417 protein-coding genes, 3 tRNA genes, 1 other RNA gene, 14 pseudogenes and 1 riboswitch (2 of these 436 running past the window's edge) are annotated in these 456,456 nt (G+C 58.9%); of the genes and pseudogenes, 257 read left to right on the top strand and 178 right to left on the bottom strand.

Features of this window, described 5'->3' with window-relative positions:
- The 6 genes from ACOYW2_RS22615 to ACOYW2_RS22590 all read left to right on the top strand — a co-directional run.
- On the top strand, window positions 1–727 hold the 3' portion of the coding sequence (locus tag ACOYW2_RS22615; protein ID WP_482768077.1) for an O-acetylhomoserine aminocarboxypropyltransferase/cysteine synthase family protein. It extends 533 nt beyond the left edge of the window; only the last 727 of its 1,260 coding nucleotides appear in the window; its start codon lies off the left edge, out of view; the stop codon is at window positions 725–727.
- Between the two features lie 564 nt (window positions 728–1,291).
- A complete protein-coding gene (metX, locus tag ACOYW2_RS22610; RefSeq protein WP_482768076.1) occupies window positions 1,292–2,401 on the top strand; it encodes a homoserine O-acetyltransferase MetX in 1,110 nt (369 codons plus the stop codon).
- Complete coding sequence (gene metW / locus ACOYW2_RS22605; RefSeq protein ID WP_482768075.1) at window positions 2,394–3,011, top strand: methionine biosynthesis protein MetW; 618 nt, start codon at window positions 2,394–2,396, stop codon at window positions 3,009–3,011. Before metX ends, metW begins: the two co-directional genes overlap by 8 nt.
- Before the next feature lie 32 nt (window positions 3,012–3,043).
- Window positions 3,044–3,502: an MOSC domain-containing protein gene (locus ACOYW2_RS22600; RefSeq protein ID WP_482768074.1), complete on the top strand. Its 459-nt coding sequence runs from the start codon at window positions 3,044–3,046 to the stop codon at window positions 3,500–3,502.
- Between the two features lie 18 nt (window positions 3,503–3,520).
- Window positions 3,521–4,615 carry a sensor histidine kinase gene (locus ACOYW2_RS22595; RefSeq protein ID WP_482768073.1) on the top strand — a complete coding sequence of 365 codons (1,095 nt, stop codon included), beginning with the start codon at window positions 3,521–3,523 and terminating at the stop codon, window positions 4,613–4,615.
- An 88-nt stretch (window positions 4,616–4,703) separates the two neighbouring features.
- Window positions 4,704–6,068 carry a sigma-54-dependent transcriptional regulator gene (locus ACOYW2_RS22590; RefSeq protein WP_482768072.1) on the top strand — a complete coding sequence of 455 codons (1,365 nt, stop codon included), beginning with the start codon at window positions 4,704–4,706 and terminating at the stop codon, window positions 6,066–6,068.
- A gap of 9 nt (window positions 6,069–6,077) precedes the next feature.
- Here the strand turns inward: ACOYW2_RS22590 and ACOYW2_RS22585 are convergent, their stop codons facing one another.
- The 4 genes from ACOYW2_RS22585 to ACOYW2_RS22570 all read right to left on the bottom strand — a co-directional run bounded on the left by ACOYW2_RS22585 (window position 6,078) and on the right by ACOYW2_RS22570 (window position 14,801).
- Complete coding sequence (locus ACOYW2_RS22585; RefSeq protein ID WP_482768071.1) at window positions 6,078–6,980, bottom strand: diguanylate cyclase; 903 nt, start codon at window positions 6,978–6,980, stop codon at window positions 6,078–6,080.
- The gene (locus ACOYW2_RS22580) at window positions 6,955–10,614 is read right to left on the bottom strand and encodes a PAS domain S-box protein (RefSeq protein WP_482768070.1); all 3,660 of its coding nucleotides are present in this window, start codon (window positions 10,612–10,614) and stop codon (window positions 6,955–6,957) included. Before ACOYW2_RS22580 ends, ACOYW2_RS22585 begins: the two co-directional genes overlap by 26 nt.
- A 477-nt stretch (window positions 10,615–11,091) precedes the next feature.
- On the bottom strand, window positions 11,092–13,278 hold the full coding sequence (locus ACOYW2_RS22575; protein ID WP_482771072.1) for a glycyl radical protein: 2,187 nt from the start codon (window positions 13,276–13,278) through the stop codon (window positions 11,092–11,094).
- Between the two features lie 623 nt (window positions 13,279–13,901).
- Complete coding sequence (locus ACOYW2_RS22570) at window positions 13,902–14,801, bottom strand: glycyl-radical enzyme activating protein (protein WP_482771071.1); 900 nt, start codon at window positions 14,799–14,801, stop codon at window positions 13,902–13,904.
- Window positions 14,802–14,889: 88 nt separating this feature from the next.
- On the opposite strand from ACOYW2_RS22570, the gene ACOYW2_RS22565 reads away from it, so the two are divergent.
- A complete protein-coding gene (locus ACOYW2_RS22565; protein ID WP_482418186.1) occupies window positions 14,890–15,792 on the top strand; it encodes an alpha/beta fold hydrolase in 903 nt (300 codons plus the stop codon).
- Here ACOYW2_RS22565 and ACOYW2_RS22560 read toward each other — a convergent pair.
- The 5 genes and pseudogenes from ACOYW2_RS22560 to ACOYW2_RS22540 form a co-directional block, all read right to left on the bottom strand.
- Window positions 15,761–15,880 (bottom strand): AMMECR1 domain-containing protein, encoded by a 120-nt coding sequence (locus ACOYW2_RS22560; protein ID WP_482771070.1) that lies wholly within the window; start codon window positions 15,878–15,880, stop codon window positions 15,761–15,763. The genes ACOYW2_RS22565 and ACOYW2_RS22560 overlap by 32 nt on opposite strands.
- A gap of 49 nt (window positions 15,881–15,929) precedes the next feature.
- Window positions 15,930–16,349: pseudogene (amrA, locus tag ACOYW2_RS22555) on the bottom strand (AmmeMemoRadiSam system protein A); the annotation flags it as partial.
- Between the two features lie 792 nt (window positions 16,350–17,141).
- Window positions 17,142–18,407, bottom strand: a complete 1,266-nt coding sequence (locus ACOYW2_RS22550) for a U32 family peptidase (RefSeq protein ID WP_482768069.1) — start codon at window positions 18,405–18,407, stop codon at window positions 17,142–17,144.
- Window positions 18,408–18,526: 119 nt separating this feature from the next.
- A pseudogene (locus ACOYW2_RS22545) lies at window positions 18,527–18,589 on the bottom strand (hypothetical protein); the annotation flags it as partial.
- 284 nt (window positions 18,590–18,873) lie between these two features.
- Window positions 18,874–19,266 carry a hypothetical protein gene (locus ACOYW2_RS22540; RefSeq protein WP_482768068.1) on the bottom strand — a complete coding sequence of 131 codons (393 nt, stop codon included), beginning with the start codon at window positions 19,264–19,266 and terminating at the stop codon, window positions 18,874–18,876.
- Window positions 19,267–19,684: 418 nt separating this feature from the next.
- Between ACOYW2_RS22540 and ACOYW2_RS22535 the strand changes: the two genes are divergently transcribed.
- From ACOYW2_RS22535 to ACOYW2_RS22525, 3 genes are all read left to right on the top strand, one after another.
- Entirely contained in the window at window positions 19,685–20,884 is a 1,200-nt protein-coding gene (locus ACOYW2_RS22535; RefSeq protein ID WP_482768067.1) for a multidrug effflux MFS transporter, read from the top strand.
- Window positions 20,885–21,150: 266 nt separating this feature from the next.
- Entirely contained in the window at window positions 21,151–21,324 is a 174-nt protein-coding gene (locus ACOYW2_RS22530; RefSeq protein ID WP_482418182.1) for a hypothetical protein, read from the top strand.
- A 433-nt stretch (window positions 21,325–21,757) separates the two neighbouring features.
- On the top strand, window positions 21,758–22,429 hold the full coding sequence (locus ACOYW2_RS22525; protein ID WP_482768066.1) for an NAD(P)/FAD-dependent oxidoreductase: 672 nt from the start codon (window positions 21,758–21,760) through the stop codon (window positions 22,427–22,429).
- A gap of 439 nt (window positions 22,430–22,868) precedes the next feature.
- On the opposite strand, the gene ACOYW2_RS22520 is transcribed toward ACOYW2_RS22525, so the two are convergent.
- Window positions 22,869–23,240, bottom strand: coding sequence for a hypothetical protein (locus ACOYW2_RS22520; RefSeq protein ID WP_482423812.1), 372 nt, complete (start codon window positions 23,238–23,240; stop codon window positions 22,869–22,871).
- A 179-nt stretch (window positions 23,241–23,419) separates the two neighbouring features.
- Window positions 23,420–24,649, bottom strand: a pseudogene (locus tag ACOYW2_RS22515) (AMP-dependent synthetase/ligase); the annotation flags it as partial.
- Between the two features lie 279 nt (window positions 24,650–24,928).
- Here ACOYW2_RS22515 and ACOYW2_RS22510 point away from each other — a divergent pair.
- Window positions 24,929–25,879, top strand: a complete 951-nt coding sequence (locus ACOYW2_RS22510) for a transposase (protein ID WP_482768065.1) — start codon at window positions 24,929–24,931, stop codon at window positions 25,877–25,879.
- A 257-nt stretch (window positions 25,880–26,136) separates the two neighbouring features.
- On the opposite strand, the gene ACOYW2_RS22505 is transcribed toward ACOYW2_RS22510, so the two are convergent.
- Complete coding sequence (locus ACOYW2_RS22505) at window positions 26,137–27,357, bottom strand: sigma-54 interaction domain-containing protein (RefSeq protein ID WP_482768064.1); 1,221 nt, start codon at window positions 27,355–27,357, stop codon at window positions 26,137–26,139.
- 541 nt (window positions 27,358–27,898) lie between these two features.
- Here ACOYW2_RS22505 and ACOYW2_RS22500 point away from each other — a divergent pair.
- From ACOYW2_RS22500 to ACOYW2_RS22490, 3 genes are all read left to right on the top strand, one after another.
- On the top strand, window positions 27,899–28,447 hold the full coding sequence (locus tag ACOYW2_RS22500) for a flavodoxin family protein (RefSeq protein WP_482768063.1): 549 nt from the start codon (window positions 27,899–27,901) through the stop codon (window positions 28,445–28,447).
- Window positions 28,448–28,507: 60 nt separating this feature from the next.
- Window positions 28,508–29,335 (top strand): class I SAM-dependent methyltransferase, encoded by an 828-nt coding sequence (locus ACOYW2_RS22495; protein ID WP_482768062.1) that lies wholly within the window; start codon window positions 28,508–28,510, stop codon window positions 29,333–29,335.
- Window positions 29,336–29,520: 185 nt separating this feature from the next.
- Window positions 29,521–30,075, top strand: coding sequence for a gamma carbonic anhydrase family protein (locus tag ACOYW2_RS22490; RefSeq protein ID WP_482420110.1), 555 nt, complete (start codon window positions 29,521–29,523; stop codon window positions 30,073–30,075).
- A 70-nt stretch (window positions 30,076–30,145) separates the two neighbouring features.
- Here the strand turns inward: ACOYW2_RS22490 and ACOYW2_RS22485 are convergent, their stop codons facing one another.
- Window positions 30,146–31,042 carry a hypothetical protein gene (locus tag ACOYW2_RS22485; RefSeq protein ID WP_482768061.1) on the bottom strand — a complete coding sequence of 299 codons (897 nt, stop codon included), beginning with the start codon at window positions 31,040–31,042 and terminating at the stop codon, window positions 30,146–30,148.
- Window positions 31,043–31,774: 732 nt separating this feature from the next.
- Complete coding sequence (locus tag ACOYW2_RS22480) at window positions 31,775–32,896, bottom strand: DUF362 domain-containing protein (protein WP_482768060.1); 1,122 nt, start codon at window positions 32,894–32,896, stop codon at window positions 31,775–31,777.
- A 390-nt stretch (window positions 32,897–33,286) separates the two neighbouring features.
- Between ACOYW2_RS22480 and ACOYW2_RS22475 the strand changes: the two genes are divergently transcribed.
- Window positions 33,287–34,015, top strand: coding sequence for a sulfite exporter TauE/SafE family protein (locus tag ACOYW2_RS22475; protein ID WP_482418171.1), 729 nt, complete (start codon window positions 33,287–33,289; stop codon window positions 34,013–34,015).
- Window positions 34,016–34,256: 241 nt separating this feature from the next.
- Here the strand turns inward: ACOYW2_RS22475 and ACOYW2_RS22470 are convergent, their stop codons facing one another.
- From ACOYW2_RS22470 to ACOYW2_RS22455, 4 genes are all read right to left on the bottom strand, one after another.
- Complete coding sequence (locus ACOYW2_RS22470; RefSeq protein WP_482768059.1) at window positions 34,257–34,874, bottom strand: hypothetical protein; 618 nt, start codon at window positions 34,872–34,874, stop codon at window positions 34,257–34,259.
- Window positions 34,823–35,971: a TIGR03545 family protein gene (locus tag ACOYW2_RS22465; protein ID WP_482768058.1), complete on the bottom strand. Its 1,149-nt coding sequence runs from the start codon at window positions 35,969–35,971 to the stop codon at window positions 34,823–34,825. The genes ACOYW2_RS22470 and ACOYW2_RS22465 overlap by 52 nt, the downstream gene beginning before the upstream one ends.
- A gap of 17 nt (window positions 35,972–35,988) precedes the next feature.
- Window positions 35,989–36,486, bottom strand: coding sequence for a TIGR03546 family protein (locus ACOYW2_RS22460; protein ID WP_482768057.1), 498 nt, complete (start codon window positions 36,484–36,486; stop codon window positions 35,989–35,991).
- A gap of 214 nt (window positions 36,487–36,700) precedes the next feature.
- On the bottom strand, window positions 36,701–37,360 hold the full coding sequence (locus ACOYW2_RS22455; protein ID WP_482768056.1) for a CsgG/HfaB family protein: 660 nt from the start codon (window positions 37,358–37,360) through the stop codon (window positions 36,701–36,703).
- Window positions 37,361–38,002: 642 nt separating this feature from the next.
- Here ACOYW2_RS22455 and ACOYW2_RS22450 point away from each other — a divergent pair.
- From ACOYW2_RS22450 to ACOYW2_RS22415, 8 genes are all read left to right on the top strand, one after another.
- Window positions 38,003–38,995 (top strand): adenosine deaminase, encoded by a 993-nt coding sequence (locus ACOYW2_RS22450; protein WP_482768055.1) that lies wholly within the window; start codon window positions 38,003–38,005, stop codon window positions 38,993–38,995.
- Between the two features lie 333 nt (window positions 38,996–39,328).
- The gene (locus tag ACOYW2_RS22445; protein ID WP_482768054.1) at window positions 39,329–40,330 is read left to right on the top strand and encodes a Fe(3+) ABC transporter substrate-binding protein; all 1,002 of its coding nucleotides are present in this window, start codon (window positions 39,329–39,331) and stop codon (window positions 40,328–40,330) included.
- A 479-nt stretch (window positions 40,331–40,809) separates the two neighbouring features.
- Window positions 40,810–42,459 carry an ABC transporter permease gene (locus ACOYW2_RS22440; protein ID WP_482768053.1) on the top strand — a complete coding sequence of 550 codons (1,650 nt, stop codon included), beginning with the start codon at window positions 40,810–40,812 and terminating at the stop codon, window positions 42,457–42,459.
- A complete protein-coding gene (locus ACOYW2_RS22435) occupies window positions 42,456–43,319 on the top strand; it encodes an ABC transporter ATP-binding protein (protein WP_482768052.1) in 864 nt (287 codons plus the stop codon). The genes ACOYW2_RS22440 and ACOYW2_RS22435 overlap by 4 nt, the downstream gene beginning before the upstream one ends.
- Entirely contained in the window at window positions 43,234–43,494 is a 261-nt protein-coding gene (locus ACOYW2_RS22430; RefSeq protein ID WP_482768051.1) for a TOBE domain-containing protein, read from the top strand. Before ACOYW2_RS22435 ends, ACOYW2_RS22430 begins: the two co-directional genes overlap by 86 nt.
- A gap of 328 nt (window positions 43,495–43,822) precedes the next feature.
- Window positions 43,823–45,397, top strand: a complete 1,575-nt coding sequence (locus tag ACOYW2_RS22425; protein WP_482768050.1) for a Re/Si-specific NAD(P)(+) transhydrogenase subunit alpha — start codon at window positions 43,823–43,825, stop codon at window positions 45,395–45,397.
- Window positions 45,390–46,778, top strand: coding sequence for a Re/Si-specific NAD(P)(+) transhydrogenase subunit beta (gene pntB, locus ACOYW2_RS22420; protein ID WP_482768049.1), 1,389 nt, complete (start codon window positions 45,390–45,392; stop codon window positions 46,776–46,778). Before ACOYW2_RS22425 ends, pntB begins: the two co-directional genes overlap by 8 nt.
- Before the next feature lie 617 nt (window positions 46,779–47,395).
- Window positions 47,396–48,253, top strand: coding sequence for a YitT family protein (locus tag ACOYW2_RS22415; protein WP_482418161.1), 858 nt, complete (start codon window positions 47,396–47,398; stop codon window positions 48,251–48,253).
- A 320-nt stretch (window positions 48,254–48,573) separates the two neighbouring features.
- Here the strand turns inward: ACOYW2_RS22415 and ACOYW2_RS22410 are convergent, their stop codons facing one another.
- From ACOYW2_RS22410 to ACOYW2_RS22395, 4 genes are all read right to left on the bottom strand, one after another.
- On the bottom strand, window positions 48,574–49,584 hold the full coding sequence (locus ACOYW2_RS22410; protein WP_482771069.1) for a methyl-accepting chemotaxis protein: 1,011 nt from the start codon (window positions 49,582–49,584) through the stop codon (window positions 48,574–48,576).
- Window positions 49,529–50,407 (bottom strand): MCP four helix bundle domain-containing protein, encoded by an 879-nt coding sequence (locus tag ACOYW2_RS22405; RefSeq protein ID WP_482768048.1) that lies wholly within the window; start codon window positions 50,405–50,407, stop codon window positions 49,529–49,531. The genes ACOYW2_RS22410 and ACOYW2_RS22405 overlap by 56 nt, the downstream gene beginning before the upstream one ends.
- Window positions 50,408–50,491: 84 nt before the next feature.
- The gene (locus ACOYW2_RS22400) at window positions 50,492–51,097 is read right to left on the bottom strand and encodes a hypothetical protein (RefSeq protein WP_482420093.1); all 606 of its coding nucleotides are present in this window, start codon (window positions 51,095–51,097) and stop codon (window positions 50,492–50,494) included.
- 406 nt (window positions 51,098–51,503) lie between these two features.
- Entirely contained in the window at window positions 51,504–51,956 is a 453-nt protein-coding gene (locus ACOYW2_RS22395) for an MBL fold metallo-hydrolase (protein WP_482771068.1), read from the bottom strand.
- Here ACOYW2_RS22395 and ACOYW2_RS22390 point away from each other — a divergent pair.
- From ACOYW2_RS22390 to ACOYW2_RS22380, 3 genes are all read left to right on the top strand, one after another.
- Window positions 51,880–52,176: a hypothetical protein gene (locus ACOYW2_RS22390; protein WP_482423883.1), complete on the top strand. Its 297-nt coding sequence runs from the start codon at window positions 51,880–51,882 to the stop codon at window positions 52,174–52,176. The genes ACOYW2_RS22395 and ACOYW2_RS22390 overlap by 77 nt on opposite strands.
- A 366-nt stretch (window positions 52,177–52,542) precedes the next feature.
- The gene (locus ACOYW2_RS22385; RefSeq protein ID WP_482768047.1) at window positions 52,543–53,553 is read left to right on the top strand and encodes a YhdH/YhfP family quinone oxidoreductase; all 1,011 of its coding nucleotides are present in this window, start codon (window positions 52,543–52,545) and stop codon (window positions 53,551–53,553) included.
- Window positions 53,554–54,032: 479 nt separating this feature from the next.
- On the top strand, window positions 54,033–54,686 hold the full coding sequence (locus tag ACOYW2_RS22380; protein ID WP_482768046.1) for a mechanosensitive ion channel family protein: 654 nt from the start codon (window positions 54,033–54,035) through the stop codon (window positions 54,684–54,686).
- A 9-nt stretch (window positions 54,687–54,695) separates the two neighbouring features.
- On the opposite strand, the gene ACOYW2_RS22375 is transcribed toward ACOYW2_RS22380, so the two are convergent.
- From ACOYW2_RS22375 to tpx, 4 genes are all read right to left on the bottom strand, one after another.
- Complete coding sequence (locus ACOYW2_RS22375; RefSeq protein ID WP_482768045.1) at window positions 54,696–55,610, bottom strand: HD-GYP domain-containing protein; 915 nt, start codon at window positions 55,608–55,610, stop codon at window positions 54,696–54,698.
- A 161-nt stretch (window positions 55,611–55,771) separates the two neighbouring features.
- A complete protein-coding gene (locus tag ACOYW2_RS22370) occupies window positions 55,772–56,305 on the bottom strand; it encodes an exodeoxyribonuclease III (RefSeq protein WP_482768044.1) in 534 nt (177 codons plus the stop codon).
- On the bottom strand, window positions 56,268–56,552 hold the full coding sequence (locus tag ACOYW2_RS22365) for a hypothetical protein (protein WP_482768043.1): 285 nt from the start codon (window positions 56,550–56,552) through the stop codon (window positions 56,268–56,270). Before ACOYW2_RS22365 ends, ACOYW2_RS22370 begins: the two co-directional genes overlap by 38 nt.
- 63 nt (window positions 56,553–56,615) lie before the next feature.
- A complete protein-coding gene (tpx, locus tag ACOYW2_RS22360; protein ID WP_482768042.1) occupies window positions 56,616–57,116 on the bottom strand; it encodes a thiol peroxidase in 501 nt (166 codons plus the stop codon).
- Between the two features lie 552 nt (window positions 57,117–57,668).
- On the opposite strand from tpx, the gene gcvT reads away from it, so the two are divergent.
- The 3 genes from gcvT to ACOYW2_RS22345 all read left to right on the top strand — a co-directional run bounded on the left by gcvT (window position 57,669) and on the right by ACOYW2_RS22345 (window position 65,633).
- Complete coding sequence (gene gcvT / locus ACOYW2_RS22355) at window positions 57,669–60,317, top strand: glycine cleavage system aminomethyltransferase GcvT (RefSeq protein WP_482768041.1); 2,649 nt, start codon at window positions 57,669–57,671, stop codon at window positions 60,315–60,317.
- A 731-nt stretch (window positions 60,318–61,048) separates the two neighbouring features.
- Window positions 61,049–61,783: a FadR/GntR family transcriptional regulator gene (locus tag ACOYW2_RS22350; protein WP_482768040.1), complete on the top strand. Its 735-nt coding sequence runs from the start codon at window positions 61,049–61,051 to the stop codon at window positions 61,781–61,783.
- 232 nt (window positions 61,784–62,015) lie between these two features.
- A complete protein-coding gene (locus ACOYW2_RS22345) occupies window positions 62,016–65,633 on the top strand; it encodes a bifunctional proline dehydrogenase/L-glutamate gamma-semialdehyde dehydrogenase (protein WP_482768039.1) in 3,618 nt (1,205 codons plus the stop codon).
- Window positions 65,634–66,108: 475 nt separating this feature from the next.
- Here ACOYW2_RS22345 and ACOYW2_RS22340 read toward each other — a convergent pair whose 3' ends face one another.
- Entirely contained in the window at window positions 66,109–66,513 is a 405-nt protein-coding gene (locus tag ACOYW2_RS22340; RefSeq protein WP_482423810.1) for an MBL fold metallo-hydrolase RNA specificity domain-containing protein, read from the bottom strand.
- A 109-nt stretch (window positions 66,514–66,622) separates the two neighbouring features.
- A pseudogene (locus ACOYW2_RS22335) lies at window positions 66,623–67,636 on the bottom strand (MBL fold metallo-hydrolase); the annotation flags it as partial.
- A gap of 416 nt (window positions 67,637–68,052) precedes the next feature.
- Between ACOYW2_RS22335 and ACOYW2_RS22330 the strand changes: the two are divergent.
- The 8 genes from ACOYW2_RS22330 (at window position 68,053) to ACOYW2_RS22295 (ending at window position 78,855) form a co-directional block, all read left to right on the top strand.
- Window positions 68,053–69,105: an FUSC family protein gene (locus ACOYW2_RS22330; RefSeq protein ID WP_482768038.1), complete on the top strand. Its 1,053-nt coding sequence runs from the start codon at window positions 68,053–68,055 to the stop codon at window positions 69,103–69,105.
- Between the two features lie 231 nt (window positions 69,106–69,336).
- Entirely contained in the window at window positions 69,337–70,053 is a 717-nt protein-coding gene (locus ACOYW2_RS22325) for a phosphorylase family protein (protein ID WP_482768037.1), read from the top strand.
- Between the two features lie 456 nt (window positions 70,054–70,509).
- Window positions 70,510–71,118, top strand: coding sequence for a poly(R)-hydroxyalkanoic acid synthase subunit PhaE (locus ACOYW2_RS22320; protein WP_482768036.1), 609 nt, complete (start codon window positions 70,510–70,512; stop codon window positions 71,116–71,118).
- A gap of 87 nt (window positions 71,119–71,205) precedes the next feature.
- Window positions 71,206–72,345 (top strand): class III poly(R)-hydroxyalkanoic acid synthase subunit PhaC, encoded by a 1,140-nt coding sequence (gene phaC / locus ACOYW2_RS22315; protein WP_482768035.1) that lies wholly within the window; start codon window positions 71,206–71,208, stop codon window positions 72,343–72,345.
- A gap of 44 nt (window positions 72,346–72,389) precedes the next feature.
- A complete protein-coding gene (locus tag ACOYW2_RS22310; protein WP_482768034.1) occupies window positions 72,390–74,108 on the top strand; it encodes a PHA/PHB synthase family protein in 1,719 nt (572 codons plus the stop codon).
- Between the two features lie 204 nt (window positions 74,109–74,312).
- On the top strand, window positions 74,313–74,717 hold the full coding sequence (locus tag ACOYW2_RS22305; protein ID WP_482768033.1) for a MaoC family dehydratase: 405 nt from the start codon (window positions 74,313–74,315) through the stop codon (window positions 74,715–74,717).
- A 754-nt stretch (window positions 74,718–75,471) separates the two neighbouring features.
- Window positions 75,472–76,548, top strand: coding sequence for an alkene reductase (locus ACOYW2_RS22300; RefSeq protein WP_482768032.1), 1,077 nt, complete (start codon window positions 75,472–75,474; stop codon window positions 76,546–76,548).
- Between the two features lie 240 nt (window positions 76,549–76,788).
- A complete protein-coding gene (locus ACOYW2_RS22295) occupies window positions 76,789–78,855 on the top strand; it encodes a methyl-accepting chemotaxis protein (RefSeq protein ID WP_482768031.1) in 2,067 nt (688 codons plus the stop codon).
- Window positions 78,856–79,008: 153 nt separating this feature from the next.
- Here ACOYW2_RS22295 and ACOYW2_RS22290 read toward each other — a convergent pair whose 3' ends face one another.
- From ACOYW2_RS22290 to ACOYW2_RS22270, 5 genes are all read right to left on the bottom strand, one after another.
- A complete protein-coding gene (locus ACOYW2_RS22290) occupies window positions 79,009–79,752 on the bottom strand; it encodes an amidohydrolase family protein (RefSeq protein ID WP_482768030.1) in 744 nt (247 codons plus the stop codon).
- Between the two features lie 51 nt (window positions 79,753–79,803).
- Window positions 79,804–80,520, bottom strand: a complete 717-nt coding sequence (locus tag ACOYW2_RS22285) for an amidohydrolase family protein (protein ID WP_482768029.1) — start codon at window positions 80,518–80,520, stop codon at window positions 79,804–79,806.
- Window positions 80,521–80,593: 73 nt separating this feature from the next.
- Window positions 80,594–81,910, bottom strand: a complete 1,317-nt coding sequence (locus tag ACOYW2_RS22280; RefSeq protein WP_482768028.1) for an MFS transporter — start codon at window positions 81,908–81,910, stop codon at window positions 80,594–80,596.
- Window positions 81,911–81,955: 45 nt separating this feature from the next.
- Window positions 81,956–82,171, bottom strand: coding sequence for a hypothetical protein (locus ACOYW2_RS22275; protein WP_482768027.1), 216 nt, complete (start codon window positions 82,169–82,171; stop codon window positions 81,956–81,958).
- On the bottom strand, window positions 82,122–83,336 hold the full coding sequence (locus ACOYW2_RS22270; RefSeq protein WP_482768026.1) for an alginate export family protein: 1,215 nt from the start codon (window positions 83,334–83,336) through the stop codon (window positions 82,122–82,124). The genes ACOYW2_RS22275 and ACOYW2_RS22270 overlap by 50 nt, the downstream gene beginning before the upstream one ends.
- A 391-nt stretch (window positions 83,337–83,727) precedes the next feature.
- Between ACOYW2_RS22270 and ACOYW2_RS22265 the strand changes: the two genes are divergently transcribed.
- Window positions 83,728–85,014 carry a hypothetical protein gene (locus ACOYW2_RS22265; RefSeq protein WP_482768025.1) on the top strand — a complete coding sequence of 429 codons (1,287 nt, stop codon included), beginning with the start codon at window positions 83,728–83,730 and terminating at the stop codon, window positions 85,012–85,014.
- Complete coding sequence (locus ACOYW2_RS22260; RefSeq protein ID WP_482768024.1) at window positions 84,963–86,456, top strand: sigma-54 interaction domain-containing protein; 1,494 nt, start codon at window positions 84,963–84,965, stop codon at window positions 86,454–86,456. Before ACOYW2_RS22265 ends, ACOYW2_RS22260 begins: the two co-directional genes overlap by 52 nt.
- A 16-nt stretch (window positions 86,457–86,472) precedes the next feature.
- Here ACOYW2_RS22260 and cls read toward each other — a convergent pair whose 3' ends face one another.
- From cls to ACOYW2_RS22245, 3 genes are all read right to left on the bottom strand, one after another.
- A complete protein-coding gene (gene cls, locus ACOYW2_RS22255; protein WP_482418137.1) occupies window positions 86,473–87,990 on the bottom strand; it encodes a cardiolipin synthase in 1,518 nt (505 codons plus the stop codon).
- Window positions 87,991–88,210: 220 nt separating this feature from the next.
- Window positions 88,211–88,972, bottom strand: a complete 762-nt coding sequence (locus ACOYW2_RS22250) for a hypothetical protein (protein WP_482418136.1) — start codon at window positions 88,970–88,972, stop codon at window positions 88,211–88,213.
- Window positions 88,973–89,104: 132 nt separating this feature from the next.
- Entirely contained in the window at window positions 89,105–89,572 is a 468-nt protein-coding gene (locus tag ACOYW2_RS22245; RefSeq protein WP_482768023.1) for a DUF2491 family protein, read from the bottom strand.
- A gap of 29 nt (window positions 89,573–89,601) precedes the next feature.
- Between ACOYW2_RS22245 and ACOYW2_RS22240 the strand changes: the two genes are divergently transcribed.
- Window positions 89,602–89,817, top strand: a complete 216-nt coding sequence (locus ACOYW2_RS22240) for a hypothetical protein (RefSeq protein ID WP_482768022.1) — start codon at window positions 89,602–89,604, stop codon at window positions 89,815–89,817.
- 8 nt (window positions 89,818–89,825) lie between these two features.
- Here the strand turns inward: ACOYW2_RS22240 and ACOYW2_RS22235 are convergent, their stop codons facing one another.
- The 4 genes from ACOYW2_RS22235 to ACOYW2_RS22220 all read right to left on the bottom strand — a co-directional run bounded on the left by ACOYW2_RS22235 (window position 89,826) and on the right by ACOYW2_RS22220 (window position 95,075).
- Window positions 89,826–91,280: a TAXI family TRAP transporter solute-binding subunit gene (locus ACOYW2_RS22235; RefSeq protein ID WP_482768021.1), complete on the bottom strand. Its 1,455-nt coding sequence runs from the start codon at window positions 91,278–91,280 to the stop codon at window positions 89,826–89,828.
- A 599-nt stretch (window positions 91,281–91,879) separates the two neighbouring features.
- Window positions 91,880–94,084 carry an efflux RND transporter permease subunit gene (locus tag ACOYW2_RS22230; RefSeq protein WP_482768020.1) on the bottom strand — a complete coding sequence of 735 codons (2,205 nt, stop codon included), beginning with the start codon at window positions 94,082–94,084 and terminating at the stop codon, window positions 91,880–91,882.
- A 5-nt stretch (window positions 94,085–94,089) separates the two neighbouring features.
- Window positions 94,090–94,392 carry a hypothetical protein gene (locus ACOYW2_RS22225; RefSeq protein ID WP_482768019.1) on the bottom strand — a complete coding sequence of 101 codons (303 nt, stop codon included), beginning with the start codon at window positions 94,390–94,392 and terminating at the stop codon, window positions 94,090–94,092.
- A 95-nt stretch (window positions 94,393–94,487) separates the two neighbouring features.
- The gene (locus ACOYW2_RS22220; protein WP_482418132.1) at window positions 94,488–95,075 is read right to left on the bottom strand and encodes an MlaC/ttg2D family ABC transporter substrate-binding protein; all 588 of its coding nucleotides are present in this window, start codon (window positions 95,073–95,075) and stop codon (window positions 94,488–94,490) included.
- Window positions 95,076–95,600: 525 nt separating this feature from the next.
- On the opposite strand from ACOYW2_RS22220, the gene ACOYW2_RS22215 reads away from it, so the two are divergent.
- The 5 genes from ACOYW2_RS22215 (at window position 95,601) to ACOYW2_RS22195 (ending at window position 99,693) form a co-directional block, all read left to right on the top strand.
- A complete protein-coding gene (locus ACOYW2_RS22215; protein ID WP_482768018.1) occupies window positions 95,601–96,575 on the top strand; it encodes an NAD(P)H-dependent flavin oxidoreductase in 975 nt (324 codons plus the stop codon).
- Between the two features lie 362 nt (window positions 96,576–96,937).
- Window positions 96,938–98,518: a cation:proton antiporter gene (locus ACOYW2_RS22210; RefSeq protein ID WP_482768017.1), complete on the top strand. Its 1,581-nt coding sequence runs from the start codon at window positions 96,938–96,940 to the stop codon at window positions 98,516–98,518.
- Entirely contained in the window at window positions 98,479–98,730 is a 252-nt protein-coding gene (locus tag ACOYW2_RS22205; RefSeq protein WP_482768016.1) for a hypothetical protein, read from the top strand. The genes ACOYW2_RS22210 and ACOYW2_RS22205 overlap by 40 nt, the downstream gene beginning before the upstream one ends.
- A 109-nt stretch (window positions 98,731–98,839) precedes the next feature.
- Complete coding sequence (locus tag ACOYW2_RS22200; protein ID WP_482420061.1) at window positions 98,840–99,178, top strand: DegV family protein; 339 nt, start codon at window positions 98,840–98,842, stop codon at window positions 99,176–99,178.
- Window positions 99,175–99,693: a DegV family protein gene (locus ACOYW2_RS22195; protein WP_482420060.1), complete on the top strand. Its 519-nt coding sequence runs from the start codon at window positions 99,175–99,177 to the stop codon at window positions 99,691–99,693. Before ACOYW2_RS22200 ends, ACOYW2_RS22195 begins: the two co-directional genes overlap by 4 nt.
- 58 nt (window positions 99,694–99,751) lie before the next feature.
- On the opposite strand, the gene ACOYW2_RS22190 is transcribed toward ACOYW2_RS22195, so the two are convergent.
- Both ACOYW2_RS22190 and ACOYW2_RS22185 read right to left on the bottom strand, forming a co-directional pair.
- Window positions 99,752–100,741: a TAXI family TRAP transporter solute-binding subunit gene (locus ACOYW2_RS22190; protein ID WP_482418128.1), complete on the bottom strand. Its 990-nt coding sequence runs from the start codon at window positions 100,739–100,741 to the stop codon at window positions 99,752–99,754.
- A 56-nt stretch (window positions 100,742–100,797) separates the two neighbouring features.
- Complete coding sequence (locus ACOYW2_RS22185; RefSeq protein ID WP_482768015.1) at window positions 100,798–102,018, bottom strand: LL-diaminopimelate aminotransferase; 1,221 nt, start codon at window positions 102,016–102,018, stop codon at window positions 100,798–100,800.
- A 605-nt stretch (window positions 102,019–102,623) separates the two neighbouring features.
- On the opposite strand from ACOYW2_RS22185, the gene ACOYW2_RS22180 reads away from it, so the two are divergent.
- The gene (locus tag ACOYW2_RS22180; RefSeq protein WP_482768014.1) at window positions 102,624–103,340 is read left to right on the top strand and encodes a 4'-phosphopantetheinyl transferase family protein; all 717 of its coding nucleotides are present in this window, start codon (window positions 102,624–102,626) and stop codon (window positions 103,338–103,340) included.
- 214 nt (window positions 103,341–103,554) lie between these two features.
- On the opposite strand, the gene ispH is transcribed toward ACOYW2_RS22180, so the two are convergent.
- The 3 genes from ispH to ACOYW2_RS22165 all read right to left on the bottom strand — a co-directional run bounded on the left by ispH (window position 103,555) and on the right by ACOYW2_RS22165 (window position 107,195).
- Window positions 103,555–105,288, bottom strand: a complete 1,734-nt coding sequence (gene ispH / locus ACOYW2_RS22175) for a 4-hydroxy-3-methylbut-2-enyl diphosphate reductase (RefSeq protein ID WP_482418125.1) — start codon at window positions 105,286–105,288, stop codon at window positions 103,555–103,557.
- A gap of 1 nt (window position 105,289) precedes the next feature.
- On the bottom strand, window positions 105,290–106,186 hold the full coding sequence (locus ACOYW2_RS22170) for a ParB/RepB/Spo0J family partition protein (protein WP_482418124.1): 897 nt from the start codon (window positions 106,184–106,186) through the stop codon (window positions 105,290–105,292).
- A 250-nt stretch (window positions 106,187–106,436) separates the two neighbouring features.
- Window positions 106,437–107,195 carry a ParA family protein gene (locus tag ACOYW2_RS22165; RefSeq protein ID WP_482418123.1) on the bottom strand — a complete coding sequence of 253 codons (759 nt, stop codon included), beginning with the start codon at window positions 107,193–107,195 and terminating at the stop codon, window positions 106,437–106,439.
- 383 nt (window positions 107,196–107,578) lie between these two features.
- Here ACOYW2_RS22165 and ACOYW2_RS22160 point away from each other — a divergent pair, with 383 nt between their 5' ends.
- On the top strand, window positions 107,579–109,009 hold the full coding sequence (locus ACOYW2_RS22160) for a M48 family metalloprotease (protein ID WP_482768013.1): 1,431 nt from the start codon (window positions 107,579–107,581) through the stop codon (window positions 109,007–109,009).
- A 255-nt stretch (window positions 109,010–109,264) separates the two neighbouring features.
- Here ACOYW2_RS22160 and ACOYW2_RS22155 read toward each other — a convergent pair whose 3' ends face one another.
- From ACOYW2_RS22155 to ACOYW2_RS22145, 3 genes are all read right to left on the bottom strand, one after another.
- The gene (locus tag ACOYW2_RS22155) at window positions 109,265–110,353 is read right to left on the bottom strand and encodes a translation factor GTPase family protein (protein WP_482768012.1); all 1,089 of its coding nucleotides are present in this window, start codon (window positions 110,351–110,353) and stop codon (window positions 109,265–109,267) included.
- Window positions 110,350–111,258: a GTP-binding protein gene (locus ACOYW2_RS22150; protein ID WP_482768011.1), complete on the bottom strand. Its 909-nt coding sequence runs from the start codon at window positions 111,256–111,258 to the stop codon at window positions 110,350–110,352. The genes ACOYW2_RS22155 and ACOYW2_RS22150 overlap by 4 nt, the downstream gene beginning before the upstream one ends.
- A gap of 295 nt (window positions 111,259–111,553) precedes the next feature.
- Entirely contained in the window at window positions 111,554–112,129 is a 576-nt protein-coding gene (locus ACOYW2_RS22145; protein ID WP_180142590.1) for a GerMN domain-containing protein, read from the bottom strand.
- Between the two features lie 483 nt (window positions 112,130–112,612).
- Here ACOYW2_RS22145 and ACOYW2_RS22140 point away from each other — a divergent pair.
- The 5 genes and pseudogenes from ACOYW2_RS22140 to ACOYW2_RS22120 form a co-directional block, all read left to right on the top strand.
- Window positions 112,613–113,473 (top strand): annotated as a pseudogene (locus ACOYW2_RS22140) (pyridoxal-dependent decarboxylase); the annotation flags it as partial.
- Between the two features lie 73 nt (window positions 113,474–113,546).
- Entirely contained in the window at window positions 113,547–114,260 is a 714-nt protein-coding gene (locus ACOYW2_RS22135) for a pyridoxal phosphate-dependent decarboxylase family protein (protein WP_482420051.1), read from the top strand.
- Between the two features lie 75 nt (window positions 114,261–114,335).
- Window positions 114,336–114,905 carry a pyruvate kinase alpha/beta domain-containing protein gene (locus ACOYW2_RS22130; protein ID WP_482418119.1) on the top strand — a complete coding sequence of 190 codons (570 nt, stop codon included), beginning with the start codon at window positions 114,336–114,338 and terminating at the stop codon, window positions 114,903–114,905.
- A gap of 438 nt (window positions 114,906–115,343) precedes the next feature.
- Window positions 115,344–115,805: a hypothetical protein gene (locus ACOYW2_RS22125; protein ID WP_482768010.1), complete on the top strand. Its 462-nt coding sequence runs from the start codon at window positions 115,344–115,346 to the stop codon at window positions 115,803–115,805.
- Complete coding sequence (locus ACOYW2_RS22120; protein ID WP_482768009.1) at window positions 115,718–116,341, top strand: hypothetical protein; 624 nt, start codon at window positions 115,718–115,720, stop codon at window positions 116,339–116,341. Before ACOYW2_RS22125 ends, ACOYW2_RS22120 begins: the two co-directional genes overlap by 88 nt.
- Before the next feature lie 324 nt (window positions 116,342–116,665).
- Here ACOYW2_RS22120 and ACOYW2_RS22115 read toward each other — a convergent pair whose 3' ends face one another.
- The 5 genes from ACOYW2_RS22115 to iorA form a co-directional block, all read right to left on the bottom strand.
- Window positions 116,666–119,086, bottom strand: coding sequence for a fatty acid cis/trans isomerase (locus ACOYW2_RS22115; protein ID WP_482768008.1), 2,421 nt, complete (start codon window positions 119,084–119,086; stop codon window positions 116,666–116,668).
- Between the two features lie 287 nt (window positions 119,087–119,373).
- On the bottom strand, window positions 119,374–120,867 hold the full coding sequence (locus ACOYW2_RS22110; protein ID WP_482768007.1) for a TolB family protein: 1,494 nt from the start codon (window positions 120,865–120,867) through the stop codon (window positions 119,374–119,376).
- 1 nt (window position 120,868) lies between these two features.
- On the bottom strand, window positions 120,869–121,873 hold the full coding sequence (locus tag ACOYW2_RS22105; RefSeq protein ID WP_482768006.1) for a potassium channel family protein: 1,005 nt from the start codon (window positions 121,871–121,873) through the stop codon (window positions 120,869–120,871).
- A gap of 265 nt (window positions 121,874–122,138) precedes the next feature.
- Complete coding sequence (locus tag ACOYW2_RS22100) at window positions 122,139–122,732, bottom strand: indolepyruvate oxidoreductase subunit beta (RefSeq protein WP_482418115.1); 594 nt, start codon at window positions 122,730–122,732, stop codon at window positions 122,139–122,141.
- 97 nt (window positions 122,733–122,829) lie between these two features.
- Window positions 122,830–124,683 carry an indolepyruvate ferredoxin oxidoreductase subunit alpha gene (iorA, locus tag ACOYW2_RS22095; protein WP_482768005.1) on the bottom strand — a complete coding sequence of 618 codons (1,854 nt, stop codon included), beginning with the start codon at window positions 124,681–124,683 and terminating at the stop codon, window positions 122,830–122,832.
- A 509-nt stretch (window positions 124,684–125,192) separates the two neighbouring features.
- On the opposite strand from iorA, the gene ACOYW2_RS22090 reads away from it, so the two are divergent.
- The 8 genes and pseudogenes from ACOYW2_RS22090 to ACOYW2_RS22055 all read left to right on the top strand — a co-directional run bounded on the left by ACOYW2_RS22090 (window position 125,193) and on the right by ACOYW2_RS22055 (window position 134,349).
- Window positions 125,193–125,843, top strand: a complete 651-nt coding sequence (locus ACOYW2_RS22090; protein WP_180142608.1) for an XTP/dITP diphosphatase — start codon at window positions 125,193–125,195, stop codon at window positions 125,841–125,843.
- A 268-nt stretch (window positions 125,844–126,111) separates the two neighbouring features.
- Window positions 126,112–128,061, top strand: coding sequence for a phosphoenolpyruvate carboxykinase (GTP) (locus tag ACOYW2_RS22085; protein WP_482418113.1), 1,950 nt, complete (start codon window positions 126,112–126,114; stop codon window positions 128,059–128,061).
- Between the two features lie 334 nt (window positions 128,062–128,395).
- Window positions 128,396–128,818 carry a sodium:solute symporter family transporter gene (locus tag ACOYW2_RS22080; RefSeq protein WP_482768004.1) on the top strand — a complete coding sequence of 141 codons (423 nt, stop codon included), beginning with the start codon at window positions 128,396–128,398 and terminating at the stop codon, window positions 128,816–128,818.
- Between the two features lie 7 nt (window positions 128,819–128,825).
- Complete coding sequence (locus ACOYW2_RS22075; RefSeq protein ID WP_482768003.1) at window positions 128,826–130,112, top strand: sodium:solute symporter family transporter; 1,287 nt, start codon at window positions 128,826–128,828, stop codon at window positions 130,110–130,112.
- A gap of 279 nt (window positions 130,113–130,391) precedes the next feature.
- Window positions 130,392–132,020 (top strand): annotated as a pseudogene (locus ACOYW2_RS22070) (DUF6178 family protein); the annotation flags it as partial.
- Between the two features lie 389 nt (window positions 132,021–132,409).
- Window positions 132,410–132,973: a GAF domain-containing protein gene (locus ACOYW2_RS22065; protein ID WP_482420038.1), complete on the top strand. Its 564-nt coding sequence runs from the start codon at window positions 132,410–132,412 to the stop codon at window positions 132,971–132,973.
- A gap of 16 nt (window positions 132,974–132,989) precedes the next feature.
- The gene (locus tag ACOYW2_RS22060; protein WP_482418110.1) at window positions 132,990–133,880 is read left to right on the top strand and encodes a protein kinase; all 891 of its coding nucleotides are present in this window, start codon (window positions 132,990–132,992) and stop codon (window positions 133,878–133,880) included.
- A gap of 25 nt (window positions 133,881–133,905) precedes the next feature.
- Window positions 133,906–134,349 (top strand): universal stress protein, encoded by a 444-nt coding sequence (locus ACOYW2_RS22055; RefSeq protein ID WP_180142618.1) that lies wholly within the window; start codon window positions 133,906–133,908, stop codon window positions 134,347–134,349.
- A 131-nt stretch (window positions 134,350–134,480) separates the two neighbouring features.
- Here the strand turns inward: ACOYW2_RS22055 and ACOYW2_RS22050 are convergent, their stop codons facing one another.
- On the bottom strand, window positions 134,481–135,233 hold the full coding sequence (locus tag ACOYW2_RS22050) for an SIR2 family NAD-dependent protein deacylase (RefSeq protein ID WP_482418109.1): 753 nt from the start codon (window positions 135,231–135,233) through the stop codon (window positions 134,481–134,483).
- A gap of 18 nt (window positions 135,234–135,251) precedes the next feature.
- A complete protein-coding gene (locus ACOYW2_RS22045; RefSeq protein ID WP_482768002.1) occupies window positions 135,252–136,091 on the bottom strand; it encodes an MBL fold metallo-hydrolase in 840 nt (279 codons plus the stop codon).
- Between the two features lie 545 nt (window positions 136,092–136,636).
- On the opposite strand from ACOYW2_RS22045, the gene ACOYW2_RS22040 reads away from it, so the two are divergent.
- From ACOYW2_RS22040 to ACOYW2_RS22025, 4 genes are all read left to right on the top strand, one after another.
- A complete protein-coding gene (locus ACOYW2_RS22040; RefSeq protein ID WP_482768001.1) occupies window positions 136,637–138,439 on the top strand; it encodes an acyl-CoA dehydrogenase in 1,803 nt (600 codons plus the stop codon).
- A gap of 327 nt (window positions 138,440–138,766) precedes the next feature.
- On the top strand, window positions 138,767–139,669 hold the full coding sequence (locus tag ACOYW2_RS22035) for a hypothetical protein (RefSeq protein WP_482768000.1): 903 nt from the start codon (window positions 138,767–138,769) through the stop codon (window positions 139,667–139,669).
- Window positions 139,666–139,980 (top strand): hypothetical protein, encoded by a 315-nt coding sequence (locus ACOYW2_RS22030; protein WP_482767999.1) that lies wholly within the window; start codon window positions 139,666–139,668, stop codon window positions 139,978–139,980. Before ACOYW2_RS22035 ends, ACOYW2_RS22030 begins: the two co-directional genes overlap by 4 nt.
- Before the next feature lie 20 nt (window positions 139,981–140,000).
- Complete coding sequence (locus ACOYW2_RS22025) at window positions 140,001–140,996, top strand: tRNA 4-thiouridine(8) synthase ThiI (RefSeq protein WP_482767998.1); 996 nt, start codon at window positions 140,001–140,003, stop codon at window positions 140,994–140,996.
- A 134-nt stretch (window positions 140,997–141,130) separates the two neighbouring features.
- Here ACOYW2_RS22025 and rlmN read toward each other — a convergent pair whose 3' ends face one another.
- Window positions 141,131–142,201 (bottom strand): dual-specificity RNA methyltransferase RlmN, encoded by a 1,071-nt coding sequence (gene rlmN, locus ACOYW2_RS22020; protein WP_482767997.1) that lies wholly within the window; start codon window positions 142,199–142,201, stop codon window positions 141,131–141,133.
- Between the two features lie 120 nt (window positions 142,202–142,321).
- On the opposite strand from rlmN, the gene ffh reads away from it, so the two are divergent.
- The 35 genes from ffh to ACOYW2_RS21845 all read left to right on the top strand — a co-directional run bounded on the left by ffh (window position 142,322) and on the right by ACOYW2_RS21845 (window position 170,947).
- On the top strand, window positions 142,322–143,650 hold the full coding sequence (gene ffh / locus ACOYW2_RS22015; protein WP_180142632.1) for a signal recognition particle protein: 1,329 nt from the start codon (window positions 142,322–142,324) through the stop codon (window positions 143,648–143,650).
- Between the two features lie 20 nt (window positions 143,651–143,670).
- Window positions 143,671–143,925, top strand: coding sequence for a 30S ribosomal protein S16 (gene rpsP / locus ACOYW2_RS22010; protein WP_482418103.1), 255 nt, complete (start codon window positions 143,671–143,673; stop codon window positions 143,923–143,925).
- A 45-nt stretch (window positions 143,926–143,970) separates the two neighbouring features.
- The gene (locus ACOYW2_RS22005) at window positions 143,971–144,201 is read left to right on the top strand and encodes a KH domain-containing protein (protein ID WP_092211420.1); all 231 of its coding nucleotides are present in this window, start codon (window positions 143,971–143,973) and stop codon (window positions 144,199–144,201) included.
- Window positions 144,191–144,715 (top strand): ribosome maturation factor RimM, encoded by a 525-nt coding sequence (gene rimM, locus ACOYW2_RS22000; protein ID WP_482418102.1) that lies wholly within the window; start codon window positions 144,191–144,193, stop codon window positions 144,713–144,715. Before ACOYW2_RS22005 ends, rimM begins: the two co-directional genes overlap by 11 nt.
- Window positions 144,712–145,458 carry a tRNA (guanosine(37)-N1)-methyltransferase TrmD gene (trmD, locus tag ACOYW2_RS21995; protein WP_482418101.1) on the top strand — a complete coding sequence of 249 codons (747 nt, stop codon included), beginning with the start codon at window positions 144,712–144,714 and terminating at the stop codon, window positions 145,456–145,458. Before rimM ends, trmD begins: the two co-directional genes overlap by 4 nt.
- On the top strand, window positions 145,448–146,032 hold the full coding sequence (locus ACOYW2_RS21990) for an RNA methyltransferase (protein WP_482767996.1): 585 nt from the start codon (window positions 145,448–145,450) through the stop codon (window positions 146,030–146,032). The genes trmD and ACOYW2_RS21990 overlap by 11 nt, the downstream gene beginning before the upstream one ends.
- A 121-nt stretch (window positions 146,033–146,153) precedes the next feature.
- Complete coding sequence (rplS, locus tag ACOYW2_RS21985) at window positions 146,154–146,501, top strand: 50S ribosomal protein L19 (protein ID WP_092211417.1); 348 nt, start codon at window positions 146,154–146,156, stop codon at window positions 146,499–146,501.
- Between the two features lie 78 nt (window positions 146,502–146,579).
- The gene (locus ACOYW2_RS21980) at window positions 146,580–147,173 is read left to right on the top strand and encodes a ribonuclease HII (RefSeq protein ID WP_482420029.1); all 594 of its coding nucleotides are present in this window, start codon (window positions 146,580–146,582) and stop codon (window positions 147,171–147,173) included.
- Window positions 147,174–147,208: 35 nt separating this feature from the next.
- On the top strand, window positions 147,209–147,577 hold the full coding sequence (locus ACOYW2_RS21975) for a YraN family protein (RefSeq protein ID WP_482418098.1): 369 nt from the start codon (window positions 147,209–147,211) through the stop codon (window positions 147,575–147,577).
- Window positions 147,552–148,424 carry a 16S rRNA (cytidine(1402)-2'-O)-methyltransferase gene (gene rsmI / locus ACOYW2_RS21970; RefSeq protein WP_482767995.1) on the top strand — a complete coding sequence of 291 codons (873 nt, stop codon included), beginning with the start codon at window positions 147,552–147,554 and terminating at the stop codon, window positions 148,422–148,424. The genes ACOYW2_RS21975 and rsmI overlap by 26 nt, the downstream gene beginning before the upstream one ends.
- Window positions 148,425–149,340: 916 nt before the next feature.
- Window positions 149,341–149,619, top strand: a complete 279-nt coding sequence (locus tag ACOYW2_RS21965; protein WP_482767994.1) for a 4Fe-4S dicluster domain-containing protein — start codon at window positions 149,341–149,343, stop codon at window positions 149,617–149,619.
- Window positions 149,600–149,878, top strand: coding sequence for a hypothetical protein (locus ACOYW2_RS21960; protein ID WP_482767993.1), 279 nt, complete (start codon window positions 149,600–149,602; stop codon window positions 149,876–149,878). The genes ACOYW2_RS21965 and ACOYW2_RS21960 overlap by 20 nt, the downstream gene beginning before the upstream one ends.
- On the top strand, window positions 149,871–150,752 hold the full coding sequence (locus tag ACOYW2_RS21955) for a heterodisulfide reductase-related iron-sulfur binding cluster (RefSeq protein WP_482418095.1): 882 nt from the start codon (window positions 149,871–149,873) through the stop codon (window positions 150,750–150,752). Before ACOYW2_RS21960 ends, ACOYW2_RS21955 begins: the two co-directional genes overlap by 8 nt.
- A gap of 139 nt (window positions 150,753–150,891) precedes the next feature.
- Window positions 150,892–151,212, top strand: a complete 321-nt coding sequence (locus tag ACOYW2_RS21950) for a DUF1844 domain-containing protein (protein ID WP_482767992.1) — start codon at window positions 150,892–150,894, stop codon at window positions 151,210–151,212.
- Window positions 151,213–152,082 carry a 4-(cytidine 5'-diphospho)-2-C-methyl-D-erythritol kinase gene (gene ispE / locus ACOYW2_RS21945; protein WP_482767991.1) on the top strand — a complete coding sequence of 290 codons (870 nt, stop codon included), beginning with the start codon at window positions 151,213–151,215 and terminating at the stop codon, window positions 152,080–152,082.
- Between the two features lie 11 nt (window positions 152,083–152,093).
- Window positions 152,094–152,168: transfer RNA gene (locus ACOYW2_RS21940), tRNA-Gln, on the top strand.
- Window positions 152,169–152,211: 43 nt separating this feature from the next.
- Window positions 152,212–153,153 (top strand): ribose-phosphate diphosphokinase, encoded by a 942-nt coding sequence (locus ACOYW2_RS21935; RefSeq protein ID WP_180142652.1) that lies wholly within the window; start codon window positions 152,212–152,214, stop codon window positions 153,151–153,153.
- 45 nt (window positions 153,154–153,198) lie between these two features.
- On the top strand, window positions 153,199–153,804 hold the full coding sequence (locus ACOYW2_RS21930) for a 50S ribosomal protein L25 (RefSeq protein ID WP_482418092.1): 606 nt from the start codon (window positions 153,199–153,201) through the stop codon (window positions 153,802–153,804).
- 167 nt (window positions 153,805–153,971) lie between these two features.
- Entirely contained in the window at window positions 153,972–154,553 is a 582-nt protein-coding gene (gene pth, locus ACOYW2_RS21925) for an aminoacyl-tRNA hydrolase (RefSeq protein WP_482420023.1), read from the top strand.
- Window positions 154,554–155,010: 457 nt separating this feature from the next.
- A complete protein-coding gene (locus tag ACOYW2_RS21920; protein WP_482420022.1) occupies window positions 155,011–155,931 on the top strand; it encodes a manganese-dependent inorganic pyrophosphatase in 921 nt (306 codons plus the stop codon).
- A gap of 591 nt (window positions 155,932–156,522) precedes the next feature.
- On the top strand, window positions 156,523–157,062 hold the full coding sequence (locus ACOYW2_RS21915; RefSeq protein WP_482418089.1) for a CarD family transcriptional regulator: 540 nt from the start codon (window positions 156,523–156,525) through the stop codon (window positions 157,060–157,062).
- A gap of 51 nt (window positions 157,063–157,113) precedes the next feature.
- Complete coding sequence (locus tag ACOYW2_RS21910) at window positions 157,114–158,049, top strand: RluA family pseudouridine synthase (protein WP_482767990.1); 936 nt, start codon at window positions 157,114–157,116, stop codon at window positions 158,047–158,049.
- A 324-nt stretch (window positions 158,050–158,373) separates the two neighbouring features.
- Window positions 158,374–158,763, top strand: coding sequence for an NADH-quinone oxidoreductase subunit A (locus ACOYW2_RS21905; protein WP_482418087.1), 390 nt, complete (start codon window positions 158,374–158,376; stop codon window positions 158,761–158,763).
- Window positions 158,760–159,338 (top strand): NADH-quinone oxidoreductase subunit B, encoded by a 579-nt coding sequence (locus ACOYW2_RS21900; protein WP_482418086.1) that lies wholly within the window; start codon window positions 158,760–158,762, stop codon window positions 159,336–159,338. Before ACOYW2_RS21905 ends, ACOYW2_RS21900 begins: the two co-directional genes overlap by 4 nt.
- Window positions 159,339–159,401: 63 nt before the next feature.
- Complete coding sequence (locus tag ACOYW2_RS21895; protein ID WP_482767989.1) at window positions 159,402–159,845, top strand: NADH-quinone oxidoreductase subunit C; 444 nt, start codon at window positions 159,402–159,404, stop codon at window positions 159,843–159,845.
- 68 nt (window positions 159,846–159,913) lie between these two features.
- Window positions 159,914–161,032, top strand: a complete 1,119-nt coding sequence (locus tag ACOYW2_RS21890) for an NADH-quinone oxidoreductase subunit D (RefSeq protein WP_482418084.1) — start codon at window positions 159,914–159,916, stop codon at window positions 161,030–161,032.
- A gap of 2 nt (window positions 161,033–161,034) precedes the next feature.
- Window positions 161,035–162,015, top strand: coding sequence for an NADH-quinone oxidoreductase subunit NuoH (gene nuoH, locus ACOYW2_RS21885; RefSeq protein ID WP_482767988.1), 981 nt, complete (start codon window positions 161,035–161,037; stop codon window positions 162,013–162,015).
- On the top strand, window positions 162,012–162,452 hold the full coding sequence (locus tag ACOYW2_RS21880; RefSeq protein WP_482418082.1) for a NuoI/complex I 23 kDa subunit family protein: 441 nt from the start codon (window positions 162,012–162,014) through the stop codon (window positions 162,450–162,452). The genes nuoH and ACOYW2_RS21880 overlap by 4 nt, the downstream gene beginning before the upstream one ends.
- Window positions 162,449–162,970, top strand: coding sequence for an NADH-quinone oxidoreductase subunit J family protein (locus ACOYW2_RS21875; RefSeq protein WP_482767987.1), 522 nt, complete (start codon window positions 162,449–162,451; stop codon window positions 162,968–162,970). Before ACOYW2_RS21880 ends, ACOYW2_RS21875 begins: the two co-directional genes overlap by 4 nt.
- Window positions 162,967–163,284 (top strand): NADH-quinone oxidoreductase subunit NuoK, encoded by a 318-nt coding sequence (gene nuoK, locus ACOYW2_RS21870; RefSeq protein ID WP_482418080.1) that lies wholly within the window; start codon window positions 162,967–162,969, stop codon window positions 163,282–163,284. The genes ACOYW2_RS21875 and nuoK overlap by 4 nt, the downstream gene beginning before the upstream one ends.
- A 493-nt stretch (window positions 163,285–163,777) precedes the next feature.
- Window positions 163,778–165,307, top strand: a complete 1,530-nt coding sequence (locus ACOYW2_RS21865; RefSeq protein ID WP_482767986.1) for a monovalent cation/H+ antiporter subunit D family protein — start codon at window positions 163,778–163,780, stop codon at window positions 165,305–165,307.
- Entirely contained in the window at window positions 165,307–165,555 is a 249-nt protein-coding gene (locus tag ACOYW2_RS21860) for a hypothetical protein (protein WP_482418078.1), read from the top strand. The genes ACOYW2_RS21865 and ACOYW2_RS21860 overlap by 1 nt, the downstream gene beginning before the upstream one ends.
- Entirely contained in the window at window positions 165,542–167,329 is a 1,788-nt protein-coding gene (locus tag ACOYW2_RS21855) for a Na(+)/H(+) antiporter subunit D (protein ID WP_482767985.1), read from the top strand. Before ACOYW2_RS21860 ends, ACOYW2_RS21855 begins: the two co-directional genes overlap by 14 nt.
- A 410-nt stretch (window positions 167,330–167,739) precedes the next feature.
- Window positions 167,740–169,314: a complex I subunit 4 family protein gene (locus ACOYW2_RS21850; protein WP_482767984.1), complete on the top strand. Its 1,575-nt coding sequence runs from the start codon at window positions 167,740–167,742 to the stop codon at window positions 169,312–169,314.
- Window positions 169,315–169,504: 190 nt separating this feature from the next.
- Window positions 169,505–170,947, top strand: a complete 1,443-nt coding sequence (locus ACOYW2_RS21845; RefSeq protein WP_482767983.1) for an NADH-quinone oxidoreductase subunit N — start codon at window positions 169,505–169,507, stop codon at window positions 170,945–170,947.
- 19 nt (window positions 170,948–170,966) lie between these two features.
- Here ACOYW2_RS21845 and ACOYW2_RS21840 read toward each other — a convergent pair whose 3' ends face one another.
- The gene (locus ACOYW2_RS21840; protein ID WP_482767982.1) at window positions 170,967–171,977 is read right to left on the bottom strand and encodes a serine/threonine protein kinase; all 1,011 of its coding nucleotides are present in this window, start codon (window positions 171,975–171,977) and stop codon (window positions 170,967–170,969) included.
- Window positions 171,978–172,729: 752 nt separating this feature from the next.
- Here ACOYW2_RS21840 and ACOYW2_RS21835 point away from each other — a divergent pair.
- From ACOYW2_RS21835 to ACOYW2_RS21790, 10 genes are all read left to right on the top strand, one after another.
- On the top strand, window positions 172,730–173,608 hold the full coding sequence (locus ACOYW2_RS21835; RefSeq protein ID WP_482420010.1) for a transglutaminase-like domain-containing protein: 879 nt from the start codon (window positions 172,730–172,732) through the stop codon (window positions 173,606–173,608).
- Window positions 173,601–174,653, top strand: a complete 1,053-nt coding sequence (locus ACOYW2_RS21830; RefSeq protein WP_482767981.1) for a hypothetical protein — start codon at window positions 173,601–173,603, stop codon at window positions 174,651–174,653. The genes ACOYW2_RS21835 and ACOYW2_RS21830 overlap by 8 nt, the downstream gene beginning before the upstream one ends.
- Entirely contained in the window at window positions 174,650–175,636 is a 987-nt protein-coding gene (locus ACOYW2_RS21825; protein WP_482420007.1) for a GAF domain-containing sensor histidine kinase, read from the top strand. Before ACOYW2_RS21830 ends, ACOYW2_RS21825 begins: the two co-directional genes overlap by 4 nt.
- A 414-nt stretch (window positions 175,637–176,050) precedes the next feature.
- A complete protein-coding gene (locus ACOYW2_RS21820; protein ID WP_482767980.1) occupies window positions 176,051–177,418 on the top strand; it encodes a TIGR01777 family oxidoreductase in 1,368 nt (455 codons plus the stop codon).
- Between the two features lie 10 nt (window positions 177,419–177,428).
- On the top strand, window positions 177,429–178,544 hold the full coding sequence (locus tag ACOYW2_RS21815) for a hypothetical protein (RefSeq protein WP_482767979.1): 1,116 nt from the start codon (window positions 177,429–177,431) through the stop codon (window positions 178,542–178,544).
- Between the two features lie 456 nt (window positions 178,545–179,000).
- Window positions 179,001–179,612, top strand: coding sequence for an RNA polymerase sigma factor (locus ACOYW2_RS21810; RefSeq protein ID WP_482767978.1), 612 nt, complete (start codon window positions 179,001–179,003; stop codon window positions 179,610–179,612).
- Window positions 179,613–179,654: 42 nt separating this feature from the next.
- Complete coding sequence (locus tag ACOYW2_RS21805) at window positions 179,655–179,981, top strand: hypothetical protein (protein WP_482767977.1); 327 nt, start codon at window positions 179,655–179,657, stop codon at window positions 179,979–179,981.
- Between the two features lie 11 nt (window positions 179,982–179,992).
- Window positions 179,993–180,673, top strand: a complete 681-nt coding sequence (locus ACOYW2_RS21800) for a hypothetical protein (RefSeq protein ID WP_482767976.1) — start codon at window positions 179,993–179,995, stop codon at window positions 180,671–180,673.
- Between the two features lie 145 nt (window positions 180,674–180,818).
- Window positions 180,819–181,619, top strand: coding sequence for an alpha/beta fold hydrolase (locus ACOYW2_RS21795; RefSeq protein WP_482767975.1), 801 nt, complete (start codon window positions 180,819–180,821; stop codon window positions 181,617–181,619).
- A gap of 443 nt (window positions 181,620–182,062) precedes the next feature.
- On the top strand, window positions 182,063–183,232 hold the full coding sequence (locus ACOYW2_RS21790) for an OmpA family protein (protein ID WP_482418064.1): 1,170 nt from the start codon (window positions 182,063–182,065) through the stop codon (window positions 183,230–183,232).
- Between the two features lie 82 nt (window positions 183,233–183,314).
- On the opposite strand, the gene ACOYW2_RS21785 is transcribed toward ACOYW2_RS21790, so the two are convergent.
- The 3 genes from ACOYW2_RS21785 to ACOYW2_RS21775 all read right to left on the bottom strand — a co-directional run bounded on the left by ACOYW2_RS21785 (window position 183,315) and on the right by ACOYW2_RS21775 (window position 187,459).
- Entirely contained in the window at window positions 183,315–185,582 is a 2,268-nt protein-coding gene (locus ACOYW2_RS21785) for an acetate--CoA ligase family protein (protein WP_482767974.1), read from the bottom strand.
- Window positions 185,583–185,739: 157 nt separating this feature from the next.
- Window positions 185,740–186,783: a hypothetical protein gene (locus tag ACOYW2_RS21780; RefSeq protein ID WP_482767973.1), complete on the bottom strand. Its 1,044-nt coding sequence runs from the start codon at window positions 186,781–186,783 to the stop codon at window positions 185,740–185,742.
- Between the two features lie 16 nt (window positions 186,784–186,799).
- Window positions 186,800–187,459 (bottom strand): flagellar assembly protein A, encoded by a 660-nt coding sequence (locus tag ACOYW2_RS21775; RefSeq protein ID WP_482767972.1) that lies wholly within the window; start codon window positions 187,457–187,459, stop codon window positions 186,800–186,802.
- Window positions 187,460–187,905: 446 nt separating this feature from the next.
- On the opposite strand from ACOYW2_RS21775, the gene ACOYW2_RS21770 reads away from it, so the two are divergent.
- From ACOYW2_RS21770 to ACOYW2_RS21735, 8 genes are all read left to right on the top strand, one after another.
- On the top strand, window positions 187,906–188,127 hold the full coding sequence (locus ACOYW2_RS21770; protein WP_482767971.1) for a hypothetical protein: 222 nt from the start codon (window positions 187,906–187,908) through the stop codon (window positions 188,125–188,127).
- A 185-nt stretch (window positions 188,128–188,312) separates the two neighbouring features.
- Window positions 188,313–189,644 carry a [FeFe] hydrogenase, group A gene (locus ACOYW2_RS21765; RefSeq protein WP_482767970.1) on the top strand — a complete coding sequence of 444 codons (1,332 nt, stop codon included), beginning with the start codon at window positions 188,313–188,315 and terminating at the stop codon, window positions 189,642–189,644.
- 13 nt (window positions 189,645–189,657) lie between these two features.
- The gene (locus ACOYW2_RS21760; protein ID WP_482418060.1) at window positions 189,658–190,008 is read left to right on the top strand and encodes an iron hydrogenase small subunit; all 351 of its coding nucleotides are present in this window, start codon (window positions 189,658–189,660) and stop codon (window positions 190,006–190,008) included.
- A 406-nt stretch (window positions 190,009–190,414) separates the two neighbouring features.
- Entirely contained in the window at window positions 190,415–191,827 is a 1,413-nt protein-coding gene (hydG, locus tag ACOYW2_RS21755) for a [FeFe] hydrogenase H-cluster radical SAM maturase HydG (protein ID WP_482767969.1), read from the top strand.
- Between the two features lie 581 nt (window positions 191,828–192,408).
- The gene (locus ACOYW2_RS21750) at window positions 192,409–193,863 is read left to right on the top strand and encodes an aspartate ammonia-lyase (RefSeq protein WP_482767968.1); all 1,455 of its coding nucleotides are present in this window, start codon (window positions 192,409–192,411) and stop codon (window positions 193,861–193,863) included.
- The gene (gene hydE, locus ACOYW2_RS21745) at window positions 193,860–194,783 is read left to right on the top strand and encodes a [FeFe] hydrogenase H-cluster radical SAM maturase HydE (RefSeq protein WP_482767967.1); all 924 of its coding nucleotides are present in this window, start codon (window positions 193,860–193,862) and stop codon (window positions 194,781–194,783) included. Before ACOYW2_RS21750 ends, hydE begins: the two co-directional genes overlap by 4 nt.
- Window positions 194,784–195,457: 674 nt before the next feature.
- Window positions 195,458–196,255 carry a GTPase gene (locus ACOYW2_RS21740; protein ID WP_482767966.1) on the top strand — a complete coding sequence of 266 codons (798 nt, stop codon included), beginning with the start codon at window positions 195,458–195,460 and terminating at the stop codon, window positions 196,253–196,255.
- Complete coding sequence (locus tag ACOYW2_RS21735) at window positions 196,231–196,671, top strand: hypothetical protein (RefSeq protein ID WP_482767965.1); 441 nt, start codon at window positions 196,231–196,233, stop codon at window positions 196,669–196,671. The genes ACOYW2_RS21740 and ACOYW2_RS21735 overlap by 25 nt, the downstream gene beginning before the upstream one ends.
- Window positions 196,672–197,076: 405 nt before the next feature.
- Here ACOYW2_RS21735 and ACOYW2_RS21730 read toward each other — a convergent pair whose 3' ends face one another.
- The 4 genes from ACOYW2_RS21730 to ACOYW2_RS21715 all read right to left on the bottom strand — a co-directional run bounded on the left by ACOYW2_RS21730 (window position 197,077) and on the right by ACOYW2_RS21715 (window position 199,883).
- Entirely contained in the window at window positions 197,077–197,574 is a 498-nt protein-coding gene (locus ACOYW2_RS21730) for a hypothetical protein (RefSeq protein WP_482767964.1), read from the bottom strand.
- Between the two features lie 263 nt (window positions 197,575–197,837).
- Entirely contained in the window at window positions 197,838–197,999 is a 162-nt protein-coding gene (locus ACOYW2_RS21725) for a hypothetical protein (RefSeq protein ID WP_482419988.1), read from the bottom strand.
- 208 nt (window positions 198,000–198,207) lie between these two features.
- The gene (locus tag ACOYW2_RS21720; RefSeq protein ID WP_482767963.1) at window positions 198,208–199,200 is read right to left on the bottom strand and encodes a DUF3795 domain-containing protein; all 993 of its coding nucleotides are present in this window, start codon (window positions 199,198–199,200) and stop codon (window positions 198,208–198,210) included.
- The gene (locus ACOYW2_RS21715; protein WP_482767962.1) at window positions 199,197–199,883 is read right to left on the bottom strand and encodes a class I SAM-dependent methyltransferase; all 687 of its coding nucleotides are present in this window, start codon (window positions 199,881–199,883) and stop codon (window positions 199,197–199,199) included. The genes ACOYW2_RS21720 and ACOYW2_RS21715 overlap by 4 nt, the downstream gene beginning before the upstream one ends.
- A gap of 324 nt (window positions 199,884–200,207) precedes the next feature.
- On the opposite strand from ACOYW2_RS21715, the gene ACOYW2_RS21710 reads away from it, so the two are divergent.
- Entirely contained in the window at window positions 200,208–200,657 is a 450-nt protein-coding gene (locus tag ACOYW2_RS21710) for a PaaI family thioesterase (protein ID WP_482418051.1), read from the top strand.
- On the opposite strand, the gene ACOYW2_RS21705 is transcribed toward ACOYW2_RS21710, so the two are convergent.
- Complete coding sequence (locus ACOYW2_RS21705) at window positions 200,629–201,339, bottom strand: DUF3786 domain-containing protein (protein ID WP_482767961.1); 711 nt, start codon at window positions 201,337–201,339, stop codon at window positions 200,629–200,631. The two genes, ACOYW2_RS21710 and ACOYW2_RS21705, sit on opposite strands and share 29 nt — an antisense overlap.
- 324 nt (window positions 201,340–201,663) lie before the next feature.
- Between ACOYW2_RS21705 and ACOYW2_RS21700 the strand changes: the two genes are divergently transcribed.
- The 3 genes from ACOYW2_RS21700 (at window position 201,664) to ACOYW2_RS21690 (ending at window position 205,367) form a co-directional block, all read left to right on the top strand.
- Entirely contained in the window at window positions 201,664–202,380 is a 717-nt protein-coding gene (locus ACOYW2_RS21700) for a Rossmann-like domain-containing protein (RefSeq protein ID WP_482767960.1), read from the top strand.
- 239 nt (window positions 202,381–202,619) lie between these two features.
- A complete protein-coding gene (locus ACOYW2_RS21695) occupies window positions 202,620–205,040 on the top strand; it encodes an exo-rhamnogalacturonan lyase family protein (protein WP_482767959.1) in 2,421 nt (806 codons plus the stop codon).
- Window positions 205,041–205,112: 72 nt separating this feature from the next.
- Complete coding sequence (locus ACOYW2_RS21690; protein ID WP_482767958.1) at window positions 205,113–205,367, top strand: hypothetical protein; 255 nt, start codon at window positions 205,113–205,115, stop codon at window positions 205,365–205,367.
- A 91-nt stretch (window positions 205,368–205,458) separates the two neighbouring features.
- On the opposite strand, the gene ACOYW2_RS21685 is transcribed toward ACOYW2_RS21690, so the two are convergent.
- The gene (locus tag ACOYW2_RS21685; protein ID WP_482767957.1) at window positions 205,459–206,220 is read right to left on the bottom strand and encodes an aspartate/glutamate racemase family protein; all 762 of its coding nucleotides are present in this window, start codon (window positions 206,218–206,220) and stop codon (window positions 205,459–205,461) included.
- 552 nt (window positions 206,221–206,772) lie between these two features.
- Here ACOYW2_RS21685 and ACOYW2_RS21680 point away from each other — a divergent pair.
- Genes ACOYW2_RS21680 through ACOYW2_RS21670 form a run of 3 tightly spaced genes read left to right on the top strand, consistent with a single transcriptional unit; the run spans window position 206,773 to window position 209,713 of the window.
- On the top strand, window positions 206,773–207,252 hold the full coding sequence (locus ACOYW2_RS21680) for a hypothetical protein (RefSeq protein ID WP_482767956.1): 480 nt from the start codon (window positions 206,773–206,775) through the stop codon (window positions 207,250–207,252).
- 20 nt (window positions 207,253–207,272) lie between these two features.
- A complete protein-coding gene (locus ACOYW2_RS21675; protein WP_482767955.1) occupies window positions 207,273–207,680 on the top strand; it encodes a hypothetical protein in 408 nt (135 codons plus the stop codon).
- The gene (locus tag ACOYW2_RS21670; protein ID WP_482767954.1) at window positions 207,677–209,713 is read left to right on the top strand and encodes an autotransporter family protein; all 2,037 of its coding nucleotides are present in this window, start codon (window positions 207,677–207,679) and stop codon (window positions 209,711–209,713) included. The genes ACOYW2_RS21675 and ACOYW2_RS21670 overlap by 4 nt, the downstream gene beginning before the upstream one ends.
- Here ACOYW2_RS21670 and ACOYW2_RS21665 read toward each other — a convergent pair.
- The 4 genes from ACOYW2_RS21665 to ACOYW2_RS21650 are packed head-to-tail and all read right to left on the bottom strand — an operon-like array spanning window position 209,691 to window position 214,466.
- Entirely contained in the window at window positions 209,691–212,144 is a 2,454-nt protein-coding gene (locus ACOYW2_RS21665; RefSeq protein ID WP_482767953.1) for a molybdopterin dinucleotide binding domain-containing protein, read from the bottom strand. The two genes, ACOYW2_RS21670 and ACOYW2_RS21665, sit on opposite strands and share 23 nt — an antisense overlap.
- Window positions 212,141–212,770, bottom strand: coding sequence for a hypothetical protein (locus tag ACOYW2_RS21660; RefSeq protein WP_482767952.1), 630 nt, complete (start codon window positions 212,768–212,770; stop codon window positions 212,141–212,143). Before ACOYW2_RS21660 ends, ACOYW2_RS21665 begins: the two co-directional genes overlap by 4 nt.
- Window positions 212,767–213,426, bottom strand: a complete 660-nt coding sequence (locus tag ACOYW2_RS21655; protein WP_482767951.1) for a 4Fe-4S dicluster domain-containing protein — start codon at window positions 213,424–213,426, stop codon at window positions 212,767–212,769. The genes ACOYW2_RS21660 and ACOYW2_RS21655 overlap by 4 nt, the downstream gene beginning before the upstream one ends.
- A 14-nt stretch (window positions 213,427–213,440) precedes the next feature.
- Window positions 213,441–214,466 carry a transglutaminase-like domain-containing protein gene (locus ACOYW2_RS21650; RefSeq protein ID WP_482767950.1) on the bottom strand — a complete coding sequence of 342 codons (1,026 nt, stop codon included), beginning with the start codon at window positions 214,464–214,466 and terminating at the stop codon, window positions 213,441–213,443.
- Between the two features lie 912 nt (window positions 214,467–215,378).
- Here ACOYW2_RS21650 and ACOYW2_RS21645 point away from each other — a divergent pair.
- The 3 genes from ACOYW2_RS21645 to ACOYW2_RS21635 all read left to right on the top strand — a co-directional run bounded on the left by ACOYW2_RS21645 (window position 215,379) and on the right by ACOYW2_RS21635 (window position 217,696).
- A complete protein-coding gene (locus ACOYW2_RS21645) occupies window positions 215,379–216,116 on the top strand; it encodes a sulfite exporter TauE/SafE family protein (RefSeq protein ID WP_482767949.1) in 738 nt (245 codons plus the stop codon).
- A 238-nt stretch (window positions 216,117–216,354) separates the two neighbouring features.
- Entirely contained in the window at window positions 216,355–216,951 is a 597-nt protein-coding gene (locus tag ACOYW2_RS21640) for an HD domain-containing protein (RefSeq protein ID WP_482767948.1), read from the top strand.
- 454 nt (window positions 216,952–217,405) lie between these two features.
- Window positions 217,406–217,696 carry a hypothetical protein gene (locus ACOYW2_RS21635; RefSeq protein ID WP_482767947.1) on the top strand — a complete coding sequence of 97 codons (291 nt, stop codon included), beginning with the start codon at window positions 217,406–217,408 and terminating at the stop codon, window positions 217,694–217,696.
- Window positions 217,697–217,794: 98 nt separating this feature from the next.
- Here the strand turns inward: ACOYW2_RS21635 and ACOYW2_RS21630 are convergent, their stop codons facing one another.
- The 4 genes from ACOYW2_RS21630 to ACOYW2_RS21615 all read right to left on the bottom strand — a co-directional run bounded on the left by ACOYW2_RS21630 (window position 217,795) and on the right by ACOYW2_RS21615 (window position 223,106).
- The gene (locus ACOYW2_RS21630; protein ID WP_482767946.1) at window positions 217,795–218,304 is read right to left on the bottom strand and encodes a C-GCAxxG-C-C family (seleno)protein; all 510 of its coding nucleotides are present in this window, start codon (window positions 218,302–218,304) and stop codon (window positions 217,795–217,797) included.
- Between the two features lie 195 nt (window positions 218,305–218,499).
- Window positions 218,500–218,814 carry a hypothetical protein gene (locus tag ACOYW2_RS21625; RefSeq protein WP_482767945.1) on the bottom strand — a complete coding sequence of 105 codons (315 nt, stop codon included), beginning with the start codon at window positions 218,812–218,814 and terminating at the stop codon, window positions 218,500–218,502.
- Between the two features lie 448 nt (window positions 218,815–219,262).
- Window positions 219,263–221,917 (bottom strand): aconitate hydratase AcnA, encoded by a 2,655-nt coding sequence (gene acnA, locus ACOYW2_RS21620; RefSeq protein ID WP_482767944.1) that lies wholly within the window; start codon window positions 221,915–221,917, stop codon window positions 219,263–219,265.
- Window positions 221,918–221,933: 16 nt separating this feature from the next.
- The gene (locus tag ACOYW2_RS21615; RefSeq protein ID WP_482418036.1) at window positions 221,934–223,106 is read right to left on the bottom strand and encodes a citrate/2-methylcitrate synthase; all 1,173 of its coding nucleotides are present in this window, start codon (window positions 223,104–223,106) and stop codon (window positions 221,934–221,936) included.
- Window positions 223,107–223,704: 598 nt separating this feature from the next.
- Here ACOYW2_RS21615 and ACOYW2_RS21610 point away from each other — a divergent pair.
- From ACOYW2_RS21610 to ACOYW2_RS21580, 7 genes and pseudogenes are all read left to right on the top strand, one after another.
- Complete coding sequence (locus ACOYW2_RS21610; protein ID WP_482767943.1) at window positions 223,705–225,345, top strand: FAD-dependent oxidoreductase; 1,641 nt, start codon at window positions 223,705–223,707, stop codon at window positions 225,343–225,345.
- A 54-nt stretch (window positions 225,346–225,399) separates the two neighbouring features.
- Window positions 225,400–225,498, top strand: a pseudogene (locus ACOYW2_RS21605) (4Fe-4S binding protein); the annotation flags it as partial.
- Window positions 225,498–225,677 (top strand): FAD-dependent oxidoreductase, encoded by a 180-nt coding sequence (locus ACOYW2_RS21600; protein WP_482767942.1) that lies wholly within the window; start codon window positions 225,498–225,500, stop codon window positions 225,675–225,677. The pseudogene ACOYW2_RS21605 and the gene ACOYW2_RS21600, both read left to right, overlap by 1 nt.
- The gene (locus ACOYW2_RS21595; protein WP_482767941.1) at window positions 225,674–226,519 is read left to right on the top strand and encodes an NAD(P)/FAD-dependent oxidoreductase; all 846 of its coding nucleotides are present in this window, start codon (window positions 225,674–225,676) and stop codon (window positions 226,517–226,519) included. The genes ACOYW2_RS21600 and ACOYW2_RS21595 overlap by 4 nt, the downstream gene beginning before the upstream one ends.
- A gap of 275 nt (window positions 226,520–226,794) precedes the next feature.
- Window positions 226,795–227,336, top strand: a pseudogene (locus ACOYW2_RS21590) (2-oxoacid:acceptor oxidoreductase family protein).
- 156 nt (window positions 227,337–227,492) lie between these two features.
- Window positions 227,493–228,587, top strand: coding sequence for a hypothetical protein (locus ACOYW2_RS21585; RefSeq protein WP_482767940.1), 1,095 nt, complete (start codon window positions 227,493–227,495; stop codon window positions 228,585–228,587).
- Window positions 228,588–228,766: 179 nt separating this feature from the next.
- Window positions 228,767–229,600 (top strand): thiamine pyrophosphate-dependent enzyme, encoded by an 834-nt coding sequence (locus tag ACOYW2_RS21580; protein ID WP_482418032.1) that lies wholly within the window; start codon window positions 228,767–228,769, stop codon window positions 229,598–229,600.
- Window positions 229,601–229,713: 113 nt separating this feature from the next.
- Here the strand turns inward: ACOYW2_RS21580 and ACOYW2_RS21575 are convergent, their stop codons facing one another.
- Entirely contained in the window at window positions 229,714–230,007 is a 294-nt protein-coding gene (locus ACOYW2_RS21575; RefSeq protein ID WP_180142785.1) for a GYD domain-containing protein, read from the bottom strand.
- 295 nt (window positions 230,008–230,302) lie between these two features.
- Between ACOYW2_RS21575 and dapF the strand changes: the two are divergent.
- Window positions 230,303–231,144, top strand: a pseudogene (gene dapF, locus ACOYW2_RS21570) (diaminopimelate epimerase).
- Window positions 231,145–231,240: 96 nt separating this feature from the next.
- Window positions 231,241–231,651 (top strand): hypothetical protein, encoded by a 411-nt coding sequence (locus ACOYW2_RS21565; RefSeq protein WP_482767939.1) that lies wholly within the window; start codon window positions 231,241–231,243, stop codon window positions 231,649–231,651.
- Between the two features lie 269 nt (window positions 231,652–231,920).
- Here ACOYW2_RS21565 and ACOYW2_RS21560 read toward each other — a convergent pair whose 3' ends face one another.
- The gene (locus ACOYW2_RS21560) at window positions 231,921–232,685 is read right to left on the bottom strand and encodes a TSUP family transporter (RefSeq protein WP_482767938.1); all 765 of its coding nucleotides are present in this window, start codon (window positions 232,683–232,685) and stop codon (window positions 231,921–231,923) included.
- A gap of 373 nt (window positions 232,686–233,058) precedes the next feature.
- Here ACOYW2_RS21560 and ACOYW2_RS21555 point away from each other — a divergent pair, with 373 nt between their 5' ends.
- On the top strand, window positions 233,059–233,505 hold the full coding sequence (locus ACOYW2_RS21555) for a heavy-metal-associated domain-containing protein (RefSeq protein WP_482767937.1): 447 nt from the start codon (window positions 233,059–233,061) through the stop codon (window positions 233,503–233,505).
- Between the two features lie 177 nt (window positions 233,506–233,682).
- On the opposite strand, the gene tsaA is transcribed toward ACOYW2_RS21555, so the two are convergent.
- The gene (gene tsaA / locus ACOYW2_RS21550) at window positions 233,683–234,156 is read right to left on the bottom strand and encodes a tRNA (N6-threonylcarbamoyladenosine(37)-N6)-methyltransferase TrmO (protein ID WP_482418027.1); all 474 of its coding nucleotides are present in this window, start codon (window positions 234,154–234,156) and stop codon (window positions 233,683–233,685) included.
- Window positions 234,157–234,377: 221 nt separating this feature from the next.
- Between tsaA and ACOYW2_RS21545 the strand changes: the two genes are divergently transcribed.
- Window positions 234,378–234,914, top strand: coding sequence for a YkgJ family cysteine cluster protein (locus tag ACOYW2_RS21545; RefSeq protein ID WP_482767936.1), 537 nt, complete (start codon window positions 234,378–234,380; stop codon window positions 234,912–234,914).
- Between the two features lie 140 nt (window positions 234,915–235,054).
- Here the strand turns inward: ACOYW2_RS21545 and ACOYW2_RS21540 are convergent, their stop codons facing one another.
- Together ACOYW2_RS21540 and ACOYW2_RS21535 are read right to left on the bottom strand one after the other, a co-directional pair.
- A complete protein-coding gene (locus tag ACOYW2_RS21540) occupies window positions 235,055–235,330 on the bottom strand; it encodes a DUF4405 domain-containing protein (RefSeq protein ID WP_482418025.1) in 276 nt (91 codons plus the stop codon).
- Between the two features lie 196 nt (window positions 235,331–235,526).
- Window positions 235,527–238,088, bottom strand: a complete 2,562-nt coding sequence (locus tag ACOYW2_RS21535; RefSeq protein ID WP_482767935.1) for a response regulator — start codon at window positions 238,086–238,088, stop codon at window positions 235,527–235,529.
- Between the two features lie 634 nt (window positions 238,089–238,722).
- On the opposite strand from ACOYW2_RS21535, the gene ACOYW2_RS21530 reads away from it, so the two are divergent.
- The 5 genes from ACOYW2_RS21530 to ACOYW2_RS21510 all read left to right on the top strand — a co-directional run bounded on the left by ACOYW2_RS21530 (window position 238,723) and on the right by ACOYW2_RS21510 (window position 242,414).
- Complete coding sequence (locus ACOYW2_RS21530; RefSeq protein WP_482767934.1) at window positions 238,723–239,493, top strand: DUF4198 domain-containing protein; 771 nt, start codon at window positions 238,723–238,725, stop codon at window positions 239,491–239,493.
- 51 nt (window positions 239,494–239,544) lie between these two features.
- The gene (gene cbiM / locus ACOYW2_RS21525) at window positions 239,545–240,177 is read left to right on the top strand and encodes a cobalt transporter CbiM (protein ID WP_482767933.1); all 633 of its coding nucleotides are present in this window, start codon (window positions 239,545–239,547) and stop codon (window positions 240,175–240,177) included.
- Window positions 240,174–240,725, top strand: a complete 552-nt coding sequence (locus tag ACOYW2_RS21520) for a hypothetical protein (RefSeq protein ID WP_482767932.1) — start codon at window positions 240,174–240,176, stop codon at window positions 240,723–240,725. The genes cbiM and ACOYW2_RS21520 overlap by 4 nt, the downstream gene beginning before the upstream one ends.
- On the top strand, window positions 240,722–241,492 hold the full coding sequence (locus ACOYW2_RS21515) for an energy-coupling factor transporter transmembrane component T family protein (RefSeq protein WP_482767931.1): 771 nt from the start codon (window positions 240,722–240,724) through the stop codon (window positions 241,490–241,492). The genes ACOYW2_RS21520 and ACOYW2_RS21515 overlap by 4 nt, the downstream gene beginning before the upstream one ends.
- Window positions 241,493–241,688: 196 nt before the next feature.
- The gene (locus tag ACOYW2_RS21510; protein ID WP_482767930.1) at window positions 241,689–242,414 is read left to right on the top strand and encodes an energy-coupling factor ABC transporter ATP-binding protein; all 726 of its coding nucleotides are present in this window, start codon (window positions 241,689–241,691) and stop codon (window positions 242,412–242,414) included.
- Here ACOYW2_RS21510 and ACOYW2_RS21505 read toward each other — a convergent pair.
- Window positions 242,338–243,063 (bottom strand): TIGR04282 family arsenosugar biosynthesis glycosyltransferase, encoded by a 726-nt coding sequence (locus ACOYW2_RS21505; RefSeq protein WP_482767929.1) that lies wholly within the window; start codon window positions 243,061–243,063, stop codon window positions 242,338–242,340. The genes ACOYW2_RS21510 and ACOYW2_RS21505 overlap by 77 nt on opposite strands.
- Window positions 243,064–243,650: 587 nt before the next feature.
- Here ACOYW2_RS21505 and ACOYW2_RS21500 point away from each other — a divergent pair.
- The 10 genes from ACOYW2_RS21500 (at window position 243,651) to nqrF (ending at window position 251,843) form a co-directional block, all read left to right on the top strand.
- Window positions 243,651–244,031, top strand: a complete 381-nt coding sequence (locus ACOYW2_RS21500; RefSeq protein WP_482767928.1) for a DHH family phosphoesterase — start codon at window positions 243,651–243,653, stop codon at window positions 244,029–244,031.
- Window positions 243,952–244,368 (top strand): hypothetical protein, encoded by a 417-nt coding sequence (locus ACOYW2_RS21495; protein WP_482767927.1) that lies wholly within the window; start codon window positions 243,952–243,954, stop codon window positions 244,366–244,368. The genes ACOYW2_RS21500 and ACOYW2_RS21495 overlap by 80 nt, the downstream gene beginning before the upstream one ends.
- Window positions 244,365–244,631 (top strand): hypothetical protein, encoded by a 267-nt coding sequence (locus tag ACOYW2_RS21490; RefSeq protein ID WP_482419947.1) that lies wholly within the window; start codon window positions 244,365–244,367, stop codon window positions 244,629–244,631. Before ACOYW2_RS21495 ends, ACOYW2_RS21490 begins: the two co-directional genes overlap by 4 nt.
- Window positions 244,632–244,633: 2 nt before the next feature.
- Window positions 244,634–245,716 carry an FAD:protein FMN transferase gene (locus ACOYW2_RS21485; protein WP_482767926.1) on the top strand — a complete coding sequence of 361 codons (1,083 nt, stop codon included), beginning with the start codon at window positions 244,634–244,636 and terminating at the stop codon, window positions 245,714–245,716.
- A 432-nt stretch (window positions 245,717–246,148) separates the two neighbouring features.
- On the top strand, window positions 246,149–247,495 hold the full coding sequence (locus tag ACOYW2_RS21480; RefSeq protein ID WP_482767925.1) for a 4Fe-4S dicluster domain-containing protein: 1,347 nt from the start codon (window positions 246,149–246,151) through the stop codon (window positions 247,493–247,495).
- Complete coding sequence (locus ACOYW2_RS21475) at window positions 247,496–248,659, top strand: NADH:ubiquinone reductase (Na(+)-transporting) subunit B (RefSeq protein ID WP_482767924.1); 1,164 nt, start codon at window positions 247,496–247,498, stop codon at window positions 248,657–248,659.
- On the top strand, window positions 248,652–249,368 hold the full coding sequence (locus ACOYW2_RS21470) for an FMN-binding protein (RefSeq protein WP_482767923.1): 717 nt from the start codon (window positions 248,652–248,654) through the stop codon (window positions 249,366–249,368). Before ACOYW2_RS21475 ends, ACOYW2_RS21470 begins: the two co-directional genes overlap by 8 nt.
- Window positions 249,369–249,370: 2 nt before the next feature.
- A complete protein-coding gene (locus ACOYW2_RS21465; RefSeq protein WP_482418012.1) occupies window positions 249,371–249,994 on the top strand; it encodes an NADH:ubiquinone reductase (Na(+)-transporting) subunit D in 624 nt (207 codons plus the stop codon).
- A complete protein-coding gene (gene nqrE / locus ACOYW2_RS21460) occupies window positions 249,995–250,606 on the top strand; it encodes an NADH:ubiquinone reductase (Na(+)-transporting) subunit E (protein ID WP_482418011.1) in 612 nt (203 codons plus the stop codon).
- 16 nt (window positions 250,607–250,622) lie between these two features.
- Complete coding sequence (nqrF, locus tag ACOYW2_RS21455; protein ID WP_482767922.1) at window positions 250,623–251,843, top strand: NADH:ubiquinone reductase (Na(+)-transporting) subunit F; 1,221 nt, start codon at window positions 250,623–250,625, stop codon at window positions 251,841–251,843.
- 479 nt (window positions 251,844–252,322) lie between these two features.
- Here nqrF and fdhF read toward each other — a convergent pair whose 3' ends face one another.
- From fdhF to ACOYW2_RS21430, 5 genes are all read right to left on the bottom strand, one after another.
- Window positions 252,323–255,151, bottom strand: a complete 2,829-nt coding sequence (gene fdhF / locus ACOYW2_RS21450; RefSeq protein WP_482767921.1) for a formate dehydrogenase subunit alpha — start codon at window positions 255,149–255,151, stop codon at window positions 252,323–252,325.
- 246 nt (window positions 255,152–255,397) lie between these two features.
- The gene (locus ACOYW2_RS21445) at window positions 255,398–256,195 is read right to left on the bottom strand and encodes a thioesterase family protein (RefSeq protein WP_482767920.1); all 798 of its coding nucleotides are present in this window, start codon (window positions 256,193–256,195) and stop codon (window positions 255,398–255,400) included.
- A 69-nt stretch (window positions 256,196–256,264) separates the two neighbouring features.
- Window positions 256,265–256,849, bottom strand: coding sequence for a YceI family protein (locus ACOYW2_RS21440; protein WP_482419939.1), 585 nt, complete (start codon window positions 256,847–256,849; stop codon window positions 256,265–256,267).
- Window positions 256,850–256,887: 38 nt separating this feature from the next.
- Entirely contained in the window at window positions 256,888–258,228 is a 1,341-nt protein-coding gene (locus tag ACOYW2_RS21435) for a ferredoxin reductase family protein (protein WP_482767919.1), read from the bottom strand.
- Complete coding sequence (locus tag ACOYW2_RS21430) at window positions 258,225–258,665, bottom strand: hypothetical protein (RefSeq protein WP_482767918.1); 441 nt, start codon at window positions 258,663–258,665, stop codon at window positions 258,225–258,227. Before ACOYW2_RS21430 ends, ACOYW2_RS21435 begins: the two co-directional genes overlap by 4 nt.
- Before the next feature lie 567 nt (window positions 258,666–259,232).
- Between ACOYW2_RS21430 and ACOYW2_RS21425 the strand changes: the two genes are divergently transcribed.
- From ACOYW2_RS21425 to ACOYW2_RS21405, 5 genes are all read left to right on the top strand, one after another.
- Entirely contained in the window at window positions 259,233–259,790 is a 558-nt protein-coding gene (locus ACOYW2_RS21425) for a hypothetical protein (protein WP_482767917.1), read from the top strand.
- 142 nt (window positions 259,791–259,932) lie between these two features.
- Window positions 259,933–260,376 (top strand): YqaA family protein, encoded by a 444-nt coding sequence (locus ACOYW2_RS21420; RefSeq protein ID WP_482419935.1) that lies wholly within the window; start codon window positions 259,933–259,935, stop codon window positions 260,374–260,376.
- Between the two features lie 458 nt (window positions 260,377–260,834).
- The gene (locus ACOYW2_RS21415) at window positions 260,835–261,149 is read left to right on the top strand and encodes a hypothetical protein (RefSeq protein WP_180142858.1); all 315 of its coding nucleotides are present in this window, start codon (window positions 260,835–260,837) and stop codon (window positions 261,147–261,149) included.
- Window positions 261,150–261,480: 331 nt separating this feature from the next.
- Window positions 261,481–262,143 (top strand): TetR/AcrR family transcriptional regulator, encoded by a 663-nt coding sequence (locus ACOYW2_RS21410; protein ID WP_482767916.1) that lies wholly within the window; start codon window positions 261,481–261,483, stop codon window positions 262,141–262,143.
- Window positions 262,144–262,540: 397 nt separating this feature from the next.
- Complete coding sequence (locus ACOYW2_RS21405) at window positions 262,541–262,849, top strand: hypothetical protein (RefSeq protein WP_180142862.1); 309 nt, start codon at window positions 262,541–262,543, stop codon at window positions 262,847–262,849.
- A gap of 33 nt (window positions 262,850–262,882) precedes the next feature.
- Here ACOYW2_RS21405 and ACOYW2_RS21400 read toward each other — a convergent pair whose 3' ends face one another.
- A complete protein-coding gene (locus ACOYW2_RS21400) occupies window positions 262,883–263,362 on the bottom strand; it encodes a PACE efflux transporter (protein WP_482767915.1) in 480 nt (159 codons plus the stop codon).
- Between the two features lie 218 nt (window positions 263,363–263,580).
- Here ACOYW2_RS21400 and ACOYW2_RS21395 point away from each other — a divergent pair, with 218 nt between their 5' ends.
- From ACOYW2_RS21395 to ACOYW2_RS21385, 3 genes are all read left to right on the top strand, one after another.
- Window positions 263,581–264,480, top strand: coding sequence for a LysR family transcriptional regulator (locus tag ACOYW2_RS21395; protein WP_482767914.1), 900 nt, complete (start codon window positions 263,581–263,583; stop codon window positions 264,478–264,480).
- A 125-nt stretch (window positions 264,481–264,605) separates the two neighbouring features.
- The gene (locus ACOYW2_RS21390; protein WP_482767913.1) at window positions 264,606–265,928 is read left to right on the top strand and encodes an acyl-CoA dehydrogenase family protein; all 1,323 of its coding nucleotides are present in this window, start codon (window positions 264,606–264,608) and stop codon (window positions 265,926–265,928) included.
- Between the two features lie 61 nt (window positions 265,929–265,989).
- Window positions 265,990–266,586, top strand: a complete 597-nt coding sequence (locus tag ACOYW2_RS21385; protein WP_482767912.1) for an N-acetylmuramoyl-L-alanine amidase — start codon at window positions 265,990–265,992, stop codon at window positions 266,584–266,586.
- A 14-nt stretch (window positions 266,587–266,600) separates the two neighbouring features.
- Here ACOYW2_RS21385 and ACOYW2_RS21380 read toward each other — a convergent pair whose 3' ends face one another.
- Entirely contained in the window at window positions 266,601–267,599 is a 999-nt protein-coding gene (locus ACOYW2_RS21380; protein ID WP_482767911.1) for a sulfite exporter TauE/SafE family protein, read from the bottom strand.
- A gap of 301 nt (window positions 267,600–267,900) precedes the next feature.
- Between ACOYW2_RS21380 and ACOYW2_RS21375 the strand changes: the two genes are divergently transcribed.
- The 4 genes from ACOYW2_RS21375 to ACOYW2_RS21360 all read left to right on the top strand — a co-directional run bounded on the left by ACOYW2_RS21375 (window position 267,901) and on the right by ACOYW2_RS21360 (window position 271,618).
- On the top strand, window positions 267,901–269,505 hold the full coding sequence (locus ACOYW2_RS21375) for an RNA-binding domain-containing protein (protein WP_482767910.1): 1,605 nt from the start codon (window positions 267,901–267,903) through the stop codon (window positions 269,503–269,505).
- A 50-nt stretch (window positions 269,506–269,555) separates the two neighbouring features.
- Entirely contained in the window at window positions 269,556–269,969 is a 414-nt protein-coding gene (locus ACOYW2_RS21370) for a GNAT family N-acetyltransferase (RefSeq protein WP_482767909.1), read from the top strand.
- A 106-nt stretch (window positions 269,970–270,075) separates the two neighbouring features.
- Window positions 270,076–270,432: an ArsR/SmtB family transcription factor gene (locus ACOYW2_RS21365; protein ID WP_482417994.1), complete on the top strand. Its 357-nt coding sequence runs from the start codon at window positions 270,076–270,078 to the stop codon at window positions 270,430–270,432.
- A 91-nt stretch (window positions 270,433–270,523) separates the two neighbouring features.
- Window positions 270,524–271,618, top strand: coding sequence for an SO_0444 family Cu/Zn efflux transporter (locus tag ACOYW2_RS21360; protein ID WP_482767908.1), 1,095 nt, complete (start codon window positions 270,524–270,526; stop codon window positions 271,616–271,618).
- A gap of 11 nt (window positions 271,619–271,629) precedes the next feature.
- Here the strand turns inward: ACOYW2_RS21360 and ACOYW2_RS21355 are convergent, their stop codons facing one another.
- Complete coding sequence (locus ACOYW2_RS21355) at window positions 271,630–272,100, bottom strand: superoxide dismutase [Ni] (RefSeq protein ID WP_482767907.1); 471 nt, start codon at window positions 272,098–272,100, stop codon at window positions 271,630–271,632.
- A gap of 711 nt (window positions 272,101–272,811) precedes the next feature.
- Between ACOYW2_RS21355 and gcvA the strand changes: the two genes are divergently transcribed.
- Entirely contained in the window at window positions 272,812–273,708 is an 897-nt protein-coding gene (gcvA, locus tag ACOYW2_RS21350) for a transcriptional regulator GcvA (RefSeq protein WP_180142880.1), read from the top strand.
- A gap of 431 nt (window positions 273,709–274,139) precedes the next feature.
- On the opposite strand, the gene ACOYW2_RS21345 is transcribed toward gcvA, so the two are convergent.
- The 6 genes from ACOYW2_RS21345 to ACOYW2_RS21320 form a co-directional block, all read right to left on the bottom strand.
- Window positions 274,140–275,072: a hypothetical protein gene (locus tag ACOYW2_RS21345; RefSeq protein ID WP_482767906.1), complete on the bottom strand. Its 933-nt coding sequence runs from the start codon at window positions 275,070–275,072 to the stop codon at window positions 274,140–274,142.
- Complete coding sequence (locus ACOYW2_RS21340; protein ID WP_482767905.1) at window positions 275,033–275,368, bottom strand: hypothetical protein; 336 nt, start codon at window positions 275,366–275,368, stop codon at window positions 275,033–275,035. The genes ACOYW2_RS21345 and ACOYW2_RS21340 overlap by 40 nt, the downstream gene beginning before the upstream one ends.
- Window positions 275,365–276,213 carry an outer membrane lipoprotein-sorting protein gene (locus ACOYW2_RS21335; protein ID WP_482767904.1) on the bottom strand — a complete coding sequence of 283 codons (849 nt, stop codon included), beginning with the start codon at window positions 276,211–276,213 and terminating at the stop codon, window positions 275,365–275,367. Before ACOYW2_RS21335 ends, ACOYW2_RS21340 begins: the two co-directional genes overlap by 4 nt.
- A 284-nt stretch (window positions 276,214–276,497) precedes the next feature.
- Window positions 276,498–279,227: an efflux RND transporter permease subunit gene (locus tag ACOYW2_RS21330; RefSeq protein ID WP_482767903.1), complete on the bottom strand. Its 2,730-nt coding sequence runs from the start codon at window positions 279,225–279,227 to the stop codon at window positions 276,498–276,500.
- Between the two features lie 323 nt (window positions 279,228–279,550).
- The gene (locus tag ACOYW2_RS21325) at window positions 279,551–280,045 is read right to left on the bottom strand and encodes a MarR family winged helix-turn-helix transcriptional regulator (RefSeq protein ID WP_482767902.1); all 495 of its coding nucleotides are present in this window, start codon (window positions 280,043–280,045) and stop codon (window positions 279,551–279,553) included.
- Window positions 280,046–280,232: 187 nt separating this feature from the next.
- Window positions 280,233–280,700 (bottom strand): hypothetical protein, encoded by a 468-nt coding sequence (locus ACOYW2_RS21320; RefSeq protein ID WP_482417986.1) that lies wholly within the window; start codon window positions 280,698–280,700, stop codon window positions 280,233–280,235.
- Between the two features lie 261 nt (window positions 280,701–280,961).
- Here ACOYW2_RS21320 and ACOYW2_RS21315 point away from each other — a divergent pair, with 261 nt between their 5' ends.
- Complete coding sequence (locus tag ACOYW2_RS21315) at window positions 280,962–282,155, top strand: GGDEF domain-containing protein (protein ID WP_482767901.1); 1,194 nt, start codon at window positions 280,962–280,964, stop codon at window positions 282,153–282,155.
- Window positions 282,156–282,338: 183 nt separating this feature from the next.
- Complete coding sequence (locus ACOYW2_RS21310) at window positions 282,339–283,160, top strand: radical SAM protein (RefSeq protein WP_482767900.1); 822 nt, start codon at window positions 282,339–282,341, stop codon at window positions 283,158–283,160.
- 299 nt (window positions 283,161–283,459) lie between these two features.
- Here the strand turns inward: ACOYW2_RS21310 and ACOYW2_RS21305 are convergent, their stop codons facing one another.
- The 6 genes from ACOYW2_RS21305 to ACOYW2_RS21280 form a co-directional block, all read right to left on the bottom strand.
- Window positions 283,460–284,167 (bottom strand): ABC transporter ATP-binding protein, encoded by a 708-nt coding sequence (locus ACOYW2_RS21305; RefSeq protein WP_482767899.1) that lies wholly within the window; start codon window positions 284,165–284,167, stop codon window positions 283,460–283,462.
- On the bottom strand, window positions 284,164–284,967 hold the full coding sequence (locus ACOYW2_RS21300; protein ID WP_482767898.1) for an ABC transporter permease: 804 nt from the start codon (window positions 284,965–284,967) through the stop codon (window positions 284,164–284,166). The genes ACOYW2_RS21305 and ACOYW2_RS21300 overlap by 4 nt, the downstream gene beginning before the upstream one ends.
- Window positions 284,968–284,976: 9 nt before the next feature.
- On the bottom strand, window positions 284,977–285,948 hold the full coding sequence (gene wtpA / locus ACOYW2_RS21295; RefSeq protein ID WP_482767897.1) for a tungstate ABC transporter substrate-binding protein WtpA: 972 nt from the start codon (window positions 285,946–285,948) through the stop codon (window positions 284,977–284,979).
- Between the two features lie 235 nt (window positions 285,949–286,183).
- Window positions 286,184–286,732: a hypothetical protein gene (locus ACOYW2_RS21290; RefSeq protein ID WP_482767896.1), complete on the bottom strand. Its 549-nt coding sequence runs from the start codon at window positions 286,730–286,732 to the stop codon at window positions 286,184–286,186.
- A gap of 739 nt (window positions 286,733–287,471) precedes the next feature.
- Window positions 287,472–288,353, bottom strand: a complete 882-nt coding sequence (locus tag ACOYW2_RS21285; protein WP_482419918.1) for an HD-GYP domain-containing protein — start codon at window positions 288,351–288,353, stop codon at window positions 287,472–287,474.
- On the bottom strand, window positions 288,341–288,541 hold the full coding sequence (locus ACOYW2_RS21280) for a response regulator (protein WP_482767895.1): 201 nt from the start codon (window positions 288,539–288,541) through the stop codon (window positions 288,341–288,343). Before ACOYW2_RS21280 ends, ACOYW2_RS21285 begins: the two co-directional genes overlap by 13 nt.
- A gap of 656 nt (window positions 288,542–289,197) precedes the next feature.
- Between ACOYW2_RS21280 and ACOYW2_RS21275 the strand changes: the two genes are divergently transcribed.
- Genes ACOYW2_RS21275 through ACOYW2_RS21250 form a run of 6 tightly spaced genes read left to right on the top strand, consistent with a single transcriptional unit; the run spans window position 289,198 to window position 294,515 of the window.
- Window positions 289,198–289,773 (top strand): TetR/AcrR family transcriptional regulator, encoded by a 576-nt coding sequence (locus ACOYW2_RS21275; RefSeq protein WP_482419916.1) that lies wholly within the window; start codon window positions 289,198–289,200, stop codon window positions 289,771–289,773.
- Window positions 289,774–289,793: 20 nt separating this feature from the next.
- Window positions 289,794–290,381 (top strand): hypothetical protein, encoded by a 588-nt coding sequence (locus ACOYW2_RS21270; RefSeq protein ID WP_482767894.1) that lies wholly within the window; start codon window positions 289,794–289,796, stop codon window positions 290,379–290,381.
- Window positions 290,281–291,201 carry a TolC family protein gene (locus ACOYW2_RS21265; RefSeq protein WP_482767893.1) on the top strand — a complete coding sequence of 307 codons (921 nt, stop codon included), beginning with the start codon at window positions 290,281–290,283 and terminating at the stop codon, window positions 291,199–291,201. The genes ACOYW2_RS21270 and ACOYW2_RS21265 overlap by 101 nt, the downstream gene beginning before the upstream one ends.
- Window positions 291,201–292,187 carry an HlyD family secretion protein gene (locus ACOYW2_RS21260; RefSeq protein ID WP_482767892.1) on the top strand — a complete coding sequence of 329 codons (987 nt, stop codon included), beginning with the start codon at window positions 291,201–291,203 and terminating at the stop codon, window positions 292,185–292,187. The genes ACOYW2_RS21265 and ACOYW2_RS21260 overlap by 1 nt, the downstream gene beginning before the upstream one ends.
- Window positions 292,188–292,197: 10 nt before the next feature.
- Window positions 292,198–293,370: an ABC transporter permease gene (locus ACOYW2_RS21255; RefSeq protein WP_482767891.1), complete on the top strand. Its 1,173-nt coding sequence runs from the start codon at window positions 292,198–292,200 to the stop codon at window positions 293,368–293,370.
- On the top strand, window positions 293,367–294,515 hold the full coding sequence (locus tag ACOYW2_RS21250) for an ABC transporter permease (RefSeq protein ID WP_482767890.1): 1,149 nt from the start codon (window positions 293,367–293,369) through the stop codon (window positions 294,513–294,515). The genes ACOYW2_RS21255 and ACOYW2_RS21250 overlap by 4 nt, the downstream gene beginning before the upstream one ends.
- Window positions 294,516–294,586: 71 nt before the next feature.
- Here ACOYW2_RS21250 and ACOYW2_RS21245 read toward each other — a convergent pair.
- From ACOYW2_RS21245 to proC, 5 genes are all read right to left on the bottom strand, one after another.
- Window positions 294,587–294,662: transfer RNA gene (locus ACOYW2_RS21245), tRNA-Ala, on the bottom strand.
- 229 nt (window positions 294,663–294,891) lie between these two features.
- Entirely contained in the window at window positions 294,892–295,890 is a 999-nt protein-coding gene (locus ACOYW2_RS21240) for an HDOD domain-containing protein (RefSeq protein WP_482767889.1), read from the bottom strand.
- Window positions 295,891–296,027: 137 nt separating this feature from the next.
- On the bottom strand, window positions 296,028–296,786 hold the full coding sequence (locus tag ACOYW2_RS21235; RefSeq protein WP_482767888.1) for an alpha/beta fold hydrolase: 759 nt from the start codon (window positions 296,784–296,786) through the stop codon (window positions 296,028–296,030).
- 108 nt (window positions 296,787–296,894) lie between these two features.
- Window positions 296,895–298,313, bottom strand: coding sequence for a sodium:solute symporter family protein (locus ACOYW2_RS21230; protein ID WP_482767887.1), 1,419 nt, complete (start codon window positions 298,311–298,313; stop codon window positions 296,895–296,897).
- 308 nt (window positions 298,314–298,621) lie between these two features.
- Window positions 298,622–299,476: a pyrroline-5-carboxylate reductase gene (gene proC, locus ACOYW2_RS21225; protein ID WP_482767886.1), complete on the bottom strand. Its 855-nt coding sequence runs from the start codon at window positions 299,474–299,476 to the stop codon at window positions 298,622–298,624.
- Between the two features lie 231 nt (window positions 299,477–299,707).
- Between proC and ACOYW2_RS21220 the strand changes: the two genes are divergently transcribed.
- The 5 genes from ACOYW2_RS21220 to ACOYW2_RS21200 all read left to right on the top strand — a co-directional run bounded on the left by ACOYW2_RS21220 (window position 299,708) and on the right by ACOYW2_RS21200 (window position 303,362).
- Entirely contained in the window at window positions 299,708–300,004 is a 297-nt protein-coding gene (locus tag ACOYW2_RS21220) for a YggT family protein (RefSeq protein ID WP_482417968.1), read from the top strand.
- Window positions 300,005–300,117: 113 nt separating this feature from the next.
- Window positions 300,118–301,200: a type IV pilus twitching motility protein PilT gene (locus ACOYW2_RS21215; RefSeq protein WP_482417967.1), complete on the top strand. Its 1,083-nt coding sequence runs from the start codon at window positions 300,118–300,120 to the stop codon at window positions 301,198–301,200.
- Window positions 301,201–301,329: 129 nt separating this feature from the next.
- Window positions 301,330–302,499, top strand: a complete 1,170-nt coding sequence (locus tag ACOYW2_RS21210) for a type IV pilus twitching motility protein PilT (protein WP_482417966.1) — start codon at window positions 301,330–301,332, stop codon at window positions 302,497–302,499.
- Window positions 302,500–302,520: 21 nt separating this feature from the next.
- On the top strand, window positions 302,521–303,189 hold the full coding sequence (locus tag ACOYW2_RS21205) for a zinc-ribbon domain-containing protein (RefSeq protein ID WP_482767885.1): 669 nt from the start codon (window positions 302,521–302,523) through the stop codon (window positions 303,187–303,189).
- Between the two features lie 5 nt (window positions 303,190–303,194).
- Window positions 303,195–303,362 (top strand): hypothetical protein, encoded by a 168-nt coding sequence (locus tag ACOYW2_RS21200; protein WP_482767884.1) that lies wholly within the window; start codon window positions 303,195–303,197, stop codon window positions 303,360–303,362.
- A 92-nt stretch (window positions 303,363–303,454) separates the two neighbouring features.
- On the opposite strand, the gene ACOYW2_RS21195 is transcribed toward ACOYW2_RS21200, so the two are convergent.
- The 8 genes from ACOYW2_RS21195 to tilS (ACOYW2_RS21160) all read right to left on the bottom strand — a co-directional run bounded on the left by ACOYW2_RS21195 (window position 303,455) and on the right by tilS (ACOYW2_RS21160) (window position 310,663).
- Entirely contained in the window at window positions 303,455–304,042 is a 588-nt protein-coding gene (locus ACOYW2_RS21195) for an LURP-one-related family protein (protein ID WP_180142933.1), read from the bottom strand.
- A gap of 226 nt (window positions 304,043–304,268) precedes the next feature.
- On the bottom strand, window positions 304,269–304,952 hold the full coding sequence (locus tag ACOYW2_RS21190) for a type III pantothenate kinase (RefSeq protein ID WP_482767883.1): 684 nt from the start codon (window positions 304,950–304,952) through the stop codon (window positions 304,269–304,271).
- Between the two features lie 278 nt (window positions 304,953–305,230).
- Window positions 305,231–305,392, bottom strand: coding sequence for a hypothetical protein (locus ACOYW2_RS21185; protein WP_482767882.1), 162 nt, complete (start codon window positions 305,390–305,392; stop codon window positions 305,231–305,233).
- Window positions 305,385–306,179: a CdaR family protein gene (locus tag ACOYW2_RS21180; protein WP_482767881.1), complete on the bottom strand. Its 795-nt coding sequence runs from the start codon at window positions 306,177–306,179 to the stop codon at window positions 305,385–305,387. The genes ACOYW2_RS21185 and ACOYW2_RS21180 overlap by 8 nt, the downstream gene beginning before the upstream one ends.
- 62 nt (window positions 306,180–306,241) lie before the next feature.
- Complete coding sequence (gene folP, locus ACOYW2_RS21175) at window positions 306,242–307,102, bottom strand: dihydropteroate synthase (protein WP_482767880.1); 861 nt, start codon at window positions 307,100–307,102, stop codon at window positions 306,242–306,244.
- An 89-nt stretch (window positions 307,103–307,191) separates the two neighbouring features.
- Window positions 307,192–309,087: an ATP-dependent zinc metalloprotease FtsH gene (ftsH, locus tag ACOYW2_RS21170; RefSeq protein WP_482419902.1), complete on the bottom strand. Its 1,896-nt coding sequence runs from the start codon at window positions 309,085–309,087 to the stop codon at window positions 307,192–307,194.
- 119 nt (window positions 309,088–309,206) lie between these two features.
- A complete protein-coding gene (gene tilS, locus ACOYW2_RS21165; protein ID WP_482767879.1) occupies window positions 309,207–310,034 on the bottom strand; it encodes a tRNA lysidine(34) synthetase TilS in 828 nt (275 codons plus the stop codon).
- On the bottom strand, window positions 309,941–310,663 hold the full coding sequence (gene tilS / locus ACOYW2_RS21160; protein WP_482767878.1) for a tRNA lysidine(34) synthetase TilS: 723 nt from the start codon (window positions 310,661–310,663) through the stop codon (window positions 309,941–309,943). The genes tilS (ACOYW2_RS21165) and tilS (ACOYW2_RS21160) overlap by 94 nt, the downstream gene beginning before the upstream one ends.
- A gap of 290 nt (window positions 310,664–310,953) precedes the next feature.
- Between tilS (ACOYW2_RS21160) and ffs the strand changes: the two genes are divergently transcribed.
- The 3 genes from ffs (at window position 310,954) to dnaK (ending at window position 314,105) form a co-directional block, all read left to right on the top strand.
- Window positions 310,954–311,036: signal recognition particle sRNA small type (ffs, locus tag ACOYW2_RS21155), an RNA gene on the top strand.
- 397 nt (window positions 311,037–311,433) lie between these two features.
- Window positions 311,434–312,111: a nucleotide exchange factor GrpE gene (grpE, locus tag ACOYW2_RS21150; RefSeq protein ID WP_482767877.1), complete on the top strand. Its 678-nt coding sequence runs from the start codon at window positions 311,434–311,436 to the stop codon at window positions 312,109–312,111.
- An 89-nt stretch (window positions 312,112–312,200) separates the two neighbouring features.
- A complete protein-coding gene (gene dnaK, locus ACOYW2_RS21145; protein ID WP_482417957.1) occupies window positions 312,201–314,105 on the top strand; it encodes a molecular chaperone DnaK in 1,905 nt (634 codons plus the stop codon).
- Window positions 314,106–314,226: 121 nt separating this feature from the next.
- Here dnaK and ACOYW2_RS21140 read toward each other — a convergent pair whose 3' ends face one another.
- The 4 genes from ACOYW2_RS21140 to ACOYW2_RS21125 all read right to left on the bottom strand — a co-directional run bounded on the left by ACOYW2_RS21140 (window position 314,227) and on the right by ACOYW2_RS21125 (window position 317,791).
- The gene (locus tag ACOYW2_RS21140) at window positions 314,227–314,928 is read right to left on the bottom strand and encodes a creatininase family protein (protein WP_482767876.1); all 702 of its coding nucleotides are present in this window, start codon (window positions 314,926–314,928) and stop codon (window positions 314,227–314,229) included.
- A complete protein-coding gene (locus ACOYW2_RS21135; RefSeq protein ID WP_482767875.1) occupies window positions 314,925–315,878 on the bottom strand; it encodes a GntR family transcriptional regulator in 954 nt (317 codons plus the stop codon). Before ACOYW2_RS21135 ends, ACOYW2_RS21140 begins: the two co-directional genes overlap by 4 nt.
- Before the next feature lie 101 nt (window positions 315,879–315,979).
- On the bottom strand, window positions 315,980–317,521 hold the full coding sequence (locus ACOYW2_RS21130) for a sodium:solute symporter family transporter (RefSeq protein WP_482417954.1): 1,542 nt from the start codon (window positions 317,519–317,521) through the stop codon (window positions 315,980–315,982).
- An 18-nt stretch (window positions 317,522–317,539) separates the two neighbouring features.
- Window positions 317,540–317,791 (bottom strand): hypothetical protein, encoded by a 252-nt coding sequence (locus ACOYW2_RS21125; protein WP_482417953.1) that lies wholly within the window; start codon window positions 317,789–317,791, stop codon window positions 317,540–317,542.
- A 680-nt stretch (window positions 317,792–318,471) separates the two neighbouring features.
- Between ACOYW2_RS21125 and ACOYW2_RS21120 the strand changes: the two genes are divergently transcribed.
- Window positions 318,472–319,728, top strand: coding sequence for a DegT/DnrJ/EryC1/StrS family aminotransferase (locus tag ACOYW2_RS21120; protein WP_482767874.1), 1,257 nt, complete (start codon window positions 318,472–318,474; stop codon window positions 319,726–319,728).
- 138 nt (window positions 319,729–319,866) lie between these two features.
- On the opposite strand, the gene ACOYW2_RS21115 is transcribed toward ACOYW2_RS21120, so the two are convergent.
- Complete coding sequence (locus tag ACOYW2_RS21115; RefSeq protein WP_482767873.1) at window positions 319,867–320,346, bottom strand: hypothetical protein; 480 nt, start codon at window positions 320,344–320,346, stop codon at window positions 319,867–319,869.
- 42 nt (window positions 320,347–320,388) lie between these two features.
- Complete coding sequence (locus tag ACOYW2_RS21110) at window positions 320,389–320,967, bottom strand: DUF922 domain-containing Zn-dependent protease (RefSeq protein ID WP_482767872.1); 579 nt, start codon at window positions 320,965–320,967, stop codon at window positions 320,389–320,391.
- Window positions 320,968–321,255: 288 nt separating this feature from the next.
- Here ACOYW2_RS21110 and ACOYW2_RS21105 point away from each other — a divergent pair.
- The 3 genes and pseudogenes from ACOYW2_RS21105 to ACOYW2_RS21095 form a co-directional block, all read left to right on the top strand.
- A pseudogene (locus ACOYW2_RS21105) lies at window positions 321,256–321,753 on the top strand (nitroreductase family protein); the annotation flags it as partial.
- The gene (locus ACOYW2_RS21100) at window positions 321,750–321,965 is read left to right on the top strand and encodes a type IV pilin protein (RefSeq protein ID WP_482419893.1); all 216 of its coding nucleotides are present in this window, start codon (window positions 321,750–321,752) and stop codon (window positions 321,963–321,965) included. The pseudogene ACOYW2_RS21105 and the gene ACOYW2_RS21100, both read left to right, overlap by 4 nt.
- A 147-nt stretch (window positions 321,966–322,112) precedes the next feature.
- Window positions 322,113–322,580 carry a DUF642 domain-containing protein gene (locus tag ACOYW2_RS21095; protein ID WP_482767871.1) on the top strand — a complete coding sequence of 156 codons (468 nt, stop codon included), beginning with the start codon at window positions 322,113–322,115 and terminating at the stop codon, window positions 322,578–322,580.
- On the opposite strand, the gene ACOYW2_RS21090 is transcribed toward ACOYW2_RS21095, so the two are convergent.
- From ACOYW2_RS21090 to ACOYW2_RS21075, 4 genes are all read right to left on the bottom strand, one after another.
- A complete protein-coding gene (locus tag ACOYW2_RS21090; RefSeq protein ID WP_482767870.1) occupies window positions 322,555–324,840 on the bottom strand; it encodes a GspE/PulE family protein in 2,286 nt (761 codons plus the stop codon). The two genes, ACOYW2_RS21095 and ACOYW2_RS21090, sit on opposite strands and share 26 nt — an antisense overlap.
- A gap of 229 nt (window positions 324,841–325,069) precedes the next feature.
- Complete coding sequence (locus ACOYW2_RS21085) at window positions 325,070–325,501, bottom strand: hypothetical protein (RefSeq protein ID WP_482417947.1); 432 nt, start codon at window positions 325,499–325,501, stop codon at window positions 325,070–325,072.
- A 68-nt stretch (window positions 325,502–325,569) separates the two neighbouring features.
- On the bottom strand, window positions 325,570–325,794 hold the full coding sequence (locus ACOYW2_RS21080; protein ID WP_482767869.1) for a hypothetical protein: 225 nt from the start codon (window positions 325,792–325,794) through the stop codon (window positions 325,570–325,572).
- Window positions 325,791–328,883 carry an AfsR/SARP family transcriptional regulator gene (locus tag ACOYW2_RS21075; RefSeq protein ID WP_482767868.1) on the bottom strand — a complete coding sequence of 1,031 codons (3,093 nt, stop codon included), beginning with the start codon at window positions 328,881–328,883 and terminating at the stop codon, window positions 325,791–325,793. The genes ACOYW2_RS21080 and ACOYW2_RS21075 overlap by 4 nt, the downstream gene beginning before the upstream one ends.
- Before the next feature lie 332 nt (window positions 328,884–329,215).
- On the opposite strand from ACOYW2_RS21075, the gene ACOYW2_RS21070 reads away from it, so the two are divergent.
- From ACOYW2_RS21070 to ACOYW2_RS21060, 3 genes are all read left to right on the top strand, one after another.
- Window positions 329,216–329,629 carry an EamA family transporter gene (locus ACOYW2_RS21070; protein ID WP_180142972.1) on the top strand — a complete coding sequence of 138 codons (414 nt, stop codon included), beginning with the start codon at window positions 329,216–329,218 and terminating at the stop codon, window positions 329,627–329,629.
- 297 nt (window positions 329,630–329,926) lie between these two features.
- On the top strand, window positions 329,927–330,727 hold the full coding sequence (locus ACOYW2_RS21065) for a DUF169 domain-containing protein (protein WP_482767867.1): 801 nt from the start codon (window positions 329,927–329,929) through the stop codon (window positions 330,725–330,727).
- A 100-nt stretch (window positions 330,728–330,827) separates the two neighbouring features.
- Entirely contained in the window at window positions 330,828–331,418 is a 591-nt protein-coding gene (locus tag ACOYW2_RS21060) for a phage antirepressor N-terminal domain-containing protein (protein ID WP_482767866.1), read from the top strand.
- Window positions 331,419–331,642: 224 nt separating this feature from the next.
- Here ACOYW2_RS21060 and ACOYW2_RS21055 read toward each other — a convergent pair whose 3' ends face one another.
- The 13 genes and pseudogenes from ACOYW2_RS21055 to ACOYW2_RS20995 form a co-directional block, all read right to left on the bottom strand.
- Window positions 331,643–332,710, bottom strand: coding sequence for a radical SAM protein (locus tag ACOYW2_RS21055; protein ID WP_482767865.1), 1,068 nt, complete (start codon window positions 332,708–332,710; stop codon window positions 331,643–331,645).
- 78 nt (window positions 332,711–332,788) lie between these two features.
- Window positions 332,789–333,037: a hypothetical protein gene (locus ACOYW2_RS21050; protein ID WP_482417940.1), complete on the bottom strand. Its 249-nt coding sequence runs from the start codon at window positions 333,035–333,037 to the stop codon at window positions 332,789–332,791.
- Between the two features lie 290 nt (window positions 333,038–333,327).
- Window positions 333,328–334,611, bottom strand: a complete 1,284-nt coding sequence (locus ACOYW2_RS21045) for an FAD-dependent oxidoreductase (RefSeq protein WP_482767864.1) — start codon at window positions 334,609–334,611, stop codon at window positions 333,328–333,330.
- Between the two features lie 39 nt (window positions 334,612–334,650).
- Window positions 334,651–335,964, bottom strand: a complete 1,314-nt coding sequence (locus ACOYW2_RS21040; RefSeq protein WP_482767863.1) for an FAD-dependent oxidoreductase — start codon at window positions 335,962–335,964, stop codon at window positions 334,651–334,653.
- A 79-nt stretch (window positions 335,965–336,043) separates the two neighbouring features.
- Window positions 336,044–336,409, bottom strand: coding sequence for a hypothetical protein (locus tag ACOYW2_RS21035; protein ID WP_482767862.1), 366 nt, complete (start codon window positions 336,407–336,409; stop codon window positions 336,044–336,046).
- Window positions 336,410–336,428: 19 nt separating this feature from the next.
- Window positions 336,429–337,247, bottom strand: a complete 819-nt coding sequence (locus tag ACOYW2_RS21030; RefSeq protein ID WP_482767861.1) for an MFS transporter — start codon at window positions 337,245–337,247, stop codon at window positions 336,429–336,431.
- 46 nt (window positions 337,248–337,293) lie between these two features.
- Window positions 337,294–337,569, bottom strand: a pseudogene (locus ACOYW2_RS21025) (MFS transporter); the annotation flags it as partial.
- A gap of 76 nt (window positions 337,570–337,645) precedes the next feature.
- Window positions 337,646–338,839 (bottom strand): aminotransferase class III-fold pyridoxal phosphate-dependent enzyme, encoded by a 1,194-nt coding sequence (locus tag ACOYW2_RS21020; protein ID WP_482767860.1) that lies wholly within the window; start codon window positions 338,837–338,839, stop codon window positions 337,646–337,648.
- A gap of 398 nt (window positions 338,840–339,237) precedes the next feature.
- A complete protein-coding gene (locus ACOYW2_RS21015) occupies window positions 339,238–340,380 on the bottom strand; it encodes a (Fe-S)-binding protein (protein WP_482767859.1) in 1,143 nt (380 codons plus the stop codon).
- Between the two features lie 172 nt (window positions 340,381–340,552).
- Entirely contained in the window at window positions 340,553–340,978 is a 426-nt protein-coding gene (locus ACOYW2_RS21010; RefSeq protein ID WP_482767858.1) for a hypothetical protein, read from the bottom strand.
- Window positions 340,979–341,100: 122 nt separating this feature from the next.
- A complete protein-coding gene (locus ACOYW2_RS21005; protein WP_482417933.1) occupies window positions 341,101–341,937 on the bottom strand; it encodes a DUF3786 domain-containing protein in 837 nt (278 codons plus the stop codon).
- Window positions 341,938–341,949: 12 nt separating this feature from the next.
- On the bottom strand, window positions 341,950–342,147 hold the full coding sequence (locus ACOYW2_RS21000; protein WP_180142996.1) for a ferredoxin: 198 nt from the start codon (window positions 342,145–342,147) through the stop codon (window positions 341,950–341,952).
- A gap of 156 nt (window positions 342,148–342,303) precedes the next feature.
- Window positions 342,304–342,849: an NADH peroxidase gene (locus tag ACOYW2_RS20995; protein ID WP_180142998.1), complete on the bottom strand. Its 546-nt coding sequence runs from the start codon at window positions 342,847–342,849 to the stop codon at window positions 342,304–342,306.
- A gap of 624 nt (window positions 342,850–343,473) precedes the next feature.
- On the opposite strand from ACOYW2_RS20995, the gene ACOYW2_RS20990 reads away from it, so the two are divergent.
- Window positions 343,474–344,385, top strand: coding sequence for a hypothetical protein (locus ACOYW2_RS20990; RefSeq protein WP_482767857.1), 912 nt, complete (start codon window positions 343,474–343,476; stop codon window positions 344,383–344,385).
- A gap of 307 nt (window positions 344,386–344,692) precedes the next feature.
- Here ACOYW2_RS20990 and msrB read toward each other — a convergent pair whose 3' ends face one another.
- From msrB to lpdA, 3 genes are all read right to left on the bottom strand, one after another.
- Window positions 344,693–345,622 carry a peptide-methionine (R)-S-oxide reductase MsrB gene (msrB, locus tag ACOYW2_RS20985; RefSeq protein ID WP_482767856.1) on the bottom strand — a complete coding sequence of 310 codons (930 nt, stop codon included), beginning with the start codon at window positions 345,620–345,622 and terminating at the stop codon, window positions 344,693–344,695.
- A gap of 198 nt (window positions 345,623–345,820) precedes the next feature.
- On the bottom strand, window positions 345,821–346,663 hold the full coding sequence (locus tag ACOYW2_RS20980; protein WP_482767855.1) for a DUF547 domain-containing protein: 843 nt from the start codon (window positions 346,661–346,663) through the stop codon (window positions 345,821–345,823).
- Entirely contained in the window at window positions 346,660–348,798 is a 2,139-nt protein-coding gene (gene lpdA, locus ACOYW2_RS20975; RefSeq protein ID WP_482767854.1) for a dihydrolipoyl dehydrogenase, read from the bottom strand. The genes ACOYW2_RS20980 and lpdA overlap by 4 nt, the downstream gene beginning before the upstream one ends.
- 380 nt (window positions 348,799–349,178) lie before the next feature.
- On the opposite strand from lpdA, the gene ACOYW2_RS20970 reads away from it, so the two are divergent.
- The 8 genes from ACOYW2_RS20970 (at window position 349,179) to ACOYW2_RS20935 (ending at window position 357,306) form a co-directional block, all read left to right on the top strand.
- Complete coding sequence (locus ACOYW2_RS20970) at window positions 349,179–349,493, top strand: hypothetical protein (protein ID WP_482417928.1); 315 nt, start codon at window positions 349,179–349,181, stop codon at window positions 349,491–349,493.
- A gap of 190 nt (window positions 349,494–349,683) precedes the next feature.
- Window positions 349,684–351,411, top strand: a complete 1,728-nt coding sequence (locus tag ACOYW2_RS20965) for a YcaO-like family protein (protein ID WP_482767853.1) — start codon at window positions 349,684–349,686, stop codon at window positions 351,409–351,411.
- Between the two features lie 839 nt (window positions 351,412–352,250).
- Window positions 352,251–352,610 (top strand): DVU0772 family protein, encoded by a 360-nt coding sequence (locus tag ACOYW2_RS20960; protein ID WP_180147170.1) that lies wholly within the window; start codon window positions 352,251–352,253, stop codon window positions 352,608–352,610.
- Between the two features lie 197 nt (window positions 352,611–352,807).
- Complete coding sequence (locus ACOYW2_RS20955) at window positions 352,808–354,136, top strand: NAD(P)/FAD-dependent oxidoreductase (RefSeq protein WP_482767852.1); 1,329 nt, start codon at window positions 352,808–352,810, stop codon at window positions 354,134–354,136.
- A gap of 33 nt (window positions 354,137–354,169) precedes the next feature.
- Entirely contained in the window at window positions 354,170–354,982 is an 813-nt protein-coding gene (locus ACOYW2_RS20950) for a rhodanese-like domain-containing protein (RefSeq protein ID WP_482767851.1), read from the top strand.
- A gap of 263 nt (window positions 354,983–355,245) precedes the next feature.
- Complete coding sequence (locus tag ACOYW2_RS20945; RefSeq protein ID WP_482419869.1) at window positions 355,246–355,623, top strand: desulfoferrodoxin; 378 nt, start codon at window positions 355,246–355,248, stop codon at window positions 355,621–355,623.
- A gap of 2 nt (window positions 355,624–355,625) precedes the next feature.
- Complete coding sequence (locus tag ACOYW2_RS20940; RefSeq protein ID WP_482417923.1) at window positions 355,626–356,141, top strand: ferritin; 516 nt, start codon at window positions 355,626–355,628, stop codon at window positions 356,139–356,141.
- 217 nt (window positions 356,142–356,358) lie between these two features.
- Window positions 356,359–357,306 (top strand): phosphotransferase enzyme family protein, encoded by a 948-nt coding sequence (locus tag ACOYW2_RS20935; RefSeq protein ID WP_482767850.1) that lies wholly within the window; start codon window positions 356,359–356,361, stop codon window positions 357,304–357,306.
- A gap of 454 nt (window positions 357,307–357,760) precedes the next feature.
- On the opposite strand, the gene ACOYW2_RS20930 is transcribed toward ACOYW2_RS20935, so the two are convergent.
- On the bottom strand, window positions 357,761–359,929 hold the full coding sequence (locus ACOYW2_RS20930; protein ID WP_482767849.1) for a thioredoxin domain-containing protein: 2,169 nt from the start codon (window positions 359,927–359,929) through the stop codon (window positions 357,761–357,763).
- Window positions 359,930–360,846: 917 nt separating this feature from the next.
- On the opposite strand from ACOYW2_RS20930, the gene ACOYW2_RS20925 reads away from it, so the two are divergent.
- From ACOYW2_RS20925 to ACOYW2_RS20915, 3 genes are all read left to right on the top strand, one after another.
- Entirely contained in the window at window positions 360,847–361,026 is a 180-nt protein-coding gene (locus ACOYW2_RS20925) for a rubredoxin (RefSeq protein WP_482417920.1), read from the top strand.
- Between the two features lie 185 nt (window positions 361,027–361,211).
- Window positions 361,212–361,841, top strand: coding sequence for a nitroreductase family protein (locus ACOYW2_RS20920; protein WP_482417919.1), 630 nt, complete (start codon window positions 361,212–361,214; stop codon window positions 361,839–361,841).
- Window positions 361,842–362,249: 408 nt separating this feature from the next.
- Window positions 362,250–363,041 (top strand): TIGR02757 family protein, encoded by a 792-nt coding sequence (locus ACOYW2_RS20915; RefSeq protein WP_482767848.1) that lies wholly within the window; start codon window positions 362,250–362,252, stop codon window positions 363,039–363,041.
- 413 nt (window positions 363,042–363,454) lie between these two features.
- Here ACOYW2_RS20915 and ACOYW2_RS20910 read toward each other — a convergent pair whose 3' ends face one another.
- The 6 genes from ACOYW2_RS20910 to ACOYW2_RS20885 form a co-directional block, all read right to left on the bottom strand.
- Window positions 363,455–364,540, bottom strand: coding sequence for an ABC transporter ATP-binding protein (locus ACOYW2_RS20910; protein WP_482767847.1), 1,086 nt, complete (start codon window positions 364,538–364,540; stop codon window positions 363,455–363,457).
- Between the two features lie 4 nt (window positions 364,541–364,544).
- Window positions 364,545–364,829 carry a hypothetical protein gene (locus tag ACOYW2_RS20905; RefSeq protein ID WP_482767846.1) on the bottom strand — a complete coding sequence of 95 codons (285 nt, stop codon included), beginning with the start codon at window positions 364,827–364,829 and terminating at the stop codon, window positions 364,545–364,547.
- Between the two features lie 25 nt (window positions 364,830–364,854).
- Window positions 364,855–365,484, bottom strand: a complete 630-nt coding sequence (locus ACOYW2_RS20900) for an ABC transporter permease family protein (RefSeq protein ID WP_482767845.1) — start codon at window positions 365,482–365,484, stop codon at window positions 364,855–364,857.
- Window positions 365,477–366,346, bottom strand: coding sequence for a carbohydrate ABC transporter permease (locus ACOYW2_RS20895; protein ID WP_482767844.1), 870 nt, complete (start codon window positions 366,344–366,346; stop codon window positions 365,477–365,479). The genes ACOYW2_RS20900 and ACOYW2_RS20895 overlap by 8 nt, the downstream gene beginning before the upstream one ends.
- The gene (locus ACOYW2_RS20890) at window positions 366,339–367,571 is read right to left on the bottom strand and encodes an ABC transporter substrate-binding protein (protein ID WP_482767843.1); all 1,233 of its coding nucleotides are present in this window, start codon (window positions 367,569–367,571) and stop codon (window positions 366,339–366,341) included. The genes ACOYW2_RS20895 and ACOYW2_RS20890 overlap by 8 nt, the downstream gene beginning before the upstream one ends.
- Before the next feature lie 595 nt (window positions 367,572–368,166).
- Complete coding sequence (locus tag ACOYW2_RS20885; protein ID WP_482767842.1) at window positions 368,167–370,266, bottom strand: TonB-dependent receptor; 2,100 nt, start codon at window positions 370,264–370,266, stop codon at window positions 368,167–368,169.
- Window positions 370,267–370,533: 267 nt separating this feature from the next.
- Window positions 370,534–370,737: riboswitch (cobalamin riboswitch) on the bottom strand.
- Between the two features lie 287 nt (window positions 370,738–371,024).
- Between ACOYW2_RS20885 and ACOYW2_RS20880 the strand changes: the two genes are divergently transcribed.
- From ACOYW2_RS20880 to ACOYW2_RS20800, 17 genes and pseudogenes are all read left to right on the top strand, one after another.
- Entirely contained in the window at window positions 371,025–371,312 is a 288-nt protein-coding gene (locus tag ACOYW2_RS20880; protein ID WP_482767841.1) for a hypothetical protein, read from the top strand.
- A 240-nt stretch (window positions 371,313–371,552) separates the two neighbouring features.
- The gene (locus tag ACOYW2_RS20875; protein ID WP_482767840.1) at window positions 371,553–372,422 is read left to right on the top strand and encodes an MBL fold metallo-hydrolase; all 870 of its coding nucleotides are present in this window, start codon (window positions 371,553–371,555) and stop codon (window positions 372,420–372,422) included.
- A 42-nt stretch (window positions 372,423–372,464) separates the two neighbouring features.
- Window positions 372,465–373,115: a class I SAM-dependent methyltransferase gene (locus ACOYW2_RS20870; protein WP_482767839.1), complete on the top strand. Its 651-nt coding sequence runs from the start codon at window positions 372,465–372,467 to the stop codon at window positions 373,113–373,115.
- A 323-nt stretch (window positions 373,116–373,438) separates the two neighbouring features.
- Window positions 373,439–374,077: an eCIS core domain-containing protein gene (locus ACOYW2_RS20865; protein ID WP_482767838.1), complete on the top strand. Its 639-nt coding sequence runs from the start codon at window positions 373,439–373,441 to the stop codon at window positions 374,075–374,077.
- Window positions 374,020–374,877 carry a hypothetical protein gene (locus ACOYW2_RS20860; protein WP_482767837.1) on the top strand — a complete coding sequence of 286 codons (858 nt, stop codon included), beginning with the start codon at window positions 374,020–374,022 and terminating at the stop codon, window positions 374,875–374,877. The genes ACOYW2_RS20865 and ACOYW2_RS20860 overlap by 58 nt, the downstream gene beginning before the upstream one ends.
- Window positions 374,878–374,943: 66 nt before the next feature.
- Window positions 374,944–375,234 carry a ssr3402 family protein gene (locus ACOYW2_RS20855; protein WP_482767836.1) on the top strand — a complete coding sequence of 97 codons (291 nt, stop codon included), beginning with the start codon at window positions 374,944–374,946 and terminating at the stop codon, window positions 375,232–375,234.
- Window positions 375,235–375,310: 76 nt separating this feature from the next.
- On the top strand, window positions 375,311–375,925 hold the full coding sequence (locus ACOYW2_RS20850; RefSeq protein ID WP_482767835.1) for a hypothetical protein: 615 nt from the start codon (window positions 375,311–375,313) through the stop codon (window positions 375,923–375,925).
- Window positions 375,926–376,016: 91 nt separating this feature from the next.
- Window positions 376,017–376,850: a hypothetical protein gene (locus tag ACOYW2_RS20845; protein WP_482767834.1), complete on the top strand. Its 834-nt coding sequence runs from the start codon at window positions 376,017–376,019 to the stop codon at window positions 376,848–376,850.
- A complete protein-coding gene (locus ACOYW2_RS20840; protein ID WP_482767833.1) occupies window positions 376,823–377,305 on the top strand; it encodes a hypothetical protein in 483 nt (160 codons plus the stop codon). The genes ACOYW2_RS20845 and ACOYW2_RS20840 overlap by 28 nt, the downstream gene beginning before the upstream one ends.
- Window positions 377,306–377,381: 76 nt before the next feature.
- Window positions 377,382–378,224, top strand: a complete 843-nt coding sequence (locus ACOYW2_RS20835; protein ID WP_482419848.1) for an ion transporter — start codon at window positions 377,382–377,384, stop codon at window positions 378,222–378,224.
- A 140-nt stretch (window positions 378,225–378,364) separates the two neighbouring features.
- Window positions 378,365–380,212: a sigma 54-interacting transcriptional regulator gene (locus tag ACOYW2_RS20830; RefSeq protein ID WP_482767832.1), complete on the top strand. Its 1,848-nt coding sequence runs from the start codon at window positions 378,365–378,367 to the stop codon at window positions 380,210–380,212.
- 370 nt (window positions 380,213–380,582) lie between these two features.
- Window positions 380,583–381,812, top strand: a complete 1,230-nt coding sequence (locus tag ACOYW2_RS20825) for an NAD/NADP octopine/nopaline dehydrogenase family protein (RefSeq protein WP_482419846.1) — start codon at window positions 380,583–380,585, stop codon at window positions 381,810–381,812.
- A 64-nt stretch (window positions 381,813–381,876) separates the two neighbouring features.
- Window positions 381,877–383,343 (top strand): annotated as a pseudogene (locus tag ACOYW2_RS20820) (trimethylamine methyltransferase family protein).
- A 139-nt stretch (window positions 383,344–383,482) separates the two neighbouring features.
- Window positions 383,483–384,211, top strand: coding sequence for a 3-methyl-2-oxobutanoate hydroxymethyltransferase (gene panB / locus ACOYW2_RS20815; protein WP_482767831.1), 729 nt, complete (start codon window positions 383,483–383,485; stop codon window positions 384,209–384,211).
- Between the two features lie 113 nt (window positions 384,212–384,324).
- Entirely contained in the window at window positions 384,325–385,734 is a 1,410-nt protein-coding gene (locus ACOYW2_RS20810) for a trimethylamine methyltransferase family protein (RefSeq protein WP_482767830.1), read from the top strand.
- A gap of 35 nt (window positions 385,735–385,769) precedes the next feature.
- Window positions 385,770–387,362 (top strand): BCCT family transporter, encoded by a 1,593-nt coding sequence (locus ACOYW2_RS20805; RefSeq protein ID WP_482767829.1) that lies wholly within the window; start codon window positions 385,770–385,772, stop codon window positions 387,360–387,362.
- A 136-nt stretch (window positions 387,363–387,498) separates the two neighbouring features.
- The gene (locus ACOYW2_RS20800; RefSeq protein ID WP_482419843.1) at window positions 387,499–388,134 is read left to right on the top strand and encodes a corrinoid protein; all 636 of its coding nucleotides are present in this window, start codon (window positions 387,499–387,501) and stop codon (window positions 388,132–388,134) included.
- 217 nt (window positions 388,135–388,351) lie between these two features.
- On the opposite strand, the gene ACOYW2_RS20795 is transcribed toward ACOYW2_RS20800, so the two are convergent.
- Entirely contained in the window at window positions 388,352–388,915 is a 564-nt protein-coding gene (locus ACOYW2_RS20795) for a (2Fe-2S)-binding protein (protein WP_482767828.1), read from the bottom strand.
- Window positions 388,916–389,327: 412 nt separating this feature from the next.
- On the opposite strand from ACOYW2_RS20795, the gene ACOYW2_RS20790 reads away from it, so the two are divergent.
- From ACOYW2_RS20790 to ACOYW2_RS20780, 3 genes are all read left to right on the top strand, one after another.
- Complete coding sequence (locus ACOYW2_RS20790; protein ID WP_482767827.1) at window positions 389,328–389,885, top strand: Crp/Fnr family transcriptional regulator; 558 nt, start codon at window positions 389,328–389,330, stop codon at window positions 389,883–389,885.
- Entirely contained in the window at window positions 389,783–389,998 is a 216-nt protein-coding gene (locus tag ACOYW2_RS20785; protein WP_482771067.1) for a helix-turn-helix domain-containing protein, read from the top strand. Before ACOYW2_RS20790 ends, ACOYW2_RS20785 begins: the two co-directional genes overlap by 103 nt.
- A gap of 162 nt (window positions 389,999–390,160) precedes the next feature.
- Window positions 390,161–390,478: a cupin domain-containing protein gene (locus ACOYW2_RS20780; protein WP_482767826.1), complete on the top strand. Its 318-nt coding sequence runs from the start codon at window positions 390,161–390,163 to the stop codon at window positions 390,476–390,478.
- Between the two features lie 40 nt (window positions 390,479–390,518).
- Here the strand turns inward: ACOYW2_RS20780 and ACOYW2_RS20775 are convergent, their stop codons facing one another.
- On the bottom strand, window positions 390,519–390,812 hold the full coding sequence (locus ACOYW2_RS20775; RefSeq protein ID WP_482767824.1) for a hypothetical protein: 294 nt from the start codon (window positions 390,810–390,812) through the stop codon (window positions 390,519–390,521).
- A 1,712-nt stretch (window positions 390,813–392,524) separates the two neighbouring features.
- On the opposite strand from ACOYW2_RS20775, the gene ACOYW2_RS20770 reads away from it, so the two are divergent.
- The 11 genes from ACOYW2_RS20770 (at window position 392,525) to ACOYW2_RS20720 (ending at window position 399,714) form a co-directional block, all read left to right on the top strand.
- Window positions 392,525–393,073 (top strand): hypothetical protein, encoded by a 549-nt coding sequence (locus ACOYW2_RS20770; protein ID WP_482767823.1) that lies wholly within the window; start codon window positions 392,525–392,527, stop codon window positions 393,071–393,073.
- A gap of 117 nt (window positions 393,074–393,190) precedes the next feature.
- Window positions 393,191–393,715, top strand: a complete 525-nt coding sequence (locus ACOYW2_RS20765; protein WP_482767822.1) for a hypothetical protein — start codon at window positions 393,191–393,193, stop codon at window positions 393,713–393,715.
- A 102-nt stretch (window positions 393,716–393,817) separates the two neighbouring features.
- Entirely contained in the window at window positions 393,818–394,588 is a 771-nt protein-coding gene (locus tag ACOYW2_RS20760; RefSeq protein WP_482767821.1) for a hypothetical protein, read from the top strand.
- A gap of 130 nt (window positions 394,589–394,718) precedes the next feature.
- Window positions 394,719–395,294 (top strand): hypothetical protein, encoded by a 576-nt coding sequence (locus ACOYW2_RS20755; RefSeq protein WP_482767820.1) that lies wholly within the window; start codon window positions 394,719–394,721, stop codon window positions 395,292–395,294.
- A gap of 26 nt (window positions 395,295–395,320) precedes the next feature.
- Window positions 395,321–395,581 carry a hypothetical protein gene (locus ACOYW2_RS20750; protein ID WP_482767819.1) on the top strand — a complete coding sequence of 87 codons (261 nt, stop codon included), beginning with the start codon at window positions 395,321–395,323 and terminating at the stop codon, window positions 395,579–395,581.
- Between the two features lie 11 nt (window positions 395,582–395,592).
- The gene (locus ACOYW2_RS20745; RefSeq protein ID WP_482767818.1) at window positions 395,593–395,973 is read left to right on the top strand and encodes a hypothetical protein; all 381 of its coding nucleotides are present in this window, start codon (window positions 395,593–395,595) and stop codon (window positions 395,971–395,973) included.
- Window positions 395,974–396,105: 132 nt separating this feature from the next.
- On the top strand, window positions 396,106–396,552 hold the full coding sequence (locus tag ACOYW2_RS20740) for a DUF4279 domain-containing protein (protein ID WP_482767817.1): 447 nt from the start codon (window positions 396,106–396,108) through the stop codon (window positions 396,550–396,552).
- Window positions 396,553–396,698: 146 nt separating this feature from the next.
- Window positions 396,699–397,109, top strand: a complete 411-nt coding sequence (locus ACOYW2_RS20735; RefSeq protein WP_482419831.1) for a DUF4279 domain-containing protein — start codon at window positions 396,699–396,701, stop codon at window positions 397,107–397,109.
- Between the two features lie 361 nt (window positions 397,110–397,470).
- Entirely contained in the window at window positions 397,471–397,947 is a 477-nt protein-coding gene (locus ACOYW2_RS20730) for a hypothetical protein (protein ID WP_482767816.1), read from the top strand.
- A gap of 462 nt (window positions 397,948–398,409) precedes the next feature.
- Complete coding sequence (locus tag ACOYW2_RS20725) at window positions 398,410–398,700, top strand: hypothetical protein (RefSeq protein ID WP_180139094.1); 291 nt, start codon at window positions 398,410–398,412, stop codon at window positions 398,698–398,700.
- Window positions 398,701–399,363: 663 nt separating this feature from the next.
- Window positions 399,364–399,714, top strand: coding sequence for a zinc ribbon domain-containing protein YjdM (locus ACOYW2_RS20720; protein ID WP_482767815.1), 351 nt, complete (start codon window positions 399,364–399,366; stop codon window positions 399,712–399,714).
- A gap of 341 nt (window positions 399,715–400,055) precedes the next feature.
- Here the strand turns inward: ACOYW2_RS20720 and ACOYW2_RS20715 are convergent, their stop codons facing one another.
- Window positions 400,056–401,177 (bottom strand): radical SAM/SPASM domain-containing protein, encoded by a 1,122-nt coding sequence (locus ACOYW2_RS20715; RefSeq protein ID WP_482767814.1) that lies wholly within the window; start codon window positions 401,175–401,177, stop codon window positions 400,056–400,058.
- A gap of 173 nt (window positions 401,178–401,350) precedes the next feature.
- Between ACOYW2_RS20715 and ACOYW2_RS20710 the strand changes: the two genes are divergently transcribed.
- From ACOYW2_RS20710 to ACOYW2_RS20700, 3 genes are read left to right on the top strand one after another with little or no spacing between them, the layout of a single operon-like run.
- On the top strand, window positions 401,351–402,154 hold the full coding sequence (locus tag ACOYW2_RS20710; RefSeq protein ID WP_482771066.1) for a damage-control phosphatase ARMT1 family protein: 804 nt from the start codon (window positions 401,351–401,353) through the stop codon (window positions 402,152–402,154).
- A 20-nt stretch (window positions 402,155–402,174) separates the two neighbouring features.
- Window positions 402,175–402,525: a DUF6630 family protein gene (locus ACOYW2_RS20705; RefSeq protein ID WP_482767813.1), complete on the top strand. Its 351-nt coding sequence runs from the start codon at window positions 402,175–402,177 to the stop codon at window positions 402,523–402,525.
- Complete coding sequence (locus ACOYW2_RS20700; protein WP_482419828.1) at window positions 402,515–402,898, top strand: hypothetical protein; 384 nt, start codon at window positions 402,515–402,517, stop codon at window positions 402,896–402,898. The genes ACOYW2_RS20705 and ACOYW2_RS20700 overlap by 11 nt, the downstream gene beginning before the upstream one ends.
- Window positions 402,899–403,046: 148 nt before the next feature.
- On the opposite strand, the gene ACOYW2_RS20695 is transcribed toward ACOYW2_RS20700, so the two are convergent.
- The gene (locus ACOYW2_RS20695; RefSeq protein WP_482419827.1) at window positions 403,047–404,105 is read right to left on the bottom strand and encodes a CNNM domain-containing protein; all 1,059 of its coding nucleotides are present in this window, start codon (window positions 404,103–404,105) and stop codon (window positions 403,047–403,049) included.
- 224 nt (window positions 404,106–404,329) lie between these two features.
- Between ACOYW2_RS20695 and ACOYW2_RS20690 the strand changes: the two genes are divergently transcribed.
- The 5 genes from ACOYW2_RS20690 to ACOYW2_RS20670 all read left to right on the top strand — a co-directional run bounded on the left by ACOYW2_RS20690 (window position 404,330) and on the right by ACOYW2_RS20670 (window position 407,370).
- The gene (locus tag ACOYW2_RS20690) at window positions 404,330–404,821 is read left to right on the top strand and encodes a GNAT family N-acetyltransferase (protein WP_482767812.1); all 492 of its coding nucleotides are present in this window, start codon (window positions 404,330–404,332) and stop codon (window positions 404,819–404,821) included.
- A gap of 135 nt (window positions 404,822–404,956) precedes the next feature.
- A complete protein-coding gene (locus tag ACOYW2_RS20685; protein WP_482767811.1) occupies window positions 404,957–405,283 on the top strand; it encodes a DUF3795 domain-containing protein in 327 nt (108 codons plus the stop codon).
- Between the two features lie 91 nt (window positions 405,284–405,374).
- Entirely contained in the window at window positions 405,375–405,668 is a 294-nt protein-coding gene (locus tag ACOYW2_RS20680; protein ID WP_482419824.1) for a YciI family protein, read from the top strand.
- 120 nt (window positions 405,669–405,788) lie between these two features.
- Complete coding sequence (locus tag ACOYW2_RS20675) at window positions 405,789–406,421, top strand: LysE family translocator (protein WP_482767810.1); 633 nt, start codon at window positions 405,789–405,791, stop codon at window positions 406,419–406,421.
- Between the two features lie 709 nt (window positions 406,422–407,130).
- A complete protein-coding gene (locus ACOYW2_RS20670) occupies window positions 407,131–407,370 on the top strand; it encodes a hypothetical protein (protein ID WP_482767809.1) in 240 nt (79 codons plus the stop codon).
- Between the two features lie 523 nt (window positions 407,371–407,893).
- On the opposite strand, the gene ACOYW2_RS20665 is transcribed toward ACOYW2_RS20670, so the two are convergent.
- The 19 genes from ACOYW2_RS20665 to ACOYW2_RS20575 form a co-directional block, all read right to left on the bottom strand.
- The gene (locus tag ACOYW2_RS20665; protein ID WP_482767808.1) at window positions 407,894–408,124 is read right to left on the bottom strand and encodes a hypothetical protein; all 231 of its coding nucleotides are present in this window, start codon (window positions 408,122–408,124) and stop codon (window positions 407,894–407,896) included.
- Window positions 408,125–408,484: 360 nt separating this feature from the next.
- Window positions 408,485–409,234, bottom strand: coding sequence for an SDR family oxidoreductase (locus tag ACOYW2_RS20660; protein ID WP_482767807.1), 750 nt, complete (start codon window positions 409,232–409,234; stop codon window positions 408,485–408,487).
- A gap of 5 nt (window positions 409,235–409,239) precedes the next feature.
- Window positions 409,240–409,449, bottom strand: coding sequence for an SDR family NAD(P)-dependent oxidoreductase (locus ACOYW2_RS20655; RefSeq protein ID WP_482767806.1), 210 nt, complete (start codon window positions 409,447–409,449; stop codon window positions 409,240–409,242).
- A gap of 53 nt (window positions 409,450–409,502) precedes the next feature.
- A complete protein-coding gene (locus ACOYW2_RS20650) occupies window positions 409,503–410,027 on the bottom strand; it encodes a hypothetical protein (protein WP_482767805.1) in 525 nt (174 codons plus the stop codon).
- 67 nt (window positions 410,028–410,094) lie between these two features.
- Window positions 410,095–410,637: a hypothetical protein gene (locus tag ACOYW2_RS20645; RefSeq protein WP_482767804.1), complete on the bottom strand. Its 543-nt coding sequence runs from the start codon at window positions 410,635–410,637 to the stop codon at window positions 410,095–410,097.
- A gap of 376 nt (window positions 410,638–411,013) precedes the next feature.
- The gene (locus tag ACOYW2_RS20640) at window positions 411,014–411,313 is read right to left on the bottom strand and encodes a DMT family transporter (protein WP_482767803.1); all 300 of its coding nucleotides are present in this window, start codon (window positions 411,311–411,313) and stop codon (window positions 411,014–411,016) included.
- Complete coding sequence (locus ACOYW2_RS20635) at window positions 411,244–412,017, bottom strand: DMT family transporter (protein WP_482767802.1); 774 nt, start codon at window positions 412,015–412,017, stop codon at window positions 411,244–411,246. The genes ACOYW2_RS20640 and ACOYW2_RS20635 overlap by 70 nt, the downstream gene beginning before the upstream one ends.
- 239 nt (window positions 412,018–412,256) lie before the next feature.
- Window positions 412,257–413,621 carry a hypothetical protein gene (locus tag ACOYW2_RS20630; RefSeq protein ID WP_482767801.1) on the bottom strand — a complete coding sequence of 455 codons (1,365 nt, stop codon included), beginning with the start codon at window positions 413,619–413,621 and terminating at the stop codon, window positions 412,257–412,259.
- A gap of 204 nt (window positions 413,622–413,825) precedes the next feature.
- Window positions 413,826–414,512, bottom strand: a complete 687-nt coding sequence (locus ACOYW2_RS20625; protein WP_482417867.1) for a thioesterase II family protein — start codon at window positions 414,510–414,512, stop codon at window positions 413,826–413,828.
- A 29-nt stretch (window positions 414,513–414,541) separates the two neighbouring features.
- On the bottom strand, window positions 414,542–416,320 hold the full coding sequence (asnB, locus tag ACOYW2_RS20620; protein WP_482767800.1) for an asparagine synthase (glutamine-hydrolyzing): 1,779 nt from the start codon (window positions 416,318–416,320) through the stop codon (window positions 414,542–414,544).
- Complete coding sequence (locus tag ACOYW2_RS20615; protein ID WP_482767799.1) at window positions 416,308–418,065, bottom strand: non-ribosomal peptide synthetase; 1,758 nt, start codon at window positions 418,063–418,065, stop codon at window positions 416,308–416,310. The genes asnB and ACOYW2_RS20615 overlap by 13 nt, the downstream gene beginning before the upstream one ends.
- A 57-nt stretch (window positions 418,066–418,122) precedes the next feature.
- A complete protein-coding gene (locus tag ACOYW2_RS20610; RefSeq protein ID WP_482767798.1) occupies window positions 418,123–418,956 on the bottom strand; it encodes a fumarylacetoacetate hydrolase family protein in 834 nt (277 codons plus the stop codon).
- A 42-nt stretch (window positions 418,957–418,998) separates the two neighbouring features.
- Complete coding sequence (locus ACOYW2_RS20605) at window positions 418,999–420,033, bottom strand: beta/alpha barrel domain-containing protein (protein ID WP_482767797.1); 1,035 nt, start codon at window positions 420,031–420,033, stop codon at window positions 418,999–419,001.
- Between the two features lie 905 nt (window positions 420,034–420,938).
- Window positions 420,939–422,024 carry a radical SAM protein gene (locus ACOYW2_RS20600; protein WP_482767796.1) on the bottom strand — a complete coding sequence of 362 codons (1,086 nt, stop codon included), beginning with the start codon at window positions 422,022–422,024 and terminating at the stop codon, window positions 420,939–420,941.
- A 366-nt stretch (window positions 422,025–422,390) separates the two neighbouring features.
- Window positions 422,391–424,241 carry a GNAT family N-acetyltransferase gene (locus tag ACOYW2_RS20595; RefSeq protein ID WP_482767795.1) on the bottom strand — a complete coding sequence of 617 codons (1,851 nt, stop codon included), beginning with the start codon at window positions 424,239–424,241 and terminating at the stop codon, window positions 422,391–422,393.
- A gap of 521 nt (window positions 424,242–424,762) precedes the next feature.
- The gene (locus tag ACOYW2_RS20590; protein WP_482767794.1) at window positions 424,763–425,578 is read right to left on the bottom strand and encodes a substrate-binding periplasmic protein; all 816 of its coding nucleotides are present in this window, start codon (window positions 425,576–425,578) and stop codon (window positions 424,763–424,765) included.
- Between the two features lie 168 nt (window positions 425,579–425,746).
- On the bottom strand, window positions 425,747–426,643 hold the full coding sequence (locus ACOYW2_RS20585) for an NAD(P)-dependent oxidoreductase (RefSeq protein WP_482767793.1): 897 nt from the start codon (window positions 426,641–426,643) through the stop codon (window positions 425,747–425,749).
- Window positions 426,644–426,681: 38 nt separating this feature from the next.
- Window positions 426,682–427,062: a VOC family protein gene (locus ACOYW2_RS20580; RefSeq protein WP_482419806.1), complete on the bottom strand. Its 381-nt coding sequence runs from the start codon at window positions 427,060–427,062 to the stop codon at window positions 426,682–426,684.
- A 186-nt stretch (window positions 427,063–427,248) separates the two neighbouring features.
- Window positions 427,249–427,324: transfer RNA gene (locus tag ACOYW2_RS20575), tRNA-Ala, on the bottom strand.
- 431 nt (window positions 427,325–427,755) lie between these two features.
- Here ACOYW2_RS20575 and ACOYW2_RS20570 point away from each other — a divergent pair.
- The 13 genes and pseudogenes from ACOYW2_RS20570 (at window position 427,756) to ACOYW2_RS20510 (ending at window position 444,412) form a co-directional block, all read left to right on the top strand.
- Window positions 427,756–429,642 (top strand): peptidylprolyl isomerase, encoded by a 1,887-nt coding sequence (locus ACOYW2_RS20570; RefSeq protein WP_482767792.1) that lies wholly within the window; start codon window positions 427,756–427,758, stop codon window positions 429,640–429,642.
- 291 nt (window positions 429,643–429,933) lie between these two features.
- Window positions 429,934–430,158, top strand: a complete 225-nt coding sequence (locus ACOYW2_RS20565; RefSeq protein ID WP_482417855.1) for a hypothetical protein — start codon at window positions 429,934–429,936, stop codon at window positions 430,156–430,158.
- Between the two features lie 84 nt (window positions 430,159–430,242).
- Window positions 430,243–433,071: a M16 family metallopeptidase gene (locus ACOYW2_RS20560; RefSeq protein WP_482767791.1), complete on the top strand. Its 2,829-nt coding sequence runs from the start codon at window positions 430,243–430,245 to the stop codon at window positions 433,069–433,071.
- Window positions 433,072–433,411: 340 nt separating this feature from the next.
- The gene (locus tag ACOYW2_RS20555) at window positions 433,412–433,543 is read left to right on the top strand and encodes a hypothetical protein (protein WP_482419801.1); all 132 of its coding nucleotides are present in this window, start codon (window positions 433,412–433,414) and stop codon (window positions 433,541–433,543) included.
- Window positions 433,540–435,069: a Na/Pi cotransporter family protein gene (locus tag ACOYW2_RS20550; RefSeq protein ID WP_482767790.1), complete on the top strand. Its 1,530-nt coding sequence runs from the start codon at window positions 433,540–433,542 to the stop codon at window positions 435,067–435,069. The genes ACOYW2_RS20555 and ACOYW2_RS20550 overlap by 4 nt, the downstream gene beginning before the upstream one ends.
- Before the next feature lie 262 nt (window positions 435,070–435,331).
- Window positions 435,332–436,726 (top strand): cytochrome c biogenesis protein ResB, encoded by a 1,395-nt coding sequence (resB, locus tag ACOYW2_RS20545; protein WP_482767789.1) that lies wholly within the window; start codon window positions 435,332–435,334, stop codon window positions 436,724–436,726.
- On the top strand, window positions 436,723–437,565 hold the full coding sequence (gene ccsB / locus ACOYW2_RS20540) for a c-type cytochrome biogenesis protein CcsB (protein ID WP_482417851.1): 843 nt from the start codon (window positions 436,723–436,725) through the stop codon (window positions 437,563–437,565). The genes resB and ccsB overlap by 4 nt, the downstream gene beginning before the upstream one ends.
- A gap of 857 nt (window positions 437,566–438,422) precedes the next feature.
- The gene (qrcA, locus tag ACOYW2_RS20535; RefSeq protein WP_482767788.1) at window positions 438,423–438,998 is read left to right on the top strand and encodes a menaquinone reductase multiheme cytochrome c subunit QrcA; all 576 of its coding nucleotides are present in this window, start codon (window positions 438,423–438,425) and stop codon (window positions 438,996–438,998) included.
- A gap of 56 nt (window positions 438,999–439,054) precedes the next feature.
- Window positions 439,055–441,157 carry a menaquinone reductase molybdopterin-binding-like subunit QrcB gene (gene qrcB / locus ACOYW2_RS20530; protein WP_482767787.1) on the top strand — a complete coding sequence of 701 codons (2,103 nt, stop codon included), beginning with the start codon at window positions 439,055–439,057 and terminating at the stop codon, window positions 441,155–441,157.
- Between the two features lie 60 nt (window positions 441,158–441,217).
- Window positions 441,218–442,039 carry a menaquinone reductase iron-sulfur cluster-binding subunit QrcC gene (qrcC, locus tag ACOYW2_RS20525; protein ID WP_180139194.1) on the top strand — a complete coding sequence of 274 codons (822 nt, stop codon included), beginning with the start codon at window positions 441,218–441,220 and terminating at the stop codon, window positions 442,037–442,039.
- A 110-nt stretch (window positions 442,040–442,149) separates the two neighbouring features.
- Window positions 442,150–443,377: pseudogene (gene qrcD, locus ACOYW2_RS20520) on the top strand (menaquinone reductase integral membrane subunit QrcD).
- Between the two features lie 60 nt (window positions 443,378–443,437).
- Entirely contained in the window at window positions 443,438–443,593 is a 156-nt protein-coding gene (locus ACOYW2_RS20515; RefSeq protein WP_180139201.1) for a hypothetical protein, read from the top strand.
- A gap of 240 nt (window positions 443,594–443,833) precedes the next feature.
- On the top strand, window positions 443,834–444,412 hold the full coding sequence (locus tag ACOYW2_RS20510) for a hypothetical protein (RefSeq protein ID WP_482767786.1): 579 nt from the start codon (window positions 443,834–443,836) through the stop codon (window positions 444,410–444,412).
- Window positions 444,413–444,610: 198 nt separating this feature from the next.
- Here the strand turns inward: ACOYW2_RS20510 and ACOYW2_RS20505 are convergent, their stop codons facing one another.
- The 3 genes and pseudogenes from ACOYW2_RS20505 to ACOYW2_RS20495 form a co-directional block, all read right to left on the bottom strand.
- Window positions 444,611–445,336 (bottom strand): RNase H family protein, encoded by a 726-nt coding sequence (locus ACOYW2_RS20505; RefSeq protein WP_482767785.1) that lies wholly within the window; start codon window positions 445,334–445,336, stop codon window positions 444,611–444,613.
- Between the two features lie 13 nt (window positions 445,337–445,349).
- Window positions 445,350–446,528: an exo-beta-N-acetylmuramidase NamZ family protein gene (locus ACOYW2_RS20500; RefSeq protein WP_482767784.1), complete on the bottom strand. Its 1,179-nt coding sequence runs from the start codon at window positions 446,526–446,528 to the stop codon at window positions 445,350–445,352.
- A gap of 194 nt (window positions 446,529–446,722) precedes the next feature.
- Window positions 446,723–447,592, bottom strand: a pseudogene (locus ACOYW2_RS20495) (Hsp33 family molecular chaperone HslO).
- 507 nt (window positions 447,593–448,099) lie between these two features.
- Between ACOYW2_RS20495 and ACOYW2_RS20490 the strand changes: the two are divergent.
- Window positions 448,100–448,669, top strand: a complete 570-nt coding sequence (locus ACOYW2_RS20490) for a hypothetical protein (RefSeq protein WP_482767783.1) — start codon at window positions 448,100–448,102, stop codon at window positions 448,667–448,669.
- Between the two features lie 121 nt (window positions 448,670–448,790).
- Here ACOYW2_RS20490 and ACOYW2_RS20485 read toward each other — a convergent pair whose 3' ends face one another.
- From ACOYW2_RS20485 to ACOYW2_RS20470, 4 genes are all read right to left on the bottom strand, one after another.
- On the bottom strand, window positions 448,791–449,063 hold the full coding sequence (locus ACOYW2_RS20485) for an anti-sigma factor family protein (protein WP_482767782.1): 273 nt from the start codon (window positions 449,061–449,063) through the stop codon (window positions 448,791–448,793).
- On the bottom strand, window positions 449,038–449,799 hold the full coding sequence (locus ACOYW2_RS20480) for an RNA polymerase sigma factor (protein WP_482767781.1): 762 nt from the start codon (window positions 449,797–449,799) through the stop codon (window positions 449,038–449,040). The genes ACOYW2_RS20485 and ACOYW2_RS20480 overlap by 26 nt, the downstream gene beginning before the upstream one ends.
- Window positions 449,800–450,631: 832 nt before the next feature.
- Window positions 450,632–451,075 carry a hypothetical protein gene (locus ACOYW2_RS20475; protein ID WP_482767780.1) on the bottom strand — a complete coding sequence of 148 codons (444 nt, stop codon included), beginning with the start codon at window positions 451,073–451,075 and terminating at the stop codon, window positions 450,632–450,634.
- Window positions 451,072–452,049: a 4Fe-4S dicluster domain-containing protein gene (locus ACOYW2_RS20470; protein WP_482767778.1), complete on the bottom strand. Its 978-nt coding sequence runs from the start codon at window positions 452,047–452,049 to the stop codon at window positions 451,072–451,074. The genes ACOYW2_RS20475 and ACOYW2_RS20470 overlap by 4 nt, the downstream gene beginning before the upstream one ends.
- A gap of 426 nt (window positions 452,050–452,475) precedes the next feature.
- Here ACOYW2_RS20470 and ACOYW2_RS20465 point away from each other — a divergent pair, with 426 nt between their 5' ends.
- A complete protein-coding gene (locus tag ACOYW2_RS20465) occupies window positions 452,476–452,664 on the top strand; it encodes a hypothetical protein (RefSeq protein WP_482417840.1) in 189 nt (62 codons plus the stop codon).
- A 172-nt stretch (window positions 452,665–452,836) separates the two neighbouring features.
- Here the strand turns inward: ACOYW2_RS20465 and nifS are convergent, their stop codons facing one another.
- Together nifS and nifU are read right to left on the bottom strand one after the other, a co-directional pair.
- A complete protein-coding gene (gene nifS, locus ACOYW2_RS20460) occupies window positions 452,837–454,015 on the bottom strand; it encodes a cysteine desulfurase NifS (RefSeq protein ID WP_482417839.1) in 1,179 nt (392 codons plus the stop codon).
- Window positions 454,015–454,842, bottom strand: a complete 828-nt coding sequence (gene nifU, locus ACOYW2_RS20455) for a Fe-S cluster assembly protein NifU (protein ID WP_482417838.1) — start codon at window positions 454,840–454,842, stop codon at window positions 454,015–454,017. Before nifU ends, nifS begins: the two co-directional genes overlap by 1 nt.
- Before the next feature lie 488 nt (window positions 454,843–455,330).
- On the opposite strand from nifU, the gene ACOYW2_RS20450 reads away from it, so the two are divergent.
- Both ACOYW2_RS20450 and ACOYW2_RS20445 read left to right on the top strand, forming a co-directional pair.
- Window positions 455,331–456,149: a purine-nucleoside phosphorylase gene (locus ACOYW2_RS20450; RefSeq protein ID WP_482417837.1), complete on the top strand. Its 819-nt coding sequence runs from the start codon at window positions 455,331–455,333 to the stop codon at window positions 456,147–456,149.
- A 145-nt stretch (window positions 456,150–456,294) separates the two neighbouring features.
- Window positions 456,295–456,456: the 5' portion of an amidohydrolase gene (locus ACOYW2_RS20445; RefSeq protein ID WP_482767777.1), read on the top strand. Its footprint extends 1,143 nt past the window's final position; the window shows 162 of its 1,305 coding nt (coding positions 1–162); the start codon lies at window positions 456,295–456,297; its stop codon lies off the right edge, out of view.

The following is a 456,456-nucleotide window of genomic DNA, read 5'->3' as shown; positions in this document are numbered from 1 at the left end:
TCTCCCCCTGGTGGTGGACAACACCCTGGGCACCCCCTTCCTTGTCCGGCCCCTGGAGCTGGGCGCCGACGCCGTGGTGCACTCCACCACCAAGTACATCAGCGGCCACGGCAACGCCACGGGCGGGGTGGTGGTGGACGGGGGCGCCTTTGACTGGGCCACCGAGAAATTCGCCGACTTTGCTCCCTTTGTGGAAAAAAAAGGGAACCTGGCGCTCCTGGACCGCATCTGGCGGGAACACCACATCAACCACGGCACCACCCAGGCCCCCATGAACAGCTACCTCACCATGGTGGGGCTGGATACCCTGGCCCTGCGCATGGAGAGGCACCTGGAAAACGCCCTGGCCGTGGCCCGATTTTTAGAGGCCCACCCCAAGGTCGCCTGGGTCAACTTCCCCGGCCTTGCCGGCCACCCCAACCGGGATGTGGCCCAGAAACAGTTCGGCGGCAAAGGCTTCGGCGCCATGCTCACCTTCGGCCTTGAAAGCGAAGCCGCCTGCCGCAAAACCATCGACGGCCTCTCCATGATCTACCACCTGGCCAACATCGGAGACTGCAAAAGTCTGATGATCCATCCCTGGTCCACCCAGTACGTCTCCTTCGAGCCCCACGAGAAAACAGCCCTGGGGATCCGCCCCGACATGCTGCGCCTCTCCGTGGGCATCGAGGCCGTGGAAGACATTATCGAAGACCTGGACCAGGCCATTGAGATGGGCAGAGGATAAGGTTCAAAACAGCGGTTTCTTCTGGTGAAAAATACGAGAAAAAAGCGCCTCCGGCGGCCAGGTGGGGGCACCTGGAAACCCTGTGGCGAATGCATGGAGACCATGGTGATGCAGGCGTTTTCGGGGCATTCGCGTGAAGGATAACGTTTGGCAACTGCCTTTGCAGGAGAGGAGAGTGTCACTGTTTTTTCTACTCGTTGCGTCATGATTTGATCTGCCAACACGTTTTCTCGCTCCCAGGCTCTGCCTTGTTGGTGTGGAATATGCCGGTGCAATCACCTGAATTCACAGGACGAAGCGATATCAGCCGTGGAGGCAGAGCCTCCGTGTATTATTCCCAGGCGGAGCCTGGGGACGAAAGGTAAAGTTTCATAGTGGTATAGATGAAGGCATTTGAAGTTCTTTTAGCGTTGCTCACGGGCGAAGCCCGGTCCGAAGGCCCTTGCGCTTTGGCCCGAGGAACGAGGGACGAAGCGCAAGGGCAATCAGCTTTCGAGGTGGCTCACCTCGCCGCCGGAGGCAAGCTTTTGGTTTTTTGATTTACGTGGGGGAAGGATAAAAACGATGGTACACGCGGTGAAGCAGGTGCATACCCTGGAGGGGCCGGTGACCCTTGAGAGCGGGGAGGCCCTTTCGGAGGTGACGGTTGCCTTTGAGACCTGGGGAACCCTGGATGCGGACAAGGGCAACGCCATTTTGATCTGCCATGCCCTCACCGGGGATTCCCACGCGGCATCTGCGCCGGGGGAGGAGCTGCCCGGGTGGTGGGAGACCATGGTGGGGCCGGGGCGGGCCATTGATACGGATCGCTATTTCGTCATCTGCTCCAACGTGTTGGGGGGCTGCATGGGCACCACCGGGCCTTCTTCCGTTAACCCGGAGACGGGGCGGCCCTTTGGCACCGATTTCCCGGTGGTGACCATCGGGGACATGGTGAGGGTTCAGGCGGAGCTGGTGGATCATCTGGGCATCGGGCGTCTTCATGCGGTCATCGGGGGGTCTGTGGGGGGCATGCAGGTGCTCTCCTGGTGCCGTCAGTTTCCGGAGCGGGTGGGCTCGGGTGTGGCCCTTGCCACCACCATGCGTCACTCGGCCTTGTCCATTGCCTTCAACGAGGTGGCCCGCCAGTCCATTGTTTCGGATCCCAATTGGAACAAGGGGCACTACTACGGCGGGGAGAGACCGGCCCTGGGGCTGTCCGTGGCCCGCATGATCGGCCATATCACCTATCTGTCCGACGACGCCATGCACCGAAAGTTCGGGCGGCGGCTCCAGGATCGCGATGAGTTTTCCTTTGATTTTGATGCCGAGTTCCAGGTGGAGAGTTATCTTCACTACCAGGGCGCCAAGTTTGTGGACCGCTTTGACGCCAACTCCCTGCTCTACATCACCAAGGCCGCCGACTATTTCGACGTGGAGGAAGGCCTTCGCGACGGCGGGGCCCTGGATCGCATGGCCGAACTGAGGCACCCCTTTCTGGTGGTGTCCTACACCTCGGACTGGCTTTACCCCACCTACCAGAACCGGGCCATCGTGAGCCTTTTCAAACGCCACGGGGTGGACGTGAGCTTTTGTGAGATTGAGGCGAGCTGCGGCCACGATGCCTTTCTCCTGCCCAGCGATCGCCTCACCACCATCCTCACCGGATTTTTGGGAAAGGGGGCCCATGCCTGAGAGTTTGAACAACCTGCGTTTTGATCTGTCCATCATCGCCTCCTGGGTCCGTCCCGGGTCCCGCGTCCTGGGGCTGGGCTGCGGGGACGGAGAGCTGCTCCATGCCCTGAAGCGCCACAAAAAGGTGTCGGAGACCGGCATCGAGATCGACGAAGCCCAGGTGGCCCGGTGCATCGAGCGGGGTCTCACCGTGGTCCAGGGGGACATGAACGAGGAGATCAGGGACTACCCCGATGATTTTTTTGATTACGTGATCTGCAGCCAGACCCTCCAGCAGGCCTACGACCCGTCGGGGCTGATCCGGGAGATGCTGCGCATCGGCAAGCACGCCGTGGTCTCCTTTCCCAACTTCTGCCACTGGCGCATCCGGCTCCAGATGCTTGCCTCGGGGCACGTCCCCCGAACCCGGGAGCTGCCCTATGAGTGGCACGACACCCCCAACATCCGGGTGCTCTCTTTGAACGATTTTCGCCGGTTCGCAGACGAGGTGGGCTTTTCCATTCGAAGGGAGGCGGCCATCAACTCCCGGGACATCCGGGTCACCGGAACCCGGGTGAGGGTGTGGCCCAACCTGCGGGCCACCTACGGGATTTACCTCATCGGGCGCTGAGCCCTTATTTGACATGTGAAGGACGGTACACCATGGCACACGCACCGCACCAGACCGGCAAGGTGGTTTCCCTTGCCGTGAGCACGAAAAAAGGCATTCCCAAGACCTGCGTCTCCGAGGTGACCGTGGTGGAAGACCACGGCATCGAAGGGGACGCCCACGCCGGTCCCTGGCATCGTCAGGTGAGCCTTCTGGCCCAGGAAGGGATCGAGACCATGGTGGCCAAGGGCCTCACCGTTGGGTTCGGCGATTTTGCCGAAAACGTGGCCACTGCGGGCATCGACTGGCTGAAGGTGCCGGTGGGCACCCGGGTGGCCCTGGGCGATGCCGTGGTCCTTGAGATCACCCAGATCGGCAAGACCTGCCACAAGCCCTGCGCCATTTTTCACCGGGCCGGAGACTGCATTATGCCCCGGGAGGGGATTTTCGGAAAAGTGATAGAAGGCGGCCTCCTTCGGGTGGGGGATGCCGTGTTGGTGGGTACTGCCTGACTCAGGACATGAGGTCCCATGAAACGACTGCTTCCCATATTGCTTGTGCTGGTCTCCGTGGGGATCGGGGTGCTTCATTTTGTCACCCCGGGCCACGACATGTTCCTCCACGATACCTGGCGGCGCCTCAGCTACTTTCCCATTGCCGTGGGGGCCTTGTATTACGGCCTCCGGGGCGGGATCATCATGGCCCTGCTCAATTCTCTCGCCTTTATCCCCCATCTTCTCCTGTACATGGGCCGCAACCCCGTGACCTATCGCAGCGAACTCACCGAGGTGGGCCTCTATTTTGCCGCTGGCATCCTTGTGGGTGTTGTTTCTGGAAAGGAGAAGCAGGTGTCCGCACAGTACCGGGCCGTCTCCGAACAGCTCGAAACGTCCCTTAAGCGGGTCAAGGACGATGCCCGGACCCTTTTGAGCCTGGAAGATCAGTTACGGGTGAGCCAGAAACGGGCGGTGGCAGGGGAGCTCTCCTCTTCCCTGGCCCATGAAATCAAAAACCCTCTGGGGGCCATTCGGGGGGCTGCGGAGATCATTCTGGACGAGGCGCCGGAAGAGGGTCTCTCCCGGAAGTTTGCGGGGATCCTCATTAAAGAGACGGAGCGTCTGGACAAGACCCTTGCCGGGATGCTCGCCATGGCAACCTCCAGGGAGAGCGGAACCCAGGAGGTGGAGCGTACCCTTTCGGAGGTGGTGGATCATGTCAACGACACCATGTCCATCCGATTGAAGGATCGGCAGGTGCGCCTTACCATGTCCTGCGGGGACAACGCCAGGGGGGTGAGGGTGGAAGGGGAGAAGGTGTCCCAGGTTCTGGTGAACCTGGTGCTGAACGCGGTGGCGGTGGTGGGCAAGGGGGGACGCATCGATGTGACGGCCACGGTTTCGGAAGGGGTGTGTTCCGTGACCGTCAGCGACGACGGCCCCGGCATTGATCCGAATTTTTTCCCGAGGCTTTTTGAGCCCTTTGTCTCCGGGAGTAAGGAGGGCACAGGGCTGGGGCTTCCCATCTCCCGCCGCATTGCCCAGAGCCTGGGGGGCAGCCTGGAGGCCAGAAACCGCGATGAAGGTGGTGCGGAGTTTTGTTTTTCCTTTCCCTGCCTGACAGAGTGAGGGCCATTCGGAATGGGATGCGTGGCAGGGGAGTTCGAACCAAAACCAACGGGTACGTTTGATTGCCTTTGATGTCAGGAGAATTCACATGGCCGGTCATCTGCTTTTGATTGACGACGACGAAAGCCTTCTGGAAGTGACGTCGCACAATTTGTCCACCGGAGGGTTTTCCGTGCTTGAGGCGCGCAGCGGAGAGGAAGGCCTGGCACTGTTCGCGAAAAAATGGGTGGATCTTGTGGTGACGGACGTGAAGCTATCGGGCATGGACGGCCTTTCCGTCCTTGCCGCCGTCAAGGAGATCAACCCCGATATCCCGGTCATCGTCATCACCGCCCACGGCACCATTGAGATGGCGGTGGAGGCCATGAAGCAGGGGGCCTTTACTTTTATCACCAAGCCCTTCAGCCGGGACGCCTTGCGGCTCTCCTGCCGAAAGGCCCTGGAGATGGGGTCCCTCCAGCGAAAGAACCGAGAGCTCACCGATGAGATCGAGGCCATCCGGGGCAAGGAAGCGCCTGTGGTGGCATCTCCGGTGATGGAGCAGCTCGTGGCCACGGCACGCCGTGTGGCCAACAGCGATGCCCCTGTCCTGATCACCGGCGAATCGGGGACCGGCAAAGAGGTCATCGCCCGGTTGATTCACCGGGAGAGCCCGAGACGCAGCGGCCCCCTGATTACGGTCAACTGCGCCGCCATTCCTGAAAACCTGGTGGAGAGCGAGCTGTTCGGCCACGTGAAGGGGGCCTTTACCGGGGCGGTCTCCGATCAGCCTGGAAAGTTTCGGGCGGCAAACGGGGGTACCCTGTTTCTTGATGAGATCGGCGACCTGCCCCTGGCCATTCAGGCAAAGCTCCTGCGTGCCATTCAGGAGAAGGAGGTGGAGCCCGTGGGGAGCCAGAAGGTGATCTCGTGCGATATCCGCCTGATCTCGGCAACCCACCGGGACCTTGCCAAGGCCATTGTGGAAGGTGCGTTCCGGGAGGATCTCTTCTACCGCATCGGCGTGGTGCCCCTGCACATCCCCCCCTTGCGGGAGCGCCCCGAAGAGATCGTGCCCATGGCGAACCACTTCCTTGCCGCCTTCGGTTCCCATTCCGGCCATTCTCTTGCCTTTACAAAGGGCGCTTCAGGCGCTCTGGTGGCTCACCCCTGGCCCGGCAACATCCGAGAGCTGAAGAATGTGGTGGAGCGTTGCGCCATTTTGGCCTCCGGCAATGCCATCGACACCACTGACCTTGCCCTGGCCGGTTCTTCCGGCACCGCTCCGGGCGGTGCGTTTCGCCTGCCGGAAGGCGGGCTGAGCCTGCCGGACCTGGAAGAGGACCTCATCCGCCAGGCCCTTTCCCGCTCCGGGGGCAACCGTTCCCAGGCTGCCCGGCTTTTGGGCATCCCCCGCCATGTTCTTATCTACCGCCTTGAAAAGTACGGGATTAACGGCTCTGCCGATGCCTGATGCCCCGCATCAGGTCGTGGACTCTCCGCTCACCACCCGGTTTCGTCCCTCTTCTTTTGCCCGGTACAGGGCCTCATCGGCTCGTTTGATGAGGTCGTCTGTTTTTTCCCGCAAGGCCAGCCTGCAGGTGGCGGTGCCAAAGCTTGAGGTGATGGCGATGAGCTCCCCGGTCTCGGGGTGGATGATCTCTTTTTCCTCCACCGCTTTTCGCAGCCGTTCTGCAACAGATCGGGCCTGGTCATCCATGGTGCCCGGCATGCACACCACAAATTCCTCACCCCCGTAACGCCCCAGAAAGTCATACGGCCGGAGGATTTCCTTCAGGGTCTGGCAAAAGCACTGGAGTACCAGGTCCCCTACCTGGTGCCCGTAGGTGTCGTTGACCCGTTTGAAGTAGTCGATGTCGGAGATGAGAAAAGAGAGGGCGGTCTGCTCGCGATGGGCCCGTTCGATCTCCTGCTCAAGGCGTTCCATAAAGGCCCGCCGGTTCATCATGCCGGTTAAGGCATCGGTGTTGGCCAGCTGGAGGATGCGGTGTTCCAGGTTGATGATGCGCTCTCCGATGCGGATGCGGTACTTGAGCTCTTCCTGGTTGAAGGGCTTGGTGAGGAAATCATCGGCGCCTGCTTCCAGGCCGTGGATGATGTCTTTTTTCTCACCCTTGGTGGTGAGCAGGATGATGTAGATGTACCGTGCAATGTCCAGGTCACGAATGGCCCTGCAGAGTGTGGGCCCGTCCATGAGGGGCATCATCCAGTCCGAGATGAGCAGGCTCGGGGGGCTGGGGCGGGTGATCATCTCAAAGGCTTCCCGGCCGTTGACGGCCACGTCGATGTCGTAGCCCCACTTCATCAGGTTGGTTTGAAGGACGCGCCTGGAGATCAGGTCATCTTCGGCGATCATGATTTTCATGGGCCATTCCCTTGAGGGTGAGGGTGAGTTCATGGGCCAGGTCATGGAGTGAGGTTTCCAGGGCTGCGGCCTCTTCTTCTGCCAGGTCAAAGTGTCCGTTGGTTCCGTGGGTTTCCAGGCGCTGGGCTGTGTCGTGGGCCTCGGTGGCGGCAAAATTGACCACAGCCCCCTTGATGCTGTGGGCCAACCGGGCGATGGCCGGCCCGTCTTTGGTCAACAAGACCTGACGGAGGGTGGCCAGGTTGCCGGGAAGCTCCTTTAAAAAAATATCGGTGATTTCCCGGAACAGTTCGGGGTCGTCCAGGACATTTTCCATGGCCGAGGCCATGTCAAAGGTTGTGGGTACAAAGGGTTTTCTAAGGCTTTCGGCTCCGCCGAGGACCCGCTCCACGGTCTCAAAAAGCGTGGCGGGGTTGATGGGCTTGGCAACATAGGCATTCATGCCCGCCTCCAGGCACTTTTCCTGATCGCCCTTCATGGCATGGGCCGTCATGGCGATGATGGGAATCGCGGCGCCCTTTTCAGACAGGCCGCGGATGATTCGCGTGGCCTCAAAACCATCCATCTCCGGCATTTGGACATCCATGAGGATGAGGTCGAAGTTTTCGCGCTTGTAAGCTGCTACGGCCTCCTTCCCGTTGACCGCCAGGGTGACCTGATGCCCCTTGGATTTGAGGAGATTGACGGCGAGGACCTGGTTGACCCGGTTGTCTTCGGCCAGCAGGATCTTGAGCCGTTCCTGCAGGTCGCACACGGTGTGGCGGGTGACGACCGTGGTATTTTCTCCCTCCTGAAGGCCCATGGTGATGAGGATGGTGTTGAGGAGCTCCGATTGCCTGACGGGTTTGGACAGGTAGCCTGAGATTCCCGTCTCTCTGCAGCGCCGGGCGTCCTCTTTTTCTCCCATGGACGAGATCATGATCATCTTCATCCCCTCGCCGAAGGGGGCCTCCTTGATCTTTTGGGCAAGCTCGAATCCGTTGATTTCCGGCATCTGCATGTCCAGGAGGGCCAACCGAAAGGGTTTCCCGTTTTCAAGGGCCTTGGCGGCAAGGCCCAGGGCCTCCCGGCCGTCGGCTGCGCTTGAAGGAGAGAGTCCCCAGGTGGTGAGCATCTCCTGGAGAAGAAAGCGGTTGGTGGCGTTGTCGTCCACAATGAGAGTGGGCAGTCCGGCCAGGTCCTGCCTGTTGAGGCGCAGGGAGGGCGGCTCTTCCGAACGGTTCAATTCAAAGACGGCCGTGAAATGGAAGATGCTTCCCGGGCCCCCTTCGGGGGAGCCCCGGTAGAGGTCAGGCACGGGCTCGTCCCCTGCAAAGGGGTTGGGGCTTTCGGCCCGGATGGCCCCTCCCATGAGTTTGACCAGTTGCCGGGAGATGGAGAGCCCCAGGCCCGTGCCCCCGTATTTTCGGGTGGCGGAGCCGTCGGCCTGCTTAAAGCTGTGGAAGATGGTGTCCAGGGTGTCCACGGGGATGCCGATGCCGGTGTCGGAGACGGCAAAGCGCAGGGTGGCGGAGGTGTCGGTCTGGCTCTCTTTTTCTACGCGGATCACCACCTCCCCTTTTTCCGTGAACTTGATGGCGTTGCCTGCCAGGTTGACGATGATCTGGCGAAGCCTGCCCGGGTCTCCCATGAGGGCGGTGGGCACATCCGGGCGGATGTGGCAGACAAGCTCCAGGCCCTTTTCGTGGGCCTTCAGGGCCAGGGTATTTACGGCGTTTTCCAGGGTGATCCGCAGGTTGAACTCGATGGTTTCAAGCTCCATCTTTCCGGCTTCGATCTTGGAGACATCCAGGATGTCGTTGAGCAGGCCGAGGAGGGCGTTGGCCGACATCTGTGCCATCTCCAGGTACTCGCGCTGTTCTCCGGTGAGGGGGGTGCCCAGGACCAGGTCCGTCATGCCGATGATGCCGTTCATGGGGGTGCGGATCTCGTGGCTCATGTTGGCTAAAAATTCGCTTTTGGCGGCGCTGGCCATTTCGGCCCGCTGGGTGAGGGTGTGGGCGTGTTCGATGGCCTTTTCAAGTTCCCTGTTGATCTGTTTAAGCTCTTTTTTTGCCTGTTTTTCCCGGGTGATGTCCTGGAAGTTGGCCACGATGCCGCTGGCTTCTCCGGAGGCACTGCGAAGCAGGGCCGCACCCAGCCGGACATCAATGGTGCGGCCTGTCTTGGTGGTGCGCCTTGTCTCCAGACCTTTGATGTGGGCCCCCCCCAGCACCTTTCGGATGGCGTGGCGGATTTCCGGGAGCAGGGGATCGGGGATGAACGTGCAGGCAGGGTCCCCGAGCTCTTCGGCGGTCCACCCGAACACCTGGGTAAAGGCGGGGTTGACGTAGGTGGCCCGCCCCAGGGTGTTGAAGACAGCCACGGGATCCACGATGGTCTCCATGACCGTCCGGATCCTCTCCTCGCTTTCCCGGATCTTTTTCTCGGCTTTTTTGATGGCGCTGATGTCCATGAAAGCTTCAAGGATGACATCGCTGCCGTCGAGTTCCACCTGCAGGGCTGTTTTAAAGACCGGAATCCGTCGTCCATCCTTGTGGATGATCACTTTTTCGGACTGATCGACCTGGTTTCCGAGGTTTTTGAGGTGGCAGTGGCCCTCATCCGCGGGACAGATGGTGCGGTGACAAGTGCGGCCGACGATGTCGGCCTCGGAGTCGTGGCCTGTCATCTTAAGGGCCGCGTTGTTGATGCGGCGCACGATATGGTCCTTGCTTACGATCATCACGCCGATGGGCAGGGTGTTGATGATGGTCTCGGTGCTCTCCAGGGATTTTTTGAGCTGTTCTTCCACCATCAAGTTGCGGGTGATGTCCTTGTCCACCCCCCGGTAGCCAAGCCATTCACCGTTGTCTCCCATGATGGGGACCCCGTTGGTGAGCATGCAGACCCGGGTGCCGTCCTTTTTCAGGCACCAGTTTTTCAGGTCCACGATGGGGTGCTTCAGGGCGAAGATTTTCGACATCTTTTTTGCCACGCTATCGGCTTCGTCCCGGGGCATGAAGTCCATGGGGGTCTTGCCGAGCATCTCCTCCGGGGTGTAGCCCAGGACCTTGCCGATGTTGCCTGCCGTAAAGGTGTAAACCCCCCGGGTGTCCACCTCCCAGATCCAGTCCGCCATGCTCAGGGAGATGTCCCGAAAGCGGGCTTCGTTGAGGGCCAGGACCCGTTCGGTCTCCTTCTGGTCCGTGACGTCCCTTCCGATGCCCCGAAACCCCACGATTTCCCCTGAGGGGTCCCTTACCAGGGAGACCGAGGTCTCCACCCGGCGTTTGGAGCCGTCCTTGCGGATCATCTCCCAGGAAGCTCCCATGACCGATTCGTTGGATTTGTAGACCCCGGTGAAGATCTCGAAGACGATTTTCGCGTTTTCCTTGTCGAGAAAATCCTGGTTGTTTCGGCCCTGGAGCTCCTCTCTGCTGTACCCCAGGAGCTTGCAGAAAGCCTGGTTGAAGAAGATAAAGTTTCCCTTGAGGTCCACTTCGAGGTAGCTGTCCGCGATGTTTTCGAAGATGGTCCGGTATTTTTTTTCGTTTTCCTTCAGCTCTTCGGTGATCTGGATGTAGGTGTCCCGTTGCTGCGCAAGGAGCCTGATCTGGTGTTCCAGCTCCAATGGGTTGGGTTTCAGGGACATGGGGCCACCTATGGCTTGGATGAGGTTTGGTGTGGCGCCGGACAAGGGCGGTGACCTGACATCCGTGATGGGCACGGTGCCATGGAAGACGGGGGCGCCTGGTTCTCGGGGGTAAAACCCTGTGGGCGAAGAGACGGGGAAGGGGGCAAGGGGTAGTGGGGGGGACGAGGATTCCCAATACCTGCCTGTATTTGTAATATTTTAGCTGGATCAGGGGGGCGGGTCAAGGGGGGACGCCTGGGGTCGCAGGGCCAACGCATTTAAAAATCGAGTTGCCTCCGGCGGGTCGCTTTTTGAAAAAAGCTCCGCAAAAATTTTCCGGTAATCAAGGCGCTTATCTGACCCAGTCCGTAAAACTCGCAGTAGAAGGCCTTTGCGCTTTGGCCCGAGGAGCGAGGGACGAAGCGCAAAGGCAACCAGCTTTCGAAGTGGCTCGCCTCGCCGCCGGAGGCCTGATTTTTCCACCCACTTTGACATTTATCCCCAGGCGTCGTGAGGGGTGCGGGCGATGATCTCCCGCTGGTGGTCGTCGTCGAGGTCCACGAAGTAGTCGCTGTAGCCTGCCACCCGCACCAGGAGGTCGCGGTGATCTTCCGGGTGTTTTCGCGCCTCCTCAAGGGTGTGCGTGTCCACGATGTTGAACTGCACGTGGTGGCCCCCCAGCCCGAAGTAGGTGCGGACCAGGCGGGTGAGGTTTTCGAGGTCGGTGTCGCTCTCCAGGAGCCGTGGCATGAAGCGCATGTTGAGCAGGGTCCCCCCGGACTTGACCTGGTCCATTTTGGCAAGGGACTTCATGACGGCCGTGGGGCCGTTTTTGTCCGCGCCGTGGGAGGGTGAGGTGCCGTCGGAGGCGGGCTGGTGTGCCTGCCGTCCGTTGGGGGTGGCCCCGAGCATCTTGCCGAAGTAGACGTGGCAGGTGGTGGAGAGCATGTTGAGGTGGTAGCGCCCCCCTTTGGTGTTGGGCCGCCCGTCGATGGCGTTGAAGAGGGAGGCGTAGACCCGCTTCATGAGGTCGTCGGCCCGGTCGTCGTCGTTTCCGAAGAAGGGGGTTTTGTTTTTGAGGGTGAGGCGCAGGGCCTCGCTCCCTTGGAAGTCGGCCTTGAGGGCCTCCACCAGGCCGGACAGGCTGCGGGTGCCCTCATACACGTGGACCTTCAGGGCCGAGAAGCTGTCGGTGACTGTTCCGATGCCGCAGCACTGGATGTAGGTGGTGTTGTAGCGGGGGCCGCCGTTGTAATAGTCTTTGCCGTTTTTTACGCAGTCGCGGATCACCGAAGAGAGAAAAGGGGCCGGTGCGTACCGGGCCACCATGCGCTCGATGGTGTTGTTGACGGCTACCTTGATGTCCACCACGGCCTTGAGCTGGGCCTCGAAGGCGCGGTAGAGGGCCTCGAAGGTGGTCAATGAGCCGGCCTTGCCGGTGGCCGGGCCCACCTGCACCCCGGTGAGGGGATCCATCCCGTTGTCCAGGGTCACCTCAAGGATCTTCGGGACGTTCAGGTACCCGGTGAGGATGTAGGCCTCCTTGCCGAAGGCACCGGTCTCGATGCAGCCGCTGGTGCCGCCTTCCCGGGCGTCTTCAACGGATTTTCCGGCCCGCACCTGTTCCATGATCACGGCATCGGCGTTGAACAGGGAGGGGTAGCCGAGTCCCTTTTTGATGACCCGTGCAGCAGCCTTGAGCAGGCGATGGGGGGTGCGATGGCTCACCTGGACGTTGCACTGGGGCTGGAGCAGGGCCAGTTCGGCGGCCACCTCCAGAAGCAGGTGCGAGACCTCGCTGGAGCCGTCTTGCCCCTCTTTTGTCAGGCCGCCGATGTTGATGTTGGTAAAATCGTTGTAGGTACCGCTCTCCAGGGCCGTCACCCCCACCTTGGGCGGGGCGGGCTGGTTGTTGAACTTGATCCAGAAGCAGCAGAGGAGCTCTTTGGCTTCCTCCCGGGTGAGGGAGCCCTGGCGCAGTTCTTTCTCGTAAAAGGGCGCCAGGTGCTGGTCCAGGTGGCCGGGGCTCATGGCGTCCCAGCCGTTGAGTTCGGTGATGGTGCCCAGGTGGACGAACCAGTACATCTGCAGGGCCTCGTGGAAGGTCTCCGGGGCATGGGCCGGGACCTTGCGGCAGATGCGGGCGATCTCCCGGAGCTCTGCCCGGCGATCTGCCTCTTCGGTGTCTGCGGCAAGGGTCTCTGCCAGCTCGGCGTGGCGCTCGGCAAAGCGGATGGAGGCCGTGCAGGCAATGGCCATGGCCCTGAGCTCTTCGGCCTTGTCTGCAGCCTCCGGGTCGGTGAGGTAGTTTAAGGTCTCTAAGGACTCCTGGATGTCGTGGCAGATCGCAAGGAGCCCTTTTTCGTAAATGAGGCCGTCCAGGGCGGTGTGGCCCGGGGCTCGCTGCTCCATGAACTCGGTGAAGAGGCCTGCTTCGTAAGCCCTGGTCCAGGCCTCGGGCACGTGGGCAAAGAGGCGGTCCCGCAGGCTGCGGCCGGTCCAGTAGGGGATCACCTCCCGTTCATAGGCGGCGATGTCCTCGGGGGCCACCCGGTATCGCGCCATGGGCCGGTCATTTAAGATGCGCAGGTCCTCGGCCGTGTGGCAGGTGAGCTCAGGAAACGTTGAGACCGCCTTGGGCGCCGGTCCCCGCTCCCCCACGATGAGCTCCCCGTCGCCCAGGTACAGGGTCTGATGCTCGCAGAGATGGGCAAAGTTTTGTCCCGCATCACCGCCGCCCGGGGGCGCCTGTGTCTGCCCGCCTCCTGCTTGTAGAACTCCGTGACAAGAAGGGCCCGCTCAATGGAGATGGACGGGGTGGCGGCAACACTTTCAGCTTTGAGTCTCCGGACGCGCGGTGTCATACAATGGTCTCCATGATGGGGGGATTTCCTTCCCGCAATCGTTTGGTTGGTACAATGAAACCAAAAAGTCTCCGGCGGGTCGCTTTTTGAAAAAAGCTCCGCAAAAACTTTTCGGTAATGAAGAAATAAGAGGGGCTATGCCCTGTAGGGACGCATCCTCAAAAAACAAAATCTGTTTGTCTAACGTTTCAAAAGTTTGGCCCCCGGCAGGGTCGCCGGAGGCAAAAATCTAAATGCGTTAACCCTGTCAACTTAATGGGCCTCTCCTGCGAAAACGGTTGCCACATATCACACATCACGCGAATGCCCCGAGACCGATGGCATTATGGCTGCCTTCATGCATTCGCCATAGGGTTTCCAGGTGCCCCCACCTGGCCGCCGGAGGCCTGGCTTTTCCACTCCCGTTAACCATAGAAGGTATATTGGCATGTGCCACCTCCCTTACCCCCCGACGTTCACCGTGAGCCCCATGCTTTCGAGGCGTGCGGCGGCTTCCACAGGTGGCCGGGCAGGGGCGATGTCTCTCCCTTCCAGGGGATAGGGGAGGGTGAGAAGGGTGTATTTGCTTGTCTGGTAGCTGTGGTAGGGCAGCAGGTGGACGGGGGGCGGATTGTCCAAACCGCTTAAAAACCGGCCCGCCCTGTTCAGGTTCTCCTCGCCGTCGGTGATGCCCGGCACCAGGGGAATCCTCACGGCAAGGGGTGTTCCGGTGCCTGCCAGGTACCTGAGGTTGGCGAGGATGCGCTGGTTGGGCACCCCGGTGAGGCGGCGGTGTGTTTCGGGATCCATGTGCTTGAGGTCGCAGAGGACCAGGTCGGCCCTGGCCGCCACATCGGCCACCACGGACCGCGGGGCGTGGCCCGAGGTGTCCACGGCTGTGTGAAGGCTCTCTTTGGCGCAGGCGGACAGGAGGGCCAGGAGAAAGTCGGGCTGGGCCAGGGGCTCGCCCCCGGAAAAGGTGACCCCGCCTCCGGACTCTTCGTAGAAGGGGCGGTCTTTGAGGAGGCGCTCCATGACCTCGTCCACGGTTGCCGTGCGGCCCACAAGTTCCCTGGCTTCGGCCGGGCAGGCCGCCACGCAGGCTCCGCAGACCCGGCAGGCGGGGGCCAGGGAGGTCTCCGGGGTGGGCGTCTGGTCCGGGCAGGCTGTGCGGCACTCCCCGCAGCCGATGCAGCGATCGGGCCGGATCAGAAGATGGATCGAGGGCAGCAGGCCTTCCGGGTTGTGGCACCAGGCGCATCGCAAGGGGCAGCCCTTGAAGGCTGCTGAGTGCCCGGTCCGTCGTGGACGGCAAAGGGTTTGATATCGAAGAGGGTTCCGGTGATTCCCATGGCCTGGTATTCCTTTTCTGAAAAGAAAAGGGTATGTTAATACAACGATTTGAAAATGGGAACCGTCAATGTCTCTTCACCGACAATCAGGAGGGCCTATGCCTGGGGTACGCCGTTTTGAGGTGGATGATGTGCTTTATCCGTTCGAGTCCCACTGGTATGAGTGGAACGGGGCGTGCATGCACTATGTGGACGAGGGAGAGGGGGTGCCTGTGGTGATGCTCCACGGCAATCCCACCTGGTCCTTTCTCTACCGAAAGGTGATCCGCAAGCTTCGGGGGCGGTGTCGGTGCATTGCCCCGGATTATCCGGGCTTCGGGTTCTCAGACCATCCCAAAGGGTACGGCTACACCCCCAGGGAGCACGCCGGGTGGGTCAAGGCGCTTCTTGGACACCTCAAGCTGGATCGTTATGTGCTGGTGATGCAGGACTGGGGCGGGCCCATCGGCCTCTCCATCGGTGTGGAGGCCCCGGAGAAGGTTGCGGGGATGCTCTTGTTGAATACCTGGTGCTGGCCGGCCCCTATGAACGCCAGGGCGTTTTCCTGGGTGATGGGGGGGCCCTTCAGGGAGTGGATGCACCAGAAGCACAATGTGTTTGCCCGCAAGGTGGTTCCCTGGGGCATTGCCGGGCCGTCCAAGCACGACCCCGACGTGATCGCAGCCTACCTCTCTCCTTTTTCCACCTACGAGTACCGAAGGGGCACCGCCGAGTTTCCCCACCAGATTCGAAAGTCCGGTGACTGGCTGGCTTCCATCGAGAAGCGGCTGAAGCTCCTGAGGGGGGTGCCCAAGGAGATGGTCTGGGCCATGAAGGACCCCGCCTTCGGCAGCAACAAGTATATTTACCGATGGCGGACCTATTTCCCGGATATCTTCACCGTACGGGTGGACAACGCCTCCCACTATCTTCAGGAGGACTGCCCCGAGACCATTGTCGACTCCCTGGAGCGGGTGCTTGAGGACGCCGCTACTCGTGAAAGTGCTGAACCTGGTACGTAAAGACGTCAAGGCCGGGCTCCCGCCAGGCTGTCCTGGAGAGGCCGGCCTTGAGGCAAAGCTGGGAAAGAAACGCCTCGGGGCTGGGAATCTGGTCCCATACCTGGGGAAGAAAAAGTACTTTTCCACGCGCCGCCTTTTTTTATGAGGACCCCGTCAAGGCCGGTGCGAAGGCACGTGAGCAGGGTTTCCGGGGTCGTGAATTCCAGGGGCTCCGGCTCGGTGAGGAGGCTCAGCTCGATGTGGAGCTCATCAAATTCCCCGGCCTCCACCGGGTTGAAGCGCTGATCGCGAAAGGCTGCGGCATAGGTGTTTTCCCGGACCGACTCCCGGAGGGTGGTGACGGGCAAAAGGGTGCCGATGCATCCCCGGAGAAGCCCCTGGCGGGTCAGGGTCACGAAGGTGGCCTGCCTGCGCTCAAGGGACGGGTGGTCGATGCTTGGTTCTTCGTCCGCTGTGTCCCAGGGAATCCGAAGGGCTTCGGCCAGGGTCTTGCGGGCCAGCTTGAGCAGGGCCGTGCCCTGGTGTCGGTCGAGGTGCGGGCTGCCGTGGTCGGTCATGGGGCCTCCTCATATGCAGGGGGAACAGGCAATGGGTTACGGGGTGCGCCTTGATGCTTCAGGCGGTGCCTTCAGCAACGAGTCGTGCAAAGTGCGCATAGCTTCGGTCAAAGGTCTTGTGCCTCCGGGGGAAAAGAACAGGTGGTGAAGCTGGTTTTTGCCCCGGTGGCGTGGCCGCTGACGCACTGGCAGCAGGCGCCTTTTTTGTCGCAGTCGTAGGACAGGGGCAGTTGGCGCGGTTTTTTTCCAGGGTGCAGTCCATGGGTGTCTCCAGTTCAGCATCATGGGTGATGACTAAAAATAAGGTAACGATTCAGCTTATGCCTCCGGCGGCCCTGCCGGGGGCCAAACTTTTGAAACGTTTGACAAACAGGTTTTAAACCATCATTTCAAGGCTCCGCCCAAACAATCCAGGCACATTCGCAAGTATCAGGAACGTTTTTTGCTGAGCTTTTTTTCAAAAAAGCGACCCGCCGGAGGCAAACGACAGCAGAACAGATACCGAGTTGGTTTATATGCCTCCGGCAGCTCTGCCGGAGGCATTTTTTCCTAAAGCAGCCGGATGTTCCAGTTCCACTCTCCGGGGCGTTTTTTGAGCTTTACGCCTTTGGGAATGGGCTCGTGCATGGTACCAGCCAGACTTGAGTTCTGCGGACTTGTCCGTGATGTCCACCCGCCAGTTGGGGTAGAGCCAGTGGTTCTCCCCGTGTTTGGCCACCCAGGACTCTTCGCCTTTGGGGCTGGCAAAGGCGTCGTGGGGGTTGAGGTCCGGTGTCAGGGTCCGGGCGAGGGTCAGGGGGAGAACCCGGCCACCACCACGCCCGAGGGAAGGGGAGAGGCCTTGGCCAGGTCCCTGAAATCTTCCCGTGAGAGCTCCGGAGAGGCCATGACCCCTGTGAACCCACGCTGTTTCAGGGATTCTGCTGCCAGGGCGTTGGCGATGTTGCAAAAGGGGCCCGCCCAGAGGTGGAGCCCTTTTCGTTTGGCCTCGGGAAAGAGGGCCATCTGCCAGGGGGCGCCCAGGACAAAGTGTTTGGCGCCGAAGTTGATGAGGCGCCGGACCAGGGCCGCGTACTCCTTCTCCTCATCGGGCCAGATGACGGGGGAGAGCCACCACCAGCGGTTGCCCACGCCCCCTTTGCGGGTTTTGGGCACGGCTTTTTCCGAGACCCAGGTGGCCTTTTCCGTGTTTTTGGGGCCGTGTCTGTCCTCCCGGAAGAGGTAGAGGGTGGTGGCGCGGGGCGCTTTTTTCGGCCTGTGGCGCATCACCTTGGGAGTCGCGCCGTGGTGGCGGTCACCGGTCGGGAGAGCGGTCGTTCTGGCCAGCTCGGCGATGGCGTCTTTGAGCCCTTTTTCCCGGCGGTCGATGAGAAAGACCGGGGTTCCCTTGGGGGGGATGCGCTCTTTCTGGGGCGCGATGTGGAACTTCCCTTTTTTGGGGACGCTTGCTTTGACGCGGCGGATGAGGTGGCCCCGTTCGTCTTCGTAGCCGATGCGCAGGAGGTCGCCGGGGAGCAGGGGCTCCCTGGGGCTGAACCAGGGGGCTTTAAAGGAGCCCTGGAGCCTGCCGAGCATGAGGCCGGAGCCGGTCTGGGCCTTGACGTCCACGGGGTTGTAGGGGCGGTGGGGCAGGAAGTTGTAGTGGGTGCCGGAACGTCCCAGGGCCAGCTCCAGGAGGGCCTGGGCGTTTTTCTTGGTCTTGGGATCCTTGCCGTTGTCCCGCAGCATTTTATAGGCCAGGGTGGTGTAGTAGACGTAGTGGGGGCCTTTTTTGCGACCCTCGATTTTCCAGGTGGTGACCTGGGGGATGTCCAGGAGCACCTTGACCAGGGTGTCCAGGGAGAGATCCTGGCAGGAGAAGAAACGCTCGTTTTTGTGTCCCTGCTTGTAGACCCGCCTGCAGGGCTGGACGCACCGCCCCCTCAGGCCGCTTTTGCCGCCCATGTAGCTGCTCCAGTAGCAGCGCCCCGACACCCCGTAGCACAGGGCGCCGTGGATGAAGACCTCCAGGTCCACGCCTTTGGGCACGGCCTCGGCAGCGGCTTTGATCTCTTCCACGTTGAGCTCACGGGGCAGGACGATGCGGTTGGCGCCTGTGGCTTCGATGGCCTCTGAAAAACCCTGGAGACGTTGGCCAGGGTGGAGAGGTGGAGCTCCCCTTTGAACCCGGCGGCTTCGGCCAGGGCCGGGATGGCCGGGTCCGCAAAGATGATGGCATCGGGGTTGACGATGCGGGCCATTTTTTCCAGCTGGCTCAGGGCGCGCTCCAGCTCGTGCTCCTTGAGCATGGTGTTCATGGTGACGTACACTTCGGCGTTTTTCTGGTGGGCCAGGCGGGTCAGGGCACCCAGCTCTTCCATGGCGAAGTTGTCTGCCTCCATGCGGGCGGAGAAGCTCTTCAGGCCGCAGTACGGCTCGGCGGCCAGGGCAGCCAGAAAAGCGTTTGTAGCCTTGCCGCGGGGGCCAGGATTTTCGGGGGGGTATGGGCAATGCCGTTTTCCGGCATGGTGCTACTCACGTCGTCTTATGGTTCGCGGCGGTTTTGTCCCCGCAATGAAAACGCCCCAGGCCGGTGAAAAAAGGGCCGATGAGGCGTAGCGGCGCTGCCGGCGGGTGCATGCATCCGGAATATGGGTGTTTCGGTATGACAGCAGGGGAGACCGGGGTGTGCCGTGAATTTTTTGTGGCCACCACCATGGGGGAACACAACAGTCACCAAGATATCAAATTTGAAGGTAAAGTAAACAGCTTCGATGCCCGGTGGCAGGGGCAACGCATTTAAAAAATCAGTTGCCTCCGGCGGGTCGCTTTTTGAAAAAAGCTCCGCAAAAATTTTCCGGTGATCAAGGCGCTTATCTTCAGCCCCGCAGAGTGCTGAAGATAAGCGCCTTGATAAATTAAAAAGAAAGAGGGTCATACCCTTCTCTGGGACGCATCCTCAAAAAACAAAACCTGTTTGTCAAACGTTTCAAAAGTTTGGCCCCCGGCAGGGCCGCCGGAGGCAAAAATCTAAATGCGTTAACCCTGTGCCCGGTGGGTGTCCCGTTTTCGTGGGGTTTTCCCGGTTAAAGTCAGACGAATTCCAACGGCCTGCCATGGCATGTCCAGACGAGTGACACAGGCCTCTTCTGCAACACCGGTTGCCATGTGCCACACATCACGCGAGTGCCCCGAAAGCGTGTGTAAAGCGATAGCCTCCGTGCTTTCGCCAAAGGGTTTCCAGGTGCCCCACCTTGAAGGCGGAGAGCCTGTTTGAGCAGACTCGTGACCTGGAAACATGGTGCAGAGCGCCATAGGTCCTTGACTGCACGGGAGATCACGACTAAGGAGGGGTGATGCAACAGACACATTCCCCCACACGGACCGTGATGACCCTGGCGGCCCTGTCCGCCATTGCCGCTTTTTCCATCGACACCTATATCCCTGCCATCCCCACCATGGCCCGGGCCCTGTCGGCCCCCATTCACAAGGTGGAGCTTTCCATCAGCACTTTTTTTATCGGGTATGCCCTGGGGCAGCTGTTCGGCGGGCCGCTGTCCGATCGTCTGGGGCGCAGGCGGGTGGCTCTCATGGGGCTTTCGTTTTTCCTGGCGGCCAGCTTTCTGCTGATTTTTTCAAAGAGCGTCTGGCAGCTCCTGGCCCTTCGTACTCTCCAGGCCGTGGGGGGCGGATTTGCCACGGTGGTGGCAGGGGCAACGGTGCGGGATCTTTACGAGGGCAGGGAGGGGGCGCGCATGATGTCCCTGGTCCAGTCCGTCACCATGGGAGCGCCCCTGGTGGCCCCGGCCGTGGGCACGGCCCTTCTCGCCGGATTCTCCTGGCACGCCATTTTCCTTTTTCTCTGCGGCTACGCCCTGTTTCTCATGGCTGTGTTGACCCGGCATTACCCCGGGGAGGGGCGCCCTGCTCCGCATACCGAGGCCATGAGCCCCAGGGCTGTGGCGCGTCAGTATGCCGGTGTCCTCCTTCACCCTGTCTCGCCTCTTTTCATGCTGGTACACACCTTTGGTTGCGGGGGGCTGTATGCGTTTTTAACGGAGTCGGCCTTCATGTACATGGGGTATTTTCATGTGTCCAAGGAGCTGTTCCCTGTTCTTTTCAGCTCAGGGGTGGGGGTGGTGATCCTTTTGGCCCGTCTCAACGCGCGCCTGGTCCGGCGGGTTCATCCCATGGACCTTCTGACCTGCGGGATCCTTTTGCAGGTGGTGTGCGGAACGGCCCTGGCCATCCAGGCCACCTTTTTTGTCCCAGTTCTCTGGGTGACGGTGGGGCTGAATCTTTTTTTTATCGGCTCCCTGGGCCTTGTCATGGGAAACACCGTGTCCGGGAACCTGCAGTATTTTCCGGAAAAAAGCGGCACCGCCCATGCCCTCATGGGGGTGGTCAACTGCCTGGGGGGCGCGGTGGCCGGTATCACCGTGAGCCATTTCCACGACGGCAGCCTGCGCCCCCTGGCCTGGGTGATGTGCGTGAGTGCCCTGTGTGCCTTCGGGGCCCTCGGGGTGCTGCGACGGCGGGTGAGGCGCCTGGGGTGAGGGTGTGTCTTTTTTATACGGGTTGCGGGGCAGAGTGGGGCAATGTGTATCGGTACGGCGTGGGTGCTGGTTTTTCTTTACACAGTGTCGCAATTTTATGAGACATGTCTGCATGATGTCCCGATGGGACGGTAAGAACGGGGCAGGGAAGTGGCGCGCAATGCCCTAAAAACAGGGGTTGTTGTCTTTTTTATTTTATTTGGCACGTATTCTGCATATTTCTCGATGGTACAACGCATCATTAACCCCATATACGGAGGTGAGGCATGAACGCCATCGAATCACGAACGACCCGATATGAAGAATCCCTGGAAGAGGTGACCCTGGAAGCTGTGGTTGCCGCTGTAAGCGACTCCATCGAGCCCGGTGAAGAGGCCATCATTGCCCATGTGGTAAACCGCATCCTGCGCCAGGCAAGTGCCGAGGCCGTGGGCAGGTGACGCCGGCGGACGGGAGAATGTCCTCCCGGCCCAGCCGTTTATCCAACCATGACGTTTGATTTTTCAAGCAAAATTATATAAAACCCCTTTGATCCGTGATGTCGTGTCATGATCAAAGCGCCGGGCCTCGTTGATCCACTGGACATCGGGGCTTTTTGCGGGGCACAGGCCCATGCCCGGGCAGTGGCGCACCCCGTGATGCGGGACCGCGAGGCACCCATTCGCAGTTTGAGCGAGGCCGTTGAACAGGCAGGATAGATTTTCCGTGGAGAGATCCCGGGTTCCCTGGCAGGAGCTTCATTCGGAGAGAGACACCGGGTGGGGCAGGGACCGTGACGCTCTTCGATGACGCAGCCGGATGGCATCCGATTGCCCTGCCGATATTATTTTCATACCCCAACTGATTTAAGTCCATAATATAGGGATACCTTTCATGACAAACCAGAAGAATTCCATTGTTCGCCAGAGAGACAAAGAGACCTATGCCGTGGTTCCCCACGTACCCTGCGGAGTGGTCACCCCCGACACCCTCAGGAAGATCGCCGATGTCTCAGAAAAGTACGATGCCGCAGCCCTGAAGATCACCAGCGCCGCCCGTATCGCCATCGTGGGTCTCAAAGAGGACGACGTGCCCAAGGCCTGGGACGACCTGGCCATGGTCCCCGGCCAGGCCGTGGGCAAGGTGGTACGAAGCGTCAAGGCCTGTCCCGGCACCACCTTCTGCGCCATGGCCAAGCAGGATGCTTTGACCATCGGCATGGCCCTGGATGAGAAGTACCACGGCATGGAGCTGCCCAGCAAAACCAAGATGAGTGTGTCGGGCTGCAAGAACCAGTGTGCGGAAAACTGCATCAAGGACGCCTCCCTGGCCGGAACCAAAGATGGCTGGACCCTCATGGCCGGTGGTGTGGGCACGGGCCGCCCGCGCCTGGCTGATATCATCGCCGAGGACCTCGACACCGAGGAGGCTCTGGCCATGTTCGATCGCCTCATCGAATACTACAAAGAGAACGCCAACAAGGCCGAGCGTATGGGCCGCATGATCGACCGCATCGGCCTGGACGTTGTCAAGGCCGCGGTGGCCGGTGAAAAGGCAGCCGCCTAAGCTGACCGCACCTTTCCGGACATCTTTCAGGATGTAAAAAACCCTTTCCCCGCTTGCGGGGAAAGGGTTTTTTTTATGGTTTTTTATGGGGACAGGTTCTTTTTAAACGTGCCAGTTTCTTGGGTTGAAACAAACGATACGGACACTCTCAATGGGCATGTCGCCGCGATTAAGTGCGTGGAACGGGGGGGGCGGCATGCAGCTTTTGAGGGTGCTCCCCTTGCTGTCGGAGGCCGTGCGGTTCAATCCATAATGGGCACGTTGCCACGACGTACCCTGTTACGTCGAAGCTTGTAAGCCAGCCCGCACAAGCCCTCAACGTTCATGTCGGGCGCAGCCCGAGCCGAAGGCCATTGCGATTTTCCCTGAGGAACGAAGGGCAAATCGCAATGGCAATGAGCTTTCGAGGTGGCTCACCTCGCCGCCGGAGGCTTTCTGGTTACGATGCCTTCAGGCGGGGCTCTGCGTACATGGCCTCAATGGTGTCGGCATAGCGCTGCAGGATGACTTTTCGCTTGAGCTTGGAGGTGGGGGTGAGTTCTCCTGCTGCCTGGGTCAATTCGGCGGGAAGGAGGGTGAACCGCTTGATTTTTTCGACGCGTCCAAGGTGCCGGGTGTGGTGGTCGATGCGTTCCCTGTAGAAGCCGATGACCTCCGGGTGGGCCACAAGCTCTTTTCGGGAGAGCCCCTGGAGTCCCAGGATATCGGCAAGGGCGTCAAGCATGGGGAAGGAGGGGACCACAAGGGCCGAGATGTAGGGCTTGCCGTCACCCACGGCCACGGCCTGTTCCACGTAGAGATCCTCTTTGATGGCGGTTTCGATGGTTTGGGGAGAGATGTTTTTGCCCCCGGCGGTGATGAGGATCTCTTTGATGCGGTCGGTGACCCGGATGTATCCTTTATCCGTGATTTCGCCGATGTCTCCGGTCTTGAACCATTCGTCCCGGGTCGGGCCCTCACTGATACTTCGGGGTTGTTCCAGTAGCCTTTCATAAGGGACGGACTCTTGGCCTGGAGCTCTCCGTCTTCGGCAATGCGGACCTGCATGAGGGGGATGGGCTTGCCACTGGTGCCGAAACCGATGTCTTCCGGGGTGCAGACGCAGATGGGAAAGATCTCCGTTAGGCCATAGCCCACCCCCAGGCGGATGCCTGCGTTGACAAAGAACTGGTTGATTTCCGGGTTCAGGGCGGCTCCACCGGCGTGGAAGAATTTGGCGCGCCCTCCCACTACCTCTCGGATTTTCGAGAGGACCAAGCAGTCTGCCAGGGCGTACTTCAGGGTGAGGAATCGATCGGGCTGCCCCTTGGCGTTGGTGATCCTGTGGTATTCACCACCGGTCCGTATGGCCCAGTGGAAGAGGTTTTTTCTGAGGTTGGGGGCCTTTTGCACGCCGTCCTGAATGGTGCCGTAGATTTTTTCCCAGACCCTGGGGACGCTCACCATGTAGTGGGGCCTCACCTCGGCAAAGAACTCCTTTACCTGGTGGGTGTCGTGGCAGTAGTGGTTTTCGGCTCCCCGGGAGAGCATGAACCAGGTCCAGCTCCTTTCGAAGACGTGGCTCAGGGGGAGAAAAGCAAAGGAGACGTCGGTGGGTTCCACGGGCATGGGGTACCCCGTGCCATACAGGGATGCGAGGATATTCTCGTGGGTGAGCATGGCTCCTTTGGGCGGGCCCGTGGTGCCGGAGGTGTAGATCAGGGTGTAGAGATCCGAGGCGGCGGCTTCCTCCAGACGTTTTTCGTGCTCTTTTTCGGCGTCTTCTTGGTGGTCAAGGGCGATAAACTCGGCAAACGAGAAGCTTTGGGTGCCCTCTTTGAGCTGTACAGAGGCAGAGAAAGCCACAAGAACCTCAAGGCCCTGGTTTTGTTTCTGCACTTCAAGGGCCTTGTCGTATTGCTCCTGGTCGTTGACAAAGAGGACTTTGATGCCCGCGTCTTTCACGATGTAGGCCGTTTCATCCGCCGAGTTGGTCGGGTAGACAGGCACTGTTACCCCTCTGACGGAGAGGATCGCCAGGTCGGCCAGGGTCCAGGCCGCACGGTTTTGTGAAAAAATTCCCACCCGGTCCCCCACCTTGACGCCGCAGGAGATGAGCGCCCTGCCCAGGCTGTCGGCCATTTTGCCCATCTCGTCCCAGGTCACCGATTCCCAGGGCCCGTCGGCCCTGTCCTTCAAGGCCACTTTGCTGCCATATCTGGGGATGCGTCTTCGGATCATTCGGGCGATGTGTTGCTCTTGCTGAAGGAAAGCCTGGAACTCAGCGGGATGGTTCGATGTCATGGGGCTGCCTCTTCTTTGATAAGTGATGTAATCATCGTTTTATTGGTAGAACATGATTATATCAAACAGGGCAAAGGATCAAGGCCCCGATAACTTCCAAATGCCGGGGACAGGTTATTTTTTTCTGGACTTTCTAAGGTGTTGCATGCGAAAGTTGTCGGGCGGGTAACATCCTCTAATGCATTTCTATTTAATCTTGCTGTGCAAACATTGTGAATGGCCAGAAAGGAGAACGCGATGCCTCGGATTCCTCGTATGGTCGTAACGGACCCCGGTCAAAAGGTTGCATATCATGTGATCAGCAGAACTGCTCTGGATGGGCTTCCCTTCAAACAAGTTGAGAAAGATGAACTGGTGCGAATTATCCAGCGTTATTCGGCGGTATATGCCGTGGATGCTGTGGGTTACGCCATCATGGGGTCGCATTTTCATCTCCTCGTGGTGGTGACGCCTGGTGAGATGGTCTCCGACGAGGAGGTGGTGCGGCGTTATCATCTTCTCTACGGTGAGGGCACCGGTTTTCCGGAAGCGCAATTGGGCGAATTCCGGAAACGGTTTACCAGCCTGTCTGCATACATCAAAGACATCAAGCAGACCTTTTCTATCTTTTACAACAAACGGAAGAAGCGAAAAGGAACCTTGTGGGGCGAGCGGTTCAAAAGCGTCATTGTTCAGGAGGGGAATGCGCTGATCAATTGCCTGGCGTATATCGATTTGAACGCCGTGCGCGCAGGGATCGTCAAGCGACCGGAGGCATACAGGTGGTGTTCCATCGGGTACCGGATGCAAACCGGAAACCGGGAGGGGTTTCTTTCATCAGGTCTGGGGACCCCTGAGTTCGGGGGCGCTGACCCTGCAGCGCAACTTCAAAGCTACCGCGAGTTTCTGTATCACATGGGGGCCATAGAAAAGAGAGGTAAGGCTAAAATTTCACAAAAGATCCTGGATAAAGAGACCTCCGCGGGCTTTAAGTTGCCTCAGGCTGCTCGGTTTATGTGTCGGTCCCGGTACTTTACGGATTCGGGAATCATCGGTTCTCGCGCGTTTGTGGAAACAACCTACGGCCTGTTCAAGGGTCGTTATCAGACAAGACGGGAGAAAATTCCTGAAGCCGTCGAAGGCATTGAGGGGTTGTTCTCTTTGAAGCGGCTTGCGGGTACCTCCTGAGTCGCCACTACCCGGGGGCCGCACACAATACGCCCAATACGAATTTTTGATGACGAGGAAAAAGAACCTGTCCCCTTTAAAATTTCTTTTTAGAATCAGTGAATCAGGGTTGGTGGTATGGGATCCCCCATCGTTTCATTCGTTGCTTCCAGACGGCGGTCGACGTCGCTCGTGCGGCCTCGGCCTTGTTCCGTTGGGGCTCCATGGAGGCGAGCTGTCAGCAGTCCCGGGTCAGGGGCCGGAAGGGAGGGGTGGTTCTACGGCAGTGCTGATCTGGTAAGTGTCCTCGATTCCAGGGGTAGGTGGTCCGGGAGGATGGTGCGGGCGTTGCACAGCACAAAGGCATGCTCGATGGCATTTTCCAGTTCCCGCACATTGCCCGGCCAGTGGTGGTCCAGGAGCCTCTGCATGGCCGTGGGGGATATCTTTTGGATGTTTTTGTCCGTTTCGGCGTTCAATCGGTGACAGAAATGTCGCACCAGCAGGGGGATGTCGGTTTTTCGCTCCCGCAACGGGGGGACGCCGATGGGGAAGACCTTAAGGCGGTAGTAGAGATCCTCCCTGAATTTTCCCTCTTTCACAAGGGCATACAGGTTCCGGTGGGTTGCGGTGATGACCCGGATGTCCAGGCTTCGCTGCCGGGACTCCCCGATGCGCTCGATGGTGCGTTCCTGAAGGACCCTGAGGAGCTTGACCTGCACCAGGGGGCTCAGCTCGCCGATTTCGTCGAGGAACACCGTGCCGTGGTTTGCTTTTTCCAGGCGGCCGACCCGGTCGGTGGAGGCCCCTGTAAAGGCACCTTTGGCGTGGCCGAAGAGCTCGCTCTCCAGAAGGGACTCCGACAGGGCCGAGCAATTGACGATGACAAAGGGCCCTCTGGCCCGTTCGGAGTTGTAGTGGATCGCCCCTGCCACCAGCTCTTTACCGGTGCCGCTCTCCCCCTGGATCAGGATGGTGGCCTGGCTTGCCGCCGTGGCCTTGATGGCCATGAACACCGCCTGCATGCAGTCGCTCTTTCCGATGATCCGGTCCAGCCGGTGGCGATCCTCAAGTCGTCTGGTGGCCTCCTCTAAGGTCGTGCGGGCCTTTTCCAGCTTTGTGAGATCTGTGATGGCCTCCACGATCCCGATCACCTTTCCGTTTTCATCTTTGACCGCCGTGGCGTTTTTGATGGCCGGGATGTCGTGGCCGTCTTTGTGTTTGAGAAAACACTCCCGGGCACCGGTGATGCTTCCTTCCAGAATGCCGCAGCGGGTCGGGTCTCCGGTTCCCAGAACACCAAGGCAATTGGAGATCTTCAGGGTCCCGCAGGTTTTGCCGATGGCCTCATCCGCGGAAAAGCCGGTGATCTGCTCCATGGATTTGCTCCAGAAGGTGATGTGTCCGGTGATGTCCAGGGTGAATACCCCGTCGGCGATGGTGTCGATGATCTGTTTCAAGGCCGGGTGGTCGTTCATTTCGCGGAGTAAAGTCTTCACGTCAACGCTCCTGGTTCTGGCAGAAAAGAGATGGAAAGGAGACCGGGCTGTTCACGTGGGGATCGCAGAGTACCCGACAGGCCGAAACGTTAACCCACATGGTACGCTTTGGCATGGCTTCATGCAAGGAATTCCCATTGTTTTGGTTACTCTGGGAAAATCGAGTTAACGGTTTTTGGCGGTGGGTTAACGATTGTCTTGTTGGAAGTTAACGTAAACCTATGCTTTTCTCAGCTCCTTTCCACAGAAGATGGTTTTTTTGCAGTGCTTTGTTCTGTGTTTTTTAAACCTGTCCCCCAACGAATCACTCAAGTAATAACCTGATAGCTATTGTGTCGATTCTCTTTTAAGGCTCTTTTATCACAGTGTATATCAGTCTTGCCTCCAGGCAAACTTCGCCGAAGCCTATTCTGTTTTGAATTCAAGAATAAAGAACCTGTCCCCTTATGTGGCACATGCGTTGCAATGTGCCATGGGGAACAAAGAGCTGGTGTGGTTATTGATTCTGATTGTCGTTTAGCGCACTGCAAAGGAGATACCGATGAAATCCCTTATCCTCTACGATTCAATGGGGGGCAACACCGCCCTCGTCGCCGAGACCATTGAAAAGGCCCTTAGGGCCCGGGCCATGGCCACTGATCTGGTCAAAGTGGATAAAGACCTTGATATCGACATCTTTGATTACGACCTGGTCTTTATCGGGTCCCCTGTCATCGACTGGTTGCCCACCAAACCCCTGATGGATTTTGTGAAACGGAAAATGAAGGCCTACGCAAGGCAAGGTGCGGTCAAGCCCTCGTCTCCCCTGTTGCCCGGGAAATTCGGCGTCAGCTTCGGGACCTTTGCCGGGCCCCATATCGGTGAGAAGGAGGCCCTGCCCATGACCATGTGGCTTAACTCCTTTCTTGAGCATCTGGGCTACGCCGCCCTGGACCAGTGGCTTGTGGTGGGCAGGCACCACCACAACAAGGAGATCAACCGGAACGGCCGTCTGGGAAATATCGAGGACCGGCCCAATGGCGCCGACCTGGCCGTTGTCGAGCACAAGGTGGGAGGCCTCGTGGACTCATTGAGCGCCTGGTGTGCATGAACGTACAGGCAGGGGCATCGGCGGAACCTGTCCCTGCACAAAAAACGAAGGAGGACAGCCATGACAGTCATCAAATCAAAAACGCCCAGGGAGTACTGGGATGATAAGGCCGATTTTTTTGCTTCGGATGAGCGGAGGCAAAAAAATCGGCGCATGACAGACCTCTATGAGACTAGCTGCTGGCGGTATATCGAGCCGGTGCTGCCCCCAAAGGAGGGCAGCCTCATTCTGGAGGCAGGGTGCGGCACAGGGCGGTGGGTCTATCACCTGGCCCCCATGGGGTACCGGATGGAGCTCCTGGATTTCTCAGCCGAGATGATCCAGCACGCCGAAACCCATGTTGCCCGTCAGGGGCTGGGGGGGCATGTGCTCGGGTATCACGTTCGGGACCTCTGTGATATGAGCGCCCTGCCGGACGACGGCTACGATCTGGTCCTTGCTTTGGGCATGCCCCTGTCCCTGTGCAGCGACCCTGTAAAAGCCGCGGGAGAAATGTTCAGGATCGTCAGGCCGGGGGGGCATGTGGTGTGCGATGCCATGAATCGCTATCGCACGGCCCTGGACATGGCCCGGAAAAAGAACATGACCGAAATGTTCAATGCCTTGAACACGGGGCGTGTGGTGGCAGACTCCGGGCAGACCCACCATTGCTTCAGCCCGGATGAGCTTGTGTCGCTTTTTGCGGGCCAGGGGTTCGAGGCCTGCCGCACCGCAGCCATCACCCCGTTTTTCGATGTGCCCCCCTCTCCTGAGCAGGTGGCTATCCTGGACGACGACACCCTGTTCAATCAGGTATCCAACATTTTTCAGGCCGTGTCGGAAGACCCAGGGGTCATGGCAGTGTCGAGCAGGCTCCTGATCGTGGGCCAGAAACAGGGCCCGGTGTGAGTATGCAGCAGGGGACAGGTTCATGTATCACGGCATGCTTTTTGTTGATCTGACGAGAGAACTATGTTTCTTTGGTCCTGCAGGTGGAAAGGCGACGCCTTTGCACCTGTCTGGATTCCATGCGTGCGGCAGCATGAAGTCAGCAGACTGCAACCCATTGAGTTCTATAATGTTAAGGAGTCCCAATGCTCTACAAATTCGACGGAAAACAGCCCTCCGTGGGAAAAAACACCTACGTCAGTGAGCTGGCCAGCGTCATCGGAGACGTGGTGATCGGCGACAATTGCTACATCGGTCACGGGGCCATTGTCAGGGGGGATTACGGCAGGATTGAGATCGGCGACGGCACTGCCGTGGAAGAGGGCGTGATCATTCACGCTCCCCCCGGTGCGGTCAATCGCATCGGAATTCGCGTGACCCTGGGCCATAACGCTGTGATCCACGGCAAGTCCATCGGGGACGGTGCCGTCATCGGCATGGGGGCTGTGCTGAGCATTCTCTCGGACGTGGGCACGGGCGCCATCGTCGCCGAAGGGGGCATCGTCAAGGCGAACCAGTGCATCCCGGACCATGTGGTTGCCGCGGGAAACCCGGCAAAGGTGATCCGCGAGGTGTCGGCCGATGACAAGGCCCTCTGGGACTTCGGCAAGCAGATCTACATCGATCTGGCCCAGAAATACCTGGATGAAGGGATGGAGCCGGTGGGGCAAGGTGAAACCCCGTCTGCTTCCGTGGGCTAACCGTGGGCTGCACTATTTGTCATTATTCAGCTCAAAAAAGCGACCCGCCGGAGGCAACGGACTCGTTAGATTATTTTTTGTCCGCGTCCTTTACCTGCCAGTGCCCGTCGGAGTCTAAGCAGATCGTTCGGACGTTTGTCTCCTTTTTACCGGATCTGGGCTTGAGGTCGAACTGAAGGTCGACACAGGAGGTTCCGTCTTCATTAAAGGCCCGTACCAAAGAGACCTTGCCGCTGTTCTTAGACTTGCGGTTGGACCACTCAACGGATTGAAGGTCCAGGTTTTGAAGCAGGGTGGTGGCGGCTTCCACCACTTTTTCCTCATCCTCCGGGGTGATCCCCTTGGAGGAAAACAGAGAGCCGGAGATGCTTTTACCCGCATCTTTGAGGAGCCTGTACGGCGAGGTGATGACCCCTTTGAAGACACCGGTGACGGCATCCTGGGAGGCCCTGCCCACGATGGTCTGGGCTTCGGCCACAATGGCTTCCACCCGGGTGAGGATTCCCGGGATGTCCTTGCGAATGGCCTCGGCCTCCTCAAGGGCTTTGTCGACCCGTGGCAGGACCTCATCCATCTGATCGGTGACGGTGTTCACGGTTTCATTGATGAGGGGGAGCTGCTTTTCCAGCTCTGCGACCTGGGCCTGGATGGCATCGACCCGGGTCAGGATGGAGGGCAACGCCTCACGGAGTTGCTCCACCTCGGAGAGAATCGGCGGAATGGTTTCCCGGATTTTGCCCACTTCCGTGAGGATGGGGGGCACGGTCTCCCTGACCTTTCCCACCTCTGTTACGATGGGGGGGATCTCTTCGGTGATCAAAGGAATGGTTGCCACGATGTCGTCGACCCGGGTCAACACCCCGGGCACTTCCCGGGCGACGACTTGGATGCTGTACGCCAGCCAGGCAAGGGATCCCGCCAAAAGGGCAATGGACAAGGCCAGGGCGGCTGAGAAGATGTTTTTCATGGGGAACCTTTTGGTTTGTTTTTCTGTAGCAATTCAGTTTGCTTCGGGCGGGTCGCTTTTTGAAAAAAGCTCCGCAAAAACGTCCCAGTAGCATCGCCTTCTGCCGCCCAGACCCAACGGGTCTGGGCGGCAGAAGGCGATGATAGCGCCCCGGTGAAAAGCCGTCGGCTTTCCGAGAATGTTCGGCCATTCTGAGGCCTTCGCAAGGCCTGTTTGGCAAACATTCTTGTCCCGCTGCAGCCCTTGGCGAAGGCGGATGAAACGTATGCCCCCCGGCAGGGTCACCGGAGTTCTTTCGGTTAACGTCAAGCTCGTCCCAAGTGCCCTTTATCGTGTTTCCAGAAAAATGAAATGGGCCTCTCCTGCAAATACGACTGCCGCATGTCACACACCACGCGAATGCCCCGAAAGCGGTTGCATGATGTCTGCCGCCGTGCATTCGCCATAGGGTTTCAAAGCGCCCCCACTTTGCCGCCGGAGTTATTCCGGTTAAAGTCAAGCGAATTGCAAAAGCCCTTCATCGTGATTCCTGAAGAATGAAATAGGCCTCTTCAGCATAAGCGGTTGCCCCATGTCATACATCACGCGAATGCCTTGTGAGCATTCGTATAACAGCGACCTCCATGTATTCGCCATAGGGTTTCAAGGTGCCCCCACCTTGCCGCCGGAGGCTTGTTTTTTTACGCACTTTAACCGTAGAAGGCTGTTTTGGGTTCAGAATAGTTCCGTTTTTTAAAGCACCCGATCCACAAGCTGTTTGCCCTTCTGGAGCCATGTCCCGAGGCGGGTGTCTACGGCTTCCAGGGCCGCATGGGGGCAGACCTCCACGCAGCAGTAGCACCGGATGCACGTTTCAAGGTCGAAGGCCACGGCCTCGGGGGTTTCGGAGATGGCGTTTACCGGGCAGTAGGTGAGGCAGTGGTTGCACTTCTGGCAGGCGGCCGGGTTCACCACGGGGCGTTGGACCATGTGTTTCCGGATGAGGTGCTTGAGAAACGCGGGGCCGAAGGTCACCGGGCTCTGGGTCGGGAGCTTAAAGTCCTTGAAGACGGCCTCGGGCACAGGCAAAGGCGGCATGTCCGTTAAGAGCCCTGAAGTCAGGGCCGCGGCCAGGGTGGGCAGGGTCTCGGGGGCAAGACCTGCCATGTGGGCGCAGGTGGCGTCCACCTCGTGAACGTGTGACCCGGCCACGAGAAAGCCCATGGGCCTTGGGGTTCCGCTCTTACCGGGGCCCTGGCCTTCCAGGCCCGTGACAGCGTCCACCAGGGTGACCGTGGGCCGAACCGCTTCGGCGATGCCCACCAGGAGTTTTGCGAACTGTTCTCTCTGGATCCCGGCCCGTGCGTGCCATCTGGGTTTTTCAAACCCCACCACGCACCCGAAGAGGTTTTTGACCCCCAGGGTTAATGTCATCATGGCGTGGGTCTTGAACTTGGGCAGGTTGATGACCATGGGGGTCTCCAGGGCCTCTTGGGCCAGGCCGATGGTGCCGAAGGGCGCCCCGATATCCACCGGCGCCGCCGTCTCGAATCCCCGCACCTCAACAGCCATTCCCTTAAGCGCGTCTTCGAATCCCCCCATCCTCCAGATTTTTGCCACGCTCCCCACGGCAGGGCTGTCTGCGATGAAGGGCCGTGCCCCGCGGTCCAGTACCCATGCGGCCGTGGCCCGCACCACCAATGGGTGGGTGAGGATGGCCTTGTCCGGCGGGGCTGCCAGCAGGAGGTTGGGCTTGATGAGGACCTCTTCGCAGGCACTCGGGGCCTTGGGCATGTGCCGGTCCAGGAGGTCTCCCACCTGGCGGGTGAGCAGGGCCTGGTCATAGGCGGATGCGACAATCTCTGGGGTGGTCATGGGCCCTCCGGGGGTGAGTGGTCAATGTTGGGTCACGGGCTTGGAGCATGTATACCGGTAAGGCAGCATCAAAAAAGACCGATGCCACGGTCATGTCCCGCCGTTGTTGTGTACCACAGACACCGTCTAAGGGAAAAAAGGTTTCGTTTGGGGGCCGCACCTTTGCACCACACCTCCGTTTATCGCCGTTATTATATAAAATAGGTTATGAAATGTTGACAGCCAGAAGAACCGGGTGGTAAATTTTTTTCCTTTTTGTCCGGGACCATGACGATGGCCTTCGAAAGGCGTTGGGACACCGCTTCATGCCCGTGTACGCTGTTCCGTCGGTGCCTGTGCATTTTTTTGTGTCCATGGCACGGTGGCGGGCGCATGAAGGAGACTCGGTACGTGTTTGAACAGCCTGAACTCTGGCAAATCCTGGCCGCCAATGTGGCCGTGGCCTTCGGGGCCTTTATCCAAAGCGGGACCGGCTTCGGTATGGGGCTTCTGTGCGTGCCCCTGCTTACCCTCATTGATCCGGTTTTTGCGCCGGGCTCCTTTCTTCTGGCCAGCATGTTTCAAAACAGCGTCATGGTGGCCAGGAACCGACGGGGGCTCCGCCCGGACTGGCTGGGTGCCATCCTGCCCGGCATCGTCATGGGGTCCGTGGCTGCCTACTTTGTGCTGAAAAACCTGAAAGGGCCGGGGGTGGAGCTGGCCATCGGGTTCACCATTCTTTTTGCCGTTGCCATGAGTGCCGTGGGGGTTCGCGTGACCGTGGGGCGCAATACCCTTGTGGGCGGCGGTGCTGTTGCCGGCATGATGTCCACCGTGGCCGGTGTGCCCGGCCCGCCGTTGATTCTTCTTCTCCAGAACGAGGTCGGTGTCCAGATCCGGGCCAACCTCGGCATCACCTTCATGTGCGGGAGTTTTGCCTCCATCACCGCCCTCTATTTGTCGGGACGCTTCGGCGGGCTCCATGCCCTCCTCGGCTTTTCGCTCCTTCCAGGGATCCTCACCGGCAGCCTCCTGGCCGGGCCCTTTGCCCGCTTTCTGGATCGCGCCTTTTTGCGCCCGGCCCTTCTGGTGCTGGTCAGCTTCGGGGGCCTGGCCCTGATTCTGCGAAACCTTCTCTGATTGCAGCCATTCAGCGTATGCCTCCGGCGGGTCGTTTTTTTTCAAAAAAGCTCCGCAAAAAACGTTTCTAAGAAAATGTCGGAATTGTTTCGGCGAAGCCTATGAATGATTACTTGAGACCTGTTTATCAAACTTTTTAAAAGTTTGGCCCCCGGCAGGACCGCCGGAGGCAGGCTCTTCCTGCCCCACTTCAACCATAGAAGGTTACCTCTGGTCTTTAATGCATGGGGCGCCATTTGGCTCAAGCCCTTTGCCCTCTTCGATTTTTTGCGAGGTCGTCATCCAGGGCGGTGATGCCGCCAGTGGCGGTGTCTGCGGCGGAGAAGGCATTCCCTGTTTTTTCGCTGATGGCGGCCTGGAGCTCCTTATTAAAGTCCGCGGTGAGTTCCTTGGTGGCGTTTTGGAAGGCCTGTTTCATGATGGTGTCCAGATTTGAGGTGACGTTCAGGTCGTAGTTGTCCAGGGGACCGGTGGCGCTTCCCTGAACCGAGAATTCCGTCACACCCTTGAGGGTCCGGCCCAGGGCCTGCTGGAGGGCACCGGGGTCGGTGGGGTCGGCAAAGCGCACCTGGGTCATCTGTGCGGAGACGGCGGCGTCCAGGGTCTCGCCCCCGGTGATGTCCGCATGGCCCGTGACCGAGGCCGAGGCCCCTTCCATACGGATGGTGTCCGCGGAGCCCACCGGGCGGATTCCGATGCCGCTGCCGGAGAAAACGAATCGGTCCCCGGCGGTTTGCGGGCTGACGCGATCCATGGTGGCGGTGAGGTCAACGGCTTCGATCCCTTTGAGATCACGGCCCGTCAAGGTCAGGGCCATGGGCTTGCCCACCAGGGGCTGCTGGGCGGTGACGTTTTCCATGGTGCCCGACAGGGTTTCCGCAGATCCACCGAAAGGGCACCCCGCGAGATGAGAAATTCCGGCAGGGGGCGCTTCTCCGCAAACGCGATGTCCACGCCTTTTCCCCGGATGCGTTTGGGCTTTTCTTCTTTTGCAGCACCCTCCTCCTGTGCTTTCCCCTTTTCATCCGACGGATCCTTTTCCAGCATGGGCTGGAGCTTTTGGTACCATCGGATAGCGGTTTCCACCTTGCCTTTGTACGCATCCCCAAAAAGCAGGCCGGTGATGTTTCCGGCGCCCACGGCCGAGGGGCCGTAGGTCTCTTTGAGGCGGGTGTAGTCTGCACGGGCCAGTGTGGGCAGGTTTTTTATCCGTTTTTCAAGGCTTGCTATTTCGTTCTCCAGATCTTTTTTGACCGACTTGATTTCCTGGATATCGGCTTCCACTTCATCAGCAATTTTTTGAATGTCTGCGGCCTTGGTGAGGAGGGCCGTCCAGTCGGATTTTCCGCTGGTGAGTTCCTCGATGCGTTTTTCGTAGGCTTTGAAATCCTCTTCATCGGGCAGGTCAGCGATGCGCTGTTTGAATTCGCCTTTCAGCGTTTTGATGTCCTCCCGGACTTTTTCGGCCTCTTCCACACTGGCCAGGGTCTCCTGTTCCAGGATTTTTTTCGGGTCCTTGATATCCAGGGAGGGCAGGGAGAGGGGGGATGTTTTCTCCTCGGCTTTTTCAGGGGCGGCCTTTTGTCTTTTGATCACGGCGCCGGAGTAGCTCCGCTCGGTGTCAAAACGGATGCCTGTGGCCGCCATGGTGGGGACAATGCATTTTCGGAAGAAGAGGGGCGCGGTGGAAACCGTGAGGACGATGTGCCGCGCTTCCACCGCGTTTCGCATGGGAGCGTCGGGGTTGGTGACGGCAAGGCCCTTGAGGTCAAGCCCCGCAGGGAAAAGGCTGAGGTCGGCATCGGCCAGCTCCACCCGGGCCCCCACAATGAGGGTGCCCGTGGTTTCGATGGCCTTTTTGACGAGGGCGTCGGCAAAGAAAACGAAAAAGAGGATCAGGGCCGCGGTGATCACGGCAAAGGCGGCCACACCCTTGATGCGAATCCATTTTTTCATGGGAAACCTCCTTGGGGTCAGGCCAGGGCCTTGTAAGCGGCGTAAATTTTGGATGCCTTGAAGAACTGCATGACGCGGCTCTTATCGACCCAGGCCAGAAGATGGTCCCGGTAGGCGAGGATGAGCCGGTTCAACACGAGAAAAAGGGGCACAAAAAGGGCCAGGGAGGTGATGAGGCTGCCCATGACCACGGTGTTGTTGAATCGCGCCAGGCGAAACAGGGAGATGTTGTACAGGGCCGTCCAGGTTCCGTTTAGAGCCGGCAGGGTGAGGACCTGCTTGCCCAGGCCGTGGAAGAGGGGATCGAGGATCCAGGCCATGCCGGAAAAGACCCCCAGCTCCAGAGCCGAGAGGTTCACCCGGATGACGCACACGGCAAAGAGGATGACAAGGTTGTGCAGGGAAAAGAGCGGGGTGAAGCCCAGCACCATGGAGAGGCAGAGGGCCAGGCTGATCTGGGCCGGTTCTGCCTCGGAGTTCAACAGTTTTAAAAGATTGGCAACCAGCTGGATCATGGGGCCTCCTTGGGCAGGGGGGTGCGATGGAAATCAACGGGATGTCGCGGTCTCTTTTTTTGTGATTGTCGCGTGTTTTTAATGTATTAGATTAGGAGGGGCACGGCCCGGTGTCAAGGCGAAAAGCGCGTCGCACAGGGCGCAACAGCTCGCAACACCATGAGGTGCCGAGTCGGTTGGCGGGGGCGGCACCGGCCCCCGCGTCGGTGGGCTGTTACAGGGACGGAAACATGTCGTACTCTTCGCTCGTGGTCTTCAGGGCAGCATCGGTGCGGGAGAGGATCTTTTTTACCAGGCTTTTGGAGGTGCGGTCGGCAAAGCGGACCCCGTTGCAGTCACAGGGGGAAAACATGTCGCCCTTCATGCCCGAGCTGCGGGTGATGGCCCCTTTCCAGAGAACCTCCCCTGTTTCGATATGAACGGCTTTGACCGAATAGCTCAAGGTGGTGCAGGAGACCGCCTTCATTTTTCCCTTTTCCCGCTCGTATTTCGCCTTTTTGAAATCGCGAACCATGCCCAGGATGACAACGTTGGCGTTGGTCATTTTCCCGATCTCCTTGAGCTGGGTCTCGTCCACGTGGCCCATGTAGGAGAACTTCATCTCACCCAGGACTTTTTCCACGCTGCTTCGTTCGACGATCTTGTAGCCGGATTTCATGAAGGCGGTTTCAAAGGCGTCGGTCACCACGTCCGAGACGTCAAACCCGAAGTTGTCCTTCCGGCCCGACCGCTCGTCCACAAAGGGGAGGATGGCAAAGCTGTCGTGGTCGAGCTCTGTGATCCGGGGGCTCAGGACCACGGTTTGGTCCGGCTGGAGCATGGCACATCCGGTGGAAAACATGAGGGCGGCAAGGAGGAGGGCGATTCGTTTCATGGCTGTATCCTGTGGGCGATGAGGGCGTAAGCCCGAATAGTTCATGAGAAAATGATCAGGTTAAACCAATAAACCATTATTACAGATTGTTTCTCGTGAAATGTCCGGGTAAGGGCGCCGGTAAATTGAGGTCTGAGTACCGTTTGCCGTTGTTTGTTTCGGGCTGCTTTCATTCAGCTGTATTCCTGACGTCTTATATCGTATGGGGGCGCCGGTGGCAAGGGGTCGTGGGGATGCCGGCAGGGGCAACGCATTTAAAAATTCAGTTGCCTCCGGCGGGTCGCTTTTTGAAAAAAGCTCCGCAAGAATTTTCAGGTAATAAAATAAAGAAGAGGGGCTATGCCTTGCAAGGACGCACTCTCAAAAAACAAAACCTGTTTGTCAAACGTTTCAAAAGTTTTGCTCCCGGCAGGGCCGCCGGAGGCAAAAATGGGGATGCCGGGGCGGCAAAGGGGCGGATGCCCCCCTGCCGTGGCCGGGATCAACATTTCCTTTTCGGGCCAGGCGGGATACCATGGCAGAAAAGACGGCAGGGGCAGGCGCGTCCCGCCGGACGCAAAGGCGCGAACCCGGCCCACGACCCGCCCGGTTTCCCTGACGTTATGCCACAACCCAAACCAATTCTTCCGGGATCATGAAGGCATGCATTTTTTGCGCAACCTGCCCAAGGCTGAGTTGCACCTCCACATAGAAGGCACCCTGGAGCCCGAGCTGATGGTCGTCCTTGCCGAGCGAAACGGCATTGCCCTGCCTTACAAAGACACCGAGGCGATTCGACAGGCCTATCAGTTTACCAACCTCCAGAGTTTTCTCGATATCTACTACGCCGGGGCCGGTGTGCTCCAGACCGCCCGGGACTTTTACGACCTTACCTGGGCCTACCTCGAGCGCTGCAAAGAGGACAACGTGGTCCATACCGAGATCTTTTTTGATCCCCAGACCCACACGGAGCGGGGCATCGCCTTTGATACGGTGCTTGAGGGCATCGACAAAGCCCTTGAAGACGCCCGGGAAAAACTGGGGATTAGCAGCCACCTGATCATGTCGTTTCTGCGCCACCTGCCCGAAGAGAGCGCCTTTGAAACCCTTGAAGCGGCCCTTCCCCACAAGGATCGCATCATCGGTGTGGGCCTCGACTCCTCGGAGGCGGGATTTCCCCCGGAGATGTTTGAACGGGTCTTTGAAAAGGCTCGCAGGGAAGGGTTCATCCCCGTGGCCCACGCCGGGGAAGAGGGACCCCCTGCGTACATCTATCAGGCCCTGAACCTGTTGAAGGTGGCACGCATCGACCACGGGGTGCGGGCTTTAGAGGACCCAGCCCTGATGGCACGCCTCATCGGCGAACGCATGCCCCTGACGGTCTGCCCCTTCTCCAACGTGAAGCTCAAGGTCTTTGAGACCCTCGCCGACCATAACATCCTGGCCATGCTGGACCAGGGGGCCTGTGTCACGGTGAACTCCGACGACCCGGCCTACTTCGGCGGCTACATGAACGCCAACTTCCAAGGGCTGGCACGGGAGCTGGGCATGACCGAGGCCCAGGCCCGCCGCCTGGCCGCCAACAGCTTTGAGGCGAGCTTCCTTCCCGAGGCCGAGAAGAGAGCCTGGATGGCCAGAGCACTGGGCGAAGGGTAACGAAAAGCCACGAACATAGTGAGGCCACGGGAGAGATTTTCCGTGCCTGTGGGTCTGTTTATCCCGCCGGATGCATGATGCGTCCGGCGGGATTTTTTTTTGTGGGGTGCTGAAGGCGGTCAACGCCATGGAGGGCAAGGGCTCTGTGGTGTGTTGGTGTCGAAAGAAAGTTTGTTGTGCCAAAAAATGTGCTTGATTCAAAAAATGCTTCGGGGTAAATAGTTCCTCGCTGCGGAACGTGCAGCGGCCCGGAGGGTATCCTGTCGGGGCCATGCTTTTCAAACAGCTGGCCGCCGGAGGCAACGGAATGGTTACAAAAAATATGGAGCAACGATGAAGATTATACTCAGCGCCCTGTGCGCCGCCATGGTGACGTTTACCGGCCTGTCCCAGGCCTTTTCCCAGGAACTCGTGGTCTACTCGGCCCGCAAGGAGCACCTGATCAAGCCCCTGTTCGACGCCTATGAAAAGAAGACCGGCGTCACCGTTCGATACGTCACCGGCAAGGCCCCGGTGCTTCTGGAGCGCCTCAAGTCCGAAGGGAGCCGCACCCCTGCCGACATCCTCATGACCGTGGATGCGGGCAACCTCTGGCACGCGGCCAACGAGGGGGTGTTGCAGCCCGTCTCATCCGAGGTGCTGGCGGCCAATGTCCCGGCTAACCTGCGGGATCCTCAGAACCGGTGGTTCGGCCTCTCCAAGCGGGCCCGCACCATCGTCTACAGCACCGAGCGGGTCTCCCCTTCCGAGCTGTCCACCTATGAGAACCTGGCTGATCCCGCCTGGAAAGGTCGCCTGATCCTCCGTACCTCCAAGAAGGTCTACAACCAGTCCCTGGTGGCCATGCTCATGGCCGAACACGGCGAAGCAGACACCCAGGCCCTGGTGGAAGGGTGGGTGAGCAACCTGGCTGCGCCGCCCTTCTCCAGCGACACCAAAGCCCTTGAGGCCATCGTGGCAGGGCAGGGGGACGTGGCTGTGGTCAACACCTACTATTTTGGCCGCCTCCAGAAAAAGAACCCCGGCCTTCCCCTGGCCATCTTCTGGCCCAACCAGAAGGCAGGGGGCGTCCATGTCAACGTTTCCGGCGCCGGTGTGACCAAGCACGCCAGCCACCCCGAGGCGGCCAAGGCCTTTCTGGAGTGGCTCTCCGGCCCCGAAGCCCAGAACCTCTTTGCCGACGCCAACATGGAGTACCCCGTGAACCCCGCCGTGAAGCCCCATGGGGCCGTGGCAGCCTGGGGTGACTTCAAGGGCTCGGATCTCGGCCTTGAAAAAGCCGGGGAACTCCAGGCCGACGCCATCAAACTCATGGATCGCGCAGGTTACAAATAAGGCGAGTAAAAAAAGCCTCCGGCGGCCTTGCCGGGGGCCAAACTTTTAAAAAAGTTTGACAAACAGGTCTTAAGCAAGCCTTTCCAAGCTCCGTCGAAATAATTTCCACTTTTTGCATTACAAACGTTTTTTGCGGAGCTTTTTTTCAAAAAAGCGAGCCGCCGGAGGCACGCTTTTTGAACCGGTTTTAACCATAGAAGGCAGTGCGGTTAAATCGGCAATGGGCAAGTAGTGACAACGTATCCTGTGACGTCGAAGCGTGTGAGCCAGCCCGCATAAACCATCAGCGTTTATGTCGGGCGCAGCCCGAGCCGAAGGCCATTGCGCTTTGCCCTGAGGAACGAAGGGCGGAGCGCAATGGCAATAAGCTTTCGAGGTGGCTCACCTCGCCGCCGGAGGCTTGCTTTTCAAGCTGAGCAGTGACGTCGTGTGATGGGTAACGCGGCGCAGGGAGTTTTATGGAATGGTGTGAGTCAAAAATGGCAGCTGAACGGTTTGCCGGTGCGTTCCGATGGCGTGGCCAAGCGGAACCCTCCCTCGTGCCCATGGCTGTGGTGGCCCTGGTGGTGCTGCTGCCCATTGTCCTGGTGATGGCCTCGGTAAGCGCGGACACCCGGGAGATCTGGGGGCACCTCAGGGAGAACCTGTTGGCCGGGCTCTTGGTCAACACCGCGGTACTCTCCGCCGGGGTGTTGGCCTTGACCGGGTTTTTCGGGGTATCGGCAGCGTACCTGACGGCCCTGTGCGAGTTTCCGGGGCGGCGCTTTTTCTCCTGGGCCCTGCTGTTGCCCCTTGCTGTTCCTACCTATGTAATGGCCTTTGTCTACACCGGCCTTCTCGATTTTTCGGGACCGGTGGCCACCTTCCTGCGGCAGCACCTGCCTTCCGTGGCGCCGCTTCTGCCGCCCATCCGGTCCACGGGCGGGGTCATCCTCGTGTTGTCCCTGGCCCTGTATCCGTATGTGTTTCTCCTGGCCGCCGGGGGATTCGCTTCCCAGGGGGAGCGGGTACTGGAGGCCTCGCGCTGCATGGGGCTGGGCCGGTGGCGCCTCTTTTTCCGGGTGCTGCTTCCCATGGCCCGGCCCTTTATCCTGGCCGGGCTCATCCTGGTGCTCATGGAGACCCTGGCGGATTTCGGGGCGGTGTCCGTGTTCAACTATGACACCTTTACCACGGCCATCTACAAGGCGTGGTTCGGCTTTTTCTCCATCGACACCGCCTCCCAGCTTGCCTCCATTCTCGTGATGCTGGCCCTGGTACTCACCGCCGAAAGCTGGAGCAGGCGGCGCATGCGTTATGTGCGTGGCCGTGACGGGCGTCGCGCCAGGCGCATGCCCCTGACCGGGAGGCAGGCGGCCGGGGCCCTCTTGTTTCTGGGCGGGCTCTTTGCCGTGGCCTTTGTGGTCCCCATGGCCCAGCTGCTCGTCTGGGTGGGGGAGGCGTGGCAGGAGGAGCTGCACCTGGGGTACGGAAGGCTGTTTGCCAACTCCCTCATGCTCTCCGGGGCCGGGGCTCTGGTTACCCTGGCGGCAGCCTTTGCTATTGCCTTTGCCGGGCGAAGGGCCAGGGGACGCCTGCCTGCCGTCCTTACCCGGCTCTCCCTGTTGGGTTACGCCCTGCCCGGCACCGTCCTTGCCGTGGGCATGGTGCGGGTTCTGGGGGGCATGGACCAGATGATGGCCGGGGCCTTTGCCATGTTTGGCGCAGGGCTCTCCGGCCCTCTTTTTCAAGGGACGGTGTGGATGATGCCCGTGGCTTACATGGTGCGGTTTCTCTCCGTGGGGTTCAGTGCGGTGTCCGGCAGCCTGGGCAGGGTCTCTCCTTCCATGGACGAGGCGGCCAGGACCCTGGGGGTGAGCGGCATCTCCCTGGTGCGGCAGGTGCACCTGCCCCTGATCCGGGGCGGCATGGTGACCGGGGCGATCCTGGTGTTTGTGGATGTCATGAAAGAGATGCCCCTGACCCTGATGACCCGGCCCTTTGGCTGGGACACCCTGGCCGTGAAGATTTTTGAACTCACCTCCGAAGGGGAGTGGGAGAGGGCGGCGATTCCCGCCGTGGCGCTGGTGGTGGCCGGGCTGATTCCCGTGGGACTTCTGGTGTGGCAAAAGGAAAAGGGGAAAACATGATGTATCTGGATGTTCGCGCAATCACAAAACACTTCGGGGAGACCTGTGTGGCCCGCAAGGTGGGGTTTTCCCTTGGCCAAGGCGAGCTCGGGGCCCTTCTGGGGCCCAGCGGCTGCGGCAAGACCACCTTGCTCCGCATGATCGCCGGGTTTGAAGAACCGGACGACGGAGCCGTCTACCTGGGCGGCCGACCCTTGTGGGACGAGGGCAAAGGCCTTGCCGCCGAAGAGCGGAAGATCGGCATGGTGTTTCAGGATTATGCCCTGTTTCCTCATCTCACCGTCCGGGAGAACATCGCCTTTGGCATGCAGGGCACCCGCCGGGCAGAACGCCGGGAGACCATCGGCGAACTCCTTGAGGTCACCGGCCTTGCCGGGGCGGAGGCCCGCTACCCCCATGAACTCTCCGGCGGCCAGCAGCAGCGGGTGGCCCTGGCCCGGGCCATCGCTCCCAAGCCCCGGTGCCTGCTCATGGATGAGCCCTTTTCCAACCTGGACGTCACCTTAAGGGAGAGCCTCTCGGCCGAGGTGCGGGAGATCCTCAAGCGCTTCGGCATCACCGCCCTCATGGTGACCCACAACCAGCACGAGGCCTTTGCCATGGCCGACCGCATCGGGGTGATGATGGACGGCACCATTCTCCAGTGGGACACCCCCGAGGGGCTGTACGCGCCCGAAGGACCTTGCCGTGGCCCGGTTTATCGGGGAAGGGAGCCTCCTTACCGGGACCCTCTCCCCGGACGGTACCCTGGACTGCGGCCTGGGCGCTTTGTCCGTGGGGGATACGCCGGGCACGGAATCCGCCAGGCGGGTCCGGGTCTTTGTGCGGCCCGAGGCGATCCGCATCGCCCCTTCCGGTGACGGGGCGTTGGCGCGGCTGGAGAAGAGTTGCTTTCGGGGGCCGGGCCGCAGCTGCCTGTTCACATTGCCCTCGGGGGAGCGGGTCAAGGTTGAGGCCGGTCCCCGGTGCCCCCTTCTGGAGGGAGAAACCTACGGCCTGGGTGTGGACAGAAACGGGGTTTCCGTTTTTCCCTGACGAAGCACCTCTTTACTGACGGGTTCCTCTTTCCTCATGTTTTCTCATTATGTATAATGACGGCTCTCAATGTCTGACCATTGAAAAATGAAGATCCGTTGTCATATTGTGACCGTGAACCCGGGCCATGATGAGGCGACGGGTTCGTTCTGAGCGGTTTGCTCCCTGCCTGGCCCCATGGTCGATCCCATCGCCGGTATATCCTGTGAGTTACCGGAAGACCCCTTCCACGATGCCGTCCCGTCGGCTGGCCCGGATCTGTAATCCCCTCAGATGTCCTCAGAGGGCATCAACGCCCTATCTATACCTGGAAAAGAGGAGATAACCTGTGAACATTGGTATTCCCAGAGAGACCCACGACGACGAGAAACGGGTGGCAGCCACGCCGGAGAGCGTGAAGACCCTGATCCGCCTGGGGTACGACGTGTCCGTGGAATCCGGTGCCGGAGAGGCCGCCGGGTTTGTGGACGGCGCCTATGAGGCCGCCGGTGCGGCACTGACCGACGCAGAGACGGTGTGGACCGCATCGGACATGGTGCTCAAGGTGCGGCCCCCGGCCCTTGCCGAGGCAGAGCAGATGAAAGAGGGGGCCGCCCTGGTCGCCTTTGTCCAGCCCGCCGTAAACCCCGAGCTTGTAGAGCTGCTCAAAACCAGACGAATCACCGCCCTTGCCATGGACCAGGTGCCGCGCATCACCCGTGCCCAGAAGCTCGATGCCTTAAGCTCCATGGCCAACATCGCCGGGTATCGGGCCGTGGTGGAAGCGGCCGGAGCCTTCGGGCGCTTTTTCACCGGCCAGGTCACGGCCGCGGGCAAGGTGCCTCCGGCAACGGTTCTAGTCATCGGAGCCGGGGTGGCCGGGCTTTCGGCCATCGGCACCGCAGGGGGCCTTGGGGCCGTGGTGCGGTCCTTTGACACCCGTCCGGAGGTCAAAGAGCAGGTGGAGAGCATGGGCGCGTCCTTTCTCCTGCTGGACGTGGCCGAGGAGGGCAGCGGTACCGGCGGGTACGCCAAGGAGATGAGCAAGGCCTTTATCGAGGCGGAGATGGCCCTGTTTGCCGAGCAGGCAAAGGAGGTGGACATCATCGTCACCACCGCCATGATCCCCGGGAAAAAAGCCCCGGTCCTCATCACCAAAGAGATGGTGGCCTCCATGAAGCCGGGCAGCGTCATCGTGGACCTGGCCGCCGAACAGGGGGGCAACTGTGAGCTCACCGAACCCGGTGCGGCCGTGGTGAAGGAAGGGGTCACCCTCATCGGCTATACGGACATGGTGAGCCGCCTGGCCAACCAGGCCAGCCGCCTCTACGCCACCAACCTCACCCACCTTCTGGACAATCTCACCCCGGACAAAGGCGGGGAGGCAGCCTTCGACATGGAGGACGAGGTGGTGCGCGGCATGATGATCACCAAAGACGGGTCAGTCACCTGGCCGCCCCCTGCACCTAAGGTACCCGACCCTGCTCCTCAGGCCCCCACGCCTGAGCCGGAGGCACCGGCCTCGGAGCCGAACCTCCTGAAGAAGGCCTGGCGTCGCTGGTGGCCCCAGGTGATGCCCTTTGTCCTGCTGGCCGCAGGCGGGTTTTTTCTCTATGAGATGGGCACGGTGGTGCCCCAGGCCTTTCTCCAGCACATGACGGTGTTCGTCCTGGCCTGCTTTGTGGGGTACATGGTGATCTGGAACGTCACCCCCTCCCTTCATACGCCCCTCATGAGCGTCACCAACGCCATCAGCGGCATCATTGTTATCGGGGCGCTCCTGCAGATCTCCGGGCCTTTTTTCAGCCTGAAGACCTGGCTGGCGGCCATTGCCGTTCTTATCGCTACCATCAACGTGTTCGGAGGTTTTTTCGTGACCCAGCGCATGCTGAAGATGTTCAGGAAAGGAGGCGACAATGAGTAGCGGCCTCATCACCACAGCCTACATTGCGGCAGGCGTTCTCTTTATTCTCTCCCTGGGGGGCCTGAGCAACCAGGAGACGGCCCGGCGGGGCAACCTCTACGGCATCCTCGGCATGGCCATCGCCCTTCTGGCCACCATCCTCGGCCATGAGGTGACGGGCTATGCCCTTATCATCGTGACCATGGGCATCGGCGGCGGCATCGGCGTCATGGTCTCCCGCAAAGTGCAGATGACCCAGATGCCCGAGCTGGTGGCCATTCTCCACAGCTTTGTGGGCATGGCCGCCGTGCTGGTGGGTATTGCCGGGTACCTGGATCCCGAGATGCATTACACGGGCATTGAAAAGACCATCCACGAGGTGGAGGTGTTTCTCGGGGTCTTTATCGGGGCCGTGACCTTTACGGGCTCGGTGGTGGCCTTCGGTAAGCTCCGGGGCACCATCGGCAGCCGTCCGCTGCTTCTGCCCTTCCGGCACCTCATCAACCTGGCCGGGCTCCTTGTGACGTTGGGTATCGGCGTCCTCTTCGTGGGGGCCGAAGGCACGGGGTACCCCCTGTTCGGGCTCTTTATCATGACCTTCATCGCCTTTAGCCTGGGCTGGCACATGGTCATGGCCATCGGCGGGGCAGACATGCCCGTGGTCATCTCCATGCTCAACTCCTACTCGGGCTGGGCAGCGGCCGCCACAGGGTTCATGCTGGGCAACGACCTGCTTATCATTGCAGGGGCCCTGGTGGGCTCCAGCGGGGCCATCCTCTCTTATATCATGTGCAAGGCCATGAACCGGAGCCTGGCCAACGTGATCTTAGGGGGCTTCGGCACCTCCGGGGGCACCGTGGTGGACGGGGGCCAGCAGGGCGAGGCCGTTGCCACCAGCCTGGAGGAGACCGCCGAGCTTTTGAAAGACGCCAAGAACGTGGTGATTGTCCCCGGCTACGGCATGGCAGTTGCCCAGGCCCAGCACCCGGTCTTTGAACTCACCGAGCGCCTGAAAAAGGACGGGGTGAACGTCCGCTTTGCCATCCACCCGGTGGCAGGGCGCATGCCCGGGCACATGAACGTGCTTCTGGCCGAGGCCCGCGTGCCCTACGACATTGTCCTGGAGATGGACGAGATCAACGATGACTTAGGCGACACCGATGCGGTGCTGGTCATCGGGGCCAATGACATCGTCAACCCCTCGGCCCTGGAGGACCCCAACAGCCCCATCGCAGGCATGCCCGTCCTTGAGGTGTGGAACGCCGGCACCGTGGTTGTGCTGAAGCGCAGCATGGCAACAGGCTATGCCGGGGTGGAAAACCCTCTCTTCTTCAAGGAGAATACCCGCATGCTCTTCGGTGACGCCAAGGAGAGCATCACCGGCCTGCTGGCAGCGGTGTAGCAGCAAAACAAGGTGCATCCTTTAAGGGGGCATCGGGACATTCCGTGGTTTAGAAAAGGGGATCGGTCGAATCAGGCCGGTCCCTTTTTTTATGTGGCCGGTTCACTGGCCGGATAGCCCTGGTCCCCGCTTTTTAACGCGACACAATCTCCACCCGTTTTTGGGGGGGGCTGGCATTTTTGACTGTTTCTCCTGAACAAAACAAGAAATAAGGCGAATGTCTTCTCGTCCAGATGGTTAAAAATACAGTAAAAATCGAATCCGGTATTTCGGAATAAAAAAAAGTGAAACAGACGGGATAAATTTTCTTGACACGCCTTTTTTGCTCTGCCATAAAGCGCCACACGTTGTGTGGGTGCCGTGGTCCATATCCCTTTGGATTACGGTGTTTTCCTTGATATCCTTTTGCCCGTACGGAGCGCCTATTCCGTGCATGTTATGCCGTTATCCGACAGGGTGGGTCCCACAGCTCGAACCGCCCGATTATCCATTTGATAAGTTGATCTGATTTTTGAAAATTGACTCACCATTTTTAGGGATCCGGCAGCGTTGACGCGATATGTTTCGCGCCTTCCGTTGCATGGCCTGCAGGATCCGGTGCGTCTGGAGGTTCAGCCATGCTCAAGAAAGATTTCACCTACTCCGTTTTCTGGAACTGTTTTCTCATTGTTTTCGGAACCCTGATCTACGTGATCGGGCTCAAAGGCATCGCCGACCCCCACAGCTTCGTGCCCGGCGGCCTTTTTGGCCTCGCCTTCTATCTTTACTACCTGTCCGACTGGATGAACCCGGGGATCATCTTCGCCCTGTTGAACATCCCCATGTTCATTGTGGGCAGGATGTGCATCAGCGGGCGGTTTCTGGCCTACAGCTTTCTGGCCATGGTGGTCTCCTCGGTCACCTACAACTTCATCCAGGTGGACCTGGGCATCGTGAACCAGCTTTATGCGGCGGTGACCTGCGGGGTGTTTGTGGGGATCGGGTCCGGCATCGTGCTGCGGTCCCTGGGGTCCAACGGCGGCCTGGATATCATCGCGGTGACCCTCTATCAGAAGTTCAACGTGGGCCTCGGCAAGTTTTACATTATCTTCAACGTGGTGCTCTACAGCTTCAGCTTTGCCACCATGAACACCGACCTGGTCATCGCCTCCATCATTTCGGTGTTCGTCACCTCCGTGAGCATGGACTATGCCCTGTCCATGTTCAACCAGAGGAAGATGGTCCTGGTGGTCACGGAGAAGCCTGAGTGCATCTCAAAGGAGATCATCGACAAACTCAAGATCAGCACCACCTTTTTAAACGGCCAGGGCGCCTACACCGGTCGCGACAAGAAGATCCTCATGACCGTGATCAACAATATCCAGCTCAAGCGCCTGGAGGAGATCGTTTTCACCAAGGACGAGGAGGCTCTCTTTATCGTGGAGAACACCTTCAGCGTCATCGGTGCCAATTTTTCCAAACGGAAGGTCTACTAAAGGCAGGGTGAGGCACAAGCAGGGATACCTGAAAAGGCCACCGCCCGGTAAACGGCGACGGCCCTTGAAGGTTTTGTATATGGGCGGCGGGCCCTTGGCCCGCCGCCCTTTTTGGTTTGTTACACTGTAACTATTCAGTTGTCTCCGGCGGGTCATTTTTTTTGAAAAAAAGCTCCGCAAAAAACGAAGCACGGGTGCGAAAATGTCGGAATTATTTCGGCGGAGCCTATAAATGATTACTTGAGACCTGTTTATCAAACTTTTTAAAAGTTTGGCCCCCGGCAGGGCCGCCGGAGGCTTTTTTGATCTGAATAGTTACGTCACACTTTGAATTTTCCCACCAGGGATTTCAGCTCCTCGGCGGATCGGGCCTGGTCGGCGGTGCCGGTGTTGACGCGGGCGCTGCGGGTGGCCACATCGCCGATGAGCTGGTTGACCTCGGAAATGTCCGTGGCTATTTCCCCGGCCACGGTGGCGTTCTGGGCGATGTTGGAGTTGACGTCGTCAACCCCCTGGGCCGCCTGGTTGACGTTTTCGGCGATCTCCCGGGTGGTGGCGGACTGCTCTTCCACGGCCGCAGCAATGGCCCCCACCATTTCGTTGACGTTGTGGATGGACTTGTTGATTTCGTTGATGTCCCGCACCGTGCCTGCCGCCGACCGCTGGTTGGTTTCGATCTTTTCCCGGATCTCCTGGGTGGCCCGTGCCGTGAGCTCGGCAAGCTCCTTGATCTCCGAGGCCACCACGGCAAACCCCTTGCCCGCGTCCCCGGCCCGGGCCGCCTCGATGGTGGCGTTGAGGGCCAGGAGCTTGGTCTGCTCGGAGATGTCTGTGATGGTTTCCACCACCTTGCCGATCTCCTGGGCGGAGGTGCCCAGTTCTTCCACCTGGGTGGAGGCGCTGTTGGCCTGGCCCACGGCCAGGCCGGTGGCCTGACTGGCCTCTTCGGAGTTGCGGGCGATCTCTCCCAGGGAGCCTGTCATCTCTTCGGTGGCTGCGGCGATCATGGCGATGTTGGCCGCGGTCTGCTCCATGGTGGCGGCGATGGCGGTGAAGTGGCTGCTCATCTCGTCGGCGGCGCCGGCAACGGTGGTGGATTTGCCGGACATGGCCTCGGTGTCCGTGGACATGTCATGGGACAGGTCGGAGAGCCCGCTGGAGGCGGACAACAACGAACCTGCGTTTTCGTTGATCTGGCAGATCATCTCCTGGAGCTGGCCGATGAAGGTGTTGAACCACCGGGAGAGTTCCCCCACCTCGTCGCGGCTGGTGACCTCAAGGCGGGTGGTCAGGTCCCCGTCCCCTTCGGCGATGTCTCTGAGGCCGTCCACCACTCGGTTTACAGGGCGGGTGATGAGGCGGGCCACATACCAGGCAACGGCCAGGGCCACGGCCGCGGAGAGCAGGCCGATGGCGAAAAAGAGGCGGGTCATGCGGGAGGCGTTTTTCCGGGTGGCAGCCCCGGCGGCAAACACCTGGCGCCGGTTGTTCCTCGGTGCGGTGCCTGTGGTGGTGGATGAGTTCCGTGGATGCGGCGATGGCCTGCTGGATCCGGCTCTCCTGGATGGCCTGGAGTTCGGCGATGATGCCCCGGACCTCGGTGAAGGCCTTGAAGGCGGAGCCGGTGTCGCTGGCTTTTCTTGCGAAACGGAGTTTCCCCGGGGTGTTGGCCAGGACGAATACCCGCTGGCTTTTTTTCTGCCAGTGCTCAAAGCGCTCCGTAAACCGGGAGTAAAGGGCCTGGGTCTCTTCGGTGTCGAATTTGGCCGAGGCCTTCTGCATGCTCGCTTCGGTCTCTTCCATGCTGAGACGGCTGGCCTCCTCGGCCGCCTTGATTTCCGACGGTTCGCTGGCCACCAGGGACATCTTTTCCGCGATGGCGGCCTGGGTGATGTCCCGGTCCGCTTTCATCATGGCCTTGATGCTTGCCTGGAGTTCCTGGAGTTGCGGGATGTCCCTGTTGATAAGGGGCAGCATGTCGTCGGTGATCAAGGGCAGGATCTGCTGCTCGATGAGCCCTGAAAACTGGTTGGTTACGATGTCGTTGAGGTCATCCGACAAGATCCCTAGGGCCCATCTGCCGAGGCCGATCAGCAGAAACAGGGAAAACACGGGGACGCCGATGATGAGGATGCACTTTCGATTTAAGCTCACGTTATTTTTCTCCTGGAAAATCTCCCGGTGCAATCGGTTGCGGGCCGCCCGGTGCTGTGAAGCAACCCGGGCGGCCCTTGGGCATTAAAGTTTGTCGAGAAATACACCCACGAGGACCCCGCCCACCACGGTGCCGTCTTCGTCGATGAGGGGAAGAGCCACGTGCTGGAGCTGCGTGTTCTCGGCCTTGTCGAATTTCACGGGGCCGACCTCGATGCTCTGTTCCTTGACGGTGCGCTTGTACTTGCCTTCATCCCCCTGCCAGTAGTCGTTGGGGGTTCTGTGGGAACCCACGGTGGCCCCCTGGTTGTCGAAGGCAAACCCCTTGGCCATGGCCGGGGTCCGGTTGGCCAGGGCCTGGAGCGCCTTGCCGCAGTCGTTTGACAGAAGCTCTTCCATGATGGGGAGCTCCTCTTCGGCTTCCTGCCACTCTTCGTCGATCTTCTGGATTTCGGCAAGGGTGGCGCCCTTGGCGTTGCTTGCCTTGGCCGCATCCACGAGCTCTTTGGTGACGCACAAGGGGATCAGGGTGGTTTTGGTAAAGGCTTTCAAGGCATCCGAGCCTTTGGGGGCGGCGTCGATGTCCTTGGCGACTTTGGCCAGCAGCGCTTCAACGGCGGGGTTGGCGGTGCAGAGGCCGGGAAGGCCCAGGAACAGGGCGATGACAAGGGTTGCAATGCATTTTTTCATGGGGGGTCCTTCTCCGTTAATCGGTTTTATTCCATTTTATCAATAGGTGATCACGCGGCCGGCGCCCAGGGGCTTGACCACGTTGTCTCCATAGACCTTGCGAAAATGGGCGATGGCGTTTTCTCCGGTGCAGTGACCTCCGTAAAAAGTAAACCCTTTGGCTTTTACGGCGTCGGTGTATGCCACGGCTTTTTCCAGCACGTCAGGGGATGCCTTTTTCAGGTGGAGTCCCCCCACCACCGAGAGAATCTTCTCATTGGGGAATTTTTTCTTGATGGCCTTGAGGATGTTGATGTAGCCGGCATGGCCGCATCCGAAGACGGCAACGATGCCCTTGGGGGTCTTGATGGCCAGGGTGGCGTCGTCGATGATGGGGCAGGGGCCGGTGCCGTCTTCGTTGAAGAATTTACCCTGGATGGGCTGGTAGCTGCCCGCCTCCCTGGACGTCCGGCGGAAACAGGCCTCGTCCAGCTCGGTGACGTTGTTGACCGGCTTGAAGGTGGCCTGGGTGTATTTGCGTGCCAGGTAGGGCATCCCGCAGATGCGGACCGGTGCGCCTTTTTTGACCCCGTACTGCTTGTGCCAGATGTAGGGGTGTCCGTAGACCGGGTCTTTTTCCGAGTCGGGGGTAGAAGGTGAGGCCGCCGGTGTGGTCGTCGTGGCCGTGGCTGATGGCGATGCCCGAGAGGTCGTCCAGGCTGATGCCCATGCGCTCGGCGTTTTCAAGGTAGATGTTGGTGGTGCCGGTGTCCAGCAGCCAGTGGTGGCCGTTGGGCAGCTCAATGGAGATGGAGACGCCGTGTTCCGTGGCAAAGCCGTCGGCGGCCGCCTTGTCGTCGCAGAGGACGGAGAGCTTCAACGGCTGGGCGGCAAAGGTTCCGGTAACCGAGGTTAGCAGGAGGGTGAGTACTGTCAGGATAGAAACGATGATCGTGTTTCTGAGGTTATTCCGCATGTCTTTGCTCCTTGACTCTGTGTTGCACATGTTTACCGGGAAGGTCACTGGCTTCAGGGCTCTATGTGCTGTTGTTAGGGCCGGGTTCATGGTTGATTCTAAGTGTGAGTCGAATAGAAATTAGTTCGGATGAACCTAAAATTTCTTTAGAGGAAAATATGAGGTATTGATCCCTCATGGGGAAAACGTGCCTTTATGTAAATGGGGTGCTGGGAAGATATGGTGTTAACTTGAAAGGTTACCGGGGCGGTTTCGTGAGGGGGTGAAATCGTTTTTTTGAGTGGGGTGGTGTTGCCTGAAAGGGAGCACGATGAAAAGAGGAAATGGGTTTTGTGCCTTGTGGGGGAGCAATATTAGCCAAGGTCGCGGGTTGCATTTTCACAGGGCAGGGTTCCTCACGCGGGGTGGATTCCACAATGACATTTTTGGGTTTCCGTCGTACAATATGTGTGTCATCTCGCTGAATAAGGATACAAAACGGAGGTGAGCCATGGAACATGCGAGTTGGGAGAACGTGACCTATCATGCGATGGTCGTCTCCGAGGAGGAGGGGACCTTTGTACGACGCATCGAGACCCTGTCCGTTGGAGACCTGCCCCCCGGGGACGTGCTGATCCGGGTGGGTTTTTCGTCCCTCAACTGGAAGGATTGCCTGTCGGCCATGGGGATGGGGCTACCGTGTCATCCCCATACGCCGGGCATCGATGCCGCAGGGATTGTCGCCGAATGCACCACCGAGGGGTTCCACAAAGGGGACAAGGTGATCGTGACCGGGTACGACCTGGGCATGAACACTGCCGGAGGGTTTTCCGAATACATCCGCGTGCCTGAATCCTGGGTGGTGAAACTTCCTGCGGGGTTGACCCGAAAAGAGTCCATGATGCTGGGCACCGCCGGGTTTACAGCGGGGCTTTCCGTCAAGCGCCTCCTCGATCATGGGGTGACCCCTGAGATGGGCACGGTTCTCGTTACCGGGGCCTCCGGGGGCGTGGGGAGCCTGGCCGTGGGGATCCTCAAGAAACTCGGCTTTGTGGTGGCGGGCGTCAGCGGGAGGGAGGACAAAGGGGCCTATCTCTCCTCCATCGGCGTGGACCGGGTGCTCTCCCTTGCCGAGGCCGTGGACACCAGCGGCAAGGCCTTAGGAGGAAAACTCTGGGCCGGCGTGGTGGACGCCGTGGGCGGGGATGTCCTTGCCACGGCCATCAAGAACACCATGCACCGGGGGGTGGTGACCTGCTGCGGGAACGTCCGTTCCGATGAACTCACATCTTCTATCTATCCCTTTATCCTGCGCGGGGTCTCTTTGTGCGGCATTGACTCGGCAACCTGCCCCATGGACGAGCGCCAGGCGGTCTGGGCCCAGCTGGCCGATGCCTGGAAGCCTGAAAACCTCGATGCCATGGTGGAGAGTTTCAACGGGTTGGAGGAACTCGATGACCAGATCGAGCGCATGCTCAGGGGTACTGCACCGGCGACACATCGTGCACATGCCCTGATGTGATTCTTTTCCCGGTGTAACCATTCAGATCAAAAAAGCCTCCGGCGGCCCTGCCGGGGGCCAAACGTTTAAAAAGTTTGATAAACAGGTCTCAAGTAATCATTCCGTACCAGTGTGCCTCCGGCGACCCTGCCGGAGGCATGTTGAACCGTTACATCGTCCCTTCATGTATCCCGTCATGTGCCGCTCCGTCCCGGTGACATCCTTTCCGGCACGCTGACGCATCTTATTGTCTTGTCATTGCCATCTCATTTAAGACCCATCAACCTAAGGAGGATCCAATGGAATCCATTGTGATGAGAGTTTTTCCAGGAGTGGCTGGCGTTTTACGGTTTTCGCAAAGTGGTGGCGGCCCTGGTGATTTCTTGTGCTGGGCGCATTGCCGCAGGCATTCTTCGACGCGTGCTTCGAAATATCATTGTCAAGGGGAAAGGCGGAAAGGACTGATCTCCTTTGTCTGCAGCGTGGTGTACGTGGGCCTCATGGCCTTTGTGATCATCGCGGCCCTGGGCAAGCTGGGGATGCAGACCACCTCGTTCATCGCGGTGCTCGGTGCTGCGGGTCTTGCCGTGGGCCTGGCCCTTCAGGGGTCTTTGGCCAACTTCGCCTCAGGCGTGCTTCTTGTGGTCTTTACCCCGTTTAAGGTGGGGCACTTTGTAGAGGCCGGAGGCACCCAGGGCACGGTGAAGGAGATCGGCATGTTCAGCACCGTCATCAAGAGCGTGGACAACAAGCGGATCATCATCCCCAACGCCCAGGTGACCGGCGGCATCATCGTGAACCACACGGCCGAGGATATTCGCCGGGTGGACCTGGTGGCCGGTGTCGGGTACGGGGATAATCTGGATGAGGTGAGACAGACCCTGGAGGATATCTTGAAAAATGAGCCCATGGTCCTTGAAAGCCCCGCCCCCACCATCGCGGTGAGTGAGCTGGGGGAGAGCAGTGTCAACTTTGTGGTGCGTCCCTGGGTGAAGACCGCCGACTACTGGAGCACCTGGTTTTCCCTTCAGGAGGCCATCAAGAAGAGCTTTGACGCCAAGGGCATCTCCATTCCCTTTCCCCAGCGCGATCTTCACCTGAATCTTCCCGAAAACGGGCTCAACAGCCTGACCCAGGGCAGCGCCGGAAGCTGAGAATCCGGATCAGGCCAGGCAGGTGCAGAGGTCTTTAAAAAGGGTTTTATCAAAGGCTCCTTTGGTGACCACCTCGTGTTTGATGAGGTTCAGGGTATCAAAGGGGCTTTTGATTTTGCGGTAGGTTTTTTCCCGGTGGGTGAGGTTCTCGTAGCTGTCGATGAGCCCGATGAGCTGGGCTTCGAAGCCGATGTGGGCGATGCCCCTGGGGTACCCGCTGCCGTCCAGGCGCTCGTGGTGCTCCAGGATGGCCCGCGAGATGGAGAAATCAAAGGAGCCTGTCTCCTTGATGATGTCGTGGCCGATGGCGGCGTGGGTCTTGTACTCATCAAACTCTTTGGTTGTGAGCTTGCGGTTGGTGATGACGATGTTGGGGTCCAGGCGGGTTTTTCCGATGTCGTGGAGAAGGGCGGCCAGGGCCAGCTGCCGTGCCTCGTCCGGGGAGAGCTTGCAGTGGGTGCAGTAGAGCATGGTGATGGCCATGGTGTTGATGGAGTGGTCCATGATGGACCGATCCACGGTGGAGCTTTCGGCCAGCTGTTTTAAGATCAGGGAGTTGTTTCCGTAGCCGTCAAAGACAATGTCGATGGTTTCGGGGAGCTGGGACAGGGAGCTCTCCGAGGGCTTGGCCATGGCCTCGGAGACAATGTCGCAGAGGATGGTCTTGACCTTGGTGAGCCCGCCGGGGGTCAGGCTCTGCCGCAGGTGGGTGTTGAAGCTTGTCTGCAGCTCGTCCACGGCAGCCTGACTGTCACGTTTGTGGATATAGATCCGGGGAGGGCGGGTCCGGGCGTCTTCGGTGAAGTTGATGCGTTTGCCCTTGGGCTTGTACAACACGAAGTCGCCGCTGTCCGCCTTGCAATAGAGAGGAACCGAACGGTAATAATGAACCTGGCTCTCCTTGACTTGAATGAAGTCCCCCATACCCCCACACATCACACTCTGGAAAAATGACATCAAAACAACGTCATGCGGCCTCCCCCAATGGGCCGCACGATTTCTGATTGTTGATATCGGCTGCATGTGGAGGAATCTTTACGGTTCCCGCCTAAAAAAATCAGGGTCCGGGGCCTTTTTTCAAGGGATCACAAGATCAAGACCGATGGGACAGTGGTCCGAGCCGAAGATATCGTTGTCGATCCAGGCGTCTTTGATCCAGCCGTTCTCTGCGATGTCCCGGCTGACGTAAAAGTAGTCGATGCGCCACCCCGCGTTGTTCTGGCGTTGAAGCGATAGGACCACCAGGAGTACTTCTCCTCCTCCGGGTAGAGGTGGCGGAAGGTGTCCACGTAGCCCATGGACAGGATACGGTCCAGCCACTCCCGCTCAACGGGAAGGAAACCCGAGCGCTTGGAGTTGGCCTTGGGGTGCCGCAAGTCGATTTCGTTGTGGGCGGTGTTGACGTCCCCGCAGATGATGACGGGGCGCCCTTTGTCCCTGAGGGCGTTGGTGTAGGCAAAGAACGCATCGTAGAACCGGAGCTTGTAGTCCAGCCGTTCATCGCTCTGCTGGCCGTTGGGAAAATAGACGTTGAAAAGGGTGAACTTCTCGTACTCAAGCTCCAGGATTCGCCCTTCATCGTCAAACTCCGGGGTCCCGATGCCGTGTCGCACGGCCACGGGGGCGGTTTTTGTCCAGGCCCCGACCCCGCTGTACCTCTTTTTTGACCGTGGAAAACGACCAGTGAGCCTTGGACCCGTTGAGGGCCGTCATTTCCGGGGTGAGCTGGGGCTCCTGGAGCTTGGTCTCCTGGACCATGAGCACATCGGCCCCAAGCCGCTCTGCTGCCCCTTCAAAATCTTTCTTCCAGACGGCCCGGAGGCCGTTGACATTCCATGATACCAATCGCACGTTGTCCGATTTCATCGTTGTCCTTTCTCTGCGCAATCATCGGTTAACGGTGGCCCCCTTATAAGGGGGCGCGTCGCATCAGGCCAGGGTGGCCAGGATCTCTTCGTAGGGGGGCTCTTCCTTCAGGTCTTTTGAAAAGGATGAATAGATGACCGTCCCCTCTTCGTCAAGGACCACAACGGCCCGGGCCAGGAGCCCCTGCAGGGGGCCTTCGGCAATGCGGATGCCGTAGGCATCCCCGAACCCTCGGGTGCGGAGCTCGGACACCGGGATGACCCCGTCGATGCCCTCGGTTTCGCAGAACCGCTTGTGGGCAAAGGGCAGGTCGGCGGAGACGCTCAGGACCTGGGTGTTGGCAAGGGAGGCGGCCTCCTGGTTGAACCGGCGCACCGACGCCGAGCAGACCGGCGTGTCGATACTGGGGAAGATATTCAAGACGATGCGTTTGCCCGCCAGGTCAGGAAGGCTCACATCCGTCAGGTCGGTCTTGGTCAGGGTGAACCCCGGGGCTTTGGAGCCGACATCGGGAAGGTTGCCTGTGGTGTTGGCGGGTGTGCCGCCGATCATGATCACTGCCATGTGTTCTCTCCTTGAGGGTTAAGGCGTTGTGGTGCCGCCATGCATTGATGAACAGCGTCGATGAAGATGGGTATTCAAGATGTGTGCCGGGGCGGAAGGGCCCACGCATGAAGATGTAAAAAAGAAGGTATTTTGACGGTTTGTGGGATTATACCAGCTCTTCGGCGGGCAGGGCAAGGGGGGATGGGCCGCGGCCGTGAGACGAAAGTGCATCGGGTGTCTCCCCTTGCACGTCAGTCGGTGATGCGGGGGTGACACAGGGTTAACGCATTTAGATTTTTGCCTCCGGCGGCCCTGCCGGGGGCCAAACTTTTGAAAAGTTTGACAAACAGGTTTTGTTTTTTGAGGATGCGTCCCTACAAGGCATAGCCCCTCTTCTTTTTTCAAAAAGCGACCCGCCGGAGGCAACTGAATGTTTAAATGCGTTGACCCTGGGGGGTGAATCCCAATGGTTCCTTTTGAAGGGTCCTGGTGTTACAATGGCCCATCCGCACCGGATGTACCCATCTGAAAATTCCCGGGTAATGACACAGGCCAGAGGAGGAGACGACCATGACGGAACTTCACCGCACGCCGTTTTTCACCTGCCACCTTCGGGCCGGAGCCCGACTCGTTCCCTTCGGGGGATGGGAGATGCCCCTGGAGTACCCATCGGGCATCGTGGCCGAGCACCTCACAACCCGAAAAAAGGCCGGGCTCTTTGACGTCTCCCACATGGGGCGTTTTGTCGTCTCCGGAGACGATGCCCTCGGCTTTCTTCAGCATGTTCTCACCAACAACGCCGCCGCCCTCGCCGTGGGGGAGGCCCAGTACACAATGATCCCCACCGAAGGGGGCGGGGCCGTGGACGATGCCTACCTCTATCGGTTTCAACAGGAGGGCTTTCTCCTGGTGGTCAACGCCGCCAACCGGACCAGGGACTGGCACCATTTTCAGGCTCACCTGGAGGCGTTCCAGGATGTCTCCCTGCATGATGCCACCTTTGACCAGGCCATGCTGAGTCTCCAGGGCCCCGCCTCCAAAACCCTCCTTGGCGGCTTGCTGGAGGAGGGGGCCCTGCCCGAGCCCAGGCGCAATGCCCTCTCCGAGGTGAAACTTAAAGGCGTGCCCGTGCGACTGGCCCGCACCGGGTACACAGGCGAACCCCTGTGCTTCGAGCTCTTCTGCGACACGGCCCATGCCGAGGCGCTCTGGGAGATGCTCGTGGCAGAAGGCGCCGAACCCATCGGCCTGGGGGCACGGGATACCCTGCGCCTGGAAGCGGGCCTGCCCCTGTACGGCCACGAGCTGGGGCAGGACCCCGACGGGGGAGAGATCCCCGTGTTTGCATGCCCCCTTGCGCGGTTTGCCGTGAGCTTGAGCCCCCTGAAAGGCGATTTTGTGGGGCGGGAGGCCCTGACGCGGCAACACAGGGCGTTTTCCCGCCTTGTGGCCGGTGATGACTCCCTCAAAGGGGATCTGCCCCGCATGGCACAGCCCGTGGCCCTTACGGGAAAAGGCATCGCCCGGCAGGGATGCCGTGTCTTCAGGCGCGGTGCCCCGGTGGGCTATGTGAGCAGCGGGACCATGGTTCCCTACTGGGTGATGGACGGGGAGGGCATCCGCACGCATCTGACCGGGGAGAAGGGGCGGCGGGCCATCTGCATCGCCATGGTGGACAGCGATTTAAGGGAAGGGCAGGCCCTGGAGGTGGAGATCCGGGGAAAAATGAGCGAGGCTGTCATCGTGCCCTGCCACATGCGGAGCGATGCCCCGCCGTACGCCCGGCCGGTGCTGGCGGACACAGCCCCGCACCAGGACGATGAGGACGCCGTGGGCGAGGTGATGCCCAAGGTTCGGGCCTTGATAAAAGAGGCCGCAGACAACACGGCCTGGCGCCAGGGTGCCTGCATCAACCTGATCCCCTCCGAGCAGTCGGTCTCCCCGGTGGTCAAGCTCCTCTCCGTCATGGACCCGGCCGGGCGCTATGCCGAGCACAAAAAGGTGGCGGCCTTAAAAGATGCCGAGGTCTTTTATTATCAGGGCACCGACTTCATCGCCCGGGCAGAGGCGCAGCTTGAAGTGGAGATGCGGACCTTCCTGGGATGCGCCCAGGCCGAAACTCGTGTGATCTCCGGTCAGATGGCCAACACCGCGGTTTTCAGTGCCATGGTGGATTACCTCAACCGGGCCGACCGCAAAACCGAGCAGCGCCGCATGCGCCGAGTCATGAACCACCACATCATGAAGGGAGGACACCTGAGCGCTCAGCCCATGGGCGCCTTAAGGGACTTCATCGCCCGGGACCCGCGCACCGAAAAACCCGCGGTGGTGAACTTTCCCGTCCTTGGTCATAACCCGTTCAAGGTGGACGTGGATGCCTGCAGGTGGCTTCTGGAGGCCGAAAAGCCCGAGTTGATCATCTTCGGCAAGAGCATGGTCCTGCACAAAGAGCCAGTGAGGGAGATCCGCGCCATGGTGGACGAGCTGGGCCTTGATGCCGTCCTTATGTACGACATGGCCCACGTCCTGGGCCTTGCCGGGCCCTGGTTCCAGGAGCCCTTTGCCGAAGGGGCCGACCTTGTCACCGGCTCCACCCACAAAACCTTTTTCGGCCCCCAGCGGGGCGTGATCACCGCCGACATGGCCGACGACGACCCCCGCCTTCCCCTGTGGGACGCCATCACCCGGCGCACTTTTCCCGGCAGCGTGAGCAACCATCACTTAGGGACCCTTTTGGGGCTCTGTGCCGCGGCCATGGAGATGAACGCCTTTAAACAGACCTACCAGAAGAAGGTGCTGGAAAACGCCCGCTACTTTGCCCAGGCCCTTGCCGACTGCGGCCTGGAGGTGGCCGGTGACCCGGCCGAGGGCTACACCGAGACCCACCAGGTGATCATCAAGGTGGGCTACGCCAAAGGCCCGGAAGCCGCGCGGCACCTGGAAGAGAACAACATCCTGGTGAACTACCAGGCCATCCCCGAAGAGGAGGGTTTTACCGCCTCCGGCGCCCTGCGTACCGGCGTTCAGGAGATGACCCGCTTCGGCATGGAAAAAGAGGACTTCGGCGCCCTGGCCGAACTCATGGCAGATGTCCTCATCAACGGCAAATCCGTTCGGGACGAGGTGGCGGCCTTCAGGGGCCGCTTCACCCAGATGCGCTACTGCTTCAGGAACGAAGAACTCGACGGCCTGTTGGAACAGCTGCATCAGTGGATATGAGGGAGTTGTACCTGCCTTCTATGGTTAAAGTGGGCTCAAAAAGCGTGCCTCCGGCGGCCAGGGGATTTTTGGCCTAAGTGGCTTCGCCACCCCTGGACCCCAGGTTGCGAAAGCCCTCCCCCTTCGTTCCTCAGGTGAAGAGCTTCCGCGAAGATTTTCGTGAATACTGAGCAAAACCTGTTTGTCAAACTTTTCAAAAGTTTGGCCCCCGGCAGGGCCGCCGGAGGCATCTTTAACTTGGCTTCCTCCGGCGGCGAGGTGGAGCCACCTCGAAAGCTGATTGCGCGTGCACATTTTCCTTCGTTCCTCAGAAAAATGCGCACGCGCCTTCGGCTCGGGCTTCGCCCGACATAAACGCCCATGGTTTATGCGGGCTGGTTCACAAGCTTCGACGGAACAGGATACGTTGTTGCTACTTGTCCATTGTGGATCTAACCGCACTGCCGGCGCTCCTGCTGGATGCGCTTTTTTTCTATGTTGCGCATAAGAAGGCAATCGAAACGTTCAGCTCACCGCTCCTCAGGTGCTTGCTCGTGTATAAAGAACTTTTTCAGAATGTTGTCTCCCTTGACAAAGGCTGGGTGTGTAAAGTATCTAATGGTTAAACCATTTGATCTTTGCGCCTGTTTTCTTCCCTTTTGAGGGCTGGCATCGCCCTGGAAAGGGCCAGAATTCGGGCGTTGTTCCGTTGAACCGTGCACCATTACCGGCCAGGGAGCCGTGAAAAACATATGTTTGAGAAAGCAAAACAGAGTCGCATTTTCCAAGACGTGGTGGACCAGATCCAGGAAGCCATCCTGGACGGGCGCATCAAGCCCGGCGAGAAGCTGCCCTCCGAGCGGGAGCTCAAAGAGACCTTCAACATCAGCCGGGGCACCCTAAGAGAAGCCCTTCGGGTCCTGGAGCAAAAAGGGCTTATTGAGATTCGCCTGGGCGTCCATGGCGGGGCCATCGTCAAGCAGGCCTCCACCGAGCCCATGCTGGAGAGCCTCTCCCTTATGGTGCGGCGAAAAGAGATCCCCTTTGAAAACCTGCAGGAGTTTCGAAGCTCCGTGGAGGCGGACATCGCCTCTTTGGCCGCCCAGCGCCGCACCGACGAGGACATGGTCTCCCTTGCCGGGATCCTGGAAGAGACCCGGGTTCACCTGGAAGACCACTACGACTGGGACGCCTTCATCGCCGCCGACGGCAGGTTCCACCAGGAGCTGGCCCGCATCGCCCGAAACCGGCTCTTCTCCCTGGTCCAGAAGGCCGTCCACGAAAACATTCACGAGTACTACGAGGCCTACCTGGCAAGGAAAAAAGAGATCCTGGTCGAAAACCACCAGGACCTCATCGATCTCTTTCACGCAGTTAAAGACGGCAACGGCGTCCGCGCCGCTGCCCTCATGGGCAGCCACGTGGTTAAATTCGACCGCCATATGACAAAGCTCGCGAATACTCCCACCTCGCCTGTCGCGCCGTAGCCCGCGACGGCGAGGGTGGCGAAGCCACGGTAGCGAAAACACCTCGAAAGCTGATTGCCCTTGCACTCGGAACTCACCACGGGCGAAGCCCGTCAGGGAATGTGATGCGCCTGAGGAACGAAGGCGAAAGAGCATTTCCGAACCTGGGGTCCAGGGGATTTATCCCCTGGTTTTTATGCACGTTAACCAGAAAAGATAGATTGTGACTTATATGACATAGGAAGGAAGGATCATGGAAAAGCAGACAGAAGCGAGACTGGTTCAGGAGGCGGTGGCTCTGGCCGAGCAGTGGCAGACCCGCGCCAACGAGTTGTTGACCCCGGATGAGAAGAAGATTCAGAAGATGATGAGTCGGCTTCTTACCCACCCCATGGACAAGGTGATCCTCACGCGGATGATCGACGAGAGTTTTCGGTCGAGCCTCACTCCCAAGGTGGCGGATCGGGTCTACACCCTCCTGAAGGAGAAGGGGATTCCCAAGTTCATGGGGCCCCTGGAAAAATCGCTGATGATGCTTTTCATGGGGGTGGGGCGCCATATCCCCTGGGTCTCCGTGCCCCAGATGGTGGAGCAGATCCGAAAGCAGAGCAGCCGGGCCGTTGTCCCCGGCGAGGAGGGCCCCTTCAAGGCCCACCTTGCCAAGCGCAAAGAAGAAGGGGTCCGCATGAACATTAACCACATCGGCGAGGCCGTGCTGGGGGAAGAGGAGGCGGAGCACCGTCTTGAAGCCTATGTGCGGGACCTCTCCAGCCCGGACATCGAGTACATCTCCGTCAAGATCTCCACCATCTATTCCCAGATCTCCTCCCTGGCCATGGACGACACCGTGGCCGAGTTGAAAAAACGCCTCACCGTGCTTTTTACCACGGCCGAGAACCACACCTACACCCGCAAAGACGGCACCACGGTGAAAAAGTTCGTGAATCTGGACATGGAGGAGTACAGGGACCTGGAGCTTACGGCCCGGGCCTTCATGGAGACCCTGGAGCAGAAGGAGCTGAAAAGCCACGCCGCGGGCATCGTGCTTCAGGCCTATCTCCCGGACTCCTGGGCCATGCAGCGCAGGCTCACCGAGTGGGCCAAAGAGCGCGTGGCAGACGGCGGGGCACCCATCAAGCTGCGCATCGTCAAGGGCGCCAACATGGAGATGGAGCAGGTGGAGTCGGCCCTGCACAACTGGCCCCTGGCACCCTTCGACAACAAGCCCTTTGTGGACGCCAACTACAAGCGTATGGCCGAATACGCCATGGAGCCCGAGAACATCCAGGCCGTGCGCCTGGGCATCGCCTCCCACAACCTCTTTGAGCTGGCCTTTGCCTATGCCATGGCCAAAGAGAACAAGGTCACCGAGTACTTCGGCTTTGAGATGCTCGAAGGCATGGCCGACCATGTGCGCCGGGCCATTCTGGAGACCACCGGGGAGGTGCTCCTCTACGCGCCGGTGGCCGGAAAAGAGCAGTTCATCAACGCCATCGCTTACCTGATTCGCCGCCTGGACGAGAACACGGCCCCGGAGAACTTTCTGCGGTACGCCAACGACCTGAAACCGGGGTCCAAAGAGTGGATCTTTCTTGAAAAGGGGTTCAGGGCTTCCCTTGAATTGCGGGAAAAAGCGCCCAAAACCTCCAATCGCGTCCAGGATCGCCAGATAGAAACCTGGGACGATTTTGAGGGCGGCAGCCATCACACCGGGCGCTTTATCAACGAGGCCGACACCGACTGGGCCCTCTCCGGAAACCGGGCCTGGGCCGAAGGGATCCGGGATGCCTGGATGCCCGCAGCGGACAAAGCCCCCCACGAAATTCCCGTGGTGGTGGCAGGCGACGAGCGCTTTGAGGGCAAAAAGATCCGCGAAGGCATGGACCCCTGCCAGTTCAGCGAAAAGAAAAAGGAGAACATCGTCAGCGCCCGCTACGCCATGGCAGACGACGCCGACGCTGAAGAGGCCCTGGAAACAGCCCTGGCAGACCCCGACGGATGGCGGGCCCTTGGCTGGGAAGGCCGCCACGAGGTCCTCTCACGGGTGGCCGTGGAGATCCGCAAGGCCAGGGCAGACCTCATGGGCGCGGCTGCCGCGTCCACGGGCAAGCTCCTCACCGAGGCGGACGTGGAGGTCTCCGAGGCCATCGATTTTGTGGAATTCTACCCCTTGAGTGCCCGCAAGCTCGCCGGCCTTAACGGCGTCACCGCAACGGGCAAGGGCGTGGGCCTTGTGATCTCTCCCTGGAATTTTCCCATCGCCATTCCCTGCGGCGGCATCTCCGCCTCCCTTGCCGCGGGCAACACCGTGATCTTCAAGCCCGCGTCAGACGCGGTGCTGCCTGCCTGGATCCTCTGCAACTGCTTCTGGCGCGCCGGGGTTTCCAAAAAGGTTCTCCAGTTCATGCCCTGCTCCGGGGCCACCACCGGCCAGAAACTGGCCACCGACGATCGGGTTGATTACGTAATCCTCACCGGCGGCACCGACACCGGCCTGGCCCTTTTAAAGGCAAAACCCACCCTGGCCCTCTCCGCCGAGACCGGGGGGAAGAACGCCACCATCGTCACCTCCATGTCCGACCGGGACCAGGCCATCAAGAACATCATCCACTCGGCCTTCGGAAACACCGGCCAGAAGTGCTCGGCCACCTCCCTGCTGATCCTGGAAAAGGATGTCTACGAAGATGCCCAGTTCCGTCAGCAGCTGGTGGACGCGGCCAAGAGCTGGTACGTGGGCTCTGCCTGGGAGTACAAAAACAGCATGGGAACCCTGGTGAACCCGCCCTCAGGGGACCTGAAACGAGGCCTCACCGAGCTGGAGTCCGGGGAGGAGTGGGCCCTGAAACCCGCCCAGATAGGAGACAACCCCTACCTCTGGAGCCCGGGCATCAAGTACAACGTCAAGCCCGGCAGCTACACCCACATGACCGAGTTCTTCGGCCCCGTGCTGGGGGTGATGAAAGCAGATAACCTGGAGCACGCCATCAGCCTGGTGAACCAGACCGGCTACGGCCTCACCTCGGGCATCGAGAGCCTGGACGACCGGGAACAGGCCCTCTGGAAGAACAGCATCAAAGCCGGAAACCTCTACATCAACCGAGGCACCACCGGGGCCATAGTCCTGCGCCAGCCCTTCGGCGGCATGGGCAAGTCTGCCATCGGATCCGGTATCAAGGCGGGCAGCCCCAACTACGTCAGCCAGTTCATGGCCGTGGAAGAGACCCCGACCCCGGTCTTTCCCCCGGTGCAGAAGGAGACAGCCCTCTACCGCTGCTGCCAGGACCTGGAGTCCAAGGCTGCCTGGGGAGGCTTCGGCGCCATGGGCACGGAGATCACCCGGTTCGTCCGCTCGGCCTTCAGCTACATGGGATGGTACGAGACCGAGTTTGAAAAAGAGACCGACCACTTCCGCCTGAGGGGCCAGGACAACATCGTGCGCTACCTGCCCGTGGGCCACGTGGTGGTGCGCGCCACAAAGGACGACACGCTCGCAGACATCCTTGCCATGTGCACGGCAGCTCTTGTCACCCGGAATAAGGTAACCCTGAGCCTGTCGCCCGAAGTCCCCGAAGAGGTGTTTGCCTTTGTGGAGAGCGCAGACGGAGAGCGACTCCTTGCCGGGGTCACCGTGGCCAAAGAGGGGGAAACCTCCCTGGCCGCTTACCTCAAAACCGCAGACCGCATGCGCTTTGCCGCCCCGGACCGCGTGCCCGACGCCCTCCTGGCCAAAGCCGCCGAGACCGGCTTCTACATCGCAAGGACCAAGGTCCTGGCCGAAGGCCGCCTCGAACTGCTCCAGTACGTCCGGGAACAGAGCATCTGCGACAACTACCACCGCTACGGCAACCTCGGAGAGCGGGGGCTGTTGTAACGGTGAAAAAAAACGTGCCTCCGGCGGCAAGGGGCTAAAGCCCCTTGACCCCAGGTTCGGGAATGTTCTTTCGCCTTCGTTCCTCAGGCTCATCACATTCCCTGACGGGCTACGCCCGTGATGAACGGTTCTATACAAAAGCCCCGCCTGCATGCAGGTGGGGCTTTTGTGTTGTGTGTATGGGCTCGTTCCCAGGCTCTGCCTGGGAATGCTCTTCGGAGGCTCTGCCTCCATATTTGATGTCGAGAAAGCCTGCGCCAAGCGCCAGTCATCGAATTTTATATACCGGCAAGGCAGAGCCTTGCTTTAAACACCCCCAGGCAGAGCCTGGGAGCGAAAGATACCCAGGTGCGATGTATTGCCCCTTGACTATGAACTCAGCACGGGCGGAGCCCGTCAGCAAATGTGAAGGGGCGAAGCCCCGGAGCATTTGCGAACCTGGGGTCCAGGGGATTTATCCCCTGGCTGCCGGAGGCTATTCCATGGTGATGGTCTGTCCCCGTTTGGGCACAAAGGCGTTGAGGCCTTTTTCTTTGAGGAAGGCGGCAAAGGCTTTGGATTGCTCTTCTTCCCCGTGGACCACGGCGATGTTTTTCACCTGGAGGTTCGATTTTTTGAGGAAGGTGTGCATCTCTTCGCGGTCGGCGTGGGCGGAGAATCCGCCGATTTTCACCACGTCGGCTTTGAGGGGGTACTCCTTGCCCAGGATTTTGACCATGGGGGGCTTTCCTTTTCGGCCGTTTTGCTTGTAGTCCCAGCCCAGTTCCATGATGCGGCGTCCCAGGGTGTGCTGGGCCATGTACCCCACGATGACGATGGTGTTGTTGGGGTTGTGGACCCGGTAACGCAGGTGGTGGAGGATGCGGCCTGCTTCGCACATGCCCGAGGAGGAGATGATGATGTGGGGGGTGATGGACGATGACGATGGTTGATCCGGCCACGGTGCTGATGTAGGAGAGCCCATTGAACTCGAAGGGGTTCATCCCTTTTTCCAGGAAAGTGCGGTGGGCCTCCTTGTCGTAGACCTCCGGGTGTTCGGCAAAGACCCGGGTGAGGTTACCGGCCAGGGGGGAGTCCACGAACACGGGGAACTTGGGGATGCGTCCTTCGTTTCTCAGCTCGTGGATGATGTAGACCACGTCCTGGGTTCTTCCGAAGGCAAAGGCGGGGATCACCACCACGCCTTTTCTGTCGAAGGTGTCGTTGATCACCTCGGCCAGCCTGTCCTTGAGTTCTTCGGCGGGCTCGTGGTGGCGGGCGCCATAGGTGCTCTCCATGATCATAAGGTCGATGGGGCCGATGTCGTCCGGGAAGTTGAGGGTGGGGTTTTTCAGGATGGGCCGTCCGAAGCGCCCGATGTCCCCGGTGTAGATAACGTTGAAGCGCCGTCCGTTATCGCGGAAAGAGAGGAGGCACAGGGCAGAGCCCAGGATGTGGCCTGCCTCGTAAAAGGTCACGGTCATGCCCTTGCCCACGGTGATGGGCGTGTTGTAGGGGTAGCCGTCAAAGGCGGAGAGGGCTGCCTCGGCGTCGGCCATGGTGTAGAGGGGCTCCACGCTGTTGAGGTTGTGCTTGGTCAGGAGCTCTGCGATGGCTCCCTTGTTGAGGCGCAGGCCGTTGTGCTTGAGGAGCTTGGTGATCTCCGAGCGCTCCCGGTTGGTGAGCTTGTTCTTCCCGTTGGCCAGGTTGTAGAGGTGGCCGCGGACGGTTTTGTAGTTGAGGTAAAGGGCATCGGACTCCTGGATGTGGGCGGAGTCCCGCAGCAGGAAGGAGCAGGCGTCGGCCGTGGTTCGGGTGGTGATGACGCGGCCGTTGAAGCCTCCTTTGACCAGCAGGGGGATACGCCCGGAGTGGTCGATGTGGGCGTGGGAGAGGATCATGTTGGTGATGAACTCGGGGTCCACGGGGAAGACGCGGTTTTTGGCTTCGGTCTCTTTGCGTCGGCCCTGAAAGAGCCCGCAGTCCAGCAGGATGCGATCTTTGCCTGCCTCAAGCAGGTGCATGGACCCGGTGACTTCGCGAATGGCACCGTAGAACGTGACATGCATGGAAGACTCCTTTCACCCCGGCCAGTCGCCGGAGCGGCATGGGATATGGCGGCAAGGTAAGCCACCAAAAAAAACGGGTTGGGGAAGATAGTTAACCCTTGTTCGTCGAGCTGGCTGCTGTTGTGCCCGGTAATCCGGGTTTTGGATGTTTTTTTAACATATGGCAGGGGATGCTGGGTGTCAACGAAGCCTGTTGATGCAAGTAAAAAAAGGTATCTATTCAGCTCCTAAAAAGCCTTCGGAGGACCTGCCGTGGGGCAAACTTTTGAAACATTTGACAAACAGGGCAGGTCGGTATATCGACAAGGGCGAATCGGGCCGCACGTGGCCCGATCCAAATCTCAAGACCCCAGACAAGGGACCTTCCGATCATGAGCATCGCCACCTTTTTTGAACGCATCCCCGCCGCCCACCTGCGGCATGGCTTGAAAACCGGCCTGGCCTCCCTCATCTCCTATGAGGCGAGTCGTGCCATGGGCCTTCCCTACGGTTACTGGGCGGTTATCTCCACGGTCATTGTCATGCAGGTCTACGTGGCTGACTCCGTAAGGATGTGCCTCTACCGCTTTTTCGGCACGGCCATGGGCGCGGCCATCGGTATTTTCTCCATCTGGGCCTTTCCTCCGGGGGACCTCTGGAACGACGCGGCCATTGCCCTGACCCTGGGCTTCTGCGGGTTCATGACCCGGTACAGCCCCCGGTTTCGCATGGCGGCCATCACCGTCTCCGTGGTTTTTGTGGGCAGCTTCGGCTCCCCCATGGACGAGCGGATCGTCTATGCCCTCTGGCGGGTCCTGGAGATCACCCTGGGCGTGGGCACCGCCTTTCTCGTGTCGGTCCTTATTTTTCCCGAGCGCCTGGAAAAGCACCTGAGCGAGCGCTTGAACAGCCAGAAAGGCCAGGCCGCAGATCTTTGCCGACAGCTCACCGCCGCTTTTGTCCACGGGGAGGTCTCCCCGCCGTTTGACGGGATGCAGGCCCTCTCGGCGGAGATCAGGAAAAACCGGGAGACCCTTTCGGGCATCACCCACCATGAGTTTCTTTTCGTTCGCAGAAAAAGGGGGGACACCCTGGAATCGGTCATCAACGGCCTGGAGCGCACCGCAGAGCACCTTGCCGTCATGGCCCACGCCCTGGAAAAAGAGGCCCTGCTCAAAGAGCGGTTCCACATGGAAAAAGAGATCCTGGATCTTGCCGATGCCTGCGCCGTGACCCTCACCCGCATGCGGGACACGGACGAGCCCGTGGACTGCCGGGACCTTCGGCTGGCCCTCTCCGCCTGCGATGCCCGCCTCCTTGCCTTGCGAAAACAAGGGGCCACCTTTCGTTTCGACCTGGACATCCTGGCCGGGTTCTACGAATTCTACAGCGCCCTGAAAGCCCTGGCCCAGGATTTGATCCGGGGGCCATACATGAACAGATAGGTCACTATTCAGTTCAAAAAAGACAGCCTCCGGCGGCAAGGTGTGCCACCTTGAAAGCAGGTAGCGGATGCGTTTTGCCCCTCGTTCCTCGGGTCAAATCACATCCGCCTTTGAAGCGACACCCGTAAAAATGTTTTTTATGACCTGTTTGTTAAACTTTTTAAAAGTTTAGCCCCCGGCAGGGCCGCCGGAGGCATAAGCGGAATAGTTTTAAGATTAAGGAAGTTGCACATGCAGATTTCAACCATTGCCGTCATCATGGCCATGGCCGAAGAGGCCGAGCCGTTTATTCGAGAGATGGGCCTTGTGCCTGTGGAGGCCGCCATTGACGGCCCGTTGCCTTTGGACGTTTACGCCGGAAAGGCGGGGACTGCGGACCTGGTTCTCATTGTGGGCGGAAAGGACCCGCGCCACGGTGTGGATTGCGTGGCCACCCAGCCTGCGACTCTTGCCGCGTACCTGGCCATCGAGCGGTTCAAGCCGGACCTTCTTATCAACGCGGGCACGGCAGGGGGCTTTCGCGGCCGGGGGGCCCACATAGGGGATGTTTACCTGGGGAGCGGGTGCATCCGGTTCCACGATCGTCGCATTCCCATCCCCGGCATGGACGCTTACGGCGTGGGGTCTTATCCGGTTCCCGAGTTCAAGGGGCTGGCGCGGGCCCTTGGCCTGAAGCGGGGGATCATCTCAACGGGCAACTCTCTGGACATGGTCCCCGAGGACCTGGAGCGGCTCCGGGCCAACGGGGCCGACGTCAAGGAGATGGAGGCCGCGGCCATTGCCTGGGTGGCGGACCTCTATCATGTGCCGCTCCTTGCCCTGAAGTCCGTCACAGATCTGGTGGATACCGAGACCCCCACCCAGGATGAGTTTCTGGCCAATCTTTCCCTGGCCTCCGAGGCCCTTCGGGAGAAGCTCACGGCGGCCATTGCCTACTGCACCGCCTGATCCGTGGCTTCCGGCCCGCTTCCGTTTCCCGGCCATCCGCGAGGCCCTGGGGGCGGGCCTTGCGTGGGGCTGTAAAATTTTCTGACACCCTGAAAACCCTGGGTTTTCCCTGACGTCCCGCAGGCCATTTCCTACAGGGCTTTCCCGTTCCATTTTCTTCCTTTCTTGCCCCTTCTGATCCAACCCTTGCGAAACCGCGAATTACCCCGCCCTTCGTGCCCATTCCCCATAATCCGTACTTGTCTGAGGATCCTTTGTGAAAATTGATAGCTTAAGTATGGCATTGTTTTTGCTCGTTTGCATTGTAATGCATCGCTTCCATGTGTCAGCGATGCGATCCGGGGCCGATGGTTTGGCCCGAATGCCGGAGGCTGGTTGGTTCCGGTGACGTCCATTTCGGGTGAGCCGGAGCAAAGCCGACCGGTTTTCACCCCGACAACACAGCGAGGAAAAAAGATGGCGGCTTTTTACGAGGAGTTGTTCAAGCAGAATGCCACCCTGTGGAACAGCATGTCTGAGTCCATGGGATCCCTTGGAAAAGACGGAATGACAGGGCTTACCTCCTTTTGGCGTGAGTCCGGTGGAAAAGCCATGGAGCGGTTTCTGACAGGCGGGTTTCCCGGTCGCATCGGGCCGGCGTGTTTTCATCAGGAGAAGGTGGACGGGGCCGTGAAGCACCTGGGGGCCCTGAACGCGGCGATCCTGGAGTTCACCGCCTACATGATGCTGCCCGTGGAGGCCGCTTTCAAACATGCCGTCAAGGAGATGGGCAGCGCGAACACTCCCGAGGACTGGAAAGCGTTTGGCGAGCACATGATGCGTCACATGGAGGAGGGGTACCAGGGGCTGTTTACGAGTAAGGGGTATCTGGATGCCCTGGACATGCTCATGGTGACGGCCGGAGAGGCCCGGCACCGGATGATGGGGGTGGGAGAGGACCTCCTCCAGGCCTCGGGGGTGCCGTCCCTGCGGGAGATGGATGCCCTGTCCAGGGATGTGTACCAGCTGAAAAAACGGGTGGGAGATTTGGAAAAAGGGGACGGAGTGTCCCAGAAGTCCGCGTGATCGACCCTTCAGTTGGTGTGAACCCGGTCGCGGCGTTGTTGCGGTGCGGCCCCAGTCAAAACAGCCTGCATGAAAACGGAGGACCCCATGAATTTTTCCACCATACAGACAGCCGAGTCCCTTGCCCGGGAGTCCATGCGAACCTTCAGCCAGGGCATGGCTTACGCGGAGGAGAGCCTTCGCAACCTCTCTGAAAACCTGGATACCGATATTGCCACCACCCCCTTTGAGGTGGTGTACACCGAAGACCGAATCCGTTTGAAGCACTACTGCCCCAAGAAGACCAGGGGAAAAGGGCTCAAGACCCCGCTTCTTATTGTGTACGCCCTGATCAACCGGGAGACCATGCTGGACCTCCAGCCCGACAAGAGTGTGATCAGGAATTTCCTGGAGGAGGGCGTGGACGTCTATGTGCTGGAGTGGGGCTATCCCATGCGCAAGGACCGCTGGCTCACCCTGGAGGACCACATCGAGGGCTACATAGACCATGTGGTGGATCATATCCTGAAGACAAAGCGCCTGGCCAAGCTCAACCTCATGGGCATCTGCATGGGGGGCACCATGGGCGCAGTGTATGCCTCCCTTCACCCGGAAAAGGTGAAGAACCTCATCACCACGGTGACCCCCACCTGGTTTGACACCGAAGAGGGGCTGCTCCATCTCTGGATGAAGGAGACCCATGTGGAGCGGGTGGTGGAGGCGTGCGGTAACATGCCCGGCGACGTCATGAACCTGGGCTTTCTCATGCTTAACCCGGCCAAGCTGGTGGTGGAGAAGTACCACGGCCTCATGGCCAACCTCAACGACAAGGATTTCCTTGAGAACTTCATCCGCATGGAAAAGTGGATCTTCGACAGCCCGGACGTCCCCGGGGAGACCTTTCTGGAATTTATCACGGCTTTTTACCGGGAAAACCGCCTGCTCAACGGCAGCTTCACCCTCGGGGGCAAGGCCGTGGACGTCACCCGCATCACCATGCCCGTTTTGAACATCTACGCCAAATACGATCATCTGGTGCCTCCTTCGGCCTGCGACCGGTTTACCAAGGCCGTGGGAAGCGCCGACGTTCAGGACCTCTGCCTCGACACCGGCCATATCGGCATTTACGTGAGCTCAAAATGCCAGAGAGACTTCGTGCCCCATATCGCGGGGTGGCTCAAGGAGCGTGACGGGGCAGAGGTCCGCAAAACCAAGGGCGACAAAGAGAAGGCCACGGCCGCCGCATGATATTCGGGACCGCCCGGCGGTCCCAACGGAAGAGAGGGATGGAGATGAAACGCGATACACAGACTGACCGATCGTTTCAGGCACTGGACACCCTGTGGCACGCCCTGCAGGGGCGGGGAACCATGAATTTTTCCCCGGTGGCCACCGTCCTTGCCGCCGGGGACTGGGCCATGCATTTGGCCAACTCCCCGGCAAAGCAGACCGAGCTCTGGATGGCCCTGGCCACCCTGCCTGCCGCCCTTCAGGCAGAAAAGGCCCACGCCGTGGAGGCCGAAGGTGGCGCAGCCGACCGTCGGTTTAACGGCGAGGGCTGGGCTCAGGAGCCCTTCTGCACCTTCCGGAGCCTCTACAGCCTGGCCTGCCGGGCATGGGGCACCCTGGCCGTGGGGGTGCCCGGGGTGGAACCCCACCACGGGGAACTCATGGCCTTTATGGGGCGGCAGGTGCTGGAGCTGGGGTCTCCGTATAACTACCTGGCCACCAACCCTGAGCTGCTTCGCCTGACCCGACAGGAGAAGGGGGGGAACCTCGTGCGGGGCCTCTGCCACTACGCCGAGGACATGGGCCGCCTGTTTCAGGGCATGCCCCCGGCCGAGGCCGGTGCTTTTGAGGTGGGCCGCAATCTGGCCGTCACAGACGGGGAGGTGATCTACCGAAACCGGCTCATGGAGCTGATCCAGTACCGTCCCTCCACCCCGGAGGTGTTTGCGGACCCTGTGCTTATCGTTCCGGCCTGGATCATGAAGTACTACATCCTGGACCTTTCCGCTGAAAACTCCATGGTGAAGTACCTCGTGGACCAGGGGCACACCGTGTTCATGGTCTCCTGGAAGAACCCGGCCACAGGCGACCGGGACCTGGACCTGGAAGACTACATGGACTCAGGGATCATGGCGGCCCTGGACAAGCTGGAGGAGGTGGTGCCGGACCGAAAGGTCCACGGCGTAGGGTATTGCCTGGGGGGCACCCTCTTTGCCATCGCCGCCGCGGCCATGGCCCGGGACGGGGACGAGCGGCTTAAGAGCCTCACGCTCATGGCTGCCCAGACCGACTTCACCGAAGCCGGAGAGCTCATGCTCTTCATCGACCCGGCCCAGCTCAGCTTTCTGGAGGACATCATGCGCTTCCAGGGCTATCTGGACACCGGGCAGATGGCCGGTGCCTTTCAGCTGCTGCGGGCCTACGACCTTATCTGGTCCCAGGCCGTGGCCCGGTACTTAAAGGGCGAGCGGCGGCCCATGAACGCCCTGATGACCTGGAACGCCGATGCCACGCGCATGCCCAGCCGGATGCACAGCCGCTACCTCCGGGAGCTGTTTCTGGACAACGATTTCTCCGAGGGGCGCTTCGAGGTCAAGGGAAGGCCCGTGGTGATCAGCGACATCCATGTCCCCATCTTCCTGGTGGCCACCCAGAAGGACCACGTGGCCCCCTGGACCTCGGTGTACAAGCTCCACCTGGCCGCCGATGCCCGCAGCATCACCTTTGTGCTCACCGCAGGGGGGCACAACTCGGGCATCGTGAGCGAGCCCGGCCACCCGGGTCGATCCTACCGCATGGCCACCCGGCGGGAAGGGGAGATCTACGTCCCCCCCGAACGCTGGCTCGCCAGCACCCCCGTCAAGGAGGGCTCCTGGTGGGTGGACTGGCAGAAATGGCTCATGGCCGGGTCCGGGCAGAAAGGCGCGCCCCCGGCCCCGGGCCGGTTCTCAGGGGAGGGCGAAGGCTGCGCCGCTCCGGGGAGCTATGTCTACGGGCGGTGAGCCCGCTCAAGGTAAGGGCGGAACAAGAGCAAAACATACAAAAGCAATGCCTCCGGCGGCAAGGTGAGCCACCTTGAAAGCTGGTTGCCGAAGCGCTTTAACCCTCGTTCCTCGGGTTAAATCTCTGCGGCATTCAGGCACAACGAAAACATGTGCTTTTTGCCTGAATTCTTCGAAAAAAGTAAGGCTACATGGAGGCCTCTCATGACCACGCGTTCGGCGCAGGGCACCTGCGCAGAGTTTGCCAAGACCATCACGGAATGCGACATCAACGGATACGCCGGGATCACCGGGGATTTTAATCCCGTGCACATCAACGATGTCTATGCGGGGGCCACCCGCTTTAAAGGGCGCATCGCCCACGGCATGCTGACGGCGGGCCTTATCTCCAATGTCATCGGGACAAGGCTCCCCGGGCCCGGGACCATCTACCTGAGCCAGAATCTTACTTTCACCGCCCCGGTGAAGGTCAACGACACCATCACCGCCCGGGTGGAGGTCACCGAGCCCCCCACCAACAAAGGGCTCACCCACCTCAAGACCACCTGCACCAACCAGGACGGGACCCTGGTGCTGGAGGGCACGGCCACGGTGATCTGGCCCCGCTGACAGCCGATCCAAAAAGCCCGTCTTCTATGGGGAATGCGGGGAAAAAAAGAAGGCCTTCTATGGTTAAAGTGAGAGGAAAAAGCATGCCTCCGGCGGCGAGGTGAGCCACCTCGAAAGCTTATTGCCCTTGCACTTTGCCCTTCGTTCCTCAGGGCAAAGTGCAAGGGCCTTCGGCTCGGGCTGCGCCCGACATAAACGCTGATGGTTTATGCGGGCTGGCTCACAAGCTTCGACGTCACAGGGTACGTTGTCGCTACTTGCTCATTGTCGATTTAAGCGCACTGCCTCCGGCGGCAAGGTGGGGCACCTTGAAACCCTGTGGCGAATGAAGGCAACCATTTCGCGACAGGTTTCGGGGCATTCGCCTGATGTGTGACATGTGGCAACCGGTTTTGCAGAAAAGGCCCATGTCATTCTTCTGGAATACTGATTCGTATATACCTCGGGCTGAAAGTCTCTTCCTCAGGTGCCGGCGGGCCGTGACGTTGCCGGAGTGCGGGCCATGTTGTGCGTTACATGGTACCGTCTTGCCCTGTGATGAGGTATGATAAAGAAATAATTCATTTTGTGGAGGGTGCTTGCATCGTGCATGTACACATCTCCACAAGCATACCGCTGTGATTTCGCCCGAGGAACGAGGGGGAAAGCACAGCGGTAACCAGCTTTCAAGGTGGCTCACCTTGCCGCCGGAGGCTTTTTTTGGCTCCGCCCTTACCCTTCGTTGACCAACCCCCAAAAAACAGGAGATCAGGCCATGTCCCGTGAGATGCTCTTTTCCCCGTTTCACATCGGTCCCTTGACCCTTCCCAACCGCGTGGTGATGGCGCCCTTGACGAGGAGCAGGGCAGGGGAGGGCAACGTCCCCCATGCCCTGAATGTCGAGTATTATGCCCAGCGGGCCACGGCAGGGCTTATCATCAGCGAGGCCACCCAGATTTCGCCCCAGGGCGTGGGGTATCCCGGCACCCCCGGGATCCATTCGCCGGAGCAGGTGGCGGGCTGGTCCCAGGTGACCGGGGCCGTGCACAACAAGGGGGGGCGCATTTTTCTCCAGCTCTGGCATGTGGGGCGGGTCTCCCACCCGTCCCTTCAGCCCAACGGCGAAAAGCCGGTGGCGCCCTCTGCTATTGTCCCTGCCGGGGAGAGCTTTACCCCGACGGGCATGGCGCCTTTTGAGACGCCCCGGGAGCTGGGCTCCGAAGAGATCCCCTGCATTGTGGCCCAGTACGCCGAGGCCGCTGAGAACGCCATGGCCGCAGGCTTTGACGGGGTGGAGATCCACGGAGCCAACGGGTATCTCATCGATCAGTTTTTAAGGGACGGCACCAACCACCGGACTGATGCTTACGGTGGCTCTGTGGAGAACAGGGGGCGCTTTTTGCGGGAGGTGACCGAGGCCGTGCTGAAGGTGGTGGAGCCGGGGCGGGTGGGTGTGCGGCTCTCCCCTGAGAACAGTTTCAACGATATCCGGGACAGCCATTCCCAGGCCACCTTTGACGCCGTGGCCGAGATGCTGAGCTTCTATCGCCTGGCCTATCTCCACGTGGTGGAGGGCGATTTTGTCTCCGGGGAAACGAATCTGGATTACTCACGGCTCAAGGAGCGGTTCCGGGGGCCGTACATGGCCAACGCGGGCTACACCAAAGAGCGGGCCGAAGCGTCCCTTCGAGACGGCGTGGCCGACCTTGTCTCCTTCGGAGCCCTGTACATCGCAAACCCGGACCTGGTGGCCCGTTTTGAGCAGGACGCGCCCCTGGCCGAGCCGGACGAAACCACCTATTACGGAGGCGACGCAAAGGGTTACACCGATTACCCCTTTTTGGATCGATAGTCCGAATATTTCGTGGGAAAACGACCCGACAGAAACACGAAAATCCCTTGGTCATAGATCGATCCGTCGGAGACAAAGGGTTAAGGTGTTTAGATGTTTATTTTCTAAATTATTTTATAAAAAAAGTAGGCAAGTCGTATTCCTCGATATAGGATATCCCCGTTCGTATTCGATTCGGCAGCAGCCTCGGCCACGGTTGCCGGATCTTTATCCTTCTGGGCCGACGATGATCGAGGCAGTATGAAACTCACCTTGCGCGCACGCATGATTCTCCTTATTTGCGGAGTTGCCACCCTTGCCCTGGGCCTGACCCTCGGCACCACCCTTACCCTTTCCAAAAAACTTGCCACCGAAGAGGCCGTCTCTCTGGCAAAAGAGGCCGCCTTCCATTACGGGAGCCAGGTCCAGATCAATCTGGAAGAGGGCCTTGATAAGGCCATCACCGTGGCCCAGCTTTTTGAGGGCATCAAACAGGGGGATCCCTCCCCTTCCCGCAGCTCGTTTTCTCGCATGTTAAAGCAGGTTCTCATTAAAAACCCGGAGTTCCACTCTGTGTGGACGGGATGGGAACCGGGGGCCATGGATGGCTATGACGAGATTTTTGCCAACACCGAAGGCCATGATGCCACCGGCCGGTTTATCTGGTGCTGGTTCCGGAACGAAGCCGGCGAGTATTCAGTCAAGCCCCTTGCCAACTATGACCAGGCCGGGGCCGGGGATTATTATCTGACCGCCGTCAATACCGGGAAGGCCGTGATCACGGAGCCCTCCGAGTACATGATGGGTGGGCGGAAGGTCAATATCACCAGCCTGGTTTCTCCCGTCGCCCTGGAGGGCAAGACACTCGGGGTGGTGGGGGTGGATCTGACCCTTGATCGTATCGCGGAACAGGTTGGGGCGTTTGATGTCTTCGGCGGGGGAATCATCTCCCTGGTGAGCCATGGCGGCTCCTATGTGGCCCATCCCGATGCCTCCTTTGTGGGACGCCCCGCCGCCGAGGCGACGCCATGGATTGCCCCTTATCTTGACGCTGTCAGGAAGGGAGAGGCCTTTTCCCTTGAGAACGACTCCCGAACCCTGGGTGCGCAGGTGCTTCGCATCGGGGTGCCCGTGACCATCGGGGCCACCGGGACCCCCTGGGCTGTCATCGTCAGCATCCCCAAAGCTGCCGTTCTGGCCAAGGTCAGACGCATGATGCTGATTGGGCTGGGCATTGCCCTTGCCTCCGTTGCCTTGGTCTGGGGCATGATCTACTGGCTGACAGGCTCGATCACCGGGCCCATCCTCACCGATGTGAAGGCAGCCGAGAAGATGGCGGAAGGGGATTTTACCGTGCGGGTGACCAGCCGCCGGACCGATGAAATCGGGATCCTGGCCGATGCGTTGAACCGTATGGCAGAGGGGCTAGGAGAGATGGTGGGGGAAATCCGGGAAGGGGTGGAGATGCTGGGAGACTCCGCCACCAACCTTCAGTCTGTCTCCGGGAACATGGCGGAAACCTCCCAGGCGGTCTCCACGCGATCGGGTGACGCGGCCAGGGCGGCCGCCGAGGCGGAAAACGGGATGACCTCCATTGCCGCCGCCATGGAGCAGGCCTCGGCCAACTCCGGCATGGTGGCGGCCGCTGCCGAAGAGATGAGCGCCACCATCGGTGAAATCGCAGGCAATACGGAGCGCGCCCGATCCATCACCGACAGCGCAGTCTCTCTGGCTGATACCACCTCCGAGCGCATCGACGAACTCGGTCGGGCAGCCCAGGAGATCAGCGCGGTGACCGAGGCCATCACCGAGATCTCCGAGCAGACCAACCTCCTGGCCTTGAACGCCACCATTGAGGCGGCCCGTGCCGGGGAGGCCGGAAAAGGGTTTGCCGTGGTGGCGGGCGAGATCAAGGCACTGGCCATGCAGACAGCGGACGCCACCGACGACATCCGTAAGCGGATCACGGGGATCCAGGTTACCTCCGGTGACGCGGTTACGGCCGTGGATGAGATCCGGGGCGTGATCCGGGAGGTGGCGGGCATCGTCTCCGGCATTGCTTCCGCTGTGGAGGAGCAGTCAGCCACCACCCGGGAGATCACCGGCAATATCGCCCAGGCCGCCGACGGGCTTACGGAGATCAGCAACGGCGTCCAGACCAGCACCCATCTTACCGAAAAGATTAACGGTGACATCCAGGCGGTGAACCGACATGCCAGAGCACAACACCAACCCGGTGCACCATCGCCAAATCCCATGCCTCCTCCCTGGAGGAGCTCTCTCGGCACCTCGAAAACCTGGTCTCCCGGTTTCATATTTAACCTTTGAACATGAAGCGCCCGGCCGCCTATCGTTATCTGTATCGAATCCGGCAGGCGGGGGGCGCTTTACAAGGCGCGCGGTGGGACGTGGTTTACTCCTGATGACGCGTCCGGGTTGTTGTGCAGGCGCTCCCCCCATTCCTGATGACGAAGCTGCCGTTCAGAGCGCGTGATCGATGCCTTGGGGCTGCGGCTCGTCAAAGGTGGCGCAGGGCTTGAACCGCGCAGCATCAAATACCGCGATATCCGCATGGTGGCCGGGCTTGATCAGGCCTCGGTCCGAGACGTTCACACGGCGTGCAGGGACCGAGGTCAGGCGGCGGATGGCCTCTTCCAGGGGCAGGATCTGCCGTTTGGTTACAAATTCGTCGAGGAAGAGGGGAACCCAGTCAAAGGTGTGCAGCGAGCAGGGGAGCTGGGAGAGAAGGCCCTCGGAGGCCATGGCAAACCCGTCGGAAATGCAGGGGCACTCCGGGTCCTGAAGGGCCACGGTCACGTCGTCGTACGAGAAACTCCGGGAGGTCCACAGGGCGCTCCTGAGTCGTTCACCTTCCTTGATCATGATGTCAAAGGCGCAGTCGAGGGCCGGGCGGTTTAGTTTTTCCGAGATCTCCTCAAAGGACAGGCCCACAAGCTCCGGTGAGTTCGCGGCGTTCAGCAGCCACACCTTGTCCCATTTCTCTTCCCTTACAATCTGCCAGACCGGCTTGAGTTCCCCCTTTATCTTCTGGCGCAGGGCAGGGTCCTGCAATCGTTTGATGGCGTCCTGGGGCGAGCCTTCGGTGGCCCAGGTGGGCAGGATGGCTGCGATGTTGGTGTGGTTGAGGTTCACGCCCATCACGTCCATGTAGACGTTGATGCCCTCTTTCCGGGCGTTGAGCACGGCATCCAGGATGCGTTGCATGCCGTTGTCCGGGCGCCCGTTCTTCGGTGGTGGCGAGGAAGACCTGCATGGTTACCCGGTGTTGCGCGCCAGGGCAATGGCCTCATCAATGCCGGACGGTCGTCGTACCGGGCCGCAGTTGCGGGAGTGCATGGCGGCGACGCCGTTATGCCTGGCCACCACCGCGCAGAGCCGCTCCAGCTCCTCCACGGCGGATGAAAACCCGGGTTCGTACTCCAGGCCGAAGGAGAGGCCCACGGCGCCCTGCTCCAGGCACTTTTCGAGCATCTCCTCCATGGCGGTGATCTCATCGTTTCCGGCCTGCCCCTGGGGGTATTTCATGCAGTTGATGCGCAGGGCGCCGTGTCCCACCATGGAGGCCACGTTAAGGCCCAGGGCTTGCCTTTCCATGGTGTCCAGGTAGGTACCGAAGCTGTCCCAGTCCACGGGGGACAGCAGGGGCAGCGGGCAGTATTTTTTCATGTTCTCGACGTTTTCGTACGGGGCGACGCTGGCGCCGCATTGGCCGCACACCTCGAAGGTGACCCCCTGGCGTACCTGGCTCTGGGCGCTGCCGTCGGCAAGGAGGACGGTGTCGGAGTGGGTGTGGATGTCGATGAAGCCCGGGCTGACGATTCGGCCGCTTACATCCACGGTTGTTTTGGCCTCGGTGTCGTCCAGGCGGCCGATGCAGGTGATTTTGTCGCCGGTGATGCCGATATCCCCTTGGTAGGCAGGGGATCCCGTGCCGTCTATGATGGTTCCGTTTGTCAGTTTGATGTCAAGCATAAGTGTCTCCTTGGAAAAACCCCGCAGGGTGTTGATCGTTCAGTCACGTGCCTTTCCGTGAAAAGGGCGCGGCTCAGTTGCCTTTTGCGTCTGCCAGGGTGCCCGGGGCCGAGGTGACGGGCGCCGGGTTGTGTCGGGCGAGCAGGATCAGGGCTGCCGACACGGCAAAGCAGCCCGCAGACATAAGAAAGGCGAGGTTGTAGCTGCCGAAAGAGGTAAAGGCCCATCCGTAGACATAGGAGCCTGTCCCCCCGATGATGGCGCCGACGAAGATGCCGACGCTGATGAGGGTGGCCAGGGGCTTGGTTCCGAACATGTCCCCCAAAAGGGCCGTCCAGATGGGGTAAAAGAAGGAGGGGATCAGCCCGAAAAGGAGCATGGCGGCCACGAACCCGAAAAGGGAGGAGACCTGCGTGAAGGTCAGGCAGAGCAGCAGGCCTGTCACCAGGGCCACGATGCTGACGGGCTTTTTGCCGAACCGGTCGCTCAGGGCGCCCCCTAAGAGCATGCCCACGACGGCGAGGATGGAAAGAGCGAACATGGCAGCCGTGATGGCGGTCTTGGCCGATGCGGGGGCAACCCCGCTTTGCCTGGCGATATCGAACCCCCAGCTTGCCACATGGGCCACAAGGCCCATCCCGGGGAAGTTGAAGGCTGTGTAGGCCAAGGCAACGCACCAGAACGAGGGGGTCTTCAGGGCTTCCTTGACGGTCCACTCCCGGGCGGAGGCGGCGGTGCCTTCGGTGGCGGCCATGCGTTCGGCGTGTTGTTCTGCCGAGACCCCGTCCGGGTAGAGGCCCATGACCGCCGGGGAGCGTTTGACCACAAGGGAGAGGATCATGATCAGGGCCCCGGCCGTAAGGCCCAGATAAAGCCAGGCCGTTCTCCAGCCCCAGGTTTCGATCATGGCGGGGATGAGAAAACTCACGATGGCCAGGCCGCAGGCCGAGCCCAGGCTTGTGATGGCAATGGCCAGGGCCCCCTTTTCCTGGAACCACACCCGGGCCGCTGCCACGCCGGGCACAAAGTAGGCAAAGGAGACCCCGAGCCCCAGGATCACCCCGTAAAAGAGCTGGAACTCAAAGGTGGTGCCCACCCCGGAGAGGAGGAAGATCCCGACGGAGATGAGGGCCCCGCCGATCAGCATGGGGAGCCTGGAGCCGAACTTGTCGACCAGGACCCCCACCAGCAGCGAGGCGCAGGCATAGACCCAAAGGTGAACGGTCATGCCGAAACCGAGGGTGGCTCGGTTCCATCCCAGCTCGGCCTCCAGGGTGGGCATGAAAATGGTGAGGGAATAGCGGCTCATGGCCGTCAGAAGAACGATGAGGGAGCAGGCGGCCACCACCCACCATCCGTAGAATAGTTTGGGTTTTGTATCTTGTGTCATAAAGAGTCCTTGTGTTGGGTTTTCGGAATGCTTTTTGCCGGCGCCTTACAGGATGTAGTAAGACAGGGCAAAGGTCGCCTTGGTGGCGATGTTGCTCTGGTTTTCCCCTTCCAGGCGCATGTCCACGGCGCCTAAGCTGATGCCTGCCCGGACCCTGTTGGTGATCCACCAGTCCGTGTCCAGAGTGTACTCCAGGGCGTAGTCCCCCTTGTCAAAGCCGATGTTCTGGCCTGCAAAATCCCATCCGAAATAGAGGGGCATGCCGTGGCCCCTCTCCGAGGTGCCCGTGATGTAGCTGGCGCCGATGTCCATAAGGATGCCCTTGTAAAGACGGATGCCCTTGAGCCCCAGGTTCACCCCGGCGGTGCCCTGGCCGGTTTTGGTGACGGCGCCCACGGATATCCGCATCGGTGGCCAGGGTGGTGGCCTTGAGACCCCGGGACTGGGGACCGCTGAGCACGGGGAGTACCTCGATGCCGTTGTCTGTGTTGGCGTCGTTGCCGCTGCCGTACCATCCGGAGAGGACGGTGGTGAACTTGCCGGGGATGGTGTGCTGGACCTTGAGGGTGGCCAGGTAGCCTTCGGCCTCTTCATGGCGGGTCTCCGACTGCACCGTGCCGCAGATCAGGTCCGCTCCGAGGTAGAGATTTTCCGTCGGGGTGTAGGAGAGGGGGAGGCCGAACCAGTACCCGTCGGCGTCGGTGGTGGGGGTGAAGAAGACCCCCTGGCCGGGGTGGCTGCGCTTGCCGAAGTTTCGCATGTAAATGGTGGTGTCCTTGCCGATGTCCGAGTACATGGCGTAGGGCATGGCGGTGAGTTTGCCCAGGGAGAACCAGCCGTCGATGGCCCCGATTTCGATGTTGCCGTTGTCTCCCTTGAAGGGGTCGCGGGTGGGGCGTGCCCAGAGCATGCGGACTCCGCCCTCTTTGCCCCTGTCGTAGCGTGTCACCAGGGCCGCCACGTCGTCGAAGAAGATGGGGGAGTGAAAGGCGGCCGTGGGCAGGGTGAGCTGGCCCTGAAGGCCGATATCAAAGAAAAAATGGGTGTCGGGAATCTGGGCCTTGGCATAGAGCCGCCGGGTCTCCACGTTGACGCCGTCGGTACCCAGGGCGCCGCCTGCCCCCTGGCCCACGCTGCCCAGGGAGTCGTTGCCCCAGGGGATGTAGCCGATTTCAACCTGGGCCACGCCCGAGGCATACGGGTTGATCTTGGCCTCGACTTCCGTGCGGAGGCGGCTGTGGACGGTGAAGGGGTCCACGATGTTGGCATCGGGGTTGAACTCGGTGTTTCCGAGGTAAAACGCCTGGTTTGTCAGTTCCGCCTGAACCTTGAACTCCGTTGCGCCCGTCCCCCGGGCAGTGACACACATGGCAAGGCACAAGGTGCCGCACACGAGGTGTTTCAGGTACTTCATACTCTCCATCATTGCGTTTCTCTCCTGATACGCTGAGCTGCTGGACACAGCTGGTGTCTCGAAAAATTCACAAATACAAAAAAATAGATTTACCTTCGAAAAGGGGTGGCCTCCTTCCTCAGCCCCTTTTTTCAGTCACGTGAAACCTGTTTTGTGGGATGACGGGGTTAAGAGCAAAGTGCGTGCCGAATTGTGGAAAACGGCGTTTTTTATGGTGGCTGGGGGCGTGCCTGGAGAGGTTTGTTTTGAAAACACGAATGGTTGTTGTGAGGGAACGTTGGCGGGGATGAAAAAAGGATGTTTACATGGAGAAGTTCCTTTGTGTAGGGTGAATCAATAAAACTGTACGTTGTCTAAAAAAGTATAAATCAGTTTACAATTTATTGGACAATCAGGAGGGGCGATGGAGGACCTGGGCATGGTTGCTGCCACGGATGTGTTGGGGGAGTGTGAGGGGCTGATCAACGAGATCGTCACGCAGGTCGGCATCGAGGTGACCCCGAGGACCCTGGAGCGGCTCGACACCGTGATGGGGCTGCTCCATGCCTACGAGGTCCGCAGTAAAGGAGAGGCGGAGCAGCTGGCCTATATCGAGCTTGTCCTGGCGGTTCAGGACGTCTGCATCTACCTCAGCAAAGGGCTGAGGCAGGCCCTGTCCCTGTGCCGCGTGGCCATGGAGCTTGTGATTGAACGCGGGGATCTGCGACTGAAATCCATCCTGACCCTTGCCCAGGGCATGCTGCACTGCCTTGTGGGAGAGCCCTTTTCCGGGGCGGGCTCTTCCCTTGCCGAGTGCATCGACACCATTCATATCTTAGGGGACAGGGATATCCGGCTGCGCTCGTCCATTTTTCTCTGCCCCCTCTATTTTTTCCGTGGGGACATGCGGAAACTCCTCCACCATCACAACATGGCCGCCTTTCATCCCCCCTTATGGAATTGCCGGTTCCTCAGCGAGATCTTTCCCCTGGCCTCCTGCGGGGCAGCGCATCTCATGGGCAATTTTCCCCTGGCGTTGGGCATCGCGGATTCAGGCTACCAGAGAGCGAGGCTCCTGGGCCTGGAGGTGGCCGAGGTGTGGTGGCGGCTTCAGTATTGCGCGGTGCTCATGCCTGTTAAGGGCAAGGAACAGGAGATCGAGGCCCACCTCCGGCGGGTCGAGGAGATCGTGACGCCGGCACAGCACACCGCGGTATACGCCGGGTTGCTTCAGGTCAAGGCCTGTTATTGCTTCAGCCGCGGCGAGATTTCCAAGGCATACGAGTGCATGGGCTCCTGCTTTGAGACGGTTCGGCGATACGGGATCCCAAAGCCGGTATTCGGCCCTGCAAACACCCTGGAGATTTGCGTGGAGTTCCGTCGCAGGGGGTATCCGGCTTTTCCGGGGGTTGATCTGGAGCATGAGCTGGACCGGGCACTGGAGGGGGAGAACAAGGTCCTGACCGGCATCGCCCTTCGGGCCCGGGGGTTGTTCGCCTTTGACGCGGGGGCTCCCCGCTCATCGGTGGCGCGGCACCTCCGGTTGAGCGCAAAGACCTTCCATGAAGCAGGCTGCCTTTTGTACCAGGCCCCCACCGAGGCGATGCTGGAGGCGTTGAACCGAGCAGAGAAGCAGCGGGAGGCTGCTGTCCCAGAGAGGTGTCGATCAAAAAAGAGACCCCTCTGGAGATGCCCAAGCCGGCCAACCTGATGCGGCAGTGTGCGGGAGCGCTGAAAGACATGCCGTCCCGGGGGGACACGGTCGATTACTTTCAGGATCTTGTCTGCCTGGTTCAGCGGGAGTTCGCTGCCGAGCGCGTGGTTCTTTTGCGTCTTGGTGAGAAGGGAGAGGTGGGGTACGTGACGGGGTGCAACTTACCCCGGGCCCGGGTCGACCACCGACCTGACCCGGTGATCCCTCGCTTTGACGAGGCGCTGAGGCTGGGCAAGATCCGCCGCATCGAAACCGAGGCGGTGGCTTCTGTCTGCATTCCCTTGCAGGTGGAGGACGGCCGGTCCCTGCTTCTCTACGCCGAGAGCAAACACACCCGTGACGTCTTCAGGCAGACCCTTGATGCCGTCAACGATGAGCTGGCGCTGGTCCTCTCTGCCGAGGTCCGTTCGGCCCTGGGCTTCCATGAGGCGCGGGAGGCCAAGCGCATCCGGCCCCAGTACCAGGGCTCTTCAGCGCCTGTGTACTACGGGGAGTTGATGCAGTCGATTCTGCAGCAGGCAAACCAGGCCGCGGTCACCGATGCGACGGTTCTGATTTTAGGGGAGACCGGGGTCGGCAAAGAGCTTTTTGCCAGGTATATCCACGAGGCCAGCGGAAGGGAGGGGGCTTTTATTCCGGTGCACCCGGCCAGCATGGCGGAATCGCTCTTTGAAAGTGAGCTCTTCGGCCATGAAAAGGGGGCCTTTACCGGGGCGGTGAAGCAGAAGACGGGCTTTTTTGAGATGGCCAACGGGGGGACCCTGTTCATCGACGAGGTGGGGGAGATCCCTTTGTCTCTTCAGGTCAAGCTCCTTCGGGTGTTGCAGGACAGGAAGTTCACCCGCGTCGGAGGGACCCGGGCCATCCATTCCAAGTTCCGGCTGGTGGCGGCCACCAACAGGGATTTGACCCAGGAGGTGAAAAAGGGGCGCTTTCGCGAGGACCTTTTCTACCGGCTCTTTGTGGTGCCCCTGACCCTGCCCCCGCTTCGGCAGCGGGGAAAAGACATCTCCTACATGGCCAGGATCTTCCTCGATCACTTTGCCAAGCGCTACAACAAAGCTTTGCCCGAGTTGACTCCGGGTCAGATCAAGGGGCTGGAGAGTTACCCCTGGCCCGGCAACATCCGGGAGCTCAAAGGGGTGGTGGAGCGGGCCGCCATCCTTTCAAACGGCGAAACACTGGAGTTCATGCTGCAGTCCGCCGAGTCCTCCGGGGGCCAGGCAGACCCGGCCCGGGGCGAAGGCGGCCCGACCCTCTACGACGACCTGCCCACCCTCAAGGAGCTTCAGCGGCGGTACCTCCGGCACGTGATGACCCTGTCCGAGGGCAACATCGCACGGGCCGAGGAGGTTCTGGGGGTCAAGCGCTCCACCCTTTACGCCCAGCTCAAGCGGTTCGGCCTGACCAGGAAACGATGGGGGGACGGGGACGCTTGAGACCCTGTGCGGGATGTTACTGCACCGGCGCCGTAAGCCGGGCAGCACGGGCTGCAAACCGGAACCAAAAGGGTTTGTTATCCAGCTCGTTGGGGGTCATGAGGCGGGAGTGGGCAAAATCCTCTTTGAGCATGGCCTCCACTTCGGCGGCAAAGGGGGCATCCACCACCAGGGCGGAGATCTCGAAGTTGAGCCGGAAGGAGCGGTTGTCGAGGTTGGCCGTGCCCACCACCGCGGCTTCGCGGTCCACGAGCATCACCTTCTGGTGGAGGAACCCTTTCTGATACCGAAAGATCTTGATGTCCGTGCCCTCGAGGTCCCGCAGGAAGGTAAAGGCCGTGAGGTAGACGAGCTTGTGATCCGGGTCGTCGGGGATGAGGATCTTTACCTCCACGCCCCTTAAATCGGCAAGCTTCAGGGCGGCGATGATCCCCTCGTCCGGGACAAAGTAGGGGCTGGCGATCCAGATCCGTTCCCTGGCTGTGGTGATGGCTTCCAGGAACATGAGACCGGTGGTCTCCTGGGGATCCGCCGGGGAGGAGGGGATGATGTGGACCACTTTGTCCCCCTGCCGCGTGAGGGCGGCCAGCCAGTCAAGCTCCACAAAGCTGCGGGTGGCCCAGTACCAGTCCTCGAGGAAGGCGAGCTGCACGGCAAGGACGGATGGGCCCACGATGCGCACGTGGGTGTCCCGCCAGTGACCGAATTTGGGGGAGAGGCCCAGGTACTGGTCTCCCACGTTGTGGCCTCCGACCCAGGCCGTGGTGCCGTCGGTTACCACGATTTTGCGGTGGTTGCGGAAGTTGAGCTGGAAGCGGTTGCCCCGGCCCTGGGTGGTGCCGAAGGCCGAAACCTCGACCCCTGCTTCGCGCAGAGCGTTTAAGTAGCTCCGGGGCAGGGCGTGGCAGCCGATTTCGTCGTAAAGGAAATAGACATCAATGCCTGCCCGGGCCCTTTCGATCATCTTGTCCCTGAGGCGCTGGCCCAGCCCGTCGTTTTTGACGATGAAAAACTGGACGAGGATGTACTCTTTGGCCGCATCCATGCCCGCAAAGATGCTCTCAAAGGTCTGGTCCCCGTCGATGAGCAGCTCCACGTCGTTGCCTGTGGTCATGGGCAGCTCGGTCATGCGGGTGAGGACCCGGTGGCTCCCCCGGGGATCTTTGGGCGTTACGAGAAAGCTGTCCCCTGCGGCTTCCACCTCCGGCTCCAGGGCCAGCAGCTCTTCGTCCACCCGGTGGCGGGCCGTGGTGTAGCCCTGGAACTCACTGCGGCCGAAGACCCAGTAGAGGGGAACGGCCAGGTAGGGAAAGGTGTTGAGGGAGACGGCCCAGGCAACGGCCCCCTGGGCGGTGCGGGTCTCCATGATGGCGTGGACCGAGGTCCAGGCCCCGATGCCGTGGGCGACGGCCGAAATGGTGAGAAAGGCGGAGAGGCGAACCAGCCATCGTTTTAAACGGGACTTTTTTTTGACGGGTGCTGTGGCGTCAGCCTGGGGTGCAGCCTTTTCAGGCGGCGTGGGGTGATTGTCCATGGGGCAGCTCCCTGGTGGGCTGTCGGGTGTGAAGAAGAAAGACCGGGTGAGTGAACAGTGGCCTGAAAACATTCACCAAAGAATATCTTTGATTGATGCCTGAAGTAAAGGGGCTTTGTGTGGGGCTCCGTGGATGGAGGGAAGGGAGGCGGGGCTTTGTGAATCGTTCCCAGGCAGGGCCTGGGAACGAAGCAAGGGGCATCACGTCTGCCCTGGCGTGTTATTTTTTCAACGCGGCCAGGCGGTCGGCGATGGAGCTGGTGGCCGGGGCGGAACCGCCCGCCTCTTTCATGGCCGAGGCGATGAGGTCGTTCTCTTTTTCGGCCTTGCCGGGGGCCAGGAGTTTGGCCTTCATGCGGGCGGCCTCGGCTTTGGCGTTGGCCTCATCGGCGTTTTTGCGCATGGCGGAGAGGGCACTGCCCAGCTGGTCGGACTCCTCGCGCAGCCCGGCGAGTTTGGCGGCGCGTTCCGCTGAATCTTTGGCCCGCTCTTCCCGGACCTTGGCCCGTTTCATGTCCTGAACCGCTTTTTCAAGGCTCTTCTTGGCGGTTTTCAGCTTTTCGGCGGAAAGGGACGCCACCTCTTCGAGCTCTTCCATGAAGGCCTTGGCTTCCACGGCTTCCTGCTCTTCCACTTCCATCTCAGGCTGCATCTCTTCGAGGAGCTGTACCAGCTCGGTGAGGGCCTTTTCAGCGTCGGCGTTTCCCGGTTCCTCTGCAAGGCGTGTCTGAAGGATCTCAGCTGCCTTGAGGCGCTGGTCGTAAAGGCCCTTGATGGCGTCTGCTTCGGCTTGCTCTTTCTTGTATACCTGGCGGGCCTCTCCCACTTCCTGGACCAGCTTGTTGAGCCGTTTTTCCATCTGCTCAAGCTCTGCCTTGGAGGCGGTTTCGGGGTCCCAGGAGGCCAGGATCTGGACAATGCTCTGCCCTACGTTTTCGCTCTTTTTTTTGCCGAATGATGTCACAAAACTGAAAAAACCCATGGAATGTTACTCCTTATCTGTCATGGTTGCGGGATGCGATAATCAAATTATAAAACAGCCTCCGTCAGCGAATGCCACACCCCGAGGCCCGAGGGGGTTGAGTCTTCGTGAACCAGGGGATTGTCCACCGGCTTAGTATTTGACGGAGATGGACTCGGGGATCACATCGATGCCGGTGGAGATCCGGACGAGGGCACTTCCGTCGGTGTTCTCTTCCCTGGAGACCAGAATGTACTCGGCCATCTCGCTTTCCTCGTCGATCCAGCGGCCGTAGAGCATGGCAGCGTGGTCAAGGGAGACGGTCTTGTCTCCGAAGCGGTCGAGGAAGAGGGTTTCGCTGAATTCGTTGGGCTCCATGCGGCCCTCGCCGTCTCCCCAGGCCCGGTCGTAGAGGTTGCCCTCTTTGTCTTCAAAGGCGGGGAGCCCGATGTAGCCGTCTTCGTCCCCGATCCAGAAGGCCCATTCCTCTTCGGATTCGGGGTACACCTCGTCCAGGCAGGCAAAGAGGCGGCACTCTTCGATGCCGTCGCCTTCCACCACCTGGAGCATGGATTTGGCTTCGGGGTCATCGGTCGACTCCAGGTAGAACCGATGGGCCATATACTCGTCCAGGTCGATGGCGCCCAGCGATGATCATGGTACTCGGCCCCGGGTCGGGGCTGGGTGATGGCTTCGCCGTGGATGAGAAACGGAGTGGTGTCCAGCGCCAGGCTGCTGCCCAGATGGATCTGGAGGGGCAACTGGGTGTCCACGGGTTCCTTTTTCCCCTTGGTGAACGTCTCCTTTGCGGTGTCCATTCCGGTGACGGCCTTGAACAGGTTAAATACTCCCGAAACAAACCCTGAAACGTAATTTAGCGGTCCAACCCGTTGGTTCGCCTCTGGATTTCGGGCTTGCTCTCCATGATGGCAAAGGAGAGGGCGTCCATGGCTTCGGGGCCGTATTGCCGGGCCCAGTCCGTGCGGACCACGAGAACGGCGGAAACGGCGATGCTCTCGACGTCACTGCCCAGGATAAATCCTTTCTGGAGTCCCGGGTAGGTTTTGGACGGGATGGTGACAAACTCGTAGATGCGGTTCCAGTTGCGGTCCCGGGCGTCGTTGAAGTCCCAGTCGTCCACCTGGACGAGGCGGATTTTTTTGGTCTCTTTGGCCACGGCTTCGGCCCTGGCCAGAAGGTCCGAGTTAAGGCCGGAGACAAACATCATGACGGCCCTGGGGTTGTTGATGACCTGCTGCAGGGCCTCGTCGTAGCTGGCGTTCTGGGTCCGGATCTTTCGGTACCCTTTGTCCTGCAGGCAGAGGCCTTCCCAGGTCATGGCCGTGCCCGAGCCCCGTGGGCCGATGTAGAGGATGTGCTCTCCGTCGGGCTCGATGTCCTGAACGGTCTGGATTCCCGACTTCCGATTGGCGATCATCTGCACCACCTCCGGGTAGAGGGCCACCTGCTCGGAGGCGGCAAGGGGCATTTTGGGAAAGCTGCGCTGGAACACCTCAAAGGCATCGGACTGGACGATGGCGGCGTCCACTTCCTTGGCAACCAGAAGGCGCAGGTTTTCCATGGAGCCTGCGGTGGTCCGCAGGTTCACGTCAACGGACGGGGCCGACTCCTTCAGCATGGTTCCGAAGGCCGTGTAGTTGCCGCCTGGTGATGCGGTGGCCAGGGTGAGGGTGGGCCTGTCCACGCTCTTACTGGCAAGGGCTTCGGCGGAGAGGGCCACTTCCGGGGGCATGCCCTCGGGCAGGTAGCCGGATTGCCTGGGGGTGCCGTCCAGGGTGGCCACCCTGGCGTCGAGTTCGTTGAGCTTGGCCCGCAATTGAGCGTCGTCTTGGGCCATGCGATCGGCCTCCTGGCGCCACTGGCGGTAGCCGGGGTCGTCGGCGTGGTGGTAGGCCATGGCGTAGCTGTTCCGGCTTCCCAGGTTGTCCAGGACCATCCACCAGACCATGGCGTCCCACATGCCGAAGTGGGACCGGCTCCGGTAGGCGTAGCGCGGAGGCGTCCAGCCCCGCCCGCGGTAGTAGCTGTTTCGGCGCTGGTAATGGGTGCGATAGTCAAAGTCGCTGTATGTTTTTGTCTTTCGGTAGATGGGGTTTGATGCATAGGAGGAGGCCTTGACGGCCTCACTCTTCTGTTTGAACTTGCCCGTTTCCTTCTTGTAGGCAGAATAAGACGCTGCGGCCTTTTTTTTCTTCAGGGCCGTGGCGGTCTTTTTGTCAAAGGAAGAGGTGCTGGTGAACTTCTTTTTCGGGGGCGTTGCCCCGGGCTTGCTGTAACCGCTTGCCGAACTTTTTTTGGGGGCCGCCACCGACTGCTTCGGCTGGGTGCTTCCCGGTTTGGTGTAGCCGGACGACTTCTGGGTCGTTTGTTTGGTTTTCTGCTTTCCATATATGCCGCCGCCGTCCCGTTGGCCCCATACCTTTTTGCTGGGGCTGGACCATTATGTAGCTGGAACTCTTCGAGAAAGAAGAGGAGGAGGAGTGGCTGGAATAGCTGGAGCGGCTTGACCGGCTGGAGCGACTGGATCGCCTGGCGTCGGCATCGCTTACGGAAAACGAGACCACCAGCAGGGTAAGCAGGAAGAGGGTGAAGCGGGAGAGGAATCGTGGTGTCATTCGAAGCGTCATGGTGGCCCTTGGGTTCGGTGTTATGTCATTGAACTCAGCGTGTCGGGCCCGAAGAAGGAAAACCTTGCAAGGGGAAGCATCACTGAACGAGTAAATCTATGCAGGGTTTGACGTGTTGTCAATGTTTGAAGGGAGATCTTTTTCTACTCGCAGTTGCTTCGAGTAAGTTGCTTTTGGTCTCCTTTGCCGTGGTGTTGGGATGTTGGAACGACGGGGAGAGATATTCCGACAACGGGTCCATGGCCCCGTTGCCGGAAGATAAGGTGTGTGCCTCTTTTCCTCAAGGGGCGGATGCTTCCTTTCCGAAGGGCTGGAGGATGAGGATCAGCCTGGGCAAAAGGGTCAGGGCTGAGACCAGGGCGATGGCCATGGCCAGGCCCGTGAGCAGGCCGAAGAGGATGCTCGGGATGAAGTTGGAGAGGACCAGGATGGAGAACCCCGAGATGATGGTGATGGAGGTAAAGTACATGGCGTGGCCGATGGATCCGTGGCAGCGGTGCATGGTGGCCATGTAGTCCCTGTCTTTTTCCAGCTCCGCTTTGAACCGGTGGATGTAGTGGATGGTGTCGTCCACGGCGATGCCCACGCTGATGGCCGCAATGGTGATGGTCATCATGTCCAGGGGGATGCCCAGCCAGCCCATGAGCCCCAGCACCACGCCGATGGACAGAATATTGGGGAGAAGGGCGATGAGGGCGATGACCGGAGAGCGGAACAGAAGGAGGAACATCCCGGCCAGGGCCGCCAGCACGATGCCCAGGGTAAGGATCTGGGAGGAGAAGAGGCTCTGGAGCATGTTGTTGTAGAGCACCAGCATGCCGTTGAGCTTCACCTTGTCCGGGGCCAGCCCCACCTCGTTGATGAGCCCTGCGTTGACCTGTTTCAGGAACTCGTCCCGGCGCAGGTCCGGCGCCGAGTCCTTGATGCGGATTGAGAGGTGGGCTTCGTTGTGCTCCACCGAGACGTAGGGCTTCAAGAGGAGTTCCCGGTACTGATCGGGAATTTCGCTGTAGAGAAGGGCCAGGGCAAAGTTGTCCAGGGGCTTGCCGTCGTTTAATTTTTCCGCGATGCGGGTGAGGGAGGCCAGGGAAAGGATCTTCCCGGTCTCGGGCAGGGCATCGAGGTAGGTGTGGACCTTGTCCACCAGGGCCACCTTGTCCTGGGTAAACCAGTACTTGTCGCCGGTTTCGATTTCTTCAAACTCTTCAAAGTCGGCAAAGTCCCCGTTAGCCTCGTCGTCTTCCGGCAATTCGGTGGCCTCGTCCGCGGCCTGCTCGGGTTCGTCAAAGGTGATGACCACGTCCAGGGGGGTGGTGCCGCCCAGGTGGTCGTCGATGAGCTTCATGCCCTGGTAAATCTCCGTGGATTTTTTGAAGTAGTCGATGAAGCTGTTTTCCACCTCCAGGCGCATCATGCCGGTGAGGCAGAAGAGGAGGGCCAGAAATGAGGCTGTGAGGATGCTCCGGCCGTGTCTTTCGGTGAAGCCGCCGAGGATCTCGGGCAACGGGAATCTCAGGGTGAGCCGCTTTGGGGGGCGTCCCTTGGGAAGCAGCACCAGCAGGGCGGGCAACAGGATAAAGGTGACGCACAGTGAGACCACGATCCCTGCGCTCATCATCCAGCCGAAGGTGATGACGGGCAGGATGTCGCTGGAGATAAGCGAGCCGAACCCTGCGATGGTGGTGAGGGTGGCAAAAAGGCAGGGGGTGGCCATGAGGGCCGCGGCCCGGGCCGTAAGGTCCATCTGGCTCCACTGGGGGTTGGCTTTGTGGAGCTCTCTGTGGCGCACGATGAGGTGAATGGCGATGGCCATGGTGATGATGAGCTGCAGGGAGATGAAGTTCGATGAGATGACGGTCACCTCCCACCCCATGAAGCCCAGGATGCCCGACATGTGGATCACCGAGACAAAGCAGCAGAGCATGGGCAGGATCACCCACCGGACCTGGCCGAAGATGAGGCCCAGGGTCACCACGAGAAAGAGGGCCATGCCCCCGCCGAAGAGGCGGATGTCATTTTTGATGAAGGTGATGAGGTCGTCGGCGATCATGGAGACCCCGCCGAGGAAGAGGTCGGCCTTGTCCCGGTGGGCGTCCATGATGGCTCGGATGGCGGCGATGTCGTCATGCCGGAGGCTCCGCGCCTCTTCCCTGTACTGCCAGAAGGTGGTTTCGGCCTGCTTCAGCGCCGCTTTCTCCTCCCGGGTGAGGTCGCGTTCCCGGGCGATGTTTTTCAGGGCATCACGTTTGCCCAGAAGGTCCATGTAGGTGTGGTCGTACGTGAGGTTGATGATCACCGAGGTGATGGTGCCGTCGGGGCTGACAAGAAGGTCCCTGTAGACGGGGCTTTGGAGGATCTCCTCCCGGGCCATGGCCTGGTCGGTCTCCGGGGAGGTCAGGGTTCGTATGTTGGCGGCCAGCTCCTTGACGGGCAGGGGCGGGCTCTCCAGCAGGGGCACATCCAGGATGGTGAGGACCGACTCCACCAGGCTCACCTCGGAGAGCTCGGCCTTGAGGGCGTTAAGGTCCTCGTAAACCCCCTCGGAGAAGAGATCCCCTTTGGGCTTGTAAGCGATGATGAGGTAGTCCTGCTGTCCGAAGGCTTATGGCGAAAGTAGTTGAGGTCTTCGTCGTTGTCCAGGACCAGGGTCTCGGCCGAGGCGTCGAGCCGGAAGTCCTTCATCTCATAAGCGAAAAAGAGGGTGAGGGCAGCAAGCAGCACCAGGGTGAGGATGGGGTACTTCAAGATGGTGTTGCGGTATATACGTTCGATGAGGTGGTTGAATCGCTCCATGGGGATCGGGCCTTTTCAGGGTGTCTGTGGGGGAAGGCAGCGTCGGGCAAAGGCGCGCCGAAGGAACCGGGCATCCGACGGCGCGTGTCTGGGGCTCAGACCTTGATGTGGTTGAGCTTGGTAATGAGCTCGTCAAAGCCTTCTTCGTTGAGGACCTGGTTGAACTGGCTCTGGTAGGTCTTGACGATGCTGACCCCCTGGAGCTCGATGTCGTAGATCTTCCATCCTTTTTTTGATTTGTAGAACTTGTAGTTCATGGCGTAGCGGTTCTCCTTGGAGATGAGCTCCGTGGGGATGACCACTTTTTTGCTGTTGGCATTTTTTACGGGAAGGATGACGATCTCTTCATCGGTGTACAGGGAGAGCTTGTCCGAGTAGGAGCTCTTCATCACCTCGGTGAAGGTGTGGATAAAGGTTTTCCGTTGCTCCTTGGTGAGGCCGGACCAGTTTTTCTTGCCCAGGGTGAGTTTGCCCATGAGGGAAAAATCGAAGATGGGGGAGACGTTCTCCACGATGAGGGCTTTTTTCTCTTCAAGCTGGATATCGTTTCTCTTCAGGGTAAAGAAGATAAAATCGAGTTTCCCCTTCAGCAGGGCTTCCACAGTGTCCGTTCCCACGGCACCGGCCGTCTGCACCAGAAGCAGGAAAAGGACAAGGGTGGTCATCACTGTTTTTTTGATCATGGGTCCTCCGTGACGTCGCGCAGTGCCTTGCTTGGTGCCGAGCCCTCTCTTGGGGCAGGGGGGGAGGCGCATCGTCGTTATCTGCCGGGGCCTGGCCCGGCAGGTGGTGTTAAACAGTCGCATTCCATAGATTAGTTGACGCTCCCCGTGGTGTCAAGGAGACCGGGAGGCCTATTGCCTTGACACCGGCGGTTTCCCACCGCCTGTGCGAGTCCTGCAACCTGCACGGAGCGGCTCGACGGGGTGTATGCCCGGGAAGGCAGGAACATGCCTTTTTCGGTGCCGGGAAACCTTATCACAAGGCGGTGGGCATGTCTGTGCCCGGGATCACCTTTGCTGTATGATTGACATGGGAATATGTGATCTTACTATGTACACAGTTGAAAAGAAACGAAGGATTGATGATGGACCCGGCCTGTTTTTGAAAGCCGGAGGCGCCTTATTTTCAACGCTGACCATCCCAGGGCAATGGGGCTGGTTGATGTCATCGTCGTATTTAATTCCAAGGATGAACAGGAGGCCTTTATGAAGACACGGGTAACGGATCTGTTGGGTATTGAGCACCCCGTCATCGAGGGCGGAATGCAGTGGGTGGGACGCGCGGGGCTGGCGGCCGCCGTGTCCGAGGCCGGGGGGCTGGGGATCATCACCGCCCTGACCCATTCGACCCCCGAGGGCCTGGCAGGCGAGATCGCTGCGGTGAGGGCCCTCACATCCAAACCCTTCGGGGTGAACCTCACCCTGCTGCCCACCCTGAAGCCCGTCTCCTACGAGGCCTATGTGGAGGTGATGGTGGCAGAAGGCATCACCATTGTGGAGACCGCCGGGCGCAGCCCTGAGCCTTTTATGCCCCTGTTTAAAAAGGCCGGCATCAAGGTGGCACCCCACAAGTGCACATCGGTGCGCCACGCCCTGAAAGCCGAAAAGCTCGGGTGCGCGGCGGTGAGCGTGGACGGGTTCGAGTGTGCCGGTCACCCCGGGGAGGACGACATCCCGGCCCTGGTGCTGTTGCCCCTGGCCGCCGATGCCGTCTCCATCCCCATCATCGCATCGGGTGGGTTCGGGGACGGGCGTGGCCTGGCCGCCGCCCTTTCCCTGGGGGCGGATGCCGTGAACATGGGCACCCGCTTCCTGGCCACCCGGGAGGCCGCGATCCACGACAATGTGAAGAAGGCCCTGGTGGATGCCGATGAGCGCCAAACCGCCCTGATTTTGCGTTCGTTCAGCAACACCGCCCGCATTTACAGAAACAGGATTGCCGAGGAGGTGATGGCCCTTGAGAAACGGGGAGACGTCACCATCGAAGAGCTGGCTCCCCTGGTGAGCGGCAAGCGCGGGGCTGCGGTGTATGAAACCGGAGACCTGGACGCCGGGGTCTGGACAGCCGGGATGGTGACCGGATTGATCCACGATATCCCCACGGTGGCCGAGCTTGTCCAGCGTATCGTTGACGAGGCTGAAGTCCTGATCCGGGAGCGTCTTGCCGGGCTTCTGGGGTAGACAAGGGGGACCCGCTTCGGTCAAAAAAGCCCCCGGCGACCCTGCCTGGGACCCAATGGTTAAAAAATTTGACAGACAGGTCTTAAGGCATCATTGACAGGCCCCGCCGAAATAGTTTCGATATGTTCACCATGAGAAACGGTTTTGGCGGGGCTTTTTTTTCAAAAAAGCGACCCTGCGGAGATAGACTGAATAGTTGCGAAAAGGGATGGATTCGCCCTGTGGCGTGTGGTATTTTTTCTAAGGTGACGCTTGTTCACGGCGCTGTTCGGTTGTGTCCCGTGCCCGGGAAACCCGGTGTGTCTCTCCCGCCTCTCCCAGGCAATCCCATGGAAAAACACTCATGAACGACAGGGGTGGTGATGTCCCACGACGCATTCCAGACGATTTCTCTTTCCATCGCCTTGGGGGTCTTTTCGTACATTATCTCAAGGGCGTACAAAATTCCCGCCATTGTGTTCTACCTGATCTGCGGCTTTGTCTTCGGCCCGGCCGGGCTCAATCTGATCCGCACGGAGGCGGCCATCGGCGGGGGCATCGCCCCCATGGTGGAGATCGCCGTGGCCATCATCCTCTTTGAGGGGGGGCTCTCCCTCTCCATCCAGGGGTTTCGCATGGAGAAGAAGGCCATCAGGCGCCTTCTGTTTATCACCATCCCCATCACCGGAGGGGCCGCAGCCTTTCTCTGCCACTATCTCACGGGCATTCCCTGGCTTTTTGCCGCTTTTTTCGGCGCCCTTATCGTGGTGACAGGCCCCACGGTCATCGGGTCCATTCTCAAGAGCGTGGCCCTGAACCAGCGGTTGGAGACGCTGTTGAACTGGGAGTCCCTCTGGGGGGACGTCATCGGAGTCATGGTGAGCGCCCTGGCCCTGGAGCTGATCCTTGTCTCCAAGGGAGGGGTGATCACCGCCGGGGTCTTTTCCCATCTGCTTCTGGGAACCTTTGCCGGAAGTCTCGTGGGCCTTGCGGGGGGCATACTGCTTAAGCACATTGTGGCATGGCTGGAAAAGTTGAAAGACCCCACCTTGTCGGGTATCGCCTCCTTTGGCGGGGCCGTGGCCCTTTTTTTTCTCTCCGGTGAGCTGGTGGAGTCCTCAGGGCCCCTGGCCGTTGTGGTCGCTGGCATGTACCTCTCTCTGAAGTGCGGTGACGCGGTGGTGGGGATCCGCCACTTCAAGGATCAGATTGCCAGCCTCTTTATCAGCACCATGTTCGTGATGCTCTCCGCCTTTGTCAATCCACTGGAGCTTCTGCACCTCTGGCCCACCATGCTGGCCGTGGCCATTATCCTGGGGGCGGTGGTACGCCCCCTGGCCGTGCACCTGGCCATGGCCGGGTCGGATGTGACCCTTCGGGAACGCTGGTACATGGGCATCATCGGGCCCAGGGGCATCGTGGCGGTGGCCACGGCCTCCTACGCTGCCTTTGAGCTGCCCGGCTTCCCCTACGAGATGAAGGTGATTCTTAACCAGACCATGGCCATTATCTTTTTTTCCGGTGTGGTGGCAACGGTGTTGTGCCGCCCTCTGGCCTCCCTGTTGAAAGTACGGGTGCCCCAGGCCCAGACCGGCATCCTCCTGGTGGGGTCCAACCCCATGAGCCGGGAGTTTGCCCGGCTTCTCTCCCTGCATGTGCCCGTGGCTTTTCTTGAGACGCGGCGGGATGCCTGTTCCCTGGCCACGGATCAGGGGTTTCAGACCGTGTGCGCCGATATGCTCAGCGCCGATGTGTACGAAGAGGCGTCACGGGAGGGCATGATGGTCTGGTGGCCTGAATGTGGCATGCCCACGGACGGCGGCCCTGCGGGGTGGCCTCCCACATGGCCCCTGGGCGGGTGTACCGGGGGGTGGCCCGCAGGGCTGAAGAGACCCTCCTCACAGGCAAGGACAACGTGGCCCATGTGGCTTTTTCCGACGGTTTTTTTATCATCGAGGCGGTGAGGCGCATGGAAAAGGGGCAGGCCTTCCTTACGGAGAAGGAGGTGGAGGAGCTCAGGGACGGGGACATCCCCCTGGCCCGGGTCAACGGCGAGGGAAAGGGCGTGCTGATCATGCGTCCGGGGCTGGAGCCTTCCGGGAGGCTCATCTGCTATTGCCGAAAGGAGAAAACAGCGGTGCGTGCCCGGCGCAACGCCACAGATACACCGGCTTGACCGTTTGGGCCTTACCGGCAAGCCGGCAGGTTCCTAAATTCAATGGGCAATGAGCTTTTGAGGCTGACATTAACCATAGAATACCCGAAACAAAGGACGCAGGAGCCCCATGGGACAGAGAATAGCTATTGTCACGGATTCCACCGCGGACTTTCCGGCCGGGGTGGCTGAAAAACTGGGGATACGGTGCGTGCCCGTGCATGTTGTGGTGGACGGGGTGGACCATCTGGACGGGGTTACCATCACCCCGTCCGAGCTGCTGGTGCATATGAAGAAGGGGGCCGAGGTCGTCACCCGTGCCGCGGCACCTGCCGCGTATGCGGATCTCTACGACTTCCTCCTGGCCCGTTATGACCGGGTGATCTCCTTTCATCTTTCCGCTCGGCTTTGCATTGCTGGAATCCGCGGAAATCTCCAGCTCTTGATCCGGCCGATGCCGAGCGCGTGACGGTGGTCGACACCTGCTCGGTAAGTATCGGTCAGGCCATGTACACCCTGATGGCCGTTCGGTACCTGAAAAAACACGGGCGCATGGAGGGGATGAGGGAGGCTTTGGGATCTGCCTTTGCATCGGGGGTGATCCAGGTTGTCGTGGACGACCTTTCCTGGCTCAAGCGGGGAAAAAAGCTGGGGGGACTTTCGGCGGTGCTGGGTGGCATGCTGGATATCAAACCCCTCCTGGAGATGCGGGACGGAGGGCTGGCCCTGGTCTGCAAGGTCCGGGGCATGACCCGGACCCTGGATGAGATGGTCGCCTGTGCCGCCCGTTTGCGGGGCGAAGGGGCCCTGGAGGTGTGGGTGTGTCATTGCGATGCCGAGGCCAGCGCCTTTTATCTGCGGAACAGGCTGGCCGATGCCCTGGGAAAGGAGGTGCACACCATCCACGTGGTGGAGGCCGGGGCAGCCATCTCCGTCAACGTCGGCCCCGGTGCCTGTTGCTGGGGCATGGTGCCCCTGGGCTGACCAGGCTCGGGTGCCCCATGGAAAAACGGTGGTCGATGGACTTTACGGTTTTCGGGCCTTACATGAGGCCCGCTTCTTTGTAGTACCGGACGGCCCCGGGGTGCAAGGGGGCGGAGAGGCCTTCAAGCATGCTTTTTTTGGTGATCACCTGATAGGCCGGGTGGAGTTTTTTGAACTCCTCGAAGTTTTCGAACACCTCTTTGGTGATGGCGTACACCACGTCGTCAGGCATCTTGGCCGAGGTACAGAAGGTGGCCTTTACCCCGAAGGTGGGGTTGTCCTCTTCATTGGCGGCGCCGGGGTAGAGTCCTGCCGGGATATAGGACTTGGCGTAATAGGGGAAGCGCCTGATGAGGTCGTCGATTTCGGTGATGGCCACAAACCGCGTGGGGCGGCTTCCGGAGGTGGCCTCTTTGAAAGCGCTGCTGGGGTGGCCCACGGTGTAGAAGAAGGCGTCGATTTTCTTGTCCTGAAGCAGGCCCGGCGCTTTGGCCGCTTCAACGGACTTGGCCTTGATGTCGGTCTGCCAGTTGATGCCCGCTGCCTCCAGGGCGTCGATGGCGTTGCCCCGCTGACCGGACCCGGGGTTTCCGATGTTGACCTGCTTGCCCTTGAGGTCTGAGATGGTTTTGATGTCGGCGTCCACCGCGGCAAGGAGGGTGACGGATTCCGGGTGAATGGAGAAGACGGCGCGCAGGTCTTTCTGGGGCGCTCCGTCCCACTCTTTCATGCCGTTGATGGCCTGGTACTGGCGGTCGGACTGGACAATGCCGAACTCCAGGTCTCCGGACATGATGGCATTGACGTTGTAGACCGATCCGATGGTGGCCTCCACCGTGGTCCGAATGCCGTAGGTCTCCCGCTTTTTATTGACGATTTTGGCGATGGCCCCACCGGTGGGGTAGTACACCCCGGTGATGTCACCTGTTCCGATGGTGACAAAGGCGGTCCTTTTCTTGGTGTCGGTGGTTTCCTTGTCGGCGGGCTGGCTGCAACCGGCTGCGACGGTGAAGAGCACAACCATACTCAGGCAAAGCCATCTGTTCATTTAGGATGCTCCTGTGTGTGCCCCCCGCGCCCGGTCAGGGGCGGGGGGCGTGAACATTAGTTCAATGCCTCTCGAATTCGGGCCATGGCCTTTTCGACGTTTTCCAGGCTGTTGAAGGCACTGATGCGGATAAACCCGTTTCCGCAGGAGCCGAAACCGGCCCCCGGGGTACAGACGACTCCCGCTTTGGTGAGAAGCAGGTCAAAGAACTCCCAGGAGTCGCATTTGCCGTTGATCCAGATGTAGGGGGAGTTGTCCCCTCCTACCAGTTCGTATCCCAGGGCTGCCATCTCCTTGCGGATGATGGCTGCGTTGTTGAGGTAGTAGTCCACCAGTCCCTTGACCTGGGCCTTGCCTTCCTCAGAGTAGACGGCGGCCGCCGCTTTCTGGACGGGGTAGGAGACGCCGTTGAACTTGGTGCAGTGGCGGCGATTCCAGAGGGCGTGGACCGAATGGGCGTTGCCTTCGGTGTCCCAGGCCTTGAGCTCTTTGGGAACCACGGTGAAGGCGCAACGGGTACCGGTGAAACCGGCGGTCTTGGAGAAGCTGCGGAATTCGATGGCCACCTCTTTGGCGCCCTCCACCTCGTAGATGGAGCGGGGAATGCTCGGGTCGGTGACAAAGGCCTCGTAGGCGGCATCGTATAAAATGATGGCGCGGTTCTCTTTGGCGTAATCCACCCAGGCCTTGAGCTGCTCTTTGGTGATGGTGGTGCCCGTGGGGTTGTTGGGGAAGCACAGGGACACGAGGTTATGGCTTTCGGGCAGGGCGGGGATAAAGCCGTTTTCTTCCCGGCAGTCGAGGTAGACGACCCCGTCGTAACGTCCGTCGGTGTTGACGCCGGTGCGCCCGGCCATGACGTTGGTGTCCAGGTAAACCGGGTAGACCGGGTCGGGGATGGCGATGGTGGCGTCCCCGGAGAAGATCTCCTGGATGTTGCCGGTGTCGCATTTGGCGCCGTCGCTGATGAAGATCTCGTCCGGGGAGATGTCGGCGCCCCGGCTCTGAAAGTCGTTTTCCGCAATGGCATCCCGCAGGAAGGCGTATCCCTGTTCGGGGCCGTATCCGTGGAAACCCTCTTCGGTGGCCATGTCGTCCACGGCTTTGTGAAAGGCCTCGACACAGGCCTGTGGAAGGGCGCGGGTCACGTCCCCGATGCCGAGTTTGATGACATCCATCTCAGGGTTGGCCTCCTGAAAGGCGGAGACGCGCTTGGCGATATCCGAAAAGAGGTAGGATGCTTTGAGTTTGGTGTAGTGTTCGTTGATTCGAATCATGTGTCGTCTCCCTGTAAAACCTGTTGATATCACAATGTCGGTCGTCACTTAGGGGACGAGCATTGTGGGTCCTGAAAACGCTGGAAGCGGAGGGCCGTTGGGATACCCCTTGCTTGAAACGCATGGGCGGGATGTCCTGGAGGCGGCTTGGGGGTGATCGGAACGTCTCCTGATCACTGGGTCGCGGAATTATAGAATATTGTTCTCCTGGTGTCAAATACTTGTCAATTCCTTGAATGGGTAATCTGTGGCGATGAGTGCTCCGGTTGAAGCCTTTGTCGGGACCCCGGGGTATGTGTGGAGGTTAGCTATAACACATCGTTAGTATGAAGAAAATTCGGTGACATGGCGACGTGATGAAAACACTTGGATTCGGAGCAAGACATGGCGATGTATCAGGGTATGGGGCGATGTGTGAGAAAATGTTCTCTTTGTGGTAACGGCAGAATGGCATGATTTCCTTTTTTTATTCGCCTTTTTGCCCATTTTTCCGAATTCCTTCTTCTCTGGCACCTGTTTTGACAACCGTTGGCAAACATGGCACCATACGCTGCCCGAAGAGGATATCGGGCACGAACCGCAACCCTATTCAGGAGTCATGAGACGTGAACCCTTCCCTGGAACAGATGGTGCACTTATCCCGGCTTGACGGGGGGATGGTGCTGGCCGACGTGGATATTGCCGCTTTTATGGGGGTATTTCTCCCTGAATTTCCGTCCGGGAAACGGGGCCTGCCCGGTGTGGACCTGCAATCGGTCTCCGGCATTTCCACCTTGTTCACCGATGCCGAGACCGAACGCGCATCGGGGTTCCGCGTGCTGAAAAAACAGGCGGAGTGGCTCTGCGGAAGGCTGGCTGTGAAGCAGGCTGCGGCAGAGGTGTTGTCTGTTTCACCCCGGGGCGTCACCGTGGATACCGAGCCCGAAGGGGCTCCCTTTCTGGCGGACCATTCAGCCACCCACATCTCCATCAGCCACTCCGGGGACCACGCCGTGGCCGTGGTGTCCACCCGAAAGGAACGGCGCGTGGCCGTGGACCTGGAACAGGTGGAGGCCGGTCGCATGCCCCATGTGGCCCGCGTGGCCTTTACCCCCCGTGAGATCGCCGAACTGAACGGGGCCTCCGATGCCGAGTGGTACCGGCGCTGGACCCTCAAAGAGGCCTACCTTAAATACATCGCCAAAGGTTTTCACGAGAGCCTTAAAAAAGTGGAGATCCTGAATCGCGGCATCTGCCATAACGGCGAGGTGGTGACAGGCATCGCCTGGGACACCCCTGCCTTCCGGGACGGCTACCAGCTCAGCGTGGTCTGGCAGGCGTAACGCAGAAGGGCTGTCGGGGTATAAAAAACGGGCCATCACCGATTCATGGGAATCGGTGGTGGCCCGTGTGGTTTGTGGGGAAACGAATGGTGGGGGGGGGCAGGTCCGCTTGTGTTCGCAACGGCTTGAGGCGATGTCCCATCCATATGTAAAACCTGTGTGGCAACCTTATTTAAAAGATTGGCCCCCGGCAGGGCCGCCGGAGGCCGCCATTTTACCCGATGCAGAGGCTCCAGGTGAGGGCCAGGACCCCTGCCAGCACCAGATGGCTTTCGATGAGGAGTTCAAGCTGAACGCCTGCCAGGAGAAGATGGTTCTGGTAGGCGATGAGCAGGGCAAACATGAGCACCGGGCAGATCCAGAGGAGAAGGCCCAGGCTTGAGAAGATGCCCAGGGCGCTGATAAGCGGTAGCATCACGGCCAGGGCCACCAGCAGGTTCTTGAGCAGGCGGATGGTTTTTTTATCCCCCAGGATGATGGGGAATGTCTCCTGGCCCACGATGCGGTCCCCCTGCATGTCGAGGATGTCGAAGAAGACCGTCCGGGCAAAGACCATGCCGCAGGCAAAGACCAGGGCGGGAAGGGTGGCGAGACCGAACCCGTTGTCGCTGGTGAGGGCGGGCAGCAGGGCGGTGACTGTGCCCCAGGCCGCGGTGATGAGGATGGTCTTGGAGCCGGGGATGTCCCGCAGGCATCGGTATCTGCCTTGGAAAAAGCGCTTGGGGATCACCGGGGCGTTGTACGAGAGGCCCGCCAGGCTCATGCCCAGCAGCACGAGAAAGGCAAAGAGGCCCTGGCTGTAAGCCAGGAGAAGGCCCACGCCGCCGCCGGTGAAGGCAAAGCCCGCCAGGGGCCATTTGTTTCGGTCGTAGAAATCGGCTCGCTCCGGGTCGTTGTAACGGTCCGAGGAGATGGCGGTGAGGTGGTTGAATATGTGCATCGACAGGACGTAGAGCATGGCCACGGCCGCGGGGATGAGCCAGCGGTCGATGCCCTGGAGCATGGAGCAGGCATAGGAGAGAAAGGCCGCCCCCAGGGCGAGGTAGGCGTTGCTGCGCAGCAACGCCATCTTCAGGGCCGAGACCGGGATGCCGAAAAGGTCCTTTTCACTTGCCGTGCCGCTTTCGATGAAGCGGTAGACTTTGTTGATGATCCAGTTGGGGGTGGAGGCCCCGGCGGTGATGGCAACGGATTTCAGGTGCTTGATCCGGCTTAAGTCCAGCTCGTCGGTGTCCTCGATGTGAAAGGTGAGCTTGCCCGATTCCCTGGCCAGTTCTGCCAGGCGCTGGGTGTTGCCGCTGCTTTTGCCGCCCACCACCACCACGGCGTCGACGTTCTGGGCGATGGACAGGATGTCCGCCTGCCTTTTTTCCGTGGAATCGCAGATGGTATCGAAGGTGAGGTAGTGGGGGTGGGTGCTGGCGATCCACGCCTTGACCTCGTCGTAAAAGTGCACGTTCTGGGTGGTCTGGGCCACGAGGATGGCGTTTTCAAAATCCGGGAGGGCCTTGACCTCGTCAAGGGTCTCCACCACATGGCCCAGGCCGTGGGCGTAGCCGTTGAGTCCGATGACCTCGGGGTGGTCCCGGTCCCCGATGATGATGGCGTGGTGGCCTTTTTTGGCGTAGCGGTGGATGATGCGCTGCACCTTGATCACGCGCGGGCAGGTGGAGTCGATGACGGAAAAGCCCGCGTCCTTGAGGGCCTCTTTGGCCTCGGGCGGAACCCCGTGGGCACGGATCACCACGGTGCCGTCGCCCTGTTCGGGGATCTCCGAGATGGCGGGGACCCCTTTTTCCTTGAGCAGGTCCAGGACCTGGGGGTTGTGGATCAGGGGGCCGTAGGTGCAGATGGGGCCGTCCTGGCCGTTGGAGGCGTCCAGGGCCGTTTCCACGGCTCGTCTGACGCCCATGCAAAATCCGGCGGTGCGCGCGATGATAATTTTCATGTTAGGCTGTTTCCAGAAGCGTGAGAAGGCGATTGAAGTCGTCATCGCCGTAAAACTCGATTTCAAGTCGGCCCTTTTTCCCCCGTTGCTTGATCTGGACCCTGTTGCCGAATCGGTGGCTCAGGCGCTCGGCAATGGTGTCGAGCTGGAGTTGGTGCGCGGAAGGCACCTCGGGCTCTTGTTCGGGTTGCTGGTTTTCGGTTTTGAGGCGACGGACCAGCGCTTCCGTCTGCCTGACGGAGAGGGCCTTTTCCAGGACGGTGCGAAAGGCCTCTTTCTGGGTGAGGGGGTTGTCCGTTCCCAAAAGGGCCCGGGCGTGCCCCATGCTGAGGCGACCGTCCTGAATGCTGGCTTTGATCTCCGGGGGAAGCTGTCGCAGGCGCAGGAAGTTGGCCACGGCCGGGCGGCTCTTGCCCACCTTGGCGGCCATCTCCTCCTGGGTAAGGGAGAAGAGTTCCATGAGGCGGTGGTACGCGTCGGCTTCTTCAATGGGGTTCAGGTTTTCGCGCTGGATGTTCTCCACGATGGCCACTTCCAGGAGCTTGGCATCGGAGACGTCGCGGACCACCACGGGGACCGTGTCGAGTTCCGCCAGCTTTGCGGCGCGCAGGCGCCTTTCACCTGCCACCAGCTCGTAGGCACCGGCCTCGGCGGCGCGGACCACCAAAGGCTGGATGATGCCCTGCTCCCGGATGGAGTCGGCAAGTTCCGAAAGCTCTTCATCGGAAAAGGTGTGCCGGGGCTGGTATCGGTTGGGGCTGATGCGGTGGATGTCGCAGCGAAAGAATTCCTGGGATGATTCCGGGGCGTCGTCGAGCTGAAGGCTGCTTTCCGGGATCAGGGCGGAGAGCCCTCGGCCCAGGCCCTTTTTTTTGCGTGATTTGGCGGTAGTGGTCATGTTTTTTATCTCACCGTCTCTCTTGGTGAAGGTTATCGGCCCTGCACGGCAGGGTCTGCTCAAGGTCCCGGGTTAACAGGGGCAAGGGCCGGGCGGGCCTTGCCCCCATCGGGCGCCATGTGTCTGAATGGTGGACGAGACGTTTCGTCCGAAGGTTCCGGCCATGGGCGGCCGGAAAGTGGAAGGGCGCGTTTGTGCCGGTGGTTGTTAACCGGTCACATTACGTCGGGCATCGGGGTTTACGGTGTCATCACCGCTCGACCACCTCTTTGGCCAGGGCCAGGTAACTCTTGGCTCCCACGGAGGAGGGGTCGTACAGAAAGATGGGTTCGCCGTAACTCGGCGCTTCGGAGAGCCGGACGCTCCTTGGGATACGCGTGGTGAAGACCAGGTCGTTGAAGTGTTTTTCAGCCTCTTCCGCCACCTGAAAGGAGAGGTTGGTGCGGCGGTCAAACATGGTGAGCAGGATGCCGCTGATGCGAAGGCGCGGGTTCAAGCTGGCCTTGATGCGTTTTACCGTGTCGATGAGCTGGGTGAGCCCTTCCAAGGCATAAAATTCACTCTGCAGGGGAACCAGAATGGAGTCGGCCGAGGCCATGGCGTTGAGGGTGAGCAGGCTCAAGGAGGGAGGGCAGTCGATGACGATGTAATCAAAGGTCTCCTTTACTTCCTCCAGAAGCTCGCGCATCACCAGCTCCCGGCCTTCGTGGGCCATCATCTCCACCTCGAAGCCGATGAGCTCCACCCGGGCAGGAATCACGGAGAGTCCCTCCACGGCCGTGGGATGAATGAGGGCCTGAGCGTCCGCATCACCGATGAGGCCGTGATACAGGTTTTCCCGGAGGGCTGTCTTGTCGATCCCGATGCCGGTGGTGGCGTTGGCCTGGGGGTCGCAGTCCACAAGAAGGGTGCGTTTCCCGATCTTGGCCAGGGCCGTTGCCAGGTTGATGGATGTGGTGGTTTTACCCACGCCGCCTTTCTGGTTTGCTATGCAGATAATCTGTGCCATGGTCGTGGAGATTAGCATAAAAAAGGGGTTTTGCAAAGAAAATGAGCAAAAAACGGCAGTGCAGATATTGCTTGTATAATTGGAGTGTTAGTTCCTTGTGGGATGGGCGTGTCCCCCCCGCAGGGTCCTGCCGTGGGGCCACCGGGGGCCGGTTGTGGGGCAGCAGGGGGTGTGCTAAAGTGGGCTGGCTGTGATGCGGGTCGGAAGCCGGGAACCCCGGTTGTGCCTGGGATCACAGACAGAGCGCATGGCGCAAGGTATGATATTTTCTAAGGAACCTGCCGCATTTTGTCGGGTCCGAAAGGGCCGTTGCAGGACGAAACGAGCGCAATATTGAGGTGTGCATGAAAAAAAGAAGACGACCTTTTCTACGGGCTGTCTCCATGGCGATAATGTGTGTGTTTCTCTGCGGTCAGGTGGCCTCGGCCATCACCATCCGCGAGGAGAACGAAGTGGCCGGAGAGTTCATCCGGATGATACGTGCCCAGTACCGGATTGTGGACGATCCCGTGGTCAGCGACTATATCAACACCTTGGGGAACCGTATTCTCTCGGCCTTTCCGGAGCAGCACTTCAAGTACCGTTTTTATGTGGTGCAAAGCGACGTGTACAACGCCTTTGCAGGGCCCGGTGGGCATGTGTTTTTCCATAGCGGGCTGATCCAGGGGCTCCCTTCGGAAGAGGCCCTGGCGGGCATCGTGGCCCACGAAATTTCCCATGTCTACAGCCGGCATATCTCCGACCGCATCGAGCGTTCCAAAAAGATCGGCCTGGGAACCCTGGCCGGTGTGGCCGCCGGCATCCTCGTGGGGGTGGCCGGGGGGAACTCCGAGGCTGCCGGAGCCCTGACCCTGGGGTCCCTGGCGGGCTCCCAGAGCGCGGCCCTGGCCTACAGCCGGGAAGACGAAATGCAGGCCGACCAGGTGGGGATGACGTACATGATGGAGGCCGGGTACGGCGGAGAGGAGATGCTCACGGCCCTGAAGACCATTCGCTCCAAGCAGTGGTTCGGGCCTTCCGAGATCCCCACGTACCTCACCACCCACCCCGCCCTGGAAGACCGGCTTGTCTATATCGGCAACTGGATCGAGGCCCATAAAGAGGAACTCGACGCCCGAAGGAAGGTCATCGATCAGTCCGAGTTCCTGAAGATCAAGGCGCGCCTCACGGCCCTGTACACCCCGGTGGACCAGGCTGAAGAACGGTTTATGAACGCCATGGAGCGGGGAGATGCCCCCTTGTACACCGAATACGGCCTGGCCCTTCTCATGGACCGCATGGGCAAATACGACAAGGCCGCCGTTCACATGCGGCGAGTCCTGGAAAAAAGAGCCTTTGACAAGGACGCCCTCAAGGGTCTGGGTTGGATCTATTTTCATCAGGGCAAGCTTGCGGAGTCACGCCGCCTGCTGGAGGGGGCTCTGAGCATGGATCCGGATGATTTTGAAAGCAACCTCTGGATGGGGCGCCTCCTTATTGAAGAGGGGGACTACGACGGAGCGGTGGACCGCCTCCTGCCCCTGGCAAGGGATTACGGTCCCGGGGCACGGGCCCATTACGACCTGGGCAATGCCTATGCCAAACTGGGGAAATCCTATGAGTCCGCCTACCACCTCGGTCTCTCCTATCGGGCTTCAGGGGACCTCCGCAACGCCGTGTTCCAGCTGAAGCGCGCAAAGGAGATGGCGCCTGACGACGCCTCCCGCAAAGAGGTGGAAAAAGCCCTTGTGTCGATTACGGGCAAGAAAAAGAAGAAGAAAGAGAAGGCCGAAGAGCCGGTGCCTGATGAAGAAGGGGAAAAGGTGAAAGGCTAAAGGCTAAAGGCGAAGGGCCAAAGGCGATGGGCTGAAGACGAAAAGCAAAAGGGCCGCTTTCCCATGGGGAAGCGGCCCTTTTTATTTAATGCGGGTGGGTGCCGTGTGGCGACCCGTTAGGGCCATGCCAGGTATAAATTACACATGACGGAATCACCCCATACGTCCTCAGCATGTTTTTTTGATCGTTGCCTCGAGACGTAACGCATTTGAGGTGAAATATCGTTATGTATTATTATTCTGGGGGTATAGCCCCTATTTGTCCACGGCGCGGTCGAAGTGGGAGAACTTCATGGTGAAGTTGCCCCGGCCCTGGGTGGCGGAACGAAGGGCGGTGGAGTAGCCGAACATCCGGGACAGGGCCACGGCAGCGTTGATCTCCTGGATGCCCGCGTTGGGGTTGATGGCCTCGATCTTGCCGCCACGGGAGTTGAGGTCGCCGATGACTTCGCCCATGAAGTCGTCGGGTACAAAGACCTCCACGGCCATCACCGGCTCCAGCAGGAAGGGGGAGCCGTTTGAAAGGGCCTCCCGCATGGCCATGGAGGCGCTGACGGAGAAGGCCAACTCGGTGCCGTGGCCTTCCCGGGTGTCGGCTCCGGTGACCGTGGCTTCCACGTCCACCACCGGGTAGCCCAGGAGGGTCCCGCTGTCCAGGGCGTCCATGACCCCTTTTTCGATGGCTGCGCTGAACTGGGGCGGCAGCTCCTCTTCGGAGAGGCTGTTGACGAACCGGTTGCCCTCGCCCAGGGCCAGGGGCTTGAGGGTGAGGGAGACCTGGCCGTAGTGGCTCTGGCCGGCCATCTCGCGATCGAAGGTGGCGGTGGCGGAGGTCTCGTTTGTGATGCTCTCCCGGTAGACCACCTGGGGTTTGCCCACGTTGACGTCGGTGTTGAACTCACGCTGCATGCGGCTGATGATGATCTCTAAGTGCAGCTCGCCCATGCCGGAGAGGATGGTCTGGCCGGTGTCCTCGTCGGTGCGGACCTTCAAGGTCGGGTCTTCGGTGGTGAATTTGGCCAGAACCGTGTCCAGCTTGTCCTGGTCGGCGTGGGTCTTGGGCTCCACGGCGATGGAGATCACCGGCTCGTAGGTGTCGATACGCTCCAGGATGACCTGGTTGTCGGCGTTGCAGAGGGTGTCCCGGTCGATGTCGCTGAGGCCCACGATGCCAGGGATTGCTTCCGGGCCAGCTTCGGCCACCCGCTCTTTTCGGTTGGCGTGCATCTGCAGGATTCGGGAGAGCTTCTCCTTTTTTTTCAGCAGCGGGTTGAACACCTCGCTGCCCGCAATGAGCTTGCCGCTGTATATGCGTGCAAAGGAGAGCTTGCGGCCTTCGATCATGGAGACCTTGAAGACCAGGGCGGAGAGGGGCTCTTTGACCTTCTGCTCAAAGGTGACGGCCTCGCCGCTGGTGGGGTTGTCGTCGGCCGGCCAGGGATGTCGCCGGGGCTGGGCAGGTAGTCGCAGATGGCGTCGAGCAGGGGCTGGATGCCCTTGTTCCTGAGGGCCGTGCCGCAGAGGACCGGGACGATGGAGAGGTCGATGGTCCCCTTGCGCAGGGCCGCCTTGATCTGGTCGTTGGTGACGGGCTCTTCGGCCAGGTAGGCCTCCATGATCTCCTCATCCACGTCGGAGAGGGCCTCGATCATGGCATCCCGTGCGGCTTCGGCGTCGTCGATCATGGCCTCGGGGATGGGACCGGTTTCGAACTCGGCGCCCAGGGAGTCGTCGTTCCAGGCAATCATCTCCATGGCGATGAGGTCGATGACGCCCTGGAAGGACTCTTCGGCTCCCACGGGGAGCTGGATCACCACGGGGTTGGCCCCGAGTTTTTCACGGATGGCGGTCACCGCGCCGTTAAAGTCGGCACCGATGCGGTCCAGCTTGTTGATGAAGGCGATGCGGGGAACCTTGTATTTATCGGCCTGGCGCCACACCGTCTCGGACTGGGGCTGAACCCCGCCCACGGCGCAGAAGACACCGATGGCGCCGTCCAGGACGCGCAGGGATCGCTCCACCTCAATGGTGAAGTCCACGTGGCCCGGGGTGTCGATGATCTGGATCTGCTTGTTGTGCCACTGGCAGGTGGTAACCGCCGACGTGATGGTGATGCCTCGTTCCTGCTCGTCGGTCATCCAGTCCATGGTGGCTTCGCCGTCATGGACCTCACCGATTTTGTGGGACCGCCCCGTGTAGTAAAGGATGCGCTCGGTGACGGTGGTTTTTCCCGCATCGATGTGGGCCATGATGATGTTGCTGCTGTTCCGCTGTCGTTTTTCATGTGTGCGTGTTTTTCCTGATGGCCTCAAAAAAAGTCCGGCAAAGGGTGGTGGGGTTCACCAGCGATGCGATGGGTCACCAGCCCGCTGTGCGGCCACATGGCCCGGGCACGTGATGTTGACTTTTTTTTCGATCTTTATGTTGCAAACGGGGCGGGAGCTTCCCGTCGTCCGTCACTCTTCCTTCTAATATGGGCACAGCCTGTTCCGTGTTAGGGGCATGTGACTGTTGTGTTACGTGCTGCTTTGCCCTTGTCGGCCCCTATCGTACCATGAGCATGTCGGGGGCAAGGGGCTCGGAGATGTCGATGTGGCCGGCCAGGGTCTCTGCCCGCTCGCCCTCAATGAGGATCCGGACGGCATCGATCTCCGGGATGTTGACGGCCAGGGAGTTGACCACCGAGTAGACGGTGAGCAGTTCAGAGGCCGCGCCCATGGGCTCTTCCCGGATCTCACGGGAAAAATCCACCACCGCCACCTTGGGGTCGGTGATGTACAGGGCCCGCAGGCGGGTGGTTGCCGGCAGGGTTCGGGCACTGCCCCGTTCGGGGCCGTCAATGAGGGCCGCGATGATCTTCTGGCTCAGCTGCCAGGGATCTTTTGTCGTGGAGACAGTGCGTTCCTCGGAGGTGAGAAAACGGCCGTCTCGCTGGGCAAAGTAGAGGAAAAAGCTCTCCTCTTCGATGCGACCCGAGTGGCTGGCCGGAATGGGGGCCTCCGTGATGTTCCTCTGGGCGGCGTCGGGGCCCGAGAAAAAGGAGAAGATGGCCACGATGACCAGCGTTGCCACGGCTGCTGCCACAAAAACCCCGGTTTGTCCTTTTCCGTCTTCGGTCATGGCTCCCTGTTGCCTTGCCCGGGGATTGCGTCCCGGTGTCTCAAGTGTGCGTCTGCCCGGGAACAGCCCCCAGACAGGGTGAACGGAACCCTTGTTACGGAATCCCATGGGTTCCGGGCCGTTGGCGACGGCTCGGGCGCCGATGGGGGTGGGTGCCGCTGTGAGCCAGCAAAATTTAGGCTATAATGAAAAGGTTGTCAAGAAATGAGGCACGGGATTGCTCCTGTATTCACGTATTTTAGCACGTCTGAGGGCTGCCCCGGATTCAGGGGCTTTTCATGCCCCCCAATGGATCCGAAAGGGAGGAAAGGAGCAGGGGAGGCCAGAAACCCTTGAAAGACGGGGGCTGTCAAGGGGCTTTTTTTTCAGTCGGCGTTGTTATTTTTGCGTAAACGGGATGTCAGATCATGATACGATGGTATCAGGTCTCTGAAACAGGGGGTTTGAAAGGGGCGTGAAAGACGGGCAGTGCAGTGAAAAACGATGGCGAGGCGCAGGAAATTGCATCCGCTGATCGAGGTGCAGAACCAGGAAGATGAAAAAACACGGGACGTTCTGGTGCATCATATGCGCCATATCCTCTTTGATCTCCACGATTTTCTGATCCAGAACGTGGGAATCACCGAAGCCGTGAGCCTCAAGGAGATCGCAGACCGGTGTACCGACACCGTGATGAACAGCCTGCCTGAAAAGCGCCTGGCCGATGTGGTCAGCGGGGTCTTCGAAGAGATTGTGCCCCACGCCGTGAACGTGGCCTCACCTTATTTTGTGGGACACATGACGGCTGCCATTCCCTATTTTATGGTGCATTTAAAGGCCATTGTGGCCGCCCTGAACCAGAACGTGGTGAAGCTGGAAACCTCCAAGATGCTCTCCGTGCTGGAGAAGCAGGTGGTGGCCAAGGTGCACCGCATCATCTACCAGAAAGAGGACGCCTTTTACCGGGAGCACGTCCAGAACACCCATACCTCCCTGGGCTCCTTCACCGAAGGGGGCACCACGGCCAATCTCACCGCTCTCTGGGTGGCCAGGAACAGGGCCCTGGGGCCCACGGAATCTTTTGGGGGCGTTGAAGTCGAAGGGCTGGCCGCCGCCTACGCCGCTCACAACATCGACCGGTGCGTGATCCTTGTCTCCAAGAGGTGCCACTACTCCCTGCGGAAATGCGGTGGGATCCTGGGCATCGGCAACGGCAACATCATTCCTGTGCCCGTGGACAACACCAACCGCATGCGGGTGGATTGCCTGGCCGAGATTCTCGAAGGGTTAAAAAAGGAGGGACGGACCCGGGTGGCTGCTGTGGTCACCGTGGCAGGGACCACCGAGACCGGTAATGTGGACCCCATCCCCGAGATCAGCGCCATCTGTCGCAAAGAGGGCATCCATCTCCACGCCGACGCCGCTGGCTGCCACACTCATGAGCGAGACCTACGCCCACCTTCTCAAGGGCATCGAAGAGGTGGACTCCGTCACCATCGACGCCCACAAGCAGTTTTACATGCCCATGAGTTCGGGCATGGTCTTTTTCAAAGACCCCACCAGCCTGGACGCTGTGGCCTACCATGCCAACTACATCATCCGCAAAGGGAGCGTGGACTTAGGCAGCAAGACCCTCTCCGGTTCCCGGGAAGCCAACTGCCTTATCCTGGACAGCGCCTTCAAGATCATGGGCAGCCGGGGTTACGGCATGCTCATCGACCACGGCATCGAGCTGGCCCGGCGTTTTGCCGAGGAGATCGATGGCCGAGACATTTTCCAGCTGGTGACCCGGCCGGAACTCAACATCCTCACCTACCGCGTCTGCCCGACCCCCTTCCAAAAGGAGATGGCCCAGGCTTCCCCCGAGCGGATCCTTGAGATCAACGAATATTTCAACGAGGTGAACCGCGCCCTTCAGCAGGAGCAGCGGGAGGCGGGCAACAGCTTTGTTTCCCGGACCGTGCTGGAGCACGAGACCGTCTTTCCGGGGTATCCCGAAGGAAAGGTCGTGGTCCTTCGCAGCGTCCTCATGAACCCTTTGACCACCATGGATGTGCTGCGGGATATCCTCGATGAGCAGGAGGCCATTTACGCAGCCTGGCTCAAGGGCGATACCAGCCGCAAGGGCCGGAGGCGGGGGGAACCTTCCTGAAAAAACATGCCCGGGCCGAAACGGCCCGGGTTTCGAGTACAATCCACACCACCCCACCAAAGAGATTGACACCCTATGATTCTTTTTGACCAGCCCGGAAAAACCAACACCGACGATGTGCTGCGATGCGTCAGGGAACAGGGCGAGGCCCTTGGCATCAAAACCTGCGTTTTGGCAACGACCAGCGGCTACACAGCCCAACTGGCCGCAGAGATCCTCAAAGGGTTCGATGTGGTGGCCGTCACCCATTTTACGGGCCTTAAAGGGCCCAATGTCCAGGAGCTGGAGCCGGACACCCGGGGGCGCCTCGAAGCCTCGGGCGTAAAGGTCCTCACCTGTGGTCACACCTTTTTCGGTATCGGCAGGGCCGTGCGCCTGCGGTTCAACACCTACCAGGTGGACGAGGTCATTGCCGAAACCTTGAAGCTCTTCGGAGCGGGCCTCAAAGTGGCCGTGGAGGTGAGCCTCATGGCCGCCGACGCCGGGCTTATCCCTGCCGGTGAGAACGTCATCTGTGTGGGGGGCTCCGGCAGGGGTGCCGACACTGCCGTGGTTTTGCGCGCCGTCAATACCGCCGATTTCTTCAAGATGAAAATCCGTGAGATCCTCTGCAAGCCCGCGTTTGACAACGACGCCGAAGCGTAACCCCAGGTTCGCACATGCCCCGGGGCTAAAGCCCTTCACACGTGCTTTCGGGCTTGGCCCGCGGAAAGCCGGGCAGGCTTTTGAAACCCTCGACAAATGGTGTCTTGCAAGGTCTCCTCAAAGGCCCTGAAGGAAAGGCGAATGTGATTTTCCCCGAGAAACGAGGGGGGAAAGCGCATTCGCAACCAGCTTTCAAGGTGGCACACCTTGCCCCCGGAGGCATGCATTTGTTGCTCTTTTGTGGGAAGGGTGGTAGGTCGTGGGTATGAAAAACACAGAGACACAGACAGTAACGACGCGCATGTTCTGGTGGCGCTCCTGACGGAGCGGCACATGGACTTGTATTGTCTTCATTTGCCGCCGAAGGGCGACGAATGAATTGACACGTGCGTGCAATCGTCTCCTTCGGTGGTGTTAAACACATCAAAGGAGAACAAGATGTCTCAAAAAATCCTTACGGGCGATCGCCCCACCGGTTCCCTTCACCTCGGCCACTACGTCGGCTCCCTTACCCAGCGCGTAGAGCTGCAGGACACCTCTTCCCAGACCATTCTCATTGCGGACATGCAGGGCCTGACGGACAACGGGCACACCCCTGCCAAGGTGTCCGGCAACATCCTCAATGTGCTGGCCGACTACCTGGCCGTGGGCATTGACCCCGAGCGCACCGTGATCTGCCTTCAGTCGGGGCTGCCTGCCCTGGCCGAGCTCACCATGTATTACGCCAACCTCGTGACGGTCTCCCGTCTTCAGAGAAACCCCACCGTAAAAGCGGAAATTGCCGGCAAGCAGTTCGGTGACATCTTCCATCTGTGGGTTCTCATCCGATCAGCCAGGCCGCAGACATCACCGCGTTTCAGGCGGACCTTGTCCCTGTGGGGGAGGACCAGCTGCCCATGATCGAGTTGACCAATGAGGTGGTGCGCAAGGTCAACCAGGTTTCGGGCAGCGAGGTGCTGGTGGAGTGCCGCCCCCTTCTCAGCAAGGTCTCCCGCCTGCCCGGAGTGGACGGCAAGGCAAAGATGTCCAAATCCCTGGGGAACGTCATCACCCTGGGCAGCGACGACGCCGAGATCGAGCGCGCCGTGAAGAAGATGTACACCGACCCCAACCACCTGCGCATCGAAGACCCTGGCTCCGTGGAGGGGAACGTGGTCTTCACCTATCTCGATGCCTTCTGCCCGGATGAAGCCCTTGTGGCCAGCCTCAAAGAGGACTATCGACGCGGCGGTCTGGCCGACAGCAAGTTGAAATCTCTTCTTACAGAATGCCTGCAGGAGCTGTTGGCTCCCATCCGCAGGCGCAGGGCTCGCTTTCTCGCAGACCCGGCCGGGCTTATGAACATCCTGCGTGCGGGCACGGAGAAAGCCCGGGCAGAAACCGAAGAGACCGCCCAAAAGGTCAAGGCCGCTTTCGGCCTGGATTTATTAAGATAGGGCCGTTTCTATGGCCAATGTGGGTAAAAAAAAGCAGGCCTCCGGCAGCAAGGGGCTGACCCCAGGTTCGGGAATGCTCTTTCGCCTTCGTTCCTCAGGCTCATCACATTCCCTGACGGGCTTCGCCCGTGAAAACATGAAAAAAACTTCAGGCAACATGAAGGTGCTTCAATAAGCCGTCACCTTATTTACGGGCGAAGCCCGACGGCAAATGCGGAGGGGCTTTAGCCCCGTAGCATTTGTGGACCTGGGGTCCAGGGGATTTATCCCCTGGCCGCCGGAGGCAAAGCTATTGTCTGGCTTTGGCCATAGGGTGCTGCTTTATCACCACTCCACCAGGGTCCCGTCCTCTTTTTCGGCGATGCGGATGTACCGGTAGAGGTCGAAGGTGCCACCTTCCACGGGGTGGGCGTTAAGAAAGGTCTGGCAGTGCCAGTCGTATTCGTCCCAGAAGTCCGGGCTGGTGCGGCGGACCACGTGGCGCCTGGCCATGAGGTAGTAGGTGACCTCGTCTTTGACCTTGAGGTAACGGTCGGCCAGGGTTTCCACCTTGTCAACGTCGATGCGCACAAAGGCATTGGGATAGCTTCCCACGTGGCCGCGGACGATGCTCAGGGTGTCGTCTTCGGGGCGGCGGCGCCTCTCTTCGCCGAACATGAAGGAGTTGTTGCTCAGGGCCTTGTTTTTGATGATGGTGTAGGCCAGATCCTCCTGGTTGGGCGGGGTGACCACCCGGAGAAAGGAGACGTCCGGGAACACCTCGGTCTTTCTTCCTTTGATAGCGGTGATGCGGCGAAGGGCCTTTTCAACGGCTATCCTCTGCGGGCTGGCCCCCTCGGTGGGGCAATGCCCGGAGGGGCAGCGGTTGATGGGGTCGTGCTGCGGGATGACGGGACCCACATGGGCCAGCACCTGCTTAAAAAACTCGTCTTTCGGGGTCAGGGTTCGATAGGTGATGCCTGTTTCGCGGGAAAGGCCCAGCAAGGGGTTTTCAATGTGGTTCTTGAACTCGGCGCGGGTGCCCTGGTACCAGTTTTTTCGCATCTCCTCACGGTGGTCACTGGGCATGAAGCTTAAAAGTTGTTTTCGCCTTCCATGCGGAGAAATCCATGAGATGCGGGCGAACGCCGGTGTCCTCACGTTGCCGTAGACATCAAAGCCCGCCACAAGCAGGTAGTGGATCCTCTCCAGCAAGGGAAAGTCCACCACCCAGGCGGTTTTGGGAACCTGGCCCACCAGGCCCTTGAGGACCGTGGCGCTGTCAAAGTGGCGGAAGACGGTGAGCAGGGCGTTGTCGTTGGTGCCGCCGTCTCCATCCCAGATGTGGGTGATGTCGTTGCCGATGTGGTCGGGGTGGAGGCGGTCGATATAGTCGTCCTTGGCCTTGAGGTATTTTTTCTGGTTGCGCGAGTAGGTGAACCAGATGCTGGGGATGTTGAGGGTGTTCTCCTTTTCCCCGGGCAGGGCCAGCAAGGGGCTCATCTCCGCGAGGAAGTCGGAGTCGTTGCTGATCATGTCCTTGTCCGGGTCGAAAAAGGCCACGAAAAAGTGGTCGTTGATGACGTTTAAGGCCACCTGTCCCCGGCAGACCGGGCCTTTGATAAACCCGTTTACAAAGAAGTGGGCGTCGTCCAGGAGGAACCGGTAGCGGGAGATGGCCGGAAGCTGGGCAAAGGCCTTCAAGGGGTTGGCTGCGGTGTCCGGGTCGTAAGAGGGCAGGCTGGTAACCTCGTAGGGCTGCGTAAAGAAGAGGTCGTTGAAGCGTTTCATCTTGGCATCGGAAAGCCGGTAGACGGTGTGGTCCTTCACCACCACGGCAGGGGTCTTTTTCAACCGGTAATAAAAGGGGCGGATGCCCGGGGCGTCGTAGGGGCGCACGCTGGGGATCTCGTCCACGGGCTCTCCGGGCGGTGTGGTGGATCGCACCAGGCGGTAGAACTCCCGGCTGGGCAGGTCCTTAAAGTGGATATGGGCGATGAACAGGTGCTCGTAGATGTAGCGGCTTACGAGCTGTTCCCGCACGGAGGTGCCGTTGAAAAAGAGCTCCCAGCGGGTGATGATGTCGGCTGCCTGCGGCGATGTTGTTTCTGGTTGTCTCATGAGCCCGCCGTCCGCGATCCATTTCAGGATGGCGTCGTGTTCCTCCCTGGTGAGCCCGGGCAGGGCGTAGGGCATGCCCCACAGGGGATAGCGCTCCTCAAAGCTGTCAAATGACTCGCTGGGTTCGCAGTTGTTGGCTTTGGCCAGGGAGAGGTCAAAAGACTGGGGCAGGAGCTCATTTTTGGGCTGGGGGTTTTTCGCCTTTAATTCCAGCATCCGGGCCAGGACGGAGTTCTCCCGGTTGACGGCAGGTTCCTGGGTGCGTTCGTTAAGGACCGGGTGAAACCCCTTGTCCCGCCACCCTTGGGTGGTGTCCGCGTCGATGAAGAGTCGGGTGGGATCGTCTGCCGTGATGCGGGAGGCGTTGTACACCATGAGCGAGGTGGCCCCCCGGTCCAGTCCCTCAAAGGAGGTGAGCTTCAGCTGGCAGGGTGCATCGTAACAGCTGTGGCAGGCGCTGCACCGTTTTTCCAGGATGGGCTGGATATCCTCATAATAGGTAACCCCTTCCCTGGGCTCCCCGTCCACCCGGGAGACCACCTGCTCCGGCCCGTACCTTTCGTTGAAGACCTTGGCCTGCTGCACGCTGCAGCCGATGAGAAAGAGTCCCACACACAAGAGTAACGCCTTCCATTGTTTTCCCATGGTGCCTCCCTGATAGTGAAAAAAGGAAAAAGCCTCCGGCGGGTCGCTTTTTGAAAAAAGCTCCGCAAAAACGTTTCAGCTTCTCCTTCAGCCCCGCAGGGGCTGAAGGAGAGGGCTGCTGTATGATCGAACGGACATGTGAATCATGAATACCCCACTCGGCCCATTACGGGCACAGCCCGTCAGCACATGTGACGTCCCTGAGGAACGAAGGGTCGGATCATGTGCGAACCTGGGGTGCAGGGGATTTATCCCCTGCCCGCCGGAGGCTGTTTTTGTCTGTTACTTCAATCGTATGGTATCGATGGCCTCCGGTTTGAAGGGCACGAATTCGGGGATATTGGCCGCCATGGTCGGGTGGCTGAATCGGTGGAGCCGGATGGCTGGAGAGTCGGTGCCGTCTTCATTGACATGGGTGAGAAAAAGCTCCGTTGCCATGGCGCGGTTTTGTGCCATTTGCCGTTGGGGGACCAGGCGTGCCAGGAGTTCATGCCGGTGCGGTTGCAGGTCATTTTTCGGGCAGTGCCTCCGGTGGCCGGAACGATGTAAAGGCGGCTGTCCGGCTGGAGCATGAGTCCGCTCCGGCTTTGGGTGAAGACCACCCAGTTTCCGTCCGGGGAGACCCGGGCAAAGTAGTTGCTCATGCCGTTGTTGCTGGCGCCCTCAAGGGGGGTGGCCGTGCCCCCGTTGCCGTTATCAAAGGGGAGGCGGCAGATATTGAAGCGGATCGGGTATTGCCGGTTGAGTGCGTCGATGCCCTTGGGGGAGGAGAGGATACGGATGTTGCCGAGGTCCGGGTGGTAAGCGTTTTTGGTCTCGGCCCGGGCAAAGAGCAGGGCGGAGCCGTCCGGGGTCCAGCTGGGGTCGGTGTGGGCAAAGTCCCAGTCGTCAGCGCCTTTCAGCGGGGCAAAGGTTTGTGAGCGCCTGTCGTAGGTTCCCAGGAAGCCGAAGGTGGGGAAGAAGAGCTGGGAGTAGGCGGCATCGCCGGTGGTGACCATGAAGCCGATGTCGTTCACCGGCCCCACTATGAAGCGCCCTGAAGGGGAGAGCCTTGCGAAACTTCCCCGGGGCGGAGGGAAGAAGGGGGGCGTGGGATAATCACTCCAGCTCATGGTGTCGTTGTGGGTGATCTCCATGGTTTTGGCAACGGGTTTCACCCACTGGACGCCGCTGTCTCCATCCACATTCATCTCCATGGCAAGGAGGCGGCCGTCGGCGCTGGCCTGGTGGCAGCCGCTGCAGGTGGGCTGGTCGGTCATGACGGTTTTGGGGGCGTGGGTGGTATCCACCGTGCCGAGCTTCCAGGTGATGCGCCGGATATCGTCTTTTGAGAAGCCATAGGGCAGGGGGAGCTGGCGGTAGAGGATGGAGGCGTTCACCGGGTCGTTGGAGATAAAAAAACGTCGCGTTGAAGGGGCCGTATCGGGGCGGGATGGCCCGCCTGGCCGTGAGATGCAAAGGGTTACGGGGGTGCCGGTGGCTTCTTGCTTGATGCGGTGCCACAGGCCCGGGTCGGGCTGCCAGGGGGAGGCTGGTACCTCCCGGCGGATGGGAGGGCCTTTGGGAAGGTGGATCTCCACGAGCCAGGGCGTTTCGTTTTGATGGGGCCCCCTCCATTCAAATAGGGGCGGGGCCATGTCCCGGGGATAGATCGCCCCTTCGAGGGGTTCGAGGATCTCCAGGGTGTCTGTTGACGCAAAGGGGGCGGTGTGCGTGACGGGCGGGACGCAACGGGCGCACAGGAGCGCTGCGGCAAGGAGGAGGACCCACGGCCGCGGCATCTCAGCTCACCCTGGCCTGGAGGCGTTTGATTTCGTCGATGTTGCCCATGACCACCAGGGTCATGCCCGAGGCCAGCAGGGTGTCGGCCTTGGGGTTGAAGAGGGTGGTCTCCTTGTCTTTGAGCCCCAGGACAAGGAGGTCGTGTTCCCGCCTCAGGTCGGTTTCGGAGAGTCGCCTGCCGTCCATGGGGGAGCCCGGGGTGATGGGCAGCTCGTGGATCCTTAAGGGGCCCTGTTCGCTGCGCAGCATCTGGTCCAGAAAGTCCACGGCGGCTGGCCGGACCATCTCCGAGGCCATGCGCAGGGCGCCGATGGTGTTGGGGGAGACGATGCTGTCGGCCCCTGCCTTGGTGAACTTGGGGGCCATTTTCGGGTCGCTCACCTGGGCGACGATGCGCAGGTCTTTGTTCATCATGCGGGCGGTCATGGTGACGTAGAGGCTGTCCTTGTCCTGGGGCAGGGCAATGACCACCCCTTTGGCCCGGTCGATGCCTGCTTTTTCCAGGTTGGCTTCGTCGGTGGGGTCTCCCTCGATAAAGAGGATGTGGTGTGCGGAAAGGCTTGCTGCGGCAGGGTCGTTCTCCTGCTCGATGATCACCACCTGCTCTCCGCAGGTGAGCAGCTCGTTGGCCAGGGGGCGACCTGTTTCCCCGCCTCCCACCAGGATGATGTGACCGGTGAGGCGATTGATCTCTCGGTTCATGCGTCTTCTCCTTCGAACACCGGACAGTTCCCCTTCGATGAGAAAGGCGGTGATGGAGCTGATGGCATAGAGGATGAACCCCATGCCGAAGGTGATGAGGCCCATGGTGAAGATCTGGGCCGCGATGCTGCTGGAGACGTCCAGGATCTCTCCGTAGCCCACGCTGGTGATGGAGATGACCGTCATGTAGAGGCAGTCGATCCAGCGTTCCTGGCCGTGGAAGATAAGAAAGTAGCCGGCGGTGCCGATGGCCACCACCACGAGGATGCCCAGCAGAAAGGTGGTGATTCGCTTCTGAATCATGGACGGTGTCTCCTCCGGGGAGCGTTCCCGGGTTCGCGAATGCCCCTCGGGCTAAGCGGCTTGGGGTGGTTCGTGTGTCGATGTCTTTGAAAGACGGTGGCCGTTGCGGTGCGTTTCGTAAGAATGCGTGCTTAATAATAAGGTGACACAAATTGGCCGTGAAATCGATGGCCGGAGATTTTTTTTCCATGGGCGGGGGCCCGGGAAGGCGTGTTCCGGTCCGGGGGGCATAAGCCCCCCGGACCCTGTCGTGATTCGCGGAGCTTTAGTGTTTTGCCGCCTCGGCAAAGCCAAGCTCAAAGGCTTTCAGGTTCACGTCCACAAAGGCTTTTTTGGTCTTGGTGGAGATGGCCTCGCGGATGGCGTCGGCGCTGATGGGCAGGACACCGGTCTCGATAAGGGCGCCCAGGAGCACCATGTTCACCGACAGGACGTTGCCTGCCTCTTCGGCGAGCTTGACGGCGTCAAAGGCGATGAGGCGCTTGGTTTTGTTTGCCAGCAGCTCGGTGACCTTGTCGATCTCCGGGTACTCCCCTTTGCCGATGGCCACGGTAAAGGGGGGCAGGGGGGAGAGGTTGGTGATGGTCACGGTCTCTTCTTTGCAGCGTCCCAGGGCCCGGAGGGCCTCGGAGGGCTCGAAGCTGACGAAGACATCGGCTTCGCCGTCAGAGATGATGGTGCTTTCGGCATCGCCGAAGACGATGGAGGATTCCACCACCCCGCCCCTCTGGGCCATGCCGTGTATCTCGCTCATGTGCACGGGGATGCCCTGGAGCAGAGCCGCTTCGCCCAGAACCCGGGACGCCAGGAGGTTGCCCTGTCCGCCCACCGCCACGATGATCAGTCTTTTGGTATCCATATGGGTGTCACCTTGTGTTGAAAAAAGGTTATGACGAAGGCCCGGCCCGTTTTTTTGGAAACGGGCGTGGCCGGTGTCGTTCATGGAGCCGCTCTGCCTACTTTTTCACGGGCAGGATGGCGTTTTCAGGGCAGATCTGGGCGCAGATGGCGCAGCCGGCGCACATGTCCTCGTTGATCCGGACCCGTCCCCCTTCGGTGGTGAAGGCGGGGCAGGCGATGGTGTCGATGCAGTCCCTGTGGTTCTTGCACTTCTCGGGGTTCACCTGGAACTTCTTGCCGGTGAGCTGCTTGAGGCTCTTGGCGTAGAGGGTGCACTTCTCCTTGGCGATGACCACCGAGACCCCTTCGAACTCCACGGCTTCCTTGATGGCAGCGATGCTCTTCTTGAGGTTGTAGGGACGGACCACGGAGACGTGCTTGACGCCTGCGGCTTTCACGAGCTCTTCGATGTCGATGGAGTTGTATCCTTCAAAACCCATCTCGTCCATGTCCACGCCGGGGTTGGGCTGGTGGCCCGTCATACCGGTGATGCGGTTGTCCAGGATCACCAGGGTGAAGTTGTGGTTGTTGAACACCGCGTTCATCAGGCCCATGATGCCGGAGTGGAAGAAGGTGGAGTCTCCGACAAAGGAGATGACCTTCTTGTCCGTCACCGTGGAAAAACCAGCCGAGGTGCTGGTGGAGGCGCCCATGCAAAGCACGAAGTCCCCGGTGGCAAGGGGCGGCATAAAGCCCAGGGTGTAGCAGCCGATGTCCGATGGGAACATGACGTCCATGCCCTGGGTGGCCTGTTTCACCGCGTAGAAGGTGGCCCGGTGTGAACAGCCGGCGCAGAGGTTGGGCGGACGGTTGGGAATTTCGGGCACGTTGGAGGTGTCCACGCTCTGGCTGGGGACCGGGGCCAGCTCAAAGTAGGCGGCCATGATGTTGCGGACCATTTTGGGGTCGAACTCGTAGAGGCGGGAGAAGAGGTGCTCCCCTTTGCCGCAGATGGGCAGGGTGAGGCCGTTCTCCTGGGCCACGGCCTTGACCGCCTCTTCCATGAAGGGCTCGCCCTCTTCCACCACGAGGACCTTGTCGCAGCCCTTGATGAAATCGAGGACCAGGGCCTTGGGCAGGGGGTTGGAGAAGCCGATGCGCAGGATTTTGACCTTGTCGGTGGCGCCTAAGTCCTTGAGGCCGTCCTTGACGTAGCTGTAGCTGACGCCGTTGACGATGACGCCCAAGGAGCCGCTTCCGTCCACCCTGTTGAGGGGGGAGGTGCAGGCGATCTCTTCGGCCTTGTCCAGGTTGGCCAGGAGCTTGACGTGGAGGCCCCGTGAGACGGCGGGAACGGTGACGCAGCGCATGGGGTCCTTGGTGAAGTCGCCCTTGGTTTTGCGTTCGGTGATCTCGCCCAGCTCCACAACGCCGGTGGAGTGGTTGATGCGGGTGGTGGTCCTCAGGATCACGGGCTCGCCCAGGGCTTCGGAGAGTTCAAAGGCCTGCTTGGTCATCTCCTTGGCTTCGGCAACGGAGGAGGGCTCCAGCACGGGGAGCCCTGCGAGCTTGCCGTAGTAGCGGTTGTCCTGCTCGTTCTGGCTGGAGAACATAAAGGGGTCGTCGGCGGTTAAGATCACCATGCCGCCGGTGACGCCGATGTAGGCAAGGGTGAGAAGGGCGTCGGCCGCCACGTTCATCCCCACGTGCTTCATCACGCACATGCTTCGTACGCCGCAGTTCGCCGCTGCCGCAGACACCTCCACGGAGACCTTTTCATTGATGCTGTACTCGAAATAGAGATCGCTTTCTTTCGACATCTGAAAAAAGTTGAGGGAAATCTCCGACGAAGGCGTCCCGGGATAAGAGGCGGTAAACGCGACGCCGGCTTCAATGGCGCCCCGTGCAATGGCCTCGTTGCCCAGCATGAGCATCTTCTGGCCCGGGTTGTCTGTGAGAAGCTTGTGCATGGCAAAATTCCTTATGGATGGGTGTTGACGTTCTCGTTAAAGTTAAATCTCCATTTTTTTAGACGTGATAGCCCCGAATGTCAAGGCCTTGGGCCACTGACGCCGGGGAAAAACAGGAAGACGCGGGGGTTGCCTTCTCTTCGGACGGTCATAATAAGGAGGGGTTTCGGACCGTTTCTCTGCCGGATGGGCACCCTGTCTTCAGGCGGTGTTCTTTTCGGTGCAGATGGGTTAAAAAGAAGGTTCGAAAATGAACAAGATGTTCGTTTCGAGAGGTAAAAAAGTGCGGAAATGTTCGTCTTGGAAAACCTTCGCCTGTCATGGCCCAAAACCCTTTACAAGGCCTCTGGTTATACATTAAGAGGAAGTGTAATTTGTTTAAGATCGGGCCGTTTGGTGTTGTTTTTTCCAAAGGAACAGACGCTTGAGATGCCCGTCAACATATATTTACGCAACGGTGTCGCCGCGTTAAGGCCGGCCCCGTTGTCTGGGAAGGGTGGTACGCTCCTATGAGTAAATCCGTTATTCTTGTTCTGGCCACACGGAACAAGGGAAAGACCGAAGAGATCCGGGCCCTGCTGGCCGGGTTCCCGGTTGAATTGAAGAACCTCGACGACTTCGGGCCCATTCCCGAAGTGATTGAGGATGGGGACACCTTTGACGATAACGCCTACAAAAAGGCGAGTTTTACGGCTCGTGTTCTGGGCTACCCTGCCATCGCCGATGATTCGGGGCTGGTGGTGGAAGCCCTGAATGGTGAGCCCGGGGTCTATTCGGCCCGATATGCCGGAGAGAATGCCGACGACGCAGCCAATAACGCCAAGCTTCTGGAACAGATGGCTGGTGTTGAAGATCGCAGAGCGGCGTTTCAGTGTGTTCTCTCCATCGCCATGCCCACCGGGCAGGCCCTAACCTACGAAGGTCGCTGCGACGGGGTGATTGCCCAGGCGCCTTCGGGAGAGGGCGGCTTTGGCTACGACCCGCTCTTTTTCTGCCCCGACAAAGGGAAAACCTTTGCGGAGCTGACCATGGAAGAGAAAGGGGAGATCAGCCACAGGGGCCGGGCCTTGAAAGAAGTGGCGGACGAATTCGACAAGGTGCTGACCTGGATCGACATGCACACGCCGGTCCAGGAGCGGTTTGAGTGCAAGGGGTGCTGATCAGGCCCGACGGCACATGGCTGTGGAACGATGGGGTTTGTTCTTATGGGCCATGTGACCTGTTGATGTCCGCTGTCTCGGCGAACAGAACGCGCTCAATTTAAAGATGTATTCACATTCCAACGTATGATGACTCGAACAGAGCCTCTCAGGCCTTATTTATCCGCATGGGGTTGCGGCACAAAGGTGCGTGAGAAGGCCGGGTGTGAAGTATTGCCCGGCGACGGGGGCTTCGGGTTGTCATCACACTTTCAGGATCAGGAAGAACATGGCACAGAAAAAAGAGATGATTGGGGGGATCGAGACGCTTGAGGAGGCCCTGGCCTTCCTCGAGGCTCGCATGGACGCTGAGACCCTGGCGAAATTGAAACAGATTCGCACCGAAGAGGTGGTGAAAACCATCGCCAACGCTGCGAAACTCTGCACGCCGGACAGCATCTTCATCAACACCGGATCCGATGCGGACGGAAAAGCCGTTCGTGCAGGCGCTTTGGCCAACGGGGAGGAGGACGCTCTTCCCATGCCGAACCACACGATCCACTTCGAGCTCAAGGAGGAGCAGGGCCGTATCACAGACCGCACCTTCTACCTGGCCGAGCCCGAAGAGAAGGTCAGCTCCCTGGCCAACCGCATCGACCGGTCCGAAGGCCTTGACGACGTCAAGACCAAGATGGGCGGGATCATGAAGGGCATGACCATGATCGTGGGCCTCTACATGAGGGGACCCGTTGGGGCCCTGGGCTCCAACCCCTCCCTTCAGATCACCAGCTCCTTTTACGTGGCCCACAGCGCGGAGATGCTCTACCGCAACCGGTTCAGCGACTTTGACAACGAAGTGGAGCGTCTGGGGTACTTCTACACCAACATCCACTCCCAGGGTCTGAACCGAACGGAAGACCTTCCCAACGCCAGGGTCTACATGGACCGAAACGACCAGACCACCTACTCCATCAATTGTACCTACGCGGGCAACACCCTGCTGATGAAGAAGGGCAACCATCGTTTCTCCGTGGACAAGGCGGTGAAGAACCGCGGCAACGAGCTCTCCGAGCACATGTTCATCACGGGCATCGAAGGCCCCGGCAAGCGGACCACCTGGTTTGCGGGCGCCGCCCCCAGCGGTTGCGGCAAGACCACCACGGCCATGGCCGGCCACCACTTTGTGGGGGATGACCTAGCCCAGATGTGGATTGCCGAAGACGGCACCGTGCGCAGCATCAACCCGGAGAGCGGGATCTTCGGCATCGTGGAAGATGTGAACTGGGAAGGCGATCCCGGCCTGATGCCTCTGCTCCGCGAAGAGGGCACCGAGGTGATCTGGTCCAACGTCCTTATCGATGACGACGGCAAGCCCCACTGGACCGGCAACGGTGAAGAGGCCCCCACAAAGGGTCGCAACTTCCAGGGCGAGTGGAAAGCCGGCATGGTGGACGAGAAGGGCAAGCCCGTTCCCGTTTCCCACCCCAACTCCCGCGCCACCCTGGTGGCAAGCTCCCTGGCCAACTACTCCCCCTCCTCCGAAGACCCCAGCGGCGTTGAAACCAGCGTCATCACCTACTCCGGTCGCGATGCCGACACCATGCCCCCGGTATGGGTCGCCAAGAACTCCGACCACGGCGTGGCCATCGGCGCGTGCATCGTCTCCGCCGCCACTGCCACCGAGGTAGGGGCCACCGGCGTGAAGCGTGCCCCCTGGGCCAACGCTCCTTTTATCCCCGGCGCCCTGGGCGAGTACATGGACGCGCAGTTTACCTTCTGGGCCAACGAGCGCATTGCCGACGGCAAGCGTCCCCTCATGGCAGGCCTCAACTACTTCCTGACCCACCAGGCCCGCGGCGGCGAGTCCACCAAGCTCCTGGGCGAAAAAAGGGATGTGAAGGTTTGGCTTGCATGGCTGGAGCGTCGTTTCCACGGCGAGGTGGGAGGCATCGAGACCCCCATCGGCATCATCCCCGAGTACGAGGACCTGAAGGCCCTGTTCACCGACATTCTGGACAAGCCCTACCCCATGGACCTCTACACCAAGCAGTTCTCCCTGTACGTGGACAACATCATGTCCCGTATCGACCTGCAGAATGAAGCCTACGGCAAGGAAGAGGACATTCCCGCCCGCTTCTTCGAGGTTCTCAAGGAGCAGAAGCAGGGCCTTGAAGCCCTCAAGGAGAGCTTCGGTGCCGTTGTGAGCCCCGAGGCACTCAAGGAGAAAAACGCCGCTTAGATAGACCCATGCTGAAAACGGCGAAGGCCCCGCTCGATGGCGATCGAGCGGGGCCTTTTTTTTGGGGGGAGGTGCCTTTGGATTTTCCCTTCTATGGTTAAAGTGCATGGAAAAGCCTGTCTCCAGGGTATTGGAAAATTTAAAGGCCTGTTTGTCAAGCTTTTCAAAAGCTTGGCCCCCGGCAGGGCCGCCGGAGGCATCTTAAACCGGCCTTCCAGGGGCAACTCACTGTTAAACGCGTTTGCCTTGCATGGTCCCATGGATTCGCGTGCCACCCTGTCCCAATTCTGATATGGGTGGGACGGAACTGTTATCAATTGCATGTGGAGGTGTTATGTCCCATCTGGATTGGGCGATTGTCGGGGGCTATCTGCTGTTCAGCGTGGCCCTCGGCCTCTATTTTTCACGCCGGGCCCTCAAGAGCGTGGACGACTATTTTGTCTCGGGCCGTTCCTTTCCCTGGTGGCTTGCAGGGGTCTCCATGGTGGCTTCGGCCTTTGCCATCGACACCCCTCTGGGCATTACCGGGCTGGTGGCGGAAAACGGTATCCCGGGGGTCTGGTTTGCCTGGTCCTTTGTGCTGGGGGCGGCGTTGGCGGCTTCCTCTTTTCCGCCATGCTGCGCCGGTCCCGCATCATCACCACGGCAGAGCTCATCGAACTCCGGTACTCCGGGCCCCAGGCAGCGGTGCTACGGGCCTTTAAGGGGCTCTACTTCGGGGTGTTTGCCAACGCCATTACCCTGGGCTGGATCTTAAAGGCGGTGTGGACCCTCTCGGAGGTGGTGGTTCCGGGTGTGAACCGGGACCTGTTGCTTTTTGTGCTGCTTTTGTTCACCCTTATCTACACGGCCATGAGCGGTCTCTGGGGCATTACGTTATCCGCGACTTTATCCAGTTTGTCATCGGGAGCGTGGGCTCCTTTCTCCTGGCCTTTTACGCCTGGCGGTACATTGGCGGCATCGACCAGGTGGTGATCGGGTTCACGGAAAAATACGGGGCCGCTGACGCCGGGCTTCGCCTCTCCTTCCTTCCGGAGGTGGGGACCCCGTTTTTTGTCACCTTTGTGGTGTTCATGACCCTGAAGTGGTGGGGCAACCCGCCCCCTGCCATCACCCAGCGCATCATCGCCTCCAAAAACGAGCAGGACGCCTCCAAGGCCACCCTCTTTTTTGCGGTGCTGGCCTTCGGGTTCAACTACTGGCCCATGATTTTTGCCGCCATGGTCTCCCTCATCGCCTTTCCCGATGCCTCAAGCCCGGAGACGGGCTATGCCATGCTGCTGACGACCCTGTTGCCCTCGGGCATGCTGGGGCTCATGATGGCCTCCCTTATGGCGGCCTTCATGTCCACGGTGGACACCCACATCAACTACGGGGCCTCGTACATGGTCAACGACATCTATCGCCGGTTTATGGTGAAGGAGGCCTCAGAGACCCATTATGTGCGCGCCTCCCAGGTAAGCACGGTGCTGATGCTCCTTGTTTCCGTGGTGGTGGCTTACAACCTCGATTCCGTGGCCGATGCCTGGTATTATATGTCCATGATCACAGCGGGGTACGGCATCGTCATCGTGATCCGCTGGTTCTGGTGGCGGGTGAACGCCTGGGCCGAGATCACGGCCCTGGCCACCTCGGGGGTCACCAGCACCTTGCTGTCGCCCAAGTTTGCCCAGGCCCTGGGGTACTGGGACGCCATCCCCCATATCCGGTGGCAGTACCGGTTTCTCATCGTGGTGGGGATCTGCACCGTCAGCTGGGTGGTGGTCTGTTTCCTGACGGAGCCGGACGACGAGGCCCACCTTGTGGCCTTTTGCGAGCGGGTGAGGCCGTTTCCCGCCTTCTGGGGACCCATTTACAGGCGATACCCCCATCTTGGGTGGCGTCCCAATTTTGGGCGGGCCTGCCTGCTCTGGGGCATGGGGGCCGTGGGGGTTTACGCCTTCTGCTTTGGCGTGGGGAGCCTCATGTTCCTTCGGTCTGCCCAGGCAGGGGGGCTGATCCTTCTGGCTGCGGTCATCGCGTACCTGATCTCCCGGCTCTGGCGTCCGTGATGAGCCCTGCCGCACCCCCGTGTTTCCCGGAGAAGGGGCCGGGTTTTTGACAGACCGCCCCACCGGCATTACTTTAGGTGGTCCCGGGAAAGACCGGGGCGTCCCCCCGGCCACGGGTGGTTAGCCGACCCTTATTCCGGCCTGATGCTGCACGAGCAGCTCGGTCCATGCCATACGAGGAAAACAGATGAATCTTGAAGAGAAAATGGAGTTGAACGGGAGCCTCTCTCCCGCGGATGCGGCGCGCTACGAGCGTCGCCTGAAAATCATGGGCATGGAGCACTGGACGCCATCATCAGCGATCCGACCCCTGCGGCCCTGGTGCAGTCGTTTCCCCATCAGGACCTCTACTTCCTTGTCAACGACATCGGGGCAGAGGACGCCTTGCCCGTGCTGGCCGTGGCCTCGTCCGAGCAGTGGGAGTACTTTGTGGATGCCGAGGTATGGCAGCGCGACCTGCTGGACGTGGACGGCTTGACCCGCTGGTTCGATCTCCTCCTCAAGGCCGATCCCAAGCGATGCGTCAACTGGATGGTCGTGGAGCACACCGCTTTTTTCGAGGACTACCTGGCCCGGCACATCGAGGTGAGGGTCCGTGAGAAAAACGAGGACCCGTCCGAGTTCGGGCCCGGCTGGTTCACCTTTGACGACTGGTTTTACATCCGGCATCGCGAGGTCCCGGACGAGCCGGTGGAAGACGGCGCGCCGTACATCCACCCGGACGATCGAAACGACGTGGTCTTCTCTCTGCTCCAGACCCTTTCCAAAGAGGATCACCCGCGCTTTCAGGCCGTGATGCTGGAGGCCATGAGCGTCCTTTCCGCCGAGGTGGAAGAGGAGAGCTATCGCCTGCGCAACGTGCGGCTTTCCGAAAAGGGTTTTCTGCCCTTTGAAGAGGCCTTGGGGGTTTATGCGCCCCTGGATGCGGAGTCCCTGCGCAAGGGCCTTAAAAAGACACCTCCCCTGGACGCGGCCACCGTGGTTCCCCACGCCCACACCGGTGAGGTGCCCGAGGGCTCCCTGTTCTCAGATGCCCTGGCGGAGCTGGACGACGTGACGCTTTTGTCCGCCCTTCAGATGGAGTTTGCCGTTTTGTGCAACCGCGTCATTGCCGCCGACCAGAAGCCGGTGCGGGAGCGCGCCGAGCTCTCTTCGGTGGTGAAGAAGGTGTGCGGGTACATCTCCCTGGGCCTTGAGGCGCTGAACCGCGACGCGGAGATGAATAAGGGCCTGGCCGCATGGCTTGCCGAAACCAGTCTGGAAGAGATCTTCAGGGTGGGCTACGGTCTGGCCATGGGGCTGAAGTTCAAGGCGGACCGCTGGCGCAAAGAGAGCTGGCTCCTGGGACGCGGCCTCTCCCTCTCCCTTCTGGGGGAGGCGTGGATGGGCGTCACCGGAGGCCTGCTTCTCAACCGGCCCCTCTTTTACGACAACTACCAGAGCGGCTCCCTGTATCGGGAGTTTGAGACCCTGGCCGATATCGAGGCCACCGAAGCGGTGCTCTCCGATGTGACGGGCATCGACGCCGTGCTCAGCCTTCTGGATCCGGACCCCGAGCCCTTTAAGGGGCCCGATTTTACCATCAAGAGCCTGTTGCTGACCCTGTGGGCTGCCGCGTGGCTGGGGGAGGGTGACCATGGGGGGCCCCTTACCCTGGACCAGGTGAAACGGCTTCTCTCCGGTATCTGGACCGATGAGGGGGGCACCAGGCAGGTTTCGGACGAGGCCAAGGCCCACTGCCTGGCCTGGCTCTCCGAGGAAACAGGCTTGAGCCGGGTGGAACTCAGCGAGAGGCTGGCCCGGGGGCTGGAGCGTCTTTTCGGGGAAGTGGCCGACGAGTATGCCCACCTGGACCCCCAGCAGGTCGATGCCCGGTTTATGCAGCTTTTCCTGACCCGTTCCGAGTAGTTTCCGACTTTTTCTTCCACACAGTGGTTCCGGGTTTGACTACTTTTCTTCCCATGGCGACGGGGGGCTCCTTGCCCCCCGTCCCTGATTTGCCGTCTGTTTCGAGGTGCTTCCGCCGAAAAGGGTATTGACTCACCGAGGGGATCTGGAGTAGCATTTTATCCATGACTTCCCGAGGGTTGCCCTTTGCCTGATGGCCTTTGGCATCTCCGGTTACACGACGCGTACATGCTTCTCTCTTTTTTTCTCTTTCTGAGTCCGGTGCCCTCCTGCCTGCGTATGCCCATTCCTGCCGGACAATCACCACAGCTTCGTTGCTTCATCCATGTTCTGATTTTGTTCCTTCGTGAATGGCTCCCCTTTTGTGGGCGTCGCTTTTAGGAGGTTCCATGACCTTTGAACCGGAAAGGAAGATCGGGCTGCCTCAGTTCCGAGCCATCAGCCACGCCATTTCCCGTTATGAAGACGTCACCATGCTGGGCCATCACCTGGTGGAGAGTATCTGCATCTCCTTTGAGATCAAGGCGGCCAGCATCCTTCTTTTCGATGACCGGGAAAAGATGCTCTTCAATGTCTGCAGCCACGGGCTCAGCCAGGAGTACAATCGCGTGGTGCCCGAGTTCTCCGATATGTTTCAGGAGTTCACCCAGGGGCGCTGGGTCTACTTCGAAGACTTTGCCAACGACCCGAGGGTGAAAAACAGGGACGCCGTGAAAAAAGAGGGCATCGCCTCCATGCTGTCGGTTCCCATCAAGCGCAGCGACAACATCCTCGGGCTGCTCAAGCTCTACAACTCCGAACATTGGATTCTCCATGACGAGGACATCATGAGTGTGGCGGTCCTGGCCGAGCAGTACGGCCTTGTCATTGAGAACAACGGTCTTCAGAATTTTCTGAACGAGGTGAAGGTGGCCATGGGAAGCCTTCCCCTCCGCAAGCTCAAAGGGTTGTAAGGTGGCCGGGCGGCTGGTGACCGATACCTCCGATTTCATGTCCATTGATATCGGGGACCGCGTGGCGGTGGGGGGCCGGGAGTACCGGGTCACCGGAAACGCGCGGGAGGGGCGCTTCGGGGTGGAAGACCCCAAGATGTGGGTGAAGTGGGTGGTGGATGAGGCCACCGGGGATCGCAAGGTGATGAAGCTGGTCTTTTTCGAGACCTTTGTCACCTCCCTGGGAGGCGTGAAGATCCGCTGCTTCCGGGACCCGGTCAAGGAGGGGAAGATCCTTTCCCTGGTCAAGGATCATCCCTATTTCATGCAGGGGGTGGAGTTCAACGACAACCGGGACAACAGCGTTCGGATCATCGACGTGGTGCGGGGAGAAAATTTCTATTTTTACATCGAGGGGCTGCACATGCCCCATAAAGTCTACTTTGAGGAGGTGCTCCCCGGGATCCTCAAGGGGCTGGTCAAGGCCTTCGAGGCCCTGAGGTACCTGCATGTGAACGGGTTCCGGCACGGGGATGTGAGGAATGACCACATCATCATCGACAACGAGTCCGGCAACTACACCTGGATCGATTTCGACTACGACTACCAGGCCACGGAGAACCCCTTCGGGCTGGATATCTTCGGCATGGGAAATATCCTGCTCTACGCCATCGGAAAGGGGTTTCACACCCTTCACATGATCAAGTACGACACCCGCATCTACGGCGATCTCTTTGACTCGCTGGTGGCCACCGACCTGTCGATCCTGGACGGCAACCGGGTGATGAACCTGCGCAAGGTCTACCCCTACATCCCCAAGTCGTTGAACAACATTCTGCTTCACTTTTCACGGGGGTGCGAGGTGTATTACGAAAACACGGACGAGCTGATCGAAGACGTGACACGCTGCCTTTATTCTATCTTCTAACGGGAGTGACCAATCGGAGGTGGGCATGGATTCCATGTTGATTGCCTTAAGTGATTCCATGAGTTCCAAGGCGGTGCTGGAATATGTTCTGGCCATGGCCTGGTGCCCCGAGGACCTGCAGGTGACCCTGCTCCATGTGTTCCGCAAGCAGTCGGGCGGGGAAGCCCTCATGGGGCAGAAGTTCATGAAAAAGCAGCCTGCCCGGTACATGGAGGTACTGGAACAGGCCAGGGACCGGTTTGTGGAGAAGGGGGTGCCCCCGGAGAACATCACCCTCCTCATGGTCACCGAACCCTACGACACCATTGCCGACGGCATCATCGACCAGGCCCGGCGGGTCAACCCTTCCCTGGTGGTCATCGGGCGCAAGCGCATGAGCAAGGCAGAAGAATTTGTTCTTGGAGACGCCAGCATCAAGCTGGTGCGGGCCTTGGAGGGCATGGCCGTGCTGGTGGTAAAGGTAAGCTGAGGTAAAGCCGGGTGTGACTTGGCCCGGGCAAGGAAGGACAAAACGCGACGGGCCGTCCATGATGCGCATCATGGACGGCCCGTTTTTATTTTGGTTCGCCTTGCCTGGGGCAGGCCGCCCTTGAAGGGATATTATCCCCTGGCCGGGATGGGGATGGCCTCGGCCAGTCGGGAGAGAACGGCCCCTGCGTTTCCCTGGAGGAAGATGTCGGTGACTCCGGCGGTGAGGGGCGTGGGGGTGGGGTTCACCTCGATGATAGTGGCCCCGTTCTGTTTGGCCAGGACCGGCATCATGGCCGCGGGCTGGACCGTGGCCGAGGTGCCCACCACGAGCATGGCCTCGCACTGGGAGGCGAACTCCCGGGATCGGCCCAGGGCCTCCATGGGGATATTTTCCCCGAAAAAGACGCAGTCGGGCCGGTAGATGCCGCCGCAGGCGCAGAGCGGAGGAAGGCTCTCAAGGCCGATCTCTTCGCTGGGGGTGGCCTTACCGCATGCCATACAGACCAGGGTGGCAAAGGTGCCGTGGAACTCAATGACATCCTGGCTTCCGGCTTTCTGGTGGAGGGAATCGACGTTCTGGGTGATGACGGCCGAGAGCAGGCCCCGGCGTTCGAACTCGGCCAGGGCCAGATGGGCTTTGTTGGGCCTGGCGGTGTCCAGGACCTTTTTCATGGCCCCCATGAGCACTTCCCATACCCTTGCCGGGTTTTTCATGAAGGCATCGATATGGGCAAATTCCGTGGGGTCGATTTTCTCCCAGAGGCTCCCCGGCCCCCTGAAGGGCGGGATTCCGCTCTCAACGGAGATACCCGCTCCGGTGAGGGCCACGGTGAGGCGGCTTCGTGTCAGGGCGTGTACCGCGTCGAGGATGTTTGTCTCCATGTTATTCTCCTGAGGCTCTTATACCGACATGACGGTGTCGGACCCCACGGCAAAGCAGTCCAGGGGCGACTCCGCCCGGAGGATCTCCTCCCTGCAGGCGTTGACGATATCGTCGATGGCATCGTCGGTGTGTTCGGCGTTGTGGTGGATAAGTCCCAGGCGGCCCACCTCCGCTGCCAGGGCCAGGCGCAGGGTATCGGGCCAGGCCGAGTGTCCCCAGCCCTTGCGGGACTCGTACTCCTCCTGGGTGTATTCGGCGTCGTGGAGAAGCAGATCGCTGCCCCGGACAAAGGCGACGTAGTCGTCAAAGGCTCCCCCGCCTTCGTGGGTTTGACCCAGTTCGTTGTCGGTGAGGAACACGGCCTGACGGTCGTTTTCCCGGATGCGGTAGCCCAGGCCCCCGTTGGGGTGGCTGATGGGGATGGTGTCGAAGGTGAGGCTCCCGATGGTGAAGTGATCCAAGGGGAAATCGGCAAAGCGGATATGCTGTTTGATGTCCCGGTAGGGGACGGGAAACCGTGGCGGGGAAAAGAGGGTATCCAGGGCCTCTTCGATGTAGCTTCCCCCGAAGGGCAGGCGCGGTATGGTGATCTGGCAGGTGTCGGAGAACAGCGGGGCAAAGGCTGTGAGGCCCATGAGGTGGTCCCAGTGGACGTGGGTGAACAGGAGGTGACAGGAACGGCACCCCTCCCGGGCCATGAGGCTGCCGAGGTTGCGAATCCCGGTTCCTGCGTCGATGATGACAAGGTCGTTGGTTTCGCTTCGTATTTCCAGACAGGTTGTCTCGCCGCCGTAGGTCAGGTAGCCCGGTCCGGAGACTGGGATCGAGCCGCGGGAGCCCCAGCACTTGATGTACATGTCGGTCCCTCAGGGTCATGGCATGGGTGTTTTTCCATGCGGGTTGAATAAAAATGGCCTGTTGACGCCTTGGGTTGAGGCATTGTGAGACAGCATAGCGCATAGGGCCGGTGTCAGACAAGGTGCATGTGGCCCGTGGCGTCACTTTGCCTGATGACGGTGTTCGAAAAACGTAAATTTCACTAGGTGGGCGTCATATTTCAGGATATGAGGGGCATTCTCCGGCCCGAATGGGAGCGCTGTTTTGCTGCGGCAAATGCTCCCTCAGCTTGACATCCCCAATCACATTTATTACTATCTCATTTCTTTCGGTACATTGTTTACAGTTGCGTATCCATGTGCCTTTCGTGAAAGGGTCGGAATCCTTGACCTATCAACTCGCAATGATGGTATGAAAAGAGGGGGTGTCAAGCAGGGCAGGTGGCACCCCGGGGCACGGATCCGGTTTGATCCGCCTCCCGGAAGCCTTGGGGCAGGGGAGGCGCCCGGTTTTTGCCGACAGGATAAACACGGACAGATGATTTCATAATGAAAGGAGATGTTTCATGGCCCAACCCATTGCCGATCGACGGGATGTAGACTTTGTTCTCCATGAACAGATGGAGGTAACCCGGCTGACGGACAACGAGACCTTCGCCGAATTCAACAAAAAGACCATCGACATGATTGTCTCCGAGGCACGTTCCCTTGCCATCAAGGAGATCATGCCCACCCAGGAGCCCGGAGACGCCGGGTGTGACTTTGAAGGGGGCACTGTGACCCTGCCGGAGTGTTACTCACGGCCCTGGGAGCTTTTCATCGAAGGGGAGTGGCTCGCCATGTCCGATTCCCCAGAGTGGGGCGGGCAGGGCATGCCCAAGACCGTGTCGCTGGCTGCCAATGAGTATTTCATCGGGGCCAACGTGGCCTTTATGCTCTACCACGGCCTCACCCACGGGGCGGCCAAGATGGTGGAGGAGATCGGTAACGAAAAGCAGAAAAAACTCTACCTGAAAAAACTCTACTCCGGTGAGTGGGCCGGGACCATGCTTCTCACCGAAGCGTGTGCCGGGTCCGATGTTGGTTATCCGATCCCGGCCAAAAAGAACCCGGACGGGACCTACTCCATCACCGGCAGCAAGATCTTTATCTCCGGCGGCGAGCACAGCATGACGCCCAACATCGTCCATCCTGTCCTGGCCCGCATCGAGGGTGCCCCTGCCGGGACCCGGGGTATCAGCCTCTTTCTGGTTCCCAAGTACCGTGTCAACGAGGACGGGTCCCTGGGTGAATTCAACGACGTGGTCTGCACCGGCATCGAGCACAAGATGGGCATCAACGGCAGCGCCACCTGCTCCCTGACCCTGGGGGGCAGCGGAAACTGTATCGGTGAGCTGCTGGGCGAGGAAAACAAGGGCATGCGCAACATGTTCATCATGATGAATGATGCCCGGCAGCTGGTGGGCTTGCAGGGCTTCGGCGTGGCCACGGCCAGCTACATGCACGCCCTGGCCTACGCCCGTGAGCGGGTCCAGGGGGCCAACATGGTGAAGCCCAAGGAGGGCAGCGTTCCCATCATCCAGCACCCGGACGTGCGGCGCCAGCTCCTGGAGATGAAGGCCAATGTGGAAGGCATGCGCAGCCTCATCTACTTTTCCGGCATCTGCCACGACATGGTCAAGCTGGCCGAAGACGAGGAGACCCGCCTGGAGTACAGCCAGCTCCTGGAGGTGCTGACCCCCATCATCAAGGGGTATGTCACGGACAAGGCCAATGAAGTGTGCAGCCACGGTGTTCAGGTCTACGGCGGTTACGGGTACTGCAAGGACTTTCCGGTGGAGCAGCTCCTGAGGGACAGCCGGATTTTCCAGATTTACGAGGGCACCAACGGCATCCAGTCCATGGACCTTCTGGGCCGCAAGGTGGGCATGAGCAAGGGCAAGCCCTTCATGAGCTTTCTGGCCCGCATCAAAAAGACCATCGACGAGGCCAAGGAGTCTGCGGAGCTGAAGTCCCTTGCAGCCAAACTCGAAGAGGTCTACACCCGGTTCAACGAGGTGGTGGTGGCCCTTGCCAACGCGGCCATGGGCGAGAAGGTGCAGAGCGCCTTTGCCCAGTCCCATCCCCTGCTGACGGTCACCGGTGACCTGACCTTCGGCTGGCTGCTGCTCTGGCGAGCCCTCACCGCTGAGAAAGCCCTGGCCGGCAAACCCAAGAAAAAGGACCTTCCCTTCTACGAGGGTCAGATCAAGACCTGCGCCTATTACATCAACAACACCCTGGCCGTTACGTTGGGGCGCCTTGCCGCCATCGAGGGCATGGACGATGCGGTTATCGGCATCTCGGAAGAAGGCTTCGGAAGCAAATAAGCCGGTGACTCCATAACGGCGAGAAGGGCGGTCCTCAGGCGCGGGGGCCGCCTTTTTTTGTTGCCGGGGGCCGTGGGAAAAAAGGGGATGTTCCCTGGGGCACGGTGGGGGTGTTTGCAAAATGATCGCAATTGGGTTAAAAAGATGGTCTCGACCCATGGTCGCGGTATGTTAAAAAAAGACAGGCGTTATTATTTCTTCACCTTTCGACGGGCCCTCCAGGTGCGTAAGCGCAAGTACCACTTTCTAAACGCCTTTTATCTGACCGCGGCCCAACCGTAACAGACCTACAGAGCCGGGATTCCCAACGGGGAACCGGGATGGTTTATGACACAAAAAGCTTTGTTGATTTGTCTTGCCTTTCTCCTGTGTGTGTTCGGGACGGCCGCTTATGCGGACGCCCCTTCTGAGAAAGCGCTTTTTACCGCCTTTGATCACCTCGAAAAGAGCGTGGGGGCCCCGTCGGGGGCACCGGACGCCGAGTCTTTGGACACCCTTTTCGCCTTTGTCGACAACATCTCCGCATCCGGCACTGTCTGGGAAGAAACCCGTAAGGGCCGGGGCACCGGCGTGGGTGTTGCCTTTGCCGTCCCCTCCTCCATGGACCGGTTTATCCGGTACATGTACGATCCGAATATTCCGGTGAGCGCGGTGGTGCCGGGTGTGGTGCGCCTGGTTCGCGATGCCGGGAGCACGGAGGCCTGCAAGGGGAGCTACACCCGTCTGGGTGAAGAGGGCGGGGGGCTTGAAACCCCTGTGGTGGTGCGCAGCCGCTACGTCATGGAGATTACCCCGGACGGAAACTCCGGGGCGTACTATGGCTACGACCAGAACGAGCTGACCCTGCTTTCTTCGCGAAACGGGCGGCGGTTTCTCCTGACGGCATCCCGCCAGACCGCTCCTTCGGACGTCAGCAATATTCTGTTGCCACCCGTGACGGAGGGACCCTTTACTGCTACTCCGGGAAGAAGGGGCTTACCAAAACGGGCCTCGGCTGGGTGGACTCTTACATTTACACCTCCATTGCCATTACCGTTTATCTTGAGGATTCGCCGGGCTCAGGCACCCTCACGGCGGTGTCGTGCAAGTGGCTCAATGCCGGGTAGAAATCCACAGACGCTCGGTACGTCCATCACATTGCCGATGGGATCGAGCGCTTTGCAGCGCACCTGGGGCGGTTTCTCACCTCCCCCAATATTCCCGAACCCACGGAACTTGCAGGGCTTGTGAACCGAGTCAGGGCCACGGGAGACAAGGGCCTCAGAACAGTCTTCTGCAAGCAGCTGGAGGCGTTGGTGGCCCCTGACCAGAAGCGCGCCTCCATGATGGATGGTGACTATGTCCAGGGGCTGGATCGCGAGGAGCTGGTGGCGGGGATCCTCTCCACGCATGTGGAGTCCCTCATGGCCGGGGGGGACCCTGTGTTCCTCAACGGCTTGTTGGGCCACGGCGTGGCGACCCAAGACCCGTCCCTTTTGACCGGGCGCATGGAGCAGCCGGTATCCCGGATCCCTTCAGGGGCCGGGCCCGCCTTGAATTGATATCGTAAGGAACCCATTCCATGACAGATAAGAAGAAGAGTGTACGGGCCATCGGGCTCTGTTCCGGGGGACTGGACAGCATCCTGGCAGGCCTGGTGCTGAAAGAGCAGGGGATCGACGTGACGTGGATCTGTTTCGAGACCCCGTTTTTCCCTGCGGACAAGGCACGGAAAGCCTCAGAGATGACGGGGATTCCCCTTATCGTAAAAGAGATTACCGAGACTTACCTGGAGATGCTCACCGACCCCCCGTGCGGGTACGGAAAGCACATGAACCCCTGCAGGGACTGCCATGCCCTGATGTTCCGCCTGGCAGGCGAAGAGCTGGAAAAAGGGGGGTATGATTTTCTCTTCAGCGGAGAGGTGGCCGGTCAGCGGCCTCTGTCCCAGAACAAGCAGGCCCTTCGTTACGTGGAGAAACGCTCCGGCTTCGACGGAAAGGTGCTTCGGCCCCTGTCGGCCAAGGTGCTGCCCGAAACCGAGGTGGAGACCCTGGGTCTGGTGGACCGTGAGCGGCTCCTCGGTATCCAGGGGCGCTCCCGAAAGGAGCAGATGGCCCTGGCCAAGGCGTACGGTATCGAAGAGTACCCGTCACCTGCCGGCGGGTGCCTGCTGACGGACAAAAAATATTCGGATCGCCTGCGGGACCTGTTTGCCAGCGGCAAGGCCTACGCGCCGAGCGACCTTCACCTGCTCAAGCAGGGGCGGCACCTTCGCCTGCCCGGCGGTGAGAAGGTGATTGTGGGCCGCACCAAAGGGGACAACCGCTGGATCATCACCTATCACGAGCCCGAGCGTCACCTGCTCATCGATCTCAAGGGCAAGGGGAGCCCAACGGTGCTGGTGAATGTTGACGCCTCCGAGGAGACCATTGAGGTGGGTGCCGCCCTCTGTGCTGGGTATGCCAAAGTGCCCCCCGGCGAGGTGGTGGAAGCCGTGGTGAAGTCAGCAGACGGCCGTCGCGTGATCTCTGTGGCTTCGGTGGATCCCGCCGATTTCCGGGACAGCATCATCTGACACCTTAAGCGGTTCAGTTCAGATTTGAAAAACAGACAGCCCGATGGGGGACGGATCCCCATCGGGCTGTCTGTTTTTCAGGGGCCTTCGCCTTTGGCGCAAGGCCGCTGAAAGCGAGTGGGGCCGTCCTGTTTTCAGGCCTCCGGCGTCTTCTTGAGCTGGTTGGCCCTCAGCTGCCCGCAGGCCGCTGAGATGTCCCGCCCCTTGCTCTGGCGCACGATGGCGGTGTAGCCCGCGTCGTGGAGCAGCTGGAGAAAGTGATCCACGGTGGCGTCGTCGGGGCGCTTGAGGTCGCTGGCTTCGTGCTCGTTGAAGGGCAGGAGGTTGATCTTCACCGACAGGGGGCGGAGCATGCGGATGAGTCGGGCGGCATCGGCGTCGCTGTCGTTGATCCCTTTCATGAGGATGTACTCAATGGTGATCTTCTCCCGCTGGCGCAGGGGGTATTTTGCCAGGGCCGCCAGGAGCGTTTCGATGGGGTAGGTGTCGTTTACCGGCATCAGGGCGCTGCGGGTGGCGTTATCCGAGGCGTTGAGGGAGACGGCAAGGTTCACCGGGCTGTTGGCTCCCAGCTCTGGAAGCCGTCCCACCAGACCGCAGGTGGAGACCGTGATCCGTCGGGAGGAGAAGCGCAGGCCGTAGTCGCTGTCCGTGAGAACGGACAGGGCGGTAAGGACCCGGGGCAGGTTGGCCAGGGGCTCGCCCATGCCCATGAAGACAATGTTCTGAAAGGGTTTTTCAGTTTCGGCCGCATCCTCGTCCATGGGCAGGTCGGACAGGATGTCCCTCACCTGGCCGATGATCTCCCCTGCGGTGAGGTTTCGCTTGAATCCCCCTTGGGCGGTGAGGCAGAATTTGCACCCCTGGGCGCACCCCACCTGGCTGGAAATGCACAGGGTTTTTCTGTCCTTTCCGGGGATGAGGACCGACTCGGTGTATTCCCCGTCGGCAAGGCGGAACAGGTATTTCCGTGTTCCGTCAGAGGAAATTTCTACGTTTGCTTTTTCGAGACGGGGTATGGTATAGTTTTCGTCGAGCAATGCCCTTAATTCTTTGCCAAGATCCGTCATCTCCTCAAAGGAGTCGGCCTGACGGATGTAAATCCATTTGAAAATCTGTCCAGCTCTATATGGAGCGATGTTGCGCTCTTTGAGCCAGGCTTCAAGCTCGGGCCGGGAAAAATCTTTAATATCTCTTTTTTTCATATATTTTCCATGGGAATCGTGTATAATAAGGAGTTTCGTTTTCTTGGTATACCCTTATCCGGTAAAAATTTCAATGACTTTCATGCGCCCTTGACGCCTCTGATAATGATTTAAGGTTGTATGTTCGATAATTTAACCGAAAAGCTGACGTCGGTCCTTAAAGACCTGAGGGGCCATGGAAAACTCACGGAGAAGAACATCGACGGCGCCCTCAAAGAGGTGCGCATGGCGCTCCTTGAGGCGGATGTCCATTATAAGGTAGCCAAGACCTTTGTGGGTGAGGTCAAGGAACGTGCCCTCGGTCACGAGGTCATGGAGAGTCTCACCCCCGGCCAGCAGGTGGTCAAGATTGTCAATGATTCCCTGGCCGACCTCATGGGGTCGAGCCATGAGGATCTGGTCCTTGCCGGAGAGAAACCGGTCTCTGTGATGTTGACAGGGCTCCAGGGTTCCGGTAAGACAACCACGGCCGGTAAGCTGGCGCTTTATCTCCGCAAAAAGGGCAGAAAACCCTTCCTGGTGCCTGCGGACGTGTATCGCCCCGCGGCCATCGATCAATTGAAAAAACTGGCGTCTCAGCTGGATGTGCCCGTCTTTGATTCCGAAGTGGGCATGGATCCGGTTGATATCTGTCGGTCGGCACGGGCCGCGGCCCAGCAGAACGGGTGTGACACCCTGATCCTGGATACGGCGGGTCGGCTCCACGTGGACGAGGAGCTCATGGCCGAGCTGGTCCGGATCAAGTCCGAGGTAACCCCTTCGGACATTCTTCTGGTGGCCGATGCCATGACCGGTCAGGACGCCGTGAACATTGCCAAGTCCTTTGACGGTGCCTTGGACCTCGGCGGTGTGGTCCTCACCAAGATGGACGGCGATGCGCGGGGAGGGGCGGCCCTCTCCATCAAAGCCGTTACAGGCAAGCCGATCAAGTTCATCGGTACCGGTGAAAAATCAAGTGCTCTGGAACCGTTTCATCCCGATCGGATGGCGTCTCGTATTTTGGGGATGGGGGATACCCTCACTCTCATCGAGAAGGCCGCCGAGATGGTGGATGAGAAGAAGGCCCAGGACCTTGAGAAAAAGTTGCGTAAGAATCAATTCACTCTGGAGGATTTCAGGGATCAGCTGGTTTCCATCCGCAAGATGGGGTCGCTGGGTGATATGCTGAAGATGCTTCCCGGGGTGTCGGGAAATAAACAGCTGAAGAACCTGGAGGTGGATGATCGGGAGATTGTCCGCATTGAGGCCATCATCAATTCCATGACGGCGGAAGAGCGGCGCAAACATGCCATTGTCAATGGCAGCCGCCGGAAGCGTATCGCCATGGGCAGCGGGACGTCGGTACAGGATGTCAACAAGCTCCTGAAGAACTACACCCAGATGATGAAAATGATGAAAAAGTTCAATAAAGGCGGCATGCGCTCCTTACGGGGCATGCTTCCATTTTAGATGAGGAGAAAGAAAAAGCAATGGCAGTAAAGATCCGATTAGCAAGGGGTGGGGCCAAGAAGAAGCCTTTTTACCGTATTGTTGTGGCCGATTCAGAAGCACGGCGAGACGGCCGGTTTCTTGAGATCGTCGGGACCTACGATCCGCTCAAGGACCCTGCAAAAGTGACTGTTAAACATGACCGCGTGGGCTACTGGCTTGGCGAAGGTGCCATTCCGACCGATACGGTTCGCGACATCCTGAAAAAGGAAGGCGAGCCGGCTTCCGCCAGCTAATCTACGCACCAACCCAATTCTCATATGCCCGAAAGGAGATGCGAGATGAAAGAGCTGATCAACTATATTGCCCAGGCCCTTGTGGACAACCCGGATGAAGTTGTGGTTTCTGAAGTGGAAGGCAATCAGACGTCTGTTCTCGAGTTGAAGGTGGCGAAAGAGGATTTGGGAAAAGTGATAGGTAAACAGGGACGTACTGCACGCGCTATGAGGACAATTCTCAGTGCAGCATCTGCTAAGGTGAAGAAGAGGACTGTTCTGGAAATTGTCGAGTAAGAGCGATTCGGGAAACAGGCGTATAGCCATCGGCAAGATCATCGGCACCCACGGGCTGAAAGGCGGCGCGCGTGTCTACTCCTGGGCGGAGTCCACGGACTCCTACGCCAAGGGTATGCAGCTGACCGCTGCGGCTCCGTCCGGTGATGTCGAACTGACCGTGCAGAGTGCAGCTCCCCATAAAAAGGGGCTGCTCCTCACCTTTAAAGAGGTGGGGCACATCAATGACCTGGAACCGTTGGTCGGTAGCGAGCTCTTTGTGGATCGAGCCGACCTCCCGGAACCTGAGGATGGATCCTATTACTGGGTGGATATCATCGGGCTTCGGGTGGAGACGGAAGACGGGGAGTTCCTCGGAAAGGTGGCTTCCATTTTTCCCACGGGGAGCAATGATGTGTATGTGGTCAAGGATGGAAAAAAAGAGATCCTTGTGCCGGCCCTTGCGTCGGTATTGAAGGAGATCGATCTGGATCAGGGGATCATGGTGGTGGATCTTCCGGAGGGGTTGTTGTGAAGTTTGTAGTTCTGACGATCTTTCCCGAGATGATCAACCCGTTTCTGGAAAACGGCATGCTTCGGCTGGCCGTGGAACGTGGAATTATTGATGCCCGGGCGTTGAACATCCGTGACTATGCCGAAGGAAAGCACAGGGTAACCGACGACAAGCCCTATGGCGGCGGATGCGGAATGGTGATGAAACCGGAACCGCTTTCCCGGGCCATTGGGGCGGCCTCTGAGATAGCTCCCACTGCAAGACGGATTCTCCTGACTCCCCAGGGACGGCCCTTTGATCAGGCCATGGCGCATGACTTTGCTGCGTCTGATGGTCTGATTTTTATTTGTGGCCGTTACGAAGGGGTGGATGAGAGGATCTGCCAGGGCATGGTGGACGAAGAGGTGTCCATCGGTGATTACGTGATGACCGGCGGGGAACTCGCTGCCATGGTGATCGTTGATGCGGTGACACGCCTTTTACCCGGAGTGCTGGGGGGAGACGAGTCGGCCGAAAAGGATTCCTTTTCCGGCGGGCTTCTGGAACACGCGCACTACACCAGGCCATCTGTCTTTGGCGGCGAGGGGGTGCCGGATGTTCTCATGTCCGGAAACCACGCCGAGATTGAGAAGTGGCGCAGGGAAACTTCCCTCATCCGTACTTTTCTCAAAAGGCCGGACCTGCTTGAGCAGCGGGAATTCAGCCGCGAGGAAAAACACGTGTTAACCGAATGGTGCAGAAGGATTGAAGATCTTGTCGGGTGACGGTAACGTAACACAGGCGGACCTTCATGTGGTTCTGGTTCATCATCCGGTGCGTAACAAAACCGGTGAGACCATCTGTTCGGCGGTGACGAACCTGGATATCCACGACATTGCGAGGACCTCACGGACCTTCGGTGTCAAGGGATACTATATCGTGACCACCCTGGAAGATCAGAAGGTGCTGACGGAAAAGATCGTCGCCCACTGGACCACCGGTCGGGGTGGCGAACTCAACCCCGCTCGGAAAGAGGCCCTTGAGCTTGTCAAGATTCGTGGGTCCCTTGACGACGTGGTGGCGGAGATTCGCAACGACTCGGGGCTGGCGCCCCGTGTGGTGGCCACGTCGGCACGGCAATACGCCGATGCCCTGTCGTGGCAGGCGGGTCGAGCGTGCCTGAGCGAAGGCGGCAGGCCCATGGTGCTGATCTTCGGAACAGCCTGGGGCGTCACCGATGAGGTGATTGCTTCAGCGGATCATGTGCTGGAACCCGTTGACGGGGGCACGCATTACAATCATCTTCCGGTGCGGGCCGCAGTGGCGATTATTCTGGATCGCCTCCTCGGTCGGCGATAGCGGAAATGGATGCGTCGGTGTTTTTCTTGTTGATCGATATTGACGCCCTGTGGGATGTCTGATATTGATTACCGGATTTGTTAGACTATACGGTGACCAATTTTACGTTTGGGAGTAAATAATGGATATAATTACTAAAATCGAAAAAGAGCAGATGCGTCTCGACGTACCTCACTTTGTGGCCGGCGATACGATTCGGGTTCATGTGAAAATTGTCGAGGGTGAAAAAACCCGTATTCAGGTATTTGAAGGGGTTGTAATCAGCAAGAGCAAGGGCGGGGTCAATGCACGTTTCACCGTGCGCAAGATCTCCAACGGCATCGGTGTGGAGAGGGTTTTTCCCCTGCACTCCCCCAGCGTCGACCACATTGAAGTGGTGACTCGCGGTCGTGTTCGTCGTGCCCGTATCTACTACCTCCGCAACCTGCGAGGCAAGGCAGCGCGTATCAAAGAGCGTCGCCTTCACTAATTCCGATCCGTGGCTGGTCCGGATTGATTCAATCCGGGCCGCGTGCCATGGATATCAGTATTGCGATAAAGGGTTGCTATGTGGACCTATGAGAAAAAAGCCGTTTCAAACGGCTTTTTGCGTGTTGCGGGAGTGGACGAGGCCGGAGTAACTGGCAGGGCGGTGGTGGCCGCGGCGGTGGTTTTGCCCACAGGCTTTGAGGTCGGAGAGATCACCGACTCCAAAAAGCTCACCCCCAAAAAACGGGATCGCCTCTACGACTATATCCGCTCGGAAGCAACGGCGGTGGGTGTCGGGATTGTGGACGCCGAAACCATCGATAGCGTCAACATTCTCCAGGCAAGCCTCGCTGCCATGCGGGAAGCGGTCATGGACCTTGGCGACGCTCCGGACTTCCTCCTTGTGGACGGAAAGTTCGAGGTGCCCATGTCCCTTGCACAGGAAGCTCTGGTGAAGGGCGACTCCCGGTCGGCCTCCATTGCCTCGGCCTCCATTGTGGCCAAGGTGGTTCGGGACCGAATGATGGCGGAGTACGCCGAAACCTATCCCGAGTACGGATTCGCCGGACACAAGGGCTATCCCACCAAGGCCCATAAAGAGGCCATTGCGACCTTCGGGCCCACCCCCATCCACCGCAAGACCTTCAGGGGCGTTGCTGAACACGTCGCCTGACAAACCTGTTCCCAGTCGACCTCTTTCGAGGGACCATGTCCTTTTCCCGCATGCGGTTCGGCCGACGCAGTGAAAAGCGGGCGGCCCGCCACCTGAAACGTCGTGGGTATCGAATCCTGGCCATGAATGCCGTGACCCCCGTGGGGGAGATCGATATTGTGGCCGAGGACGGAGAGACCCTTGTCTTTGTGGAGGTCAAGGCGCGAACCACTCTCTTGTTCGGACACCCCGAAGAGGCTGTCACCCGGGCCAAGCAGGCTACCCTGGGCCGCGCCGCCCTTTACTGGCTGAAAAGCCGCGATGCCCTTTCGAGACCGGCACGGTTTGATGTGGTGGCCATCATGGCCGGCGGCGCCTCGGAGGTTCAGGTGATTGAAAATGCCTTTCCCATCCCCATCCGATAAGCAGGACGACGGTCCTGCCCTCTATATTGTTTCAACCCCCATAGGTAACCTGGAGGATATCACCCTCCGGGCACTTCGCATCCTCAAAGAGGTTTCCCTTATTGCCGCCGAAGACACGCGGCATACACGAAAGCTCCTCTCTGCCTACGATATCACCACGCGCATGACGGCCCTCCACGAGCACAACGAGGAAGAGCGTGCAGCCAAAGTCATTGAGAAGGTCCTGGCCGGTGAGAGCGTGGCCCTGGTCACCGATGCGGGCACTCCGTGTATTTCAGATCCCGGCTATCGCCTGGTGTCTGCTGCGTCCCGTCAAGGGGTGCGGGTGGTTCCGGTGCCCGGGGCGTCAGCCCTTCTGGCGGGTCTGGCTGCAGCGGGCCTCCCTACCGATGCCTTTCATTACCAGGGGTTCCTTCCCAAAAAGCAGGGCAAACGTCGTGAGATTCTTTCGGCCCTGGCTTCCCTTGCCCATACCTTCGTTCTGTATGAATCCCCGGCCCGCATTGAGCGGCTCCTGGGGGAGCTGACGGATCTCCTTGGAGATCGACCGGCGGTGCTGGCCCGTGAGCTGACCAAACGCCATGAGGAGTTCTTGAGGGGGACGCTCTCGTCCATTGCCCGTGAACTGGCCTCGCGCCCCTCTGTGAAGGGGGAGTGCACCTTGATGGTGGGGGGTGCCACGGAGAGTGCCGCTCCCGCTGTGGTGGATCTTGATGAAGAGATCCGCCGGGCCCTGGCTGACTCCGATGACTCGCCGTCCCGTCTTGCCAAGTCCCTTGCCAAGCGCCTGGGGCTCCCGAAAGGGGAGGTGTATGACGCCGTGGTCAGGCTCTCCGGCGACAGGTGATCGGCAGGCTCCGGGTTTCTCATCGCTGCCGGCTCCAGGTATTTTCCTGTCTTTCGTCCTTGCCATGGCAATGGATCGTTGCCCTGTTCACAGGGCCAACGCATTAAACAATTCCGTTGCCTCTGGCGGGTCGCTTTTTGAAAAAAGCTCCGCAAAAACGTTCCGGTAATCAAGGCAGGTCTCTTCAGTCTCTGCGGGACTGAAGAGGCGTGTCTTGATAAGCGAAGAAATGAGAGGGACTATGGCTGGTTGCGACGCGCCCCAAAAAAAATGAAACCTGTTTGTCAAACTTTTCAAACGATTGGCCCCCGGCAGGGCCGCCGGAGGCCAGAGCTAAATGCGTTTGCCCTGGCCCTGTTCAGGCTTCTGGTTGTGCCTTGTTGTTACTGCTGTCGGGATGACTTGCTTGACTGTTCTGCTGTGGGTAACCATTGAGTGGTGTTAGTAATAATTCTTATTAAGTTAATCAATTAAAAAACTTAAAGATCTCCCTGGGATAAATTTACCGGGTGGTAAACAGCGCCGCGGGACTGTGTTGACATTTTTTTGCCTGCTAGGTATAAACGCGGACCCTGTTGTGTGTGTTACTTATTGCCTTTGTTGGGGATTTTTTGTAGGTCCGCAAGCTGCGGGATTGCCTTCGTGTTCCCGGCAGGGGACAATGGCTTGACAGGATAGGTGAACAATTAGAAAATGACATACCCCCTTACCATTTCCCATGGGGCGGGCTTTGCTCCGGGAAGCGGCAGGTGTCGGTCCTTTGCAGGCAGAGATCGAGTGCACCTTTTTTGGGTTCGCTTCGGTCGGGCGACGCTGTTTTGAGGGGGAAGCCGGGTGCCAGTTTTTTGCAACCTCACCGATGATGCCGCTGCTCCGGCGGGCGTGCTGTCGCGGTGACCGATCCGGGTGGGCTGATATGAAGGTTGATCATTCTTTTTTCGAGGAGGTTTCGGCCAAAAGCGGCCAGGACCTCTCCAGGTGCTTTCACTGCATGTGCTGCTCGGGCGGTTGCCCGGTGGCCCACGGCATGGACTATCTGCCCAACCAGATCCTGCGCATGATCCAGCTGGGCATGAAACAGGAGGTTCTGGAGAGCCGTGCCATCTGGATCTGCGTCGGGTGTTACGCCTGGGCGTTGCCCGACCGAGCGCCCAAACCGGGTACATATCCCCTACATGATGGACGCCCTGCGTGAGATCGCCCTGACCGAGAAGGTCAATGTCGGTGAAAAAGACATCTGGGCCTTCCACCGGGAGTTTTTGAAGCAGGTTCACAAGCGGGGCCGGATCTACGAACTCGAATTCATGGCGCGCTACAAGCTGGCCACCGGCAACCTGTTTCAGGATGTGGCCATGGGGATGAAGATGTTCCGCCTCGGGCGGCTGGAGCTCCTGCCCAGCAGTGTGAAGCACAAAGAGATCATGAAAAAAATCAGGGAGGCCTGCGATGAGTAACACAAAAAGCACCGGAGAAAAAAGGCTGCGTCGTGTGCACTACTACCCCGGATGCTCCCTGATGTCGTCGGCCAGGGATTTCGGTACCTCCTTGTTTCAGATGTTCCGTCTCATGGGCACCTGGGTGGAGCCCCTGGCAGACTGGAACTGCTGCGGAGCCTCGCCGGCCCACAGCGTCAACCCCGATTATGCCACCCTCCTTGCCGGACGGAACATTCTCCTTGCCGAACGCCAGGGCATCGACGACCTCTATGTGGTCTGCCCCAGCTGTTTCGTTCGCCTTCGTACGGCGGAAAAGATCCTGGCCACCGATGCCTCCATGAACGCCAAGCTCGCCAAGGCCTGTGGCCGGGAGTATGAGGGCGGCGTGCGCCTGAAGTTTACCCCGGAGATCCTCTCCGATGCCCCCATCGTGTTTGAAAAGGCGGTGGTCAATCCCCTGGAGGGGCTTCGCGGCGTGCTCTATTTCGGGTGCCTTCTAACGCGTCCCGAATGGATCACCGGCTTTGATATCCGCCCCTACGAAAAAAAGCTCAAGCGTCTTGTGAACGTGCTGGACGTGGAGACTCCGGACTGGAGTTACAGCAAACAGTGCTGCGGATCCCACCTGGCCGTGACAAAGCCTGATATGGTGGACGGCATGGTGGACCGGATCCGTGATCACGCCCGGCGGGCCGGTGCCAACTGCATCATCGCCTTTTGCCCCTTGTGCCAGGTGAATCTGGAGCTTCGGGGCAAGGAGGTGGAGCCCCTGCCGGTTTTCTATATTTCCGAACTCATCGGCATGGCCGCCCGGCTGCCCGGTTACCAGAACTGGGTCAAAAAGCACCTGGTGGACCCGCGCCCGCTCTTGAACCAGTTGGGGCTTCTGTAGCGGGGGAGGAACTCATCCTTGATGTCGGTGAACGGTTTTTTTATAGTGGGGCAATCGCCGCGTGCCTGGTCCGGCCGGGTATCCGGCGGACTGCACGGGCGGCAGGCGTATTTAAACCAATCGTCAAGGACAAGGCACCATGGAAAAACAGGATAACACCGGCACCGAGGCGTCCGGAACCAAGGGCGGGCAGGAAGCCCCTCCCTTGCCCGGCATCAACTTCTCCACGTTTATTTTTTCCCTGAACTCTTCGGCATTGGTGCATCTGGGCATGATCACCGCACCCGGTGGCGGGGCCAAGGCCATCAACCTGCCCCTGGCCAAGCAGACCATCGATATCCTGGGGATGCTTGAGGAAAAGACCTCCGGCAATCTCACCGATGAGGAGATCAACCTGCTGACCAACATGCTCCATGATCTGCGGATGATGTATGTCAAGCTCAAGGAGCAGGGGGCGTAGGTGGAATTCAAGAGTCCTGCCAAGGTAAATCTTTTCCTGCACGTGACGGGCAGGCGGGAAAACGGGTACCACGACCTCTGCTCGCTGATGTGTGGTGTCGGCCTGTACGACCGGGTTGTCATCGAGCCGTCGGATGCGGGTATTTCCCTGTCCTGTGTGTACCCCGGGGTTCCCGAGGACGAAAGCAATCTGGCCTGGCGTGCCGCCTCTCTCTTTTTCGACGCCGCGGGCATTGACGGTGGCTGCCGCATCGCCATCGACAAGCGCATCCCGCCCGGGGCGGGCCTCGGGGGGGGCAGTGGAAACGCGGCAACGGTTCTTAAGGGACTCAACACCCTGTACGGAGGTCCCTTTGATGAGACGGCCCTGGAGGCCCTGGCCCTTCAGCTTGGAGCCGATGTCCCTTTTTTTATCCGATGTGCCCCGGTTTTGGCCACGGGGGTGGGGGCATGTTTTGAGTCCCTGCCGCCCATCAAGCCGTATCACCTGCTTATTATCTATCCGGGCACGGGGTTATCCACGGAAGAAGTGTATAAAAATCTCAAATTGGGATTGACAAAAAGTGAAAAAAAAATTAAAAGTCGTCTGTTGAATGAAGGGGTGATCGATCCTCTCCACCATCTTCATAACGACTTGGAACCCCCTGCGCAGAAGCTGTCACCGGCTGTCGGGGACGCCAAAGCGGCCTTGGAAAAGGCCGGAGCGGAAGGCGTGCTGATGTCCGGGAGCGGTTCGTCGGTTTTCGGCCTTTTCCGTGAGCCACAAGAGGCGCAGGCGGGGGAAACGCTGCTGATGTGCCTGAGGGGGGATAAGTCGAAAGAGTATGCCGGATGGCAGGTTTTTTTGGCTGAATTGTTGTTGACATTTTGAATATACATTGCAGGGGCGTCGTCAAGTGGTAAGACACTGGATTTTGATTCCAGCATTCGCAGGTTCGAATCCTGCCGCCCCTGCCAAATTTATTTATACCGGCAGTGTTTCCGGGAAAACGGGAATGGAATGAACGATCTTTCCATATTTACGGGGAACTCCAACAAAGAGCTTGCCCAGAAGGTGTCCAAGTATCTTTTTAAAGATCTTGGAAGCGCAAAGGTGAATCGCTTCAGCGACGGCGAGATCCAGATTGAAATTGAGGAGAATGTACGGAAAAAGGATGTGTACATCATCCAGTCCACATGCTCTCCCGTGAACGACAACCTTATGGAACTGCTTCTGATGATCGACGCCATGCGCCGATCGTCTGCGTCTCGTATCACGGCTGTCATTCCCTACTTCGGTTATGCGCGTCAGGATAAGAAGGTGGCACCGCGGGTTCCCATCTCGGCCAAGCTGATTGCCGATCTTCTTACCCACTCCGGTTCATGCCGTATCATCACCATGGACCTCCATGCAGGCCAGATCCAGGGTTTTTTCAACATTCCCGTGGACAACCTCTACGCCGCTCCCATCATCATTGAACGCATTCGAGAAGATTTTGCCGGGGAAGACCTGGTGATCGTGTCTCCCGATGCCGGTGGTGTGGAACGAGCCCGGGCCTTTGCCAAGCGCCTGGGATGCGGGCTGGCCATTGTGGACAAGCGTCGCGACCGTCCCAACGAAGCCAAGGCCATGGCGGTTATCGGTGATGTGGAAGGTAAGACGGCTATCATCCTTGATGATATGGTTGATACGGCCGGCACACTGACTGAAGCGTCCAACGCCATCAGCGAAATGGGTGCCAAGGAAGTCCACGCATGCTGCACGCATCCGGTTCTCTCCGGACCTGCCGTGGAACGTATTGAGAAATCAGCGTTGAAGAGTCTTGTTGCAACGGACACCATCCCCTTAAGCGAAGAGGCGAAGGCATGTGACAAGATCAAGGTCCTCTCCGTCGCCCCGCTGGTGGGTGAGGCCATCATTCGAAGCCATCGGGGTGACTCGGTTACGACGCTGTTTGTGTAATGACACCATTTTGAAAAATTAAGCAGGTTCTTCAGGAGGATCGATTTGGAACTTTTCGAACTTAAGACAAATATAAGGGAAACCAGAGGCAAGAACGCCGCGCGCGTTATTCGCAATGAGGGCCGGGTCCCTGCCGTTGTATACGGTGACAACATGGACGCCGTTGCTGTGGACGTACTCGTTGCCGACGTGGAAGAGGCTTTCAAGCAGAGCGAAACCATTCAGGTTGTTGTGAACCTGAAGGTGGGCGATGCCGAGCCCAAGGTCGCCATCATCAAGGATGTGCAGACCGACCCCACCCGCGGTGAATTCCGTCACGTGGATTTCCAGGTGGTGGCCCTTGACAAGAAGATCAAGGCCGTTGCTCCCGTTGAGACCGTCGGTAAAGCCGCAGGTCTTGAAATGGGCGGCATCCTCCAGGTCATCCGTCGTCAGCTCGACGTACTCTGCCTGCCCCTTGCCATCCCCACCTCCATCAAGGTGGATGTTACCGACCTCAAGATCGGCAAGTCCATCCACGTGGATGAGATCAAGATCGACGGCGTCGAGATTCCCCACAACGTCAACTTCACCGTTGTGACCGTTGTTCCTCCCAAAGGCATGAGCCTTACCGAAGAAGAGGAAGGGGAAGAAGGGGAAGAAGAGGCTTAGGCCTTTTTCCCAGCCCATGGCGACTACGGTCGCCATGGCTGAACCCAATGCCTGGTACAAGGGGGCCTTGCGCCCTCGAACTGAAGGTTCCTTCATTCCGCCGCACAGAAGATATTCTTCCTGCGGCGTTGATGGAAAAGAGTTTCTGTCTGTAACTGGTTATCATTATGAATGAATCTTCGGTCAGGCTGGTGGTGGGGCTCGGAAATCCGGGTGCCCGCTACGAGAACACACGACATAATATCGGATTTCGGGTTATTGATCGCCTGGCAGAGCGTCTCGGCATGTCGGTAACCCGATCTCGTTTTGACGCCCTCTACGCCAAGGGGCGCCATGAAGGCCGGGAGGTGATACTTGCCAAGCCCCAGTCCTTCATGAATCTGAGCGGCGGCCCTGTTCGGGCCCTGGCAGACTATTTTGATATTGCCCCCGGGGAGATCCTCGTTGTGTACGACGAAATCGATCTGCCCTATGGCCGCATGAAGATTGTTGCCAAGGGGGGGCACGGCGGCCACAACGGTGTCCGATCCCTGATCGATACCCTGAAGGACAGGGCCTTTGCCCGGATCCGCATGGGGGTCGGCAGGCCGGATCCCAGGATTGAGGTGAGTGACTGGGTTCTCGGCAGGTTTTCTGCCGATGAAGCAGCGTCCCTGGATCCTTTCATCGACCGTTCCGCCGATGCAGTGGAGGCCATTTTGACCCAAGGGTTGATCAAGGGGATGAACGCCTTTAACTGCATCAAGTAGGGTGTGTTTCGATTTTTCCACAACATGATGGAGGGGCGAATGGAAAATCTACCGACGGTGGGTATTTACGCGGGCCTCGCGGGTCTGGTCCTCCTCATGCTTCTTGCCTCCTTCGGTGGGCGCACCCTCTTCTCCGGGGCACTCCCCGGCTTTCGACGCACCACCGGTTCTGTTTTGTTCCGTGATGGTGGGCTTCTTTGCTTTATTTCCGCTTCGGTGGGCCGACCGGCCCCTAACTCTGTTTGCTTCTACTTCCGATGTTTACAATCTGTTTTTGAGGCCGCTGCCCACGTCAGTCGATTTGTGGCCCGGTTTCTGGTATGCTGCTTTTTTTGTGTGATGGGTGTGGCCCGCGGCGTATCGGGGGTATCTGTATGTGATTTTACAACCTTGTGTACCCAAGGTTAGACTATATAACTATATAAGATACACGTTTAACAAGAGAAAGGACAAAATCATGAGTATTTATGTAATTGGACACAAGATTCCTGATTCAGATTCCGTTTGTTCCCCCATCGCCCTGGCTTACCTGAAGAGCAAGCTCGGTGAAGACACCGTGGCAGCTGTGCAGGGTGACCTCAACCCCGAGACCACCTTTATCCTCGAAAAATTCGGCGTGGCCGCTCCCGAGATGAAGACCTCCTTTGCCGGTGAGTCTGTTTACCTCGTGGACCACTCCGACCTGGCTCAGAGCCCCGACGACCTGGGCGACGCCAAAGTTCTGGGGATCGTGGATCACCACAAACTCGGCGACGTCACCACCAGCGAGCCCCTCGAGTGCTGGATCCGTCCCGTAGGCTGTACCGGTACCATCGTCAAGGAGATGTTCGACGCAAGCGGCGTTGAGATTCCCAAGGACATCGCCGGCCTCATGCTGTGTGCCATCCTGAGCGACACCGTCATCTTCAAGTCCCCCACCTGCACCCCCGCCGACAAGAAAGCCGTTGAAGAGCTTGCGGCCATCGCCGGCGTTGACGACGTGGTTGCCCTGGGTGTTGAGATGTTCAACGTGAAGTCAGCCGTTGCCGGTACCCCCATCCGTGACCTGGTCAAGCGCGACTACAAGGATTTCAACATGGGCGGCAAGAAAGTGGGCGTTGGCCAGCTTGAGGTTGTTGACCTGGCTATCTTCGATGACATCAAGGCTGATCTGCTCAAGGACATCAACGAGCTCAAGGCCGAAGGCGAGCGCCACAGCGTGCTGCTTCTCCTCACCGACATCATGAAGGAAGGCTCCGAGCTCCTCATCGCTTCCGACGACACCGCCATCATCGAAAAGGCCTTCAACGGACAGTCTGCGGATTCCAAGATGTGGCTCGACGGCGTTCTGAGCCGTAAAAAGCAGGTTGTGCCCAACCTGGAAAAAGTGTTTGCCTAACGGCACCTGACCTTTCCGAGAAAAGGGGCCTGCCGCTCAGGTAAGGCCGGTCCCTTTGGTGCGGATTAAGAGTCATCAATGGCTGCCTCCTCGAAGGAGGCAGCCATTTTTTATGGCGGTCTTAGCCTTCGGGTGCTTGATAAACAGCCTGTACCCATGCGCAAAAACGCCTTTGGCGCGGGGTGCGCGGCCAGGACATGGAGCCTTTCTGCGGTGGCCGCAGTTTTCTCCTGTGGGTTTTTGTGATTTTCCGAGGGGATTTTGGTGTGAGCCCATGGCTCAGGAGCCGGGCTCCGATGAAGGCTTTTCCGGGGTTCAGGCCAAGGGGAAGAGGCCGTCAGGGTGTGTGGTGAAGGAAAAACATCTTCATTTTAGTGGGTTGCTGAGGGGTGATGATCATCTTTGCCATTGATAATGGCACAGGGGTGTGATATATTTCTTGAGATGACGATTTACCAGTTACATTTATCCTAATTTACTATTTGACTCGACGATTGCATACGACGATTCGAATCTTCTGTCAACAGCTTTTCTGTAAATTCATCGAATGAAGCTTTTGATGCCGTCGTTTGAGTAGCAACAGGTGAGGACATGGGACATACAGATAATCTGGAGTTTCAGGTAGGTGACCTCGCGGTATATCCGGCACACGGTGTGGGACGTATCGAATCCATCGAAATCAAAGAGATCGGTGGAGAGGATATGACCTTTTACATTATGAAAGTTCTTGAAAACGGCATGGTGATCATGATCCCCACCGCCAATGTGGAGTCTGTGGGGCTCCGGCGGGTAATCAAGGAACATGAGATCCCCAAGGTCTATGAAGTGATGACCCAGAAGCGCGAGTGCGCCTTCGACAACCAGACCTGGAACCGTCGTTACCGCGAATACATGGAAAAAATAAAAACAGGCTCCCTTTTCGACGTGGCTGAGGTGTTTCGGGACCTGTTCCTCTTGAGGCTGACCAAGGATCTCTCCTTTGGGGAGCGCAAACTGCTGGACACCGCCCAGAGCCTTCTTCTCAAGGAGCTGTGCATGGCCAAGCAGACGGACGAGAAGTCCATGATGAAGGAGATCGAGTCCCTCTTCAGCGATGAGGGTCTGGCCGGAACGCAACCTGAGTTGACGTAAAATCCATTGACGACCCATATCGAAAGTTTGGATCAGCAAGGCGCCTGTTCCGTGACGGTATCCACCGAAGATCACGGACGGCGCCTTGATCTGTTTGTGGCGGAGAAAGGGCTGGTGCTTTCACGCAGCCAGTCCGCCCACTTCATCAAAAACGGCTTTGTTACCGTGGACGGTGACGTGCGCAAGCCCAAACACAAGGTGCGCTGCGGTGAGTGCGTGCGGGTGGTGGTACCCGAAACCAAGCCCCTCACCGTGGAACCCGAAGCCATCGACCTGGACATCGTCCATGCCGACGAAGACCTGGTGGTGGTCAACAAGCCCCGGGGGCTGGTGGTGCATCCGGCTGCCGGGCATGAGTCGGGCACCCTGGTCAACGCCCTGCTGTATCATTTTCCCGACATGGAAGGGATTGGCGGGGAGCTGCGTCCCGGGATCGTTCACCGCCTGGATAAGGACACCACGGGTCTGCTGGTGGTGGCCCTGAACCAGAAAACCCACCTGGAACTCACCCGCCAGTTCAAAGAACGGGAGGTGAGCAAGCGGTACCGCGCCCTGGTGTACGGAGAGGTGTCCGAGGACCGGGGTATCATCGACCAGCCCATCGGCAGGGACCCCAGGGATCGCAAGCGCATGGGGGTGAACAGCCCGGTGGGCAGGCCCTCGGAAACCCATTATACCGTTTTGGACCGTTTCCCGGGTGCCACCCTGCTGGATGTGGACCTGAAAACGGGCCGGACCCACCAGATTCGCGTCCACACCCACTGGCTCGGTCATCCCGTGGTGGGGGACCCTGTTTACACGCGGCGTAAAGCAGATCGCGGGCTGCCCCAGGCAGCTCCTTTGCGGGCAGCCATTCGTGGGCTTTCCGGGCAGCTGCTCCACGCCCATACCCTTTCGCTTACCCACCCCGCAACAGGGCAGAGGATGACGTGGCAGGCACCGCTGCCCGAGGATTTTTCCGCCGTTGTCTCCTTGTTGTCCCCTTGAGGCGCGAAGTGCCTCTCCCTTAAGCATGCGTAGCCTTCAAGGGGGCCCACCCCTGTTGTTTTCCTCATGACACCCGTCATGTTCCCTCCTGGTTATTTCTATGTTGTTCCTCGCAAAATGCCTTGACATCTCCCCTGTTGTGGGACTAAGCATGAATGAGATTTATCCGAAATGCCTAGTCCCTCCGCTGAGAGGGCCCTTCGATTTTTGCAGAACGCTTCACCCCGCAAGTTGACGACCACCGGCAGTACCTGACCCTTTGGCCTGGCCTTTTTTTTGAGTCGGTATGTAACGATGTTCGCGAGACGGTATGGAGAATCGCTTATGGAATCGACATTGGCTCTGGATTACATCTATGTCATGTTTTTTATCCTGGGCGGGTTTATCGCCGCCTTCCTTCCTTTTGTCATCGCCTGGATGCTCCGCCCCGCAACTGTCGTCACCCCCCGCACCCACCAGACCTACGAGTGCGGTATCGAGCCCTTCAACCAGATGTGGGACTACCGCTTCGGAATTTCCTATTACCTCTATGCCCTGATCTTTTTGGCCTTTGACGTGGACGTCCTCTACCTCTTTCCCGTGGCCACGGTGTTCAACGCCGTCCCGGGCATGCGCGGGGCCGTGGAATTTTCCATTTTCATCGGCATTCTCAGCCTGGCTGTGGTCTACGCCTGGGCCAAAGGGGTCTTTACCTGGGAGAAGAGAAAGCAATGAAAGAGGTCGAACGCTACGCCCAGTCCTTGAGGCATGAAGCCGAAGCCGGTGCCGTCGCTGAAGAGGGGGGGGGCATCCTGGGATTTCCCCTGACCCGGCAGGTACTCCAGGTCTGCCAGGCCAACTCCCTGTGGCCCATGACCTTTGGTCTGGCCTGCTGCGCCATCGAGATGATGGCCACGGGCATGGCCCGTATGGACATGGCCCGTTACGGTGCAGAGGTCTTCCGTCCCTCAGCCCGCCAGTGCGACCTGCTCATCGTCTCCGGCACCGTGACCAAGAAGATGGCACCGGCCCTCATGACCCTCTACGAACAGATGCCCGCCCCCAAGTGGGTCATCGCCATGGGCAACTGCGCCATCTCCGGTGGTCCCTTCAAGGTGGAAGAGAACTACAGCGTCATCGAGGGGGTGGACACCCTGATTCCCGTGGATATCTACATCCCGGGATGCCCACCCCGGCCCGAAGCCCTCATCGAGGGGATCCTCAAGCTTCAGGAGAAGATCGCGGGCAAACGGCACCCCTGGCCCCAGCGGCGGTTCAAGAAAGAGACGAGAATTCATCCCATTGACTGAGTCTGCGGCGTACGTTCCCGTACGGCGTGATCTGTGAGGTGCAGTGTGAAGGCAAGCGATGCGGTGGCAACATTATCGGAGGCCGGGTTTTCAGCCGAATCCTCAGCCGTCCATGAAACCGGGGTCCATATCCAGGTGACCCTTGCGGCAGAGCAGGTGCGTTCCTTTGCCGAGTGGCTGAAGGGGGCAGGGTTTTTCATCGACTTTGTCACGGCCGTGGACGTCTCTCCCGCCCTTCAGGTCATCTACCAGTTTGCCCATTACGATGCCCCCTGCCGCATCAACGGCAGGACTCCGCTGCCCGCATCGGGGACCCTGGAGACCATCAGCGATATTTTCCAAGGGGCGGACTGGCACGAACGGGAGACCCGGGATTTTTTCGGGGTGGTCTTCTCCGGGCACCCCAACCTGACTCCCCTGATTCTCTGCGACGAAGACAAAGACTTAAAGCCCCTGCTCAAAACCGAGGCAAAACGCAAAGCCGCGGACAGCATCGGGTGGGGATAGCCCGCCTGAGGGCCCTGTGACGCTAAGCAGGCCCGTGGCATGAAACGGCACACCAACACGGAGCAGCCATGGTAACCAAGCTCGAAAAAATCGCCGGTCCAAGGCACCGGTTCCTGCTCAACATGGGTCCACAGCACCCCAGCACCCACGGGGTCCTGCGCGTGGTGCTGGAGATGGACGGCGAATACGCCATGGCCTTGGATCCGGTGTTGGGCTACGGGCACCGCATGCATGAAAAGATGGCCGAAGGCAGGCCCTATAACGGCTTTTATCCCAACACCGGGCGCATGGATTATCTGGGGGCGATTCTCTTCAACCACGGCTATGTGGGGCTTCTGGAGCGTGTGTGCAAGGTTTCCGTCCCGGAGCGGGCCGAGTACGTGCGGGTAATCACCTCAGAGCTTAACCGCATCGCCAGCCACCTGGTGGGCATTGGGGCCTACGTTCTGGACCTGGGGGCCTTTACCCCCATCCTCTACGCCTTTGACGATCGCGAAAAGATCCTCGATATCCTGGAGGAGACCACGGGCTCGCGCCTGACCTATTGTTACCTCCGTGTGGGTGGGGTGACAAAAGACATCGACGACACCTTTATCCGAAGGACCCGCAGCTTCATAGACCGCATGCGATCACGGCTCCCCATGTACCGGGACCTGGTCACCGACAACATCATCTTTTTGCGGCGCACCAAGGGCATCGGCGTCATCGACCGGGACATGGCCGCGCGATACGGGGTGACAGGACCCGTGCTCCGAGGCTCGGGCATCGCCTACGACGTGCGCAAGAGCGAGCCTTACTCCATCTACGATCGCTTTGACTTTGAGGTCCCCGTGGGCGAAAACGGCGACTCGTTCGACCGGTACATCGTCCGGATCCGGGAGATCGAGCAGAGCCTGCGCATCATCGAACAGGCCCTGGACGGGCTGCCCGAAGGGCCCGTCATGGAGAAGACCAAAAAACTGAAGCTGCCCGCCGGGGCCTGCAACTTTACTGTGGAGGCGGCCCGCGGCTCCCTCTCGTACTATCTGGTAGGGGACGGCAGCGATACCCCCTACCGCCTCAAGGTGAGGGTGCCCTCTTACAGCAACCTGAGCCCCCTGCCCGAACTCTGCAAAGGGATGCTCCTCTCGGACCTGGTGACGGCCATGGGGAGCCTGGACCTTGTGATCCCGGAAATCGACAGGTGATTATGGACACGATGCACTTTTCTTTCGGCGACATGATGCGGCTGGTGATCGCTTTTGTGATGCTCATCTCCCTGGTGTTTATCAACGCACTGGTCATGGGCTACCTGGAGCGCAAGGTGGCGGCCAGAATCCAGCGGCGCTGGGGACCCATGGAAGTGGGCGTCCAGGGCTGGCTCCAGATGGTCATCGACGGCATCAAGATCATCGCCAAGCAGCTCATCGTCCCCAGGGACGCCGATCGCACTGTTTTTCGCGTAGCGCCCCTGCTCTCCTTTACCCCGGTGGTGCTTCCCTTCCTGGTGATGCCTTTTTCCAAAGGCCTGGTGGGGCGGGACATCAACCTGGGGCTCATCTTCGTGCTGGCGGTTTCCTCCATCAACGTGCTTTCCATCTTTGTTGCGGGGTGGGCCTCCAACAACAAATACTCCCTTTTCGGATCGGTACGCTCGGTCTCCCAGAACATCGCCTACGAGATCCCCATCCTTTTGTCCCTGCTCTCGGTGGTGCTCATCACCAATACCTTCAGCATGCAGGGCATCGTGGCCGCCCAGGGGAAGGTGTGGTTCGTCCTGGTTCAACCCGTGGCCTGCCTTATCTACCTGATCTCGGCCACGGCCGAGACCAACCGGGCTCCCTTTGACCTGCCCGAAGCCGAAAGCGAGCTCACCGCCGGGTACCACACCGAGTACAGCGGGTTCGGGTTCTCTCTGTTCATGATCGCCGAGTACGGCAACATGTTTATCGTCTGCGCCGTGGCCACGGTGCTCTTTTTCGGCGGGTGGCACGGCCCCTTCAGCGGGGAGTACTTAGGGGCCCTCTGGTTTCTTCTGAAGGTGTTTCTCCTGATGCTTACCATGATCTGGGTCCGCTGGACCTATCCGAGGGTGCGGTTCGATCAGCTCATGAACCTTGCCTGGAAATACCTGATCCCCTTTTCCCTGGTGAACCTTCTTTTAACCGCGTTGGTGGTGGCGTTGCTATGAGTGGATACTTCAGCGATCTGATAACCGGAAGCAAGAGCCTGCTGGTGGGCCTGGGGGTCACCTTCAAAGCCATGGTCTCTCCCGTGGTGACGGTGCAGTACCCCCGGGAGAAGATCGACGTGACCCCGTCGGTCAGGGGCCACATCGACCTGGTAAAGGACGAGACCACAGGGACCCACCGGTGCATTGTCTGCCTCTCCTGCATGAAGATCTGCCCCTGCCAGTGCATCACCGTGGAAGGGGAGAAGCAGGAGGGCGTCAAGGGCAAGGTGCTGACCCTGTTTACCCTGGATTTTACCAAGTGCAGCCTCTGCGGCCTTTGCGTGGAATCCTGTAAACCCCGGGCCATCGATTTTTCCAGTGAGTACGAACTGGCGGGCTTCTCCCGGGAGGAGTTCTTCTATGACCTCCTGAAACGCGTAAAGGAGCGGGAATGAACGTGTTGATGGATCTCTTATTCTTTGGCTTTCTCGTGCTGACCATGGCAGGGGCCTTGCTGGCCGTGCGGGCCGGGGTGCTCATGCACGCCGTTTTAGGATTGGCCGTCTCCCTGCTCGGGGTGGCTGGCCTCTACCTCTATCTGGGGAGCCCCTTTCTCACCCTCATGCAGGTGCTCATTTACGTGGGGGCCATCTGCGTGGTGCTCGTCTTCGGCATCATGGTGGGCTATACCCCCAAACTGAGCTGGCGGAGAGGGGGCTCCATGGGCCGCTATGCCTTCCTGGGCCTTGTGGCCTCCGGGGCCGCTGCCTTCTTCCTCATGGTTATGGTCATCGGTCAAACCGACTGGGTCCCGGCTTCTGAACGCCTGGGAGATTTTTCCATCGAGCACGTGGGCAAAGGCCTTCTTCTCACCTGGTGCCTTGCCTTTGAGATGATCTCCGTGGTGCTCCTTGTGGCCATCGTGGGGGCCATTATCCTGGCCCGGGGCGGGCGGGAGGAGGTGAACCCATGAGCTTTCACGCCACCCTGGACACCTATCTGATCCTGGCCCTTTTTCTCCTGATGATGGGCATCTACGGCATGATCCGCCATAAGACCTTCATCGGTATGCTGATCTCAACGGAACTGGTCCTGAACGGCGCAGGCCTCAACTTCATGGCCTTCAATAAATTTCTGGCCCCGGACCCCGCCGTGGGCCAGATCTTTACCCTCTTTATCATGGGCATCGCCGCTGCCGAAGCCGCCATCGCTATCAGTTTCATCCTGGCGGTCTACAGAAAGTTCTCCTCCGGCGACCCCAGGGACGTGACCGACTTGAAAGGGTAGTGGATAAAAAACGTCTGTGGTGAAAGGCGTTTCAAAAAGCCTGCCTTCTATGGCTAAAGTCGAGAGCAAAAGCAAGCCTCCGGCGGCGAGGGTGGCGAAGCCACAATAGCGAAAACACCTCGAAAGCTGGTTGCCCTTGCGCTTTACCCTTCGCTCCTCAGGGCAAAGCGCAAGGGCCTTCGACTCGGGCTTCGCCCGACACAACCGCTGAAGGTGTGTGCGGTCTGGCACACAAGGTTCGACCTAACTCGATACGTTGTCGTTACTTGACCATTTCAGCGTGTTTTTAGAAGAATGAAATGAGCTTCTCTGCAAAGACAGTTGCCAAATGTCACACATCACGCGAATGCCCCGATAACGCAGGTAGAATGGCTATCTCCATGCATTCGCCTCAGGGTTTCAAGGTGCCCCCACCTTGCCGCTGGAGGCTTTTTTAATCTGAATAGTTACGCTTTTTCTAACCCAAACAGTGACCCTCACAAGGCTGATAGAGATGATTGAGACGACTCCCGGCATGTTGATACTCACCGCTGTCATTCCCATGGTGGCGGCTTTTCTGGTGATGATCTCGGGCAGGCGGCCCAACCTCCGCGAGGCGTGGTCGGTGGTGGGGGCGGTGCTGACCTTTGCCTCGGTGGTGAACCTGGCGCCCCGGGTACTGGCAGGGGAGGTCCTCTCCTATACCTATGCGGAGATTCTGCCCGGGGTGGGGGTGACCCTGAAGCTTGACGGACTGGGCCTCATCTTTGCGGGCACCTCCTCGTTTCTCTGGATCCTTGCAGCCTTTTACTGCGTGGGGTACATGCGGGGCCTTGAGGAACACGCCCAGACACGGTTTTACGTCTGCTATGCGGCGGCGGTGGGGGCGGCCATGGGCGCTGCCTTTGCAGGGAACCTCTTTACCCTCTACCTCTTTTACGAGATCGTCTCGGTGGTCACCTACCCCCTGGTGATGCACCACCAGGACGCAGATGGCTACGAAGGGGGGAGGAAGTACCTCATCTACCTCTTTTTTACCTCCAAGGCCTTTCTTCTGACGGGTATGGCCCTGGTGTACCTTACGGCAGGGACCCTGGATTTCGGCTCAGGCATCATGGACGGGATTTTCCCGGCCGGAACCGGCAAGGTTCTGGTGGTGTCGAGTTTCCTTCTCTTTCTCTTCGGGTTTGCCAAGTCCGGGGTCATGCCCTTTCACAACTGGCTGCCCTCGGCCATGGTGGCACCCACCCCGGTGTCGGCCCTTCTCCACGCGGTGGTGGTGGTAAAGGTCGGGGTCTTTTCCACGGCCCGGGTCATGCTTTCGGTTTACGGGGTGAACCTTCTCCACAGCACGGGGCTGGGGCTTTTCACGGCTTACTTCGTCAGCTTTACCATCCTCTGTGCTTCGGTCATCGCCCTGACGAAAACCAACCTCAAGGCCCGCCTTGCCTACTCCACGGTGAGCCAGCTCTCCTATATCCTTTTGGGGGTGGCCCTTTTGACACCCACGGGAGTCACCGGAGGCATCGTGCACATCACCAACCACGCCTTTTCCAAGATCACGCTCTTCTTCTGCGCCGGGGCCATCTTTGTGGTCTCGGGCAAGAGCGATATCCGGGAGATGGGCGGGCTGGGGTACCGCATGCCCTGGACCATGGGGGCCTTTGCCCTGGCATCCCTTTCCATGATCGGGGTGCCGCCGGTGAGCGGGTTTGTGAGCAAGTGGTACCTTGCCCTGGGCACCGACCCCTGCATATTCTACGGCATTCTGCTCACCGTGCTTTTGGTGAGCAGCCTTCTTAATGCGGGATATTTTGTGCCGGTGGTGATCAAGGCCTTTTACGGCGCGCCCCTTCCTGAAGACCAGGGCAAGACAGGAAGCTTGGAGCAGACGCCCCTGGCCCGTTTCATGGTGGTGCCCTTGACGGTCACCGCTATTTTTTCGGTGCTGTTCGGGCTCTATCCGGATCTTTTTTTCAAACTCATCTCGGTGCTTGATGTGGGCTTTTTCACCGGGCTGACTCAGGCGACAGCGGGGTTGTGATGGTCAAATTCATAGGCTTTTTACGAAACCGGTCCGGGCTTCTTACCTGGCTCTTTTTCCTCTGGCTGGGCTTTACCGTGCTGTTTGACGTCACGATTTCCCGGCACGACCCCCATTTTTTCGGGGACAACGTCATCGGGTTCTGGTCGGCCTTCGGGTTTTTGGGCTGCCTTGGGATGGCGTTTGTCTGCAAGGGGATCTATCACCTTTGGCTGATGCAGGATGAGGACTACTATGACAAGTCATGAGCTGTTCATGCACCCCACCACCTGGTTTTTCCTGGCAGCGGTGGCCATGCCCCTGTTGAAGCGGATCCACCCCGTGCTCATGAAGTTGGCGCTGGTGGGAGTTCCCGCTCTTTCCATTGTGCTGATCTACCAGCTTCCGGAGAGTTTCGGCACGGTGACCTGGATGGGGTTTGACCTTGTCTTCGGACGGGTGGACAAGCTGACCTTTGTCTTTTTGAATGTCTTCACCCTTATGGCCCTTATCGGTGGCTTTTACAGCCTTCACGTCAAAGAGAGCGGCCACCACACCGCCGCCTTTCTCTACGTGGCCGGCTCCATTGGGGTGACCCTCTGCGGGGATTACCTCACCCTGTTCGCTTTCTGGGAACTCATGGCCTTTGCCTCCACCTTCCTTGTCTGGTACCGAAAAAAGAAAAAATCCGTTGAGGCGGGGTTTCGTTACCTTTTGGTGCACACCGCAGGGGGGTTGGTGCTTCTGGCGGGCATCTTCCTGCGTTACCAGAACGTGGGGCTCGAAGGGCTGGCCTTTGAGCAGATCGCCCGGGACGGGGCCACCCTGGCCGACTACCTTATTATGATCGGGTTTATGCTGAACGCCGCCGTGCCCCCCATCCACGCCTGGCTTCCCGATGCCTACCCCGAGGCCACCGTGGCAGGGGCCGTCTTCATGTGTGCCTTTACCACCAAGACAGCCGTCTATGTCCTGGCCCGCGCTTTCCCCGGATTCGAGGCCCTGGCCATTCTGGGGGCCATCATGACCCTCTACGGCGTTGCTTACGCCGTCATCGAAAACGACGCCAGGCGGATTCTCGCGTATCATATCGTCAGCCAGGTGGGATACATGGTATGCGGCATCGGCATCGGAACCGCCATGAGCATCAATGGCGCCTGTGCCCACGCCTACGCCCACATCCTCTACAAGGCCCTTCTCTTCATGGGCGTGGGAGCTGTCCTGGAGATGACCGGAAAATCCAAGCTGAGCGACCTGGGCGGGCTGTGGAAGCACATGCCCTGGGCCATGGTTTTCACGGTCATCGGCGGTATCTCCATCTCGGGCTTTCCCCTGACCAGCGGGTTTGTGAGCAAATCCATGATCATCGCAGGGGCAGGGGCTGACCATCGTCCCGTGCTGCTGGTGATGCTCACCCTGGCCTCGGTGGGGACCTTCCTGTCCGTGGGCATCAAGCTGCCCTACTATATCTGGTTCGGCAAAGACTCCGGCGTGGAAGGGCGCGAGGCCCCCTGGAACATGAACCTGGCCATGGCCGTCGCCGCCTTTTTCTGCTTCTTCCTGGGCTTCGGACCCGGCACGCGCTGGCTCTACCAGATGCTTCCCTTTGGCGTGGGCTACCATCCCTACAGCGCCTATCATCTTTCCGAGACGTTTCAGATTTTAAGTTTCACAGGCTTAGGTTTCTACCTCATGGTGAAGAAACTGACTCCCGAAGACCACATGAGCCTGGACCTCGACTGGTTCTACCGAAAAGGGGCCCGTGTATTTATGTGGGTGGCGTCAAAACCCATCCACGCCTTCAACGAATGGATGGACAACGTCTACCGCACCATTGGCACCCCCCTTTCCATGGTCCTGGCCAGGGCCTTTACCTGGTTCGATAAAGAGGGGATCGATTTTACCATCGACGGGTCCGCACGGCAGGTGGTGGAAGGCGGCAACAAACTCCGGCAGGTCCAGACCGGTCAGGTCCAGCAATACATCGGCAGCGCCGTGGCCGCCATCTTCGTGATCCTGGCTGCTGTCGTCTTTTTTGTGTAATCGCAGGGGGGGCCTCCGGCGGCCAGGGGATAAATCCCCCGGACCCCAAGGTACGGGAATGCTCTGTACCTTCGTTCCTCAGGTCCATCACATTCCCTGACGGGCTTCGCCCGTGGCAAGTACAGGGTGCATGATTACTGGCAGGTACATGCTGTTGGTATGGTCAATGAATTGTAAAAATGAGGATGTGTGTTTTTTTAGCGATGGAATTCGAAAGTCTGCACCTAAACCGACCGACTTCCTTACGGGCGCAGCCCGAGCCGAAGGCCATTGCGCTTTGCCCTGAGGAACGAAGGGCAAAGCGCAATGGCAATAAGCTTTCGAGGTGGCTCACCTCGCCGCCGGAGGCAGGTTTTTTCTTTAATCATAGAAGGCTCATTTCTTTCTCGTTTTACTGACATTGGGGACGTATGGACACCTATCTGATTGCAAACACGTTGGGCTATCCTGTTTTATCGATCCTTGTGTTGTTGCCGCTTGTGGGGGGGCTGGTGACCTTTTTCCTTCAGGGGGAGAAGGTGCTGAAGGCATGGGGGCTTGTGGTGACCACGACAACGGCGGTGCTTTCGTTGCCTTTGTACACGTCCTTTCAGCACGGCACGGCCCTGTACCAGTTTGCCGAGGTGGCCCATTGGTTTCCCTTCCTTGACCTGAGTTACGTGGTGGGGGTGGACGGCATCAGTGTGCTTCTGGTGCTGTTGACGAGCCTTATCATGCCTTTATGCGTTCTCTGTTCCTGGACGTACATTACGGAGCGCCACAAGGAGTTCATCTGTGTGCTGCTTCTCATGGAGGCTTCCATGATCGGGGTCTTCGTGAGTCTGAACCTGGTCCTCTTTTTTATCTTCTGGGAGGCGATGCTGGTGCCCATGTACCTGCTCATCGCTGTCTGGGGCGGGGAGCGTCGGGACTACGCTTCCATCAAATTTTTTCTCTACACCCTGCTGGGCAGCGTGTTTCTGCTGGTCTCCATTGCGGTGCTTTACATCCGGTGCGGTACTTTTTTCATTCCGGCCTTGATGGACGTGGGCTTTCCCTTTGGCTTTCAGGTGTGGCTCTTTCTGGCCTTTACCCTTGCCTTTGCCATCAAGATACCCATGTTTCCGCTTCACACCTGGCTTCCGGCGGCCCACGTGGAGGCCCCGGTGGCCGGCTCCGTTATCCTTGCCAGCATCCTGCTGAAGATGGGGGGCTACGGTTTTTTGCGGTTCTGCCTGCCCATGACACCTGCCGCCACCCTTTATTTTGTGCCCTGGCTCATCGGGCTTTCCCTGATCTCCATTGTGGCCGGGGGCTACCTGGCCCTGGGCCAGAGCGACGTGAAAAAACTGATCGCCTATTCCAGCGTGGGGCACATGGGGTTTGTGACCCTGGGGATTTTTCTGTTGACCACAGGGGGGCTCCAGGGGGCCATGCTCCAGATGATCAACCACGGCATTGTCACCGGCGCTCTCTTTATCCTGGTGGGGATCATTTACGAGCGCACCCACAGCCGGGAGATCGAGGAGAACAAGGCCCTGGGCATGCTGATGCCTGCCTATGTCTCCTACCTGGTCGTCTTTTCCCTGGCCTCCTTCGGGTTTCCGGGGACCAACAGCTTCGTGGGGGAGTTTCTCGTGCTTGTCTCGGCCTTCAAGGTGAGCACCACCGTGGGACTCATCGCCATTTTGGGGGCCATTCTGGCCGCGGCCTACATGCTTCGCCTTGTGCAGGCCATGGTCTGGGCCGACTCCGACGGGCACGCCCACGCAGATGACGGCAAGGGGCACACACTCTGGGACCTGAACCTGCGCGAAATCGTGACCCTGGGCTTTTTGCTGGTCTTTGTCTTCTGGATCGGCCTGAATCCCAAGCCCTTGATCCGCGTCATGGAGCCCAGCCTCGCCCACCTGCTCCAGCAGGTGGAGGAGGCACGTGAGCTCCCCCATGGCACCTTGCACTCTTCACTGGAACCGGGGCGTTGCATGGACGGGGCGCAGCCGTAAGGATTAACACAAAAGCCTGCCTCCGGCGGGTCGCTTTTTGAAAAAAGCTCCGCAAAAACTTTCCGGTTACTCGTCAGGCTAAATCGATTGGTAGACAATGACATTCGAGTGAGCCGAAATAGTTACTGAAAACCTGTTTGTCAAACTTTTCAAAAGTTTGGCCCCCCGGCAGGGCCGCCGGAGGCATGGCTTGAAATTGGGGAATGGGGTGGACATTTTGCTGATTTTTCTGCCTGAGTGTGCGTTGATGGCCATGGCGCTGGTGCTTTTTTTCGCGAGCCTTGCCTCCTGGAATGTGAAGCGTGTGTACGGGGCGTCCCTTGTGATGGGGGCCACGGTGGTGGTGTGCGCGGTGGCATCCTGGGGCCAGGAGGGGGACCTGTTTTTCGGGGCGTATCAGGTGGACGCCTTTTCCCAGCTCTTCAAGATCGTCATTACCATGGGGCTGTTTGTGGTGCTGGTCATGGGGGAGGGGCTCAAGGGCATTGAGGAGAAGCTGCGGCCCGAGTACTTTCTTTTTGTGACGGTGAGCGCGGCAGGGCTGGTGTCCAGCGCCGTGGAGCTCATCACCATTTTTATCAGCCTGGAGGTCTCCTCCTTTGCCCTGTATGTGATTATTCCTTTTCGAAAGGCAGGGGCCAGGCATCGGGAGCAGATGGAGGCGGGGATCAAGTATGTGTTGTTCGGGGCCATTGCCAGCGGCATTTCTCTGTTTGGCATGAGCTATGTTTTCGGCATCGCCCACACCACGTACCTTGCCGATCTCGGGGGCCGTGGCCCCGGGCCTTCTTGGGGCAAGCCCCATGCTCATTGTGGGGCTGGTGATGATGCTGGCCGGGTTTTTCTTCAAGCTGGCCCTGTTTCCCCCATGCATTTCTGGGCGCCGGGATTGTGGGCCTGGTTGATCGCCGGGTTCGTGGCCACCATTCCCAAGGCAGGGGCCGTGGCCCTTCTCATCCGGTTCATCTCCCTTGCCGCCGGAACCGAGCTTGGGGATTTCAACTGGATACTGGCCTCTTTTGCGGTTTTTTCCATGGTGCTGGGCAACCTGTCGGCCCTGGTGCAGGAGGATGTGAAGCGTCTTCTGGCTTACTCCAGCATTGCCCACGCCGGGTACGTGATGGTGGCCCTTCTCTGTGTGAACCTTCTGGGGTTTGCCACGGCGGTCTACTACATCGCCGGGTACATGATGATGAACCTGGCCTGTTTTTACGTGGTTTACCATGTGGGACAGGAAGGGGAAAATGTGACCATGGACTCCCTGACCGGGTTGTACCGACGCTCTCCCATGCTGGCCCTGGTCCTGGCCGTGGGGGCCTTTGGCATGGCAGGGATTCCGCCCACGGTGGGTTTTTTCGGCAAGCTCTTCATCTTTACCGCCGCCATTCAAAAATCCCTTTACGCTCTGGTGATCATCACCGTGATCAACGCCGGGATTTCCGCTTTTTACTATCTGAAGCTGGTGCGCGCTGCCTACTCCCCGGCAGAGGACCCGGGCGAAACCCTGCCCGTGGGCAAGCCCGCCTCGCTTCTCGGCATCGGCCTCATGGCCGCCATCCTCCTGGTGGGGATTTTTCCCCAGTTTTTCATGGAGGTGGCGGAAATGGCGGTGGGAACCCTGATGGTGCGATAGACGGTTTGTTGTGTGCCCTTTACATGTTACCCGAAGGGGCTGATTCGCCCATGTGGTCCAGTTGCCGGGTGAGGTCATTCATTTCGGCGCGCCAGAAGTTTTCCGAGCCCCAGTCGGGAAAGAGGGTCTTAAAGCGGTAGTCCTGCCTCTGGCGGCTGCACCAGGCCAGAAAGTAGATCATGCGCATGGCGCGCAGGGGCTCCACGAGGCGCAGGGTGCGGTCGTCGAATTCCCGGAACTGCTCGTAGCCTTCGAGCAGGAGGTTGAACTCCCGGCGGCAGCTTGCCACCCGGTCGGGCAGGAGCAGCCAGATGTCCTGGACAGCCGGGCCCGTGGCCATGTCGTCGAAGTCGATGATGAGCAGGCCCTCGTGGTCTCTGGACAGGAAGTTTTTGAGGTGGCAGTCCCCGTGGAGGCGAATGATGTCCGCATCCGGGACCGCATCAAAGGCCCGGCGTGCTTCGTCGTGGACCGATTCCAGAACCTTTCTGACCTCCGGGGTCATGTGGGGCGGGATGTCCCGGCCGGAGAGGAGCCAGTCGATGTCGTCTTTCAGGGATTTTTCCGGGTGAAGGTGGACCCGGTGGGGGCTTGAACCGGCTGACCCCGTCATGTGGACCCTGCCCAGGAGGGTTCCGACCCTGCGCCAGTCTTCGTCGGTGTTGAGTTCCATCTCCCTGCCGGAGCGCTTGTCAAAGACGGCAAAGAGGATGCCGTTCACCTCGCCCAGGGTGCACCCGTCGGAAAGGGCAAGGGGGGGGACCACAGGAATCTCGTTTGCCACGCAGTCCATCATGAAGCGATGCTCATCTTCGATGGCCTCTTTTTTCCAGCGGCCGGGGCGGTAAAACTTTACCACATAGCGCTTGCCAGAAAACGCCAACAGCTCATAGACCCGGTTGATGTAGCTTGGCAAGGGGGAGGTGAGCCCTGTGAGGCGCTCGCCCACGGCCTGTTCCACGGCGCCGAGCAGGACGTCCGGGGTCAGGGATGAAAAGCCGTCTTCTGGATATGATGTGTCATCTTTCATAGGCGTACGTATAGCAGATATTGCCCCCGGAGAAAACAGCGGGGCCCGCCCTTCGGCGATTGATGGCCTTTCGCCCATTGCGATGCCGCGATATACGATGTGCCGGGAAATACTCTGCGGGTGTCGCGAGAGAATAAATACTCTGTTTTGTGAGTAAAAATATGTCCATTTATGATTGCTTTGTGCTATAGTGTTTGACCATAAGATCGGGTGTGCCGGCCTGTCGAGTAGTCAACACCTTGCATAGTAATGATCCCGCAATACATCTCCATGTCGGATTGGCGCGACAATGGCCTGGGGCTGGGAACCATGACATCGTCATGGCGAAGGGCATCAAGAACCGAGACGATGCCCCGCAACAACGGGTTGTTAACCTGTCAGCAGGCATCTGACGTTGATGCACTGGCTTGCTTTTGTGTCCCCGTGCGATTTTCTTTCCTTGTATTGCTTTCTTCACAATCCTGCCGGTATTCCCCTTTTTCCAAGCCCCTCCATGCCTGTTTGACAAGGGTGAACCCACCGTCATGGATCCTGGGGCTTTGAAAGCACAAACAGCATTTCTGAACGCACAACAATACTTTGAGATCTACCTCACATGGGCCGCAGACCGCCAAGGTCCCCGGATTCAGTCATGGGCCCATGCCGCCATGCATTATATCCAGGCGACAGCCCTGGTTCGTAATATCTATAGCTATTTGATGCCGTAAGTCTGATTTGACAACGTTATTCCAAAAACCTAAGCGGAGGCGGACATGACTCATCCTCAGGCAGAGTATCTCAAGACGACCCGGTTTTGCGATTACGATCATCCCGATGTGATTCGGCAGGCACGAGCTGTGACAGCGACCATCACAAACGACACGGAAAAAGCCGTGGCGATTTTTTACTGGGTGCGCGATAAAATTCTCTATCGTGTGGGGGACTGGCACAAGCGGGCTTCCGAGACCCTGTACGAACGTGAAGGGACCTGCACCAACGCAGCAAACCTGTTTGTGGCCATGTGTCGTGCCGCCGGGCTTCCCGCCGGGTACGGTGTGCTTCGGGTCAAGGGGAAAAGTTACTTCGGACCGGTGATGCTTCCGTTGTTCCGGCAGTTTATGAGTGCGGAGTCCGTGCACGTCTATGGCGCTGTTTTTCTCGAGGGGCGCTGGGTTCAGGTGGACCCGTCGGATGATTACGATTTTTGCCGCGCCACCGGGCATTTTAACCCCACGGCCAAGCTGGTGGACTGGGACGGCAAGAACCACGCCATGCTGCACTTAGACCCCAACGATATCCTCAACGTGTCCTGTCCGGTCCCCTCCATTGACGACCAGATGCTCAAAGCCAAAAAGAACGGCAAGGGCGTCCGTGCCCTCATGGGCAGCACCTACGTCCGGCATGCTGCTGGCCGTGGTCTCCAGCTGCGACGAATTGCAGCCACTTTTTGTGAAGTACCTGTTCCGGAAGAAGTTTCATCTCTATCTTTTCTGGCAGTATCTGAGATGCGTCCTATTTATTCGCCGGATGAACCGGGAGCCGCAGATGCTCCCGGACATTTCATAAACACGCCAGGGGTCTCGGTGAAGGTGATGCCAAGGGCTCAGGGTGGACACTGGAGAGATGATGACAGGCGCATTGCATGTGTGTAAAAAAAAGAATGCATCCTCCGGGGCGTTGTACAACAGTCGTCTGCTTAAGTTCTGTGACAACTACGCCCGGGAGAAGTATGCACTGTTGAGCCTGGAACCGGTGTATCAAGCCGCCGGAATTCGCAAGTACGAGATCGATGATCCAGGCCACTGGTTTACCCAGGATCAGTGCGACAAGTACTATTTTTCTCTCATGGATATGTGCGGCAGCCCGGAGTTCGCAAGGGAAGCCGGTCGGTATATCATCCGCTCCAAAGAGATGTGGGTGGTCCGGCAGTTCATTCTGGGCATGGTCTCTCCGTCCGCCTTTTTTTCCACCATTGAGCGTAATTACTGCAAGGTGAGCAGAGGTGTCCACGCCACGGCCCACCTCACGGGAAAAGAGTCGGCGGAGATGACCTGTCGCCCGGCCCCCGGAACCGCTATCAAACCCTATCAGTGCGATGTGTGCGTGGGAATCCTGGAGGCTGTCGGGCTTCTTTTTACCAATGCCTTTGCCCATGTGAAGCACACGGAGTGCATCCATAAAGGGGGCGAAGCCTGCCGATTTGAGGTGACCTGGAGCGCGGCGCCTTCTGTGGTGTGGCGTCGGATGCGAAATCGTGCCTTTGTGGTGGGAGCGCCCCTGGGCATCGGGATGGCGGTGCTGTTTCCGTCACCCCTTGTCCTGTTGCTCAGCTGTTCTCTTTTTCTCGCGATCGCGGGCCTTGGGGGGGTGGCTCATCACAAGCGGGAAGAGGAGCTGCTGAACATCATCCAGGCCCAGGGGAATTATGCCGGGGACCTGGCAGAAGACGACAACATCCGCAACCGGCACTCGCTGCTGATCAAGAGCATCAGCCAGGAAGCAGCCATGACCGACTCCCAGGAGGGTGGGGCCCAGGGGGTGATCAATGTCATGGCCCGGCACCTGGATTACGACCGCATTGCCTTCTTTTTTTATGACGGCAAGCGGCTGAAGCTGGCCTCCCAGGTGGGGTACACCCCGGCCCAGGTGGATCATTTCAAGGAGCAGGGGAGTGGTACACCAGGACGGAGTCCATGACCCGGGTGCTCTGGAACAAAGAGAACATCGTGGTCAACGGGGTGAAGGGGTTTTCCGAGACCACGCTGTTCGGCCCTGATTTCCCCGATGTCCAGGCCCTGGAGAGCCTTCTGGTGGTGCCCGTGACCATGGAAGGGCGGATCTCGGGGGTGCTGGTGGCAGCCAACCTCCACGGCAAGCGGGCCCTGACCCAGGGAGACTTAAGCCTTCTTATCGGGGTGGCCACCCAGGTGGGGCTCAGCATCGACAACGTGGGCAAGCGGCGAGAGCTGGCCGAACGGGAGCGGCGCTATCGCAAGCAGGTACAAAAGGGACTGGAAGATGAGCGGCGACGCATCGCCTTTGATCTTCACGACCACGTGGCCCAGGACCTGGGCTCCCTGATGATTACCGCCCGGATGATGCAGGAGATGGCGTCCCGGAAAGAGGCGGTGCCACCCGGGGACCTCCAGGCCTTTGTGTCGGTTCTGAAGGGCTCCATCGACTCGGTCCGCAACATTGCTTATGATCTGCAGCCACCGTCACTGGCTCAGTTCGGCCTGGTGCATACCATCAAGGTGTACGCAGCGGATTACTCGGAAAAATACGGGGTGGAGGTGGATTTCCGGGTGGCAGGGGTCCGTGAGGCCCTCCTTGAGTACGACACGAAAATCAATTTTTTCCGCATCATCCAGGAATCCCTGGCCAATATCTACAAGCATGCCTACGCCGACAAGGTCTTCATCCGCCTGGTTTTTTCTCACCCCAACCTGATCCTTCGCATTCGCGACAACGGCAGCGGATTCATGCCCCAGGCCCTGGAGGGCGGGGTCTCCTGCGGGCGACACATGGGGCTGCGAAACATGGAGGAGCGGGCCCGCCTCATGAAGGGAACCTTTCGCATCTATTCGTCTCCAGAGAAGGGGTGTGAGATCGTGGTGGAGGTGCCCCTGGAGCGTGAAGAGGAGAAGGAGGAAGGGGCTGTCCGGCCGCCGGAAGGGTGAGGCAATCGAACAGAACGTCGTGAACGACACGTTGTTTTTTTGACCTGTCCGATTTTCCGAAGTCATCACGTGTGGTCGCACTTTATGCCTTTGATGTGGTCGCTTTCCCATGAACGATTCGGGAGCGTCTGACCGGAACGCCCGAGAACGGGCCGTTGCCAGTGGCCTGTGGGCACGCAACGGTCCGTTTGTTTTTCTTCCATGGTCATCCGGGCCAAGGGGGTTTTGTGTTGCGTGCTTCCCCGGTCCTGTACTATGCCTCTGGTATGGTTACAGGCACGAAGAACCCGGGATCACGGAACGATTCTGGCGCACATGTCCGATGACCGCGCCCTGTGTGTATCTATAAGGCTCCGGCCCCTCGTGCCTTCATCATCGCTTTCAGACCGACACATCAACCCCATGGGGGCCTGGATGCATCGACGATTTATACGGCGGCTTCGACTGAACTGTTCAGCCCGTGAGGTTTATGACTGGCACGGGGGCGACGGGGTTGTACATCGCCTGACCCCGCCCTGGGTGGCTTACCGGAACCTGGTTCGGCGCGGGGGGCTGGAAGAGGGCGCCACCACCTCCCTGACCCTGAAGCTCGGGCCCCTGCCCATTCACTGGCATTCCGTTCATACCGCCTGTTCCCGTGATCGGGGCTTCACCGATACCATGGTCAGGGGGCCCTTTGCGGCCTTTGAGCATACCCACCGGTTTGACGAAGACGACGGGGGCTGCCTTCTTACCGATACCATTCAATACCGCCTTCCCCTTGCGCCCCTATCCCACGCCGTGGCCGGGTCCTTTGCGGACAGAGAGCTAACGCGAATGTTTCGTTATCGCCATGCCGTCACCGCACGGGACATTGCCTCGCGCCTTGCCGCTGCGGGGGAGCCTCGCCTTACCATTGCTGTTTCCGGAGCCGGCGGAATCATCGGCTCGGCCCTGGTGCCGTGGTTGAGAAGCCAGGGGCATCGGGTGATGTCCCTGGTGAGGGGAAGGGCCCCGGGGGCCCATGAGATCGCCTGGGACCCGGTGGCAGGGACCGTGGAACACGAAAAATTCAAGGGCTGCGATGTCCTGATTCACCTGGCCGGAGAAAACATCGGAAACGCCCGATGGACGCCTGCAAAGCGTGAGCGGATCATGAAGAGCCGGTTGGATGGCACCGCCCTTCTGGCCAGGGCCGCCTCCCGGCACAAAGACGGCCCGAGGGTTTTTCTGTCGGCGTCGGCCGTGGGGTTTTACGGGAACCGGTGTGAAGAGGCGGTGACCGAGGCCGCCTCCTGCGGCGGGTCCTTTGTTTCGGAGGTTTGCAGGCGGTGGGAAGAGGCCGCCGCCGCCAACTGGACCCGGCCGGGTGGTCGGCTGGTCACTCTGCGTATCGGGGTGGTGCTGACCCCTGCAGGCGGAGCGCTGGCACGGCTGCTTCCTGTGTTCAAGGCCGGGCTGGGGGGGACCTTTGGTCGCGGTGATCAGTACATGAGCTGGGTCTCCATGGAAGATGTCCTGGGGGCCGTGGGCCATGTCCTGCGGACCCCTGACCTGGAAGGCCCGGTGAACCTCACCGCGCCTCACCCCGTCACCAATCGGGCCTTTGCCCGGACCCTTGCATCGAGTGTGAATCGTTGCTCCTTCACCACGCTTCCTGCGGCGGTTATTACCGGTGCCTTCGGGGAGATGGGGCGGGAGGTGTTGCTGGAAGGCGTTAAAGCCCTGCCCGGCGTTCTAGAACAGAGCGGGTACGGGTTTGTCCATCCCACCCTTGCCGACGCTCTTTCCGAAGTGCTTTAGGAGATTTGCTTTGAGGAAACGATACCGACTGCTGTTTATGTTCATCATGGTGGCGGCCCTGGGGTTCGGCTACCTGCATCACATGGTGCCCGGAGCCCATAACTTTGAGCGGCTTCATATCTTTCTGTTCAACCTCACCTCAGGCGGGACCTCCATCCTCTATTATATCGAAAACAAAAAAGGGATGTCGGTACGGGTGCGCTTTTTCCTGGTCTTCTCCGTGGTCTTTGCCGTTTTTGCCTGGCTGGAGCTCTTTGTCCCGGCTGCGGTCTGCGGCCTGGGCCTGGCAATTATCGCCGAGAGTGTGCGCTGCAATGCCTACTCCTTTTTTCCCAAGGAGTTTTTCTTAAGGGGGCACACCACATCCGACCGGTTTGCCCATGCCTCCCTGCTCTGCCTGGTCCTGGGGCTCCTTGCCTCGGTGCTGGTGATTTTAAACGATGCCTGGCTTCATCTCTTTACCTTGGAGACCCTGAGCATCGACACCTTTTTCCTGGGGTTCTCCTTTCCGGTGTCCCTGATCACCATGAGCGTCATGTTTTCCCTGATCCCGGACCTGAAAAAGCCCTTTATGAGCGTGGCCAGCCAGTTTGCCTTCTGGGCGGTGAACCTGGGGGTGATTGTCTTTTTTCTTTTTATCGTGGCCGGGTCCCTGTGGCCTCAGGTGGCCGTGACCCTGGTGCTTTTTTTCACGGTCATCCTCATTTTTGTCCTGTTTGTTACCTACGTGAAGGGGCTGCAACAGAAGAGCTTTCTGGTGTCGGGCATGCTGTTCCTTTTGTACACGGCCATTACCGGCATTGCGTACATTCTCCTTGAGATCATGTCCGACGGCTACCTTCGCTGGGGGGATCTCCTGCTTCGGCTCCATGCGGTGGCCGCCCTTTACGGGTGGAACCTGAGCGGGCTGGCGGTGATCTACCGGCGCTTTGACTTTCCCATTCGCCTCAACTCAAAACAACTCATCGCAGGCCACTGGCTCTTGGTGGCCGTGGCCGTCCCCTTGGGGGATGCCCTTGCCACCATGGCGGTGGTGGCCACGGTGGGGTACGGGGTGTTCCTCTACCTGATGTTTTTCAGCGGGAAACTCATCGAAGAAGACGACATCGAGCCTGTGATCGCTTGACATGCAAAGGGCTGGTGCGACCCGGGAATTTAAACGCCCCGTCATGCAAGCTGCATGGCGGGGCGCTTGGGTCGGCAGGGGCTTGCGGGGGGTGACCAGGCGATGGCGCCTCTTTTCTGGGGGGAAGTAAGGCAACGTCCGGTCACGGGTTGGCTCCTGCCGCCATTGCCGTAAGGTGAGATGCCCATGGCGGCCTGTTTACCCGAACGGCACGGTTTTCTGTTGTTGTAGTCGCCTGCAACCGGGCGGGGGTTACACCTGAAAGGAAAAAAACAACGGGCTGCCTTTTCAGGGGGTGAGAGGCCGTTTTTTTGTAACGCTTTGCCTGTCCCGTACGACCCATAAGGAGAATATGTCTGAAACGGCGGGGGGATTCCGGCAGGGTCCGCAAGGGGGATAAAGCAGGACGGCAGGCCGGAAAGACTGTGGCGCGGAACGGGCTGGGTTGAGCGGGCGATGGAGAATTATCCGAAAGACGAGATGCCTGACACATGCGACGACGACGTGGTGGTGAGGCGCGTGCTGTCGGGGGATGTCAATGCCTATGAGGCACTGCTGGTGAAATATACCCCGCATGTGGGGCGTGTTGTCGGCAGGCATGTGCCCTTTGACCAGGCCGAGGAGGTGGCACACGACGTGTTTGTCAGGGCCTACGGGTCCCTGGGTTCCTTTACCCTGGGGCGTTCGTTCCGGGCATGGCTGACCACGGTGGCCGTGCGCACCTGCTATGATTTCTGGCGCAGGGAGATGCGCTGCAAAGAGACGCCGGTGAGCTCCCTCGTGCCCGGGGGGGACCTGCCTTCGGCGGAGTGGATGGATGCTGTGCTGTCCGCCGATTCCCACCGTCGTTTCCACGCCGATGAAACCCGGAAGACCGCTGAAGAGGTGCTTTCCTTTGCCCTCGGCGCCTTGTCCGCCCGGGAGCGCATGATCATGGAGCTTTACTACCTGGAGGGGTACTCGACCCGTGAGGTGGCGCTTTTTCTGAATATGAGCATGGCCAATGTGAAAATCAACGCCTTTCGAAGCCGCAGGAAACTGCGCCTTGTTCTTGAAAAAATCACCTGAAGGGCGTCGGCCCGGTGAGTGGCCCGGGAGGAGGTACGTGTGATGAAAGAAAAACAGTGGGACATCCGTCTGATGCGGGCCTTGAAAGACCGACAGGCCACGTCGGGGCTGTGGCAGAGCCGGCAGGAGACGGAGGCCTTCCAGGCCGGGGTGATGAGAGACGTGGCCCGTCTCCGGGTTCACCCGGCAAGACCGCAGGAGGAGGGGTTTTCCGAGGCCGTCTGGCGCCTTGTTCCCCTGACCTCCCTTGCGGCGGGCGGACTCGCCGTGATACTGGCGCTTTGGTCCCATGGGAGTGAAGACTTGTTGAACCTGGCGCTGATAGACACGTCGGTGTATGTCGAGCACCTGATCGCTTACATGTTTTGATCGAGGTTGTCATGAAACGAGTAAAGCTCATGGTGGGGGTGGGGTTGATTTTTTCACTGGGGGCCCTGGCCGGTTTTTTTACGGCTCGCCAGGTGACGCATCATAAGGTGCGCCGGTTTGTCCACGGAGGCCCCCCTGCGGCCATGATCATTGCGCGCATGGTGGGCCGCATCGACCTGACTCCGGATCAGGGCCGGGCCGTAGACCCCCTTCTTACCGGGTTGCGAGGAGAGCTGGTGGAGCTTCACGATCGCACCCTGGCCGAAATCAACGCGATTATCCGGAAACGGTATTCCCTGATTGTGGAGGTATTGACGCCCGATCAGTACCAACGGCTTCTCTCAGAGACACGGAAGGCGAGGCGTTTCAATATGTTCCGTACCAGCTGGCGCCTGCCCTGGGCGGACAAGAGCGCCGAAGAGGTGATGGCAGAGCTGACGGCGGTCCTCTCCCTGACCCCGGAGCAGCAAGAGACCCTGAAACCCATGGTGGCCCGGCGAGTGAATGCACAGAAGGTTGTGGCTCGGGTGATGCACACCACAGAGGGGTTCGACTTCCTTCGGGTGGCGCGGGGCGCTGAGGGCGATGGCGAGATGGCCCGACCCATTCAGGAGGTTCTCACCCCCGAGCAGCTGGAGACCTACTGGTTGTCGCTCAGCCATCGGGGTCGTGCTTTCAAACGGGATCGGTGATGCCTCTGGCAACGTTTCACGGCTTGACAGCGGGCGTGGGCCCAACATCCTTGACATGCCGTGCAAGGCCTTTAACATGAACCCCGATGCCTCCAATGAGGCATCGGGGTTTTTTATTTATTACGGCAAATCAAGGGGGATAGGCATGGGTTGGGTGTCCGAAGGCGAAGGGGAGGCTGTGGTGCTGCTCCACAGCTCCATGAGTTCGAAGGTGCAGTGGGTTTCCCTGATGGAAGAGCTGAAGCAGACCCATCGGGTGGTGGCGGTGGATCTCTGGGGGTACGGGGATGCCCCGTCCGTTTCTGATGAACAGGCAGGGGACTTTACCCTGGATGACGAGTTGACCCTCATTCGCCGGGCCCTTGCCCATGATGTTCCCGGCGACACCCCGTTTCACCTGGTGGGGCACTCCTACGGCGGGGCCGTGGCCATGCACCTGGCCCTGGAGATGCCCGAGCGCATTCGCAGCATCTCCCTGTATGAGCCCATGGCCAACCACGTGGTTCGTGAAATAGACGACGCCCTCTACGAAAAGCAGAAAACCCTGATGGGGTCGGTCATCGAGGAGATCAACCGGGGCAATCTTAAGACGGGGGCCTCCATGTTCGTGGATTTTTTCAGCGGGGACGGGCTGTTCGATCTGTTACCCTCGGAGGTCCAGGAGACGCTGGCCGGGTGTGTCAAAAAGATGCCCCTGGACTATTTTGCGTCCGCGCACAAAGGGCTTCGCATGGGGCGCTACGGAAAGCTTGAAGCCCCCACCTGTCTCATGGCCGGACGTCAGAGTCCGGCGCTCTCTTATGAAATTTCCCGTGCCCTTTCCGGGGTGATTCCCCATGTGGACTACCACCTCGTGGATGCCGGCCACATGGCGCCCCTGACCCACGGCCCCAAGGTGAACCCCATCATCGCGGCCCATGTCAGGCGGCACACCTGCCTCAACTGACTTTTGCCCCGTGTAGAAGGCCAGGTTGCGGCAGAATGTTTGGGGTTGAAGTGTTTTTTTAATGAATTTAAGGGATTGCTGATTGAATATCGGCGTGCCGTTGGTGTATACTTCCTCCATTAACCGGGGAAAGGGGGCTGCTTTAAGCCGCGGTCCCTTTTCCGCCGTATCAAAGGGGCAGTTACCCGCCTTGCCCGGATATATATCGTAACATCTCAGCATTTTTTCAATGTCCTTGGCACCGGCCATCAAGGATGCGGCGTCAGGAATTCTTCCTTACAGCACCTTTTTTTGAACTGCATTTTTCTACGTCCCCGGCGTACATCGACACGTCATCTCGCGCATACTGGTCTCAGGTTCATGAGGTTTGGTCGGCAAGGCATGTTTTTTCGTTGAAACGGCTTCGCAAGGCAATCCACGATACAAAGGACAAAGGAGGCAGTATGAAACGATGCATGAAAGCCCTGGCTCTGGTTGCCGTGGTGATGGTCTGGGCAGGGCAGCCGAGCGCCGAAGGATCGGACTATCGTTTTGACCTCTCCCCCATGGTGGGAGGGCACATTTTCGAGGGGAACCAGAATCTGGATGACGGGTACACCATGGGGCTTGCCCTGGGGTATGCCATAAACCAGCGGTGCACGCTGGAAGGCGGCTTTACCTGGATCTCCACGGAGACGAAAAAGTTCGATGTGGACGTGGACGGTCAGCGCTATTCCCTGGACGCCCTTTACCATTTCATGCCCGAGGAGGCCTTGAGGCCCTTTGTGCTTATCGGGGCGGGTGCCTTGCGCCTGGACCCGGACGTGGGGGACTCCGAGACCGATTTCATGGCCGAGTACGGAGCGGGTCTCAAATACGCCATCATGGACAACCTGGACTTGAGGGCCGAGCTTCGCCACGTCATGCCCTTTGATGACTTTTACAACAACCTTGCCTGGCAGCTTGGGATCAGCTGGCGTTTCGGCAAGCGTGAAGCCGCCGCAGAGGAGCCCATGGCCGTGATGGACAGTGACGGCGACGGGGTCCCCGATGATGTGGACGCCTGCCCCAACACCCCCGCAGGCCAGGCCGTGGATGAGCTTGGCTGTCCTGTGGTGCTGGATTCCGATGGGGACGGGGTTCCCGACGACATGGATGTGTGCCCGAACACCCCCGCAGGCCAGCCCGTGGATGAGCTGGGCTGCCCCGTGATAGCCGATGCGGACGGTGACGGGGTGGAAGACAGCATGGACCGTTGTCCGGACACACCCCAGGGGGCCGTGGTGGACAGCCGCGGGTGCTGGGTGATCCAGGGGTTGACCTTTGATACGGGCGAGACCCGCATCAAGTCCGATTTCCTTCCCCTGCTCAACGAGGTGGTGGAGATTCTGATGACCAACCCCGATGTGCGGGTTTCCATTGAAGGCTACACCGACAGCGAGGGAAGCGATGCGGCCAACCAGCGAATTTCCGAAGGGCGTGCCAAGGCCGTGCAGGAGTATTTCGTGAGCAAAGGGGTTGCCGAAGGGCGCCTGGAGTACCAGGGCTTTGGCGAGGAAAATCCCGTGGCGGACAACGAGACCGAGGAAGGGCGAAAGCAGAACCGTCGGGTGGAACTCAGGCCCCTGCAGTGATCCACCGGGCTTATTCGGTTTGATGTGTTGAAAGGACCATGAAACGCCGTGCGAGGTCACTCGCACGGCGTTTTTTTGTGCCTTATTTCAGCCGGTGGCTCAAGGGCCGGGTCATGTCCCGGCTCAGGCGGTGGCGGATAAAGGCGTTGAGGCAGACCATGGCCCGGTTGGCGGTGAGATAGGTGGGGACCCCGCCCGCATCCAGGGTGCGTCCCAGCTCGTTGTAGACGGCATCGGCACGGCTCACCACGTTGACGGAGACGGCCACGGGTTTTTTGTAGGCATGGACCAGCCGGATGATGCGGGCGGCGATGTTGTCCGGGTTGGTTCGGATCTCATCGTCGGTGGTATGGATCAGGGCGCTCTGGGGCACGATGGAGACCATGAGGGCGTCCACGTCCGGGGATTTGAGCATGGTCTCGACAGCACCGGCAAAGATGGCGTCATCGGCCATGGGGGTGAGGTCCAGAAGGGGGGAGGCCTCGGCCATGGGAGGGATGATGGCCCTTAAGGCCGAAAGGGTGGCCTCATCGAAATCCGCCGGGACCAGGTCCCCCAAATTGTCGGCAGCGTAGGTTTTTTCGTACCCGGCGTTGGCGATGATGGCCACGCGGTTGCCCGAGACCACAAAGTCGTTCATGAGGGCAAAGGTCTTGATGAAGTCCCCGTGGTCCACCATGGTGTCGGCCACGATGGCCCCGGCCTGTTTCATGGCGGCCCGGGCCACGGCGTACTCCCCTGCGATGCTGGCGGTGTGGGACTCCGTGGCCTTTCGCCCCTCCTCGGTGCGCCCGGCCTTGTAGACGATGACCGGTTTGGTTCCGGCCCTGACGGCGTCGAAGAATTTGCGCCCCGCGTGGCGCTTGAACCCTTCGATGTAGCAGCCGATGACGTTGATCCTGGGATCGTCCTGAAAATAGGTGACCAGGTCGCAGGGATCCACATCGAGCTGGTTGCCGTAGCTGACGATCACCTTGGGGGAGATGGCGTTTTTCAGGTTGTCGATCTCGATGATGCCCAGGGCCCCGCTCTGGCTCAGGATGGCCACCTTGTTCTCGCGTTCCATGCTCACGGAGAATTTGTCTTCGGGAATGAAGAAGGTGTTGAGGCCTTTGGCGGTGGGGCTTCCCTCGTAGACGATGCCCAAACAGTTGGGCCCGATGAGGCGAAACCCGCCCTCTTTGGCGAGGCGGGAGATCTCCTCTTCCAGATCCCTGTTTTTGTCCACCTCGGCAAAGCCCCCGGGGATGAGGATGACAGCCTTGACCCCTTTTTTTACACACCCTTCGATGACGGGCAGGGTGGCGCTTGCCGGCACCGTGACGATGACAAGCTCCACGGGGGCGTCGATGGCCTCCAGGCCGGTGTGGACGGGAAATTCCCGGGATCCTGCGGAGAGGGTGCCTCCCCGGGGGTTGACGCAGAAGATGTCGGGCCGTTCCATGCGGATGAGGTTTTCGACGATGATGTTCCCCGCCTTGGTGGGGTCCGATGTGGAGACCCCCACCACGGCGATGCCCCTGGGTTCGAAAAAGGGCCTCATGGTGGCTTCGGGGGCGATGGACAGGTCGGGCAGGGGCCCCCGGGTTTTGAAACGGGCAAAGCCGTCCACGGCCACAAACCGGCCGTCGGTGGCGAAGACCAGGGGGTTGACCTCGAACTCCGTGATGACGTGGTCGGAGCCGGTGTTGAAATAGGAGGAGAAGGCAACAGCCAGGTCGGAGAAGGCCACGCCCACGTCCACGATGCGTCCCACGTCCGCCTCGCGGTTCCAGGCCTTGAATTTTTCGTGGATGTGGGAGGACTCCAAAAGGGCCCTTGCCCAGTCCCGGTCCACCGGGGCGAGGATGAGGTTGGGCTGGGAAAAGTGCCTGGCAAAAAATTCGGCGTCGCTGCCCCCTTTGGAAAAGGAGAGCACCGGCCCGAAGGTCTCGCTCTCCCGAAATCCGAGGAGGATTTCATTGCCCAGCTCGGGCTGGTAGTCCACCTTTTCGGTGATGAGCACCCCTTCCACCGGGACGCCCATGTCCCGAAACGCAGAGGTCATCTTCTCGAAGGTGTAGCGGACAAAGTCCGGGTCGGCGTGGACCATGCACACGCCGCCGGCGCTCGCTTTGTGGGTGACGGCCGGTGAGACGATCTTCATCACCAGTTCAGGCCCCCCGATGCCGTGGAGAAGCTCTCGGGTGACCGCATGGGCCGAGGTGACGAGGGCATGGCGGGGGACCTCGATGTCCATGGCACGGAGAATGGCGTACACTTCATGCTCGAAGAGCATGTCCCGACCGGCTGTGCGGGCGGCGCGGAGCATGGCGCCGATCTCTTTTTTTAGACGGGGTTCCAAGGGCATGGGGCACCTGTATGATGTGGGGGACGGGGTGGCCCTGGCCGGGCGGGGAGCCCATGACGGAAGGCCGGGGCGGCTGCTGATAAACGTCTTGATGGTGTCGGTTTTGTTCAGGATACGGGGCCGCCGACAGGCTGTCAACATCCGGGGGGATGCCGGGCTAACGCGAACGCTGTGAGGTCACCAGCCCCTCTTCAACGGTGAATTTGCCCTTGATGTTGACGGCGTGGTCGTGGTCGCTGCCCGGAGGGGCCTCCAGGGTGAGGGGCGCGGGGTCGTTGCTGCCGAGGTGGATGGCGATGACAGCGGAGGGACGCAGGCGTGCGTTGAGGCTGAAGCTGATGGTCCTGAGCGCCTCTTCCACCTCTGAGATCTCGCCATGGAGGGCCTTGGCCTGGGCCTCAAGGTCCCAGAACCGTCCGCACAGGGTGCGGGTATGCTCGATGGTCTGCATGGCACCGCTGACGGCCAGGCAGGTGTTGCCCCGCTTCAGGGAGGCCATCAGCTGGGGGACCCCCTCGAACTCATAGGCCTTGAGGGATGCGACAATTTTCTTGAACACCGGCCTGACGGAGTCGTCTTCTCCAAACTCGGCGGACAGGCTCTTGAGTTCGGCCACAAGGGATGCCTTGGCTTTGTTGAGGGTCTCCTCCAGCTCGTGAAGGGCTGTGTTGATCCGTCGTTTTTCAAGGGTGAGCTCATCGCGTTTCGCAAAGAGACCCGGCCCCAGGATCAGGTGGTTTGTGCCGCTGACCCGTACATTGTCCAGATCCGCCACACAGGTGTGGATGTGGGAGTTAAGCAGCAGGGCCGCCGAGGTGTTGATGGCCACCCGGTGGGCATGGATGGTGGCGTCGATGGCTTCCCGCTGAATGGACACGGTGCCGTGCTCGCAGCAGATGGTGGAGGAGGAGACGCTTCGGCAGGCAACATCCCCGTCGCTGGTGAGGTGACTTTCGGGCAGCATCTGATCCACCGCTGCCTTTTTGCCGGACTCCACATGGCCGCCGTTGATGGTGCGGATGGTCACCGACCCCGCCACCTTTACCAGGAACCCCTCGTTGACCGATTCCGCCTGCATGCTCACCGGGCAGACCACATCGCTGCCGATGTTTCCCACGGAAAAATCGATATCTCCCACCACGATGCGATCGGTGATGTCAATGGCCGAGATCCCTTCAGGGCCGAGGTGGGTGATGACCACGCCGTCCCGGCTCGCCTTAACATCGTTCGCCTTCGCTGGTGGTGATGTACACGCTTCGCGCCCTTTTTCTGAGCTTCAGGGGGTACTCCTTGGCCACGGGAGGCTGGACCGGGGTGCCGTCATGGGAGAGGCCGTCTTTGGCGGTGTCGGGGAGGGAGACTTGCAAGAGGAGATCCCCGGCCTTGGCCGAGGGGTAGCGGAGCATCTCCCGGAAGTCGATGCGTCCGTCGGAGAGGATCTTGCCTGCGTTGGAGCCCTTGTCGAAAAAGGTTCGGGTGATGCGGCCGCTTTTCCCGCCCCGGGGCAGGGTGCCGGAGACGGTGAGGGTGATGTCGTTGTTCTTGGAAACCAGGCGCACGGTCCGGCCGAGGCCGTCGTCATCCCAGGGGACGTAAAGGGATTCGTCAAAGGGTTCTTCGGCCAGCACGCCGTGGATAATCAGGGCGCTGATTTTGACAGTCTCCAGATGAAACCGCTGCAGGAGCTGGAGCAGTGCCAGGGCGTTGATTTTTTCTTCACCCGGCTTGATGCCGGCCGTGATGGTGACGGTGAGGGTCTGGAGCGTGTGGACCTGGGAGCTGAACAGGTAGCTTTCGAGGATATCGGCCTTGGCCTGTTCCCGCCGGGAGACAGGAATCTCTGTGAGGGGTATTACCGCGTGTCCTGTATCGGTCATGTCTCGGCTCCTCATGGTAATGCACCGAATCACCCATCCCATGTCTTGAGAGCGGTGCGTCCTGATCTGCTTGCGGTGGCCCTGAACCTGCGGCGATGGAAAAACGACTTCCATTACCTTCATGCTATCGGCGGCTCTTCTGGAAAAGTTTAGAACGAATATTCAAGGATTTTCGACAGTCTGCCGGTGGTGAGGGGCATGAAGGGGCTTCGGAACCGCCGCCGGAGTGATGTGCTGTTTATGTAAAAAAAGCCGGGTAAAATTCCGTTTTATTAAAAACACAATTCCCAAAACTACTTGTTCGACTGAATGTTACCGATAAAGGAACGGTACCAACGCACGTCGGTGACCGGGGATGGTTTTCGGAAGAGGGTAAACGCTGTTTTGCTTGTGTTTGCTTGTTGTGGAGTGTGACGAAAGAATGGATCGCAAAAGCCCGAACGAGTGTGGAACAAAAAAACAGACATGGGAAAAAGGCTGAAATGGCGGCCTGTTTTTCGTACTTGGAGTCCTTTTTTAAGGTCTTGGAGGGTGTTTTAAGCAAAGATGTTCGGTGGGCGATGCAAATTGCCGTTGGCTTACATGAGTTATCTTGCGATACCGCTATTTCAGTGGCAAAAAGCGATTTTTTAATGAAATTGAAGGGAATAATAGAAATTATTGAATAAAAAGAGGTGCGCCCGGATGTGTCAGGTGTTTCGGCGGCTTAACGCGGTACGCGGACTGGTTCGTTTTTTCGGACACATATCCCTGTTGCATTTTCCCATCGGCGTGGGTAGGCAACTTAAATATAAGGAATACAGTCTACGACGGGGGGTTGCCCTTTACCCACATGGGAGGAGAAGCACGCAACATGACAGAAGAAACCAGGAAAAGACCCGCAACTCGCGCCATGGACCTGTCCGGGGTCCGGGTGGATCCGCCCGGAGCGGTTCGAACCATGGAAGGAATCCGCAATACCGTTTATTCTCCGGGGGCAACAGACCCCAACACCCTCTATTTCGTGGAGGTGGATCCGAAGGTGTGCCAGGGCTGCGGGGAGTGCTCCCATCATTGCCCCACCGGCGCGATCCAGGAGACCGAGGACGGCACGCGACACATCGTGGATCCTTCCGTCTGCATGAACTGCGGCCAGTGCCTGACCCATTGCCCCTACGGTGCCGTGACCGAGCGTGTCTCCTATGTAAGCGAGGTGCTGGAAAAGCTGAAAGACCCGGATACGGTGGTGGTGTCCATGACAGCCCCTGCCGTGCGGTATGCCCTGGGCGAGTGTTTCGGCATGCCTACGGGCACCTGGGTGGGGGGCAAGGTACATGCGGTGTTGCGGCGCCTGGGTTTCGATTATATCTGGGACAACGAGTGGACCGCCGACGTCACCATCATGGAGGAGGGCACTGAACTCCTTCAGCGCGTGAAAAACGGGGGCAAAGGCGATAAGCCCCTGCCTCAGTTCACCTCCTGCTGTCCGGGTTGGATCAAGTTCTGCGAGTCCTTTTACCCCGACCTGATCCCCCATCTTTCCACCTGCAAGTCCCCCGTTGCCATGCTGGGGCCCCTGGCCAAGACCTATGGGGCCCAGCAGACCGGCACAGACCCCAAAAAGGTCTACACCGTCTCCATCATGCCCTGCATCGCCAAGAAATACGAAGGGCTGCGACCGGAGATGAACGCAGGCGGCTCTCGGGACATTGATGCCACCATCAACACCCGGGAGCTGGCCTACATCATCAAAAAAGCAGGGATCTCCTTTGCCTCCCTTCCCGATGAGGAGGCCGACCCCATCCTGGGCATGGCCACCGGGGCCGCCACCCTTTTCGGCACCAGCGGCGGGGTCATGGAGGCGGCCCTGCGTTTTGCCTACGAGGCCATCTCCGGCAAGACCCTTGCCGACCCGGCCATCAAGGCCGTGCGCACCGGCACGGGCATCAACAAGGTGTCCGTGGAGGTGCCTGGTTTCGGGCCCGTGCGCGTGGGCGTGGTGAGCGGCCTTCATGAGGCGGCAAAACTCTGCGAGGAGGTGCGGGCCGGAACAAGCGACCTGCACTTCATCGAGGTGATGACCTGCCCGGGGGGCTGCGTCAACGGCGGGGGCCAGCCCGTGGATGATTCCATTATGGAGGCCTCTCTGTTCAAGAAGATGATGGCCACGGTGAACAAGCGGTTCAACATGAGGAAGGTGGGATAAAGGAGGCAAGGTTATGAAAAAAGGAAGATGGGATCTCTCCAGGCGCAGTTTTATCAAGGCAGCGGGCCTGGCCTGCGGGTACGCTGTGGTGGGCGCGGGCATGGCAAAGAAAAGTGTGGCAGCGGTCCTGGACCTGGTGGGGCTTCGCCAGCAGTCCGTGTACAACGCTGACGCAGACCCCCGCAAATATGCCCTTCGTAAATCCCAGGATAACCCCATGGTGAGGGCACTCTACGCCCGGGGCGGCTTTCTGGAGGAGGGACCCTGCGGGCACCGTTCCCACCACCTGCTCCACACCACCTACGAGGACCGGAGTGCTCGCATCCGGGCCCTCAAAGATAAGGGCATCGAATTGTACATCTGATGCATCCATGCCGGGCCCATGGCCCGGCACCGGGGGCCTTACTGCCATGGGTTGACTCCCACCCGGTACAAATACAGGTTCGTCGATATGGAGAGCATTCAGGAGGGGCACAGGCATGGGATGGGTTGATCGGTTCCCTGGTCGCGGTTCCGGCTGTTGTTGACAGCTTTCCGACACAGCCCGGAGAGGTGTTTTTCCTCCGGATTCTCGTATTGTATGAGCCTTCTGGCACAAAATGTGCTATTTGCCATGGGGTCAATCGCCACGGTTGTCCCCATGGACCAGATGGTCTGTTGGAGCCTTTGTAATAACATATTAGATTGCGGGAAGCCTTGACGCCTGTATATCTGCCGGCGCCCGGGACTTTCGGTGTGGTGCCGAGGCACCATGCCACTGGATGGATGAAATGACGTATGACCCTGAGCACCCCGAGGATTTTATCGATGCGGCGAGCATCTGGAATCACATAGAAACAGCAAGCAACCCGGCACCTGAGAGGGTCCGGGAGGTCCTGGCCAAGGCCGGTGAGATGAAAGGGCTGACCCTTGAAGAGTCAGCGGTTCTTCTCGCCTGCGAAGACAGCGGCCTGGACGACGAGATTTTCGCCACGGCAAAGAGGGTCAAAGAGAGCATCTACGGGAACCGTATGGTGCTCTTCGCGCCTTTATACATCACCAACGAGTGCTGCAATTGCTGCAGCTACTGCGGGTTCAACGCAACGAACAAGGAGCTGACCCGCCGAACCCTCACCATGGATGAGATCAAGGACGAGGTGAGGGTGCTGGAAGACCAGGGCCACAAGCGCCTGCTGCTGGTCTACGGCGAGCACCCCCGGTTCGGCGCCGAATGGATGAAAGAGACCGTGGAAGCGGTCTACGCCACCCAGTCGGAAAAGAGCGGAGAGATCCGCCGCGTCAACATCAACTGCGCGCCCCTGTCCGTCGAGGGCTTCAAGACCCTGGCCTCCGCCGGTATCGGCACCTACCAGTGTTTTCAGGAAACCTATCACCGGGAAACCTACGCCAAGGTTCACCTCAAGGGCAAAAAGACCGATTTCCTCTGGCGACTCCACGCCATGCACCGGGCCATGGAAGGCGGCATCGACGACGTGGGCATGGGGGCGCTCTTCGGCCTCTTTGATCACCGGTTCGAACTCCTGGCCCTGCTTGCCCACGCCCAGCAGCTGGAAGCAGACACCGGGGTCGGCCCCCATACCATCTCCTTTCCGCGCATCGAGCCTGCCCTGGGTTCCGAGATGTCCACCAACCCTCCCGATGTGATCACCGACCACCGTTTTAAAAAGATCGTGGCCATCACGCGCCTGGCCGTTCCCTACACCGGCCTCATCATGAGCACCCGCGAAACCGGGGAGCTTAGGCGCGAGCTCATGGAACTCGGCGTCTCCCAGATGAGCGCCGGGTCCCGTACCTACCCCGGAGCCTACTCCGACCCCGAATACGACCGCCCAGATGTTCAGCAGTTCTGCCTCGGCGACAACCGCTCCCTGGACGAAGTGATCCGCGAAATGGCGGAAAACGGGTTTACCCCCTCCTGGTGTACGGCCTGTTATCGCAAAGGACGCACCGGCGACCACTTCATGGGCCTTGCCAAGCAGGGTTTTATCCAGGAGTTCTGCATCCCCAACGCCCTGTTGACCCTGCGCGAGTACCTGAGCGACTACGCCAGCCCCGAAACCCGGGCCGCAGGCGAAGCCCTTCTGGCCAGGAGCGAAGAGACCATGGCCCAGCGCAAGTGCGGCAAAGAGTTCTCCAAGCTCTTAAAACGCGTCACCGACGGTGAGAGGGATCTGTATTTTTAAATGTCGCTGGTGCCTCCGGCGGCAAGGTGGGGGCACCTTGAAACCCTGTGGCGAATGCACGGACGTCGTGGTTATGCAATTGTTGCCGGGGCATTCGCGTGGCATGTGATATTCAGCCAGCGTTTTTGCAGGAGAAGGTCGTGTCACTCGCTCCCGGGCTCAGCCTGGGAGTGCCGATGGCAAGGCTTCGCCTTACCGTGTGAAGCATAGCGGATAAAACGTACAGGGGAAAACGGCTTCAAGCGTGGAGGCAGAGCCTCCGTGGATCATTCCCAGGCGGAGCCTGGGAACGAAACCTGAGACAGGGCAATGCCCACTGCCGTCGGAGATACTCCGTACAAGGTTTTACAGAGCTTGCGGCAATGTCCGAATAGTCGCCAGCGTTGGTGGCGGGCGCAGCCCGCGGCGAATGCCATTGCGATTTTCCCTGAGGAACGAAGGGCAAATCGCAATGGCAATATGCTTTCGAGGTGGCACACCTCGCCGCCGGAGGCATGTTTTGGTTTTTTGATCTGGGCCTTGTGGCTCTGTATCGGGCACAGAGGGCAAACGAAAAAACGACACAACGGTGGATACCTTAGATGACAGATGCCATGGACGTGACATGTCCTGACACACGGATAGAGACGGACAGCCTGGGGGAGGTGGCGGTGCCTGCCTCGGCGTATTGGGGCGCGCACACCGGGCGAGCCCTGGATCATTTCCCTTCGTCGGGCCAGAGGATTCCTGCGCCCTTTGTTCGGGCCCTGGCCCTGGTGAAGCGGGCCTGTGCCGAAACCAATGTTTCCCTGAAGTACCTGGACGCCTCTGTTGGGGAGGCCATTTGCGCTGCCTGCGACGAGCTGGCCCAAGGGGACTTGGGGCTTCAGATTGTGGTGGATCCTTTCCAGGGCGGGGCGGGCATTTCCACCAACATGAACGTCAATGAGGTGATCGCCGGGCGGGCTGCGGAGCTGCTCGGGTCGCACCGGGGGGATCGCGAGCTCGTCTCGCCCCTGGATCATGTGAACCTCCATCAGTCCACCAACGATGTGTATCCCACGGCCCTGAATGTGGCGGCGCTGTTTCTCCTGAAAGAGCTGGAGACGGAAACCGGCCACCTGCAGCAGGCCTTTCAACTGAAAGAGACCGCGTTTTCCTCGGTGGTGAAACTGGGGCGTACCCAGATGATGGACGCCGTGCCTATGACTTTGGGTATGGAGTTCGGCGCCTTTGGCGAGGCCATCGCACGGGATCGCTGGCGGGTATTCAAGTGCCGGGAGCGGCTCAAGCAGGTGAACCTGGGCGGTACGGCCGTGGGCACGGGGCTGGGCGCTCCGAGGGCGTATATCTTTAAGGTTGTGGAGCGTCTCAAGGCCCTGACCGGTGTGGTTATCGCCCGGTCGGAGAACCTGGTGGACGCCACCCAGAACCTCGACTCCTTTGTGGAGGTCTCCGGTATCTTAAAGGCCTACGCCGCCAACCTGGTGAAGATCGCCTCGGACCTGCGGCTGTTGAGCAGCGGTCCCCACGGCGGCCTGGGGGAGATCAACCTGCCGCCTCGCCAGGCAGGCTCGTCTATCATGGCCGGAAAGGTGAATCCGGTGATCCCGGAGGCGGTGATCCAGGTGGGCCTGCGCACCATGGCCAACGATCAGATGATCGGGGCCGCAGCCTCCATGGGCCAGCTGGACTTAAACCATCTTATGCCCCTGGTGGCCCACGGGCTGCTGGAGTCCCTCACCCTGTTAAACGGAGCGGTCAAAAGCTTTCGGGTTTACTGCGTGGAGGGGATCACCCCCAACGCCGAGGCCTGTAAGGCCCACGTGGCGGCAAGCGACACCCTGCTTACGGCCCTGGTCCCCTTTATCGGGTACGACCGGGTGGCCGGGCTGGTTGAAAAGGCACGGGCCACGGGGCATTCGGTTGCTGACCTTGTGGTGGAAGAGGGCGTGCTGAGCAGCGAGCAGGTGGCGGCGGTTCTTTCTCCCAAGCGCATGCAGAAGCTGGGCTTTGACGCAGCAGATGAAGCCCTCTTCAAAGGAGAGCAATCATGACCAGAGACGAGATTCTTGCCTATCTGCAAGGAAAGGATGATGCCGGGCTCTTTGACAGGGCACGGGCTGTTCGGCGCGAAATCTTCGGGGACGAGATCTATTTAAGGGGCATCGTGGAGTTTACCAGCTTCTGCCGGTGCCGCTGCAATTACTGCGGGCTACGGGCGCCCAACGACGAGGTGTTTCGTTACCGTCTCACCGAAGAAGAGATCCTGGACGCCGTGGACGAACTGGCCGCCCTGGGCCTTCCCACGGTGGTGCTCCAGGGCGGGGAAGACCCCCATTACGATGCGGCTTTTATCGGGCGCATTATCGAAAGCATCAAGGCGAACCATGGCATCGCCGTGACCCTCTCCCTGGGGGAACGGGGTGCCGAGGCCTTTTCCCATTGGCGGGAGTGCGGGGCCGATCGTTACCTCCTGAAGATGGAGACCCTGGATGAATCCCTTTACGGCACCTATCGCCCCGGGTGCGATTTCCAGCAGCGCCTGGCAGGGGTCCGCACCCTTCAGCGGCTGGGCTACGAAGCAGGCTCCGGCATCATCACCGGCCTGCCCGGCATGACCCCGGAGACCCTGGCGGACGATATCCTGGCCGTCACCGACCTTGCTTTGGACATGATCTCCGCCGGTCCCTTTGTGCCCCATCCCCAGACCCCCTTCGGCGCCGAGAGTCCGGGGGATCCCCAGCTTGCCCTGCGTACCATGGCCATCTTGAGGCTCCTCAACCCACATGCCAACATCCCGGCCACCAGCGCCCTGGAAACCGTGCGGGAAGAGGGCAGAAAACAGGGCATCGACGCCGGAGCCAACGTGCTCATGTTCTCCGTTACCCCTGCCTCGGTGCGGAAAAATTACGCCATCTACCCGGGCAAAAACCAGGAGACCCGCACCGCCGCCCACACCGGCACGGTCGCGTAAGTCTATTCGGAGCATGGGGCTTTCCCCATCCTCAAGCCTTGGAGGATCCAAGGTTTCTAAAAAAGGGCGGGTAGAGCGTTTGGTGAGGTTGGGCATGGAAAAGGAAAAACGCCTCTGGCGGCAAGGTGGGGGCACCTTGAAACCCTATGGCAAATGCATGGAGACCGTTGTTAAGCGGGTGTTGTCGGGGCATTTGCGTGACGTGTGACGTTTTGCAGGCACTTCTGCAGGAGATGCCCATGTTATTTTTTTTAAAACGGTAATTATTCAGCTTAATTTATTAAAAATTGAACAAACAGGTGTTGATGGTTTTTTGCACGAAGTCCGGGCCTTGGTTATCGTTTGGGCTGCGACTTTCAAAAAAACTGAAAAAGATCGAGCGAAACGGAGCGCCGCACTCCGGTGCGGCTTTTTAGTCCGTCGTTACCCGTGCCGCACAGGAGTGCGGCGCTCCAGGGGCAGGTGGGGCGGGGTATGATGTAAATACGACCATGGCCCAAACGAAGATCAATGCCGAATTTTGTTTGAAAGGCGAATGTGATTTGACCCGAGGAACGAGGGGCAAAGCGCATCCGCCACCTGCTTTCAAGGTGGCACACTTTGCCGCCGGAGGCTGATTTTTTTTAAAAAAAACTCAGGGAAAGCGTTTCTGTTTTAATATGAAGGAGTAAGAGATGTCTGTGAAAGCACCCAAGGGGGTTCGGTTGGTGATTACGCTCACCGGGCGTCGAAATGCGGGAAAATCATCGCTCATCAACGCCATCTGCGGGGAGGAGATCGCCATTGTCTCGGAGATGCCCGGCACCACCACAGACCCGGTGGCCCGGCACCATGAGCTGCTGCCTTTGGGGCCGGTGACCTTTTACGACACCGCGGGCCTGGATGACGAGGGTGCCCTGGGTGAGCTGAGGATCCAGGCGGCCAGGAAGGTGCTGTTCCGGACGGACGTGGCCGTGGTGGTGGCCGGTGAAGAGGGGATCACGGACTATGAAAAAGAGATCATTGCCGAGCTCCGCCGCATGGACATCTCCTTTCTGGTGGCCCTGAACAAAAGGGACCTGCGGGATGAGACCGAGGCCGATATCCGGTGGTGTGCCGAGGAGGGCATCAAGGTGCTGGCCGTCTCTGCCAACGGTGGGGACGGGGTGCGGGAGCTCAAGGAGGCCCTCATTGCCCTGGCCCCCGCAGAGTTCCGTGAGGAGCCTCTTCTGGTGCGGGATCTTGTGAACGAAGGGGACTGGGTGGTCTGCGTGGTGCCCATCGATTTGGCGGCTCCCAAGGGGCGCCTGATCCTGCCCCAGGTGATGGTGCTGCGAGATATCCTGGATGCCGACGCCGTGGGGCTGGTGGTCAAGGAGCGGGAGGTGGAAGAGACCCTCTCCAACATGGGCAAGAAACCGGCGCTGGTCATCACCGATTCCCAGGCGGTCCTCAAGGTGGCCGCTATGTGCCCGGCTACACGTGGTCCTTGACCACCTTCTCCACGCTCATGGCGCGGTACAAAGGGGATCTTGAAGCCCTGGTGGAAGGGGCCGACATGCTGGACAAGCTTAAGGACGGGGACACCATCCTCATGGGCGAGGCATGCTCCCATCACGAGGTGGCCGACGACATCGGCCGGGTGAAAATTCCCCGCTGGATCACCCAGTACACCGGTCTGGACCTCAACTTTGAGTTTTACGCCGGCAATGATTTTCCCGAAGACCTGGAAAAATACGCCCTGGCCGTCCACTGCGGGGGCTGCATGCTCAACCGCACGGCCATGCTCCGGCGCGTCCGCGAGTGCCGAAGACGGGGCGTGCCCATCACCAACTATGGGGTGGCCATCTCCAAGGTCCAGGGGCTCCTGGATCGCGTGATCAGGCCCTTTGGGCTGGCCGGGGAATAGCTTCCCTGCACATGGGGTTAAAAAGCCTCCGGCGGCCCTGCCGGGGGCCAAACTTTTAGAAAGTTTTGCAAACAGGTCTTAAGCAAGGCTTCCAGGCTCTGCCGAAATAATTTTGTCAGTTTCGCCCCACCCTTCGTGTTGATCGCCCTGAAGGGCGATCAACACGAAGGGTGGGGCATTAAGATTGCTTTTTGAAGCTTGTCACGCCGGAGGCAAGCTGAATAGTAACTAAAGATGGACTCGCCGCACGGCCGTGCGGCAGACGCTCCGCCCATGTAAAAAAGCCGCACAGGAGTGCGGCGCTCCACACGATAATCCTTCGGGGCTAATTCACTGCGGCATAAATAAGGTGCTTCCCTTATAACCTATTATCTATCCCCTGTTATTGCCTCTGACCTGTTTTTCCTATTCCCCCACCCTATACCCCACATACCCCTCGTGGTAGCACTCCAGGCAAAATCCCGTTTCCGGGCAGACAACCCACAAGTCTTCGCATTCGTCGGTAAACAGGTCGGTGTGGCGAATCACCGCCCGGGCCTCCAGGCTCAGGCAAGGGGTGTCGGCATTGCCGAAAATCACGGTGACCGTATCGTTCGGTGCGAGGTGGTCTGAGATGATACCTGCGATCAACCGGTCTTTTTCCTCGTCTTCGATATAGGGGCAGGTGGTGCTCCCCTGCACCTTTTTCCAGTAAATACCGGAAAACACCACGGGAAAATGGTCGAAGATCCACCCAACGGCCTCGCGGTCCAGGTGGACGGCAAAGGAGACATTCAGGGCCTTCAGGCGGGCTGCAAGGTCCTCAATGAGGGCCATGCGCCGTTCCCGCTCCAATCGGTCCTTGAGTTTTTTTCGTCTTTGGAGCAGCTCTTCCCGGCTGGGGGGCGGGCCTTGTTTGGTCACGATACATCTCCTTGCCCGGATATTTCACGAGTCGAGAGCACCCATATTCAAGGCATCAGAGCTGCAGATGTAGTGGTTTACCTCAAAGCTCTGATAACGCAGAAGATGGGTGCACTCGGCTCGCCCGAAGGGTGAGAAAATCAAACAGCTAACGTCGATTTACATTTTGCATTTTCAAAACAGTTGGTATTTTTTATTGTAACCATTCGAAATAATAGTATTTTTGCTTGGTTGTTTTTCCATGAAATATCCGGGCTTGGGGGTTACGGGCGCAGCTCCTTGAGCCATCGTTTAAGCAGGCAAAAGACCACCACCCATACCAGAAAGGAAAGGAAAAAAGAGACAATCCCTTTGTGCTCTCCAAACAACCCGGAGACCGTGTAGGCAGAGGCGCTTGCGGCAAGCATGGCAAACAGTGTGGGCATGTGTGTCAGCTCCTGTTGGTAAATGATTGGGGCTTAGCCGGAAAAGGGTAATGCCTCCGGCGTCCAAACGTTTGATTAACAGGTCTTAGTCCAGCATTTCGAGTTTTCGCCGAGACAATTCAAATATTTTTTCATCAGAAACGTTTTTTGCGGAGCTTTTTTTCAAAAAAGCGACCCGCCGGAGGCATCCTGAACAGTTGCGAGGTTTTTACTTCTGTTGCCAGATATAAAACGGCTCCCTGAAGGCAATCCAGTCCTGGGGGCCGTATTGTTTGATTGCCCGGAGATTGTTTTTGGGCATTTCTCCGCACCGGGGCTCCAGCAGGTCGAATTTGTCGCAGGCGTCCATCTCGTCACACTCCCAGCATCCTTCGTATTTTCTTGAAAGACAGCATTCCATTATTTTACAGGGTGTCCCTGAGCACCCGCCTCCTACCCGACAGGGCTTTTTACACCCGGACTCCGCCAGTGCGACGAGGACCTCCGAGAATTTGTCGTAGTGAGAAAAATTAGCTCCGAAGGGTGAGTCCACGGCCGCGTACTCGTGGAAGGCCACCTTTTCGAGTTCCTCTTTCAGGTGTTGTGCATGGGCTTCGAATCGGTTGTTGTACCGGATGCAGTCCGGGCAATAGATGCCGCAATAGGCTGTTTCGGCAATTCCACCGGTGAGCCAGTGGATGTAGCTGGCGTAGGCGTCTTTATGAAAGTTGAGGGAGGCAGGGTTCATGAACCCATGGAGATATTGAGAGCGGTGAACCCTGACGTTTTCTTTGCAGGAAAGGTCATCGGCAAGCTCGGCCACCGAAAAGCGGGGCTCTTCTCTGGCAAAAACGAGGTCCGTGGGCACCGCCGGGTTGATGGCTCGCCAGTTCCTGATTTGTGAGCCGTAGAAGCAGACCACCCGGCGGACTTTTTCGGAGGTAACGGCTTCGGAAAGGCGCCAGGCGGCCGATGCTCCCGCGCTGAACCCAATAAGAGTCACAGGGCCGGGTGTGTCATCGATTTTCTTTGAGAGGATCTCACAATAGCGATCCAGGCCGACATTCTCGGTGAAGTACTGGTAGGCGGCGGATTCTTCTTTGAACTCCATGAAGAGCCCGCAGTATGGGTCGACGATCTCGACGTTCCCAGGCAGCTCGTCTCCGAGCTCTCCAAGGGCCGATGTCCTTCCGAAAATGTCCGACACAAGGATGGTGCTCATAACTTTGGGTATTCCTTTGCTGGGGTGGTCTCCCGGTTTTCCGGCTTTTTTGCGATGATCTGGAAGATGGTGGCCTTGTTTCCGTTCATGGTGGAAACCTCAATGGGTTGCTCCCGGATACGTTGAAAGGGGGCGAGCAACTGGTGGATCCAGGCCATGTCATGGTGCCGGACCACAGCTCCTTCGGGAAGCCCGAAGACCCCGTACTTCCCGTATTCGGCTTCATGCTGTCGGTATCTGTCGGTGTTTCTTTCATTGTTTTGCAGGGGGTAGTCGCTGAGGTAGAGGATGCCTCCGGGTCGAAGGACCCGGAAGATTTCACTGATCACCTGCCGCTGGCCTGCGTCTGTGGGAATGCAGGTCAAGACGGCCAGGAGGGTGCACGCGGAAAACGAGTGATCGGGAAAGGGCAGGGTTTCGGCGTCGGCATGCCGCAGGTCAAGGGCCGGGTTTTCGGCAAGGCCCCTTTTAATCATCTGGCAAGAGATATCGACTCCGGTGACGTTGCTGTACCCGTTTTCCGTGAGCTGGGCGCAGGTGCGCCCGTACCCGCAGCCGTAATCAAGGATTTTCTCATCCGGTCGCACCCATGTTCGGAGTGTGTCCACATCAACGGGGTGGGAAAAGGTCTTTGTCGGGGCAACGCTGTCCCAGTAGGCTGTCTGAACGTCAATCGGGTTCATGGCTTTTTTCCCTCGCGCATGGGATGGTTCATAGCAAATCTCCGTCATTCAGGCTGTTATGGGATTAAGATTGAGTTATTCTCACGTTTTATAGTATTTATGGCCGATGGAGGATCACTCGGTTTTTCCCAGTGTCATGTGTCCAGATAGGCCCTCATTCGAAGGATGAGAAAATCGAGTAGAAAATGTTGAATTACATTGTGCGTTTTTGGAATGCCTCATTTTTCTCAACAGCCAAGTGTAATAACAATTTTATTGTTTTAACAAGATCGTTTTCTCATGAAATATCCGTGCTTGAGGTTAACGATGAGACAAGGAGGTTCCGTGAGCCCCACCGATCACTACCGTTCCCTGGAACGAATGTATGCAGCCGCCCCGTTGAACATGGCGTTTTATCACCCGACCATGACCGTCGGGGAAGGCAAGGCCACCATTGAGATGGTGCTTGCCGAGCACCATCATCACTCAGCCGGTGCCGCCCATGGGTCCGTCTACTTCAAGATGCTGGACGACGCCGCATTTTTCGCGGCCAACTCCCTTGAGCATGAGACCTTTGTCCTGACCAGCTCCTTTACCACCTATTTGCTGAGGCCCGTTGTGCAGGGTACTTTACGCTCCGAAGGCCGTGTGGTCAATATCGGCAGGAGTCAGTTCATCGCAGAATCTGTCCTTTATGATGAAAAGGGACGGGAAGTCGGCAGGGGGAACGGGGTGTTTGTCAAGGGCAGGACGCCCCTTTCCGAGGCTACAGGGTATGGACCGCCCGCCCCCTGAACCGGGGCCCAGGGGGACGGCACATCTTCAATGGGCAACGGGAGGACGTTACAGGTAATCCAGGGAAACCCCCTAGGACCGGGCGGCCAAGATGTGGCAGCCGCCCATGGCGAGGCCGGGACTCCATGTCCAGGTAGGTCGACGCGTTTTGTTGAAACAGCAGGGTGGCCTGGGCCGGGAAGTCTTCGTCTGCATCGTTGAAGAGGAGAACCACAGGGACCCGGGGCAGGGCCTGGAAGCGAAAGGCGAGCTCGCATGAGACATCCGTGGCAAAGGGCTGGCCACCGATGGCATGGCATTGCTGCTCTAAGGCTTCCACGGCTCCTTCGAAATGGGCAGAGATGGGGCGGGACGCCGTGTTTCTGAACCCGGTCACATAGGGCACGGCATCTTTGAAGTCTTTGTACGTCACCAAAGAGGCATCCTCGGACGGGCTTTCGGGGCACAGCAGCAGGTATTTGCACACTACGACCCAGGTGATGTGATTGGCCTCTTTCCCAGTCTCATCGGATACGGCATGGGGTGTCACGGTGTATGTCCTGTCGAAAAACGGGATACGCCATGTGGTTTCACCGGCGGTGATGCCCAATGCCTCGGCGATGTTCGGGGCCCCTTCAAGGGCCTCCACCTGACGGAGATAATCCTTCTTGATCTGATCAAATACGGGAGCCTTTTCAGCCATGGTGATGCCTCCGTTTGCTTTGTGAAGGGGTGTCTCAAAACCATGATGTCTGATTTTGTTGTCTTGGGGCATGCCTTTCTTTGGGTGGAAATGTCTTTTTTATATACAGATGGTTATCACAAGGTGTTGGTGGGGGCAAGGCATGTGGATCGGTAAAAGGTGGTCCCATTTCTTTTTGGGCTTGATGTTTGCAACAAATTCTCTTGTTGTGTAGTGTAGATATTTGGTTCGCAGCGAGCCGGGGTATTTCATGCAGTGCCCGGAACGAAAGAAAAGCGAGCAGAAAATGTGAATGACATCTTTGAAAAGGACGATGAGATCCCCATGAACTTATTTGACGAATTGCGCGTTGCCTTAGGGCGGGAGATCAGTGCTCACAAGCTTTCAGGGCAACGGATCCAGGTGAGATGCAAGGCCCTTTCGGCCAAAGAGGCCATCGGAACACCCGAGCACGATGACTACCCCATCATCAAGGGCAGGGAGGTGATGGTGGAAGCAGAGTTCGGCGGTGCCAAAGGCCAGGCCTTTGCCGATGAGTACGAACAGGCCGATTACTCAGTGGACGACCTGATAACCATGCCCCTTGACTCCAACGGCAAAAGAGCCAGCTTTGTGGCGGGGCTCAACGCGGTGTACCGGTACCTGAACCTCTGCGAGAAGACGGTACACTGCAGGGACGCCGAACCCATGGAGTGTGCGGGCCATGTGGCAGAAGCCGTTGCCCCGGGCCAAAAAGTACTCCTTGTGGGGCATCAGCCCCGGTTCCTGGAAAACCTTGCCGCTCAATGTACTGTCCGGGCCGTGGACATGGATGAGGGCAACATAGGCACCGCGTTTTCCGGGGTGGTTATCGAGTCGCCGGAGATGACGGCAGACGCGATTTCCTGGTGCGATACGATTTTTGCCACGGGCTCAACCCTGGTCAACGGTTCCCTGCCGACATTCCTGAACCGGGGCAAACCCGTTGTGTTTTACGGAGTTACCGTTTCGGCGGCAGCCAGGATACTCAATCTGAAGACCTACTGCCGGTGCGGCCATTGAAACGGACGACGCTGATTTGATCTGATACTTTGGTGCGCCCCCCCCATCCCTACGTTTCTTATATTTATCAAACTTGTTAGGAGAGCATGGTGATGGTGTTGTTACGGTGTGAACTGGTGAGGCGTGTCTTGTGCTGTTTATTCATGGTGCTTTGTATCGCCGGAATGGCCCCTTTTCAAGGTGTGTGCGGTATTAACCCGGCTGTTAAGATTCTTGTTCATGAGCTCCTTCCGGAAGGTGTGGAGGGCGTAAAAAGATCCGAGGCAATTGCATCCTTCGGCATTCCCTTAGACAGGTCAAATGGTGTTCGATCCATCGGCGAGCTGGGCCTTGTGGGGGCATCCGATTATCAATTTCGAGTGCTTCACAGGTACCCCGACGGCGCCATTCAGTGGGTGCTTGTGGATACCCTGGCGTCTGTTGAGGCAGTCGGCAACAAGGTAATCTGGCTTACCAATGGTTCCGGCAACAGTGCAGGGCCTCACCTTGCCGTGGACGGTTCAGATCGTATTACGGTGAATACGGGTACTGCCCGGTTTGTGATCAGGAAGAGAAACTACAATGTGTTTGACTCCGTGGTTGTGGATGGGATCCCGTTTTTGCGGGGTACGGGTGGGATTACGGCCGTCAGCGGATCAACCCGCTACTCTTCGGCTCTGGATGACGGTTCCACGGCAGAGATCGAAGAGAACGGCCCCGTTAAAGCGGTGATCCGCTGTGACGGGCACCTTATGCCTGAAAGCGGGCCGTGGCTTTTCGGTTACACCATGCGCATGTATTTTTACAAGAACACCGGCCGAGTCCGGCTTGACCTGATCATCAAAAACGCCGAGATGGCTTCCTATTCGGTGAAGATCTTCGAGTCCCTTCGCATTGAGCTTCCCTCCACGGTCTCTGCCCCCAGCTATCTCTTTTCCACCGGCCCGGGGACGGAATCCCACGGCCCCATCAACGAAACCGCATACCTGTACCAGGGCTACAGCAGCCACAAATATATCCAGTACATTGGCGGCGCCTCCAAGCTCCGGGAGCGCCTGGTCCCCGATACGGGCCTGATGGTCGCCAACGGAGGGGCGGTGATCCACCCCCTCGGGGACGAGACCCACCACAGCGAAGGGTTCGCGGCCATGTACTCGGTAGAAAAGCAGATCAACTGCGGGATCCGAAATCTTTACGGTATGTGGCCGGCTGGGTTCACCATGGAGGAAGACGGCGATCTATTCATTGATATCTTCAGCCCGTGGAACTCAAAAGATGATATCGGGTTCGCCTTTTTTGCCCATGACAAACGGCAGGTGGTGCTGGCGTTTTCGAAAAAGGAGGATACACCGTTACCGAGAGAGACCTTTTACGCCATACAATACCCCCTCACCGGGCGGGCGGCGTTTCAACAGTATAAGGACACCGGGGCCGTCTATTACGAAAAGAGGCTGGCGACCCATGAAGAGACGCGGAGGTTCCTGGCCGAGATCGGGCTTGAAAACTATGAGATCTCCAATGTGGACAGCATGCGCAGGTATTATGTCTGGGGGCAGTCCGGAGGCTCCAATCAGTATGATGTGAATTTGTGTCAGTACCTTCACTACCTGCAGACCGGTAACGGAGGAGCGTTTCTGGCCGCCCAGAACATGGACCACCATAAAATGTTCGGATCAACACGGCATTCGGATGATTTTGATTTCTATGCTGACGGTCCTGAACTTTTTACCAATGTAAATAAAGTCATACCACCCGATCAAGAGAAGCTGGCATTTAACTATAAGTCCATTGACAGGGAGCATTCCCATGACATCTCCGTGCCCATTGGCTATTTCCTTACAGGGGATGAGTCGTTCATGGACGGGTGGAAAGATCACGGGGAGTATACGCTCTACGATCAGGGCTCCGGCAAAGGGGCTGTGGGAAGTTATTACGATGGGACCACTTACGTGGGGTATCCCCGCGTGTTTTCGAGGGCGCTCAGGCGTGCCGGGGCCTTTGGTCTCTATGCAAGTACGGAGGTGTGGCGGGAGAAGATTTATCGCATTGTCCGGAATTTTATGAGCATGAGGGCAACGCCTTTAGACATCGACCAGAACGGATGGGATCTGGATCGTGGTTTCTTTTACATGAGCAAAGCCGGAAACTGTCCGGAGGGCCGCAGATGCAACAAGGTGTTCATGGCATACGATATCTTTCCGAATTCGTTCTGGACGTATCAACCTGAAAATTTCGACGATCCCTTGATGTATGAAGACTTTCGGGATTACCTTTTGGGGGACGCTTACCATTGCCTGAGAGAGATCATCCCTCTGGAGCATCAGGTCTACGTTTTGTCCCTGGATCTCGCCAATGAGTCCGACGATAGCGGGGAGTATCCCTTTTCCTTCCTGATGGCCCTGGGGTACGAGATGACCGGGGACGACACTTTTCTGGTACAGTACAAATCCCATTATAAGAGGATGCTGGTGGTGCAAAGTAAAGAACGGGTCTACTCTCCCTATTCGTCAAGATTTATCTATGACTACTACAATCGAAACGTGGTCGCAGGTTATGTGGCCCCTGTGGGTAACGGTCGCGTGGACATGGGAAATTCCAAGGCTGTTTCCGTTGCGCGCCACGGCTCCGTATACACCCTCTCCTGGAATGCGCCTCTGGACGGGCTCCAGACCGTCAGATAAAGGTACTCCGGTGCCCATGGTGGAAAACCTCAACTTCAACCAGGTGACCGAAACTACCAATACGACCCGGACATGTATGATAACTACTGGGCTGCGCTGAACGTTGCCAATGAACCGGCGCCGAAACAGAAAAGGGGAGACGTGGAGTCCGTCTCTGTGGACGTTGCGCAGGTCATCAGCGCGTATAATGCCAGATATGGCTTGTCTGAGGGCGACCCTGCCTACCGTTTGTATGATCCTGGGACCGATTACTATTTCGCAGTGAAGTACAATAAAGTGGTCCCTGCAGCCTACGCAGAGACCATTTCCTCGCTTCCCTGTCCGTAAAGGGGAACGTTACAACTCACGTTTCGCGCGTAGCCCGAGAGCAATGGCAAGATGCTTTCGAGGTGGCACAGCTCGCCGCCGGAGGCAGGTTTTAACCGGCACCTTCCCCTTCCACAGCATATCGAAATGTGGCGTTGGCGTGGATCATGGTGGTGTTCAGGTAGAAAACACCATTGTGGTGGAAGGTTTCGCATTGCTCCTTGCCTTCAAAGGCCAGGGGAAGCTCGGTGCATGCAAGGCACACGACGCTTTGCTTTCCAGTCGTCTGATCACAGGACGCACGGACGACCTCATCAATGCGGGCGCTGCCATTGTCGCTTTTGCCTTTGAACAGTTCGGAGATCAGCCCCGTTACCTTGGCTTTCAAGGCCGCTTCAGGCGGGGCGAATCCGTTGACCCCGTGTCGTTTGAGATAACGAGGGAAGATCCCGGAGTCCATGGTGGGCTCTGTTCCCAGAATGAGGCAGTCGGACACCCCATGGGCCTTGCATGTTGCGGCCACAGCTTCAAAAATGCTGAGCACCGGGATGCGCAGCCTTTTTGTAATGGCATCAAATCGATTGTGGGGCGTGTTGCTGGCAATGATGGCAAAGTCCACGCCGTTGTCTTCAAGCCTTTTCAGCGCCGCATGAAAGTAGGCATCGTAGGCCTTCCATGACTCCTCGTCACCAAAGGTGCCTCTCCGGTTGAACGAATAGTTTATATTCACCGATTCAATGCACATCTCCGGCATGGGGGAGGGCCCCGGGAGCCCGGCGTCGGCATGGTGTTTCTGGCTCAACTCACAGATGGCTTTGTAGTATTCAACGGTTGCAGGCCAGGCGAGGCCGCCTAAGATGCCGATCTTTTTCATGTTCGGTTTCCTCCGGTTGGTGTGCATGGACGTAACGCCAGAAAAGCGTATTCCCGCGACCTCGGCACATGTTGAGTAACTCTCCGCAGTGCGTGGTTCCTTCCTGATCAAACAACGATTTAGCACAGGCGCTGTTCCCGGACAAGGAGAAGAGGGATACCCCTTTGGCATACACCATGGTAAGCTGTAAATAGTTCATAATTACAGGATATTTGAATCGATGTTAGTGCTTTTTGTCTTGTGCTCACAAACGGATTCATGTTTAATGAACGTATCCATGCCATTGTTTCCCATCTGTTTAAATATCATTGAATAAATCAGCCGGTGGTGAAGGCCTCCATCGTATCTTTTATACCCTATCTTCACAGGCAAGCTCGGTGTCCCCTTTTTGCTGACTTCCTCTGTTCTTGTTTGAACCCACTACTGTTTCGGCTCGCCCGAAGGGTGAGAAAATCGAGCAGAAAACCGCGGATTGCATTCTGTAATAATTTATCATTGTCTCAATTGATCTGCTTTTTCATGAAAGATCCGGGCTAAGGATTGGAGTACACCATGAAACTACGTAAAAGATATCTTATTTTAGTGGCCCTTTGCGTGATTCCCCTGCTTTCCTCTGCCGCAGAATTTGACCTGAGCCCCAACCAGCCGGTGCACCCCTTTGTGCCGTTGTCCAACAGGGGGCACACCCTGGCTGACATCACCAGCTCAGGGGAGCTGCTGGCGCAGATTATCCTGTCGGGGGACATCAACCACTACGACAGCCTCAGGATCCACGCCGACTATGCCGACCACTTTGCCATCTCCCAGGAGCAGGTGGTGGCAAGCCTGCCGACATCCAACCTGCATGCCCTTGATACCCTTATTATCGAAGGAAACGACCGGTTGACCGACACGCTTTACCTGATCTCCGAAGCGCCGAGTCCCCGGGTGCCGCTACCGGGGCCCGCATCTCCCGACGGGTCTCTTCCTGACGTCCCTGCAGATCTCCAGATCGCCAAGCTCATCATTCTTTATCTACCTCGGGAGCGATGATTATGTCAACGGGGCGATCCATGTTCTATTTAAAAGCAATCCCCTTTGACGATGAAACCCTCAAGGTGTCCCATATACCCACCAGGGGAATTATTACAACTTCCCGTGCTGCGACCATCACCGCCTCGAGCGGCCAGAACACCATCAACGGGGAGTTTAAATCAAGCAACGCCTTGAACGTTCACACCCTGCAGGGTGCGTCTCTCACCCTGGACAACTTTACCAGCATTGTCGGCAGCAGCTCGTCGCAGCTCCTTATGGACCCGGGGAGCCGTCTCAATCTTGCCAATTCAGAACTGGAGTTGTTTTCCTATGTGTCTCAACCATCTCTGATCACCGGTGCCATCCTTTCACTTAAAGGCTCTTACGGCTCCGGCTCTCCGGTGGGATTGTCATCGGCATCTGAAGCACAGGGCCCCTTCAGGTGACGGATTCGACCATTCATTTGAACAACAACACCTACCTGCGTTCCTATATCCACAGCGGGGTATCCCCTGCGACCGGCACGTTTACCTTTCAGGGCAACAACACGGTACATTTCGGCGACGGCGCCTTTTTGTCGGCGTCCTATGACGACACAGACCTGGTGAACGGCACCCTCATCGTGGACGGAGGCACCACGGTTTTTCAACGCAGCTTTACCGGGGTTCCTGCCACCCATCCCGCCCTGAAGGTCTCTCGCCTGAACCTGATCAACCAGGCCGATGTCACCATTGACGGTGTTCACGGGCTGGATACCCTGGATTCTCTGGATATCAGGGATTCAACGCTCTCGTATTACAACAGCATCGAGGCGGACCAATTGACCTCCTTTGCCATGCATGACGGCAGGCTTGTGACAAGCCCCATGCGGTTTACCTCACAGCAATTCACCTTAAGCAACAGCGATGTGGTGTTGCGTCACCAGCAGGGGGATGCGTTGTCGTCCCTTGATTTCGTTGGTGCCGCAGCCGGGGCGCCCTTTCAGGCCACGGGGAAAAATGAATTTCACCTGCGGGTCCTGCCCGGCGGGCAGTCCATTGCACCGGGGTTCAATCAATACAACGACTCCGTGGCCTTTACGGATGTGAACATCACGGGGACCCCCGCTCTGTCCCTGACCCTTGAGGCCCTGCAGGCAGGCCTTGGTGCCGATGCCTATGCGTCGGGGGGAGCTGCCGCCGACGGACGTTATGACGTGTTGTTTTTTGTCACCAGCACCACGGATGGAGATGCCATTGGGTCCACCCTGGGGGGCAGCATGCCTGCCCTGCTTACGGCCAGGCAGACAGCCACGCCTTCAGCAGACGGCAAGGTGACGGTGACGCTGGAGACGCAGCCATACACCACCCTTCTCTCCCACCCGGGCGTGACGACCCCCAACCAGAAAAACGGGATGCAGCTGATGGTCAACAGCGCCACTACCGGGAATGCCCAGAACCAGGCCGCGCTGAACATGCTGACCAACGACCAGGTGGGGACCCACGCAGACTTTATCCACGCGGAACCCTACTCGTCGTACATGACGGTCTCTTTAGAACAGATTGACATGATTATCGGTACGGTGATGCGGCATGGGTTTCTTAAGCGCTCAGCGGGGGAAACCATGGGGCGTGATGAGTTGCCGCAACCGGAAAAGGGGATCTGGTTTGACGCAGGCCACGTGGACGGAAACGTGGACGGTGATGAGAACCTTGGCAATTTTGATTATACCCTCACCGGGTTCACCGTGGGCGGGACCCTGGCCCGTATTGGCGACGGGCTTCTGGGGGGCTACTTTTCCTATGGCCTCCAGGAGATGGACGAACACGACTCCCTTACGGAGAGCTTTGACAGCTCCGTGTATCATCTTGGCGCATACCTTCTGCTCCCGGAACAGAACGGATGGCTCTTTGATGTGCTCTTGGGGTACAGCTATGGGGATCATGACTCCAAGCGGTACGTGATGGTGGGGCACACGGAGACGGTGCCCGAGGCAAGCTACTCCAGCCACAGCGTCTATACGTCCATCAGCGCTAAAAAACAGGTTTTTGCCAATGAGGTACTGGCGCTTTTTCCGGAGCTGGGGCTCAGTTATATTTACTACGATCAGGAGTCGTTCACCGAAAGCGGCGACCCGAACCTCAGCCTTGCCGTTGATGATGCCGATGCCCAGGCCATTGTGGCCTCCGTGGGTTTGAACATGCAGTTTGCAGGGCTTCCGTTTGCTCCGAGGGTGTTTCCCCTCTCCTTTATTCGCTACGAGCATGATGTTTACGCAAACAGCAATGAAGCCCACGACATCGACGCCTCCCTTGTCTCCCACCCGGAATTCACCCAGACCTTTGAAGGCCAGAACCGGGGCAGTGACATCATGACAGTGGGCATCGGCCTGGGAAGTTCTCTTTCAAGCCGTGTTCAGGCACGGGGCGGTGTACTTTACTCTCTCAATGCCCATGGGGATGAGTGGGGGGCAGGGGTCAATCTTTCCTACGCCTGGTGATTTCTTGTTCCCGCCGGATCATGACCCGGGTGCTGCTGAAGTCCGGGATCCCGGCTGCCGGGTCCACAAGGGGTGTGCGGGCCAGGTGTTCGTCCAGGCGGGAGACATCGTTCATGTTGAGGCCTTTGGTGTATCCGGGGGTGGGGATGAGCCGGGAGCCGTCCATGATACTCTCTCCGCCCAGGAAGGCCTGTGCTCCGTTTTTTACCGTGAGGGACGAGCCGCCGAACTGGGTGTGGCCGAAGTGAAAGGAGATGGCGATACACCCCGGTCGAACGAGGTCGGTGGGGCGGGCCGTGCCGGAGATTCCCTCGGGGTTGCTTCGGGAGGAGACCTCGACCCGGTCACCTGCTTTAAGGTTCAGGCGGCGGGCATCTTCTGCGTTTATCTCCACATGGTTATCGTCCTGGATTTCCATGGCCCGGTCACACCAGAGGGAGCGGGACTGGGTGTGAAGCCTGCTTTTGTAGGTCACCACGGTGAAGGGGTACTCTTTGTCCGCACGGCTTAACGGGACACCGGCTGAATCCGTTGGCTCCAGGTATCCGGGCACCCCGGAAAACCGAATGCCTGTCAGGGTGTTGCGCGTGGTGCCCAGGGCCTCGTTGTAGAGATGGACATGGGGCGTAGCCTTGGTAAAGCGTCCTTTGGAAAAGCCCTTGTCATAGGGTTCGAACACGCCTCCCCGGGAGAGCAGGTGGCAGACACGTCGCCACTGGTCTTCGGGGAGGATTTTTTTGTGGGTGGCGATGGGGTAGTTGGTTTCCACAAACCGGACCTCTTCCGGGGAGGCCTCGGGGACTCCGGCGTTGTGGCAGATGTTTGCAAATCCTCGCAGATAGAAATCCTCGGCCCGGTTCAAGGGGTGGAGGGTGCCCTTGCTGTCCGGGATGGCCTTGTCCCCGAACCCGCCGAGGCCGATGGCCTTGGCCAGGTCGATGAGGAAGGTCTCGGTGCAGAAGGGCCTTCCGTCTTTGGTGTGTCCGGTGAGGGGCTTCACCATGGGGGTTCGGATGGCGGAAAAGGTCAGGGCCGGGGCATGGGGCGTGAGCCATCCGTGGTGGCCTTCGGCGTAACTGAGATCCGGTACGATGTAGTCGGCGTAGATGTTCGATTCGTTGATGGCCACATCCATGGAGACGTGCAGGGGCACCTTGTCGGTGCTTGAAAGGGTCTCTTTGAAGCGGTATCCCCCGGGAATGGAGTAGACCGGGTTGAAGAGGTAGGTAAAAAGGACCTTGGCCGGGTAGGGGTACTGCTCATCCATACCGCTTAAGCACTCCACGCACAGTCCGCCCTTGGAAAAGGGGAACCAGGGCCGCCTGGACGGGTAGCCGCTGCCCGTTTTCTCCTGTTTGGACCGGTACTCTTTGGTGGCTTCGTAGCTCGCTTTTTCCCGAGAGAGGGCCACGCCGGAGGGCTTTTTCCTGCCGGGAAAGCCTTTGAGGTCGAAGATCCCCTTGTGGGGGGAGCCTGCTTTTCCCCCGCCGTGGAGGTAGCCCCCCTGCATGCCGATACTTCCCACCAGAGCGTTGAGGGCGGCCACGGCGTAGGCTGCCCAGGTGCCGTTTACGTAGTTTCCGGCGCCATGGTACTGGGTAACGGCGGCGCGGGTGCCGTGGGATGAGAACTCCCGGGCCACGGAGGAAATTTGTGTTTCGGGCACGCCGCAGAAGTGGGCGTAATCAGAGAGGCTGTGGGAGAAGGCGCTCTCTTTGAGCAGGGCAAAGGCTGTTTTCACCCGGATGGGTGTGCCGGAGGCGTCTCGTACAACCCCTTCGGCCTCCAGTACGGCCTCAGAGGTCTCTTCGGCGGGCTGAAATGTCCCCTCCGGGCTTTGCACCATGGGGGATGTTTTTTTGAGCTCGCCCAAGGTTGGGTCCAGGTGCCCCATGCGAAGAAAGGCGCCGCCATCGGGGTGGTGGGTATCGCAGATGACCAGGTGGGTGGCATTGGAGACGGTTGCAAATCCGCGTTTCTGTGCTGTTTTGATGTTGGGGGCCGTGAGGTAGTCGCGGTTGACAGCCTGGTTTTCAATCATCCACCGGATCATCCCCATGGCAAGGGCCCCGTCCCTGCCGGGTTTGACGGGGATCCACTCTTTGGCATGGGCCGAGGCCCGTGTGGCACGGGGGTCGGCCACGGCAAAATCGAGCTCACCCTGGCCGTGGCGTCGGGCCACCATGGCACCGTAAGTGTTGATGCCGGGCTGAAGGGCCTCGTAAATATTGGCACCGATGACGAGGATATAGCGGGCATTGAGGGCGTCGGCCTTCAGCTCCGCCTGTTTGGCCCCGGTGAGGGCCCAGTTGCCCATGCGAAAGCCCAGGCCGCAGATGTCGGTGTGTCCGATGCGGTTTTTTGAGCCCACGGCCGACTTGACAAAGCGGTCGATGAACTCCTTTCGTCCTGTTTGAAGCCTTCCTGTCATGAACACAAAACCGTTTTGTTTTGGGCCCAGGCCCGGGTCGTTTTTCGAGATGGGCTCTTGGGCCAGGCAACCTCGCGCCGCCCCTCCTCCACCACCCGCTCTTCCCCCAGGTGGGCAAAGAGTTTTCCTCCACCGGAGACCTCTGCAATCAGCTGGTCCCACTCAATGGGTTCGAATTGTCCAGATCCCCTGGGACCCGTGCGTTTTAACGGGCGAATGAGGCGGTAGGGGCTGTAGATGTGGGAGGGTGTATCCAGGGCTTTTCCGCAGACCGGGCTGGAGATATTAAGGGCTTCAGCCACGGGTGTTTTGGCGTCAACGGGGGCAAACTGCATGTTGTACGGGTGATAGGGGTTACCCGAGATATTGACCAGCCGCCCGTCCTTGACCACGCCCCGGACGCCGCAACGCGCGTTGCAGGCCAGGCAGACGGAGTGCACGGTTTGGGTTCCCTTGTCCATGCGTGTGGGGGTGGTCTTGCGGCCCGTTTCTGTGGGCGAGGCCTCGGACGCTGCGGCACTGGCCCCCGGAGCCAGGGCCATGGCTGCCCCGGCGGCGCTGGCTGAAAGAAAAGCCCTGCGGGAGAGAGGGCTGTTTTTTTTGCCTTTGCGTTTCCCTTTATTCATGCCTGGTTTCCCCCGGTGTTTCCGTTGCAGAACAGGACCGCCCCGTTGGATTTGTTCTCGTTATGGCGGTGGATTGTTTCCACCTGAGCGGCAAAGGCCCCTTTGGGGCCATTGCTTCTGCCGAAGGTTCGGGCACCGGAGGCGCAATTCTCCACGCAGGCGGGCTGGAGCCTCTGGCTGATGCGGTCCAGGCAGAGGTCGCATTTATCAGCCCGGTTGCCGAAACGGCTGTCGGCAAACCGGGCATTGTGGGGACAGGTCGGTAGGCAGGCCCCGCATCCGTTACAAAGGCTCCAGTCCATGGTCACAGCACCGCACGGGTCCTTGGCCGACGCCCCGGTGGGGCAGGCCTTGACGCACGGGGCATCGTCGCAGTGGTGGCACAGGGTGGGGGAAAAACCGAGGGAGGCGTGTGGAAAGGTGCCTTTCTCCTCTTCCACCACGTGGGTGTTGAATTTTCCCTTCTCCGTGTTGTGTTGCAGCTTGCAGGCCACCATGCAGGCATTGCATCCGGTGCACAGGGCGCTGTTCACAACCATCGTCCACTGACCCTCGGGGCGCTTTTTCGGGGCTGATTCGGCCCGGACCACCAGGAGGCCGCCGGCCCCTGCGCAGAGCAGGAGACCGTGCTTGATAAACGTGCGTCTGTCTTCCATTTGAGGTACCCGGCCTAGTTCCCGGCGTCTGCCGCGAAGGTGACATTGTAATGGAACGCTTTGCTGTTAAAGTAGTTCAGCATCTTTCCGTCCACCTCGGCAGCGGGGTACATGAAGTAGTTCAGGGGCGCAGAGGCCCCTTCAAGGGCGGCTCCCCGGGCGTCTTTTTGCAGGACCACGCGGAACAGGTCATCCCCGCCCCAGAAGAAGCGGCGCCAATCCCCTGCATTCTCAAGTTTGACGTTGTGGACCAGCATCATCTTGCGAACGTCCGCAGGGTCCACCATCACCCATCCGGTGCCGGGCAGGTAGAATTCAGCCCAGCAGTGAAAGGCGCTGGTGATGTCTCCCTCTTTGGGGGAGGAGAGGCGCAGGCCGTACACATCCCGTGCGGGGATCCCGGCTGCCCGGGCAAGGGTGACAAAGACCGTGCTCAGATCGGCGCACTTGCCACCGCCGCCACACTCGTTCAGGGTTCGGGAGGGGATGCCGAGGCCGCAGCCTTTGACCTTGGGATCCCTGTAGGTGTTTTCAACAACCCAGTCGTAGACCCCCTGGGCCTTTTCAAGGGTGCCTTCTTTGCCCTTCACAGCCTTTGCGGCGATGCTCTGCATCTCCGCGTCTGCTGCGGGAACCCAGGTGGTGGATTCCCGGTATTTTTTCACCGGTACGGGGAAGGGGGCATCCACCTCGGTGAGCTGTGTGTTTCTGCGATCTGTCTGGCTCACATGGAAGCTGAGGCTGGCCGATGGCTTTTTTCCTGCCTTGGCCCAGGTGGCATAAAGATAGACAGCACCGGAGCCGGGATCCCGGAGGACCTGTGACGCATCGAAATTGCCGGTGACCCGCACATCGGTAATGGTCTGGAAGGCGTCGGACATGGGGTAGGGGATCCAGAGTTTGACGGCCTGGTTAGAGGCCTCAACGGCAGGGGAAAGATGTAATGTGACCACTCCTGAAGGGGCTGAGGCGTGGGTTGTGGTTGCAATGAGCAGCCCGATGAGCAGGGCAGTCAGAATCCGTATCGATTTTGGCTTCATGGTATCCTCGCGTTTGGCACCTGACGGTGTTTAATAAGACCGAATCTCAGTCGACATGCCCATGGCTTTGGTCTTGATTGTATTCAAGATGTTAGGGCCAATCGAATGTCGGGTGTAATATGATCCCATTAGTAAGTGGCCTTGGCTTGAGAACGGTTAGGGTGCGGGCAAAAAATAATTGTACAATCGAACGGTGCTGGCCGAATCAACGCTGATGCTTATCAACATGTCGTTCAAGACACTTGCGGCAAGGTCGCTATTCGGTGTCTGTCTATTTAATTTTTTTCCATCACCCTTACAGTAAGGACCGAAGGCCGAGGTTCGTGTGTGTGTGGGTCAGTGAATGTAAGGGGTTTGAGGCGGGACAATCAAATCGATTTTTTAGCGTTTTTTTAAGTGGGTATATTGAATATATCAATAGTATTTATTGAAAATGTTGAATGATAGGGGTTCTGAAGGAGGACTAACATTTTTTTGCGAAGGACTAAGGAGGCGCAAAGGTTACGCATTTAGATTTTTGCCTCCGGCGGCCCTGCCGGGGGCAAAACGTTTGCCTATTTTTATGATCTGTGTTTGACAAACAGGTTTTGTTTTTTGAAGGTACGTTACGACAGAGCAGAGTCCCTCTTCTTTGATTACCGGAACGTTTTTGCGGCGCTTTTTTCAAAAAGCGACCCGCCGGAGGCAACTGATTTTTTAAATGCGTTGACCCTGCAGAGAGGCGCGGTTCGTCTGGTCAAGGTTGGAGACGGTGTGATAGGGGCGTGTTCTGAATATTGTTTTGTTGATACATATCCGGGTTGGGATCAGAATTTACAAAAGGCCGGTAACACGGTAAAGAGTCGAGCGTCATCCCTGCATGGCATAGTGGGCCGGGGTGTTGGATTTTTTCTCCTTTTTAGGATGTGTTGTATGAATGATTACCTGATCATGGCCCTTTTCTGGGGCCTCGGCGGCCTTGTGAACGGCATCGCCGGTTTTGGCTGCGCCCTTGTGGCCACCCCCCTTGCCACCCAGTTTATCGAGCTTCCCATAGCGATCCCTGCCGGAACCATCATCGGCCTTGCCATGAACATGCAGATGGGGCTTACCTTTCGTAAATACGCGGACTGGGACCGGCTGCGGCCGCTGATTTTCGGCGCCTTTCCCGGTGCCCTCACCGGCGTAACCCTCATGAAAAAACTCCCCGGCGATACCCTGAAGCTCGCCATGGGGATTTTCCTTATCACCTACGCCCTCTGGGGCCTCTTCTTCGAAGGCGCCTCCCGGCGCGTGGTCTCCAAATACTGGGGCGTCCTTGCGGGCTTTTCCTCATCGGCCATCGGTACCTCCTTCGGCATGGGCGGTCCCCCCACCATCGTCTACACCTCCCTGACCGGCTGGAGGCAGGAGCAGATCAAGGCAGGCATCGGCAGCTTTTTCATGTGCGCCGGCATCATCATGATCACGGCCCAGACCCTGGCAGGCCTCCAGAGCACCGCCTCCGTCACCCTTGCCATGGTGGCGGTTCCCTCTGCCGTCTCCGGCGGCTGGATCGGCATTCGCATCTCCCGGCTCATCGGAGACTTTTCCTACCGGAAGATCCTCTTCTCCCTCCTGGGGGCCATGGGGTGTATGATCCTGTACAAAGCAGCCATGGTTCTTTTGTAAGGCCAGGGTTTCAGTGGCCTATGTTAATGACAGAAAAACGCCTCCGGCGGCCCTGCCGGGGGCCACATTTTTGAAAAGTTTGATAAACAGGTTTTAAGTGCTGTTTCGGTTTATTCGACTACTGCTGCTTGGTGGCTGTTTTAAACCCAAAAGGGGACGTGACCGCAACGTTTTTGCGGAGCTTTTTTCAAAAAGCGACCCGCCGGAGGCATAACGGAATAGTGACAAGGATAGATACATGGAATATGACAAGATAATCGCCTTTCTCAAAGAAGTTGAAACCTTTAAAACCTGTGAACGAACATGCCGCACGACCTGTGCAGATCGCCCGGAAAGCGATGCCGAGCACTCGTGGCACCTGGCTTTGTTTCTCATGCTCATTGAAGACGAGCTCGAAGGTGTCGACCGCATGAAACTCCTCCAGTTGGCCCTGATCCATGATCTCCCGGAGATTTACGCGGGGGACACGAACCCGTACAGGGGCAACACCGATGACAAGGAAGAAAACGAGAAAAAAGCTGCTAAAAAACTCTTTTCCCAGCTGCCTGCAGCCCTTGGAACCAAACTTTCCGGCCTGTTCGACGAGTACATGGCCCAAGAGACCGCAGAGGCAAAAATCGTCAAATCCGCAGACAAGCTGATGCCCCTGATCCAGAACCTGTGTACCAACCAGGCCCACTCCTCCTACAGAAAATTGTCCGTGACCCATGAAGAGGTGAAAGCGTACATGGGCCCGTACTTTCAAGCCGGGGGCATGTTGAAAGCCTTCTATGATAAGCTGCTCACGGAAGCGCGGGAGGACGGTGTGTTCCATGGTGGGACAGAAAACAAGTAAAAGGGGGCTTTCTGGCGTCCCTTTTGCCCCATATTTTCGGATGCAGGAGCCTACCCCCAGATACTTTTTCCATGCTGCCACCCTGGCCCCACGGGATGCGAAGCGTAGGGTGCGGCTCCCGCACCGACCACCGCCTCGCAAGCCACCGGCTTTTCTTTCTAACGCATCCCCATAGCGATCATCACGGATCCCCCATTGCTGTTTTCTGAACGTTGGGCGGTGCGCACGGCGCACCCGCCCGTATCCCGCAAGCCCATCGGACGAAATGGATGTAAGCTCCAGTTCAAGGAAATATCCCATTTTTCATCAGAAGCATGTAAACGGTTTACTCAACTCAATTTAAATACGGTAACTCAACTATTTTTTAACTCATAGGGTTTATATGAATTTCTTTTTATTTGGCGTTATCGTTTTCTTAATTTGTTCAACATTTCTCCATGTAGTAGGTAATAACTTGGAAGAGAAAAAGAGAGGCCGGTTAATGGATAAATATAATGATAAGCAATTAGTTGATAAATTAATGAAGAAAATGATTTGGCAAGGCCAGACTGAAGAGCAATTAATTGATTCAATAGGGCGACCAGCTCACATTGAACAAGAAGATTTAAAAAACAAGGCCCGAGAAAGTTGGAAATATGAGCCAGCTAGAAGCGGCCGTATTACCTGGTGTTCTACATCGTCCCCTAACTTCACAGTAACTATAGAAAATGGCAAGGTGCTTGGTTGGAATAGAATTGATTTTTAATAAGGATTTATTTGGATCATATTTGACACTCTTCAAACGTGTTTGTTTCAAAACGAGATATGCCGCTTGTGATTAGGGGGCGCTACGGAAATTCGCTTTCAATGTGGTTCAACTATGTCGCTATGAGTCATTGCTTTTTCTAAATTTTGTCTTTGTGTGGAGCTTAGGGCTTCTCCTTGATGTGTCCTGTCTGTCATGGGGTGATGTTTCTGGAGGTGAAGCTGATTGGCGCGACATGTTATGGGCTCGCAGAGATGAGGCGGGTTGTCGGGGTGAAATCCTTCGGGCCTCAGGACGCTGCATTGCAGGCTGCCAAAGCGCTTGTGAAAGGCGGTGGAAAAGCCGGTACGCTGCAGTTGAAATATCAAGTCCGGGATACTGTGTTTTCTTCCCCAGATACCTATAAACATGAGGGTGCCGGAGACCAGCCCGCAGAGCGCGCCGTGTTTAGCGGCACCGGGCAGGCCAATGGCGGAGCTGATCACCTGCTCATCAAGGGGGATCTCAAACGCTTCCGCCAGTATTTTTAGCGTTGTCGTTGTACAGTTGAAATCGTCTTTCCAGTAATAGGTGTTGACTCGGTCTTTCACAAATGTGTCTGTTATCATGGTTCGATTCGAATGGTGTGTGTCGTTATCAGGCTATGGTGGCCAACCCTCCTGTGGGGTGACGATTTTTTTCTACTCTTTTACCGAGCCATGCATCATAAGAGAAGCCGTTTTTAGCAGCATGGAACAATGGATGGGATTGCCAACCTTACTCCTCTCTCCTTTACTCGTGAAGAATCTGGAAATTTTACTGCTCTAATGCATGGAGATAAAACCGCTTTTGTTCTTTTTCTTTTCCGAAACAGGCAAAAAACACATCAGGTTCAGCGCCGGGACAACAATCATGACAAAAATTAGAAAGACGTCCCTGTCACTCCACGGAGAAGAGAGCTGTGTTAACATCAGAATAGCGATGAAAAATTGGATGGTGTTTGCGATCAGTGCGAAAATAGTCATTTTTTTCCCTCCCGTTGACATTGTGACGATGCTTGCCTCGTGAAAAGGGATGCTTTCTGGGGCTACATGCCCTGGCCTTTTCAGGCGTCTCCCTCCTCCTTTTGTCAATTCCATAATCAGGTGAGCTGTGCCGAATTCAAAGGGTCAATATGGAGCGGTATCTGGATCTCCATGTTTTAAAGGTAAATACTATTTGATTTGATATCAGTTATTGGAATGAGACCACAGTTTGTATGGCAAAGCAAGCGTGGAACGGCGTGTTTTTGGTCGGGGGGCAGAATGATCTGAGTGGATATGGGGACGGGGTGGCGTTTTCAGCAGCAAATGGGGCCATATCCCGCTATTCCATGGGATGACGTGGCGTTTATTCTGATACAGGTGTCATTGAGGTGAAAGGGGCGTGGTGGGGGGACGATGATGGTCATGTCCCTGTGACATGTTGGGCGTGCATACGTATCTCCACGGCGATTATTACGGATAAGCCTTTGTTGTTTCAGGAACGAAGGCGGATTAGACCTTTTAGCCCCCGGCAGGGCCGCCGGAGGCTTTTTTGTTGGAAAAATTATTTTTCAAGCAACTCGCGTAACACCATGGGCAGGATGCCGCCGTGGCGGTAGGTTTCCACCTCCTTGACCGTGTCCAGGCGGACCTTGACGCCGAAGAGGATGGCCTGGCCGCTTTCTTTCTGGGCGCGGACCGACAGGGTGCCTCCGGCTTCCAGGGTGTCCAGGCCTGAGAGGGAGAAGGATTCGGTGCCGTTCAGGTTGAGGGTACGGGCGGACTCGTCTGCAAGGAACTCCAGGGGGAGAACGCCCATGCCCACGAGGTTGCTGCGGTGGATGCGCTCAAAGGACTGGGCGATGACGGCCTTGACTCCCAGGAGGAGGCTGCCTTTGGCGGCCCAGTCCCGGCTGGAGCCGGTTCCGTACTCGGTGCCGGCCAGGATGATAAGGGGGGTGTCCCGGTGCTGGTAGGCTTGGGCGGCATCGAAGATGAAGGTTTCATCGTGTTCGGGAAAGAGGGTGGTGTAGGCCCCTTCCCGGCCGTGGGCCAGCTCGTTTTTGATGCGGATGTTGCCGAAGGTGCCGCGCATCATGACTTCGTGGTTTCCCCTGCGTGAGCCGTAGGAGTTGTACTGGTCCGGGGGAACCCCCTTTCCGGTGAGATAAACCCCTGCCGGGTAGGCTGGGGGGATGGCCCCTGCCGGGGAGATGTGGTCGGTGGTGACCGAATCCCCGAGTTTGGCCAGGACCCGCGCGCCGGTGATGGTGTCCGGGGTGGGGAGCGTCAGGGAGAACTCATCGAAGAAGGGGGGCTTGCGGATGTAGGTGGAGTCCGTGTCCCAGTCAAAGGTGAGGCCCGCTCCCGAGGCAATGGCCTGCCAGTGCTCGTCCCCATCGTAGAGGGAGGCGTAGGTGGCGGTGAAGGTATCGGGGGTGATGCACCGGTTGACGACCGCCTCGATCTCTTCCCGGGAGGGCCAGAGGTCGGCCATGAAGATCTCCTTGCCTTCGGGGGTGCAGCCGATGTGCTCGTGCAAGAAGTCGATGTCGGTGCGCCCGGCAAGGGCAAAGAGCACCACGAGCATGGGGGAGGCCAGGAAATTGCTGCGCACCTTCTGGTGGACGCGCGCCTCAAAGTTCCGGTTGCCCGATAGCACGGCGGCCACGTTGAGGTTTTCTTCTTCGACTACGTGGGCCACCTCCGGGGGCAAGGGGCCGCTGTTGCCGATGCAGGTGGTGCAGCCGAAGCCCGCCAGGTGAAAGCCGAGCTGCTCCAGGGGAGCCAAGAGGCCCGCATCTTCCAGGTATTTCACCACGGCTCTGGATCCCGGGGCCAGGGATGTTTTGACAAAGGGCGGCACCGAGAGCCCGAATGCCGCGGCTTTTTTGGCGATGAGCCCGGCCCCCAGCATCACATGGGGGTTGGAGGTGTTGGTGCAGGAGGTGATGGCTGCGATGACCACGGAGCCGTCCTCCACGCGGCAGAGGGTGCCGCCCATGGAGATGCTCCTGCCCTTTTTCCGGCCGTCGAAGGCGGCCTCCATGGCGGGTTTGAGCTTGGGCAGGGGAATCCGGTCCTGGGGGCGGGAAGGACCTGCCACAGAGGGTGTGATGGCCGAGAGGTCGAGTTCGATGACCCGGTTGTACGAGGGCTCTGACGCGGGGTCGTGGAATAGCGCGGTCTCTTTGGTGTAGGCCTCGGCAAACCGGGCGGCATCGTCCCTGCCCGTGGCTTTGAGGTAGCCCAGGGTCACCTCGTCCACGGGGAAGAGGCCCACGGTGGCCCCGTTTTCAGGGGTCATATTGGCGATGGTGGCCCGATCCGGCAGGGAGAGTTCGGACAGGGAGGGGCCGAAGTACTCCACGAACTGCTCCACCACCACCTCCTGGCGCAGCCGTTCGGTGATAAAAAGCACCACGTCCGTTGCCGTCACCCCTTTGGCAGGGGCGCCGCAGATGCGCACCCCGGTGACGCTGGGCAGGCGCATGGACAGGGGTTGTCCCATCATCACGGCCTCGGCCTCGATACCGCCCACACCCCATCCCAGGGTGCCCAGGGCGTTGATCATGGGGGTGTGGGAGTCGGTGCCCACCAGGGAGTCGAGGAAGGCCCAGGCCCGCCCGTCCCGGGTTGCGGTGGCTGCCACGGTGCCCAGTTTTTCCAGGTTGATCTGATGGCAGATGCCGGAGTTGGGGGGCACGATCTTCAGGTTGTCGAAGCTCTTTTGAGCCCATTTCAAAAAGGCATAGCGCTCCCGGTTGCGGTCGAACTCCAGGCCCACGTTTTTTTCAAGGGCTCCTTTCATGCCGAAAAAATCCACCTGCACCGAGTGGTCGATGATCAGGTCCACGGGCACCTCGGGGTTGACCCGTTCCGCAGGGAACCCGGCCTTAACGGCGGCGTCCCGCATGGCGGCCAAATCGCAGAGGGCAGGGACGCCCGTGAAGTCCTGCATCAGCACCCGGGCCGGGTAGAAGCTGATGCCCACGGCGGAAAACCCTTCGGCACGCCAGGAGAGGAGCCGGGTGAGGTTCTCCGGGGCAAGGCGTCCCCAGAGGATGTTGCGCACCATGTTCTCCGCCAGGATTTTCAGGGAATAGGGAAGCCGGGAAGGGGTTGCGCTGTAGACCCCGGCAAGGCCATCCACATGCACGGCGGCGTATGGACGGCCGTCCACAACCACGTCTTGGATCAGGGAGTCCAGGGAGATCACAGGTTGCCTCCTTGCATTATCGTTTGTCCATGGGGACAAGGGTGCAGCCTTCGGGGCCGCAGTAGGTACCGATGTATTCGGATTCCGGCCGGTAGAGAACTGGCTTGTGGGCCTCGTCGGCGAACTGCTCTTCGATGATGTGGGCGCCCCATCCGGCCATGCGGCTCATGGCGAACACCGGGGTGAAGAGATCGTGGGGCAGGCCCATGGTGTGGTAGAGGGAGGCGCTGTAGAAGTCCACGTTGGGGAAGATCTCCATGCCTTTCTTCTCTTTGAACAGGGCCTTGCCCACCCGCTCCAGCTCTTCGGTCATTTCATACCAGTGGGTATCCCCGACACGCTCGCCCACCTCTTTGCTCATGGGGCGCAGGATCTCCACCCGGGGGTCTCCGTTTTTGTAGACGGCATGGCCCAGGCCCATGACCAGCTCGCCTTTTTCCAGTTTCTCCTCCACAAAGGGCCGGATGTTCTCCTTGCTGCCGATGGCTTTAAGCATCTCCATGACCCGGGTGTTGGCCCCACCGTGTAGCTCTCCGGAAAGGGAGCCTATGGCCGCGGACACCGCGGCGTACATATGGGCCCGGGTGGAGGCCACCTCCCGGGCGGCGAAGGTGGAGGCATTAAAGGCGTGCTCGGCATGCAGGATAAGGGCCCGGTCAAAGAGTTCGGCCACGCGGCGGTCCGGCCGCTTGCCCGTGATCATGTAAAAGAAGTTCTCGGCCATGGAGAGGCCCGGCACCGGATCGATGGGCGCCAGCCTCTGGCGGATGCGGGTCCAGGCCGCCACCACCGTGGGCAGCTTGGCGATGAGGCTCATGGCCCGGTTGCGGGCCAGGGGGAGGCTGTTTTCGGGGAGGGTGTCGTCGTGGTGTGCCAGGAGGGCGACGCAGGCCTGGAGGATGTCCATGGGGGGCGTGGTCACCGGCCGCGTCTGCATGGCGCAGATGAGGTTGGGGGGCAGGGTTCGGTTCCTCTCCAGCTGGTTGGAGAAGTTTACCAGCTCATGAATGTCGGGCATCTTGTCATACAGGAGCATGTGAGCCACCTCGGCGAAGGTGGTCTCCATCGCCAGGTCCTGGATGAGGAAGCCGCGATAGAGGAGGCGGCTGTTGGCACCGTCCACGTCGCAGATTTTGGTGCTGGCGATAACCACACCGCGAAGGCCGATGTTCTTGATGCTGCTGTCCATGGTGTCCTCCTTGTTAGGCGTCGGGTCGTGTTGACATGGGGTCGGGAGCGGGGCCGGGTGCGGCCATATCCGCCCGGGCAAAAACGTCACGGAGTGCCGCGGGAGGCACAGGGGGGAACGGATTGGGCAAAACACTCCGAAGGCGCCACCGTGCAACAAAAGAGGGCCCGGATGCGGGCGATGCGAGCAGGCAGGGTAGCAAGCAGAAGCGCAGAAGAGATGGGTGGAAGCTCTGCAAGAAGTTGATATGAAAGGTGTTTTTATATCGAACTTGCGGCGGCTTGGAATACTTAATTAAACATGAAATCCCTGAGAACCACAAGGTTAAAAAAACGCAACCGCCTTGCGTGGCTGTCAAAAAGAGAGTATATTTAGCGGTAATAATTCCATGTCACGGGCCTGGTGCGGGGATTCATCTCTGCAGGGCCCTCTTCCCTTGCGGGACGGCCTCTTCCCCTGGTCCGGTTTCCATCTTCTTGCCTTGCGTCTCGACCTCGGCCCTTCCCGCTTCCTTGAACCAAGACCGTAACCGTCTCACCACGATTAGTGTCACGAATCGTCAATCAGCTTTACAGAAAAGACCCCACGGGAAAAGCCGATGAAACGAGAGATCTACAGCAGCCAGCGCGGGAACGACGGGACCAGCGGCATGCTCCGCATTATCAAGGAGATCGCCTTTTCAGACGACCCGAGGGATTTCGGGTACATGGCCGATAACGTTCCCTGCCAGCATGCCTGCCCCGCCGCCACCAACGTGCCCGGGTACATCCGGTGCATCACCGAGAACCGCTACGGGCGCTCCTATGAATTGAACCGGGTCTACAATATCCTGCCCGCCACCCTGGGCAGGATCTGTTCCCGGCCCTGCGAGGCGGCTTGCCGCCACGGGGAAGACGACCTGGGCGACCCTGTGAATATCTGCCACCTGAAGCGGTCGGCAGCCGATTTGAAACCGGCCATGCACCGCATCAAAGAGGATCTGTACGCCCCGTCCGGCAAGAGCGTGGCCGTCATCGGCTCCGGCCCTGCGGGCATCGGCGCGGCCCACGACCTGGCCGTTTACGGGCACAACGTGACCCTTTATGAGAGCATGCCTGAAGCAGGCGGGATGCTGCGCTACGGGATTCCGGCGTTTCGGCTTCCCCGGGATATTCTGGACCTGGAGATCGAAAATGTCCTGAGGCTGGGGGTGACGCTCCAGACCCGGGTGCTGGTGGGGCACGACATTGTCCTTAAAGACCTCCTTAAAAAGCACGACGCCGTGATCACCACCGTGGGTTGCATGGAGCCCAACCGCCTCGGGGTGGACGGGGAGGAGATGGAGGGGGTGATCTCCGGCCTGGATTACATGGTGCGGACCAACCTCGGCCAGGACGTGGAGACGGGCAAGCGGGTCATCGTGGTGGGGGACGGCTTCACGGCCATGGATTGTGCCCGCACCTCCCTTCGCATGGGGGCGGAAAGCGTGCGCATCAATATCTTGGCCACCGAAGAGCACATGCCCGTGGACGACCATGAGATCCGCGAGGTCAAGGTGGAGGGAGGACGCATCTACAGCCTGGTGAGCACCCACCGGATCCTGGGCACAGGGGGCCGGGTTGAGGGGATTGAGTTCCTGCGAACCCGGCTGGAAGACACCCCGGACGGCAAGGGCCGCATCGCCGTGCCCATTGAGAATTCTGAGTTTGTCATGGAAGCGGACACCATCATCAGCGCCATCGGCCAGCACCCCCGGGTGGACCTGGGCCAGCCCCTGGAAATGGACGGGCAGCGCATCGGAGTCAAGGCAGGCCGCTTTCTCACCTCCGTGGACCGACTCTACGCAGCCGGGGATTGCGTCACCGGTGCCTCCAACGTTATTTCCGCCCTGGCCGCAGGGCGCCATGCCGCCCATGAGGTGGACGAGCTCTTTGCCGGGCGCAGGAGAAAGGCGCTTCTGGTGCGGTTTGAACCGGCGGAACAGACCGACCGGGAGCGGGAGTACGATTTTATCAAGCCGGTGCCCATGCCCACCCTGCCCGTTGAAGAACGCTTTGAGGAGGCGGACAACGAGGTGGAGAAGGGCTACGGCGAGGCCGAGGCCGTCAAGGAGTCGTTGCGCTGCTACCTCTGCAGCCTGAAGTACGAGATCGACGTCTCCCGTTGGGATTGTTCCATGTGCATCGACGTGGCCCCCCGGGACGGCATCAAGATGATCACAAGCGTTGCCGAGAACCCGGACGGGAGCTATGGAGCATAATGAAACGGGCAACGGCAACGACGTGGTGGCCATTGCCATCGGAATGTATACAACAAGCGGTGTATCCGTTGCGGGAAGTGCTACGAGGTCTGTCCCATGGACTGCATAACCATAACCAAAACCGAGCTGGTGGAAGTGGACAGGGAGGAGTGATGCCAAAGGACGACCATTACGTCATCATAGGAAACGGCCCGGCGGGCAACAGCGCGGCCGATACCCTGCGCCGGGAAGACCCCGAGGCCAGGATCACCATCATCTCCGATGAGAAGCCCGGGTTACAAGCACCGGGTGCCTCGGCTACCGCGGAGGCTGCGAGGCCGAGGACCTCGTGATTCGTCCCTACCGCGGCTATCAGGAGAAGCATATCCGCCTGCGCCTGGGGCAGCGCGTGGAGAAGGTGGATCCGGCCGAAAAGGTGGTCTACCTCCGGCACATGGAAAAGGTGCATTTTACCAAACTCATCCTGGCTGTGGGGGCCTCGGCCCGAAGGCTCCCCACACACGCCGGGTTTGCCGATCACCTTCACTGCCTGGCAGGGTTCGACGACGCCCGGAGCGTCCGAGACGCCATGGAAAAAGTCTCCAGCCTGGCCGTTCTTGGCGGAGACCTTACCAGCATGGGCTTTGCCCGGGAGGCGCGAAAAGCTGGCAAGGAGGTGGTGTTTGTCCTCTACAGCAGCCTCTTCTGGCCCGTGAGCCTCAAGGATGAGATTCAGAAAAGCGTGACCAAGCGCCTCACTTCCCTTGGGGTGACGGTCATCACCGATGCCGAGCCCGTGACAGACGTGCGGCCCGAAGGGGAGGGGTTTACCCTTACCCTGCCCGACGGCGCTGAGCTCTCGGCGGACCTGGTCTTCTCCTTTTTCGGCTCCGTACCCAACATCCGATTTCTCGTGGGCAGCGGCATCAACACGGAAAAAGGGGTGCTTGTGGATCACCTCATGCGCACCAACCACGAAGACGTTTACGCCTGCGGGGATTGCGCCCAGATCTACAACCCGGACCTCAAGGATTACTGGGTTTCCGTGGGCTGGGGCAATGCCGAGGCCCAAGGGGAGATCACCGCCATGAACCTTCTGGGGCGGGAAAAGATTATCGACTATCAGCCCAAGGACAGGTTCCGTATGGTATGGGGTCACCATCCGCACCTCCTGGTGGAAATCCTTGCCTGTTGATAACCGGGTTCGCAAATGCTCCCGGCCTTCGTTCCTAAGGCCGATCACATTCGCTGACGGGCTACGCCCGTGATGGGCGGTGTGGGGTATTCCCCCCCATGTGTCGAAGGGAGCTTTATGGTTAAAAACCAATCATGAAAAATAAAGGCGAATGTGATTTTCCACGAGGGCCGAGGGGGAAAGCGCATTCGTAACTTGCTTTCAAGGTGGCACACCTTGCCGCCGGAGGCAGATAATTTTTTGTGCTGCATGTTCAATACAGGAGAGCGAACACGATGACGACCAGCGTTGATATTGTGATTGAGATCTGTGGCAGCGCAGGGGAGGGGACCATCTCCGCAGGCGAGGTGATGACCCGCTTCATGAGCAGCGAGGGCTACGACATTGTCTCCTTTGATTCGTTTCCTTCGGAGATCAGGGGCTTCGGCAAGTGTGTGGCCCACTTTCGCGTCAGCACGGACAAAGTGCTTTCGCCGGGGAAGTACACGGACGTGCTGGTGGCCCTGAACGACGCCCACGCCATCACCCAGTGGGCGGGCTTCGGAAAAACGGGGTGCTGATCTACGACAGCAAGCCCCCGGTCTGCCACGAAGAGGACAAGAGCATCGCCGGGTGGGCTGAGCCGGGCATGACCGCCTACGGCATTCCCATGCTGGAGCTTGCCAACAAGGCCGCGGGCAACGCCAAGGGGCGTAACATGGTGGCCATTGGTGCGCGGCCGCCCTTCTGCCGGCATCTCTCATGCCGAAGCCTGCCCACCAAGGCCTTGTACCCAGGCAGGAGGAAGGACAAGGGCAAGAAACAGGTGATCATCTGACAGGCCGTTTTTCTCTCCTGGGCCTACCAGCTGGATGCAAGGAGGTGCAGGAGATCCTGGCCCGCCACCTTCCTGAAAAAGAACTCGCCACCAGTACCCGTAGTAGGGCGTAAAAAGTAGGCGATCATGAATGGAACGTGCTGATGGATGGCCGCGATGGCAGCGGGGTTCGCCTTTACGCCCGTACCCCATCACCCCGGCCACCAGATCAGCCGCCGGAAGATCCTGAGCAAGCGCCTGGGAGACTCCGGTGGGGTGATGCTTCAGACCGAGGATGAGATTTCGGCTGCGGGCAACGTGGTGGGGGCGGGTTTTTCCGGGAAACGGGCCATGACGGCCACTTCCGGCCCGGGCTTTGCCCTCATGGGGGAGATGATCAACCTGGCGGTGATGGCCGAGGTGCCCGCCGTCATCGTGAACTCCCAGCGGGGTGGCCCCAGCACCGGGCTTCCCACCAAGATGGAGCAGAGCGACCTGTCCGCTGCGGTGTGGGGAGGCACCGGGGATTCGCCCCGGGTGGTCTTTGCCCCCCGGGACGTCATGGACTGCTATGCCATGACCTGCCTGGCGTTTTATGCCGCCGAGAAGTATCAGACTCCGGTGGTGATTCTCCTTGATTTTTACCTTTCCAACAGCATCCGAAACATTCCCAAGCCCGATCCCCCCGGGGAGGCCATGCTGTCCGCCAACGTGTTTCCGCCGGACGAGGCCCTGGACGATTACGAGCGCTTCAAGGTGACCGACAGCGGCATCTCTCCCAGGACCCTGCCGGGCATGCCCTACGGGATGTTTGTGGCCACCGGCCTGGAGCACAACACCCACGGCAAGCCCGTCTACGACGGGGAGAACCACCTGACCATGACCGAGAAGCGGTTCAGGAAGCTCAAGACCCTTCAGGACGAGCTGCCGACCGTGATGGAGTCCGGCACCGAAGGGGAGGTGGACATCGGAATCCTCTCCTGGGGATCTTCCTCCGGGGCCGCGGAAGAGGCCGTGAGAAGGGCCGGGAAAAAGGGGCACCGCATCGCTTCCTTCCACTCTTCGGTGATCTATCCCCTGCCTGAAGAGGCCTTGAAAGCCTTCAGCAACCGCTGCAAAACCCTGGTGGTGGCCGAACTCAACCACACCGGTCAATACGCCAACCTCGTGGCACCTGTCATCAACCGGCAGGTGCACCGTTTAAACCTCATCTCCGGCCTTCCCATGGCGTCCGAGGATATTCTGGAGTTTATCGGGAAATTTAAGTTTTAACCCGGATAGTTTATGAGAATACGGCCTGATTAATTTAATGCTCTGTTATTGCAAGTGTTTACTGGGTAAGGGCTGGGCCTTCGAATACTGCTCGCCACAGACCTGTTTGTCAAACTTTTCAAAAGTTTGGCCCCCGGCAGGGCCGCCGGAGGCGCTTTTGGACCAAAGACGGAGTTGCCATGACCTACATCAGCGACGCCCTGGTCAAAGTCCGGGGAGAGGGGTTCCTTGACTATCGTACCCGTGAGCTGCCCACCTGGTGTCCGGGGTGCGGATATTTCGGCATTGCCCATGCTCTCTTGCAGGTGGTGGGGGAGCTGGGCCTTCGCAATGAAGAGATGTGCGTGGTCAGCGGCATCGGCTGCGCCGGGCGGTTTCCCATCTTCATGAAGGTGTACGGGTTTCACACCCTCCACGGGCGGGCTGTTCCCATCGCCAGCGGCGTAAAGCTGGCCTCCCCGGATCTCACGGTTTTTACCGTGGGCGGAGACGGGGATATCCTGGGCATCGGGGGCGGCCATCTGCCCCACATCGCCCGGAAGAACATCGATGTCACCCTGTTTCTTTTCGACAACTCCATCTACGGCCTCACCAAGGGGCAGTCGTCTCCCACCACCCCCATGGGTAACGTCACCGGCTCCCACCCACGGGGCAACCCGGACACCCCCCTGAACCCCGTGGCCCTGGCCCTCTCCTACGGCGCCTCCTTTGTGGCCCGGGGCTTTGCCGGGGATGTGGAGGGCATGAAGCAAATCATGCACCAGGGCATTCTTCACAAGGGGTTCAGCTTTCTGCACCTTGTCTCTCCGTGCGTTACCTTCGACAAGGAGAACTACACCTGGAAGCGCCTCTCGAAGCTGGCCCTTCCCCTGCCCCACACCCATGACCCCGAAGACCACGAAGCCGCCCTGCGCCTGGCACGGGACGAGCGCCTCATGACCGGCATTTTTTATCAGGACGCCCTTCGGCCCTCTTACATCGATCACCTGGAAGCGCAACGCACGGGAAGGTAACGGGCAGTAGCAAAAAAACTCCGTAACGGCTTTCGAACACAACAAAACAGCCCATGATCCCGGTTCGGATCATGGGCTGTTTGTGTGTGCCGGGAATCAGTGGGGGAAAGGGATCACATGGAGGTGATGATGTCGTCGATGAACTCCTCGATGGGCATGGCCGGAAGGGTCATGGTTTTGACGGTGCCCAGGGCGTCAAGTTCTGTGGTGATGCGGAAGATGGATTTTTCGTCCTTGGCCTTGATGATGGTAAGAAAGTCCCAGGGCCCCAGCAGGGCAAACTGGTCCACGAGGATGCCGCCACGGTTTTCAATGGCCTGGGCCGAGAGCTTCATGCCGGCCGGGTCATTCTGGATGGCCTTTTTGCCCTCTTCGGTCAATTCCGTCAGGATGATAAAGGTTTTCATCGGCTCACCTCCGTTTCGACGTTGATGGTTGGGTTGTCCGACAGGCGGTGCGGGGGGACATGCCTGACGGGGGTGATGTGGTGCGGTTATGTCGTGTGGTGTGTGGTGGGTAGTCTGTGGTTAACTATACCTTTGAACAAGGATTTGTGTCAAACACCGTGTTCCTGATTTGATGACGTTTTGCGCCTTCTTTTCGGGCGGGTTTTTATTGTTAGGCCGCCAAACATATTGTGTGATACATGCGTATTCGGTATGAAAATGGGATCACAACATTTTATCGACCCCGGAGGGTATCATGGTTCTCGAGTTTGCGAAAATGGAAGGTATTGGAAACGACTTTGTCCTGCTGGACGACATGGACGGGGCCCTGGGCGCCATGGGGTACCCGGAGCTTGCCCGAAAGCTTTGCGACCGGCGGTTCGGCGTGGGTGCCGACGGCATTATCATGGCCCTTCCCTCGGAGACCTGCGACATCGGGTTTCGTATCTTCAACTCCGACGGGTCCGAGGCGGAGATGTGCGGCAACGGGATGCGTTGCTTTGCCGCCTTTGTCAACGACAGGGGGCTTCTTTCCGGCACCCGCTTCACAGTGAGGGCTTGGCTGGGACCATGCAGATCATCGAGGCAACACAAAACGGCGTGACCCGGGTGTGCGTGGACATGGGCGAACCCATTTTGTTCCCGCGAAAGATTCCCTTTGATGTGGACGGTGATCGGGCCGTGTCCGTTCCCGTCACAGCCGATGGCAGGGAGTATGCCGTGACGGCCGTTTCCATGGGCAATCCCCATGCCGTCATTGTGGTGGACCGCCTGACCGGAGATGAACCCACAGCGTTTGGCCCTTCCCTTGAGGTCCATCCCCTGTTCCCTGAAAAGACCAACGTGGAGTTCGTGGAGGTGGTGTCGCCTTCCGAGGTGAAGATGCGCGTCTGGGAGCGGGGTGCAGGCGAGACCCTGGCCTGCGGCACCGGGGCCTGTGCCACGGCCGTGGCAACCCACCTTCTGGGCCTGACGGGCCGCGAGGTGACCGTGGGACTCAAGGGCGGCGATCTGGCCATTGCCTGGAACGAGGCCGACAACCATATTTTAAAGACCGGTCCGGCCAGGCTGGTGTACGAAGGGCGAATTCGCCTGTAATGTGGATAATGGGCTTGGTAGGCCGGAGAGGCGTGAGCCGAGTCCTTGATTGCCCCGGTGTTTCCAAGGAGGTGACCACCGGGTGGGAGGTGCGTGATGAGTCGGTTGACCCCCTATGACGAGGCTCAGGCCCTGGTGGCTGCCGTTCGGGTCCATGAGTTTACGAAAAAAGCGTCCCCCTCTTTCAAAGAGGTGGCCGAGATCCTCGGCATGACCACGGACTGGGTCTCCCGGGTGTGCACGGAGCTTTCGGACAAGGGCATTATTGCCCTGGTGGAGGGCCCTTTTCAGACCACCTGCATTGTGGTGGAAGACCATCTTGCCGTGGAAGCTCTTCCTAAGAAAGTGCGGGAGAACCGCATGGAAGAGGAGCTGAAAAAGTTTAAGGAGAAGACCGCCGGGATCTACGAACAGAAGGTCAAGGCCATTCAGGAAGAGCAGAAGAAGAAAGAAAAAGACCTGTTCGACGACATCGCTGAAAAATTCAAACGCGAGCTGGATTCTTAAGGCCCCTTGCAGTCATTGTGCAACGGGAGGCTTCTGCCCATGTCATGTTTACGCCCCGGTCTCTCGGAGAGGCCGGGGTTTTTTTGTCTTCGCGTAACGACTCCGCTTTGCCTTCGGAGCATTCAAAACAGTCCGGCAGCCGGTAACTTTCGGTGGGGCCAAGTCGTTTGTAAGACCTGTTTGTTAAACTTTTTAAACGTTTGGCCCCCGGCAGGGCCGCCGGAGGCAATGGCTTGGTCACGTTTTTGCGCGTCAAACGGGGGGAGTCGCTACGCGTACGTTTGATAGATGAGCCTGGCCGTGGTGAGAAAGACCACGGTGACAAAGATGGGCTTGATGAGCCTGGCTCCTTTTTTGATGGCCAGGGCTGAGCCGGTACGCGCGCCGATGATCTGGCCTGCGGCCATGATGAGCCCTGCGGTCCAGACCACGTTGCCCAGGGCGATGAAGACGCAGAGGGCCACAACGTTGCTCGTGAAGTTCATGACGCGGGTGTAGCCTGCGGCCCGGGTCATGGAAAAGCCCATGAACAGCACCATCCCTGTGGTCCAGAAGGAGCCCGTGCCGGGGCCGAAGAAGCCGTCGTAAAAGCCCAGGAGCAGGCCGCAGAGGGTGTAGAAGACCGGGGCGGGGAGCTTGGGTTTGCGCTGGGCGTCCCCGAAATCGGGGGAGAGCAGGGTGTAGGCCAGCACCGCCAGGAGCAGAATCGGGATGAGCCCTTTGAGGAAGCCTGCCTCCATGTGCTGGATGGTCCAGGCACCGGTGGCGGCGCCCGTGAGGGTGGCGGCGATGCCCAGGGCGGCCTCTTTCAGGTTCACCTCGCCTTTCTGGATGTAGGTGAGGGCGGCTGAAAAGGTGCCGAAGGAGCCCTGGAGCTTGTTGGTTCCCAGGGCAAGCTGGGGCGGCACACCGACGGAGAGCAGCATGGGAAGGGCCACGAGGCCGCCTCCCCCTGCGATGGAATCCACAAATCCTGCGGCGGTTCCGGTGGCAAAAAGAGAAAGGGCGATGACGGGGGTAAGGGCAAAATCCATGGGGCTCCCAGCGATGGTGGATGGTTGAGGAAGAGCCTGCCCTGATACGGGGGCTCAACCTGTGGTATCTCGGAGTCTCCGTGTGCCGTTTTTCCGTAGAGCCGACGGGCACTCCCTTCAACACGCCTTTCGTATCATTGTTACCCGTAAAATCAACCGGGAATTACCTAATAGTCTTCAGGCAGGTGCAGAGTATTCGCCAGCCCTGTGCCCTTTGCGTCCCGCCCCTTTCTTTATGGTCGCCCACGGGGCAGCCAAGGGCGATTCTTCGTCTGGTCGGCATGGTTTATGAAAGATTTACACGCAGGCGCAACCGATGCGCACAAATTTGGAAAAAACTCACGGTGGGCGTGCAATGCGCAAAGGAGGGAAGATGCGATGGGCGATGGTTGTCCTTGCCGTGCTCTTTGTGGGCGCGATGTCGGTGCTGTCCTGGGCGCAGGGTGCAGGGAAAAAGTCAACATACGCCGTGGAGCGGATGACATGCGGTGACTGTCTTTCCGTGATTTCAACAGGGGTGTCCCGAGTGGCGGAGGGGGCCCGGGTGACCGGGGCGTTTTCAAGCGGTGTGGTGGTGGTGATGCATGACACCGGGATCTCTCCCGAGGACGTCGGCCTGGCCATTACCCGGAGCGGCTATCCGGCCCGGCTTACGGGAACCGCGGATGCCTCCCCCGAAGAGATGGCCGTGGTGATGGGCGTGTCCCCCCTTGAGATGGAAGGAAGCTGCTGTACAGGTAAGGCCCGGCCCGCCTGCGGTGGGTCCGGAGAGAGCTGGAGGGCCCTGTACATGAAGCTGAAGGCGTGGTGGGCCCGCTGACCTTTAGAGCCACCCTTCGACGGGTCGCTTTTTGAAAAAAGCTTCGCAGAAACGTTTGGGTTGCATTGCCTTTTGGCCGCTCCAAAGTGACTCGCGAGGCCTGTTGGCCAAATTTTTACGCTTGGCCCCCGGCAGGGCAGCCGGAGGCAGCAACAAGCTGAATCATTTCCCCTTATGTTACACAAACCGGTCGTCGGACCGCTTATCGGATACTGTTTTTTCGTCTGCGGTCATCCATCCTGATGTGCTTTCCTCCACATGATCGAAATTTCGGATGTAGGGCTTGATGTCCATAAGCGGGGTGCCGTCGAGCATGTCGGCCCCGGTGAAGTGCACGGTGGCTCCATCAACCCGGGTGACGCGGACGATGGAGAGGCCGAGGTGGGTGGGGCGCAAGGGAGATCGGGTGGAGAAGACCCCGCGGGGATGGGTGTCCATGAAGGGGACCACGGTGAGTTCGGTGCGTGTGGCCTTGTGGAAGTGATAGATGAGGTAGATGTGGCTGAAGCCCGCCAGGTCGGCCAGGCCCTCAGCGTACTCTGGAAGGAGGACAGCGCGCCCCTGCACCTCTGTGGCGCCTTTGGGCTGGATGGGCATGGACGAAAGTTCCGTGTGGGGGGTGTACAGGGTGCCGATGGGGGCTATTTCCATGGTCTGGGGTGCTCCTTTTCTTGTCTGGGGGAGTGAAATGCACTACATAAGCACGCGCACATCATGTTTCTGAAGAAACCGCCACCGGCGCATGTGTCGTATGCCTTCGGGATGAAGGCCATACGAATCGGGTGGCTTTAATCAAGGTACGTCGTACATCGTCCTGCCTCCATATCTGGCCTCCCCCTGTTTTTTTTCCTGACCCTATTATGGAGATATCCATGGACGCATTGTTTGAAAACTACAGGACACTTCTTTCGCGGGTGAACGCCCGGTGCGGGGAGATCGAAGCCGCGCTTACAGGCCACATGGCCTGTCGTAAGGGGTGCAGCGCCTGTTGCCTGAATATTTCTCTTTTTCCCGTGGAGGCCGTCAGCCTTCGCCTGGCCTTTGACACCCTTTCCGAGACCCAGAAGGCCTCAGCCCTGGCCCGGGCCACCGAAAGCAGCGATGAAGGACCCTGCCCTCTTTTGGACGGGGACGGGGCCTGCCTCCTTTACGGGGACCGGCCTTTGATCTGCAGGACCCACGGCCTTCCCATCCTTTTTGACGACGGCGAGGGGAACCGGAGGGTCGACTTCTGCCCGGAGAACTTTCAGGGGCTCTCCTCCCTTTCAGGGGACGTCATGATCGACCTGGAGCCCATGAACCAGACCCTGGCCGCCGTCAATGCCATGTTCTGCCAGGCGCTTTTTGGGGGAGAGCCTCCCTTTGAGCGGCTCTCCATTGCCGACACCCTGTTCCTGGAGCTGGTCTGACATCCGGTGATGTGAGGTGGGATCAACAACAGGCAGGATGGGCTATGGCACACATAAAACAGACACGTGGCGGCGTGGCTCTTTGTCAGCCGAGCCCTTGTCCCCGGTGGGGACGGAGGCAAGGGGTGCCCAGTGCTTTTTTAAGGTTTGATCCAGCGGGTCCAACCGAAGGCGGCCATGTTTTTGCGGATGTACGTGCTGTGCAATACCAGGTGGAGGGCCACGGCAAGGATAAACAGGAGTCCCGCCCACTCGTGGACATCGGTCAGTACATGGCGGATGTCCACCAGCACGCTTCCTTTGGCCTCGTACCCGTGGGGGAGAATCCATGCATTGATCAACCCCGTTACCGCAAGAAAAACCCCCAGCACAAAAAGGGCCACATTGACCCCCCACAATTTCTTCGGGCGTTCCATCGCTTTATTACTCCTTCCATGAATCTGTATGTTTGTCTTGTCTCGTTGCTCTAGATATACGACCGAGGTGGGAAAAAATCAAATGCTGCTTCAAAACGTTGGTCATAGATTGGAGATGGCAAGATCGGGGGAATTATTACTAAGGAGGGAAAGACCGGCTCCCCGGGGAGCCGGTACAAGGTGGCGTTGGGCCCCTTTATGGCTGGGGCGGCAGGCCGCTGCCGTTGAGCATTTCACGAAGGACCTGCTTGAGTTCGTTTATCTGGTAAGGCTTCTGGAGGTAAGCGCAGGTGTCGTCTTCGGCCGGTGTCGATTGGGACGGTGCCGATCCGTACCCGCTGGCAATGATGGCCTTGGCCGATGGGTCGACCTGCCGGATCTGGTCCAGGGCTTCGCTGCCGCTTAGCCCCGGCATGGTCATGTCGAGGATGACACAGCGGATCTCCTGCCGGTGGGCCTTGTACAGAGAGACCGCCTCCCTGCCGTCTTTGGCCGAGATAACAGAAAACCCGAGCTTTTCCACCATGCGCTGGGAGATCTTCCTTACGGGCTCCTCGTCGTCGGCGATGAGGACCAGGCCGCCCTGTTGCTGGATGGGTTTTTCCAAAGAGGGCGCCTTCGGCTGCTTCCGTTGCTCAATGGCAGCAAGGGATGCGGGCAGGAGCACGCGGATGCGGGTGCCCACACCCGGGGTGCTGTCCACGGTCATGGTGCCCCGCAGTTGCCGGATGATGCCCAGAACCGCGGCCATGCCCAGGCCCGTGCCGGTCTTCTTGGTGGTGTAAAAGGGGTCGAAGAGTTTGTCCCGGGTGGTTTCGTCCATGCCGCAGCCGGTGTCTTCGATGTCGATGAAGGTGTAGGTGGCCTCGGGCAGGGTGGCGTCCACGCCGGGGCGCACGGGCATGGAACAGGCGTTCAGGTCGCTTCGGGTGCAGAAGACCTTGCCCGTGCGGATGTCGATCTGGCCGCTGGCGTTGCCGATGGCCTGGGAGGCGTTGGTGAGGAGGTTGAGGATCACCTGGCGCAGCTGGCTGAGGTTGCCCTCCACGTGGGGGGTGTGGCGGCCCGGGTGAAAAAGGATGCGCACTTTTTTGGAGACCGACACCTCGATGAGGCTCATCATATCGGTCACCAGGGTGTTGATGTCGACAATGCTGGTCTCCAGTTTTCCCTTGCCCGAGTAGACAAGGAGCTGCCGGGCAAGCTCCGTGGCCCGTTTTCCTGCGGTGACGATGTTGTTGAGGGCTTTCTGCGGGCCGGGGTTGCCGGCGACCTCTTCCAGGGCGATGTCGGCGTGGCCCAGAACCGCCATGAGGATGTTGTTGAAGTCGTGGGCAATGCCCCCTGCGATGATGCCCAGGCTTTCCAGCTTCTGGGCATGCTGCATTTTCAGCTCGAAGATGATGCGCTCCTCTTCGGCGCTTTTTTCCCGGGTGATGTCGTTGCAGGCGCGCAGGATCTTGGTGGCGCCCCCTTTGGCCTTGAGGGTGGTGGTGCGCTCGCGGAAGTGGCGCCAGCCGTGGGAGAGGTGTCGGACCCGATAGTCCATGGGGGGGGCTGTGGCGCAGTGGGTGTTGCCTCGATAGGTTTCGGCAATACGTTGCCTGTCGTCGGGGTGAATCAGGGCGAGCCAGGCCTCCATGGTGGTGGGCCGGGTCTCCGGTGCCGAGCCGATGACGGCGTCGATGTTGCCGAACCAGACAAGGTCGTCGGTGGCCGGGCTCCATTCGCTGATGAGGTCGCTGGCGGTGAGGGCGGCGAGTCTGTATTTTTCTTCGCTCTTGGACAGGGCTTCCATGGCCCGGACGGCCCGCAGGGTCTCGGAGCTGTAAGAGGCCAAAAGGCCCCCCACCTCGCGGTCCTGATGAACAAAGGGGGGGCTTTTTTTTCCGTGGAGGGAGACCAGCCCAAAGGGCTTGCCCTCCTGGTTCTGCAGGGGAAAGATGACGAAGGAGCCGTTGTGATACCCTCCGTATCCGCTGGGGCGCAGGGCCCCTTCGTTGCGGATGTCCCCGATGAGGACGGGCTCTTTCCGGTACAGGGCGTAGCCGAAGGGTGAGCTTTTGGCCACGGGGTAACTGATGAGCCCCGGAGCGTGGCCCCCGTCCAGGCAGTGGACGAGGCGCAGGCCTTCCTGGCCGGCGATGTAGAGGCTTCCGCCCGATGCGTCCAAGTGGTGGCTGAACTCTTCGAGCAGGCGGGTGCCGAAGCTTTCGATGGTGACGCAGGTGGAGAGCCTTCTGGAGGATTCAACCACCTCGGTGAGGCGATGGTTGAGCTCGGTGAGGTAGCGGTTGGTGGTCCTCAACTCCTCGGAGTTGCGGGAAATGCGCTGTTCCAGGAGCTCTTTGTATCTCTGGTTCTGTTGCCGGAGTTTTACTTCCCGGAGGGTGCGTGTTACGGACAGGGAGAGTATGTCCATGTTTTTCAAAGGCTTGATGAGGAAGTCGCTGGCCCCTTTTCGCAGGCACGTCACCACCTCGGTGGGTTCGCAGGTGGTGGAGGTGACGATGACGGGGATCTCCGGCCACCTCCGCTGGAGGTGCCGAAAGAACGAGTGCCCGTCCATGGCGAGGTGCAGCAAGATGATGAGCTCCGGCGGGTGAACGGCGATGAGCTGGGTGGCGGCAAAACCGTCCCGGGCCGTCATTACCTCATAGCCGCATGTTTCCAGGTATGGGGCGTAACTGTTGATCACCGAGGCATCTCCGTCAACAACAAGGATGGGGCCCCGGGGGGTGCTATGGGTTGAGGTCATGATGGTCTCCATTGCATGGTCAGTGCAAAGGCAATGGTCCGGCAGGGACCACGGGAAATTCTCCGACTTTGAGTCTCTGTTGACGTCTTGGGAAAAATGGCGTTTCGCGTCTGGTGACGGGGCACCTGTCGTCGGGAGAGGGGTGCTTGCAAGCGACGGCTTTGTCGGTGTGGATATCTCTTTGAAATGTGAGGATGCTTTTAACAAATATACCGAATCGGTGGTGGGCGTGTCAATTGGGATTTCAGCAGGTTACCGGTAATGCGTCGCAGCCGGACAGCCGATGAATAAGCACGACGAAAGGCCGCGAAGCCTCGAAAGGCAAGGGCTTTTGTTTTTCACTTTGGATTTGACAAGAGCAATTCCTTCACGCTATCTGTGTTAAATAATGGCAGACACGAAGTCTGTTGCGAAAGTCGTTGTTCTGAAGTTGTCATGAATGGGCGCTCCACGAAGGTAAACAGCCACGAAGGCTTTCACGTGAGATGATGCGTTCGTAAAAAACGTCTCTGGGACCACCCCGTCGGGTGAACCGGGCCACCCCAGGCCCAGGCCGGTGTCGTTTTTTGCGGTGATGTCATGCGGTTTACGTTTATGTGGCTTTTTGCTTTTTTCGAACTATGGAGGAATCCAAATGAAACGCTTCGCAGCAGCCGTTGCCCTGGCCCTTGTGGCCTCCCTTCCCTTATCCGCCCTTGCCCACTTCGGCATGGTGATCCCTGACACATCCGTTGTATCCCGGCAAACAGGAAAAGAGCTGGGCCTTTCCCTTTCGTTTTCGCACCCCTTTGAAGGGGTGGGCATGCCCCTTGAAAAACCAGCGGAGTTTTCCGTGGTCGTGGACGGAAATAAGCGCGACCTCACCGGAACCCTGACCCCTTCTGAGGTCATGGGGAACCCTTCCTGGGCATCCTCTTACGCTGTGAAGCGGCCCGGGGTTTATACCTTTGTCATGACACCGAAGCCCTACTGGGAGCCCGCCGAGGATCTTTTCATCATCCACTACACCAAGACCATTGTGCCGGCTTACGGCAGCGAAGAGGGCTGGGATGACGAGCTGGGCCTGAAAACCGAGATCGTGCCCCTGACCCGGCCCTTTGGCCTGTACGCCGGCAATCTCTTCCAGGGAGTGGTCAAGCTCGACGGCAAGGCCGTGCCCTGGGCCGAGGTGGAGGTGGAGTTCTACAACCAGGACGGCAAGGCCAAGGCCGCCAATGAGTATCTGGTGACCCAGGTGGTCAAGGCCGATGCCAACGGCGTGTTCTCCTTTACCGTGCCGAACGAGGGGTGGTGGGGATTTTCCGCCCTCAATGAGGCGGACTATCAGTTGGAGGCCGAAGGGGAGAAAAAGGGCGTGGAGCTTGGTGCCGTCCTCTGGGTGGAGTTTTCCAAGTGGCAGGGGTGATCCGGGGCACCGGGCACCAGAGAACCATGTGATTGACCAAGGAATTCAGTGATGCATATTTCCGAAGGGGTGTTGTCCGCTCCGGTTCTTCTGGCCGGAGCGGCCGTTGCCGCGGGCGGTGTGGCCTACGGGCTGAAACGGATGGACGGGGAGGCGACCGTCAGCGCCGCGCTGGTGACTTCCGCGTTTTTCGTGGCGTCCCTGATTCACCTGAACATCGGTCCGGCCAGTGTCCACCTTGTCCTGAACGGGCTGGTGGGCCTGGTCCTGGGCTGGGCTGCTTTTCCCGCCATTTTTACGGGCCTGCTCCTGCAGGCCCTTCTCTTCCAGTACGGGGGGCTCACCACCCTGGGGGTGAACACCGTGGTGATGGCAGCCCCTGCCGTGGCGGTTTCTCTGATCCTCGGGCCCCTGGTATCCCGTTCGGGGCGCGTGGGCCTTGCCGCTTCCTTTGGCTGCGGGTTTCTCGCCGTCTTTATCTCTTCCCTTCTTTTGGCCGCCTCCCTGGTGTTCACCGGGGAGAACTTTACGGTGATCGCCTGGGCGTCGGTGGTGGGCAACGCCCCTGTGATGGTGGTGGAAGGGCTTTTTACCGCTTTTGTGGTCTCGTTTCTCCTGCGGGTCTACCCTGAACTGCTCGGAGGGCTCATGTCGCCTTCGGACGGGCGAAAGGAGGGGCGATGAACCCCCTGCGATGTCTCCTTGTTTTAAGTGTTCTCCTTCTGGCGGCCTCCCCGGCCCTGGCCCATCGCATCAACATTTTTGCCCTTGACGAAGGGGGGGAGATCTACACCGAAAGCACCTTTGCCGGAAAGCGTCCCGTGAAACACGGGGTGATCCGGGTCTACAACGCAGGCGGTACCGTGGTGTTCACCGGGGAAACAAACGACAAAGGGGAGTTGATTTTTCCCCGCCCCGAGCCCGGTGCCCTCACCGTGGAGGTGGACGCCGGCATGGGCCACAAGAGCCGCTGGGATCTGGAGCCGTCCGGCGCGGTTGAGACCCCGGCCGGAGTGACCGGTGAGCCCGCCCCGCAGGCCCATTCCGTGGCGCCGGGTTTTGCGGACCGGGACTGGGAGCGCCTGGCGCAGGTGGTGGACACTGCCGTGGCCAAGGCCCTGCACAGGCAGCAGGAGGAGACGCGGGTTCGGGACGTCATCGGAGGGCTCGGCTACATCGTGGGCCTTCTGGGAATGGCTGCCTGGGCCCGAAGTCGAAAGGGGAGCATATGAACGAAGCCTTTGCGGACATCGACTCCCCCATCCACCACATAGCCCCCACCGTAAGAGTGGCCGCGGCCTTTGCTCTCTCGTTGGTGACAGCCCTTGCCGCGAGCCCAGCGGTGCCCGTGGCCGCCCTGGGGTTGGGAAGCTGCTTTGTCCTGCTGGCGCGGCTGCCCCTTGGCTCGGTTGCCAGGAGGCTTTTGCCCCTGTGCCTGTTTTTGCTGATTCTCTGGGCTGTCCTTCCCTTTACCGGAGAGGGACCGGTGCTTAAAGCCCTGGGGCCTCTGACCGTCAAAGGAGACGGACTGAACCTGGCCTTTTTGATCTCCCTGAAGTCTTTTTCCATCCTCCTGATCCTCATGGCCCTGGTCTCCACCATGCACACCTTTGATCTGGGCCATGCCTTAAATGCCCTGGGCATGCCCGTGAAGCTGGCCTTTCTCATCGTCATGAGCGCTCGGTACATCGCCGTCATTGAGCGGGAGTACCGCAAGCTGAGGAACGCGGCCCGCATGCGCGGGTTTCAGCCCGACACCTCCCTGCACAGCTACAGGACCTTTGCCCACATGGCTGCCATGCTTTTGGTCCGCTCCCACCTGCGGGCAAAGCGGGTGTACAGCGCCATGGTATTGAGGGGCTTTGACGGCCGGTTCAGCCTGCCCGCGGCACGACGTTCCCGGGGGCTGGCCGGTTGCCTTCCCCAGGCCGCCTGCATGGCAGGTTGCGTGGCGGCCCTTGTGGGACTTGACGTGGCCGTTCGGTGGGGGGCTTTTTGAAAAAAGCGAGTGTAACGATTCAGCTTGCCTCCGGCGGGTCGCTTTTTTGAAAAAAAGCTCCGCAAAAAACGTTTCTAATGTGAAAAAGTGGACATTATTTCGGCGGAGCCTGGAAAGGCTTGCTTAAGACCTGTGTGTCAAACCCGGTTTTATTTTTATCCTGTCCATATATTCAAATACAGGAAGGCGGTATGCGATGGCTGAGCAGTTGATGCATCTATCAGGATTGACCTACCGGTATCCCGGAGACCGGGAACCGGTGATCAACGGGCTGGACTTTGCCGTGGACAAAGGGGCCAGCATCGGACTCATCGCGCCCAACGGCAGCGGAAAGACAACCTTGTTCCACCTGATGATGGGGCTGCTGAAACCCGAGGCCGGGGTGATCACGGCCTTTGGGCGGGAGGTTTCCGGCGAAAAGGGGTTCAAGGAGGTGAGGCGGCGGGTGGGGCTGTTGTTCCAGGATGCCGACGATCAGCTGTTCAGCCCAACGGTGCTGGAGGATGTGGCCTTTGGCCCCATGAACCTGGGCCTGGGGCGGCATGACGCCCTGGAAAAGGCCAGGGGCGTTCTTTCGGAGCTGGGGCTTTCCGGTTACGAAGAGCGCATCACCTTTCGGCTCTCCGGCGGGGAGAAGCGCATGGTGGCCCTGGCCACGGTGTTGGCCATGGACCCTGACCTGCTTCTCCTGGATGAGCCCACCACGGGCCTGGACCGTGACACCTTTGCGCGGCTGGTGGCCGTCCTTCAGGCCTCCAAGGTGGCTCGGGTGGTGATTTCCCACGATTTTGATTTCCTGGAGCAGGTGACCGATTCCCTGTGCAGCCTGGTAAGGGGCAAGGTGGTCACGGACGAAGGCCTTCACCTGCATCGTCACGCCCATGTCCATCGCCACGGGGACAGGCCCCATCACCATCATTAAGCAGCAGGTGTGCGGCGTCCCGGTAGAGCGCGGGCACCTCGTCCGTCTCTTCATGGCGCCGGACAAAGGCCAGGAAATCATCGGCCGTGTCGATGTCGTACCAGCCCTCAAGGCATTTCAGGGGGATGCCGTGGGCCTCAGCCCGCTTGAGCGTCTCTGCCGTCACCGTTTCGCAACTCCATCTCATTGTGTCGAAGACAGGCGCAAGAAGGGTCCCCTTGCGCGCCCCTACCAGGCAGTACCCTCCATCTGATACCGGAACCAGCACCATCTGGTGCCCCTCAAGGGCATGAAACGCCTCGCGGATACGGTCCGTGGGCAGGTCCGGGATGTCCCCGCCGATGATGACGGCCCGGTGATGTCCGTCGTCAAAGGCCTCGGTGAGGGCGTTTTTCATGCGGTCTCCCAGGTCGTCCCCCCGCTGGGGGCGCATGTCGGTATGGTCTGGAAGCCAGTCTTCCATGAGCGATTTTTTGCTTTCCGGGGTGTAGGCAATGCGGATGGGCCCTAAAGGGGCCAGGCGCTCAAGGGTGGTTTCCACAAAGCGTCGGTAGAGGGCAAGGGCCGTGGCATGTCCCAGACGGGTCGCCAGACGGGTTTTGACCTTGCCGTGTTCCGGGGCTTTGACAAAGAGAATGATCAGGGGCATGGGATCTCCTTTCAACTTTCCACGGTATCATCCTTACCCGGATATATCACGGGCCGAGTGCCCTCGGTTTGCCCGAAGGGGGAGACGAATGAGCAGAAAACCGTGAATGACAATTTGGTCATTAAATCCAAATTGCTCGATAAACCAAGATGTTCTGGCGAGTCGATATATCTTTTGAAACCTGTCTGCCAAACCCAAACCATAAAATCAGGCAAAATCCTGGCCCCCGGCAAGGCCGCCCGGTGCAAAAAAACATATGAGGCGGGCCCGGGAGTGTCCACCTTTCTCCTTGCTTTTGACGGGGCAGGGGCTCCATAATAATTGGTTATGAAACCATCTGATAAAGATGAGGTCCTGTGCCATTGTTTCGGATTGACCCGCGGGGATATTTCCGATGACCTTGCGCGCCATGGAACCTCCACGCTGCTGACGAAAATCACCCGAGCCAAGCTTTCAGGTGAGTGCCGTTGTGCCGAGACCCATCCGGAGAAACGCTGATGCGTCGGCGATGTTCGCCGGGCGGTGAAAGCGGAAATCTTGAAGGCAACCACAAGAAAATCAGACACCTGATACCTGGAACGTGATTCATGAGCGTAAGGATTAAAGAGAAGCTGGCAGGTATTTACTCCCGGTTTAACCGGGACGATCAGGTGTTGATCCTAATCAATGCCGACCCCGATGCCATTGCCAGTGCCGTGGCTTTCAAGCGCCTTTTATGGCGGCGGGTGAGCCATGTGGTCATTGCCTCCATCAACGTCATCAAGCGGCCCGATAACCTGGCCCTGGTGCGTTACATGAAGGCCGACATCAAGCCGTGTTCCCACGCGCTGATGCAGGGGTTCAACCGGTTCGTGCTGGTGGATTCCCAGCCCCACCACTCGGAAGTGTTTGAAAAAATCAACTTCGACGTGGTCATCGATCATCACCCCGACGGAGGCGCGGCGGACGGAAGACGACATATCTGCTGATGGACGTGATGGTGTCGATGATGCCCACAAGAATTCCCAGGCCGACATCAAGCTGGTCGGTGGCGCGCGCCCAGCCGGCTTTTACGGGATCCTGAAGACCGACACCAGACTTTTTCAGCGCGGCAGAGTCCGTGGAAAGATGTGGCAGGGCCTTTCAATACCTTTACCGCCTCGGCAAGCGCGCAGTAACGCCCTCGAGAAGGCGGAACAGGCGGCAGCGAAAACCAAGTTCCTCAAGCACTCTTTCAGTCCTGCAAAACAGGACATCAAAAGGCGCAAGGCGGACGCATTCCCATGCGGACGCGCCCATGCCGATGCTGGTCCTGATCGCCGTTGAATTTTCATGCAGTGGATCTGGCGAGCTGGAGCATCGTCTCCGGGATCTACGGCAAAAAGCTGGTGGTGATTTTCCGCAACGACGGGGTGAGGAAAAACGCCGGGCGCCTGGCCGAGCAGAGCTTCGGGTGTTATGGGAGCGCCGGGGGCCATAAGGACATGGCCCGGGCCGAGATGGTGGTGGCCGAGTGCGGGATCGAGGCCGTCAGCGAAGACGATGAAAAAATGCAGCGCTGGATTATCAAGCGGATTGAGTCACGGTGACCATGAACACAGCCAACACGCGACACACGTCAACAAAAATAAGCAGAAACAAGGTCCTTGGGGCCATTGTGGTGGCCTTCGGGGTGTTTGCCCTGGTGGTGGCCGCCGGGGTGACCACGGGGTTTAACACAAAGCAGGAGGTGGTGCTCTCCGGCCGGACCATGGGCACCACGTATCATATCAAGGCCGTGGTGTCGGGGAAGATGTCGGCGGATGCCTTAAGCCTGGCCGTAACCCGGCGCCTTGAGGGCCTCAACCGCAGCATGTCCGTCTACGACCCGGACAGCGAGATCTCCCGTTTCAACCGTGCGGGCAAAGGTGTGGCCGTGCCTGTTTCCAAGGATCTTCTCACGGTGTTTTCCGTGGGAACTCAAATCCACGGCCTTACCGACGGTGCCTGGGACGCCACCGTGGGCCCTCTGGTGACCCTCTGGGGGTTCGGACCTGGCAAAATCGAAGACCGTTTTCCCAGGGAGGACGAGGTGGCTCGCGCCCTGGCCCGGGTGGGCTTTAAATCTGTATCACGCAAAGGTGACGGGGCCCTGGTCAAAGACCGTGATGGCCTCTTCCTGGACTTCGGGTCCATTGCCAAGGGCTACGGCGTGGATGCCGTGGCCGCTTTGTTGCGTGAGAAAAAGATCTCCCACTTTCTGGTGGAGATCGGCGGGGAGGTTTACTGCGAAGGCCATCGCCTGGACGGAAAACCCTGGCGCGTGGGGATCAACACCCCCCGTCGGGGAGCCATGGTGGGGGACCTTTTCCAGGTGCGGACTTTAAAGGGCCAGGCCCTTGCCACCAGCGGAGATTACCGCAACTACCGCAACGTAGGCGGGCGCATCTGGACCCATGTCATTGACCCCCGCACCGGGTATCCCGTGGAAAACGGCGTCACCAGTGCCTCGGTCCTGGCCGATTCCACGGTCTTTGCCGACGGGCTGGCCACAGCCCTCATGGTGATGGGCCCTGCCAAAGGGATCGCTCTGGTGAATCGGCTTGACGGGGTGGAGTGCCTGCTCATCGTCCGCAAACCCGACGGCACCCTGGAGGTCTCTGCCTCAGAGGGGTGGGTGGATCGGTCCCGCTAACCCGCATTCTCCTGCCCTGGGCTTCCCTGAATCTGTCCGGGCCTTTCATTGTCCCCGTCCGGGACGGGTGAGCAGGCCCGGGCATTGAGCCCGTCTCCTTATTTAAACATGGGGTCTCCGGCGGCAACGCCATGTGCCATCGCCAATTTTATCTTATGTTTTGTTTTTGTTCCTTTGGTTGACACATTGTTTTTGCCTGGTGTACTCTGTCAGTCGGACAATGTGTGACTGTCCCATGCCATGGGCAACACCTGAACCTCCCGTTTTTATCTCTTCCCCATTGCCCGTCGCACTCCCTGAACCCATCGCACGCTAAGGGCCGTTTCCGGTCTGATTGCGTGATATCTCCATGGCTTCCATGCCCCTATAACCGACGCGTCTTCCCCTTGATGCCCCGGAGAAAGGCGCCGCATTCCCGAAAGCTGTGTCCCGATGATGAAAACCCTCACCCTTACCAACGGTTTTTCACTCAACATCTCCGGGCGGGTGGCCGAGTCTGTGACCGAGGCCCCGTCCCCGTCCACCGTGGCGTTGATGCCGGGGTGGATTCCCCATGTCAAGCCCCGGCTCCTGGTGAAAGAAGGCGATTTTGTTGGTAATGGGGGGAACACTGCTCCAGGAGAAGCTGAAACCCTGCTGGTCACGGCCTACCCGAGCCCGGGGGGCGGGGTGGTGTCGCGTATTGCCTTCGGGCCGCGTCGCCGCATTGACGAGGTGGTGATTACCCTTGACGCGGAAGAGGGATGGGAGCGCTTCGAGCCCGTGTCGCCCCATCGCATCGCGTCCACGGACGCCGATACACTTCGCCACATGCTTCTCAAAGGGGGGGCCTGGCCCCTGCTTCGGGAGCTGCCCTTTCGGGACCATGCCGATCCGTCCAGCCGTCCCGCCCACATCATCGTCACCCTGGGATGGGCCGGAGGGCATCTTGCCCTGCCCTCCCTGGCCCTGGCAGGGGAGGAGGCCGCTTTTCAGCACGGCCTGGACATCCTCGGAAATCGGTCCCGCCCATCGGTGCATGTCATCACCCCGGTCCACTCCGGCACGCTCCCGGAATCCATCTTGAAATCCGTCACCGCCCATATCCGCGGGGGCTACCCCGCCGGTGATCCCGGCCACTACCTATACCGTATCCGCAAAGACCCCGCGGAGAACCATAGCTGGTACATTGAAGGCCAGGACCTGGTGGCTCTGGCCCGGTTTGTCACCGAAGGACGGTTTTATCCCAAGCGGGTCGTGGCCGTGGGGGGCAACGGGGCCACCGTACGCCAACACATTCGGACCCGGGTGGGCGCCCCCGTCTCCACCCTGGATCCCCAGAAAGAGCGCAGGCGTCGCATCGGCGGTACCCCCTTTGCCGGGCTTTTCCTGCCGGCCACGGGCTACATGAATTTTTTCGACAAGGGGCTGACCCTGTTGCCCGTGGGCGACGAAGAGGACCTCTTCGGTTTTTTAAGGGCTGGGTATGCCCGGCCCAGCCAGTCCCGAACCTTTTTGTCCGTGTTCAACAAAAAGCCCCTGAACCTGGACTGCGGCATGCACGGCGAGGAACGGCCCTGCATTAACTGCAGTCGGTGCGCCCGGGTTTGCCCGGTGGGGATCCTGCCCCAGTACACCATGAAATGCATGGTGGCAGGAGAGGTGGAGGAGGCCCTGGCCCACGGGCTCCTGGACTGCATCGAGTGCGGGCTCTGCAGCTATGTCTGTCCGTCAAAGATCGAGCTGCTGGACACCCTGAAAACCGCCAAGGCCCAGTACCGGAAGGAGCGAGACGGATAGATGAAGAACGTCAAAGACGCCCTGGATCGCCTGGGCACCTATTTTCAGGAAGGCACGAAGCTCCATGCCCTGCATCCGGTCTACGATGCGATCCGCACCATTTTCTATCTCCCCGGGGAGGCCACGGTGCGCATGCCCGCGGTGCGGGACAGCCTGGATTTGAAGCGATTCATGTCCCTGGTTATCGTTGCTCTGATTCCCCAGACTCTTTTCGGGATGTACAACACCGGCGCCATGGCCCTGCTGGCCGAAGGGGCGGACCCCACCTGGGGCCATGCCTTTTACCGGGGTGCCGAGGCCTTTTTGCCCATGCTGGTGGTCTCCTACGGGGTGGGCCTGACCTGGGAGGGGCTCTTTGCCGTGGTGCGGGGGCACAAAATCAGCGAGGGCTTTCTTGTGACCGGCCTTCTGTTCCCGTTGACCCTGCCCCCCAGCGTGCCACTTTGGCAGGTGGCCGCCGGGATCTCCTTCGGGGTGGTGGTGGGAAAAGAGGTGTTCGGGGGCACCGGCCGGAACATCCTGAACCCGGCCCTGACCGCCCGGGCGTTTCTCTTTTTCTCCTACCCGGTCTCCATGAGCGGGGACTATGTGTGGGTGGCCACCAAGGCCGTGGACGCCGTCACAGCGGCCACCCCCCTCTCCCTGGCATTGGGGGCCAAAGGGGAGGCGGTGCCCGAGGCCCTGGTTCACAACGGGTACACCTTCTGGACCATGTTCTCCGGCCAGATTCCCGGAAGCGTGGGGGAGACCTCGGCCCTGCTCTGCCTGGTGAGTGCCGTTTTCCTCTGCGTGGTTGGGGTGGCGAGCTTCCGCATTATTGTGGGGGGCGTGCTGGGGGTGTGCGCCATGGGCGCTGCCGTGGTGCTCCTCTCCTCGGAGCTCTCCCCCTGGCACTGGATCAACCCGGTGAACCACCTGATCATGGGGGGCTTTGCCTTCGGCATCACCTTCATGGCCACGGACCCGGTGTCCGCTCCAGGCACGGACGGGGCCCGCTGGGTCTACGGGTTTCTCATCGGGGTGCTGACGGTCATTGTCAGGGCCTACAACCTGGCCTACGCCGAAGGGGTGATGCTGGCCATCCTGTTTATGAACCTCTTTTCTCCCATGCTGGAGATTATTGAGATCAAACTCCGGACAGGAAAGCGGGTGCCCAATGTCTGATACGAAACAGGCCGTCGGGTTTGCCGTGATTGTAGCCCTTGTGTGCTGCCTCTGCATCACGGCGGCATCCACGGGCCTCAAGGCACGGCAACAGAACAACATGCGCATCGACCGCCAGAAGAACATCCTCAAGGCGGCCTCCATCGACTATGACCCGTCGACGGCGTCCCCCGCCGATATCGAAGAGCTTTTCAAATCCCACATTTTCCAAGTGTGGGCCGGCTCCGACGGAAAGCTGCACCCCGACCCCGCCGAGGGTGACGAGCGGAGGCTGCCCCTCTACCTGACCCTGGACGACGGAGAGATCATCTCCTACATCCTGCCCGTGGACTCCCGTGGGCTTTGGGGGCGCATCAAGGGGTACATGGCCATCGAAGCCGACGGCACCACCATTAAGGGCTTTACCGTTTACTCCCACCAGGAGACCCCCGGCCTGGGCGGAGAGATCGAAAGCGACTGGTTCCAGAAGAACTTCGTGGGCAAGAGGATCGTGGGAAAATCCGGTGAATTCGCCGCCATCAAAATCGCCAAGGGCAAAGCCCTGGGAGACCCGGAAAACGAGGTGGACGGTATCAGTGGGGCCACCCTCACCGGGAAGTATCTCAGCGAGGGGCTGGCCACCAACCTGGCTACTTATGAGAGGGTTTCCCTGAGGTTTCGCCAGAACCTCATAAAAAAACACCTGGATAACCTGAAATCCCTGGAGTGATCATGGGCTTTACCCGAACTCGATGGTTTCGTACATTCAAGGCGGCCCTGTGGGACGACAACCCCATTTCCCGCCAGATCCTGGGGATCTGCTCGGCCCTTGCCGTGACGGTCCAGATGAAAACCGCCTTTGTCATGGCCCTGGCCCTGACCGGGGTATTGACCTCCTCCAACGTGATCATCTCCATTCTGCGCAACCACATTCCCCGCAACATCCGCATGATCGTGGAGCTGACGGTCATCGCCTCCCTGGTGGTGGTGGCCGATGAGATCCTGAAAGCCTACCTCTACGACATCAGCAAGCAGCTCTCCATCTTCGTGGGGCTGATCATCACCAACTGCATCATCATGGGGCGGGCCGAGTCCTTTGCCATGGCCAACCCCCCGCCCCTTGCCCTGGCCGACGGCCTGGGCAACGGCATGGGGTACGCCATCGTGCTGGTGGGGGTGGCCTTTCTGCGGGAGTTTCTGGGGGCGGGCAAGATCTTTGGTGTTCAGGTGGTGCCCCAGGCCCTGTACGACGCAGGGTTTATGAACATGGGCCTCATGACCCTGGCGCCGGGGGCCTTTATCGTCATCGGGCTCCTGGTCTGGATCCAGGGTGGCATGCCGGAGGAGGAGGATTAGATGATGGGTGACCTGTTCGACCTGTTTTTCAACTCTGTGTTTGTGGGCAACATCCTGCTGGCCTATTTTTTGGGCATGTGCTCCTTTGTGGCGGTCTCCAAGACCCTGCGTACGGCCGTGGGGCTTGGGCTTGCCGTGGTGTTTGTCCTGACCATCACCTCCCCTGCCAACTGGTTGATCTACCATTTTCTCTTGGCCCCCGGGGCCCTTTCTTGGGCGGGCCTTCCCGACGTGGACCTCAATTTTCTGAAGTACATCACCTTCATTGCCACCATCGCCGCCATGGTGCAGGTGGTGGAGATGATCATCGACCGCTATTCTCCAACCCTCTACACCAATTTAGGTGTGTTTCTTCCCCTTATCGCCGTTAACTGCGCCATTTTGGGCACCTCCCTGTTCATGGTGGAGAGGCACTACACCTTCACGGAGTCCCTGGTTTTCGGCTTCGGGTCCGGCACCGGCTGGATGGTGGCCATCATCACCATGGCCGCCATCCGTTTCAAGATGCGGTATGCCCATGTGCCCCACGGGCTCGAAGGGTTCGGCATCACCATGATCGTCAGTGGCCTCATGGCCATGAGTTTCATGATCTTTTCGGGTATGGGGACGTAAACCCAAGGAGGCACCCTTGATTTACCTGGTGAGCTTGGCCGTGTTTGTCGGCATCATTCTTTTTCTGGTGATCGTGTTGATTATCGTGGAGCGGCTCGTTACGATTCAGGGAGAGCGGACCATCGTCATCAACGACGACACCGGCAACCCCATCCGGGTGGAGGGCACCCCCACACTGCTTTCGGCTCTTCTGGGAAGCGGGGTGCTGCTGCCGTCCGCCTGCGGGGGAAGCGGGTCCTGCGGGATGTGCAAGTGTGTGGTGGACAAAGGGGGAGGGGAGCTTCTGCCCACGGAGCTCAGCCACGTTTCGCGAAAGGAGCGCATGTCCAACGTGCGCATGGCGTGCCAGCTCAAGGTGAAAGACGACCTGGAGATCCATGTGCCCGATGAGATCTTCAGCATCTGCAAATACGACGGCACCGTGGTCTCCAACGCCAATGTCTCCACCTTTATCAAGGAACTCATCATCGAGTTGGATGAGGACAAGACCATGTCCTTCCAGGCGGGGTCCTATATCCAGATCGACATTCCCCCCTACGACATCCGGTTTACGGATTTTGACATCGAAGAAGAGTACCGGGAAGACTGGGATGCCCAGAACCTGTGGTCCCTCTCCCACAAAAACGAGGAAAATGCCTTCAGGGCCTACTCCATGGCCAATCCCCCGGCAGACAACCGACGCGTGATGCTTAACGTCCGCATCGCAACGCCCCCTCCCAACGTTCCGGATGCCCCCCCGGGGGTGGGAACCACCTACCTGTTTAACTTAAAGCCCGGAGACAAGGTGACCCTTTCCGGGCCCTACGGGGAGTTTTTCGTCAAAGAGACGGAGCGGGAGCTCTGCTTCATCGGCGGCGGGGCAGGCATGGCCCCCATGCGCAGCCATATCTTCCACCAGCTCCATGCCCTGGACTGCAAACGGACCATGAGCTTCTGGTACGGGGCGCGCTCCAAACGGGAGATGTTCTACGACGAGGAGTACAGGCAGCTGACCGAGGAACACACCAACTTCGACTACCATGTTGCCCTGTCCGCACCCCTCCCCGAAGACGACTGGGATGGTTTTCGCGGCTTCATCCACAGCTCGGTCTATGAAAACTTCCTGAAAGACCACCCCGACCCCGCCGAGATCGAGTACTACCTCTGCGGGCCTCCCCTTATGATCGACGCGATCCTTGCCATGCTCGAAAGCCTCGGGGTGGAAGAGGAGATGATCCTTTTCGATAAATTTTCGTGAGATGTAAGCCTGTTTCTCCAGCCAAATTCGGGTGCGCACAGGGGCAAGAGGGCTCAGAGAAAAACCAAAAAGATGCCTCCGGCGGCAAGGTGTGCCACCTTGAAATCACATCCGCCTTTCAAACAGACGTCGACCTTGATCATCGTTTGGGCCATCGGCTTGTTTACATCCCCACCCTCCGAATGCCCTTGTCCCCTGGAGCGCCGCACTCCAGTGCGGCTTGGGTAGCGACGGACTAAAAAGCCGCACCGGAGTGCGGCGCTCCGTTTCGGTCGATTTTTCAATGTTTTTTCGAAGGGCGTGGTCAAACGATAACCAGGATCTTAACTTCATTCAAGAAGAACGCTTAAGGCTTGTTTGTCAAACCCGCTTTAACCATAGAAGGCCAGCAGTACAGTTTGAAACAAAAAACCCTTTGCACGGATACGTGCAAAGGGTTTTTCAGGTTTAACGGTTCGGATGTGGACCCCGTAAAGGGATCAGGATCCGGCGGCGGCCGTGAGGCTTTCCGTGGTTTCTACGGACCCGTCAGCCGCAGGGACGACTTTTTCCACCTGCACCGCACAGGCTTTGTATTCAGCGGTGAGGGTTTCCGGGTCGTAGGCCGGGTTGGTGAGCCAGTTGGCGTTGCCTTCCCGGAAGTGAAAGGCCATCCAGATCATGCCTTCGGGGATCTCCGGGGTCACCCGGGCCTTCACCGTGACGGCCCCGCGTTTGGAGGATACCCGGACGGGCTCTGCCTGCCGGATGCCAAGGCGTCTGGCGTCTGCCGGTGAGATGTCGCAGGTCTCTTCGCCCAGGAGGTCGTTGAGTCCGTCGCATCGGCCGGTCTGGGTGCGGGTGTGGTAGTGGTAGAGGCGCCGCCCTGTGCTTAGGACAAAGGGGTAGTCCTCATCGGTTACCTCGGCGGGCGGGGTCCAGGCCGTGGGGTTGAAGATCCCCTTGCCGTGGGTGAATCGCCCGTCCTTGTGGAGGAAGGGGGTGCCGGGGTGGTCTGCACTGGGGCAGGGCCACTGGAGCCCGTCCCCTTCGATGCGGCCGTAGGTGATCCCCTTGAAGTTGGGGGCCAGGGCCGAGATCTCGTTGTCCCAGATCTCCCGGGCGCTTGCCGAGGGCCACTGGTGGCCGAAGCGCTTGGCGATTTCCCGGAAGATCCACCAGTTGGGCCGGGCCTCACCCGGTGGGGTGGAGGCCGTGCGGACGCGGTTGACCCGGCGTTCGCTGTTGGTGAAGGTGCCGTCGTTTTCGCTCCAGGCCGCTGCCGGAAGGACCACGTCGGCGAACTTTGTGGTTTCGTTGAGGAAGATATCCTGGCAGATGAGGAACTCGGCCGAGGCGAGCTCATGCTCGACTTTTCGGATATCGGGTTCGGTGTTGGCCAGGTTCTCCCCGAAGATCCAGAACGCCCGGACTTTCTTGTCCTCCAGGCCTTCCATCATGTGGGGGATCATGAGCCCCGGGGTCTCGGGAAGGCCCGTGACGTTCCAGGCTTCCTCGAATTTTGCCCGGGCCGCGGGGTCGGTGACCTTCTGGTAGCCGTGGAAAACCCCGGGAAGGGCGCCCATGTCGCAGGCTCCCTGGACGTTGTTCTGGCCGCGCAGGGGGTTGACGCCCCCGCACTCCACGCCCATGTTCCCCAAAAGCATCTGGAGGTTGGCCACGGACATGACGTTGTTTTTTCCGCAGGTGTGCTCGGTGATGCCCAGGGTGTAGCAGAGCATGGCCGGGCGAACCGAGGCAAGCATGCGGGCGGCCCGCCGGATGGTGTCGGCCTCAATGCCGCAGATGGGGGCCATGGCCTCGGGGGTGGCCTTGGAGACCTCGGCGGAGAGGGCCGCAAACCCTTCGGTGTTCTCTGTGACAAAGTCGGGATCAAAGAGCTCTTCTTCGATGATCACATGCATCAAGGCGTTGATCAGGGCGATGTCGCTGCCCACCTTGAGCTGGAGGTGAAGGTCCGCGTAATCCACCAGCTTGTGGCGGCGCGGGTCCGCCACGATGAGTTTTGCGCCCTTTTTCACGGCGTTCTTCAGGAAGGTGGACGCAACAGGGTGGGCTTCCGTCATGTTGGAGCCGATAACAAAGAACATTTTGGCGCGATCAAACTCCCCGAAGGAGTTGGTCATGGCACCGGAACCAAAACTTGTCGCCAGACCGGCGACGGTGGGGGCATGTCAGGTGCGGGCGCAATGGTCTATGTTGTTTGTCTTGAACACCGACCGGAAGAGTTTCTGCATCTGGTAGGAGTCTTCGTTGATGCTCCGTGCGCAGCTGACCCCTGCCACGGCATCGGGTCGACTCCGATTTGGATCGATGGCTTTGAGCTTGTCGGTGACCAAATCCAGGGCTTCGTCCCAGGAGGCCTCCTGGAGCTCCCCGTTTTTCCGGATAAGGGGGGTCGTGAGCCGTTCGTCTGAGTAGATGAAGTCGTAGCCGAACCGCCCTTTCACGCAGAGGCGGCCTTTGTTGGGAAGGGCCTCCTCGTCTCCGGTGACCTTGACGATTTTTCCGTCCTTGACGTGGAGGGTCTGCTGACAGCCCACCCCGCAGTAGGGACAGGTGGTGCGGACGGTGGTCACATCCCACGGCCTCCAGACACCCTTGGATTTCTTTTCCACCAGGGCCCCGGTGGGGCAGGCCTGGACGCATTCACCGCAGAAGACGCAGGCAGATTCGGACAGGGGCAGGTCCCCCAGGGCGACTATTTTGCTCTCGGCGCCCCTGTACCCGTAGCTGATGGCCTCGTTGACCTGGACTTCGTTGCAGGCCTGGACGCAGCGTCCGCAGAGAATACACCTGGAAAAATCGCGGATGATCAGCGGGTTTTTGAGTTCGGGCGGATAGGTGGGCGGGGTTTTCGGGTACGCGGTGCCCGTGGCTCCGTACTGAAGGGCGTACTCCTGGAGTTTGCAATCCCCCCAGGAGGGGCAGAGGTGCTCGGAGTGTCCGTCTGCTTCTGCCCTGGCATCGAAGAGGGCCTTGGCGTCTTTGAGGGACCCGTCGCTTAAGCAGTCATGGTTTCCCGACGTGAGGAGGAGTTCAAGGGTCATTTTTCGTGACCGGACGACCGTGGGGGACTCGGTCTGGATCTCCATTCCGTCTTCCGCCGGAGTGGAGCAGGACGCCAGAAGATTCCTGGCTCCTTTGACCTCCACCACGCAGAGGCGACAGGCGCCGGTGGGTGTGGTGCCCTTTAAGTGGCAGAGGGTGGGAATGGGAATTCCCGCATCTTCCGCCGCCTCGAGAATGGTCTGGCCGGGTTTGAAGGGGTGGCTGTTGCCGTTGATCACAATGGTGCCGTCAGACATGGGATGAACCTCCGCTGGATGATCCGCTCGGCTGCGGGGCGCCCGCTGCAGATTCGGAGAATAGGGTTCTTCTGGGATGGATGTCTCTTTTCGAAACGCTCGTGTGTGGCGCGATGCATGGAGCGCCGGGACAAGGCCGGGTCCATGGTGCCGTAATTGTCATAACGGTTAATCGGATTATCACCAATTGTCAATATAAATATCCGGGATAAGTCCCAAATTTCAGGTTGATTCACGGGCCGGGGATCAACCAAACACCGTGACCACCTGCCTTGAGATTCCCGCCAGTTTTCCGTCGGGGGCCCAGAGCCTTGCCTCCTCGCCCACGTATCCGTGTTCCGCGGTGTCCACGCGGGTCTTAAATCGCCAGCTGTCGGTGGTGGCGAAATCGCAAGGGGCATCGCACATTTCCAGATGCCAGGTGAGGGTGCTGGCCGGTGCCACGGTGTCGAGCATGGACAGGGAGGGAGAGGGCCAGGCGTCCATGAAGGCGAGCAGATGGGCTTCGCGGGCTTTATGCGCCTCGCCCCGGCAGCTGATCCAGCCACCGTAGGATCCTTCGGAGCGCCCCTCAAAGGGATAGGGCCCCTCGGCCCAGTGGTAGCGGAAGTATCGGGTGAAGCTGGGTGTGAGCCCTTCCATGAAGGGGAGCTCGGAGAGGGCCTCCGGGGCCGGCCAGTCAGGCGCCGGGGGACCGGGGTGGCGGATGCGTGAGGGACGGCTTGTGCCGAAGCACCCGTGGAGGGTGGCACACGGCTCGTTGTCTGAGGTGAGCACCCGGGCCTGTACGTGGGTGACGGAGTTTCCCTGCCTGAGGAGGGACGCCTCGGCCCGGATGCCGTCGGTGCCCGTGGGGCCCACAAAGGCGGTGAGGAGGTTGCGCAAGGGAAGGTCCCCGGGCACCTTGCGGCGCATGGCGGCAAGCCCCGCTGCGGCAACGAGGCCGCCGAAGGCGGTTCGGCCCTGGAGCCAGGTGGAGGGGATGGTGAGGTGGACGCCGGTGTCGTCGGCTGTGAGGGCGTTGAAGAGGGCGTGGATATCCATGGGGTCTCCCTGGTGAGGTGTCTGTGGTGGCGAGTATCGGTGTCGGAGCCGCGGGCCCTGTTCAGCCTGTCACTTTAAGGCTTCAATGGAGATGGTGATGTCCACATCCTTATCTATGACGCCCATCTTGTAGAAGGTACCGTCGCCCACCTTGAAGTCGAGGCGGTTGATGGCAAATTCGGTGGTGAAGCCCGCCACCTGCTGGGACGGTTTGAAGGGGTTGGGCTTGATTCCGTGAAAGGTCATGGGGGCTGATATTGTTTTTGTGACACCCCGGATGGTGAGGTCCCCTTCAATGAGGTATTGGTTGTCCCCTTTGGGGATGACCCGGGTGCTCTGAAAGGTGAGGGTGGGGTACTCTCCTGTGTCCAGCAATTCATCGGACCGCAGGTGGGTATCCCGTTTGCGGTTGAAGGTGGTGATGCTTTTGGCTTTGACGGTGATGAGGCATTGGGAGTTTTCCATGGCCTCCGGGTCGATGGTGAGCGTGGCCGAGAAGTCTTCAAAATGGCCGCGAACCGTGGAGAAGATGTGCCGGGCGTCGAAGTAGATTCCTGAGTGGGCGGTGTCCAGCTTCCAGTCACTCGGTTTGGCCTGGGCGGTTGCGGTGAGGCAAAGAAACAGTATGGGGATGACAAGGTGCCTGGTTTTCATGGCGATGGTCTCCTTTTAATATAGACTCGTGACATATATCAAAAACCGAAGGTTTCGGTATGGATTCGACTTGCCGGGATGCCCATCTCCCTGAGCATAGCCTCAACGGCGGTCATCATGGGGGGCGGACCGCAGACAAGGACCTGGGGCGCCTGGAGGTGGTCCATGAACGCGTGCAGGGTCTCTGGGGTGAGCCGCTCCTTTTCAGGGGCCCCTGTGAAGAGAAGGTGCACCGAAAGTGCCGGGTGGTTGCGCTTGATCCGGACCAGCTCCTCGGCGTTGAACAGGGAGTCCGGGGTGCGGTTGCTCCAGATCAGGATGACGGGTCGGTTGTCCCGGGTATCGTTCATGTATCGGAGCATGCTGAGCATGGGGGTGATGCCGATACCCCCGGCAATGAAGACCAGGGGGGCGTCGTCTGCACGCACCAGATGAGAGAAGCTGCCGTAGGGCCCGTCGATGAAGACAGGCTCCCCTTCCCTGACGCAATCCATGGCACGGGTCCAGTCTCCGCTCTTTCCGATGATGAACTCCAGGGCGTTGGGTTGGGTAGGGGACGAGGCGATGGTAAAGGGGTGCTCCTCGGGAGACACCACGGAAGAGGGAAAAGAGAGAAAGGCAAACTGTCCGGGAAGGTAATGAAAAGGGCGCTTTCCTTCGGGCTGCAAGTGGATGCGGGTGGCGCGCTTGCCGGCAGGGGCGACCTTCTCGACCCGCCAGGGGGAGAGGTGGCGCAGGACAGGGAGGTGGCGACGGATGACCACCCCGAGGCAGAGGGTGCCGAAGAGCAGGCCAAGGGCCCGGGGAAGACCCTCCTCAAAGGTTTCGCTGGAGAAGAGGAGGTGGACAAAGAGCAGGACCAGCACAAGGCCTCCGCCCAGCTGGTGGGCTCGCATCCAGAGGTGGAAGGGAAAGCCCAGGGATTTTTTAAACAGGGCGGATGCGGTCTGGTAAAAGAGGCCCATGAGAAGACCGGCCCCCACGATTTCCGGCCAGTAGGCTGCCTTCAAGGGCAGGGCGGTTACCTCTTCGGGGCCGAAGACAAGGAGGGGGTGGGCCAGGGCGAGAAGGGCGATAAGCATGCCGTTGGCCTTGTGCAGGGTCAAAAGCCGGTCCATGCCCACCAGGCGATTGAGCCATGTGAGGCGGGAGGCGAGAACCAGTTGCACCATCAACAGGAAGGCTGCTGCCATGCCCGCCAGCTTTCCTGCCCGGAGAAGGAGCTTGGCAAGGCCGAATTTGTATTTGATGGAAAAGGATTCAAAGAGAAAAGGGATGGCAAGGGCACCGCAGAAGAGGAGAAACAGAACGACCAGGCTCCCGGTGATGATTCCGTACCGGGCACCCCGGGCTTGGATGGGAGCCGTGCGGATGGTCATGGGGCCTCCTGTTTCATGACCATGAAGATGGCCTGGGCCAGCGGGAGTTTTCCCAGGAGGATACAGACGGGGGCCAGGGTGGAGTGTGACAGGAGGGTCCCCGGGGTCAGGGGAACCGGAGGGTTGAGAAGGGAGAAGTACACCATGCCCACGACTCCTGCGGAAACGGCAAAGGCGTTCATCAGGACAGCCACGCCCACGGTGGCGGGCCGCAGGAAAAGGGGAGGCAGCAGCAGGAGGCTGAACACGCTGACAGGGGCTGCCCACCAGAAGAAGAGGCTCTTGACGGGCGGGTGAAGGCCGGCATGGAGGCAGAGGCCCCCGAAGCTGAGCAGCATGTGGGAACAGACAAGCATGTGGGCAGGCTTTTGCAACATGGCAAGACCCGGGCTGTTGGATGGTCTGAGGTTGGCACCGGCGAGATTGCGGAGCACCATTGCCGGAGCATCATGGGGCGTTGACGGGTGACCGCCGCGGTCGCCGTTTTGATGCCGGCGAAAAAAGGCGGCGATTTTTGTAATACGCTTATTTTTAACAGGTTATGCCCAGGGTGTAAAGGGCGCGCCAAGGCTCGGGGGCAGGGCGCTTTTTCTCGCGTGGACCCATTTCTCATCGCCGGGAAGAACAGGGACGGTGATTTTGGCGATGCGGTCTTTATATGGTGGAAAGACAGTGTGTTATTGTTGACAGGATGCGCGATTTGGGAGAAAATGAACCATCGTCAGGCTTACAGGATTTTTCATCATTAGTCACCCATCGTTACCCGCTTGTCTTTATTGCCTTCATTTCGTTACGTTGGTTCCCTCCGCTTTGTCCTGCTTGCCTTCCATCCCGGATTGCTGTGGACACCACAGGCTCCGGGTATCCCCATCATCATTGATTTCATGAATTCGGTCCACGGCGCCTCAGGAGTTGTCGGCGCCCGTGCCTTCCGCGTGTTGCCCTGAGGGTTTTTGTGTGTGCTCCCAGTGATTCGGCAGCCGGGTTTTGTTTGGGAGGACGCCATGAAGCGCATCCTTTTTCCCCGTTGGATCCCCTGGATCTGTCTCCTGGGGCTGTGTGCAGCGGTGGGCACGGCTTACGGGGACGTGGGTTCCATCGAATTGTCGGGCGGGGTCCTGGCCCCCTATGACGTGTCCGAGGGCGATACCTCGGTGGGCTGGCAGATCGCCTATGCCGCCGGCGTGACAGATCACGTGGAGATCGGCGCCATATTTATGAAGACGGGCAACTTCGAAGCCGATAATGACATCACCGACGGAGAGGTGGAGATCTCCACCCTGATGCTCCAGACCCGCTGGCTGTTCAACCCGGAAAGCACCACCCGCGGTTTCATCGATCTTGCCGGCGGCATGATGGACGTGGACCCCAAAGGCACGGCCTATGCCTCCAGCCGCTCCGGCGGGGCCGCGAGGCTGGGGATCGGGTTCGATCAGGCCCTCAACCGCCACCTTGCCCTCCGGTTCAGTACCGGTTACACCACGGGGATCGGTCGCACCAGTGAGATCGATATCCTTGATGTCTCCGTCTCCCTGGTCTTCGGGGTGCGGCTGCTTGAGTGAGGATGGGGACCTGCACGGGCCGCGTGAAAGCCTTTTGCGTTGTGGGACCGGGTGATGTATCTTGTGTCTCCGGCGCCGGTTCAGCGGCGAGAAACCAGCGCGCCCGTGCGCCCATCACACCAAGGAAAGGTCCCCATCCCACATGCTGGAATTTTTTGTCGAACACGGCGTCCTGTCTCTTTTTGCAGTGAGTTTTCTTGCGGCCACCGTGGTCCCCCTGGGGTCTGAGTGGCTGCTTGTGGCCCTGCTGGCGGAGGGTGGGCAGCCCGGGATGCTCCTGGCGTCGGCCACTGCGGGCAACGTACTGGGGGCCCTGACCACCTGGGGCATCGGGGTCTGGGGCGGTCCTTTTCTCATGGAGAGGGTGTTGCGCATCGATCCCGCTGCCCGGGGCCGGGCCCGGGCTCTGTACCGGCGGTGGGGAAGCTGGTCCCTTCTGCTCTCCTGGGTGCCCGTTGTGGGGGATCCTCTTTGCCTTGTGGGAGGGCTTTTTCGGGTGCCCTTTTTTCGGTTTGCTTTGCTTGTCTTTATTGGGAAACTGGGCCGCTATGCCTTTGTTGTGGCCATGGTGGGAACCGTGATGTAAGTTTGCGATGGCTTTGTCTGGGAAAATAAGCTGAAATCAGCATAATTGCCGTTAATTGCTGGTTTTTCTTGTTGACTTACTTTCGCGCCTGATGAAGAATAGAGGCAGATGTGACCGGCCGGGCAGCCATGCTCATCATTATCAATTTTCCCGGAGTGAACCCGCCTGCGGAGCCAACAGGCCCAGACCCGGGGCCTTGGCCCAGGAACGATTCTCGTATTTTAACGCCTCTTCCCATGCACCCTGCCGCAACCTCACGACGGCCCCTTATGCAACGCATCACCATGTCCCCTTATTCTCTCCAAAGGACCCGGGCACATCGCCAAAGAGGACGCACGCGAAAACCAAACGGGCGTTTTGTGTGACGGCCAGGCCGTCTGGCCTTCAGGGCCACGCCGCGTCGGCAGGCACCATACGCGGGCGACGGTGACCTTGACGCTGAAAAACAAGGAGGGGCTATGGACACCAAGCAATACTGTGCCAACCTGAGTCTGGAACTTCAACGGTGGCGGGATGCCATCCACAAGGAAAACGAAATTATTTCCAAGATGTCCTCGGCGGACAAGCTGCCCATGCAGGCGTTTGTGGAGGACCTGAGGATGCTTGAGGCTGAGATGGACGAACGCATCACTCAGCTGAAAACCCAATGCCCCGCCTTCTGGGGACCAGAAAACGCAGAGAGCGTCATGGAGCCCGGCGGTGTGCTCACCGGTTTTGATTACAACCCGGATGACAGCGACGGCATCATCGGGGGCGGAAACTTCGGCGGGTAGGAAAAAGGGGTGATGCTTCCGGGGAACAGGGGCATCACCCGTACTGAATTTTCAAGGGCCCGGCTGTACCGCCGCCATCAGCGGATGCTGCGCAGATAAAGGCCCTTGGGGAAAACCGACCCGTGACGCGGGTCGGTTTTTTTTGCTTGCGCCGCAATGGCGGCGAGTTGCCCACGACCCTGGGTTGACATCTGGGCGTGAACGATGTTAACGTCAGAGAAATTCGATCAGCCGTTTTGTCAACCTGATGGTCGGATACCCGTTCTGCGATCTCCTCAGCCGTAACGCAGGGGCCTCCCTGCTTCCACAGATACGACGATGCCGTGTATTCATGCGCCCAAAAGGAGACCCATGGCCCAGACCTGTCCAGCTGGAAATAGTAGCGATTCGCGTCCAGAGTACGCATGCCGCCGTGCGAACCATCGCCGACAAAGGGAGCACCAACGTTCGCATGGACGATATCGCTCACCGTTCCGGCCTCTCAAAAGGAGGCATCGCCTACTACTTCTCCTCCAAAGAGTCCCTTATCAAGGCGGCGTTCACCGCATACTTCGATGCCGTCTTCGACGCCGTGCAGCGGGAGCTTGAGCAGGAACCTTCGGTCTTTTCCCGCCTTGCCCGTATCCACGTGCTGTTCGACAGGGAGCGGGAAGAGGTGGAAACGGGCTATCCCCTTGTGGCCGATTTCATGTACCAGGCCATGCACCACCCCGAGTACCGTCCCCTGTTCGCCCGCTGGGCGGAACGCTGCGTGGCGCTCCTGACCGGGACCCTGCAGGAGGGCATGGCCCGGGGGCTCTTTGTGGGGATGGAGCCCGAACCGGTGGCCCGCTCCATTGCCGCCATCTACCAGGGGGTGGGGCAGCGGTGGTTTCTGGCACCGGAGACCCACACCAGGGCCTGGGCCCTGACAACCCTGGAGTATGCGGTGGTGGGGGTACTGGTCCCCTTCCTTGCCCCCGGGGTGGAACTGACCCGGGAGCCGTCCGGATGACACAGGGCGCCTGTCGAGCCATGGATCAAAGAGATAGCAAAGGCCCGGTGTCCCCGGGCCTTTTTTCTCCTTACTTAAAATAGGGAGAAGGGAACACGGCCTGCCTTTGGGAGGAACGTGAAGATGTTTGGCAGACGGTGGCCTTCGGATATGGTAACGGTTGGGGATACTGCCTTTTTTCTTCTCTGAAAAGTCATCTTGTGCTATGTACCCATTTCCCTTGGTGGGGGGGACCGGGCACGACCGGGCACATGAGCAATGGATCGCCATTTTGCAGAAGGACCATTTCAGCGGCAAATCATCCGCCTCGTTATGGCGGCGATCTGTGCTTTTCTTGGGAACGTTGATTGGTGATCCTTCCCCACGCTCCGTAACCCGATACAATTGACGAGTGACGATGAAAAAATACCGTTTACTGATGAACGGCAGCAATTATCTGATGGCGGTGGATGGAAAAACCGTGCGGCAGGGCTTTTTCCAGAACATGATCATCAAAGCGGACAGCCCCAGGCAGGCCGAACTCCAGGCCATCTCACGAATCTGGCACGACGGTGAGCTCCGGGCCAAGACCCTGAATACGCCCGAGAACCCCCAGAAAGTTGCCATGCATACCCTCTGGGAGCTGGACGTGACCTATGATGACTCGCGCATCGACATGGAACGGACCTTCTACCCTGAAAAGCGGTGGTGGGAGTTCTGGAAATAACCCCTCCGGCCGTCGGCCACCTTCCAAGCCCTTTTATCCCTCAACCCCTGCCGGTTTTCCCGCCATCTTTCCGTCTTTGCCGGAAAGCCCACCCACCGGAAAGATCCGATCGTAGAGCCCGTTGTAAAGAATCGTGTAGACGGGCACCATCACCAGAAAAGCCAGGTCCAGCATCAGGGCCTTGAAAAAGGAGAGGTGGAGCCACCACATCACCAACGGGATGGTGGCGCACATCAGCCCGGCTTCGAAGAGCAGGGCGTGGGCCGTTCGCAGTCCCAGCCCACGGGGGTACAGGGGCCTGCCCGCCCGAAGCAGCGCATGGTCGAAGAGGATGTTGTAGAGGTAGTTCCAGGCCATGGCCATAAGGCTCATGGTGATGCTCAATGCGCCCATTTTCTCCATGGGGGAGTGCATCACCCAGGAGAGAAGGGGGACGCAGATTATGAGCAGGGTGATTTCAAAGAGGAGGGCGTGCCGTAGCCTGTCCTTTGTGCTTCGCATGGTGGTGTTCATGGTTCTTCCTTCGGTTTAATTGCCGTATGGGGTGGCGGCACCGCCGGTGTGCTGTGCCTGTGTGGTCATTTTGGGTGTTATATAATCGCATTTTCGGTTGGGTAAAAGTTTGATACTATCCGATATTCGGATAGATTGATGGCGGCAGGCGGTGGCAGGGCTTACGACAGCGCACTGGCCTTCAGTCCACGGGAAATACGCTTTTAAGGGGAGACATCATGGGATTCAGCCTGGAGTATATAGACGCGTTCATCGCCGCGGTGGAGACCGGGTCGTTTTCAGCGGCGGCGCGGCGGCTTGGCAAGGCCCAGAGCCGCGTGAGCACGGCCATCGCCAACCTGGAGATCGATCTGGGGGTGGTGCTTTTCGATCGTTCGGGCAAGTACCCGTCCCTGACCCCTGAAGGGGAGTCTCTCCTGCGGGAGGCCCGGGAGATCCGTGAGCGATGTCGGGCTTTTTCAGAGCATGCCGACCGCCTGGCCGGCGGGGCCGAACCCATGATCCGTCTTGCCGTGGATGAGCTGGTGCCCTCCTCGATCCTCTCCGATCTTTTGGAAGGGTTCTCCGGTGCTTTCCCCGACACCGAGGTGGAGTTGCTCACCGGGGTGATGGGGGATGTGGGGGAGATGGTGGCCTCGGGACGGGTTGACGCAGGCATTGAGCTTCCCCTTACGGCTCCCGGTGATGCGTGCGACTGGCGCCTTCTGGGGCACATGGAATTTGCGGTGATGGCGGCTTCCCACCACCCTCTGGCCCGGTTGGAAAAGGTGACCCCCGGGGACATGGCTCCCCACAGGCAACTGGTGACGGTGAGCCGGAAAGGGGAGCGGGAGCCCGAGGCCTTTCGGTTCGGGCGGCGGATCTGGCAGTGCGAGAGCAGCCATGTGATCAGGGAGCTTGTTCTCAAAGGGCAGGGCTGGGCCGCCCTTGCACGGCACCAGGTGGCCGAGGATGTCCGGGCAGGTCGCCTGGTGGAGCTCCCCGTGGTGTTTGGCGGGGGCAGCTTTCAAAGCGATATCTACTTTATCCGGGAAAAAGGGCGGCCCCTGACCCCTGCGGCGGAGTGGCTGGCCGATTCCCTTTCAGAGCTCCTCACACGCTCCTTCCCCCAGGTCTGACAGGGGCGGGCTTTTTCCACGATTCCTTGCTCCCGGCTTTGCACAGGGTCTCTTGCCTGTGGTATACTTTTTTCATTTTTATCAGGCCCTTTTCCTCCCCTTCAACCCATGACAGGAGACGATTCATGCTCAATTTTCATCTGACGGACGCTCAGCTGGCCCTTCGGGAACGGGCCCGGAGATTTGCTGCGGACCATGTGCTGCCCGTGGCCTGGCATTACGATGAACAGGATGAGATACCGGTGAAGGTGCTTGAAAAGGCCCTGGATGCCGGGTTCATGAATGCGGATATCCCGTCCGAGTATGGGGGGCGTGGGTACGGCCTTGTGGACGCGGCCCTTGTCACCGAGGAGCTGGCCGCGGCATGCCCCGGTATTGCCACCAGTGTCTTCGACAGCTCCCTGGGGCTGGAGCCCCTGATCCTGTCGGACAACGAGGCATTGAAGAAAAAAATTTTCGCCCAGGTGCTTGTGGAGGGGGCCCGGGTGAGCTTTGCCACCTCGGAGCCCACCATGGGTTCGGATGTGTCGGCCATCAAGTGCCGGGCAACGGACGCCGGGGATCACTACCTGCTCACCGGTACCAAGTACTGGATCACCAATGGCGGCGTCTGCGATTTCATGTCGGTTTTTGCCACCGTGGACCCCAAGGCAAGCCATGAAGGGATCTGTGCCCTGTTCGTGGACATGCGGTGCAAGGGGATCACCGTGGGCAAGCCCATCCCCAAGATGGGGCAGCGATGCTCCAACACCGTGGGGGTCCGCTTCGACGGGGTCAAGGTGCCCAAGTCCAATGTGCTGGCAGACCCGGGCAAGGGCTTTGTGCTGGCCATGAAGACCTTTGCCCGCACCCGCCCCATGATCGGCGCCTTTGCCGTGGGCGCGGCCCGTTCCGCCATGGAGTTTGCCCTGGACTATGCCAAGAAGAGGCACGCCTTTGGCTCGCCCCTCTCCGGGTTCCAGGCCGTGCAGTTCAAGCTCGCCGAGATGTACCAGAAGGTGGAGACTGCCCGGCTCCTGACCTGGAAAGCCGCCTGGAAGGCCGATGAGGGAAAAGACCCCACCATCGCCGCCTCCATTGCCAAATTCTACGCCACGGAGGCCGCCTGGGAGGTGGTGGACGAGGCCATGCAGATCCTGGGGGGATACGGATACACAAAAATGTTCCCCGTGGAAAAATTCATGCGGGATATCCGCCTGCTGAGGATCTATGAGGGCACCAGCGAAATCCAGCGCCTCATTGTCTCGGGCTGGCTCCTGTCCGGATACAAGCCGGCCATGCCCCCCTTGGAGGACCTGCCTGTTCAGCGCGAGACCGATCCCCTGGAAAACCCCGGCGGCAAAACCTTCAGGTGCCGAGTCTGCGGCTACGTCCACCAGGGAGACGAGCCCCCGGAGGCCTGTCCCTACTGCTTTTTCCCGGCTTCTGCCTTTAAAGAAACCCCATAGTCGGAGTGCCGGTCTCTCATTTTGTAACACAACGGTTTTTCTGGTGGGAAGGGAGAGAAAGATGCTGATTTTGTTGGATGCGGGCCATGGCGGTGTGATTGATGGTGTCTACCAGACCTCGGGGAAGCGGTCGCCCCGATGGGAGGACGGGAGCCAGCTTTTTGAAGGGGAGTTCAACCGATGGATCGTCAACGGGCTGTCGGAGCGCCTGAGCCAGAGGCGCATTCCCTATGTCCTCATCGCCCCGGAGCAGCGGGACGTCACCCTCGGGACCCGGGTTACACGGGCGAACCGCTACAGGGGCAAGTCCTCTATTTATGTGAGCGTGCACGCCAACGCAGGGGGCGGCTCCGGGTTTGAGGTGTACTCGTCCAAGGGGACGACGAAAAGCGATGCGGCGGCCCATTGTTTTTCCGAGGAGTTTGTCCGCGAGTTCCCGGACAGGCCCCTGCGTGCGGACGTCAGGGACGGGGATTTTGACAAGGACAGGAATTTTTTTGTGCTGAAGCACACGGCCATGCCCGCCGTCCTGACGGAAAATTTTTTTATGGACAACGAAGAGGAGTGCCGTCAGATCCTGATGACCCCGGAGGGGCGACGTCGCATCGTGGACTTTCATGAGAGGGCCATTGTGCGATGCGCGGAGGGGCGTGTGTAGCCGCAGCGGGCCGGTTACGGTTCGTCGGGTTTGAACCCGCCGCAGCGCTGGTCAAGATCCTGGTAGCTCAGCTTGAATATCTTGACGTGGATGACCAGAAGGTAGGTGACCAGGACGTAGGTCAGGACCATTCGGATGGTCTGGCTCATGGGGATCGTGTCTTGTGTCCACAGGGCCATGAAAAAATCGGCGCTCATCAGAAAGGCAAAGAGCAGGAGGATGTTCTTGGGCCCGATTTTCACCGCAAAATACGATGCGAGAAACAACCCGGCGACGGTGACTCCCGGCACTGCTGCATACCACAGGGAGAAGGGAACCTCGTAGAGGGCGATATTCAAAAGGGTGCCCACCGCCGAAAGGGCCGCCATCAGCGAGATGCTCGTGACAATGGCAACGGCGGGGTTCACCCTGAACAAAAAGGTCAGGATAAAGTAGAACAGGGTGTCGATGCCGAACCCGATCCAGCCTGAAATGAGGCCTCCGATGAGTGAAAAAATAAAAAGGATGGCCGAATTCAGTGCGGTCAGGTCAATGCTCAGGTTTGGGTAGTGGTGCTTGCGCAGGATGGAAAAGAAGATGATCTGGGTGAAGACAAACCCCATGGTATTGAAGATAAGGGTGAGCAGCTCGGGGTTTTTTATGGGGACCACCACAATGCTGGTGACAATGCCCAGGATACCTCCCAAAAGGCACAGCGGAATGACATTGGCGATGAACAGCTTCTTATTGACGCGGTACCACTTGAAGGTTCCAAGGCCCATGCCGTAGGCCTGGATAATGAGGCTGAACTGCACGGCGCTGGCCGGGGTGATGTGGAGCCGTGTGAGAACCGGAAAATAGACGATGCCCGCCGCTGCCGGAGTTGTGTTGGCAACCGTTGCGGCGATGACCCCCAGAAACGGCATGTAGTAGAATTTGTCGAGGAACTCTTTTTGGAAATGGGGGAACATGAAGAGCCACAGGCACAGAACCGTGAAAAGAATAGCATACAGCGGACGTTTGTTGGTACGCATGGGGGGCGACTGCTCCGTATAGGCCCCGGGCCCACCGTGGAATGGCCAACGGAGGTTGGGGGGAGGTTGATGCCCCGGGATTTTTGAGGATAACGGAGCGTTCAGCGAAATCGGCCGGTGACCTGGTCATGGGGGCCTGGTGGGTCTTCTCCAGCCTTGTGAGCTGGTCGTTTCCCTATCATATGAGGTGGTGGGAGGCAAGATCACCCCGGCGTGTGCCCGGTGAAAGGTTTTGAGTCCCGGATTTTTATGGCATACTGCCCCTTTTTGTATGCACTCGAAGGAGAGAAAAGGGTTTCTCATGATTAAAACATTGCTCAATCCTGCGGGGACACGGCAACGGCTGCTGCGCGACCTGATCGTGGTGATCCTTCTGACCACCGGGGCCATCACCGCGGTGACCCTGATCCAGGGGGCCAACATACGTAAGGAGATCGCCCAGGAGCATATCCGCCAGAACCTCCGGGCCACATCCGACGCCATCTTCCAGTTTTACGACCCGGTGCGGAGCAACGCCCTGCTGATCCAGAAATGGGGGGTTGCCGGGATCTGGCAGATGGACGACATCGCCTCCATCACCACCAAGCTCATTCCCATGATGGAGAACATGCCCCAGGTGGCGGCGGTGAAGTTCGGGGACACCGAGGGGCGCTCCTACCTGCTTACGGCCAACGAAAACATCTGGATCACCCGGACCGTTTCCCCCCATCGCCCCAAGGTCATCACCTGGAAGCAGTGGGTGAACGGCCAGCTCATCGATACCCGTGAGGAAGAGAAAACCTACGACGTGACGAACCGCTTCTGGTACAGGGAGGGCCTCTCCCTGACCTCGGACAAACAGGACGATGTCACCTGGCTGCCCCCCTACATGCTGGACTACAAGGAGGTCCCCGGTTTGTCGGCGGTCATGGCCTGGACTTCGGAGGGAAAGGATCCCCTTACGTCGGTGCTTGCCCTGGACGTGCCCGTCAATGACCTCTTCAACCGGATCACCGAGACCGATGTCGGCCCCAACGGCACGGCGTTTCTCTTTGACGGGGACGCCTCGGTCTATCACCCGGTGAGCGGAGAAGAACGTGCCGAGACCCATCAGTTTTTCCTGCATCATACCGCCGTGGAAGCCCCCGACGTCCGGGAGGCCATGGGGGCCTGGCACGCCAAGGGAAAGCCCACGGGGGCCTTTACCTTTACCATTGAGGGTCGAGCCTACTGGGCCGGTGTGCAGCCCATCACTGCAGATACCAAAGAGTTCTGGATCGGGGTTGTGGTGCCCCAGTCGGATTTTCTGCAGAAGGTTCTGGAGCGGCGGTGGGGCATCCTGTTCATTGGCTTGATTATCCTGGGGGCGGGGTTTGTCATGGCCGGGTACCTGACCTGGAAATACCGGCACCAGCTCCGGGATATGCCGAACCGGGTGATCCGGGATGATCATTTTGAAGACGATGTTCGCCGCCTCATTACCCGCGGTGAGGGGTCCTCCCTGGAGTTCAAGTCCACCATGCGCATGAACCTCAAGACGGAGAAGAACGATAAGCACATTGAGATCGCCTGGCTGAAAACCGTGGTGGCCTTCATGAACTCGGCCGGGGGGATCATCGTCATCGGCGTGGACGACGACGGACAGGTCGTGGGCACGGCACCGGACGGGTTCGAAAGCGAGGACAAGTGCCGGCTCCATTTCCGAAACCTGATGAACCAGCACATCGGCCTGGAGTTCACCCAGTACCTACACCTCTACATCGGTGTCATCGACGGTCACACAGTTCTGGTCATCGAATGCGAGCGGGCGGACCGGCCCGTGTTTCTCCTGAACAAAAAGGAAGAGTCCTTTTATGTGCGCAGCGGGCCTTCCAGCCTGAGCCTGACCATGCGCCAGATGCTGAAATACCTGGAGTCCGGGAAATAACCCATGAACGAAACGGTGTTTGACACCGGGGCAAAGAGCTCCTGGGGCGGGTGGCTCCCCTGTGGGAGAAACTCAAGGCTCACCATGCAGCCCATTCCATCCATTTTTCTGAATTTCTTGCGGCACGGTCCTTTGCCGATCGCTCCGCAGATATCCTGTGCCACGGTGGCATGGTGAGGGTGGATCTGGCCGTTCGGGGGGGCGTGGACGTGGGGTATTGCGTCTGCACGATCTCACCCTCCGGAGCGGGGGAGATAGACTCCCTCTATGTGGATGTGGGCTGCAGGGGCTGCGGCCTGGGGGAAGCCCTGGCCCGCCGGGGGCTTTCCTGGATGGATGAGAAAAAGGTGGCCCGGCGTTCTCTTTCCGTTGTGTACGGCAACGGGGACGCCCTTGCTTTTTACCGTCGCCTGGGGTTTTATCCCCGTAACATCCAGTTGGACCAGCTGCCGCCTTCGGCGTAGGTGGCAGGGCGTTTTTTTTCGATATTTTCACGGCTATCCCCGGATTTTGTTGACAGGGGTTGCTTAATGGAATAAGTGAGCATATATTCAAATGTAAGGAGTCTCAATGGACAACAGACCCGATGCCTGTCAGACTGAGTGCATGAACCCCGAAATCGCCGCTGCAGTGGGCGCCAGGATGGAGTCTGAAGAGACTCTGTTTCACCTGGCGGAGCTTTTCAAGGCGCTGGGGGACTCCACAAGGGTTCGGATCCTTCATGCCCTCTCCTTTTCAGAACTTTGCGTGTGTGCCCTGGCCGATATCCTGGACATGAGCTCATCCGCCGTGAGCCACCAGCTTCGGGTGCTCCGTTCCCACAAGCTGGTCAAGTACCGAAAAGATGGGAAAAACGCGATTTACAGCCTGGACGACATGCATGTGCATACCCTCTTTGAACAAGGGCTTCAGCATGTGAACGAATAGCAGGGACAGATCGAATGCGGGAGGGCTTTCTCCCGCTTTTTTTTAATACAACATGTGAACATGTGGTCACACATGAGTTAAAGGAAACGATATGATCTTACTGGAACGGATTCTTTTCGAAAGCTGGACCGTCCTGTGCCTTTCAGCTCCTTATGTGCTGTTTGGATTTTTTGTTGCAGGCCTTCTCAAGGCCTTTATCCCGGATGATTTTGTGGCCCGCCACCTCGGGCGTGAGAACGGATCGAGCCTGTTGAAAGCCTCTCTTTTCGGGGTACCCATTCCCCTGTGCAGCTGCGGGGTGTTGCCTGCTGCTGCGGGTCTGCGCAGGCAGGGGGCCAGCAAAGGCGCCACCACCTCCTTTCTGATCTCCACGCCGGAAACCGGGGTGGACTCCATTGCCGTGACCTGGGCCCTTCTGGACCCCCTGATGGCACTGCTGAGGCCCCTTTCCGCCTTTCTGACCGCCATGGTCACCGGGCAGCTGGTACGCACCCTGGACCCGGACGTGAAGGAGACGACCGACACCCCGGCCCCCAGGGCGGTATTTCCCATGGCTCCGGCAAACGACGAGCCCGTGGCCTGCGGATGCGGGTGCAGCGCTCCGGCCAGCAAGCCCACGGTCATGGAGCGGCTGCGCACGGGCATGGGATTCGCCTTTGGAGATCTGTTTACCGATATTGCCGGATGGTTTTTTGTGGGGGTGGGCATTGCTGGGCTCATCACCGTCTTTGTATCGCCTGATCTTGTGGAGACCTACCTGGGGAGCCCCCTGGTGGCCATGCTGGTGATGCTGCTGATCAGTACTCCCCTGTACGTGTGTGCCACCGCCTCCACACCCATTGCCGCTGCCCTGGTGCTCAAGGGGTTCAGCCCCGGAGCGGCCCTGGTGTTCCTGCTGGCAGGACCCGCCACCAATGCCGCAGCACTTTCCGTGATCACACGCATTTTGGGGAAAAAGTCCATGATCCTTTATCTGGTGGGCATCATGGTCTCATCCCTTGCCCTTGGGTTTGCCGTGGACGCCATTTATGCGACTACCGGCCTCAGCGCCGGGTGGCAGGCAGGCGCCGAACATGCCGGGCGGACCTTTGTGGGCACGGTGAGCGCACTGGTCCTCTTCGGCCTCGTGCTTTTCGGCAGGGGGGGCCACGGGGGATGCTCTGATCCGGCCTGTGAGTGCGGGTAAGGCCCCTTGTGTCAATGGCCCGTCATGGTGCGGTAGAGTGCCCGGTAGGCCTCGGTGGTCTCCCTCAGGGACTTGACGTGGGCAAGATCCGTGGACTGTTTGGCCTTCATGGCAAAAAATACCAGCTGATGGACGTACTTCAGGCTCTCCACATAACCGGGCATCTCTTTGGTGTCCTTGGGGGGCTTGATCCGCTGGGCGAGAAAATACTGGGTGGCGATTTTCTGGATCTCTTCTGCATGGTGCTCTTTGTTTGAGACCCACCTGACGATCTGGTTGGTGTTGCCCTTGTCGGACAGGGCAAGCTCGTTGATGGCCTTCATGCTTTTTTCGATGGTGGCGATGTGCTCGAAAATCATCTCAAAGCGCATCTCATCGTTGTAAATCCCGCAGGGGACCTGGCAGTGGGCGAAGGCGGACGGGGCCGAAAGGATAACGACCCATGCCATGCACAGCCCGAAGATACCGGAAAAACGTTTCATGGTTTTCTCCTTGAAAATGCGTTGGGAGAACCCTGGGACAGGAAAGTGGGGGCTCGGGGACGGGTCCTCACGGATGGTGGGTAAACGATGCCCGACAGGCTCTGGGAGCCTGTGGCTTTTATCGCTTTTTTCAGGGGGATATTATACCATAGCTGCCATGGTGGGAACCAGGGTGAAGGACGGGGACGACCTTGGTCGGCATGGTGCCTCCGGCGGGTCGCTTTTTTAAAAAAAAGCTCCGCAAAAACGTTCCGGTAAATAAAAAAAGAAGAGGGGCTATGCCTTGTAGGGACGCATCCTCAAAAAACAAAACCTGTTTGTCAAACTTTTCAAAAGTTTGTCCCCCGGAAGGGCTGCCGGAGGCAAAAATCTAAATGCGTTAACCCTGGCCTCCGACGAAGTGAGTGTACACGGATCGCGTCCTGTTGTATGTTGCCACGATTTGCATGCCCTTCAGCGGTACCGAACGACATCTATGGGATAAAAGAGAGAAACATGAAGGGGCAGGGCAAAAAAAAATTTCTGGCCGCCGCCGGCGTTGCCGGCGGCCAGAAATCTACTTAGGAGGAGAATCAATCCGTTCTTGACCCCTGCCGGCAAAAGGATGGCTGAAGCCGGCAGGGGGTGTTACATGTTGGAGTGACAAAAGAGATACCTCCCGGGCCGAAAATTCACAAACCATTAATACTTAACGAACTATTAGAAAAACTAATGCCTCACAACCTACCCCCCTTAAACGCCCTGGTCGTGTTTGAAACGGTGGCCAAGCACCTGAGCTTTACCACCGCCGCAGGCGAGCTCTGCATCACCCAGGGAGCGGTAAGCCAGCAGATCCGAAAGCTGGAAGATTTTCTGGAGCTTCCTTTGTTCCGACGGGGACACCAGTCCCTGAGTTTGACCCAGGCCGGTGTGGATTACCTGCCGTCCGTCACCGAGGCCCTGGACAAGATCCGTATCTCCACGGCGTCACTTTCCCGAAAAGATGCCAGGGGCGTTTTGTCCGTGAACGTCTCCCCGAGCTTTGCCAACCAGTGGCTGCTCTCCCGGTTTCACCTGTTTTGCCAGGAGTATCCCGATATTGACCTGAAAATAAACGCCACCGCGGTGCGGACGGAGTTCGGCAAAGAGGATGTGGATGTGGCCATTCGCTACGGCGCCGGACCGTGGCCCGGGGTGCATTGCACCAAACTGTCCCACGGCAGGGTGTATGCGGTCTGCAGCCCGGAACTCCTGGAAGGGGCCCACGGCCTGACAACCATCCGGAACCTGAAGCACCACCTGCTGATTCGCAACAGCGAACTCTGCCTTTGGCCCATGTGGCTTGAGAGCGTGGGCATGAACCTCATGGAGATGCGGCAGGGGCCCACCTTCAACCTTCTCTATATGGCCATCCAGGCCGCTGCCAACGGCCAGGGCGTGGCCCTGGGAAGCACCATCCAGATCCATGACCACGTCCAGTCCGGGACCCTGGTGGTCCCCTTTAAGGTGGGGGTCATCTCGCCCATCTCCTACTGGTTCCTCACCCCGGAGATTAAGGTTCAGGACGCCAAGGTCCTGGCCTTCAAGAAATGGATCACGGCCGAACTCCAGGCCCAGAATCAGATTTGACGGAATCCTTCCGTTACTATTCAGCCCGTATAAGCCATCCGTTTAGCCCGCGTAGAAGGCCCTTGCGCTTTGCCCTGAGGAACGAAGGGCAAAGCGCAAGGGCAATAAGCTTTCGAGGTGTTTTCGCTATTGTGGCTTCGCCACCCTCGCCGCCGGAGGCAGCCAGGTTAAAGACGCCTCCAGTGGCCCTGCCGGGGGGCAAACTTTTACCAATTTAGATGCATTGGGTTTGACAAACAGGTTTTGCTCAATTTCACGAAAATATTCGCGGAAGCTCTTCCCCTGAGGAACGAAGGGGGAGGGCTTTCGCAACCTGGGGTATAGGGGATTTATTCCCTGGCCGCCGGAGGCACGCTTTTTGAGCTCACTTTAACCATAGAAGGCTTGTTTTTTGACCTGACTTTGACCGGAATAGCTCCGGCGGCGTTGTTTCAATAGGCAAACCGGATTGACGTGTAGATGTTGGTGTTGTCTTCCAGTTGCCCGAAAAACGTGGTGTTGCTGCGCCCCAGAAATACATTGGCCCCGGTGGTGACCTGCACGCGGTCCGACACCTTGTAGACAGCCAGGGGCCGGAGATAGGCGTCCTCATCCGTGGGGGACCAGTAACCGGAAAACCCAAGGCTCAGGGTCTGGTTGAAGAGCTGCTGCTCCATGCTGCAGGTGAGCACCTGGCGAAAGCGGTCTCGGGTGGCTCCGGGGGCGTGGGCGTATGCCCCGTGATCGAGGATCTCTTCCACATAATACTGGAGGCTTATGGTCAGCTCTCGGCCCATGTCCCGGGCGTAACCCAGAAGGTAGCGCCGCTCCGAGTTGTTCACCAGGGGGTCGGTGCCCGAGCGGTCCTCCATGGAGCGGTACCAGGCCACCTCCAGGTTGGCGATGCCCGGGCCAAGCTGGCCCCGGGCACTGGCGCCGTAGACCTCAAGGGCCGGGAAGCGGTCCACGCCTTCGGGCGTGGTGCCTGAGGGCTGTTTCCAAAACCCTTTGTAGCCGTAGGCCGCCACCTCCCAGGTTCCCACTCGCCTGTTGAGTCGCAGGGCGATCTCATCATCTCTGAACCAGCCATCGGGCGTGTCCACAGGGCTTGTGTTTCCTGGCGAAATATAGGTGCCGTCCGTGTAGCGGTCCGGGTCAAAGCGAGGGGTGTAGACCAGGTCGACACCGGCCAGGGGCGTGAAGATACTCACCTTTGCCGCGTCTGACGGCGCCTTGAGGTAATCGCCGTCCCGCCCGATGAAAAAGGCCTGCCAGTCCTTGGGAAAGAGGTCGTTGAGAAAGACCAGGTCCCCGGTGCCCCAGGTGAGGATCTGGCGTCCCACCGTCAGGTCGGTGGCGCCCCCCCTACCCTGGCCAACACCCATGCCTCCCGCAGGTCATTCTCCACCTTTTCGGTGACCCCGTCCGCCCAGATATCCCCTTTCAGCTTCAGCTCAAACCCATCGTACATGGCCGAGAGGTCCCCTTGAAAACGGGCTTCCAGGGGGGACCACCCCGTCTCCTCCGGGCCTTTTTCAGGTCGCCAGCCCGCCCGGGCCTCGGCGTAGCCGTGGAACTCCATGGGGTCGAGCCAGGCAGGCAGGGCCTGTCCTGCGCGGGCCGTAGCGGCCAGGCAAAGGAAGAGGAGGATTAAACCTGCGATGCTGCAGAATCCCTTCATCTCAGGAGCCTCCGCGGGGGGCGGCGCAGGTACCGCTCCGTGAAGAGGGTGTCGGACACCCCGGTGTTGAACCGGACGTTGGAGACCCTCATCTCCGTGACACTGCCCGAGGCGATGTTTGTGGCCACAGAGCGGGTGATGACGGGGTAGTGACGCTCCTGCCCGTTTTCTATGGCGGAAATGCTTTCCATCCGGGTGGCCTCAATGATCCGGGCCACGGCACCGGTTTTATCGAAGAACGCCTGTTTGACGGGGAGGAAAGACGCTTTGTCGATGGTGGCGGTGTAGTGGGAAAAGGCGACGCTCTCCGGGCGCAGGGGGATGTTGTCGACGACATAGTACCGGTCGGTGACCTCCTTTAGCACGTGGCGGTCCTCGTGGATGTTTCGCCCGGAGATGTCCTCGTAGAGAAAGTCGGAGCCTGCAAAGCTGGTCCGCTTGTCCCCTGCGGCAATGCGTTTCACAAGGTCCAGGTTGGGCAGGTAGAGCCACCGGTCGTCGTCTTTGGCCGGGCTGTCGTGCTTGTGCACCAGAAAGGTCATCTTGCGCACGTCCGCCGGGGACTTGAAGCAGATGAGGTAGAACTGATCGCCGTTTTCGGCCGGGTGGTTCTTCCTCAGGGTGTTGAAGGCCCGCTTCCGGGTTCGGCCGAGCTTGTCCGTGATGACCATGCGGACGCTGGCACTGGTGTCGTCCCCGGGGTAAAGGGCGGCATGGTTTGCCCGCCGGACGATTTCATCGGCATTGGTGAGGTCATCCGCCAGGGCCGGGCCACAGGGGATGGTGAGGATGAGGATCCACAGGGCCAGGAAAACGGCCGGGATTGTCTTGCTGTGTGTGTTCATGGTGTCTCCTTCGTAAAAGATGCCTTGTCTGGTCAAGGTCGATTCAAAAAACAAGCCTTCTAAGGTTAACGTGGGCTCAAAAAGCGTGCCTCCGGCGGCCAGGGGATTTTTAGCCTAAGTGGCTTCGCCACCCCTGGACCCCAGGTTGCGAAAGCCCTCCCCCTTCGTTCCTCAGGGGAAGAGCTTCCGCGAAGATTTTCGTGAAACCCAAGCAAAACCTGTTTGTCAAACCCAAGGCATCTAAATTGGCAAACGTTTGGCCCCCGGCAGGGCCGCCTTGAACGCTACTTGCGGGTGCACCCCGGATGCGCGTTTTTTTTCTTTATCTCCATCATGGAAGGCACCTTTCTGGGGTGAATCCGAGCCGAGGCACCGGAGTGGGTCGTTTTTTTCCCGGGGAAGAACCGTTCTTCCCAGACGGTAAGGATCGCAGGCAGAACCACCAGGGTGATGAGGCCCGAGGCGGCCATGATGGCAAAGAGCATGGCTCCGGTGGTTTTGTAGGGCACCAGGGAGGCGACGAGGAGGGGCAGAAACCCGAAGGCGACGACCAGGACGTTGCGGCTGATGGCCCGGGCGGGTTCGCCGAAGACGAGTGGCAGTGCCGCCTCCCAGCTGCCGGTGGCGGCAACGGCCTTTCGGCTACGCTCAAGAAAATGGATGGCAAAGTCCACGGCCATGCCGATGGACAGGGCACTCATCACGGCAATGGGCAGATCGTAGTCTTTGCCCGCAAGGCCGGTGGCCCCGTAGATCAGGGGCAGGGTAATGGCCAGTGGGACCATGCACAGCATCGCCCATAAGGGGGATCGGAAGAGAAAGGCCATCATCACCAGCACCATGAGGAAGCTGCCGGCAAAGGAGCGAAGGAATCCCCCCACGAGTTTGATTTCCAAGACGCGGTTGATGTAGTGCAGGCCTGCCCACTCAAAGGAGAGGGGCACAGGGGGCGGGTGGATGGCCGTGTAGGCGTTGACGGCCTCCACGGCTTTGCGGGTCGCCATGCTGTCCCCGCAGTTGAAGTGCAGGCGGATGATGGCGTTTTTGTAGTCCGGGGTGACCAGGTGCCACAGGTCGTTGGGCCGATGGCTCTGCTGGAACTGCAGGTAGCACTCGGCCATCTTGGGAAGGGTGTCCGGGAGGGTGAAGTCTTCGGGGCGGCCCGTGGTGAGCTCCTGGTTGACCTTGCGGACCACATCGGCGGTGGACTCGGTTTTTCCGATATACGGCTTTGCGTCCATGGCGGCCTGGAGGTCCGCCACATAGGCCAGGAGATCGGGCCGCTTGAAAATTGCGTGGTTCTGGAGCTCGACCTCCAGAAAGGTCTGGATGTCGAGCCAGGCATCGTATTGGGCGTCGTCGGCCGCGGACGATGCCGTTTCAATGGACTCGACAATGCGTTCGGACAGCTCGGGGGCGGACGGGCTCCCGTGACCCAGTGCCGGGAGCTTTGACCTCATCTGTGTTGCCAGGGCTCGGACCAGGGGATTTTCGTGCCCCTCTGCAAAGCGGGCCAGCCGGTGTGCCAGGTCCTGGATATCCTGCTGGTCGAGGGCTTCGTTCCGGGTGTCGCCCAGGACCAGGTAGGCGGTGTAGGTGCCTGAAAAGTGCCGGTTCAAGGCGGTGTCTGCCTGGCGGATGGGGTGGCTGGTGTCAAAGCGTTTGGCGTAGTTGTCGTTGACCTGGATGCGGGTGATCCCCCAGACGGAGACGGCCACCACCAGGCAGAAACCGGCCAGGATGACCTTGGCGTGGGCAAAGGTGAAGCGGCCCAGGGCCGAAAGGAGGCGTGCCAGTCCCTTTGCTTCCCCGCCGGACTGGTGAGTGTGGCCAAAGGATGCAAGGCGCCTTTCCGGTATCATCATGACGTACGCCGGGACAAAGAGAACCGTCAGCAGCCAGGCCACCATGACCCCGATGCAGAGAAAGCCGCCGAAGACCTTTGCCGGGGGGATGGGGGCCAGGGTCAGGGACAAAAAGCCGGCGGCCGTGGTGAGGGAGGTGTAGAGCATGGGGGCAAACAGGGTCTCCATGACGGACCGGATGGTGTGGGCCCGGCCGGCCCTGGGGGTGTACGTGTCGAAGAATTCGGACAAGACGTGCACCGAGTCCACCATGGCGATGGACATGAGGAAAATGGGCAGCATGGAGCTCAGGATATGGACGGGATACCCTGCACCGATCATCAGGCCCATGGTGATGACAATGGAGACCGTGGCGATGATCATGGGAAGGATGATGAGCTCCCACTTCCGGAAGAACAGGGCCAGAAGGCCCAGGATCACCACCATGGCCAGGGGTGAGGCCGTGCTCATCTGGGTGAACATCTCCACGCCCACGGCGCCTTCGGCAACGGGCAGGCCGGTGATGTGGAAGACGTCGCCTTCCAGGGAGGTGTTGATCTCGGCGATCTTTTCCCGGAGCGCTGTGTAGACCTTGTAGCTGATGAGCTTTTTGGTGAGGGGCAGGTAGAGGCTGATGGCGCGTCCGTCTTCAGAGACCATGCGGCCTTTGAGAAGGGGGTTGGAAAGGGCTTTGTCCCGGATGGCCCGTGCTGCCTCCCGGGTCGTGGGGGGCTCGGGCATTAGCCAGTCAAAGCGAAGGGAGCCCGGGGCGTCCTGGCTCATGTGGTCCACCAGGGAGGGGGCCACAAGGTCTGCTGCAATGACCCCGTGGGTTGTGGCCGGGTCTGATTCGTCGGGCCACCTGAGGGTTTCTGCGAACCGGGTGAGGGTGTGGATTTTAGACAACGTCGCGGGGTTGAAGACGCCGTCGGGGTCCTCCTCGTTGACGATGCCCACGATGACAATTTCACTTAAGGCGAAGTTCTTTTTGGTCTCATCGTTGAAAAGACGTGCCGGTTCGGTGGTCTTGAGCATGTTTTCCGGGTCGGTGTCCATGACCACCCGGGGGAAAAAGGCCGCCGCCGCAAGGGTGGCTGCCAGGATGAGCAGGGATACCTTTTTGGCGTGGATAATGGCCGCGTTGATCAGGAATCGTTTCAAGCCGTTCATGGGGATCTCCAAATCCTTGAGGGTAAAGGGTTCTGGTCTGGGGCAGCCCTGGATAAGGCTGCGTCATGGAAGTAAAAGGTTAATCTGCTTAACTAATAGGGTGCACCAATCGGGCGCAGGGGTACCGGGGTACCCGGCACGTTCGTGCCGACGGATGTTGGGGCTCAGAAAATCTGGCGCACTACTGTCAGGCTAAGCTGTCGGGTTGGGTCTGTGTGACGATTTGTTTTGTTAACCTGCTTAACTATTTTGTTGTGAAAAATAAAGGCGCATCCGCTCAAAGCCCCCTTCGGCTCAGGCGCTGGGGGCGCCGGCGCAACGTGTTACGCTTTTTTGATGTCCGCCTGTTTCAGTCGCGCGTCCAGGGTTTTTTCGAACATCCCCAGGATCTGCGCCGTTTTTTTCAGGTCGGAAATAGGCACCCCCGAGAGGTGCTCGAAAAGAACCTCCCGGTCCTCGCCGTGCATGCGCTCATGGGTGTGGTACGCGGCCCAGCCCTTGGGGGTCAGGTAGAGCCAGTACTCCTTTTTGGAGTGGGTCGACTGGCGACGCTCTACAAAACCTCTTTTTTCGAGTTTTGCGATCATCTGGGACGCCCCGCTTTTGGTGATGCCGAAGTGTCCGGCCACATCGGTGATGTTGATCTCCTGGTGATCGCCGATGACCTCGATGGTGTGAACCTCCTTGGTGGAGACGGTCAACGTGGCGCCTTCGCCTGCGTCGACCACAAGGGGCAGCTTTTCCATGCGCTCGTACTTGTGCAGGACCTGGGTGATCTTCTGGATCAGGTCCTTTATGGGGGTCTCTTGCTTTTTCATGGGACAATGGTAAAGCTGCTTAACTATTCTTGTCAAGAAAAAAAGCGACGATTCTTACTCATCGCTTTTGTTGGTCTAAGGCTTTGGCAAACCCGCGGGATTGCTGGGCCCCACGGTCAGGCCGAACCAACCATCATGAACCGGGTGGGGCAGGGTGCATCGGTGACTGGGCCGACATGGTTTGCCATCAGCTGTTTTTCGGCCAGACAGGTTCGTCATTTTCGAACCTGTATCCGATTTCGATCTCCACCAGGGTGTCGGCATCGAACCAGAGAAAAAGGCTCTGGTCCACGTATTCCACCAAAAGGTAATCCGGGGCGTCGTCTTCGGTGTGAAGCTCTTCCTGGGGCGCTTCATTGATATGGCCTGCAAGGTGGGTGAGGACCTGCAGTTTGGTCAGGCCGAACAGGTCTTTGCCGAACAGGGTGTGGCCGGGCTCGCGAACGGCGATGGTGGAGAGGCGGAAGTCGTCGTCGGAGTCGAAGTTGAAGACAAGGCCGTCCCCATAGTACCCAAGGACTTTGGTGCCGTCGCCCAGGGCATCTTCGAATTCGATGTACTCCCGGGATTCGGGAAGGCCCAGGTGTTCGGTGACGCTCTCTTCTTCCTGGCCGAACCGTATAGGGCCGATGCCGATGCCGATATGTATGTCCATGATGCACTCCTTGGTTCTTCGGGGGGTGTTTTCTTACCATACTCCAGCCCTCTTGTCCCTGCAATGCGAATCCGTGTCCGCCCGGTAATTCCCTGGAAAACCTGGGGCTGCAAGGCGGGTTTCATCCGAAAGGTCATGGGATTGGGGGCTGCTGCCGAACCGGTGTTTTTCTGCGGGGGGCCATGGAAAAAACCTTCTTATGTTCCGTGAGCATTCATCCGATAGGGTTGACAATATCCGGTAAAAAGAAGGGGGAATGCCATGGGGTGCAACCTGAAAAGCAGCAAGGACATACCGCCGGGGGAGGTGCCCGGTTTCAATCGCCGCACGGCCAGAGACAACATTGTCCGGGAGCAGGTCATCGCCCTGCTGGTGCTGGGTCAGTACCTTCTCTCCCTGGTGTGGGTGGGGGGGACAGAGGACCTTGGGGCCCTTTTATCCGGGATGGTGCCCGCCATGCCCCGGGGCCTCTTTTTCGGGGCTGTTTTCCTGCCCCCCCTTTTAACTCTGGGGATTTCCTTTTATGCCCGGAGGTTTCTCGTCGGATCGATTCTGCTCTTTGGTTTTCATCGGGCGAACCTGATTCTTCTCCTGTTCGGGGCGGCCCTGGCAGCCATCCTGATGCAGACCCCCTTTGTGTTCGAATCGGTTCTTCTTCTGAGCTCCCTTCTTGTGGTGGTGACCCCTGTGTTTTCCCAGGGGCTTTACCTGGGGGCCCTGCTGTTTTTTTTCCTGGGGTCTGCATGGGCAGGCGGGTGGCCGGGCTTTTCCTGGTTTGATATCGGGGATGTGGTACTGACGACCCTGGTGGGGCTGATCATGGTGCGATTTCGGTTTTCCGATCGCGTGGGACGGTATTTGACGAGTCGGACCATGGAAGAGCAGCACCGTCAGCTTAAGGAGACGAACCGGGAGCTTTTAAATGCCAACGGCAGGCTCCAGGCCATTACGTATGTGGACGGCCTCACCGGAGTCAGCAACCGGCGTGCCTTTGACGAAGCCCTGGAGGGGGAGTGGCGTCGGGCCATGAGGGTGGGAGCGCCCGTTGGTCTGTTGATGCTGGATATCGATTTTTTCAAGGCGTACAACGACACCTACGGGCACCAGGCCGGAGACGATTGCCTGAAACAGGTGGCAGGTTCCCTGGGCTCCGGGGTACGGCGCCAGGGTGAGATGGTGGCTCGCTACGGTGGCGAGGAGTTTGCCGTGATCTTTCCCGGCGCGAATGCAGATGCCCTGGCTGTGCTGGGGGAGTCCCTGAGGCGGCGTGTGGGGGCTTTGGGGCTGATGCATCCCTCCCTGCCGTGGGGCCATGTGAGTATCAGCATCGGCGGGGCCGTGGTCTGCCCCCGACCGGGGGAGGACAGGGAGTCCCTGATCAGGCAAGCCGATAAAGCCCTCTACGCGGCAAAGGAGGCGGGGAGGAACCGCGTGGTGATCCGAAAGGCCCCGTGAGACGCGGCAGCGCCGGAGTGGGTGAATCGCTGCGTGGCAGATTGTTAAAGGGTGGCATGCGGCCGGGTAGTGTGGTATATCAGATATCAAAAAAAGAGGGAGGTGGTCGGGGTTGCCCGCCTCTTCCGGCATGATTGATTTTCCGGGCCCCGCAAAGGGCCTGCCATGTGTGAGGAATGTCTCGTGTTTACCCAACGCTCTCAACTGTCCACCCTGAGCCACTCCCGGGCTTACGGCCATTTTACGTACATCTATCCTGTTATTTCCCGCCGATCCCACGGCCTTTCCATCGGGGTCAACCTGAGTCTGGACAACCGCTGCAACTACAACTGCCTCTACTGCGAGGTGGATCGAAGCGTGCCGGCTTCCCGTGTCCGGGTGGATCCGGAAGCCCTGGGCCAGGAGCTCTACCAGATGCTCTCCGATCTTTCTCTTCATTCCCCGGCCCTGCGGGACGTGACCTTTGCGGGCAACGGCGAGCCCATGGCCGTACGGTGTCTGGACCGCTGCATCGACCTGGCTGCGGAAACCCTTGATACCTTAGGCTTTACCGACGTTCCTGTGGTGGTCATCACCAACGGCACCTTTATCCACCGCCCCTGGGGGCAGCGGGCCCTGACCCGGCTGGCCGCCGCAGGAGGCGAGGTGTGGATCAAACTGGATGCCGGGGACCAGGAGACCATGTCCCGCATCAACAGCACCCTGTTTCCCCTTGAAAAGCTGGAAGAGAACATCTTTGACGCCAGCCGGATCCTTCCTGTCACCCTCCAGTCCATGTTCATGAAACGCTGGGGCAGGCCCCCGGCCACGGAAGCCGTGGACAGCTATATTGCGTGCCTGAAACGCCTGAGCCAAGCCGGGGCGGCCATCGATGGCGTCCAGGTCTACACCGTGGCACGGCAACCCCGACTGTCCCATGTCACGGCCCTTGACGCTCCTTCCCTTGAAGCCATCGCCTCCCGCATCCGCACCGAAACCGGCCTGCCCGCCACATCCTTTGCCTAACCCGGGTTCGCAAATGCTTGCCTCCGGCGGCCCTGCCGGGGGCCAAACTTTTAAAAAGTTTGACAAACAGGTCTTGCGAACGCCCCTGGCCGGTCGAAAGATATCAGCCAGCCGAGTGTTGTAAACATATCGGACATGCATCGTCTTCTGTCGTTCAGTCCAACGGTGCTGTACGGCCGAAGAAGACACGACCGGAACGGGCGCATCCCGTCAGAAAATGTGACGTCCCTGAGGAACGAAGGGGCGGAGCATTTGCGAACCTGGGGTGCAGGGGATTTATCCCCTGCCCGCCGGAGGCATCACAGAGTAGCTTCGAGGAATCGGGCCACAAAGGGTGTTTCGGGGTGGTGGAAGAGGGTCTGGACCGGGCCGGACTGTTCGATGCGGCCGTCACGGATCACGGCCATGGACTGGCCGAGGTAGCGGGCCTCGTCAAAGTCGTGGGTGACCATGAGGCAGGTCATGGCCTCGTCCCGGTGAAGGGTTTTAAGAAGGGTTGAGATTTCGCTCCGCGTGGCCGGGTCCAGGGCGGAGAGGGGCTCGTCCAGAAGCAGGACGTCGGGTTTGATGGCCAAAGCCCTGGCCAGGGCCGTGCGTTGTTTTTCTCCCCCGCTTAACGTCGGGGGTTTTCGAGTCTTAAGGCGGGTAATGCCCAGGCGGTCCATGAGGTCATGGACCGTCTGCCGGGCGTTGTCCGCCTTTTTGTTTTGATAGTGCAGGCCAAAAGCGATGTTCTCTTCCACGGTGAGGTGGGGAAACAGGGCGCCATCCTGGTAGACGATGGCCAGGTGGCGCTTTTCCGGGGGCAGGTGGGTGATCTCCGTGCCGTTTAAGTGCAGGGTCCCGTGGGTGATGGGCGCCAGCCCTGCCAGGGCCTCCAGGATCAGGCTCTTTCCGGCACCGGTGGGTCCTAAAAGAATGAAGAACTCTCCGGGGGCGACGGACAGGGAGACGTCCCGGACGGCAAAATCGGGCAGGTGGATGGAAAGGTTATCGATTTTTATCATTCCGGTGTTTCTCCGCGCTGGATAAGGACCCTCAAGGCCACAAAGAGAAGGAGGCTTGCCGCAATAAGCCAGAAGGCCACGGGCTGGGAGTAGGAGAGGCCGTAGGCGGTGAATCGCTCGTAGACCATGACCGGTGCGGTCATGGGGTGGTAGGCCACGATGATGACGGCGCCGAACTCGCTCAAGGCGCGGGCCGCGCTCATGATAAAGCCCACGAGGATGGAGCGCCAGCACAAGGGCAGGGTGACCCGCAGGAAGGTCTGGGGAAAGGAGGCGCCCAGGCTCCGGGCCACGTTTTCCAGGCGTTGGGGCACCTTTTTGAACCCACTCACCGCGCTGCCGATGAAAAAGGGCAGGCCCACAAAGGTGAGGACCGCCACAATACCCGTGGTGGTCCCCATAATGCGGATGCCAAGGCCGTGCATCAGGTCGCCGATGACATGCCCTTTGCCGGCGATGCCCAGAAAGGCGATGCCGATGACCGGATGGGGGATCATGATGGGAAGATCCACGATGCTCTCCACCAGGTGTTTTCCCGGGAAGTGTTTCCGGGCCAGCAGGTAGGCAAAGGGGGTGCCGAAGACCAGGCAGATGGCGGCTGCCCCAAAGGAGGTGGCCAGGCTCAGGCCGATGGCCCCGCGCACGTCGGGGTCTTTCAACGCCTCTGCCAGGTTGGCAAGGGTGGGCCCGGTGATCATCTGGACCAGGGGCAACAGGATCATCAGGGCCACCAGCACGCTGGCAGAGACCATAAGCCAGAGTGCCGGCCCTGAATGAACGCGGGAAAAAGATCGATTCACGAGCACCCCTTACATGCTGACTTCAACTCGTTTCTGAAGGACGGCGGGCAGCTTGCTCAAGGCGGCATCGGAGGCAACCCGGCAGGGGACAAAGGGAGGCTGGCCCATCTCTTTAAGGGTTTTCAGGCCCTTTTCGGGGTTCAGGAGGTAGTCGAGGAAGAGGACGGCCGCCTCTTTGTTGGGGGCATCTTTGACCAGGGTGATGCCGTAGGTGCAGGATTTTCCCCTTCGGGTGATGAAGGTGCCGGGTTTTTTGCCGGAGACCTTGACCTCAGCGGTTTTGTAGGTGTCGTCGTAGCGGTAGTCCCCTAAGTTGACGGCGCTGGGGAGCTCCACGTATTTCAGGCCGTGCTGCACGGCCACGGAGAGGTATTCAAAGGCGTAGTCCATGTTGCCGGTGTTGAGCAGGGAGATGAGCTCCACGGATTTGGGGCGGATGTTCTTTTTGGGGCGATTGGCGACGAGGGCCTCAAAGAGCCCTTTTTCGCCGTAATGGGTTTCCGCAAGCTTAAGGGCCATGACGCTGCGGTAGCCGCAGGGGTCGAGGTTGGGATCGGAGTGGCCCCACACCACGTCGGTGCGTTTTAATATCTCATGCCAGTTGGTTCCGTTGATCTCGCCTGCGTAGCGGCTTTGCGGCGTGTAGCAGAGGACCAGGCGGTTGGTGGCAAAGCGGATGTTCCAGTCCGCATGGGCCGGGATAAGGCCCTTGTCGATGACGGCGTAATCGGCGGAGGCCATGATGTCGGCGGGCTTGCCCAGCTCCGAGATCATGCGGGCCATTTTGGTGCTGCCCCCGGCTTCCCGCTGGATGTCGATGTCGGGGTGGAGTGCTTCAAAGTCCTTTTCGATTTTTGCAAAGGGGACGGTGAGGCTGCCTGCGTGGAAGATGGTCACCTTGCCTTTGGGGGCGGCCCAAAGGGATGCCGGTAGAAAACAGATAAGTGCCGCAAGAAGGATCGGGCGAAAGAATCGGTTCATGGGTGGGTGTCTCCGTTTGAATGGGGGGATGAACATATGACGATTGGAACGTATAACGATAAACTCATATCTTTGGAAGATAGAAATATCAAGGGGGAATGGGGGCGGTGGCAGGGATGGGAGAATCGTGGAGACACCGGTAGGGGAGGTGTCTGCACCCGTGGCATGCACGGGTGCGTTTCACCTTGTTGGTGTTCTTACAAAAAACGGAGAGGTATCGCGGACGGTGGAACCGCTACACGTGGAGCTCGGAGTTTTTCGGAAGGTACGGTGAGGCCGCGTCGGGCGTCGTTGCCCGGGGTACTGCATCGGCCGTAATGTGGCGGGCCTTTTTCCGGGCCAGGAGTGCCTCGTGGAGAAATTCCAGGGTCCCGAAGAGGATCAGGCAGTAGCCCAGGAGTTCACAGCCCTCTTCCACGGCATTTTTCACCGAGCGCATGTAGCCTTCGTGCATCACCGCCTTCCAGAGCACCTGGCGGCCCATGAGGCGTGAGAACACCAGGACCGTGAGAGCACCTGAGGCCATGACCCCGAAGCTGGGGCGGTTGATAAAGTTGAGAACCGCTGCGCCCAGTGTTTTGCGGTTATGCCAGGCAAGGGCCATGGTGAAGATGCCCACACCCAGGGCCAGGGCCTGCCAGGCTCCGTCGAAGACATATTCGTCCAGGGCAAAATCAAATTCGCGGATAATGGCAATGCAGGCACCTCCCACCAGGAGCGAGGTCAGGGGGGCGTCGGGTTTGTTGATGTGGCCTGCCAGGTAAGCCGATACCGCAGTGAGCATCAGGAGAGTCACCTCAAGGCTTTCAAGGAGAGAATTTTCAGAGAAAAGAAGTTCTCCGGAGTGTTGTTGGGCTTCCCTGGTCACAAGGAGGACCATGGTTCCAAGAAAAAGAATATAAAACGTAAAACGAAGGGCAGCACTTGCCATTGGGTTGAGTTGTTTAGGAGTCATGTTTTCAGTAGCCGGGGTTTGAGTTGTTTTCGAGTCTCTGCTGTCGATCGTTTATCCGGGGGGACCAATTTGTTGATTTCGTTACTTATAAATGCACCCTCTTTTCGGCGGTGCATTGGATGGCTCATATACCAATCAAAAGTGCTTTGGTTTGTAAACCATATAGTACAGCGGAGGATATGGGAACGCAAATGAATAGTTGGTATGTGGCTGTTTTTCAGGGAGGTTATGCTGATAGTGCGTGATCCGGGATCGTTGATACGAACGGCGTTAACCGCCTGCCGGCACAGGGGCAGAGCAGTTGTTCGTACCATGGGGAGAGGAGATGATCGTATCGGTGGAAGGGGCGGCGAATACACCCAAAGGCTTCCTCGCGGCTCACCACCCCATGGGGGGGACCGGATCGTTCATGGGAAAACAGCCGGGATGAGAGCCGCATGATGCATTGCCGCCTGCCATTCACGGTTACCTGATTGATTTTGCCGCCCTTGGGGAGAGCCGAATTCACCCTGCCTTCTGCGCTCTGGTGCCTTCAATACGGGTGTACTCGGCTCGTGAAAAATCCGGTCTAACGCATCTCCGCTATATCCCGCTCGCTCAGGCGGAAGAGATCCGAGTCTCCGGGGTAGGGGTCGGTCTGGTTCAGGTTGGCCAGGGCGATGAAGTGGTCGAAGTTGTCCAGGATAAGGGTGGCCAGGGCGGGGTCGAAGTGTTCTTCGCGCTGTTTTTCAAAGAATTCGTAGACCACATGGGGCGGGTAGATGGATTTGTAGGGGCGTCGCGACGTGAGGGTGTCGAACACGTCGGCGGCGCAGACGATGCGGCCGGCCAGGGGGATGGCCTCGCCTTTGATGCCTCTGGGGTAGCCGGTGCCGTCCCAGCGTTCGTGGTGGGACAAGGCAATGTCCCGGCCGAGGCGGATGACCTCGGAACTGGAGTTGGCAAGGATCTTGGCGCCAATGGTGGTGTGGGTCTTGATAATATCGAACTCGTCGTCTGTGAGGCGACCGGGTTTGGACAAAATGGCGTCTGGGATCCCGATTTTCCCGATGTCGTGCATGGGGGACGCGTAGCGCAACCGCTCGATGAAGTCATCGGAGAGGTCCATCAGGCTGGCCAGGAGAACGCAGTAGTCGCCCATGCGGACGATGTGGTCCCCGGTGCCCTCGTCCTTGTGCTCGGCTGCCACCACGAGGCGTCGTACCGTATCGAGGTAGGAGTGCTTGATGGTGGCGTGGGCCATCTCCAGCTCGCGCATGAGGCGTCGCTCCCGGATCACCCGTTGCAGTCTCAAGACCACCTCGTTGAGTTCCAGGGGTTTGACCAGGAAGTCCACGGCGCCCATGTGGATGATGGTGTCGTATCGAAACCCCTTGATGTCTCCGGTCATGACCACCACGTCCACCGGAATCTCTTCCTTGAGCTGCTTCAGGAAGCTCAGCCCCCCCATGCCCGCATGTAATATGAGGTGAGCACCAAGTCCATGGGCGTCGTGCGCATGACGGTAAGGGCCTCCTCCCCGGAGGTGGCCGTGAGGCACTGGGCACCCTGTTTTTCAATGGTTTTTTTGAGAAGCAGGAGGGTTGCCGGGTCGTCGTCCACGACCAGGATTCGGGTGGTTTTGAGTTGCATCTCCATGGTGCGTTCCTTCAAAAGGCCTCAGGATTGTCGCGCGGCGTATGGCGGTGATGGCCTTGGGAAGCCTGAAGCGGTGTCTGTCGCTTCTCCGCTGGGTACGGTCACGAACGGCGAATAATCCACCAAGGTGCCCTTGAGGCATTTCGGGCACCGGCGTCGGGGAGACCGCATCTGAATCAGGCGCACCATTGTTGGGTGAAACCGTCGGGTTTCGTCCCTTCCGAAACCAAGGAGAGGGGGCGTGGCGCTTTCAGTAAAGGTACGATTTATCATACCACAGGCCGATGGATTACAAAATGGTTCCCCGTAGGGAGTGAAGAGAGAGAGAGGGGGACACGGATCAGGGAGCCGAGATCCAGAAAAAAAACGCCGTTCGCCCCTTTACAGGGGAAGTGGATGACCTTAGATTGAATCATGATTCAAAGTTCAATGACGCCTCCACGGCCTCAGTTATGGTGAAGACCATGGGGGCCATGGATCACGTTTGAACCTACAGAACCTTAATTATGTAATAAAATGGTGCGCCTTTGGCAGGGCTTCATGGGGCCCTTGCAGCCGAGCCCATTGGGGCGATGGGGGCGTGGTGCCAGCGATCTCTGGACAGCGACGGTTCAAAATTGGGGCCACACAGCCCCATCCGTCGGGAGGAGAGAAACGTGGCAGTCAGTGTCGACAAAGAGCAGGCCATCCACAAGGCGGCCATCGAGGTGATCAGCGAGTACGGGTTCCACAAGGCCAAGATGGCAAAGATCGCCGAGGTGGCCGGGGTGAGTGCGGGGAGCCTCTATACGTACTACAGCGACAAGGACCATATCCTCGACCGGATTTTCGAGGTGCTCTGGAAAAAGGACTGGGCCGGTCTCATGCCCCTGGCCACCCAGGTGCAGCTGGAGAAGCTGGAAGCAGCCATCGACCTGATCTTTGACGTGCTTACCGAAGATCGGAATCTGATCATCGTGTTTGCCAACGAATTCAATAATTTCATGAAAAACAAAGAGGTGAGCTTTGCTCGTCATTACACTGAGTTCCAGGGGGCCTTTCTCTCCATACTGACGGAGGGGCAGGCCCAGGGGGTGGTGAATCCCCACCTTCCCGGGGAGGTGATCTGCGATTTTATTCTGGGGGGCATCCGAAAGATCCTGTACGAACGGGTCACAAGTGACCGGGAGAACGACTGGGCCACCCTGCGCACCCACATCAAGGCCATGATCCGGCGGGGAGTGCTGGTGTGATGGGACGGTGGCGACGAGGCTTGAAATGGATCCCGTGGTTTCTGGCGGTGGCGTGGTGCTGGGCTGCCGTGGCCGCAGCCGGTGACTTGACCCTGGATGAGGCCCTCTCCCGCATGGAAGCGGGCAACGACACCCTGGCCGCGGCCCGGGAGGAGAAAGCGGCCAAAACCTATGAAAAGGAGGCGGCTTTCGGCCTTCATCTGCCCTCGGTGAAAGCCTCCATGCGCTGGACGCGCATCGATGAGCCCATTGAGATTGATTTGTCGGGTATCCATGATGCCATGAGCTTTCTCCACGGGCCGAATCCTGCCACAGGGAGCCCCGGAGACCCCCGATTGGCATATGTGCCCGCGTTTACCATGCCGGTCCAGGACGACACCTTTGTCAAAGGGCGTATCACCAGCTTCGTTGCCCCTGTTGCGCAGGAGGCGTCCGGCGGCCAACCAGGCGGCCTCATCCCGGGTCCAGGAGTCGGATGCCCGGCTTCGGGAGACAGGCAGCCGGTTGATGCGGGATATGGTGACGCGTTACTACGGCCTTCGCTTTGCAAAAAAGGTGGTGGATGCCCGTGCCGCGTATTTAAAGGGGATGGAGCAGCATGTGTCTGAGGCCAGGCAGCTGGAGGCCCAGGGGATGATTTCCCGTTCGGAGCGTCTCCACGCGGAGGTGGCCCGGGCCGAAGCCGAGCGCCTGTTGAAGCGGTCTGTGCGGGACCGGGACATCGCAGAAACAGCCCTTGCGAACCTTCTGGCCGAAGAGCAGGGAGGACCCGGGGCGATTCATCCTGTCTCCCCTCTGTTTCTGACCCGGGACATTGAGCCCATGGATTACTTTGTCTCTGCGGCCCTTCGCTTGAACCCGATGCTACAGCAAATCGATGAAAAGGGTGTGCAGGCCAGGGCCGGGGTCAAGGCGGAGAAAGGGGCCTTGCTCCCCAAGGTTTATCTTTTTGCCAGGCAGGAGCTGGTGACGGACGACCTGACCATGCTTGAGCCAGAGTGGGCGGCGGGTGTGGGGATGGAGATGTCTCTTTTTGAAGGGTTCTCTTCGGTGAATCGCCTTCGATCTGCCCGTGTCCAGACCTCCCGGGTGGCGCACATATCCGCCCAGGCAAAACGGGACATCGCAACCATGACGGAGAAACTCTACTGCGAGGTGCTGGCCCAGGTGGAGCAGTACGACGCTTTGAAAACCTCACGGACTCTGGCCAGGGAGGCCGTTCGAGTCCAGACACGGGCCTTTGAGGAAGGCTATGCCACCTCCCTGGATGTGGTGGATGCCCGGCTCACCCTGTCCGGGGTAGTGATCACGCAGCTCCTGGCTGTTTACGAATACGACGTGGCCCTGGCACGGCTCCTGGAAACGGCGGGGCTGACTCAGGCGTTTCATACCTATCGCAACGACAAGGAACTGGAGGTGACCTTTTGATGAAGAAACCCTACGCAGCATGGACAATGGTTCTGGTGGGGCTGGCGGCCACCGTGGGGGCTGTGTGCCTTTTGGGCATGAACCCCGCTCCCCTGGTGGTCCAGGGGGAAGTGGACGCCACCCGGATTGATGTGGCTTCCAAGGTGCCGGGGCGTGTCTCCGAGGTCTTTGTTGCCCGCGGGGAGCGGGTGGTCAAGGGGCAGCCCCTGTTTGTCATCGACAGCCCGGAGATAAGGGCCAGGGTTCGCCAGGCCCGGGCCGCGGTGGAAGGGGCCAACGCCCAGCTCACTAAGGCCAACCGGGGGGCAAGGGAAGAGGAGGTCCGGGCGGCCCGTAACCTGTGGCGCAAAGCCGAGGCAGGGCTGACCCTGGCCAAAAAGACCCATGCCCGTGTGGCAAAGCTTCACGCCGACGGGGTCCTGCCTGCTCAGAAGCTCGACGAAGCCTTTGCGCAGCTCGAAGCGGCCCGTCGCAGCGCAGAGGCGGCGCGTGCAGCCTATGAGATGGCAGAGAAAGGCGCCCGGGAAGAGGACAAGGAGGCGGCCCTGGCCATGGTAAGCAGGGCTTCAGGTGCTTTGGCCGAGGCCGAGGCCTTTGAGGAGGAGACCCGCCTTGCGGCGCCGCGGGCCGCCGAGGTGTCGGATATCGTGGTGGACCCCGGGGAGCTCGCCGCCACAGGGTGTCCGGTGGTGACCCTGGTGGACCTGGCCGATGTGTGGGTGACCTTCAACCTGCGGGAGGACCTGCTGGCAGGGATTCGCATGGGCAGTACCCTGCGTGCGGAGATTCCGGCCCTGGGCAACCGGGAGGTCACCCTGACGGTCAATCACATCGCAGCCCTGGGGGCCTTTGCCACCTGGCACGCCACCAAGGCCACCGGGGACTTCGACATGAAGACCTTTGAGGTGCGGGCTGTGCCCCAGGACGGGGTTGAGGGGCTGCGCCCCGGCATGAGCGCGGTGGTGGCCTGGGACATGGGCAGCTGAGGTGAAGGCCATGACGTGTGTTGCAAAGGTGGTGGCCCGGGAGCGGGACGCCCTTCTCAGCGACCGGCTTTTTCGGCTGCTGACCGTCGGGTTTCCCCTTGCCGCCCTGATTCTGTTCACCGCCCTGTTCCGCCAGGGAAGCCCGGAAAACCTGCCGGTGGCCGTATGCGATCAGGACAGGACCGTCCTCTCCCGTTCGATGGTTCGTATGGTGGAGGCCACCTCCTCCATGGCCGTTGTGCCGGTGGCCGACCCGGAGGCGGGTCGCCGTGCCATCCTTTCGGGCAGGGCCTACGGGCTTCTGGTTCTTGCCGAGGGCATGGAGAGGGAGGTGGTGGCCGGAAGGGCGTCGGTGTCCCGGTTTTACATCAACAACCAGATCATGCTGCCGGCCGGGGTTATCAAGCGGGCCATGCTGAAGGTCTTCTCCGGGGCCTCGGCCGGGGTGAAGCTGAGGGTGAACCTGGCAAAGGGGATGCCCGAGGCCCGGGCCAGGGAGCGCCTTGACGGCATCCATGTGGCCTCCCGTGTCCTTTATAATCCCAACCTTGATTACCGATGGTATCTGTATGCAGCCATCTGCCCCTTTCTCATGAAGATTTTTATCATGAGCGCCACGGTGTGGAGCGTGGGCAGGGAGATGAAATCGGAGACCGTGCCGGCCTGGCTCCGGGCTTCCGAAGGGCGGGTTCATGCAGCCCTCTTTGGAAAGCTTGCGCCCCAGACGCTCTGGTTCACTCTGGTGTGCTGGGCCATGCTGACCTTTTTTTTCGGGGCCATGGAGCTTCCTCGCCCCCAGCGGGTGGCCACCCTCATGGGGGGCACCGTTCTTTTTGTTGCGGCCTGCCAGGCCGCCGCCCTTTTTCTGGTGGCCTTTACCGGAGGCCTTGCCAAGGCGGTGAGCATGATGAGCCTTTACGCGGGCTCGGCCTTTGTCTTTGCCGGGGTCACCTTTCCGGCGGCGGCCATGCCCCTTCCTGCGCGGGTCTGGCACGCCACCTTGCCGCTGACGCACATGGTGCGGCTGATCAACGAGCAGGCCTTAAAGGGCCTTGCCTTTGACGGGTCCGCAGGCACCCTTCTGGCCTTTGTGGCCATCGGGCTGGCGTGCGGTGTCCCGGCCTGGGCCAGGCTTTGCCAGAGGCTGTCGGCAGCGGGCCAGGCACCGGGAGGGTTGTCATGAACTGGTTTCGATTGATTGCAGGCGAGTTGAGCCTGGCCTTGGGGGACTCCGCCACCCGTCTGTTGCTGCTGGGCTCGGTGGTGCTGTACGCGTTTTTTTATCCTTACCCCTATTCACCGGAGGTGCAGGACCATGTGCCGGTGGTCGTGGTGGACCTGGATCACACCAGCCTCTCCCGCCAGTTGATCCGCATGGCAGGTGCCGGGGACAGGGTGCGGGTGGCTGTCCGGGCCCCCACCCTTGACCGTGCCAAGGCCCTGTGCCGGTCCGGGGAGGTTCAGGGGATCTTCCTTGTGCCCGAGGGGTTCCAGGGCAAGGTGCTCAAAGGGGCAAAGGCTGAGGTGGCCGTCTGGAGCGAGGCCTTGAGCTTTTTCACCTACCGCCAGGTGGCCACCGGGCTGCTGGTCGCTTCCAAGACCCTGTCGGCGGGCATCGAGATGAAGCGCCTGACGGCGGCGGGGCTGAGCGAAGAAGCGGCCTTTTCTGCCATGGAGCCCCTGCCGCTTCAGACGGTGCAGCTCTTTAACCCCGCAGGGGGGTACGGCACCTACGTGGTGCCCCTGGTCTTTGCCCTGATTCTCCAGCAGACCCTGCTCATGGGGGTGGGGATGGTGGCCGGTGCCCGGTCCGAGGCCGGGGACAGCTCCTGGTTTTCCGCAGGGCCGGGGCTTTTGGGGGCCGTGCAGGCTGTGTCGTCCAAACTGGCAGCCTACCTGCTTCTCTACAGCATCCACGCCCTGGTCTATTTCGGGGTGCTGCATCGGTTCTACCGGTTTGTTGCGCGCGGGGCGGTGTGTGAGATGGCTGTGGTCATGGCCCTGTTTCTCGTATCCGTCATTCTGTTTGCCCTGACCCTTTCGGTGCTTTTTCCCCATCGGGAGACCAGCCTCTTTGTGCTCATCGGCACCTCCATGCCGGCGATTTTTCTTTCCGGCATCTCCTGGCCGGTGGAGGTTTTTCCCCTCTGGCTGAGAATCGTTTCCTATGGGATCCCGAGTACGGCAGGCATCGACGGGTTTTTGAGGGTCTCCACCATGGGGGCGGGCCTTGGGGATGTGGCAAAGGATGTTGCCATCCTGGCGGGGCTGGCGGTGGTCTATTTTTTTTCTGCGGTGTGGGTGTTTTTCAAAAAGAGCGGGGGCTGAGGCCCGGGGCTGTGGGTGGCTTCAAACAAAAAAAAGCCTGCTGATCGTCTGATCAGCAGGCTTTTTGTATTTGGTGGAGCTGAGGGGGATCGAACCCCTGACCTCATGACTGCCAGTCATGCGCTCTCCCAGCTGAGCTACAGCCCCGAAATCGGGTGGCGTCCATGATGATGTTCCGGTGACGCGTGGCTCTTTACATAGGGAAAATGGGGTGGGTCTGTCAATCGGAATTTTTGCAGCCAGCGCCCGAAATGCCGTGGTGGCCACTGCGGAAACGCCAAAAATCCCGTTCCCACAGCGGGTTGCCCTGCAAGACGTGGCACGTGATTTTTTTTGTTACGCCTCCGGTTTTGCCCCTTTAATGGGACCCGGGACCTCACGCCAGGGACTGGGTGACCGAGGCCACCGCCTCTTTGGCCTTGGCCGCGATCTCTTCCAGCTCTTCGGGGGTGAGGCCGAGCTCTTTGACCGAGTCGGGGCTCATACGGCTGTGGGCCCCTGTGGGGTCGGGACTCTCCATGGTGCGCATGGCCAGGGCATCGGCCACGTGGATGATGTGGGCCAGGGGGCTGTTTCCATCATCCGGGGTGTGCTGGAAGCGAATCGCTTCGGTCTGCACCCTGGGCAGGTTCCATTTTTGGAAGAAGAGGCCGGCCACTTCGGCGTGGGTGAACCCGAAGAGTTCGTTTTCCGCGTCGCAGAAGGTGGTGTGGTTCCGCTTCATGGCTTCGTCGAAGGCGGGCTTGAGCATGCCGATGAAGGGATCAAGCATCAGCAGGCCGGAGTCGTGGATCAACCCGGCGTTGAAGGCGTCGTTGGCAAGGGAGGGGCTTTTTGCCTCGGCAATGAGCCGGGAGGTGTAAGCGCAGGCCAGGCTGTGTTCCCAGAGGTGTCGGGAGGAGAGGCGGTAACCCGCCAGATTTTTTCCCAGCATCCTGGAGGTGCTGACCACGGTGATCAGGTCCGAGATGGCCTGGCAGCCCATGATGGCGGCCGCCTGCTTGACCGTGGAGACCGGGACGCTCAGGCTGTAATAGGCGGAGTTGGCGATTTTCAGGACCCGGGTGGCCAGGGCCTGGTCGGTGTTGATGACCGCACCGATTTCGTTGAATCCACAGGTTTCGTCGGACAGTACGCGAAGGGCCCGTCCCATGACCTCGGGCATGGGGGGCAGGGCCCTTGATTCACGGACGATTTTTTTGAGCAGGGCTTCGCCGTGGTCGGGCAGGCCGTGGTGTGTGTGAGCGGTTTCCTGTTTTTCCACCACGATGGGGGTGCTGCATCCCGGGCAGGGAATGTCGATCCGTCGTCCCTCCGGGATTTTTTCATCGTTTACAGTATAGCTTTTGCCGCATCCGCTGCATGTGACTTTCATTGACTCGACACTCCAGGGTGATCAAAAGAGGACGACGCCGCAAGGGGGGGACATCATGGTGTCGCCCGGGGGTGGAAACGCTCGGAAAAGGGGCGGTTCCGGGGCCGGGCTGAATGTGCCGCGAACCTTATGCCGCATCAAGCGAGAAACGTCGCAATGTGATTATTGAACTCCTCCGGGGATTCCATGGGGGAGAAATGGCCGCACCCTTGAATCACTTTCATGGATGCATCGGGTATCTTATCGCTCAAAAGGCGTCCGTACTTTAGGGGGGTGGAGATATCTTTTTCTGCGGCAAGGACAAGCACACGGCTTCGGATTTCCGGGAGGCGGTCCATCACGTCAAAGGCGTCGCAGGCCGACAGGTCGGCCACGGCCGCGGCGTTGCCTGTCTCCGTGGCCATGTCCAGGGCGTCCTTGAGCTTCGGTGTGCGCCGGGGTTCGGGCACGACAAAGTGAAACAGGGCCTTTTGGTAGGCGTCGTAGTTGGACCGGGCCGCCTCGAGAATGTCGGGCAGGACCCGAAGGCGCGCCCCGGTGTTGGCCAGGATGGCTTCGGGAAACCGGGACGGATGGTCCAGGAGAAGCTGAAGGACGATGCCGCCCCCCATGCTGAGGCCGCAGGGAACCACCGAGGGGAGTCCGGCCCCATCCATAAACTCCAGGACGGCTGAGGCCATCTCCTCAACGGAGGTGTACAGGGGACCCTGGCTGCGGCAGTGGCCGGGAAGGTCCAGGGCCACGGTGTTGAAGCCCGGGGCCAGCCCGCTGACCTGTGCCTCCCAGAATCGGCTGTTCTGTGCGGCACCGTGAATGAAGAGAAGGGTTTTGCGCTGGGGGTCGGGGTGGGGTTGTCCGGCAAGGAAACCAAACCCGTTGAGACGTGAAGACATCATGGGGGCTCCGTGGTGCGGTAAGGGGTTTTTGCCTGTGAGAACCTGTTTGTTAAAGGCCCCCGGCAGGTCCGCCGGAGGCCAGGAATAGCAGAATCGTGTCCGTAATGGTTACTTTTCCGGCAGCATCAGGCCCAAAAGGGGCGTTGCAGCCAGGGAGCAGAGCATGCCCAGGGTGCCGGCTTCCGGGGAGCTGGTCCCGGTGGCGTAGAGGCCGATACACAAGGCAAGGGAGAGCAGGGCCGCGGCCATGGCGCCCCTGCCGTGGACCGGGGATCCTTTGCACAGAAGGCCGAGGAAGAGGGAGCCGATGGCGCCCCAGGAGATGCCGAGGATGGCCACGATGGTGGCCGGGCGCATCCAGGCCAGGGCCACGGAGACCACCACAAAAAAGATGCTGGCCCCGCGCATGAAGAGGGTCAGTCCTTTCTCGGTTGCGTCGTTGTTGAGAAACCCCTGGTAGATGTCCTTGACCAAAGAGGAGCTGGAGATCAGCACCAGGGCGGCCAGGGTGCTCATGGAGGCGGAGAGGACCAGAAGGAGCATAAGGACCGACAGGGAGTCGGGAATGATGTTGGCCAGGAGCTCGGGCATCAGGGCATCGAAAAGGGGTTTTCCGCCTTTGAAGGCCCCGGGGGTGTTGGCAGGGGTCAGGAAGACCCGGGCCGTGGCCCCGGTGAAGTAGGCGATGCCGCCGATGAGCAGGGCAAAGAAGGTGGAGGCCACCATCCCCACCTTGATGGCCCGGTCATCCCGGATGGCGTAGAACTTCTGGACCAGCTGGGGCATGCAGAAGGGGGCCGCGCTGGTGAGAAAGACCAGGCAGAAGAGGGGCCAGGCACCCGGAGGGCCCACAGGGGCCGTGAGTCTGGGGTCGACGGCGGCAAGGGAGGCGGTGAGGTTCTCAAGGCCGCCCCCTGCCTTGACGGTAAAGCCCAGGAGGGTGAGGACCCCGGCCAGCATGATCATGCCGAAGAGCACGTCCAGGGAGGCCATGGCACGATACCCGCCCATGCTCATGTAAAGGGCGGTGAACCCGCCCATGAGAACCAGGGCCAGGGTGTAGGGCAGCTGGAAGTTGGACTGAAAGAGGTAGCTCAGCCCCATGAACACCGCCGAGGTGTAGGGGATGAAAAAGACAAAGACGGCGCAGGAGGCCAGGAGCTTGAAGGCCGGGCTTTTGTAACGGGCCTCGAAGAATTCGGGCATGGTGTGGACGCAGAGCTCTTCGGTCATGCGGCGGATGCGGCTGCCCATGAAGTACCAGACCCCGAAGACCCCCACAAAGGCGTTGCCCAGGGCGATCCAGAGGCCGGAGTAGCCGAAGCCCCATCCGATTTTTCCGGCAAAGCCGATGAAGAGCACTGCAGAGAAGTAGGCGGTGGCATAGGTGAAGGCGCTCATCCACGGGCCGATGGCCCGCCCGCCGAGGAAGAAATCCCCGAAGGAGCTGTTTTTCTTGAGGTTGATGATGCCCACAAAGGCGATGACGGCCGCGTACACGGCGATGACTGCCACTTTGAATCCCATGGTCGATCTCCCGGAGTCCCTGATGAAACACTAATAACGGTGTGCGAACACGCTCAATTCGGTCCGGGGATCATATAGAAGGCCGCACTTTTTGGCAACAGGGCCGGAGGATAAAAGGGCCGTGCCTGTGCCAACCCTCACATCCCGTGGCCTTGTCTGCATTCGGTTCTTGGCGGAAACCGCAGGAAAAACCAGGCACACACCATTGACAGGCCGCGGCAGATGAGATTTACGCCCTTAGCCCTTAGCCCTTAGCCCTTAGCCCTTAGCCCTTAGCCCTTAGCCCTTAGCCCTTAGCCCTTTAGCCCCTATCCTATCTCTTCTTTTAATTCTCGGGACCTTCGTGCCGCGGCGAGCATTCCTTCCCGAATGCCGTCTGCCACGCCCCGGGCTTTCATCTCGTTGATGGCTGCCTCGGTGGTGCCCCCGGGGGATGTGACCTTCCGGCGGAGGTCTTCGGGTTCGTCGTCACTTGCCAGAAGTAGCTTTGCGGCGCCGTTGATGGTTCCTAAGGCCAGTCGCTTGGCGGCTTCGCCGTCAAAGCCCATCTCCCTGGCGGTGTTGATCATGGCCTCCACCACGTAGAAGAAGTAGGCGGGCCCGGAGCCGGAGACGGCGGTGACCCCGTCCATCTGGTCTTCGGAGACGCGCAGCACGTCGCCCATGGCCGAAAGGACTTCCTCTGCCAGGTCCATGTCTTCGGCGGTGGCGTGGCGATTGCCGCAGAGTCCGGACATGCCGGCCAGAACCAGGGACGGGGTGTTGGGCATGACGCGCATGATGGGCAGGAGAGCGGCGAAGGCATCGGGGAGGCCGTCATAGAGGGTTTCTTCATAAAAGGAGAGGGGCAGGCCTGCAGCGATGGTGATGACCTGTTTTCGCTCGCTGACCCGGGTGAGCCCTTTGTCCTGCAGTTCCTTGAGGAGAGGCGCCATGCCCTGGGGCTTGACGGCCAGGACCACGGTGGTGGCCTGGGCAAAGGTATCTGCGGCCGAGGTGGAGGTGTGGACATTGTACTGGGTTTCCAGAGAGCGAAAGTCGCCGCCGAGGTTGAGGGTGAGCTGCCGGCTCTGCACGTTTCCGGATGAGATCAGGGCGCCCGCCATGGCTTCGGCCATGTTTCCTGCACCGATGAAACCGATGCGACTGTCAGATGTGCTCATGGAACTGCTCCTTGAGAAGGGGTTGCTGAAGGTGGAAAGGGAATAAAATTCCGGGAAAAAACCGATGCTTCACGGCGTGGAAGGTGGCGGTGGAGCCTGGCGTTTTTGGACAAAATACCTTGACTTATCGCCGATATATAACATATTTTTATCAAGATATCTATTCACTCCGACCCCGCCAGCGGGGTCTTCCCTGTTTGAGGCTTTTTCGAAAGGTGATGCCAATAATCTATGTTTATTTTAGCCAATTTTATCAAAGCCACGGCCGTGGTTCTTGACATGGCCCTGACCCTTTACCTGTTTGTCGTGATCGCCCGCGCTGTCCTGTCCTGGGTCAACCCGGATCCATACAACGCCATCGTCCGGTTTATCCACAACGCCACCGAACCGGTCCTCTACCGCGTTCGTTCAAAGATTCCGTATCTGGGCGGGATCGATCTTTCCCCCCTGGTGGTGATCGCCGCGATTTATTTCTTGAGAATTTTTCTGGTGGATTCCCTGTATCATCTGGCACGAGGCATGATGTAGGACCCCCCTGGCTAGTAGCCGCATTTTTATTTTAGCGTCTCTCAACGGGCGGTGGGTATCAAAGGGGCCCCGGCGGTATGACGTGGATTTGACACAATCAGGAGTGATTATCCATGGCAAAAATCGATGCGTTCTTTAAGCTGATGCACGATCAGGGTGCGTCCGACCTGCACCTTGCGGCGGGCCAGCCTCCGGCCCTGCGAATCAATGGCGAAATCGAGCGGGTCAAGTACAAGGTGCTGGACAACAACACCTTGAAGGGGATGATCTATGAGATCGCCCCGGAGAGCAAGATCAAGGTGTTTGAAGAGACGGGCGACGTGGATTTCGGCTATGAAATCCCGGGTCTTGCCCGCTACAGGGCCAACTTTTTCATGCAGCGAAACGGGGTCGGGGCCGTGTTCCGGGAGATTCCCAGCCAGATCATGACCGCCGAGCAGCTGGGGCTTCCCCCGGTGATCTCCCGCCTGGCCACCCTTCCGAGGGGGCTGGTTCTCGTCACCGGGCCCACGGGCAGCGGCAAGTCCACCACCCTGGCCGCCATCCTGGATGTGGCCAACCGCATGCGCCAGGACCACATCATCACCATCGAAGACCCCATTGAATTTGTTCACCAGAGCAAAGGCTGCCTCATCAACCACCGCGAGGTGGGCAACCACACCCAGAGCTTCAGCGCCGCGCTCAGGGGGGCCCTGAGGGAGGACCCGGACATCATCCTCGTGGGCGAATTGCGAGACCTGGAGACCATCAGCCTGGCCATTGAGGCGGCCTCCACGGGCCACCTGGTCCTGGCCACCCTGCACACTTCCAGCGCCCCCAAGACCGTGGATCGCCTGGTGGAGGTCTTTCCTGCCAACCAGCAGGCCCAGGTGCGTTCCACCCTGTCCGACAGCATCCGCGCGGTGGTGGCCCAGACCCTGTTCCGGCGCACCGACCGCAAGGGCCGCTGCGTGGCCCTTGAGATCATGATCGCCACCCCGGCGGTGCGGAACCTCATCCGGGAGGGCAAGACCCATCAGATCCCCTCGGCCATCCAGGTGGGACAGAAGTTCGGGATGCAGCTCCTGGACGATTCCATCATGGAGCTCTACAACAAGGGCATGATCAGCTCCGAAGAGGCCTACAGCAAGTCCTACGACAAGCAGCGGTTCAGGCCGCTTCTTGCAGGGGCACCGGATGATTTCACCGACGGTTGATACAGGCTGCGAGCCATGCCGTCGCTTTAGATGCTTCCCGGTTCCTTCCGCGGCCCTCGTCTTTTTCCGAGTGGGCGGTGGGGACCGGGGCGCCGTTATCCAAGGCCATCATCTACAAAAGGGTAGGATATGAGAAAACAGGAGATGGACTACATCCTTTCGCGGATGCTCGATTCTCACAACAACGTCTCGGACCTCAACCTGACCGTGGGGCGTCCCCTGCAGGTGGAGAGCTCGGGCAAGCTGCTCAAGGTGGACCTGGAGCCGGACATCAAGGAGCTCACCCCGTTTCAGACCGAGCAGATCGCCATGAACCTCATCGGGCAGGACCGACGCTTGACCGAGGTCCTCATTCGAACAGGCTCATGCGACCTTTCGTACAGCCTCCCAGGCAAGGCCCGTTTCAGGGTCAATATTTTTTCCCAGTCGGGCAACTACTCCATTGTGCTGCGTCGCCTGGAGACCACGGTCCCCTCGGTAAAGGAGCTGAATCTTCCCAAGGCGTTTTACGAGGTCCCCAAGCTTTTAAACGGCATCGTCTTTGTGACCGGGGCCACGGGCACGGGCAAGACCACTTCCCTTGCCGCCGTGCTCTCCGAGATCAACGCCACGCGGCCTGTGCACGTCATCACCCTTGAAGACCCCATCGAATACCAGCACGCCCACAAGATGGCCACCTTCAACCAGCGGGAGCTGGGCAGCGATTTCGAAAACTTTGCAAGCGGCCTGAGGGCGGCGCTTCGCCAGGCCCCCAAGGTGGTCCTTGTGGGGGAGATGCGGGACAAGGAGACCGTGGAGATCGGGTTGCGGGCGGCCGAGACCGGGCACCTCGTCCTCACCACCCTGCACACCAACAACGCCGGTGCCACCATCAACCGTATCCTGGGGATGTTCGAATCCGAGGAGGAGAAGCAGCTTCGCTTGAGGCTTGCCGATTCGGTGCGCTGGATCATCTGCCAGCGCCTTTTGCCCAAGGTGGGCGGCGGCCGGGTGGCGGCCTTCGAGATCCTGGGCACAAGCCTGAGGGTCAAGGACCTGATCTTAAACGGCGAGTCCGACGGCAAAACCTACGACGACGTCATGGAGCAGGGCAAGCACTTCGGGATGTCCACCTTCGACAATTACATTGTCCAGCTGTATGAGCAGGGCCTGATCACCCAGGAGACCGCCATGGTCTACGCCAGCCACAAGGCGGTGGTGGGGCGCGGTATCGATTCCGTCAAGAGCGCCCGGGGTGAAAAAACCACCGACATCGACTCCCTTGAGATCGATCACGGGTACAAAGAGAAAATGAAGTGAGGCGTTCCGGGGAACGGAAAGATGAACATTACGTGTGAAAAGTGCGGCGGCAAATTCAATTTCCCCGATGACAAGGTCCCGGAAGACCGGACCCTGACCCTGAGCTGCCCCAGGTGCGGAAACAAGTTGTCTGTGGGGCCCCGTGGTGGGACGCCCGTGGGCACCGCCATGGGGTTTGAAGAGGATGACGAGCGAAAGCCGGCCATCCGGTTCGACGAAAAAGAGGCAGACAGCTACGATGACGATGAGAGGCCCTTTGACTTCATGGAAGAGGACGGGCTCACGGCCATTGTCTGCATCAAGGATGAGGAGAGGCGTGAGAAGGTGCGCATTGCCCTGGACCTTCTGGAGTACAGCGTGACCCAGGCCTCGGACACCCGGGAAGCCCTCAAGAACATGCGGTACCACAGCTACGACGTGGTGGTGCTGGATGCCATGTTCGACACCCGGAACCCGGACGTAAACGGCGTGATGATCTACCTGAACCGCCAGCCCATGGTGACACGGCGTCACATGACGGTGTTCCTGATGTCCGACACCCACCGCACCCGCGATGAGATGGTGGGGTTCCATAAGAGCGTGAACATGGTGGTGAACAACCGGGACATCGATAAAATCGACATGATTCTGCAGAAAGGGGTGAGGGAAAATACCCTTTTTTATCGGATTTACAACGAATTTTCAAGGTAGGTGATATGGCGCCTCGCAAACCCGGAACGCCGTATACCTGCGGCGACTATCGCCAGGAGATGGTACTCCTGGGGCTGAAAAAACGTCTGGCTCAAGGCGGGCTTGCCCCGGATGAAAAGAAGGAGCTGGAAGAGGAGATCGCACGGCTGGAAAAGGAGATGGGCATGGACTGACCGCACCGTGCCTGTGGTTATGTTGCAGAAAAGAGATCAAGACGCCGCCCCGGGGAGAGTCCTCCCGGGGGCGGCGTTTTTTGTGATGCCCCTTACTCTTTGAGGACCAGGTCGATGCACATGACCGCTGCCAGGATCAGCTTGCGGGAGATGTGGCCTTGGGGAACCGAGTCCGAGATCTCAAGCATGTAGTTATCGGCGCTGGTGAAGAGCTCTTTGCCGATGCCCGCCCATTTTTTGCTGACGTGGGCCAGCTGCCTGTCTTCCATGAGAAAACGGAAATCCCAGCCGGTCCATTTCCCCTTGAGGGTACAGACGGTTTCATCCTTGGCATCCAGCACGTTGAAGGCCCCGCCGATGGAGAGGAACTTCTGCTTGAACCCGCCGATCATCTCATCGTTTTCATCAAAGACCGTTACCTTGGACAAAAAGAAGGAGACCCCCCGGGAGACTCGGATGAGCTGGTTTCCTTCGGTGTCCCGGATGATGATGTTAAAGGGGGTCATGGTCTTGTATTTGGTGAATCGGAACATTTTGGTGAAAAAGCCCAGCCCCTCTTCCCTGCACTCCATCCAGGTGTCGCCGTTTTCGGGGTCGAAGATATCAAAGTTGCTTGCGGCCTTGAACATGCCTACATGCTCTTTGACAAAAAACAGGTTGTTGCTCAGTACGTCGGCCATGGTCTTTCCTTCCGTGTATGGTTTGTTTCTATGGATCGGTTGGTTTAGGCGGGGTGCTTTTTAAAAAAGCTCCGCAGGAATGTTCGGGGGTTATCCCGTTTCAGGTGAGCAGCCCCTGCGGGGCTGAATCAATACGGTTTGCTTTGGTTTTCCGGGGACAAGGGGCGGCCGAAAGGGGCTCTTTCGGCCGATAGGGTATGGCGGGGAGGCGCTGCGCTTCCCCGGGTTAAAGGCGTTCGCTGATGATGCGGAGGCCCTCCAGGGTGAGCTCGGGCTCAACGGACTCAATGGTGGAGGAGACGTGGCTGATGAGGGTGGCAAGGCCGCCTGTGGCGATGACCTTGGGCGTGCAGCCCAGCTCCTTTTTGATGCGTTCCACCATGCCGTCCACGAGGCCAGCGTATCCGAAAATAATGCCGGACTTCATGCTTTCGGCGGTGTCCAGGCCGATGACCCGCTCGGGCGGAGAGCAGATCTCCACGCGGGGCAGCTTGGAGGCGTTTGCAAACAGGGCCTCGGAGGCGATCATGACGCCCGGAGAGATGGCGCCTCCCATGTATTCCCCTTTGGGGGAGATGATGTCAAAGGTCGTGGCCGTGCCGAAGTCGATGGCGATGATGGCGCACCCGTATTTCTCGTAGGCTGCGATGGCGTTGACGATGCGGTCGGCTCCCACCTCGGCCGGGTTCCGGTAGAGCACGGGCATGAGGTCTTTGGTGGTTTCGTTGTCCACCCAGATGGGGGCGTGGCCGAGGTATTTGGTGCAGAAGGTCTGGAGGATGTCCTTGACGCGGGGAACCACGCTGGAGATGACGGTCTTCCGGATGCTTTGGGGGGTGATGTCCCGCTCCTTGAACAGGCCGTTGACCAGCAGGTTGAACTCGTCCTCCGTCATGTTTTTCTTGGTCATCTCGGTCGTGGATCAGCGTTTTTCCTTCAAAGAGGCCCATCACCGTGTTGGTGTTTCCCACATCGATAACCAGTACCATAGTCTCCTCATCATGGCGGCTTTATGGCCTTTCGGGCGCAAGCCGCCGCTGCCGTTTCTTTCTATCGTCGTTTCTCAAGGGACGGCAAGGGCGAGGGGCCCGACTGCCGGAACATACAAACCCCGGCATCCTACCCCATTTGACGAGCCTCGGCAACACTTCTGCGCGAAGGCGGCGGGCTTCTTGCGTGGACCGGGGGTCAGGACCCGGGAATGGTGACGGTGAAGAGTTCGGGGCTGGCGCTGATGAGGTCGACTCCCCGGGGGAGGGTGATGGCCGCCCTGCGGACATAGATGCCGGAGGCAAGGCCGCGGGTATCGATGACGGCGGAGACCCCTGTGGCTGTCTGTAGCTTATCCACAAGCCGTGCCGGACCCGTCACCGAGATGTCCACGGTGGAAGGTGTGATGGAGATGTGGCGGGATTCGTCCGGGCCGGTGGTGATGGGGATCCCGGCAAGGCGCCTGGTGGCGTGGATCTCTTCTATCTGAACGCGAACGGTGAAGAGCTCGGGGCACAAGGTGAGGTGGCTTTTTCCGGGGTCGTGTTCCGCAGGCACCTTGACGGACAGGGGAGCCGTTGCATCGGAAACCGAGACGGCGGTGGTGCGGATGGGGTACGGCTGGGGCGGCGTTTCGCACCACCTCGGACGGGCCGGAGACCCGGGCAGCGGCGGGGGTCACCGTCACCTCGCCCAGTCGGAATCCCGGGGCGGGGCTGCCCTCCAGGCGAACCGTTACCGGGATGTTTTTCTGGACGGATTCGGCCAGGCGGATATGGACCTCGGACGGGGTGATTTCAAGGATCTCCACGGGGGGGGCTTCTTCCTGGCGCAGGGTGACGGGGTAGGAGCCGTCCATGGCGGGGTGGTCGGGAAGGCTCACCTGGAGGCGGAGCCCCTCCATGTGGTCGAGGTCTGCGGGCGTCCCGCTTACCCGGATCTTGGCCCGGGCGTGGGATTGCCGGACCATGACATAGCCTTCGGGAATCCCGGTGACCTCAATGGGGGAGACCAGGGTGTGCTCCTCCCGCCGGAGCCCTGTGAGAAGGACAAGGGAGAGGAGGAACAGGGCCAGAAGGGCTGCGAGGCCCAGGCCCAGGGCGAATCGGTACAGATGTCTCCGGTTGTGATGTTCCTCTGCGGTCACCGTGGTCTCCGGGGCTCTTGAAGGTGGGGGAAAAGGGGCTTCGCCGGGAAGCCCCGGCTCGGTTATCGGGCCGCCGTGACGTTGTCCATCACCTTCACCGTGACGGCCGTGGATTTGACGTCATGGACGCGGACAATGTGGGCGCCTCCCATGATGGACGCGGAGACCGTGGCCTGGGTGCCGATTTCGATCTCGTCCATGGGAGCGGTGCGTACACCCTCCTCCAGGGTCTTGCGGATGAAGGATTTACGCGACGTGCCCATGAGTACGGGTACGTTCAGGGACTCCAGGTTTTTCAGGTGCTTGATGATGGTGTAGTTGTGGCCCACGGTTTTGCCGAAGCCGATGCCCGGGTCCACGATGATCTTGTCCCGTGCGATGCCCGCGGCCTCGGCCCGCGCGATGGCTTCTTCCAGGTAGGCTTTGACCTCCCCGACGGGATCGTCGTAGGTGGGGCTGTTCTGCATGGTGCTGGGGGTCCCTTTCATGTGCATGAGGACCACGGGCACATCAAACTCAGCCACTACCTTGGCCATCTCCGGGTCGCCGGTGAGGGCGGTGATGTCGTTGATGATGGCGGCGCCTGCTTTAAGGGCCTGCCGGGCCACCTCTGCCTTGACCGTGTCCACGCTGATGGGCACGTCGATGTGTTTGACAAGCTCTTCAACCACCGGTACCACGCGTCGCAGTTCTTCTTCCAGGGACACGGGGTCGGCGTTGGGGCGGGAGGACTCGCCGCCGATGTCGATGATGTCTGCCCCCTCTTCCACCATCTGGCGGGCCCGGTTGACGGCGTTTTGCGCGTTGAAAAACTGGCCGCCGTCGGAGAAGGAGTCCGGGGTGACGTTCAAGATACCCATGATGCAGGTGCGGTGCCCGAGGTTGAGTCGGTGGTTTTTCCAGGAGATGTCGAAGGGGATCATGGCAATGGGAGGTCCTTTCGCCCCGGAACGGGGCCGGGCAGGGGCGACGGGGCCTTTAAAACAAGGCCCCGTCACCTGGAAGCGTCGGTTTAAACGGTTGTGCCGGAGTCGTCCTGGCTGTCGGACTCCAGGATCACCTCGTCGGGTGTCTCGGCATCGTCGCCTGAGTCCAGGGGGTTGGAGGGGAGGACGATGCCCGGGCGCATGGCAAAGATGAGGTCGTCGAGCTCTTTGCCCATGATGGTCTCTTTGTCCAGGAGGAGTTCGGAGAGGGCGTGGAGCACATCGATGTTCTCGGTGAGAACCTCTTTGGCCTTGGTGTAGCTGTCGGTGATGAAGCGGGAGACCTCTTCATCGATGAGCCGGGCCGTGTGCTCGGAATAATCCTTGTGCTGGGCGATCTCCCTGCCGAGGAAGACATGGTCGTCGGAGTTGGCGTAGGACAGGGGACCTAAGTCGCTCATGCCCCAGTCCCGGACCATCTTGTTGGCAAGGCCCGTGGCCTGCTTGATGTCGTTGGAAGCCCCGGTGCTGATGCGGTTGAAGATCAGCTCTTCGGCCACGCGTCCGCCGTAGGCAACGGAAAGCTCGCTGACGAGCTGGTCCTTGTATTTAAAGTCCCGCTCTTCCGGGAGGAACCAGGTGACGCCTGCGGCCCTGCCGCGGGGGATGATGGTGACCTTGTTCACCGCGTCGGTGCCGGGAAGGAACCGTGCCACCAGAGCATGGCCCGCTTCGTGGTAGGCCGTGGTCTTCTTGTCCTCTTCCTTGATGACCTTGGACTTGCGTTCAAGGCCCATGTAGACCTTGTCCTTGGCGTCTTCAAAGTCCACCATGCGGAGCTTGTCCTGGTCCCGCTTGGCGGCCAGGAGGGCGGCTTCGTTGACCATGTTCTCCAGGTCCGCACCGGAAAATCCGGGGGTTCCCTTGGCCAGGTTCAGGGCGTGGACGTCGTCGGCCAGGGGGGTCTTGCGCATGTGGACTTCCAGGATCTTCCTGCGGCCGTTGATGTCGGGCAGGTCCACCACCACCTGGCGGTCGAAGCGACCCGGGCGAAGAAGGGCAGGGTCCAGAACATCGGGGCGGTTGGTGGCGGAGATGAGAATAACCCCTTCGTTGCTCTCGAAGCCGTCCATCTCCACGAGGAGCTGGTTCAGGGTCTGCTCCCGTTCGTCGTGACCGCCGCCGAGGCCCGCGCCACGCTGTCGTCCCACGGCGTCGATCTCATCGATGAAGATGATGCAGGGGGCGTTTTTCTTGGCCTGGGCAAAGAGGTCCCTCACACGGGATGCGCCCACGCCCACGAACATCTCCACAAAGTCGGAGCCGCTGATGGTAAAGAAAGGCACCTCGGCCTCTCCGGCCACGGAGCGGGCCAGAAGGGTCTTGCCCGTTCCCGGAGGGCCTACAAGGAGGACACCTTTGGGGATGCGGCCGCCCAGGCGGGTGAATTTTTTGGGGTCGCGCAGGAAGTCCACCACCTCGGTGAGCTCTTCCTTGGCCTCTTCCACCCCTGCCACGTCGCGGAAGGTCACCCGCTCACGGTCTTCGGAGAGAAGACGTGCGCGGCTCTTGCCGAAGCTCATGGCCTTGCCGCCTGCCCCGCCCTGCATCTGCTTCATAAAGAAGATCCAGATCCCGATGAGGATGATCATGGGCAGCCAGGAGGCGATGATGGAGACGAGCCAGTGGGCCTCAGCCGGGGGCTTGGCCTCAATGATGACGCCCTTGTCCCGCAAGGTGGGGATCAGCTGGAGGTCGTTGGGGGCAAATACCTTGTAGGTGGCGTTGCTGCTGTTCGTTACCAGGAGGTTCTGGTCCTGGATGGTTACCCGGGACACATTCCCGCTTTCCACCTGCGAGATAAACTCTGAGTAAGGGACAGTCTGGCCTCCGGGCTGGTTCTGATTGAAGATGTTGTAGAGCATGATCATCATCAGAATGATTACCAGCCAGAGGGAGAGATTTTTATAGAATGGGTTCAAGAAATGGGTCCTCCATGATCTTTCGTCATCGGTTCATCCCTGAATTCAGCGCAGGGTTACCCTCATATTAATCATCATTGCAATTTAGGCAAGACATAATGAGACGCATCCGGGGGGATTTATCCTTTTTTATACGGGTGGAACACCATCTCAAGGGCAGGGGCACCGGGAGACGGTGGGGTTGCAGCCTCGTCCAGGCGGTATCCCGCCACCCAGATGAGGGTGTTTTTTGAGAATACCAGGGGAACGCGTGATCGCAGCGACGCTTCCAGGCCGCAGTCGGAGAAAAAGCGGCCGAGCTTGCGGCCCCCGCTGCCTCCCTCGGGCCGAAAGCGGTCTCCGGGCCGTGGGTTTCGGATGGTCAGGGGAAAGTCCGCGGACCCGGGGGCCACGTATACCCGAAGGGCGTTGCGGCTGGTGGCAAGTTCCTCCGGGGCCTGGGCCCAGCCGATGGTCAGGCGGTCCCCGGTCTCGGTGATGTGCACGGTGCAGGACTCTCCGGGGTCAGGGCGGGGCACCTCATAGGAGAAGGCCGGTACCCCTGAAAGAAGCTGCGGTCGGGTGTGCCTCAGGTTGCCGGTCTCCGTGGTGAGGTGAAGGGCCCCTTGGGTGAAGATACCGCGGAGACCCCGGGAAAGGTCCGCGTAGTGACCGGGTTGCCCCCGGTCCAGAAGCTCGGTGAGGCGCTGGATATGGGCGGCGCTGAGGGTCCGGGTGGAGCCGCAGAGGGCGGCGGCCGCCCGGCGCAGCACCCGGTTCCGGGCCGCCGGGTGAAGGGCCCGGAGCTTGGGGGCGGAGAGCTCCAGGTGCCGATCCCCCCGGGAGACGGCACAGTCGTCGAACAGGGACTCGGTCAGCTCCCGGAGCCAGGCCTCCTCGTCCCTGAGAAGGCTCGCCGTCCGTGCCAGGGTGTCCACGGCCGAGGGGTTGAATTCGGCTTCGAGCATGGGGATGAGCCGGTGGCGGATCCGGTTGCGTGTGTAGGCGGTGTCGCTGTTGGAATCACGGCCATGCCCCGGGCGCTCAGCCAGTCTGTGATTTCGTTTTTGGAGAGTTCCATGAGGGGGCGGATGATGCCGTCGGAGGTCACCGGGTCCATGCCGCCAAGCCCCTTGAGGCCCGATCCGCGCAACAGGTTCATCAACACCTGTTCGGCCATGTCCCCTTTGTGGTGGCCCACGGCAATGCGTCGGGCTCCGCAGGAGAGGGCTGCTTCACGGAGAAAGGCGTGGCGGGCGTTTCTGGCCGCTTCCTCCAGACCCGTGCCGGACTGGCGGGCCAGGGCCGGGACATCTGTGGTCTCCGTCACAAAGGGAAGGCCCAGGGTTTCAGCTGCCTGCCTGGAAAAGGCCTGGTCTCTGCCCGCGGCCTCGCCCCGGATGCCGTGGTTGAGGTGGGCCACCGAAAGGGTAAGGTCCAGCTCGGGGGCCAGCAGGTAAAGGATATGGAGCAGGGCCATGGAGTCGGGGCCGCCGGAGAGGGCCACCAGCAGGTGATCGCCCGGCAGGCACATGGCGTGGCGGGCCAGAGTGTCGCGGACGGTCTGTACGGGCCCTGTCTGGAGGTGTCGTGTCATGAACTGTTTTTTAGGGGGTTGGGGTTAGGGCGTTTGGCCGCATTGTGAGACGCGACCCACCGGGTGATGCTGAGGGTAGAATACCCCCTGTCCGGTGTCAACCGGTGAGACGCGTGAAGATTGGAATAAAATGTGTCTTGTTGTTTGATTTTAAAAGAAATGTGCCGGATCGGGGCGCTTCCGGGGCGGGGGGAAGATTCCTTCAGACCTCACCTTTGGTCAAAAAGGGGCTTGAAAAGGTCCGTCGTTCGACGTATATGTATCTCTCCTGGCCGTGTCCTGCCGACCGGCCGCCATGCAACAGCCCCGCTCGAACCGTGTCAGGTCCGGAAGGAAGCAGCACTAAGGGATGTGGTCTGTGTCGTGGATCGATCCCGGTCGGCGGATGCGGTCAGGTTTTTTTTTGCCGTATTTTCCCGGTGATCTCCCCCTTGGGCCCCCCTTCGGATCCCTTTTCCCCATTTTTTTGCGTAAATCCCCCATTGACAACTGATCAATACGTATTATTTTTTTCTCGAATCGCATGATGCAGACGGTTCACCAATGGTTTAGGCAAAAAGTTCGACTGTTTGTCCTTTATAAATATCCGGGTGAGAGACCCGGTTCAACTGCGTGGCCCCGAATCCTCATATTCATGGGACTGTGAATTGGTTGCTTGTGAGACGCGGCCGTCCGGCTGAAAAACCGGATGGTTTTTGGAGATAAACCCAGTCAGGTGGTTTCACGGAGCGTAGCGGAGTTTTCCGGGTCGAGAGAATCAGGAGTGAGCATTGGCCAAAAATAGTCAGAACCATACAGAAGCAAAAGGCGCGACGCCTGAAGAAGAAACCGTATCACAGGCGGATGAGGCCGTTGAAGAGGTCACCGGAGAGGAGACCGCTGTTGACGAGGCCACTGCCGAAGACGCTGAGGCCGAAGAGGTCGCCAAAAGCCCTGAGGAGTTGATGGAAGAGAAAGTCAAGGAAGCAGAGGCCAAGGCGGCTGAGAGTTACGACCGCCTGCTTCGGTCCACCGCCGAATTTGAGAATTATAAGAAACGTTCCGCCCGGGAGTTTCAGGAGTCGAAGAAGTACGCCAACGAGGCGTTTATCAAGCAGCTTCTTCCCGTTATCGACAACCTCGAAAGGGCTGTAGAGTCCACAGGGGATGGCGGTGACGAGTCCGGACAGGGCGTCATTGAAGGGGTCAAAATGACCCTGACTGAAATAACGAAAGTGTTCGAAAAGTTTCACCTTAAGCCACTGGAGTCCGAAGGCAAGCCCTTTGACCCCAACTTCCACCAGGCGGTGATTCAGGAAGAGACCAATGCGGTCCCTGAAAACACCGTGGTGAAAGAGATGCAGAAGGGTTACCTGCTCCATGACAGGCTTATTCGCCCGGCCATGGTGGTCGTCTCAAAGGCGGCTGCTCTCAGCGCAGGTGAAAACGAAAAGGCCGAGGCCGAATAGACCAAGTCCCGGGCCATACACATCAGAACAGTTATCAGGAAAGACTTATTTGGAAGCCTGCTCTCGGATGCACAGGCATGGAGGAAAAAATGGGTAAAGTAATTGGTATCGATCTGGGAACAACCAACTCGTGTGTCGCGATCATGGAAGGCGGAGACGCCAAAGTCATCACCAACACCGAAGGGGGGCGCACCACACCGTCCACCGTTGCCGTCTCTGAGAGCGGCGAGCGCCTCGTGGGCCAGATTGCCAAGCGTCAGGCCATCACGAACCCCGAAAACACCGTGTTTGGCGTGAAGCGCCTCATCGGACGCAAGTTCGACTCCGGCGAAGTACAGCGTGACGCAAAGATTCTGCCCTACGAACTGAAAAAAGCAGACAACGGTGACGTGCGCATCGATCTGCGCGGCAGCCTGCACAGCCCCGCAGAGATCTCCTCGTTCATCCTGGCCAACATCAAGAAGACCGCCGAAGAGTACGTTGGAGAAGAGGTGACCGACGCCGTCATCACCGTGCCCGCCTACTTTAACGACAGCCAGCGCCAGGCCACCAAGGACGCAGGCCGCATCGCAGGCCTCAACGTACTCCGTATCATCAACGAGCCCACGGCAGCTTCCCTTGCCTACGGCCTCGACAAGAAGTCCGAAGAGAAGATCGCTGTCTTCGACCTCGGCGGCGGTACCTTCGACGTCTCCATCCTCGAGATCGGCGACGGGGTGTTCGAGGTGAAGTCCACCAACGGCGACACCCACCTGGGCGGCGAAGACTTCGACCTTCGCATCATCGATTTCCTGGCCGACGAGTTCAAGCGTGAGCAGGGCATCGACCTGCGCGGCGACAAGATGGCCCTGCAGCGTCTGAAAGAGGCTGCTGAAAAGGCCAAGATGGAGCTCTCCTCCGCCATGGAGACCGACATCAACCTGCCCTTCATCACCGCCGACGCTTCCGGTCCCAAGCACCTGAACGTGAAACTCTCCCGCGCCAAGCTGGAGTCCCTGGTGGCTGACCTCCTGGAGAACCTGGCCAAGCCCTGCGTCACCGCCATGAAGGATGCCGGCCTTTCTGCTGGCGAGATCAACGAAGTCATCCTGGTGGGCGGCATGACCCGTATGCCCGCTGTTCAGGACCGCGTGAAGTCCATCTTCGGCAAAGAGCCCCACAAAGGCGTGAACCCCGACGAGGTGGTTGCCCTTGGTGCCGCCATCCAGGGCGGCGTCCTCAAAGGCGACGTGGATGATGTTCTCCTTCTGGACGTTACGCCCCTGTCCCTGGGCATCGAGACCCTGGGCGGCGTGATGACCAAGCTCATCGAGAAGAACACCACCATCCCCACCCGTAAGAGCCAGGTTTTCTCCACGGCTGCCGACAACCAGCCCGCCGTGTCCATCCACGTGCTCCAGGGTGAGCGCGAGATGGCTGAAACCAACAAGACCCTGGGCCGCTTCGACCTGTCCGACATTCCCCCCGCACCCCGCGGCGTGCCCCAGATCGAAGTGACCTTTGACATCGACTCCAACGGCATTGTCTCTGTTTCCGCCAAGGACAAGGCCACCGGCAAAGAGCAGTCCATCAAGATCACAAGCGACAGCGGTCTCTCCGAAGAGGAGATCCAGCAGATGGTGAAAGACGCTGAGCTCCACGCCGACGAAGACAAGCAGAAGAAGGCCCTTGTGGAAGCCCGTAACACCGCCGACGCCCTGGTCTACCAGACCGAAAAGGCCGTCAAGGAAGTGGGCGAGGGCGCTGACGAAGCCACCAAGGCCAATGTGGCCGAGGTCATCGAAAAGCTCAAGAAGGCCATGGAAGGGGAAGACGCCGAGGAGATCACCAAGCTCACCGAGGAACTGACCCAGGCCTCCCACAAGATCGCCGAAGCCGCCTACAAGAAGGCTGCTGAAGAGGGCCAGGCCGGTGCCGAAGGTGGCGCCGGGGCCGCACCCGCCGACGATGACGTGGTGGATGCCGACTTCGAAGAGGTCAAAGACCAGAAGTAAAAAAGATCCCGCGGCCTGCCACGGCAGGCCCGTGACTTCATAGAAAAACCCCGCCTTTTGCAAAAAAGGCGGGGTTTTTTTGTGGGCGGAACAGCCCCCTGCAGGGGCAGGGGCGGGACGGTCAGTTCTCCCACCCGGTGTCCAGAAGCCGGGTGGTCTCGGCAACGGCCGTGCGCCATATGGCGAGCATGGCATCATCGTCGGCCTGGTAGGCGCCCATACCTGCCCATCCCCGAAGGGAGCGCACCTCAGTGGGGGGAAGCTGCCTCAGGTTCGGGGGGTCGCACGGAGCCTTCTCCCGGGAGGGAAGGGAGACCCTCTCAAGGCGGGTCCAGGGGAAGTTCTCCATCCAGGAGGCGTGGGAGGCGTTGGGGCTCACAGCGTGGACCGCACCCATCACATCCTCGGACGACCACCAGTTGTGAAAGAGGATTTGGCACTCGGGCACACTGTCCATGCGGGACCGGATGGTCTCCTCCACCGGGCTGTTGCCCCCGTGGCCGTTGATGATAAGCACGCGCCTGAAGCCGCTTTTCACAAGGCTGTTGAGGATGTCCGTCACAAAATCGCCATAGGTCTCAGGGCGGATGGTGACGGTCCCCGGGTAGGCGGAAAAGTAAGGGGCGATACCGTAGGGCAGGCCCGGGTAGACCGGAACCCCGCACCCCTCACCGGTCTCTACGGCCAGTTTGTTTGAGAGGATGAAATCGGTGCAGAGGCTCAGGTAGGCATGCTGCTCGGTGCTTCCCAGGGGAAGGACCACCCGGTCGTCGGTTTTCAGGTAGGATTCGACCTGGAACCAGTTCATGTCGGCGATCTTCATATCTGTACTTCTTTTTGGATGTGTTGGACCGCGGGGACCAGGATCTCCCGCAGGTACCGTGTTTCTGGGGTGTGGGCGTACTCGAACATAACGCGTACGCCCGTTAAGGCTTTGGCTGTCCCCAGGCTGCTGGTGCTGTAGATCAGGACGTCGGTGACGTCGGCGAGCTCCTGCAGCTTCGGGCTGCTGGCCAGCTCCATGCGGATGGTCCCCACCTGGGGGGCAAAACGCCGGATTCCTTCGGCCATGGCCGGCACAAAGGATGCAAAATGGGAGATGGCTCCAACGGTGGTGCCGGGGGGCAGGGCGGCGAGGGCTTCCCGCGTCTCCTTGGAGGGAATGAGGTACGGGGCCATCACCGGGACGGTATCCCCTACTTTAAGCCGGATTCGGGCCATGCAGTGGGGGATGGTAAGAATGAGGTCGTAGTTGCGGGCCCTGGTGTCCGTCAACGTGTTGAATTGGGCGAAATCCATGTTATCGAACCGGGGCTCCCGCGAGGAAATCCCGAATTCTCCGGATGTAGCACTCGTTGATGCGCCGGGAGTTCCCCACCATGAGAATGCGAAGGGGCACCGGGGTTTCCACCTCGGTTTCCCGCTGGTTGAACATGCCGATGAAAAGCGCGGGGTCCACCTCCAGGACCCTTGCTTTTTCCAGCAGGGCCAGAAACTCCCGGCGAAGGATCTCCAGGCGGTTCTGGTGTTTGAGTTCCCTCGTGCCACCACGAACCCCCTGCCTGTGACCGACTCCAGAAGGCCTTTGGCCTTCAGGGATTTGTATGCCTTGGTGACGGTCATGGGGGCCACCCCGAGTTCGCTGCTCAGGGCACGCACCGTGGGCAGCTGGTTGTTCTCACGATAGGCTCCGGCCATGATGCCGAACTCCACGGCACCCTCGATCTGGACGGATATGGAGACTGGCAGGGTTTTGTCAATGGTGATCTTCACAACTCCTCCCGGGAGACTGAGCCCGGCGGCTCGAATGGTTTCTGTGCTTTATCATGGATGACAGTGCGGGAGGGCGCCGTGGCCCTCCCGCGAGGTTATTGTCAGGCGACGTGGGGTTGCGGTGTGGCTGCAGGCTCTTCCGGGGCCACGGCCGTTGGGACCAGCCGGTCAAAGTGGCGCTCAATGGTCTCCTGGCCCGCAGGGCGGGTAAAGAGGCTGATGAGAACCATGACCCACATGGTGGCGGCCCAGCAGACGATGAGGGGGTCAAAACCAAAGGACCAGGTTTTGAACCAGAGCTTCATGGCGATGTAGAGGGCCTCCCCGAAGATCACCGCGGCAATGGCCCCGGTGCGGGTGGCTTTTTTCCAGTACATGCCCAGGATCACGGGGGCCACCCAGATGCCCAGCCCACCGAAGGCAAACTTGATGAGGCCGAAGATGGTGGTGGGCTTGATGATGCCGATGGCGATGCCGCAGGCGCCGATGACCACGGTGACCCAGCGGGAGAGGGCAAAAATCTGGCCCTCGGAGGCCTTCGGGTTGATGAGGTTCTGATAGATGTCCCGGGTGACGCCGCCCGTGGCCACCACGAGCAGGGCGTCGATGGTGCTCATACCGGCCGAGACCACCCCTGCAATGAGGATGGAGGCCAGCACGGGGTTGAGGTTGCCCTGAAGGAGCATGGGCACGATGAAGTCCGTCTGCTTGCCGGTAAGCCCGGGCACGGAGACGATGGCGTTGGCCCCGGCCCATTCGATGAGGGTGGCGGAGAGGAGCATGCCCAAGGTCCCCAGGATCACCGCCTTGAACATGGTCTCATAGTTTTTCATGGTGAAGAACTTGGTGAAGAGGGTGGGCTGCCCGATGGTGAAAAAGCTCCACATGACGATCATGGACATGTAGGAGGCCCAGGGGAAGTTGCCCTTGGCGCCGGGGTGGGTAAGGTAGGCGGGGTTGGCGTCGGCAAGGGAGGTGGTGATCTGGCTGAGCCCGCCCCCGGCCTTCACCGAGACGATAAAGGTGACGATGGCTGTGGTCACCATGAGAAAGCCCTGGAGGACGTCGGTCATCATGGCACCTTTCATGCCGCCGGCCATGCAGTAGCAGATGACGATGATGCCCATGCCCACCACGCCCATCCACTGGGGAAGGCCGGTGAAGGTGTTGAGGATAACCCCTGCGCCCACGGTCTGGGCACCCATGATGGCCACGAGGAAGGCGATCATCATCACGGCGTGGACCGCCCGGATGGCGTTGGATTCGTAGCGGTCCGAGAGGTAATCGGTCATGGTGAGGAAACCGTATTTCTTGCCCATGAGCATCAGCTTGCGCCCCACAAAGAGAGCGGGGATGATCATGGAGAAGGCAAGCCCCGGCACCGAGATGCTCATGCCGGAAAAGCCTGTGGAATAGGTGACGGCAGGCACGCCCATGAAGGTGCTCATGCTGTACTGGGAGGCGAAGTAGGCAAAACCGCCCACCAGGGCGCCGGCTTTGCCGCTCATGACGAAAAAATCGCTCAGGGTTTTGGTGGATTTGGCCGCTCGCCAGCCGATATAGCCGATGAGGGCAAAGTAGATGGCAATGGATACGAAAAACGGGACCGGTGTGGGGGTCACCAATGTTGAGGGGTCAGCCATGGTATTGCTCGCTCCTTTCTACTTCTCAGGTTGAATGTCTTCGAAGTTCCGGTACTCGGGGCGCTTCAGTGCCTCGCGGCTGAATCGCCAGACAAGGATCAGCACGGCGATGCCGTGAAGGACCCAGGCGTACACAAACAGGGGGACCCCCCCGAAACCAGGCACGTAGGTTTCGTTGAAATACCAGGGAAAGGGAATCATGATGAGGCCGTACATGGTCAGGATGATGGCGGCCCATCTCATCTCGAAACGGTTGCTGAAAATATCCACAATCTCCTCCTCAAAAAATAGTGTGACATGCGACAACCGCTTATCACGTCATGATTTTCGGGGCTTGGCAGGATCGTTTTTTTGCCTGCATGGGCGGTTGGTCGCCTTTAAAAACGGTCCGGTACGGCATTGCGGTGCCCGACGCTGCGTCGCCTTTCAACTCCCATGATGCAGCACGTAAGATGTGATGATGGCGTCGCGAATTGAGGACATGGCCCTTTTGAATCGCTTCCTGTCGCGTGGGTGCGAACGGCGGGATATCGCGTCGTACGATACGAATCGTCATCGAAATATTCGCAGGGCGCGGACGATTCACGTGTGTGCCTGTCCCTTCAAATCGGTCGTATGACAATGCAAAGGCAGGTATCGGGGAACATTTTGAATGTCTACCGAAGAGTAAATGGCGTTGGCATCGTGATACAAGCCGGGTACTGATAAGTAATTTGATATAGAAGCGTGGCACAATTGTCCATAACAAAATATTATCCTGAATTTATTTGGTGATATGAAAAAGGGATTGTGACATTCAGGATCCTCTTGGATTTTAAAGATCTATGATGGTGGAAGTAGATAGGAAAATAGTTTTCAGACGATATTGTGATAGTTGAGTATCCCGGTTTACTGTGCTACCCCATGAGAACATGAGATGTTTGCTTAGTGCTTAGCGAAGGAGGGTGATCATGGAAAGGCTGGGACACACGATCCGATGCCTGGCCCGCCAGCAGGGGATCAATGTGAAACGACTCAAGCGCCGCCAGCGCGTGATGCCGGTGCCGCTGCTTTCGGCCACCTTGCGCATGGCCGACGTGATTCTGGCGGCAAGGGCCCTGATGCATCCGGGAACCCGTTCAGGCGGGGAGGGGCTGCAGCGGCTCGCCCGGTCGGTGAAGGCGCGGTTCAGCGTGGCCCACGCCGGGTTCTACATGGGGGGCAGGGCGTCGTTGTGTGCGGTGGTCCGCGCCCTGGGGCTTACCCCGGGGGACGAGGTGCTTATTCCTGCCTTTACCTGCCAGTGCGTGGTCAACGCCCTTCGGTATGAAGGGATCGAGCCTGTCTACGTGGACATCGAACTTGACACCTACGGCATGGACGCCTCCCTTGTGGAGCGGGCGCTGACGGGCAAGACCCGCGCCATACTCATTCAGCACACCTTCGGCATGCCCGGCCGGGATTTGGAAAACCTCCTTGCCCTTGCCAGGGGCCGCGGGCTCTATGTCATTGAGGACTGCGCCCATGCCACGGGCGGCCGCTGGCGCGGCAAGCTCCTGGGGACCTTAGGGGACATCGGGTTTTTCAGCAGTGAGCGCTCCAAGATCATCAACACCATCCACGGCGGGTTTGTGATCACCGACAACCCGGAGATCGGCCGCCGCCTGGAAGAGGACGCTGCGCGCCTCACCCCGGCTCCGCCGGAGTTCACCCGGCGGATTCTCTGGACCCTCATCCACAGCTATTTTACCCACAGCTGCCCGTTTCGGTTTGTGACCTCCGGCCTGGCCGAAGGGCTCCTTTCGGACCGGCTTGTGCCCCAGATGCACGATGAAGAGCTGGCAGGCGCTCCGTGCAGCCAATACCACTGGAGCCTGCCCCATGCGGTGGCGCCCTTGATGATGCAGCAGCTCTCCCGGGTGGACCGCCAACTGGCCGAGAGGCGGCGGGCAGCAGAAAAATGGGCGGTCTGGTGCCTGAGAAACGGTCTGGAGCCACCGAAGCCATCGCCGGATGCCACCCCCACCTGGCTGCGGTTTCCCGTGCGCGTGGATCCGGCCATCAAGAAAAATTATGCATACCTGGAGAAGCGTCTGGGGGCAGATGTGGGGGTCTGGTTTCAATCCGCGGCCCATCCCCTGCCCATGGCCCTTCAGGAGTGCCCCAGGGGCATGGAGGCGGCGGCCACCTGCATCAACCTGCCCACCCTGGACCCCAGCAGGGCCTGACAGGGGCCGTTGGTCCCTTTGTTTAAGGAAGGACCGCGCAGGTCAACCCACACATTCCGATCTGCCTGCGCGTGAAAAAACCCCAATCCAGTGCCATGGATTGGGGTTTTGTATTGAATGGTTACGGATTTTTTACCTTCAGGCTCGGGACATCACCTCCAGGATGCGCCGGGCAATGGTATTGCAGGCTTCCCGACCCCGGTGGCCCTGGGAGTAGAGGTCGGACAGGGGAAAGGGGGCACCTTTGACCACAAATTCGATGCGGTAGGATGTGCGTTTTCCACTCCCGCGGTACCCGATCCTGACATCCTCCACCTCGTCAAAGGTGAGGCCCCCTTCCAGGGCCGACCCAAAGAGTTTTTTTCGTCGCCAGGTAACGGTTTTGGCGTTGCGGTCAAAGGTGAAGGTGACTTCTTCGGTGAACCGCCATCCGGCAAGGGCTGCCACCGCCGCCAGGAAAATCCAGTGGAGGTAGTAGGCGTACTCAAGGCCGAAGGTGTGTACCGAAAAGGCGGTGCGGATCAGGCAGAAGGCGATGGCGATCCCTGCGATGGCCACGATGGTGCGGTTCTTTTCCTCAACCTTCAGGGTGTGTTTGTCGTCTTGTGTGATGTTCATGGGGTTGTCCTGCCCGGGGATCCGCTCCCCGTGTTTGGTGTGTCAGGGAAACACAGCTCCCTGGGTCTTTCCGTGACCGGTTTTTTTGTCATAGTCGGCTTCCCGGGCCCTGTAGGTGTCCAGTATCTCTTCCGCCAGGGCATTGGCCGCGGCTTCCAGCTCCCGGCAGCTGCGGTGAGGTGGCATTTGCCGGATGGCCTTACCGATGGCTGCGGTTGCCGCGATGCCGATGCGTTTGTGACCGTCTTCATGGGTCTTGAGGTTTTTCATGTAACGGGTCCAGCGATTCTGCAATTCGGGGGCCGCCTCATCCTGATTTGCCCACCTGGGGTAGCGGTGCAGTACTTCCACCGAGGTCTCCACGCCTGTAATCCGGCAGCTGTCTGGGCCGGATTCCCAGGTGAACCACCACCTGGCCATCCAGGTGGTCAGGGCATCGTAGGTATTTCCGTCCCGCCACACGGTCCCCAAGCGCCCCATCTCCTCGCGCAGCTCTTGCCCCGTGCCTCCGTAGATGTCGTAGTACTCCGTCTGGACGGTAACGGCGGGCTCGGCCCGGACCGTGGCCGTCAGGCAGAGGATTCCGAGCAGTATGAGAACGCAGAGTCGTGGTCTTTGCATGATATCCTTTATCCCGTTATCCGGGGTTCAAATCAACCGCAGAATTTATCAAAGGACCCGGGCAGAAAAATGCCGTACAGGGGCGGGCAGCCCCTGGCTGAGGTTTTTTTAAATGATTTACTGCGATGGGGCAAAGGTTCAAAGCAGTTTATTTTTTTGAAAAAGCACCTTTGATTCAGTATACTTGAGGATAAGCAACCATTCCATTGAAAGATCGCCGTGTTTTCCCTCCATTCATGACATCCGGATTCAAGACATGTCTGTGCTTCAGGCCTTGCCTGGAGAGCGTTTTCCCATCATCACATCAACCCATGGGACTTTGTATTTATTATGGACGATCACAAGGATACGGATATTGCCAAGGACGCCGTCGCCGAGTTTGCCAAAGAAGAGGCCGAACGGGAGCAACAGCAGCAGGAGAAAAAAAAGAAAAAAGACCGCCGCCTTTTCTATTATGCCCTCCTGGCCCTCAGCATCGTGGTTCTGGCCTTTCAGGTGCCCAGGATACTCTCCCTGCGTGAGGAGCATGCCAAACCCCTTCGTGTGGGCACGGCCGACACCGACATGCAGACAGACGCCTGCATCCACAACCTGTGGAAGGTGGTCCGGGATCTGCAGCTCGGGGAGACGGATGTCGGGGGCTTTACCTGTCCGCTCAGCGGAGTCCCCTATGAGGTGCATCAGGTGAAGGGCGGCTATGTTGTGGAGTGTCCCAATGCCCATCGTCACGGGTTCTCCCACGTTCGTATCAGCACCGCCAAACCCATACCGGAGCTTGTGCCATGACCCCTCAAACCACGCACAATGCCGGATTTTCGCTCCTGGAACTCATGGTGACGGTGGCCATCGTCGGGGTGTTGAGCTCCATCGCCATTCCGCGATACCTCAACTACAAGGAGAAGGTCTACGCCGCCAACTGTCTCCTGCTCAGAAGAGACATCGAGACCCAGACCCAGAGTTACTACTTCGAGCATGAGCTTCTTACGCCGCGTAATTGATCAACTCTCAACCAGTGCCCCCGGGGTGGCGTTTATACCTGGTCCAGCTCCTCCATCGAGGTGCCCGAGTACGGCCAGGTGCAGTGCTCGCTGCACCATACGTCGGCATCGCAGGTTCAGTCCGACATCCCCGCCGGGGAGAACCTTTTGGACAACTCGACCTTTGATTCGGTGAACAGGAACGTGAGGCGATGGGCCCCGGTGCCCACCGGAAGGATCAACGGATGGGAGTCCAACACAGGGGCCATTGAAATCTGGAGGGATGGGTTTTTGGGGTACAACTCCCCCAACGGGGGGCATATCGTGGAGCTGGACGGCGGCAGGGCAAGCGACACCATCTCCCAGAGCGTTGAGACCGAAGCGGGAAGGGTCTATGAAATCAAAATCACGGCCCGGGCCAGGCGCGCCAATTCATCGGATTTTTCCGTGGGGTGGGGGGGGGATGAGGTGGAGACCTTTACGCCGCCCACCAACGAGTGGAAAGAGTACACGGTTGAGGTGACGGGAACCGGCGACTCCATGGATCTGTCCCTGTCGGAGATCGCCGGGCAAAGCAACGGGCTGGGAACCCTCATAGACAAGGTCGAGGTCATTGCAACGGATACCTTCGAGTAGGGCGTTTTACCCCTTGGTGCTCTCCAGCCGTCGTTGAAGGAGCCTGTTGACCCTTGCGATGAACCGTTCGTAGTTGACGGGTTTGGTCATGTAATCGTCCGCGCCGACATTGAGCACCTCCACCTCGGATTTGAGGTCCTCGTTGGCCGTCAGCATGATCACGGGAATCATGCGGGTGGCAATCTCCTCTTTCAGCTTTTTGATGAGGGTGAACCCGTCCATTTCCGGCATGACATAATCTGTCACGATGAGGTCGGGCATGGCCTGATAGACAGATTTCAAGGCTTCTGCACCGTTGTAGCCTGGCCGCTCCCAGATGAGTACGATAGTTCTGGGTTTTAAGGAGGTGGGACATCATTTCCAGCTCTATTTCGTTGTCGTCCACCACCAGGACCGTGGGATGACCCACCACCGTTACATGGGATGTGGGGTCAAAGGCCGGAACCGACGTGACGGCATCAGGGGCGGGGGGGGCTACCGAGGCCGAGGCCGGGGCTGCGGTTTCTATATGTGGGGTGTCCGGGCCGGCCACCCGGAGAACCTCTCCTAAGGTGGTGAGGCCTTGCCGGGCCTTCATGACACCATCCATGAAAAACGGCTGGAACCCCTCCTTCATGGCCTGGGCCTTGATGGTGGCCGCCGACACGTCTTTTTTGATGAGGGACTGGATCGACGGGGTGATGCGCAGGATTTCGTAGATGCCGATCCGTCCCACATACCCTGAATACCGACATGCTTCGCATCCTTCCCCTTTGTAGTACCTGACATCGTTATCCCCGTTTTCCCCCGAAGGAATCTTTTCAAGCAGCTGGGCCGACAGGTTGTCCGTGGTTTTGCATTTATCACAGATGCGCCGGACCAGCCTCTGGCCGATGCATGCCACCACCGAGTCCGCCACCACAAAGGCATCCACTCCGAGGTCCAGGAGCCGGGTGACGGCCGAAGGCGAGTCGTTGGTGTGCAGGGTGGAAAGGACAAGGTGCCCGGTCTGTGCCGCCTGGCACGCGATGCCTGCGGTTTCTCCGTCCCGGATCTCTCCTACCATCACAATGTCCGGGTCCTGCCTCAGGATGGACCGCAGGGCCGCGGGAAAGGTGATGCCCGCCTTGGGGTTTATCTGGCCCTGGTTGATGCCCTCTACCTTATACTCCACAGGGTCCTCCACCGTGATGATGTTGACCTCCGGAGAGTTGAGGCGGTTCAGGCAGGCATACAGGGTGGTTGATTTTCCGCTGCCCGTGGGCCCGGTGACCAGGATAATGCCCTGGGGTAACTGAATGCTGCTTTCCAGATCTTTGTAGTGCGTCCCCTGGAGCCCCAAGTTTTCAAAGCTCATCTTGGCGGATTCCGGGTTGAGGATCCGTATGGTGATTTTTTCGCCGTAGGATGTGGGAAACGAGGAGACCCGCAAGTCATAGGCAACCCCTCCGTACTTTACCTGGGCGCGACCATCCTGGGGCTTGCGCCGGATGGAGATGTCCATGGAGGAGAACACCTTGATGCGTGAGACCAGGGCGGAGTGGATGAGCTTGTCGGTCTTGAGGATTTCACGCATGATCCCGTCGATGCGGTACCGGATGATAACCGACGCCTGTCGGGGTTCGATATGGATGTCACTGGCCTTGAGCTTCACGGCATCGGCCAGGATGCTGTTGGCAAATCGCACCACGGGCGGGTCTTCGGCGATGGAGGTCAGGGCACCCTTGTCCAGCTCTTTCTCATTGGCTTCGGTGGTCTTGATCACCTCAATCTGGACTTCGTTCTGAAGGGCTTCATCAAGGTGGAGCCCTTTTTTGGGGTAGTAGGTGTCAATGGCGGTGAGCACTTCGCTTTGGGGCGAGACCGCTATCTTGATGCGTTTCTGGGTCATGAAACGCAAATCGTCCAGAGCATAGAACTCCAGGGGGTTGGCCATGGTGACCACAAGCTCGTCGTTTTCCTCTTTGGTGGGCAGGAGCAGGTAGGTTTCGGCGATTTCCGCGGAGACCTGGGAGATCACCTCCGGCGCGATCTTTATATCGGGCAGGTGGAGGTAGGGGATATTCAACTGCTCGGACAGGGCCCGGGCAATCTGGATATCATCCACGATCCCCATGTCCATGAGGATCTGGCCGATTTTTTTGGGTGACGTGGCTTGGGCGTGCAAGGCTTTCTGAAGGTCCTTGGGTTCAATGACTCCGGCCTCGATGAGGATGTCCCCAAGTTTTTTGTGGCTGTGCGTATCGGCGAGCTTTTTAGGGGCGCTGTCGGGTTTTTTCATGTCTCCTCCTGGCAAAGGGGCACGCAAGCCGTCTTGGGCTCGGCGTTTCATGGCTCGGTCGGAACACTCAGGGAAGGGGCTGGGTTGAACACGGGGGTTATACACGAAAGGATGGTAATGTATGGATATACTTTCTCATACATGGCAAAAAAAGTACACAAGGCACCCTTTTGATGTTTACCGGAACAAAGGGAGCATGGCTATTGCGAAGGACGGTTTTTCCCCAGGGTCAATGGGGAACCTCGGGTTTTCGCCAGACGCTTTTTTTGGTGATGCCTGCTTCCGGTTCGAGGACGGCATTGAAATCAAAACCGGGAAACCGGGCCTCGATTTCGTCCCAGAGACGGGAGAACCCTTGGGCCTCGGTGGGCACGGAGCATCCCTTGCCGTCCCCCACGAAGACCAGCCAGTAGGGAGGGATGGGCGGGGCTTCCTGGGCGTTGATGAGAACGATTTCGTGGATCTCCTCCCAGGGAACCGCTTCCCGCTCCCGTCTTGGGTGCTCGCAGGAGAGCTCACTGGGGGTGATGGTTACCTGAAAGGGGGCTTCTTCCTCTTCATCGTCCTGGCCGGTGAGGGGGCCGTCCGGGGTGTAGATCAGGCGCAGGGCAACCAGGGCGGTGACGGTACAGACCAGCAGAACAACAAAGGCTGTAAGCATGGGGCCTCCTGATAAGGGATGAGGTCTCAATGACTCAGCAAAAAAGTGTCCGGGCTTTCCTTATGGTCTCACAGGCAGGAGAAAAAGTACATATGGAGTGGTGGCCAGGGCAGGGCCAATGCATTCAAAAATTCAGTTGCCTCCGGCGGGTCGCTTTTTGAAAAAAGCTCCGCAAAAACTTTTCGGTAAAATAAAAAATGAGAGGGGTTATGGGCGGTTGCGACGCGTCCATAAAAAGAAAGCCTGTTTGCCAAAATTTTTAAACGTTTTGCCCTGGTTGCCAGGGAAGTCACTCCATGTTCCAGGCCTGAAAGAGTCCTGCACCGAAGCCGGGGTGATTGCGTGCCTGGGTGAGGTAGCGTGTTGCCTCATCGTGGTTATCCGAAAGGGCCGAAACAGACGCTTGGGCAAGGGTTAAGAGCAGAAGAAGGTGGGTTTTGTGGACCTTTGGGGCCAGTTGGTGGGCCTGGGCCAGGTGGGTGGCTGCGGTTTTTCGGTCTGTGGCCCGGCAGGCGCAGAAGACCATGCCCAGGTGGGCGGAAAACCGGGAGAGATCCGTTTCCAGTACCGCTTCAAGGCAGGGGCGGGCCTTGGCCGGGGAGCCGGATGCCATGAGGATGAGCCCTTTTAGCGCCTGGGCCCTCTGGTACCTGGCCCGGGCAAAGCCCGAGGCCCTGGCGATGGTCAGGGCTTCTTCGGCAAGGGCTGAGGCCTGCTGCAGGTCTCCTTTCAAGAAAGCGATGAGTCCCAGCTCTTCGCAGGAGATCACCATGCCGATGGGGGCGTTGAGCTCTCGAAATGCGGTTGCGGCTTCCTTTAGGCAGGTCTCTGCGGTGTGCAGGTCCCCCAGGCACAGGGCTGCGGAGCCGATATTGCCCATGGCCCAGGCGGTTTTGATGCGGTCTCCCGTGCGGGTTGCCCATTGATGGCTTTCCCGGAATCGTTCCGTGGCCTCCTCGATCCTGCCCAGGGAGCGCAGGCACAGCCCGATGCGGAGGGATACCCAGAAGGCGTGCTCAATGCCGGGGTGGGCCGTAAGGCTCAGGCGAAAGAGCCGAAGGGCCCGTTCATGGTGTTTCCGGCGGTGGGCCAGGGCCCCAAGCAGCAGAAAGGCCCAGGCCTTGCCGCGGGTGTCTCCTGTTGAGACGGCCCACCTTAAGGTGCTGCGGGCGACCGTTTCCACCCGGCCCTCTTCCTCCCCGGGGCAGGGGGCGTTGCTTTGTGTTTTTGGGGGGAACCCTTGGGTCTGCATATCGAACCAGCACAAAAGGACCAGGCACAGTCGGGCATCCGTCGGGCTTGATGAGGCAGTCATCACGTACTCTTTGGCCGGGCGAAACAGGGCCTCCCCTTCGTGATACCGGGTGTGCATGTCGAAGTATGCATACAGGCCGGTGGCTGCCCGGCCTAGGGCGTCTAAGGCCCCTGTGGCTGCTGCGCGAAGCCATGCCTGGCGGATGTTGGCCATGTCCGCATCCATGGCACGTCTGCAGGCGGGCATGTTTCGGCTCGTCAGCTCTTTTTCGCGGCTCTGGACCAGGGCGAGGTAATACCCCATGTGGGCGTCTTCCATGGGATGGCCATGGCCGGGGTCTCCCTGGTGATCGTCGGTGTACTGCCTTAGGAGTGGGTGGATGCCGAACCGGCCGGTTTCCGGCTCGGCCCTGAGGATCGATTTTCTCACCAGGCTTGCCGTTGTCTCGGCAGCCGTCCCTTTTTTCATTCCCGTCACCTTTGCCACGGCGTCCAGGGTAAATCCGTCCCGGAATACCGTGAGCCTTTGCAGGGCCTTTTTTTCCTTTTCGGTCAACCGTTTCCAGGAGGAGTCAAACACGGCGCGCATGCTCCGGTGGCGCGGGGGCAGGTCCTGCATCTTTGCGTTCAGAAAATCCAGGTTGCCTCGGATTTCACCTGCAATGTCCCAAGGCGTCAGGGTGTCCATCCACCCGGCGGCCAGGATCAGGGCCAGGGGCATGCCTGCGGTCATGTCGCAGATCTCGGCAAGGGCAGGGTAATTCGAGGCCGTCAGCTCAGTGCCCGGGTTCACCATCCTGGCCGTTGTAAGGAAAAGGGCCAGGGCATCATAGGTCGTCTCCGCGTTTTTCAGGTCTTCAGGGGCCGGGGGCTGATCCGAGGGGTCGGGATGGGACAGGCCCGACAGGGGAAACAGGTGTTCACCCTTGAGCATCAGCCGGGTTCTGGAGGTGGCCAGGATGGTGAGATGGGGCGCTGCCTCCAGCAGCTCGGAAACCACCGGGGCTCCTTCGGGCAGGTGTTCGCAGTTGTCCAGAAGCAACAGAATCTCCCTTGTTCGAAGAAAACCTGTGATCTGTGCCATGGGGTGGGCTGTTTCGCCTTGGCTGAGCCCGAAGACCCTGATGAGTTCTCGCACCAGGGCTTCTTTGGCGTCAAGGTCTGCAAGGGAGATGAAAAAGACGCCGTGGGCAAAGCGGTTCGCCGCCACGGTGGCCACCTGGAGGGCCAACCGGGTTTTTCCCATGCCCCCCGGGCCGGTGAGGGTCAGCAGCCTTACTTCCGGGGAGGTGAGTCGTTCCACAAGGCCGGTGACCTCCCCTGTTCGCCCCACAAAGGCCGTGGCCTGGGCCGGCAGGTTGGATATTGGCAGGTTTGGCTTCTGTTTTTTGACGGGGTTTTGGTGGCTTCGGAGGGATTCCGCCAACGCCTCGGTCTCTTGATCCGGGTCGACGGCCAGTTCGGTGCGGAGCAGCGCCCTGCATGTCTCATACTGGCGCAGAGCGGCATCCCGCCGACCGGCCTGCTCAAAGAGCGCCATGAGTCGCCTGTGGGCATCTTCGTCCAGGGGATCCAGGGCCACCAGGCGTCTTGCAACCCCCAGAGCCTCTCCGTCTCTTCCCAGGGCTATGTATCTTTCGGACAGCTTTTTCATGATCTCGGCGGTCTCGCGGTTGAGGCCCTCGGCCTGCTCCAGCCGCCAGTGGTCGAAGTCGGGTGCGCCACTGAGGTGAAAGCCCGAGAGAAAAGAGTCCGTGTAGAGGGATAACGCCTCTTCCATGGCCGAAAGGTTCCCTTCTCGGCCCATGCCCAACAGGGTACGGAACCTCTCCACATCCACCTGGACCTGGTCGCTGGCAAGGGCACCGATGGTCTCCCGGTCCGCGGCCAGCCAGGACCTGCCCAGGGACTGTGTGATGTCCGACAGGGCGCGCCGAAGGGAGGCTCGCCCCTTGCCCTGCTCCTGGTCCGGCCACAGCAGGTCGGCCAGCTTTTCCCGGGTGTGGGCCGTGCCCGTGACGGCAAGGTAGATTGCCAGGGCAGCGGATTTGCGCCGGGGAATCCTTACGGGCTCTGTGTCCACCGTGAACCGGGGTGCCCCAAAACAGTGAATGTGCAACATCGTCATGGTCTTTTCTCCTGTGGAGAAGGTAGCTTAACGATCCGCGTTTCACAATTTTTTTCACGTCCATGCTTTGCTTTCCATGCCCAAACCCTTTCAGTCCGGCTCGCCCGAAAGGTGAGAAAATCAAACAGCAAACCCTCATTTACATTTTGCATGTTCAAAATAGCTGGCATTTTCGTTGTAGTGTTCTGAAATCATATAGCTTTCATCCTGGCTGTTTGTTTTGTCATGAAATATCCGGGTCAGGGACGTTTGGGGGACGGTGGCCTGCTACGGTGAAAGTAAACGGTTCAACACCACATCATCGTACACAGACATGTAAGGAGGGGAATCCGATGAGTGCCAACTGGATAGCACCTGCGCTTGTGACCCTGGTGTGCTGGGGATTGTGGGGATTTATCCCCAAGCTGACCACCCAGTACATCAGCCCCATGAGCGCCATGATCTACGAAACAATCGGGGCCGCCATCGTGGGGCTGGTTGTTCTCACCCTGGTGGATTTTCGGCCGGAGGTCCATGTGAAAGGGGTGTGCCTCGGCATCACCACCGGGATCATCGGCCTCACAGGAGCCCTGGGCTTTCTCTTTGCCGTGAAGTCCGGGAAGGTGGCTGTGGTGGCGATGTTTACCTCCATGTCCCCCATCATCACCGTGGCCCTGGGTTGCCTTGTGCTCAAAGAGCCCGTGACCCTCAAGGAAGGCCTGGGCATCCTGAGCGCCTTTGCGGCCATCTTTTTCTTTGCATCGTAACCATGGCCTGGCAACAGGGGCAGCCTTCTATGGTTAAAGTCTGGAGCAAAAGCAAGCCTCCGGCGGCCAGGTGGGGCACCTGGAAACCCTATGGCGAATGCATGGAGGTAGTACACATCCCGCAAACGGTTTCGGGGCATTCGCGTGATGGCTGACATGTGGCAACCGGTTTTGCAGGAGAGGCCCGTTTAACACACTTTGAAAGCAGGGTGCGGCTAAAAACCTGTTTGTTAAACTTTTTAAAAGTTTAGCCCCGGCAGGGCCGCCGGAGGCACCTTGACGGCTTAGGGAGGAGAAATGAAAAACAAGACGATACACAGCGCAGAATTCAAGGAGAGGCTTCGGGCGTTTATGGACGTCCTTGGTTTGAACGAAGAGCCCATGGGGCTTTTTTACACCGAAAGAAAACCTCCTGGCGCGGTGTCTCCCAAGGCGCAGGTACCGGTGAGTCGCCTGCCGGAAGAGTCAGACGGGGGCATCAACTGGCTGTCGTGTGCCCTGGGCACGGTGAGGCGGGCGCGCCGGAACAAGGCACCGGCCTGTTTTGACGAGACTCATTACGGGTGCCTGGGTGCCGCCTTTTACATGGGGTTCAAGCCTTATTACGAGCCCTTTGAGCCCGCCCTGATCTCCACGGGGATCCCAGGAGAGATGCAGGGCGAGTGCTATCTGGACTCCCCGGAAAAGGGAAAGGCCTTTTACGAGGAGATCAAGCCCCCTAAGGCCTCGGGACCAAATCTCGTGATTCAGCCTTTAGGCCTCTTTGAGGACGGAGATATGCCCGAGATCGTGATTCTGTTTCCCCAGCGCGAGGCCATGATCGCCTTAAACGCCTTGACCGTTTTCTTGACGGGAGACACGGAGGCCGTGCGGGTGCCCTTTGGCCAGGGGTGTTGCGGGATGATCACCTGGCCGCGGCGGTATCGTGGGGAGGGACGGCAGTGGGCCGTCATCGGAGGGTTTGACACCAACGGCCTGCGTTATCTGGGCAAAGGTGAGGTGACCTATGCCGTTCCCGTTGAGTTGTTTACGGCCATGGTGGACCGGTGGGAGGAGGGCATGCCGGGGACCCGGAGTTGGAGGCAGGTAAGGAGCTGACGGCCCGGGCGGGTCTGAGAAGGGAAATGAAAACGCAGGCGATTTGTGATAGGAACACCTCTCGATAAGACCTTCAAACGCCTGCAAGGAGTGATACCACATGGTAACAGTTGATTCACCGGACCTGTGCCCCGCCCTGGTTACCCATATTTTGGATGGGAACCCCCTTTCCCTTCTCCGACAGGATGAGCTGGACTGGGTGCCCTTAAAACCCCTGTGCGAGGGGTTGGGCCTGAGCTGGGCCGGGGAGCGGAGCCGCCTGAAGCACGATTCGAAGCTCTCCTGCCGTTTCCTTGCCATGGACGGCACGGACGGCAGGACCCGGGAGTTTCTTTGCCTGCCCCTGTATCAGCTTAGCGGCTGGCTGCTCTCCGTCAATGCCGACAAGGTGGCTGAAAGCGTCCGGGAGAAGGTGCGGGCCTTTCAGCAGGAGAGCCTGGAGGCGTTGTTCGGTTACTGGCACGGGTCTCAAGGGGGAGCAGAGCCCGTGGAGATCCCTGGGGCGGGTGATGAAAACATGGAAAGGGACATTGAGGATGCGGCGACAGGCCATGGTGATGGCCATGGGCCTCAGGAAAATCCCTTTGAAGAACCCTCTGCATCATCAGAGTCCGGAGAAGAGGCAGAATCCCTTGAAAGCCGTGTCACGAGCGTCATCGAGCAAGTCCTGGGGACCCTGGGGCGGCATTGATTTGATTTTATCGTAACTATTCAGATCAAAAAAGCCTCCGGCGGCCCTGCCGGGGGCCAAACTTTTAAAAAGTTTGATAAACAGGTCTCAAGTAATCATTCATAGGCTCCGCCGAAATAATTCCGATATTTTCGCACCCGTGCTTCGAAACGTTTTTTGCGGAGTTTTTTTTCAAAAAAGCGACCCGCCGGAGGCATTGGATTTGGGGTCGTCATTTTTTTTCTTCATTCTTTGGGAAGGGTCTCCTGAAGCTGGCGTGATTCCTCTTTGGTCAGCCAGCAGCGCGGATCCGAGCCCAGGTAGTCACCTGTGGCGTAGGCCGCACCCCGGCAGCCGCCGCATGCGAATTTGTACCTGCATTCACCGCACTGGCCGCTTAAAAAGGAGCGGGAGTAGCGGAAGGTGTTGAATTTTTCGTTTTCAAACCAGATCTCTTTAAGGGGGCGGGTCTGGATGCGGTCCACCACCACGGGGAAGTAAGGGCAGAACTGCACCACCCCCTGGGGGTTGATGTACATGAGGGAAAAGGCCACGGAGCACCCTGTGACGGCCACACCGTTAAAGAGCTCTTCATCGGACTCCACTTCGCTCAGGCGACCGGGGTTTACGAGGAGCTCCGGGAAGGGGTCGCTGAAGCCCACGGTGAGGCCCAGGTCATTTCCCTTTTCCCACACAAAGCGGCTGACGTCCCTGTGCTCCAGGGGATCGGAGACGGCCCCGGTGGCATTGCCCACGGGCACCACGTAGCGGAAGTTGAATGTGGTTACGCCGTGTTCCTTGATCATGACCAGAAGTTTTTCCACCTCCTCTTTGCCCTGGCCGAAGTAGGTCATGCGAATGGCAAGGGGGACCCCACGGGCGGTGAGAAGATCCACGGCCGAAAGGGTTCGTGCAAATGATCCCTTGCCCCTCACCGGATCGTGCACCTCCGCCGTTGACCCTTCCATACTGATATTGAATCCGTCCACATACCGGCACAACTCCTCTTCGTTGTTTTTTGTGATGAGGGTGGCGTTGGTGAGAAGCTCGATGGAGAGGCTGAGGTTTGTCTTGATGTGGTCCATCAGGGCAATGAGGTCGTCCCGCATGAGGGGCTCTCCACCGGCCATGGCCAGGGCAGCGCCCGGGGCCATCTGGTCTGCCTGGTTGAGCATGTCCACGGCCTCGTCAAAGGAGAGGTCCCTGTCGTTGCGATCCAGGTTGCTGGCTCGACAGTGGCGGCAATTGAGGTTGCATGACGAGGTGGTGTCCCACTGGAAAATTTTTGGCGGATGGGTCCAGTTTGCGTCCATGGCGGATCCTTTCAAGGAAGGCGGGTGGTTGGTATAAGGATTTGAGCTGCCCCGGGTGTTGCTGGTGATATCAAGGTACTACAGGGTTTTCATCAGGTCGCATCCGCCGCAGGGGCCCTCGGCCTGATTTTTTGGCGGGGTCACAACATCGCACCCGCCGCAGGGCCCTTCAGCTGTTTTTACAGGTGTTTTGATGACAAGGTCGCAGCCACCACACGGTCCTTCGGCCGGCATGATGGGAATATTATGATTCTCCGCTGCCAGTATCATGTTCTTCAGCTCCGAAAGGTTCAGAGCCTCGGCGTTTTCTATGATTTTCTTTGGCATCACATAGCCTCCCCATGTGTGTCATGGTTTACGGGTATGCGGGGCAGCTCAAAGAGGGCTCATGAAAAACGGATTTTTTAGTGATTGAACATTGCCTGTTTTGTAACGGTGGGGCGTGGCCGTTGAGGCGGAGAGCCGTTTGGGAAAGCATGGAAAGCCCGGCCGATGGAATCGGCCGTCACAACGCGTGATGCCGGATGAGGGCGCAGCGTAATCTCGTGTGTTATATATAAATATATCTTAATTTCAATGTACTATCAACGCAATGTTGGCTGCGAAGGTCCGGCTTTTCAACCGAGTCTTCCGGCAAACTGCCTGGCCAGGGCAATGAGGGTGAGAACCGGGGGCGTGCCCCCTGAGACAGGCATGATGCTGTTGTCGCAGATGTAGAGGTTCTCGACAGCTGTTTGCAGGTCGGGGCCCACCACCCGCCCCATGGCTGCGGTGCCCCCCGGGTGGCCGCCGATGCCCTTGGCCACCGCGATGGTGTCGGCCCGGACCCCTGCTTGCACCATGACCGCCTTTGCCGCCTCAATGCCTTTGGCCATGAGGGCCTCATCCTTGGGGGTGAAGGCCTTGTGAAAGGAGCCGTCGGCCCGGATTTCACCTGAGGGCTCGTCGCAAAGCTTGACGAACATGCCTGTCAGCTTTTTCATGCGGACGCCCCGGGGCCAGGAGGAGATATTTTTTGCGGCAAGCTGGGCCACAAAGGCGTTGACCGCCCCCACGTTGCCGAAGACAAACTCCCCTTTGCGGGATTCGTCGGCAAAGGTGTAGGTGATCTCCCGAAAGGTGCCCGGACCCTCCCTCATTTCGCCAAGGAGCACGGCCATGGGGTCCGTGAAAAAGTGGGTGCCGGCCCCCTTGATGCCGGACCGGTGGAGGATTTCAGGGGTCCCCATGCCCCCTGCCGCAAGGACGACCCGGCGGCTGAAGACCGCAAGGGGGCCTCGGTCGGTTTCGGCCGCAACCCCGTTGGCCGTGCCGTTGACATGGAGGATCTCCCGGACATCGCAACCCGTCACAAGGCGGGCCCCTGCATCCACCGCGTCGTTGACGTAAGATCGGGCGGTCCACTTGGCGCCCCGCTTGCATCCGAAAAGGCACCTGTCGCAATGGGGATCGCAGAGGTCGGAGTCGATGAACCGTGCCTGGGGCTTCATGGCATGGCCGAGCTCCCCAGCGGCTTCCACGAGCCTCCGGGTGCCCGGGTAGTGCTGGTAAAAATGGTCGGGAACGGGGCGGATGTTCAGCTCTTCTTTGATGTCGGCCACCTCGGTGGCCAGGTCGATGCCGAAGTCGCTTTTTAAAAACGACGGCGGATCGTAGGCATTGCCGGAGTAGATCATGGTGGAGCCCCCCGGGGTGATGCCCCGCCGCACCAGGATCCCCTGCCTGGACCTGCGGATGTCGTACATGGCCGCATAGGCCAGGGGGTTGCCCACGGACCAGTCCCGGGCCTTTCCCTTCTCCAGAAGGACAACGCTTTTTCCCTTTTTCGCAAGCTCCCGCGCCACCGTCGCTCCCCCCGGCCCGGTTCCGATCACCACCGTCTCGGTTTCCATGATGTGCATGCTTGGCTCCTGTTGTTTCTTGCATCAGGTATGGCGTTTTTACGCATTTTTTCCGTTTACCAGGTGATCCACCAGGCGTTTGCCGAAGGCGATGAGGGTAATGACCGTGGGGCGATCCAGGGCTTCGGGGAAGATACTGGCGTCGCAGACATAGAGGTTGTCCATGGCGGTCTGGAGGTTGGTGTCCACCACGCTGCCGATGCCGCAGGTGCCGCTGGGGTGAGCCCCCCGCACCGGGCTTGCCACGAGGGTCGAGGGGTGGCATCCCGAGGCCGTGAGGATCTCTGAGGCGATCTCTTTGCCCATGGCAAGTTTGTCGAAGTCGGCTTTGGTGAGCTCTTTGGAGACCTGGCCGAAGGCGTCCACCCAGCCTCCGGGGGTGTCCTTGATCTTAATGAGGATGCCCACCATGTGATGGTAGTGGCGGCCTTTGGGCAGGTGCCTGAGGCCGGTTTTTCCCAGGCTGATGAGGGTCATGAGTTTCGGGTCGATGAGGGTGCCCATGCGGACGCCGTGGCTGTCGCAGAACTCCCAGGTGTCCACGCTCACCAGGGGGTCGGTGTGGGAGCCTTCAAAGGGTGAGATGCCGTAGAGGAGTACGGTGGGATCGATGACGCATTGCCTGCCCGCACTTTGGATGCCCGCCTTGAGGAGAAGTCCCGGTGTGGGGATGCCCCCTGCGGCCAGGATGATTTTGTCTGCGTAGAACTCTTCGGTGTCCCGGCCCGCAAGGTGTACCCGCACGCCCGTGGCTTTTCCGCCCTTCACCAGAACCTCGGTGCACTCGGCCCGGGTTCGCAAGTGGGCGCCGTGGGTCACCGCATCCTTGATGTATTCCCGGGCCGTCCATTTGGCGCCGCAGGAGCAGCCCAGGGAGGTGCCCGCCCCGCACCGGCAACCGGATTCGATTTTGTCCCGGTCATACAGCTTGGGGGTGGGGGTCCAGTGGTACCCCAGGTGGTTGGCTGTCTCCATGATGCGGCGGGAGGCGTTTCCCAGAAGGGCTTCGGGAAGGGGGGCTGCCTTGAGTTCCGTCCAGGTCTGATCGGCGTAGGGGCCAAGGTCGATGTGGTAGCGCTCTTTGAGCCAGGGGGGCGGCATGGCTGCCGAGGCCGAGTAGACCGTGGTGGCCCCGCCCGTGGAGGAGGCCATGAGCATGGCAACACCCTCTTTGCTTTTGAAGAAACCGGCTTTTTCCACAATGCTCAAGGCCCCTGCGTAGGTGCCCAGGTTCCGGTGCTCCTTTCCCTTTTCAAGGATCGCCACTTTTTTTCCGGCCATGGCAAGGCCCCGGGCCACGGTGGCTCCGCCGGGGCCGGACCCCACCACGACGGCATCGTAGGTGTGCTGCATGGATATTCCTCCTGAGAGCATAACGGGTAACAGGGGTGCATTGCCGGTGAAGTGGCTCCGGCATATCACCAGAAAAATATCAGGGTATGACGTGGGACTCCCCGTGGGGCGGCGCCTTGCCGCAGGTGAGTAGCTCTGGGGAGACCATGGTGCGTGACAAAGACGCATCAGGCTGGGTGATGATAAGTGATGTCGACGATGTGAAGGGGCCCACCGAATCAGGGATGGCCCTTGCGGATGCCCGGTGGGTGGAACTCAGAAAGGTAGTGAAGTGGTTGTTGTTGATATCTTTACTTATACTACGTGAGTTGCGGGGCGGGTTCAACAGGTTTTTTGCAACGGTCCGGGTAACGGTCCCGTTGCCTCCGGCGGGTCGTATGCGCAGGGGCAATATGATTTCAAGATGGCTCACCTCGCCGCCGGAGACACTCTTTTTGTCGGTCACTTTAACCGTAAGCCACTGTTTACTTGAGGGGCAATGGCACGGTCTCCGCATTCTCGCCGTGGTGGGGCTCCCGGCTGGCCAGGGTGCCCAGGACCCCTGCTGCGGCGGCCAGGGAGAGGGAGCAGGCAATGGTGACGCCGGTCCAGCCCCAGTGGGCCCAAACCGGTCCCAGGACCATGGAGGAGAGGCTGCCGCCGCCGATGCACACGAGGATGTACAGGGAGGAGGCGCTGCCCAGGGCCGAGTCCGGGACGCTTGCGCCTATGAGGAGAAAGATCAGGGGCTGGCAGCAGTAGGCACCTGCAAAGAGCAGGAGCAGGCCCAGGGTGATGAGGGGCACGGACTGGGACCAGCCCATGAGCTGCAGGGCCACCAGGCAGATGCCAAGACCCGGCAGACTGATTCGGTACGGCCCTGCTTTCTGGGAGAGGCTGCCAGCAAAGGGGGCGATGAGGGCGGTGACCCCGGCCAGGCTGATCCAGCCCACCTCCCCTGCGGTGAAGAGAAAGGGCGGGGCCGTGAGACGGTAGGTGAGGAAGGTGACCATGCCGAGGAACCCGAAGAAGAGGAAGAATCCGGTGGCCAGAAGGGCCAGGGGCCGGGGACGGCACACGAGGCGAACGGCGTTGAGGTAGAGATCCCAAAGGGGATACCCCGGGAGTTTTTCCTTTTGGGCGGGCTCTAACAGCCGGGCATAGCCTGCCGCGGAAAGGATCAGGAGAAAAAGGGCGACGATGCGAAAGGCCACGCGCCAGCCCAGGTGGGCGGTGAGGAGTCCCACGGCCACGCGTCCGAAGACCGGGCACTCCCCAGGGGCGCAGGAGCACTGCGCCCACATAGAGGCCCCGCTTGTCCGGAGGGGCCAGCCGGGTCATGTGGGGGATCATGGAGGCCGGCACCAGGGCCGCGCTGAAGCCGATGAGCCCCATGGCTATGACAAAGGTGGCAAAGCCCGGAGTCGTTGAGGCAAAGAGGATGGCAGCCAAAAGGGCCCCAAGGCCGATGAGGGCCATTCTGGGCAGGTCAAAGCGGTCTGCCAGGGGGCCGATGACGAAGAAGGCCGCCGCATAGCACAGGGACGCCCCGCTGAAGGCAAACCGGGCCTTTGAGATGTCCATGTGAAAGGCCTGGGAAATCTCCAGGAAGATGGATTGGGTCATGAACACCGTGGCAACGGCGGTCATGACCATGAGGCAGGCGATACCGGCCTTTGTGCGTAAAGGTGTCCGGGGTGTGTCAGGCATGGTTTGTCTCTTCTGCGGCGAGCAGGGCGTCAAAGGTTGTGAGAAATCCCCGGAGGTCCTTCTCTTCGATAGTGAGGCTTGGGTCGATGCGCAGGGTGTTGGTGCCAGGCCTGCGGCCCACGACATAGCCCTCATCCAGGAGGCGGCGGTGGATTCTGTCGGTTACAGGGGCGCCGGGGAGATCCTCGATATCCATGGCGACCATGAGACCCCTGGCCCGGAAGGCCTGGAGACGGCGTTTTTTCCGCATGGCCAGTAACTCCTGGGTAAGGAGTGTCGAAAGCTCGGAACTTCGCCGGATGAGGTTGTCGTCATGGATGATGCGGATCACCTCACGTGCGATGGCGGCCCCCAGGGGGTCGTTCTGGTGGGATTGGGCATAGGGGACGGGGGTGGCGTTCAGCCGCTTCGTGACGGTGCCTGAAAAGGCGGCGACGCTGACCGGGTAGCCGTTTCCGATGCCCTTGCCCATGGCCACGATGTCCGGCGTCACATCGTAGTGCTGATAGCCGAACCAGCGGCCTGTGCGGCCGATGCCGGTGGTGACTTCGTTGACGATGAGCAGCCCATCGTTCTGGCGGACGGTTCGGGCAATACCGTTGATGAGCTTTTCCGGGGGAAAGCGGACAAACCCCGAGGAGCTGCCGGGTTCGAAGAGAAAGGCTCCGATGCGGCCAAAGGGAATTTTTTCCCATGTCGAGCACGTGCTGCCGCAGGGACCGGCATGGGGGCAGGTGTCGCATCCGGACCAGTCAAAGTGGGTCCAATGGTCCGTGCTCCGGGTACTGGCCGAGCCATAGGCGCCGAAGTAGGAGTCGGCCATGGTGAGAAAGAGGGGGCGCTCCGAAAGCTGCCTTGCCGTCCTGACCCCGTACTCCACGGCTTCGCTGCCCGAGCAGAGGAAGGTGCAGGCCCCGCCCTCAAATCCGTGGAGGGCAAGAATCTCTTCGGCGGCTGCTTCCACCACCCGGGTTGAATAGCTGAAGCCCGTGTGGGCAAGGCGAGCGGCCTGTTCGGCCATGATCCCGAGGATTCGCGGGTGGGCGTGTCCCACCGAGGTGCACCACACACCGGACTCCAGGTCTGTGTACCGTTTGCCGTTCTCGTCGAAGAGGCTGCAGTTTGTTGCGCTGGCGATGGTGCCCAGCTGCTTTTCATGGCCGGGGAACCAGATGACAGGGCCCATGGTTTTTTCCTCCATCGTTGGCCCGGATATTTCATGGGAAAACAACCAGTTAAAATAAAAATGCTATAATTTCAAATGGCTATAATGAAAATATCAGCTATTTTGAAAATTCAAAATGTAAATTAGCGTTTGCTGTTTGTTTTTCTCACCCATCTTCTGCGTTCTCAGAGCTTTGAGGTAAACCACTACATCTGCAGCTTTGATGCCTTGAATATGGGTGCACTCGACTCGTGAAATATCCGGGTTAGGTGTGAGCCTGTCACCATACTGCGGGACGCTTCGGGAGAAAAGACACAATTTCCGGGATTTGGTGTGGGCACAGTTTTGACGTGCAGGGCCAACCATGGGCACAGCAGGGCGGAGACGAGCCCCTAACGGGGCCCGTCATCGTTTTTTCTCTATTGGACCATGGCCGATTGGACCAGGGTTGCGATATGCACGGCTTTTTTTCCGGCCTCTGTTTTGCGGGAGGTGTAGTTCATGTTGAAGATGCAGAAGGGGCAGGTGGAGACCAGGGTGTCTGCCTCGGCCGTGCTCAGGACCTTGCCTGCGATCTTCATGGAGAGGGGGGCGTCAAGGGAGCGGACTCCGGCGCCGGAGCCGCAGCAAAGGGCCTGATCCCGGTTTTCGGGAAGCTCCGTGAGGGTGGCGCCGCAGGCGGCCAGAAGCTCTCGGGGGATGTCGTAGAGACCATATTTTCGACCCATTTTGCAGGCGTCGTGGACGGTGACGTTTTGGGTCTTCGGGGCCAGGGTGAGGCGGCCAGCGTCCAGGAGCTCTTTGATCACCTCGGCGATGTGCAGGACCTTGATGTCAAAACCCTCCAAAAGCCTCGGGTAGTAGCTGGAGAAGGCGCGGTGACAGCCCGCACAGGGCACGATGATGCGTTTGATCCCGGATTTCCTGAAGGTCTCGGCCATCTCCGTGAAGATAATTTTTGCCTCGTCCCATTTTCCTGCGTTGTACGGGTAGATGCCGCAGCAGTACTCATCCCGCAGGAGTTTTACGTTTTCTCCTGCGGCCAGGAGGATGGTCAGGGAGGCGGCGGCTGTTGCCTTGTCCATGTAAGAGGAGAGGCAGCCCACGTACAGGAGAGTGTCCCCTTCGGCGTCTTCGAATTGGACTTTATCCTTGAGGTGCTCGGGAACCCAGTCCAGGCGCTCTTCTGCGGGTTTGCCCACGGCGTTGCGGTTTTTAAGGAGGCCCGCGATCATTTTTTCGTGTTTGGCCAAGGGCCCGAATCCTTTTTTGACCATCATCACCTTTCCGTCGGCAATGGTCTGGGAGATGGGAATCTCCTGGGGGCACACCGTGTCGCACCGTCCGCATTCGGTGCAGTAATAAAGGGCCTTCACCTCGTCGGGCAGGGGCGCATAGCCTTTGAGGCTCCGGTTTATGACGGTGAGGCGTTCCATGGGGTTCATGGCAGGGCCGTCCGCGGTGTCGGAGGTGCAGCATACCTCCAGGCAGGCTTCGCACTGGATGCACTGGTTGGTGGAGTCAAGAAGGGCGGGGACATCGATGAGATCGAAGACGGACATGGCACAAACCTCCGGGTAAAATCAGTGATGGAGAAAGACGCGACGGCAAAGGTCATCATCAGGAATCTATCTTAGATTTCTATGCCCGGAACGGCGAGAAATGCAAACAAAAATTGATGGGGGGCCCGGGCGCGGCGAAATGAGGAGAGTTTGTCGGTTGGAGGTATTTTGCTTAAGGAAGGGGGCAGCCGATGTTCAGGAGATGGTTCATGGCCCCGGGGTCTTTCCCGAGCCATGTGAGGGCAGAGGCCCAGTCCCTGAACACGCCCACCTTGAAGGGGACGAACCCGTTGGTCAGCTGCTCGAACATGCGGCTGGTGCCGAAGGTGCGTTCCGCAGGGGCGACAATGGCGTTTTTGGTGGATTCTGCGGCTTGGGGGCGCGGGAGATTTTCGGAGTATCGTGCCATCTGGACGATCTCCTGCCGGGTAAAGTCTGTTGTCAGGTCCGTGATGTCGGTGAGGGTGTCGAACCCATGGGAGTAGTTTGGATCCCCACGCATGATGTCCAGTTGTTCGATGGTCTCCTCAGGGGTGGTCTCGCCCCGGTTCCAGATAAGAATCAGGGCGAGTTCGGGGCGAATGGTGTAGTCGAGCATGGTGTTCTCCATTGCTTCATGAAAAGAGTACGGATGGATTGAAGAATCCTCAAATTCCACCGTATTGCGTTTACTCTAAATGAAGTCAATGCACAACTTTTTTTGTTGAAAGAAAAATGGGGTTATAGTTCTTTTGGCTTTGATTCCACCAGCCTCCCGGCAAGTTCTTCTCCCAGAAAAACGATGGATTCGATGTCCAGATGGTCGGTGACGGTTTCGTCGAACATGAGTTTTGCCTTGGCTTCAAAGCCCTCGTCCATGTCGGCATCCCAGAAGAGGAGAATGACCGGGACCTTGGGAAAGGCAAAGAAACGAAAGGCGATGTCTGCTGAACCGGCATGTTCGGTCTCCACGATGCCCCCTAAGTCCAGGGCCCTCTCCCTCAGCAGGAGGAGGTTGTCGGAAAACGCTCTGGAAATGGGGTCTTCCACGCTGTCCACCATGTTCTTGATTTTGGAGGTGGTGTTGGGAAGCTCAATGAACCCCTTCCATTTTCCCGTGGGGGATGTCGTGCCGCCCTGGGCAAGGTGGTTGAGGATGAAGACCTGCTCCCAGCGGGTGAGGGGAAGGTCTGTTCGGGTGGCGATGGTCAACTCACGGATACGGAGGGTGTCGGAAAAATAGGGGAGATGAAACACCGGTCCCCCTTCCTCCATGACCAGCTTGCCGCCGAGCCGGGCAGGAAAGGTGGCGGGGTCCATGTTTGAGGCGCGCTCCCTTGCCCAGGCCAGGGCGTCTTCGGCCATGTCTCTTCGGACCCACTTGCCTTTGGCGTATTGTTCCTTGAGCTCAACGGTGCAGCGCTCCACGGTTTCGGCGGAGAGGTAGGGGCATTCGGAAAGGGAGAGACCATCTGCAACCACCTGGCCCGCAAAGGCGATGCAGGTGGGGTGGCCGCACTCCCCGCAGTTTGTTTTGGGCAGGATATCACGGTACAGATCAACAACGGAAAGAGCCATGGGGTGCCTCCGTCAGGGTTGTTCTTCCCACGTGATGCAGTCCGCAGGGCAGTTCTTGATGACGTCATCAACCTCTGCCTGGGGGTAGGTGTCCAGGTCCGTCACCTGCACGTAATCGTTGGTGTTGATAACAAAGACCTCGGGGCAGAGGTCGGTGCACAATTCGCAGAGGACGCAGTCGGAAAGCTCGACAGTCGGGACACGCTTCATGGATAAACCTCCATAGGGTTAAAACGGTATTGCGTAAAACTTTCGGGACTATATCACGTAATTCGAAATAGTTCAAAAGATGGTTGGGCCTGCGGCCGGGGAAGCCGCAGGCCCTTTTTCTGTTCCGGTTCTGGGAGAGGAAAGGAACAGGGATCGTTAATCGAAGTAGCGCTTCAGCAGGCCTGCAAAGGCCTGGCCGTGGCGTGCTTCGTCTTTGCACATCTCATGGACGGTGTCGTGGATGGCGTCGAGGTTGAGCTGCTTGGCGCGGGTGGCCAGGTCTTTTTTGCCCTGACAGGCGCCGTGCTCTGCCTCTACGCGCATGGTGAGGTTGGTCTTGGTGTCGCCGGTGACCACTTCGCCCAGGAGCTCGGCAAACTTGGCAGCGTGCTCGGCTTCTTCAAAGGCGATGCGCTTGTAGGCTTCGGCCACTTCGGGGTAGCCTTCGCGGTCGGCCTGGCGGCTCATGGCCAGGTACATGCCGATTTCGGTGCATTCGCCGGTGAAGTTGGCGCGGAGGCCTTCAACGATTTCAGGGTCTACGCCTTCGGCCACACCGATGACGTGCTCGTCGGCCCAGGCCAGGGGGCCTTCGGCCTGTGCCTTGAACTTGGCGGCGGGGGCTGCGCACTGGGGGCATTTTTCGGGAGCGTTTTCACCTTCGTGGACATAACCGCAGACAGTGCATACATACTTGGACATGGTTCATTTCTCCTTCAAGAATTCGAGATCCAATGGTCAAAAGTTGATTTCAGATCGTTTTGGTTTTGTTTGCATCATTCATGCGAGCTTGGCAGCGTCGCGTTGTGTCTGGGTAGTATGCGAGTGCTGTGCCAAAGTGAAATAAAAAATGCGGTGGAGGTGAATTTTTCTGGGCGTATGAAGCATAACTTATTGAATATGAAGAGATGCTGCGGTTTGGGCTCGAGGGCTCAGCCAATGGGGGTCGCACTGTGTATCGCCGCCTGTCTCGCCGTGGCACTCCGACACGGTGATACGGCAGGTGTGGCGGACGAAATATAAAAATTGTTTGAAAATACAGGGGAAAATGTGTGTCTCAGGTTGAAAATGAGACAGGGGTGGCCCAGGGGAGGGGGGGACAGGGAGAAAAGGCGAAAGGTTAAAGGGCTAAAGGGGGAAGGGGAAAGATTGAAAGGTTGAAAGGTAAAAGGGCTAAAGGGCTAAAGGGGAAAGGCTAAAGGGATAGAGGTGGGGGGCGTGTTTTTCTTCTTTTTATCAAGGGGCTGGCGCGGGATGTGCAACTGTGCAAGGGTTGTGGTTTGACGTTTACGACTCGGTAACAATGATTCTGCGGAGAAAAAAGCCATGTCCCTTATTCGACCTGTCCTGAGCCTGTACGATACCCTGGAAGCCTGCTGGGAGGGGCCTTCGGGTCATCGCCTGGCCGGAAGCCTTCTGGTGGGAACCTTTCTGGTCTGCCTCATGAGCGTGGAGCTGGGACGCGTCCTGGAGCTCCCCGAAGCCCTGGCCCACCTGGTTCCGAAAAATCATCTGGCTTCCATCGGCATCGCCCTGACCCTGCTTCTCATCATCGAAGTCATGGGCCTTGTCTTCAGCATGGTCCACTCGGTGAGCACCTCGGTGGGGCGTCAGCTGGAGATTCTCTCCCTGATCTTGTTGCGAAACGTCTTCAAGGAGATCTCCCATCACAACCCCCTCTCCTGGGAATCCCTGCGGGACGGATTGCCCGGCATTGCCGCGGCGGTCACCGGAGCCCTGGTGGTGTTCGCTCTTCTCTCCCTCTATTACAGGATCAAGACAAGCTCGACCCTTTCCGAGCATGAGGAGGACCGGCAGAGCTTCATCGCTGCCAAGAAGTGCATTGCACTGGCCCTGCTGGCGGCGTTTCACCTCATCGCCCTGCGCAGCCTTATGGGCTATTTTTCGGGCGTTCCCACCCCGCCTGCCTTTGAGACCGTCTATACCCTGCTTGTTCTGAGCAACATCCTCATTGTGCTGCTCTCCCTGCGCCACGGGCACAATTACCGGGTGGCCTTTCGCAATTCCGGTTTTGCCGTGGTGACGGTCCTGATCCTCATTGCCCTGGTGGCCCCTCCCCTCTGGAGCGCAGCCATCGGCACCTTTGCGGCCCTGTTCGCCCTGGCCACCTTCTGGGTGTTCGGCAGGTTCCACGAAACCCCTCTCCCAGGCGAGGCGGCCCCTTCGGAACACGGCCACGAGCCGATCCTCAAAGCCATGCCCCAGGCCAGGGGGTAAATCGATTTGCGCCATACCGCAAATGGTGACGCATCACTATGGAGCGCCGCACTCCGGTGCGGCTTTTTTATCCCGGGATTTCGTTGAAGCGGGGACCATAGCGATATCGGTCGCTGAGCGACGACCCGCAGGGTGCACTCTGTCCACCATGGCTGGTCGGTACATGGAGAACGGTGGTTTCTGATTTGCTTTCGGGGGCTGCTACGCTTTGGTTTGGTGCGTGGAACGCACCCCACGGGCTGACGGCATGCAGCCTATTTTATGGGGAGTGCCTCCGGCAGGGTTGCCGGAGGCAAAGGTTTGGGGGTTATTCAAAGAGGGGCAGGTAATGCTCGTAGCCCTCTTTTTTCAGGTCCTTTTTGGGGACGAACCGCAGGGCCGCGGAGTTGATGCAGTAGCGAAGGCCCGTGGGGGCCGGGCCGTCGGTGAAGACATGGCCCAGGTGGGAGTCGCTGTGGCCACTGCGGACCTCCACCCGTTTCATAAAAAAGGAGGTGTCCTCCACTTCGTCGATGTCGGCGGCTTTCAAGGGGCGGGTGAAGCTGGGCCACCCGGTGCCGGAGACGAATTTGTCGGTGGAGCTGAACAGGGGGGCGCCGCTGATGATGTCCACATAGATGCCCTCCTGCTTGTTGTCCCAGTATGCGTTGTCAAAGGGACGCTCCGTGCCGTTTTTGCGGGTCACCTTGTACTGCAGGGGAGTGAGCCTCTCTTTGAGCTCTTCCTCTGTCCAGGTGGTCTGCTTGATGCCTTTTCCGTCTTCGGTCCAGTGTTTTTCAAGGAACGCATCCCTTCCGGAGCGGCTTCGGTAGAACTTATACCGGATGGGGTTCTCCTTGTAGTAGTCCTGATGGTACTCCTCGGCCGGATAGAAGGTGGTGGCGCGGGTGATCTCCGTGACAATGGGTTTCCCGAAGATTCTTTTCTTGCTCAGGGCCTCTTTTGAAGCCAGGGCCGCCTTTTTCTGGGCATCGTCATGGTAGAAGATGCCGGTGCGGTACTGGCTGCCCCTGTCTACGAACTGGCCGCCGCCGTCGGTGGGGTCCACCTGTCTCCAGAAGACCTCAAGGAGCTCTTCGTAGGATATTTTACCCGGGTCGTAAGTGATTTCTACGGCCTCGGCGTGGCCGGTGCTCCCTGCGGAGACCTCTTTGTAAGTGGGGGCCTCCTTGTGGCCTCCGATGTATCCGGAGACCACGGAGAGCACGCCGTCCAGGGACTCAAAGGGGTGCTCCATGCACCAGAAGCAGCCGCCGGCGAAGGTGGCCTTTTGGGTTTCTGTTGCCTACTACGTGCGAGGTCCGTGACAGAAATTCTATGAGATTGCCAGGGTGGCGGCAAAGGTTTTTACTATCGATTTATCGAGGTTCATGGGTCACCTCAGTGTGTTTCATCATCTTGCTTATCTCTGTAATATTGTGGTGATGTTGCGTTTTCAGGCATCCGGTACGTTCAGGGACCAGTCGTATGCCATGAAGGATACCTTTAAGTTCCCTTGTGCCTGGGCCATGGCCGCTTTGAGGGGGCCTTCGGCATATCGGCCGATGTAAGCGGCAATGTCGTCTCCGAAGTCATCTTTGTACCATTTGAATATTCGGCTGACGACGAGCCGGTTTCCCTCAACCCGGGTGTTGGCGCTGTTGTTGATAAAATCGATGGTGGCCGCGTCAAGCTGGGCGTCCAGGGTATCGCCCAGGTAGGCCTCCGGCAGCAGCGGGGGGCAACTCCTGGAAGCGCAGTTGACGGCAAAGTGGATCCGGGGATCCTGGTACTTTTCCCTCAAGATGGCGTGTTCGATCTCATTCAAGGTGAGGGTCTTGCCTCCAATCTTGACGAATTCTTTCTTCCAGGGTGAAGAGAAGACCGACCCCAGATCCTTGATGGATTCAATGTCCGGGTATTTGGTGAGGATGAGCTTCAGGGTCCAGGCATTGTACATATTGATCCAGAAGGCCATGGCCTCGTCCCGGGAGAGGCCCTCCGCGCTGTAGGAGGCTGCCGGGGCCAGGTAGGCGTCCAGCTTGTCTTCCTCGTCTGCCAGGCCGTCGTAGTCGATGCCGCCGCCGCGGACGTGGGCTGCCAGGAGGTCGTCAAAGGGGGCGTGGTCGTACGTCTCGGCCCGGGCGCTTGTCACCAGGGCAAACAGCAGGGCCGTCAGGAGGACCGCCCAGAGGGCAAGGGCCGGTGAAGGGCCGGGCCTTGCCTGGGCCAGGACCTTGGGCGTGTGGTGCCGGATCGGGTGAACGGGTCGTCTGGTGTGTGTGTGATGGCTCATCATGCGCGCCTCCATGCGTGGATTTTTTGTAAGGTGTTGAGGACCTTTTCCGGTTTATGGGCGTTCTTCCAGGTACCGGCCGTGCCTTTGACCATCTCAGAGAGGGTTGGGTAGATGTGGATGGTGCCCAGGATCTTGTTGAGCCCGAGCTTGTGGCGCATGGCCAGCACAAATTCGGCAATGATGTCTCCTGCGTGGTGGCCCACGATGGTGGCCCCCAGGATGCGGTCGTTTCCTCTGGCGGTGATCACTTTGACAAAGCCATGGTCCTCGGAGTCCGCAATGGCCCGGTCCACCTCGCCGATTTCGTATACTGTCACCTCGTGGGGGATGTTCTTCTCCTGTGCCTCGGTCTCGGACAGGCCCACCCGGGCCACCTCCGGGTCGGTGTAGGTGCACCAGGGGATCACGCTGTAGTCGGCCTTGAATCGCTTGATAAACCCGAAGAGGGCGTTTACCGAGGCGTACCAGGCCTGGTGGGAGGCCGTGTGGGTGAATTGATAGGGCCCTGCCACGTCCCCGGCGCAGAAGATGTTGGGCACGGAGGTGGCCAGGAAGGGATCGGTCTCCACGGTCCCCCTGGGATCAAGGGTAATGCCCAGCTTTTCCATGCCAAACCCTTCGGTGTTGGGTTTCCGCCCCACGGCCACGATGATCTCGTCAAAGGGAACGGTCACGGCCTGCCCTCCGGCGTCACAGACCAGGATCTTTTCGCCATCCTCCACCCGGATTTCCGTGGCCGCGTGGCCGGTGAGGACCTGGATTCCTTCGCGCCGGAATTTACGGGCAATCATCTCTGCCACCTCGGGGTCTTCCCGGCCCATGAGCTTTGGCGCCATCTCCACCTGGGTGACGTCGGAGCCAAAGCGGGCAAAGCACTGGGCCAGCTCGCAGCCGATGGGGCCGCCCCCAAGGACCACAAGACGCTTGGGAAGTTCTGTGAGGCCCCAGACCGTGTCGCTGGTCAGGGGGGTGATGAGGTCCATGCCCTTGATGGGGGGCACAAAGGGCCTGGCGCCCGTGGCGATGATGATGCTCTTGGTGGTGAGCACCCGGCCGTTCACCTGCACCTCAAAGGGAGAGATGATCTCGGCAGCGCCCTGGACACACTCCACCCCGAGTTTGGTGTAGCGCTCGATGGAGTCGTGGGGTTCCACCTTGGAGATAATGGTGTGGACCCGCTCCATGACCTCGGCAAAATCAAAATCAACGTTGGCTTCCTTGAATCCGAACTCCTTGGCCCGTCTTGTGTAGGCAAGCATCTTGGATGATCGGATCAGGGCCTTGCTGGGCACACAGCCGGTGTTGAGGCAGTCCCCGCCCATTTTGTGCCGTTCCACAAGGGCCACCTTCGCCTTGACCGCCGCCGCGATGTAGGCCGAAACCAGGCCCGCCGACCCTGCGCCGATGACCACGAGGTTGTAGTCAAAGCGCTTGGGTTTGTCGTAGGCCTTGAAGACCCGCCTGGCCTTGACGGCATCGATGATTTTCCGTGCTGCAAGGGGAAAGATGCCCAACAGGGCAAAGGAGAAGAGCAGCCCCGGCGAGAGGATCCCGGACAACGAGTCGATGCGGGCGAGCTGGGTTCCGGCGTTAACGTAGACCATGGTGCCCGCCAGCATGCCGAGCTGGCTCACCCAGTAAAAGGTGAGGGTGCGGATGGGGGTCAGGCCCATGACGAGGTTGATGACAAAGAAGGGAAAGATGGGCACCAGGCGCAGGGTAAACAGGTAGAATGCCCCGTCTTTTTTCATCCCTTCGTTGATGGCTCCCAGGCGGTCGCCGAACTTGGTCTGCACCAGGTCCCTCAAGAGAAACCGGGAGACGAGAAAGGCCAGGGTGGCACCGATGGTGCTGGCAAAAGAGACAGCCACAAGGCCGGTAAGAAAGCCGAACAGGGCCCCGCCCGCCAGGGTCATCACGGCCGCGCCCGGAAGGGAGAGGGCGGCCACCGCCACGTAGATGAGAAAGTAGACGGTGAGGGTGAAGAGGGCGTGTTCCTTGTAAAAGGCCCCGAACTCAGCCTGCTTTGCCTTCAGGGACGACAGGGTGAGCAGCTCCCCGACATCGAAGGCGAAAAAGAGCACGACCAGGATGGCGATGATAAGAACAACGATGAGTTTCATGTGGCGGTTCATGCGGCAGGCTCCTTTGGTTGATGCGTTGTGGGTCGTCCCCTGAAGAGGGGCTGCGGCCAAAGCGCGTTCGCGTTAAAAATGGTGAAAGCAAAGGCAATGCCAGAAGACGTAATCAGGCGGCATTTTTCTTGAATGGTGCCTGGAGGCTTGACTATAATTATGAAATGGAACGTTTTTTTGCTCTGGTGGGACGCTTTTGTTTCGTGACAGGGGTCGGGTGCCCGTGATCGGCAGGCGGGTGGGCCGTATTGAGACGGCTCCGTGGGACGCCGGGCCTGCGGGGAAGGGCCGTGGCACGGAGTTCTTTTCAGGTGGGGACCCCTATGGGCCACGTCGTTCATTAAATTACCATACCTGCAAAAAAAATGGGAGGCCGGGTCATGTCCCTTTATCGCCACCTGTCGGACACCTTTGCCGGACACGCCGTCATCTACTGGACGGGGCTGTCCCATCTCAACGCCCTTCTGGTGGTGGCCAACCTCTCTCTTTTTTTTGCAACGGGCCTTGTCATCGACGAGGGCTACTATTACACCTTCTATTCCCTGTTCTGCCTCATTGTGGTGGCCGCCGGGATCCTCTTTCCCCTGGGCCTGGTGACCCGCCTCTGGTATTACCTGATCTTTCTTTTTTTCGAATGCCTGGCGGTCTGGTTCATCGTGGTGAGCGTCTGGTACTGGGTGAGGGTGAGCAGGTAAGACAGGTGATAGGGCATAGGTGAGAGGGGGTGGGGAGTGGAGATTATTCGGCAGGGGGTGGGGAATAGTGGGTAGGGGATAAGGGCTAAAAGGCTAAGGGCTAAGGGCTAAAGGGGAAGGGCTGAAGGGGAATGTGGCGCAATCTGGTGGTTCCAGAAGGAGCCGGTTAATTATGGGACGAGACAGAGATATGAAACACGAGACAATGACATTGCCCCTGGGCAAGGACGCCGGCTTTGAGGTGTCCATTGATATGATGCGGGCAAAGCTGCTGGACCTGGGGATTGCCGTGGAGGAGCGCGCCTGGCTTCACCCTGTGGACGGAGCGTGGTCCGTGAACCTGCGCCTTTCGGATTGCCCGAACCTGTATACCAACGGAAAAGGGAGCTCCGAAGGGGCGGCCCTTGCCAGCGCGTACGGAGAGCTTTTTGAGCGCCTGAGCACCGGGTACCTGCTTTCGGACCTTTACCTTCCTGAGACGCCTGCAAACGGTGGGTTTTTCCATGGCCCCGGGGAGGTGTGGCTCTCTGCGGACATGGAATCCCTGAAGCAGGATGCGCTTTCCCCTGCGCTCTGGGATTTTTACGACCCGGAGGAAGAACTCGGCGTACGTCATTTCATGGATTTCAACACCGGCGGTGCTCGCGGGGTGTGCTGTCTTCCCTTTGAAAAGGAGGGCGGTGCTCCGGTGCTCTTTCCCGTGGCGGTGCTGGAAAACCTGTATGTCTCCAACGGAATGTCCGCGGGCAACACCCTTCTCGAAGCCAAGGTCCAGGCCCTTTCTGAGGTGGTGGAACGCTATGTGAAAGCCCGCATTATTGCAGAGGGCCTTGCCCTGCCGGATATCCCCCGGGAGGTGCTGGGCAGGTATCCGGTGGTGCAGGCCGCCCTGGCAGAACTGGAAGCCCGGGGCCTTGTGATTTATGCCCGGGATGCCTCCCTGGGGGGGCGCTGGCCCGTGATCTGTATTGCCGCGGTGAACCCCGAGGACGGCGGCGTGTTTGCAGCCTTCGGTGCCCACCCCCTGTTCGGTGTGGCCCTGGAGCGTACCTTCACCGAGATGCTCCAGGGACGCAGCGAGATCAAGGGCTTTGCCGCTCCGAGCTTTGATGCGGAGCTGGTGGCGTCTCCCACCAATATAGAGGAGCATTTCGTGGACTCTGCGGGCGTGCTCCACTGGGACTTTTTCAAACAGACCCCGGATTTTTCCTTTGCCCCCTGGGGACTGGAGGACTCCACTGGCGGCGGCAGGGGCCGTGAGTACGACCTTCTGGTGTCGCGGATCCATGACGAGGGTTTTGAGATCTACAATTGGGTGACCACCCATCTGGGCATGCCCTGTTGCCGTATGGTGGTGCCGGGGATGTCCGAGATTTATCCCGTGGAGGACCTTCTCTGGGAAAATCGCAGCAGGCAGGCCGAGGTGCGCCATGGCCTGATCCGGCTTCAAGCTCTGGAGCCGGGGGAGGCGGAACGCCTCGCCGACCTTCTGGAAGAGGGCGGGTGGGGGCCCGAAGCCCTGGTGTGCGAACTCGTGGGCGTGGAGGTGACGCCGGGTAGCGCCTGGGCAGATGCCCGGGTGGCGGAGATGATCGCCCTGTGCAATCTCCGCTCCGGGGACCGGGAAGGGGCCGCCCGCTGGAGTGCCATGGCGTCCCAGATGGAGATCCCCCAGGGTCGCCGCCTTTTTTTCCGGTGCATGGAAGCCCGCCTGGAGGCCGGGATAAGGGAGACGGATTTACCGGAGCTTGGACGTATTTTCGGCGCCGAAGCAGACCGCCTCACCGCCCTTGCCTGCGACGGCACCACCCCGTTCCCTTTCTTCGACGAGCCCCTGGACTCCTTTCTGGACAAAGGCCCCCACGGCCACATCACCCGCTGCGTGAGGGCCCTGAGGCAAAGCGTTTCTCACCCCTGACGGGCTACGATCCGAAGGCCCCAGACCACTGGAAGCCCCCGCAGCCCGTAGGGTGCGTCCCACGCACCGAAACCGAGAGGCAACGGTCCTTCAAAACGTGCCGGAAACCGCTTCCTTCCGGGGATTCGTCCATGGTGCACAGAGTGCACCCTACGGGCCGTCGCTTAACGACCGGGATCGTTTATACCCGAATTGATTTGAATACCCGGGGTGGGAAGAAAGCCAAATCAGAATGGCAGTGATGTCTCACCCTGCGGTGCGTACCGAACACACCAGAACCACTGGAAGCCCCGCAGCCTGTAGGGTGCGTCCCACGCACCGAAACCGAGGGGCAACGGCCATTCAAAACGTTCCGGGAAGCCAGTCTCAAGTCCACAAAAAAGCTGCAAAAGCCTTGTAAGATGGCGATTCCCGTGTTTTCATTCCCTATTCCCTATTCCCTATTCCCTATTCCCTATTCCCTATTCCCTATTCCCATCTCCTATTCCCTATTCCCTATTCCCTATTCCCTATTCCCTATTCCCTATTCCCTATTCCCTATTCCCTATTCCCTACCTGATACACAGGTGTATCGACCATGTGTTGCATGGGGACCTGTGAAACACACGTCATGTTTTGAAATATCCTGTAAAAACGGTCTTGTATCTCTTTTATGCGATTTTGGCACGGCTCTTGTAGTGTATCTTGTCAACGGGCAAGGATGGCGGGTGCCACGCCTTGCAATGGACAGCCTGGACGGTAATGAAGAGCTTCATGGGGCCATCGGCTCCGGAGGGCAAGGCACAGGAACTTCGGGCCGGATGGGCATGGGATGAACGCCACGACACAGGAGGCGCCGAATGAAACGATTGGAAGAGCTTAAAAATGACCTCTCCCTGCTCAACAGCGTGGACTGGAACATCAACCCCGCCGCAGCGGTGGGACGTCATCTCGAGTGGGGCGCCGGCTGGTATTGCGACGAGCAGCGGGGCCGTGGAAGCGAGGATGAGTCCACCTATTTTGCCATCAACACCTGGGGCGAGTATCCGGTGATCACCCTGGTACACCGCAAAGGGTTCGATATGGAGGAGCTTGCCGTGTTCCGCATGCCCCCCAAGCTGGAGAAAGCATTTATGAAGTCCATCAACAACCATCGCGGCATTTATGAACTGGACCCGAACATCAAAAGCTGGCTGAAAGATCAGCTCAATGTTCACTGAAAAAGGCCAGGTGAAAGGGGCTCCCCAACATGACCGGGGGCTGAACCTGTATAAGAAAAAGCGAATCTGATAAGGTGGGGCATCACGGCTTGCAAAAAGCCCGGTTTGCCCCACTTTTTTTCTTTTTGGCGTCTGTCTCCTGAAGCACGCACACAGCGATCAACAGTTATGTATCTCAAAAACGGGAATCTGCGATTATGACGAAAAAGGTGATTATTGTCGGCGGAGGCTTTGCCGGTCTCAAGGCCGCCAAGCTCCTGGGCAACAAAGAGGGAATTCAGGTTACGCTCATCGACAAGGCCAACCACCATCTGTTTCAACCCCTGTTGTACCAGGTGGCAACGGCCGGGCTCAGCCAGTCCGATATTGCCATGCCCATTCGGAGCATTCTATCGGAGTTCAAAAACATCAAGGTACTCCAGGGAGAGGTCGCCGGGGTGGATTTTGACGGGCGCACCGTGATGACCGATTTCGGGCGATTGTCCTACGATCACCTGATCCTGGCCTGCGGGGTCCGCCACTGCTACTTCGGCAAGGAATCCTGGGAACCCCACGCACCGGGTTTGAAGACCCTGGAGCAGGCCCTGGAGATCCGGCGGCGCATCCTGAGTGCCTTTGAGGTGGCAGAGCGGGCCGAAGACGAAGCCGTGCGGCGTCGCGCCCTGACCTTTGTGGTGGTGGGTGGAGGGCCCACCGGCGTGGAGCTTGCCGGAGCCATCGGGGAGATGACCCGTTACACCCTGGGGCGGGACTTTCGCAACATCGACCCTAAACTCACCCGTATTATCCTGGTGGAGGCCGGAGACCGCATCCTCGCCTCCTTTCCCAAAAAACAGAGCAGCCGTGCCACCCGTGACCTTGAAAACTTAGGGGTCCAGGTCTGGACCAAAAGTCCCGTAAGCGAGATTCGGGAGACCTCCATCGAGGTGGGGTCGGAAAAAATCGAGACCATGACCGTGCTCTGGGCTGCCGGGATCACTGCAACGGACCTCAACCGGGGCCTCGGGGTGGAGACCGGCGTGCAGGGGCGCATTGTGGTGGATGCCTGCCTCAATATTCCCGGCCGTAAGGACGTGTTTGTGGCCGGGGACCAGGCCGCCTTTACCGACCCTTCGGGCAAGGTCCTTCCCTGCCTTTCGCCCGTGGCCATTCAGCAGGGGCAGTGCATTGCCGAAAACATCCTTCGGGACCAGGCCGGTGAGGCCATGGAGCCCTTCGACTACGTGGACAAAGGCCAGATGGCCACCATCGGCCGCAGCCGGGCCATCGTGGATTTCGGGTTTTTCCGGCTCCAGGGGTTCATGGCCTGGGTGACCTGGCTCCTGGTGCATATTTATTTTATTTCCGGGTTCAACAACCGCCTCTCCATTTTTCTGAAGTGGTGTCTCTCGTACCTTACCAACAAAAAAGGGGCACGGATTATCTCTGGTGCAACCTGGCGATTTTTTGATACATTACCGGAAAGCATGCCGGGTGAAGCATCCGTTGACCCCTCAACCTCGATATCTCTCAAAAAAGTGGAGTAATCCTTTCCCACCATTGAGCCTTTCGGAGGTCCCATGAGCGAAAACCGTGTTGTTGATGCAACCCCTGAGTCCGTCAAAGCGTATATGAGTGAGCATGAGGAGAGCGAGTACCTTCTGTTGGACGTTCGGGAGCCCCAGGAGTACGAGCAGGCCCACATCCCCGGCGCCAGGCTCCTTCCCCTGGGGCAGCTTGAGACCCGTCTTAAAGATCTTCCTGAACACCGGGACATTATCTTTGCCTGCCGAAGCGGGGCGCGGTCGCGGGTGGCGGCTCACATGGCCGTGGAGAAGATGCCGCGGCACCAAAGCATTTTCAACCTCGAAGGCGGGATTCTTGCCTGGCAGGGACATACCGTCACGGACTTTCCCCGGGTAAGGCTTTTGGTCCTCGAGGAGGGCATGCAGCAAACCCTCATGGCGGCCATGGACCTTGAAAAGGGCGCGTGGAATATCTATCGGCATATCCTTGATGCGTACCCCGGCACCGCCCTGACCCGGACCATCGAGTCCCTTTGCCAGGCAGAGCTGGCCCATGCCAGGGCACTTTACGATGCCTGGCAAAGCCGGGAGGAGATTCCGCCACGGTTTGAGGATGTTTTCGATGGCCTGAAGGGCGAAATCCTCGAAGGGGGCATGCCCCTTGAAGGTGCGCTGCTTCGCCTGGAGAGCACCATGGTCCCTATGGACCTTGCCATTTATGAGCTGGCCCTGGACATTGAGTTCACCGCCTACGACCTCTACCGATACGCCGGCGATCCCGCCTTGAAATCCCTTTTCCTGGAGATCAGCGAGGGGGAGAAAAAACACATGAATACCATTGTGGGGGCCCTGGACACTGCCTTTTGAGGTGGTTTTTCCGTGAGACACTTTTTGCGTCGGGTGTCTCATGGCCCGTATCGTCTCTGTTTTGCTTTCGAGCCGTAACGAATCCTGGGCTCGATCACCTTGTCATGAAATCAGTGTGTTGTCTCTTTTTTGTGCCGGCAATGCCGTGTGGCATGCTTATTGAAATGTTTTCCTGGGCAACAGGTTAAGGAAAGGGGCTTGGCCCCGGCATGATCATATCCTTGCGGCGGATACAGAATCGGAAACGGAAAAGGAGACCCACCATGATGAGGCGCAATCAACTCTACGCATGCGAACACTGCGGCAATATCGTTGAAATTATTCAGGCTGGCGGGCCCACGGTAAGGTGCTGCGGGCAGGCCATGACCCTTTTGGAAGAGAACACCCGGGACGCCTCCCGGGAGAAGCATGTGCCCGTCGTGGTCGAGGTAGACGGTGGCATTTGCGTTTCCGTAGGCGAGACAGCCCATCCCATGACAGAAGAACACTGGATTCCCTGGATCGAGGTGACCCAGGGAGCAACCATCCTGCGAAAGCACCTCCTGCCCGGAGAGAAGCCCGAGGCGTTCTTTGCAGGGATCACAGGACCTGTGGTGGCCAGGGCATACTGCAACCTGCACGGCCACTGGACAAGGGGGTAACCATGTTGAAATCAGAGGTTGAAGACGCACTGAACCTTCAGTTGAACCGAGAGATCTTTTCCGCGTATCTCTACTTTTCCATGTCGGCATGGCTGGGCAGCCGGAATTTGACCGGTTTCAGCCACTGGATGTACGCCCAGGGCGTGGAAGAACTGACCCACTCCCAGAAGTTTTACGATTACATCCAGCAGCGGGGCGGCACGGTTCGCTTAAGCGCCGTGGAAGCACCCAAAGCAGCCTGGGAGTCTCCCCTGGCCCTGTTTGAAGAGACCCTGGAGCACGAGGTTTTTGTCACCGGGTCCATCAACGCCCTTGTGGACATTGCCCGGGACGCCTCGGATCACGCCACCGGGATTTTCCTTCAGTGGTTTGTCACCGAGCAGGTGGAAGAAGAAGAGAGCGTCGAGCAGGTCCTCCAACGGCTCCGCCTCGTGGGGGACAACCCCTCGGCCCTGCTCATGATGGACCGCGAGATGGCCGGACGCGCCATGCCTGCCCCAACCGAGCCCGCTGAGTAGCCTCCCGTATATTCAAAAGGCCAACCCACACTCCCATGGCCGGATAAAGACCGTCTGCGAACGCCGCATGCGGTCTTTTGGTTTGGGTGGCTGCAGGGGTGCGGTTGTGGGACGGCATGTCGCGGGGACAGCCCATATGCACACGTGAAGGGGCGAAGCCCCAGAGGCTGGCTTTGCCCCTCAATGGAACAGTGATTTAAAAGCGAGACGAGAAACCATGGACGAGACAGTAATGAAGCAGGCCGCCCGGGCCTGGGGTATTGAGGGCGCGACGGTCTGCAATGAACAGGAACCTGCCGGGAGCCCGGAGCGCTCCCTGGGGCGCTGGGTGGTGCAGGGGGCGGATGGCGCCCGTTTTCTCTTGGAGCGCATCGACCCGGCCACGGCACCGAGAAAACGGGAGATGGCCCGGTTTATGAGCGCCCTGGCCCAAGCCGGGCTTCCGGTGGCGGCGCCCCGTGCCACCCAGGCCGGTGATTTTTTATCCCCCCAGACAGGAAATCTCTGGCAGCTGACGCCCTTTGTGCAGGGCCTGCCCCTGGATCGGCCCGCATACACACAAGAGGCATGGCGGGGCAAGGCTCTCGCCGGGTTCCTGACGGATCTGCGCACCGCATCCGCTACCCTTGCCCCCTCCTTTCCGGGGGAGTCCTTTGACCTGCCCGGGTACATCGACACCTTGACCTCCACCATCCGGGCCCGAAGGCCCAAGGTGGCAGGCGCCCTTGACGAAGCCGTCCGATACCTCACCGACCATCTTTACCCCCACTGGCCGGGCCTTGCCACGGCCCTGGCCCACGGGGATGTCCACGGCGTCAACATTCTCTGGAAGGAGAAGGGCATCGAAGCGGTCATCGACTGGGAGTTCTTCGGTCACAAACCCCTGCTCTACGATGTGGCCAACATGGTTGGCTGCTGCGGCATGGAGACCCCCGACGCCCTTCTTCATGGCCTGGTCCCCACCCTGACCCGAGCCCTTCGCCAGGTTGATTTTGCCGATGCAGCAAGCTGGAATCTTCTTCCCGAGTGTGTCATGGCCCTGCGCTTTGCCTGGCTCTCGGAGTGGCTCCGCAAAGACGACGCCGAGATGATCAACCTCGAACTCTCCTATATTTATCTGCTGATGGATAATCGAGAAAAATTGGTGGCGTCTTGGGGCATTTAAAAGGGGGCGCTGCCCGACCATGGTGCACAGAGAGCACCCACCGTGCCGTCACCTGAGCGATCCATCTCACCAGCCCCATGCCTTCGCCCGGCGAAGCAGAAGGGATGAACCAGTTTCATTGGAAGCCCCGTGGCCCGTAGGGTGCGTCCTACGCACCGAAACCGCAGGGCAACGCTCCTTGAAGCCGCCACTGGCACGATGCCCGGCCTGTCCTCAAAAGCGAGGGAAAAGTCCGCATGGGCGTGCTGTCTCGGCCACAGGGTACCCGGTCATGGTGCACAGAATGTACCTTACGTGCCGTCACCTGAGCGATCCATCTCACCATTCTCATGCCCTCGTCCGGCGAAGCAGAAGGGCTGAACCAGCTTCATTGAAAGCCCCGTGGCCCGTAGGGTGCGTCCCACGCACCGAAACCGCAGGGCAACGCTTCCTGAAACAGCCTCTCCCACGGTGCTCAGCTTTCCAAAACCACCTGCCCGAATACCCCCGGATCCGACACCGGGAGGCCGCATGTACCTTCTTTGCACGGATAGAGGGTGGGTTCGCCACCCTGTGCGGCTTTGTCCTTGACCGCAGGCAGGTGTGCCTCCATGGTTTTTGCCTGTTCTCCCTCCCGCAAGGGCGCTGTGACGGCATAGGGGGTGTACAGAGATGCCAGGGTACTTATGGCCTCGGTCTCTTTGGGCGACGGTGTCTCCGGAAGGACAAGGAGCAGGGCCTTGGGGCCTGCCAGGTGAAAGTCCAGGGCCGACACCAGGGTGGCATAGGGGGCCGGGGAACGGTCCGGGGCGACGAAGGCTGAAACCGTTCCCAGGCCCTGGGTGAGCAGTGCCGTGTCGCCGGTGAGGGCGTAGAGCCTGAACAGGTTCATGGCGGCAACGCTGTTTCCCGAGGGGATGGCCCCGTCCGTGCCGGGCTTTTCCCGGGTGATAAGGGCCTCGCCGTCGCTGCCGGTCATGTAGTACCCCCCTTTTTCCGAGGCAAAGAGACGGTGGGTTTCGGTCTGGAGGTGAAGGGCGCGGGTGAGCCAGGAGGCGTCGCCCGTGGCTTCGAAAAGGTCGATGAGGCCTGCAATGACAAAGGTGTAGTCCTCCAAAAATCCCAAGGGGCCCAGGTCTTCCAGGCGGCTTCGGTGGAGCCTGCCGTTTCGGGTGAGGCAGGTCAGGATAAAATCCGCGGTGCGCATGGCTGCGGCCAGGTACGTCTGGTTGCCAAAGGCGCGTCCGGCACGGGCAAAGGCCGAGATGGCCAGCCCGTTCCATGCGGCGATGATCTTTTTGTCGGTAAGGGGCGCTTGCCTTGCTGTTCGGGCCTGGCGCAGGATCTCCCGGGCGTTGTCCAAAAGAGCTTCAAGCTCTGCCACGTCCAGGCCGTGTTTTTTTGCGGTTTCCTTTACGTCTCTTCGGATGTGGGGAATGTAGCGCCCCTCGAAGTGGGGCACCCCGGTGAGGCTGAAATGGTCCAGAACCGCTGCCCAGGAATCCCCGGGCAGGGCCGCGTCGAGTTCGGCCTTGCTCCAGGTAAAGAAGTATCCCTCTTCTTTGTGGCCGTCCGGCGTGAGGGAGTCGGCGTCCGTGGCCGAGTAGAATCCCCCTGCAGGGTCTTCCATCTCCCGCAAAAGGTAGGCCAGGGTGGCTTCGGCCACGGTTTTAAAACGCGGGTTTTCCGTGGCCAGGAACCCTTCCACGTAGGCAGAGGCCAGAAGGGCGTTGTCGTAGAGCATTTTTTCAAAGTGGGGGACCAGCCATTTGGGGTCGGTGCTGTAGCGATGGAACCCGCCCCCTGCCTGGTCGTGGATGCCTCCGTCGGCCATGGCTGTGAGGGTGTGCTCCGCCATGTGGCGGTATGCACCGATGCCTGTGCGCTGGTGGGCGCGCAAAAGGAGCTGCACGGGCAGGGTGGCAGGAAATTTGGGAGCACCCCTGGTGCCGCCGAAGCTCGGGTCGTAGCTTTGGGAAAACAGGGCCACGGCCTTGTCCACCCACGCTCTGTCGGGCAGGGTCCCGCTCTCCTGACCGCCCCCCAGGCTGTCAATGGCCTGGGTGAGTTGGCTGGCGGAGAGGTCCACCTTTTCCCTCTCCTTTTCATAGACCTCGGCAAGGCCCTTTAAGACGGTAAGAAATCCCGGGTGGGGCGGTCTCGTTCCGTCCCGGGCCGGAAAATAGGTGCCTCCGTAAAAGGGTTTGCCGTCCGGGGTCAAAAAGACATTCAGGGGCCAGCCGCCCCCGCCGGTGAGTACCTGCACCGCGCCCATGTAAATGGCGTCGATGTCCGGCCGTTCTTCCCTGTCCACCTTGATCGGCACGAAATGGGTGTTCAGGAATTCGGCGATCTCCACGTCCTCAAAGGACTCTTCCTCCATCACATGGCACCAGTGGCAGGTGGCGTATCCGATGCTCACGAAAAGCGGGCGGTTCGTCTCCTTTGCCAGGGCCATGGCCTCTTCTCCCCAGGGAGACCAGTTGACGGGGTTGTGGGCATGCTGCAAGAGGTAGGGGCTCTCCTCCAGAAAGAGGCGGTTCGTATAGGTTGCCGTGCCGTCGGTGTTCAGGTGTCGGGTGCGCGGAACATACTCCGGGCCTCGGGCTTTTGCTTTTTCTTTGATGCGGTCGTCAAGGCTCATGGCAGGTTTTCCTTGGCTATGGGTGAAAAAGGCAGTCCCCCTTGCTCTCCGTGGTTCGAACAGTCAGGGTGAGAAGAGGCCCATGGTGACGACGGGCGTTGATGCTCGGCACAGGAGAAGCAAGGGCTGCCAGGGTGGAAAAAACATGGACACCTTCATCATGGACTCGGGACGCACGTTGTTTCCCACAGGGAGGTTCGGTTAGCCCGGATATTTCATGAGAAAACAATCAGTCAAAAAAACACCAGTATTTCGGATGGCTACAATGGAAATGTCAGCTATTCTGAAAATACAAAATGTAAACCGACGTTTGCTGTTTGATTTTCTCACCCTTCGGGCGAGCCGAGTGCACCCATCTTCTGCGTTATCAGAGCTTTGAGGTAAACAACTACATCTGCAGCTCTGATGCCTTGAATATGGGTGCACTCGACTCGTGAAATATCCGGGATAGGGTAACCCGTGGGAATGCGTGTCGATCCCGAAACATGTGATCCGGCCACCTTGGCGGGGTGGGACCGCCTGGGAATGTTATTGCAAGATGAAGACCACTGTCGCGAAAAATCGTGATGGCCGCTGACGCACCATTGACAGGGACGCTCTACAGGCAGAGACTAAGGGGAATGCTTCGAAACTGTCCCGAAGAGAGCAGGTACATGAGACAGAATCATCTCATGATCTTCCCTGGGATGTGTCACGTCCCATGCTGCGCCGTTGAATACGCCCTGATATGTTGCGGAATTCCGGAAAGATAGTGCCCGCTTTGGGCATGGCCCCGAAGATGGCATGCTTTTTGATATATTGTCGTCACTGTGAAGACCAAGGAATACGCCGGCGGCCCTGCCGTGCGGCATGTTTTGACCATAATCTATCGGCCCCGCCTGTCACGGCCCGGACCGCGATACCTGAAAGGAGACACCATGAGCCAGCCCCACGAAATGTACCAGTGCCAGATCGCCAACTGCGGATGCATCTACAACCCCGATAAAGGAGACAGAAAGGGCAAGATAGCCAAGGGAACCTCTTTTGACGACCTGCCCGAGGACTGGAGATGCCCGGTGTGCGGGGCGAGTAAGAAAGCCTTTAAAGCATTGGGGTAAATAAAAGAGGGCATAGGAAAAAAGGTCATAGATCATAGGGGAATAGGGAATAGGGAATAGGGGGCGGCTGTTGCATCACGTCTCTTGCCGTGGGGTTGTTTCCATGCACAGGGCGGATGCACGTTGTCCCGGCAACAGGTGAAACCTGAAAGGTTGTGAACCATTTCAACACGCAAGGAGGAACCATGGATTTTTCCGACGTTATTGCCACCCGCCGCGCAGTCAATCATTTTGATTCCAACCAAGATGTGCCGGATGCCCTGTTAAGGGAGGTCGTGGAGATGGCCGCCACCACCCCGTCGTCCTTTAACCTCCAGCCCTGGAGCCTCATGGTCCTGAGGGACGAAGAGGAGAAGATGCGTCTTCGCAAGCAGGCCATGGGCCAGGCCAAGGTGAGCGAAGCCCCGGTGACCCTCATCGTCCTTGCCGACCGCAGGGGCTGGGCCCCGGGCACTCCCTTTGCCGAGAAGAATTTTCAAGAGATGATGAAGGCCGGAACCATGACCGAAGACCGGCGGGACTGGTTTGCCAATGCCTGCACCAACCTCTACGGCACCTCCGAAGAGTCCCAGGTGGCCTTTGCCACCAAGAACACCGGCTTTTTCGCCATGGCCCTGATGCTCGCCGCCCGGAGCAAAGGCCTCCATACCCACCCCATGGACGGCTTCTCCCGGGAGGGCGTCATGAAAGAGTTCAACATCCCCGATCATTACTGGATTCCCCTTCTCATGGCCGTGGGTTACTTCAACAATGGAAAAGAACTCGCCCCTCCCAAATGGCGCAAAACCTACGACGAGATCGTTGTAACATTTTAAAGAGAGAATGCGATTGCGTAACCCACGCCGGGGCCCATGGTGGTGAACGTAGTGCGCCCTACGGGTGTGACGGTTTGCAATCTCCGTCATGGTAACCGGGCCAGTTATGGACCAAGCGGTGAGAAAAAAGCCGCACAGGAGTGCGGCGCTCCACAGGCGAGGAAGAAAACCGGTTTTGACCGCATAACCCGCCACCATTGGAAGCCCCGGGGCCCGTAGGGTGTGTTCTACGCACCGGAACCGAAGCGTAACGATCCTTGGAACGCCTCCCAAAAACCAGGGCCGTTGGGTGTTCAATGATGGTGGACGGAGTTCACACGATGGGTGTGACGGTTGGCGACCACGGTTACGATGATCCGGCTTGCCATTGAAACGAAGGCAAATTGATAAAAGCGAAGGACGGATTGGTTGAATAAAAAAGAGAAAGCCCTGAAAGCCCGGTTGGAAGAGCTCCACGATCGCTGGAACCGGCGCGAATACGTAAGCCCTGACCCCCTGGAGACCCTTTACGATTACGAGGACCCCCTGGACCGCGAGGTGGTGGGCATGGTGGCCTCGGGCCTGGCCTACGGGCGCGTGGCCCAGATTCTCATCAGCGTGCGAAGGGTTTTGGAGCTGATGGGGCCGTCTCCCCGGAACTGGCTCCTTTCCCGGGAGCCTGCCGAGATCGAGGCGGCCTTAAAGGGCTTTGTCCATCGCTTTACCAAAGACACCCATATGGCGGCGCTTCTCGTGGGCATCCGGGAAGCGCTCCTCACCCACGGCTCCCTGAAGGCGTGTTTCCTTTCCGGGTACGACGCCCGGGACAAGACCCTCCTGCCCGCCCTGTCTGCCTATGCAAAAACAATCAAAGGGAACCGGGACCTTCCCGGCCACCTCCTCTCCGACCCCGACGGCAAGAGCGCCTGCAAAAAGGCGAACCTTTTCCTTCGCTGGATGGTCCGCTGCGATGAGGTGGACCCCGGGGGCTGGCACGATGCTCTCCCTTCCGCCAAGCTCATCATTCCCATCGACACCCACATGCATAAAATCTCCCTGGCCCTGGGGCTCACCGCCCGCAAAGCCGCCGACCTCAAAACCGCTGTTGAAGTGACAACCCGTCTCGGCCGCCTTTGCCCCGAGGATCCCACTCGGTACGATTTTGCCCTGACCCGTTTTGGGATTCGCGGCGAGCTGGAGCTGAGCGACTTGTTACGGTAGGTCTCCTTATCGCAAGGTAGGGGAAAAAGAGCCTCCGGCGGCCAAGGGCTGAGCCCTTGTAACCCAGGTTCGGGAATGCTCCTGGCCTTCGTGCCTCAGGCCCTTCACATTCCCTGAAGGGCTTCGCCCGTTTCCATGTGTCGCCATCCAACCCATGGCACGATGCTTTCGAGGCGGCTCACCTTGCCGGCGGAGCTTGTTCGGTGACATCCTGTAGGGTGTGCTTGCGCACCATGTGGTCGAAAAATCGATATCTTTTATCATATCTATACGGCGTGGAGCTTACCCGTGTATGGGGTTCTATGACCGTTGCGAGCCTTCGACGGTGCGCAAGCGCACCCTACCTCACAGCCCCTACTCCGTGGGCAAGGTGTCATACCCACACAAGCTGAATCGTTCCATTGAGCCCCCGATCATTTGCGAACCCGTCCGGTTTCCGGGTCGAAGAGGTGGGCATGGTCCGGGGCCAGGTCAAAGCGTACGGGGCTGCCGGGGCTGATTCCCTCACCTGCGATGCCTGTGAGGGTGTCTGCGCCGCAGCGGGCGTGGGCATAGCGGACCAGTCCCACCATCTCTTCGTCGACGCACAGGCCCGGAGCCTCTTTTGGCTCCGGGGCCGCTGTCACCCGGACATGTTCGGGGCGGATGCCCAGGACCACCCGGTCCCCGTCCACGGGGCTGGACAGGGGGACGCGGAGGGGGCCGTTGTTCTGGATGAAGAGGCTCGCATTTCCATGGGCCTGGATGCGCCCGGGGATGCGGTTCATGGGGGGCCAGCCCATGAAGGTGGCGGCAAAGAGGGTCTCGGGGTGGTCGTAGAGCGTTTTGGGCGGGGCCACCTGGACGATGCGGCCCCGGTCCATGAGGACGATGCGATCCCCCATGGCCAGGGCGTCTCCCTGATCGTGGGTCACCATGATCACGGTGAGGTTCAGGGCCTTCTGGATCTTGCGGATCTGGATTCTCAGGTGCATGCGCAGGTTCTGGTCCAGGTTGGAAAAGGGCTCGTCCAGCAGGAAGACCTTGGGGCGCTGCATGATGGCGCGCCCCAAGGCCACGCGCTGGCGCTGGCCTCCGGAGAGGGTTTCAGGTTTGCGGCCCAGGATGTCGGCGTCCAGTTTGAGGATCTCGCAGGCCTCGGTGAATCGCCTGCGGATCTCTTCTTTGGGCGTTTTTTTGACCGACAGGGCGTAGGTGAGGTTTTGCCGGGCCGTCATGTGGGGGTAGAGGGCGTAGTTCTGGAACACCATGGCCACGGGGCGCTTGTGGGCAGGAAGGGCTTTCAGGTCGGACCCGTTGAGGAGGAGGTCCCCTGAACTGGGGGCGTCAAGGCCTGCGATCATGCGCAGCAGGGTGGTTTTTCCGCACCCGGAAGGGCCCAAAAGGACGATCATCTCCCCTTGGGAGACGGTCAGGGAGAATCGGTCCACGGCCGTGACCGGTTTTTTCTTTTTGGGGGCAAAGACTTTGGTGACGTCGTTGAAAACCAGTGTGTCCATGGGGCTAAATCCGATGCTCCGTAAGTTCTGAGAGTTGATAGCGGTCGATGACAAAGGTCTGGGCCAGCAACAGAAAACCCAGGGAGGGCAGGGTGAGGACCACGCTGCCTGCCATGAGCAGGGGCCACTGGGTGGAGTGAAGGGTCTGGAAGGCCTTGAGCCCCACGGTGGCGGTCTGCATGGAAAGGGTGGAGGTCACCAGAAGGGGCCAGGTGAAGCTCTGCCAGGAGGAGAGAAAGGCGATGAAGGCCACGGTGACGAGGGTGGGCGTCACCAGGGGCAGCACCATGTCCCGGAAAGCCGGTAGTGGAGCCTCAGCCCCAGGCAGAGGCTGTGTCCTCAGGACTGTTGGGAACCCGTTTGATGGCCGTGATGAGCAGGAAGGTGGCGGTAATGGAGACGCTGGCCGGGACAACAAGGGTAAAAAAGGAGTCCAGGCCCAGGAGCCGTCCCACGGACATCCCATGGCCCCCTGCGGGCACAACGCGGTGGGCGGTCCAAAAATCGGTGCAGGGAAGGATGTCGGGCAGCCGGAGCATCATGAAAAACCGGGGGATCAGGACCACGGAAAAGGGGACGAGCCAGGAGAGGAAGAGCAGTCGACGGACGCGCTCACGTCCTTTCCAGTTTAAGATGCCCAGGCCGAAGCCGGCAAGGGCGGCAAGGCCTGTCTCCAGAAGGGCGCTTGCAGACGCTGTCAAGGCGCTGTTGGCAAGGTAGCGGCCAAAGGGAATCAGGGAAAAAATCTCTCGGTAGTTTTGCCAGCGCCACGTTTTGGGAAAGAGCATGGCGAGGCCCGAGGCCCCGTCGAACACCTCAGCATTGGACTTCAGGGAGGTGGCAACCATCCACACAAAGGGGGTGATGAACACGAGAATCAGGCCAAGGCCCCCCAACAGGGCTCCAAGCCTTCGGGGAATCGATGGTGCGTGGGCGTCAGTCACGGCGCTCTCCTTTCCATTTCAGGACCAGAAGGGGGGATATCATGAGGAACATCAGGATCCCCACGGTCGCTCCGTAGCCCATTTTCTGCCATTGAAAGGCGTTTTCGTAGAGAAGGTAGGACAAGGTGGTGGTGGATCGCAGCGGGCCGCCGCCGGTCATGATAAAGGCGATCTCAAAGCCGCCCTGGATAGCGCCGATAAACCCCAGGCAGAGGTTGAATCCCACCAGGGACTTCATCCAGGGCCAGTAAATGTCCCGAATGCGGCGTGTCACGGGCAGTCCGTCCAGCCTTGCCATGTCGTGAAGCTGATCCGGGATCTGCCGGAATCCGGCCAGGAAAAAAAGCATCTGAAACCCTCCGACGCTCTCCCAGAGCAGCACCACCATCACCGCCGCCTTGGCCCAGCCCGGGTCGTCCAGCCACAGGGGTGCCGATACGCCCACAAGGCCCAGCAACCGATTCAACAGCCCCATGTCCGCAAAAAAGATGGAGCGCCACATGATGTACAGGGCCACCGGGCTCACCAGGGTGGGCAAAAAGACCACCAGGCGCAGCAGGCGGTGCCACGGGGTTGTCCCGCGCAAAAAAAGGGCCAAGGCAAAGCTGCCCGCCACCTGGAGGGGCACCGCCATGGAGAGGATCAAGGTGTTGGCTGCGGCCTGGAGAAAGAGGGGATCGGGCGAGCCGCCGGTCAGGCCCAGCAGGGTGCGGTAGTTTTCAAGGCCCACAAAGCTCGGCGGGGAGGTCAGGGACCACCTGAAAAGGGAGAGCACGGCGCAGGCCGCCCCGGGGATGAGGACGAGGAAAAAGACCCCGGTGAGCAGGGGGGCCACAAAGACAAGACCGCGGCGATCAGTCACGGGCCACCTCCACGGCTCCGGCCTCAAGGGCCGAGGCCATCATATCCGCCGCCTCTTGGGCATCGGCCACGCCCAGTCTGTGGGCTTCCAGGGCCTGCTTGAAGATCTCTTTGACCAGGCCTTCGTTGAGCAGGGGGCTGTGCTCCGGGCACCGGGCCTTTTGGGCCTGGTCTTTTAATACGGAAAGGGATGGGGGAACAGGGATCTCCTTGCGGGCGGGCAGGTAGATCCGGTGGGCAAGGTGTCGCTTTTGGGCCGCTTTACCCCCCAAGGCGGCCACGAAATGCCTGGCGAGTTCGGGGTGGCTGGATCGCCCGGAGACCCCGAAGGAGTTGCCTCCCATCACCGTGACATCATTGATCGGACCGCAGGGGAGCATCCTCACCTGCCAGGGCACCCGGTCCTGGGCTTCAAAATCGCCTATTTTCCAACTCCCGGACCAGTAGAACAGGGCGCGCCCCTGGAGGAAAAGGCTTCCCAGCACCCCCTGGCTTGCACCGGAAGAGGGCAGGTTGAGGCGGTCCGACGGCTTTGGAATGACCCCGGGAAGGCGTCGCCAGTTCGCCATGGCGGCCAGGGTCTCCCGGGCGATGTCCCGGTCCAGCACCGAGGTCCCTTCCTCGGAAAAGAACCGCCCGCCCCGCTGCCAGTACCAGGTGGTGAACCAGACGGACTCGTTTTGGATGTCCAGGCTGAACACGGGTTTTCCCGTGTCCGTCACCGCCGGGGACAGGGTTCGGATCAGGGCCAGGAGGTCCCCCCAGGTCCGCACAGCCATGGCTTTGTCCTTGGGCACAAGGTCGGGGTTGAAATAGAGCACATAGGGGTAGGCCACCTGGGGAAGGGCCATGAGCTCGTCGGTGTGGCCTTTGAAGCAGTAATCCTGAAGGGCGTCGTAGTAGGGCCAGGCACGTCGGGATGGCCCGGACAGGGGAAGCAAAAGCCCGTTTTCCGCAAAGGCCTGGAAGGTGTCGGCGGAGAAAAAGGTGATGACATCCGGGGCATCTCCGTAGAGGCATTTTAGGAAAAACTGCCTGGCATCGCCCATGGGCATGATCTCCACGCGGACCCCCGGGTGCTGCTTTTCAAACCATCGGGCCGCGTCAACCCGGGATGGGTGGCTGTTGGTGGCCCAGACCAGGGTGACGGTTCCGTCCGGGGCCGGGCGGCATCCTGCCAAAAGGGCCAGCAGGCACAGCAGCATGAGTACTTTTTTAATGGGCATGGCCCGGCTCCTTGGAATTGGTCAGGTCACGGTGATCCGTGGAAAACGTTGCAACGATTCAGCCCAATCGACCACAGATTGGCAGAGTCACTTTTACAGTTCGCTTTGTGAGATCTTGTAGGGTGTGCTTGCGCACCATCTGTTCGAAAAACCAAATCTTTTGCCGCGTCTATACAGTTTGGCGGGCATCTTAATAGGGGGCATGACCGTTGTAATTCTTCGGTGGTGCGCAAGCGCACCCTACCTTTGCTTTGCCAGTGCTCCGTGGAAAACGTTGCAACGATTCAGCCCAATCGACCACAGATTGGCAGAGTCACGTTTACAGTTCGTTTTGTGACATCCTGTAGGGTGTGCTTGCGCACCATCTGTTCGAAAAACCAACGTCTTTTACCGCGTCTATACTGTTTAGCGGTTATCTTAACAGGGGGCATGACCGTTGTGATTCTTCGGTGGTGCGCAAGCGCACCCTACCTTTGCCTTGCCAGTGTGAAGCGATTTCAACCGTTGCGGCAGAGCCACCGTGCATCATTCCCAGGCGGAGCCTGGGAATGAAAGAGCGTATCCAGTTGCTACGAAGTTTGTGGCTCACCTCGCTTTAAAAATCAGCCCTCAGGCTGACGGTGACGCTCCGGGGCTCTCCGGGGTAGCCGGCGTCTTTGGACGAGAAATCGTCGGCGATGTAGTACTCGTCGAAGAGGTTGTGGACGGCCACCTGGAAGGAGAGGTTCTTCACAGGCACGGTGACGGCGGTGTTTACCGTGATGTAGTCATCCAGGGTGTGGAGGTTGCCGGTGGTGTTGTCCCGCAGGTTGCGTTCGCCCACGTAGTTGGCCGAGACGTTCCAGTTGAAAAAATCCGTGGCCAGGTTGGCGCCGATGCCTGCCATGTGCTCGGGGGACATGCGCACCCGGTTGCCTTCAAAGGAGTTGCCCGAGGTATCGGTGAACTCTTCGTAGCGGGCGTCGTGGTAGGCGTAGTGGCCCCAGGCGCTGACAGCGTCGGTGATGCGGCAGGAGATCTCCGCTTCCACGCCGTCCACCTCGGTGCGGGTGTTGGTAAAGAGAAAATCATCGGTGGAGGTGCGGAAGGAGCGGGGTCCTTTTTTTTCGGTGCGGAAGCAGCTCACCTGGGCAAAGAGTGTGTTGCCCGAGGAGAACTTGACCCCTGCTTCGTAGCTTTTGGTCTCTTCCGGGTCCAGGATCTGGGGAAGGGTTTTGTTGTTTTTGGTGCTGAGCTTGGGAAACTGGGTGCGAAAGCCCTCGGCATAGGTGGCAAAGAAGGCCGTCTGAACCGAGCCCACCCGGAAGGCGTTCCAGGTGGCGCCCACACGGGGGCTGAAGGCCGAGTCGCTCTGGTCGGCTTCCACGTCTTTATTGGAGGTGGTGAGTTCTTCGTGGAAGTGGTCGTAGCGGATACCCGCCATGAGGGAGACATCGCCAATGGCAAGGGTGTCCTGGGCGTAGGCGCTGTAAACGGTCTGCTCAAACTCGCTTTTGACCGTGGTGCCGGTGGGGTTGCCTGTGGCCGGGTTGCCCACATTGGTCAAGGGGGTGTCCCAGTTTGGGGGGCCGTATTTGGGCATGCTGCTCCAGGAGTAGCCGGGGGCGTCCTTGTCCTGGGAGGCGATCTCCACATAGGTGCCCACAAGGAAGGTGTTGTCCACGGTCTCTCCGGTGTGGTCCAGGGTCATGCGCAGGTCGTTGTGAAAGGCCCTCTGCTCGGAATCGCTGACCCACCAGCCCTTGTTGCTCTGGCTTGCCGTCACCGTGGTGCCCCCGGTGGCGTAGCTGTCGAATTGGGTGAAGGTCAAGTCGTTGGTGATCTTCACGTTCTCGGAGAGGGAGAGGGTGGGGGAGATGGTGACGGACTGATACCTTCCGTCGTAGCACGCGCCGTCGATGGCGTGGTTCTCTTCCCGGGTGACTCCGTCCATGGGTTTGCCGTCCACAATGGGGATGGTGGAGCCCCTGTCCGCGTTGACATTGGACAAGAGGGCTTGGACGTCCACGGCAAAGGTGTCCGAGAACTCATGATGGCTTGTGACCATGGCGTTCTGTGCATCTCTTCCGACACCGTCCTGGTAGCCGTTGCTGGTGGTGCCGCCTCCGCTGACCATCACATACCCTTTGTCGGTGGGGCTGAGCACCCGGGTGTCTGCCCCGTAGGTGTCAAAGCTTCCGCCCCGGGCCACCAGGGTGGTGGAGGCTTTGGAGGTATCCTGCGGGACGGTGATGATGTTCAAGGTTCCGGCCACGGCGCCACGGCCCCAGATGGAGGAGGAGGGGCCTTTGGCAAACTCGATGCGTTCCACAATGTTCAAAGGAATCATGGTCAGGTCGGCGGAACCGTTGACCTGGCGGAAGGGGATGCCGTTGATGAGAACGGCCAGGTCCTTGGTGTCCCGGGAGCCCCGGACTTCGATGTGGGGGTAGGCGTTGCCCTGGATCCCCATCTGGAGGCCGGGAACGGTTTTGAGGGCCTGTTCGAGGGTGGTGGCCCCCATGCGGTCGATCTGTTCACGGGTGACCACAGAAACGGTGACGGGTACCTCCATCCGGTCCTCGGCCACCCGCGTGGCCGTGACGACGATTCCTTCCATGGAGGGCGTTTCCGTGGTTTCTGCCGAGGCGGTTGAACCGCCCAGGGCGCAAAGGGCCAGGGCCAGGACTGCACATCTTCGTATTGCGTAATTCACTGTCTCACCTGCTGCATCTCAAGTGGAATTGCTTCCATTGCTTCAACAGGGATTTTTTTTTAACGATACCCGGGCAAGGGCATCCATGGCCGCGGCACGTGCATGCCGGGTGGCAGGCAAGGGTCCCGGTGGCTCATGGGCAGGTCCGGATACAAAAAATCCCCAGCTTCCATACAAAAGCCAGGGACTGCACCCGTTCAAACTTGATCCCCGGGTCGCCCCGCCAGAGGGGGCTCTCCCACGTTTTTCGTCGCTCGCAAGAAACATGGGTATGTCACATCACAGACAGGTCTTCTGACTTCCGGATCGATCTACTCAACGCGCCTTCCCGGCAAAGCCAGTGACATGAACACGCACCAGGGGTGTCGTGCCTGCGTTTTTCGTCCCCGATTACAGCGGCGGGACCGTGACGGATTTACACCGTCTTCCCTATTAAGTCCGATTAAGGACATCTGTGAGAATGAGGTTTGCTATCACTCATTTTCCGCTTTTGTCAACAACAAGTTGCACCTTCTCGGTAAGAAATTAATGTCGGGTTTCCTGTGCCCTCGGTACCTTGTGACGTAACTTTTGACTTTAAAGGTATGAATAGCCATGGGGCCTTTCACCCCGCGTCTCTTACGGCGTGATCCGTTTCATAGGGAAATAGCGGGGGAACGGTAGATACTCTTGCGCGTGGGTGTTCGGCATGGTTTCAGGCCGGGTGCCCCCGGGCTGGGACATCGAAACATAAGGCAAAAGAAATTAAGGAATCGATTATGGATGAGAAGGTGACGGTTTACAGGTACGTGGGTGAAAAAGGCGAGAGCACAACCATCGAGGCTTTTTTCAAGGGAGACAAGCTGGTGGTACAGGGCTGCGACACAGGCCCTTCGGCAACCGGGGCGTTGGGGGACTGGGACTACGAGTACTGGCTCTATGCGGACAAGACCATCTGCCCCGGCAACATTCTGGAGATTTTAAAAAGTGGCTTCCGGGGGTTTACGGCCATCAAGCGGTGGTTTGACGAGCAGCAGATTGACTACGACGTTGTCTCCTATGCCTGAGTTTCCAAAGCATGCTTTTTGGGTGCCATATACGTCACGTTGCAGACATAGGACCACATATGACCCCGTGTGACACCGCATGCGATCCTTTGTGTGCGGCTGCCGGACGTAACTTCCTCAAAACGGGGGTGATGTGATGTTCGGCACGGAACTTGATTTCCAAATAAGACCGGCACAGCCCCTTTGCAAGGCGAAGGGCCGGAAACCAAGACGCAACCAAACGGCACACAGGAGGAAGCAATGGACGCAGGCAAGGCAATATCCGGGAAAAGGTATCACAGCTGGGATGAGGTTTTTCAGGCATCAAGGCCCATGGCATTCAGGGCATTGAACACAGGGACGATTACCTCCCCCCTGGCACCTTACACCCAGGCGGAGAGTATCCCGGCGGGTGTGGACACATCGAAGACCGTCTCCCACGCGGTGATGGTGTTTTACTTTCATCACCCGGAGAAGGGCGATATCCTCATCGACAGCGGGTTTGACAGGTCGTTTTACGAAAATCCCCCCTTTGGGAATTTGTCGCCCTTTGTCATCGATTTTCTCGAGGGCAACAGGGCACGCTACACCCAGCAAAAAGATGAGGACTTAGAGTCCCGGCTTCGAAAAAACAACATCCATCCTACCCACCTCTTTTTGACTCACATGCACCCGGACCATACCGCCGGGATACCGGCCCTGTCTCCCTGGTGCAATATATGCTATGGAAAGAAGGAGAATTCGGCGCACTACCGCCTGATGACGGGGAGCCACCTGAAAGGAAAGGGGGATATCTCTCTTATTGATACCGATTCAGCTCCGGCGATTCCTCCGTTTGATCATGCGGTGGACCTGTTCGGGGACGGCTCCTTCTGGGCGCTGTCCACACCGGGCCACACAACGGACCATCTTGCCTACCTGATCAATGCGGAACCGTTCCCCATCCTTGTCGTGGGGGATGCGGAACTCTCGGCCTGGGGCATGACCCAGGGGGTGTTCATGAACTCCGATGGCGGGAAAGAAGGGCAGCAGGCCGTTCGGGAATCGGCAAATGCGATTCGCGGGTTTCATCGGATGTACCCCCACGTGACCGTGTGGTTTTCCCATGATGAAAAGCCCCTCGCCCCATGAGCGCCCAGACCTATTACCCTGCAAAGACAGTAAGGAAGAATCATGGAAACAACAGCCCTCAGCCCCTGGGATACCGATTACAAAGGCACCGAACCGTCCCCTGTCTACGAGCCGCTCTGGCACATGCTCCAGCAGTTTCTGGGTGACTTTCCGGCGACATCGGTGCTGGATTTCGGATGCGGAGACGGCAACTATGCCTACCTCATGGCCGAAGAGGGGCTTCGGGTGACAGGGGTTGATATCTCGCTACGGGCCGTAGAAAAAGCCGTGGCCCTGGGCAACGCGCGGACGAACGGACGATGCCGATTCATGAGGCACGATTCCATTCCCGAGGACGTGCCCGACGGCTCCTTTGACGTGGTGGTGATGCTCAATGTCCTTCATTGCTTAACGTTAAAAGAACGGGTAGACTTACTCGTCAAGGCAAAGAGGGTGTTGAAACAGGGCGGGGTACTCTTCGCCAGCGTGCTGGACGTGGAGGACGAATCCTACCCGAGGCACGAATGGACGGAAATCGAGCCACATACCTTTGACGACGGCACCGGTAAACTCTTTCATTTTTATTCGCGGGAAGAACTGGCCGAAGAGTTGAAAGGGTTTTCCATTTCCGAGTGCGACATGCTTCGGAACATCCATCCTGATGTGGGAAGGCAAAGCGCCTTGTTTGTGGTGACTGCAACGAACAAGGGGTAAGGGCACGCATTCTGTGCCGTTTTTCAATTGGGACTTGCTTCACACTGAAAAATATACAGATTCCATGGGAATACTTGCTGACGGTGGCGTTGAGGTACTCTCAACGCCAAGGGCGGGCTGAGACAATTCTGACAAACAGGCTTGTACCTTTCGGGTGAAGGGAGACGTGCCATGCGTGTGTCGGCGGGAAAATCCAGGGCAGCGGAGGAGCGTACGGCAACGGTTACGGTTGCCGGGGTGCCACATCGACCACATGCCGGGCCCCCCCTGTACGGCGGTCCGAACATCGCCTTGCAGCGGGCCCGTGCGTGGTGGAATTCTCTGTGGAGAGACTGGCGCGGCAGGGCACCCATGCTTCCGTACAGGCCGGGCTGAGGGTGAGTGCCCCCGGCGACGCGTGTGAAGGGGAAGCCCACCGCATCGCAGACGAGGTGGCGTGCAAGGCCTGCGAGGGCAGCACAGAGCCTTCCGTGGCCATCACCGGGCGGCCTGCCCCTGGCACCCCCTGGCTTTTTCGGGGGAAAGGCACCGAAGCGGTCACCCCCATTCCCCACGGCGGCGGAAAACCCCTGCCCGGAAAAACCAGGGCGCGTTTCGAATCCTCCCTGGGCCGGGATTTATCCCGTGTCCGGGTCCACACCGACCACAAGGCCGCCATGTCTGCGGATCGCCTCAATGCCGAGGCATATACTTTTGGCAATGATATTGTCTTTGCAAGGCAGCGATACGCCCCCGAGTCACCTTCGGGCCGCCACCTGCTCGCCCACGAACTCGTCCATGTGGCCCAGCAGCAGAGGGCCCCTGCACATCCCCTGGTGGTCCAGGCGCCTCCTCGCCCAGAATTTCGCGGGAACACCCCCAGACCTGTCGCGGCAGCATTCATGTTCGGGCAGGGGAGATCTCCATGCCCAATATCTCTTTTTTTCATCTCTATGTGGTGTTCACCGACGCCGACCGGTTAGGGATCCCCTGGGCCATCCGGGGCGGCCCGGCAGGCGGGGGCCGGGGGTACGGCAACATCGTGACCAATTGCGGCGCCTACCGGCCGGGGTTCATCGATTACGACACCCGCTCTCCTTCGGTGACGGTTTATCAGGGGAACCAGGCGTGCACCAAGGCCCGGACCATGAAAAGCCATGCCAGGCAGATCAACGGCTGGAACATCCCGTATGCCCCGGACGGACCCAACTGCAACTCGGTTGTGGCCTCCATGCTGAGGAGCGCCGGGCTCCCCATGCGAAAGCCCAACGTGGCGGCCCCGGGATTCGACACGGTGCTGTCCCCCACCGGGCCGATGAGCGCAGGGGGGCTGGGGGACAGGCGGCATCGGGTCTTTCTCCAGGTGAACAGCCTGGACCAGTTCCGCACCCTGGGTTTTGGCTACAGTATCGACACCTTTGAGGTGAGCGGCATCTCCTTTCCCCTGGTGCTGGGTGCCGAATACTCCATCGGAAACCAGGCCCTCCTGGGCAGGCTGGGCCTCGGGGTGGAGCTGCCCCTGCTCAACATTCCCACAACGCCCCTTGCGCCGACCCACCTGCGGCTGTCCGGCGGGTTCCAGGGCGGGAGTCAGCGTTCGGAAGAGGGGAGCGAACGGCGCATGGATACCCTTGTGGGCGGGTATTTCCAGGCCCAGTTCGGCCTGGACATCAGCCGGTTCCGGATCAGTCCGTTTTACAGATTCAGCGCCCTGCGCAACATCAGCGACAGGACCACCACCAAGGCCCATGTGGGCGGTATAAATCTGGGGTTTACCTTTTAACGCAATGCGCTTCAAGCGCCCTTGGACAGGAGTGTTATGAACCGATTTCACAACGGGAGACGCCTGATGAAATGGCTCAGTCTGCCGGGAATTGTTCTGGTTTGGGCATCCTTTGCCGTGGCTGCACTGCCACCCCAATACCAGAACATGAAGGACCTGGACGTGATGATGGACTATATCAAAAAACATCCCGAAGTCGCGGCCACGGTGACATCCATAGATTTGGAGACATTCACCGTCTATTACGGCCAGGGGTGCAAGGCCGTCTTCGGGCGGAAGGAAACGACAAAACCAAAAGGGTTTGTCGGACCGGCCGCCCCTTTGGAGTTCAAGGAGCAAAGCTGCTCCGAAAGCTAACCCGTCTATTTCACGAGCCGAGTGCACCCGTAATCCGGGTGAGGGGCGTATCAAATTAACCCACAAGGGGGAATGCATGAGCTATATCGATTCGTATGATCATGAGTACATCGGGTCCCTGGGCTATTTACCCATCTACCATCCCCTGGAGGAGATTGAGGGCGATGACTGGGGCGGCTATGATTTCAGCGCGTCCCCTTCGGACCTCATCCTGGGCGGGGGAAGCGGCGAGCACCCGGGCCTTGTGATCCATAAGCTGGAAAGCCCGGCGGCAAAGTTTCTGTACGATCAGCTCACCGAGGAGGAAGAGGAGACCCTGGCCGATGCCGAGCGGTCGTACCTCCTTGAGCTTTGCTACGCAGACGACGTCCTGGAGTTCTGCGACTGGTCCGTGCGGCAGTACGCCAACCTGGCTGCCATGGCAGCTTCGGAGACCTTCGGGGCTCCCCTGGGGGAAGACGAGTCCGTGGAGGACTGGCTGCGCAAATCCATCGGCGAGCTGGTCTATTACTCCCTGACGGAGCTGAACCCCGAGCATGGAAAGCTGACGGAGATGTTCAGCCGCTTCAGCATAGACGCCACCATGCGCAACGTGTTGTGCGTGCCCCCGGGGTACCCCGCCTGCGGCGGCCGGAAGACCACTGACGGGGAGTCCACGTGGGGATATCATCGGTGGGGCGTGGCGCCCTGATCCTTGGTTTTTATAACGATTCAGCTAAAAAAAATCCGGCGGCAAGGTGGGCCACCTTGAAAGCTGGTGACGAAGAAGCAAGGCGTGTTGAATGATAAAAAAAGGTCTGATTGGTGTTCTTTTCCTGGTGTTGTCTGGCGTGGTGTACCTTTTTCTCTGGGGCTTTCTCTTTCCGTGGTCACCGGTGAAACCCGGGTATGCCCACGAGGGGAACACCCGGTGGTCGGTGTATTACCCCGAGGGTACGTCCCTGCCCGATGACTACGGGCATATCGGGGACCTGATGGAGGAAACCGAGGCCTTTCACCATCTGGCATACACCCATCCCGTGAAGGTGATCCTGTGCGCCACACCGGCTCAGTACCACAGGTATTCAACCCAGCGATCCCATCTGTGCACCATGGGCACCGGGACGGTCATCTATGTCAACCCCACGGTGAAGGAGACAAAACGGGATATCCGAAGTTTCCTGAAGCATGAGTTGTCCCATGCCCTTGTTTTCCAGCACATGACCCTGCCCCATGCATTCAAGCTGAAGCGGTGGATCAGGGAAGGCCTTGCCGTGATGATGAATAACCCCCACCATTACTACCAGGGCGATGCGTTTCTCTCCCTGGCCGTGGACAAAGGGTACTTTTTTGATTTCACCGGTGACGACGGGGAAAACCCTTCCCTGATCGGGCATATTCCCGCCGACCGGCGATACCTTTTCGAATACGCCGAGTACCGGTGTTTTGTTGATTACCTGATGACACGCTATGGTTCCGATCGGTTTTTTGCCTTTCTGAACCTGGATATGCGTGCCCCAGAGGCTGAGAATGAAGCGTTCCGGCAGGTCTATCAGGTTGAGTTGTCTGCTGTGTTCCAGCAATTTAAACAAGAGGTGATGGCCAGGCATTGGCCAAAGACAACTGGCCGGGAGTAAGGCCGGTAAAGGCAATGTACGGGAAAGGAGTATGGATGGTTTCGCGGAAATACGGCGCGAGGGTTGTGTATGGTTTGTGTGTGCTGATCTGCCTGTCGATGGCGGGGTGTTCGGTGTCTAAGTCGGGTTTTGATCATGGCAAGTATGAAAAACTCGGATGGATTTGCGTTGATAAAAACTATGCTGCAGGCTTATTCGGGTACCAGCTGATGGTCAGGGAGTCCGACTGTTCGAGGATTGTGAAGAGCGTTGTCGAGGAACAAGGCCTGCCGGATTATCTCTACAACCCCGAACGTTCTACCCTGTACCTGGCATATATCGATGAAGGGATCGTGTATAAGCTTAACACCGGGGATCAGGTGATTGTCTCAAAGGATTATTTCAGGTCTGTGGACGACCTCCCGGATTTTCTCGTGGAGAGATTTGTGGCTGTTGAACTCAAGAACCGAAGCTGAGCCGTCCCATGATGGCACCTTGGGGGCAGCGGGGCTTTCTGATGCGTAGCCCTCGTCTTTTTATGGAGAACTGACAATGGCCGTTGCAAAAGAAGCGGTGCCGGGGTTTCGACACCGGCTCCATGAGATCATCTTCGAAGCCGATACCCGGGCCGGTAAATGGTTTGACGTGGTCCTGATCGTCTCGATCCTGTCCAGCGTTCTGGTGGTGATGCTGGACAGCATTTCGGGTTTCAGCGCCCGTTACGGGTATTACCTTTACGGGTGGGAATGGGCCTTTACCCTGATGTTCACCCTGGAGTACATCCTGCGGCTGGCCGGGCGCGGTGACCCTGCTGATGCAGGCAGCTTTCTGGGGATCGTGGACCTGCTGGCCATCCTGCCCACCTACATCAGCCTGCTGGTTCCCGGCAGTCAGTATCTCATCGTGGTCAGGATCCTGAGGGTGCTGCGCGTGTTCCGGGTGTTCAAGCTGGTGAATTACGTGGGTGAGGCCTCGGTGCTGGTGCGGGCCCTGCAGTCGAGCCGTCGGAAGATTACGATTTTTCTCCTCACCGTGCTGACCCTGATGATCATTTTCGGCTCTCTCATGTACATGATCGAGGGCCCGGAGCACGGGTTTACCAGCATCCCCAGGAGCATCTACTGGGCCATTGTGACCATGACCACCGTGGGCTACGGGGACATCTCCCCCAAGACGAATGCCGGGCAGGCCCTGGCCGCCCTGATCATGGTCATGGGCTATGCCATCATCGCCGTGCCCACGGGTATCGTCACCTCCGAGCTGAGCCTGGCGGGCCAGAAGCGGGTTTCCACCCAGGTGTGCCCGGCCTGCATGGCCGAGGGCCATGACCCCGATGCGGTTTTTTGCCGGGTGTGCTCGGAACGATTGAACCCGGAGACCGGCCGGGACACCTGACCCGGCTGCCATGGTGCCTCAACACTTTCCTCTGGATCCTCAGTAAATCAGTTCTTTAATTTCTAAATTATTTATTTTAGTATCTTCAGTTATCACGTCATTATCTGTGTTTTTCCATGATTTGATTTCTGGAGTGTGTGATGGCACAAGCGCCCAGTTATGAAGAGTTGGAGAAAGAACTTGCCTACCTTAAATTCAGGCTTTGCCAGCTGAACCCCGAGGAGCTTTTTTTTGAGGAGCGCAGTGCGCCCTACGAAACAGAAGAGCCCAAGCTGTGGGAGTGGGTGGCAGGGGAGGACAAAGCGGTGTGCAGCAGCGGCTACTATGCCATGCTGGGATACGCCCCGGATGAGCAGGACCCATCCCCCGGTATCTGGATCGACTATATCCACCCTGAGGACAACCGCGCCATCCGCAGAATCATGGCCCGGGTGCTGACCCAGCGAAGGGGGGCGGTGCAGGTGGCCTTTCGCCTCCGTGCCCGGGGCGGCGCCTACTATTGGACCCTCTGCCGGGGCACCCTTGATGAGAGCCCGGGCAGGCCCCTGCGTCTTTCGGGGCGTGTCTCCAGTATTTCGGGCAAAGAGGACTGGCAAGAGGCCTTTCTTGAGAGTCAGAGGCGCCATCAGACGCTTCTCCAGAACCTTCCCGGGATGGCGTACCGGTGCCGGGAGGTGGCGGCCAACGGCTGGGTCATGGAGTTTGTCAGCGACGGCAGCCTGGAGCTCACCGGCTATTCCCCCTCGGAGCTCATGGGCGACCGGGAGATCTACAACAGCCTTATCCATGAAGATGATCGTCCCCTGGTGTGGGACCAGGTGGAAAAGGCCCTGGGCCGTAAGCGGCGCTATGAGATCGTTTACCGCATCACCACGGCCACCGGCGGAGTCCGGTGGGTTTGGGAACGGGGCACGGGGGTCTTCGGCAACAGCGGCGAGCTGGTCTGTATCGAAGGGTTCACCATGGACGTCACCGCCCAGAAAACCATCGAGCAGGAGCTTCTGCATGAGAACCTGAGGCTCAAATCCCTGGTGACGGGGGAGCCGGGGTTCGGGGAGATCATCGGGAACAGCCCGGCCATGCAGGAGGTCTACGAGCTCATCGCAAACACGGCAGGCTCCCAGGCCAACGTCATCATCTACGGCGAGTCCGGCACCGGCAAGGAGCTGGTGGCCCGGGCGATTCATAACCGCAGCAAACGCAGCAAGGGCCGATTTGTCGCTGGTCGCGGCGCCATCCCGGAGACCCTCCTTGAAAGCGAGTTCTTCGGGTGCAAGAAAGGGGCCTTCACCGGGGCCACGGCAGACCGGCCCGGCTACCTGGAGATGGCCGACGGCGGTACCCTGTTTCTTGACGAGGTCGGTGAGATCAACCTGTCCATGCAGGTGAAGCTGCTCCGGGCCATTGAAGACGGCGGGTTCACCCCCGTGGGGGGCCAGGAGGTGAAACGCCCCGATATCCGCATCATCGCAGCCACCAACCGTGATCTTGAAGAGTTGGTCAAAAAGCAGGCCATGCGCCAGGATTTTTTCTTTCGCATCCACATTGTCCCCATTTACCTTCCCCCGTTGCGAAAGCGTCGAAGTGATATTCCTCTGCTTATCTATCGATTCCTCGAAAAGTTCAGCGACGACAGCCATATCGCCACCATGCCCGAGCATGTGATCCGCTCCATGCAGAATTATCACTGGCCGGGCAACGTGCGTGAGCTGCAGAACATGGTGCAGCGCTACCTTACCCTCAAGCAGGTGGATTTTATTTCCTCCACATGCCCCGAAAGCCCGGTGCCTGAAGATGGGGAGACCCTTGCCGTCTCTGTGGGAACGGAGAGCCTTTCAGAGGCCGTGGCACGGTTCGAAAAGGAGTTTCTCTTAAAGGCCCTGGAACGCCATGGCGGAAATCGGACCCATACGGCAAAGAGTCTGGGGGTGGGGCTCCGCACCCTGCAGCGACGGCTGCGTCAGCATGGAATCTCGCAAGGGGACTGAGGGCGCCAGGTGTGACGCATGCGTCAGAATTGGCGCGCCTGGGCCGTAACCCCTTTCAACACAAACTCTTTTTCAGGCAGTGATCACAACCGCGTCAGTTTTGACGCGGTTTTTTTGTCTGCGTTCAAACGGGTGATGGATTAGAAAAAGCCTTTGTTTACATGGTGTTGAATCGCAAATGCGGCTTCTGGCACGACTCTGGCAATACCCAGAAGGCAGTTTCACCAAACGAGAGACGAAAAAAAGGCCAATTCGATGAAGGGGTTACCCCGGGTGACGCAAGGCCCTTTGTTTTTCGTCCAAGCCGTTTCACGGACACCCGTGAAGCCCATCATACGAGACTGTCTGAGCAACAAAGGAGATGTGACGCATGAACTTTATCGAGAATGTTCAAAACAAACCCATTGCCGTTTTGGGTGCCGGTGGCGTCGGCAAGGCTGTGGCCGGGGACTGCGCCCTGGCCGGGAACACTGTGCGTCTGTGCGACCTTCCCCCCTTTTCCGACCAGACCCTTTTCGGTGTGGAGAAGCAGGGCCTGAAGTTTTACGGCGATCAGCTCAACCTGTACGGGTTTGAACGTTCCGGTCGTGTGTTTTTTGACGGAGTGACAACGGATGTGGCCGAAGCGGTGAAAGGCGCGGGCATCGTCATCCTCACCACCCCGTCCCTCGGGCACCGGGCCTTTTTTGAAAAACTGATCCCCGCCCTTGAAGACGGCATGATCATCCACATCATTCCGGATAACTACGGGTCGCTTCTGCTCCGAAAGATGATGCGTGAAGCCGGGTGCGACAAGAAGGTGATCATCGGCGGATGGTCCAGCTCTCCCTACGGAAGCCGCGTGGACATCAAGGGCGGGGTGGTGCTTCCCAGCATTCGCGCCTACTACCGCGCCATCACCCTTCGGGGGGCGTCCCTGCCCTCCCTGGACCAGGATGTTTTCCTGGAGTCCACCAAGTACATCGGTGCCTTTGATGCCATCACCAACGGGGATGGCGTTGCCGGGGGCGACACCGTCATGGACACCGGTTTTTCCAACGTCAACCCGGTCCTTCACTGCCCCGGCGTGATCCTGGGGGTGGGCGTCATGGAGAACTGGGGCGTTATCTACGGCGAAGAGAAGAACGACTTTTCCATTTATTCCCATGCCTATTGTCCCTCCATTTCCAAGGTTCAGTACGGGCTGTATGAAGAGCAGTGCGCCCTGGCCGAGGCCATGAACGTGGGCATCCAGTTTTTTGAGAAGAAGCAGTTTTTCTCCCGCGAGAACATCCTGGGCTGCGAGTACATGGGCCCCGATTATGAGATCCCCTTTGAAGAGCATGATTACATCCAGTACGGCACGGGGCCGTTCACCGTCCACAACCGCTACATCACCGAAGACATCCCCGTGGGCTGCCATGTCTATCACGAGCTTGGCAAGAAGTTCGGCGTCAAAACCCCCATCGTGGATTCCCTTATCAGCCTGGCCGGTGTCATGACCGAATCGGATTACTACGAAACCGGCTACACCCTGGACTACCTGGGAATCGGCCACATGAGCGGTGACGAGATGCTGGAGTACCTGCACAAGGGCACCTACAAGCCCCTGGAAGCCTAATCGTGAAGAGAGACAGGCCTGGGCCCCCCTTTCCCCGGGGGCCCCAGGCGATTGGGAGGAGAGCATGGGAATTGAGATGAAGCGACAGATCGATGTCACCTTCCTCGGGCCGGAGAAGGTGGCGAAGATTCATGAGGCGAGCCTCACCCTTTTGGAAACGGTGGGCATGCGCGTGGGCGGGGAGCGCGGCATCCGGGTGCTGCGTGACGCCGGGTGCGAGGTGGACGCCGACGGCATGGTAAAGATCCCCAGGGCCCTGGTGGAAGAGGCCCTGGAGACGGTCCCCAAGGAGCTGGTGCTTTATAACCGTTCCGGTGAGAAGGCCATGGTGATCAACGCCGAGAACGCGGTCCATTTCGGTACCCACGCAGATCAGCTGGAGTTTGTGGACCCGGACACCGGCAAGGTGCGCCCCTTTCTCAAGGCCGACACCAAGACCATGTGCACCCTGGCCGACGCCCTGCCCAACATCGATTTTATTCTGTCGGTGGGCATGAGCAAGGACGTGGCCCCGGAGATTCAGACCCAGATCTCTTTTATCGAGACGGTGAAGCACTTCAGCAAGACCATCAACTTTTCCACCAACGACATCGACAGCCTTCAGGAGGTCATCGATATCGCGGCCGTGGTGGCCGGCGGCAAAGAGGCCCTGGCTGAAAAGCCCTTTATCTTTAACTACTGCGAGCCCATTCCGCCCCTCTCGCACCCGGAAGAGAGCACGGAAAAAAAAACTGACTCACCAGGGGCGGTGCCTTGAACCGCATCCCCGGTCTACATGCCGTACTGCATGATGGGGGGCACCGCGCCCATGAGTTTTTCCGGTGCCCTGGTGCAGTGCAACGCCGAAGCACTGGGAGGCCTTGTGGTGCACCAGCGCACATGCCCGGGGGCTCCGTTTATTTACGGTGCCATGCCCTCCATCATGGACATGATCTCATCCATCGGCAGTTACGGCGCGGTGGAGTTCCACCTGATGGTGGCGGCGGCGTCCGAGCTGGTGAGTCACTATGGCCTGCCCTTCTACGGCACGGCAGGGTGCACCGATGCAAAGGGGCTGGACATTCAGGCGGTGTCGGAGGTGACCCAGGAGATCTTCTCCACCCTTCTGTCCAAGGCCAATCTGGTGCACGACGTGGGGGTCTCCGATCATTGCAACAGCGTCAACCCCGAGCTGGTGGTGCTCTGCGATGAGATTATCGAGAACCTCAAGCACTATGTGCGCGGCGTGGATGTGGACGACATTGACGAGATGGTGGAGATCATCACCCGCACCGGTCCCGGTGGGGCCTATCTCACGGAGAAGCACACCATGAAGAACTTCAGGACCATCCACTACCCCAAGTTCTTCAGCCGCAAGATGAAAAACCCGGAGACGTCCGAGGTGAGGGCAAAAATCCGAGAATCCATGCACGCCATCCTTGCCACCCACAAGGTACCTGCCCTTGATGAGGCCGTTTTGGCCGAACTGGACGCATGGACCCGGACACTTGAGGCAAGGCCCAACAGCAACCCGATGTCAGACGCGTCATAGACCCCAGAGGGAGAAAGCACATGAAACGCAAACCCACCCGTTTTGACCTGCAGAAGATGAAGGAGAACCAGGAGAAGGCTGTTCGGGCGCTGCCTACGACTACCCCACCGCTGAGTTTGCCGAACAGTCCGGCGCCGAGATGATCCTCGTGGGAGATTCCCTGGGCATGTGCGTCTACGGCTACGACGGCACCGTGCCCGTGACCATGGACCAGTGCCTCATGCACTGCGAGGCGGTGCGAAGGGCCGCCCCGAACACCTTTATCGTCGGTGACATGCCTTTTTTGAGCTACCAGGTGAGCGTGGAGGACGCCGTGCTCAACGCCGGGCGGTTTTACAAGGAAGCGGCGGTGGACGCCATCAAGCTGGAAGGCGGCAAACGCGTCTGTCCCCAGATCCGCGCCATCTCAGACGGCGGCATGCTGGTCATCGGTCACATCGGGCTCACGCCCCAGAGCTCCGGTCAACTGGGCGGGTTCAAGGCCCAGGGCCGCACCGCCGAGACCGCCATGGCCCTTATCGAAGATGCCTACGCCATCCAGGAGGCCGGGGCCTTTGCCCTTCTGGTGGAGGCCGTACCCCCTGAGGTGATGAAGATTATCACCGAGGGACTGGACATTCCGGTCTACAGCATCGGCGCAGGCATCCACGCCGACGGCCAGCTCATGATCTGCAGCGACGTCCTGGGGATTTTTCAGGCCTTTACCCCCAAGTTTGTCAAGAAGTACGCTGCCCTCGGGGCCGAGATCCGCAAAGCCTTCGAGGCCTACGGCGAGGAGGTGAGGGCGGGGCAGTTTCCGGCCGACGAGCACACCTACAAGATGGTGGAGGGCGAGCTTCCCAAGCTCCTTGACTGCCTTAAAAAATGACCCGTGATGGGATGCCCCCCTCTTTTTTACGTGACGGGATCGTTCCGACAGGGGAGGGGGGCCTTGAAGCGGCCCAGCGTCTTTGCGAGTACATGCCATGAGAAGGAGGTGTAATGAACAGCCCGTTAAGCAGTATCCATGAAGCATCCATGAGCATTCTTGAGACCCTCGGCGTCCGGATCCACCATCCGGAGCTGCTGGAGATGCTCTCGGATCGCGGTATTCGAAGGGACGGCGATACCCTCTTTTTCACGCGGGCGCAGGTGGAGTCCCTCATCGCCTCAGCGCCGTCGGAGATCAGGCTCCACGCGGCAAACCCTGCATATGACATGGTGCTGGGGGGAGATCGGACGTACTACGGCGCGGGCTACGGGTGCCCCTCCATCCTTGATGGGGAGGGCGTGCGGCGAAGCGCAACCTTTGAGGATTACCTCACCTTCCTGAAGCTTGTGGAGAGCAGCCCGGCTTTTTGCCTCAACGGCGGGGTCCTTGTGCAGCCATCGGACATCACCCCGGAGCACAGCTTTCCCCTGATGCTCCGCGCGGCCATCCTGCACAGCGAAAAGTGCCTCATGGGCATGCCGGGGCATGGCCGTGAGGTGGAGATTCTCATGGAGATGATGGCCATTGCCCGGGGAGGGAAAGAAGCCCTTGAGGCAAAGCCCCAGATCATCACCCTGGTCAACGCCACCAGCCCCCTTCAGTTCGACAGCATCGCCCTGGAGACCATGGAGGTCTGCGCCCGGTACAGGCAGCCGGTGATCATCTCTCCGGGCCCCATTGCCGGTGCCACGGGACCGGTGACCCTGGCCGGAAACCTTGCCATGGGCAACGCAGAGGCCCTGGCCGGTGTGGCCATCACCCAGCTGTTGAGGGAGGGGACCCCGGTGGTGTACGGGCTCCAGGCCACCACCGCGGACATGGCCACCGGCGGGGTCTCCATCGGCTCGCCGGGCTTCTCCCTTGAGGCCATGACCACAGCCCGCCTGGCAAAACGCTACGGCCTTCCCTGCCGCGGCGGTGGAGCCGGAACCGATGCCTGCTGCGTCAATGCCCAGAGCGGCTATGAGAGCATGATGTCCCTTATGGTCTCCCGTCGTGAAAAGGTGAACCTGATGCTGCACAGCGCCGGGATTCTCGATGCTTACGGGGCCATGAGCGTGGAGAAGTTCATCACCGACCTTGAGGTGATCTCCATGGTGGAGTACCTGGAGGGCGGGTATGAGACCGCCATCGACGACCTGGCCGTTTCCGTCATTGAGCAGGGGGTAGATGGCGTCCCCTTCCTGGCCCACCCCCACACCCTGAAAAACTGCCGCACCACTCCCTGGATCCCGTCCGTCAGCTGGCGGGGGCCCCTGAAGGGCCGTACGGGAAAAGAGGTGTTCGACGACCGCATCGACGCCGCCCGTGATCGCCTGCTGAGCGCATATAAACCGCCGCACCATGAACCGAACCGTCAGAACCAACTGGACACCTTCCTTGAATCATTGGGCATACCCGTCGGCCATACGGCAGGGTAGTGCCCGGCCAAAATGACATGAAGATGGAGGAACAGATGAAGACAAATCAAACGGATCGTCCCTGGCATCAACGCATAGAAATCCCGGTCGTCTTAAGCACCCTGGCCGTTGTGCTCGCTTTTTTCTCTTGGGCATTCACCGACACCGACGGCATGGGCGAGGTCATGAACCGCGCCTTTAAGGTGGCCACCCATCAGTTCGGCTGGCTCTATCTGCTGGTGGGCTTCCTCCTTGTGATTTTTGCCTTCTGGCTTGCCTACGGCCGCTACGGTGAGATCAAGCTGGGAGGCCCGCAGGACAAGCCCGAATATTCCTATTTCTCCTGGTTCGCCATGATCTTTGCCTGCGGTTACGGCGTGGGCCTCGTCTACTGGGGCGCTGCCGAGCCCCTCTCCATCTTCAAGGCCCCTCCCTTCGGGGTCGAGACCGGAACCCCCGAAGCAGGGGTGCTCTCCCTGGCCTACGCCTTTTTTCACTGGGGATGGACGCCCTGGGCCATCTACATGGCCATCGGTGTGCCCATGGCCTATTTCATGCACTGCAAGGGCGCAAGCCCCCGCTTTTCAGCCGCCTTTCGGCCCCTTATGGGGAACCGCGCCGACGGGTGGGCTGGCAAGGTGATGGACTCGTTTCTCGTCATCGGTGTCATCGGCGGCGTTACCACGGCAACGGGGCTCGGCATCATGCAGCTTGCCTCCGGCCTCAACTCCCTATTCGGGATCCCCGAGACAAAGATGGTCTATATCCTCATCGCCGTGGTCTGGATCTCCATCTTTACCTTCAGTACCGTCAGCGGCATCGACAAAGGCATCAAGGTTCTCAGCAACATCAACATCCCGCTGGCCATGGTTCTCATGCTGTTCGTCTTCTTCGCAGGACCCACCATTTTTCAGATCAACATGGGCATGGACGCCTTCGGTCTCTACCTGACCAACTTTTTCAAGATGAGCTTCTGGACCGACTCCGTGAGCAAGGGGGGCTTTCCCCAGGGGTGGACCATCTTTTACTGGGCCTGGTGGATTGCTTCAGCCCCTGCAACGGGCTTGTTTGTGGCCAACATCTCCAAGGGGCGGACCATTCGTGAGATGGTGCTCGTGCACATGTTCGTGGCCCCCATCGCCACATGGCTCTGGTTCACCGCCTTCGGCGGCACCGCCCTCTATCAGGAACTCATCGCCAAGACCGGCCTGGTGGACTCCATGGCAGAGACCGGCACCGGCGGCGTGGTCTTTACCATGCTTGAGCAGCTCCCCATGGGAAGCCTCATGGCCGCAGCCTTCTTGATCCTTGTGGTGATTTTTCTCTCCACCACCGTGGATTCGTATTCATACGTCTGCGCCCAGGTCTCCACCCGCTCCGATGCAAACCCGGATCTGCCCCCCAAGGGAATTCGCGCCCTGTGGGCCATCGTCATCGGCCTTTTAGGGATCACCCTTGTCATGGTGGGTAAGGGGATCTCAGGGCTTCAGCTCTCCTCCATCATTGCCTCGCTGCTCATTATCTTCATCATGGTGGGCATGTGCGTCAGCATGGTGGTGTCCATGCGAAGGGACGACCCGCTTATTCCCGATTCCGAGGAGTGCGGCCCGGCCCCTGAGGTGCAGGAAAAGGAGCCTGTGAACGCTTGATATAACCTTGGATGACAAAGAATAGGGCCTTGCCTCCGGCGAGTCGCTTTTGGAAAAACGTACCGAAAGGGCCGTCGGAGGGTGGTTCCAACGGAAGAGTCACTTTGCAGTCACCCCATCACAGAGGAGAACGATCATGTCTAATCACGATGCCATCATGGCCTCATTGATGTCAGGAGATACCGACCAGCTCATTGATCGGGTCAACAGCGCACTGGACACCGGCATTCCCGCAGTGGAGATTCTGAATGAGGGGCTGATCTCCACCATGGATATCGTGGGTGAGAAGATGGAATCCGGCGAGATGTTTATCCCCGAGGTGATCATGTGCGCCCAGGCCATGACCTCCGCCGTGGAAGTTCTTAAACCCCGGCTGGGCGAGGGGGACAACCGCAACGTGGGCACCCTTGTTATCGGCACGGTCAAGGGCGACCTGCACGACATCGGCAAGAACCTGGTGCGTATGATGCTTGAAAGTTCGGGGTTTGGGGTGGTGGATCTGGGCGTGGACGTGGAGCCCGAGGCCTTTGTGGAGGCGGCCCGGAAGCATGATGCGGATATCGTGGCCCTGTCGGCCCTTCTTACCACCACCATGCCCATGTTGAAGAAGACCATGGACGCCTTCGAGGAGGCGGGCCTTCGCGATTCGGTAAAAATCCTCATCGGCGGCGCGCCGGTGAACCAGGGATTTGCCGACGAGATCGGTGCCGACGGTTACGCCCCGGATGCCGGTTCCGCCAGCAAGCTGGCCAAGGCCGTGGTGACAGCATGAGTCCCTGTGCTTTTGGCAGGGGGACAGGCCCATGACATGAATTGATTGAACAAAAAAAAACGAATGTTTTTGCCGGATAAAAGCAGATGACCAATCTGCCGCCGGGTAAGGCATCGTTGTGCCTCTGGCCCATGGAGAAGGGGGGCGATCCTGTGTGGACTGTGACGTTGAAAGTGCCTGTCCACAGGGAAGATCTGCCCCCTTTCTCAGGGAGTCATCACCTTTTTATGTCAATGATGTTTTGCAGGAGGTGTTTGCACTTTTCACAGCCATTGCCTGCCCCTGTTGCCTCCATCATCTTTTCAACGGTATCGGCACCCCCATGGAGGGCATTCACCGCATCGTCCATGGTCACATTTTTGCACCCGCAGGCGATGGACAGGATGTGCTCGATCTCGCCGATACAATTCCCGCATCCTGTGCCTGCGCCGGTGATTTCCTGGATCTCTTCCACTGTGCGGGCTCCGCTGGCCATGGCCTTCCTGATATCTGTGTAGCTGACCTGGTTGCAGTGGCAGACAATCCTGTTTACAGGGATGAGAAGGACCCCCAATACGAGGGGCTCGTCATTTCGGACGGAGTGCATTTTTCCGGCCGGTGCCGTAAACACATCCCCGACATTCAGCTTGAATTCTTGATCTTCCACGATTCCAACGCCAGAGCCCTGGATGCAATAAAACACCTCATCCTGGGTCGGGTGCTCGTGCAACGGCACTTTCTCACCTGGTTGAATATGATATACTTTCGCTTCAATTGTTTTTTTCAACGTCTCTATATCCATTTTCTCACTCCTTGTTTCTCTTTTTTGGGGGCGCTTTTATGGCGGTTTTCATAAGCCAGCTTCGGGTGATGACATCACCATGGCTCGTCGATGCTCTGCCTTTCGGCCTTTGCATCATTTTTTGCCCCGGGGTAAGTGGTTGAAACCAAAAGCGCCTCTGATGTGGGGCTACTTTAGCCCGTACAACGTGGAGAAAAAATAACATTTGTTATGTTTTTGGTTTGATGAGTTCCATACAATGAGTCCGGCAAACAGAAAGGGTTGGTTATGGTTTCACCCCGTCGTTGCCTGATGCCGGATAACCCGGCGATGGGCTGCGGCTGCTGATTCGGCAGGGGGATGATCATGTGGTTGTTGGACTGAATCCATTGGCGGGAACGTACGAAGCGGTAAGTGAGATCATGGGGGCGAGATGACTGAAAGACCATACGGATTTCCGGACCACCAGAAGGTAAACATCATCATTGAAGGGATGAACACCTGCTGGAAAGAGATCCTTCACATGGCGACCCTGCAATCCTTTGCCAAGGGGCAGGTGGTGGACCAGGCGGCCGACGGGGTCTATCTCATCAAAGAGGGGTGCCTGAGCTACAGCTGCTATCTGGACAGCGGCGAAAAGCGTATTTTGTATTTTGTGGGGCAAGACTCCCTGTGCAATGAAGCCGGTTGCATGATTCACCACAAGGACTGGGTCTCGTTCGAGTTCCTGGCGGATACCCAGGCCTATGCGTTTTCACCGCGTCAATTTATGGATACCGATTTTGTCCGCACATACCCGGAGCTGTCCATCAACCTTTCCCAGTACATTATCTACAAGCGGATCTACCTCAGCCATTTCGTGGCAAACCTGTCCAGAAAAGCACAGCCATTACCGGGGTCGCTGAAATCCTTTTCCAGCTTTATGAAAGAGACAACGAGATCACCATCAGCCAGCAGGACATCGGCAATTTTCTCGGCCTCCACCTCATGACCGTGTCCCGAGCCCTGGCCCAACTGCGCAGCGAGAATATCATCGGCAAGATCACCAAGAACAAGTTTGAGATATTCGATGTCGAGGGCCTTGCGGACTACGCAGCATGGTGAGCCATTCTGAATGGTCTTTGCCGCTTTGCGATACTCCTTCGTGAACGATCTCGAATAGCCGTTGTACGGTTGATGCCAAGTTTAATCCTTGCGGTTGTCATGAATGAGGAATACATTCTGGTTTTTGTCAGGTCTCCCCAAGCTATGAAGAAAGAGAAAAAAATGAATGATTTTATCACACCCAAAAATCACAAAGCGTTTAAGGCACTGGTTCTCTCATCACACATCGATGACGAGGTAAAAGACTGCGCCATTGCCTACATCGACCCCCGGGGCGGTGGCCCCGACCCCGACCACACTCATCCCCATGACCACCTGTTCACAGTGATTGCAGGCGAAATCGAGATCAGGATGGACGGAGAGACCTTTGCAGTTACAGAAGGCATGTCCCTGAGGGTTCCGGGAGAGACACGCCACTCCGTCTGGAACATAGGGCCCACCACCGCAAAGGTCATGGGGATCTCCCTTCGGAAGGAATAACGCATCCATCCGCTTTGTGTAAGCTGCCCCGGATTTCCCGTCACCCCCTGTTTTTCCGGGCCATTTTCTCCTGTTCGCCCTTGTAAAACGCCACAATGTGCTCCATGGCCTGGTACTGCCGCTCCAGGAGATCCTCCGTGATGGTGCGAAGGCCCCATTTCTTGAAGTCTATCTGAAGGCCGTTTCCTCCCGGCGCCTCAGCACCCTCCAGTTCGGAAAAGAAGGCGCCCACGGACGTGAGGAGGCGATGAACGTCTTTGATGGCGTCACAAAGCTCGGGTATCTCCGATCCCGAAAACATATCGGGGCCGGGTTGGCTGTCCGATGAGATCATGGTGAACCCCCATTTTTTTGTGAAGAGTAAATAGGCACAGGACTGCCCGGAGCCCTTTACAGAGCCCCGCGAACCATGGCATGGAGTGAGGCTGTATCTGGCCGCCCATCTCATAGTCATCAGTGGTAAAAGTAGAATAGAGATGGGACTCCGGGGTCCTTTACCGCCCCCCGTGAACCACCAGCCCGTAGGGTTCACTCTGTGCACCATGATCGCGACTCGTAAGTGGTAAATAGAAATCTGGCTGATCGGGTCACAACAGGACACACGAGACAATCGGACATAGGGCTCACTAGATGGACCCATGCCCATTACCTGTGATCTCCAATCACTACTTCCTGCTCACAAATCACTATTTAAAAATAGGCCATTTATAAAGGCGGTTGCGTTGATGGACGGGGCGCAGGATTGCGCGTGACGAGGAAAATACGACTTGAAATGGGGGTGGGGGTGGTGTAAAAAACCGTGTAGCCATGACGACCTCCTGTGGAAGGTTGTTTTGGTCAGGCCTGGCAGGATGTTGCTGCATCCTGTCGGGTCGCATCTTGAATTCCATGATTACCGTAATAACTAGTTATTACGTTCCACCCTAATTCCATCCTTTTTGCGTGTCAATAGTTTTTTTGTTGGTAAATCCCGCTGTTATTCATTTCGAAAATCACCGAATCAATTCCCCTCCCGGCATTTTCATCCTCATGATACCTTGCGGGCCTGTTTCCCAGTCCCGGGCTCACCGTTCATTCTATCTATCCCAAAAAAGATTACTCCCCTCTTTGGATCTGTGAAAGCATCCAGATCAGGTGTTCAGGTTGGTGTGGGAAACGATGACAGATAGGCATGTATGTTGATGAGAAAGAGAAATTTTTACAGGTTTACAGCTTGTTGTCCAAAGTTCTCTTTTAGGGATAGTAAGTTTTTGAGTTGAAAAATGGAGGTTTACGGCGTATGACTAAAAAAACTGTTCGGGCCTTGGTGCTCAGGGCACAGGTTCCTGTCTGGTGGAAAAGGTCCTGCGCATTACTCTAAAGCCGTTAGCCTGGATATTTCACGTGTCGAGTGCACCCATATTCAAGGCATCAGAGCTGCAGAAGTCGTAGTTTTATAAAAGCTCTGATAACGCAGAAGATGGGTGTACTCGGATCGCCGAAGGGTGAGAAAATCAAACAGCAAACGTCGATTTACATTTTGCATTTTCTAAATAGCTAAGATTTTTATTGTAGCTATCTGAAACCATGATGTTTTCGTTCTGGCTGGTTGTTTTCTCACGAAATATGCGGGTTAGGTTGTGTGCGAAGCCATTTTGCTTGGGGGTACTAAAGGCCAAACATGGAAATGAGCGAGTATCCAGATGCAAACAAAGAAAATTTTCCGTGTATCGCCGTATTAAAGGACAAACACGGAAAGTGTAATCGGGGTGTATCAATACCCTGTGTGGTTGGTGACTACATGGTGGGTTGGTTCGAAATTTGAATAATATCAAATGGGTTTTATGGGTGAGATGCTCGCTGTTTCTTTGGTGTGCAAGCTATCTGGGTGTTGAGTGTGCCGGTCGGCAGTATTGAACAGCAAAAAGTGGAATCTGAAACGGGTATTTTTCCACTTTATCCCTTTGAATATCCGATACCCTGGAAAATTGTCAATTTTATAGGGGTGATACATGGTAAATTGTCGGGGTATTCGTAATGTTATAAACAATATCGGAGAAGTATCATATGTTTGAACAATTGCTCAATGTAGGGCAGTTATTAATTTCAGTATTGCCTGTCATACAAACTGATAAAAAACGTTCAATTGGGATTGAATTAAGTAACTTTCATCGTTATTTATCACTTCTATACAATAATGGTGTTACAATATTAGAATCATTTACAAACCATAACAACGGTCAAGATATTGACATTGACCAGATCAAAATACTGCTTCTTGAACAACAATATTTGATACCAAAATTACAATCATTCTTCGAAAACGAAGATGTTCAAACAATTCTTTCGATAAAGGCACCAGAAATTAAGCCTCTTAAGTACCTTTTATTCCGTAAAGGTTTTCGAATTAAATTTTATTTGGATGAAATAGATGAGAATGAGAGGCGTTCTTCGGAAGGGAGCAGAATTGATTGGCTTCGTCATGACCCAAGCATTGAAGTTCCAGAACAACCTAATATTGAAAATTCAAAATCTGAATTGGAAAAAATTTCCGATATAACGGAACAATTAAGGTGCTTCTTAGTAGATAACTTTGAAATACAAGAAATAATTTAAGTAGTTTATAACAAGTCACTTATACGGACCGCCTACAGCTGGCCGTTGGTTGCTTCGAACGGTGGCGCGGCGGCCGCATAGCTCAACGTTAACCGACTTTAAGGATATAGTAATTTCATGAAAGCGGAAATCCTTGATAGGCCGCCCCTGTCTGGAGATTTTGAAGAACACAATTTTTCAATGTCTGGGAATACATTGTGGGTTAAGTTTCTTGATGAGGATTATTTAGAATGGGTTGGTGTATTCAGTCAAAGCGGGTGGAGTTCTTTTAACTCTGTTTTTCGTATACCCAATGAAAAAATATTTTTAGTCGTTGCAGGTGGGCAGGGATATTTCGTTGATCCTAATAAGAGAGAAATTATCTCAACAACTGAATGGGATGGGATTGACAACATACTTTACAACGACGAAACAGGTTTTTTAGTAGCAACTGATGGCCTGTGCCTCGCGCTATTTAAGGGGCCTAAACTAAAATGGTCAGGCGAAAGAGTGTCGGCTGACGGCATTAGTTTTACGGGTCAATCAGGGCCGATAATTAAAGGCTTGCTAAATGACCTTACTGATGAAGGGTGTAAATTTACATTTAATGCAATCACACGTGAGTTCAAATCCGCATGGATATTATCCGAGAATTGGGGTTAACAAGTCGCTAAACTCGGATTGCCAAAAGCTGCGCCGCTTCGCTCTGCAACTTTTGGCAACCGGTTAGCTCAAACGTTACATGCTCTTTTGATTAGGTGGCTTATGTCTGAATTTATTAATTATCTAAAACCTTATGCTATAAAAGTCATTGAAAATAGCGGTAAGTTAGAACCGTATGAGTTTGTAGCTCAACTTGAAAAAGAATACATCCGAGCTGGTGGTGATTGTGAATGGTTTTCCGAAAACAAAGGAACAATAGCCATTAAAGCAAAATCACTAATTGATGCATCACTAACTGAGTGGTTAAAAAAACAATATGATTCTTATCCTCATAAAACGAGGCGTAATGGGCAGTCAGTTATTTGCGGTAAGGTTTCAGCTCTTGAAAATTTATCTGCGTCATCTATGTATTCATATTCTGTAGAAAACGGGTGGTCATTGTGGCAGGCTACTGGAATAGAAAGTGGAAAAAAATTGCAAAAAGTTCATCTTCAAGATGAAACTGAACCCTATTATGTTGTTTGGACAAAAGATGCAATTGGCATACGCCAATACAATATAATCGATTTTAGTTGGGAGCCGAAAAATAAGTTTCGAGTAATAATAAAAAAGAGTCTTGAAGGACATGGTTTAGGTTTTGGTGGAGCCAAACCCATTACTATTGGAGCGGTTCATTATCCATCAATAATAAGCGCCTATAATCGCATTCTTCCTGACGTATCTTACTCAACAATATGTTCGAGGCTAAGGAGTGGTATGTCTTCAAAAGATGCTTTTTATACACCAAACAAAAGAATTAATTCTGATATTAATAAATTAGGTGTGCGTATAAAAAAGGGGACTTGGATTAGGCAACGTAGAAATATATCGTGAAATATTCGCTCTGGCGAGCATGTAACAAATCGCTTTAGCGGGACAGCCAACCGCTGCGCGCTTGGTCCCCTCGCTCCGCTCGGCTGCCCCTAAGCTCAAATGTTATGTATTAATCCCATTACGGTGAACCATGAAACAAAAGTGTCTGTATATAAGCAGTTTTCTTGTAGTTTTTTGGTTAATTTTTGTTGGTATAAACCAGCAAGAGTTTTTCACTAAAACGCGTGATCTAACAATTTTTCAAAACCACTTAGATGATCTAAAAGAATTCGAATCCAAAGGTGTAGATATCATAGACACTGGAGGCCTTTTTAAAAAAGACAAAAAATACACTTTGGGTGAAATAGAATACTATCAAAAACGATTTGAAAGTAACGTGTATTTTATCGAATATTTTATAGTTAGTGCCGTTACGATTGGTATAGGTTTATTTTCATTTTTTATATGCTATTTGATCGGTTTAATGGTCAATAACCATATTGGAGCTTTCAGACTATCTGTATTACTTTCATTTTGTTGGTTAACTGGAGTGATATTTGAACAATACTATTGCTTTCATTATGATATAGATTTCATATTGTTGTTTATTTACGGTTTAGCACCCATTTGTATTTTCTATGGCGTAATTTGGGTAATTAAAGGATTTACAAAACAAATACATAACAAATCTAATTCAGCCGACGCAAAAAACCGCGCGGCTGATTAGCGGCGTTATGCATCAAATGGATCAAAATGATCACTGATATTCGAGATAGCAAAAACTTAGAAATCTATCTTGACCAAATGGTAGAGGTTAGGGCAAGGCTTGAGTACATTGAATCATACTCAAACCCCGAAAAAAACAGATTCTTAATTGAATCTAATGCCTTGCAGATCCGTAAGCTGATTGAACTAATGGCTTTTTCTTTAATAGCCATTCACCGAAAAAAGTACAAAGGGTTCAGAGAAAGGTTGGAAAAAATTATAAATCCGATTGGAATGGCAGGGATATAATTACAAACATATTGAAGTTAAACCCGGATATGTTTTTTAAAGCAGTTGAAAAAGACCCAGTAGTTCAAAACGATGGCACGAAACAGGTCCGGTTAAGAAATGAGACTGAGTGCTATACATTAAAGAGGCTTGCAAAGCTTTATGATCGTTGCGGTGGTGTCTTGCACGTTGAAAATCCTTGGAAGCAGTCAAATAAGGTCACCCAGTTCCATCAAGAGCTACCATCAATAAGCAGAAAGCTAAAAAACACTCTTCAAGATCATGTGGTCCTGGTGAACCACCTGAAAGAAAGTGAGTCGACGGCGGTCATTTTTAATCTGGGTAAAAATTCTGAAAAACCAACCTATTCACTTGCTCACGGGCAAGGAAATTTTGTCTTTGGGAAGGCATAACAATTGGCTTATGGCCGACCCCAAAAAGCTGGTCACGTCCTTCGTAACTTCAAACGCCGTCCCTATCAGCTTTTTGGGTCGGCATAGCCACGCGTTGGGCGCCTATCTACCGCCAAGGATGTAAGGGATTTAATGAAGGAATTTAAAATTTTAAAAGGTTTTGTCGAGAACGAAGATGATGACGATGAAATTTACTTTGCCCATTCTGCATCTTTAAGAATTTTCGGTGAAATACCAGACTTAAAAGAAATTTCACATATTTTGGGTTTCGAACCAACGTCTTCTCACCGAAAGGGGGAGAAGCGTGGAGAGAAGAGTATACCTTACAAAGACGATATGTGGCTTTACCAAGCCCAATTAGATGAAGAAGAACCACTTGAGAAGCATATTGATTTACTTTGGTCAAAGCTAAAACCGCATAAACAGTATTTGTTAAAACTCAAAGAGAATCTACATGTCGATGTTTTTGTGGGTTATCGCTCAAATTGCGATCACGCTGGAATCGAAATTCCACACACATCACTTGAATTGTTTTCTGAACTACAAATACCATTTGGTATGTCAATAATAGTTACTTAAGCGCCCAACAAGCGCTTCCACGCCGACCGGCCGCAAGTGCGGTTTTTCAGGCGGCATCACTTAATGACGGTCGCCATTTTTCAAACACTTTCACTCATCAGCGCCCGTCGGGTGAAGCGCGGCGTTAGCTTCTGAAGGATAACCAATTGGAAACAAATGAATGTTATGTCTATTACGCAATAGATGGAGATGGTTTCAATCCTGACGAGGTAACAAAAGCAATGGGATTAGAACCAACATCCACAATAAGGAAAGGTTCAAAAATTCCAAACGAAATCCCCAAGTTTAGTTGCTGGAAACTATCAACGGGAAGGGTCGTTAAAGAAATAATTGATGTCGAAACCATGGTTTTAGATGTAATTCGGATATTGCATACAAAAATCGATACAATTAACAGCATAAAAAAACGGTTCAACGCCACAACGCGCCTTCAAGTCGTTTTGTGGATTTCAACTGATGAAAATCAATCTACACCAGCAATAGGCTTTGGTCTTGAAATTATTAATTTTTTAGTGAAGACAGGCGCATTCATAGATATTGATACATATAAACATTAAAGCTAACAAACGCATAGTAAGGGACCGCTGGCGCTCCGCGCCAGTCCCCTCGCTCCGCTCGTGTGTCATGAACGAGAGACTGCGGTCTCTCCTGTTGTATTAACGATGAGGGTACGCCCCTCGGACTCGATCACCAGAGATCGGGGCCAAACCGCCCTGTGCGGCTTTTATTAAGAGTGATGGTCGAGAGGATAGAACCTACACATTTTCAATAAATAATTACATTAGGAAGAGGGGATAGACTTTTTATAATCTTGTGTGCAATCAACTATGAGTTGATCCAATAATTCGGAAGAGTGGCGTAGGTACTTGGATTATTTCGAACATAATTTGATTCGTGTGCATAACGAGGGGGTGTTTGATGTCCGAGATGAAGTGTGTAATTTGTGGTAAAAAAGTAACATGGTGGTCTGGAAGATTTGACTGTGAAATCCCATATTGTAAAACGTGTTTTCGCCAGGAAAGAGACAAAATAATATCCGGGGATAATCAATTAGCTCCTGAGTGCTCGGAGTTTCACGGTGAAAATGAAATTCTACAAAGTGATTCTCATGAACTAATGTCTAACACCATCGAATCAAATTATGGCACGGCACTTTCAATTTCGGCTTTGATGTCGACCATAGGGTGGCTCATTGTTGTGATTGGTTTGGTAGCGATCGTCATAGGTTTTTCTGAAGGATCGAGAAGTGGTGTTTCGTTCATTGCAGCTTTACCTGGTATTGGAATGTCAATATCCGGTTTCTTTCTTGTTGCCTGTGCTCAAGTCACCAAAGCCGTTGTAGATAATGCTGACCAAACAAGAGAAATTCTCAATATACTTAAAGAAAGGTCCTAATACGATTCGTGTATTTATTCATTTAGCAAGGTGGAGAGGGCAAACCTACACCTTTTACAAAATGAATCCATTCAAAATGTTGGTGGGCTATGTTGTGCCCCAACTAATGGAAACAGTGGGGAATGGGTGAGGGAAACGGGGCGCGTCTTGACATTGGACAAAACGAAACAAAACAGGTGGCATGCTTTTTAATCAATATAAATATCTGCCATAGCCTGCCTCAAGCAGCCTAACGTTCTCCCTCTAATCAACTATTTGGCAGCTTTAGAAGCACCTGGCCAATGGGGAGATGATGGCGCTTCAAGCATCAGATGGGCACGCTTCGCTTTGCCCATCCTACGTGTATAGTCCCGCTGCTGTTAACGGAAGATATGCGGAAACGGGAGCGAACGCTCTAGACTATCATAGGCACTCTCTCATTTTGCTGAAGCGAACATAAATATCAATATGATAGGAATTATAATGGAAGCATGGCCTTTTGATCAGGCGTCAAACGTAGCTGCTATCACAACTCGTCAAGTTCTTGAGGATGGACATCCCATTTTGAGAGTTACACATTACTCTGATGACCACTCATGGGCATTTTTATGCGGAACAACAGATAATACAGACGATGGTAGGATTGTAGGTATGGGGACGGCCTTACAAATTGATCCCTCTCTCCGTGACATTGCTGATTTACCCGTTGGTTGGTGTGCCTGGCGTAAATCTGTTGATTCTCCCTGGCAAAGGGCTAAAGATCCATCTGCTTAACAATTAATTGCGAGGAAGGGTAAGAGTGAGAGAGTAAGAGGACAGGTTTTTTAAGCTATATAAAGTACAAGCCTTAGTCCATCTCAAACAGCCCCACGCTCTACCTCCAACCAAATTCTTTTGCGGTTATAGAAGCGTCCGGCCAACGGGAAGATGACGGCGCTTCAAGCATCAGATGGGCACGCTCCGCTTTGCCCATCCTACATGTGTAGGTTTGCGAATATTGGCAACCACATCTGCTGGCGACGGTTCACCTGGGGGGCATGAATTCCGAAGACGACATCCGACTGAGGTACCGTTTCTTTGTGGTGAGGACGCAGAGTTTCCGAAGGGGGCACTACCGGATCAGGTTTTCGTGCCTTTCAGCCGACATCAGGGATATTAAAACGCATCACAAAAAGAGTTTGTTCCTTGCCGTCTCTGGTTCAATGAAAACCGCTATGGCTTTGATCTGTTTGGCATGTTAAAAGCGTCAACACGCCGAGAGCCGAGCGTATCCATCTTCTGCGTTATCAGAGCGTTGAGGTAGGCAACGGCATGTGCAGCTCCGATGCCTTGAATAGTGGGTACACCCGACTTGTGAAATACCCGGGCTAAGTGGTTCGTTGCACGGAAAAAAAGTGTTTTAAACCAAGCTTATATTAAAGAATCAGGAATATTGCTATGTCAGTTGAAGAGATGATGTGTCCCAAATGTAATTCACCTTATGCTTATCCCGATGGGTTCATGTGGGTATGCCCTGAATGTGCTCATGAGTGGGCAGCTGATGAGGCTTCTGATGGCTCTTCAGAAGATGCTCCCAAGTTTCTTGATGCCAATGGCACTCCGTTGCAGGATGGAGACACGGTCACCACCATCAAAGATCTCAAGGCCGGAAAAGACACCGTGAAATGTGGTACGAAGGTCAAAAATATCAGGCTTCTTGATGAACCTGTAAATGGACACGATATCTCCTGTAAGGTTACAGGCTTTGGTGCCATGTATCTCAAATGCTCTGTTGTCAAAAAGGGCTAAGAGAGAAGCAGAGAAACAGGGGACAGGCTCATTAAGCTGCATAACCCACCTCAAACAGCCCCACGATCCACCTCCAACCAACTCCTTGACGGTTTTAGAAGGGTTAAGCCTATGGGGAGATGACGGCGCTTCAAGCATCAGATGGGCACGCTTCGCTTTGCCCATCCTACATGTATCGTCAGGATTCAGGTGTCCGAAGGTCTGGGTGAAACAGGGCTGGGGGTGTTTTGAGCGGGGCATCTCCTGCCCGATACCATGGGGGTAAGGCGACAGGTTCATGATGACCATAGACATCATGAACCTTGTTTTATTTCCGGCCTTGTTTCTGTAGGCTCAACGGTTTACGGTTTCATGGCCTTTTCCATGCGCCGTATGGCATCTCTTTCCGCGTTGGCTTCCTGAATGATCTGCCAGCGACAGGTCATGGATTCGGGGACGATCTGATACGCTGTTTCCATGGTTTCGATGGACCGTTTCAGGCAGGTGCGGCATGGCCCCTCTGACCGTTTTTTCTGTTTGCGGAATGCGCTGTATGGCTTCTGCTTCCAAATGTTGCTGAAATTCACCTCCTGAATCGTTCCCCAGTGGAGGCTCTCTTTCGGGGCAGAACGGCCATGGGCCCAGTGGCGGACTTGCCCGGTGACGGGAAGGCTTGACATAACGCAGGGTGCCACGGTGCCGTCAGAGGCAATCACAGCGGATTTTGCGATGTTTTCCGTGCAGTGATTGAAGAGCATGAAAGGGGATACCAGGTGAAACCGCAGCACGTTCTGAAGGCCGGCAATGGAGCGCATGTCATAGAGCTTCCGCTTCAGATCATCCCACTCTTCCATGGTGTCGGCCAGGCAGGCCTCCTTCTGGAGCTCGGGCCGCGTGACCAGGGACAGTGAACTGAGAACCACCTGATCAACATGGAGCTGCCTCCAGAAGGCCGGATAGGTGTCGAAATGGGACAGGCTCGACCGCAGCAGCATCTGGGCGATATGGATCCTGGGAAACGCGGTGTGTCTTTCTGCCTTGTACTTCTGGATGGTATCGATGCAGCGGATGACCTGCTCCAGGGAGGTGCCCTGGCGAATGGGGTCATTTTCTTCACCGCTGCAGCCGGCAGTGGAAAAAGCGATGAGGTCCAGGCCCATATCCACCAGCGTTTCCATGGTGTCGTCATCCAGCATCGTGCCGCTGGTGGTGGTGCCGACCTTGAATCCTTTATCTTTTAAGTTTTTGATGATGGATACCAGTCGCGGATGGGCAAAGGGCTCTCCCCAGCCCTGGAGATGGATGTAGGTCTTCGGGTGAAGAAAGGGGAGGACGGCGTCTATCTGTTCGGGGGCAAGGAACCTGTCTTCCCAGCACGCTTTGTATGCGGTCTGGGGGCAGTAAATACAGGCATTACCGCAGACAGAGCTCACTTCAATCTGCAGCCAGTCAAGGCGAGTGCGTTGCCATGGTGTTTTCCACATACGACGTCCTCCTTTGCGGGTCCTTGAGGTGCCACATGGATGACTCGCACCGCAATTTCCATACGGATGCCAGTTTTTTTGCTCCCGCGACGGCGGGCGGCAGCCGGATACCGAATGGTAAAAAGAGAAAAGAGAACGCAAAAATCGGCGTACACTAGTGCTATTTCTGCCATATCAAGACCGGTCATCGATTCGTAAATTCAAGCCATGCGGATGCCGAAGGCTTTATTTTTGCCGTGCATGAGCTGCTGGCCGCCAATCGCGATATGGCCAACCCGCAGCTGGCAACGCAGGTTCACCGGATTGCCAGGCAGCACCTGGACAATGGGAATCTTTATGCAGCGGAAAAAAAAGAGGCCAATGACCTGCTCCTCGGCCAGTATGAAGACTGGAAAAAGAGGGTGCGTGACACAGACGACCCGTTTCTCACCGCTGCGAAACTGGCCGTGATCGGAAATATCATCGATTATGGTGCCCATAGTGTCAGCCGTGACATCTCCGCTCAGATTCAGGGCTTTCTTCAGCAGGACCTGACCATCGATATGCGTGGGGAATTGAAAGAGGCGCTGTGCCGTGCGGAAAGCGTTCTCTACCTCGGTGATAACTGCGGGGAGGTGGTTTTTGACAAGCTGCTCATCGAGACCCTGGGGCATCCGAATATCACCTTTGCCGTGCGCGGCAAGCCGGTCATCAATGACGTGACAGAAGAAGATGCCGGGTATGTGGGCATGGACCGCGTGTGCCGCGTTCTTTCCAATGGAGCGGATGCGCCGTCCACACTCATGGATTTCAGTTCGGATGAGTTCAAGGATGCGTTTTACGGGGCGGACCTGGTGATTTCAAAGGGGCAGGGGAACTTTGAGGGGCTGATGGAGAGCGATCATCCGAACATCTTTTTTCTTTTGATCGCAAAGTGTGCCCCCATTGCTGAACTTCTGGGTGTGGAGAAGAACAATATGGTGATTGTGAAGCGTTAGCCCGTGTATGTCATGAGTAAATGCCAACGCTGAAACAACATGTCGTTCATGGCTTGCTGATCGATTTCATCATGCGCATGGACTGGGCAGCAGATATCGCAGATTTGGAAGGCCCATGGTCCTGTAACATCCAGCACAACCACGGACTCAACACAGATCTGCCAACACCCGATACCTACAGTGAGGACGCAACCGTTTCATTTGATCATGTTTTCGAAGATTACGATAAACCATTGCGAGAACATGGCCTGCAACTGGGGTTTATCGACACAGAATCAGATGAATACATCGTTCTTTTGCATAAGGTTCAAGATACAAACAGGGTTGAACAGGCTGTGAACAAAATGGGGTTTGACTATTATGAAAAATAAGAAATGGGGAAAAGGGATTGCCTTCACAATCATGACGGCAATCATAGGGCTTTTGTTCTTGGTTTCTCCGTCCTTTGCGTCTGAGCTGAAGACAAAAAACTACACCATCACCATTGAGACCCATTGTGAGGAGGGTGTTGTTTCATGTGGCGATGTGACTTATGTCGGCACCCATAACAAAACAGGTAAATCCATCATGCTGATGGGGTCCACCTGGCATTCAATGTGTGCCGATGGCGTTACGCCCAATCGTTTTATCGGGTATCGCTTTAAAAATGGTGATATTTCCTATCTCGTGTTTGAGGAGGGGCTGTTGGAGGTTTACCGTGGGGATGAGTTGCTGCTGAGCGAAGAAGGGACGTGGACGTATTAGCCCGGATATTTCATGAGAAAACGTCCACCCCAAACCTATAAGATACCACTACAGCTGGTTACTCGCGAAATATCCGGGGTCGCCCATTGGGAAGCAGCGCCTGCATGGGCAGGATACGCAACTTGTCCATAATCAGGTATACGGGCTCTTACGAATGGTCGAGCTGCTTGTCCTTGAGCATCCTTCGGTTACGCTCCTCCCATTGGGCACGGGCCAGGGCCTGCATGTCGGCGATGGTGTCCACCTCATCCATGATTTCCATCCCCAGCAGGGTTTCAACAATGTCTTCAATGGTGATAACCCCAGCGGTCCCCCCATACTCATCAACCACCAGCGAGATGTGTTCCTGTCGTGTGAGCAGAAAGTCGAATATCATCGTCAGGGATGTGGTTTCCTGAACGGTAATGATTTCTCGCTTCAACTCAGAAATGGGCTTGGAATCCTCTCCCTTGGCTGATGCCAGCAAGATGTCATTTTTCATGACATAGCCGGTGATGGTGTCAATGTTGTCACTGTAAACCGGAATTCTTGAGAAAATTATATGCGGATGGGTTTCGATGACCTCCTCGGAGAGCATCTCTTCTTTCAGGGCAAACAGCACCGTTCTCGGTGTCATGATGTCCTTGACCTGCAGGGAGTTGAACCGGAAGAGGCTTCGCAGGATGCGGGCTTCCTGTTTTTTGATCTCTCCGGATTTTTCCCCGAGCTCAGCCATGGCTGAAAATTCTTCCCTGGAGAAGGCGTGCGGCGCGGTTTCAGGTGAAAAAAGCCGGGTGATGTACTTTGATATCCAGACAAAGGGCAGCATCGGGGGAATAAGGTACATCAGCATCAGCGACACGGTTCCGGCAAGCTGTTTCCAATAGGTGGCACCCAGGGATTTGGGGATGATTTCCGATACGATCAGGATCAACAGGGTCAGTATCGCAGAGATGACTCCAACATACTGGTTTCCGAACACCGCTGCAGCCTGTGCACCTGCTCCGGCAGCGCCCACAGTGTGGGCAATGGTATTGAGGCTCAAGATGGCGGCCAGCGGCCTGTCGATATTCTGTTTGTAGTCATTGAGCCGCTTTCCGACCTTTGGATTTTTTTTCTCCACAACACCGATATACGAGTGCGGTATGCTCAGAAGGACCGCTTCCATCATGGAGCAGGCAAAAGAAAAAAACAGGGCGATGGAGATGTAAACGAAAAGTAAGGTCATGTGGGGTGCCTTTGAGTTGATCCTCGTTAAACAAAGTTATCCTGCAAGATATCAGGGATTCAGACATGATTCAATATGACTTTAGGGGGCGGGCGGCGGGAAGCCGTGGGAAAGGGATTCGTGCAGGGACGGAATTTGCCTGAGTCCGGATGACCACTTATAACGGATTTTTATTGACTTGGACTGGTCGTTTTCTCATAAACTATCCGGGTTAGGGGGTTTCAATGATCAGAGAGGCTTGTGATTCAGATTGCATCAATTTAGCGGCACTCTCTTTGGGGGTGTGGCTTCAAACATATTCCGCTGACGGCATCTGCATGGAGAATTCAAGATTTGTCTTGTCTACTTTCAATGAAGAGTATTTTATGCAGCGCCTGCGAGATTCCAGATACCGGTGCCTGGTCTTCGAAGAGGGGATGTATATCAGGGGGTATGCGCTCATCAATTTGGAATCTCGGTTCCAACGTGGCGTGAGTGGGTTTGAAATTGAAAAACTATACGTCCACTCCCCTTTCCAGGGGCGTGGCATTGGCCGGAAGCTGTTGGACGAGATAAAAGAACGGTTTGGGGACAGATTCTGGTTGTACACGTGGGTCAGGAACAAGTCTGTGGGGTTTTATGAAAAATGCGGATTTGAGCATATCGGCACCCACCGCTTTGCCTTTGGGGATCATACCATCGAAAACCATGTGCTTGGCTATGTCGGTTCATCGTGATTCCATCGGCTTTATCCGCACCTGTGCCGTATTTTCGGTGGCCATTGTGGTTTCAATGGTAACGGAAAATTAACCTTGTCGTACCTTGCTGCACGTTAGCCCGGATATATGTTACCTCCTTAAGGATAAGAATGAATGATTGCTTACTGTGGAATTGACTGTTCGAAATGCAAAAGCTATATAGCAACTCAGTCGGGTAAACGTGAAGAGTTGGAAAAAGTTGCCCGAAATCTGGCGCAAATCTATCAGGCTGAAGTCAGACCGGAGTATGTTGTATGTGACGGTTGCAAAGAAGACAAAAGACATTCCTTCTTTTGCAGTAACAGATGCAAAATGCGGCCGTGTTGCATTGGGAAAAATTATACGTCCTGTGCCGAATGCTCCGAGTTTCCGTGTGCTGAGTTAGAATGTGAAATCAAGAACAAACCAGATGCATGGGAGAACCTCGAAAAAAGGGTGTGAAACCTAACTTCGCCGGGGCCGATGTCGATGGGCAAGGTGAACTTGTTTCCATGGTTACGGGACGCCCTAAAAGAAAGGTGAATGAGGTATTATGTTATTTGTGGTGCGCTTTACAGACAAGCCGGACAGCCAATTCCTTCGAGAGAGGTATCTTCAGTCTCACATCGCCTGGCTGGATGAGAGACGACAGGTGATCCTTGTTGCTGGGTCCATACGCGATGAACCTACCTCAAAACCTCTTGGTGCATTTTGGGTCGTGGAGGCGGAGAGTAAGAACCACGTTCATGAAATCTACACATCAGATCCATTCTGGACCAGTGGTATGCGTGAAAATGTGGAAGTCTACCATTGGTCAAAAGCATTTGACGAGAAAACGGCAGTTTAGTTTTTACATTCATTGAGCTGAGCATTTGCCGAATATTTGGTGCTACCCTTTCCCCAGCCTGGAGAGTTCTTCCGTCTATCTGAAACCCACCACGCCCGTTAAACCTGAAAAAGAGAAAAGATGACTATTCAATCGTGGCTCATATACATGGCATTGGTGGTTGTTGCCACAGCCACTCCGGGTCCGGCTGTCTTTTTTATCATGACAAAGTCTGCGTTACACGGATGGCGTCAGGCGACATTTGCGGCCCTGGGGAATATCGCGGGGCTTTTTTGCCTTGGGCTTGTGGCGGTTTCAGGCCTGGGTGTCGTGCTGCAAACATCAGAGACGATATTTACCGCCGTAAAATATGCCGGTTCATTGTACCTGATGTTTTTGGGGGTGAAGCTTATCTTTCATCAAGGCTCCGATGCCGGAATGGAAACCAATGAATGTCATCAGGCCGGGACGGCGCCATGGAAAATATTCGCCCATGCATTTGGGGTCGCTGTGACCAATCCAAAAGCCATTGTTTTCCTCACGGCCCTGTTTCCACCCTTCATAAACCATGGTGAAGCTCTTGTTCCGCAATTCTTGACGCTTATTTCGGTGTTAATGGCGTCGTCATGCACGTTTCTGGTGTTTTATGCCCTGATCGCAGACAGAGCGACAGGCTGGTTCAAAAAACCATCCAGAATGAAGGCAATACGTCAGGCAAGTGGCTCTGTTTTTGTGGGCTTTGGCATTCTGATGGCATCGTCATCCAGTAAATGACGTGGCATCATATCTCATGGTTGCCTGTGGCCGAAGGCTGCTGACCAACACGTTGCCCGGCAACGCCGATTTATCCGGGCAGGAAGATTTAGCCCTTAAGATGAAAGCCCGCCTCGGGGTTACGAGGTGGGCTTTTTGCGTTGATTCTTACAACGTCCCCATGTATCTCCCCCCCGTCCACAAGCAGGTTGTGACCGGTGATGAAGCGAGCCTGTTGACTGGCGAGAAAGGCTGCTGCGGCGCTTGACCCGGATCTTTCATGAGAAAGTGTTTATTTGGATATGTACAATATTACAAGACGTTATTGGGGAAAAGTTCGATAATTCAAGGGATAAACGTAATTTACGATTTTCTGATTCGATTCTGACCCTTTGGAAGGAAGCCGTAATCCACCCCCCAACGCTGCGAACCGCTTCAAGAGAGCTATCGCAGATAGTGCGGAAGCCCATGTGTGATGGAAGTCCGCCTTTTTCCAGAGTTTTTTTATGCCTGCCCATGATGTCCTTGATACCATGTAGATCGAAAATCCAATTCCTGAATGGCACACCCCTTGTCTACCAAAAAAGTTCCCTCTTGCTTTAGTGCTTGTGAAACGTTTCCGGATTGGGTGCATTGTTTTTTGTGTTCTGCGTGAACGGCAGCAAAATGAGTTGGGGAAAGATGTCTATGAGAAGTACTTACTGTTTTAAGATAAAAAGAGTTGTGCTTTTTGTTAGCTTTGCAGCGTGTTGTCCAAAGTTCTCTTTCAGGTATGTATGGTTTTTCTAAATTGAAAAATGTTGAATTACAGCGTATGACTGAAAATATTCTAGTTGATTTCTCGCTTAGGGCTACAGGTACCATCACTGTCCAATATCCAATGGGATTATGCCTGTTTTTTGGGGCCGGAGTAGATACCACTTCATTCATTGAAAAGCAGGCAGTAGAGTCTTTAGATAATTTATCATAGCCACAGGCTGATTTACTATAGAAAGCATTTTTTCTTGTGATTGTATTTATGATTAAAGAGACTTGGGAATAAATGCCATAAATTCTGTTTTTATGGGTGGGTGCGATCTAGCGCATTCAGCCGATGCTCCATCAAACACGCGCTTAGAACTGAAACGGTAAGAAATAGAAATCGTAGATTTACTTTAGCTCAAGGACGGATCATGATGGGAAGTCTATTTCAGAATAAACGAGTCAAAATCTAACGTAAGTACAGGGGTTCAATTAAAAAACGTACTAATGAATGAGGGAATAACGGCTATTTGGATTGATAAACTATTAGACTGCTTTCGACAGGATTTTTTTTCAGATTTTTTTGAGAAAAGTGAGGCCTGGTTAATCAAGTGCGGCTTATATGGTTTATACATTGTCGGTATTTTGGGGCTTCTAACTTCATTGATTTTTCCGATCCGATATAATGCACTCCCTTTTATGTATTCTTTCGGGATTGGGATATCTTGGGTGCTTTTGTGTGTGGTTCTTCACTATACTGCATATAAATTCGTCCCAAATATGACCAATATTATATCTTCAACACCAACCAAAATGTCATCGGAAGCGTTCTTAAACTCAATCGCCTTGATATCAGGTCTTTGTGGGGTTGTGTCTCTTCTCGCGGGCATTTTTTTCTGGATCAAAACATCATCATTTAACTCCTTTGTTATTGGCCTGTTTTCTTTTGTTTTTTGTGAGTATATGCTCGCGCTTTCGCTCAATCCGAATCTCCTTATTAATATCTATAAGAATATCTCTGCTGGAGAAGAATTCATCGGAATATTATCTTTTTTTGTAAAAAGTAATTTAAAGATAATTCCTATAATTTTTGGCTCTGGGATCGTTCTTAGCATAATTAGCTTGATAGGGGCCATGTTTACAAAATTCAACTATATTCCAGAGATTACTGCTAAGATGATGACCATTGGTGGTTTTACATTAACAGCTCTGTTGCCATTTGTAGGATATATACTGTTTCTGTCCTACTATTTCGTTTTGGATTTAGTGGCTTCCGTTATTTCTATACCTTCGAAAATTGATGCCTTAAATCAGGAAAAATAGTGAAAACTTGACTCTTTGCATTACGGTTTGCCGTGACCGAAGGGTAGGGCAAGCCTTTTTTTCAAATCGTTGGGTTTGAATGCAGCGAGAGCTTGTCGGGTATTGTTTGAGTGTGAGAGGCCCGCCTCGGGCATGAGGTGGTCTTTTGTGCCGACTTGTACAACGTCCCCAATGCACTCCCCCGTCCACAAGCAGGTTGTGGCCGGTGATGAGCGAGCCTGTTCACTGGCGAGAAAGGCTGCTGCGGCGCCGAAGTCCGACGGGTCGCCGAAGCTTCCGCAGGGAATGGCCGAGACCATTTTCCGGGAGATTTCCTCCTGGGTTTTGCCTTTCTGTGCGGCGCGGTCCTTGACCAGTTTGTCCACGCGGGCGGTTTTGTGGGTGCCCGGCAGCAGGGCGTTCACGGTGATGCCGTGGGGGGCCAGCTCTGTTGCCACGGTTTTTAAAAAACCGGTGAGCCCGGCCCGGGCCATGTTGGAGAGAAGCAGGTCCCCGATGGGCTGTTTCACGGAGATGGAGGTGACGGCAATGATTCGGCCCCAGCCCTTGGCCATCATGGCCGGGCAGACATGGTGGATCAGGCGCACGGCGCTCATGAGGTTGAGGTCCAGGGCCTTGGGGTAGTCGTCCAGGGCCGTGGTTTCAAACGTGCCGGGGGGCGGGCCACCGGCGTTGGTGACGAGGATATCCGGGGTGCCCAGGGCGTCGTCCACCCCTTGAACCAACCTGTGGATCTCCTCTTTATTTGTCAGGTCCGTCCCTGAACCCACCGCCCTCACCCGCCGGCGGTGGCCGAGATCTCCCGTGCAGCCTCCCGGGCGGCGTCTTCGTTGCGGGAGCACACGGCAACGCGACACCCCTCTTGCGCCAGGGCCTCGGCGCAGCTCCGGCCGAGCCCCCTGGTGGAAGCAGCCACAAGGGCTGTTTTTCCTTTGATTCCTAAGTCCATGGTCTGTTTTTCCTTGTAACTGATCAATCCAAACATGCCTCCGGCAGGGCCGCCGAAGGCATGTCTATCTAAATACGCTCTGGGGTTTATCAGGGGCGAAAGAAGGGGGCCAACAAAGGCGACGGACTTCGCTTGTCTCTCCCACGCTTCCCTGGCCGGACATCACATAGGCCAGGGCGGGGAAGGAGACCATACTCCGCTTTCCCCACGCCCCGGGTCTCGTCGACGTCCCGCTCAAGCCTGTAGAGCTCACGAAAGGCAAGGTGGGGCTCTGCCCCGGCCATGAGCTCCATGACCTTGCGAGATCGCTTGGCGCCCTTGGCAACGTCCTTGTCCGAGAGGGTCGGCAGGTCAGGGGAATCGGAGAGGTTTGCGATGAACCGCTCTGCCTGCTCCATGGTCTCCTGCTTCAGGGAGAGAGTGTCGGCAGGGGACCCGGATGACAGGCAGGCGAGGCGTCCTGCCGGGGAGTCGGTGGCGCCGTTGATGTTGGAATCGGTGGCGCCCACGATGATGGTTTTGCCCGGGTCGGGAAGGGGCATGTCGCAGTCAACGGAGAGGCAGACCAGATGGGCCACCTCCAGGGCACCTGCCTCCCGGTCCAGCACGGGCATCCACGAGCCTTTGGCGGCAGTGAAGGTATCCAGAAAGTCGAGGAGGGCGGTGAACCGGCTCTCTGGCTCAACATGGCCGGTGGCCGGGGTCTGCCTCGGCGATTTTTCGGGCGCCCAGGGAGCAGTCCGAGATCATTCGGGCCCGGCCTGCTTCGGTGAGGATGGAAAGGTAGCGGGCCGAAGCCGCCTCATGGGTCAGGCCGTCTGCGGGGCCGCCTGTGCGGAAGGCCTCACCCGTGCGGATCACCGGCGGCTCGATCCAGGTGTCGCTGTCGGGGCCGGGGATTGCCGGTACCAGGCCGAACCGGATGGGAAGGCCGACGTCCCGTGCAAAGCTGAGGTCTGCTGCGCAATGGGCCGGGTTGACGATGACCACACCGGTTCCGATGTCCGGGGCCACCCAGTCCACGGCCCAGACGGGCATGAGGTCGCCGTGCAGGGGGTGACGGGCATACGCCCCGGTAAAGGCCGGAAGGCTTTTGCCCTTGGGGGCCAGCCTGTGGTGCGGGTGACGGGCACGGAACACCAGGCCGCGGGTAGGGGGCTCCAGTCTGTGGTGAAGCAGTGCAGCGACCGTGTTCGGCCCCGGGTTCTGTCTCCTGCAGGGCAAGGTGATGAGGGCGCCTTTTGGGGTTTCAGCTTTCTTTGCCAGTCGGCCCAGGCTGGCGCGCTTTTTCCATGATGTTGCCAGGAACGCCTTGGCCTCGGCAGAGGGAGAAGAGCAGAGCCCTTCCCGGGAATGCCTTTGGGGACCCGGTAGACCAGTCCCCGGTTTTCAAGGGCCGTGAACCGCGTGCCGGGATCTTTTTTTGGGGGTTGGTCCTCTTCTGGTTCGTCGAACACTTCGCTGAGCCGCGCGTAGCACGACGCAATGGCCGTGGCGCGGAAAGAGCCGTCAGTGGAAAAATATCTTCTTTATGGTGTCCTTTCCACGGGCCGCCGCGCGGGTGCGGCGCGTGGCTGTCTGTCGGGTGATAGGTGGCGAATTACGATGCCTTGTCCTGGCTAGGTCGCCTGCAGAACCCTTGATGGGCTGGGGGCGCCTGCTTTGCGGGCACGCTCCGGCGCTCCATGATCACGGCGATAAAAGAGCCCACCAGCATCACCGTTGCGCCGGTCAACTGCAGGCGGCCGATGGATTCCCCCAAAAAGAGGATGGAGAAAAAGGACCCGAAGAAGGGGACCGTGAACATCATGATGGTGGCGGTGGAGGCGCTCACCCGTTGCAAGCCGTAATAGTAGAACAGGTAGGCAATGGCCGTGGGACCCACGCAGAGGTAGGCCACGTTGTACCAGGCCGTGGGGGACACCGAGGCCCAGGCCGCATCTGCTGGGCATGGGGGACGGCCAGGGCAATGAGGGCCACGGCCCCGCTTGCCGTGGCCCACGTCGTGGCCCGCAGCGGGTCGATGGTTCCCTTGGAGAGAAGGGTCTTGGACACAATGCTGTAAAGGGCCCAGCAGCAGGCACCCACCACGAAGAAGATGTCACCGGTCATCCGGGTTTTCAAGGACGCCCCGGTGCCTGCCCCGGCCAGGAAGACCCCTGCGCCCACAAGCCCTAGGAAGAGCCCCAGGATCCTCATGGACGAGGCCTTTTCCCGGCCCAGGATGATGAGAAGGACGGTGGTGATGACAGGGCTGAGCACCGGGACAATGACGCTGCCGTCGATGGACGGGGCCAGGGAGAGCCCCCAGAAAAAGAAGAGATTGTAGGCAAACACGCCCAGGAGGCCAGCAAACCCCGCAGACATGGCAGCCCCCCATCCCACGGGCTTGGAGCGTCCGTGCATCACCATGGCCAGGACCATCAGAAGGGCGCCCCCGCCCCCGAACCTTAGAGCCGCCGCCACTTCGTGGGGCAGCTCCCCTACCACGAATTTGGAACTCGCAAATGCACTGCCGAACATCACCATCGTCACCAGCAGGCTGAGATAAGGTGACGCACTGGAACCCGTTTTCTCCCGGCCTTGAGTCTTGTCAGTCAACATACAACATCATCTCCTTTCTTACGTTTGTATTACAAAAATCTATGGAAAAGGCGTGAACGCCTGGTCCGTCGTGTTCGTGGTGAGGGCGCCGGGCACAAGGGGGCTTCTGCCCGGTCAGGCCTTCGGGTGGCGTTATGGCTGCGCGGGTCGTCTTTTGCGGTTCTTCAGATTTGGCATCTCTCAGTGCCTGCGCCCGGTGCCGGGTTTGCCGGAGCCGGGCGCCGTGCGATCGCCTGCGGCTATCTTCCCGATACCCGGTCCATGATGGGCGATTCGTCGCCTCCGAAATTTACATGGATCAGTTTCTGGTTCGGGTCGCTCTTCGTGATAAAGGGCAGGAGCCCCTCCCGGTCGCTGTCGCTGCCCGTGGGCGACCACAGAGGGGAGGCCACGAGCTGCCTCAAATCGGTGAGGCTCAGGCCGCTGATCCGTTCCAGCCGAATGGCGAGTTCCTGGCTTTCAATACCCCCGTCCTTAAGAAGAGCACGGATCTCCCCTTCCCGGGGAGCCAGGTCCGGCTGTTCGGCGGAGAGGTAGTTGTGCAGCCCGGCACATTGCCCCGCAAAGGGAGAGAAGACCATGCAGACCAGCTGCTCGGTGGTCAGGCCGAAGGTGTCCCGGGCATACCCTTCCACGAGGTCGCGCATGTGCGTTACTCCCTCGTCCGTGGCGTAGCGCTTTTTGATGACTTCGATGAGGTGCTCCGGAAAGTCCTTGTGCTCCATGAGCTCAATGGCGAACTCCGTGTACTGATCAATGCCTTCCCGGTACCCCCGCCCGTAGACCCGCTCGGTGCGAAGGCCTCGCAGGTGCGCCATGAGCGCGGGATTGGCACAGTCCGATTCCGTGAAACTGAAGGCCAGCTCGTCGAAGACAAACCCCAGGAAATCGGTGAGCAGCGCCCAGTGGGCACCGGAGGCATAGTCCGTGTAATCGTAAATCGAAAAAAAGGTGAGGGTCTCGGAGACGTCCCACGTGACCCGGCGATCTGCCAGCCGGTGGACATGCCCTGCGCCGTGGATCTCCTTAAAATAGGCCTGGGAGATCCCGTCGAGGACTTTCAGGGTGCCTTTGAAGGTGGCGTCCCCGGACGGCTCCTGCCCGGTCTTGTGTGCCAGCTTGTTGATCCACACGGCATAATCCCGCTGTTCGTCCGGGGAATCTCCGGTGACGATGAGGTCCACGCCGCAATGGCGGGCTGCCACCCCGAAGAAGTTGGCCACGTTGAAATTGCAGGCATTGCAAAAGGAGGTGCGGCCGTCTCCGTAGGACTGATGTCCGGCCATGAGCAGGTCGGTCCGGTTAAAGTCGATCAACAGGTGGGGCATGGGGGCGTGCAGGTCAAAGGGCCGAACTTCCTCGCGCTCTATGAGGAGGAGTTCGGTCATGGGATCGTCGTACACGCCCAGGGCCTGATAGGTCCGGTGGATGTTCTGCATCACGACAAAGGGCATGCCCGAGTGACGCATCGTCACGATGACCAGGCGAAAGGTCTCTCCGCCGAATCGCTCGGCCATGGCCAGGTGCACGGCCCGCATGAAGGCGGTGGTGTAGGCGCTGTCCTTGCCGCCGCCGTAGGCAACCATCACCGTGTTTTTACTCAATTTGTCTTTGTGTGGTAATCTGCCGTGCAGGTCTGTTACACATTGTTCGACTGCATTTACATCATTATCCGGCAGGGCCTTCCGCAGCGCGTTCAGAATATGCTCTTGCATTCCAAATTTCCCTTGTAGGTAATGTCAATTTAGTGACAAACGCTGCTAATTCAGCAGCATACATGGTCTCGGTTCATGGCACAACTGAATTGCTTAATGGTAAGTAATTCTTTTGACCCATGTGATGAATTCATCCGTCGCCAGCAGGTCCGTGTGACCGCCGCTGAATCGTCGGCTTTTTACACCCTCGGTGGTGTATTCGTCCCACCCGTCGAGGCCGGTTTTCGTGACCAGGGGGTCCCGGTCGCCGGACGCCGCGAAAATGGGGCAGTGCAGCCGCCCAAAATCCGGCGCGTGAAAATCGCTCAGCAGATTCAGCTCCTTGCAGCTTGTGTCGATGAGCTCGTCCTTCCACTCCGGATCGGGGATTCGCTCAAACAGGCTTGGGTCGACCATGGCCCAGTAGGCTTCGATTTCTTCGGGCGATCTCGGTAGTAACGCGGCTCCGTCCAGAACATGGGGCGCGTTGGCGCCAACGACAATGAGCCCGCCGATGCGGCATGCTGTTTTTTCCAGCGCGGTGGCAAGGGCGTAGGCGATATATGCCCCGAAGCTGTGCCCGAAGAGGATAGGTCCCTTTTCCTGCATGCCCCGGAGCCGGGGCAGGCAGGACATGGCCGCGTCGTGAAACGAGGAGGCCATGTCGTCGGCCTGTCCGTAACGCCAGGGGTAGCGAAGAACCTGGGCCTTTGGCCTTAGCGTTCGCACAATGGGCTGGAACTCACTGCCGAAGGATCCGGTTCCGGGAAAGATGATAACGTCCCGTGTTGCTTGGTCCATGATGGTTTTCCTTGTTGGTTTGTCTCTTTTCAGCACCTCAGTTCCAGCTCGTCGACGATCATGGCGAGGCTGATGGCGCCCAGGCGAAAATCCCACTTTTCGTTGACGGTTTCAGGGGACGGTCCGGCCATGCATTCCGGGTTCAGGGCTTCCACAGAGGCCACCATCTCCTGCCAGTCCTGCCAGAGCTGGTGGTCGACGATGGCTTGGAGGTCATAGGCCGTGAAGCCGTGTTTGGCACGGTTCATGACCTGGTCCGGGACGGTGTCGCGATAGGCTTTTTTCAGGCAGGTCTTGCCCTCGAAGTTCACGACTTTTTCGTCGTCGGGCACCTGGAGGGCCAGGGAGACCACCGAGTTTCCGAGGAATGGGTAGCGCCCTTCGATGGAGTTGGCCATGACCATGGCGTCTCCGTGATCGCCCAGCAGGTGCCCGCCGAGCTGGACATAGACATCGGCGATGGAGCGCAACTGCATGGGGGAGAGCCCGGTGAGCTCCGTTTCCGAATAGGGGATCAGGCGGTTGCGCCAGAATTCCCGGCCCACAATTTCCTGGCGCGCATGGTCAGACAGGAAGGCCCGGCGGCGGCCCTCCACACGGTCTAAGTCCACCTCCCAGCTGAAATCCGCCCGGCCCCATGCCTGTTCGTTGCGGGCGCTGGCTTTGGGCGGGCGGCGCCGGACGCTGTCAAAGGCGTAGGAGTCGTAGCCGAAGAAGAGCTCATCGGCCCCTTCACCCGACACCACACCTTTGATCCCTGCCTTGTGCACCCGTTCCGAGAGCATCATGGCTGAGACGTTGTAGGTCTCCCGCTGGGGAAAGCAGCAGTGGCGAACCATCTTTTCGAAGCGGGCGGCAATGTCATTGGGGGCGCACTGCACCTCTTCGTGGACGCTGCCTGCGGCCGCCGCCACAGAGCGTTGGTAGCGTCCTTCGTCCAGGCGCGGGTCATCGAATGTCACGGAAAAGGAGCGCATGGGGCCCTTGGACAAGGAGGCCGCGTCCATGAGGATCGCCGTGGAATCGAACCCCCCGCTGAGGTAGGACCCGATCTCCACATCGGAGTGAAGGCGTACGGCGATGGACTTCCGGATGCCTTGGCGGATCGCTTCCGCATCCACGGGCCCCTTCGTTGGTGTGAAGGTGCCATAGCGCCAGTAGCGGAGGGTCTTGCGGCCGTCTTCGCTTACCTTGACGGCGCACCCCGGCTCCACGGCAGAGACCTCTGCCACAAGGGTCCTGGGCGCCACGATATTGCCCAGGGAGAAGTACTGGTCCACGGCGGCATAATCGAGGCGCCACGGGCCGGGTACGGCCTGCACAAGGGGTTTCAGCTCCGAGCAGAAGTGGGTTTCGTGCCCCGCTGTGGTGTAGAACAGCGGGCAGATGCCGAAGCGGTCGCGGGCCAGGTAGACGGCGTTTTCCAGGCGGTCGTGGATCACCGAGGCAAATTGCCCGTCGATTTTCTCCAGGCCGTCGATGCCGTAGCGGGCCACCAGCTCCGGAAGGATGGCCACATCCACCCCGTTGCCGCTGGGACGGGGGATACCCAGCTCCCGGAACAGGCTGTCGGCGTTGTAGATTTCCCCGTTTGTCAGGGCCACGAAGCGGCCGCTGGCCTCTTCCACGGGCTGCCAGCCGTTTTGAAGGCCGATCATCCCGAGCCTGGCGAGTTTTGCCGACAGGGACGCCGTGTTCAGGGAGTAGGCCTCGTCCGGTCCCCGGTGGGTCAGCCGGTTGTGCATGGCCACGCAGAGGCTGCGGTCCAGCCCACCGTCCGGGGCAAAGGTTCCGCTTATACCGCACATAAGCGTTCCACCTCCTTTTCGGGGAAGGCGTCCACGAGGTCGCCGAGTTTTTCGGCCCGAAGCACGTCCCGCACGCCCACGTCGGTCCATCCCAGTTCTTTGAGCTTGGCCAGCAGGATGATGGTGGAAGCCGAATCCCCGCCGATGTCGAAAAAGTTGTCGTCCCGGTTGGCGTCTTCAAGGCCGGTGAGGCTACGCACCAGTGAGAGGATCTGGGCCTCGACGGCGGTGGCCTCCTCAAAGACCTGGTGGCGGGCGGCCTGGAGGGCGTGGCGGTCCACCTTGCCGTTGCGCGTGTAGGGCATGGCCTCCAGGCGCTTGAAAACCGAGGGTACTTTGTACGGGTTGAGGTTTTTCTCCAGATGCTTTCGCAGCATGCGGGGTTCGGCCATGCCCTGGTAGTAGCAGACAAGGGCGTCGTCCCCTGCGTCCTTTTCCCCTGCGTGGGACTCGGCAAGGACCACCGCCTCGACGATGGTGTCCAGGCCGCAGGCCACACCTTCCACCTCTCCGGGGTCGATGCGGTAGCCCCGCACCTTGACCTGGCGGTCGTTTCTCTCGACAAAGAAAAACTGGCCGTTTCGCACCGTGACGATGTCGCCGGTGCGGTACACCCGGTGGCCTTCCGGGTCGAGGAAGCGCTGCAGTCCCTCTTCGGCAAGGTAGCCGACGGCCACGCTTTTGCCGGTGATGACAAGCTCTCCCCGACAATCCGGAGAAGGCTCTTCCGTGGGGTCGGCCTGCTGCCGGGCCACCTTGACGTCGCAGTCTCCCACCACATCACCCAGCGGAGCCCCGTCGCGGCATGCGTCGGGGCTCAGGGGGCCGCTAAGGAGGTTGCAGATGGTCGACTCCGTGCATCCGTACGCGTTGTGGAAGTCTGTTACGCGCGCCCACTTTTCCACCACGGCAGGCCTGCAGGCTCCGCCGCCGTTGACGACGTGGCGCAGGTGCATGGCCGGTGTGGGCCATGTGGCCGTCAGGGCGAAGGGCGTTGTTTTCAGGTGGGTGATGGCATGGTGCTCCAAGGTGTTTTGCAGGATCGCACCGGGTGCCAGCTCGCTTTCGTCCACCACCACAAGGCAGGCTCCGGCGCAGAGGGTCCAGAAGATCTCGGTGAGGCATCCGTCGAAGGTGAGCTTTGCAAACTGAAGCGTCCGGCTGCCGGGCCCCACATCCAGCCGGTGGATGTGGTCCCTGATTACGCAAGCCAGCGGCTCCGCAGGCACGACCACACATTTCGGCTCCCCGGTGGAACCCGAGGTGTGGATGGCATAGGCAAGGTCACCGTACCCATCACCAAGGTCCGGGTGGGGCTCGCGTGGGGCCGGGCCGTCACCTGCCCAGGGGGCAGGGGGTGGCATAAGCTCCACCTCTCCGGGGGTGGCGGTGCCCCGGGCCACCCTGTTGATCCGAAGGCGGGACACCTTGCTGCGGTTGGAAGCTTCGCTGTCCCGCGGGTCCATGACCACAAAGGGCCGACGGGCCCGTAACAGCCCTGCCATCGCCACAATGGTTGCGGCATCCCGCCGCCCTTCAATGCCGACAAATTCACCGGGAAGCGTTATCTGCTCCACGCGTGAGGCCAGCTCCCTTGTCTTTTTGTCGAGGTCTCCGTATGTCAGGGATGCCAACGGGGTTTTAATGGCCGTGGCGTCCGGCTGGATACGGGCGCTCTTACCGATCATCTCCGTAATGGACATGTCGTCTCTGGCGTTGGTCTTATCCATGTTGATTCGATGCATACCGTTCCATTTCGTCTTACGATCGCCCGGCGGGCGGTCTATTGCCCGTCGAGCGGTCTATTTCACATGATGGGAGAGGTGCCCGACCTTCTCCACCAAAGCCTCCACCCTGTCGCCTGCCTTAATTGCTGCCGCCCCAGGGGTGCCGGTGCAGATCACCGTGCCGGGCAGGAGGGTGCGGCCCGCTGAGAAATACTCCACCAGAAAACCCAGGTCGTATCGCATCTCCGACACCTGTGCCGAGGCGATGGTCTCCCCGTTTCGGACGGTGGACACGCGCAGGGTTTCCAGTTCTCCCGGTGCAAAGGTGTCCATGGAGACCAGGGCCGGCCCGATGCTGCAGAAGGTGTCAAATCCCTTGGCCCAGGGGATGTAGCGGGGGTTTTCGCGGATGACGTCCTCGGCGGTCATGTCCAGGACCGTTGTCACGGCCGCCACCGCATCCCGCCAGTCCTCGCGGCGCACATTCTTGCAGCGGGTTCCGATGACAAGGCCCAGCTCGCCTTCGGCGGTGACGCGCTTGCTCTGCTGGGGCAGCTCAATGGCCCCGCCGTTTGCGATGAGGCACCCGGAGGGCCTCAGGTAGGAGCCAGGCCCTGAAACCGGCTGGGCGGCGTCCAGGTCTTTGGCGTGTCCCCGGTAGTTGAGCCCTGCCCCCCAGATATCCCCGCCGTCCCCTGCAACCGGGGCCGCCGTGTCCAGGCGGCTTGCCGACACATCTGCCGTCGCCTGTGCCTCCAGGAGGCCCTCAATGGCTTCCCTTGGCTTGTCGGCCAGAAGCTCCACCAGGCGGAAGGACTGGAATTCCTCGGGCAGGCACACCCACCTGCCGTCGCCGTTGCAGGCGTGGGTTTTCTCAATGTCTCCTTGCTTCAAACGAGATAGCTTCACTCTTTTTTCCTTTCGAACCGGCTCTGGGCCGGTCTTTCTTTCCTATGCGCACATTTTCTGGGAAACGATCTCAGAGGCCTTGTAGATGTCTGATTCCTTGGGGTCGTAAGTGGCTACGTTCAGGGCCTCTTTCATGACGGCCATCTCATCGATCTTCTGCTCGGAACACACCTTTTCGATCACCGGAAAGAGGCTGGTGTGCAAGCCGATGACACCGCCCAGGACCTGGAGGTAGTGGCTTCCGGGGATGACCTTCATCTCCTGGTTGCACATCTCGGCAAGCTTCGCGAATTCGCGGTAGTCGTAGTCACCCCTTCCCATGTTGGACAGGATGCCCGCCAGCGACTCGATGGCCGCGTTGCCGCTTCCCCGGCCGATGCCGTACAGGGTGCCGTCGACGACGGACGCCCCCGCAGAGATGGCGGCAAGGCTGTTGGCATTGGCCATGCCCAGGTTGTCGTGTCCGTGAAAGCCCACCACGGGGAAGGTTTCCCGGACGGCTCGGACGTAGTTCTCAACATCTTCGGGCAGCATGGTGCCGTAGGAGTCCACGATATAGACCCCTGCGATCTCCGAGGGCACATTGCGGAGGAAATTGCCGATCTTGTCCGGGGAGACCACACTCGACTTCATGAGGTTCAGGTAGACGTCATCGCAATGGGTCAAGGCATGTTCCAGGTAATTCAGGTTCTCTTCCACCCGGTACGCTTCCAGGCCCACCCGCACAAAGGACATCCCTTCGCTGCACAGCCATTTCAGTGTGGAGAGGCGGCTGAATCCGGGCTGAGCGAACATTCCCCATTTCGAGGTGCTGAAGTTCTCATTGGCGATGTCGCACCACTCGGTGAGGCTGATGTTGCTCTCTGTGTACCCGGCCCTTTCCGCTTCAAAACCAATGCCGTGGGCCACCTCCACCAGGTCGACGGACAGGGCGTTGAGCCGTTTTGCCAGGCCAACGACAAAGGCCTTGTCAAACTGGAAATCAACCGCGTAGGAGCCGTCGCGCAAGGTCGAGTCCAGCAGTTTGATCCCATGGGGTGAGGCTGTCGCATTGTGTTTTGGTGTCTCTTTCATCATTCATGTCCCCTTCGTGTTTATTGCAGATTAAAGGTTATCCCGCTGTAAAGCCGGGGGGCTTGAACTGTTGAAGATCCGGCACGGCCTGGAAAACGGCGCGTCCGGGGTGCAGGTGGATCACTGGTCCCATGCCGCAGGCAAGGGACCGGGAGCTGTTACTGGCATCTCTGGGTATAGATGGTTTGGTTAATGTTCTGGAATTATCGAATATTACGAGTCTATGGCCACAAAACGCTGCCTTCTTTGCCTGGATTGCAAGGGCGGGCATGGCGATGTTGCTCGTCAACACACCGGTTCGTGATCATGCGATTTGCTGTCGCCGGTGGTTATTTATTGTACGACTGGTAAAACAAAAGGCTGGTTTTTTCCCGTACAGGCACTGATCGTCCCACCCTCGCGGGGTGTCCTGGCGATGCGGCGGTGTCGGGATTCGGCAGCATTCCTGCCGATAAATCCTGCGGCATATTGACTATGTGCTTGTGACGTCAATTGAGGATTTATTGCTTGCGTAAAATGTATGTGGTTCCGAAATATCAGGAGGCTTCATTCATGATTGCAGGGCGCAATTCAAAATCTTGGTTCAGGCGAATCTTACAATATTTAATGTAGTATGGGGATATTATTTTACAGGTGTTAATTCTGTCAAGGTAAAATCTTCAAAATAACAAAAATAGTGCAAAGTGTGCCTGGCGGTGATGGCGCAGGTGGCATTTCTTCGCCGCGCAAGGGGCTGAATCCTTGATGTATGCTTTATTACTATACTTGAAGCAACTTTGCTTGTGCTTTATTGCTTCCTGCGTGACCCCCGTGCCGGCTGAGGGTTCCTGCCAGTGGAACGGGCAGCGGGGGTCGGAAATCGCGGGTGGAGACAAGGGAGGCATCCGCAGTGAGCGGGAGCCCTTCGGTTACGGGTGCAGCCAATTTTTCATCAGACGTCCCGCGTGCCCGAAATATCTGTTTTTGAAGCTCATGGCCAGGTAGCGCCGGTTTACCAGGCCTGTGTGGACGTCGTAGCCCGCCTCCTTGAGCATGTCACGGCAGGCCGGGGCATCCCAGGCCCTTCCTGTCTCGGTTCGGGAGTCCATGTCCCGGGGGTTGGTTCCCCGCTCCGCCACCAGAAAGTTGGCCCCTGCCCTGAGGCAGAGGGGGGAAGGCTCGTGGGCGGCCAGGGTGAAGATGGTGTTGCCGAAAAAGAGGCGGGTCACGGCGGTGATTCGGGCAAACTCCTCATCGGAAATCTGGCCGTAGGGCTCAAGGGGGCTGCCGCATATGGGGATGCGTTTCATGGTGGCCATCCAGGAGACCTTGAGGGTGCGCATGAGGTCCAGGAGGTCGGCGATCTCCTCGTAGCTGTGCTCCGGGCCGATGGGCTCCAGGCAGGAGCCCACCAGCAGGCCGGCCCGGTGGGCGTTTTCAATGGTCTGCATGCGCTTGTACGGATCGATGAGGGTTACCACCCCTTCTCCGAGCCTCAGGGCGTGGTAGTAGAAGGTGAAACCGGTTTTTTTTACGGCCCGGGCCTGATCCGGGTCCAGGTCTCCCCAGTTGGCAAAGAGGGGAACCCGCCCGTTGAGCTCCTTGCGGACCAGGGCACCCATGGAGAGGAAGAGATCGAAGTCGTAATCGGCGGTGGACATGAGGGAAATGGACCCCACGTTCTGTGCGTCAAGGGCTGCTGCGTGGGCCAGGACCTCCTCTTTGCCTAAGCAAAACGGGGTGTCAAGGGAGCTCCAGGTGTCGCTGAACATGCAGAACTGGCAGTCGTTGCTGCACCGTTCTCCGTTAAGGCCGATCTGTCCGTGCACCTCGCCCATGTTCCCGAACTGGCGGCGCGAGAGGCTGTCTGCTGCCTCCAGAAGGGTTGTGAATGCCTCACCCCGGGTGGGGATCTCGTGGAGCAGCGTCAGTGCGTCGCCTTTGGTGAGGCCCTTGCCTCTGAGGCCTTTGTCGATGATGGAGAGAATGTCCTGGCCTGTCGTTTCGCTTCGCATTTTTATTACCTCACTTCGCAATTCTTCGAACGTCGCAGCGATCTTCCTGCGGCATGATGCCGGGCAGGGAAGACGTGGCCCGCCGGTCCGTGACGGGCTGTGGGGACCATATGGACCTGTAAAAACGGAATCTCAGGCCGGTGGGCCGGGGCTGATGAGGGTGGGGTGTCTCATTGGTGGGCCGGCCGGCTCCGGGCTGTGCGCCATCCATTTATCGCTAAACAGGTAGCAAGGCATATGCCAATGGGGTTTATCCGGGTGGGAAAAGGGATCTCGGGCTGGCCGGGAGGGCCCGGGGGCAATGCCCCCGGGTGACGATGGCCCCGGGGAGAAGCCTCTCCCCGGAGCCGGTTACGCGGTGACATATCAGAGGGAGGCGGTGAGGCCTTTCCAGAATGTCACCAGGTTGGAGTGGCTGGTTTTTCGGAACTCACGCCACATGCCGGAAACGGTCATGCGGGTGGCAAACCAGGCTGTGTGGGCCAGGCCTTCGGGGAGAATGCCGACCCCCATGAACGCCTTTGCCACGGGGTCCAGGGGAATGGAGCCCTTGGTGATGCAGTAAGTGTCCCGGACTTCCACCTGGTTCGGGTTGCTCTCAAAGGACTTCGGCCAGTAGCCTTTTTTGGACTGGAAGATTCCCTTGTAGTTGTACCCGTCGTTTCCGTAGTGGTAGCTGAGGTCCGAGACCCTCTCCACCAGCCGATTTGAGAACCCGTGTTCGTTGTGTCTTCCGGCCATGGGCGCCAGGCCCAGAGAGAGCACGCGGAACCTCGGTTCGGCTTTGAAGGTGCCCAGGGCCTCGTCCACAATGGCATCGAAGATGGCGATGTTGCGGCTATCGTCCCGACGGTTGATGTTGGCATACCACCCGATCTTCCGGTTCTGGTCGTACATCGCCTCAAAGGTGACGTATCCCACGAGGGTGCCGTCCAGCCGTGCAAAGAAGGTGCGTTCATCCGGTTCATCACGGAAGGTGGGCTCGCGGAGAAGCAGGTTCAGGGGTGTCTTTGTTTTGCGCGTCCGGCGCCATGCCTCGGAGATATCCATGGCCTGCTGAGCCAGGGTGGGGTCGGAGTCCCACCGGGCTTCGGAGATCACGAGGCCTCTTTTCTGGGCCTTGCGGATTCGACGCCCCACGTTTTTCCCTTTGATGGACCAGTCGTTGAGGATGAGGGTCTCAACCCCCATGTGGGTGGCGTCAAAGCCGTGGTTGCTGAAGTGTCGTGCGGTCTCCAGGCTGCACTGCATGCCCACCAGGGGGCGGCGAAGCAGGCGGCTCTCCTTGACAAAGGCGTTGATTACTGCCGCCGCATCGCATGGGTGGCAGAAAGGGTCGCCCACAAAGATGCGAACGCCGAATTTGTCCTGGTAGGCGATGGAGCCTTTTTCGTGGGGGAAATGGGAGAACTGGGGATCTTTCTTGATGGAGTAAGCCATGGTGAATGAACCGAATTTCTTGTAGTTTTCCATAGGTCGTGTGTTCCTTGTCTTTTTGCGATTGTTACGTTTCGCCTGTATATGCATGCTTGTCGCATGGGATGTTGTGGCGGTTTGACTATTGTGGGATTTTGGGGTGGGAAGGGCGGGGCGTATCACAGGTGCTTTTTCATGCGAAACTGTGATGAGAACCCGGCTTTGGCGGCGATGGGGCCGTAAGGCAGGGTGCCGCAGTCGGCAAACCCGGGCGCCTTCCTCGGGCTGAACTTTCTTGGCCCCGGGGTTGGTGTCAACGACTTCCAGGCGAACGCCGGAGAGGCCGCGGGTCCTGCCGAAGGCAAACAGGGTTTCAAGGAGGCGGTGACCCACCCCGGTTCCCCGGAAGGCGTTGTCCACGGCGATGACCTGCACCCTGACCTCGTCGTGGCTCAAGGGGTGGATGTCCTTGAACACGGAGCCGCTGAGTTTTCGCGTGACGCCCCCGAAGAATCCGAACTCCCGGTTCAGGGTGGCAAGGTTCAGGTTGATGAATTTCTGGTTTTGGTAGTGAAAGCCCAGCATGCCTGTGACGCGCCCCCGGCTGACGGCATAGATCCCCGAAGAGAAGTCTGCGCCGTCGCGATAGATCCTCAGGGCCTGGGCCCGGCTTCGGGGTTTAAGCATGAGATGGTCGATTTTTTGCCCGAACCCGCTTAGAAATACCTCAATGGCTGATTCCTTTAGCGCTTCAGACAGCTTTCCCGTGACGATGGCCGGGGGGTGACTCTTGTCTTTCATGGTACAAAACTCCTTTTGGTAGGTAAGTAAAGAACGACCTGAAAAGGCGGGGCCTTACCGGCGGTGCTCCCATGGCAGTGAGGAAGGTTCGCCCGGTGGCAATCTGCCCCGCGAAGACGGGTCAGTAACGAGTAAATAGTAGGGAAGGATGAGATATTGGTACAGGAGTGATTTTTTACTCTTGAGGTGATGTTGCCTGCCCGGATATTTCTCGGGTTGAGTTACCCCATCGGCATGGCTGCATATGCAGTGGTTTACCTCAACGCTCCGATAATGAAGGCGATGGGTGGGGCAGGCTTGTCTGGCGGGTGAGGAAATTGTGCCCAAAACGGTGGGTTACATGTTGCATCTTTTTTAAATATCGCAATCTTTCTGTCTGGCCGGTTGCACGATCAATCTTGGTGTTTGGGGCTGATTGTTTTCTCATGAAGTGTCCGGGCGGAAAATTATGTCCCGGAAAGGGTGGGGGGGGGATATGACGGTGTGCAGCGGGCTGGAATGGCGGGAAGGCGGGCTGAGGATTACTCCGGGGCGGTCATTTCCTGGGTCATGATGCGCCGGATTTCTCCTTTTGTCTGCATGTCCTTGATAACGGCGTTGAACTTGAGGATGAAGTCCTCCTTGAAGTGAAATCGCCCGTAATCCCGGTTGGTGAACCCCAGGTGGCCCCACTCGGTGTTGATGACAAGGGCCTCCCTTAGCAGGGCGTGGGTTCCTCCTTCGTCGTAGAGACCCTCTTTTTTGAGTTTGTTGAGTTCCCAGAGGATGGCGAGGCGGTCGTTGATGTAGCAGTCTGTTCGCTTGATGCCAAGTTTCAGGAGATTGATGCGGTTGCTTCTGGCTTCGTCGATGCGGATGTTGTTTTTTTCAACTTCACGGAAGAAGGCCTCGCCCCCTAAGAGGAAGCCGTCGTTGCTGCCGATGGTCAGGCCGCGGAAGTCCTCGGGCCAGGTGAGTCTGGGGGCGCTCTGCAGGATCTCGTCCCGGCAGAGAAGCACCACTTTTTCCTGGAGGATGGGTGTGGAGTAGGGCCACATGTACGGTCGCGCCCGGGGCCTGAAGTAGGGCGGGCAGATGGCGAACACCTTGCCGCTTTCGATGTCGTGAAGTCCCCGTTTCCAGGGGATGGGCAGGATGGTGACGCGGTACCCCTCCATGCGCTGGAAGGCCTGCTCGAGGATGGCGGGGTAGATGCCCCTGGCCTGCCCCTCCACCGCGTAGCTGTAGGGTGGGTAGTTGTCGTCGCAATACACGACCACATCCGTTGCTGCGATGCCTGTTTGCCGTGTGGCCAGGCAGGTCATCAGCAGGGCTGCAAGCCAGAGGCCTCTTTTCATGCATCCGTCCATGTGGGGGTTGAAGGGGCTGCCCGGTGCGTGCCGGGCGCTGAGGTGTGTTGCTGTGTGGGAAAAGTATATCAGAGGGGCCGGATGGGGGGAAAGGTAAATAAACGGGGTGTGTTGCAGGGCTCGGGGCTGCCGGGGCCGCCCCGAGCGGGGGTGTTGTCAGGTGGCGTTGTTGAGTTGCTTCAGGGCGCGCATGAGGGCCTGGGTGCCCATGCGCGAGCCCCCGTGGGCCATGACGGCCTGGTAGAGCTGATTGACCAGGGCGAGGCCGGGCAGGGCCAGGTTCATCCGCCGGGCCTCCTCCAGGGCGATGCCCATGTCCTTGACAAAGTGCTCCACGAAAAATCCGGTGTCGAACTCCCCTTTGAGGATCCGGGGTGCCAGGTTGTCCAGGGACCAGCAGGCGGCCGCGCCGCCCGTGATGCTCGAGAGCATGACCTCAAGGTCGAGTCCGGCCTTTTCTCCGTAGAGCAGGGATTCGCACATGCCGATCATGGTGCCGGCGATGACGATCTGGTTGCACATCTTGGTGTGCTGGCCGGATCCGGCGGGGCCCTGGTGGACGATTTGCTTGCCCATGATCTCGAACAGCGGGGTCAGTGCTTTTACGGTGTCGTGGTCGCCTCCTACCATGATGGAGAGGGCGGCGTTGCGGGCGCCCACGTCCCCGCCGGAGACCGGGGCGTCCACGGCATGGACATCTTTGGATGCGGCCTCTTTGTAAATGGTCTGGGCAAGGCTCGGGGAGGTGGTGGTCATGTCCACCACCACGGTGCCGGGTCGCGCGCCCTTGAGGATGCCGGATTCTCCGAGGTAGACCTCTTCCACATCCTTGGGGAATCCCACGATGGTGAAGATCACGTCCGAGGCGGCCGCCACCTCCTCGGGGGTCTCTTTCCACTGGGCCCCCAGGTCCATGAGGGGCTGGGCCTTGGCTTTGGTGCGGTTGGTGACGGTGGCTTGAAAGCCGTGGTCCATGAGGTGGCGGCACATCCACTGCCCCATGACCCCGGTTCCGATCCATCCGATACGTGTGTCGGTCGTGCTGAACTGCATGGCGATACCCTTCCTTCAAAATGTAATAAATAGAAATGTTACTTCATCATCTTTTCGGGGACCACTTCGATCCAGTACCCGTCGGGGTCTTCCACAAAGTAGATGCCCATGGCCTCGTTCTCCCAGAGGTTCAGGCCCATCTCCTTGTGGCGGGCATGCCAGGCGTCGTAGGCATCGGTGGTGACGGCCAGGTGGATTTCGTTGTCGCCGAGGTTGTAGGGCTCTGTTCGCTCTTTGAGCCAGGTGAGTTCAAGCTGGTGACCGCCGGTGCCGTCTCCCAGGTAGACGAGGACAAAGCTGCCGTCTTCGGCCTCATGGCGGCGGACGATCTCAAAGTCCAGGGCCTCGGTGTAGAAGGCGAGGCTTTTGTCAAGGTCGAAAACAGTGAAGTTGGTGTGTGCGATTTTCAAGGTGCCCATGGGGTCTCCTGTGCTTTTGTGCTGAAGATTAAGGCACGGGTGCCGGGGGTTCCGGTGTGGCCTTAATATAGGTGTGTCGGGTGGAACAGTATAACGCCGACGGTGACTGCCGGTCAACCGGGCCAAAAGGAAGGGGGGAACAAAAAAGGCCTGTCGAAGGAATCGACAGGCCTTTGAAATCTTTAATGGTGGAGCTGAGGGGGATCGAACCCCTGACCTCATGACTGCCAGTCATGCGCTCTCCCAGCTGAGCTACAGCCCCACGGTGTGTGCTTGGTGCGTTTTAAAGAATCGCTCGCAACAAACGAGAGAGTATTTAGACCATCACCGCACGGGTGTCAATGAAAAAAATGACTCTTTTTGCGCTTCCGGCATGCCCGGAGACGATAGGGCCCCGGACCCATTTGAAATACCGGGGCGCCCCGGGGGGCTTAAAATAAATTCTGTACTCTCAAAACAAGGGATGGTAAAGGTATTCGAGTTTTTTAATATAAGGGTATGAACCCGTATGGGCGTGGGAAAATGAGGTGGCGGCACTCGTTTGCTGCGGCCGCCGGGCGGTGATGATTCACCGCATTCGGCTATCCTGTCGTGATGCGCAAGCAACTGCCTTACCAGATGGTGCCGCCCATCCGTTCCAGCCCCCGAAACCAACGACGACAATAAGGGTACAGAGGTATATTGATGCTACAAATGATGCGTGACAATGCCGGCTCCTGGATAATCAAGATACTGCTGGGCGTTATTGTCCTGGTATTTATTTTTCTTGGACTCGGACCGGACCGCAACAGCGGCAACTCCATTGTTGCAGAGGTGAACAAGGCCGTTATCAGCTGGGACGATTACCGACTGGCCTACAATGAACTGGTGGAAGGGTACCGGCGTCAGCTGGGCGGAAACCTGAGCCAGGAGATGATCAAGATGTTCCGGCTCCGTGAGCAGGCCCTGGAGAGCCTCATCACCAGTGAGCTGATGACCCAGGAGGCCGAACGCCTGAAGCTTCAGGTGACCGACAAGGAGCTTGAGAAGGCCATCACGGAGCTGCCCTACTTTCAGCGGGACGGCGTCTTTGACATGGCGCTTTATGAGGCCCTCCTTCGCCAGAACGGGCTCACCGTTCCCCAGTTTGAAGCGCAGCAGAGAAAGGCCATGCTCATCTCCAAGCTGCGAAGCATGGTGGAAAGCGGCGTGCAGGTGACGGACGGCGAAGTTCAGGAACTCTACAAATACAAGAACACCGAATCCTCGGTCCGCTACGCCCTGTTTGATCCGGCCACCTATGCGGATGTCACCGTGGACGATGACTATGTCACGACCTATTTTGCGGAAAACGGAGAGCGATACAAAACCGACCCCGAGGCCAAGATCTCCTTTATGCGGTTCAGCCGGGATGACTTCCGCACCCGGGTGAGTGTCTCCGACGAGGAAATATCAGAGGCCTATGAGGCCAACCTGGCCCGGTACCAGACCCCTGAGACCGTGGAGGCGAGCCATATCCTCATCAAAGTGGCCGATGAGGCCACGGACGAGGAAGAGGCTGCGGCCCGGAAGCGGGCCGATGAGGTGTACGCCAAGGCCACGGCCGAAGGCGCGGATTTTGCCGAACTGGCCAAGACCTTGTCCGAAGGGCCTTCGGCCAAGGACGGCGGGCGCCTGGGCGCCTTTGACCACAGCTCCATGGTGAAGCCCTTTGCCGACAAGGCCTTTGCCATGACCGAAGGGGAGATCAGCGAGCCGGTCCGGACCCAGTTCGGCTGGCACGTGATCAAGCTGGAGAAGAAAAACCCCGCCACGGAAAAGAGCCTGGCCGAAGTGTCCGATGAAATCCGCCAGGGCCTTGTGGATGAGCAGGCCGAAGCCGACGCCTACGCTGCGTCGGAAAATGCCTTTGACATGGTCCTGGGCAGCGACAACCTTAAGGAGGCAGGCGAGACCGCCGAGCTTCCGGTAACCGAAAGCGCATTTTTCACCCGCTGGAAAGGTCCCGAGTCCGTTCCCGGCGTGGATCGCATGCGTATCGCCAAAGACGCCTTCGACCTGGAGGTCGGCGGGGTCAGCGATATCCTGGAATACAACGGCACCTACTATATCGTTCAGCTCATGGAGAAGAAAGAGTCTGTGGTGCCTGAGCTCACCGCCGTAAAAGAGGCTGTACAGGCTGATGCCCTGTCTCAGGCCAAGGCCAAGAAAGCCGAGTCCGAGGCTGCGGCCCTCCTGGCCCTCCTCAAGGAAGGCAAGGACTTCCCCGAAGGGACCAAGGTCACAGAGTCTCCCCTGTTTACCCGGGATGGCAAAGGGGCCGATACCCTGGACCGCAAGGTGGTTGAGGCGGCCTTTGGCCTCAACGCCGAAGAGCCGGTTGCCGGTGAGGTGATCAGCGGCAACGGAGGCTACTATGTGGTGGCCCTCAAAGAGAAGAAGATTCCCGGCCTGGACGGGTACCCCGAGGCATCGGAAGCCCTGAAAACCGAGCTTCTCAATCGCAAGCGCAGCGATGTGTTGTCCAAGTGGGTTGAGGAGTTGCGAAACGCCGCGGAGATCAAGCGGGATCCCCGTTTCGCCACGGCCGACGACGAATAAGCGGCCCTGGGTGTCGGGCTTCCTGACGTCCGGGGACGAGCCCGGGGCCTGACCCCTGGCCCGAAGAGACGAGAAACCTGCCGGAAACGCTTCATTGGCTTGCCCGGCAGGTTTTTTTTATGGTAGCATACATAACTGTATGCGCTGACCAAATAAGGCTTGCGCGATACCGCCATGATCCCGCACGGGGTCCGGAGGGAAAAGCCGGTCGCCGATGCATATTCAAGCCTGTCGCCCATCGACCAGAAGACCAGACGACCCTCACGACAACCACTCAGCAGGAGATGGTGCATGGGAAAAGCAAAAGCCAAACGGGTGTTCCCGTCCAAAAGGTGCCCGTATTGTTTTACCAGCCTGTCGCTGGCTGCAGAGACCTGCCCGAGCTGCCACAAGCGCGTGGGGACGGTGGACCGATACGGCCTGGCCAAAAAACCCATCAACTATTTCGGGTACCTCGCCGCCGTGATGTGGGCGGGGATCTTTGTCGGGTACATCTGGTTTGCCTTTGTTCGGTGACCACATGCACAATCGATGATAGCGAGGCCGGGAAGAACGTCATGACGTCCAACCGGCCTTTTTTATTTATTTGAGGGAGAAACCATGACAGGAAAATCGTTTCAACGTGTCCTTTACGGCCTGCTGGCCGTGATGCTGGTTGTCACCGCTGCGTGTGCCCGACGGGACGTCGGCACGACCACCGTTCCGGAACCGCGCCTTCCCAAAGACCCGGCCGTGGTGGAAGGGGTCCTCGATAACGGGATGACCTATCTCGTGATGAAGAACACGGAGCCCAAGGACCGGGTCAGCATGCACCTGGCCGTTAAATCGGGTTCCATGGTCGAGACCGAAGCCCAGCGGGGCGTGGCCCACTTCCTGGAACACATGCTGTTCAACGGCTCCGAGCACTTCCCCCCGGGTGAGCTCATCAAATACTTTCAGCGCATCGGCATGCGCTTTGGTGGCGATGCCAACGCCCATACCGGCTTTTACGAAACCGTCTACGACGTGGTGCTCCCCGCGGGCGACACCAAGAGCCTGGCCGAAGGGCTTCTGGTCATGCGCGACTATGCGGGCGGGGCCCTGCTCCTGGAGTCCGAGGTGGACCGGGAGCGCGGGGTGATCCTGGCCGAGAAGAGAGACCGGGACTCCGAATCCTATCGCAGTTTTGTGAAGAACCTGGCCTTTGCGTTGCCGGGCATGCGGATCAACGAGCGGCACCCCATTGGCCTGGAGTCGGTCATCAAGAACGCGGACTCGGCTCTTTTGAGGAGTTACTACGACACCTGGTACCGTCCGGACAACATGGCCGTGGTGGTGGTGGGAGACGTGGACCCCGCCGAAGTGACGGCGCTGATCCGGGACCGCTTCTCCTCCCTTGAAGCCCGTGCCCCGGAAGGGGAGATTCCCGACGAAGGATCATTTGCTCATGTGGGGACCAAGGCGTTTTATGCCTACAACCCCGAAGCGGGGAGTACCTCCGTGACCCTTCAGGTGCTGAGCCATGTGGCGCGGCAGCCCGATTCCTTTGCCGTCCGACGGGAGCAGATGCTCTTTGACATGGCGAGCCGGATCCTTGACAACCGGCTGGAGGAGCGTATCGGAAAGCCCGGTACCCCCTTTACCTCGGCCGGAGCAGGGGCCGGAACCTATCTGCGCCATGTGCGCTACGGCATTGTGGCGGCGGATTGTGACGCAGAGAATTGGGAGGAAAGTCTTGCCGTCATCGACCATACCCTGCGCAGTGCCCTGGCCTTCGGGTTTGCACCCGATGAGGTGGCAAGGGTCAAAAAGGAGATGAAAAATGCCCTCCTGCAGGCAGAGGAGAAGGCCGCGCGGACAGCGGGGCCTGTTCCCCTTTTAATGCAGAACTCCACGAGAAAGGTGGTTGTCTCCCCCGGGGATGCGCGCCGCCTTTTTGAGCCTGTGGTGGACGCGGTAACGGCAGACGAGCTGCACACCGTTCTCAAGGAGGTGTGGAATCCCTCCCATCGCCTTGTGATGGTGGAGGGCAACCTTCGCCTGGAGGCCGGTGACAAAGGCCCTGAAGCCGTCCTTCTTGCCGCTTATAATAAGAGCGGTCTTGTGGCGGCCACCCCGCCCCCGGCCAGGAAAGCGGCGGCGTTCCCCTACCTTTCGGTACCTGAAACCCCGGGCAAAGTCGCTTCGCGGGTGGATCACGACGACCTCGGGATCACCGTGGTCACGTTTGAAAACGGCCTGGTCCTGAACCTGAAGCAGACGGACTTCAAGGCCAGGGAGGTGCTGTACTCCCTGCGATTCGGGCAGGGTGTCAAAGGGGCCCCGGACCTTGTTCCCGGCCTGGCCTCGGTTTCCGAGATGGTGGTCAACGAGAGCGGACTGGGACGCCTGGGCCGTGACGAGACAGCCCGGGCCATGGCCGGTACCAACACCACCTACCACTATGGCGCGGGGCAGGACGGGTTTTCCCTCTCCGGCCGTACCATCCCCGGGGAGCTGGAGCTCATGTTCCAGGTGCTTTTTACCCAGCTCACCGACACCCGCCTCAAGGAGGAGGCCTACCACCTTTCGACCCAGCGCTATACCCAGGGGCTTGAAGAGATGGATCGTACCGTGGACGGCGTGCTCCAGAAACAGGTTGAGGCCTTTCTCACCGGAGATACAGCCCGTTTCGGGTACCCGGGAACCTCCCTTGAGGGCATCGATCTGGAGGCGGTCAAAGGCTTTGTCATGCCCGACCTGCAAGGGGCGCCCCTGGAGCTCTCCGTGGTGGGGGACATGGACATTGAGGCGGTGATCTCTCTGTGCGGGCAGTGGCTTGGATCGCTTCCCCGGAAGGCCATGCAACCTGCCCGGGACCACGACCTTGCCTTTCCCGAGGGAAAGCGCCTTGATCTCTCCGTGGAGAGCTCCATCGACAAAGCCGTGGTTACGGTGGCCTGGCCCACCACGGGGATGGGCGATATCCACACGGTGCGCCGTCTCTCCATCCTGGGGTCCCTCTTTTCCGAGCGCCTGCGTGAGACCGTTCGGGAAAACCTGGGGGCGGCCTACTCCCCCAGGGCCTGGAACCGGTCCAGCAGGGCCTACCCGGAGTATGGTACCCTCCGTGCCGTCATTACCGTGAGCCCCGGGCAGGTTGACGAGGTCATCGCGGCGGTGAAAGAGATCGCCGACGGCCTCCGCGCGGCACCGGCCAGCGAAGATGAACTCCGGCGTGTGGTGGACCCCGTGGTGAACCGTATCGCCGACTACCGGCGTACCAACGGGTACTGGCTCAACAGCGTCATGCAGGACTCCTCGAGGTATCCTGAAAAACTGGTCTGGCCCCGGGATATCCTGGAGGACTATGCTGCCGTCACCTCAGCCGAGCTTCAGGCCCTGGCCCGAACCTATCTCAAGGTTCCGGGGGGCGCGGTCCTGACGGTACGGCCCGTGCCGTCGTCCTGATCGCCGTTTTAGCCCCGCCATAATTTATGCCGCCCCAAAAACGGGGCGGCTTTTTTTTTGCCTGTTTCAAACCCGGGTGAGGGGGCAGTGAGTTATTTCCTTGTCATGTTTCTTGGGAAAGAACGTATCAGCAAGGGTTTGGGGTGGGGTGGAAATGCAATGTATACGGTGGGATAACATCTTTGTGGCAGGCCTCTGGCCGGGGGTCGCAATGGTCTTGATTTTATGCAGGTGATCATTTATATAGTCCCCACAAACATTTACGACTCACGTGAGGTGCGCCTGCATGGAGACTGAGACGGCGCGTCTGTGTAATGTACTGTTACTACAGGAGATTTAGGTGGAATCAGTTAACTGGTTGGCGCTTGTCTACGGTTTGGTCGGTGGGCTGGGGCTTTTTCTCTACGGCATGAAGATGATGTCGGAAGGCCTTCAGAAATCAGCGGGCAGCAGCCTGCGAAACATAGGTTGAAAAGCTGCCACAGCTCCAACCGGGTCATCGGGACCTTTGTAGGTCTGGTGGTGACCGCGGTGATCCAGAGCAGTTCCGCAACGACAGTCATGGTGGTGGGCTTTGTCAACGCAGGGCTCATGAACCTGGTCCAGGCCCTGAGCGTGGTGTTGGGGGCCAACGTCGGCACCACCGTCACGGCGCAGCTCATCGCGTTTAAAATTGGTAAACTTGCCCTGCCTGCCATCGGCATCGGCGTGTTTATGCGCATGTTTACCAGCAACAAGAAGTACCACTACTGGGGAGAGGTCATCATCGGCTTCGGCCTTCTCTTCCTCGGCCTCAAGATCATGAAGGACGGGTTTGTTCCCTTGCGGCACAGCGAGTTCTTCCAGCAGGCCTTTATCACCTTTTCCCATCATCCGGTGCTGGCCGTTGCCGCAGGCGCGGTGCTGACCATGGTCGTCCAGAGTTCCTCGGCCACCATCGGTATCACCGTGGCCATGGCATCCACGGGACTCATCGACTACTACGCCGCGTGCGCCCTGGTCCTCGGGGAGAATATCGGGACCACCATCACCGCCAACCTCGCGGCCATCGGCACCAACCCCACGGCGAGACGGGCCGCCTTCGGCCATTTTCTCATCAACGCCCTGGGTGTCTGCTACATGCTCTTCTTCCTGAAGTTTTTCATGCAGGCCGTGGATGTGTTGACGCCGGGGGATCCCAACTTTGTCAACGCTTCCGGTAACCTTCCTTACATCGCCCGCCATATCGCCAACGTCCACACCGGCTTTAACATCGTCAACCTCATCATTTTCGTTCCCGTGCTTCATATCCTGGCGCGCCTGTGCGAGCGGATGATTCCGGGCAAGGGCAACGGCCGGGACGACGGCCTGGTCTTTCTGGACGACTGCCTCATCGAGACCCCTGATTTTGCGGTCTCCCAGGCCAGAAAAGAGGTGAGCCGCATGTCGGGACTGGCCCTGGAGATGCTGAAGCTGAGCCGGGACGCCTTTTTCTCCCGGGACACAAAGACCATCAACAAGGTCTACGAGCTGGAGAACACCGTGGATCTCCTGGAAAAGGATATCTCCACCTTCCTGGTCCGCCTGAACCAGGAGCAGATCAGCGCCGAGACCTCCCGGGAGCTCAACAACATCCTGCATGTGCTCCACGACCTGGAGAAGATTGGGGATTACGCCGAGAACATCGTCAACTACACGGAAAAGCTCATCGAGAGCGATATCCGCTTTTCCGACGAGGCCATGCAGGAGATGGAAGAGATCTACGACGTGGCCATCCGCTTTACGGACAATGTGATCAAGGCGTATAACGCAGGCGGCCTTCCCAGGGCCATCGACACCGAGGACGAGAACACCATCGACAAGATGCGCAAGCAGTTCAAGAAGCATCATCTCAAGCGCCTCCAGAAGGGCTCCTGCTCCGTTGAGACAGGGATCCTCTTTGTGGATATCCTCAACAATCTGGAGAAAACCGGGGACCAGGCCTTTAACATTGCCCAGGTGGTTCAGGGCGATATGTAAGGGGCAAGGGATTGCTGAACAGATGAAAGGCCGGGCAGACAGACTGCCCGGCCTTTTTGCGTGGACCGCATTGTGAGTCAGCTATGCGACACACATGTGTATAGGGTTCTGATACGATTGACGTTGTTCCCGCGCCTTTCGGTGTGGTATCATGCGCTGCCCGTTGGGGCCGCAGGGGGCAAAGGCGCTTCATTGTCGCTCAAAGCCTTCGGCTGTGACTTTTGACAAACGCACCACGTAGATGGTGCGCCGAAAGGGATCTATGAACAAACAACAAGTGGAAAAAGGGCTGGTCGACACCCTCTGGGGTGTCTTTGCATCGGTTCGGCTTTCCGTCATCGTGCTGACGCTCCTGGCCGTCACCTCCATCATCGGAACGGTGATTCCCCAGAACGCGTCTCCCGCCGTTTACGTGGATCGGTTCGGTGAGGCCGCGTACCGCGTGCTGTCGTTCCTCGATATCTTCGATATGTACCACTCCTGGTGGTTTCAGCTGTTGCTGCTGCTGCTGGGGATCAACCTGGTGATCTGCTCCATGGATCGCCTGCCCGCCGTGCTCAAGATCATCGGCAAGACACAGCGCCTCAACCCGGAGGCCTACCGCAAGGCCATCAAAGGGGAGACCCTGCCCATGGCCGGGTCCCCTTCCGAGGTGGCCGGGGTGCTCTCCGGAAAGCTCAAGGCGCCCATGGGTACCTTTACCCCCGTGGACGAAGGGGATGCGCGCTATCTTTTTGCAGAAAAAGGCCGCTGGACCCGCCTCGGGGTTTATGTGGTCCACGGCGCCGTCCTGCTGCTCCTCCTGGGGGGGCTCCTGGGCTCCCTGTTCGGGTACGAAGGGACCCTGAACCTGGCCGAAGGGGAGAGCAGCCAGGTGGTCAGGCTCAACGGCTCCAACGCGGCCATGCCCCTTCCCTTTGAACTTCGATGCGATGCCTTTTCCGTCTCTTTTTACGACACGGGTGCGCCCAAGGAGTATCGGTCCGACCTCGTGGTGACCGAGGGCGGGGCCGAGGTCCTTTCAAAGCAGATTGTGGTGAACGATCCCCTGCGTTACAGGGGCATCAGTTTTTACCAGGCCAGCTACGGCACGGTGCCCCCGAAGTCCGCCACCTTCTCCTTTACGAGCAAGGCCAGCGGCATGAGCTACCCTCTTGATGGTGATTTCGGGCAGCCCATCGCCATCCCTGAAGGCTTAGGGATCTTTACGCCCATGCATTTCATGAACAACTACAGGTTCCACGGCAGGTCCATGGGGAGCGCTGTGCTCGGCGTTCTGGAGAGCGCGGAGGGAGAGGCCACCCGCCTGGCCCTTCCGGTGAAATCCCCCGGTTTTGACCGCATGCGGCAGGGGGATGTGGTAATTGCCGTGGCGGACTTTCCGCAGCGGTACTACACGGGGCTCCAGGTGACCAAGGACCCCGGGGTGTGGCTGGTGTATGCCGGGTTTCTCTTTCTCATCGCCGGGTGCTACATCACCTTTTTCATGAGCCACAAAGGCTTTATGGTGGCTGTGGAACCGACCTCCACCGGGTCGGTCGTGACCCTCTATGGAAACACAAACAAAAACAGGCTGGGCATGGAGATGGTGCTTCGCCGCTTGACCGAAAAACTCGACCGTGAGGCCATTAGTCCTGAAAGGCAGGTGGAGAGATGAACAACAGTTCCCTGATTTTGTCCATTGTGACTTTTGTCTATGGCTTTTCCGCCGTTTTGTACATCTCCGGGTGGATCTTCGGTAAGGAGGCACCGGCACGGAGCGCGCGGTATATCGCCGTGGTGGGGGCCCTGGGCAACCTGGCCGGGTTCCTGCTTCGGTGGGTGGAGTCCTACGGGCACGGGTACGGGCACATCCCCTTGTCCAACCTCTACGAGTCCCTGGTCTTTTTTGCCCTGACCATCGCCGTGATCTCCCTGGTCATTGAGGTGCGGTACCGAAATTACATGATCAGCACCTTTGCCATGCCCCTGGCCTTTTTGGCCCTGGCCTACGCCTCCCTGTCCCCCACGGTGAACGACAAGATTCAGCCGCTGATCCCGGCCCTGAAGAGCAACTGGCTCACCACCCATGTGGTGACCTGCTTTCTCGGCTATGCCGGATTTGCCACGGCCTTCGGCATCGGGGTGATGTACCTGGTGAGGGAGTGCACAACCATCCGGGAGGGGGGGCTGATTTCCCGGCTTCCGGAAGGGTATGTCCTGGACGAGCTGATCCAGAAGACCGTGATGTTCGGGTTCCTGTTCCTGACGGTGGGTATCATCACCGGTGCGGTGTGGGCCAACTCGGCCTGGGGCTCCTACTGGAGCTGGGACCCCAAAGAGACCTGGTCTCTGATCACCTGGTTCGTTTACGCCATCATGCTTCACCTGCGCTACATGCGGGGCTGGGGCGGGGCCAAGATCGCCGTCATCTCCATCATCGGGTTCATGGCCGTGATGTTTACCTATTTCGGGGTCAATTTTCTCCCCGGGCTTCACAGCTACGGCAGCATGTAAGGGAGATCAATCAAGGATTGAAGCGGAGCCGCCTTTCCCGTCAGGGGAGGGGCGGCTCTTTTTTTTGGGGTGGGAACAACCCACCGGAGCCGTTGGGATTTCATTTTCTTGCTTTGTGAAACGATAAGGATCTTTTTATTGACACGTGCGGCGTCGTTACGATAAAGAGGCTAGGAATTTTCAGCGTTTTAAAGCCTCATGCATGTGAAATGGCAGTAATTTCGGGAGGTCCTTGGCACGTTTCTTCGGGGTGGGCGGGACGGCTGACGGGAGCGAACCGTTGTCCCCAAGTGGGAACCGGCGTGACGCGACCGCTGCATCGGACCACCTCAGACCCGTTTTGAAACCCGTTTTCTTTTTGCCTGTCGTGTCGCTTGAATCTGTTTCTTCTGCAGGTACTTAGTTGCTGCGCCGTGGGGCTCCGGACAGGGCCGTGAGGCATCGGGCGTGGTTGCCATGGCTTGAAAAAGGACGCATGAGCACGTATAAGAAACGCAATCAAATGCGTGAAGGCCGGCGAAGGGGGAATGCCGGTTTGCTATACCTGGTAAGGCTGCTTGACAAGGCCGGTGCAATGCGTGCTCCGGCTCTCGGTTTCGGCCTTGCCGTTCACAGGTTCGGAAAAAGCCGTTAGCACCCGGTAAGATCACAGGGGGCCAGGGGCTTTTTGTATGTCCGCGCCCCTTTTTTTTGAACTATCCGAGGACGCGGCGCATGCCTGAACCACCCGGTGGTCGGGTATCTGGTGCTTAAAACAATTAACACGTGGAGTTTTCATGAGCCTAACTGGTGAAAAACAGACTGGTCGTGAGCAAACGGGGTCACCCGGAGGTCCGGAGAAAAAGGGGGAATCGGGATTGGTAGCCCTCTTTTTTATCGTGGGCCTGGCCGCAAGCCTTGCCATAGGGTGGATCGTTTTCCCCAAACTTCTCTATTCCAAGAGTGAGCAGCCCTTTGATTTCAGCCATGTCACCCACGCCGATGAGGTGGGGGACTGCGACAGCTGCCATTACTTCCGTGAAGACGGAACCTTTGCAGGGGTTCCCACCCTGGAGCAGTGCGCGGAGTGCCACGAAGAGGTGCAGGGCGAGACTGAAGCCGAAGAGACCTTCGTCAACGAATATGTGGCCGAAGGCAAAGAGGTGCCCTGGAAGATCTATTCCAAGCAGCCTGACTGTGTCTTTTTCTCCCACGCCGCCCATGTGCAAGGGGCGGGGATGGAGTGTGCGGAGTGCCACGGGGACATCGGCGAGTCCGAGAGCCTGAAGCCTTACGAAGAGAACCGGATCACCGGCTACAGCCGGGACATCTGGGGCAAGAACATCGCCGGCATCAAGAAAAACAGCTGGGACCGCATGAAGATGGACGACTGCGGCGCCTGTCATCAGGAGACCATGGGCAGCAAAGGTGCCTGTTTCCAGTGCCACAAGTAGACGCTGTTTTTTAGCTTCAACGCGAACGATCAATCCTTTCAAGGGGTGATTCACATATGAAGATCAACAGGAGACATTTTCTCGCTTTGGGAATGGGAGCCACGGCCGGTACCCTGCTCTCTCCCCTTCCCTGGAAGTTGACGGACGATGTGTCCATCTGGACCCAGAATTGGTCCTGGACGCCGGTTCCCGAGACCGGAGAGTACTATTACGTCGGTGGGGCGTGCACCCTCTGCCCCGGCGGCTGCAGCCTTGCGGTGCGCAAGGTGGGCGAACGTGTGGTGAAAATCGAAGGGAGCCCCGAGAGCGCCGTGAACAGCGGTGACCTCTGCGGTATTGGCATCTCGGCCACTCAGCTCCTCTACGGCCCCTCGCGCATTGAGGGCCCCATGGTGCGGGCCGGCAAGCGCGGTGAGGGCAAATGGAACCGCATTTCCTGGGAAGAGGCCGAAGCGCAGCTGGCGGAAAAGCTGGGCAGCCTCTCCGACGGCAAGGGCGTGGCCGCCCTGTCGGCCTCCCGCAGCGGCAGCGTTCCCGCCCTGTTTCAGCGCCTGCTGGACACCCTGGGTTCCGACCGCTTTTTGACCCTGCCGTCTGTTCACGACACCCTGGAGCAGGCCATGGCCATGACCATGGGCCGCAAGCCCGGGGAAGGCGTGGGCTTTGACACGGAAAACACCGACCTGATCCTGAGCCTCGGCAGCGCCGTGGCCGAAGGGTGGGGCGCTCCGGTGCGCATGGTCAAAACCGCCGGTTCCAAAAAGATGATCCAGGTGGAATCCTACCTCTCCACCACCGCCTCCATGGCCGACATGTGGGTACCTGCCAAGCCCGGCACCGAAGGGGTGTTTGCCCTCTCCGTGGCCGCTGCCATGGTCCAGGAAAAACTCTACGATCACATCTTTGTCTCAACGGCCACCGAAGGGTTCGACGCCTTCAGCGCCTGGCTCCTTGAGAACTACGCGCCTGAGAAGGCCGAAGCCGTGACAGGGGTCACTCCTGCCATGGTGAAAAAGGTGGCCGTGGCCTTTGCCGGGGCGCGCCGTCCCGTGGCCATCTGCGGTCGCGGAAAAGGGGAGACCCCCGTGAGCCTTGCCGAGGCCCTGGCGGTCTTTGCCCTGAACGCCCTGAAAGGATCCGTCCAGCGCGACGGCGGCCTGGTGAAGGTGGGGGCCCTGCCCTACGCCGTGGCCACCGCCGAAACCGCCGACCTGGGCGCCAAGCTCGCAGAGCTTACCGAGCCCGGCAAGACCGAGCTCCTCATGGACTGGGGCACCAACCCCTTCTACACCCTGGCCACCTCGGACAAGGCAAAAGAGTCCCTGGCCGCCATCGGCACCATCGTCAGCTTTTCTCCTTACATGGACGAGACCGCGGCCATGGCGGATCTGATCCTGCCCGACCACACCCACCTGGAAAAACTCCAGGATGTGCCGGTTCGTGCGGGCCTGGAGCGACCCACCGTCAACCTGGCCCAGCCGGCCATCGACCCGGTGATGGATACCAAGCACACAGGGGACGTGCTCATCAGCGTGGGCGCTCAGCTGGAAGGCGGCAGCGACTCCTTTGGCTGGGACGACTACGAAACCTACCTCGAAGAGAGCTGCGGGGAGATGTGGGAGACCCTCTACGACGAAGGCACCTGGCAGGGGGACATCGCCTGGAAAAAAGGCCTTGAGCGCATCCTGGGCACCTCCCAGCGCTTCACCTTTGTCATCCCCGAAGGACCCGTGGCCTTGGCTGCCGAAGGGGCGGCTTCCGGCCTTCCCTTCACCCTGGTGCCGAGGTGGTCCCTGCGCATTGCCAGCGGCCCCGTGGCCGACGCTCCGTTCACCATGAAGACCATCTCGGACCGGATGCTGACCAAAGGGGTCTCCCATGTGGAGCTTCACCCCAAGACCGCCAGGCAGGCGGGTCTCAAAGACGGCGACACCGCCACCCTGTCCACACCCTTTGGCAGCGCCAAGGTGGTGGTCACCCTCTTCGAAGGGGTGATGCCCGGTGTGGTGGCCCTGGCCGCAGGCCTGGGGCATACCGCCTTTGACGATTACATCGGGGGCAAGGGGGCGAGCTACACAGCCCTTTCCGGCACCATGGCCGACCCTGCCACAGGGCTCAACTGCACCTGGGGCGCCAAGGCATCCCTGGCCAAGGGGTAGCCTGAGGGCGGCAACGGCTCGTGAACAACTGACGAAAACCCATCTCATACGAGGTTTTTCATGAATACGGAATCAAACGATACGAGGGCGAAGAAATTCGGCATGGTCATCGACCTCGACAAGTGCACCGGGTGCGGATCCTGCATGGTGGCTTGCTCGGCCGAGAACAACGTCCCCGTCAGGAAAGACGAAAGCGACAAGCTTTTGAGCACGACCTGGATCCGGGTCTACCGCATCACCAACGGCAAGGATTTTCCCGACACCGAGATCTGCTATATCCCCCGTCCCTGCCAGCATTGTGGCGGCAAGCACGACGACGGTCACTCTCCTTGTGTGTCGGTCTGCCCGGCCACGGCCACGGACTACGACCACTCCACAGGCATTGTCAGCCAGATCTACACCCGCTGCTTCGGCTGCCGGTACTGCATGGCGGCCTGCCCGTATCACGCCCGTTACTTCAACTGGTGGGACCCGGTCTGGCCAGCCAAGGTGGAAGAGTCCCTTTCTCCGGACGTCTCTCCGCGTATGCGCGGTGTGGTGGAGAAGTGCAGCTTCTGCTTCCACCGTTACCAGCTGGCCAAGGAGAAGGCCTATCTGGAAGAGCGTGACGTGGAGGAGATGGAGTACCAGACTGCGTGCACCCAGGCGTGTCCTTCCGGCGCCATCACCTTCGGGGATCTGAACAACCCCGACCACGCCGTGTACACCCTGAAAAAAGACAAGCGCGCATTCCGGTTGCTTGAACGCCTGCACACCAACCCGAAGGTCTACTACCTCTCCAGCCGTGAGTGGGTGAGACGGGCAGGTGACAACTACGTGAGCAGCGAAGAGCCCACCGGAAAACCCGGAGCCTATCACCTTGAGGGCAAGGGCGGCCACTGATCAGGCCCGCTTCTATCAGGACAAGACAGACGCCCGGCAGCCACGGGCGTTTTAAAAAATCTCTAAATGGCCGCCTGCACACAGGTGGAGGCGGCGAGGGGTAAGGATTTATGGACTCTGCTTTGATACCCGAAGGTGTTGAGCGTTGCTCTCTCAAGCGGTTTACCCTTGGTCTGGTCATTCCGGCGGCGCTGGTGGTCTGGGGGCTTTATGCCGCCTACCTCTGCTGGTTCAAGGGCCTCAATCAGACCAACATGAACGATTCCTACGGGTTTGCCCTCTGGATCTGGGCCGACCTGGCGGTTATCGCTGTGGGAGGCGGTGCCTTCTTCACCGGCTTTCTCCGCTATGTGGTGGGGAAAGACGAGCTGAAGAACATCATCAACTTTGCCGTTATCGTGGGTTTCTGCTGCTACTGCTCCGCCATGCTGATTTTGGCCATCGACATCGGCCAGCCCTTGCGCGGGTGGTTTATTTTCTGGCACGCCAACGTCGGCTGGAGGTGGCTTTTTGTCTTTCGCTCTACCTGTCGGTGCTGGCCATTGAGTACCTGCCGCTGGTGCTGGAGAACCGAAAGATCGACCAGAATCCCTTCTTTCACAACCTGGGCCACCGCATGCACGAGGTGATGGCTGTCTTTGCCGCCACCGGCGCCTTTCTCTCCTGCTTCCACCAGGGGTCTTTGGGCGGCGTTACCGGCGTGCTCTACGGGCGCCCCTTCGGCCTGCGGGGGCTGCTGGCCCTGGACCTTCTTCTTACACCTGGTCTGCGGCGGCCTGCGGTCCCTGCTTTACCATGCTCTGCTGCAAGATCACCGAGAAGATCACGGGCAAGCGCCTGGTCAAGGACAACGTCTACGACCTTCTGGCCAAGATCTCCGGCTGGATGCTGGGCACCTACATGGTGGCCAAGATCGCCGACACCATCTGGTGGGCCGTGGTGACCGTGCCCAAGACCGGCTTTACCTTCATGGAGTTCTACACCAACTCCCAGAACTACCACGGCATCTGGATCCTGATCCTTGAGCTGGTGATCTGCGGCATCGTGCCCGCGGCCATTCTCCTTAAAAAAGAGTGGCGCCAGAACAGCAGGCTCTTTATCGTCGCCGTGACCCTGGCCGTCATCGGGGTGTGCGTGAACCGCTGGGTCATGGTCATGCAGCCCATGGCCATGCCGGTCATGACCTTTGATTCCTGGGTCCTCTACTTTCCGTCGTGGCAGGAGTGGGCCACCACCATCCTGCCCGTGGCAGGGGCCATCCTGATCATTGCTCTTTCCTATCGGTACCTGCCGGTGTTTCCCCAGGAGAAAGAGCTCAACCCTGTCGAGAGACCGTAAACGACCAACCGACCGGGGCCTTGGTTTTATCACAGGCCCCGGCATGAAAAGGAGAGAGCCATGTTTCCATTTGTCTGGGAGTGGGTCTGGGACGCGGGCCATTACCTGTTTTTCGGGGGGATGTGGTACGTGCTGATCATCCTCACCGTGGGGCTCAACTGGTGCATTTTTAAAGCCCTTAAGGACACAAAAGAAGGGAAGGGCGGCGGCCACTGATCTTTTTTTAAATAAAGGTATCGTATTTAAGGGGTTGATTTCTTGGTTGAAATCAACCCCTTTTTTGTTGTCTGATGGCGGTGCCTCTGTTTTTTATGCTCATTTTTTCCGTTTTTTTTGGAGGTGTGAAGCAGATCATACCTGATGCATCAGCCCTGTGGTAGCTTCCGACCCGTTGATAGGAAATAAACCGCCTCTGTTGAGGCTTTGACGTACCACTTATGTTTTAGGAGTATCACGATGAAAAAAGCAGTTCGAGCAGTTGCAGGGTTGGCAGTGGCCGTATGTATGATGATGACCGCAGGAAACGCCATGGCGGAAGAGAGCGGGACCAAGTTCAAGCTGGGTGTGGGAACCTACGGGCTGATCATTGCTGACGACAGCTCCAGTGTAAACAGCCATGACGAGGAATTCTACGGGGGGGCCATTGTGGGCACCGCGTGTTTTACCAAGCATGTGGCCCTGCGAGGGGCGTTTTACGCAGCAGAAAATGATGACGACTCCAAATGGGACGTAAGCGGCGGCGATCTCCAGCTTCTTCTGGGTACCAACTTCTATAAAGGGTTCAACGTGTTCGGCGGTATCGGGGTGTTTACCGAAAACTGGGAGTACGACGGCGGGACCATCGGCGGTGTGAGTGTCAAAGCCGATAAGGATTTTTCCGGTGCCCAGGCCTCCTTCGGTATCGGCTACTCCTGGAGCAAGGTGGCCCTGGATTACGTGGTCAACGTCAGGGACACCAGCGACTACGAAGACTTCACCAATGTCGACCATGACTTTGCCGTCTCCGGCGGCATCAACCTCTCCTACATCTTCTAAGTAATCCTCCTTATCCCCACAAACAGGTCCCTGAAGGCCAGGCGCAGGCGGTATTCATGTGAATACCGCCTGCGTTTTTTTGTTTTTGAGACACACCCCGTCCATTACGGGCGCAGCCCGTCAGCGAATGTGACAACCCGAGGGACGAGGGTTGGAGCATTCGCGAGCCTGGGGTGCAGGGGCTGTAGCCCCTGTATTTTAGTTTTTGATGGCGGAGGTGGCCAGCTGGTCGGCTCTTTCATTTTCGGGGAAGCCTGCGTGGCCTTTGACTTTGACGAAGACGAGGTTTGAAAACTTTCGGGTGAGGGCGCGGATCTCTTCCACCAGCTCCCGGTTGGCCTGGGCTTTCCAGCCTTTGGCGATGAGGCCCAGGGCGTAGCTGGAGTCGGTGTAGATGCGCACGGGAAGCTCGGGCTTTTTCACTTCGGAGAGGGCGGTGCGGATGGCTTCGAGTTCGGCGATGTTGTTGGTTCCCTGGCCGATGTTCCGGGAGATCTCCCGCTCGTGGGGCCCGTAGCGAAAAAAGACCCCGATGCCCGAGGGGCCGGGGTTGCCGGAGCTGGCTCCGTCGGTGAAGATGTGGATGACGCCGGGTTCGGTGGTGGAAAGCCCTTCCAGGGGCACCTCGCGCACAAGGCCGGGGCGCTGGGGTGGAGGCACGCTGACCTCCCCTTTTTGTGGGGGCGCTTTTTCCTCTTCTGTTTTTTTCTTTTTGGCGCCTTTGGGGATGAGGTTTTCCGGGGCGTCGGACTTCAGGGTATCGGGATAGACCTTGTATTCATGGGTCTGCTTGAGGTTGTACTTGATGCGCACACGCCCGCCGTCAAGGCGAAGCGCCTCGGCTTCATCCACCTCCGCCCACACTTTGTTGCCCTTGAAACTCATGCGTTTCCAGAGGGCGCCCTCATCGTCCTGTTTGGCCATGGTCTGCTCCGCGTCAGGTGTTGTAGATCAAAAAGGCTTCCCGGCTCTTCCTGAAATCGTCCAGTCCATCCTGCCACTGTGCTTCCAGTTTATCAATGGCCGTTCCTGCTTCAAGGCTTTCCCTGAGTGTACGAGATCCCAGGATCATGTCCATGGGGAGTTTTTCGTATTCGTATTCGTAGGGGGGCTGTTTCCAGGCAAACTCATCGGGGTGGTTGGCCATGGCCGCCCGGATGATGTCGAGGCTGAGGCGGTACGGGGCAAAACGCTCCCGGTCGGTGACGTGTATCTGAAAGCCCTTGCAGAGCTCACCCGCCCATTTGCCGAAGGTGGGCTCAAAGCCTGTCTCCCTGAGGACGCAGCCCTCAAGGCTTTCAGGGGCCAGAGTGTTTATGAGTTTGGTGGTGTCGAGGTAGGGGGCGCCGAAGAGCTCAAAGGGCCGGGTGGTGCCCCGCCCTTCCGAGAGGTTGCAGCCTTCCAAAATCACCTGGCCGGGGTAGACCAGGGCCGCCTCTTCGCAGGGCATGTTGGGGGAGGGCAGCACCCAGGGAAGGCCGGTGTCGTAGAAGTGCATGGATCGGGTCCAGCCCTTCATGGGCACCACGGTGAGGTCGCAGCCGATGCCGAACCGTTCGTTGAAGAACAAGGCCAGTTCGCCCATGGTCATGCCGTGGCGCATGGGAATGGGGTAGCGCCCCACAAAGGAGGTGTAGGCCGCTTCGGTGAGGTTGCCTTCCACCTTAACCCCGCCGATGGGGTTGGGCCGGTCCAGGACCGCCACGTGAAAGCCTTTTTCAGCCGCCGCCTCCATGATGTAGGTGAGGGTCCAGATAAAGGTGTAGACGCGGGTGCCTACATCCTGGATGTCCACCACCACCGTGTCGATGCCCTCAAGCATTTCGTCCGTGGGCCAGCGGGTTTCGCCGTAGAGGCTGAAGACCGGCACTCCGGTGACCGGGTCGAGCCCATGGCCCGATTCGATCATGTTGTCCTGCTTGTCGGCAAAAAAACCGTGCTGGGGAGAGAAAAGAGCCCCCAGGCTCCCCGGCAGGGCCTCGGCCATGAGGTCGCGGGCGTGGCGGTACGAAGGGCCCACCGACGCAGGGTTGGCCAGAAGGGCCAGTTTGCCCTTCCGCGCCCAGGCAGGCGGTGATTCCAGAAGGTGTTCAAGACCGGTGATGACGCGTGACAATAAAGACTCCCGGGTTTGCTGTTGCTCTCAGCCCCTCGTTCCCCGGGTTTGATCACAGCCGCTGACCGGTCATAGCGCCGAGGTTGGCGAAGGGGAGACGCACATGTTGAGACGGTTGACCCTTTGGTGGGATGGCCTGTGCCCGGCATTTTTTATTGATTGACGGAGCACAGCCATTCCATGCTTTTTAGCCTTTAGCCTTTAGCCTTTTTCTTATTCAGGATCTCCGTGATCTCCTCTTTGGAGAAGTGGTAGACGCTGTTGCAGTTGTGGCACCGAAGTTCCACGGGAAAGGGGCCTTCGTTGGCGATGGCGGCCAGGTCCTTTTTGGGGAGCATGGCAAGGTGCCCTGCAAAGGCCTTTTCGGAGCAGCGGCAGAAGAACTCCACGCGGTGGCTCCCAAGGAGCTTGGGCGAGAGTTCGGAAAACTTGTTTCAATGACCTCTTCTGCGTCTGCTCGCCGGCGATGTCCCCGGGGGAGGGAAAGAGGCCATGAGCTCTTCGATTTTCTTGTCGGTCTCCTCAGGGGCTCCGGGCATCACCTGCAGGAAGAGGCCTCCTGCTCCCACCACCTCGCCGTCCTGGTCGAAGTTGATGCTGAGGTTGAAGACCGTGGGGGTCTGCTCAGAGGTGAAGCAGTAGTTGGCCAGGTCTTCGGCGATGTTGCCGTACTCCAGGGCCACCTGGCCGGTGTAAGGCTGCTTCATCCCCTCGATGACCTTGGTGACGGTGAGCATGCCCGCGCCGAGGAAGGGGGACATGGAAAGGCTCTCCAGGGGGGCCTTCACCGGGATGGGGCTCTTTTTGAGGAATCCGCGCACCTCGCCGTAAGCGTTGGCTTCCACGGAGAGGCCTTTGGCCGGTCCGGTGCCGTCCAGGGAGAGGCCGATGCGGTCCCCGCCCTTTAAGTTGGCGCTCATGAGGGTGCACCCCAGGTAGGCGTGGCCGAGGATGTAGGTCTCCAGGATCCCCAGGTCGAAGTTGCCGCGCATTTCGTTGATCATGCGGGTTCCATGGACAAAGACACCGCGGACGGTGTCGTCGGCCAGGAGAAAACGGTACATTTTGTCCCGTGCGCTGGCCTTGAGCTGCTCTTTGGCGTTGGCGCCGTATGGTTTTTTCTTGATCATCTCTTTTTCTATGGTATTTCGCATCGCCCCTTTCGGTGGCGGGCGACGCCGTGTTTTTCCGTTGTTCGTGAATTTCCATCCGAATTGCAGCCCGTTATATAATACAGGTGAATCGGGAATGCCACAAAAAAGGCCCCCGTGGGACACAGCCGTCCCTCCCGGAGGGAAGAATGCGACGGATGGGCCGGGAGGGCACGGGCCGGAAAATCGATTAAACCTCCCTTGGGCGGTGTCCGATAGAATCCCTATCAGGGATAAATTTCATGACATCGTTTCCGAGATTTCCCGTGGCACAGATTGAAAAAAGTAGGCAAGACCCGGAACGACCGGCACGCCTTCAACTGCCGGTGCGTTCAGGATAAAAAGTGTTTTCGTTCACGGATGGAACAGCACGGCCCAGGCCGTGGCAATGTCCCCCTTTTCGGGGGAAAAGGAGCAAGGATGCTGATGAAGAAAGGGATGCTTTGGATGGGGCGCAGGTGCCTGGTGTGGATGGTGCTGGCTGGCATGGTGCTTGGGTGGGCCGGTCCCGTGTCCGCGGGCTGGAATCAGACCCCCGATTACATGAAGCCGTCCGACGACGTTACCTACCAGGAAGACCAGCTTTACCCCGAGGACGCGGAGCTGGACACCTATCAGGACCGATACGCCACCCCGCTTTTTTACATGCCCGATGTTTATCAGACCCACCGCATCACAGGCTACGGGGCCATTGCCCTTACCATCATGGCTGTGGCCTCGGGGGATGACTCCACCTTTCACAAGATCAGCGGGGCCAGCGCCGCCCTCTGCGGCGTGGCTGCGGGTACCTCCGGCCATATAGCCTACGGCGGGGGGATCAACTTCAGGGATGGATGGACACGTGAGAACATCCATGCAGGGGCCGGGTACCTGGCCACGGCAGCCCTGGTGCTGGCCGCAGGCCTGGGAGCCGCCGATGAAGACCACGAGACCGCAGGCGCCGTTGCCACGGCAGCCGCCGTGGTTCCCGTGGCCGTATTCGTTTTCTAAAACCGGCGAGCACCCTTCAGGTTGCCTCCGGCGGGGCTTGGAAAGGCTGTGTTAAGGCCTGTTTGTCAGATATTTTGAACGTTTGGCCCTCGGCAGGACCGCCGGGGGCTTTTTTTACGCCTTAGGGCATACTGCCGTGGGGCATGTTGTTTAGGGCCTTCCTCAGCCTTTGGGAAAACCCGGGGGGGACCGGCTCCTCCCCCACCTCTTCGCAGAATCCAACGGTCCGTTTCAGGGTCTCCAGGCACGTGGTGCAGCAGGGGGCAGTGCTTCTAGCGTGGGCACGGATCGCCTCGCAGGTGACCTCATCGGTCTCCCCGTCGATGTATTCCGAGAGTTTGGCAAACAGCTTCAGGCACGCTTCGTGATCATGGTGTGTGTGGTTGGTTGTCATGGAAATACCCCTTTAATTCTTCCCGCAGGAAGAGACGGGCGCGGTGGAGCCGCACCTTGACGTTGGCGGGCGTGATGCCCAGGATCTCGGCGGCCTCGTCTGTGGAGAATCCCTCCATGTCCCGTAAGACCAGAACCAGCCGATACTGGGGGGGCAGCTCTTTCACCGATGCCTTGAGGTGCTCCCCCAGCTCCCGGTTCAATACCTGGCGGATGGGCATGGCCGCCCATTCCGGCAGCTCCGTGTCAATGTCGGCGTGGTCAGCGGGCAGGAACTCATCAAGCGAGAGTTCCCGCTCCGGGGCGTATTTGGACCGGCGCCTCATGCGATGGCAGACACTGGTGGCGATGCGGTACATCCAGTTTTTGAACTTTGTCTCCTGCCGAAACTCTTTGATATACCGGAAGATGTTGATGAAGGTCTCCTGGGCAAGGTCTTCGGCGTCGGAGGCGTCCTTGCAGATGCGGAGCCCGAAGTTGTAGAGCTTTCCTTCGTACCGCGTCACCAGCTCTTCAAATCTCTCTGCGGCCCCGTTCTGGATGGCCGTGATGAGCTCCGTATCCTGGTCCGTGATGTCAGGCACCCGGTTTGCGTCCCTTCCCATTGGTGTCGAACCTCTTCCTTCACATGGCACAGGTTGCTCATCAGGCATGTGATCCCCATTCTCAGGCAGGATCCAGACCTGGAGGGCGATCCAGATCACGACGATGAGTCCCATGGCAAGCAGTGCGTTCATGATGATACTCCTTCTTTTAAGGGGCAAAGTCCCCGTGCCCTGATATTTCATGAGAAAACAACCATCAGAAAGGAAAATGATATGATTTCGGATGGCTACAAAAAAAGTGTCAGCTGTTTTTAGAATGTAAAATGTAAATCAGCGTTTGCTGTTTGATTTTCTCACCCTTCGGGCGAGCCGAGTGCACCCATCTTCTGCGTTATCAGAGCTTTGAGGTAAACCACTACATCTGCAGCTCTGATGCCTTGAATATGGGTGCACCCGACTCGTGAAATATCCGGGCTTGGTGTTTCATGGTTCAGATTATCGCAAAGTCCGGACGTTGGACAGCGAATAAACGTAACGATTCAGTTTGTCTTCTATAATTAAAGTGACCGGCAAAAAGCGTGCCTCCGGCGGCGAGGTGAGTCACCTCGAAAACTGATTGCGCGTGCGCATTTTCCTTCGTTCCTCAGGAAAATGCGCACGCGCCTTCGGCTCGGGCTTCGCCCGACATAAACGCCGATGGTTTATGCGGGTTGGCTCACAAGCTTCGACGTAACAGGATACGTTGTTGCAACTTGTCCATTGTGGATTTAACCGCACTGCCGGCGGCCAAGGGTTGTGCCTCTACGACCTTTTTATCAAACCTTCTGTATCGTGTTTTTAGAAGAATGAAATGGGCCTCTCCTGCAAAGACGGTTGCCAGATGTCACACATCACGCGAATGCCCCGAAACCTGTCGCGAAATGGTTGCCTTCATGCATTCGCCATAGGGTTTCAAGGTGCCCCCACCTTGCCGCCGGAGGCCTGCTTTTTAAACCGGTTTTAACCATAGAAGGCATTTTCTCCGTTATCCTTCGGCGGACCTGATCCATCCCGTGCCTTTGATGGCGGCCACAAGGGCGGCAACACCCAAGGCAAAGGCCCCGAAAAGGTGGATGAGGTCCAGGGTGGTGATGGCAGCCGCCGGCATGTAGACCCCTTTAAGGTTTTTGATCACCAGAAGGCCCCCCGAGGCGATGATGGCCGCATATAAGCCTGTTTTCACCCGTGCGGCGGGGGTGAGGGGGCCGCCTTTTTCCAGGAGGTGCGTGGTGACGAGCCAGGCGGCCATGGCCAGGAAGAGGGCGGCGGTGAGGTAGTGGACGGCCAGGGTGATATGGAACTCTGCCAGCCAGCCGAAGCCCGGGATGTCGGCGATGTAGTACCGCTTGAAGATGGGCATGTGGCCCACGCCGCTTAAGGCAAGAAAGAGCATGTTGACCCGAAAGAGGGTGCGGAACAATGGGTTCATGGGGCTTTCTCCTCCTTTGCGGCTTTTTTGAGCTTCAGAAAGACGCGCCCTGCGGCCGCTGCAAAGCCCGCCAGGGGGGCCAGGAGCATGGCCGCCCCCGCGTTTTCCGCCAGGGCCATGCTGTTGCCGTGGGGGGCGAGGTCGGGCAGGCCCGGGCCCTGGTCCACGGCGCTGTTCAGGGTCTCAAAGGGGACGGGGGAGACGTAGAGGGTGGTGGTCCCCCCGTTTTCGTCCAGGCCGTAGATGTACCCGTTCATCTCCTTTGCAAGGGCCCTGGCCTTTGCGATCATTTCGTCCCTTGGTCCGATGCTCTGTACCCCTTCGGGGCAGGCCTCGATGCAGGCGGGCTCTTTTCCGTCTTTGAGCCGGGTGTGGCAGCGGTCGCACTTGTACATCACCCCGTTCCCGGCAAGGGAGGGCAAAAGATTCAGGTAGGGCCCGACCCCGGTCTGGCGCTGGGGGATGTGCCAGGGGCAGGCTTTGCGGCATTTGGCGCCCCCTAGGCAGAGGGCGTCGTTGATGTGGGAGAGCCCGTTTTTTTCTTGGACCGCCGCGCCCCAGGGGCAGAGCTTTACGCAGGGCGGGTTGATGCAGTGCATGCAGCGCCTGGGGATGTAAAGGGTCTGCTCTTCGCCGTTTACGGTGACCTCGGCCTCCTGGATGGTGAGCCAGTTGTACGGGCTGAGGCGCCCCTCCTCATCCTGTTCATCGCTGAAGTCCTCCACCGGCACGCGGCTGGGATGCATGGCGGGAAAGGGCTTTTGGGGCTGGGGAAAGTCCTCTTCGTGGGCCTCTTTGCAGGCCATGACACATTCACCGCATCCCACGCACCTGGAAAGGTCCAGCAGGGTGGTGAGGTAGCCCTCGGGGTCTGCGGCCTCAGCCCGTGCGGGCAGGGCTGCTGCCGTTACCGCCGTGGCTGCGCTGGCAACGCTCCCCTTGAGAAACGCGCGTCGTGATAAAGTCGGGTTCATGGGTGTCCTTCATGTACGGGGTTCACCGGGTTGGGCACACAAGCCTCCGGGCAAATCCCCGGAGACGTCGCCATTCATGGTCCATGCCCTTAAAGAGACGCTTTCAGGAAAAGGGTTACAACATGTGCATCCCTTTGACAGGATTTTTCTATCGTCGTAGTATAGTAGCAGGTGACACGGACATGGATGCGCCGCCTCACCCCTTGCTTTCACTCTCCATGAGTGCCTTTTCCCTTTCTCTCTCTTTTTCCGTTTGATTTCCGGCCGCGATGTTTTTTTGATCTCTTCCATGTCCGTCACCGGCCCACGACCAACGAGGGGCGGCAGCGGTGCACAGGTGCCCACCCGAGGCAAATGCACTGTCGCTCCGGTACCCCCGGTTGCATGGTGATGAAGGTCTTTCGTGCACGGGAAAGGGGGAATGGGATGAAACACAAACAGACGATGGTCAACCGCTCCGCCCAGGACAGGCGTCGCGTGGAATCCGGCACGTGGAAGGGTGTTGAGCGCAGGACGCAAGAGGAGAAGCGGGAGCAGTGGCAGCGCGTCGGTAAATGGCGCAGCAAGCACAAGCCGGTCACCACGATCGACCTCTCCCACAATGCCCTGCTGTGATCCTTGGGGGCCTGGCTGGCCGGGTCCTTGAAACCCAGTTTCCCTGACGCCTTGGAAGGTCTCCTGAAGGTGGCCGCCGGGCGTCAGGTGACCGTCGCAACCAAAAAAACCGCCCCCCGAATACGGGGGGCGGTTTTTTATGACGGGCGTTTTGTGGACATTCCCGTTTTGATCAGGCTTTGGCTGCCATGGCTTCTGCCCAGAAGGGGGACATCTGGCGCAGGGTGTTGATGATGCCGGGCAGGCACTCAAGGACGGTGTCGATGTCCTCGTCGGTGTTGTCGATGGACAACGAGAACCGGATGGTGCCGTGGGCAGCGGTAAAGGGCACGCCCATGGCCCTCAGCACGTGGGAGGGCTCCAGGGAGCCTGAGGTGCAGGCCGATCCCGAAGAAGCACAGATCCCGAACTCGTTCATCATCAGGAGGATGGCTTCGCCTTCCACATACTCGAAGCTGATGCTGCAGGTGTTGGGCAGGCGGTTATCCAGGTCCCCGTTGACAAAGCTGTTGGGGATGGTTTCAAGAAGGCCTTTTTCAAGGCGGTCCCGAAGGGCCTTGACCCGGGTGTTCTCCTCTTCCATCTTTTCTGCGGCAAGCTCGCAGGCGCGGCCCAGGGCCACGATGGATGAGTGGTTCTCGGTGCCGGCACGACGTCCCTTTTCCTGGTGGCCGCCCATGAGGAAAGGGGCGAACTTGGTGCCCTTGCGGATGTAAAGGGCGCCCACGCCCTTGGGGGCATGGAGCTTGTGGCCGGACAGGGAGAGCATATCAATGGCCGAGTCGGCCATGTCGATGTCGATTTTCCCCACAGCCTGCACCGCATCGGTGTGGAAGACTGCCGCGCCCAATGATTTCACCTTTTTGGCGATCTCTTCCACGGGGAAGATGGTGCCGGTCTCGTTGTTGGCCCACATGATGCTGACAATGGCGGTCTCTTCGGAGACGGCCGCGTACAGCGCCTTGAGGTCGAGGCAGCCCTTTTTGTCCACGGGGACGAAGGTAACGCGGTAGCCCTTTTTCTCCAGATACTCGCAGTAGCTCAGGACCGCGGGGTGCTCCACCATGGTGGTGATGATGTGCTTTCGGTCGGGGTAAGCCACCAGGGCCGCGTTGATGGCGGTGGAGTCGCTCTCGGTGCCGCAGCTGGTGAAGAGGATCTCTTCCGGCTGGGCGCCCAGGAGGGCTGCCACGCGCCGGCGGGCAAGGTTCAGGGGCTCACCGGCTTCGGCGCCCTTGTGGTGCATGGATGAGGGGTTGCCGTATACATCCCGCAGGCAGGGGATCATCTCTTCGAGGACTTCGTCGGCCACTCGGGTGGTTGCGTTGTTGTCAAGATATACGGTGCGCATTACTTCACCTCCTCCACCACGAGTTCCGAGGTCACCAGCTCCCGGAGCTTGGCTTCCACATGGTTTTTCAGCGTAATCTGGGACTTGCTGCAGGAGGCGCAGGAGCCCTGGAGGCGGACGTAGACCTTGTCGCCCACCACGTCCACAAGCTCGATGTCACCCCTGTCTTTCTGGAGGGTGGGTTTGATCTCACGCTCCAGGGTGCTTTCGATGAGCTTGATCTTCTGCATGTTGCTCATGCGCACGGGCTTGATGATCTCCATGGGCGCATCACCCTTGATCTTGTGGATGATGGCTTCAATGTCGTCGTGGCATTTGCCGCAGCCGCCGCCAGCCTTGAGGTGGTTGATCACCTGATCGATGGTGGTCAGGCCGTCTTCTTTCACCGCGCGCTCGATCTCGAGGTCGGTGACCCCGAAGCATTCACAGACCACGTTGCCCTGGGTCTCTTTCACCACCTCGCCACGGTAGTCGGCAATGGCGCGCTCCAGGCCGTCGCGGCCCATGACGGAGCAGTGGATCTTTTCTTTGGGAAGCCCACCCAGGAACTCGGCGATGTCGTCGTTGGTGATCTTGGTTGCTTCGTCCAGGGTCAGGCCTTTGACCATTTCGGTCAGTGCCGAAGAGGAGGCGATGGCGCTTGCGCATCCAAAGGTCTGAAATTTAGCGTCTTCAATGATATCGTTCTCGCCCACGCGAATGGTGAGTTTCAGTGCGTCACCGCAGGAGAGGGACCCCACTTCACCGACACCGCTGGCGTTTTCAATCACGCCGACGTTTCTGGGGTTCAGAAAGTGCTCCCTGACCTTTTCCGTATAATCCCACATGGTATTCTCCCGTTAAGCATAATATATGGCCTCGCATCCACCCGGCGGTTCACGAATGCTTGCAGCCGGGTGCTGCCGACATTTCGAAAGTCCATGATGTCCCGACGAGGCGTTGTTGCCTTGAGCATTTTCGGCTGGCCGTCACAGGGCGCCTGGGTTGGAATTTTTGAAGGGCCGTATGATTTTTGGGGCTGCCGAACGTTTTTCAATGAAGATAAGAATCAACCACGATTGGTCAACCCTTTCAAGGATAAAATCGATAAAAACGATTCCCGGTGCCAGAAAAGAATCGTCTGGAAAGCCCCTGTACGCCGGTCCGCAGCGTGCCGCATCCCGGGGCCGAAGGAGCAAGGGGCTTGAAAAGCGGGGATGCTCTTGACAAGCCTTTCGCCCCCAAGGGATAGTAGATGGCGACATCAGCAAAACGATATCTTTTTTGTTCCATCATGAAGCATACCTGAGTCCACCGTTCATACAAGGGAGCGCCCATGGATGAGAGCACCGCACGACTGACCGAGGCCGCGGCACATATTCGGAGCCGCTGGCCAAAGACCCCCGACATCCTGATCATGGCAGGTACCGGCCTGTCCGACTGCACCGGGTTTGTCTCGGAAGAGGCTTCCCTGATGTACGGGGAGATCCCCGGGTTTCCCCTGGCCACCGTTGAGAGCCACGCCGGGTGCCTTCTTTGCGGCGATGCGTCCGGTACCCCCGTGATGGTGATGCAGGGGCGCTTTCATCTGTACGAGGGCTACACAGCCCGTGAGGTGACCTTTCCCATTCGGGTGGCCCGAGCCTTGGGGGCCCGGACCCTCATCGTCACCAACGCCGCCGGTGGTCTCAACCCTACCTTTAAAGAGGGGAGCCTCATGGTGATACGGGACCACCTGAACCTCACCGGTGAAAATCCCCTGGTGGGTCCCAACAACGATGACTGGGGCCTCCGTTTTCCTTCCATGATCCATGCCTACAACCGAGACCTCTCCGATGCAGCCTTTGCCATGGCCCGCGACCTGGATGTGCCGGTGTGCCAGGGGGTCTATGCGGGCCTTATGGGCCCCAGCCTTGAAACCCCGGCCGAGATGCGCTGGCTACGGACCATTGGGGCGGACTGTGTGGGGTTTTCCACGGTCATGGAGGTGATCGCCGCGACCCATGCGGGGATGAGTACCCTGGGCCTCTCCCTCATCACCAACATCAACGATCCGGACAACCCGGAAGAGGCCACCGTGGAAAAGGTGCTGGCCGTGGCAGAGAAGGCACGGCCGGGGTTTGAGATGGTGTTGAAACAGGTCATAGGTCAATAGGTAATAGGTAATAGGTGAATAGTGAGTAGGGAGTAGGGAGTAGGGAGTAGGGAGCAGGGAGCAGGGGATAGGGCGTGGCCGGGTGGGGAACGGCAGGGATGCCGTTTGATCATAGAAGCGATTCTTTATTGAAAGGGACGGAGCGATGACCAGAGGGACGACGTTAATCAAGGGCGGGTGGGTGCTCCCCATGACGGACCGCGAGGTTTACGACGGGGGCGCTGTGCTGGTGAAAGACGGGGTGGTGGGGGCTGTGTTCCGGGCGGGGGACGCGCTCCCCGAGGCCGAGACCGTGGTGAATGCAACA

It is taken from the genome of Desulfoluna sp. CLI2B, from assembly GCF_056847375.1.
This window is presented reverse-complemented; position numbering and strand designations above follow the sequence as displayed.

Excerpts from the sequence above, each read along its gene's own strand:
- ACOYW2_RS21255 (WP_482767891.1), top strand. The coding sequence starts at position 292,198 with ATGACGTGTGTTGCAAAGGTGGTGGCCCGGGAGCGGGACGCCCTTCTC.
- ACOYW2_RS21250 (WP_482767890.1), top strand. The coding sequence starts at position 293,367 with ATGAACTGGTTTCGATTGATTGCAGGCGAGTTGAGCCTGGCCTTGGGG.
- ACOYW2_RS21375 (WP_482767910.1), top strand. The coding sequence starts at position 267,901 with ATGATTAAAACATTGCTCAATCCTGCGGGGACACGGCAACGGCTGCTG.
- ACOYW2_RS22470 (WP_482768059.1), bottom strand. The coding sequence starts at position 34,874 with ATGGAAAACGTCACCGCCCAGCAGCCCCTGGTGGGCAAGCCCATGGCC.
- ACOYW2_RS20970 (WP_482417928.1), top strand. The coding sequence starts at position 349,179 with ATGTCCCTTTATCGCCACCTGTCGGACACCTTTGCCGGACACGCCGTC.
- ACOYW2_RS20925 (WP_482417920.1), top strand. The coding sequence starts at position 360,847 with ATGAGCCAGCCCCACGAAATGTACCAGTGCCAGATCGCCAACTGCGGA.
- ACOYW2_RS22220 (WP_482418132.1), bottom strand. The coding sequence starts at position 95,075 with ATGATCAAAAAAACAGTGATGACCACCCTTGTCCTTTTCCTGCTTCTG.
- ACOYW2_RS20950 (WP_482767851.1), top strand. The coding sequence starts at position 354,170 with ATGAGCGAAAACCGTGTTGTTGATGCAACCCCTGAGTCCGTCAAAGCG.
- ACOYW2_RS21810 (WP_482767978.1), top strand. The coding sequence starts at position 179,001 with ATGGAGAATTATCCGAAAGACGAGATGCCTGACACATGCGACGACGAC.
- ACOYW2_RS20655 (WP_482767806.1), bottom strand. The coding sequence starts at position 409,449 with ATGTTTGGATTGATCAGTTACAAGGAAAAACAGACCATGGACTTAGGA.
- ACOYW2_RS22200 (WP_482420061.1), top strand. The coding sequence starts at position 98,840 with ATGGGACAGAGAATAGCTATTGTCACGGATTCCACCGCGGACTTTCCG.
- ACOYW2_RS22390 (WP_482423883.1), top strand. The coding sequence starts at position 51,880 with ATGGAGATGGAGACGCCGTGTTCCGTGGCAAAGCCGTCGGCGGCCGCC.
- ACOYW2_RS21530 (WP_482767934.1), top strand. The coding sequence starts at position 238,723 with ATGAAACGCTTCGCAGCAGCCGTTGCCCTGGCCCTTGTGGCCTCCCTT.
- ACOYW2_RS21425 (WP_482767917.1), top strand. The coding sequence starts at position 259,233 with ATGAAGCGCATCCTTTTTCCCCGTTGGATCCCCTGGATCTGTCTCCTG.
- ACOYW2_RS21260 (WP_482767892.1), top strand. The coding sequence starts at position 291,201 with ATGAAGAAACCCTACGCAGCATGGACAATGGTTCTGGTGGGGCTGGCG.
- proC (WP_482767886.1), bottom strand. The coding sequence starts at position 299,476 with ATGAGCACATCTGACAGTCGCATCGGTTTCATCGGTGCAGGAAACATG.
- ACOYW2_RS20965 (WP_482767853.1), top strand. The coding sequence starts at position 349,684 with ATGAAACACGAGACAATGACATTGCCCCTGGGCAAGGACGCCGGCTTT.
- ACOYW2_RS22435 (WP_482768052.1), top strand. The coding sequence starts at position 42,456 with ATGATGTATCTGGATGTTCGCGCAATCACAAAACACTTCGGGGAGACC.
- ACOYW2_RS20930 (WP_482767849.1), bottom strand. The coding sequence starts at position 359,929 with ATGAGCCTTGACGACCGCATCAAAGAAAAAGCAAAAGCCCGAGGCCCG.
- ffh (WP_180142632.1), top strand. The coding sequence starts at position 142,322 with ATGTTCGATAATTTAACCGAAAAGCTGACGTCGGTCCTTAAAGACCTG.
- ACOYW2_RS20485 (WP_482767782.1), bottom strand. The coding sequence starts at position 449,063 with ATGACAACCAACCACACACACCATGATCACGAAGCGTGCCTGAAGCTG.
- ACOYW2_RS21890 (WP_482418084.1), top strand. The coding sequence starts at position 159,914 with ATGGTAACCAAGCTCGAAAAAATCGCCGGTCCAAGGCACCGGTTCCTG.
- ACOYW2_RS21740 (WP_482767966.1), top strand. The coding sequence starts at position 195,458 with ATGTCTGTGAAAGCACCCAAGGGGGTTCGGTTGGTGATTACGCTCACC.
- ACOYW2_RS22310 (WP_482768034.1), top strand. The coding sequence starts at position 72,390 with ATGAAACGCGATACACAGACTGACCGATCGTTTCAGGCACTGGACACC.
- ACOYW2_RS21065 (WP_482767867.1), top strand. The coding sequence starts at position 329,927 with ATGAAAAACAAGACGATACACAGCGCAGAATTCAAGGAGAGGCTTCGG.
- metW (WP_482768075.1), top strand. The coding sequence starts at position 2,394 with ATGCCTGAGAGTTTGAACAACCTGCGTTTTGATCTGTCCATCATCGCC.
- ACOYW2_RS20860 (WP_482767837.1), top strand. The coding sequence starts at position 374,020 with ATGCCCAATATCTCTTTTTTTCATCTCTATGTGGTGTTCACCGACGCC.
- ACOYW2_RS21540 (WP_482418025.1), bottom strand. The coding sequence starts at position 235,330 with ATGGAACGCCCGAAGAAATTGTGGGGGGTCAATGTGGCCCTTTTTGTG.
- ACOYW2_RS22485 (WP_482768061.1), bottom strand. The coding sequence starts at position 31,042 with ATGAAAAACATCTTCTCAGCCGCCCTGGCCTTGTCCATTGCCCTTTTG.
- ACOYW2_RS20675 (WP_482767810.1), top strand. The coding sequence starts at position 405,789 with ATGACTATTCAATCGTGGCTCATATACATGGCATTGGTGGTTGTTGCC.
- ACOYW2_RS21085 (WP_482417947.1), bottom strand. The coding sequence starts at position 325,501 with ATGCTTACAGCCTTTGTTGTTCTGCTGGTCTGTACCGTCACCGCCCTG.
- ACOYW2_RS20960 (WP_180147170.1), top strand. The coding sequence starts at position 352,251 with ATGAAACGATTGGAAGAGCTTAAAAATGACCTCTCCCTGCTCAACAGC.
- ACOYW2_RS20880 (WP_482767841.1), top strand. The coding sequence starts at position 371,025 with ATGGATGAGAAGGTGACGGTTTACAGGTACGTGGGTGAAAAAGGCGAG.
- ACOYW2_RS21625 (WP_482767945.1), bottom strand. The coding sequence starts at position 218,814 with ATGGAATTGACAAAAGGAGGAGGGAGACGCCTGAAAAGGCCAGGGCAT.
- ACOYW2_RS21520 (WP_482767932.1), top strand. The coding sequence starts at position 240,174 with ATGAACCCCCTGCGATGTCTCCTTGTTTTAAGTGTTCTCCTTCTGGCG.
- cls (WP_482418137.1), bottom strand. The coding sequence starts at position 87,990 with ATGGACAATCACCCCACGCCGCCTGAAAAGGCTGCACCCCAGGCTGAC.
- ACOYW2_RS20715 (WP_482767814.1), bottom strand. The coding sequence starts at position 401,177 with ATGTGGAAAACACCATGGCAACGCACTCGCCTTGACTGGCTGCAGATT.
- dnaK (WP_482417957.1), top strand. The coding sequence starts at position 312,201 with ATGGGTAAAGTAATTGGTATCGATCTGGGAACAACCAACTCGTGTGTC.
- ACOYW2_RS21850 (WP_482767984.1), top strand. The coding sequence starts at position 167,740 with ATGGACACCTATCTGATTGCAAACACGTTGGGCTATCCTGTTTTATCG.
- ACOYW2_RS21020 (WP_482767860.1), bottom strand. The coding sequence starts at position 338,839 with ATGGGCCCTGTCATCTGGTTCCCCGGCCATGAAAAGCAGCTGGGCACC.
- ACOYW2_RS21420 (WP_482419935.1), top strand. The coding sequence starts at position 259,933 with ATGCTGGAATTTTTTGTCGAACACGGCGTCCTGTCTCTTTTTGCAGTG.
- rlmN (WP_482767997.1), bottom strand. The coding sequence starts at position 142,201 with ATGAAAAAAAGAGATATTAAAGATTTTTCCCGGCCCGAGCTTGAAGCC.
- ACOYW2_RS21410 (WP_482767916.1), top strand. The coding sequence starts at position 261,481 with ATGCGCCCAAAAGGAGACCCATGGCCCAGACCTGTCCAGCTGGAAATA.
- ACOYW2_RS22215 (WP_482768018.1), top strand. The coding sequence starts at position 95,601 with ATGAAGACACGGGTAACGGATCTGTTGGGTATTGAGCACCCCGTCATC.
- ACOYW2_RS21825 (WP_482420007.1), top strand. The coding sequence starts at position 174,650 with ATGACCCGGGTGCTCTGGAACAAAGAGAACATCGTGGTCAACGGGGTG.
- ACOYW2_RS20605 (WP_482767797.1), bottom strand. The coding sequence starts at position 420,033 with ATGATGAAAGAGACACCAAAACACAATGCGACAGCCTCACCCCATGGG.
- ACOYW2_RS21685 (WP_482767957.1), bottom strand. The coding sequence starts at position 206,220 with ATGAAAAAGATCGGCATCTTAGGCGGCCTCGCCTGGCCTGCAACCGTT.
- ACOYW2_RS22125 (WP_482768010.1), top strand. The coding sequence starts at position 115,344 with ATGTCTCAAAAAATCCTTACGGGCGATCGCCCCACCGGTTCCCTTCAC.
- ACOYW2_RS22225 (WP_482768019.1), bottom strand. The coding sequence starts at position 94,392 with ATGGAGCGATTCAACCACCTCATCGAACGTATATACCGCAACACCATC.
- ACOYW2_RS21430 (WP_482767918.1), bottom strand. The coding sequence starts at position 258,665 with ATGGTGCTCCGCAATCTCGCCGGTGCCAACCTCAGACCATCCAACAGC.
- ACOYW2_RS21655 (WP_482767951.1), bottom strand. The coding sequence starts at position 213,426 with ATGGAAGACAGACGCACGTTTATCAAGCACGGTCTCCTGCTCTGCGCA.
- ACOYW2_RS22305 (WP_482768033.1), top strand. The coding sequence starts at position 74,313 with ATGACCACGCGTTCGGCGCAGGGCACCTGCGCAGAGTTTGCCAAGACC.
- ACOYW2_RS21955 (WP_482418095.1), top strand. The coding sequence starts at position 149,871 with ATGAGTAACACAAAAAGCACCGGAGAAAAAAGGCTGCGTCGTGTGCAC.
- resB (WP_482767789.1), top strand. The coding sequence starts at position 435,332 with ATGAACAAACAACAAGTGGAAAAAGGGCTGGTCGACACCCTCTGGGGT.
- ACOYW2_RS22295 (WP_482768031.1), top strand. The coding sequence starts at position 76,789 with ATGAAACTCACCTTGCGCGCACGCATGATTCTCCTTATTTGCGGAGTT.
- nifS (WP_482417839.1), bottom strand. The coding sequence starts at position 454,015 with ATGCGCACCGTATATCTTGACAACAACGCAACCACCCGAGTGGCCGAC.
- ACOYW2_RS20905 (WP_482767846.1), bottom strand. The coding sequence starts at position 364,829 with ATGGTGCTGCCCCTGGTGACGCCCACCCTCGTCACCGTGGCCTTCATC.
- ACOYW2_RS21505 (WP_482767929.1), bottom strand. The coding sequence starts at position 243,063 with ATGCCCCTGATCATTCTCTTTGTCAAAGCCCCGGAACACGGCAAGGTC.
- ACOYW2_RS21120 (WP_482767874.1), top strand. The coding sequence starts at position 318,472 with ATGGAAAGGCTGGGACACACGATCCGATGCCTGGCCCGCCAGCAGGGG.
- ACOYW2_RS21390 (WP_482767913.1), top strand. The coding sequence starts at position 264,606 with ATGCTCAATTTTCATCTGACGGACGCTCAGCTGGCCCTTCGGGAACGG.
- rpsP (WP_482418103.1), top strand. The coding sequence starts at position 143,671 with ATGGCAGTAAAGATCCGATTAGCAAGGGGTGGGGCCAAGAAGAAGCCT.
- ACOYW2_RS21060 (WP_482767866.1), top strand. The coding sequence starts at position 330,828 with ATGGTAACAGTTGATTCACCGGACCTGTGCCCCGCCCTGGTTACCCAT.
- ACOYW2_RS21480 (WP_482767925.1), top strand. The coding sequence starts at position 246,149 with ATGATGAAAACCCTCACCCTTACCAACGGTTTTTCACTCAACATCTCC.
- ACOYW2_RS20505 (WP_482767785.1), bottom strand. The coding sequence starts at position 445,336 with ATGGCCAAACAGGACGATGAGGGCGCCCTCTGGAAACGCATGAGTTTC.
- ACOYW2_RS22185 (WP_482768015.1), bottom strand. The coding sequence starts at position 102,018 with ATGATTCGAATCAACGAACACTACACCAAACTCAAAGCATCCTACCTC.
- ACOYW2_RS22045 (WP_482768002.1), bottom strand. The coding sequence starts at position 136,091 with ATGTACATCAAGTGCTGGGGCTCCCGCGGCTCGATCCCAGTCTCCGGA.
- ACOYW2_RS20625 (WP_482417867.1), bottom strand. The coding sequence starts at position 414,512 with ATGGACCAAGCAACACGGGACGTTATCATCTTTCCCGGAACCGGATCC.
- ACOYW2_RS21610 (WP_482767943.1), top strand. The coding sequence starts at position 223,705 with ATGAAACGAGAGATCTACAGCAGCCAGCGCGGGAACGACGGGACCAGC.
- ACOYW2_RS20650 (WP_482767805.1), bottom strand. The coding sequence starts at position 410,027 with ATGCCCGTGCTGGACCGGGAGGCAGGTGCCCTGGAGGTGGCCCATCTG.
- ACOYW2_RS20890 (WP_482767843.1), bottom strand. The coding sequence starts at position 367,571 with ATGCCCATTAAAAAAGTACTCATGCTGCTGTGCCTGCTGGCCCTTTTG.
- ACOYW2_RS22240 (WP_482768022.1), top strand. The coding sequence starts at position 89,602 with ATGATCATGGTACTCGGCCCCGGGTCGGGGCTGGGTGATGGCTTCGCC.
- ACOYW2_RS22510 (WP_482768065.1), top strand. The coding sequence starts at position 24,929 with ATGGCCAGAAAGGAGAACGCGATGCCTCGGATTCCTCGTATGGTCGTA.
- ACOYW2_RS20705 (WP_482767813.1), top strand. The coding sequence starts at position 402,175 with ATGCCAACGCTGAAACAACATGTCGTTCATGGCTTGCTGATCGATTTC.
- ACOYW2_RS21515 (WP_482767931.1), top strand. The coding sequence starts at position 240,722 with ATGAACGAAGCCTTTGCGGACATCGACTCCCCCATCCACCACATAGCC.
- ACOYW2_RS21725 (WP_482419988.1), bottom strand. The coding sequence starts at position 197,999 with ATGCCCACACTGTTTGCCATGCTTGCCGCAAGCGCCTCTGCCTACACG.
- ACOYW2_RS20725 (WP_180139094.1), top strand. The coding sequence starts at position 398,410 with ATGGAAGCATGGCCTTTTGATCAGGCGTCAAACGTAGCTGCTATCACA.
- ACOYW2_RS22155 (WP_482768012.1), bottom strand. The coding sequence starts at position 110,353 with ATGATCGAAGGCCGCAAGCTCTCCTTTGCACGCATATACAGCGGCAAG.
- ACOYW2_RS21285 (WP_482419918.1), bottom strand. The coding sequence starts at position 288,353 with ATGGGGGGGCTGAGCTTCCTGAAGCAGCTCAAGGAAGAGATTCCGGTG.
- ACOYW2_RS22490 (WP_482420110.1), top strand. The coding sequence starts at position 29,521 with ATGCTCTACAAATTCGACGGAAAACAGCCCTCCGTGGGAAAAAACACC.
- nifU (WP_482417838.1), bottom strand. The coding sequence starts at position 454,842 with ATGTGGGATTATACGGAAAAGGTCAGGGAGCACTTTCTGAACCCCAGA.
- ACOYW2_RS21070 (WP_180142972.1), top strand. The coding sequence starts at position 329,216 with ATGAGTGCCAACTGGATAGCACCTGCGCTTGTGACCCTGGTGTGCTGG.
- metX (WP_482768076.1), top strand. The coding sequence starts at position 1,292 with ATGGTACACGCGGTGAAGCAGGTGCATACCCTGGAGGGGCCGGTGACC.
- ACOYW2_RS21760 (WP_482418060.1), top strand. The coding sequence starts at position 189,658 with ATGAAAAAAGGAAGATGGGATCTCTCCAGGCGCAGTTTTATCAAGGCA.
- ACOYW2_RS20740 (WP_482767817.1), top strand. The coding sequence starts at position 396,106 with ATGAAGGAATTTAAAATTTTAAAAGGTTTTGTCGAGAACGAAGATGAT.
- ACOYW2_RS22130 (WP_482418119.1), top strand. The coding sequence starts at position 114,336 with ATGATTCTTTTTGACCAGCCCGGAAAAACCAACACCGACGATGTGCTG.
- ACOYW2_RS20580 (WP_482419806.1), bottom strand. The coding sequence starts at position 427,062 with ATGGGCACCTTGAAAATCGCACACACCAACTTCACTGTTTTCGACCTT.
- ACOYW2_RS21795 (WP_482767975.1), top strand. The coding sequence starts at position 180,819 with ATGGGTTGGGTGTCCGAAGGCGAAGGGGAGGCTGTGGTGCTGCTCCAC.
- ACOYW2_RS22330 (WP_482768038.1), top strand. The coding sequence starts at position 68,053 with ATGAGCATCGCCACCTTTTTTGAACGCATCCCCGCCGCCCACCTGCGG.
- ACOYW2_RS20570 (WP_482767792.1), top strand. The coding sequence starts at position 427,756 with ATGATGCGTGACAATGCCGGCTCCTGGATAATCAAGATACTGCTGGGC.
- ACOYW2_RS20600 (WP_482767796.1), bottom strand. The coding sequence starts at position 422,024 with ATGCGAAGCGAAACGACAGGCCAGGACATTCTCTCCATCATCGACAAA.
- phaC (WP_482768035.1), top strand. The coding sequence starts at position 71,206 with ATGAATTTTTCCACCATACAGACAGCCGAGTCCCTTGCCCGGGAGTCC.
- nuoK (WP_482418080.1), top strand. The coding sequence starts at position 162,967 with ATGAGCTTTCACGCCACCCTGGACACCTATCTGATCCTGGCCCTTTTT.
- ACOYW2_RS22600 (WP_482768074.1), top strand. The coding sequence starts at position 3,044 with ATGGCACACGCACCGCACCAGACCGGCAAGGTGGTTTCCCTTGCCGTG.
- pntB (WP_482768049.1), top strand. The coding sequence starts at position 45,390 with ATGAGTAGCGGCCTCATCACCACAGCCTACATTGCGGCAGGCGTTCTC.
- ACOYW2_RS21855 (WP_482767985.1), top strand. The coding sequence starts at position 165,542 with ATGACAAGTCATGAGCTGTTCATGCACCCCACCACCTGGTTTTTCCTG.
- ACOYW2_RS21535 (WP_482767935.1), bottom strand. The coding sequence starts at position 238,088 with ATGACCTCAACCCATAGCACCCCCCGGGGCCCCATCCTTGTTGTTGAC.
- ACOYW2_RS20690 (WP_482767812.1), top strand. The coding sequence starts at position 404,330 with ATGATCAGAGAGGCTTGTGATTCAGATTGCATCAATTTAGCGGCACTC.
- ACOYW2_RS21560 (WP_482767938.1), bottom strand. The coding sequence starts at position 232,685 with ATGGATTTTGCCCTTACCCCCGTCATCGCCCTTTCTCTTTTTGCCACC.
- ACOYW2_RS21665 (WP_482767953.1), bottom strand. The coding sequence starts at position 212,144 with ATGACAGGAAGGCTTCAAACAGGACGAAAGGAGTTCATCGACCGCTTT.
- ACOYW2_RS21360 (WP_482767908.1), top strand. The coding sequence starts at position 270,524 with ATGATCTTACTGGAACGGATTCTTTTCGAAAGCTGGACCGTCCTGTGC.
- ACOYW2_RS21385 (WP_482767912.1), top strand. The coding sequence starts at position 265,990 with ATGCTGATTTTGTTGGATGCGGGCCATGGCGGTGTGATTGATGGTGTC.
- panB (WP_482767831.1), top strand. The coding sequence starts at position 383,483 with ATGATCCTCGTGGGAGATTCCCTGGGCATGTGCGTCTACGGCTACGAC.
- ACOYW2_RS21580 (WP_482418032.1), top strand. The coding sequence starts at position 228,767 with ATGACCTACATCAGCGACGCCCTGGTCAAAGTCCGGGGAGAGGGGTTC.
- cbiM (WP_482767933.1), top strand. The coding sequence starts at position 239,545 with ATGCATATTTCCGAAGGGGTGTTGTCCGCTCCGGTTCTTCTGGCCGGA.
- ACOYW2_RS21195 (WP_180142933.1), bottom strand. The coding sequence starts at position 304,042 with ATGGCCGACGTACTGAGCAACAACCTGTTTTTTGTCAAAGAGCATGTA.
- folP (WP_482767880.1), bottom strand. The coding sequence starts at position 307,102 with ATGATCCCCTTCGACATCTCCTGGAAAAACCACCGACTCAACCTCGGG.
- ACOYW2_RS21575 (WP_180142785.1), bottom strand. The coding sequence starts at position 230,007 with ATGAAAACCTTTATCATCCTGACGGAATTGACCGAAGAGGGCAAAAAG.
- ACOYW2_RS21905 (WP_482418087.1), top strand. The coding sequence starts at position 158,374 with ATGGAATCGACATTGGCTCTGGATTACATCTATGTCATGTTTTTTATC.
- ACOYW2_RS22440 (WP_482768053.1), top strand. The coding sequence starts at position 40,810 with ATGGCAGCTGAACGGTTTGCCGGTGCGTTCCGATGGCGTGGCCAAGCG.
- ACOYW2_RS21835 (WP_482420010.1), top strand. The coding sequence starts at position 172,730 with ATGACTCATCCTCAGGCAGAGTATCTCAAGACGACCCGGTTTTGCGAT.
- ACOYW2_RS21230 (WP_482767887.1), bottom strand. The coding sequence starts at position 298,313 with ATGGGATTCAAAGTGGCAGTCATCGCCGTGTACGCGGCCGTCATCGCC.
- ACOYW2_RS21190 (WP_482767883.1), bottom strand. The coding sequence starts at position 304,952 with ATGACCAAGAAAAACATGACGGAGGACGAGTTCAACCTGCTGGTCAAC.
- ACOYW2_RS22465 (WP_482768058.1), bottom strand. The coding sequence starts at position 35,971 with ATGAAAAAATGGATTCGCATCAAGGGTGTGGCCGCCTTTGCCGTGATC.
- ACOYW2_RS21650 (WP_482767950.1), bottom strand. The coding sequence starts at position 214,466 with ATGAAGCCAAAATCGATACGGATTCTGACTGCCCTGCTCATCGGGCTG.
- asnB (WP_482767800.1), bottom strand. The coding sequence starts at position 416,320 with ATGTGCGGTATAAGCGGAACCTTTGCCCCGGACGGTGGGCTGGACCGC.
- ACOYW2_RS20770 (WP_482767823.1), top strand. The coding sequence starts at position 392,525 with ATGTTTGAACAATTGCTCAATGTAGGGCAGTTATTAATTTCAGTATTG.
- ACOYW2_RS22540 (WP_482768068.1), bottom strand. The coding sequence starts at position 19,266 with ATGACCCTCTTTCTTTTTAATTTATCAAGGCGCTTATCTTCAGCACTC.
- ACOYW2_RS22445 (WP_482768054.1), top strand. The coding sequence starts at position 39,329 with ATGAAGATTATACTCAGCGCCCTGTGCGCCGCCATGGTGACGTTTACC.
- ACOYW2_RS22350 (WP_482768040.1), top strand. The coding sequence starts at position 61,049 with ATGTTTGAGAAAGCAAAACAGAGTCGCATTTTCCAAGACGTGGTGGAC.
- ACOYW2_RS21485 (WP_482767926.1), top strand. The coding sequence starts at position 244,634 with ATGAACACAGCCAACACGCGACACACGTCAACAAAAATAAGCAGAAAC.
- ACOYW2_RS22525 (WP_482768066.1), top strand. The coding sequence starts at position 21,758 with ATGACAAACCAGAAGAATTCCATTGTTCGCCAGAGAGACAAAGAGACC.
- ACOYW2_RS21050 (WP_482417940.1), bottom strand. The coding sequence starts at position 333,037 with ATGCCAAAGAAAATCATAGAAAACGCCGAGGCTCTGAACCTTTCGGAG.
- ACOYW2_RS21565 (WP_482767939.1), top strand. The coding sequence starts at position 231,241 with ATGAGTCGGTTGACCCCCTATGACGAGGCTCAGGCCCTGGTGGCTGCC.
- ACOYW2_RS21380 (WP_482767911.1), bottom strand. The coding sequence starts at position 267,599 with ATGCGTACCAACAAACGTCCGCTGTATGCTATTCTTTTCACGGTTCTG.
- nuoH (WP_482767988.1), top strand. The coding sequence starts at position 161,035 with ATGGACACGATGCACTTTTCTTTCGGCGACATGATGCGGCTGGTGATC.
- ACOYW2_RS20695 (WP_482419827.1), bottom strand. The coding sequence starts at position 404,105 with ATGACCTTACTTTTCGTTTACATCTCCATCGCCCTGTTTTTTTCTTTT.
- ACOYW2_RS20700 (WP_482419828.1), top strand. The coding sequence starts at position 402,515 with ATGAAAAATAAGAAATGGGGAAAAGGGATTGCCTTCACAATCATGACG.
- ACOYW2_RS21435 (WP_482767919.1), bottom strand. The coding sequence starts at position 258,228 with ATGACCATCCGCACGGCTCCCATCCAAGCCCGGGGTGCCCGGTACGGA.
- ACOYW2_RS20475 (WP_482767780.1), bottom strand. The coding sequence starts at position 451,075 with ATGAACCCATTGTTCCGCACCCTCTTTCGGGTCAACATGCTCTTTCTT.
- ACOYW2_RS22595 (WP_482768073.1), top strand. The coding sequence starts at position 3,521 with ATGAAACGACTGCTTCCCATATTGCTTGTGCTGGTCTCCGTGGGGATC.
- ACOYW2_RS20855 (WP_482767836.1), top strand. The coding sequence starts at position 374,944 with ATGAAATGGCTCAGTCTGCCGGGAATTGTTCTGGTTTGGGCATCCTTT.
- ACOYW2_RS22090 (WP_180142608.1), top strand. The coding sequence starts at position 125,193 with ATGAGTAAATCCGTTATTCTTGTTCTGGCCACACGGAACAAGGGAAAG.
- tilS (WP_482767878.1), bottom strand. The coding sequence starts at position 310,663 with ATGACACGACACCTCCAGACAGGGCCCGTACAGACCGTCCGCGACACT.
- ACOYW2_RS22150 (WP_482768011.1), bottom strand. The coding sequence starts at position 111,258 with ATGGCCCACATCGATGCGGGAAAAACCACCGTCACCGAGCGCATCCTT.
- ACOYW2_RS22145 (WP_180142590.1), bottom strand. The coding sequence starts at position 112,129 with ATGACCGAAGACGGAAAAGGACAAACCGGGGTTTTTGTGGCAGCAGCC.
- ACOYW2_RS22480 (WP_482768060.1), bottom strand. The coding sequence starts at position 32,896 with ATGACCACCCCAGAGATTGTCGCATCCGCCTATGACCAGGCCCTGCTC.
- ACOYW2_RS22105 (WP_482768006.1), bottom strand. The coding sequence starts at position 121,873 with ATGATTCAGAAGCGAATCACCACCTTTCTGCTGGGCATCCTCGTGGTG.
- ACOYW2_RS22050 (WP_482418109.1), bottom strand. The coding sequence starts at position 135,233 with ATGGAGACAAACATCCTCGACGCGGTACACGCCCTGACACGAAGCCGC.
- ACOYW2_RS21840 (WP_482767982.1), bottom strand. The coding sequence starts at position 171,977 with ATGAAAGATGACACATCATATCCAGAAGACGGCTTTTCATCCCTGACC.
- tpx (WP_482768042.1), bottom strand. The coding sequence starts at position 57,116 with ATGGCAGTGATCATGATCGGCGGCACACCCGCCAACACCACAGGCAAC.
- ACOYW2_RS22245 (WP_482768023.1), bottom strand. The coding sequence starts at position 89,572 with ATGGCCCATCGGTTCTACCTGGAGTCGACCGATGACCCCGAAGCCAAA.
- ACOYW2_RS21440 (WP_482419939.1), bottom strand. The coding sequence starts at position 256,849 with ATGAAAACCAGGCACCTTGTCATCCCCATACTGTTTCTTTGCCTCACC.
- tsaA (WP_482418027.1), bottom strand. The coding sequence starts at position 234,156 with ATGGAAATAGCCCCCATCGGCACCCTGTACACCCCCCACACGGAACTT.
- ACOYW2_RS21880 (WP_482418082.1), top strand. The coding sequence starts at position 162,012 with ATGAGTGGATACTTCAGCGATCTGATAACCGGAAGCAAGAGCCTGCTG.
- ACOYW2_RS22460 (WP_482768057.1), bottom strand. The coding sequence starts at position 36,486 with ATGATCCAGCTGGTTGCCAATCTTTTAAAACTGTTGAACTCCGAGGCA.
- ACOYW2_RS20750 (WP_482767819.1), top strand. The coding sequence starts at position 395,321 with ATGATCACTGATATTCGAGATAGCAAAAACTTAGAAATCTATCTTGAC.
- ACOYW2_RS21355 (WP_482767907.1), bottom strand. The coding sequence starts at position 272,100 with ATGAAACGTTTTTCCGGTATCTTCGGGCTGTGCATGGCATGGGTCGTT.
- ACOYW2_RS20835 (WP_482419848.1), top strand. The coding sequence starts at position 377,382 with ATGGCCGTTGCAAAAGAAGCGGTGCCGGGGTTTCGACACCGGCTCCAT.
- ACOYW2_RS21555 (WP_482767937.1), top strand. The coding sequence starts at position 233,059 with ATGCGATGGGCGATGGTTGTCCTTGCCGTGCTCTTTGTGGGCGCGATG.
- ACOYW2_RS21900 (WP_482418086.1), top strand. The coding sequence starts at position 158,760 with ATGAAAGAGGTCGAACGCTACGCCCAGTCCTTGAGGCATGAAGCCGAA.
- ACOYW2_RS20955 (WP_482767852.1), top strand. The coding sequence starts at position 352,808 with ATGACGAAAAAGGTGATTATTGTCGGCGGAGGCTTTGCCGGTCTCAAG.
- ACOYW2_RS22290 (WP_482768030.1), bottom strand. The coding sequence starts at position 79,752 with ATGCAACGCATCCTGGATGCCGTGCTCAACGCCCGGAAAGAGGGCATC.
- ACOYW2_RS22530 (WP_482418182.1), top strand. The coding sequence starts at position 21,151 with ATGAACGCCATCGAATCACGAACGACCCGATATGAAGAATCCCTGGAA.
- ACOYW2_RS22190 (WP_482418128.1), bottom strand. The coding sequence starts at position 100,741 with ATGAACAGATGGCTTTGCCTGAGTATGGTTGTGCTCTTCACCGTCGCA.
- ACOYW2_RS21265 (WP_482767893.1), top strand. The coding sequence starts at position 290,281 with ATGCGGGATATGGTGACGCGTTACTACGGCCTTCGCTTTGCAAAAAAG.
- ACOYW2_RS21235 (WP_482767888.1), bottom strand. The coding sequence starts at position 296,786 with ATGATGTCTTCACGTCTCAACGGGTTTGGTTTCCTTGCCGGACAACCC.
- ACOYW2_RS21715 (WP_482767962.1), bottom strand. The coding sequence starts at position 199,883 with ATGAACCCGATTGACGTTCAGACAGCCTACTGGGACAGCGTTGCCCCG.
- ACOYW2_RS21675 (WP_482767955.1), top strand. The coding sequence starts at position 207,273 with ATGTTCTATTTAAAAGCAATCCCCTTTGACGATGAAACCCTCAAGGTG.
- ACOYW2_RS22135 (WP_482420051.1), top strand. The coding sequence starts at position 113,547 with ATGAGCGAGACCTACGCCCACCTTCTCAAGGGCATCGAAGAGGTGGAC.
- gcvT (WP_482768041.1), top strand. The coding sequence starts at position 57,669 with ATGACGGAACTTCACCGCACGCCGTTTTTCACCTGCCACCTTCGGGCC.
- ACOYW2_RS21140 (WP_482767876.1), bottom strand. The coding sequence starts at position 314,928 with ATGAAGATCGCCGACATGAACTGGTTCCAGGTCGAATCCTACCTGAAA.
- ACOYW2_RS22275 (WP_482768027.1), bottom strand. The coding sequence starts at position 82,171 with ATGCCCCTCTATTTCGGATGGGATTTTGCAGGCCAGAACATCGGCTTT.
- ACOYW2_RS20720 (WP_482767815.1), top strand. The coding sequence starts at position 399,364 with ATGTCAGTTGAAGAGATGATGTGTCCCAAATGTAATTCACCTTATGCT.
- ACOYW2_RS22535 (WP_482768067.1), top strand. The coding sequence starts at position 19,685 with ATGCAACAGACACATTCCCCCACACGGACCGTGATGACCCTGGCGGCC.
- ACOYW2_RS20810 (WP_482767830.1), top strand. The coding sequence starts at position 384,325 with ATGAACAGCCCGTTAAGCAGTATCCATGAAGCATCCATGAGCATTCTT.
- ACOYW2_RS21210 (WP_482417966.1), top strand. The coding sequence starts at position 301,330 with ATGAGAAAACAGGAGATGGACTACATCCTTTCGCGGATGCTCGATTCT.
- ACOYW2_RS21090 (WP_482767870.1), bottom strand. The coding sequence starts at position 324,840 with ATGAAAAAACCCGACAGCGCCCCTAAAAAGCTCGCCGATACGCACAGC.
- ACOYW2_RS21205 (WP_482767885.1), top strand. The coding sequence starts at position 302,521 with ATGAACATTACGTGTGAAAAGTGCGGCGGCAAATTCAATTTCCCCGAT.
- ACOYW2_RS20510 (WP_482767786.1), top strand. The coding sequence starts at position 443,834 with ATGAAAAAAGCAGTTCGAGCAGTTGCAGGGTTGGCAGTGGCCGTATGT.
- ACOYW2_RS20845 (WP_482767834.1), top strand. The coding sequence starts at position 376,017 with ATGATAAAAAAAGGTCTGATTGGTGTTCTTTTCCTGGTGTTGTCTGGC.
- ACOYW2_RS20560 (WP_482767791.1), top strand. The coding sequence starts at position 430,243 with ATGACAGGAAAATCGTTTCAACGTGTCCTTTACGGCCTGCTGGCCGTG.
- ACOYW2_RS22005 (WP_092211420.1), top strand. The coding sequence starts at position 143,971 with ATGAAAGAGCTGATCAACTATATTGCCCAGGCCCTTGTGGACAACCCG.
- ACOYW2_RS21345 (WP_482767906.1), bottom strand. The coding sequence starts at position 275,072 with ATGGGTGTTGGCCAGGGTAGGGGGGGCGCCACCGACCTGACGGTGGGA.
- ACOYW2_RS20450 (WP_482417837.1), top strand. The coding sequence starts at position 455,331 with ATGGATGAGAGCACCGCACGACTGACCGAGGCCGCGGCACATATTCGG.
- ACOYW2_RS22040 (WP_482768001.1), top strand. The coding sequence starts at position 136,637 with ATGGCCCAACCCATTGCCGATCGACGGGATGTAGACTTTGTTCTCCAT.
- ACOYW2_RS21115 (WP_482767873.1), bottom strand. The coding sequence starts at position 320,346 with ATGAACATCACACAAGACGACAAACACACCCTGAAGGTTGAGGAAAAG.
- ACOYW2_RS20800 (WP_482419843.1), top strand. The coding sequence starts at position 387,499 with ATGTCTAATCACGATGCCATCATGGCCTCATTGATGTCAGGAGATACC.
- ACOYW2_RS22160 (WP_482768013.1), top strand. The coding sequence starts at position 107,579 with ATGGCGATAATGTGTGTGTTTCTCTGCGGTCAGGTGGCCTCGGCCATC.
- ACOYW2_RS21820 (WP_482767980.1), top strand. The coding sequence starts at position 176,051 with ATGCATCGACGATTTATACGGCGGCTTCGACTGAACTGTTCAGCCCGT.
- ACOYW2_RS21805 (WP_482767977.1), top strand. The coding sequence starts at position 179,655 with ATGAAAGAAAAACAGTGGGACATCCGTCTGATGCGGGCCTTGAAAGAC.
- ACOYW2_RS22565 (WP_482418186.1), top strand. The coding sequence starts at position 14,890 with ATGCCTGGGGTACGCCGTTTTGAGGTGGATGATGTGCTTTATCCGTTC.
- ACOYW2_RS21865 (WP_482767986.1), top strand. The coding sequence starts at position 163,778 with ATGATTGAGACGACTCCCGGCATGTTGATACTCACCGCTGTCATTCCC.
- ACOYW2_RS21975 (WP_482418098.1), top strand. The coding sequence starts at position 147,209 with ATGTCCTTTTCCCGCATGCGGTTCGGCCGACGCAGTGAAAAGCGGGCG.
- ACOYW2_RS21395 (WP_482767914.1), top strand. The coding sequence starts at position 263,581 with ATGGGATTCAGCCTGGAGTATATAGACGCGTTCATCGCCGCGGTGGAG.
- ACOYW2_RS20825 (WP_482419846.1), top strand. The coding sequence starts at position 380,583 with ATGAACTTTATCGAGAATGTTCAAAACAAACCCATTGCCGTTTTGGGT.
- ACOYW2_RS21240 (WP_482767889.1), bottom strand. The coding sequence starts at position 295,890 with ATGAAAGTCACATGCAGCGGATGCGGCAAAAGCTATACTGTAAACGAT.
- ACOYW2_RS21510 (WP_482767930.1), top strand. The coding sequence starts at position 241,689 with ATGGCTGAGCAGTTGATGCATCTATCAGGATTGACCTACCGGTATCCC.
- ACOYW2_RS20990 (WP_482767857.1), top strand. The coding sequence starts at position 343,474 with ATGTCCCTTATTCGACCTGTCCTGAGCCTGTACGATACCCTGGAAGCC.
- ACOYW2_RS21405 (WP_180142862.1), top strand. The coding sequence starts at position 262,541 with ATGAAAAAATACCGTTTACTGATGAACGGCAGCAATTATCTGATGGCG.
- ACOYW2_RS21775 (WP_482767972.1), bottom strand. The coding sequence starts at position 187,459 with ATGACCGATACAGGACACGCGGTAATACCCCTCACAGAGATTCCTGTC.
- ACOYW2_RS20910 (WP_482767847.1), bottom strand. The coding sequence starts at position 364,540 with ATGGACACACTGGTTTTCAACGACGTCACCAAAGTCTTTGCCCCCAAA.
- ACOYW2_RS21290 (WP_482767896.1), bottom strand. The coding sequence starts at position 286,732 with ATGCTCACTGCGGTATCGGCTTACCTGGCAGGCCACATCAACAAACCC.
- ACOYW2_RS22500 (WP_482768063.1), top strand. The coding sequence starts at position 27,899 with ATGAAATCCCTTATCCTCTACGATTCAATGGGGGGCAACACCGCCCTC.
- ACOYW2_RS20595 (WP_482767795.1), bottom strand. The coding sequence starts at position 424,241 with ATGAAAGACAAGAGTCACCCCCCGGCCATCGTCACGGGAAAGCTGTCT.
- wtpA (WP_482767897.1), bottom strand. The coding sequence starts at position 285,948 with ATGAACCGATTCTTTCGCCCGATCCTTCTTGCGGCACTTATCTGTTTT.
- qrcB (WP_482767787.1), top strand. The coding sequence starts at position 439,055 with ATGAAGATCAACAGGAGACATTTTCTCGCTTTGGGAATGGGAGCCACG.
- ACOYW2_RS21130 (WP_482417954.1), bottom strand. The coding sequence starts at position 317,521 with ATGGCTGACCCCTCAACATTGGTGACCCCCACACCGGTCCCGTTTTTC.
- ACOYW2_RS20765 (WP_482767822.1), top strand. The coding sequence starts at position 393,191 with ATGAAAGCGGAAATCCTTGATAGGCCGCCCCTGTCTGGAGATTTTGAA.
- ACOYW2_RS20875 (WP_482767840.1), top strand. The coding sequence starts at position 371,553 with ATGGACGCAGGCAAGGCAATATCCGGGAAAAGGTATCACAGCTGGGAT.
- ACOYW2_RS21445 (WP_482767920.1), bottom strand. The coding sequence starts at position 256,195 with ATGGATATCCACGCCCTCTTCAACGCCCTCACAGCCGACGACACCGGC.
- ACOYW2_RS21545 (WP_482767936.1), top strand. The coding sequence starts at position 234,378 with ATGGACGCATTGTTTGAAAACTACAGGACACTTCTTTCGCGGGTGAAC.
- ACOYW2_RS22365 (WP_482768043.1), bottom strand. The coding sequence starts at position 56,552 with ATGAAATCGGACAACGTGCGATTGGTATCATGGAATGTCAACGGCCTC.
- iorA (WP_482768005.1), bottom strand. The coding sequence starts at position 124,683 with ATGCACAAGCTTCTCACAGACAACCCGGGCCAGAAGATGCTCATGCTG.
- ACOYW2_RS22400 (WP_482420093.1), bottom strand. The coding sequence starts at position 51,097 with ATGAAAAAATGCATTGCAACCCTTGTCATCGCCCTGTTCCTGGGCCTT.
- ACOYW2_RS21915 (WP_482418089.1), top strand. The coding sequence starts at position 156,523 with ATGGGACATACAGATAATCTGGAGTTTCAGGTAGGTGACCTCGCGGTA.
- ACOYW2_RS22055 (WP_180142618.1), top strand. The coding sequence starts at position 133,906 with ATGGATTCCATGTTGATTGCCTTAAGTGATTCCATGAGTTCCAAGGCG.
- ACOYW2_RS21075 (WP_482767868.1), bottom strand. The coding sequence starts at position 328,883 with ATGACGATGTTGCACATTCACTGTTTTGGGGCACCCCGGTTCACGGTG.
- hydG (WP_482767969.1), top strand. The coding sequence starts at position 190,415 with ATGACGTATGACCCTGAGCACCCCGAGGATTTTATCGATGCGGCGAGC.
- ACOYW2_RS21010 (WP_482767858.1), bottom strand. The coding sequence starts at position 340,978 with ATGCTCGACTACACCATTCGCCCCGAACTCGCCCTGATTCTTATCTGG.
- ACOYW2_RS21640 (WP_482767948.1), top strand. The coding sequence starts at position 216,355 with ATGGAATATGACAAGATAATCGCCTTTCTCAAAGAAGTTGAAACCTTT.
- ACOYW2_RS21700 (WP_482767960.1), top strand. The coding sequence starts at position 201,664 with ATGAACTTATTTGACGAATTGCGCGTTGCCTTAGGGCGGGAGATCAGT.
- ACOYW2_RS22080 (WP_482768004.1), top strand. The coding sequence starts at position 128,396 with ATGTCCCATCTGGATTGGGCGATTGTCGGGGGCTATCTGCTGTTCAGC.
- ccsB (WP_482417851.1), top strand. The coding sequence starts at position 436,723 with ATGAACAACAGTTCCCTGATTTTGTCCATTGTGACTTTTGTCTATGGC.
- ACOYW2_RS21100 (WP_482419893.1), top strand. The coding sequence starts at position 321,750 with ATGACCCCTCAAACCACGCACAATGCCGGATTTTCGCTCCTGGAACTC.
- ACOYW2_RS21030 (WP_482767861.1), bottom strand. The coding sequence starts at position 337,247 with ATGTGGGCGCAGTGCTCCTGCGCCCCTGGGGAGTGCCCGGTCTTCGGA.
- lpdA (WP_482767854.1), bottom strand. The coding sequence starts at position 348,798 with ATGAACCGCCACATGAAACTCATCGTTGTTCTTATCATCGCCATCCTG.
- ACOYW2_RS22385 (WP_482768047.1), top strand. The coding sequence starts at position 52,543 with ATGGAACATGCGAGTTGGGAGAACGTGACCTATCATGCGATGGTCGTC.
- ACOYW2_RS21475 (WP_482767924.1), top strand. The coding sequence starts at position 247,496 with ATGAAGAACGTCAAAGACGCCCTGGATCGCCTGGGCACCTATTTTCAG.
- msrB (WP_482767856.1), bottom strand. The coding sequence starts at position 345,622 with ATGGAGCACCCCTTTGAGTCCCTGGACGGCGTGCTCTCCGTGGTCTCC.
- nqrE (WP_482418011.1), top strand. The coding sequence starts at position 249,995 with ATGATGGGTGACCTGTTCGACCTGTTTTTCAACTCTGTGTTTGTGGGC.
- ACOYW2_RS20730 (WP_482767816.1), top strand. The coding sequence starts at position 397,471 with ATGTCCGAGATGAAGTGTGTAATTTGTGGTAAAAAAGTAACATGGTGG.
- ACOYW2_RS21470 (WP_482767923.1), top strand. The coding sequence starts at position 248,652 with ATGTCTGATACGAAACAGGCCGTCGGGTTTGCCGTGATTGTAGCCCTT.
- ACOYW2_RS22165 (WP_482418123.1), bottom strand. The coding sequence starts at position 107,195 with ATGGCACAGATTATCTGCATAGCAAACCAGAAAGGCGGCGTGGGTAAA.
- ACOYW2_RS22270 (WP_482768026.1), bottom strand. The coding sequence starts at position 83,336 with ATGATGGAGAGTATGAAGTACCTGAAACACCTCGTGTGCGGCACCTTG.
- ACOYW2_RS21005 (WP_482417933.1), bottom strand. The coding sequence starts at position 341,937 with ATGGCTCTTTCCGTTGTTGATCTGTACCGTGATATCCTGCCCAAAACA.
- ACOYW2_RS21045 (WP_482767864.1), bottom strand. The coding sequence starts at position 334,611 with ATGCACATCATGGAAACCGAGACGGTGGTGATCGGAACCGGGCCGGGG.
- qrcC (WP_180139194.1), top strand. The coding sequence starts at position 441,218 with ATGAATACGGAATCAAACGATACGAGGGCGAAGAAATTCGGCATGGTC.
- ACOYW2_RS20585 (WP_482767793.1), bottom strand. The coding sequence starts at position 426,643 with ATGCAGTTCAGCACGACCGACACACGTATCGGATGGATCGGAACCGGG.
- ACOYW2_RS22300 (WP_482768032.1), top strand. The coding sequence starts at position 75,472 with ATGTCCCGTGAGATGCTCTTTTCCCCGTTTCACATCGGTCCCTTGACC.
- ACOYW2_RS21585 (WP_482767940.1), top strand. The coding sequence starts at position 227,493 with ATGGCAGCGGGGTTCGCCTTTACGCCCGTACCCCATCACCCCGGCCAC.
- ACOYW2_RS22375 (WP_482768045.1), bottom strand. The coding sequence starts at position 55,610 with ATGGGGGACTTCATTCAAGTCAAGGAGAGCCAGGTTCATTATTACCGT.
- ACOYW2_RS22580 (WP_482768070.1), bottom strand. The coding sequence starts at position 10,614 with ATGTCCCTGAAACCCAACCCATTGGAGCTGGAACACCAGATCAGGCTC.
- ACOYW2_RS21110 (WP_482767872.1), bottom strand. The coding sequence starts at position 320,967 with ATGCAAAGACCACGACTCTGCGTTCTCATACTGCTCGGAATCCTCTGC.
- ACOYW2_RS21860 (WP_482418078.1), top strand. The coding sequence starts at position 165,307 with ATGGTCAAATTCATAGGCTTTTTACGAAACCGGTCCGGGCTTCTTACC.
- ACOYW2_RS21400 (WP_482767915.1), bottom strand. The coding sequence starts at position 263,362 with ATGAACACCACCATGCGAAGCACAAAGGACAGGCTACGGCACGCCCTC.
- ACOYW2_RS21315 (WP_482767901.1), top strand. The coding sequence starts at position 280,962 with ATGGGGTGCAACCTGAAAAGCAGCAAGGACATACCGCCGGGGGAGGTG.
- ACOYW2_RS22495 (WP_482768062.1), top strand. The coding sequence starts at position 28,508 with ATGACAGTCATCAAATCAAAAACGCCCAGGGAGTACTGGGATGATAAG.
- ACOYW2_RS20980 (WP_482767855.1), bottom strand. The coding sequence starts at position 346,663 with ATGATGAGCCATCACACACACACCAGACGACCCGTTCACCCGATCCGG.
- ACOYW2_RS22380 (WP_482768046.1), top strand. The coding sequence starts at position 54,033 with ATGGCCTTTGTGATCATCGCGGCCCTGGGCAAGCTGGGGATGCAGACC.
- ACOYW2_RS21660 (WP_482767952.1), bottom strand. The coding sequence starts at position 212,770 with ATGAATAAAGGGAAACGCAAAGGCAAAAAAAACAGCCCTCTCTCCCGC.
- ACOYW2_RS21000 (WP_180142996.1), bottom strand. The coding sequence starts at position 342,147 with ATGAAGCGTGTCCCGACTGTCGAGCTTTCCGACTGCGTCCTCTGCGAA.
- ACOYW2_RS21040 (WP_482767863.1), bottom strand. The coding sequence starts at position 335,964 with ATGCAGCACACCTACGATGCCGTCGTGGTGGGGTCCGGCCCCGGCGGA.
- ACOYW2_RS20490 (WP_482767783.1), top strand. The coding sequence starts at position 448,100 with ATGCTGATGAAGAAAGGGATGCTTTGGATGGGGCGCAGGTGCCTGGTG.
- ACOYW2_RS21790 (WP_482418064.1), top strand. The coding sequence starts at position 182,063 with ATGAAACGATGCATGAAAGCCCTGGCTCTGGTTGCCGTGGTGATGGTC.
- ACOYW2_RS21415 (WP_180142858.1), top strand. The coding sequence starts at position 260,835 with ATGGACACCAAGCAATACTGTGCCAACCTGAGTCTGGAACTTCAACGG.
- ACOYW2_RS21935 (WP_180142652.1), top strand. The coding sequence starts at position 152,212 with ATGAACGATCTTTCCATATTTACGGGGAACTCCAACAAAGAGCTTGCC.
- ACOYW2_RS22450 (WP_482768055.1), top strand. The coding sequence starts at position 38,003 with ATGCATTTTTTGCGCAACCTGCCCAAGGCTGAGTTGCACCTCCACATA.
- ACOYW2_RS20850 (WP_482767835.1), top strand. The coding sequence starts at position 375,311 with ATGAGCTATATCGATTCGTATGATCATGAGTACATCGGGTCCCTGGGC.
- ACOYW2_RS21015 (WP_482767859.1), bottom strand. The coding sequence starts at position 340,380 with ATGTCCGTCTTCGATCTCATCGATGTCCCCGCCCTTCTTGACTCCACC.
- rplS (WP_092211417.1), top strand. The coding sequence starts at position 146,154 with ATGGATATAATTACTAAAATCGAAAAAGAGCAGATGCGTCTCGACGTA.
- ispH (WP_482418125.1), bottom strand. The coding sequence starts at position 105,288 with ATGAAAATTATCATCGCGCGCACCGCCGGATTTTGCATGGGCGTCAGA.
- ACOYW2_RS21200 (WP_482767884.1), top strand. The coding sequence starts at position 303,195 with ATGGCGCCTCGCAAACCCGGAACGCCGTATACCTGCGGCGACTATCGC.
- ACOYW2_RS21365 (WP_482417994.1), top strand. The coding sequence starts at position 270,076 with ATGGACAACAGACCCGATGCCTGTCAGACTGAGTGCATGAACCCCGAA.
- ACOYW2_RS22065 (WP_482420038.1), top strand. The coding sequence starts at position 132,410 with ATGACCTTTGAACCGGAAAGGAAGATCGGGCTGCCTCAGTTCCGAGCC.
- ACOYW2_RS21500 (WP_482767928.1), top strand. The coding sequence starts at position 243,651 with ATGAGCGTAAGGATTAAAGAGAAGCTGGCAGGTATTTACTCCCGGTTT.
- ACOYW2_RS22110 (WP_482768007.1), bottom strand. The coding sequence starts at position 120,867 with ATGCCGCGGCCGTGGGTCCTCCTCCTTGCCGCAGCGCTCCTGTGCGCC.
- ACOYW2_RS21765 (WP_482767970.1), top strand. The coding sequence starts at position 188,313 with ATGACAGAAGAAACCAGGAAAAGACCCGCAACTCGCGCCATGGACCTG.
- ACOYW2_RS22100 (WP_482418115.1), bottom strand. The coding sequence starts at position 122,732 with ATGGATACCAAAAGACTGATCATCGTGGCGGTGGGCGGACAGGGCAAC.
- ACOYW2_RS20680 (WP_482419824.1), top strand. The coding sequence starts at position 405,375 with ATGTTATTTGTGGTGCGCTTTACAGACAAGCCGGACAGCCAATTCCTT.
- ACOYW2_RS20590 (WP_482767794.1), bottom strand. The coding sequence starts at position 425,578 with ATGAAAAGAGGCCTCTGGCTTGCAGCCCTGCTGATGACCTGCCTGGCC.
- ACOYW2_RS20465 (WP_482417840.1), top strand. The coding sequence starts at position 452,476 with ATGAAACACAAACAGACGATGGTCAACCGCTCCGCCCAGGACAGGCGT.
- ACOYW2_RS21215 (WP_482417967.1), top strand. The coding sequence starts at position 300,118 with ATGGCAAAAATCGATGCGTTCTTTAAGCTGATGCACGATCAGGGTGCG.
- ACOYW2_RS20635 (WP_482767802.1), bottom strand. The coding sequence starts at position 412,017 with ATGTTGACTGACAAGACTCAAGGCCGGGAGAAAACGGGTTCCAGTGCG.
- ACOYW2_RS21680 (WP_482767956.1), top strand. The coding sequence starts at position 206,773 with ATGAAACTACGTAAAAGATATCTTATTTTAGTGGCCCTTTGCGTGATT.
- ACOYW2_RS21465 (WP_482418012.1), top strand. The coding sequence starts at position 249,371 with ATGGGCTTTACCCGAACTCGATGGTTTCGTACATTCAAGGCGGCCCTG.
- rsmI (WP_482767995.1), top strand. The coding sequence starts at position 147,552 with ATGCCTTTCCCATCCCCATCCGATAAGCAGGACGACGGTCCTGCCCTC.
- tilS (WP_482767879.1), bottom strand. The coding sequence starts at position 310,034 with ATGCTCGAAGCCGAATTCAACCCCTCGGCCGTGGACACCCTGGCACGG.
- ACOYW2_RS22085 (WP_482418113.1), top strand. The coding sequence starts at position 126,112 with ATGGCACAGAAAAAAGAGATGATTGGGGGGATCGAGACGCTTGAGGAG.
- ACOYW2_RS22280 (WP_482768028.1), bottom strand. The coding sequence starts at position 81,910 with ATGACACAAGATACAAAACCCAAACTATTCTACGGATGGTGGGTGGTG.
- ACOYW2_RS22035 (WP_482768000.1), top strand. The coding sequence starts at position 138,767 with ATGACACAAAAAGCTTTGTTGATTTGTCTTGCCTTTCTCCTGTGTGTG.
- ACOYW2_RS22590 (WP_482768072.1), top strand. The coding sequence starts at position 4,704 with ATGGCCGGTCATCTGCTTTTGATTGACGACGACGAAAGCCTTCTGGAA.
- ACOYW2_RS21220 (WP_482417968.1), top strand. The coding sequence starts at position 299,708 with ATGTTTATTTTAGCCAATTTTATCAAAGCCACGGCCGTGGTTCTTGAC.
- ACOYW2_RS22285 (WP_482768029.1), bottom strand. The coding sequence starts at position 80,520 with ATGCTTGACATCAAACTGACAAACGGAACCATCATAGACGGCACGGGA.
- ACOYW2_RS21750 (WP_482767968.1), top strand. The coding sequence starts at position 192,409 with ATGACAGATGCCATGGACGTGACATGTCCTGACACACGGATAGAGACG.
- ACOYW2_RS21645 (WP_482767949.1), top strand. The coding sequence starts at position 215,379 with ATGAATGATTACCTGATCATGGCCCTTTTCTGGGGCCTCGGCGGCCTT.
- ACOYW2_RS21600 (WP_482767942.1), top strand. The coding sequence starts at position 225,498 with ATGCCAAAGGACGACCATTACGTCATCATAGGAAACGGCCCGGCGGGC.
- ACOYW2_RS21875 (WP_482767987.1), top strand. The coding sequence starts at position 162,449 with ATGAACGTGTTGATGGATCTCTTATTCTTTGGCTTTCTCGTGCTGACC.
- ACOYW2_RS21335 (WP_482767904.1), bottom strand. The coding sequence starts at position 276,213 with ATGAACACACACAGCAAGACAATCCCGGCCGTTTTCCTGGCCCTGTGG.
- gcvA (WP_180142880.1), top strand. The coding sequence starts at position 272,812 with ATGCCTCACAACCTACCCCCCTTAAACGCCCTGGTCGTGTTTGAAACG.
- ACOYW2_RS20775 (WP_482767824.1), bottom strand. The coding sequence starts at position 390,812 with ATGATCTCATCGGACAGCCAACCCGGCCCCGATATGTTTTCGGGATCG.
- ACOYW2_RS21280 (WP_482767895.1), bottom strand. The coding sequence starts at position 288,541 with ATGGAGATGCAACTCAAAACCACCCGAATCCTGGTCGTGGACGACGAC.
- ACOYW2_RS22025 (WP_482767998.1), top strand. The coding sequence starts at position 140,001 with ATGACAGATAAGAAGAAGAGTGTACGGGCCATCGGGCTCTGTTCCGGG.
- ACOYW2_RS22345 (WP_482768039.1), top strand. The coding sequence starts at position 62,016 with ATGGAAAAGCAGACAGAAGCGAGACTGGTTCAGGAGGCGGTGGCTCTG.
- ACOYW2_RS21980 (WP_482420029.1), top strand. The coding sequence starts at position 146,580 with ATGTGGACCTATGAGAAAAAAGCCGTTTCAAACGGCTTTTTGCGTGTT.
- ACOYW2_RS22585 (WP_482768071.1), bottom strand. The coding sequence starts at position 6,980 with ATGAAAATCATGATCGCCGAAGATGACCTGATCTCCAGGCGCGTCCTT.
- ACOYW2_RS21960 (WP_482767993.1), top strand. The coding sequence starts at position 149,600 with ATGATGGACGCCCTGCGTGAGATCGCCCTGACCGAGAAGGTCAATGTC.
- ACOYW2_RS20995 (WP_180142998.1), bottom strand. The coding sequence starts at position 342,849 with ATGTCCAAGTATGTATGCACTGTCTGCGGTTATGTCCACGAAGGTGAA.
- ACOYW2_RS21330 (WP_482767903.1), bottom strand. The coding sequence starts at position 279,227 with ATGAACGGCTTGAAACGATTCCTGATCAACGCGGCCATTATCCACGCC.
- ACOYW2_RS22455 (WP_482768056.1), bottom strand. The coding sequence starts at position 37,360 with ATGAAACGAATCGCCCTCCTCCTTGCCGCCCTCATGTTTTCCACCGGA.
- ACOYW2_RS22340 (WP_482423810.1), bottom strand. The coding sequence starts at position 66,513 with ATGTGCGAAGCAGGCCGCATCCTCCACCACCTGCGTTACCGGGTCCAC.
- ACOYW2_RS21800 (WP_482767976.1), top strand. The coding sequence starts at position 179,993 with ATGAAACGAGTAAAGCTCATGGTGGGGGTGGGGTTGATTTTTTCACTG.
- ACOYW2_RS21340 (WP_482767905.1), bottom strand. The coding sequence starts at position 275,368 with ATGAAGGGATTCTGCAGCATCGCAGGTTTAATCCTCCTCTTCCTTTGC.
- ACOYW2_RS20805 (WP_482767829.1), top strand. The coding sequence starts at position 385,770 with ATGAAGACAAATCAAACGGATCGTCCCTGGCATCAACGCATAGAAATC.
- ACOYW2_RS20515 (WP_180139201.1), top strand. The coding sequence starts at position 443,438 with ATGTTTCCATTTGTCTGGGAGTGGGTCTGGGACGCGGGCCATTACCTG.
- ACOYW2_RS21785 (WP_482767974.1), bottom strand. The coding sequence starts at position 185,582 with ATGCCCTTGGAACCCCGTCTAAAAAAAGAGATCGGCGCCATGCTCCGC.
- ACOYW2_RS20920 (WP_482417919.1), top strand. The coding sequence starts at position 361,212 with ATGGATTTTTCCGACGTTATTGCCACCCGCCGCGCAGTCAATCATTTT.
- ACOYW2_RS20790 (WP_482767827.1), top strand. The coding sequence starts at position 389,328 with ATGACTGAAAGACCATACGGATTTCCGGACCACCAGAAGGTAAACATC.
- ACOYW2_RS20780 (WP_482767826.1), top strand. The coding sequence starts at position 390,161 with ATGAATGATTTTATCACACCCAAAAATCACAAAGCGTTTAAGGCACTG.
- ACOYW2_RS20870 (WP_482767839.1), top strand. The coding sequence starts at position 372,465 with ATGGAAACAACAGCCCTCAGCCCCTGGGATACCGATTACAAAGGCACC.
- ACOYW2_RS21615 (WP_482418036.1), bottom strand. The coding sequence starts at position 223,106 with ATGGACAGCAGCATCAAGAACATCGGCCTTCGCGGTGTGGTTATCGCC.
- ACOYW2_RS21305 (WP_482767899.1), bottom strand. The coding sequence starts at position 284,167 with ATGATAAAAATCGATAACCTTTCCATCCACCTGCCCGATTTTGCCGTC.
- ACOYW2_RS20470 (WP_482767778.1), bottom strand. The coding sequence starts at position 452,049 with ATGAACCCGACTTTATCACGACGCGCGTTTCTCAAGGGGAGCGTTGCC.
- ACOYW2_RS20830 (WP_482767832.1), top strand. The coding sequence starts at position 378,365 with ATGGCACAAGCGCCCAGTTATGAAGAGTTGGAGAAAGAACTTGCCTAC.
- ACOYW2_RS22170 (WP_482418124.1), bottom strand. The coding sequence starts at position 106,186 with ATGACCACTACCGCCAAATCACGCAAAAAAAAGGGCCTGGGCCGAGGG.
- hydE (WP_482767967.1), top strand. The coding sequence starts at position 193,860 with ATGACCAGAGACGAGATTCTTGCCTATCTGCAAGGAAAGGATGATGCC.
- ACOYW2_RS21325 (WP_482767902.1), bottom strand. The coding sequence starts at position 280,045 with ATGAAAAAGCAAGAGACCCCCATAAAGGACCTGATCCAGAAGATCACC.
- ACOYW2_RS21705 (WP_482767961.1), bottom strand. The coding sequence starts at position 201,339 with ATGGCTGAAAAGGCTCCCGTATTTGATCAGATCAAGAAGGATTATCTC.
- ACOYW2_RS20480 (WP_482767781.1), bottom strand. The coding sequence starts at position 449,799 with ATGAACGCACTGCTTGCCATGGGACTCATCGTCGTGATCTGGATCGCC.
- ACOYW2_RS20940 (WP_482417923.1), top strand. The coding sequence starts at position 355,626 with ATGTTGAAATCAGAGGTTGAAGACGCACTGAACCTTCAGTTGAACCGA.
- ACOYW2_RS22265 (WP_482768025.1), top strand. The coding sequence starts at position 83,728 with ATGGAGGACCTGGGCATGGTTGCTGCCACGGATGTGTTGGGGGAGTGT.
- ACOYW2_RS20760 (WP_482767821.1), top strand. The coding sequence starts at position 393,818 with ATGTCTGAATTTATTAATTATCTAAAACCTTATGCTATAAAAGTCATT.
- ACOYW2_RS22210 (WP_482768017.1), top strand. The coding sequence starts at position 96,938 with ATGTCCCACGACGCATTCCAGACGATTTCTCTTTCCATCGCCTTGGGG.
- ACOYW2_RS20945 (WP_482419869.1), top strand. The coding sequence starts at position 355,246 with ATGATGAGGCGCAATCAACTCTACGCATGCGAACACTGCGGCAATATC.
- ACOYW2_RS20795 (WP_482767828.1), bottom strand. The coding sequence starts at position 388,915 with ATGGATATAGAGACGTTGAAAAAAACAATTGAAGCGAAAGTATATCAT.
- ACOYW2_RS20935 (WP_482767850.1), top strand. The coding sequence starts at position 356,359 with ATGGACGAGACAGTAATGAAGCAGGCCGCCCGGGCCTGGGGTATTGAG.
- ACOYW2_RS22250 (WP_482418136.1), bottom strand. The coding sequence starts at position 88,972 with ATGGGTTTTTTCAGTTTTGTGACATCATTCGGCAAAAAAAAGAGCGAA.
- ACOYW2_RS22115 (WP_482768008.1), bottom strand. The coding sequence starts at position 119,086 with ATGGGAAAACAATGGAAGGCGTTACTCTTGTGTGTGGGACTCTTTCTC.
- ACOYW2_RS21055 (WP_482767865.1), bottom strand. The coding sequence starts at position 332,710 with ATGGACGCAAACTGGACCCATCCGCCAAAAATTTTCCAGTGGGACACC.
- ACOYW2_RS21690 (WP_482767958.1), top strand. The coding sequence starts at position 205,113 with ATGTATGATAACTACTGGGCTGCGCTGAACGTTGCCAATGAACCGGCG.
- ACOYW2_RS21920 (WP_482420022.1), top strand. The coding sequence starts at position 155,011 with ATGAGTATTTATGTAATTGGACACAAGATTCCTGATTCAGATTCCGTT.
- pth (WP_482420023.1), top strand. The coding sequence starts at position 153,972 with ATGAATGAATCTTCGGTCAGGCTGGTGGTGGGGCTCGGAAATCCGGGT.
- ACOYW2_RS22325 (WP_482768037.1), top strand. The coding sequence starts at position 69,337 with ATGCAGATTTCAACCATTGCCGTCATCATGGCCATGGCCGAAGAGGCC.
- ACOYW2_RS21950 (WP_482767992.1), top strand. The coding sequence starts at position 150,892 with ATGGAAAAACAGGATAACACCGGCACCGAGGCGTCCGGAACCAAGGGC.
- ACOYW2_RS21320 (WP_482417986.1), bottom strand. The coding sequence starts at position 280,700 with ATGGACATACATATCGGCATCGGCATCGGCCCTATACGGTTCGGCCAG.
- ACOYW2_RS20755 (WP_482767820.1), top strand. The coding sequence starts at position 394,719 with ATGAAACAAAAGTGTCTGTATATAAGCAGTTTTCTTGTAGTTTTTTGG.
- ACOYW2_RS21965 (WP_482767994.1), top strand. The coding sequence starts at position 149,341 with ATGAAGGTTGATCATTCTTTTTTCGAGGAGGTTTCGGCCAAAAGCGGC.
- ACOYW2_RS20565 (WP_482417855.1), top strand. The coding sequence starts at position 429,934 with ATGGGAAAAGCAAAAGCCAAACGGGTGTTCCCGTCCAAAAGGTGCCCG.
- ACOYW2_RS21630 (WP_482767946.1), bottom strand. The coding sequence starts at position 218,304 with ATGATAACAGACACATTTGTGAAAGACCGAGTCAACACCTATTACTGG.
- ACOYW2_RS21720 (WP_482767963.1), bottom strand. The coding sequence starts at position 199,200 with ATGAGCACCATCCTTGTGTCGGACATTTTCGGAAGGACATCGGCCCTT.
- ACOYW2_RS22415 (WP_482418161.1), top strand. The coding sequence starts at position 47,396 with ATGCTCAAGAAAGATTTCACCTACTCCGTTTTCTGGAACTGTTTTCTC.
- ACOYW2_RS22320 (WP_482768036.1), top strand. The coding sequence starts at position 70,510 with ATGGCGGCTTTTTACGAGGAGTTGTTCAAGCAGAATGCCACCCTGTGG.
- ACOYW2_RS20615 (WP_482767799.1), bottom strand. The coding sequence starts at position 418,065 with ATGCATCGAATCAACATGGATAAGACCAACGCCAGAGACGACATGTCC.
- ACOYW2_RS20685 (WP_482767811.1), top strand. The coding sequence starts at position 404,957 with ATGATTGCTTACTGTGGAATTGACTGTTCGAAATGCAAAAGCTATATA.